This is a genomic window from Streptomyces sp. 2323.1 (assembly GCF_900221035.1).
Lineage (GTDB): Bacteria > Actinomycetota > Actinomycetes > Streptomycetales > Streptomycetaceae > Streptomyces > Streptomyces sioyaensis.
Genome location: NZ_LT907981.1, coordinates 3,662,136 through 4,118,497, shown reverse-complemented (window position 1 = coordinate 4,118,497; position 456,362 = coordinate 3,662,136). Strand labels below are relative to the sequence as shown.

Genomic DNA, 456,362 nt, shown 5'->3' with positions numbered 1-456,362 from the left:
CCCGGCCCCGCCCCGGAACAGCAGGGCGAACACTGCGCGGACGCCCACGGTCCGGTGCACCGGCCGGGCCCGCACGAGCACTGAGCGAGCGTGGAAGGACCGCTGAAGGAGCGCTGAGGGCCCGGTCGTACGGGCCGCGTGCCCCGGGCGGTGCCCCGCTGCCGCCCCTCACTCGGGTGAACCCGGCCCGGGGAGGGGGCCGCCTGCCGCCGGTGGCGGCGGCCGCGATGCTCCGATGACGGCATGAGAACCGCCGTTGTCTGCGCGCTGCTGTGCGCCGCCACGCTCCTCGGACCGTCCGCCGCCGCCTCGGCCCCGCAGGCACCGCCGCCCGCCGTCTCGGTGTCGGTCGCGGTGACCGAAGGCGTCAACGACACCGAGGCCGGCAAACGGCTCGACTACCGCATCACGGTGCACAACCTGGGGCCCACCGACGTCCACCGGGCCCGCATCGAACAGGAGATGCCGGCCACCACGACCTCCGCCACCGCACCCGGCGCCACCGTCGAAGGACGGGGCACCGGCGAGCAGAAGGTGATCTGGCGCTCCGATCTGCCCGCGCACGACATCCAGGTGTTCACCGCCACCGCCGTGCTCGGCGACCGCACCGACCTCACCACCACCGCGGCCCCCGGCAGCATGCGGGCCGCCGCGACGGTCTGTGTCTACGTCGGCGGATCCTTCGCGCCCACGGCCTGTTCGGGCGATCTCGACGACCTGCCGGAGACGCATCCGGAGAGCGGGGGCGGCGACGGCTGGGTGTGGTGGGCGGTGGGCGCCGTGGCCGTCGCGCTGCTCGCGCCGGGTGTGGTGCGGGCGGTACGGCGGCGGGCCGCGGCCCGGCACTGAGCGCGGGCCGCACACCCGGTCACCCGTTGGCACCGGCCCCGCTCGCGGACGGCCGGGGTTCGCACTTGCCTGGGACCAGGCCGCGGGGCGCGCCGGGTGGCGCTCCCCCGGGCACCGCCGAGCCAGGGGACGCAGACCGGATTGCCGCCAGGAAGGACCGCACCGATGTCAGCGAGCGCACCCGTACGCCCGGGCGGGCGGGTGCCGGCGGGGGAACCGCCATCGCGCGGGCCACGGACGCCCTGGCGGGGCCTGGCCGGCGGGGTGCTGCTGCTGGTGGGGGTGGTGCTGCTGCCGCTGGGGCTGGCCGCCGTCCGGGCGCGCGCCGAACTGACCGAGACCGATGGCTATGTGGCGACGGTGGCGCCGCTGGCCGGGAACGCCGCCGTCCAGGAGGCGGTCGTCGGCGATGTGACCGACGGCGTGATGGCACATGTCCGGCTCGACGGGCTGCTGAAGGCCGTACCCCGCGCCGAACGCCCGGCGGTGCGCCGCCACTTCACCCGCGGCATCCGCGAGTACGTGACCCGGCAGGTACGGCAGGTCGTCACCGGCCGCGGCTTCCCGGCGATGTGGAACGGGGTGCACCGCACCGCCCACCGGACCCTGGACGGCAGTCTGACCGCACCCGGCCGCTCCGCGGTCACGCTCGATCTCACGCCCGTCGTGGAGCGGGTCAGACATCAGCTGTCCCACAACGGCGTGGGGCTCGACCTCGTGCGCCGGGTGCCGCGGGCCGGGGTGCAGATCGTGCTGCTGAAGGCCCCGGACGTGCCGCGGGTCCGGGCGGCCTACGACCTGGTGCACACCGGGGCGCGGCTGCTGCCGCCGGCCGCGGCGCTGTGTCTGGCCGCCGGGCTGGTGCTCGTACGGCGCCGCCGGCGGGCGCTGATCGGGGCCGGGGCGGGCTGTGCGGCGGCCGCCGCGCTGCTGGCCGTGGCGCTGGCGCTGCTCCGCCGCCGCACCCTGGACGCGCTGCCCGCCATGGTCTCCCGGCCCGCCGCGGGCGCCTACGCCGATGCGCTCACCGATCCGCTGCTCACCGGGGTCTGGCTGCTCATCGGCGCGGGCGCCCTGACCGCCGCACTGGCCGCGGGCGGGCCGCCGGCGGCCCGGGCACTGCGCGCCCGGCGGCTCGCCGCCCGTGCCGCCTAGGGCCGGTCCGGTGGATCAGGCCCTACGTGTATTGACCCAGGCTCAGATCGCCAGCACCGTCTTGCCCTGCGCCCGGCCCGTGCGACTGGCCGCCAGGGCTTCCGGCGCCTCCTCCAGGGGGACCTCGCGGCCCACCAGGACCGTCAGCCGGCCCGCGTCGACCTGGCCGGCGAGGATCTCCAGCAGCTGCGGGGAGGGGCGGTTGACGAAGTTGAAGCCGCGGAGGTTGTGGTCGGTCAGCTCGTCCGCGTCGGCCGAGCCGATCAGCGAGACGGCGATGCCCCCGTCGCGTACGGTCCGGGTCAGCTTGCCGAACTCCTCGGGGCCGCCGGTCATGTCGATCAGCACGTCGACGCCGTCCGGATGGGCCGCCAGCACCTGGTCGGCGACCGACCCCGCGGTGTGGTCGACGGTCTCCGCGGCGCCCAGCGTGCGCATCAGCTCCGCCTTGGCCGGGCGCGCGGTGGCGATCACCTCGGCGCCGCGGCCGGCCGCGATCTGGGTGGCGAAGGTGCCGACGCCGCCGGTCGCGCCGACGATCAGCACCCGTCTGCCCTCGCCGATCCGGGTCTCCTCGACCAGGTTGTAGGCGGTCATGCCGGCCGTCGGCAGCGCCGCGGAGGTGGCATAGGTGACGCTGCGGGCGGCGTGGGCGATGCGGTCCTCGTCGGCGAGGGCGAGTTCGCAGTACGAACCGCCGCCCTGCTGCGGCCGCTGGAACTGGCCGAACACCGCGTCGCCGATGGTGAACCGCCGCACCCCGGCGCCGATCGCGAGCACCTCGCCCGCCCCGTCCGTCCCCATGACCAGCGGGAAGGAGACCGGCACGGCATCCCCGAACATCCCGTCGGCGATCTTCCAGTCGATGGGGTTGAGTCCGGCGGCGGCCAGCCGCACCAGGACCTCACCGGGCCCTGGGTCGGGCTGTGGCAGATCCATGAGCTGCGGCTGTTCACCGAATGCGCTGACTGCTACGGCTCTCATGTGGCGTTCCCTTCCACCCTTCCGACCGGTGGCCGAAGTGGATCGTAAGCACGCCGGTGGGGCCGGACGCGGCAGGAGGGGAGGCGGTGCGGCGGAAGCAACTCTTACGGCCCCCCGGGCAGGGGCCGCCTGGCCCCGGGGCCGACGACCGGCGGCGCCGAGGGCCACCCCGCCCGGTCCGGGCGGCCGGTCCGGGGGCACGCCCGCTGCCTGCGCCGAGGCCCGACGGGCCGCCGGGCGGACCCAGCCTGGTGAATTCCCCGGCCCGCGGGGTCGCGGCGACGGAGGTTCCGGCAGCCGGACCCGCCGGCTCGGGTACACATGACGCCATGCGCGTTCTGGTGGTGGAGGACGAGGAGTTCCTCGCGGACATGATCGTCTCGGGGCTGCGCCGTGCGGAGCTCACGGTCGACATCGCCCACAGCAGCCGCGCCGCGCTGGACAGGCTCCGGCGCGACGCCTACGACGTGCTCGTCCTGGACCGCGAGCTGCCCGGTCTGCACGGCGACGAGGTCTTCCGGTACGTGGTGGAACAGGGGCTGGCGACCCGGGTGTTGCAGCTCACCGCGGCCGGTCCCTCGCCCGGCCCCGACGGGCTCCAGGGCCCCGGCGCCGACGACCGGCTGACCAAGCCCTTCACGTACGAGGCCCTGCGAGACCGGGTGCTGGCGCTGGGCCGGCGCGCCCGCTCCGACCGGCCGCCGGTGATCGAGCGGGCCGGAGTCCGCGTCGACACCGGGCGCCGGCTGGCCCTCCGCGACGGCCGGCCGCTGGCGCTGTCCCGCAACGAATTCGGCGTGCTGGAGGTGCTGCTGCGCGCCCAGGGCACGGTGGTCAGCGGCGACGAGCTGATCGAGGAGGTGTGGGAGGAGCACCCCAGCTACCGCACCAACGCCGTACGGGTCACGCTCGGCACCCTGCGCGCCAAGCTCGGCGACCCGCCGGTGATCGAGGCCGTACCGGGCGCCGGATACCGGATGGGCGACGGAGCGGAGCCGGGCGGCGGAGGGGCGGCGGCGGATGCCCGCAGATGAGCCGGTGCCCCGCCCCCGCTGACGGCCCGGCGCCCTCCCCACCCGATTGCGCGCATGACGAGTCGGGACCCGGCCCCCGGGATTCAATGGCGCAATGATCCGGTTCGACTCCGTCACCAAGCGCTACCCCGACGGGACCACGGCCGTTGACGGCCTCTCCTTCGAGGTCGCCGAGGGTGAACTGGTGACGCTGGTCGGGCCGTCCGGCTGCGGCAAGACGACGACCATGATGATGGTCAACCGGCTGATCGACCCCACCCACGGCCGGATCAGCGTCGACGGTGCCGACATCGCCGGCGTCGACCCGGTCCAGCTGCGCCGCCGGATGGGCTACGTCATCCAGCAGACCGGTCTCTTCCCGCATCGCACCGTCCTCGACAACACCGCCACGGTGCCCGTTCTGACCGGCTGGAAGAAGGCCAAGGCACGCGAGCGGGCCGCCGAACTCCTGGAGCTGGTCGGCCTGGACCCCGGCGTCTACGGCTCGCGCTACCCCGAGCAGCTCTCCGGCGGCCAGCGCCAGCGGGTCGGGGTGGCCCGTGCGCTCGCCGCCGACCCGCCGGTGCTGCTGATGGACGAGCCGTTCGGCGCGGTCGACCCGGTCGTCCGCGACCGGCTGCAGAAGGAGTTCCTGCGGCTCCAGGCGACCATGCACAAGACCGTGCTGCTGGTCACCCATGACATCGAGGAGGCCATCCGGCTCGGCGACCGGATCGCGGTCTACGGCGCGGGCCGGATCGAGCAGTACGACACCCCCGCCAGCGTCCTCGGCGCCCCCGCCACCCCCTACGTCGCCGAATTCGTCGGCACCGACCGTGCGTTGAAGCAGCTCTCGGTCACCGCCATCGACCGCGCCGACCTCGAACGTCCGCCGTTCGCCCGGCTCGGCGAACCTGCCACGGAGGCCATGACCCGGTTGCGGACGGAGGGCGCCCGCTGGGCGGTGGTGCTCGACGAGGAGGGTGAACTGCACGGCTGGGTGGGCACGGAGGAGCTGGTGGGCGCGGCCGGCACGGTCGCCGGTCACGCCCGCCGGATGGAGGCCTGGGTGCCGGTGACCGGCACCCTCAAGGACGCGTTCAGCGAGATGCTCCAGCACGACGCCGGCTGGATCGCGGTCCTGGACGGCCACCGCTTCCTGGGCGTCCTCACCCCGACCACGCTCCATGAGGCGCTGCGCCGCACCATCGGCAGGGGCGAGCGAGGGGTCCCGCGGGAGCGGGACGAGGTGGATTCGGTGCCTACGCAATGAGCGCGGCGCGAGCCATGGGGAGGGGCTGGGGAAGGACCGGGCGTTTCACGTGAAACGTGCCGCGCCATACCCGCCCTGCCGTGCTGTGCCGTGCCGTGTCACCGCCCCCGACGACCGCCCCCATCAGCCCTTCGGCAACAACCCCTTGGACTCAAGGTAGTTGCGGGCCACATCCGCCGGCAGCCGCCGCCAGCTGTCCACCTGCTCGTTGAGGTGCGCCAGATCGGCGGTGGTGAGGACCTTGCTGAGGCGGTTGAGCGCGGCGGCTGCACGGGCGCTGCCCGCGCGGGACCGGTTGACGACCGGGAGAACGTAGTCGGCGTTCTGCAGCTTCTTGTCGTCGGTGAGCAGCACCAGACCGAACTGGTCGAGGGTGGCATCGGTGCTGGTGGTCAGCACCATCTGGTCCTGCCCGTTCTGGACTGCCTGCTTGGCGGGCGTGGTGCCGACGCCCTTCGGGTCGATGGCGGCGATGTTGATCCCGTACGTCTTCTTCAGCCCCGGCGCACAGAACGGCCGCTGGACGCACTCGTCGCCCGCCGCAAGACGCACCGGCAGTTTGGACCGTCCCAGGTCGCTCAGGGTCTTGAGGTGGTGCTTGCGGGCGTAGGCGGCGCTCACCGCGAAGGCGTTCTGGTCGACGGCCCGGCCGGGCGAGAGCGCCGTCAGACCACGGGCGCCGGCGAGCCGGCGCAGCGCGGCCATGGTGACGCCGAGGTCGGGCGAGGCGACCGGGGCCGCCTTGGAGCCCTTGTTCTTGGCGTTGAGCCAGTCCGCGAAGGTCGCGGCGTACTCGGGGACGACATCGATCTGCCCGGCCTCCAGGGCGGGTTCGTACAGCTCACGGTTGCCGACGGTCACGAGATGGGTGCGGTAGCCGGCGTGGTTGAGCAGGGCCGCGTACATCTGCGCGAGCAGCTCGCTCTCGGTGAAGCCGGCCGAGCCGATGGCCAGGTCATGGCTGTCGCCGGGGGAGGCGGTGATCGCGGACCGGGTCTCCAGGGAGGGCCCGCTGGTGCAGGCCGCGAGACCGAAGGCGGTGAGGACCGCGAGGGCCGTCGCGGCGGCCCTCACCGGGCCCGCCCCCGCACCCACCCCGGCGCGCACCGCTGCACCAGCTCGAAGGCCGCCTCCATCAGCAGGGCGAACACCGCCACCAGCACCGCGCCGGCGACCACCTGCGGGGTGCTGGCCAGGTTGAACCCCGCGGTGATGATCCGGCCCAGCCCACCGCCGCCGACCAGCGCGGCGAGCGTCGCCGTGGCCACCAGCTGGACCGCGGCGATCCGGATGCCGGTCAGGACGAGGGGAAAGGCGAGCGGCACCTCGACCCGCCGGACCAGCTGCAGGCCGGTCATCCCCATGCCGCGCGCGGCCCGCACCACGTTCTGGTCCACCTCTCGCATCCCGACGTACGCATTGGTGAGCAGCGGCGGAATGGCGAACAGCACCAGCGCGATGATCGTCGGCCATTGACCGTACCGTCCGAGCGGGGTGAGCAGCAGCAGGACCAGGACGGCGAAGGTCGGCACCGCTCGGCCGACGTTGGCCAGGTTGACGGCCAGCGCGCCGCCGCGCCCGAGGTGACCGAGGGTCAGCGCCACCGGCAGCGCGATCAGGGCGCTGATGACCAGGCAGGCGAAGGTGAGCACCAGGTGCTGTTCGAGGCGGTGCCAGACGCCGTTCTCGCCGGACCAGTGGGCGGCGGTGGTCAGCCAGGCCCAGACCGCAGCGAGGGTGTTCATGTCCGCCGCCCGACGGCCGCGGCCGGCCGGGCGCCTCCCGCGGTGGCCCGGGTCCGCACCCGCCCCCGCCGGCTCGCCCGGCGCCACGGCGTGAGCAGCCGTTCCGCACCGAGCAGCAGCAGATCCAGGACGACCGCGATGAGCACACAGAGCACGGACGCGGTGAGCACCTGCGCCTTGAAGAAGGAATTCATGCCGGCGTAGATGAGGTTGCCCAGCCCGCCGTACCCGACGATCGCGCCGACCGTGGTGAGCGCGACCGCGGAGACCGTGGCGATCCGCAGCCCGGCCATCGCGGCCGGCACGGCCAGCGGCAGCTCCACGGTCAGCAGTTGGCGCATCGGCCCGTAGCCCATCCCGCGGGCGGCTTCCCTGGCCTCGGCGGGGACGCCGTCCAGCCCCGCCAGGATGTTCCGGACCAGCAGCGTCAGGGAGTACAGGGCGAGTCCGACCACGACGAGGGTGGCGGACAGCCCGTAGACCGGCAGCAGCAGCGAGAACATCGCCAGCGACGGGATCGTGTAGAGGACCGTGGTGATGCCGAGCACCGGCCCGGCCGTCCAGCGCCGGCGCCGGGCCAGCAGCGCCAGCGGGACCGCGAGCACCAGCCCGAGCGCCACCGAGACCACCGTCAGCTGGAGATGCTGGGCGACCGCGTCGAGCAGGATCTGCCGACGGGTACTCAGATAGTCGCCGCAGATCCAGTCGTTTCGGGCCAGGCAGTCGTCCGGAGGCGGTGCGGTCACGGTACGAGTCCACCCCGGCGGGCGCGGAGTGTCGCGGCGGACGCGTCCGATCGGGGTGGCCGCGGACGACCGCCGCCGCCCGGCGCGCAGCCCGTCCCCCTTGCCTCCTCACCTCGCGTACACACCCCACGTATACATCGAGTGTGTACTGCCTATGTATAGTCGCCTGCGAGTCCCTTCGACCGCCGTGAGCGCGGGTCGGCGCGGCGCGGCCCTGCCCGTACGCGTCGGCTTCGCCCTGCCCGGAACGCAGGTCACGGGCTCGTCGGCCGCCGTCCGCACCCGAGGAGAGACCCGCATGCCGAAGCAGAATTCCGCGGCCCGCCGCACGTCCATAGCCGGGCTGCTGACGGCCACGTCCCTGGTCCTGGCCCTCAGCAGCTGCGCCTCCTACGACGTCACCGCCCCGGCCGACGCCCGCGCCGAGGCGCCGGCGGCCGATGTGAAAGCGAAGGACGCCCGGCTCGCCGCGGCCAGGGACGACGCGAAGCACCAAAACGGCGCGAAGAGCGGCCGGAAGACCACGAGCACGCGCGGCGACGAGGTCGACTGCCGCAAGGCCAAGTGCGTCGCCCTCACCTTCGACGCCGGCCCCAGCGAGAACACCAACCACCTGCTGGACATCCTCAAGCGGGAGAAGGTCCATGCCACGTTCTTCATGCTCGGCAAGAACCACATCGAAAAGCGCCCCGCCGAGGTGAAGCGGATCGACGCCGAGGGCCATGAGCTGGCCAACCACACCTGGTCGCACCAGATCCTCACCGACATCAAGCCCGAAACGGCCTGGCGCGAGATCTCCCGCGTCCAGGACGCGGTCCGCAAGCTCACCGGCAAGTCGCCCCGGCTGATGCGCCCGCCGCAGGGCAGGACCGACGAGGACGTCTCCAAGATCAGCAAGGAACTCGGTGTGGCCCAGGTCCTGTGGAGCGTGACCGCCAAGGACTACGAGACCAACGACTCGGCCCTGATCACCAAGCGGGTGCTGGAACAGACCGAGCGCGACGGCATCATCCTGCTGCACGACATCTACCGCGGGACCGTGCCGGCTGTCCCCGGCATCCTCAAGGAGCTGAAGAAGCGCGGCTACACGGTGGTCACGGTCTCCCAGCTGCTCTCCCCGGCGAAGCCGCAGCCGGGGATGGTCTACCGGCCGTAGTGCACGGCAGGGGGCAGGCGTCGCGAGGCCCGCCCCGCCGCGTATGACCGGCGCGGATAAGCCCTCGCCGGTCACTTCGTCCCGGCCCCGGCCGCGCCGGTCCGCCCCACCGGCCTTCTGTCGCGCAGCCGGTGGGCCACCGGAGCCCGCCCGGCCACCGGTGACCACCCCGCCCCGTGACCCTGTTGCGCACGCGCCATGAGGTCGCTCCCTGGTGTGCGACACGGGCAGTGCGCCCCGGTGGGAAGCGCGGGTACCCGCGGCAGGGGCGGTCATGCGGCGGCCACCACACACAGCAGGGGCGCCGGAATGACTCCGGCGCCCCTGCTCAGGTCCCTGCGCTGCGCAGGTGCTCAGCACACCCGCGGCCTGTGGCTCACCCCCGCGGGCGCTCCGCCTCCACCCGCCGGCGTCCCTTGTCGTCGGTCGGGGCCGGTGACTTGGACGGCCCGGTCTGCGGACCCGCGGCACCGCCCTTGCCCGCCGCCGGCTTGCGCGGCGGGGAGACGGCCTGGGTGTCCTGCGGGAACGTCAGCTGCTGGCTCTGCCACTCCAGGGCCGGTACGACCTCGCGCCGCCAGGTCGTGAACTGGTGGCTGCCCTGCGGCAGGATGATCGAGTCGACCGTCATCGGCGACTTGGCCGCACGGAGGAAGTTCATCGTGGCGCCGTAATCCGCCTCGCCCTTGCGGCTGCTGGCCACCAGCGCGGAGATCTGCGGGGCGGGCAGGTGCTTCATCCGCCACAGCAGATCGTGCTCGCGCTCGCGCTTGGCACCCTCCGGCCCCGGGCCGAAGAGGCTGCCGGTGGTCAGGTCGTCCTTGATCGCGTAGTCACCCGAGAGCGAGACCGCCGAGGTGTAGACCTTCGGGTTGCGCATCGCCAGCTGGAGCGAGCAGGTACCGCCGGACGAGTACCCGAACGCGCCCCAGGCGCTGGGGTCGTGGCCCACCCGGTAGGTCGCCTTCATGGCGTCCGGCAGGTCCTTGGTGAAGAAGGTCTCGGCCTGCGGCCCGCCCGGCACATCCACACACTCGGTGTCCCGCGGCGGCGCGATGGTCGGCCGGACCATCACGATCACCGTCGGCTGCATCCGGCCCTGCGAAATCAGCTTGCCCGCGTTCTGCGGCACCTGGAGGTGCTGGGCGAGGTTCATGATGCCGCCGGGGTAGCCACTGATGACGACCATGACGGGGAACCGCTGACGGCGGTACTGCTGCTGGAAGTACTGCGGCGGCAGATAGACGAAGCCGGGGTTGATGGCCCGCGTGCGGCGGCCGATGATCCGTACGGACTCGACCTTGCCCACCTGGTTCGCGGGGCCCTTGGGCAGTCCGGACACGCGGTCGAGGCCCTGCGGACCTGCGGGCTGGATCAGCCCGCCCTTCATGTTGCCGACCGAGGCGTACTGACCGCCGCCCTGGCTCACGGACACCGGGGCCTTGTCATTGTTGCCCAGCAGCTCGTCCCAGTTGCCGTAGAACTCGAAGTTCGTGTTCACGGCGAGGGCGAGCGCGCACACGATCGACAGCTGGGTGACCGCGATGGCTCCGAGTCTGCCCAGGACGGGGCCCACCCCGCGCCGCGACAACCGGGGCCAGAGCCACACCGTGGCGGCCACACTCGCCACCGCCAGCACGATCACCGTGTACTCGAGCGACTGACTGGTCAGCCCCATGCGCCCACATCTCCCGTCACCCGCGAAAGGGTTCTTGCCTTCTTCCGGCCGCCTTAGGCACAACGTGCGGCTCAGGACAATGGTCACCGGAGAAGATGGGCACACCTGCGCATCGGATACCTGAACGACCCAGTTCTTACCTCGCTCTTGCCACATCGTTTCCGCGGCGTGATGTGGGACGAGGAACGACGGCGCCCGCGACGGCGGAGCGGGTGAGCCGCGCGCAGGGTGCGAGGACAACGAAGAGCCCAGGTCAGCGGGTGGTTCGGGGCCGTGGCACGGACGCGGAGGCCCGGGCGCCCACGGACCGGGCGACCGTTCCCGCCCCCACAAATCCCGCCACTTCACACTTGGCCGAATCAACTCCCCTTCCCCCTACGGCCCTTGGCGACACCTGCCCGTCCATCGTGGCACCAAGGCGCAGTTGGTCCGCATGACACCCCATATGCGAACACCTCAGGATCCGGGGTACTTCGAGCGACGCCCGTGCACCGTGATGAACGGCGGAGGAACAATTCGGGGCAGGCCAAGACGGCCCCTCAGGACCGCCGAAAGGCTCGTCCGGCCGGCCGGGCAACCTCGTACGCAGGGCGAACGCGGCGACGGCGCACTGGCCGAAACCAGTCGCCCCCGCAACACCCCCGGATGGCCCACCACACAAGGCGCGGGGTCCCACGACGGGGCCGGTCCCGGCCGCTACCCTTACGTATCCGTCCTGGTCAGGGACATGTCCGTGCTTCACGGACAAACGCCGCACCCACCACACGCAAGAGAGGTTCGCCGATGGGCATTCGGAGTCTGCTGCGCAACGCTTTCGGTCGCTCCAAGGCGACCCGCGAAGAAACCGGCGCGGCCCCGAGCGGCGCCGCCAAACCGGAGTCCGCGACCATCCCCGAGGCCCGCGAGGAGTCCACCCCGGCTCCTGCCACCCCGGCCCCGGAGGCCGAGGTCCCGGCCGCCCGGACGGCCCCCACGGAGTCCCCGGCCACCGACCCGGCTCCGGCGACACCGACGCTGCCGGCCCAGGGCACCCGGCCCGATGTGGCGGAGCGCGCGGCGGAGACGTCCGCGGCACGGGAGGAGTCCGCCGTACGGGACGCGGCCGAGGCGCAGGACCGGGCCGAGGTGCGGGACGAGCCTGCGGCGGAGCCCGTCGCGACGGCCGAGCCGGCTGCCGCAGAGCCGGTCGAAGCCGCCGACGCTTCCTCCGACTCCTCCTCGGACACCGTCGCCGATCTCGTGAGCCAGGCCTTCGACAACCCGGCGCCGGCGGCGGCCGCCGAGCCGACCGCCGACAGCGCCGACACCGACGACACCGCCGCACCGACGGCGGAGGCGGAGGCTGCGGAGGAAGAAGAGGCGGAGGCGGAGCCGGAGCCCGTGGCAGCGGCTGCCGAGCCGGAGCCCGTCGCAGCGGCCGCCGAGCCCGAGCCCACGACCGCGCCCGAGACGAAGGGCGTCACCGAGACTGAGCCCGAGCCCGCGGCAACGGCCGTCGCAGAGCCGGAGCCCGAGCCCGAGGCAAAGGCTGAAACCGCCCCCGCCCCCGCCCCCGCCCCCGAGGCCGAGGCGAAGCCCGACCCCGAGGCCAAGCCCACCCCCGTAGCCGCCACGGCGACCGACCCGAAGGCCGCCGGCACGACGGCCCCCACCACACCCCCCGCTCTCGACAGCCTCGTCAAGTCCGCGGCCGCCGTCCTGGACAAGCACGGCCTCGCCACCCAGCGCGCCGTCGTCTACCTGGTCCTCGACCGCTCCGGCTCGATGCGCAACTACTACAAGGACGGCACCGTCCAGAACCTCGCCGAGCAGGCCCTCGGCCTCTCCGCCCGGCTCGACGACGCCGCCACCGTCCCCGTCATCTTCTTCTCCACCGACATCGACGGCACCGCCGACCTCGACCTCACGCACTACGAGGGGCGCATCGCGGAGCTGCACGCCGGCCTCGGGCACATGGGCCGTACGAACTACCACTGGGCCATCAACGCCGTGGTCGAGCACTACAAGAAGTCCGGTTCCACCGCGCCGGCGTTCGTCATCTTCCAGACGGACGGCGCCCCGACCTCCAAGCCGGCCGCCGAGAAGGCGCTCTGCGAGGCGGCCGGGCTCCCCATCTTCTGGCAGTTCCTCGGCTTCGGTGACCCGGACGCCAAGGGCTTCGACTTCCTCCGCAAGCTCGACGACCTGACCGTCCCGGAGCGGCGGGCCGTCGACAACGCCGGCTTCTTCCACGCCGGCCGCGACCCCCGCAGCCTCTCCCACGACGAGCTCTACCAGCAGCTCATGGTCGAGTTCCCCGAGTGGCTCGCCGAGGCCCGCAGCGCCGGCATCCTCAAGGACAGCTGACCTCCGCGCTCCGCTCACGACGCCTCACCGGCCGCGGCCGGGCCCCATCGGCCCGGCCGCGGCCGCTGTCATGAGCCCGCCGCCCTCGCCCTCCCCGGCTCCGCGGCCGCACGAGAGGCGAGCCCCCGCCCCGCTACCTACGCTGAATGGGTGACAAGCCCCGGGTGATCCGGTTGCTCCGGTGTGGGCGGCGAGGTGGTCGGGGTGGCCCTACAGCCGAGCGAGGCCGGTCGTGATGAGTGACGCGAGCCAAGAGGGAGCCGCCGCCGCTGCTCCCGGGCCCAGTACTCCCAGCTGGGCGGTGCCGACATCGCCCGATCCGCGGCGCTGGTGGGGGCTGGTGGTGATCGCGATTGCGCAGCTCATGGTGGTGCTGGACGCGACGATCGTGAACATCGCGCTGCCGTCGGCCCAGCGGGACCTGGGGATATCGGACGCGAACCGGCAGTGGGTGATCACGGCGTACACGCTCGCGTTCGGCGGGCTGCTGCTGCTCGGCGGGCGGATCGCCGATCTGGTGGGGCGGAAGCGGACGTTCATGATCGGCCTGGTCGGGTTCGCGGTCGCGTCCGGGCTGGGCGGTGCGGCCACCGGCGCCGGGCTGCTGTTCGGGGCGCGGGCGCTGCAGGGCGCCTTCGCGGCGCTGCTGGCGCCGTCCGCACTGTCGCTGCTGACCACGACGTTCACCATCGGGAAGGAACGCAGCAAGGCCTTCGGTATCTACGGGGCCATCGCGGGCGGCGGCGCGGCCATCGGGCTGATGGCCGGCGGGCTGCTGACCGAGTACCTGACCTGGCGCTGGTGCCTGTATGTGAACGTGCCGGTCGCGGTGATCGCCTTTGCCGGCGCTGCCGTGTTCCTGCGCGACAAGCCCGAGCGGGACCGCGTCCACCTGGACGTTCCTGGTGTGCTGCTGGGCTGCGGCGGCCTGGTCGCGATCGTCTACGCATGCAGCGAGGCGCAGCCGCGGGGCTGGGGTGACGGGCTGGTCGTCGGGCTGCTGGCCGGCGGCGTGCTGCTGCTGAGCGTCTTCGCCTGGTGGCAGACCCGGGCCCGCCATCCCCTGTTGCCCTTGCACATCGTGCAAAACCGGAATCGCGGGGGCGCCTTCCTGACCATGGGGCTGGCGGTCATCGCGCTGTTCGGGATGTTCCTGTTCATGACGTACTACCTGCAGACCGTGCTCGGGTACTCCCCGGTGAAGACCGGGCTGGCCTTCCTGCCGATGGTGGCGGCGATCGTCGTCGGTTCGACGCAGATCTCGGCGCGGCTGCTGCATCGCATCCCGCCGCGGTTCCTGATGGTCCCGGGCGCGCTGCTGGCCGCCGTGGGGCTCTTCACGCTGAGGTTCCTGACGGCCGCGCCCGCCTATGTCTCGCATGTGCTGCCGGCCATGCTTCTCGTCGGTCTCGGCATGGGCCTGACCTTCATGCCGGTGATGGCGACGGCCACCTCCGGGGTGGCGCCGCACGACTCCGGTGTCACCTCCGCGACGGTCAACACCGCGCAGCAGGTGGGCGGTTCGATCGGGACGGCGCTGCTGAACACCATCGCGACCTCGACGAGTGCGACCTTCATCGCGAGCCGGCTGGCGGCCGCGGCCCGGCAGACCACCGGCCCGGGGCTCACCCCGGCGGTGCGCGACGGGATCGTGAAGAGCGGAGTGGTGCACGGGTTCACCGTGGCCATCGGAGTGGGTTCGGCCATCATGCTGCTGGCCGCCCTCGTCGCCGGGCTGATGGTCAACGGCCGGGCCCCGAAGCAGGGCCCGATGCCGGCGGCGGACAGCGCGGAGTCGGCGGACGCGGCGGTGTGAGGGCGGGGCGGCAGCGGAGGGCGGGAGCCCGTCGGACGGCGTGACTGCCCGCTGAGCGCCGGCCGCGGCGCGGCGCCGGCGAAGGCTCATCGGCCCCGCAAAAGCCCGCGCGGGCACCCCCACCCCGTCCAGTACGATATTGACGTTCCGTAAAGCAAATCCTCACTCACCGTAGCGACTTGGGAGCAGCCGGCAATGGCTCGACACCTCATCACCAGCGCCCTTCCGTATATCAACGGGATCAAGCACCTGGGCAACATGGTGGGGTCCATGCTCCCGGCCGATGTGTACTCCCGCTATATGCGGCAGCGCGGGCACGACGTGCTCTACATCTGCGCGACGGACGAGCACGGCACCCCCGCCGAGCTGGCGGCGAAGGACGCGGGCCAGTCGGTCGACGCCTTCTGTGCCGAGCAGCACGACAAGCAGAAGGCGATCTACGAGGGCTTCGGGCTCGACTTCGACTACTTCGGCCGGAGCTCCTCCCGGGAGAACGTCGAGCTGACGCAGCACTTCGCGCGCAAGCTCCACGAGAACGGCTTCATCGAGGAGCGGGCGATCCGCCAGGTCTTCTCGGTCACCGACGACCGCTTCCTGCCGGACCGCTACATCGTCGGCACCTGCCCGCACTGCGGCTACGACAAGGCGCGCGGCGACCAGTGCGAGAACTGCACCCGGGTACTCGACCCGACCGATCTGATCGACGCCCGCTCCGCGATCAGCGGCAGCGGCGAGCTGGAGGTGCGGGAGACCAAGCACCTCTTCCTGCTCCAGTCGAAGCTGCAGCACGAGGTCGAGGGCTGGCTGGACGGCAACGGCAGCAAGGAGTGGCCGACGCTGGCCTCGTCCATCGCGCACAAGTGGCTGACCGAGGGCCTTCAGGACCGGGCGATCACCCGTGACCTGGACTGGGGCGTTCCGGTGCCGGCCGATGTGTGGCCGGAGCTGGCGGCCGAGGGCAAGGTCTTCTACGTGTGGTTCGACGCGCCGATCGAGTACATCGGGGCGACGAAGGAGTGGGCGGACGCCGTCTCCGACGACAGCCGCGACTGGAAGTCGTGGTGGTACGAGGCCGACGACGTCCGGTACACGGAGTTCATGGCCAAGGACAATGTGCCGTTCCACTCCGTGATGTTCCCGGCGACGCAGCTGGGCACCCGCGAGCCGTGGAAGAAGGTCGACTTCCTCAAGGCCTTCAACTGGCTGAACTACTACGGCGGGAAGTTCTCCACCTCCCAGCGGCGCGGCATCTTCACCGACGCGGCCCTGGAGCTGCTGCCGGCCGACTACTGGCGCTACTTCCTGATCGCCAACGCCCCGGAGTCCGACGACACCTCCTTCACCTGGGAGCTGTTCTCGTCGTCGGTCAACAAGGACCTGGCGGACACCCTCGGCAACTTCGTCAACCGTGTGCTGTCGTTCTCGCGGAAGCGGTTCGGCGACGAGGTGCCCGCGGGCGCCGAGGCCGGGGCCGCCGAGCAGAAGCTGGGCGCGGAGATCGCCGGGCTGCTGGCGGAGTACGAGGGCCACATGGACGCCCTCCAGTTCCGCAAGGCCTCGGCCTCGCTGCGCGCCCTGTGGAGCGCGGGCAACTCCTACCTGGAGGAGAAGGCCCCGTGGCTGGAGATCAAGACGGACAAGGACGCGGCGGCGCTGACGCTGCGGACGGCGATGAACCTGATCCATCTGTACGCGGTGGTCTCCGAGCCGTTCATTCCGGCCTCGGCCAAGGCGATGCGGGGCGCGTTCGCCCTGGAGAACGACACCGCGGTGTGGGTCTCCCCGCAGGAGGCCCAGGCACTGGCCGCGGTGCCGGCCGGGACGCCCTTCACCGTTCCGCCGGTGCTCTTCGCGAAGATCACCGAGGAGGACCTGGAGTCCTACCGCGCGCGCTTCGGCGGCGCGGAGCAGTAAGCCTCCCCGCACCCGAGCACCTGCGCCCGTCCGGCCCCTGTGGCCGGGCGGGCGCCTGCATGTACGGCCCCGGACGGCCCGCGGGCCCGCCCCGGCTCACGGCCGGGTCGGCGGGGACACATACGCGCTCAGCGGCTCCAGGCCCGGCACCCGCCGCAGCGGCACCGGCCGCCAGCCACGGGCGTAGGCGGGCGGCTTGTCACCGGTGCGCACCAGGACGGCGGCCGGGCGGTGCGCCCCCAGCCGGGCCAGTGCGCCGGGGGTGATGCCGGCGTCATGGCCGTACGGCTGACGGGACGCGCAGCCCACCTGATACGCCACCCGTACCGCCTCCTCGCCGCTGACCACACACGGCGGCCGGACCCCGGACGCGCGCAGCATCCCGGCGATCCGGCCGATACCGGTCTGCGCCCGCGCGGTGCTCTGCACCATCTTGTGCACGATCACCAGCTGTACCGCCTCATGGCCGAGCAGCACGAGGACGAGGGCGGCCACCGCCCAGGCGTGGCCGCGGCGCGGCAACCGGGTCAGCCAGTACAGGAACCAGGCGGCCGGCATCAGCAGCAGGGCGTAGGAAGGCAGCAGAAAGCGGGGCGCGGCGTAGTCCACCGTCAGGAGGTAGGGGGCGGCGAGGCAGAGGCCGGCCAGCGCCGCCATGACGAGCGGGGCCGGTCCGTACCGGTGCACGGGGCCGGCGGAGTCGCGCAGCCGCACCCCGGCCCACGCCGGACGGCAGCGGTAGAGCGCCTCGGCCGAACCGGAGCCGTCGGCCGGAACGGTGGGTCCCCGGAGTCCGGCCGGCGGGACGGGGGCCAGCCCGAGCGGGTGCCGGTCGTCGCGGCGGGCGGGCGGCCACACCGGCCCGTATCCGAGCAGCGCGCCGCCGGAATCGCGGGCGCGCAGCGCCACCCAGACGGCTCCGATGACCGCCAGCGGCAGCACGAACCACCACACCGCCGCCACCGGGTGGTCCCACGCCAGATGGCAGGGGCGGCAGAGCGTCTTGCCCTGGAGCGCCCGGGCATGGTCGTCGAAGGACAGATGCCAGCCGAGGCCGCCCTGGATCCGCGCGGCCTGCCGCAGCCGGGCGAGCAGCCCGCCGTAGGTCAGATATGCCTCCGCGACCCACTCGGCGCACCCCAGGGCCAGACCGCCCACCAGCCCCAGCAGCACGGCGGGGCGCCGCCATGTCGGTACGCACAGCGCCGCGGCGAACAGCGGCACGACCAGCCACACGGCGTCGGTGGGGCGCATCAGCGCGGCCAGCGCCACCGCGGCGGCCATCCCCACCGCCGCGCCCCGCCCGGCACGGGGCGCCAGTTGACGGGACGGCTTCCGTACGGCCCGCAGGAAGCAGCCGGTGGCGGCGAGCGCAGCATAGGCGACCCACAGGTTGGGCATCGCCTGCGGCCCGTAGAAGAGCGTGACCCACAGACCGGCGAAGAGCGCACCGCCCAGGGCCGGTACGGGGGCGGGCAGCAGGCGCCGCCAGACACACAGGCTGAGCAGCAGCCCGGCGCCGGAGAGCACCGCCAGATAGCAGTGCAGCACGGGCGCCGAGGTCGTCAGGGCGGCGGCCGGGGCGAGCAGGAAGGAGACCCCCCGGGCCCGCGGGGCGCTGAAGAACGCGGCCGGCCGGTGGGGGTCGACCTGGCTGACGTAGACCGCCTCGTCCCATCCCAGGCCGGGGGTGGCGAGGGCCGAGTAGAGCAGGCAGGCGGTGAAGACGACGGCGACGGCGGCGAGCCACCACAGGTCACGGGCCGGGCCGGAGCGCACCGCACGGGCCCTCGGCTCCAGGCCGGACATCGCGGAGAGGAGGCTGGCTTGCTGCATGGGCACCAGACTGCGGGCGGCGCCGGGGCCCGGCCACACGGGTGGAGCGGTCGGGGCACCTGGGGGGAGCGGTCGGGGCACCCGGACGGCGCCGGGTCGGGGCACCTGGCCCGACCCGCAGGAACGCCCGTACCGTCCGTTGTCGCACCGTCCGTTGCCGCCCGCCCGGACGCACAACGGGGCCTGGAACGGGCGAGGGGCGGCGTTTCACGTGAAACGCCGCCCCTGAGCCTGCCGGGGTCTCTGCCCCGGGTCGTGCCTACTTCACCTGCGGCTTGCGGATCGAGAGGTGCAGCTCCTTGAGGCGCGCCTCCTCGACCTCGCTCGGAGCGCCCATGAGCAGGTCCTGGGCGTTGCCGTTGAGCGGGAAGGCGATGGTCTCGCGGATGTTGGGCTCGTCGGCCAGCAGCATCACGATGCGGTCGACGCCGGGGGCGATGCCACCGTGCGGCGGGGCGCCGAACTTGAAGGCGCGGAGCATGCCGCCGAACTCGGCCTCGACGGTCTCCTTGTCGTAACCGGCGATCGAGAAGGCCTTGTACATGACCTCGGGCTCGTGGTTACGGATCGCGCCGGAGGACAGCTCGGTGCCGTTGCAGACGATGTCGTACTGCCAGGCCAGGATGTCCAGCGGGTCCTTGGTCTCCAGCGCCTCCAGGCCGCCCTGCGGCATGGAGAAGGGGTTGTGCGAGAACTCGATCTTGCCGGTGTCCTCGTCCTTCTCGAACATCGGGAAGTCGACGATCCAGCAGAAGCGGAACTCGCCCTCGACGAAGTGGCCGGCGCGCTTGGCGGCCTCGACCCGGACCGCGCCCATGATCTTGGAGACCTCGTCGAACTCACCGGCGCCGAAGAAGACGGCGTGGCCGGGCCGCAGATCCAGGGCGGAGACCAGCGCCTTGATGTCGTCCTCGGTGAGGAACTTGGCGATCGGACCGGTCAGCGCGTTTTCGTCGCCGACCCGGACCCAGGCCAGGCCCTTGGCGCCCTGCTGGACGGCGAAGTCGCCCAGCTGGTCGAAGAACTTGCGCGGCTGGTCGCCGGTGTCCGGCACGGCCAGGGCGCGGACGTGCTTGCCGGCGAAGGCCTTGAAGCCGGAGCCCTCGAAGACGTCGGAGACATCCACCAGCTCCAGCTCGGCGCGCAGGTCCGGCTTGTCGGAGCCGTACTTGAGCATCGCCTCGCGGAACGGGATGCGCGGGAAGGGCGAGGTGACCGTGCGGCCGTTGCCGAACTCGGTGAACAGCTCGGTCATCAGCTGCTCGACGGGCTGGAAGACGTCTTCCTGCTCGACGAAGCTCATCTCGACATCGAGCTGGTAGAACTCGCCCGGCGAGCGGTCCGCACGGGCGTCCTCGTCGCGGAAGCAGGGCGCGATCTGGAAGTAGCGGTCGAAGCCGGCGATCATCAGCAGCTGCTTGAACTGCTGGGGGGCCTGCGGCAGCGCATAGAACTTGCCGGCGTGCAGGCGGGAGGGGACCAGGAAGTCGCGGGCGCCCTCGGGGGACGTCGCGGACAGGATCGGGGTCGCCATCTCGTTGAAGCCGAGGGCCACCATCTTGTGACGGATGGCGGAGATGACGGCGGTGCGCAGCATGATGTTGCGGTGCATCCGCTCGCGGCGCAGGTCGAGGAAGCGGTACTCCAGGCGGCGCTCTTCGTTGACGCCGTCGTCCGCGTTGATCGTGAAGGGGATCTGCTCGGCGGCCCCGAGGACCTCGACCTCGGAGACCTCGATCTCGATCTCGCCCGTCGGCAGCTCGGGGTTGATGTTGTCGGCGCCGCGCGCGCTGACCTTGCCGTCGATCCGGACGACGGTCTCCTTGGTCAGGGAGCCGAGGGCCTCGTTGGCCGGGGTGCCGGGGCGGGCGACGAGCTGGACCAGACCGTAGTGGTCGCGCAGATCGATGAAGAGGATGCCGCCCAGGTCACGTCGATTGTGCAGCCAGCCGCTGAGGCGGACGTCGGTGTCGACGTCCGCGGCTCGGAGCTCGCCGCAGTTGTGGGACCGGTACCGATGCATCGCTCATCCAAGTCGTCGCGAGGTCGAGGTGAGGAGTTGGGAGAGGGAGAGGAAAAGGAGTACGGGCGCGGATGCCCGGTCGCTCTCCCCGTGGATCACCCGAAAGGCCACCCCAGGATTGACATAACCGCTCCAGGTTACCGTCCCGGTCCGCGCGGCTTGGTTGACATATACGCATCAGCGCCACGCGGCCCGGGAGCGGGCGCCCCGACTGGGACGATGGTCACGTCCAGCTCACTGGTCGGGCCGCGCCAAACGCCCATAAAGTGAGGCAATGCGCACCGAGGATCTCCTGGCCGCCATCGCGACCGGCCTGTGGCGCTGGGACAACGCATCGGGACGGGTGACCCTCGACGCCGAAGCTGCCCGGCTGCTGGGGCTGCCCCCCGCCCCTGTGGAGTTGTCCGAGGCCGCGGCACGTTCGCGTTTCCATCCCGTCGACTTCGCCGAGATCAACGGGGTCGTGCAGCTCGCGGTCGCCGAGGAGACGCTGGCCGAGGCCCGGCTGCGCATCGTCGACGAGCGCGGGCGGGTGCAGCGCATCGTCCGCTCCCGCTCCCGTCCCCGGGTCGTCGACGGCGGCTTCGAGCTGGTCGGCACCCTCCAGGAGGTGCCGGAGCCGCAGCCCGGGACCTCGGCCGCGCACACGCCGATCACCGGCGACTGGCGGCGTTCCCGCGAGGCGTTCCTGCTGGACGCGGGCCGGGCGCTGGCCGAGGCCCGGTCCACCGCCGAGGTGCTGCGGGTCGCGGCGGGGCTGTCCATGCCCGGGTTCATGCCGGACGGGCTGGCGGTCTTCGGCATCGAGGGCGACCGGCTGTCGGTCATCGGCCACCACGGCCCCCACGGCGACGAGGAACGGCCGTCCGCCGGCACGGCGCTGGCCGACGACCATCCGGCCGCCGAGGTCGTCCGCACCGGCCGGGCCCTCTATCTGCCCACCCCCGAGGAGTACAGCCGCCGTTACCCCACCGCCTGGCCGGTGGCCGCGCCCTTCCGGCGTACGTCCTGGGCGTTCGTGCCCCTGGTGAACGCGGGCCGGACGATCGGCGCCTGGATGGCGGCGTTCACCCAGCCGGTGGCCTTCACGCCCGATGAGCGCTCGGTGCTGACCACCGTCGCCCGGATGCTGGCCCAGGCGCTGGCCCGGGCCGGGATGCAGGAGGAGCAGCAGGAGCTGGCGCTGGGACTGCAGCGCAGCATGATGCCGACGGTGCAGCCGGACATCCCCGGGATGACGGTCGCGGCGCGCTATGTCCCCACCGGCGGCGGGCTGGAGGTCGGCGGCGACTGGTACGACATGATCCCGCTGCCATCCGGCCGTCTCGCGCTGGTCATCGGGGACGTCCAGGGGCATGACGTACGGGCCGCGGGCCTGATGGGACAGCTGCGGATCGCGCTGCGGGCCTACGCCTCCGAGGGGCACCACCCCGATGCGGTGCTCTCCCGTGCCTCCCGGTTCCTGGCCGGGATCAACACGACCGAGCTCGGTGGCCACGGCGAGGACCAGCGCTTTGCGACCTGCCTCTACATCGAGGTGGATCCGGCGACGGGGCTGCTGGACATCGCCCGGGCCGGGCACCCCGACCCGGCGATCCTGCTGGATGACGGCACGGTGCTGGTCCGGCCCACCGCGGGCGGGCTGCCGCTGGGCATCGTCCCGGACGCCGACTACCCCACCACCCGGCTCGTCCTGGAGCCCGGCGAGACGATGATGGTGTGCACCGACGGGCTGATCGAGACCGGCGGCCATGATCTGGACACCGGCTGGGCGCGGCTGCGCGACACCATAGAGGCGCATGAGCCCGGTGAGATCGACGAGAGCCTGGAGCGGCTCGCCGACGCCCTGGTCCAGGCCGTGCACGGACCGCCCTCCCACCACACCACCGGACCGCTGGTGGACCGCCGGGAGGACGACATCGCCGTCCTCCTGCTGCGCCGCGACGGCGCCGGCTGCGGGATCGGCACCGGCGCACTGCCGGCCCGGCCCGTCCGACGCACCGTGCTCACCGTCGCGCAGGCCGAGCCGGAGCGCATAGCCGAGGCACGCCGCCAGGTCCGTGCGGTGCTGCACGACTGGGCCGATCCGGACCAGGTGGACTCGGCGGTGCTGATGGTCTCCGAGGTGGTCACCAATGTGCTGCTGCACACCGACGGGGACGCCCTGCTGGTCGCCGAGATCAGCGGTGAGCGCGGTGCCCGGCGCGTCCGCGTCGATGTCGCCGACAGCAGCGACGAATTGCCGCACCGCCGTAGCCCCGGCGAGCTGGCGTCGTCGGGCCGCGGTCTGGTGCTGCTGGAACTGCTCGCCGGGGCCTGGGGCGTGGATCCGCGTGGGGACGGCAAGTCGACGTGGTTCGAGCTCTACGAGGACGCCGGCGAGGCGGCCGGACCGCTGTCGCCGGAGTCCGAGCCCGCGGCGTAGTGCACCCGTAGCTCGTGGAGCACGCCGGAGACGGCGGCGACCAGGGGTACGGACAGCAGCATGCCGAGGATCCCGGCGACGCCGGCGCCCGCGGTGATCGCCAGCAGCACGGTCGCCGGGTGCATCTGGACGGTACGGCTCTGGATCATCGGCTGCAGCACATGCCCCTCCAGGATCTGTACGGCCAGCACGACGCCCAGCGCCCACAGCGCGATCACGAAGCCGCGGTCGGCCAGCGCCACCAGGACCGCCACGGCGCCCGAGATGAAGGCACCGAGGTAGGGGATATAGGCGCCGACGAAGACCAGTGCGCCCAGGCCGACGGCGCCCGGCACCCTGAGGATCAGCAGTCCGACGGTGATGCAGAGGGCATCGATCAGCGCGATGAAGGTGGTGCCGCGCATGAAGCCCTCGATGCCCTGGAAGCCCCGGCGGGCCATCCGCTCCAGCTGCGGCCCGGAGCTGCCCGGCGCCCAGTCGTTCAGCGCGCGTACGGCCTTGTCGGAGTCGCGCAGGAAGAAGAAGGTCAGCAGCAGGGCCAGGACCGACGCGGCGAGGAACTGGCCGACGACGCTGACGCCCGCCAGCAGCCCGGAGGCCGCACTGCCGCCGAACTTGGTGATCAGCTGCTTGGACCGGGAGGCGAGGTCGTCGAGCGACGTACCTGCCGCGCCGAAGTGCTCCGAGAGGCTCTTCGCCGCGCTCCTGAGCGAGGCGATGATCTGGTCCCCGGTGTCGACCAGCGCGCTGACCACGATGTATCCGGCGCCGCCGACCACCACGACGAGCACGGCACAGGTCAGCCCGGCCGCCAGGGAACGGTTGAGCCGCATCGCCACCAGCCGCCGGTAGAGCGGCCCGAGCAGCCCACTGCCCAGCAGCGCCAGCAGGAGGGGGGTGACCGCCGTGCTCAGTTCGACGCACAGCCACACTCCCAGGGCCACCACGGTCGCGATCAGCAGCGTCACCACGCACCAGGCCGCGGCGCGGCGCGCCTCGACAGGAAGCAACGGCTCCGAGGGGCACGGCCGTTCACGCTCGGCGCCGGGCCGGTTTTCGTCCGAGTCGTTTCGCACCCGGACAGTCCACCACGAAGGCCCAGGTACGGGCCCCGAAACGGGCCGGGGCGGCGTTTCACGTGAAACGCCGCCCCGTCACGCCGTGCGGCCGGCGCGCCGTCAGTGCTCGCCGGCGGGGATGGTGCCGAGCCGGCCGGCCTGGAAGTCCTCGAAGGCCTGGGCAAGTTCGGCGTGGGTGTTCATCACGAACGGGCCGTAATGCATCATCGGCTCGCGGATCGGCAGCCCGCCCAGCAGCACCACCTCGAAGTTCGGGCTGCGCGACTCCTGGGACTCGTCCGCCCGGATCGTGATCGAGTCTCCGGCACCGAACACGACCGCCTGCCCCATACGGAACGGGCGCCCCTCCGCACCGGCCGAGCCGCGCCCGGCCAGGGCATAAGCAAGGGCGTTGAAGTCCTTGCGCCAGGGCAGGGTCAGCTCGGCCCCCGGGTTCACCGTCACATGCATCATCGTGATCGGCGTGTGCGTGATGCCCGGGCCCTGGTGACCATCGAGATCACCGGCGATCAGCCGCAGCAGCGCGCCGCCGTCGGCCGAGGTCAGCAGCTTGACGTTGCCGCCACCGATGTCCTGGTAGCGAGGGGCCATCATCTTGTCGCTCTTCGGCAGGTTCACCCACAGCTGGAGGCCGTGGAAGAGACCGCCGGACAGGACGAGCGACTCCGGCGGCGCCTCGATGTGCAGCAGCCCCGAACCGGCCGTCATCCACTGGGTGTCGCCGTCATTGATGACGCCGCCGCCCCCGTGCGAGTCACGGTGCACGAAGGTGCCGTCGATCAGATACGTCACGGTCTCGAAGCCGCGGTGCGGGTGCCAGGGCGTGCCCTTGGGCTCCCCGGGCGCGTACTCCACCTCGCCCATCTGATCCATCATGATGAACGGGTCGAGGTGCTTGTAGTCGATGCCGGCGAACGCCCGGCGCACCGGAAAGCCCTCGCCCTCGAATCCACTCGGAGCGGTGGCAACGGCCAGCGCGGGACGGGCGTGCGCCGCAACGGGCGCCGCCACACGCGGCAGGGTCAGCGGGTTCTCTACGGTCACTGCGGGCATCAGTGCCTCCTCGGTCACGCCCAACTTAGTTGAATAGTGAACAACTGGCAAGGGGCGCGGTATTCCCGCCTGCATATGTGCAGGTCAAAGGGGGTACGAGAAGGTCCCGGCGCGCGGGCCGGGGACGGGCCGAGACGGACCGGCACACGACCCGGCACACGACCCGGCACACGACCGAGGGGCCGGCCCCCTCTCGGGACCGACCCCTCACCCACCAAAGACGGCCGGGACCTTTCCGCCCCGGCCGCCGTACAGCCGCTATCCGTACATCCGCCGCATCGCGAAGTCGACCATCTGCTCCACGGCCTTCGCATCGAAGACCATCCGGTGGTCGCCCTCCATGTCGAGGACGAAGCCGTAGCCGGTCGGCAGCAGGTCGAGGACCTCGGCGCCGGTGATCACGAAGTACTTGGACTCCTTGCCCGCGTACCGCCGCAGCTCCTTGAGCGAGGTGAACATCGGGATCACCGGCTGCTGGGTGTTGTGCAGCGCCAGGAAGCCGGGGTTGTCACCGCGCGGGCAGTAGATCTTCGACGTGGAGAAGATGCCCTGGAAGTCCTCGGCCGACGTCGAGCCGGTGGTGAAGGCGCGCACCGCATCGGCCAGGGAGGGCGGGGACGGCTCGGGGTAGAGCGGCTGCTCGCCGTAACCCCCGGGGGCCGGTTGCTGCGGCGGGGGCGGCGCACCGTACTGCTGCTGCCCGGCACCCGCGTTCTGGTCGTAGCCGTACATGCGGCACAGCGTACTGAGTCGGCGGCGCACCGGGGGACGCTCGTCACAGATGCGCCGAAGGGGTTGATTCTTATTACCCGCGGGTAGCATCATTTAGCTACTAGCTGGTATTGCGTCTGAGGTCCCTCCCTTGGGGCCCTCTCCCGAACCCTTTACGGAGCCGTACCCATGGGCCACTACAAGTCGAATCTCCGCGACATCGAGTTCAACCTCTTCGAGGTCCTCGGCCGCGACAGCGTGTACGGCACCGGACCGTTCGCGGAGATGGATGTCGACACCGCCAAGAGCGTGCTGTCCGAGATCGCCCGGCTGTCCGAGAACGAGCTGGCCGAGTCCTTCGCCGACACCGACCGCAACCCCCCGGTCTTCGACCCGGACACCAACACCGCGCCGGTGCCGGACACCTTCAAGAAGAGCTACCAGGCCTTCATGGACGCCGAGTGGTGGCGTCTGGGCATCCCGGAGGAGCTCGGCGGCACCACCGCGCCCCGCTCCCTCCTCTGGGGCTTCGCCGAGACGATCCTGGGCGCCAACCCGGCCGTGTGGATGTACGCGTCCGGCCCCGCCTTCGCCGGCGTGCTCTTCGACGAGGGCACCGAGGAGCAGCACCGCATAGCCCAGCTGATGGTGGACAAGCAGTGGGGCTCCACCATGGTGCTCACCGAGCCGGACGCCGGTTCGGACGTCGGCGCCGGCCGCACCAAGGCCGTGCAGCAGGCGGACGGCTCCTGGCACATCGAGGGCGTCAAGCGCTTCATCACCTCCGGTGAGCACGACATGTCCGAGAACATCGTGCACTTCGTCCTCGCCCGTCCCGAGGGCGCCGGTCCGGGCACCAAGGGCCTGTCGCTGTTCATCGTGCCGAAGTACGACTTCGACTGGGAGACCGGCGAGCTGGGTGAGCGCAACGGCGCCTACGCCACCAACGTCGAGCACAAGATGGGCCTGAAGGCCTCCAACACCTGCGAGATGACCTTCGGCGCCAACCACCCGGCCAAGGGCTGGCTGCTCGGCGAGAAGCACGACGGCATCCGCCAGATGTTCAAGATCATCGAGTTCGCGCGGATGATGGTCGGCACGAAGGCCATCGCCACCCTTTCCACCGGCTACCTCAACGCGCTGGAGTACGCCAAGGAGCGGGTGCAGGGCCCGGACCTGGCCGCCTTCACCGACAAGACCGCGCCGCGCGTCACCATCACCCACCACCCCGACGTGCGCCGCTCGCTGATGACGCAGAAGGCGTACACCGAGGGCATGCGCGCCCTGGTGCTCTACACCGCCTCGGTCCAGGACGAGATCCTCATCAAGGAGGCCGCGGGCGAGGACGCGAGCGCCGCGACCCGCCTCAACGACCTGCTCCTGCCGATCGTCAAGGGCTACGGCTCGGAGCGGTCCTACGAGCAGCTTGCCCAGTCCCTGCAGATCTTCGGCGGCTCCGGCTACCTGCAGGAGTACCCGATCGAGCAGTACATCCGGGACGCCAAGATCGACACCCTCTACGAGGGCACCACCGCGATCCAGGGCCAGGACTTCTTCTTCCGGAAGATCGTCCGCGACCAGGGCCAGGCGCTCACCGCCCTGTCCGAGGAGATCAAGCAGTTCCTCGCCGACAACACCGGCGGCGAGGAGCTGGCCGAGGCCCGCGGCGAGCTGGCCAAGGCCGCTGCCGACCTGGAGGCGATCGTCGGCACCATGCTGACCGACCTCGCGGCGACCGAGAAGGACGTCAAGTCCATCTACAAGGTCGGGCTGAACACCACCCGCGTGCTCATGGCCTCCGGCGATGTCGTCATCGGCTACCTGCTGCTCAAGGGTGCGGCCGTGGCCGCCGAGAAGCTGGCCGGCGCCTCGGCGAAGGCTGTGTCTCCCAAGGATGTGCCCTTCTACACCGGCAAGGTCGCCGCGGCGAAGTTCTTCGCGCACAACATCCTGCCGGGCGTCGGCGTCCAGCGCGGTCTGGCCGAGAGCGTCGACCAGTCGCTGATGGAGCTCGACGAGGCCGCGTTCTAGGAACGCCATCCGCAGCCCGCTGCGGCCTTCTTACGGGATTCTCAGACTGACCGTCCAGACTGGCGTGGCCCGCCTCTCTTCCCCCGGAGAGGCGGGCTTCGTCCTGTCCGGCCTCCTGGCCGGCCGCAGCCCGCCGCCGTACCGCCGGTAAGCCGCTCGTCTACCCGGCGAGCGGGAGGTAAACGCGGAATTCTTCATTCCAGTGCAGATCCGGCTCCGAACCGCAGAAATCGTGGCCGGAAGGGAACGGAGTCACAAGGCATGCGCACGAGGAATGCGGGGTCCGGCTCCTTATGCTGAATCCATGACCAACTCCGCCCGCTTCGATCGCGGCCATACCGACGACCTGATGTCCTTCCTCGCCACCAGTCCGTCGCCCTACCACGCGGTGGCGAATGCGGCGGAGCGGCTGGAGAAGGCGGGTTTCCACCAGGTCGCCGAGGTCGACGAATGGGACGGTACGAGCGGCGGGAAGTATGTGCTGCGCGGCGGAGCGATCATCGCCTGGTACGTGCCCGAGGGTGTGAGCCCGTCGACTCCGTACCGAATTGTCGGGGCTCACACCGACTCTCCCAATCTGCGGGTCAAACCGATTCCGGACACCGGTGCGCGCGGCTGGCGGCAGATCGCCGTCGAGATCTACGGCGGCACGCTGCTCAATACCTGGCTCGACCGCGATCTGGGGCTCAGCGGGCGGGTGACGCTGGCGGACGGCAGCCACCGGCTCGTCCATGTCGACCGGGCGCTGCTGCGGGTGCCGCAGCTGGCCGTGCACCTCGACCGCTCGGTGAATGCCGACGGCCTCAAGCTCGACAAGCAGCGCCACATGACGCCGATCTGGGGCCTGGGTGAGGTGGCCGAGGGCGATCTGATCACCTTCGTCGCCGAGGAGACCGGCATCCCGGCCGGCGACATCAAGGGCTGGGACCTGATGGTGCACAGCATCGAGGCACCCTCCTACCTGGGACGCGACCAGGAGCTGCTGGCCGGTCCGCGGATGGACAACCTGCTGTCCGTGCACGCCGGTACGGCCGCGCTCGCCGCCGTGGCGACCGGTGGGCGCGAGCTGCCCGGCATTCCGGTGCTGGCCGCCTTCGACCACGAGGAGAACGGCAGCCAGTCCGACACCGGCGCGGACGGCCCGCTGCTCGGCACGGTGCTGGAGCGCTCGGTCTTCGCCCGCGGCGGTTCCTACGAGGACCGGGCCCGGGCCTTCGCCGGCACCCTGTGCCTGTCGTCCGACACCGGGCACGCCGTGCACCCCAACTACAGCGAGCGGCATGAGCCAGGGCACCACCCGATGCCCAACGGCGGACCGATCCTCAAGGTCAACGTCAATCAGCGCTATGCGACGGACGGCAGCGGACGGGCCGTCTTCGCGGCGGCCTGCGAGCGGGCCGGTGTGCCGTGGCAGAGCTTCGTGTCCAACAACTCGATGCCGTGCGGGACCACCATCGGGCCGATCACCGCGGCCCGGCACGGCATCGCGACGGTCGACATCGGTGTGGCGATCCTGTCCATGCACTCGGCGCGTGAGCTGTGCGGTGCCGAGGACCCGTACCTGCTGGCGAACGCCCTGACGGCCTTCCTGGAGGGCTGAGTTGGACTTCTCGCTGCTCGGCCCGATCGCCGTGACGACCGGCTCCGCGGAGCTGTCGCTCGGGCCCGCCAAACGGCGCAGTGTGCTCGCGCTGCTGTTGCTGCAACCCAACACCACTGTTCCCCTGGAGCAGTTGATCGACTCCCTGTGGGAGGACGAGCCGCCGGAGCATGCCCGCACGGTCGTCCAGGGCCATGTCTCGCGGCTGCGCGCCACGCTCGCCGAGGGCGGTGCGGAGGCGTACGGCATCGAGCTGGCCACGCACGGCTCCGCCTATCTGCTGCGGCTGCCGGAGGAGCTGATCGACGCCCACCGGTTCGGTGAGCTGGTGACCCTGGCGCGGCCCGAGGCGGCGCCGGCCGATGCCGTACCGCTGCTGCGCGAGGCGCTGGGACTGTGGCGGGGCCCCGCACTGACCGGCACGGTCACCAGCCCGCCCTTCGCGGCCGCCGCGCATGCGCTGGAGGAGCGCCGGCTGACGGCCGTGGAGGCGCTCGGGCGGGCGTACGGCGCGCTCGGCGAGCACGAGCAGGCGGCCGCGATCCTGTACTCCGCGGCCGTCAACCACCCCTTGCGGGAAGGCCTGATCGCCGGGCTGATGCGGGCGCTGTTCCGTACGGGACGGCAGTCCGATGCGCTGGAGTGGTTCCACCGCACCCGTCGGCTGCTCAACGAGGAGCTGGGCGTCGACCCCGGCGAGCGGCTGCGCGGCGCATACGAGGAGATCCTGCGGGCGGAGGCGGCCGGGCAGGGGCGGAAGGCCGCGGCCAAGCCCTCGGGCGCTTCCGGCGGGGAGCCCGCCGGAGGGCCGCGTGGCGGCCCGGCGCCTCCCGCCACGGGCGAGCCGCAGCTGCCTGCCCAGGGGGGCACCGGTGCGGCGCCGCACAGCGGAGCTGCCCCACCGGCAAAGACCGGTCCGAGGGCGGGCACGACGGGCGGATCCGGCCCCGCGCGGGCCGGTGCGCCCCGGCTGCTGCCCCGACCGCCGGCCCGCTTCCTGGGCCGGGAGCACCAACTCACCTCCCTGACCAGCGCCTTGACGGACCGTACGACCGGCGAGAGCCCGCTCGCGGTGGTGGCGGGGCCGGCCGGTGTCGGCAAGACGGCCTGCGCCGTGCAGTGGGCGCATCTGCACGCCGGGGCCTTCCCCGACGGCCAGCTCTTCGCCGATCTGCGCGGCTTCGGCGAGGGCGACGAGGCGCCGCCGGCCGAGATCCTGCGCGACTTCCTGCTGGCGCTGGGCACCCCGCCGGAGCGGGTGCCCGGCTCCGCGCAGGCCGCCTCGGCGCTGTTCCGCTCGCTGGTCGCAGAGCGCCGGCTGCTGGTCGTCCTCGACAATGCGCGCAGTTCGGCGCAGGTCCGGCCGCTGCTGCCCGGCGGTCCGCACTGCGCCACGGTCGTCACCAGCCGGAGCCGTCTCGACGGTCTGGTCGCCACCGACTGCGCCCGGCCGGTCGGCCTCCAGGCGCTCGGCCATGAGGAGGGCGCGGCGCTGCTCGGCGCGATGCTCGGCCCGGAGCGGGTCGCCGAGGACCCGGCCGCCGCACGGGAGTTGGTCGATCTGTGCGACGGGCTGCCGCTGGCGCTGCGGGCCGCGGCCGCCCAGCTGACCGCCCGGCCGCGCTGGCGGCTGGCCCGGCTGGCCGCGGCGCTGCACGACGAACGGCGGCGGCTGGCGCTGCTGTCGGCGGAGGACACAGGGGTCGCGGCGGCGCTGCGGATGTCCGTCGCACGGCTGTCGGCGGATGACGCCCGGCTGCTCAGCGCACTCGCAACGACCTCGGACGGGCACCTCAACGCCTCGGCCGCGGCGGCGCTCGCCGGGTACGACCAGGAGCGCACCCAGGACGCTCTGGATCGCCTCGCGGAGATGCACCTGGTGGACGAAGAGGCCACCGACGTCTACACCATCAGCACGCTGACGCAGTTGTTCGCACGGGACGAGCACGGCGAGAGCGGGGAAGCGGGCAGGAGCAGTACGGGTGACGGGGGGAGCGACGGGCGCTGATGAGCCGTTCCCGCGTCCGCCCCGCGCGGGAACGTTAGGCGCACGTTAGTGGCACGGCAGTGGCGGGCGGCAGTCTGGTGATCAGGCCGCAGGGGAGACCTCAGGCCGGACCGCAGGGCGTACCGCAGACGCGGTGCGGGCCACCTGAACCCGGGGGAGACCGACATGCCGCGCAGCCACATACGCTCCGAGCCCGTCCTCGAGACCGGCGCCCGGGCCGGTACCGGCGGCCCTGCCACGGGACGGACCGTCCGCCGCCGTACGCTGCGGATCGCCGCGGCCGGGCTGACCGCCGTCGCCGCGCTCACCCTCACCGCCTGCGGCGGCCAGGACAACCCGCTCCAGACCAGCGCCGCCAAGCCGTTCCACCCGCAGTCCCAGCAGGCCGGCGCCCCGGTGTCCGGAGACGGTGGTGCTGCCGCGCCGGGCGGCCTGCAGACCGACGGCGGACGGGCGGAGCAGACGTTCGCGGGGCACGGGGGCACCGGCAGCGGCGCGGAGGCCGGGACGGACGGCATCACGGTCGGCACCCGCAGTGCGGGCGGGAACGGCGACGCCACCGTCCGGCACACCGCCTGCGGCGCCGCGAAGGTCCGCATCGTCGCCAAGCTGCTGACCCGTCCGGTCAACCATCTGCTGCTGGCAGCCACCAACACCTCCGGCGCCCCCTGCGACCTGCACTTCGCCCCCGACCTCCGCTTCGACGACGCACAGTCGCCGCTGCCCGAGCTGTCGGCCAGCAAGCCGCCGGCCGTGGTCACGCTCGCCCCCGGCGAGACCGGCTACGCGGGCGTGCTGACCTCGTCCGCCGCCGGCTCCGGCCGCCACGGCCGCACCACGACCTCCCTCTCCGTCGGCCTCCCCGGACGCGACGGCAAGGGCAGCATCGGCGGCTCGGCGGCCGTGGCGCTCCCCGGCGGCGCGGCGTACGTCGACGACAGCGCGTGGGTGACGTACTGGCAGTCGGACGTGCGCGAGGCAACGGCCTGGTGAGCCGCCGTTGACCACCATTGATGAGCCGCCGTCGAGGAACCACCCTCCGGTGAGCCGTCCCTGAACCAGGGCGCCCGCATCCCCCAGCGGGCGCCCTTCCTGTGCCTGCCCTTCCGTCATGTCTCGACCGGGGCCGACACCATCCCGGATTCGTTACGCCGTCGCAGGACACCCATGCCCAAGAGCCCGGGACACCTCAGCAGTTGAAGAACCTCCGGGCCCGGAATCCCAGGCGGCGTCCCGGCGTTTCACGTGAAACGCCACCGCCGATCCGGTCCGGGTCGTGGCACGAGGGGCACTTCCGCCGCAGGGGAGCGGAAGTGCCCCTCTCTTCTCGGCCGCGGTCACGCCGGTAGCGCCAGGCCCTGCGCTCTTCCCTTCCCGCCGGAACATCCCGCGGAGCCGTCCCGCCCTGTCCCACCCTTGGCGACGTCTTAGCAGGTCACCGGGGTGGGATCCCAGGAGGACGTCACTTGCCCGGAGACCGTTGGGGCAGGCCGGGGCGGCCGGGCACGGTGGTGTGGCGCCGACGGACCACGGGGGACCCAACGGGGGGACCGTCCGCCGGCCGTGACGGAAAGGACTCACCGTGATGTCACGCAAGCGCATCGCCCTCGCAGCCGCCGGCCTGGCCCTGGCGGGCAGCCTTGCCGCCGTACCGGCCGCGACCGCCGCACCGGCCTCCCCGTCGGCACCGTCCGTCGGGAACGTGGGAACCACAGCCAACCACTGCTCCGGCTGGAAGGAGATCCACATCACCGGCGGCGCCGCCAAGTACATGGAGTGCACGAGGAAGGTCAACGGCAAGTCCTACGCCTCCGGCGCCTTTTACCTGTGGGACACCAAGCGCGACGGCAAAGCCGTCCAGGCGTACGCGGAGACCGACTACAACCACTGGTACGGCGACGACGTGACCTGGGAGCACTTCTACGGCTGGGGCAATGACACCCACGGCAGCCCGAAGATCATCACTGGCTGGCACCGAGGCAACGACTTCGGCCTGAGGATCTATCTCAGGTAACGGCCGCGGCCCTGGCGACCAGCGGTACCGCTCACCATGGTTCCGCTGGTCGCCAAGGCCGGGCGTCTCGCTGTCCAGTGGCGAAGCCCGTTGTGCCGCACGCACTCCGCCCGGTCCGCGCGCCCCGCTGATCTTCACCCCCTCTTCGAGGCCTTTTCACACCCTCGGCGTCCCATCTGCCCTGCTATGGCGGCAGATCGCCCGGGCGGCCGGCGAACCGGCCCTGGCGCATCCCCCGGCAGTGGATATCGTGGCCGTGCCATGACAGACGCGCCTCGCTGACACCGCAGCAAACCACGGGGGAACCACCCATGACCGCACGCCGCTCCCGCCACCGCTCCGCCGCGTATGCCGCACTGGCGCTCGGACTGGCCGGATCGCTCGCGCTGACCGGCTGCAACAGCCACTCGTCGAAGAAGTCGAAGTCGAAGAAGTCGTATTCCTCGTCCTCGTCGTCTTCCAAGAACAAGAAGCGCAGGATCATCGGTAGCGGTGCGGCCGCGGCGGGAGCGGGGACGGCGGCATCGCGGCGGGTGCCCGACTGCTTCCCGAGCACGTACAAGGTCACGTTCTCCCAGCAGAGCGGCCCCGACAGCCACGTCACGGTGAAGTTCAAGAACACCACCAGCCGCGACTGCAAGCTGTACAACGCCCCGCTGCTGCGCTTCAACAACGCCAAGAGCCCGCTGCCGCTGCTGCAGGGCACGCCCGGTCACCTCGACGGCACCCGCCTCACCGTGCCCGCCCACGGCTACGCCTACGCGGTCATCCCCACCAACACCGCGGCCACCAAGGGCACCGAGCAGAAGTCGGTGGCCATCGACTTCATGGGCATCTCGGCGAGCTCCGTCACCCACGGCCCGGTCACCGTCAGCTTCGCGGAGAAGCGACTGCACCTCTCCGTCGGCAAGACCAAGGTCACCAACTGGACGTCGAGCATCCACGGGGCTCAACTGGCAGCCGGCGTCGGGAAGTAGCCCGGCACCACAGCGACCGGCAGAGCGCCCGGGCCCGTCCACCGGGCCCGGGCGGCCTTGCCTCTACTCCGCGTCCAGCCCCGCGAGGACCAGCCCCAGCCGGGCCGCCCCGCCCTCGCCGATCTCGACCGGAACGCCCCAGTCCTGCTGGTGCACATGGCAGGCGGGGTACTCGATGTCCGGGGCGTCGTCGCAGGACGCGGCCATCGCCGAGACATGCAGCACCCCCTCGGTCACGCCGTCCGCGAGCACCAGGTCACGGGCGAGGTCGGTGCCCGCCCCCGCGCCCTCGGCGAGCAGCTCCGGCGGGGTCGCGCTGACCAACAGCCGCGTGGACGGGCCGTAGCGGGTGTCGAGCTTCTGGCCCGCGGGAGCCTGGAAGACCACTTCCAACCGCAGTGCGCCCGGGGCGACCAGGGTGGCCGCGCGCTGGGTGTGGTGCGCCACCGCCTCGACGCGGACCGCCTCCTCGGGCAGCCGCAGCCGGGTCAGCCGGTGCCGGGCCGACTCCACGACCACGATGTCGTCGTCGACGAGCACCGCGGCGGACGGCTCGCGCAGATCCGTCGCCAGCGTCGTCACCTCACCGCTCGCGGGGTCGAAGCGGCGCAGCGCGTGGTTGTAGGTGTCCGCGATGGCCACCGAGCCGTCGGGCAGCGCGGTCACGCCCAGCGGGTGCTGGAGCAGCGCCTGGCCGGCGGCGCCGTCGCGGTGCCCGAAGTCGAAGAGGCCGGTGCCGACGGCGGTACGGACGACATAGCCGTCGCCCGTCCCGGCGGGCTCCACCCAGCGGACCGCGCTGGTCTCGGAGTCGGCCAGCCACAGCCGCTCGCCGGCCGCCGCGAGCCCGGACGGCTGGGCGAACCAGGCCTCGGCGGCCGGGCCGTCCACCAGACCCTCGTTGGTGGTGCCGGCCGCCACCTCGACCGTGCCGGTGGCCGGGTCGTAGGTCCACAGCTGGTGCACACCGGCCATCGCGATCCACAGCCGGTCCTGCCACCAGGCGAGGTCCCACGGCGAGGAGAGCGCCACCTCACGCGCCGGGCCCGAGGTCGGCGAGCCCTGCCACCACTGCGTGCCGGTGCCTGCCACCGTCTCCAGCGCACCGCTCTCGGGGTCGAAGACCCGGATGGCGTGGTTGACCGTGTCCGCCACGGCCACCGTGCCGTCGGGCAGCAGCGCCAGTCCCTGCGGCTCGTTGAAGGAGTCGGGGGTCAGCCCGCGCTCCCCGGAGCCGATCCGGCGCAGCACCTGCTCGCCGTCCGCCGCCAGCTCCACCAGCTGATGGCGCGTGGTGTCCGAGACCAGGAAGCTGCCGTGCGGCAGCCGGACCGCCTTGCCGGGGAAGCGCAGATCGGTGGCGACCGGCTCCGGCGGTACGTAGGGGCCATCGCCGCGGCGCAGCGTGCCCTTCGCCGTGTGCTCGGCCTCCAGCTCCTCGACCAGCTTCTCGATCGCGTGCGCATGGCCCTCGCCGGCGTGCTGGGCGACGACATAGCCCTCGGGGTCGATCACCACGAGTGTCGGCCAGGCCCTGACCGCGTACTGCTTCCACGTGGCGAGCTCGGGGTCATCGAGGACCGGGTGCTCCACGCCATAGCGCTCCACGGCGTCCACGACCGCCTGGTGCTCGGCCTCGTGCACGAACTTCGGGGAGTGCACACCGACGATCACGACCGTGTCGCGGTGGCGCTCCTCCAGCGCACGCAGCTCGTCCAGGACATGCAGACAGTTCACACAGCAAAAGGTCCAGAAATCCAGGACGACAATGCGTCCGCGCAGGTCGGAGAGGGTCAGATCCTTGTTGCCGGTGTTCAGCCAGCCGCCCTTGCCGATCAGCTCGGGGGCGCGGACGCGTGCACGGGAAGCCATGTGGACATTCAACGTCACTCCGGTGCGTGCACATTCCGCAGGTCCCGGGGGGAACACGTCACCCATGCTGCAATCTCCCGGGGAGCCGGCCCCGCACTCGCGTAAGTACCTGGTCCGTGACCGCATTTTCGGCATCGGTGACGACTACTGGATCGAGGACGAGCACGGGCGGCACGCCTTCCTCGTGGACGGGAAGGCGCTGCGGCTGCGGGAAACCTTCGAGCTGAAGGACCCGGAGCGGCGGGTGCTGATCACCATCCGCAAGAAGATGCTCAGCCTGCGCGACACGATGACCATCGAGCGGGACGACAAGGCGCTGGCCACGATCAGGCGCAAGCGGCTCTCGCTGCTGCGCAACCACTATCGCGTCGAGCTGGTGGACGGCACCGAACTGGATGTCAGCGGAAAGATCCTCGACCGGGAGTTCGCGGTCGAGTACGAGGGGGAGCTGCTCGCCGAGATCTCACGGCGCTGGCTGACCGTGCGCGACACCTATGCGGTCAACGTCGTGCGGGAGGATGCGGATCCGGCGCTGCTCATCGCCGTCGCGGTCTGCGTGATCCGGCTGGCGGAGCGGGAGCACGGCGAGGACTGAGAAGCGGGCGTTCCGCCCCCGCGCCGCACCCCTCTGCGGCCGGGAGACATCGGCCTACGATGGTCACCCGAAAGCACTGCCGGGGTGCCCGTGCGCAGCGTAACTTAACTGCACAGACAGCAGCCCGCGTACGAACCGTCCGAGGGGTCCCGTGACCGTCCATCCCAGCCTTCAGTCCTCCATCGATGCCTGGACTCACTCCATAGAAGCGATAACCGAGCTGGTGACTCCGCTCGTCGAGGGCGAGTGGAGCAGGGCGACGGGCCTGCCAGGATGGTCCGTGCGCGATGTCGTCTCCCATGTCATCGGCCTGGAATGCGAAATGCTGGGCGACCCGCGGCCGATCCACACACTGCCGCGCGACCTCTACCACGTACGCAGCGAGTCGGCGCGGCGTATGGAGGTGCAGGTCGACGTCCGCCGGCACCACACCGCGCCGGAGATGCTCAGCGAGCTCGAATACACCGTCATCCGCCGCTCCCGGCAGCTGCGCAACGAGTCCCGTCAGCCGGACGCCGTGGTGCACAGCCCGCTCGGTGAGGACCGTTCGCTGGAATTCGTGCTACAGCAGCGGGCGTTCGATGTCTGGGTGCATGAGCAGGACCTGCGCCGGGCCCTCGGCAAGCCCGGCAACCTCGACTCCCCCGGCGCGCATGTGACGCGCGATCTGCTGGTGAAGACACTGCCCGGCATCGTCGCCAAGAGGGCCCAGGCACCGGCCGATGCGGCGGTGGTCTTCGACGTCAGCGGACCGCTGGAGTTCCTGCGCACGGTGCGTATCGACGCCGAGGGCAACGCCACGATCGACGGCAGCGTCTCCCTCGGCCCGACGGTGACGTTCGCCCTGGACTGGGACACCTTCCACCAGCTGGCGTGTGGCCGGGTCCGTGCGGCGGCCATCGCCGAGCAGGTCAAGATCGACGGCGACCGTGAGCTGGCCGAGGCGATCCTGGACAACTTCGCCGTCACGCCGTAGCGACGACGGGCCGGGTACAAGACCGGCCGACATCCTCACCCCCGCCCGGTCGGCGAACGGGGAGTGGGTCCCGGAGTGAGCCGTTTCACGTGAAACTGCGATGTCCGTTTCACGTGAAACGGGCCCGCCCGACGGCCAGTTGGCCGCCCGGCGTCACGCCGGAACGTGCACCGCCTCCACCCGGCTGACCACCAGCCGTTCGCGCTCGCGTCGTACCGCCCGCCGGCGCAGCCGCAGCATCTGCGAGACACCGAGCGCCTCCACGACGAAGATCGAGGCAAAGGCGATCCGGTAGTTGTCGCCGGTGGCGTCCAGCAGGACCCCGATGGCGAACAGGGTCGTCATCGAGGCGGTGAAGCCGCCCATATTGACGATGCCGGAGGCGGTGCCCAGACGCTCGGGCGGATTGGCGGGGCGCGCGAAGTCAAAGCCGATCATCGAGGCGGGACCGCAGGCACCCAGCACCGCGCACAGCACGATCAGCAGCCCCATCGGCGCATGAGCGCCCGGCCAGCACAGGACGATCGCCCACATCAGCGCCGTGGCGAGGACCGTGCCCAGAGCCAATGGCGTACGGGCCGCGTGGTGGCGGGCGATGACCTGTCCGTAGATCAGGCCCACCGCCATGTTGGACACCACCACCAGGGTGAGCAGTTCGCCGGCGGTGCCACGGGACAGCCCCTGTGCCTCGACGAGGAACGGCAGGCCCCAGAGCAGCAGGAACACCATCGCGGGGAACTGGGTGGTGAAGTGCACCCACATGCCCAGCCGGGTGCCGGGCTCACGCCAGGACTCCACGATCTGCCGGCGGACGAACCCCGGGCCGGTGTGCTGCGCGGAAGGGGGCGGCGGGGCGAAGCCCTCGGGGTGGTCCTTGAGGAAGAGCAGCAGCACGATCAGCACGACGATGCCGCCGGCGGCGCTGGCGACGAAGGTCGGGGTCCAGCCGAAGCTGTGCAGAAACCGGGCGAGCACGAGGGTCGAGACCAGGTTGCCCGCCATACCGACCAGCGCGGCGATCTGCGCGATCATCGGGCCGCGGCGGGCCGGGAACCACCGGGAGCCCAGCCGCAGCACGCTGATGAACGTCATTGCGTCCCCGCAGCCGAGCAGCGCACGGGAGCCGAGCGCCATGCCGTACGACGAGGAGAGCGCAAAGCCGAACTGGCCGACGGTGTAGAGCACCACGCCGAGGGTCAGCACCTTCTTGGGCCCGAGCCGGTCGACCAGCAGGCCGACGGGGATCTGCATGCCCGCATACACCAGCAGCTGCAGGAGGGAGAAGGTCGACAGCGCCGAGGCGTTGATGTGGAAGCGCTCGGCGGCGTCCAGGCCGGCCACCCCGAGGCTGGTGCGGTAGGTGATGGCGACGAAGTAGACCGCGACACCGATGCCCCAGACGGCCATCGCCTTGGGGCCGCCGGGCGGGTCGGTGGGCAGCAGCCGGGGGCAGCCGCCGCCTATGCCGGAGCTGCCGCCGCCGTCCGTACGTCCCGGGCCGGCGCTCACCGCGTCTCGCCCTGCGCGAGGTGACGGACCCAGCTGACATGGCGCTGCACGACGTCGGTCGCGGCGTCCGCGTCCCCGGCCCGCAGGGCTTCGAGGATCTCCGCATGCTCGGCGATGTTCTTGGCGATCCGGTCCGGGTGGGCATGCATCACCGCGACCCCCATCCGCAGCTGGCGGTCGCGCAGTTGGTCGTAGAGACGGTCCAGGATCTGATTGCCGGCGCTGCGCACGATGGCGGCGTGGAAGGCGCGGTCGGTGACGGAGACGGCGGCCAGGTCGCCGGACGCCGCCTGCTCCCGCATCGTCTCCAGCAGCTCGGTCAGCTCACCGAGCAGCGCCTCGGTCGCGGGCACCGCCTTGGCCGCGGCGTGCTTCTCGACCAGCAGCCGGGTCTCTACGACATCGGCGATCTCCTGGGCGGAGACCGGCAGCACCAGCGCGCCCTTCTTCGGGTAGAGCTTGATCAGCCCCTCGACCTCCAGCCGCAGCAGCGCCTCCCGCACCGGCGTCCGTGACACCCCCACGGCCTCGGCCAGCTCGCCCTCGGTGAGCAGCATCCCGCCCTCGTAGCGGCGGTCCAGGACGGCGTCCTTGATATGCGCATAGACCCGCTCGGCGGCGGGCGGCTGTCTGGTGGCGGACTCCCGGGCAGGGGCGGTGGGTGTGGATGCGGAGGACATGCGCACAGGATAGATACAACAGGTATACGTGCGATACCTCGGTCCGCGATACGGACACGATCGGCCCTAAATGCCCTGGTACGAGCGTTATTTGCGCCGAGGTGGCCGGCAAACCGGCGGCTGCCCGCCGGGAGGGGCCTCCCGCTCCCCCCGGCGGGCCCGGGGCCGGCCTGGCGGCGGCCCGGAGCCGACTGAGGACCGACCTCAGGCGGATGTCGGGTCCACCTAAAGACTGACAAGAGTCCGTACCTGCCGCGTACGGAGCGGCGCGCATTCCATGGGTGAATAGAGGAGGAGCCGGGGAGGCTCCGACAGCCAAGGGGAGTGGACCATGCAGCCCAGGACGAACGCCGGCCGCCGCACGCGGAACACCGTCGTCGTGGCATTGATCGTGGCCGGCCTGTGGGCCGGCATCGCCCTGACCCGCGGTGCCGCGCGCGCCGACGACTCCGGCCAGGACGGCCCGGTGGGACACTTCAGCCGCGCGGTGCAGCTCATCCGCGGCTGACCACCATCCCGTACCGCTCGCTACACCGCCCGCGGCTCACCTCGATAGGTACCGAACGACCAGCGGTTGCCCTCGGGATCGCGGGCGCCGAAGCCCCGTGAGCCGTAGTCGGTGACGGTCAGCTCATCGGTGATCTCCGCGCCGGCCGCTGTGGCGCGGGCGTACAGCTCGTCGGGCCGGTCGGTGACGACATAGGCCCCGAAGGTTCCCGGCTGCAGCGGCCAGCGATCCTCCTTCCCGTCCCGGACGGAGCCGAGCATGATGCCGCCGCCTTCCGGCCAGGAGAGCTGGGCGTGCTCGACATGCCCGCCCTCCCCGGGGATGACCACGGTCTCCTCGAAACCGAACGCATCGACCAGGAACCGGATCAGCGCACGCGCATCGCGGGCCCGCAGCGTCGGCCATACCTGGGGTGCGGGTGTGGTGTCGGACATGATCGCCGGACCTCCTGGATCGGGTGGGCGACCCCCGGTGGGCCGCTGACCTCAGCCTTCCTCGAACGCTTCCCCCGGGGCTTGGACGTTTCGGAACTCCTCGGCGAGCCATTGACTGGGCGGACAGCCGGCCAGCGTCCGGAACTCCCGGGCCAGATGGGCCTGGTCGAAGTAGCCGCAGCGGATGGCCAGATCGGCCAGCAGCGGTGGGGTGCCCCGGCCGGCGGCGGCACCGAGCAGCCGGCGGGCCCGGTCGAACCGGAGGACCCGGCCAGCGGTCTTGGGCGTGAGACCGGTCTCCTGCCGGAAGCGCGCGGTCAGATGACGGGTGCTCCAGCCGACCTCGGCGGCGAGCGTCGCCACCGGTGCGGCACCCCCTGACCACGCCAGCAGACGCCAGGCACGGACGACCTCGGGAGCCGGCCCGGAACGGCCCGCCTCCGGGGTCAGCCGGCCCAGCAGATACGCGTCCAGCAGCGCGAACCGCTCCGGCCAGCTGCGAGCCGCCCGCAGCCGCTCACCCACCTCCACGCCCTGCCGTCCGAGGACCGCTTCCGCGGGAAGGTCGATGTCCGCCAGCTCGCCGGCCGGCAGTCCCAGCAGCGCGCGGGCGCCCAGCGGGTGCAGGCCGAGCTGGATGCCGGACTGACGGCCCTCGTGGGTGATCAGCGCAGGGCGGGTGTGCAGACCGCCCAGGAGGGCGCCGTAGGTGCCCGGTGCCTGCGCCGGATCGGGGTGGCCGGCCAGCGTGAGCGGCTCATCGAGGGTGAAGATCAGGGTCAGCCGGGGCGAGGGGAGCCCACGGTGCCGGCCCGGCGGCAGTCCGGCCTGCCGGTACCCGGCGTACCCGCTGACGTACGGCCGGAGCGGGGGCGCGGGGACCGCGAGCGGACGTTCGTCCACGGGGCCGGGGCGGGTGCAGGGCGTTTCACGTGAAACGCCGCCCCGCACCGCCCGGCTCCGCACCCCGGGTCATCCCCAGGTGATCAGCCGCTTGGGCCGTTCCAGCACCGCCGCGACATCCGCGAGCAGCTTGGAGCCCAGCTCACCGTCGATGAGGCGGTGGTCGAAGGACAGCGCGAGGGTGGTGACCTGACGCGCCTTCACCTTGCCCTTGTGGACCCACGGCTGGAGCTTGACCGCGCCGAAGGCGAGGATCGCCGACTCCCCCGGGTTGAGGATCGGCGTACCGGTGTCGACGCCGAAGACGCCGACGTTGGTGATGGTGACCGTGCCGCCGGACATCGCCGCCGGAGAGGTCTTGCCCTCACGCGCGGTGGCGATCAGCTCGCCCAGGTCCGCGGCGAGTTGGGGGAGCGTCTTGGACCCGGCGTCCTTGATGTTCGGGACGATCAGCCCGCGCGGGGTGGCCGCCGCGATCCCGAGGTTGACGTAGTCCTTGTAGACGATCTCCTGGTTCGCCTCGTCCCAGGCCGCATTGACCTCCGGATGGCGCCGGAGGGCGACCAGGAAGGCCTTGGCGACGAGCAGCAGCGGGTTGACCCGCAGCCCCGCCATGTCCGGGTCCTGCTTGAGCTCCTGGACGAGCTTCATCGTGCGGGTCACATCGACGGTGATGAACTCCGTGACGTGCGGCGCGGTGAAGGCGCTGGCGACCATCGCCTGCGCGGTGGCCTTGCGTACGCCCTTGACCGGTACCCGCCGCTCGCGTGCGGCGGTGTCGACGGTGCCGGTGTCTGCCGGGGCCGCGGCCACCGGCGCCGGGGCACCGGCCGGGGCCGCCGCCGCTGCCGGGGCGGCCGCCGCATGCACATCCTCGCGGGTGATGATGCCGTCCGGCCCGGTCGGGGCGATCGTCGCCAGGTCGATGCCGAGGTCCTTGGCGAGCTTGCGCACCGGCGGCTTGGCCAGCGGACGGCCGGCGGGCGCGGCAGCCACGGGGGCGGCAGGCGCGGCGGGCACGGGCACCGGGGTGATCATCGGCGTGGGCGTGGCCCGCCCGTTCAGCTCCGCCTGGAGCGCGGCGCTCGCGGACTCCGGCTGGGCCGGCACCGCGGGCTGCGGCTTGCGGGCCCGGCGCTTGGTCGAGGACGGCGCGGCACCGTAGCCGACCAGCACCGCCTGCCGGCCCTGCGGCTCGGCCTCCTCCTCGGCGGACGGGGCGGCTTCCTGCGGCGCGCTTGGCGCCGGCGCCGCGGCGGGCCCGGCTCCGGGGTCGGTGTCCACCGAGATGATGACCGTGCCGACATCGACGGTGACGCCCTCGCCGAAGTTCAGCTCGTGCACCACCCCGTCGTAGGGAATGGGCAGTTCGACGGCGGCCTTGGCGGTCTCGACCTCACAGACGACCTGGCCGTCGGTGACGGTGTCGCCCGGCTGGACGTACCACTTGAGGATCTCTGCCTCGGTGAGCCCCTCGCCCACGTCGGGCATCTTGAACTCGCGGAAGCGCTGAGCGCGGGCAGGACTTGCAGTCATGGTCACGAACTCTCCTCAAACCCTCAGTACGCCAACGCACGGTCAACGGCGTCGAGCACCCGGTCCAGCCCCGGAAGGTACTCGTCCTCCAGACGGGAGGGCGGGTACGGGGAGTGGAAACCGCCGACCCGCAGGACCGGAGCCTCCAGGTGGTAGAAACACCGCTCGGTGATCCGGGCGGCGATCTCGGCACCTGCGCCGAAGAAGACCGGGGCCTCGTGGACGACGACCAGCCGGCCGGTCTTCTGCACCGACGACTGCACGGTGTCGAAGTCGATCGGGGAGAGCGAGCGCAGGTCGACGACCTCGACCGACTTGCCCTCCTCGGCCGCGACCTTGGCGACGTCCAGGCAGACCTTCACCATCGGGCCGTAGGCGGCCAGCGTGAGGTCGGAACCGTTCTGGGCGACCCGGGCCTTGTGCAGCGGGTCCGGGATCGACTCGGTGTCCAGCCGCGACTTGTCGTGGTAGCGGCGCTTGGGCTCGAAGTAGATGACCGGGTCGTCGCCCGCGATGGCCTGCTGGAGCATCCAGTAGGCATCGGAGGAGTTCGAGGGGGTGACGATCTTGAGGCCCGCGACATGCGCGAACAGCGCCTCGGGGGACTCGGAGTGGTGCTCGACCGCGCCGATGCCGCCCGCGTACGGGATGCGGATGACGACCGGCACCTTGACCTTGCCCAGCGCGCGGGCGTGCATCTTCGCGAGCTGGGTGACGATCTGGTCGTAGGCGGGGAAGACGAAGCCGTCGAACTGGATCTCGACGACCGGGCGATAGCCACGCAGTGCCATGCCGATCGCGGTGCCGACGATGCCGGACTCGGCGAGCGGGGTGTCGATCACCCGGTCCTCGCCGAAGTCCTTCTGCAGGCCGTCGGTGACGCGGAAGACGCCGCCGAGCTTGCCGACGTCCTCGCCCATGACGAGGACCTTGGGGTCGGCCTCCATGGAGGCGCGGAGCGATTCGTTGATCGCCTTGGCGATGGTGATCTTCTCGAAGACGGCCATGGTCAGTTCCCCTCCGCGGCATCGGCATCGACGAACGACGCCTGGTAGGCGGCGAACTGTGCGCGCTCCTCATCGACGAGCGCGTGCCCATCGGCATAGACGTTCTCGAAAATCGCCATGTCGTCCGGGTCGGGCATGGCACGGACGGCGTCGCGGACCCGCTTGCCCAGGGCCTCGCGCTCCTCGTCGATCGAGGCGAGGTACGCCTCGTCGACGATGCCCTCGGCCTCCAGGTACGTCCGCAGCCGCAGGATCGGGTCCTTGGCCTCCCAGGCCGCCCGCTCCTCGTCCGCCCGGTACTTCGTCGGGTCGTCGGAGGTGGTGTGCGCACCCATGCGGTAGGTGAACGCCTCGATGAGCATCGGGCCCTGGCCGGTGCGCGCACGCTCCAGCGCCGCCCGGGTCACCGCCAGACAGGCCAGGACGTCATTGCCGTCGACCCGGACGCCGGGGAATCCGAAGCCGCGGGCGCGCTGGTAGAGCGGCACCCGGGTCTGCTTCTCGGTGGGCTCGGAAATCGCCCACTGGTTGTTCTGGCAGAAGAACACGACCGGGGCGTTGTAGACCGCGGAGAAGGTGAAGGATTCCGCGACATCTCCCTGGCTGGAGGCACCGTCACCGAAATACGCAATGACCGCGGAATCCGCGCCGTCCTTCTGCACCCCCATCGCATAGCCGGTCGCATGCAGCGTCTGCGAACCGATGACGATGGTGTAGAGGTGGAAGTTGTTGGTGCTGGGATCCCAGCCGCCGTGATTGACACCGCGGAACATGCCCAGCAGATTCGTCGGGTCGACGCCGCGGCACCATGCCACGCCGTGCTCCCGGTAGGTCGGGAAGACATAGTCGTCGTCGCGCAGCGCGCGCCCGGAGCCGATCTGAGCGGCCTCCTGGCCCAGCAGCGAGGCCCACAGGCCCAGTTCGCCCTGGCGCTGGAGAGTGGTCGCCTCGGCGTCGAACTTTCGCGTCAGCACCATGTCGCGGTAGAGCCCGCGCAGCTCGTCGGGGGACAGGTCGATCGAGTAATCGGGGTGCTCGACCCGCTTCCCTTCGGGGGTCAGCAGTTGTACGAGCTGATCCTGCTCCGCCTGCTCGGGCCGGCCGGAGTTCCGGGCCTTGGCCGGGGACGCCTTCTTGGCCGACGTCGCCTTTGCGGCGGTGGTGCGCTTGCTGCTGCCGCGGGTGTTTTTCCGCTGCGCAGTGCCTTCCACGGTCACGTGCTGCTCCTCCGTCTGTCCGGCCCCCGGGGTCCGCCGGTGGCCGTATTGCGGCTCACCCGGTATCCGATACGGCGCACGGGGTGTGTGCGATCGCGGCCGGATCCGGGTGGAACAAAGCTCCCGGACAGTGGCCTGCTCATTGCACGTTACCCATTGTCAAAGCCGAAGTGGAAACGGCGCTGACCTGCGATTTTGCTTGGATTTCCAAGTAAATCACTAAGGCTTGGAACAACTCCTGGTCACAGCGTTGCAGGCCGCCGGGACAACGGCACGTTATATCGGTGACCTGGAGCACGGGAAGAGTTGATGTGTGAGACTGGGAAGGTGCGCGAAGACGGAAAAATCACGGTATTCCTGCTCGATGACCACGAAGTTGTCCGGCGTGGCGTCCACGAAATGCTCTCGGTCGAGGACGACATCGAGGTGGTCGGCGAGGCCGGTACCGCCGCAGATGCCCTGGTCAGGATCCCTGCGACCCGCCCGGACGTGGCGGTGCTCGATGTCCGGCTGCCCGACGGGAGCGGTGTCGAGGTCTGCCGCGAGATCCGTTCGCAGGATGAGGACATCAAATGCCTGATGCTCACCTCCTTCGCGGACGATGAAGCCCTTTTTGATGCGATCATGGCCGGTGCGGCCGGATATGTCCTCAAGGCCATTCGGGGCAACGAACTCCTCTCCGCGGTGCGCGACGTGGCGGCCGGCAAGTCCCTGCTCGACCCGGTGGCCACCGCCCGGGTACTGGAGCGGCTGCGCGACGGCACCGCCACCAAGGGTGACGACCGGCTGGCGAACCTCACCGACCAGGAACGCCGGATTCTCGATCTGATCGGCGAAGGCCTGACCAACCGCGCCATCGGCGAAAGGCTGCACCTCGCCGAGAAAACGATCAAGAATTATGTCTCCAGCCTGCTGTCCAAGCTCGGCATGGAACGGCGTTCCCAGGCAGCCGCCTATGTCGCGCGGATGCAGGCCGAACGGCACTGAGCAGCCAAGGCGGAGACGCCCCGCCCGGCTCATGGTGATTCAGGACCATCGGCCCCGCGGCCCGGGGCTGCTGGCCCCTACGTGCCGGCCGGATCCGCCCGGCAAGGTGGTGCCATGCCCACCGACAACTACCGTGCCATCGAGCTGCTGAGCCGCACGCCGTACGGGCGCGTCTCTGCCAGTCGGCGGGCACTGCCCTTCACCACCGTCGCCCGGCACCTCGTCCTCGACGGACGGCTGGTGCTGCGGCTGCACCAGGGCTACGACTACCACCAGGCCCTGGACGGCAGCGTGGTCGCCTACGAGGCCGACAACGTCAACAGCGGCGAGGACGACACCTGGTCGGTGCAGTTCACCGGCACCGCCCGGGTCGTCGAGCCCACCCCCGTCGAGCGGGAACTCTTCGGGCCCTCCCCCCGACTGGCCGACGGCGCCCCCTACGCCCCCGTCTTCCTGCGCATCGAGCCGGAGTTCGTGACCATGCACCACCTCACCGATGTGCCGGTCTTCCGAGGTGCGCACTCTGTGTGAGGCTCTCCGCCGCGCACACTGCGACGCACGCAGTTGATCTAACATCTGGCGGGTGCTGCGCTCATCTGTAGTCCGGACGGCGGCGACGCCCGACAAAGACACCCTCGGAGCCCTGCTCCGCCACTACACCGACGCCGGCGCGCCGCTGTCCTGTGAGCCCGTCGCCGAGGGCCTGCTCAACCACGGCTACTTCCTCGCCACCACCCGCGGCCGCTACTTCCTCAAGCACCACCTCGACGGCGACCGCGCCGCCCTCACCCGCCAGCACCGCGCCACCCGCCGGCTCGCCGCGCTCGGCCTGCCGGTCGTCCCGCCCCTCGCCGACGCGGACGGCCGCACCGTCACCGTCCTCGACGGCCGCTGCTACGCCCTGCACCCCTGGGTCGAGGGCCGGCACCTCGGCGGCGCGGCGCTGACCCGCGGCCAGTCCTGGCGGCTGGGCGCGCTGCTCGGGCTGGTCCACACCGCCCTGGAGCAGGCCATGGCCGACGAACCGCATCCGCCCCGGCTGCCCTGCGCGGACGCCGGCGCCGACCCGGAGCGGACCTTCGAGACGATCGAGGAGCTGTTGGCCCTGGCCCGCGGCGCCCGTCCGCGCACCAGCTTCGACGAACTCGCCGAACACCGTCTGCTGGAGCGCCGGGCCCTGCTGGCCGAACTGGCACACCACCGCCCGGCGCCCGGCGCGGAGCCCCCGGCGGGCTGGGTGCACGGCGACTTCCACCCGCTGAACGTGCTCTACCGCGGCGCGGAGCCGACCGCGATCGTCGACTGGGACCGGCTGGGCGTGCAGCCGCGCGCCGAGGAGGCGGTACGCGCCGCCGCGATCTTCTTCGTACGCCCCTGCGGGACGCTGGACCTGGCCAAGGTGGCGGCGTACGCGGGCGCCTACCGCAGCGCCTGCGGGGCCGGCGCCGAGGAGCTCGCCGCGGCCGTCCACCGGGTGTGGTGGGAGCGGCTGAACGACTTCTGGATGCTCACCTGGCGCTACCAGCTCGGCGACCGCCGCACCGATGCCCAGTTCCCGGCGGCGGCCGCACTGGCCGTGTGGTGGACCCGCGAGTACCGGGCCGTACGGAACGCGTTCACCCGCTGAACCGCGGCGGGGCGCCCGTCAGCCGGCCGGGCCGAGCGTCGCGCCGCCGTCCGTGCCGCTGCCGGTGGTGGCCCCGCTGTCCGTGCCGGTGGTCGTTCCGCCGTCGGCGGTACCCCCGTCGGCGGTGCCGCCGTCCGCGGTTCCGCCATCGGCGGTCCCGCCGTCCGCCGTCCCACCGGTGGAGTCGGTGGGCGGCTCGGAGGTCGGGGGCTCCGACGTCGGCGGCTCGGAGGTGGGCGGCTCGGACGTCTCCGGCGTGCTGGGCTCCTGGGTCGGCGGCTCGCTGTACGTGCCACCGTCACCACCCGTGGTGCCGGGCTCGGTCTGCGGGGTGCTCGGCTCCTCCGTCGGCGGCTCGCTCGTCTTGTCGTCCTTGGACGGCGACGGGGACTGCGTCGTCGGGGTGTCCTTCTTCTTGTCCTGGCCGCTGGTGTTCTGCAGCGCGAAGGCCACCCCCACCGCGATCGCGATCACCGCGAGCGCCGCGATCAGCCAGATCTTGCCGCGGCCGCCCCTGGCCGGCCGGGGGCCGCCGTCGAAGCCGCCGTCGTCGTCGCGCATACCGGACGTGAGGATCGGCTGCGCCGTGGTCTGGCCGGCGTCGGGGTGCGGCAGCGCCGTGGTGGCCGCGGTGCCCATGGACGGGCCGAGACCGCCCTCGTGCATGCCGACCGGGCCGGTGTTCCAGGTGCCCGTGTGACCGCCCTGCTCGTGCAGCATCTGCAGCGAGTACTGGACCAGGCCGCGCATCTCCTCGGCGGACTGGAACCGGTCGTCGGGGTCCTTGGCCAGCGACCGCATGACCAGGCCGTCCAGCTCCGGCGGCACCGCGTCGGCGACCTCGGACGGCGCCACCGGCATGTCCTGCACATGCTGGTAGACCACCGACAGCGGGGTCTCGCCGGTGAACGGCGGCCGCAGCGTGAGGAGCTCGTAGAGCAGACAGCCGGTGGCGTAGAGGTCGGAGCGGGTGTCGACGGTCTTGCCGAGCGCCTGCTCCGGGGAGAGGTACTGGGGCGTCCCCATGACCATGCCGGTCTGGGTCATCGTGGACTGGGCGCCGTGCAGGGCACGGGCGATGCCGAAGTCCATGACCTTGACGGCGCCGCTGTTGGTGATGATCACGTTCGCGGGCTTGATGTCACGGTGCACGATGCCGTGCTGGTGGCTGTAGGCCAGCGCCTCCAGCACCCCGGAGACGATGATCAGCGCCTGGTCGGCCGGCGGGGCGTCGGCGTTGAGCAGCAGATCGCGGATGGTGTGGCCCTCGACCAGCTCCATCACGATGTACGGCACGGTGTTGCCGCCGACCAGGTCCTCACCCGAGTCGTAGACCGCGACCACCGCGTGGTGGTTCAGCCCGGCCACGGACTGTGCCTCCCGCGTGAAGCGGGCCTTGGAGACCGGGTCCTCGGCGAGGTCTGCGCGCAGCAGCTTCACGGCGACGGTGCGGCCCAGCCGTACGTCCTCGGCCGCGAACACCTCCGCCATACCGCCGCGGCCGAGCCGTCGCGTGAGCCGGTAGCGGCCATCGCCGACCAGCCCGCCGTTGCCCCACATCTCCGGTGCGTCGGGGATATTGGAGCCGGTGGCGTCAGGATCGGACGGGCCCTGGGGGCTCTGCGTCGGTGCCATCGGTCCTCGCCGTCGAATCGATCCGCATGAGAGCGGTAAGGTCATCGGTCTTCGCTAGAGCACGCTACAGGTTCCGCGGCACCCACCGGTCCGTCGTGGACCGGCCAGCAAACCTGCCGGAAGCCAATGGGGGCAAGTTCACCAGGGACGATCCGGTGCCGAAATTGTCTGTGGGCTGTGACGCGATCTTGCGTATCTGGTCACGGAACGGGCACACAGCTTGACGTGTCCAGGGCCTACGGCAGACTTGGCTGCGGAATTCCAGATTTTGATCACTATCCGTACGGGATAGTGCGCGCGTAGGGGGAAGCGGAACGATGAGCCAGGACGGCGCTCAGGGCCAATACGAGGGCCGTTCGGTCGGCGGGGGACGCTACCAGCTTCGTGATCTTCTCGGTGCGGGCGGCATGGCCTCTGTGCACCTCGCCTACGACAGCGTGCTCGACCGCGAGGTCGCGATCAAGACCCTGCACACCGAGCTCGGCCGCGAGCAGGCCTTCCGTGAGCGCTTCCGCCGTGAGGCCCAGTCCGTGGCGAAGCTCACCCACACCAACATCGTTTCGGTCTTCGACTCCGGTGAGGACGAGCTCGACGGCGGCATGGTGCCGTACATCGTCATGGAGTACGTCGCAGGTCAGCCGCTGCGCTCCGACCTGGACACCGACGTTGCGCAACATGGCGCGATGCCGACGGAAAAAGCCCTGAAGATCACGGCTGATGTGCTGGCCGCGCTCGAGGTCAGCCACGAGATGGGCCTGGTCCACCGGGACATCAAGCCCGGCAACGTGATGCTGAACAAGCGCGGTGTCGTCAAGGTCATGGACTTCGGCATCGCCCGGGCCATGCAGTCCGGCGTGACGTCGATGACGCAGACCGGCATGGTCGTCGGCACCCCGCAGTACCTCTCGCCCGAGCAGGCGCTGGGCCGCGGTGTGGACGCCCGCTCGGACCTCTACTCCGTCGGCATCATGCTCTTCGAGCTGCTGACCGGCCAGCTGCCGTTCGACGCGGACTCCCCGCTCGCCATCGCCTACGCGCACGTCCAGGAAGAGCCCCCGGTCCCGTCGAGCATCAACAGCTCGCTGCCGGCGGCCGTGGACGCGCTGGTGGCCCGGGCGCTGAAGAAGAACCCCAATGAGCGGTTCCCCACCGCAGAGGCGATGCGGGACGAATGCCTGCGGATCGTCGGGTCCGGGCAGTCCGGCGCGACGCCGCTGATCATCAGCGGCGGCCCGGCGGCGCGCACCAGCGGCTCGTCGGTCTCCTCCGCGGTGTTCCCCACCGCTTCCGGCGCCCCGCACACGCCGGCCCCGCCGAGCGTGCAGCAGCCGTATCAGCCGACCCAGGCGGCCGGGTTCGGGCCGTCCACGCCCCCGCCGCCGAACAACGCCTATCCGACGCCCACGCCTGCCCCCGCCCCGGCACCGTTCAACGCGGGCGGGTTCCCGCCCCCGCAGGCGTACACCCCGCCGCCCCCGCCCCCGCCCGTGACGGCCTCGATGCCGTCGGCCGGCGGTCCCGGCGGCCGGAAGGGCAACTCCGCGGTGATCGTCGTCTCGGCGATCATCGGTGTGGTCGTGGTCACCGCGATCGCGATCGGTATCGGTCTGAGCGCCGGCTCCAGCGACGACCACGGCGGGGACGTGACCCCGACCCCGACGTACTCGTCGTACTCCTCGCCCACCGAGAGCGTCCGGCCCGAGGACAAGACGGCGACGATCCTGACGTCCGAGTGCACCAGCCCGACCAAGAGCTACAGCGACAAGGGCAAGATCCTCGTCCCGTCGTTCCGCTTCAAGAACCTGGACTCGGTGAAGAAGTGCATCGCGGCGGCCGGCTGGAAGTACAAGATCGTCGACGAGGAGGACAGCTCGATCTGGGGCAAGAACACCGTCACGGATCAGACCCCTGCCGCCATCAGCTGGTGGTACCCGAGCAAGGACGACACCATCGAGCTGACCATCTCGACCGGCCGCAGCGACTGACGGCAACCGGCCCTCGGGCCTCCGGAGCCTGACGAAGGGGCCGGCACGCGCCATGCGTGCCGGCCCCTTCTGTCTGTGTATGTGGTGTGCCGGCGACCCGGCCGACGATTCTGGGAAATTCCCTAGAGATACGGACCCGAGCGGGCGCTGCCCTGACCGGGGTGACCCTCCTCGCCGTCCATCGCCGAGACGCCGGGCGGCAGCGCACGGCGCATCGACTCCAGCTGGGCACGAGCCGCCATCTGCTGGGCGAACAGCGCGGTCTGGATGCCGTGGAAGAGGCCCTCCAGCCAGCCCACCAGCTGGGCCTGGGCGATCCGCAGCTCCGCATCCGTCGGCACCGACTCATTGGTGAAGGGCAGCGACAGCCGCTCCAGCTCCTCGACCAGCTCGGGCGCCAGCCCGTCCTCCAGCTCCTTGACCGAGCTGGAGTGGATCTCCTTGAGACGGACCCGGCTCGCCTCGTCGAGAGGCGCGGCCTTCACCTCTTCCAGCAGCTGCTTGATCATGCTGCCGATGCGCATGACCTTCGCAGGCTGTTCGACCATGTCCGTCACCGGCGTCTCGCGGGACTCTTCGCCGTTGTCCCCGCCACCGGAGCCGGCGCTGCCGAGCGCCATGCCGTCCGGGCCGACAACCAGGACGTGCGGGTTCTCCTGCGACCGTTCGTTCATCGGCATATCCATGCCGCCATTCTCTCGCACCAGGGGTTATGAACGGTGGTGCCCCCTGAAGAACGTGATCCACCCTTCCGAGGGGCTCCGGCTGCCGCGGTTTCACGTGAAACACGGGATTCCCGGCTGTTTCACGTGAAACCGTCGGACTTCAGCTGCGGCGCAGCCGAAGGGCGAAGAAGGCCAGCCCCAGACCGGTGAGCGCAAGGCCGGCGCCCATCGGCAGGACCCGCTCCACCGGGGCTGCCGGCGTTTCCATGGCGTAGGGGCGCTCGGTCGCTTCGCCATCCGCGCCGTCCGGTACGGAACCGTCCTTCTTCGGGGCGGCGGTCGGAAGCGGCGGCAGTACGTCATAGGAGCGCACGGCCCGCCGATCTGCGACGTTGTGGCGGTGCGAGGCAGATGATCCTGCCGGGACGGCTCCCGCAGGGGATGCGGACCCCGCGGGCTTGGAGGGCTTCCGCGCCGAGTGCCGGCCGGGCAGGGAGTGCCCACGGTCGGCGCCGGGCGGGCCTCCCGGGCCGGGCGGCCCATGATGCCCCCGCCGGGGGAAGTCCCTGCCCCTGCCCTCGGGGCCCGGGAGGCCGAACGGCGGGATCTGCCCGATGAAACCGGGGCCGAACCTGTGATGGTGGTGATGGCGCCACTCTCCGTGCCCACGATGTCCACCGAAGTGATGATGCGGAGGCCGGTGCGGGAAGCCCGGAGGGGCGTACGGCAGGCCCGGGAAGCGGTCCGGCAGCCCCGGGATCCGCGCGGAGGCCCCGGAGTGCCCGGGGTGCGCCCGGCCCGTTCCCCGCCCGTCAGCCGGCGAGGAGCCGGGCGTCAGGTCGTCGGCGCCGTAATCGTCCAGCCCGAAGTCGCCGGTTCCGTAGTCGTCCCGGCCGTCGTCGTCGCGTTGATCGTCCGGGCGGACGAGATTCGACGGGCGGTCGACCGGAGTGGCCCGTCGGTCCGCAGCCACCGCGGAGGTGGCGCCCAGAGGAACGGGCAGGACGACGGAAGCCACCAACAGACCGGTGGCAATGCGCGAACGGAATCCTGGAGCGACCACGGTGCCCCTCCCGTGCCGAGCCGTCGAGTGACCCGTCCAGCGTCACATGTGATGAGATTCACGGCATCTCAGACATATCAGGCGGGTTACTCGTCGGGCATGCGGGAGGGGCGGACGCAGGCCGGGCGGTTGCCGGAGGGGCGAGCGCGGGTGCCGGCCGGCTCAGACGGTCAGCACGACCTTGCCGACATGCGCACTCGCCTCCACGATGCGGTGCGCCTCGGCGGCCTCCGCCATCGGGAGCGTGCGGTCCACGATCGGCCGGACCTGACCGTTGGCGATCAGCGGCCAGACGTGCTCCCGTACGGCGGCGACGATGGCAGCCTTCTCGTTCAGCGGGCGGGCACGCAGCCCGGCGCCGGTGATCGCGGCGCGCTTGGCCATCAGAGCGGCGAGATTCAGCTCCGCCTTCACCCCGCCCTGCAGCCCGATGATCGCCAGCCGTCCGCTGACCGCCAGCGCCTTGACGTTCCGCTGCAGATATTTCGCGCCGATGATGTCGAGGATGACGTCCGCGCCCGCGCCGTCGGTGGCCTTGCGGATCTCCTGGACGAAGTCCTGCTCGCGGTAGTCGATGAGGATGTCGGCGCCCAACTCGGCGCAGCGCGCCAGCTTTTCGGGGCCGCCCGCGGTGACCGCGACCCGTGCACCGACCGCCTTGGCCAGCTGGATCGCCATCGTGCCGATGCCGCTGGCGCCGCCGTGGACCAGCAGGGTCTCGCCGGGCCGCAGGTGGGCAATCATGAAGACGTTCGACCAGACCGTGCAGGTCACCTCGGGCAGCGCGGCGGCCGTGACCAGATCCAGGCCGGCCGGCACCGGCAGCACCTGCCCGGCCGGAACGGCGACCTGCTCGGCGTATCCGCCGCCCGCGAGCAGCGCGCACACCTCGTCGCCGACGGCCCAGCCGTGCACACCGGGGCCGAGCGCGGTGATCCGCCCCGAGCACTCCAGGCCCGGGTACGAGGAGGAGCCGGGCGGCGGGTCGTAGAAGCCCTGACGCTGGAGCAGGTCCGCACGGTTCACGGCGCTGGCCGCGACCTCGATCAGGACCTCGCCCTCAGCGGGCTGTGGATCGGGCACGTCCGCCCGGACAAGTGCTTCGGGGCCACCGGGCTCCGGGATAGTGATCGCTCGCATGGGCGCGAGGCTACTCGTCGTCCGCGTACGGGGCGACGGTGCGGGGCCCGCGGATCACCACCGGGCCGGGCTTCCCACCTGCACAGAGCCCTGTCCGGTCCACGTCCGGCGCACCGGGCACCGCCGGCCGCGCAGCGCCCTCGTCCGGCGCCGGTCCGGTGACCGCAGCGTGCGCGCGCTCCTCCGCATCACGGAGCATGGGAGCCATGTCCCCCTCACAGACCGCCGCAGACCGGGCCGTTCAGGAAGAGGCGGCCGGATGAGCGACGAGCAGCAACCGCGCCGCAGAACCGGCAGATTCTCGCTCCTTCGCTCTCTCTGGTCGCTGTCGAGCGCCGAAGCCAAGGACGACACGGAGGCCGGCCGCACCATCGTCCTGCCCGCGCAGGGGATGACACCGCCGCTCCAGCAGGTGCTGCGCCGGCTGCTCATGGCGCTGGCGGTGCTGGCCGTCACCACCCTGATCGTCTGGTTCGAGCGCGACGGGTACCGCGACAACGCCCACGACGAGGTCACCTTCCTCGGCGCGGCCTACTACGCGACGGTCACCCTCTCGACCACCGGCTACGGCGACATCACTCCGGTCAGCGACGCCGCACGCCTGACCAACATCCTGGTCATCACGCCGCTCCGGGTACTGTTCCTGATCATTTTGGTCGGCACCACACTCGAAGTCCTCACCGCGCGCACCCGGCACCAGGTACGCATCCACCGCTGGAGGTCCCGCATGCGAGATCACGTCGTCGTCATCGGATACGGGACCAAGGGCCGCCGCACCATCGAGACCCTGCTCGGACAGGGCGTCCCCCGAGAGCAGATCGTCGTGGTCGATCCGCAGAAGACCGCCGTGGACGCCGCCAGCAGTGACGGTTTCGTGGCGGTGCACGGCGACGCGACCCGCTCCGACACCCTGACCAGGGCCGAGTTGCAGCGCGCCGCGCGCGTGGTCGTGGCGACCCAGCGGGACGACACCGCCGCACTCGTCACCCTGACGGCACGCCAGCTCACCCGGCACGCCTCGATCGTGGTGGCGGTCCGGGAGGACGAGAACGTACCGCTGCTGAAGCAGAGCGGCGCCGACCTGGTCATCACCAGTTCCAGCTCGGCCGGCCGGCTGCTGGGGATGTCCATGGCCAGCCCGCACGTGGGCACCATCCTGGAGGACCTGCTGACGTACGGGAGCGGGCTCGACCTCGACGAACGGCCGGTGACCCGCAGCGAGGCGGGCCGCTCCCCCCGCGAGCTCGACGACCTGGTCGTGGCGGTCGTACGGGGGCACCGGGTGCTGAATTACACCGACCCGCAGGCCGCAACGCTGGAGCTCACCGACCGCGTGATCACCATCCGGCAGGCGGTGCCGAGCGACTGACCCACCGGACCGGACGACGCGGGCGCATCCGCGCGGCCTGCGGTGGCCGCCTACAGCTCCCCCGAGGCGCTCCAGTCCGTCGGCGTATCCGGTGCCCAGCCCGCCGACCAGCTCGCCGGCCAGGGAAGTTCCAGGAGTTCGAGCTCGTTGCCGCGCTTCGCGCCGCCGGGCGGAACGACCGCCAGCGCATCGGCGGCGGCGATCCCGCGCAGCATGGCAGGGCCGTGGAAGTGCAGCGGCGCCGCCATCAGGCCGTACCGCTCGTCGTCGCGGTAGGCCACTGGAACGAGCCGGGTGTCGTGCGGATGCCCGTGGACGGGAGCGGCCAGTGGCACGCGGTACGGCGGGGCGGGGCGGCGGCCGGCGAGCGCGCACAGGAGCGGCTCGGCGAGCGTGCACAGCCCGGACACCGCCGCGAGGGGGTTGCCCGGCAGGCCGACGAGGTGCCGGCCCGGGGCCAGGCGGGCGAGCAGCATGGGATGCCCGGGGCGCACCTCCACACCGTCCACCAGCACCTCGGCGCCCAGCCCGCGCAGGGTGGGGTGCACATGGTCGACGGGGCCCGACGCGGTACCGCCGGTGGTGATCACCACGTCGGCGGTGGAATCCGCGAGAGCGGCGTACAAGGTGTCGGCGTCATCGGCCAGATGGCGCGCCGCGGGCGTCTCGACGCCCAGCGCATGCAGCCAGGGGACGAGCATCGGGCCGAGCGCATCACGGATCCGGCCCTCCCGGGGCAGTCCGTGGTCCAGCAACTCATCGCCCAGGACGAAGACTTCGGCGCGCGGGCGGGGGCGGGCGGTCAGCTCGTCGTAGCCGGCCGCCGCGGCCAGGCCGAGGACGGCGGGGGTGACCAGGGCGCCGGCCGGCAGCAGTTGGTCGCCGCGACGGCACTCCTGGCCGCGCGGACGGATGTCCTGACCGGGCGGCACCGGCTGCGGTGCGTAAAGCCGCCGCCCGCCGCCGCTCGGCGCACGGACCTCGCCGTGTTCGCTGCGCAGGACGGCGGTGGCACCGGACGGGATGCGAGCGCCGGTGGCGATCGCGATCGCGTGGCCGTCGAGGAGCCCGTCGGTGGGCGCGTGACCGGCGAGGATGCCGGGCGGGGAGCCGGCCTCGGGGGTGCCGGCGGGTTGGTCGAGGTGCCAGGGGCCGGGGCCGGCGACCGCCCAGCCGTCCATCGCCGAGGTGTCGAAGGACGGCAGGTCGGTCAGGGCGGTGAGCGGTGCGGCGAGCGTACGGCCGAGCGCGGCGCCGAGCGCCGAGGTCAGGGGCGCAGGCGGCTCGGTCACGGCGCGGCGGGCGATGTCCCTGGCGAGGTGCCAGGGGACGGCGGCCGGGGTGGGGCGGGGGCCGGGGGCCGGGGTCGGCGGAGGATCGTCGGCGCCGGCCGGGCCGGTGGGGCCGGAGCGGTTTCCGGGGGCGCCGGGGCCGTCGGAGGCGAAGGGGTCGCCGGGCGCGAACGGGTCGTCGGGCGTGTAGGGGTCGCCGGGTGTGTAGGGGGCGTCACCACCTTCGCCGGCCGCGGCCCCGCGGGCGACGTAGGGCGCCCGGACGGTCGCGGCCTCGGCGGCGGGGCGTACGCGCGGCTGCACCGGGCCGTTGACCAGCGCGAGCGCATCGTCGAAGGGGTCGCCGCTGCGGGCGCGCCCCTCGTCCGGGGTGGCGCCCGCCGGCTCGCCCCTCGTGCCGCCCGGCTGTCCGTCGTTCATTCCGCGGGCTTCGCTTCGTCACCAATGGCACCGCCGGAACGGGCCGCGCCCCCGGACTCCTCGGCCTCCGCCGCCCAGCGGTTCGCCAGAGCGGCGGCCCGGTCCATCAGCTCCTGCACGTCCCGGCCCTGTTGACCCGCCGCATAGCCGATCAGAAAGGTCGTCAGCGGGGCAGCCGGGCGGGCGACGCCGTGCGCCGCGTCCCGCGCGAGGTCGAGAAGCGCTGCCGTGTCGACATCGAGCTCGATGCCCAGTTCGGCCTTGACTGCGGTGATCCATTCGTCCAGCACGGTGCCATGCTCCCTGATACGGGCGCGTGCTGCGTTGATGTCTTCCCAGGTGTCGCAGTCGAAGGAGGCCGTGGACCGGGCGTCCGGGACCCGTTCGAGCACCAACTCGGCGCACAGCGCACGCAGCGGCAGACCGGCCAGGCTGCCGTGCCCGGCCCGCAACCGCGCCAGCTCCTGGCGCAGCGGCCCGGACCGATAGGCCGCCACCAGCGGCTGGTCCCGCCCCGAGGCGTCGCGGAGCATCGCCCCGTCGCGCGGCACGGCACCCCCGCCCGGTCCGGGGCCTGCCGTCGCCGCCGCCAGGAGGTGGTGCACGGTCGCTGCGGTCAGGAACGGGAGGTCGGCGGAGAGGACCAGCACCACCGGGGCGGTGGTGTGCCGCAAGCCGGCTTCCAGCGCGGCGAGCGGACCGCCGCCGGGCGGGTCCTCCAGGGCATGGACGACGGGCCGGGCGGTCGGGCGGCCGGGGCCGACGACGACGGTGCGCGCCGCATCGGGGCAGGCGGCGAGCACCCGGTCCAGGAGGGGCCGGCCGCCGACGGACAGCGCGGGCTTGTCCGCCCCGCCGAGCCGCCGGGCCGCACCTCCGGCCAGCACGATGGCGTCGTAGTCGGTGTGGTCGTTCACCCCTTGAGTATCGCCAGGGGTACGGGGATCACACCGCTGCCGGAGCTGCGGCGGGTGTCGGCTGTGCCACAGCGGCGGCTGGCGGCGGGCTCGCCGTTGTCGGACGGCTCGTGGTGGCGGGCCGGCTCGCGGGTGTCGGCAGTCCCGCCGTTGCCACCGGTCCCGCCCTCGCCGGCCGGCTCGCCGTCGCCGGCCGCGCGCCGGTCACAGCGTCCGTAGCAGCAGTGCGGGCTGTTCCACGCAGTCGGCCACGAACCGCAGGAAACCGCCTGCCGTGCCGCCGTCGCACACCCGGTGATCGAAGGTGAGCGAGAGCTGCACGACCTGCCGGACGGCCAACTCGCCTTCGTGCACCCAGGGTTTGGCGGCTATCCGGCCGACGCCGAGCATCGCCGCCTCCGGGTGGTTGATGATCGGCGTGGAGCCGTCGACGCCGAAGACGCCGTAGTTGTTGAGGGTGAAGGTGCCGTGGGTCAGCTCGGCCAGGGAGAGCCCGCCGGCCCGGGCGGTTTCGGTGAGCCGGGCGATCTCCGCGGACAAATCCTCGACCGTACGGGCATGCGCGTCCCGTACGACCGGCACCACCAGGCCGCGCTCGGTCTGCGCCGCGAAGCCCAGATGGACGGCGGGCAGCCGCACGATCTCCTGGGCCTTGGTGTCGACGGTGGCGTTGAGCTGGGGGAAGCGCGCGAGGGCGGCCGTACAGATCCGGGCAAGCAGGGCGAGCAGCGACACCTTGGGGGCGCCCGGCACATTCATCGCCCTGCGGGCGGCGAGGAGTTCGGTGGCATCGGCGTCCACCCAGCAGGTCGCCTCTGGGATCTCCCGGCGGCTGCGGCTGAACTTCTCAGCGGCGGCACCGACCATCCCCTTCAGCGGGATCCGCTCCTCGTCCGGCAGGGCACCGGCCCCGGCTGCCGCCCCGGCGGGCCTCGCGGCCGCGGGGGTGGGCACGGCAGGCGGCACAGCCCCAGGGAGAGGCACGACCCGCGGCAGCTCCCGCTCCCGGATGGCGCACTCCACATCCGTACGCAGAATCAGCCCATCGCGTCCGGAGCCCGTCACCTCACTCAGATCCAGACCGTTTTCCCGCGCCATCCGGCGCACCAGCGGGGAGATGACGGCCACCGTACGGCTGCCGGCCTCCTCCGCCCCGGCTCCGGCGGCCCCGTTCGCCCCGGTGGTACCGGCCGGTCCCACGGCGGCCGCCTCGGCGTGCACCCCGCCCGAGACACCCGGCGCATGATCGGCCGCTGCGGCCCCGGCCGGACCGTTCGCCGCCCCTTCGGGCGGCCGCTGCGCTCCACCCAGGGGGCTCGCTCCCCCAGGACGGATCCGGCGCCGCCGCGCCGCTGCCGCACCGGTGCCGTACCCGACGAGCACATTCCCGGACCCGGAGTCCTCCTCCGTGGACGCAGCGGGCGGCGCGGCCGCCTCGGGCGCACCGCCCTGGGCACCCGCCCCGGAGCCCGGCTCCGTACCAGGGACGGCTCCCGCCAGATCGTCCGGCACGGCCCCCACCGCGACCGTCACCAGCGGTTCGCCCACCGGGACTTCCGCCCCCTCCTCGCCGAAGCGGGCGGTCACCACGCCTCCGTAGGGGCAGGGCACCTCCACCATCGCCTTGGCGGTCTCGACCTCCACCACCGGCTGGTCGATGGCCACCACCTCGCCGACCTCGACCAGCCAGTGGACGATCGTCGCCTCGGTGAGGCCCTCCCCCAGGTCGGGCAGGGTGAATTCGCGGACCACGGCCATCACTCACCACCTCCGGCGGTCCAGTCCGACTCCCACTGGAGGCGGGCGACGGTGTCCAGGATCCGGTCCACGCCCGGCAGATGGTGCCGCTCCAGCATGGGGGGCGGATAGGGGATGTCGAACCCGGCGACGCGCAGCACCGGTGCCTCCAGGTGGTGGAAACAGCGCTCGGTGATCCGCGCGGCGATCTCCCCTCCGGGACCGCCGAACCCGTTGGACTCATGGACGACCACGGCCCGCCCGGTGCGCCGCACCGAGGCGCAGACGGTGTCGTCGTCGAACGGCATCAGCGAGCGCAGATCGACCACTTCCAGGTCCCAGCCCTCGGCCCGGGCGGCCTCGGCGGCCTCCATGCAGACCGGGAGCGACGGGCCGTATGTGATCAGGGTGGCGCTGCTGCCGCGGCGCCGGACCGCGGCGCGCCCCAGGGGGGCGACCTCGGTGGGTGCATCGGGCGACCAGTCGGCCTTCGACCAATACAGCCGCTTGGGCTCCAGGAAGACGACCGGGTCGTCGGAGGCGATGGCGGCCCGCAGCAGCCCGTAGGCGTCCTCAACCGTCGCCGGGGTGACGACCTGGAGGCCCGGAGTGGCGAGGTAGTACGCCTCGGAGGAGTCGCTGTGGTGCTCGACCCCGCCGATCCCGCCGCCGTAGGGGACACGGATGGTCAGCGGCATCGTCAGGGCCCCGCGGGTGCGGTTGCGCATCCGGGCGACATGGCTGATCAGCTGCTCGAACGCCGGGTAGGCGAACGCGTCGAACTGCATCTCGACGACCGGCCGCAGCCCGTACATCGCCATGCCGACGGCGGTGCCCAGGATGCCGGCCTCGGCGAGCGCGGTGTCCGTGCAGCGGTCCTCGCCGAATTCCTTGGCGAGGCCGTCGGTGACCCGGAAGACGCCGCCCAGGGTGCCGACGTCCTCGCCCATGACATGGACGGACGGATCGTCGGCCATCGCGTCGCGCATGGCGCGGGTCAGCGCCTGCGCCATGGTGGCGGGTTTGCGCGTGGTCGCCGGAACGGTGGTCGTCATGGCCTGGCCTCCTCGGCACCGCCGCCGGCACCCGCCGCGTCCTCGGTGTGTCCGGCGCCTTCGGCGTCCAGCTCGGCGCGCAACTGGGCGGCCTGGGCACGCAGTTGGCTGGTCTGCTCGGCGAATACGTGGGTGAACAGGTCCATCGGGTCCAGCTCCGGGTCGGCGTTCATCCGCTCCCGGAGGTCGGCCGCCAGCTGCTCGGCGCTCTCCCGGGTGTCGCCGACGAATGCGTCGGTCAGCAGCTCGCGGGCGGTGAGCTCACGCTCCAGGAGGGCTATCGGGTCGTGTGCCCGCCAGGTCTCGACCTCGGCATCGCTGCGGTAGCGGGTGGCGTCGTCGGCGTTGGTGTGTGCCTCTATGCGGTAGGTGACGGCCTCGACCAGGGTGGGGCCGCCGCCCCGGCGGGCCCGCTGCACGGCCTCGGTGAGCACCTCGTGCATCGCGGGTGCGTCATTGCCGTCGACCAGGCGGCCCGGCATGCCGTAGCCGACCGCCTTGTGGGCGAGGGACGGCGCCGCGGTCTGCTTGGCGAGCGGCACGGAGATCGCGAAGCCGTTGTTCTGGACGAGGAAGACCACCGGCGCCTGCCAGAGGGCCGCGAAATTCAGCGCCTCGTGGAAGTCGCCCTCGCTCGTGCCGCCGTCGCCGACCATCGCCAGCGCCACCACCTCGTCGCCCTTGAGCCGGGCGGCGTGCGCCAGGCCCACGGCATGCGGGAGCTGGGTGGCGAGCGGGGTGCACAGCGGGGCGATGCGGTGTTCGTGCGGGTCGTAGCCGCTGTGCCAGTCGCCGCGCAGCAGGGTCAGCGCCTGGACGGGGTCGAGGCCGCGGACCACTGCGGCGAGGGTGTCGCGGTAGCTCGGGAAGAGCCAGTCCCGCTCTTCGAGGGCCAGCGCCGCGGCGACCTCACAGGCCTCCTGTCCCGTGGAGGACGGATAGACCGCCAGGCGTCCCTGCCGGGTCAGGGCCGTGGCCTGCGCGTTGTACCGGCGGCCGCGCACCAGCTGGGCGTACAGCCGGGTCAGCAGTCCGGAGTCGAGCCGGGCGGCGGCGTCCGTCCCCAGGAGGCGGTACGGCTCCGCGTCGGGCAGGAGAGGGGCGGGGTCGGTGCGCGGCCGCCAGGAGGGCGGCGGGCCGGCCAGGCTGCTCGTGTTCCTGCTGCTGCCGGGCTGCTCAAGGACCGTCATGTCGAGCACCTCCTCGAATCGAAGGGGTGGCGCGATGCGCCTCATGGGGGTGGTGGGCGCACGGCGGGTGGGCAGGATGCATTCGGTCAGGACGGGTTCGCCCTGCCCTACCGATTGTTCGGTCGCTGATGCATTTTGGCTACGGGTGGGTTCAGCCTGTGGACAAACGGTTCTCCACAGCTTGAGATGAAGGCAGGGCGTCCACAAAGGGGAGGCGGGAGCACATGCCGGACGAACAGATGGCAAATTCCGGTGCGCAGACACCGTCCGGCGGGCAGCCGCCGGACGGTGCCGCGCCTGTCCCGCCCGCGCGCCCGCTGGACACCATCGACCGCTCGATCCTGCGCATGCTGCAGACCGACGGCCGCGCCTCGATACGCTCCGTGGCCGATCGGGTGCACGTCTCGCGTGCCAACGCCTACGCACGGATCAACCGGCTGCTGGACGACGGGGTGATCCGTGGCTTCAGCGCCCTGATCGACCAGGAACGCGCAGGTCAGGGCGCCTCCGCGTACATCACGCTGAAGATCGTGCAGAACTCCTGGCGCACCGTGCGCAAGCAGCTCACAGCGCTGCCCGGAGCCACCCACATCGCGCTGGTCAGCGGCGATTTCGATGTCCTGCTGCTGGTCCACACCAAGGACAACCGCGAACTGCGGGAGCTTGTTCTCACCCGGATCCAGTCGATCCCGGAAGTGCTCAGCACCCGCACGCTGCTGGTCTTCGAGGAGACCGACCTCGGGCCCGAGGAAGACTGACCCCGCCGGGGACCTGCCCGGCGGGACCAGGGGACGCCCGGCGGGCGCCTCAGGGCTTGCGCAGCCCCGCGAAAGCCGTACGCACCACGGCGTCGGCGACCTCGTCACGGCTTGCCGCGCCGCCGCGCCCCGGCCGGTACCACTCCACAATCGAGTTGATCATGCCGAAGAGCAGCCTGGTGGCCAGCCGGATGTCCACGTCGTCCCGCAGGTCGCCGTCGGCGGCGGCCCGCTTGAGCAGATCGGACACCTCGTGGTCGAACTCCCGGCGGCGCTCCATGGCCCACCGCTCGGTGTCCGTATTTCCCCGCACCCGCAACAGCAGCGTCACATAGGGGAGTTCGTCCATCAGCACCTCGGCCACCCGCCGGGTGACGTGCTCCAGCCGCTCGATCGCCCGCCCCTGGAGCGCGCCCGGCTCCTCCAGCACACCGAAGAGCCCGTCCAGGGCGCGGCTTATGGCGCGGCGCAGCAGCTCTTCCTTGCTGCGCACATGGTGGTAGATCGAGGACTTCGAGATGCCGGCCGCCTTGGAGAGGTGCTCCATGGAGGTGCCGTCGTAGCCGCGCTCGATGAACACCTCGACGGCGACCGCGAGCAGCGAATCGGGCGTATAGGTGTCGCGCTTGGCCATGGTCATGATTAGAGCACCTACTCCTCGAGGTCCGCACGGCGCCTCAGCGCCCAGGACGGTACATAGCGTCCGCCGGTGTTGTGGTGATACATCGCGTCCAGCAGATCCCACACCCACCGGGCGCCGAGCCGCTCGGCCCACTCCAGAGGGCCGCCGGGATAGTTCACGCCCAGCCGCATGGCCGTGTCGATGTCCTCGGGGGTCGCCACCCCACGGGCCGCCGCGTCCACGGCGAAGTCGATGATCATCGCGATCGTCCGGGCGGCGATCATGCCGGGCACGTCATCGATCACGCTGACCTGTTTGCCGAGCGCCTGGAAGAGCCCCACGGCCTCCGCGAGGTCCGCCTCGGAGGCCTCTGCCGAAGCGGCCAGGGCGATCCGGGTCGCGGCCCGGTAGTCGAGCGACAGATCGAAGCGGATGTACCTGCCGTCGGCCCGGTTCGTCGCCGGACGGCCGTTGGTGAGCGCCAGACAGGCTCCGCCGGGCAGCCGGATCACGCCCTCCGGCCCGTACGGCGTGCGATCCCGGGTGAGCTTGATGCCCGCTTCCTCGATCAGTTCCGGCAGCACCGCAGCCGGGCCGGGCAGCGTCGCATGCAGGGCGACGGACTCCGGTGCCGGGCAGGGGCCGGCGGTCTGCGGTGCGGGCCGGCGGGCGCCCTCTGAGTAGTCGAACCAGCCGCGCCCCGACTTGCGGCCGTGCAGTCCGGACTCCACCAGTCGGCGCTGCGCCAGGGAGGGCATGAACTTCGGGTCCTGGAAGAAGGCGTTCCACACGGAGTGGGTGACCGCCTCGTTCACGTCCTGCCCGATGAGGTCGGTCAGCTCGAAGGGCCCCATCTTGAAGCCGGTGCCGTCGCGCAGCACTGCATCGATGGTGGCGGGGTCGGCGGTCCGCTCCTCGTAGGCACGCAGGGCCTCGGCGTAGAAGGGGCGGGCGATGCGGTTGACGAGGAACCCCGGCGTATCGGCGCAGCGCACCGGCTTCTTTCCCCAGGCGCCGGCGGTGTCGTACGCGGTGGCGGCGGCCGTCTCGTCGGTGGCGAAGCCGCTGACCACCTCGACCAGGGGCAGCAGCGGCGCGGGGTTGAAGAAGTGCAGGCCCACGCAGCGGCCGGGGTGGCGCAGCCGTCCCGCGACGGCCGTCACGGACAGCGAGGAGGTGTTGGTGGCCAGCAGGCAGTCCGCCGCCACGATGTCCTCCAGGGCGGTGAACAGCTCCTGTTTGGCGGGGAGTTGCTCCAGGATCGCCTCGATGACCAGCGACGCGTCGGCCAGCTCCGCGAGCTCCGCAGCGGGGGAGAGCCGGCCGGCGGCGGCGTCCCGGCCGCCCGCAGAGATCCGGCCTTTTTCGACGAGCCGGTCCAGCCGCCGCACGATCGCCCCGGCGGCCTGCGCGGCGCGCCCGGGGGCGGTGTCATAGAGCCGTACGCGATGGCCGGCGACCAGCGCCACCTGCGCAATGCCCTGTCCCATGGTCCCGGTACCCACCACTGCCACGGTGTTGCTGGTCCCGATTGCCGTCATGCCAGCTGATCCTCCCCGACCGACTTTTCCACAGGCGGGCCGGGCCCTCTTGCCCCGACCGATCGTTCGGTTACTCTAACTCCGTTGCCCTGTGCGCACCCAGCCCCTGTCCACTCTCCGCCCGGCTCGACGAGGAGTTGGTCTTCGATGGCCGCCGAAATGACCGCAGCGCAGTTGATCGAGAAGCACCGCCCGACCCTCGACCGGACGCTGGAAGCGATCAGCACCCGCGCGTACTGGTCCCCGCACCCCGAGCACCCGAAGGCGTACGGCGAGACCGCCGCACCTGACGGACTGGCCGCCTTCGAGGCGCTGCGCGGCAAGCGGTTCGAGCTCGACCAGCCCGGCACCGACGACTGGACGGGCGGGGAGGTCTCCCCGTACGGACCGGAGCTGGGCATCACCTATCCGCATCCGGATGCGGAGGTCCTGCTGCCGGCCATGCGCGCCGCGCTTCCCGTCTGGCGGGACGCCGGCCCCGAGGCGCGGGCGGCGGTGTGCCTGGAGATCCTGGCCCGGATCAGCGCGCGCACCCATGAGTTCGCCCAGGCCGTGATGCACACCAGCGGCCAGGCCTTCATGATGGCGTTCCAGGCGGGCGGGCCGCATGCCCAGGACCGCGGCCTGGAGGCGGTGGCGTATGCGTACGCCGAGCAGGTCCGCACCCCGCAGCAGGCGCCGTGGTCCAAGCCGCAGGGCAAGCGCGATCCGCTGGAGCTGAGCAAGAGCTTCACGCCCGTGCCGCGCGGCGTCGCCCTGGTCATCGGCTGCAACACCTTCCCGACGTGGAACGGCTATCCGGGCCTGTTCGCCTCCCTGGCGACCGGCAACCCGGTGCTGGTCAAGCCGCATCCGCGGGCCGTGCTGCCGCTGGCGCTGACCGTCAAGGTGGCCCGCGAGGTGCTCGAAGACGCCGGCTTCCCCGCCGATCTGGTGTGCCTGGCCGTGGACAAGCCGGGGGAGGGCCTGGCCAAGACCCTGGCCGTCCGCCCCGAGGTCCGCATCATCGACTACACCGGTTCGACCGCCTTCGGCGAGTGGCTGGAGACGCATGCCCGGCAGGCGCAGGTCTTTACCGAGAAGGCCGGCGTCAACACCGTCGTCATCGACTCCACCGACGACTACAAGGGCATGCTCGGCAACCTCGCCTTCTCGCTGTCGCTCTACAGCGGCCAGATGTGCACCACCCCGCAGAATCTGCTGATCCCGCGCGAGGGCATCACCACGGACGCCGGGCCGAAGTCGTACGACGAGGTCGTCAGCGATCTCGCGGCCGCGGTGAGCGGACTGCTGGGCGATGATGCGCGGGCCAACGCCCTGCTGGGCGCCCTCGTCAATCCGCAGGTCAAGGAGCGGATCGATGCGGCGGCCGGGATCGGGGAGGTGGCGCTGGCCTCCCGCAAGGTGGCCAACCCCGAATTCCCCGGGGCCACGGTCCGCACCCCGGTGATCGTCAAGCTGGACGGCGCCAAGCCGGACGACGAGGCGGCCTATCTGTCGGAGTGCTTCGGCCCGGTGTCCTTCGCGGTGGCCGTCGATTCCGCGGCCGACGCGGTGGATCTGCTGCGGCGCACGGTCCGCGACAAGGGCGCCATGACGGTCGGCGCGTACACCACCTCCGCCGAGGTCGAGCAGCTGGTGGAGGAGGCCTGTCTGGAGGAGTGCGCCCAGCTGTCGCTGAATCTGACCGGCGGCGTCTATGTGAACCAGACCGCGGCGTTCTCGGACTTCCATGGCTCGGGCGGCAACCCGGCGGCCAATGCGGTGCTGTGCGACGGCGCCTTCGTGGCGAACCGCTTCCGGACGGTGGAGGTGCGGCGGCAGGCATGACGGCTGCCGGGGCAGGACGGGGGCCCGGGGCGTTCTTCCGGGCCTCTCACCTCCCGGTCAGCGAGCCGGTGGCCCCTCGATCCGCGCATGGCGGCCGATCCAGGCATGCATCGCGATGGCGGCCGCGGCCCCCGCGTTGATCGAGCGGGTCGAGCCGAACTGCGCGATCGAGCAGACCAGCGAGGCGTGCCGGCGCGCCTCCTCGGTCAGTCCCGGCCCCTCCTGCCCGAACAGCAGCACACAACGCCGCGGCAACTCGGTCGTCTCCAGCGGCACGGAGCCGGGGAGATTGTCGATCCCGATGATCGGCAGCTCCTCGGCCGCCGCCCAGGCGGTGAGATCCGCGGTGTCCGGGTGGTGGCGGACATGCTGGTAGCGGTCGGTCACCATCGCGCCGCGGCGGTTCCAGCGGCGCTGCCCGACGATATGGATCTCCTTGGCCAGGAAGGCGTTCGCGGTCCGTACCACCGAGCCGATGTTGAAGTCGTGGCCCCAGTTCTCGACGGCCACATGGAAGTCATGGCGGCGGGTGTCGAGATCCGCGACGATCGCCTCCCGCCTCCAGTAGCGGTACTCATCGACGACGTTGCGGCGGTCGCCGTGCGCGAGCAGCTCGGGGTCGAGCCGGTCGTCCTGCGGCCAGGGCTCCGGGTGCGGTCCGACGCCGATCTGGGTCCCGTACCCCTCGTCGTACTGGAGGGGCTCGGCGGGGGCGGTTTTCTCGCTGCTCACCCCACGAGCGTATGGCCACCGCCGCCGTGCTCCGTACGGGCCGACGGCTCACCGCCCCCGGCCCCGGGGTCCGGCCCGAGCTTCCGGCCGCGCGGGAACAGCCGTTCCCGCAGGCCGGAGACGCGCGCGGAGAGCCAGGTGAGGAAATTCGTCGGCAGGAAGACCGCGTCCGCAGTGATCATCGCGAGCGAGAAGAACGGCAGGCCGAGCAGGACCGCGATCGACAGGTGCTCGCAGATCATCACGACCAGCAGCACATTCTTCAGCCGGCGGTTGAAGACCGTGAACGGGAACGCGACCTGCACCATCACCGTGCCGTAGGTGATCAGCATGATCATCACGCCGTTGCTGCCGAGCAGCTCGGACAGCCCCGGCCAGGGGGAGAAGTAGTCCAGGTGCATCGGGTAGTAGACCGCGGTGCCGTCCTGCCAGCGGTTTCCCTGGATCTTGTACCAGCCGGCGGTGGCGTAGATCAGGCACACCTCGACCATGATCACCAGCAGCGCGCTGTTGTGGGCGAGCTTGGCGAGGGTGTCCAGGACGATCCGCGGCTCGCCCGGTGCGTACCGCCGCACCGCCCACCACAGGCCGTGGGTCAGCCACAGCCCCCACAGCACCAGGCTCCAGCCGATGTGCGGGAACGGGCCGTTGCCGAACCAGGTGAGGCCGTAGCCGCCGTTCAGCTGGGCGACGGCCAGAGCGAGGCCGAGCACGGCCCACAGGACGACTCCGGGCAGGTCACGGGAGGCAGCGGGGACGCCGGCGGCTTCGTCCGTGCCGGAGGCCGACGTACCGGCCGCGGCCCTCTTGGCGCGGCGGGCATCCAGCGACCAGACCTGCCCGCACCGGGTCAGCACGAGATACATCGACATCAGGTGGATGACGTTGTCGCCGCCGTCCCCTATGAAGATGCTGCGGTTCTGCAGCGAGAGCACGCCCACCATGAAGAGCACCGACATGGTGCGGGTGCGCCAGCCGAGCATCAGCAGCGCGGCCGACACGACGGCCAGGAGGTAGACACACTCGAACCAGCCGCGGCTGTCGGACCAGGGCAGCACGGAGAAGGCGTGGTTGCCGACCAGGAGCCGGCGCGCCATGTCCAGGTTCCAGGGGCTGTCGGGCCCGTAGAGCACCGCGCGGTGCGGCCATTCGCGCAGCAGGAACAGCAGCCAGGTCGCCGAGAAGCCGATCCGGATCACGGCGGTCTGGTACGGGGCCAGCGCCCGTGCGGTGACCCGCCCGAAGCCGCGGCCTATGGCGCGCTCGATGCGGGTCTCCTCGTAGGGGGAGGTTTCCTGGAACGTCTGTGGTGCCTGTGCTTGCTGAGGCACGTCGGTCGGCTCCGTGGGGTGCGGGGGCTGCCGGTCGTCCGGCGTCTGCTGAGGCTGCTGGGGCGTCGGTGACGTCACTGGTGCTTCGCCCCCTCGGGCAGGTCGTCTGCGGTGACCTGCCACCAGGGCAGCACGCGGTACACGGGCTTGTCGCTGATCTTCTCGGAGCTCCACGACGGCGGGGTGACCGCGGTCGTCTGCGAGCGGACCTGGATCTGCTCGACGCGGCCGCCGCCCCTGGTCCACTCGCCCTCCATCCGCAGCAGCACGAGCCGCCGGATGTAGCGCTCGGACAGCTCACCGCGCGGGCCGACCGGGCGGTTCTGCGCGTTGTGGCTGCTGCTGAAGAGTTCCCAGGCGCGGCGCAGCTGGTTCTGCTGGGTGTGGCTGGGCAGCGGGTTGTGGAGGATGGCGCGGCCGTCGCGGGCGGTCAGATCGGTCCAGCCGGTGGTCCGCACGGCGCCGTCCTCGGTGCGCAGCTGCCCGCGGACCTGGACCGCGATGTTCTGCTGGAGGGGGTTGGGCGCGAACAGCTTCCAGTTCTGTTCGTACTCGGGATACACATAGTCGCTGATCAGCGCGCCCTGCTGCCGGCTGAGCGTGTTCGACGGCGCGACGTGCAAAAACATCATGGCGAGATGAATCGCGACGACGACAGCGAGGGCACACGCCGCCACCCCGATGACGATCCGCGAGGGCAGCGAGAGCGCAGCCAATGGCCGCGATTCGTCCCCGTATGACTGCATTCCCGCCCCGTTCCCAGAATCCATGCGGTCAACTCCGCTCCGGAACGGTACCTACGCGGCCGGGCCGGGCACACCCTCACCCGCGTTATCCACAGGCTTGACACCCGCGGGCCGCCCACTCACCATTGAACCGAACGATCGGTCGGTCGGGAGCAGCGAGGGGGCACCACATGACGACGATCGCGCCGGAAGAGACGGCCCGCGAGGCCGTATTCGACGCCACCGTGGCCGCGGACGAGCGCATCGAGCCGCGGGACTGGATGCCGGACGCCTACCGCTCGACTCTCGTGCGGCAGATAGCGCAGCACGCCCACTCCGAGATCATCGGCATGCAGCCGGAGGCCAACTGGATCACCCGCGCGCCGTCCCTGCGCCGCAAGGCGATCCTGATGGCGAAGGTGCAGGACGAGGCCGGCCACGGCCTGTATCTCTACAGCGCCGCAGAGACCCTGGGCACCAGCCGCGACGAGCTGCTCGACAAGCTGCACTCCGGCCGCCAGAAGTACTCCTCGATCTTCAACTACCCGACCCTGACCTGGGCCGACGTCGGAGCCATCGGCTGGCTCGTGGACGGCGCGGCGATCACCAACCAGGTCCCCCTGTGCCGCTGCTCGTACGGCCCCTACGCCCGCGCGATGGTCCGCGTCTGCAAGGAGGAGTCCTTCCACCAGCGCCAGGGCTACGAACTCCTGCTGACCCTCAGCCGCGGCACCGACGCCCAGCACGCCATGGCGCAGGACGCGGTGAACCGCTGGTGGTGGCCGTCGCTGATGATGTTCGGCCCGCCCGACGACGAGTCGTCGCACTCCGCGCAGTCCATGGCCTGGAAGATCAAACGGCACTCCAACGACGAGCTGCGCCAGCGCTTCGTGGACATCTGCGTCCCCCAGGCAGAGGCCCTCGGGCTCACCCTCCCCGACCCGGATCTGACGTGGAACGACGAGCGCGGCCACTGGGAATTCGGCCCGATCGACTGGGCCGAGTTCCGCGAGGTCCTCAAGGGCAACGGCCCCTGCAACGAACAACGGATCAGCCGTCGGCGGCAGGCGCACGAGGACGGCGCCTGGGTGCGCGAGGCAGCCGCCGCACACGCGGCCAAGCACGGGAAGGCCAGCCGATGACCACACCACGCCCCGCCGAGACCCCCGCAGCCGCCGCGGACACCGCCCCCCGGCCCGGCGACTGGCCCCTGTGGGAAGTCTTCGTACGCAGCCGCCGCGGCCTCTCGCACACCCACGCCGGAAGCCTGCATGCGCCGGACGCCGAGATGGCGCTGCGCAACGCCCGGGACCTCTACACCCGCCGCTCGGAAGGGGTGTCCCTCTGGGTGGTGCCCTCCGCGCAGATCACCGCCTCGTCGCCCGACGAGAAGGACGCCTTCTTCGAGCCGGCCGGCGACAAGCCCTACCGTCACCCGACCTTCTACGAGATCCCGGACGGGGTGCATCACCTTTGATGAACATCACCGCCACCCTGGCCCTGCCCCTCGGGGACGACGCCCTGATCCTCTCCCACCGCCTGGGCGAGTGGGCCGGCCACGCCCCGGTCCTGGAGGAGGAGGTCGCGCTGGCCAATATCGCGCTGGATCTGCTCGGCCAGGCCCGCATACTGCTCTCCCTGGTCGGCGACGAGGACGAGCTGGCCTACCTGCGCGAGGAGCGGCAGTTCCGCAACCTCCAGCTCGTCGAGCAGCCCAACGGCGACTTCGCCCACACCATCGCCCGCCAGCTCTACTTCTCCACCTACCAGGAGCTGCTCTTCGACCATCTCGCCTCCACGGAAAGCGAGTTGGCACCACTGGCCGGAAAGGCCGTCAAGGAGGTCGCCTACCACCGCGACCACGCCCACCAGTGGACACTGCGCCTGGGCGACGGCACCGACGAGAGCCGTACCCGGATGCAACGCGCGGTGGACGCCCTCTGGCGCTTCACCGGCGAACTGTTCGAGCCGGTGGAGGGCCTGGAGACGGTGCCCTGGCCGACCCTGCACGACAGCTGGACCGCACGCATCACCAGCACCCTGGAGCAAGCGACCCTCACGGTCCCCGAAGGCCCCCGGCACGGCGCCTGGACGGCCGGTGCGGGCCGCCAAGGCCTGCACACCGAACCGTTCGGACGGATGCTCGCCGAGATGCAGCACCTCCACCGCAGCCACCCGGGGGCGACATGGTGACCACCACAGCCCTCGAAGGGGAACTGCTGGCGCTGGCCGGCTCCGTTCCCGACCCCGAGCTGCCCGTGCTCAGCCTCGCCGAACTGGGCGTACTGCGCGGTGTGCAGCTGACGGCGCCGGGCCGGGTCGAGGTGCTGCTCACCCCCACCTACACCGGCTGCCCCGCCATCGAGGCGATGTCGGCCGACATAGAGCGGGTGCTGCACGACCACGGCATCCCCGAGGTCGAGGTCCGCACGGTCCTCAGCCCCCCGTGGACCACGGACGCGATCACCGCCGAGGGCCGCCGCAAGCTCGCCGAATTCGGCATCGCACCCCCACGCCCCACGGGACCGGCCGACGGACCGGTCGCCGTCGACCTCACCCTCCGCTGCCCGCACTGCGGATCGACCGACACCACCCTGCTGAGCCGGTTCTCCTCCACTGCGTGCAAGGCACTGCGCCGCTGTGAGTCCTGCCGCGAACCCTTCGACCACTTCAAGGAGTTGTGATGTTCCACCCGCTCCAGGTCCGGGAGATCGAGCGGCTCACGGACGACGCGGTGGCCGTCACCTTCGCGGTCCCGCCCGAGTTGCGCACCGTCTTCCGGCACACCCCCGGGCAGCACATCGCACTGCGCAGACTGGTCGACGGCCAGGAGATCCGCCGCACGTACTCCATCTGCACCCCGGCCACCGACGAGCCGGTGCTGCGCGTGGGCATCCGCCTCGTCGAGGAGGGCGCCTTCTCGACATACGCGCTCAAGGAACTGGCGGTCGGCGACACCGTGGAGGTCATGGCTCCGGCCGGCCGGTTCACCCTCGACCCGCGCCCCGGCCACTTCGTCGGCATCGTCGGCGGCAGCGGCATCACTCCCGTGCTGTCGATCGCCGCCACCCTGCTCGCCCAGCAGCCGGACGCCCACTTCTGCCTCATCCGCAGCGACCGCACGGCGGCGTCGACGATGTTCCTGGAGGAGGTGGCCGACCTCAAAGACCGCTATCCCCAGCGCTTCCAGCTCATCCACACCCTCTCCCGCGAGGAACAACAAGCCGGCCTGCCCTCCGGCCGCCTGGACGAGCCCCGGCTGCGCTCCCTCCTGCCCGCCCTGCTGACGATCGACTCCGTCGACGGCTGGTACCTCTGCGGCCCCTATGGCCTGGTCCAGGGAGCCGAACACGCCCTTCGGGGCCTGGGGGTGCCCCGCACCCGCATCCACGAAGAAATCTTTCACGTCGACAACGGCGCCGCGACACCCCCCGCCGTCGCCACCCCCGCACACAGCACCGTGACCGCCACCCTCGACGGCCGCTCCGGCACCTGGCCGGTCCACGACAGCGAATCGCTGCTCGAAGCGGTCCTGCGCAACCGCGCCGACGCCCCCTACGCCTGCAAGGGCGGCGTCTGCGGCACCTGCCGCGCCTTCCTGGTCACGGGCGAGGTCCGTATGGACCGCAACTTCGCCCTGGAATCCGACGAGGTCGACGCGGGGTACGTCCTGGCCTGCCAGTCCCACCCGGTCACGGAGAAGGTCGAGCTGGACTTCGACCGCTAGACGTTCCGGCCGGGGTGGTTGTGGACGGATGAGGCAGGTCTCGGCTAACGGATCTCGAAATGGGGGAGGCCTTCCAGCTCAGCGGGGATTGCGACATCTGCACCAGCGATCAGAAGGGCCCGCGCGCCTCACCGTGATGCCCCCTGACCAAGGCCGGCCCTCTGCATCTTGCCCGTTGCGTCGTTGAGGACGGCTGGTCAATGCGGCAGGCTGCCGAACGTTTCCAGCGCGCCCCTGACGGCTCAGCGCTGGACTGCCCGTTGCCGCCTCTTCGACGAGGCCGGCATAACGGGCCGCTCAAACCACCCGCATCACAGCCACCCGGACCCACACCGAGCGGCGGATCAATCAGTGTCCGCCTCGCGCGCTGCTGGGGCCCGGCCCGAAGCTCAACTCCCATGCCCTGCCACCGCATTCACCATTCCCAATTCCTGCAACCTGTTCTACCTTGACGCTCCGTCAGTTCGAGGCGCCGCGTGGGAGGACAAACCAGTGGACTTCACCTTCACCGAGGAGCAGCAGGCCGCCGCCGAAGCCGCAAAGGCCGTCTTCTCCGGGGTCGCCCCGGACAGCGTGCTCAGCCCCGCGCTCGCCCCCGGTGCGGTCGCCGACGACTTCGACCGAGCGCTGTGGCGCAAGCTCGCCGACGCCGACCTGTTGAGCCTGCCGATCGCGCCCGAGCACGGCGGCGCAGGCCTGGACGCCATCGCGCTCTGCCTCGTCCTCCGCGAATCGGCCAAGGTTCTGGCGCGCGTCCCGCTGCTGGAGTGCAGCGCCGCCGCACTCACCATCCAGCAATACGGCGCCGATGGGCTACGGGAGGAGGTCCTCCCCCGGATCGCCACCGGGGACCTCGTCGTGACCGCTGCCGCCGGCGGCCGCACCGGGCACGAACCGGCCGAACTCGCCGTGCAAGCCCGCCCGGAGGGCGCCGACTGGATCCTCGACGGCATCCAAACCGCCGTCCCCTGGGCCCAGATGGCGGACCGGACCCTGCTTCCCGCCCACACCCCCGAAGGCCATGCGGTCCTTGCCCTCGTCCCCCGCACCCACCCCGGCGTCACGCTCGACGACCAGATATCCACCAGCGGTGAGCGCCACGCCAAGGTCCGCCTGGACTCCGTACGCATCAGCGCCCAGGAAACGATCAGCGATGCCACCGCTTGGGCGTCGCTGCGCAATGTCCTGACCACCGGCACCTGTGCACTCGCCCTGGGGCTCGGCGAGCGCGTTCTTGCCATGACCAGCGACTACACCAGCAAGCGCGAACAGTTCGGCTTCCCGGTGGCCACCTTCCAGGCCGTCGCCGTCCAGGCCGCCGACCGCTTCATCGACCTGCGCGCCATGGAGGCCACCCTCTGGCAGGCGGCCTGGCGCATCACCACAGACACGGCCGGCCCGCTACCGCCCGCCGGGGACGTTGCGGTCGCCAAGATCTGGGCCTCCGAGGGCGTCCGCCGCGTCGTTCAGACCGCCCAGCATCTGCACGGCGGCTTCGGCGCCGACACCGACTATCCGCTGCACCGCTACCACGCCTGGGCCAAACAGCTCGAGCTCTCCCTCGGCCCCGCCGCCGCCCACGAGGAGGCCCTCGGCGACCTGCTCGCAGCCCACCCACCGGGCTGAGGAGAGACACCGCACACGCACCGGGGCATCGGGCACCTCGGTGCTGGGTTTCACGTGAAACCAGCGCCGGTGCAGGGACACCGGCGCTGGGATGCAGGGGCCTGGACGGCGGCCGTTCCTCATTCCGGCTCCGGCTACAGCGGGCCGCCAGATACCAGCCGCCGACCGATGGCCGAGGTCATCAGCAGCCGGCCGGCTCCCGGCTCCCGGCTCCCGGCTCCCGGCTCCCGGCTCCCGGCTCCCGGCTAGACGATCGTCCCCGAGCCGCCCTTGCCGTCCGAGACGGGACGGCCGGCGGCTTCCCAGGCCTGCATGCCGCCCGCGACGTTCACCGCGTCGACGCCCTGCTGGATCAGATACTGGGCGACCTGCGCCGAACGCCCGCCGACCCGGCACAGCACATGCACCTTGCCGTCCGCAGGAGCCGCCTCGGTCAGCTCGCCGTATCGGGCAACGAATTCGCTCATCGGGATGTGCAGCGCACCCTCGGCGTGCCCCGCCTCCCACTCGTCGTCCTCGCGCACATCTAGAAGGAAGTCCTCCGACGTGAGCGCGTCGACCTCGACCGTGGGCACAGAACCAAATTGCATGCTCCCGACGCTACCCGACCAGCTGCGCGAGGTAGGTCTCGCGTTCTGAAACATCGGCGAGCAGCTTCTCGGCGATCTCCTCCAGCAGCGCGTCCGGGTCCTCCGGCGCCATCTTGATCATCGCGCCGATCGCGCTCTCACCCAGCTCGGCGGCCGCGGCAGCCAGCATTTCCTTGCGCTCGGCCAGCCACTCCAGCCGGGCGTAGAGCTCCTCGCTCTCGCTGAGCCGCTCCTCGGCCGGCGCAGGACCGGCCTCCCACTCCCGCGCCAGCTCACGCAGCACCGCCTCGTCGCCCCGCGCGTACGCGGCATTGACCCGCACGATGAACGCATCCCGCCGCGCCCGCTCCGCGTCGTCCCGCGCCAGGTCGGGGTGGGCCTTGCGCACCAGGTCGCGGTAGACCTTGCGGGCCTCCTCGCTGGGCCGCACCTTCTGCGGCGGCTGCACCGACTGTTCGGTGAGCATCGCCTGCGCCTCCGGAAACAGCCCGTCCGACCCCATCCAGCCGTGGAACAGCTCTTCCACCTCCGGCATCGGCAGCACCGAGGCCCGGGCCTCCTGTGCCTTGCGGATGTCCTCAGGGGCGCCTGTACGCGCTGCCACCGCCTCGGCAATCTGTGCGTCCAGCTCATCCAGCCGCGCGTACATGGGGCCGAGCCGCTGGTGGTGCAGGCGGGAGAAGTTCTCGACCTCCACCCGGAAGGTCTCCACCGCGATCTCAAACTCGATCAGCGCCTGCTCAGCAGCCAGCACCGCCTTCGCCAGCCTCTTGGTCGCCTCGTCCTGCGCCGCCTGCTGATCCTGCGCGCCGCCCTGCTCAGCCCTTGGCTCGTCCTGACTCTCGCCTGGGCCTGGCGCCACTCCTGCCCCGGCCGAGCCGGCGGGCGCCTCGGCCGCTGCTCCGGTTTGACCGGCGGGCGGACCAGCCGGCTCACCGGGGTCCATACTCTCCCCCTCGGGGCCCGCGAGCTGATCTTCCGGGCCACTGCCGTAACCGAGGGGGGCGCCCTGACCGCCGCCGCGGGCGTCCGATGCCTGCGGGTCGGCCTGGGCGTCCGGGGTGCCCGAAACGTCGGGTCGGTGCTGGCCGTCCTGCGCGTTCTCCGCGTGCGAGTTCGTCACCCGGCCAGCGTACGGCCCATGCCGGGCCGGGCCCTCAACAGTCGTCCGATCCTTTCCTGACCGGGGCCCCTCCCCCCTCCCCCCTCCCCACCCCTCCCGCCCCTCATTCGACCGACCGATGAGCTGAGCAGCTGAGCAGCCGGTCAACCAACCAGCCAGCCGAGCTCAGCCACCAACCGTCCGGCATCCGGCATCCGGCAAGCGACTCTCTGCACCCGGGCCGAGCACCCAGCGCCAGCAGCCGACCTCAGCCAGGCCCCCAGCTCGCACTGCCCCGCCCCCAAATCGATGCAGCTCACCGGTCCGCTGGTGGCAACGGACCGAACCCCCGCTCACGACAAGCCGCAGCCCCGCAAGCCCAGACGCATCAGACGGTCGCCCCCACCGCTCGTACAGCCCCGAAAGCCGACTCTCGAAGCCAGCCGCACCCCGCGGTCCGGCCCAGCCCACCGGCCCCCGGCCCTCGGCTTCCGGCTCCTGGTTCCTGGTTCCTGGTTCCAGCCCAGCCCAGCCCAGCCCCCAGCCACCCCAACCCGCCCGAGCGCCCGAGCCCAAGCGCCCAAGCACCCAACCCCTCCGTTCTCACACCCCCATCTCCGCCGCGATCCGCCCGCTCTTCACCGCCGTGGCCAGCGCCGCGTGGTCGGCTTCCGTGCGGTCGGCGTAGGCCACCGCGAATTTCGACATGGCCTCGTCGAGTTCCTCGTTCTTGCCGCAGTAGCCGGCCACCAGGCGCGGGTCGGCGCTGTGCGCGTGGGCTCGGGCCAGGAGTGCGCCGGTCATCCGGGCGTAGTCGTCCAGCTGGTCGTCGGACAGCTGCGCCGGGTCCACGCTGCCCTTACGGTTTCTGAACTGGCGGACCTGGAAAGGCAGTCCGTCCCGTCGGGCGGTGCCCGATATCTCGCCGCCCGAGCCGGGCGACGCTGTGTCCGGCACCGTCGTCCAGCCCAGCAGGATGTCGCTGACCACCTGCATTCGGCGCTGCCCGAGCACCACCCGGCGCCCCTCATGTATCACCGGCGGCATCGGGAAGCCGGCCTTCTCCACATAGGGCGCCAGCACCGAACCACGTGCCTCCTTCACCTGCAGGACCAGCGGCTCGCCCCGGTGGTCCAGCAGCAGCACCACATACGACCGCAAGCCCACGCTGCCCGTGCCGACCACGCGGAAGGCCACGTCATGCACCGCGTACCGGGCGAGCAAGGGCAACCGATCCTCGGGAAGCGTGTCCAGATAGCCGGACAGAGACGAGGCCACGGCTGCCGCTTCCTCATCCGGCACCCGCCGGAGCACCGGCTGCGCATCCACGAAACGACAACCGCCGTCCGCCGTCTGCTCCGTCGCCTTCGCCGCGAACCGCGCGCTGGTGTTCTTGCGCGCCTTCTCCGCGACCCGTTCCAGCGTCCCCAGCAGATCCCGGGCATCGGTGTGCGAGACCAACTCCTCGTCGGCGATCGCGTTCCACGCCTCGGTCACCGGCAGCTTCGCCAACAGCCGCATCGTGCGACGGTACGCGCCCGCCGCGTCCTGCGCGGCCCTGCGGCAGTCATCCTCGCTCGCGCCCGTCTCCCGGCCCGCCAGCACCATCGAGGTGGCGAGCCGTTTCACATCCCACTCCCACGGGCCGTACAGGGTCTCGTCGAAGTCGTTGAGATCGATAACCAGGCCGCCCCGGGCATCGCCGTAGAGACCGAAGTTGGCGGCGTGCGCATCTCCGCAGATCTGCGCGCCGATGCCGGTGACGGGATCGGCCGTCAGGTCATACGCCATCAGCCCTGCCGAGCCGCGGAGAAAGGCGAAGGGGCTCGCGACCATCCGGCCGACCCGTATCGGCGTCAGCTCCGGCAGCCGGCCGGCATTGGACGCCTCGACCGCTGCCACCGCATCCGGTCGCCCGGCGGCGGTCGACAGTGCGGCCTGCTCGGCACGGGGAAGGCGCTCCCGCAGCGCCTTCCCGACTGCCTTGGGCGACGGTCCCTGAGCATCGACCCTCGCAAACCCCGGTACGTACGGCACACGCGACACGGTGGCCACCTCCCCCTTCACAAACTGTGTTCTTGTGTCCCTGTTTTCCGCATCACCATCACCGGGCCCGACCAGCGACGGGCGGTCAGGTGCGCCGACGGCAATGACGTTACCGAGATCCCCGCACAGCCATCAGAGCCCGTGGATAACTCTTCGGAACACCACAACCCGGCCCTGTCGTCCCGTCGGAACCATCGGACCCAGTCCTGACGCTTCGCCAGAGCCACCGGGGCGATGCCCCTGTCACCTCGTCAGAAACGCCGATCCCGGCCCCTGGCGCCCCATTCAGCACCACCGGCCCCAGCCCCACCACACCTCAGGGGATCGCTCCACAAGCCGCTGAAGGCACACGACCACAAGGCCCACCCTCCCTACACCCCCACAACCTCCTCCATCTCCTCCTCCACCCCCCTCTCCGCAGCCGCAACAGAAGCCCGCCGGTCACCCGACCTCGCCCCAACCGCCCCACCGCTCCGCTCCGCCGACGGTGCCGGCTCCGGCGCCGGCACCGTCGCCCGCACCGCAGCCGCCGCCACCGCCGCGGCATTGGCCACCGCCTCCGCCTCTGCCGTACGCCGCCGCCTCTCGGCCAGCGCCGCCGCACCGACCGACACCAGGCCGGCGACCAGCCACCACACCAGTGTCCAGACGTGTCCGGGCAGGCCGTAGCCGCCGAAGTAGACATGGCTGCGGGTGCCTTCCACGAAGGCCGCACCGTTCCAGAAGGAGTGCAGCGCGGCGAAGAACCCGTTCTGCATTTCGGGGCGGAAGATTCCGCCGGAGGAAGTGAAGTTGAGCATCACGAAGAGGGCCATCACACCGAGCGTGGTCCAGCGCCTGAGGAAGGTGTGCAGACCGGTGCCGATCAGCAGAATCCCGGCGGAGTAGAGCCAGGCCATGCCCGCCAGGCCCACCAGGCCCACCAGGCCATGGTCGACGAGGTGGAAGACCGGCCCGGCGAACGCCGTGCCGATCAGGCCGACCACGAAGGACGTACCGAGCGCCAGCGCCGCCCGCAGCCGGATCGGCAGCACGGCTCCGGCGCCGCCGATCACCGCGACCGAGGCGTAGGAACCGATGCTGATCGCGACCAGCAGGAAGAAGATGCCCTGGCCCGTCGGGTCGTCCTCGGTCGTCGGCGCCACGTCCGTGACCTTCAGCGGGGCGCCCTGCTGTGCCGCGATCGGGGTGAAGACCTTCTGTACGACGGTTGCGCTGGTGTCGGACCCGGCGGTCGCCACCACCAGCTCGGGCGCCGGTCGCGCCGGGCCCGCCTCCCCGCCGACGCGGGGCCGCCACGTCGATGCGCCCGCCGAATCCGCCCCACCCGGTGTCCGCCCCCCGCTCGAAGCGCCCTGCGCACCCGAGCCCGCTGCGGTACCCGCCCCACCGGAAGCGCCCTTCTCACCATGGGCGTTGCTCACATACGCGCCGAAGATCTCCTGATGCTTGAGCAGGTCAACCGCCGCCGACCGGTCCCCGACGGTCCGTACCTCCAGGGCACCGTCCGCCTTGTCGTTGATCGACTGAGCGAGCAGCTGTGCGCTGCGGCCCGATCCGACGACCGCGACGGGCAGGTGGTGCGGCGCCGGGTTGGCGAAGGCGCCCAGATACGCCAGCCCCATCCCGATACACATCAGCAGCGGGGTGATCAGGTGCGTCAGGACGTGCCGCAGCCCGGCGGAGTGTGAGGAGCGCGCGGAACGGTGGCCGCGCTGGTGGTCGCTTCGGTGGTCGGGACGTCGGTCCGTACTCATAGGGGCAGGCCTTCTCAGCTCGTCGGCTCAGCTGTCGCTACTGACTGGAACCCAGTGGTAGTTGGTAAATACAACTCTCAATCACGTTGTACTATACAACTAGCCCTACGAAAGGCAATCCGTGGCCCACCGCGACGACTCCGTCGAGACCATCCAGCAGGAGATGACCGCGTTCGCCCGCCGGGCCCGCGCGAGCGCTGCCCGGATGCATCCCGAGCTGTCACTGGTCTCCTACACCCTGCTGGCACACCTCGATGACCAGCAGGGATGCCGCGCCACGGACCTCGCCGCGCACTACCTCCTGGACAAGTCCACCGTCAGCCGGCAGATCGCCGCGCTGGAGAACCTCGGCTTCGTCGAGCGCCGCATCGACCCGGACGACCACCGCGTCCAGGTACTGCACCCCACCGAGAAGGGCGCCCAGGTGCTCGCCAACGTCACCGCCAGCCGCCGCCAGGCATTCCGCGAGCGGCTGGCGGACTGGAACGAGGCCGACCTCGACCGCTTCGCGACGTACCTACAGCGCTACAACGCCGCCCAGGAACGCCACGGATAACGACAGGGATCACGACAGAGGGCGCACGACAAACGTCACACCAGGACGAAGCCCTCGACGGGACGAAGCACCCGCGGACCGAGCATCACCTCAGCCACATCCCACCCCGGCCCGCGCACGAGGCCCGCGCCCACACACAAGCCCCCGCCCCCACTTCCCCCTACTTCCGGAACCGCTCCGGACACTGCCCGCCATCGCTGAGATACGTCTCCGCCCACCGCGCCAGTTCCTTGAGTGAGGGCTCCATCGCCAGCCCGGCCTCGGTCAGCCGGTACGAGACCCGCAGCGGCGGCCCCGCATCCACCTCGCGCACGACCAGGCCGGTCGCCGAGAGCTCCATCAGACGGTCGGAGAGCATCCGCTCGCTGATCCCGGGGATGGCCCGCCGCAGGTCGGCGAAGTGCACCGGGCCCGGCATGAGAGTGGCGACGATCAGCCCCGTCCAGCGCTTCCCGAACAGCTCGAAGACGCGCGTCATGCCGCCGTCGACCTGCCTGCACATCGCCTCGCCGTGGTCCGCCATACACCCAGAGTACCGCCCTCCGGTTGGCTACTGTAGAAAAGTAAGCCCCTGTGCTATTAATAGTGACGTACGGAATTCAACCAGTGGTCGCGCACCGCCCGGCCGCGAACCGAAGGACCGATCCCCATGGCCACGCTTCTGCTCATCGACTCCTCCGTCTTCCCCGAGGGCGGCTCCGCCTCCCGCTCGGTCACCGCGGCCTTCCGCAAGGCCTGGGAGGAGCAGCACCCCGACGGCACGGTCATCCACCGCGATCTGGCCGCCGACCCGCTGCCGCACCTCGACGCGGTCGGCGCCTCCGCCGGCTTCTCCGACCCGGCCACCCACTCCCCCGAGCAGCGGGCCGCCTTCGCGCTGCGCGTCGAGCTCGCCGAGGAGCTGGAGCAGGCCGACGCGATCGTCATCGGCGCACCGATGTACAACTTCACGATCCCCTCCACGCTCAAGGCGTGGCTCGACCAGGTGATCCTCATGGGCCGCACCTCGGGCGAGCAGCCGTCCGCCAAGGGCACCCCGGTCACCGTCGTCGCCAGCCGCGGCGGCTCCTACGCGCCGGGCACGCCCCGTGAGCCCTTCGAGTACGTCCAGAACTACCTGGAGGCCGTGCTGAACGGCGGGCTGGGCCTCGATGTCGACTTCATCGTCCCCGAGCTGACCATGGCCCCCAACAACCCGGCGATGGCCGAGCTCGTCCCGCTGTACGAGACCTCCCGCGACAAGGCACACGAGGACGCGAAGGCCAAGGCCAAGGCCCTCGCCGAGCGCCTCGCCGCCTGAGACGGCCGAGCCCGCGGGGCCGGGCGGAGACGGGCTGGGCTGCCGGAAACGGCCTCCCGGAACCACCGCGAAGCCACACCGGTCCCGCCCCGACCGCATGCCCGCAGGCACCCAACTCCCGTACCTGGAGGACCGGTTCGTCCCTTCCTTCCCCACCGATGCCAACCAGCCACAGCGACCAGATCACGCCCAAGATCAAATCTGTGACGTAGGCCTCACAACGCCCCGGGCCGCCGGCCCGGCCGCATACCCCGGGGGGCATCCCACACACGTGACAGACAGGCGCGTGACACAGACAACAACGTGACGAAGACAACGAAAGACCCCCGGTCGCCGGATTTCTCCGGAGACCGGGGGTCTCATCTGTGCGCGAGGGGGGAGTTGAACCCCCACGCCCTTTCGGGCACTGGAACCTGAATCCAGCGCGTCTGCCTATTCCGCCACCCGCGCATGGGTGCTGCCGGTTGATCCTCTCACGCGATCCGGGGTGTTCCGTCCGGGTCTTGTGCGAGCGCCTGCCGACATCCAGAAGATTAGCACGCTGACGGGGGTGCCTTCACACGCCTTTCCCCCGGTCCCTGCCCCGCGGGGACCTCCGGGCGGGACCCCGCCGTGCCTCGGGCATTGGCCGAGCGGCACCCCGAGGGGTCACACTCGCGGTAGCCGTAACCGGAGCGAGCGCACCGGCCTGCCTCCTGGCCGGCCGGAAGGGCAGGCTCCGTGCCACGACCGACTCCGGCCCCCGCCCGGCCGGATCGGTGGGCGGTTGCGGGACACTGTCTTCGGGGCACATCTACGATCGCAGTGCACGAGCAGTGGACAAGGAGCAGACAAGCACCGGGCAACCCTGTGAGGGGCGACACTCGTCCTCAAGGCGGGAAAGGGGAACCAGCCGATTTCCCTACGCGTGGATACGATCAGTAAGCAGTATCAGGACGATTCGATCAGGACGACCCCGACGAAGACTGAGGAAGGAGGTGCCCCGTGGGAGTACTGAAGCGTTTCGAGCAGCGTCTCGAAGGTCTCGTCAACGGCACCTTCGCCAAGGTGTTCAAGTCCGAGGTACAGCCCGTTGAGATCGCCGGCGCCCTGCAGCGCGAGTGCGACAACAACGCCACCATCTGGAACCGCGACCGCACGGTCGTCCCCAACGACTTCATCGTCGAGCTGAGCACCCCTGACTACGAGCGGCTGAGCCCCTACAGCGGGCAGCTCGGCGACGAGCTCTCGAGCATGGTCCGCGACTACGCGAAGCAGCAGCGCTACACCTTCATGGGCTCGATCAAGGTCCATCTGGAGAAGGCCGACGATCTCGACACCGGCCTGTACCGCGTCCGCAGCCGCACGCTCGCCTCCAGCTCGTCCCAGGAGCCTGCGGGCCCGGCGGCCGCCCAGCGCGCAGGCGCGGTGCCCCGCGGCGGCCAGCCCGGCGGCGGGCACGTCAGCGCGCCCCCCATGCCCTCGTCCCCGCCTCCCGGCGGCGCACAGCCCGCACCCCGTACGGCACCCACCGGTGCCGGACCGCAGCCCCACGCGCAAACGCGGCGCTGGATCGAGATCAACGGCACCCGCCACCAGATCTCGCGCCCGACGCTCGTGCTGGGCCGCAGCACCGACGCCGACGTACGGATCGACGACCCGGGTGTCTCCCGGCGTCACTGTGAGATCCGGGTCGGAACGCCCCCCATGATCCAGGATCTGGGCTCCACGAACGGCATCGTGGTGGACGGGCAGCACACCACTCGCGCTAATCTCCGCGACGGCTCGCGGATTGTCGTGGGCAGTACCACCATCGTTTACCGGCAAGCCGAAGGGTGAAGCGGGGGCAATGTCAGAGCTGACCCTCACGGTCATGCGGTTGGGTTTCCTCGCCGTACTGTGGCTGTTCGTCATCGTGGCCGTTCAGGTCATCCGCAGCGATCTGTTCGGCACGCGCGTCACACAGCGCGGTGCCGCGCGGCGCGGCGGGCAGGAAGCACGTGCGCAGCGCCAGGCGGCCGCGCCGCCGCAGCAACAGCAGCGCCGCCAGGAAGGCGGCCGCGGCAACAACCGCCAGCGCCGCGGAGCCCCCACCAAGCTGGTGGTCTCCGAGGGCTCGCTGACCGGAACCACCGTCGCCCTCCAAGGCCAGACCATCTCCCTGGGCCGTGCGCACGACTCCACCATCGTGCTGGACGACGACTACGCGTCCAGCAGGCATGCCAGGATCTACCCGGACCGTGACGGCCAGTGGATCGTCGAGGACCTCGGTTCCACCAACGGCACGTACCTGGACCGGACCCGACTGACGACCCCGACACCGATTCCGCTGGGAGCCCCGATCCGCATCGGCAAGACCGTCATCGAGCTGCGGAAGTAGTACGACAATGAGCGAGCGGAGCGAGCGAGCCGCGGCGGTCCACTCGACGGACCCCGGTGTGCTCCCGAGCGGAGGGTGGGCAGTGTGGCTCGACGAGACCGGCTGTACCCCGAGCCGACGGGTGAGGTGCGCATGAGTCTGTCACTGCGCTTCGCCGCCGGATCGCACAAGGGCATGATCCGCGAGGGCAACGAAGACTCCGGCTATGCCGGGCCACGGCTGCTCGCCATCGCCGACGGCATGGGCGGCCAGGCCGCCGGTGAGGTCGCCTCCTCCGAGGTGATCTCCACCCTCGTCCAGCTCGACGACGACGTCCCCGGCTCCGACCTCCTCACCTCCCTGGGCACGGCCGTACAGCGCGCCAATGACCAGCTCCGGATGATGGTCGAGGAGGATCCCCAGCTGGAGGGCATGGGCACGACCCTGACCGCCCTGCTGTGGACCGGACAGCGGCTCGGCCTGGTGCACGTCGGCGACTCGCGCGCCTATCTGCTGCGCGACGGCGTACTGACCCAGATCACCCAGGACCACACCTGGGTGCAGCGGCTGGTCGACGAGGGCCGGATCACCGAAGAGGAAGCCACCACCCACCCGCAGCGGTCACTGCTGATGCGGGCGCTGGGCAGCGGCGATCACGTCGAGCCCGATCTGTCGATCCGCGAGGTGCGGGCCGGCGACCGGTACCTGATCTGCTCGGACGGACTGTCCGGGGTCGTCAGCCACCAGACGCTGGAAGAGACGCTCGCCAGCTACCACGGACCGCACGAGACGGTGCAGGAGCTGATCCAGCTCGCCCTGCGCGGCGGCGGACCCGACAACATCACCTGCATCGTCGCCGACGTCCTGGACGTGGACGGCAACGACACCATGGCCGGGCAGCTCAACGACACCCCGGTCGTCGTCGGTGCCGTCGCGGAGAACCAGCACCAGCTCAGCGACCCGAGCACGATGCAGACGCCCGCCGCCCGGGCCGCCGAGCTCGGCCGGCCGGGTGGGCAGCCGGCGCCCGGTGGCGCCTTCGGGCCGCCCGGCAGCGGGGATCCGGAGGTCGGCGGGCCGCCGCAGGGCTCGTTCGGCGCGTTCATGGACGAGGACTTCGTCAAGCCCCGTCCGCGCGGACGGTGGATCAAGCGGTCCCTGTTGATCGCGCTGGCGCTGGCGGTCGTCGGCGGCGGGCTCTACACGGGCTACCGCTGGACCCAGACCCAGTACTTCGTCGGCAGCAAGGACGACCACGTCGCGCTCTACCGGGGCATCAGCCAGGACCTCGCGTGGATAAAGCTCAACGGCGTGGACGAGGACCACCCCGAGATCGAACTCAAGTACCTGCCGCTGTACCAGCGCAACCAGGTCAAGGAGACGATCGCGGTCGACGACCGCTCCCAGGGCGGCGAAAAGGTCTCCGAGCTGAGCCGGCAGGCCAACGCCTGCCGCAGCAAGGAACAGCGGGAGGCCGCCGAGCGCGAGGCCGCGCGGCACCCCAGCAAGGGCAAGACGAGCACGCCGTCCAAGCCCGGCACGCCGTCCAAGTCCGCCTCCCCGAGCACCCGGCCCGGATCCACTGACAGAACGGACAGGAACAGCGGCACCAGCACGGCAGGCACGCTCGCCGCGCCCGTGTCCCCGTCTCCCACAGCCACTCCCAGCCAGGCCCCCTCCGAGGAACAGCTGAAGCTGGAAAAGAATTGCAGCACCCAGCAGTGAGGGCGTAGGGGGCCGTAGATCTCATGAGCAGCAGTACCACCAACACCACCACTATCGGCACGATCGGGGCCCCGAGCCGCCGCAACACCGAGCTGGCGATGCTCGTCTTCGCCGTGCTGATCCCGGTGTTCGCGTACATCAACGTCGGCCTGGCCAAGGAGGGTACGGTGCCGGCCGGTGTGCTGGGCTACAGCCTGGGCCTCGGCCTGCTGGCGGGCGTCGCCCATCTCGTCGTCCGCAAGTGGGCGCCGTACGCCGACCCGCTGATGCTGCCCATCGCCACCCTGCTCAACGGCCTGGGACTGATCTTCATCTGGCGGCTCGACCAGGAGCACTCGCTGGGCAAGGCGATGGCGCCCAACCAGCTGATGTGGTCGACGTTCGGTGTCGCGCTCTTCCTGGGCATCCTGATCTTCCTCAAGGACCACCGTGTCCTGCAGCGCTACACCTACATCTCGATGGTGGTCGCGCTGGTGCTGCTGGTGGCGCCGGTGTTCTTCCCCGGGGTCAACGGCGCGAAGATCTGGATCACGATTCCGGGTCTCGGCTCGCTGCAGCCAGGTGAGTTCGCGAAGATCATCATCGCGATCTTCTTCGCCGGTTATCTGATGGTGAAGCGGGACGCGCTGGCGCTGGCCAGCCGCCGCTTCATGGGGCTCTACCTCCCGCGCGGCCGCGACCTCGGCCCGATCCTCGTCATCTGGGCGCTGAGCCTGATGATCCTGGTCTTCGAGACCGACCTGGGTACCTCGCTGCTCTTCTTCGGCCTGTTCGTCGTGATGCTGTACGTCGCGACCGAGCGCACCAGCTGGATCGTGTTCGGGCTCCTGCTCAGCGCGGGCGGCGCGGTCGCGGTGGCGACCTTCGAGTCGCACGTCCAGGTCCGTGTGCACAACTGGCTCAACCCGCTGGAGCTGTCGAACGGCGGTGTCACCGAGACCGCCCAGGCGATGTACTCCTTCGGGTCCGGCGGCATCCTCGGCTCCGGTCTGGGGCAGGGCTACTCGCGCCTGATCCAGGGCATCGCGCCCAAGAGCGACTACATTCTCGCCACCGTCGGCGAGGAGGTCGGTCTCGCCGGTCTGATGGCCATCCTGCTGCTCTACGGCCTGCTGATCGAGCGCGGTATCCGTACGGCGCTGGCCGCCCGTGACCCGTTCGGCAAGCTGCTGTCGATCGGCCTGTCCGGCGCCTTCGCCCTGCAGGTCTTCGTCGTCGCCGGTGGTGTGACCGGCCTGATCCCGCTGACGGGTATGACGATGCCGTTCCTCGCCCAGGGTGGCTCGTCCGTGATCGCCAACTGGGCGCTCGTCGCGATCCTGCTGCGGATCAGCGACACCGCGCGCCGCCCGGCGCCGGCCCCCGCCCCGTCCACCGACGCCGAGATGACCCAGGTGGTCCGCCCGTGAACAAGCCCCTGCGCCGGGTCGCGATCTTCTGCGGCCTGCTCGTCCTCGCCCTGCTGGTCCGCGTCAACTGGGTGCAGTTCGTCCAGGGTGACCAGCTCAAGAACGACCCGCACAACCGCCGGGTCGCCATCGAGCGCTACAGCACGCCGCGCGGCAACATCATCGTCGGCGGCAAGGCGGTCACCGGCTCCACGACCACCGACAGCGGCGACTTCAAGTACAAGCGCACGTACAAGAACGGCAAGATGTGGGCGCCGGTCACCGGCTACGCCTCGCAGGCCTTCGACGCCAACCAGCTGGAGAAGCTGAACGACGGCATCCTCACCGGCACCGACGACCGGCTCTTCTTCAGCCGCACGGTCGACATGTTCACCGGCGGCAAGCAGAAGGGCGGCGACGTGGTGACCACGCTCAACGCCAAGGCCCAGAAGGCCGCCTTCGACGGGCTCGGCAACCAGAAGGGCGCGGTCGCCGCGATCAACCCGGAGACCGGCGCGATTCTGGCGCTGGCCAGCACCCCGTCGTACGACCCGTCCTCCTTCGCCGGGATGAGCAACAAGGACGCCGAGGCGTACAACGCGCTGCAGAAGAAGAACGACCCCGACGAGCCGATGCTCAACCGGGCGCTGCGCCAGACCTACCCGCCCGGCTCCACCTTCAAGGTCGTCACGGCCTCGGCGGCCCTGGAGAACGGTCTCTACAACGACGTCGACTCCAAGACCAACTCGCCGCTGCCCTACACGCTCCCCGACACCTCGGGCATCGAGCTGAAGAACGAGGGCAACATCCCCTGCAAGGACGCCACCCTGCGGGAGGCGCTGCGCTGGTCCTGCAACACCGTGTTCGGCAAGATCAGCGCGGACCTCGGCAACAAGAAGATGAAGGCCGAGGCGGAGAAGTTCGGCTTCAACGACCCGGGGATCAACACCCCGGTCCGCGCCTCGGAATCGATCTTCCCCAAGGACAACCGGCCGCAGAACGCGATGGCGGGCATCGGCCAGGCCTCCAACCGCGCCACGCCGCTGCAGATGGCCATGGTCGCCTCGGCGGTCGCCAACGGCGGCAAGCTGATGAAGCCGTACATGGTCGACCAGCTGGTCGCGCAGAACCTCAATGTCGTCCAGCAGCACACGCCGCAGGAGATGAACCGGCCGCTCAGCCCGGAGAACGCCCAGAAGGTCCAGAGCATCATGGAGACCGTCGTCCAGAAGGGCACGGGAACCAACGCTCAGATCCCCGGCGTCACCGTCGGCGGAAAGACCGGTACCGCGCAGCACGGCGAGAACAACAAGGACAATCCGTACGCCTGGTTCATTTCCTACGCGAAGACCGACAAGGGCACCCCTGTCGCGGTCGCGGTCGTCATTGAGGGATCCGACACCCTCCGCGACGACATCGCCGGCGGCAAACTCGCTGCTCCGGTCGCAAAGCGCGTGATGGAGGCAGTACTCGAAGGCCAGAAGTGATGCGGATCATGCCAATACCGGTCTCGTATCAGGTTGCGGCTCCGGCCGGGTCCGGTAGGGCGTGCCGGGTACGGTATGCCCGGACAGCACACCGCCGGACCACACACCGGTGCGGTCGGGACTGACGGAGAGGGCTGGAGAAGCTTATGGAAGAGCCGCGTCGCCTCGGCGGCCGGTACGAGCTGGGCTCGGTGCTCGGCCGAGGTGGCATGGCCGAGGTGTACCTCGCGCATGACACCCGCCTGGGCCGCACCGTAGCTGTGAAGACGCTGCGGGTGGATCTCGCCCGTGACCCGTCCTTCCAGGCCCGGTTCCGCCGTGAGGCCCAGTCGGCCGCCTCGCTGAACCATCCGTCGATCGTCGCGGTCTACGACACCGGCGAGGACTACGTCGACGGCGTCTCGATCCCGTACATCGTGATGGAGTACGTCGACGGCTCCACCCTGCGTGAGCTGCTGCACTCCGGAAGAAAGCTGCTGCCCGAGCGTTCGCTGGAGATGACCACCGGTGTCCTCCAGGCGCTGGAGTACTCCCACCGGGCCGGCATCGTCCACCGCGACATCAAGCCCGCCAACGTCATGCTGACGCGCACCGGCCAGGTCAAGGTCATGGACTTCGGCATCGCCCGGGCCATGGGCGACGCCGGGATGACGATGACGCAGACCGCGGCCGTCATCGGCACGGCACAGTACCTCTCGCCCGAGCAGGCCAAGGGCGAGCAGGTCGACGCCCGCTCCGACCTGTACTCCACCGGCTGTCTGCTCTACGAGCTGCTGACCGTCCGGCCGCCGTTCGTCGGCGACTCGCCGGTCGCGGTGGCCTATCAGCATGTCCGTGAAGAGCCGCAGAAGCCGAGCAACTTCGACCCCGAGATCACGCCCGAGATGGACGCCATCGTCCTGAAGGCGCTGGTCAAGGACCCGGACTACCGCTATCAGTCGGCGGACGAGATGCGCGCCGACATCGAGGCGGCGCTGGAGGGCCAGCCGGTCGCGGCGACCTCCGCGATGGGTGCGGCCGGCTTCAACCAGGACCAGCCGACCACGATGCTGCGTCCGCAGGATCCGGCCGGCCAGACCTCCATGCTTCCGCCGATGAACCCGGACGACGGGGGCTACGGCTACGACGACCGCGGCGACCGGCGGCGCGGTGGCGGCCAGAAGAAGAGCAACACCTCGACGATCCTGCTGGTGCTGGCGGCCGTCCTCGTCCTGATCGGTGCGATCTTCATCGCCCAGGCGATGTTCACCAAGAGCAACAAGGGCGGGACGACACCGGTCCCCAACCTCGTCGGCAAGACCCTCAAGGAAGCCAAGGCGTTCGGGCAGAACGGCAGCTTCAAGGTCTCCGAGGGGGGCCGCAAGGCCTGCGACAACGTCAAGAAGGGCCAGGTCACCGAGCAGCGCCCGGCGGCCGGCGGAGAGATCCAGAAGAACGACACGGTCACCGTCACGCTGTGCACGGGCCAGGAGCAGATCTCGGTGCCCAGTGTGACGGGCCTGACCGAGGCCGAGGCACGCTCGGATCTCCAGGACAAGGGCTTCACCAAGATCGTGAGCAAGCCCGTGGTCTCCGACCGCGACCCCGGTACCGTCGCGGATCAGGACCCGAAGGCGAACTCCAAGAAGACCAAGAACACCAAGATCACGCTGTCCATCGCCCAGGCGAGCCCGAAGGTGGGGGTCCCGGACGTCACGGGGCAGGACGCCGCCGCGGCGGAGCAGCAGCTGAAGGCCCAGGGCTTCGAGGTCACCAAGACCGAGCAGGAAGTCACCGACCCCAACCAGGTCGGCAAGGTGCTCAGCCAGAGCCCGGAGGGCAACACCAAGGCCAAGGCCAACTCCACGGTGAACCTCACGGTCGGCAAGGCGGGCGCCCAGACGCCGGTGCCGAGCGTGGTCGGCCAGACCGTGAAGGACGCCAAGAAGGCGCTCCAGCAGGCCGGCTTCAAGAACATCCAGTTCGCCGGCGGCAGTTCGCCGGACGACAACGCCCGCGTGGTCACTCAGGACCCGGCGGCACAGACGCCGTCCGACCCCGCGAACACCACCGTCACGCTGACCACCATCGGCGGTGGCGGGGGCGGCAACGGTAACGGCGGCAATGACGGCGGCGGCGGCATCTTCGGCGGACCGTTCGGAGGCTAGCGGGCCGTACAACGAGCAGCACGAAGCCCCGGCACCTGGGAAGGGTGCCGGGGCTTTCCGTTGTCCGCACGCCGGGCCGGGGCCCGGTCCCTCGCCGGCCGGCTAGCCGAGCTCCTTCGGGGGGGTGCGGTCCGCGTTGACCTTCTCGGTGCGGACCAGCTCGCCCCAGACGATGTAGCGATAGTTCGAGGTGTAGACCGGGGTGCAGGTCGTGAGGGTGATGTAGCGGCCCGCCTTGTGCTTGCCGGCTTCCTTCGGGACCTCGTTGAGGACGTCCACGTTGAACTTCGAGGTCTCGGGCAGCGTCGCGAAGACCTTGTAGACGTACCAGGTGTCCTTGGTCTCGAAGACGATCGGGTCGCCGTCCTTGAGCTTGTCGATGTTGTGGAACTTCGCGCCGTGGCCGTCGCGGTGCGCGGCGAGGGTGAAGTTGCCCTTCTTGTCCTTCGGCAGCCCCGACTTGACCGGCTTGGTGTAATAGCCGGCCACGCCCTCGTTGAGGACCTCGGAGTCGGTGCCCTTCTTGACCAGCACCTCGCCGTTGTCCATCGCCGGTACGTGCAGAAAGCCGATGCCGTCCTTGGTGTCGAGCTCCCCCGGCCCCTTGGGGCCGCTGCTCGCCCAGTGCTTGCGCACCTGGTCGCCCTGCTGGTGCGCGGCGCGGTCGGCGAGGACGTTGGTCCACCACAGCGAATAGGCAACGAACAGGCCCAGGATCAGCCCGGCCGTGATCAGCAGCTCACCGATGACGCTGACGATGGACGCGACGGCTCTGCGCGCCCGTCGCGGCGGGAGTGGCGGCGCGGACCGGTCGCATTCCTGGTCGTTTCCGGTGGCAGTCACCGCGTAGCACCCCTCTTTTGTTCACTCAGCCGGTGAGCGCATCCGGTTTGCCCTTGCTCCGCGGCCGCTCGTCGACCATCTTGCCCCAGACGATCATCCGAAAGGTACTGGTGAACTCCGGGGTGCAGGTCGTCAGGGTGATGTAGCGGCCGGGGCCGGTGAACCCCGAGCCGGGCGGTACGGGGCCGATCACACTGGTGTTGCTCGGCGAGGTCTGCGGGAGGATGCTCTCCATCTCGTACGTGTAGTACGAGCTCTGCGTCTCGACGACGATTTTGTCGCCCTTGGTCAACTTGTTGATGTAGCGGAACGGCTCGCCGTGGGTGTTGCGGTGGGCGGCCACCGCGAAGTTGCCCTTCTTGTCCCAGGGCATCGCCGTCTTGATCCCGCTGTTCTTGTCGTAGTGACCGACCATGCCGTGGTCCAGCACGTTGTGCTTGTCGATGCCCTCGGCTATCGGCGCCTTCACATCGAGCTTGGGGATGTACATGATCCCGAAGCGCTCGCCGTCCGCGAGGTTCTTCTTCTCGCCGCCGCCCTTGTCCCACTCGTGCTGAAGGTTGTTGGCGGCGCCCCCCGCCTCCTCCTCGGCCCGGACATTCGTCCACCACAGCTGATAGGTGACGAAGAGCAGCATCAGCACGCCGAGGGAGATGAACACTTCGCCCAGCGCGCGGCTGGCGATCAGGCTGGGGCTGTCCTTGGCAGCTCGGGCGGCCCGCCGGGCCTCGACCCGGGACGTGGGGGCAGCGGGGGCGGAGTCTGCCGTCGCAGCGGCTGCTGTGGTGCCGGCCGTCCCGCCGTGGCGCCCCCGCCGACCGCCGCGCTTGGCGGCTTCCTGGGCGGCCTTGCGCCGGGCCGCCCTGCCGCCGGTGGGCGCCGGCTCTGCCGCGGTTTCACGTGAAACCGTCGCCTCGGTTTCACGTGAAACGGGGTCGCCGGCGGGCTTCTCGGCCTGCCGCAGGGCCATGGTCTCGTCGTCGTTCCGCCCGGGCGCGGGGGCGGATGCAGCGGCGGGAGCCGGGGCAGGGGACACCGGGGCCGCCGGCGCGGCGTAGGGCCGGGCTATTGGCCCGGGTGAGACACGGCGGGGGGCGGCGCCGTACCCCGGGCCCGGGGCGGCCGTTTGAGGCCCGTGCGGCTGCCGGTCCGGCCGGGAGGTGTCCGGCTCCAGATGCGGGCGAAACCACGGAGAGCCTTGCCGTACGCCCTCCTCCGCCGGTTTGCCCCGCCGACGCCCGCGGCCCGGCTGGCCGTACGGAGGAGGCGCGGGCGCCGGGCTCGCGGGGGCCGGGCTCGCATGGCCCGGCAGCGGATCGTTCAGGGGATCGTTGAGCTGCCCCACCGCCTCCTCGAAGGCGTCGGGCTGCCCAGGGGGCTCCTGCGGCCCGTACGGGCCCTGTGCCGCATACGACCGGTCCGGCTCGTAGGGCTCGTGGGAACTGCCTTCACGCTCGGGGCGCAAGGCGGTCACGCGCCGGCCTTGCCGACCACCGGGGCCAGCCCCGTCGAGCGCGCCACCGCCCCCTCATCGCCGCATTCGACGAGCCAGTTGGCCAGCATCCGGTGCCCCCACTCCGTCAGGACCGACTCGGGGTGGAACTGCACGCCCTCGACCGGTAGTTCGCGGTGCCGCAGGCCCATGATGATCCGTCCGCCGGGGACGTCCGTGGCCTCCGTCCAGGAGGTGACGAGCAGGTCGTCGGGGACGGTGTCCGGCTCGACGGCCAGGGAGTGGTAGCGGGTGGCGGTGAACGGCGTGGGCAGCCCGGAGAAGACGCCGGCGCCCTCGTGGACGACGAGCGAGGTCTTGCCGTGCAGCAGCTCGGGGGCGCGGTCCACCACACCGCCGTAGGCGACCGCCATGGACTGCATGCCCAGGCAGACGCCGAAGACCGGGACGCCGGTCTCCGCGCAGTGCCGGACCATGTCGACGCAGACACCGGCCTGCTCGGGAGTGCCGGGGCCGGGCGACAGCAGCACCCCGTCGAAGCCGTCCTGGGCGTGCCGCGGGGCGACCTCGTCGTTGCGCAGCACCTCACACTCGGCACCGAGTTGGTAGAGGTACTGGACGAGGTTGAAGACGAAGCTGTCGTAGTTGTCGACGACGAGAATCCGTGCGGTCATCGGACGGCTGCCATCCCTTGGTCGACAGTGACGTCATTGAAGGGGAGCAGCGGCTCCGCCCACGGAAAGACGTACTGGAAGAGTACGAAGACGACCGCCAGCGCGAGCACCAGGGAAATCAGCGCCTTCACCCACGTGTTGCCCGGCAGATGCCGCCAGATCCAGCCGTACATGCTGTCGCTGTCCCCTTGCCGATGCCGATGACGATGTCGTTTGCGACACCAGAGTAAGGGGCGAGGGCGGGCGCTGGTGGGTCAGCCGGTCAAAGCCGATGGCCTTCCCTGTGCCGCGGGTTGGGTGGCATCCAGGTGTGCCCAGGCGATCAGCCGGTGGCTGTGGCCCCATTCCGGCTCGCAGGTCGTCAGCGTGAGATACCGCCCGGGGCCGCGGAAACCGGACTTCCGCGGCACGGGGTCGATCACGCCGATATCGCCGGGCAGCGTCGTGTAGGGCCGGTGGTCGATGCGATAGGTGAACCAGGTCGTGCCGTCGGTGAGCACCACGGCGTCGCCGGGACGCAGCCGTGGGAAGTCCTTGAACGGGTCGCCGTAGGTGCGGCGGTGCCCGGCGACGGAGAAGTTGCCGAGCGCGCCGAGGTCCGCGGTGCGCTCGTAATGACCCAGGCCACGCTTGAGGACGCCGGCCGCGGTGCCTTCCAGTACGGGCTTGGCCCAGTCGGCACCGAAGCGCGGGATGTACATCACGGCGAAGGAGGCGCCCGGTGGGTAGCCGTGGGGCCGCGTGGCCGGAGTGGGGCTGTCGTCGGGGGCCGGGGTGCGGCCGGGAGCGGGGACCGGGCCCGTGGACCACCGGTCCTGGAGCCTGCCGATCTCGCCGGCCATGGCGCTGTCGGCCCGTACGCCGGTCCAGAAGAGGAGATAGGCCACGAAGAGCACGATGAGCGCGCCCACGGTGACACAGATTTCGCTGAGCGTCCGCACGATCCACCGCGCCGCCGTCCCGCCCCGCAGCGTCATCCGGCCCCGCCCCTCCCCGCTGCCCCGGGGGGCGCGGCTACGGCTTCACAGGCTGTGCGTAGTGGAGATCCACTGTGCCGGAGTAGCCGGGCAGAGTCACCGCCTCGTGCTGGTCGACTTTCCAGCCCAGGCCGTAGGCGTTCACGTACTGGAGGTAGTTCTGGATGGCGGGGGAGGCGGTCAGCGCGTTGATGAGCGCCTCCCGGTTGCCCACAGCGGTGATCTTGTACGGCGGGGAGTAGACCCGGCCCTGGAGGATCAGGGTGTTGCCGACGCAGCGCACCGCGCTGGTGGAGATCAGCCGCTGGTCCATGACCTTGATGCCCTTGGCGCCGCCCTGCCACAGGGCATTCACCACGGCCTGCAGGTCCTGCTGGTGGATGACCAGGTCGTTGGGCTGCGGCTCGGGGATGCCGGGGATCTTGGCGGTGGCGTTCGGCGGGGCGTCGGTGAGCGTGACCGTCACGCCCTGGCCCTTGACCGGCTTGGTGCCGGCGTTCTTCTCCAGCGCCTTGAGCTTGGCCTCCTCGGCCTTGGAATTGCCGTTGTCGCGCTGGGCGAGGGAGTCGACCTCGCCGCGCAGCGTGGCGTTGATCTCGTCCTGGGAGCCGTTCTTGTGGCTGCGTTCCTGGATGAGGTCGGATAGCCGCAGCATCGAGTCGTCCGAGCGCAGATTCGTGCCCCGCGCGGTGTCGAAGCTCAGCCAGAACAGCAGCCCGGCGAGCGCGAAGACGACGAGAGTGAGAAGGCGCACAGGCCGCAGGCGGGAGCGGGCGGGGCGATCGGGGGAGTCAGCGGAATTGCTCAACGTACCCTTACTCCTTACGGCGCCGCGGAAGCACTACGCTAACGGACGCCCGGGAAAGGAATCCGCTCCCCACCGCATCCGCGCCCCGGCGCACACCTCGTACCTCCCCGCGGATGGGGGCACCACCCGCTCGAGCACGGACGAGAGCGGGGGAGCAGCGCATCGACAGGAGAGTTCCTCGTGCCGAAGTCACGGATCCGCAAGAAGGACGACTTCACGCCGCCTCCGGCGAAGACCACCAACCTGAAGATGAACTCAGGCCGTGGCTGGGTGGCGCCGTTGATGCTGGCGATGTTCCTGATCGGGCTGGTGTGGATCGTGACGTTCTATGTGTCCGAGGGCAGTCTGCCGATCGGGGCCATGGGCAACTGGAACATCGTCTGCGGCTTCGGCTTCATCGCGGTGGGCTTCGGCGTATCCACCCAGTGGAAGTAGCGCAAGCCCTGCCCAAGGCCATCCACACGGTTATCCACAGCCGGGGAAAACTTCAGAAGATCTGTGGATAACCCTCGGGAGGTTGACGCCGGTGTGATCGGCGACTCCCCCCTTCGGACCACGTCTCCCCCTGCCCCGACTGGGGAAACGCAGGTCAGCGCGGTGCGGAACGAGAGTTCCGCACCGCATGCACAAGATCGGCCACGCACTGTGGACAACGTGCGGTACGGACTCCTCAGCCCACGAGCTGAAGGGTCCGTACCCACACCACGGCGCCGATCGCGAGCAGCGTCACCGCGCAGGTCGCGACATGCACCAGGGTCCGTCGGTCGCGCGGCGCATGCACCATCCCGAAGGCCACCGCGGCGCCCACGACCAGGCCACCCACATGCGCCTGCCAGGCGATGTTCGGCCACAGGAACGTGAAGACGAGGTTGAGGCCGAGCAGGATCAGCACCGGCTTCATGTCGTACCGCAGCCGGCGCAGCAGGACGGCGGTGGCACCGAGCAGCCCGAAGATCGCGCCGGAGGCACCCAGCGAGGGCTGGTTCTGCGCGGCGAGGAAGTACGAGAGGGCACTGCCGCCCAGGCCGGCGAGCAGATAGAGCGCGATGAACCGCGCCCGGCCGAGCGCCGCCTCCAGGGGCGGTCCCAGCCACCACAGCGAGAGCATGTTGAACGCGATGTGCGCGACCTGCTGATGCAGGAACATCGCGGTCAGCAGGCGGTACCACTCACCCTCGGCGACGCCGACGAGGTGGTACCCGCCCGGTTCGGCGGCGAGGCCGACCAGATCGAGTTGGTTGACCAGCGGGCTCAGCGCACCGCCGGTCGCCATCACGGCGACGAAGACGGCGACGTTGAGGCCCAGCAGGATCTTGGTGACCAGCCGGGGGTCGGCCGCGATCGTGCCGCCCGCGATCGTGCGCGGCACCGTCGACTGCGCCGCACGGCCGGTGCCGCTGCGTACGCAGTCCGGGCACTGGAAGCCGACCGAGGCGCTGATCATGCACTCCGGGCATATCGGCTTGTCACAGCGGGTGCAGCGGATGCCGGTCGGGCGGTCCGGATGGCGGAAACAGCCCGGCAGGCCGTTGTCGCCCTGCGCGTCCCGCGGCTCCTGTGGGCTGCCTGGCACCTGGTCCATCGATCCCCTCGTCCTCTTCTCCGTCCGGGCGCCCGTCACTCGCCCTCCCGCCCGGCTCCGGACGAGCGTCGCGCCCCGCCTGATGTACGACCGGGCGGGGCGCAATGGTTCCCCGGCTCCCGCCGGGGCACAAGACGCGGCTCAGCGGGTCTCGATGACCACCGACTCGATGACGACGTCCTGGACCGGACGGTCCGTGCGCGGGTTCGTCTGGGTGCCGGCGATCGCGTCGACGACCTTCTTGCTCGCGTCGTTGCTGACCTCACCGAAGATGGTGTGCTTGCCGGTCAGCCAGGCGGTCGCGCCGACGGTGACGAAGAACTGCGAGCCGTTGGTGCCGGGGCCGGCGTTGGCCATGGCCAGCAGGTACGGCTTGTTGAAGGCCAGGTCGGGGTGGATCTCGTCCCCGAACTCGTAGCCGGGGCCACCGGTGCCGTTGCCCAGCGGGTCGCCGCCCTGGATCATGAAGCCACTGATCACCCGGTGGAAGACGGTGCCGTCGTACAGGCGGTCCGTGGACTTCTTGCCCGTCGCCGGGTGGGTCCACTCCCGCTCGCCGTTGGCGAGCTCGACGAAGTTCTTGACCGTCTTGGGTGCATGGTTCGGCAGAAGCCGAATCTCGATGTCGCCCTGGTTCGTCTTCAGGGTGGCGTAGAGCTGCTCAGCCACGATCTACCTTCCATAAGTCTGCACTGACGGTTCACGATCCTCGCATGGACCGGCCCGCCCGTCGCCCGACCCTCACCCCTGTCGAGCCGCGCGCCACTCTTTCCCGCCGCCCGGCCGCCGTCCGCCCGGCACCCTTCGATGCGCTGCGCGCCGCTGTACGCCGTCGCCCGGCCGCCGCTCGCATCCGCGGCGTGCGCTGCATGTTCCCCGGTCGTCCGACCGCCACCTCTTGACGGTCTTCGTACGGATTTCTTGCGCCTGAAGCGGCAAACCGTGGCATTGTCGTCAACAAGGCTCCGGAAGGTCCGCAATGACCCGGATGCCCGCTCTCACATGCCGTATGACGTCTGAGCGGGCATGATCTTCAAACGGGTGGACAGGCGATACAGCAGACACGGGGGACCAGCCCCCCTAGCCCCGGACATGCCACCGAGGAGGAGGATCCCGTGACCCGCAAGGACAGCGTGCGCGCCGCGACCGGTACGGCCAGGGACAGCGTGCGGCACGCCGCGGAGGTGGTGGCTCCGTATGCCGGTTCGGCCAAGGACGCCGCCGTGCACTTCGCTCACGAGGCTCGTACCCGAGCGGCTCCCAAGGTGGCCGAGGCCGCCCACCAGGCGCGCGTGCAGTACGACGCCCATCTGCAGCCCCGGTTCGAGCACGCCCGGGGCACCCTGCCGCCCAAGGTGGACGCCGCGGCGACCCGGGCGGCCCGCCGGACCCGCAAGGCCGCCCGCCAGGCGGCCGACTACACGGCACCGCGGCTGGAGAACGCCGTGACCAGCGCGCGCGCCGCGGCCGAGCCGGTCCGCGAGGAGGCCCTCGCGCGCGGCACCGCCGCGCTCGCCGCGCTCCGCGGCCAAGTGACGGCCAAGGAGATCGCCAAGCTCCAGAAGAAGCACAGCCGGCGGGCCAAGTGCGGCAAGGCCGCCAAGCGCCTCACCGTGCTGGGCATCCTGGCCGGCGGTGCGATCGCCGCCTGGAAGTGGTGGGACAAGCAGGCCAACCCGGACTGGCTGGTCGAGCCGCCGGCGCCGACGGAGGTCAGCGACCGCCGCCGGCTGAGCGCGGTCGACGGCAGCGAGGGCGCCTCGCTCGACCCCGAGGTCCAGGCCAAGCAGGCCGAGGCAGAGGCCGAGGAACGCGGCCGCGGCAACACGCCCTGACCCGACCGCCACCGGCTCACCGGGCCGTGTCCGCCCTCCCGTTACGGGGGTGGTGGACACGGCCCGCTCGCGTACGGCCTCAGGGTCAACCAGGCAGGTCAGGATGCCGTCGGCCCCGTACGAACGTCCGCTCAGCGGAGCGCGGCCCGCAGCCGGGCGAAGGCCGTGCGCAGGACCGCCGGGTGGCTTGCCGCGTTGAGGCGGAAGCAGCGGTCGAACGCCGTCCCGCCGAAGCTCTCCCCGACGAGGACGTGTATGCCGCTCGTGTCGAGCGCCGCGGCGAGCCGGCGCGCGTCCTGCTCCCCGTCGGCCTCGGCCCACACCAGGTACGTGGCCTCGGGGGCGGTCGCGGAGACCCGCACGGGCAGGCTCGCCAGTTCGTCGAGGACGAGCCGGACGCGCTCGGCGAGTTCCTCGCGCAGGGTGCGCAGCCACGCGACGCCCTCCGGCCCGTAGCAGGCGACGGTGGCGATGGCGCCGAGACTGCCCGGGCGGCCCAGAAGGCTCTGCGGCAGGTCGGCGAGGGCGGCCGCGGAGCGTTCGGAGCCGTAGACGGTGGCGCTCTTCAGCCCGGGGACGTTGAACGCCTTCGACGCGGAGGTGAGGCCGAAGGCGCGTACCCCGTGAATGGCGCCGTCCGCGAACGCCGAGGGCATCGCGCGGCCGGGCATCCCCAGCGGAATGTGCACCTCATTGGCGAGCAACAACAGGTCGTGCTCCCGGCACACGGCGATGGCCTGCGACATCTCCGGAAGGGTCCAGGCCCGGCCGACCGGGTTGTGCGGCTGGCAGACGATCCAGCCCCGGGCGCCGTCCCGGGCCGCGGTGGCCAGTGCCGCCCAGTCGTGCTGCCACTGCGCCCCGGTGCGGAGCAGGGGCACCGCCACCGGTTCGAGGCCCGCCTCGCGGACCACCGTGAACAGATCGCCGTACACCGGGGTCTCGACGATGACGGGGCTTCCCGGGGCCAGACCGGACCGCATCAGGGTGCGCAGCCCCGTCAGCACGTCTGTAGTACAGCGCAGTCCGGCGACGCCGGCGCCATGGTGGTCGGACAGATAGCGCCCGCACGCCGCCTCCTGCGCCTCGGGCAGGCCGTATCCGGTCTCGCCGAGGCCGAGGGCCTCGACCAGGGCGGAGCGCAGGAACTCCGGTGGGTACAGGTCCATCTCGGCGACGCCGAGGCAGATGCGGTCAGGGGTGTCCGGCCCGATCTGCCACTTCAGGGTGCGGCGGGCGCGCAGCACATCGAGGTCGGTGATGAAGCGCGGCCGCTCCGGCAGATCGACCGGGGAGGCCGTACGAGCAGAGCGGACCACGGGCTCCTGCGCCCTCGCCGCCCGGAGGTCATGCGGCATTCCGGTCCAGTTCGATGTAGAGCCGGGTGCCGCCCTTGCCCTTGGTGCGGCGACGCACGGTCACCGTGCCCTGGATCTCCTTGGGGTGGCGGACGTGCGTACCGCCGCAGGGGATCTCCAGGTCTCCCGAGCGCCACACGAAGACGTCCTGCGTGCCGGGCAGCGGGTCGACGGTCGCCTCCGGGGAGTCGGCCAGCAGCTCCACGATGCGCTCCTGGATGCCGGGGACGGCGTCCGTCGGGATCGCGCAGCTGAAGTCGAAGCGGGCGGAGCTGTCGCTGATGTGGCAGCCGCGCGTCGACCGGGTCAGGCCCTGGGACTCCAGGTATTCGCCGGTCGCGTGGAAGAGGAAGTGCGCCAGGGTGTGCATCTGCATGTTGTGCAGCCGCCGCTCCCAGTCGATCTCCATCGTGACCTGCTCGCCCATGGTGAGCGCACAGGGCTCCGCGAACTCGTGGTAGAACACCGCCTCGATGGTGGCGACTTCACCGTTGGGCAGCTGGAACGGGCGGCCACCGGCCTTCTGTACGTCGATGACGCGCTGCCCGTTGACCGTTCCCTGATCGGCGACCTGGCCGCCGGACTCGGCGTAGAAGACGGACTGGTCGAAGATCGCGTAGCGGTCACTGACCTGCAGGACCGTCGCGGTGCCCGTGGTGGCGTAAGGGTCGTGGTGGTAAAGCTGCTTGGTGGGCGGGCAAGAGCTCCACAGGGCGGCGTCGATCACTGCTGGTCTCCCCAGTTCAGAAGCGTGGTGCCATAGAGTTCGCCGCGGTCGGCGAAGAAGGTGAGGATCTCCCCCTCGGCGTTCGGCCCCAGCGCGGCGGCGAGCCGGCGGGCTCCCATGTAGCAGACGCCGGAGGAGCCGCCCACGCTGATCCCGCGGGCCGCCAACTCCTGGACGCCGGCGCAGGCTTGGGCGTCGGACACCTCGAACACGCCGGTCACGCGGTCCCGGGCGGAGTCGATGACGGCCGGTATGCGGTTCTGATTGCCGGTGCCCCGCAGGATGCTGGGGGCGGGGTCGCCGCCGAAGGTGATGGAGCCGTGCCGGTCGGCGACGTAGGAGCGGATGCCCTTGGCCTCCAGCATGGCGGACAGCGCGGAGAAGTGGCCGCCGCTGCCGACGCAGAAGATCCCGGCAGCGATGCGCGCGAAGTCCAGGGTGCGCTCCAGGTGGGGGACCACCCAGCGGGTGTAGACCTCGGGGTTGAGCGGGCTGTCGTTCTGGTTGGTCCAGTAGTAGTCGGGGTGTTCCGTCCGCAGCCGCTGCAGGAGGTCGTCCCGGGCCTGCTGGAAGCCGAGTACGGGGTGCGGCTCGGGCACGAGGTGCAGCACGCCGCCCGCCAGCTCGATCTTGCGCCGGGTCACGGCCGGGATGCCGGGGTCGGACACCAGGTGGATCTCGTGGCCGAGTAAACGGCCCGCGGCGGCCAGGCCCAGGCCCAGCGACCCGGAGGTGGACTCGATCACCGGCTGGCCCTCGGCGAGCAGGCCGCGCTCCCTGGCCAGGAGCAGCAGGCCGAGGCCGAGGATCGACTTGAAGCTGGTCTCGGTGGCGGGGCTGCCGTGGACGGCGCGCAGGACGAGCCTGCTGTCGTCGAGGCGGCCGGCGGTGAGGGTGGTCAGTTGGCTGAGCCCGTCGAGGACGGCGTAGGGATCGACGCGGTCCGGGGGCGCGGCGGTGACGGTCATGAGCGGCCCTCCAGAAGGTTCTTGGCCCAGAAGATCGAGATGAGGAGGATGGCGATGCCCGCCAGCTGGATCAGGCTGAGTTCCTGGCCGAACAGCACGAAGCCGTACACGGCCGCGGCGACGGGCTGGAGCAGCACGTAGACGGCGGCGAGCTGCAGCCGCAGGAACTTCACCGCGTGCGCCATGAGGGTCTGCCCGAGCACCTGGGAGGTCACGGCGAGCGCGATCAGCACCAGCCAGCCCTTGGCCGTCGTCGGCCACAGGCGCTCGCCGAGGACCGCGGCGACGACGAAGCAGGCCACGGCGCACGCCAGGCTCAGGGTGGCCATGATGCGGGTCGCCTCGTAGCGCTCGCGCAGGCCCTTGGCCACGACGAGGAACAGCGCGTAGAACACGGCGGTCAGCAGGGCGAGGACATCACCGCGCAGGTGCTCCGGGTCGAGGCCGGTGCCCAGGATGACGAGGATGTACAGGCCGCCGAGCGCCAGCAGCGCGGGGAAGAGCAGCTTCCACGGAATGTGGTCCCGGAAGAGGAAGAACATCAGCGGGGCGATGATGAACGGCACCAGATTGGCCAGGAGGTTGGCCTCGGCCAGCGAGGTGTAGAGGAACGAGATGTTCCACAGGCACAGGTCGGCCGCGAGGAACAGCCCGCCGAGCACGATCAGGAAGCGGTCGCGCGGCGTCACCCTGGCCTGCTTGGCCGGGGCGGCGCTCGTCCCCGCATCCGGGCCGTCCTTGGCCGTCCGGGCCGCGCGCCGGGACAGCGCGACGGACATCCCGAGCAGCAGCGGGACGGCGAAGAGCGAACGGTAGGCGCCGGTCGCGACCGGGCCGATCTCGCTGATCCGTACGAACACCCCGCCCAGGGCCAGGCAGCACACGGCGAGCAGCACCATGCCCTGGTAGTGGGCCTGGGACCGGGTACGGGGCGGGCTCGCGGCCTGCGCGGCCGGCTCGGGAGCGGCTCCCGGCTCCGGAGCCGTGCTGGTGGTGCTGGTCGTCAACGCTGGGCCTCTTTCAGGGTGAACGTCTCGGTGCTGTATCCGCAGGACTCCAGCTCCGAGCGGCATTCCCGGACCCGCAGGTCATGGTCCGGCTGATGGCGGGAGAAGATGAGCCCCGCGAGGGTTCCGCTGTGCGCGATGCAGACGCCCAGGGCGCCCAGGTCGCACTGGATCCGCCGCAGGTCCTCCAGGGACTTCTTGGGCAGCCGGTCATTGTGCAACTCGGCGCTGCGGGAGGCGACTTCGGCCGCGGCCGCGTAGTCGTCGGCCCGCAGGGCGGTGTCGAGCTGCGCGAAGAGCTCCGCGTAGACGCGCGCCTTGCCCAGGTCCTCGGGGCTCTCCTGGTGGAACTCCTCGGTGCGCACCCAGCCGCCCTCGTCGACGCCGACGAGGGTCCAGCGCAGGTCAGTGCGGTAGGCGGTCAGGAGCCGGTGGGAGCGCTGGGCGCAGGCCGCGACTCCGGGGTGCAGGAGGTAGTCGCCGTACTCCAGCTGCCGGGCCACGGAGAGCGCCAGCGCATGCACGACCGGCTCCGGGGTCTCCGGGTGGCGGCTGCGGATGCAGAGCTGCGCGGTGGCCAGGATGTCCGCGGTGGAGCTGGCATAGCCCTTCGCCACCGGGATGTTGGAATCGATCTCGATAGTGCAGTCGGTTGCGCCGTATCCCAACTCGGCGCTCAGCAATTCAAAAGCGGAAAGGGCTTTGACCCGATCGCTCGGAGTGATACCGAGCCGCTCCTTAGCCGTGCCGTCATGCGGGCACAGCCGAGCTTGGCTTTTCAACTCCTCAACTGGGGCAGTGAAAAGAAAATGCTCGAACCCATGCGCACCAAAGGTATACCCCTGGAGAATTTCTCCGAAAGTGCCATGGACCGTTGTGACGATCTCGGCAGGCATGCGGGCAGTTCTATACGGCCATGATCCGAACCGCAATCCAAGACGCCCTTTAGGTATCCATAAAAGATATTTGGGAGGCCGGAAAACGGTGTCCACTCTGCCCCATTCAGACCCTTTGCGGCGGACAAGTCGCCGAACCCTTGCCCGACTTGTCCCACTTAATGCGGGCGCCTACCCCATCCGGATTTCTCTGCTCCATTTCTCCGCACCCATCTCTTTACCTGGACTTGAATAATCCGGTTCTGCCCGGCGTCGAGCGGAAGGCTTCCCGGGTCGCCGCCACTCTTTCCCCGGCGACTGAGGGGTTGATCGGAAACACGGCAATTCCGTATGCTCGCCGCGTGATCGAGCCCCGCCACCTTCGTGTACTGCATGCCGTGATGAAGGCCGGTTCATTCACCGCCGCAGCACGTGAGCTGAGATGCACACAACCGGCAGTCAGCCAGCAGATAAAAGCCCTTGAGAAATCCGTGGGCACACCGCTTCTGGCCCGTTCAGGGCGGGACGCACATCTCACGGAAGCCGGCGAGATACTCGCCCGGCACGCCACCTCCATTCTCGCCAGACTGACCGCGGCCGAGGAGGAGATAGCCGCCATCGCGGGCCTGCACGCGGGCTGCGTACGGCTCGTCTCCTTCCTCAGCGGCACCTCCACGGTGATCCCGCCCGCCCTGGCCGCCCTGCGTGCCGAGCGGCCGGAGGTGGAGGTCACGCTCAGCGAGGCCACGCCGCCGCGCGCCATCGCCATGCTGCGCAACGGCGACTGCGACATCGCGCTGGCCTTCCGGTACCCGGAGCTTCCCGGCGCGGCTCCGCGGGCCCCCGGCGCGCATCCGGAGGACCCCGGCACGGAGGGAGAGGAAGACGCCGACTGGGACGGTCTGGCCGCGCACCCCCTGCTGACCGACCGCCTCGTCGGCCTGCTCCCCGAGGGCCATCACCTCGCCGGCGCGGGAAAACTGGAGCTCGCCGATCTGGCCGGCGACACCTGGATCCTCGGCTGCGCAAGCTGCCGCCGCCATGTGGTGAAGGTCTGCGAGAGCACCGGGTTCACCCCCCGGATGGACCTGACCACCGATGACTACCCCACAGTGATCGGCCTGGTCGGCGCGGGCATGGGGGTCTCCGTACTGCCGGAGCTGGCGCTGAGCTCGCTGCCGTCCGGGACGGTCCGCCTGGTGCCGATCGTGCCCACCATCCAGCGGGAGGTGGTCGCCCTGACCCTGCCCGCCTACGAATCCGTGCCCGCGGTACGGCTCATGCTCCAGCACCTGAAGAGCGCCGCCCGTCTTGCCGGACAGGCCCTCGACGGAACGTCCTTGCCGCCCCGGTGAAACGAACGCCCCTGTACGGCGAGGAAGGCGTGGTGCACGCCACAGGGAGAGCCGGCCGGCACCACCGGCCGTCAGCGGTCGGGCCGGGGAAGACAACTCGGCACGCCCCGCGGTCGCGATCCCCGGCGCGGCGTGTGCACACGTACGCCCCCATACACACCAAAATGCCCTCCGAAACCGCGTTTCCGCAGTTCAGAGGGCATTTATACGTGGAGCCTAGGGGAGTCGAACCCCTGACATCTGCCATGCAAAGACAGCGCTCTACCAACTGAGCTAAGGCCCCTTCGCGCACCAGGGTACCCGGTGTCCGGGCCCTTTCCCGACCGGGTATCGCCGCGCACCGTCGCTCTCCGTAGGATGCTTCGCGAGATTCGCGGCAGCGAAGCGACCGGGGAGAACAGGGGAGACGGTATGGACGCAGCACAGCAGGAAGCCACCGCGCGGGCCCGGGAGCTGCAGCGCAGTTGGTACGGGGAACCTCTGGGTGCGCTGTTCCGCCGTCTCATCGACGATCTCGGTCTCAACCAGGCCCGGCTTGCCTCGGTGCTCGGTCTGTCCGCCCCGATGCTGTCCCAGCTGATGAGCGGGCAGCGCGCAAAGATAGGCAACCCGGCCGTGGTCCAGCGGGTACAAGCGCTGCAGGATCTGGCCGGCCAGGTCGCGGACGGCAGCGTCAGCGCCGCCGAGGCGACCGACCGCATGGAGGAGATCAAGAAGACGGCGGGGGGCTCGGTGCTGAACAACACCGCGCAGCAGACGTCTTCGACCGGAGCGACCACGGTGCGGCGCGTGGTGCGCGAGATCCAGTCGCTCCTGCGGTCCGTCTCCGACGCCGGGGACATCATCGATGCGGCGAACACCCTCGCCCCCGCTCACCCCGAACTGGCAGAGTTTCTCCGGGTTTACGGTGCCGGCCGTACCGCGGACGCGGTCGCTCACTACGAAGCGCACCAGAGTTAGCCACAGGGGACCTTGCGAGTTCAGAAAGCGGACGGGGCGCCATGGGTGAGATCTTCGCCGGCCGGTACGAACTGATCGACCCGATCGGTCGGGGCGGGGTGGGCGCGGTCTGGCGCGCCTGGGACGCCCGGCGCCGCCGCTACGTTGCCGCCAAGGTGCTGCAACAGAGCGATGCGCACACCCTGCTGCGCTTCGTCCGCGAGCAGGCACTGCGGATCGATCATCCGCATGTGCTCGCCCCGGCGAGCTGGGCCGCGGACGACGACAAGGTGCTGTTCACCATGGATCTGGTGAACGGCGGCTCGCTGGCGCATCTGATCGGGGATTACGGCCCGCTGCCGCCGCGGTTCGTGTGCGTCCTGCTGGACCAGCTGCTGGCCGGGCTGACCGCGGTGCATGCGGAGGGTGTGGTGCACCGTGACATCAAGCCGGCGAACATCCTGCTGGAGGCCACCGGTACCGGCCGTCCGCATCTGCGGCTGTCGGACTTCGGCATCGCGATGCGCAAGGGGGAGCCGCGGCTCACCGAGGCCAACTACGTGGTGGGCACACCCGGTTACTTCGCGCCGGAGCAAATGCTGGGCGCCGAACCGGACTTCCCCGCCGACCTGTTCGCGGTCGGCCTGGTCGCGCTCTATCTGATCACCGGCGTCAAGCCGGACGCCGAGGCGCTGACCGACGTCTTCGCCGAGCGCGGCATCCCGAACGCGCCCGAGGGCGTGCCGGAGCCGCTGTGGCAGGTGCTGGCGTCCCTGGTGCACCCCGACCCGGAGGCCCGCTTCAGGACGGCCACAGGGGCGCGCAAGGCCATCCTCGCGGCCGTCGAGCTGCTGCCGGACATCACCATCGAGGACGAGATCGTCGAGGTCTTCGACCACATAGGCCCGCTGCCGGCCGGCTTCGGGCCGGACGGGCCGCTGAGATCCGCCGGGGGCGCCCAGGGGCCCGCGACCGCCGGCGCCACCACAGGCACCGCGTCCACCGGACACGTCTCCATGTCCGACACCGGCAGCTTCCAGCTGGCACCGCCGGAGCCGAGCACCTCGCCCACGCCCACTCCTGCGCCCGCCCCCACGCCGGTGCCGCCGTCGCCGCCGGGCACGGCGCACACGGGCCACGGAGCGACGCCGACGGGCCATGGAGCGACGTCCACGGGTCATGGCAGCATGCCGCCGGGCCAGGTGGGCCCAGCCACGGGACATGGGGGTCCCTCCACGGGACACGTGGGTACGCCGACGGGCCACGGCGGTACGTCCACCGGCCATGGCGCCCCGGCCGCCCCGGCGGGCCCCGTCGGGCCGGGCACCTCGTCCGGCGTGCCCCTGCCGCCGCCGGCCCCCGCGTACGAGCCGACGGCCGCCGTCCACCCGGAGCACTCCGCGACCCGCCCCTACACGGCGGGTCCGCAGCCGGTCCCCGGCCGGCCCCCGGCCGGGTCAGCCGTCGCCGCGCCGGCCGCGGCGCCCCCCACCCCGTACCGGAGGCCGGGGCCACCCGCGAAGGTCGCGGTCCCGGTGCTGATCGTGGCCCTGCTGTGCATCGCGGTCGGCGTCTGGGCGCTGCTGACCGCCTGACACACCGCCACGGGCCGGTGCGGGACGGCCCGCCGCCCGCTACCAGCCCCGTGGCGGCCCGAACTGCGCGCCCCGCTGCCCCTGTTGCGTGGTCCGGGTCGACTGCCCCGGCAGCGCGGGCGGTGCCGGCGGCTCGCCGGAGGCCCCCGCCACGCCGACCGCACGCGGCGCCTGCCGCCGGGCCACCAGCGTCCACGTTCCGAGCCCCGCCAGCAGCACCACCCCGGTGCCGATCCCGGCGTAGGCCACCGTCATCAGCGTGCCGCTCGTCGCCGCCTCCTGTGCGGTCTGTCCCTTGCGCGCCGTCTCCTGGTCCTCGGGCGTGACGGAGAAGGTGCCGGCCGGCTTGGTGTAGCCGGGCCCGGCCTTGGGGTGGAGCCGGACGTCCACCCGGAGCGTGAGGTCCGTGCCCTTGGGGAAGTACTGCGCGGCATCGGGGTGCAGGGAGACCGCGAGGTAGTACCAGCCCGCGAACCGCATCGCGCTGACCGCATCGACCGGGTTGAAGCGGTTGCCGTAGTCGACCGGCGCGGTGAACTGCTTGGCGGCGGCGGGCTTGCCGCCGTACGGCACGAAGGTGGCGGTGCCGACCGCGCCGCGGGCCGGGTTGTAGATGCCCAGCCCCAGGGCGTTGCCGACGAATCCGGTGGTTTTGCCGGTGGCGTTCGGCAGCTCCGCGCTGAGGTTGAGGCGCTGGCCCCAGTCCACCGGGACGCGGTAGAAGCGGGTCTCGCCGGGCCTGATCCGGTCCGTCCAGACTCCGGTGGCCACCGAGCCGGCATCGTTGAAGCCGGTGCCTCCCCTGGCGGCGCGCTTGGTGGGGTCGGTGCGCGGTGCGGGCGTCGCGGTGCTCCAGGTGCCCTGGCCGGGCCGGGCGGGCGTGCTGCCCTTGAGCGGGGGCTCTTCGAGGTAGTCCAGCTCGATCGGCCAGGTGTCGGGCCCGGAGGTCGCCGCGCCCTCCCTCTTGAGCACCAGGTAGTACGGGCCGGCCTTCTGGCAGTCCGGGCGGTCGGCGCCGATGCGGCGGGTGGCGTAGTCGGCGATCGGATAGGCCATGCCACCGCCGCGGAAGAACGGGCTGGCTCCCGTGTCACAGGTATTGCCGCTGCTGTCCTGGACGTTGATGGTGAGCTTGTCACCGTAGTCCTCGACCTTGGTGCCGGGCCGGGGCGCCACGACGGCCGAGAAGTACGCGTTCGTCCGGTCGTCCAGGGTGACGGCGTAGTACTTCTGCTCGCCGCGCTTGATGGCGTCGGTGTGCAGTCCGGGCTTCAGCTGCGGTGCGTCGTCGGTGCTGGGGGTGCCCCCGATCTGCGTGGCGCCGTCCGCGGTGCGGTAGCCGGGGACCGCGTCGGCCGAGGCCACGCCCACCGTCCCCGGCAGCACCGCCACCGCGGCGAGCGTCGCCAGCACGGCGATGCCCCTGTGCGTCGTGCGCGCCGTCACCACGAGCCACCCCTCCTCGGATCCGGGTCCCCGTCGGCAGCGGCCGGCCGACGGCGGGGCCGTACGTAGGACAGCGCCAGGCCGGCCAGCAGCAGTACGCCCACCCCGCCGACGGCGACCGCCACCACACGGCCTGTGGACCATCCTCCCCCGCTGTCCTGCGCGACGTCCGCCGAGGGCCCGGATTCCCTCCGGGAGGCCTCGGACACCGACGCCCCGGTCTGCGGACCGTCCTTCTCCTTGCCCAGCACGGCGACCCGCAGCACCACGCCGATCTGCGGATTCTCCGCGATCTGGGAGGCGCGGGCGCCCAGCGTCACCGCGAGGTAGAAGTCGCCGTTCTGGTGCACGGGACGGACGTTGGGGTGTGCCTCGTAGCGGTTGGTCCAGGCGACCGGGACCGTCCCCATGCTGAGCGACGCCGACCGGCCGTTGTAGGGCACGTGGGGACTGAATTCACCGGTGCCGTTGCCGACCGGTGTGCGGAACGGTGTGTAGACCTGGGTGGCGCCGTAGGACGGAGCGGCGCGGTAGCCCTTGGTCCTCGGCTCGTTGGCGAACTCCACGTCATAGCGCAGCTGCTGGCCCCAGCCGACCGGCACCTTGTACCAAAGGGTCTGCGCCGGCAGGATCTTGTCCCGCCAGACGCCCTGGTGCAGCGTGCGGGCGTCATTGAAGCCGGTGCCGCCGGTGACGTCCTCAGGGGCGGTGGCGGGCAGCGTGGCGTCCTTGCCGCCCGCGCCGTACTCCGGTGCGGACTGTGCGGGCGTGACGCCCTTCTTCAGCGGATGTTCCACGTGAAACGTCAGCTCCAGCGGCCACCGTGCGGCGTCCGAGCCCCGGGCGGCCTTGCGCTCGACGACCAGCCAGTACCGCCCGGCCTTGTCACAGCTGCCCGTGCCTCTCTGCGTGGGTATCCGGCTGACGCCCGACGTCAGCGGTGCCGCGCCCTCCCGCTGTGCGAACAGCGCGGTGGTGGAGTCGCAGACGCCGTCGCTGCCGTACGCGACCCGGGTGTGCAGCGCATCGAGCAGGCCGACGGCCGCGCCGGACGGAGGCACCACGGTCGCCGAGAAGTCGGCCGCCGAGGCGGCATCCAGGTCGGTGGCGTAGTAACGCTCCTCGTTGGGCCCGAGGGAATCCAGATACTGGCCAGGTGCGAGGACCGGTGCCCCGCCCCGGGTCGCCGTGCCGCGGACCTGCTTCCCCTTGAACCGGTAGCCGTCCGCGGAGAGTTGGCCGGCCCGCTGGAGCTGACGGGCGAGCGCCTTGGCATCCGGGGCGTCGTAGTACCGACCGTTGCCCGCCTTGGCGATGCACTCCAGCTGTGTACGGGCCCTGCCCGCCACCTGGAAGCCGACGGTGTCGATGTGCAGATCGACACCGGATGCGGCGAGTTGGGCGGCGACCTTGCAGGGCTGCGGCGTCCGGCAGGTGTCCTCGCCGTCGGATATCAGCAGGATCGTGCGCGTGCCGAGCGAACCGGCGGCAGGACGGGGAAGGTCCGCGGCCGCCTTGCGCAGGGAGAGCCCGATGGGGGTGTCGCCCTGGGGCCGGACGCCCGCCACGGCCTTCTTGAGGCCCGCCCGATCAAGCGCGGCGACCGGCTGGGCGAGCCGGGTGTCGTCGCACCCCTTGGGCTTGTCGGCACCGTAGACCCGCAGGCCGGTCGGGTAGCCGTCGGGCATCGCGTCGACGACCGTGCCGACGGCCTTACGGGCGGCGTCGATCCGGGTGCCGCCGGAACCGTCCTTGCCGGCCATCGAGCCGGAGGCGTCGAGCACCATCACCATCCCGGTGCCCTCGGCGGCCGGTCCCCTGGCCGGTGTGGCCGCGCCGGCCTGCAGCGGCCCGGCGGTCAGGGCCAGCAGCAGCCCCCCGAGCAACGCCGGCACCCCCCTGCGTGATCGTCGCGCCATGCCCTGCTCCCCCTTGCGTCCTGCTGGTCTCTCCACCGACAGAATCTTTGCTTATGCAAGCTAATGGTGTGCTTTAGCAAACCCAAGGGGTCACCGTCACGGTCCCGCAACGACCATCAGCCGCCCCGGCGCCACCGCCGGCCCCGCCACCGGAGACCGCGCCGCCCGCCCCGGATGCACGAAACCCCGACCACCCAGGGGCAGTCGGGGTCCGTACGAATGTGCTGTGCGTGTGGGGTCTCAGACACCCGAACCTGCGGGCACGGAGTCGGTCGCCTCCGTCCACAGATCCTGCTCGGCGCGATCCGCCTGGATCTGGCGGTACACGAGGAGCCCGCCGATGGCGGCCAGTGCGACCAGGAGAAGCTTCTTCACCGCGCGACCTCGTCTTTCGTTGACGTAGGGGACCTATGTCGGCCGATGATACACACCGGTTGATACCGATCGGTTACCTAGCCCACAGTCGGCAACACCTCGCCCGCGGCGCCCGCCGCGAGCCAACTTCCGCCCGCGTACAACGAATCGGCCCGGCCGGAGAATTCTCCGGCCGGGCCGACTGTGCAGTGCGGCTACCAGGACTTGAACCTGGGGCCTCTTCCTTATCAGGGAAGCGCTCTAACCGTCTGAGCTATAGCCGCGCGTTCGCTGCACCGAAAGATTAGCGCACTTCAGAGGCGTTCCCAAAATCGGATCCGGGAGCCTTCCGCACACCCGTCCGCGCGGGCTCAGTCGTCCTCGGCGAGGGTGAGCTCGACACCGCCGACGAAGCCCGCCGACAGGTTGTAGATGAAGGCACCGAGCGTGGCCAGCGCGGTCGCCAGCACCACATCGATCACCGCGATGATCGAGGTGAACAGCAGCACCCGCGGCAGCGACAGGAAAGACTGCAGATCGAAGCCGGAACCGTCGCCGGAGCCGGTCGCGTCACTGATCGTCCCGCCGACCGTGGTGAAGACGCCCATGGCGTTCATGACCATCCACAGCACCGCGACGGCCACGACCGTGCAGATGCCCAGCGCGATGGAGAGCAGGAAGCTGACCTTCATCACCGACCACGGATCGGCGCGGGCCACCCGCAGCCGGGCCTTGCGGGTCCGCGGGGCCGTACGGGCGCCGGTGCGCGGCAGGCGGACCGCGGGCCCGCCCTGCTGGCCGCCGCCGGTGGCATACGCCTGAGGAGGCTCGTACGGCTGTGCGGAGCCGCTCTCCGGCCGCCCTTGGGGCTGCGGTTGCGGCTGACGGGTATCGGTCACGGGTCCCCCCTGGTGAGAGCCCTCGTCTCGGGGGCCGGTGTCAGAAACGGCGGAGCCACGGGCGCTGTCATCCGTCACGGTCGCGGGTCCGGACGAGGAGTCCTTTCCGGCTCCCGATCCACCCGCTGCAGCGCCCGTGGCTCCACTCACGACCTACTCCTCGTACTACTCCGCCGCGGGCTGCTCGCCCTCGGCCACTGTGGGCTCGGTTCCCTCGGCCGCGTCGGTCTCCTCGGGCGCCTCGACCCCGTCGACCTCTTCGGCCTCACGGCCGGCCTCTGCGTTCCGTGCGATGCCGACGACGGCATCCCGCTTGCCCAGGTTGATCAGTTGGACGCCCATGGTGTCACGGCCGGTCTCCCGCACTCCGTTGACCCGCGTACGGATCACGCCACCGCCGAGCGTGATCGCGAGGATCTCATCGGTGCCCTCGACGACCAGCGCGCCGACCAGGGAACCCCGGTCCTCCACGATCTTGGCGGCCTTGATGCCCAGACCGCCACGGCCCTGGACACGGTACTCGTCGACCGGAGTGCGCTTGGCGTAGCCGCCGTCCGTCGCGGTGAAGACGTACGTACCGGCGCGGACCACGTTCATCGAGAGCAGTTCATCGCCCTCGCGGAAGCTCATGCCCTTCACACCGGAGGTGGCCCGGCCCATCGGGCGCAGCGCGTCGTCGGTCGCGGTGAACCGGATCGACTGTGCCTTCTTGCTGATCAGCAGCAGATCGTCGGTGTCCGAGACCAGCTCGGCGCCGATCAGCTCGTCGTCCGTGCCGTCCTCCTGCTCGCGCAGGTTGATCGCGATCACACCGCCGGAGCGGGGCGAGTCGTAGTCCTTGAGCGGCGTCTTCTTCACCAGGCCGGCCTTGGTGGCGAGCACCAGATACGGCGCGGCCTCGTAGTCGCGGATCGCCAGGATCTGCGCGATCTGCTCGTCCGGCTGGAAGGCGAGGAGATTGGCCACATGCTGACCCCGGGCATCGCGCCCCGCGTCGGGGAGCTCGTACGCCTTGGCGCGGTAGACCCGGCCCTTGTTCGTGAAGAACAGCAGCCAGTGGTGGGTCGTGGAGACGAAGAAGTGGTCGACGATGTCGTCTTCCTTGAGCTTCGTGCCCCGCACGCCCTTGCCGCCGCGCTTCTGCGAGCGGTAGTCGTCGGTCTTGGTGCGCTTCACATAGCCGCCACGGGTGATCGTGACGACGATGTCCTCCTCGGCGATCAGGTCCTCGATGGACATGTCGCCCTCGAAGGGCACCAGCTTGGAGCGCCGGTCGTCGCCGAACTTCTCGACGATCGCGGCAAGTTCCTCGCTGATGATCTGGCGCTGGCGCTCCGGGGAGGCCAGGATCGCGTTGTACTCGCTGATCTTGCGCTGCAGCTCGTCGTGCTCGGCGGTGATCTTCTGGCGCTCCAGGGCGGCCAGCCGGCGCAGTTGCATCTCCAGGATCGCGTTCGCCTGGATCTCGTCGATCTCCAGCAGGCCCATCAGGCCCTCACGCGCCACCTCGACGGTCTCACTGCGCCGGATCAGCGCGATGACCTCGTCGATGGCGTCCAGCGCCTTGAGCAGACCGCGCAGGATGTGCGCCCGCTCCTCGGCCTTGCGCAGCCGGAACTTCGTCCGGCGGACGATGACCTCGACCTGGTGCGTGACCCAGTTGCGGATGAACGCGTCCAGCGAGAGCGTGCGGGGCACCCCGTCGACCAGCGCGAGCATGTTGGCACCGAAGTTGGTCTGCAGATCGGTGTGCTTGTAGAGGTTGTTGAGGACGACCTTGGCGACCGCGTCCCGCTTGAGGACGATGACCAGGCGCTGGCCGGTACGCGAGGAGGTCTCGTCGCGGACGTCCGCGATGCCGCCGACCTTGCCGTCCTTGACCAGGTCGGCGATCTTCTGTGCGAGGTTGTCCGGGTTGACCTGGTAGGGCAGCTCGGTGACCACCAGGCACTGGCGGTTCTGGATCTCCTCGACCTCGACCACCGCGCGCATCGTGATCGAACCGCGGCCGGTGCGGTAGGCCTCCTCGATGCCCTTGCGGCCGACCACCAGGGCGCCGGTGGGGAAGTCCGGGCCCTTGATCCGCTCGATCAGCGCCTCCAGCAGCTCCTCATGGGAGGCCTCCGGGTGCTCCAGCGCCCACTGGGCACCGGCGGCGACCTCACGGAGGTTGTGCGGCGGGATGTTGGTGGCCATACCGACCGCGATACCGGCCGAGCCGTTGATCAGCAGGTTGGGGAACCGGGCCGGCAGGACCGTCGGCTCCTGGTTACGGCCGTCGTAGTTGTCCTGGAAGTCGACGGTCTCCTCGTCGATGTCCCGGAGCATCTCCATCGACAGCGGCGCCATCTTGCACTCGGTGTACCGCATGGCCGCGGCCGGGTCGTTGCCCGGAGAACCGAAGTTGCCGTTGGAGTCGACCAGCGGCATCCGCATCGACCAGGACTGCGCCAGGCGGACCAGGGCGTCGTAGATCGAGGAGTCGCCGTGCGGGTGGTACGTACCCATGACGTCGCCGACGACGCGGGCGCACTTGTAGAAGCCCTTCTCGGGGCGGTAGCCGCCGTCGTACATCGCGTACAGCACCCGGCGGTGCACCGGCTTGAGGCCGTCGCGTACGTCGGGCAGCGCACGCGAGACGATGACGGACATCGCGTAGTCGAGGTAGGAGCGCTGCATCTCCGTTTCGAGCCCGACGGGCTCGACGCGCATGCCCACGCCTTCGATGGCGGCGGGCGTGCCCTCGGCGGTCACGCCGTCCGGGGTCACGGGGGTGTTCTCGTCGGCCATGGTGGTTCAAAGTCCTTTCGAGCTGCGGCTGTTGTACGGGCCGACAGGGCTCAGATGTCGAGGAAGCGGACGTCCTTGGCGTTGCGCTGGATGAACGAGCGGCGTGCCTCGACGTCCTCACCCATCAGCACCGAGAACAGGTCGTCCGCGCGGGCCGCGTCGTCCAGCGAGACCTGACCCAGGACACGGTGGTCGGTGTCCATGGTCGTGATGCGCAGCTCCTCGGCGTTCATCTCACCGAGACCCTTGAAGCGCTGGACCGAGTCGTCCTTGATGCGCTTGCCGCTCCGCTTGCCGAGTTCGATCAGCGCGTCCCGCTCCGGGTCGGAGTAGGCGTACTCGAAGTCGTCCCGGCCCCACTTGATCTTGTAGAGCGGCGGACGGGAGAGGTAGACGTGCCCGGCCTCGACCAGCGGCCGCATGAAGCGGAAGAGGAAGGTCAGCAGCAGGGTGTTGATGTGCTGACCGTCGACGTCGGCGTCCGCCATCAGGATGATCTTGTGATAGCGGAGCTTCTCGATGTCGAAGTCCTCGTGGACTCCGGTGCCGAAGGCCGAGATCAGCGCCTGGACCTCGTTGTTCTGCAGGATCTTGTCGACCCGGGCCTTCTCGACATTGAGGATCTTGCCGCGGATCGGCAGGATCGCCTGGTACTCCGGGTTACGGCCGGACTTGGCCGAGCCGCCGGCGGAGTCACCCTCGACGATGAAGATCTCGCACTTGGTCGGGTCGTTGGACTGGCAGTCGCTCAGCTTGCCCGGCAGCGACGCGGTCTCCAGCAGGCCCTTACGGCGGGTCAGATCGCGCGCCTTACGGGCCGCGACCCGGGCCGTCGCCGCCTGGATGCCCTTGCGGACGATGTCCGCGGCCTCGTTGGGGTTGCGGTCCAGCCAGTCCGTGAGGTGCTCGTGGACGACCTTCTGCACAAAGGTCTTGGCTTCGGTGTTGCCCAGCTTCGTCTTGGTCTGGCCCTCGAACTGCGGCTCGCCGAGCTTGACCGAGATGATCGCCGTCAGACCCTCGCGGATGTCCTCGCCCGTGAGGTTGTCGTCCTTCTCGCGCAGCAGCTTCTTGTCACGTGCGTAACGGTTGATCAGACCCGTCAGCGCCGCACGGAAGCCCTCCTCGTGCGTACCGCCCTCATGCGTGTGGATGGTGTTCGCGAAGCTGTAGACACCCTCGCTGTACTGGGTGTTCCACTGCATCGCCAGCTCGACCGAGAGCAGCCGCTCCTTGTCCTCGGCCTCCACGTCGATGACCGTGGGGTGCACCAGCTCTCCCTTGCGGGAGTTCAGGTACTTCACGAAGTCGACGATGCCGCCCTCGTAGTGGTAGCGGACCGCGAGGGGCTTGCCCTCCTCGTCCACATGGTCCGGGCGCTCGTCCGTCAGCGCGATCGTCAGACCCTTGTTGAGGAACGCCATCTCCTGGAAGCGCCGGGACAGCGTCTCGAAGCTGTACTCGGTGGTCTCGAAGATGTCACCGTCGGCCCAGAACGTCACCGACGTGCCGGAGTCCTCGGTGGCCTCGTGCTTGGCCAGCGGCGCGGTCGGCACACCGAGCTTGTACTCCTGCGTCCAGCGGTGGCCGTCCGTGCGGACCTCGACCGCCACCCGCTGCGACAGCGCGTTCACGACGGACACACCCACGCCGTGCAGACCACCGGAGACCGCGTAGCCGCCGCCGCCGAACTTGCCGCCCGCGTGCAGCACCGTCATCACGACCTCGACGGCCGGCTTGTTCTCCGACGGCACGATGCCGACGGGGATACCGCGGCCGTTGTCGACCACGCGGACGCCGCCGTCCGGCAGGATCGTCACGTCGATGGTGTCCGCATGGCCGGCCATCGCCTCGTCGACGGAGTTGTCGACGACCTCTTGCACGAGGTGGTGCAGACCGCGCTCGCCCGTCGAGCCGATGTACATGCCGGGGCGCTTGCGGACCGCGTCCAGGCCTTCGAGGACGGTGATCGCACTGGCGTCGTACGACTTCTCCACCGAGGAGTCGCCCAGGGCGCCGGCCGGAACCCCCTCTTCTGTAGAAGCCGTGTTGTTCTCGTTGAGGTCGCCGGAGTCGGCCACGAAGCGCCCTTTCTGGCACAGCACGAGCCCTTCCGCGCCTGTGGGGATCACCCCTGGGAAGACAGGCGGGAGCGGCTGCGTCGTTCGACATGTTCCGCGAGTGGGCGGGATTGGCACCAGTCTACCGGTAGCGCCGACACTCATGGGGGTTTGCAGGCACCTGAGTCGTCATGTGCCGCCCTGAACTGGCGTCCGCCGACTCCCCATATCCGAGAAGGGGCCTCAGGACGCTCACACGGGCACTCAGCGCTTCCGGCTGTCAACCGGCGGCTACCGTGAGCGCAGTCTCACCCGCCTCACCCGTATGCAGGGGTTCCGCCGCACGTCACCCACGGGGCCGGGGGCTCAGCCGTAGGTGTCGCCGGGGCCCTTGCTTCCCGGTGCCCGCAGCGCTCCGTAGCGCCGGGCGGGACCGCCGGGGCCCAGCACCTTGATCACCTTTACGGTGCCGTGGCCCAGGTCCTCGTTGAGGCGTGCCACCAGCGTCGGGGCCAGCAGCCGCAGCTGCGTCGCCCACGCCGTCGAATCGCACTGCACGGTCAGCACCCGGGCGTCCTCGTCGTACTTCTGCGGTTCGCAGTGCTGCGCCACCTCGGGCCCGACCAGCTGCGGCCAGCGCCCCATCACCCCGCCGACCGCCGCCGGGGTCTCCCAGCCGCGCTCCGTGATCAGCCGGTTGATCGCCGCACCGAGCGGCAGCGGATCGCGGCCGTCCGCCCGCGCGCCCGACCGCAGCCCACCGCGCCTGGCCTGCTTCTTCTGCTGCGCGGCCGCGCCCCGCGCCCGCGCCTGCTCCTTGGCGGCCACCAGCGCCTGACGGGCCAGATCCACACCGGAGAGCTCCGGGGCCTTGGGCCGCTCGGGCTGCTCCTCGCTCACGGGGTCACCTTCTCCACGGCGCCGTCGGACACCGCGTAGCGCGCCCCGGCCAGCACCCCCGGCACATCGTCCTCCACCGCCGCCGTCACCAGCACCTGCTCGCCCGGCGCCACCAGCTCCGCCAGCCGCTCGCGGCGCCGCGCGTCCAGCTCGGCGAAGACATCGTCGAGGACGAGCACCGGTTCATTGCCCTCGGCCCGCAGCAGGTCGTACGACGCCAGCCGCAGCGCCAGCGCATACGACCAGGACTCGCCGTGGCTGGCATAGCCCTTCGCCGGGAGCTGGCCCAGCTTGAGCACCAGGTCGTCGCGGTGCGGGCCGACCAGCGTCACCCCGCGCTCGATCTCCTGCTTACGGGCCTCGCCGAGCGCGGCCAGCAGCACGCCGTACAGCTCCTCGCGGGTCCCGGCGGCGGCCATCGCCTCGCCCGCGGAACCGCGGTACTCCAGCGCCAGCGGTCCGCCGCCCGGCGCCAGCTGTTCGTAGGCCTTGTCCGCGAGCGGCTGCAGCGCGGCGATCAGATCGAGCCGCTGCGCCAGCAGCTCGGCACCGGCCCGCGCCAGATGCTGGTCCCAGACGTCCAGCGTCGACAGATCCATCTGCCGGCCACCGTGCCGGCGGGCCAGCGCGGCTGTCTTCAGCAGGGTGTTGCGCTGCTTGAGCACGCGGTCGTAGTCGGCCCGCACCCCGCCCATCCGCGGCGAACGCGCGGTGATCAGCTCGTCCAGGAAGCGCCGCCGCTCCCCCGGATCGCCCTTGACCAGCGCCAGGTCCTCCGGCGCGAACAGCACCGTGCGCACGATCCCCAGCACGTCCCGCGGCTTGACCTGCGAGGACCTGTTGATCCTGGCGCGGTTCGCCTTGCCCGGATTGAGCTCCAGCTCGATCAGCTGCTGCCGGTCGCCCTGAACGACCGCGGCCCGGACGACCGCTCGCTCGGCGCCCATCCGCACCAACGGCGCGTCCGAGGAGACCCGGTGGCTGCCGAGCGTGGCGAGATAGCCGACCGCTTCGACCAGATTGGTCTTGCCCTGTCCGTTGGGTCCCACGAAAGCCGTGACGCCCGGTTCGAGCGGAACCTCGACCCGGGCGTACGAGCGGAAGTCGGCGAGGGACAGATGCGTGACATGCATGACTGAGCGCCGACCTCCCCCGGCTGTTCCTGCGGTTTCGTACTGCTTCTAACTGCTGCGTGCTACTTCTTGCTCTCGACCGCGTGGCCGCCGAACTGGTTGCGCAGCGCGGCGATCATCTTCATCTGCGGGGAGTCGTCCTGACGGGACGCGAAGCGGGCGAAGAGCGAGGCCGTGATCGCGGGCAGCGGCACGGCATTGTCGATCGCGGCCTCGACCGTCCAGCGGCCCTCGCCGGAGTCGGCGGCGAAGCCGCGCAGCTTCTCGAGGTGCTCGTCGTCGTCGAGGGCGTTGACGGCCAGGTCGAGCAGCCAGGAACGGATGACCGTGCCCTCCTGCCAGGAGCGGAAGATCTCGCGGACGTCCGTGACGGAGTCGACCTTCTCCAGCAGCTCCCAGCCCTCGGCGAAGGCCTGCATCATCGCGTACTCGATGCCGTTGTGGACCATCTTGGCGAAGTGGCCGGCGCCGACCTTGCCCGCATGCACCGCACCGAATTCGCCCTCGGGCTTGAGGGCGTCGAAGATCGGCTGCACCGTGGCGACATCGTCCTTCTCGCCGCCGTACATCAGCGCATAGCCGTTCTCCAGGCCCCAGACGCCGCCGGAGACACCGCAGTCGACGAAGCCGATGCCCTTGGCCTTCAGCTCCTCGGCGTGCTTCTCGTCGTCGGTCCAGCGGGAGTTGCCGCCGTCGACGACGATGTCGCCCGGCGACAGCAGCTCGGCCAGCTCGTCGATCGTGGACTGGGTGGCGGCACCGGCCGGCACCATCACCCAGACCACCCGCGGACCCTTGAGCTTGTCCACAAGCCCCTGCAGGCTGTTGACATCCGCCAGGTCCGGGTTGCGGTCGTATCCGATGACGGTGTGGCCGGCGCGGCGAATGCGCTCGCGCATATTGCCGCCCATCTTGCCGAGACCGACGAGACCGAGCTCCATCAGAGACCCTCTTTGCACGTAGTCGTTGCTGTCGTACCCGAGTCCGAGCCTACGCCCGCAGGTCCGTGCACACCTGTGGGCTCAGCCGCTCATCAGGGGCCCTTCAGCCGGTCGCCACACGGGGCGGGGCCAGGGCACCGGCGACCCACGGCGGCTGAGCGCCGCGGGTCGCACGCACGGCCGTCAGCCCGACAGCCGCACCGGCATGATCAGGTACTTGTACGCGTCGTCCGCCTCGGCGTCCTTGGCCGGCCGGCCGCTCAGCAGCGCGGGCTTGGTCGAGGTCGTGAAGGACAGCTGCGCCACCGGGGAGTCGATGGCCGACAGGCCTTCCAGGAGGAAGCCGGGGTTGAAGGCGATCGAGATGTCGTCGCCGTCCAGATCCGCGTCCACCCTCTCCACAGCCTGTGCATCATCACTGGAGCCGGCCTCCAGGATCAGCACACCCTGCTCGAAGCTCAGCCGGACCGGGGTGTTCCGCTCGGCCACCAGCGCCACACGCTTGACGGCCTCGACGAACGGGGCGGTCTCGATCACGGCGACGGAATTGAACTCGGTCGGGAAGAGCGTGCGGTACTTCGGCAGGTCGCCCTCCAGCAGACGCGTCGTCGTCCGCCGTCCGGCGCCCTCGAAACCGATCAGGCCCTCGCCCTGCCCGGAGCCGGACAGCGCGAGCGTGACCGTGTCGCCACTGCTCAGGGACTTGGCGGTGTCCAGCAGGGTCTTGGCCGGGACCAGCGCGACCGCGGAGGCGTCCGGGCTCTCCGGCTTCCACAGGAACTCACGCACGGCGAAGCGGTAGCGGTCGGTGGAGGCCAGGGTGACGGTGTCGCCCTCGATCTCGATCCGTACGCCGGTGAGCACCGGGAGGGTGTCGTCACGGCCGGCGGCGATGGCGACCTGGGCGGCGGCCGCAGCGAAGACCTCACCGGGGACGGTGCCGGTGGCGGTGGGCATGGCGGGCAGCGCCGGGTACTCCTCCACAGGAAGGGTGTGGAGGGTGAACCGCGAGGAGCCGCAGACGACGGTCACTCGTACACCGTCGGTGGAAATCTCCACCGGGCGGTTGGGGAGGGCGCGGCAGATGTCGGCGAGCAGCCGGCCGGAGACGAGGACCGTGCCCTCCTCTTCCACCTCTGCGTCCACCGAGACCCGTGCGGAGACCTCGTAGTCGAAGCCGGAGAGGCTCAGCGCGCCGTCCTCCGCCTTCAGCAGCAGGCCCGCGAGGACGGGCACCGGCGGACGGGCCGGGAGGCTCTTGGCCGCCCAGGCCACTGCCTCCGCGAGTACATCGCGCTCCACCCGGATCTTCACCGGAACCGCCTCCTGCTGTTGCTGGCTCTCGCCCTGCTGGCCTTCGTCGTCGGCTGAGTTGCCGGAGACCAGTCTGACGCACGCCACCGACAGTCGGTGCGGCTCGGGGTCAAGTCGGATCGACCGATGCCGGACGCCCGGCGGCCAACTTGTGCACAGGCCCCGTTTCCGAACGAGTTCCCCGGTAGATATCCGTGGTCGTAGTAGTAGGGGCTGTGGAAACCGTGGACAACTGCTTTTGCGCAGGTCAACACGGATTTTTTGTCCACTGCTCCTGTGGGCGGCGGCCGTGGATAAGCCGGCGATGCTGTGGACCGCCAGAAGTTCTGCACACCCGATGCACAGGAGACGGCTACTTCTCCCCAGTGCCATCCCCAGCTTTACCCCGGTTCCCCACAGCCCAACCAGCCAACTTGGTGTGACGGCTTTCACTCGGCCCGGTGAGAGCGGGTGTTGCGTTGCCGAACAGTGGACAGGGGTGTGGAGAAGCTGGGGACAACAGTGGCTTGCCTGTGGGCGGCCGGTGGACAAGACCGTACCTCCCCTGTGGACGAATTCTCTGTCCACATCCTGTGGAGGGCGGTTGGCCACAAATCCACACGCGGCTGACCTCCCCCGATGCTCCGTCAGCTCATCGTCCTGTGGATCCCACAGGGATAACTTTCCCCTCCCCAGGATGTGGAAGGAAATTTGTTGCCCAATCTGTGGAGAGAGGCCGTGACCGGGCCGGGATTCGAACACGGCCGGCGCGCTCCACAGGTTTGGGACGGCGGCGGGGCAGATCGATCCGCGGCGGAAGCACCCCTGAGGCGGCTCGGGACGGGCTCCGAACCGGCTCGCAACGGGCTCGGGAGAGCGGGTACGACGAAGGGCGCTCCGGGAGCGGGTCCCGGAGCGCCCTGGGCGTCCTGTGGTGGCCGGGGCGGGCCCTGGCGCCGGCCTCAGCCGTTCTTGATGCGGTTGGTCAGCTCGGTGACCTGGTTGTAGATCGAGCGCCGCTCGGCCATCAGCGCGCGGATCTTGCGGTCGGCGTGCATGACGGTCGTATGGTCCCGGCCGCCGAACTGCGCGCCGATCTTCGGCAGCGAGAGATCGGTCAGCTCGCGGCACAGATACATGGCGATCTGGCGGGCGGTCACCAGCACCCGGCTGCGCGAGGAGCCGCACAGATCGTCGATGGTCAGCCCGAAGTAGTCGGCCGTCGAGGCCATGATCGCGGTCGCGGTGATCTCCGGCGCGGCGTCCTCGCCCCCGGGGATCAGATCCTTCAGCACGATCTCGGTCAGCCCCAGGTCCACCGGCTGCCGGTTGAGCGAGGCGAACGCGGTGACGCGGATCAGCGCGCCCTCCAGCTCACGGATGTTGCGCGAGATCCGTGACGCGATGAACTCCAGCACCTCCGGCGGCGCGTTCAGCTGCTCCTGGACCGCCTTCTTGCGGAGGATCGCGATCCGGGTCTCCAGCTCGGGCGGCTGGACGTCGGTGATCAGACCCCACTCGAAGCGGTTGCGCAGCCGGTCCTCCAGGGTGACCAGCTGCTTGGGCGGCCGGTCACTGGAGAGCACGATCTGCTTGTTCGCGTTGTGCAGCGTATTGAAGGTGTGGAAGAACTCCTCCTGCGTCGACTCCTTGCTCGCCAGGAACTGGATGTCGTCGACCAGCAGGATGTCCATGTCGCGGTAGCGCTTGCGGAACGCGTCCGCCTTGCCGTCGCGGATGGAGTTGATGAACTCGTTGGTGAACTCCTCCGAGCTCACGTACCGCACCCGGGTGCCCGGATACAGACTCCGTGCGTAGTGCCCGATCGCATGCAGCAGGTGGGTCTTGCCCAGCCCCGACTCCCCGTAGATGAACAGGGGGTTGTACGCCTTGGCCGGCGCCTCGGCGACGGCGACCGCGGCGGCGTGCGCAAAGCGGTTCGAGGCACCGATGACGAAGGTGTCGAAGAGGTACTTCGGGTTCAGCCGCGCGGTCGGCTCACCGGGGCCGGTCGCCGGCGCGGGCTGCGCAGCGAGCGGGCTGGGCGCACCGCTGGGCGCCGGAAGCACGGCGCCGGGGCCGGAGCCGGGAATGCCCGAGCGGCCGCTGTGCCCGCCGGGCTGGTGCTCGGAAAGATCGCGGCGCGGCTGGTCGTAGCGGGAGCGTGGATCGTCGGAGTGCTGTGACGGCCCGCCGCGGTCGGGCGTCTGCCCGCGATAGTCGTTCTGCCGCTGCTGGTGCTGCGCCACATGGGACGACGGGGAGGCGTACGGATCGCGGTCGGGGTAGCCGCCCAGGTGCTGCTGCCAGCCGTAGTCGTCGCGCGGGCCGGGGCCGCCGCCCATGGGGGAGTGCTGCGGCCAGCCGCCGGGCTCGTGCCGGGGCTGCTGGTAGTCCGGATAGGCGGGCCGGACGCCCGGCAGGTCGTCGCCCTGGTGCCCGTAACCCTGCCGGCTGTCGTGCCGGGGCTCGTAGCTGTCGTACTGCTCATGCTGCGGCGACTGACGCGACTGCTGGTGCGACTGCTGGGAGTGCGGGGCCTGCTGCTGAGGCGGCTGGTGCTGCTGGGGGGCGGCGGGCGCGGACGGTGCCGCGGGCTCCTCGGAGGAGTCGTCCACGGTGATCGCGATCCGGATCGGGCGGCCGCACTCATGGCTGAGGGCCTCCCCGATCAGTGGCGCCAGCCGGCCCTCGAGCACGCCCTTGGCGAATTCATTGGGCACGGCGAGCAGTGCGGTGTCGGCGACCAGCGCCAGCGGCTGGGTGCGCTTGAGCCAGTCCTGGTCCTTGGGCTTGAGGCCGTCGGCCTCCGCACGAAGGAGATGATCGAGTACCCGCGGCCACACTGCGGCAAGATCGGCAGGGACATCAGCCACAGGGCACGCTCTCTCACAGTCCCACGAATGTGTGATTCTCAGGACGGGCGGGAAGGAATCGGAGTTCAGCCACGGTAGTCAGGGCGGGCCTGGGTATTCAAGTTGTTGTCCACAGGCTGTGCATAGTGTGTCCCGGTGCGGGGCCGGCAGGAGCTGCCGAGGAGCCGGTTTGACCGGATGGCGTAGCCGCGCGTACCGTGACCAGGTCGAGTTGTCGATGGCTGCTGCCGCCTGCCTCCGATGGGCAAAGATCACGCTCGAGTGATCGTGTAGCGGTGCACTTAGGCGTTGCGAGCTACTCGTGGGCGCACGGTGACAGCCAGTCGACGCCCCACATCTGTCTCTCCTTGAGACAACAAGCATTCCTGGAGCCCCCGAGTGAGCAAGCGCACCTTCCAGCCGAACAACCGCCGCCGCGCGAAGACCCACGGCTTCCGTCTGCGCATGCGGACCCGTGCCGGCCGCGCGATTCTCGCGTCCCGCCGTGGCAAGGGTCGCGCCCGTCTGTCTGCCTGAGCAGCCTGAACCTAGGTCCATGACGTGCTGCCTACCGAGCATCGGCTGAGGCGGCGCGAGGACTTTGCGACCGCGGTACGCCGGGGACGCAGGGCCGGGCGCCCGCTCCTTGTCGTTCATCTTCGCAGCGGTGCAACGGACCCGCACGGGTCGGGGGAAAGTGTTCCCCCGGCACGTGCGGGTTTCGTCGTGAGCAAGGCAGTTGGCATCGCTGTCGTCCGGAACAAGGTCAAGCGCAGGCTCCGCCATCTCGTGCGCGACCGGCTGGACCGGCTGCCCGCCGGTAGCCTGGTTGTCGTACGGGCCCTGCCCGGCGCGGGTGATGCTGATCACGATCAGCTGGCCCGCGACCTGGACGCCGCCCTGGAGCGGCTGCTGGGAGGGGTGCCGAGAGGCTGCAATCCCCCGGGGGCTGCGACCGGCGGCAGCTGCGCCGCGGGCCCCCGGAACCCCGGACGGGACCCGGGAGGGAGCGCACAGTGAAGTACCCGCTGCTGCTTTTGATCAAGATTTATCAGTGGACCATCAGCCCCCTGCTGGGACCGGTCTGCAAGTACTACCCGTCGTGCTCGCACTATGGCTACACGGCCATCGACCGGCACGGCGCGGTGAAAGGGACTGCGCTGACAGCCTGGCGCATCCTGCGGTGCAATCCGTGGTCGCTCGGGGGCGTCGACCACGTCCCTCCCCGGAAGCGTCCGGTTTGGCATCAGCGGCTGAGGAGCCGCCTGGGCGGGCCCACCGTCCCTGAGCCTGTCGCCCAGCCCGAGACTCAGCCCAACGCCCAAGGAGCCTGATTCGTGGACACGATCCTCGGTCCCCTCTATATCGCTGTTTCCTGGATCATCGTCCAGTTCCACTCGTTCTACAGCCTCATCTTTGACAAGGACAGTGGCGCGGCGTGGGGTCTGTCCATCGTCTCGCTGGTGGTGCTGATCCGTATCTGCCTGATCCCGCTCTTCGTGAAGCAGATCAAGTCGACGCGGAACATGCAGGCGCTCCAGCCGAAGATGAAGGCGATCCAGGAGCGCTACAAGAGCGACAAGCAGCGCCAGTCCGAAGAGATGATGAAGCTCTACAAGGAGACGGGCACCAACCCGCTCTCGAGCTGTCTCCCGATTCTGGCGCAGTCGCCGTTCTTCATCTCGCTGTACCAGGTTCTGAGCCACATCGCGCAGAACAAGACGGTCGGCGTCATCGACCAGTCGCTGCTGGAGAGCGCGCAGAAGGCGCACATCTTCGGTGCCCCGCTCGCGGCGAAGTTCATGGACAGCGCGGCCAAGATCGAGAGCCTCGGCGCTTCGGTCACCAACGTCCGCGTGGTCACGATCATCATGATCGTCCTGATGTCTGCGTCGCAGTTCTACACGCAGCGCCAGCTGATGACCAAGAACGTCGACCTCACGGTGAAGACGCCGTTCATGCAGCAGCAGAAGATGCTGATGTACGTCTTCCCCATCATGTTCGCCGTCTTCGGTATCAACTTCCCCGTCGGTGTTCTCGTCTACTGGCTGACCACCAACGTGTGGACCATGGGCCAGCAGATGTTCGTCATCCGTCGTAACCCGACCCCGGGCAGCAAGGCCTTCGCCGAGCGTCAGGAGCGGCTTCGTGCCGCCGGCAAGCTCGTCGAGGACCCGGCCGAGGTCGCGGCGAAGCAGGCCGCCGAGGAGGCGCGCCAGCACCGTCAGCAGCCCAAGCGCCAGACGAAGGCCAAGCGGCAGACCGGCGGCGCCCCGGCCGGCGGTGCGCAGAACCGTACGCGTGCCGGATCTGCGGCGCGTGACGCGGATGCCGCCACGGCGGGCTCCGGTCAGGGTGCCGGGAAGAAGCAGTCGCTGGAGAAGAAGGACGCGCAGGGCGGCAAGGAGAAGGGCGGCGCCTCCGGGTCCCGCACCACCAAGTCCGGACAGCGCAAGGGCCAGCAGCCCAAGCACCCGTCGAAGAAGTAAGAAGGAGTCCCTTTCGTGACGGACACGACCCCTGCCGCCGAGGGCACCGACACCCTGACTCGCCTGGAACAGGAAGGCGAGATCGCGGCCGACTATCTCGAGGGCCTGCTGGACATCGCCGACCTCGACGGCGACATCGACATGGATGTCGAGGCCGACCGTGCCGCAGTGTCGATCATCAGCGACTCGAGCAGCCGTGACCTGCAGAAGCTCGTGGGCCGCGACGGTGAGGTGCTGGAGGCGCTGCAGGAGCTGACCCGGCTGGCCGTGCACCGCGAGACCGGTGACCGCAGCCGTCTGATGCTGGACATCGCCGGCTTCCGGGCGCGTAAGCGTGAGGAGCTTGCGGAGATCGGTGCCAAGGCGGCCGAGGAGTGCAAGGGCACCGGTGAGCCGGTGAAGCTCGACCCGATGACGCCCTTCGAGCGCAAGGTCGTCCATGACGCGGTGGCCGCCGCCGGGCTCCGGAGCGAGTCCGAGGGCGAGGAGCCGCAGCGCCGAGTGGTCGTCCTCCCGGCCTGACCGCTCAGCGCTCCCGTTTTTCTTTGGCCCCGTCTGCTCGCAGGCGGGGCCAAAAGTTGTCAGCGTTCTGTGTTATCCCGGGTGGTTGACCCGGGTTCCCGGCAGGAAAAGCAGTCCAAAGGAAGGGCGGTTCCCGTGACGGAGGCAGCAGCGGAGCTCCCTCCTCCGCCGAAAGCGGCGGAGGAGGTATTCGGCGAGCGTTTTGCGGAGGCCGTGCGGTACGGCGAACTGCTCGCCGACGCCGGCGTGACGCGAGGGCTCATCGGCCCGCGCGAGGTGCCGCGCCTGTGGGAGCGGCATCTGTTGAACTGCGCGGTGCTCTCCGAGGTGGTGCCCGAGGGCGTCACGGTCTGTGATGTGGGCTCGGGGGCGGGGCTGCCCGGTATTCCGCTCGCCCTGGTGCGCCCGGATCTGAAGATCACGCTCCTGGAGCCGCTGCTGCGACGTACGAACTTCCTTCAGGAGGTCGTCGAGCTGCTGGGGCTGGACCATGTCACGGTCGTGCGCGGCCGGGCCGAAGAGGTCATGGGCAAGCTTCCGCAGGTGCATGTGGTGACGGCGCGCGCGGTGGCTCCGCTCGACCGGCTGGCCGGCTGGGGCGTTCCGCTGCTGCGTCCTTACGGAGAGATGCTGGCGCTCAAGGGCGATGCCGCGGAGGAGGAGCTCAAGGGTGCCCGGGCGGCGCTGAGCAAGCTCGGCGTGGTGGAGACCTCGGTGGTGCATGTCGGCGAGGGCATCGTGGATCCGCCCTCGACCGTCGTGCGGGTCGAGGTGGGCGAGAGCCCGGGCGGAGTGCGCTTCGCGGCCAAGCGGGCGAAGGCGGCCCGGGCGAACCGGGTATCGAGGGGTCGCCGACGCTGATGTCGGAGTGATACAGATCAGCACTGAGTGAGGCGCGGAGTCTGCCGGTCCGTGAATGAGGATCGGCAAATTCCGTAAATGCCATCAAAACGACACAAGACGGAGTGTCGCGGCTCATTCAGACGTGACGCTGGCATCGTGTTTCACGTGAAACGTCGTTCTCTGCTGCAAGGGATCATCGGCCGTGGTCGTGCGGCCGCCGCGCCGCGCGACCGCAGGCCCACAAGGGTCACGGAAGTATCCACAGAAGTGGGTTCGTCCACAGGAGAACGGACCTCACTGGTTCACGACACCGAAAGCATGGCAGGCTCTGAACATTGCGAGCCCTCTGTCGAGGAGAGTGAATCCTTGCGGTCCGACGCCAACATCGCGGGACCGATGACCGATCCGGTCCCCGGTCCCCGTAGCGAGTCGTTCGGGGACGACGTTTCACGTGAAACGCCGCCCCCGATGGACGACACCCCGATCGGTCGTGCAGCTCAGCTGGCGGTGGAGGCACTTGGCCGCGCGGGTGAGGGGCTGCCCCGGCCTGAACAGACTCGGGTCATGGTGGTTGCCAACCAGAAGGGCGGGGTCGGGAAGACCACGACCACGGTGAACTTGGCGGCCTCCTTGGCTCTGCACGGTGCACGCGTGCTGGTGATCGACCTTGACCCCCAGGGCAACGCCTCGACGGCGCTGGGGATCGACCATCACTCCGAAGTGCCGTCCATCTATGACGTGCTGGTGGAGAGCAAGCCGCTCTCCGATGTGGTGCAGCCGGTCGTGGATGTGGAGGGCCTGTTCTGTGCGCCCGCCACGATCGATCTGGCCGGTGCGGAGATCGAGCTGGTCTCGCTGGTGGCACGCGAGAGCCGGCTGGACCGGGCCATCAAGGCGTATGAACAGCCGCTGGACTACATCTTCATCGACTGCCCGCCCTCCCTCGGCCTGCTGACGGTCAACGCTCTGGTTGCCGGCGCCGAGGTACTGATCCCGATTCAGTGCGAGTACTACGCCCTTGAGGGGCTGGGCCAGCTGCTGCGGAATGTCGACCTGGTGCGGGGACATCTGAACCCCGCGCTCCATGTCTCGACGATCCTGCTCACCATGTACGACGGGCGCACCCGGCTGGCCTCTCAGGTAGCCGATGAAGTGCGCAGCCACTTCGGCCACGAGGTGCTCCGTACGAGCATCCCCCGGTCGGTGCGCATCTCCGAGGCTCCCAGCTACGGGCAGACGGTGCTCACCTATGACCCGGGCTCCAGCGGCTCGCTTTCCTACCTCGAAGCGGCCCGGGAGATCGCATTGCGTGGGGTCCCGCAGACCGGGGGCCAGGGCCTCAGCGTGAACTATGAAGCACAGCACAGCATCTCGGAGGGGACGCAGTGAGCGAACGACGTAGAGGCCTGGGCCGTGGGCTCGGTGCGCTGATCCCCGCGGCACCGCAGAGCACGGACCATGCCGGAACCGCCGGGCAGGGTGCGACGTCACCGTCCGCCGTACCGGTCCTGACCACGGAGCGAGGAGTAGCGGCCGCCAAGGTGACCTCGCTGCCGGCGCACGGTGTTTCACGTGAAACGGAAGCACCGGCCGGGAGGGAGACATCGGAGACGGGCGTCTCGGAGGTATCCGGCGCGCACTTTGCCGAGGTGCCGCTGGATGCGATCAAGCCGAACCCTCGCCAGCCGCGCGAGGTCTTCGACGAGGACGCCCTTGCCGAGCTGGTGACCTCCATCAAGGAGGTGGGTCTGCTCCAGCCGGTGGTGGTCCGACAGACGGGACCGGGGCGGTACGAGCTCATCATGGGCGAGCGTCGCTGGCGGGCGTGCCGTGAGGCCGGCCTGGAGAAGATCCCCGCGATCGTGCGGGCCACCGACGACGAGAAGCTGCTGCTCGACGCCCTGCTGGAGAACCTCCACCGGGCACAGCTCAATCCGTTGGAAGAGGCGGCTGCGTACGACCAGTTGCTCAAGGACTTCAAGTGCACCCATGACGAGCTGGCCGACCGGATCGGGCGTTCGCGTCCGCAGGTCTCCAACACGCTGCGGCTCCTGAAGCTCTCGCCGTCCGTACAGAAGCGTCTTGCCGCCGGTGTGCTGTCCGCGGGTCACGCCCGCGCGCTGCTGTCCGTGGAGGACTCGGAAGAGCAGGACCACCTTGCTCGCCGCATTGTTGCGGAGGGGCTCTCGGTCCGTTCGGTCGAAGAGATCGTGACACTGATGGGGACGGCCCCCCAGAGTGCGAGCAAGGCCAAGGGGCCCCGTGCGGGTACCCGGGTGTCCCCCGCGCTCACAGGTCTTGCCTCCCGGCTGTCCGACCGCTTCGAGACCCGGGTGAAGGTCGATCTGGGGCAGAAGAAGGGGAAGATCGTCGTCGAGTTCGCCTCGATGGATGATCTGGAGCGCATCCTTGGCACCCTCGCCCCTGGTGAGGGACGCGTTCTGGGCCAGACACTGGCCGAGGAGAGCCACGAAGAAGAGTGAGCTGACCCCTCGGCCCTGGGCGGGCCGTGTTCCGGAGTCCATACCGGAACACGGCCCGCCCTTTGCTCTCTTGCGGTACCCGTGCCCGTAAAGGGTGGTTACGATGCGTTCGGGTATGGCACGCATCCATGTGGAGACACCTCATACCGAGGAGAGGGCCATGCGATCGGTGAGCCGCACCGGACTGTTGGCCGCGGGGTTCAGCCTCGCAGCCGTTGGAGGATTCTTTGGAGGTCTGCTCAGAGAGCAGGCGGCACTGACGGTGCTGCGCGGTGCGGCAGGCGAGGGAAGTGAGGACCTGAGTTCATGGGCCGTCGGTTCGTACCGCTCACGCTGGACAACCTTCCGGATCTCCCCAAGCGCTGCCGCTCCTGTGTCTTCTGGGAGCTCGACCCCGTCAGCGGCGAGGCCGCGGTAAAGGCGGGTCGCCCCGAGCTGGAGAAGGAAGCCTGGATCTCGGCGGTACTGCTGGAGTGGGGGTCCTGCGGGCGGGTGGTCTATGTCGACGAGGTGCCCGTGGGCTTCGTGATGTACGCCCCACCGGCGTATGTGCCGCGCTCCACGGCTTTCCCCACCAGCCCGGTGTCGCCGGACGCGGTGCAACTGCTGACGGCCTGGCTGATTCCCGGCTACCAAGGCCAGGGGCTGGGACGGGTGATGGTGCAGACGGTCGCCAAGGACCTCATCCAGCGTGGTTTCAAAGCCATCGAGGCCTTTGGCGACGCCCGCTGGAGCGAGCCGGCATGTGTGCTGCCAGCTGATCATCTCCTTGCGGTGGGCTTCAAGACCGTTCGCCCTCACCCCCGCTTTCCCCGGCTTCGTCTTGAGCTGCGCAGCACCATCTCGTGGAAGGAAGACGTCGAGCTGGCGCTCGACCGATTGCTGGGTGCCGTGCAGAAGGAGCCCGCGCTGCGGCCGCTGTGAGGCGCTGTTTCCCGTGAAACAGAGAACGGGCCCACCCCGCGAGGGGGAGGGCCCGTTTCCCGTGAAACGTGACGGCGTGCCTCAGGCGAGGTAGTCCTCGAGGTCGCGCACGATCGCGGCCTTCGGCTTGGCGCCGACGATGGTCTTCACGACCTCGCCGCCCTGGTAGACGTTCATCGTCGGGATCGACATGACGCCGTACTTGGCGGTGGTCGCCGGGTTCTCGTCGGTGTTCAGCTTGGCGATGACGATCTCGTCATGCTCGGCGGCAATGGCCTCCAGGGACGGGGCGACCTGGCGGCACGGGCCGCACCAGGTGGCCCAGAAGTCCACGAGAACGGGCTTGTCGCTCTTGAGGACGACCTCTTCGAAGTTGTCGTCCGTGACGGTCACCGTGGCGCCGGCCATGGCAATCTCCTTACTGGGTGGGTGGTGGGAAAGCTGGGTGCGAGGGTCAGACGGAGGCGGTCTTGTCCGGCTCGGCCGTCGCCTCGCCGTCCGACAGCGCAGCTAGGAACCGCTCGGCGTCGAGGGCGGCGGAGCAGCCGGTGCCGGCCGCGGTGATCGCCTGGCGGTAGGTGTGGTCGACGACATCGCCGGCGGCGAAGACGCCGGTCAGGTTGGTACGCGTGCTGGGCGCATCGACCTTGAGGTAGCCGTCGTCGTCGAGCTTCAGCTGGCCCTTGAACAGCTCGGTCCGCGGGTCATGGCCGATTGCGATGAACAGTCCGGTGACGGGCAGCTCGGCGGTCTCGTCGGTCTTGAGGTTGCGCAGCGTCAGGCCCGACAGCTTGCTCTCGCCGTGGATCTCGGCGACCTCGCTGTCCCATACGAACTTGATCTTCGGGTCGGCGAAGGCACGCTCCTGCATCGCCTTGCTGGCGCGCAGGGTGTCACGGCGGTGGACGACCGTGACCGACTTGGCGAAGCGCGAGAGGAACGTGGCCTCCTCCATCGCGGTGTCGCCTCCGCCGATCACGGCGATGTCCTGGTCCTTGAAGAAGAAGCCGTCGCAGGTGGCGCACCAGGAGACGCCGCGGCCGGACAGCTCGTCCTCACGGGGCAGACCGAGCTTGCGGTGCTGGGAGCCGGTGCTGACGATCACGGTCTTCGCGCGGTGCACCGTTCCGGCAGAGTCGGTGACGGTCTTGATCTCGTCGGAGAGGTCGACCGCGGTGACGTCGTCCGGCACCAGCTCGGCGCCGAAGCGCTCGGCCTGGGCGCGCATGTTGTCCATCAGGTCCGGCCCCATGATGCCGTCGCGGAAGCCGGGGAAGTTCTCCACGTCGGTGGTGTTCATCAGCGCGCCTCCGGCGGTGACAGCACCTTCGAAGACGAGCGGCTTCAGGGACGCGCGGGCGGTGTAGAGCGCTGCGGTGTAGCCCGCGGGCCCGGAGCCGATGATGATCACGTTGCGGACGTCGCTCACGGGTGTCTTCCTTGTCTCTGCCGACTGCTTGCTGGGGCTCTCGGAATGTCTCACCCCACCCAACGGATCCTACGGGGCGAGCATTCCCGGAGTGTCACAGCGCACGTCTCGTCACTCAGTCTCGCTGGTACGAGTGCTTCAGCAGGACCGCCCCGGGAGCGGGTGGTGTGGCGGAGACACACGAGGACGCGATGACATAGGCAGAGACACGCTTCGGATCGGTCGGGTCCGGCAGCACCACGAGGTAAGCGTCCTTGCCCTGGTAGCGGGTGTGGCTGGACGCGAGCGGAGCTTCTGTACGCCCGATGCCCTGGCGTACACACGACGGAACGGTGTCGGCGCTGCCGCGCAGCGGGCTGTCGGGGGAGCTTCGGGTGCCGAGGTCCGGGGTTTTGTGCGAGCCCTTGGACGCCAGCAGATCGTCGACATGTGAGCCAAGGTTGGCGGCGGTCAGATCTCCTGCCGCCGTGGTGCTCTTCTCGGTGGTGGCATGGGGGTGGGGGGTGCTTGCCTGGGTGCCGTCGAGAGCGGCGTTCTGGAGGAGGAAGCCACCGAAGCTCAGGACCGCCGCGGCCGCTGCGGTCCCGAGCAGGATCCGGGGCCAGCGCCGAGCACGGGACGAGCGGCTCCCCGGCGATGGCCGACCCGGACCCGAGGAGCCCCGAGGGCGCCCGGCGGGCCGGGTGGGCGGCGTGGCACGGCTGGGCGGCTCGTCCTTGGTTTCACGTGAAACGGAGACCGGAGCGGTGACTGTTTCACGTGAAACAGTGACCCCGCCAGCGGGAGCGGTGGCATCCAGCAGCGCCTCGGCCGCGAGGGCGGCATCGATGCGACCGGTGACATCGGCCGGCATCCGCACCGGGCCGGGGAGCGTGCCGAGCAGCGTCCGGATCTCCTCCAGGGAGGCGTAGACGTCCGCACACAGCGCGCAGGTGGCGAGGTGGTGGCGCAGATCCGCGGTGCGGGCGGGGGACAGCAGCCCGTCCGTGAGGTCGGAGATCTCGGCGACCTCCGGGTGCTCGCCTGTGGGGTGCTCCCCCGTGCCGGTAGTCGATGTCACGCTCGCCCACCTCCGCCCTTCACGGCACCTGTGCCCTTGGGTCCTGCCGTCGGTGGGACGGATGTCCCCTGCGCCCGGTTCCTTCCCCCGCTCGCGGGTTTGCTACCCCCGTCGTCGGCGCGCAGATGGGTGACCAAGGGAAGGAGCCGAGCACGGCCTCGTGCACAGCGGCTTTTCACCGTGCCGGTGGGGATCTCGAGGATCGCCGCGGCTTCCGCGACGGGGTAGCCCTGCATATCGACGAGGACCAGAGCGGCCCGCTGTTCCTCGGGAAGGGTGCGCAGGGCACCGAGCAACTCGCGGTGCAGGTCCTCACGCTCGGCCGGCGCCGCGGCGGATTCCTCAGGTTCGAGAAGCTGCTCCAGCCGCTCGGTCTCGGCGACGGGCGAGGTGCGCCGCGAGGCGGCCTTGCGGGCCCGGTCCAGACACGCATTGACCGTAATGCGGTGCAGCCAGGTGGTGACGGCGGACTGGCCGCGGAAGGTATGGGCCGCGCGATAGGCGGACACCAGGGCGTCCTGCACGGCGTCGGCGGCTTCTTCGCGGTCGCCGAGGGTGCGCAGCGCCACCGCCCAGAGCCGGTCGCGATGGCGCCGGACGATCTCACTGAAGGCATCGGGATCGCCGGCGACGTGGCGGCTGAGGAGGTCTTGATCGCTGCAGTCGTCCAGCGAGCTCATGAAAAGACCCCCTCCCTTTGGGACTGACGTGATCTCACCAAGATCGTTCCTCGGTCGCAAGGCCCGCCGCACAGCTTATGGCACTACTTCGGCCCTGTCTGGGGCCACAAAGCAACCTGGCGCCGAACCGCATGGGTTCGGCGCCAGGTCTCTGCGCAGTCAGTGCCTCGCGCGCCGGCTCACCGGTCGCTCAGCCGGTGACCTTCACATCGGAAATTCCGCCTCGGAACCAGCCTGATTCCCCGTCGCTGGGCAGCTCGGTGATGTGGATCAGGACGTACTGGGTCTTCACCGGCTTGTCCAGCTTCACCGTCAGCTTGTCGCCGGCCTTCGACGACGTCGCGATCCGCTGGGAGAAGTCACTGAGAGAGGCCGGATTCGATGCGGAGGGGGCGGCGGCCAGAATCTCTGCGGTCTGCCCCGGGCGGTACATGCTGACCTGCACGCCGGAAACGTCCTTGGCGCTACCGAGGTCTATGACGACGCCGCTTCCGTCCTTGCGGTTCGGCAGGTTTCCGAAGTTCGGCCACCCCTTGAACCGCTTGGTGACCCACGCGGTCGACGGGTCGCCGTCCGCCGCGGCGGAGGCCTTGTCCGCGGAGAACGCCTCCGAGAGCGGGGAGAACTCCGTGGCTCCGGCGATCGGCAGGGTTTTCGCGGGCTTCTTCTTGGCGCCCTGCTGCGGCTGGGAGTTCTGCGGCTCGTCCTGGTCGTGTTCCCGCTTCAGCAGCGTGTCCGCCAGCTGCCAGCTGCCCAGCCCCAGCGCCGCGATGAGCAGGGCGGAGACGGACCACTTCAGGGCCCGGCCGGTGCGGCTCTGCAGCGGGGGCGGAGGCGTGGCGACCGGCTGCGTCTGCCGCGCGGACGGGCCGCTGTGGACCGACGTCTGCCGGTGACTGCCCTGCTGATACCCCGTGCGCTGGTACGGCGGCGGCGTGGTGAACGCCGTCTCCGGGGGCCGGATGCGCGGCATGGCCGCGACGGCCTTGGCCAGCTCCTCGGGGGTGGTGCAGGGCTGTTCCTGGCGGGAGGCCGTGGCGCCATCGTTGATCAGAGCGCGCATGGCGAGCTCGGACAGCCCGCGGTGCACGCCGGCACGGACCTGGTCGGGCGCGATGAGCCCGACGCCCTTCGGCAGGCCGGTGAGGCCGTGGGCGTCGTTCTCGTACGGCCAGCGCTGGGTCAGCGCGGCATAGAGCAGCGCGCCGATCGCCTCTGTGTCCGTGCGCTGCGGGTGCTCGCAGGTGATGCCGCGCAGTGCCGCCATGACGGCCAGGCCGCGGATGCGGTACTGCCCGGACTCCGTCCGCAGCACCGAGCCGGGGGTGATCCGCAGATGGGACAGCCCCTCGCGGTGCGCGGCGGCCATGGCCTGGGAGACCTGGCTGACGAGCTGGTAGGCGTCGTGCGGCTCCAGCGGGCCGTTGGCGAGCACCGTGGTGAGCTCGGTGGCGTCCGGCAGCCACTCGTGGACGACGTAGACGAGGTCGTTCTCCTCGACGGCGTCCAGAACCTGAACGAACCGGGGGTCGCCGAGCAGCGCCGAGGATCGGGCGGCGGACAGCACCGGCCGGGCCCGTGGGTGCTCGGCCGGCAGGATGTGTACGCCGACGGCGCGGCGCAGCTTTTCGTCGACCGCGCGCCAGCTGCTGAATCCGTCCAGACGGGTGACGCACTCCTCGAGGCGATAACGTCTGGCAAGCTTGTGGCCGCTGTGCAGTTCCGGTGGCTGGGCTTCGATCGCCTCGGCACACTCCTCGTCGGTGCCTGCGGCGTCGTTTTCCCTGCCGGATACCTTCTCGGCCTTAGCACCGTCGTCCGTGGCCTTACCCGCCTTGGCGGTCAGCGGTTCTTCACCGCTCGTGTCAGCCACGTCGACGGCAGCCGTGCTCCGTTCCGCCACCGTCGTTCCTGCCTCCCCATCCGTTGCAGGCTCAATGAGCCAAGACAATTGTGCCCACAGTCCGCCACTATGCACGACACACGGTGGCAGTCGATGGTTGTGCTCTTTCAGCGCCCCAGCTTCGACCGGACCATGCCGACCAGGGCGTTCAGTTCCTCGATGCGCATTTTGCGTGCGGCTACGTAGAACACGGCCAGAAGTGCGGCGGCGCCGACGACCAGAGCGGCCAGCGACCCGAGGACACCGCTGCCGAGCGTCTGCATGATGCCGTAGACCGCGGCACCCGAGATGATCGTGGCCGGGATGCTCGCGCCGGCCAGCCGGGCGTAGGTCCGGACGACGTGCGCGGTGTCGAGGTCGCCGTCCATCCGCTTGCTCAGACGCTGCCAGGCCACGCCGACGCCGATGATGTACGCCAGGCCGTAGGAGGCAGCCATGCCGACCACGGCCCAGCGGGCGGGCAGGATCAGGAAGCACAGGGCGGAGGCCGCGGCGTTCACGGCGGCGACGATCACCGTGTTGTAGAAGGGGGTGCGGGTGTCCTCGTACGCGTAGAAGGCGCGCAGGACGACGTACTGCACCGAGAACGGGATCAGGCCCACGCCGAAGGCCATCAGCATGTAGCCCATCGGGACCCCGGCGCCGGACGAGCCGTAGACCAGCGTGCACAGCGGGATGCCGAGGGACAGGAAGCCGAACGAGATCGGGACGATGGCGACGGCGGAGGTGCGCAGGCCCTGCGACATGTCGTCGCGGACGGCCCCGGCGTCACCGTCGTGCGCGGACCGTGCCAGCCGCGGCAGCAGCGCCGCCATCACGGAGACGGTGATGATCGCCTGTGGCATGTTCCAGATCAGCTGGGCGCTGGCGTACGAGATGAAGCCGGTGCCCGGGTGCCCCTGGTCGTTGGCGGTGTTGCCGGCCCAGGTGGAGAGCTGGGTGACGACGAGGACGCCCGCCTGGTTGGCGAGCACGAACAGCACGGTCCACTTGGCGAGCTTGGCGGCCTTGCCCAGGCCGTGGCCCCGCCAGTCGAAGCGCAGCCGGAGCTTGAAGTCGGCGTCGCGCAGGTACGGGATCATGGCCAGCGCCTGGACGACGAGCCCGAGGAGGGTGCCGATGCCCAGCAGCCGGATGCCCTCGTCGGGGATGGTGGTGACGCCGATGTGCGAGGTCTTCGCGGTGCCGTAGACCCAGATGAACAGGCCGAAGGTGGCGATCATGACGATGTTGTTGAGGACCGGGGTCCACATCATCGCGCCGAAGCGGCCACGGGCGTTGAGGATCTGGCCCATCACCACATGCAGGCCCATGAAGAAGATCGTGGGCACGCAGTAGCGGGTGAACGCGACCGCGACCTCGTTGGCCGCCGGGTCGCGGGAGATGTCGAGGGAGACCAGTTTCACCAGGAGTGGCGCGGCCACGACCGCCAGGACCGTCAGCACGCCGAGGACCACGATGACCAGGGTCAGCAGCCGGTTGGCATAGGCCTCGCCGCCGTCGTCGTCCTCCTTCATCGCGCGCACCAGCTGCGGCACGAAGACGGAGTTCAGACCGCCGCCGATGGTCAGGATGAAGATCATCGTCGGAAGCTGGTAGGCGACCTGCCAGGAGTCACCCAGCACCGCACCACCGAGCGCCGCGACGATCAGCGCCGAGCGGACGAAGCCGGTCAGACGGGAGACCATCGTGCCGGCGGCCATCACCGCGCTGGACTTGAGCAGGCCGGAGGCCCGGCCACCGGACGGCTTGCCGGCCGCCGCCACGGGGGCGGGCTCCGGCTCCGGCGTGGGCTGCTGCGGTACGGCCTCCGGGCCGGGTGCCGCGGGCGGGTGCTGGGGCTCGTAGTGCTGCTGGTCCCGGTAGAGATGCGCGAAGGCATCCGGCTCCGGACGTTCCTGGGAAGCCTGGGTGATCAGGTCGTCGACGCCCACGAACTGGGTGGTCGCCGCGGCGTCGCCGTACGGGAGGTTGCGGCTGGGCCCCTGGGGCTCGGGCGGCGGAGGTGAGGCCCACAGCTGCGGATCGGGGGCGTGCCGGCCGGCAGCAGGCTGCTGGTAGAGCGGCTGTGTGGGCTGCCCTGGCGGCGGGTGCGCGGCGCGGTCGTAGAGCGCCTCGGTCACCGGATCCTGTGCCGTGGGGTCCTGGGCACGGTGCGGATCGTTGCGGTAGGCGTCCTGGACGTAGGGGTCCTGGTCTGCGGGCAAGGGGGGCGTCGGAGGGACCGGCCCGTTGGGGTCGCCACTGGCGCCCCGGCCCCGGTCACCGTCGTACGGCGAATTCATCGCTGCCCCACCTCATCCGTAGCCGGCCATCCGGCCCCGCCATCTATCAACGGTCTACTTTCTCACCTGAGCCGGACGGGTCGGAGCTTTCCGAACCGGTGTCCGGCGTGGGGTCACTCGGCTGCTCGGGCTCGTCGCCGTCCGTGCCGCCGTTGTCGCCGTCCGTGCCCGTATCGCCGTCGGTCCCGTCTCCGTCGGTTCCGTCCCCGTCGGATCCCTCTCCGTCGGTTCCGTCCTCGGCAGGCCGGCCGGCTGCCCGCTTGCGCTGGAGGTAGATCCGCACGCCGGCGAGGACGAGCAGCAGCACGCCGCCCGCGATGACGAGCATCACCGTCGCGGTGATCTCCGTGACGTTCACCTGGAACGTCATGGGGTCACCGTAGGGCTTTCCGTCCGATGTGTAGAGCTGGGCGGTCACCCACGCCCGGCCGTTCGCATTCGCTGTGGTGTCGAACTTGAACGACTGGCTGTGCCCGCCGTCCACGGTGATCGTCTGCGGCTTCCCTGCGTCCAGACGGTTCGGCTGGGAAGAGGTCAGCTTCAGCGTCATGTCCTTGACGCCCTGGACCAGGTTGTTCTGGACCGTCACCGGAATCGTGGCGCTGCGCCCGGAGAGCGTCGCCTCCGACTTCTGGATCAGGTGCACCTTCTTGGTCAGGCCGTCGAGGTAGCTGCGGACGGAGTGACGGAACGCCTTGGCGCCGGTGGGATCACCCCGCCACTGCGTCGACATCTCCCGCATTATGGCGTTGCCGAACGGGGTCACCACGCGCTCCGGCTGGGCCAGGATCACCTGGTAGTCGTCCAGCGCGGACTGGGTGCCCTGGATCTGCCGGAAGGCCTCGGTGGGGAGTTCCTGTCGGCGCAGCGACGACGGATAGGAGCTGCCGCTCGGGACGTGACGGGTGGCCGCGCGGTCGGGCTTGGCCTTGGCCGCGCCGCCGAGGTTCAGCGGCTGGGTCCAGCGGTCGGACTGCTTGAGATCCCGTAGCGCGGTGGCCATCGCCTGGGCCTGGCTGACCGACGGCATGCGCTGCGGTGCGACGACGATGCTGCGCTGTCGGCCCGGGTCCTCAAGGTTGATCATCTCGGTCTGGGCGAGGAACTCCTGGACCGCGTGGGCGGAGTTTCCCGCCTTCGACATGTCGCCTTCGAAGGCCCGCGAGAGCTGCGCATCCGCGACGACGGCGGTATTGCCGCCGCCGATGGGGCGGGCGGCCGTCGGGGTGTAGGACAGCCCGCCGGCCTCGCGGAGGCTGTCGCTGCGGGTGATCACGTTGTGCGCACCAGCCGAGGTCGCGACATCGACGATGGAGGAGTCGATCGCGCCGTCGACGGGCCAGGCGAAGTCCGTGCGCGGTTTGAGGCCGAGGATCGTGTCCACGGTCTTGTCGGCGAGGTCGGTGGCCGGGCCGAGGTGGCTGAGCGCGCTGGGCACGCCCTTGCCGTGGTGGGCCAGCGAGGCCAGGTCGGGGTCGGCGAAGGGCAGCGCGACCACCTCGTGCGTCTTGACCGCTTCCTCGAGTTCGTGCAGCCACTGCTTGGCGACCGCCTGGTTCTTGCCCATGGGGCCGTCCGGGCCGTTCACCCGGTACGACTTGGTCATCGCGTCGACCGTGGCGAGCAGGTCGGGATCGATGACGAAGGTCACCGGGAGGTTCTTGCCGAGCGCGACCATCTGCTGCAGCCGGCCACCGGGCGCGAGTTCGGCAGCGAGGTCGTCGTCACGGAAAACCGGTGTCTGCTGGGCGTCGGCGTCGGTCTCCGCGGTGAGGTGCGTGGAGGAGACCAGCGGCCACATGTACGTGAGCTGCGTCTTCTTCTCGGCGTCGGACTCCTGCCAGGGGAGGAACGTCCGGTCGAAACCGAGGACCTGCCCCGACGGTGCGGCCGCGGAGCGCCCTGACAGAGAGATACCGAGCTGGTACACCCCGTCCTTGCCGAGGTCGAGATCCTTGACCGGCACGCTGAGGCTGAAGGGCTGGCTGACGCCGGGCTCCAGCTTGCCGATCTTCTCGGTGCGCCCGTCGACTGCTTCGCCGTCCGCGCCCGGCAGATAGCCGGTGCGACGGGACAGGCTCTCGATGGAGCTGCGGCCGCCGATGGGGCCGCCGCGGTGCATGGCGACCTTGGCGTCCGTGATCGTGCTGCGGCCGTCGTTGATCAGCGTGCCGGAGACGGTGACCGTATCGCCCTTGGACGGAGCGGCCGGGGACATCGAGTCGATCGTCACATCGACCGTCCGAGAGCCGGTGGGAGCCGCCTGGGCGGAGGGAGCGTGCGGGACCTGGAGCAGCCCCACGAGAAGGAGCACTCCAGTGAGCAGTGTCACGGTCCTTCGCAGCCATCGACCACGCGGCCGTTCAGTCGCCTGGAACCCTGCCGCCTCGGCCACGCGCTCGCCCGTCCCTCGTCGTCGTCTGTGGTCGTTCGGAATGTGCGTCCACGAATGGTAACGAGGCCCGCCGCGCCGGAGTGCCAGGGACTGCTCCACATGATGGCGGCGCAGCGGGCAGTGCGCCCAGCCTGTCCCCTTTATTACGTGACGCCTGGGGCTGCGCGGCCACGTACCCTGTTTTGTTGTGCCGAACGCCAACAATGACCTCCCCGCCCCGCTCTCCGAGCGGACCCCGCAGTCGACGAACGCGCTGAACCATGTGCAGCGTCGTGCCGTGAGCGAGCTGCTGCGGGTGTCCCCCGTTGCGGATGACCTGGCCCGTCGATTCCAGGAGGCCGGGTTCACACTTGCCCTGGTCGGCGGGTCGGTCCGGGATGCGCTGCTGGGCCGGCTCGGCAATGACCTGGACTTCACCACCGATGCCCGCCCCGAAGACGTCCTCAACATCGTCCGTCCCTGGGCCGATGCGGTCTGGGAGGTCGGTATCGCCTTCGGGACGGTCGGTTGCAAGAAGGACTCGTTCGACATTGAGGTCACGACCTACCGTTCCGAGGCATACGACCGCACCTCTCGCAAGCCGGAAGTGTCGTACGGGGACACCATCGAGCAGGATCTGGTGCGCCGGGATTTCACGGTGAACGCCATGGCGGTGCTGCTGCCGCAGAAGGAGTTCGTCGACCCGCACGACGGTCTGGAGGACCTGGCGGCGCGCGTGCTGCGGACGCCGGGGACGCCGCAGGAGTCGTTCTCCGATGACCCGCTGCGGATGCTGCGGGCAGCCCGCTTCGCCGCGCAGCTGGACTTCGAGGTCGCGCCCGAGGTCATCGCCGCGATGAAGGCGATGTCGGACCGTATCGAGATCGTCTCCGCGGAGCGCGTGCGGGACGAGCTGAACAAGCTGATCCTGGCTCCGCACCCGCGCGAGGGACTGCGACTGCTCGTCGATTCGGGCCTGGCCGACCAGGTCCTGCCCGAGCTGCCCGCACTGCGGCTGGAGAGTGACGAGCATCACCGTCACAAGGACGTCTACGAGCATTCGCTGACGGTCCTGGAGCAGGCGATCGACCTCGAGGAGGACGGCCCCGATCTTGTGCTGCGGCTGGCTGCCCTGCTGCATGACATCGGCAAGCCCAGGACGCGACGCTTCGAGCAGGACGGCCGGGTCTCCTTCCACCACCACGAGGTGGTGGGCGCGAAGATGACCAAGAAGCGGATGACCGCTCTGAAGTACTCCAACGACATGATCAAGGACGTCTCGCGGCTGGTGGAGTTGCATCTGCGCTTCCACGGCTATGGGACGGGCGAGTGGACGGACTCCGCGGTCCGCCGGTATGTGCGGGACGCCGGCCCGCAGCTGGAGCGGCTGCACAAGCTCACCCGCTCGGACTGCACCACCCGCAACAAGCGCAAGGCCGGTGCCCTGTCGCGCGCCTATGACGGGCTTGAGGAGCGCATCGCGCTGCTGCAGGAACAGGAAGAGCTGGACGCGATCCGCCCGGATCTGGACGGCAACGACATCATGGAGATCCTGGGGCTTCGCCCGGGTCCCGAGGTCGGCAAGGCCTACAAGCAGATGCTGGAGCTTCGGCTGGAGCACGGTCCCATGGATCGTGAGGCGGCCATCGCCGCGCTGAAGGAGTGGTGGGCCACTCAGAGCTGATGTTTCACGTGAAACGTGCGGTCGATCAGCCGTCACGTTTCACGTGAAACGAGGAGCGGTGTTTCACGTGAAACACCGCTCCTCGCCTATCCGATGCCGTCAGGTCGGCTACTTCGCGGCGGTCAGGCAGAGCACCATGGCGGTGTCGGCGCGCCTGCGACGGTGCGTTTCCTTGACGTAGGCCGGCTGACCCGCGGGGCACACCGACGTGTCCGAGGTGCCGTTGTGCACGGCGGTCACCTTGTACTGGGCCTTCGAGGTTCCGCAATCCACCACTTCGAGGCCGTCATCGAGCGAGCTGCTGGACTTGTGCACGCAGTCGCCGACCTCGGCGGATTCTGCGTCGTCCATGCTGCTGATCCAGCCGACGGCGATGACGATCAGCCCGAGGACGAGCCCGATGCCCTTCAAGATGGCCTTGGGGGACCGGCTCTTGGCGGGCCGCGGCGGCGGCACGGGAGGCCCGCCCTGCATGTACGGCTGCTGCGGAGCCATGGGGTAACCCGGCTGCGGTTGCTGCCCGTACGGAGCCTGCGGCTGCGGGGGGTGGGGGTAGCCGCCCTGGGGCTGGCCATAAGGAGCCTGCGGCGCTTGCGGTGCCTGCGGATAGGGGTTCTGCCCGTAGGGCGGCTGTCCGTACGGCTGCTGTCCGTACGGCGCCTGGCCGTACGGATTCGCGCCCTGAGGCGGCGTGGTCATGGGATTCCCCCGGTTTTGATGTGTACAGGCTTGTGTAGGACGCCCGTAAGGTATCCGGTCCGGGGGCCCTGCCGCAGAAGCCGGGGTACTCATCGCACGGCGGACGGCCTCTCTCCGCGGCCGAAGCGGACCACTGCCGCGGCCACCAGCGCGTACAGCACGGTCACCACGCCCAGCAGCGCGATGGACCGTCCGTCCGGAGGCAGCATGAGGGCCGCGACTGCGGCAGCGCCGACGTAGGCGACGTTGAAAAGGACGTCGTAAATGGCGAAGATCCGGCCGCGGAAGGCGTCGTCGACAGAGGACTGGACGATGGTGTCCGTGGAGATCTTGGTCCCTTGTGTGCTGAGGCCGAGCACGAACGCGGCCGCCAGCATCGGGCCCGGCGTGAAGAACAACCCGAGAGACGGCACCAGCACCGCGTCCATCGCGGCACAGCAGACGATCCAGCCGAACGCGGTAAGCCGTGTGACGGCCCAGGGCGTGACGACAGCGGCGGTGAAGAAACCTCCACCGGACACCACGACCGCGATCCCGAGCAGTGCCAGGCCCTCGGATTCGGTGTCGGACCAGGAGTACCGGCACAGCATCAGCACCATGACCGTCAGGGCTCCGTAGCAGAACCGGATCAAGGTCATCGCGAGCAGCGCGCGCGCCGCGGTGCGCCGTTCGGCGAGATGGCGCAGACCCTCCACAAGTCCCCGCGCCGTGCTCAACAGGGCTTCCCGCAGATGCGGTTGGAGGCGTGCGGGGTCGGGGCCGAGCAGCTGCGGTGTCATGCGCAGCGAGGTGAGGGCCGAACAGAAGTAGAGCGCCGCGGCGAGCAGCACGACGAACGCGTCCACATCCGAGCCGGCCAGCCGGATGGCGAAAGCGAGCCCGCCGCCGGCCGTCGCGGCGAGCGTTCCGGCAGTGGGGGCAAGGGAGTTGGCCATGACCAGCTGTTGTCCCCCGTCGACCACTCTGGGGAGCGCGGCCGAGAGCCCGGCCAGGACGAAGCGGTTCACGGCGGTCACGGACAGGGCCGAGACGTAGAAGAGCCCGTCAGGGACCTCCGACACGATCAGCGCCGCGGTCACCATGGCCAGCAGGGTCCGCAGCAGATTGCCGTACAGCAGGACCTGACGGCGCCGCCAGCGGTCGAGCAGCACCCCGGTGAACGGCCCGAGGAGTGAGTACGGCAGCAGCAGGATCGCCATGGCGGAGGCGATGGCTGCGGGCGAGGTCTGCTTCTCGGGTGAGAAGACGACGAACGTCGCGAGTGCGACCTGGAACACCCCGTCGGCCGCCTGGGACAGAAGCCGTACGGCAAGGAGCGAACGGAAGTCGCGTAGCCGGAGGAGTACGGACAGGGCGCGCACCGCATGCATGAGGCACAGCCTCACACAGCCCGCAGGCCTCCGGGTGGAATACCCGGAGGCCTGCGGAGGGAGAGTGTGTCGGGCGCCTCAGCGCTCGACCTCGCCGCTGATGAACTTCTCGACGTTCTCCCGCGCCTCGTCGTCGAAGTACTGCACCGGCGGCGACTTCATGAAGTACGAGGAAGCGGAGAGGATCGGGCCACCGATGCCCCGGTCCTTGGCGATCTTCGCGGCGCGCAGGGCGTCGATGATGACTCCGGCGGAGTTCGGGGAGTCCCAGACCTCGAGCTTGTACTCCAGGTTCAGCGGGACGTCACCGAAGGCACGGCCCTCGAGCCGGACGTAGGCCCACTTGCGGTCGTCCAGCCAGGCGACATAGTCCGAGGGGCCGATGTGGACGTTGTCCTCGCCCAGTTCACGGTCGCGGATCTGGGAGGTGACGGCCTGCGTCTTGGAGATCTTCTTGGACTCCAGGCGCTCGCGCTCGAGCATGTTCTTGAAGTCCATGTTGCCGCCGACGTTCAGCTGCATCGTGCGGTCCAGGATGACGCCCCGGTCCTCGAAGAGCTTGGCCATCACACGGTGCGTGATCGTGGCGCCGACCTGCGACTTGATGTCGTCACCGACGATCGGGACGCCGGCCTCGGTGAACTTGTCCGCCCACTCCTTGGTGCCGGCGATGAAGACCGGGAGGGCGTTGACGAAGCCGACCTTGGCGTCGATGGCGCACTGGGCGTAGTACTTCGCCGCGTCCTCGGAGCCGACGGGGAGGTAGCAGACCAGGACGTCGACCTGCTTGTCCTTGAGGACCTGGACGACGTCGACCGGGGCCTCGGTGGACTCCTCGATGGTCTGGCGGTAGTACTTGCCCAGGCCGTCGAGGGTGTGACCGCGCTGGACCGTCACGCCGGCGTTCGGCACATCGCAGATCTTGATGGTGTTGTTCTCGCTGGCGCCGATGGCATCCGCGAGGTCGAGCCCGACCTTCTTGGCGTCGACGTCGAAGGCGGCCACGAACTCGATGTCACGCACGTGGTAGTCGCCGAACTGCACGTGCATGAGGCCGGGCACGCGGCTCTTCGGGTCGGCGTCCTTGTAGTACTCGACGCCCTGTACCAGCGAGGCGGCGCAGTTGCCCACGCCGACGATGGCTACGCGAACCGAACCCATTCCGGTTGCTCCCTGTGATCTCGATGAGGCTCCGCACGACGGAACCTCATGTGGTGGTGTCATCGGACGGATCCGGCCGGGAACCACCCCGGTGCCGGGGCAGGCCGCCCGTATCTCCTGACTGGTGCTTGCTGTCCTGCGCTGCGGGATCCGGTGCGCGCTGATCGCGCCCGGCACGCTCACTTTCGATGAGCTCGTTCAGCCAACGGACTTCGCGCTCCACGGACTCCATGCCGTGCCGCTGCAATTCGAGGGTGTAGTCGTCCAGCCGCTCGCGGGACCTGGCCAGGGAGGTGCGCATCCGCTCGAGGCGCTCCTCCAGCCGGCTGCGGCGGCCTTCCAGCACACGCATCCGCACGTCCCGCGACGTCTGGCCGAAGAATGCGAAGCGGACGCCGAAGTGCTCGTCCTCCCACGCATCCGGTCCGGAGTGGGCGAGCAGTTCTTCGAAGTGCTCTTTGCCCGCTGCGGTCAATCGGTAGACGATCTTGGCCCGGCGCCCTGTCAGCGCCGCGGCCGGTACGGCCTCCGGGGCGCCGTCCGTCTCCTCGATGAGCCAGCCGTTGGCGACCAGCGCCTTGAGACAGGGGTAGAGGGTGCCATAGCTGAACGCACGGAAGACCCCGAGCGAGGTGTTGAGCCGTTTCCGCAGCTCATAGCCGTGCATCGGGGATTCGCGGAGCAGGCCGAGGACGGCGAACTCAAGGATGCCGGAACGTCTGCTCATCCTCCGCCTCCCTGGTCTGTGCGTTCTTTATGTCGTGCTGATGTATCGACTCGATACATCCAGACGATAGAACGGTCACCTGGGTGGAACAAGAGGGGGGATGGTGAACGGCGTCACATCACTGATTCGTGCTACTCAACCTGACTGATTTGGAGTGAATTTCAACACTGGGCAGGTTTTGGACGTGCGTAGTCTGTGCGGCATGCAGACTGCCGGGAACCGCGGGCCGATATCTGACGTCCTCGTCCTCGGTGTATTGCGGTTCGCGCCCCAGGTGCGAGCCGTGCATCGGGGGGACCTGAAGACAACTGCCGCCTTCAGGCGACGAGATAGCGCGCCTGCCCGAGGAGTATTCGTTCCATGAGCGAGCACCGTCGCAAACCGCCACAGCCGCAGAGTGGCGGACGTGCCGCGGCCCGACGCGCCGCACAGCCACCAGGGCGTCGTGGCGCCCCTTCGCGTGGCTCCGCCGCCGGTCCTGCTTCCCCCTCCGATCCGTACGGCGACGAGCCGCGGCAGGGTGGCCGTGCCGAGGCCCGCAGAGCCGCTCAGCGCAGCGGCCGCCGCAGGGCGCCCGAGTCTGCTGGGATGGGCTCCGGTGACGGAGCCGGTGGCCGCGGTGGCGGAGGCCGGCGCGGGGGCGGCGGCGGCCCCGAGGGAGGCCGCGGTCGCGGTCGCGGCAGCGGAAAGCCTGCCAAGAAGCGTCTGATCGATTACCCGCGCGCCCACCGCAGCGGCTGGCGGCGCTTTGTGCCGTCCTGGAAGCAGGTCGCCAGCCTGTGCGTCGGTTTCATAGGGCTGATCGTCGGCGTTTCCGGAGTCGCGCTGGCCGTGGTGCACGTTCCCGACGAAAGCCTGGCCGCCAAGTCGCAGAACAATGTCTATCTCTGGGCCAATGGCAAGGTCATGGCTCGCGACGGTGAGACAAACCGGCAAAACGTCACGATCAATGAAATTCCGCGTTCGATGCAGAATGCGGCAATCTCCGCGGAGAATGCCTCGTTCCGCACGGACTCGGGCGTGGACCCGATGGGTATTGCGCGCGCCGTGTTCAACATGGCCAAGGGCGGCGAGACCCAGGGCGGATCGACGATCACCCAGCAGTACGTGAAGAACGCGATGCTGAGCCAGCAGCAGACCCTCGACCGCAAGTTCAAGGAACTGTTCATCGCGATCAAGGTCGGCTGGTCGAAGAACAAGGACCAGATCCTTCAGGGGTACCTCAACACCAGCTACTACGGACGCGGGGCCTACGGCATCCAGGCCGCGGCTCAGGCGTACTACGGCGTGGACGCCGCCAAGCTGAAGCCGGACCAGAGCGCCTTCCTGGCCACTGTGCTCAAGGGCGCGGATCTGTATGACCCGGCGGGCGGTACCAGCCCGGGAGCCACCCGGGCGGCGAACACCAAGCGTGCCGAGGCGCGCTGGTCCTGGATCCTCGACCGCGAGGTCGACAACCACCTCATGTCGAAGGCGCAGCGGGAGTCGTACCGGGGGAAGTTCCCCAAGCCGAAGCTGCCGAAGCCGGTCGCCAGCAAGAGCGGTCAGATCGGCTACATGATGGACACCGCGAAGAAGTATGTGCTGAAGCACTCCGGGCTCAGTGAGGCGCAGTTCGACAAGGGCGGCTACACGATCCGGACGACCTTCGACGAGAAGCGCACCAATCAGCTCGAGACCGCGGTCAAGAAGGTCGACAAGCGGTACATCGACCCCAAGAAGCGCGCGAAGGACAAATACGTCCAGTTCGGTGGTGCCTCGGTGGTGCCGGGAGACGGCAAGATCGTCGCCCTGTACGGCGGTGAGGGCTACGACAAGGGCCACTTCAGCAACAACGCCGATACCTTCGGTGTGCCGGTCGGCTCGACCTGGAAGCCGTTCGTGCTCGCCGCGGCGATGAAGTACGGAACGGCCAAGAGCGAGGGCCAGCCGGTCTCGCCGGACAGCCGGTACAACGGCAATGACCACCTCAAGGTGAAGGACGCTGAAGGTAACTACGTTCGGAAGCGGGACGACTCGGTCTTCTACCAGGAGAACGAGAGCAACCACCCGTGGGGCTACATCCCCTTGACCAAGGCGATGGAGCAGTCCGTCAACACTCCGTTCGTGCAGCTCGGCATGGATGTCGGGATGAGCAAGGTCCGGGACATGGCACAGGCTGCGGGCATTGCGCCGGCCAGCTTCGACAAGAACCTGAACCCGTCCTTCGCACTGGGCACCTCCACGCCGAGCGCGATCCGGATGGCCGATGCCTACGCCACGTTTGCCGATTCCGGGACGAAGGTCGAGCCGTATTCGGTGACCAAGGTGACGTTCGAGGGCGAGGACCTGAAGGGCTTCGACAAGCCCAAGTCCGAGACCGGGATGGACTCCAACATCGCCAACAACGTGACCAAGGTGCTGCAGAACGTCATCCAGAACGGCACCGCGAAGGAAGCCAAGCGGCTGAACATGCCGGCAGCAGGCAAGACCGGTACCACCGACGAGAACAAGTCGGCCTGGTTCGTCGGCTACACCAAGCAGCTGTCGACATCCATCACGATGTTCCGTGAGGACGCACAGAACCCCCGTCAGCTGTCCATGAACGGTGTCGGTGGCTTCGACTCGATCCACGGTGGTGCGCTGCCCACCGAGGTGTGGACCGAGTACATGCTGCAGGCGATGAAGGGCGTCACGCCGGAGGACTTCCCGCCGGCCACGCCCATTGGGGACCGGGTGGACGAGGACGGCATGCCGACTCCGAAGCCGACCCCGACGCCGTCGGACACGCCGTCGAACACTCCGTCGGAGACTCCCAGCGAGTCCGCTCCCCCGACGAACTCGCCCAGCCCGAGCCCGTCGACCTCCTGCTCCTCCTGGGACCTCAACTGCAAGAACAGCGGTGGGACCGGTAACGGCGGAGGCAACGGAGGTGGAACAGGCGGACCTGGTGGACCGGGCGGTGGCACCGGAGGCACCAGTCCAACGCCTGCCCCGACGGACGCCACCGGTGGTGGCGGCTGGTTCGGCGGTCCGACCGGTTGATGAGCACCGACCGTTTCACGTGAAACGCTGAATGTTTCACGTGAAACGTGGAGCCACGAAGCCCCCGCCCGGCTTGTCCGGGCGGGGGCTTCGCCGTTTTCCGTCCACGGCCGTACGGCAGGATGGGGCCATGACGAGCGTGCGACGGGACGAGTCGGTGCGGCCGACGAAGCGGGATGAGGTGGCAGCGGCCGGCAGCGAGCTGATCGGAGGGCCGATCGGCTGGCACGCGCTGCTCGGAACGAGTTGGCTGAGCCCGGTACGGGTCATCGCGCTCGTCGCCATCGGCATGTTCGCGCTCGGCATGGTGCAGAAGCTGCCGTGCTACAACGGCGGCTGGTTCTTCGGTGCCACAAGCCAGTACACCCACGCCTGCTACTCCGACATCCCCCACCTCTATGCGGGGCGGGGCTTTGCCGAGGGGCTGATCCCGTACTTCGACCGGCTGCCCGGCGATATGGAGTATCTCGAGTATCCGGTGCTCACCGGTGTCTTCATGGAGGTTGCCTCCTGGATGACGCCGCACGCAGGCGGCATCCAGCAGCGCGAACAGATCTACTGGCTGGTCAACGCCGGCATGCTGATGATCTGCGCAGTCGTGATCGCCGTGTGCGTGACCCGCACCCACCGGCGGCGCCCCTGGGACGGCCTCCTGGTCGCCCTGGCGCCCGCCGCCGCCCTCACCGCCACCATCAACTGGGATCTCCTCGCGATCGCCCTGACCGCCGCCGGGATGCTGATGTGGTCACGCAGCCGGCCGCTGGCGGCCGGTGTCCTCATCGGGCTGGCCACCGCGGCCAAGCTGTATCCCGTGCTGCTGCTGGGCCCGCTGCTGGTGCTGTGCTGGCGCGCGGGAGCCTGGCGCGCCTACCGGAAGGCGGTGGCCGGTGCCCTGGTGTCCTGGCTGGTGGTGAATCTCCCGGTGATGATCACGCATGACGCCGCGGGCTTCCATATCCGGGAGGGCTGGGCGAAGTTCTACACGTTCAGCCAGGAACGGCCCATCGACTTCGGTTCGGTCTGGCTGCTGATCTCGCAGCGCACCGGGAATCCCCTGGAGAACGCCAATACCTACGCCACCCTGCTGATGATCCTCGGCTGCGGCGCCATCGGCCTGCTGGCCCTCTATGCGCCGCGCCGGCCGCGCTTCGCTCAGCTGGCGTTCCTCGTCGTGGCGCTGTTCATCCTCACCAACAAGGTCTACTCCCCGCAGTACGTCCTGTGGCTGACCCCACTCGCCGCGCTGGCCCGGCCGCGCTGGCGGGACTTCCTGATCTGGCAGGCCTGCGAGGTCATGTACTTCCTGGGGATCTGGATGTACCTCGCCTACACGGGAAACGGCGACAAGCACCAGGGGCTCCCCACGGAGGGATACCAACTGGCCATCGCCCTGCACCTCTTGGGCACCCTCTACCTGTGTGCCGTGGTGGTACGGGACATCTGGCTGCCGGAGCGCGACGTGATCCGCAGGGACGGGGACGACGACCCCTCGGGCGGAGTCCTGGACCACAGCCCTGATGTGTTCGTGCTCGGAAGGACCCACCACCAGCCGCGGCATGCGATGCAGTTCGAGGCGGCACCACGGGTGCGCTGGGGCGCCGTACGGGAATGAGCGGGCACCGGCGTGGTGCACCGAGGGCCCGGTGCCGCAGGGAATGTCTGCGGCACCGGGCCCTCGGTCTGTCCGGGCGGGGCCTGGGCCGGCTCAGCGGTCCACGAGGCGGTCGTACTGCGTGGTGGTGTGCCGCAGATGGGCGACCAGCTCCTCGCCGACCTGCGGCTGCGGGGCGTCGCCCGGCACGAACAGGATCGACACCTGCATGTGCGGGGGCTCCGCGAACCAGCGCTGCTTCCCGGCCCACACATAGGGCGCGAGATTGCGGTTGACGGTGGCCAGGCCGGCCCGCGCCACGCCCTTGGCACGCGGCATCACCCCGTGCAGCGCCTTGGGCGATTCCAGGCCGACGCCGTGCGAGGTGCCGCCGGCCACCACGACCAGGTAACCGTCGGAGGCCGCCTTCTGCTGGCGGTAGCCGAAGCGCTCGCCCTTGGCGATCCGGGTGACGTCGAGCACCGAACCGCGGTACTCGGTGGCCTCGTGGTCGCCCAGCCACAGCCGGGTACCGATCCGCGCGCGGAACCGCGTCTGCGGGAACTGCTGCTGGAGACGGGCGAGTTCATCGGCCTTGAGGTGGCTGACGAACATGGTGTGCAGCGGGAGGCGGGCGGCACGGAGCCGGTCCATCCAGCCGATGACCTCCTCGACCGCATCCGACCCGTCGGTGCGGTCCAGCGGCAGGTGGAGCGCGAAGCCCTCGAGCCGGATGTCCTCGATGGCCGTGGCCAGCTTCGGCAGATCCTCCGGCTTGACGCCATGGCGCTTCATGCTGCTCATGACCTCGATGACCACGCGGGCACCGACCAGGCCACCGACGCCCTCGACGGAGGAGACCGAGCGGATCGCCCGGTCGGGCAGCGGCACCGGCTCCTCGCCGTGGCGGAACGGCGTCAGGACGAGCAGGTCGCCACTGAAGAAGTCCTTGATACGGGCCGCCTCGTAGGTGGTCCCGACCGCGAGGATGTCGGCACCGAGGCGGGTTGCCTCGTCGGCGAGGCGCTCATGGCCGAAGCCGTAGCCGTTGCCCTTGCAGACCGGGACGAGCCCGGGGAACTGCTGGAGAACGCTCTGCTGATGCGCCCGCCAGCGCGCGGTGTCGACGTAGAGGGTGAGCGCCATGGCCGGGCCCGGAACCTTTCTCGTGGCTGCGGTGTGTCAGGAGTACGAACGGTGCGGTGAAGCGGATCAGCGGCGTGCCATGTACATATCGAACGCCTTGTGCAGAAGCTTGTTGAGCGGGAAGTCCCACTCGCCGAGGTACTCCGCTGCCTGCCCGCCTGTGCCGACCTTGAACTGGATCAGGCCGAAGAGGTGGTCGTTTTCGTCCAGCGAATCACTGATGCCGCGGAGGTCGTAGACCGAGGCGCCGAGCGCATAGGCGTCCTGCAGCATCCGCCACTGCATCGCGTTCGAGGGGCGGACCTCACGGCCGATGTTGTCCGAGGCGCCGTAGGAGTACCAGACGTGCCCGCCGACGACGAGCATCGTCGCTGCAGAAAGGTTCACGCCGTCGTGGCGCGCGAAGTAGAGCCGCATGCGATTGGGGTCCTCGGAATTGAGGGCCGTCCACATGCGCTGGAAGTAGCTGAGCGGCCGCGGCCGGAACTGGTCACGTACCGCGGTGATCTCGTAGAGGCGCTGCCATTCGGCCAGGTCCTCGTATCCGCCCTGGACGACCTCGACGCCGGCCTTCTCGGCCTTCTTGATGTTGCGGCGCCACAGCTGGTTGAAGCCCTTGTGGACCTCCTCCAGCGAGCGGTCGGCCAGCGGCACCTGGAAGACGTAGCGGGGCTGTACGTCGGCGAAACCGGCGCCGCCGTCCTCACCCTGCTGCCAGCCCATGCGGCGCAGCTTGTCGGCCACCTCGAAGGCGCGCGGCTCGATGTGCGTCGCCTCGACGTCCCGCAGGCGCTTCACATCCGGGTTCTGGATGCCGGCCTTGATCGCCTGGGCGTCCCAGCGGCGGATGATCACCGGCGGGCCCATCTTCACGGTGAAGGCACCCTGCTGCTTGAGATGCTTCAGCATCGGCTGCAGCCAGTCCTCCAGGTTCGGCGAGTGCCAGTTGATGACCGGCCCCTCGGGGAGGTACGCCAGGTAGAGCTTGACCTTGGGGACCTGGCGGTAGAGCACCAGACCCGCGCCGACCATCTCGCCGCTCGCGTCGAACCAGCCCAGGCTCTCCGACCGCCATTCGGCCTTGACGTCCGCCCAGGCCGGAACCTGCATGTGGCTTGCCGCGGGCAGGCTCTGGATATACGCCAGATGCTGCTCTCGGCTGATGGTCCTCAGGGTCAGGCTCATGCGGGGCGCTCCTCGGCAGGTGTGTCCCCATGGTCGGGGCTCCGGCTCTCGCGCCGAAGCCTACTGTGACCGTGGAGCGCCCCGTCTGGGCCGTACGGGCGCGGGTCCCATATGCCGCATCGTCGCGGGGCCCGTCGGGCGGGCCCTAGCCGATGACGCCGCCGAAAAGGCCGCCGTGTGCCACGCCCAGATAGAAGCCGACGGCCGAGGCTCCGAGGCCGATGATCAACAGGAAGCGTTCGCCTGTCGTGGAGGAGATGAACTGGCCCCAGAGGCCGGTACCGATGCCGATCAGACCGACCCAGGAGCTGATGAGGTGCAGGCTGGGAGCGAGCGTGGTGAAGACGGCGATCGCGCCGAGCACGATGGTCGCGAGGGCGAGGGTGTTCTCGACGGGATGGTCCTTGCCGTCGCTGTTGAGCAGCGAGAGCAGATTGCGCTGGGTCCTTGCCTGTGCCATGCGGCACCTCCCATGACAGGGCGGCGCACTGTAACGCCGCTCACACCCGTTGTGTTCCAGATTGAGGGGTGTACCGGCCGGATTTCAACCGGAAGGCCAGAGGCAGGTACTCTGTACGGTCTGCGCCTATGTCTGTCCGGATGACCGGCCGGGCACGGCGCGGAAACGCATTTGACCCTCCTGCCACGGAACGACCGTGGCCGCTGAGTCCAAAGGAGGTGGGTTCCACATGCGTCACTACGAGGTGATGGTCATCCTCGACCCCGATCTCGAGGAGCGCGCTGTCTCCCCGCTGATCGAGAACTTCCTCTCCGTCGTCCGCGAGGGCAACGGAAAGGTCGAGAAGGTCGACACCTGGGGCCGTCGTCGTCTCTCGTACGAGATCAAGAAGAAGCCCGAGGGCATCTACTCGGTCATCGACCTGCAGGCCGAGCCTGCGGTCGTCAAGGAGCTCGACCGTCAGATGAACCTGAACGAGTCGGTCCTCCGGACCAAGGTTCTCCGTCCCGAGACCCACTGAGCGCGACAGCGCCAGCGGTAACCGGGTCCGAGTAGCAGCAACACCAGCAGCCAGCAGCACACCCGCCGAGAGGTTCCCCTAATGGCAGGCGAGACCGTCATCACGGTTGTCGGCAATCTTGTCGACGACCCCGAGCTGCGCTTCACCCCGTCCGGTGCGGCGGTCGCGAAGTTCCGCGTCGCGTCCACTCCCCGCACCTTCGACCGTCAGACCAATGAGTGGAAGGACGGCGAGAGCCTGTTCCTGACCTGCTCGGTGTGGCGTCAGGCGGCGGAGAACGTCGCCGAGTCCCTTACGCGGGGTACCCGCGTGGTCGTCCAGGGCCGCCTCAAGCAGCGGTCGTACGAGGACCGCGAGGGCGTGAAGCGCACGGTCTACGAGCTCGACGTCGAGGAAGTGGGCGCGAGCCTGAAGAACGCCACGGCCAAGATCACCAAGACCAGCGGTCGCGGTGGCCAGGGCGGCGGCTTCGGCGGCGGTCAGCAGGGCGGTGGCCAGGGTGGCGGCGGTTGGGGCGGCGGCCCCGGCGGCGGCCAGCAGGGCGGCGGCGGTGCTCCCGCCGACGACCCGTGGGCGACCAATGGCCCGGCCGGCGGCGGTCAGCAGGGTGGCGGCGGCGGTGGCTGGGGCGGTAGCTCCGGCGGTGGCTACTCGGACGAGCCGCCCTTCTAGGTCCATGAGCCGGTCCGGCTCCGCGCTGTTTCACGTGAAACAGCGCCGCGGGACGGCCTGGGGCCTGAGGGCGTCAGCACAAACTTCTTGAACTCATTGGAGAGAGACAATGGCGAAGCCGCCTGCTCGCAAGCCTAAGAAGAAGGTTTGCGTGTTCTGCAAGGAGAAGATCTCCTACGTCGACTACAAGGACACGAACCTGCTGCGGAAGTTCATTTCCGACCGCGGCAAGATCCGTGCCCGCCGGGTCACCGGCAACTGCACTCAGCACCAGCGTGACGTCGCCACGGCCGTGAAGAACAGCCGTGAGATGGCGCTGCTGCCCTACACGTCCACCGCGCGATAAGGGAAGGGTGACCGAATCATGAAGATCATCCTCACCCACGAGGTCTCCGGCCTCGGCACCGCCGGCGACGTCGTTGACGTCAAGGACGGGTACGCCCGCAACTACCTGGTTCCGCGTGGTTTCGCGATCCGCTGGACCAAGGGTGGCGAGAAGGACGTCGAGCAGATCCGTCGCGGTCGCAAGATCCGCGAGATCGCCACGATCGAGCAGGCCAACGAGGTCAAGGGCCAGCTCGAGGGCGTCAACGTGAAGCTGGCCGTGCGTGCCGGCGACGCGGGTCGCCTGTTCGGCTCCGTCACCCCGGCCGACGTCGCCTCGGCGATCAAGGCTGCCGGTGGTCCGGACGTCGACAAGCGTCGTGTCGAGCTCGGTTCGCCGATCAAGACCCTGGGCGCGCACCAGATCTCCGTGCGTCTGCACGCCGAGGTCGTCGCGAAGCTCGGCGTCGAGGTCGTCGCCGCGTAATCGCAGTACCGCGCCGAAGGGCCGCATCCCGTCACTGGGGTGCGGCCCTTCGCCGTGTCCGGGGCCGCTCCCCGGCTCGGCCTCTCGGGCGGCCGGCCGCGACGGCCCGTTCTCAGTCCTCGTCCTGCGCGTGCTTGTAGAGCTTGGCGATGTCGTCGTCGAAGTACGCGGCGTAGGAGACATCGTCTTCGTCACCGCCGCCTTCGTGGCCGCCCAGGACACCGATGACCGTGCCGGTGTGGCTCTTGGGGTCGTAGTCGGCCAGCCAGGGGCTGCCGCTCGTACCGCCCTCGAAGTCGGTGCACTGGATACGCAATTGGGTGTCGCTGAACTTCGTGGTGCGGTTCTGGCAGGAGATCGGCGTGTTGCGGCTGGTGGGGTAGCCGGTGATCTTGACGTCGTTGTCGAAACCACGGTCTATGCCGAGGGTGTTGCCGCCCAGGACGTCCTGGATCTGCTTGCCGCTCTTCTTGTCGAGCACGAGGAAGGCGACGTCGAGATCCTCGTCCTGCGACTTTGCCCAGCGCTTGTCGACGATCACCTTCTTGACCTTCCACAGGCCCGTGGGTTCGTCACCGTCGCGGTAGTCGGGGGCGAAGACCAGGTCGTCGACCGTGCTGCCGGCGTCCATGTCGTAGGCACAGTGCGCCGCGGTGATGAGCATGTTCCGGCCCGGGCTCTGCACCACGCTCGCGGTGCAGAAGTGGTCGCCGGAGTCGTCCTTCTCGAAGACTGCGCCGACCCGCGCGTTCTGCTCGGTTCTGCGCGGGGTGTACGCATTGCCGTCATCGGCCGGGGCCGTCGCCTTGGGATCCTGGTCCTGCGGGTCCTGGCTGGACTCGCCGGACTTGCCGAATCCGCTGCGGCCGAGACTACTGCCGCTGCTGATGTCGGTTTGCTCCGTGGCGTAGCCCACCACGGCAGCAGCCAGCATGACGACAGACGTCAAGGGCAGCACGGACTTCCTGGCAAGCGAGCGCACAGGGTCATTATTGACATGCGCTGCGTGTGACGGGAGGTGGTTCAGCGGGAGGCCCCGGTCACAATCCACCGACCGGAGCGGGTGCGCAGCCACAGCGTCAGCAGTCGCACGGCCATCATCAGCGCCATTGCCCCCCACAGCGCGACCAGTCCGCCGCCGAGGGCCGGCACGGCGAGCGCGGCCGGCGCGAACAGCGCCAGTGTCACCACCATGGCCCAGGCGAGATACGGGCCGTCCCCCGCGCCCATCAGCACCCCGTCGAGGATGAAGACGATGCCGGAGACCGGCTGGGTCACGGCCACGACCAGGAGCGTGGCCAGCAGCGGCCCTTCCACGGCGGGGTCGGAGGTGAACAGCGGGATGAACAGCGGGCGGGCGAGCGCTACCAGCACGCCGAGGACCAGGCCCGCGGCGATGCCCCACTGGACCATCCGGCGGCAGGCGGCCTTGGCGCCGTCGCGGTCCCCCGCGCCGAGGTAGCGGCCTATGATGGCCTGCCCGGCGATGGCGATCGCGTCCAGCGCGAAGGCCAGCAGGGACCACAGCGTGAGCACGATCTGGTGGGCGGCGACCTCGGCGTCGCCGAGCCGGGCCGCGACGGCGGTGGCGATCATCAGCACGGCGCGCAGCGAGAGCGTACGCACCAGCAGCGGGACCCCGGCCTGGGCCGAGGCGCGGATCCCCGCGGCATCGGGGCGCAGCGAGGCGCCGTGTCGTCGCGCGCCGCGGACGACCACGGTGAGGTAGACCGCGGCCATGCCGCACTGGGCGATGACCGTGCCCCAGGCGGAGCCGGCGATACCGAGGTCGGCGCCGTAGACCAGGCCGATGTTGAGCGCGGCGTTCACCGAGAAGCCGCCGATGGCGACGTAGAGCGGGGTCCTGGTGTCCTGGAGGCCGCGGAGCACTCCGGTGGCGGCCAGCACGACGAGCATCGCGGGGATGCCCAGCGCGCTGATGCGCAGGTAGGTCGTGGCGTACGGGGCGGCGGTGCCGGAGGCGCCGAAGGCTTCGACGAGCCACGGGGCGGTGGGCAGCACGGTTGCGATGACGGCGGCGCCGAGCAGCAGCGCGAGCCAGATGCCGTCCATGCCCTGGCGGATGGCGGCGGGGAGGTCGCCGGCGCCGACCCTGCGGGCGACCGCCGCGGTGGTGGCGTAGGCGAGGAAGACGAAGACGGAGACGGCGGTGGTCAGCAGGGCGGCGGCGATACCGAGGCCGGCGAGCTGGGGAGTGCCGAGGTGGCCGATGACGGCGCTGTCGGCCATGACGAAGAGCGGTTCCGCGACCAGTGAGCCGAAGGCAGGCAGGGCAAGGGCGATGATCTCGCGGTCATGGCGGCGGTCGGAGCGCCGCGGTATCGCGGGAGCCTGTGTCATCCGCCCAATCTAATCTTCCACAGGTAAGAGATGCAAACCCTTTGCAGTCCTTACTTTCCGCTGTGTGCAGGTGTCATCCGTGTGCCGTTTGTCGCGATCTTGAACACCTGGGGAAAGTTTTTCTCCCCCACAGCCTATGGATGAGAAAGGCGCAGGTCAGAAGGGTGAGGGTGAGGTGATTGTGTGCTTGTCCACAGAAGTTTCCCCCGTGCCGTGCACAGGATCCGGGGACTTCTCCACAGCTGTAGGCCAGTCATCCACATGGCCTGTGGATAACCAGATTGGCGGACGGTGCCTACGGGCCTACCGTGGTCCGGCACCCGCCGCCTGTTCCGGCTTGAGACCACGTCCGAACTCGACGCGCCGTAACCGGAGTCGGGCGTCTCGATTGTCAGAGCTGTGCCGTAAGAAAGAACCGCACAGCAAGGTCCGCGCCGCGGACGGGAGGAGGTGCCGGGGTGAGCATTCCCGAGCCCATGGAAGACCCTTGGGCGGACTCCGGTCCCAGCGACCTGCTGCCGGCCGCCCGCTCCCGGCGGGGCGAGGGCAAGGGCCGCGGCCGCGGCGACCGGCAGGAGCGTGACGACGACGGCGGCGGCTCCTGGTCCGGCGGCTTCGAGCGGGTGCCTCCGCAGGATCTGGACGCCGAGCAGTCCGTGCTCGGCGGCATGCTGCTGTCGAAGGACGCCATCGCGGATGTCGTCGAGGTCCTCAAGGGCGAGGACTTCTACCGTCCCGCCCATGAGCTGGTCTACCAGGCGATCCTCGATCTGTACGCCAAGGGCGAGCCGGCCGACCCGATCACCATCGCCGCGGAGCTGACCAAGCGCGGCGAGATCGCGCGGGTTGGCGGCGCTTCGTATCTGCACACCCTCGTCCAGTCCGTACCGACCGCCGCGAACGCCGAGTACTACGCCGAGATCGTCCATGAGCGTGCGGTGCTGCGCCGGCTGGTCGAGGCCGGCACCCGCATCACGCAGATGGGATACGCCGCGGACGGCGATGTCGACGAGATCGTCAACAGCGCCCAGGCGGAGATCTACGCCGTCACCGAGCAGCGGACCAGCGAGGACTACCTTCCGCTCGGCGACATCATGGAGGGCGCGCTCGACGAGATCGAGGCGATCGGTTCACGCCAGGGCCAGATGACGGGCGTGCCGACGGGCTTCACCGATCTGGACTCCCTCACCAACGGCCTGCACCCCGGCCAGATGATCGTGATCGCGGCCCGTCCCGCCATGGGTAAGTCGACCCTGGCGCTGGACTTCGCGCGGGCCTGCTCGATCAAGAGCAATCTGCCGAGCGTGATTTTCTCGCTGGAAATGGGGCGCAACGAGATCGCGATGCGTCTGCTGTCCGCCGAGGCGCGGGTCGCGCTGCACCACATGCGCTCCGGCAGCATGACCGACGAGGACTGGACGAGGCTGGCGCGCCGGATGCCGGATGTCTCCGCCGCGCCGTTGTACATCGACGATTCGCCGAACCTCTCGATGATGGAGATCCGTGCGAAGTGCCGTCGGCTCAAGCAGCGCAACGAGCTGAAGCTCGTGGTCATCGACTATCTGCAGCTGATGCAGTCCGGTGGCTCGAAGCGCGCCGAGAGCCGCCAGCAGGAGGTCTCGGACATGTCCCGAAACCTCAAGCTGCTGGCGAAGGAGCTGGAGCTCCCGGTCATCGCGCTCTCCCAGCTGAACCGCGGTCCCGAGCAGCGCACGGACAAGAAGCCGATGGTCTCCGACCTGCGTGAATCCGGTTCGATCGAGCAGGACGCCGACATGGTCATCCTGCTGCACCGCGAAGACGCCTACGAGAAGGAATCCCCGCGCGCCGGCGAGGCCGACCTGATCGTGGCCAAGCACCGTAATGGCCCCACCGCCACGATCACGGTGGCGTTCCAGGGCCACTACTCGCGGTTCGTCGACATGGCGCAGACCTGAGCTGTCCGGACCGGCGGCATCGCGGGCCTCATGCCGTCATTCGTGGCGCAGAGCCTTCGCGGTGCCGAACGCGCCCGGCACCGGCTGCAAACCACGGACTGGCCCTCGATCTCGTCGCCCGTCACGCGGGCTTGGGTACCGGCACCTCCCTGCGCCAGCATCTGCACAGCGCGGTAGGCGTGATACCGCAGGCGTACCGGCGCACGTGCCGGAACACCGCCGTGCTGACGGCCTGAGGGTTACCGCACGGGCGTCGCCGTCCATGGGCCTTGACCTTCAGGTGGGTGGAAGCTCCACCATCGCGTGCATGGACGACACCGAAGACCTGCTGACCATCGGTGCCTTCGCGCGGTGCGTGGGGCTCGCGCCGAGTGCCCTGCGTTTTTACGACGACTGCGGGGTGCTGCGGCCGGCGCGGGTGGATGCCGTGACGGGGTACCGCCGCTACGGGGCAGGGCAGGCCGCGCGGGCGGTGCAACTGCGACAACTGCGGGCGGCTGGGCTCCCGCTGGTGGACGTCGCGGTCGTGCTGGACGGCCCGGCGGATGCGGCACGTGACGTACTGCGGGCTCACCTGGAGCGGACGCGGCGGACGGCGGATGAGGCGCGGGCGGTTGTCGAGGGGTTTCTGCGGGAGGCGACCGGAGACACACAGCCCCGGGCGAGCCGGGCGCGGGTGGGCGGCGCCGAATTCGCCAGTGCGGTACGCCAGGTGGCGCCCGCGGCTGCGACCGGGCGGACCCGGGAGGACTTCCCAGTACTGGGCTGTGTGCTGCTCGAACTCCTTCACGGGGAGGTGCGGTTCGTGGCGACGGACCGCTACCGGCTGGCGCTGCGGGTCCTGCGCCCGATGGCCTTCGAGGGCGTCCCGCGGCGGGTACTGATCAGCGCGGAGATGGCGTGGAGCCTGGCGGAATGGGCCGTACGCCAGGAGACAGTCGAGGTGGAGTGCACGGGGGGAACGGCGGGCGTCCGGCTGCGGAGCGGGGTGGACTCCCGCGGGATTCCGGAAGACACCGGGGACCGGCCGAGCGGTGAAGGGGGCGCCGAGGGGTTCCCGGACTACCGGCTGATGCTGGAGGACCGGGAGACCGGATGCCACCGCGTGATCGTTGACCGGGCGGGCCTGCGGGACGCGGTGACCGGGCGAGCCGGGGCGGTGTCGTTGTCGGTCGGCGCGGTGCGCGGGGACGGGGCTGAGGCGGGCGGCCCGGTGGATCCGGGGACCGTACGGGACACGGGCAGGCCCGCGGATCGGCAGGTGCTGGAGGTGGCGGGCGGGGACCGGGGCCCCGTTCGGCTGCGGGCGGTGCACATGGGGCCGGGGGTGGGGATCGCCTTCGATCCGGCCGTCCTGGTCCCTGCGCTGGAGGCTGGCGTGGGACCGGACGTCCTGCTGGAGATCGCCTCGGCGGACCGGCCCGTCGTGGTCCGCTCCGCCGACCAGGGAAGTTTCACCACCCTGGTGATGCCGGTGCGCGAGCGCGCCGCCGCGGAGCGCCCCGCTGACGGTCGTAGCGACGGCTGCGGTGCCGGGCGGGGAGGACAGATCGCTGATGACTGACGGGGGGAGTGGGCCGGTGGATCCGGAATCGCAGGTGGTGCGGCTGTGCGTGGCGGGGATGCAGGCCGAAACGGAGGGGCGGAACACCAGGGCGCACGAGCTCTTCCAACACGCCTGGGACCTCGCCGCCGACGACTACGAGGCATGCATCGCCGCGCACTATCTCGCCCGGCACCAGAACTCGCCCGAAGCGACGCTCCGTTGGAATCAGGAGTGCCTGGACCGCGCCGACCTGGTGGGGGACGAGCGGGTGGCCGGGTTCTATGCGTCGCTGTACGTCAACATGGCGCAGGCCTGCCGGCTGCTCGGCCGGCCGGCGGCGGCACATGCGTACTTCGTGCGGGCCGCCGGGCGGGTCGCCGAGGCTCCCAGGGGGCAGTACGGCGACTGGAACCGGCTCGCGATCGTGGAGGGCCTGCGGGACACGGCCTCCGCGGTGCCCGGACCGGCCCCCGGTGGGGACTCCTCGCGGCTGCTCCTGGACGAGGCGGTCGACGGACGGCTGCGGGAGTTGCTGTCGCGGTGGTGTGAGCGGTGCGACCTCCTGGCGCTGGCGCTGGTGCTCCCGGCCTGTCTCGGCCATCTCGGCACGGACGAGGACCGGGCACGCCTGCGTACCGCGCTGCACATGGTGCATGCGGCGCGCCGGCTGCCGGAGGACGAGCAGGCGGAGCTGGGCGCGGTGATCGGGTCGGCAGCGCTGCGGTGATACGGCGAGGATGGGCCCGGCCGAGTCGGATCCGCTGTGGAGGAGCGCCATGACCATCGCACAGTCCAGGCAGTCCCCTGAGCCCGGGACGAACGGGCCGGGGGCGGTTGCTGCGCCTGACGAGTTCGCGGAGCTGTTGCCGCAGACACGTCGGGCGTTGCTGCGCCGGCTCGCGGTGGGGCAGTCGGAGGGCCGGGCGCCCTCGATGATGGGTGCGGTCGTCCGCGACGGGCGGGCGGTGTGGACGGGGGCCCGCGGTGCGGTGGACGGGGAGGCACCACACGGCGCGGTGCAGTACCGGATCGGTTCTCTCACCAAGACCTTCGTCGCCGTGCTGGTGCTGAGGCTGCGGGACGAGGGGCTGCTGCGGCTGGAGGACCCGCTCGGCAGGCATCTGGACGGGACGCCGGTGCCGAACGCGACGATTGCGCAGCTGCTCGCGCACGGTTCGGGGCTGACGGCCGAGGCGCGGGGACCGTGGTGGGAGCGGACCGACGGTGGGCTGCGGCCCACACCGGCCGACCTCTTCGGCGAGCGGCCGCAGCGACTGCCGGCCGGCCGCCGGCACCATTACTCCAACCCTGGCTATGCGCTGCTCGGGATGCTGGTCGAACGGCTGCGGGGCGACACCCCCTGGTACGAGGTACTGCGCAGCGAGGTACTGGAACCGCTCGGCATGAGCCGTACGACGCTGCGTCCGCAGCCGCCGTCTGCCGGCGGCTGGGCGGTACATCCGTGGGCCGATGCGCTGCTGCCGGAGCCTGCCGAGGACACCGGACTGATGGGCCCGGCAGGGCAGTTGTGGTCGACGCTTGCGGACCTGTGCCGATGGGCGGCGTTCCTGCTGCGGGGCGACGGCCGGGTGCTGTGCGCGGCGAGTCTGGCCGCGATGCGGATGCCGGCCGTGCCACCGGAGGGGAGCGCCTGGGATGCGGCGTACGGACTGGGCGTTCAGCTCGTACGGCGGGACGGGCGGCTGCTGGCCGGGCACCTCGGCTCGATGCCCGGCTATTTGGCGGCGCTGTGGACCGACGTCGACGAGGACGTTGCCGGAGTCGTGCTCACCAACTGCACCTCGGGCCCGGTGGTCTCCGCCATCGCCGCCGACCTCACTGCCATCGTGACCGAGCACGAGCCGCGGATTCCCGAGCCCTGGCGCCCGCTGCCCGGGCCGCTGGACCGGGAGCTGCTGGCGCTGACCGGGCCCTGGTACTGGGGCGCGAACCCACACGTCCTGCGGCTGCGGGACGAGCGCGAGCTGGAGCTCGCGCCACTGTCCGGGGTGGGGAGATCCTCGCGATTCCGGCCGGAGGCGGACGGCACATGGACGGGGCTGGACGGCTACTACGCGGGCGAGACGCTGCGGGTGGTGCGGGACGAGGACGGTTCGGTCAGTCATCTGGATCTCGGCACCTTCGTGTTCACCCGCGGGCCGTACGAGCCGTCAGAGCCGGTGCCCGGTGGGGTGGATCCGGAGGGCTGGCGGGTGTGAGGCCCGTACCCGAGGGTGCAGGGGCCGGCCGTACAGTCGAACCAGATGTCAGGAGCCGCGCCGCGTCGGCTCGCCACCGCTGGAAGGCCCTGTGACTGCCGTGTCTGACCCGACCGCGAACCCCTCCGCCCCGGTCCTGCTCGATCTGCCGCCGCTCACCGCGGCCCACTTCGCGCGGATCGAGGACAAGGTCGCCGCTCTGCTGCACACCCGCTGCGATGTCGTGGCGATGCAGGGCGAGGCGCTGCTGCCGCTGGAGGCCTGTATCCGCTCGGCCGTCCGCCCCGGCAGCACCGCGCTCAACATCATCACCGGGCCGTACGGCGAGACCTTCGGCGGCTGGCTGCGCTCCTGCGGCGCCGACGTCGACACCCTCACTGCGCCGTTCACGGGTGCGGCCGACCCGCAGCAGGTGGCTGATGCTCTGCGGCAGCACCCCGAGATCGACTTTGTGAGCCTGGTGCACGCCGAGGCGGCCACCGGCAACACCAACCCCGTCGCCGAGATCGGCGCGGTGGTGCGGGAGCACGGCGCGCTGCTGATGCTGGACGCGGTCGCCTCGGTGGGCGCCGAGCCGCTGCTCACCGACGAGTGGGGCGTGGATCTCTGCGTGATCGGTGGGCAGAAGGCGTTGGCCGGGCCCGCCGGGGTCTCGGCGGTATCGGTCAGCGCCCGGGCGTGGGAGCGGATCGCCGCCAACGAGCAGGCCCCGCGGCGCTCGTACCTCTCGCTGCTGGATTGGAAGGAGCGCTGGATCGACGGCGGACGCACCGCACTGCCGCACGCTCCGGCCCAGTTGGAGATGCTGGCGCTGGAGCAGGCCGCGGACCGTGTCGAAGCCGAGGGCCTGGCCGCGGTCATCACGCGGCACCGAGCGGCGTCCGCGGCGACCAGGGCCGGTATCCAGGCCCTGGGAGGGCTCGCTCCGTACGTCGTACACGACGAGGACGCGGCGCCGGCCGCCACGACGCTCCGTGCGCCCGAGGGAGTGGATGCCCGGGAGGTGGTGGCAGCAGCGCTCGCGGCGGATGCCACGGTGCCGGTGCAGGCCGCGGCGGGTGCACTGGCCAAGGAGATGATCCGGGTGAACCACTATGGCCGCGCCGCCGACCGGGCCGTGGTCACGGCCTCGCTGATGGCGCTGGCAGATGGGCTGCGCGCGCTGGACGTGCCGGTGGATGCCGAGGCGGCGGCCCTGGCCGCGGGCGCGGCGTGGGACACAGTGGTCGCCGGCTGAGGCTGGTCGCCGCCCGGATGGCGGGCGAGTTGTCGACGTGGGGTCGTGTTTCACGTGAAACACGACCCCACATCCATGTCTGGGTGCGGTGTCGTTTCACGTGAAACGGCGGTACGACCCGGTGAGGCTGGCGGCGCATGTCCCCGCTCCGAGATGTCTGATCGATGAGCCAGTTTTCCTCCCAAGTTACGTGTGTAGCACGGGAGTTGGCGTGATGGGAGAGGTGAGGTGGCGTACGTCCGTGGAGCCGGCCATATCGAGGGAAGCGCGGCCGCGTCCCGTCCGGAGTAGTCCGGTGGCGCGCCCGGGGCACCGGAGGCAGGCTGGACGCTGAAGACGCCGTGTGCGCTGTCGATCTCGGACTTTGACGCGGCGGTCCGCTGGCCGTCGGCGCACGACCGCGCCGCCAGGCTGGTCCGCCCGGCCGATCCCCCAACGCGGCGGCCAGGTCATTAACGATCTTGCTGGAACCCTCCTCTAGAATCGGAATGAGCGACCCGTTTGTATGGGTGGATCTCTCGACCCGGAGGTCGACGGTTCTCAGGAGGCCGAGCGATGTCGGACGGCGGCGTCCCGCCCTCGCGTGCGGATGCGCGGCGCAACCGGGCACTGGTGCTCCAGGCGGCCCGATTCGCCTTCGAGGAACAGGGGTTGGGGGTTCCGCTCGGGGAGATCGCACGCCGTGCGGGGGTCGGCGCGGGCACCGTCTACCGGCATTTTTCTTCCAAGGAAGCCCTGTTCAGGGCGACCATCGTGGACCGGATCGAACTCTTCACCGACACCGCACGGGACTTGGCCGATGTCGCCGACCCCGGACCGGTCTTCTTTCGCTTTCTGGCGTCGGTCGTACGGCTCGCCTCACGGAACAAGGCGTTGTGCGACGCGCTGGAGGCGGCCGGCACGGGCCGCTTCGAACCGTCGCCCGGGGTCGGAAAGGACTTCGATGATGCGCTGGAAGTCTTGCTCGGCAGGGCCCAAGAGGCTGGCGCCGTACGGCAGGACATCGGGATAGCGGACATCCGGGCGCTGCTGGTGGGCTGTCTTTCGATGGAGCGGGCCCGGGCGGGTGCCGACACGGATGACGGGGTGCGGGGCCGGATGACGGAGCTGATGTGCGAGGCGCTGCGGCCGGAGCGAGCCGTTACGAAACTGGCGGCAGATCCTACGAAACGTAACGGATCGCGGTGTGAGGTGTGCGGAGCGGCGCTTGCGACGGTGCGCGCGGGTCGGCCGGCGCGCTACTGCGGTGGTGCCTGCCGGCAGAAGGCCCACCGGGCGCGGGAGCGTACCCGACAGCGGTGATCAGGCCCGGCCGGGAGCCGGCCGGCGCCGTGCCGGCTCAGAGCGTGAGCTTGAAGCCCAGGTGGGAGGCCTCGAACCCGAGGCGCTCATAGAAGCGGTGCGCATCGATCCGGGTCGCGTCCGAGGTGAGCTGCACCATCTGGCAGCCGAGCATGCGGGATTCCGCGACCGCCCACTCGATCAGCTCGGTACCGAGGCCGCTGCCGCGCTCGTCGCGGTGGATCCGCACGCCCTCGATGATCGAGCGGGTGGCGCCGCGCCGGGACAGGCCGGGAATGACCGTGAGCTGGAGCGTGCCGATCGTCCGCCCCTCGCGGACCGCCACCACCAGGTGCTGCTGCGGGTCGGCGGCCAGCGTTTCGAAAGCGGCACGGTACGGAGCCAGGTCGTCCGGCGCCTCGCGGGCGGCGCCCAGCGGGTCGTCGGCGAGCATCGCGACGATGGCGGGGAGGTCGGCTTCGGTAGCGCGGCGTATCTCGATATCGCTCATGGGCGCGACCCTATGCCGAGGCGCCTCAGGGGCGGCGGGTAGTCGGCGCCACCGGCCGATCTGCCGCCGGGCCCCGGCCCGTGGGCCTTACTCGGACGGAGCGAGCGTTTCGACGGCGGTGACGAGCGGTGCCAGCTCCGGGCGCTGTGCGGCGTCCTGGAGGGCCTCGCGCAGGGCCCCGTCATGGGTGGGCCGGGCCTCCACGAGGAGTGCGAGGCCGTCGGGCGTGACATTGGTATAGATGCCGCGCCGGTCGTCGGGGCACAGGAAGCGCGAGAGCAGGCCACGCTCCTCGAGCCGGGTCACCAGGCGGGTGGTGGCGCTCTGGCTCAGGACGACGGACTCCGCGACCTGGTGCATCCGCAAATGGCCGCCCGGCCCGTCGTGCTGCTCACTGAGCACGTTGAGGACCGAGAACTCTCGGACGCTGAGGTCGTGTTGGGCCTGCAGCGCGCGCTCGATATGTGTCTCTATACGGCCGTGCAGCGCGGAGAGCGCGCACCAGCTCTGTGCCAGGGCGGGAGTGGCCGCCGGCGGGCAGGCGGGCGCGGCGGCTGCCATCTCCTGCGTCTCCTGCTTCTCGCGCGTCTGCTGCGGCATCGAAGACCTCCTCATGGGTCGTACGAGCCAGGATAGGGCACCCGCAATATCCCGCGCTTGCAATTAATCGGCGTCTGCAATTATTGTGGACGCTCGTAAAGGACGGACGCAACCATTCGAAGGGATCCGTCATGCCTCTCGCACTCCTGGCTTTGGCCATCGGTGCCTTTGGGATCGGGACGACCGAGTTCGCGGTCATGGGCCTGCTGCCCGACATGGCGGTCGGCTTCGGTATCTCCATCCCGCTCGCCGGATACGCGACCACGCTCTACGCCCTCGGCGTGGTCGTCGGGGCGCCGCTGATGACGGCTCTCGGCACGCGCTTCACCCGCAAGCAGATGCTGATGCTGCTGATGGGCCTGTTCATCGCGGGCAATCTGCTCACCGCCGTCGCGCCCACCTTCGGGATCCTGCTCGCCGGGCGGATCGTCGCCGCCTTCACGCACGGTGCGTTCTTCGGCATCGGTGCGCTCGTGGCGGCCGACCTCGTCGCGCCCCAGAAGCGCGCCACCGCCATCTCGCTGATGTTCAGCGGCCTGACCGTCGCCAACGTCGTGGGTGTACCGGTCGGCACGCTGCTCAGCCAGCACTTCGACTGGCGCACCACGTTCTACGCCATCACCACGATCGGCGTGATCGGGCTGCTGGGCATCGTCAAGCTGATCCCGGCGCAGCGGGCGAAGGCGGCCTCCCCCATAGGTAGCGAGCTCGCCGTGTTCCGCAACCCTCAGGTCGGCCTGGCGATGCTGATGACGATCCTGGGCTTCGGCGGTGTCTTCGCGGCCGTCACCTACCTCGCCTCGATGATGACCGAGGTCACCGGCTTTGCACCGTCCTCCGTGATCTGGCTGACGGCCGTCTTCGGCCTCGGCATGGTCGGCGGAAACCTGGTCTCCGGTCGCTTCACCGACCGCGCCATGATGCCGATGCTGTTTGTGTCGATGACCGGTCTGGCGCTCTCGCTGGCCGCGTTCACCTTCACCGCGCACAGCAAGATCGCCGCAATCGTCACCATCGCGCTGATCGGCACCTTCGGCTTCGCCACCGTGCCCCCGCTGCAGAAGCGGGTGATGGACCAGGCGGCATCGGCCCCCACCCTCGCCTCGGCCGGCAATATCGCGGCCTTCAACTTCGGCAATGCTTTGGCCGCCTGGCTCGGCGGGCTCGTCATCTCAGCCGGCCTCGGCTACACCGCGCCCAACTGGGTCGGTGCGCTGATGACCGCTGCGGCGCTCGGGGTGGCGATATTCGCCACCGCCCTGGAGCGGCGCCAGAAGGGCCGCGGTCAGGCGGTGGTGGCCGTCGGCGGACGGGCCACGGTCGCGCACGATCCCGTGTCCGCGACGGACAACTGACTTTGCCGTCCGTACTGCACCCGCCGGTCAACAGCCTGACCGGCCGTGCCTGATCGGCACTGACGAGCACCAACTGCACCACCACTACATCCCATACATCCCACAAGGAACTCCCCTCATGAGCACCTCCACCCCCGCGTCCGCTGCCACTCCCACCGTCCGTCCCCTCACCACCCGCGAAGCCGATGGCCTCCTCGAAGCCGCCGCCCGAGCCGCCGAGGGCCTCGGGGTGCGCGGCAGCGTCACCGTCCTGGACGCGGGCGGTCATCTGCTCGGCTTCCGGCGCGACGACGCAGCCGTGCTGATCTCCGGGGAGACCAGCACCCGCAAGGCGTACACCGCACTGCAGTTGGACACGCCGACCGCTGACCTCGTCGACCTCGTACGGCCCGAAGGGCTCTTCCACACGCTGCCGACGGCGCTGGACCGGCCGCTGCTCTTCCTCGCCGGCGGTGTGCCGCTCCACCGTGACGGCCGGCTGATCGGCGCGCTCGGCTTCGGCGGCGGCTCCCCTGAGCAGGACCACCGCATCGCCGTCGAGGCGATAGCGGAGAGCGGCCTCGCCTGAGGACAGCCACCTCATCTGCTGGTGGACACCCGCTGTTAGCGGACGCCCACGCGCTCGGTACCGCTCTTTCGCGCCTGGCGGGCGCGGGCCCCGGCCGACTGTGCTGCGCGCAGTCGGTTGCCGCGCTTGGTCGGACCCCAGGGCTTGAGGACGGAGATCGCGGTGAGGAAGAAGTAGGTGGCCGTGGCGACCGCCGGCGCGATGACGAGCTGGATGCCGGCTGCCGGGGTCCCCGCCGCGGCAGCGGCGGCGAGGTGGTTGATGCCGGGCCGGAGTGCGAAGACCGACAGCAGCAGGGTGAGGAGCGTCAGCCAGAACTTGATGACGACCCAGCGGTGCCTGGCCAGCCCCCACGGCGTGCCCAGCGACAGCACCAGCCCGCTGACCAGCGACATCAACGCGATGGGGAGGACCAGCCAGTCACCGAACACCTTCATCGCCCGGTAGGCGACCGTCGCCATATCGGGCGAGCCGGTGCTGTAGCCGGTGAGACCGAGCGCGAGCAGCCCCAGGGTGAGGCCGAGCCAGCTGACGGACACAGCGACATGAAGAACGAGAACGGCCCGGCGGGCCGGGCGGCTGAGCTGCTGCATACCGTCCACGGTGGTCTTCCGCTCCCCGCGGTACATCTGCCGGCGGGAGTATCCACGTCTACGCGGGCTTGAGTACGTCCGGCGTACGGTGCCGGCGGCCACCTGTTCCTGGACCGTACGCGCCGGTCGTAGCAGCCGGTCGTAGCCATCCCCGGTTCCCTCCGCGCCTTCCGCCGGGCAGCGCCCTTAGGCTCCGGGGCATGAGCAAGCTGCATCTGTTCGACATGGACGGGACCCTGCTCTACGGGTCCGCGGCCGCCGTCGAGATCTCCCGCCGGCTCGGGCTGGAGCGGGAGATCGCCGAGCTGGAGCGGGGATTTGCCGCGGGTGAGCTGACGCCCGTGCAGTTCGCACAGCGGGCATGTGAACTGTGGGCCGCCGAGCTCACCGAACTTCAGCTGGCCGCGGCCTTCGAGGGCGCACCCTGGCTGACCGGAATCCAGGAGGTCTGGGCGGACATCCGGGCGCGCGGCGAACGGTGCGCGGTGATCTCCCTGTCGCCGGCCTTCTTCGTCGAACGGCTGCTGGCCTGGGGCGCCGACACGACGCACGGCTCACGCTGGCCCGCGGTGCCCATCCGACAGGCGGTGGACCCGGCCGGCATCCTCTCGTCGGCGGCGAAGGTGCAGATCGCGGATGAACTCTGTGTGCAGTACGGGTTGACCCGGGCCGACTGTGTCGCATACGGCGACTCCATGTCGGACACCGAACTGTTCGCGGCAGTTCCGCAGTCCGTTGCCGTGAATGCGGATCACCATGTCAGTGACCTGGCCTCATATGCGTACGTGGGACGTGATCTGCGTGAGGCATACGAACTGGTCCGTACGAACTGATCCGTACCGGCCGGTAATTCTGACTTCGCCGACGGCATGACCCGATGTATCCGCTGAAAATGCGCTCTGTGGGAAGGATCACCGATATCGCAGGGCCGCGCGGTGTGCTTCAAGATCAGGTCTTGTGGTTTCAACCGCTGCCGGTATGGTCGACTCCGGCTTGGCGGAGTCAAGGCTTCCGCGAGTGCACGAAGGCCGGGCAAAGCTCGTCAGCCTAGCGGCGAAGTAGCCCTCGATACCCAGACTTCCGGCAATTTGTCCGGTGGGTGAGCAGGGGTGGCATGCTGCTGACGCGGCATCTGCTCCGCATTGTCGCGAGGACGTGAGATTTGTCCGCTTTGGAGGATGTTGCCGGAATCGCTTGAGTCGATTAACAATTCCGGGGCAGGGCGGGGGAATTCCGGGCAGTTCCGATCATGGAAGTGCGAAGACAACCGAAAGACGTTCGAGGCGAGGCAGACCATGGACGCTCCGACCACCACGTCGGCCGATAACGGCTCTTCCGGCGGGAACAGTGGCGATTGGGGTTGGTTCACTCCGTCGGCGAAGAAGTCCTCCGGAGAACCGCAGGAGCGGGAAAACAGCCAGGACCGGCAACAGGGCCAGGACGGCCGGGCCGAAACCGACGAGCGGAGTGCACCCCACGACCGCGGCGAGTACAGAGATCGCCATGAGTGGCAGGAAAGAGCGGAGCCGAACGACCGGGAGCACATACCCAGTCGTCCGGTCAATCCGATCCGGCCGGTAGGCACCGCGGCCGAGCGCGAGCGCGACACGGAGCCGCCGCAGGCCGCGCAGCCGCGGCCCGCCGAGGCGGCCCGGCAGCACGCCACCCCCTCCTCCACCGAGCGCCCCGCAGCAACTGCCCATCCGGGACAGCCCGCCGCGGCCCCTGGGTACGCCGCCTCCGCCTACCCGGCGCCGCGCCACGAGGCCGAGCCCACGCCCACCGCGGCGCCCGATCCGTTCCAGGGCAGCTGGCCGGTCTGGGAGCGGGTGTCCGCCCCGGAACCGGAGCCCGAGCCCGTACACGAATCGGCCCGCGCCACGCAGGCGCAGGCGCCCGCGAAAAGCGCCCCCACCGGAGCCGCGCCCGTCCAGCAACCGGCTGTCCGGACCCCGGCCTCCCAGGAACCGCCTGTCCGGACCCCGGCCACCCAGGCACCCCGCGTCCAGGAACCGACTGGCCGCACACCTGCCGCCCAAGCACCGCCCGCCCAGGCACCGGCCAGCCAGAACGAAGCCCCCGCTGCTGCTGCCTTCGCCCCCAAGGCGCGTCCCGCCGCTCCCGCCGCTCCCGCCCCCGAGACCTCCCTCGACGCACTGCGGGCCTCGGCCTCCCCGGCCACACCCGCCTCTCCCGACGCGGTACTCATCCGTCGCACCATGGCGGAGATCGAGCCGGTGGCCGACAAGGTCACCTCGTACTTCTATGCGCTGCTCTTCGTCCAGTACCCCGATCTGCGGGCGCTGTTCCCCGCCTCGATGGACACCCAGCGCGACCGGCTCTTCAAGGCGTTGCTCACCGCCGCCCAGCATGTCGACAACGGCGAGGTGCTCACTGCCTATCTTTCGAACCTCGGCCGCGGTCACCGCAAATACGGCACCCTGCCCGACCACTACCCGGCGGTCGGCGAATGCCTGCTCGCCTCGCTCGGGCGCTATGCGACGTCCAGCTGGGGGCCGGAGACCGAGGCCGCGTGGGTGCGCGCCTACACCGCGATCTCACAGATCATGATCGATGCGGCGGCCGCGAACGAGGCCGTGGCCCCCGCGTGGTGGCAGGCCGAGGTCGTCTCGCACGAGCTGCGCACCCCCGACATCGCGGTGGTGACGGTCCGCCCGGACCAGCCCTACCCGTTCCTCGCGGGCCAGTACACCAGCGTGGAAACCCCCTGGTGGCCGCGGGTCTGGCGGCACTACTCCTTTGCCTCCGCGCCGCGCTCCGACGGCCTGCTCTCGTTCCACGTGAAGGCGGTGCCGGCCGGCTGGGTCTCCAACGCCATGGTCCACCGCGCCCGTCCCGGCGACGTCATCCGGCTCGGTGCACCCGGCGGCTCGATGACCGTCGACCACACCACGCGCAGCGGTCTGCTGTGCGTCGGCGGCGGCACCGGCATCGCGCCCCTGAAGGCCTTGGTCGAGGATGTCGCGGAACACGGCATCCGCCGCCCCGTGGAGGTGTTCTACGGCGCCCGCAGCGACCATGACCTCTACGACCTCGACACCATGCTGAATCTGGAACAGGCCCATCCCTGGCTCTCCGTGAGACCGGTCGTCGCCACCGGACCCCCGGCCCGTGGCGGGACGAGCAGCGAAACCGGACAACTTCCGGATGCAGTACGGCAATACGGGCCGTACCGGGAATACGACGCATATCTTTCCGGGCCGCCGGGGTTGATCCGCAGTGGTGTGGACGCTTTGGTGGGGGTCGGCGTCCCGGCCGACCGCATACGGCACGACTCCGTGGAAGAGCTGGTCGCAGCAGGAGACTGAAGCCTTGGCAGCGCAGCGCGAATCTGGTCCAACAGGGGAGAGGTGGGGCATGGCGCAGCAGGAACGCCCCGGGAGCGACGGCGAGCATTTGGTGCAGCAGAGGCTGGGTACCACCGAGCGCGCAGACCGTTTCTACGGGGACCAGGTCCTGGACCATCTCAACGTCCGCATGCAGGAGTTCGTGGCCCGCCAGGAGATGTTCTTCCTGGCCACGGCCGACCGGCACGGCGAATGCGACTCGACGTTCCGGGCCGGGCCGCCCGGTTTCGTCCAGGTGCTCGACGCCCGGACGCTGGCGTACCCGGAATACCGTGGCAACGGTGTCATGGCGTCCATCGGCAACATGTCGGAGAACCCGCGCCTGGGCATCTTGATGATCGACTTCACTCGTGACCGCATCGGGCTGCACATCAACGGACGCGCTCGGGTCGTCATGGACGAGCAGATGCGGGCGCACCACGACGGTCTCCCGGTCGACCCGATCCCCGGGCGGCGCGCCCAGCTGTGGGTCACGGTCGAGGTCGAAGAGGCGTACATCCACTGTGCCAAGCACATCCCGCATCTGCAGAAGGTCCCGGCGCAGCAGCGCGGGGCGCGGGCCTGGGGCACCGACGACGTCAAGCGCAAGGGCGGGGACTTCTTCGGCGCGGCGGCCGAGGCGGGTGAGCGGCCGCCCTTCCAGCGTGCGGCGCACTGTAACGAACACCTCCGTGGCGGACTGCACGAGGACATCGAGGACGCGGCCTACCAGGACGCGGCTCCGGTGCCCGCCGCCTCGTCCCGTGCCGCACAGGCCGGTCCGGCCTCCGGCGCCGGGCCCCGGGTGGCCGGCCGGGAGGATGTCGTCGAGGAGCTGAATGCGGAGTTCCTCGACCGGGTCGAGCGGGTGCTCGCCCGGGCCCGGCCCCGCGAGCCCGTGGAGGACGACCCCGCCTTCCGCGGATGGTTCGACCGACGCGACGCCTGAGCCGGCGCCGTGGTTCGTCAGCCCAGGTCGGGGGCGTGCATCGCCCGTACGCCCTCGATGTTGCCGTCCAGGTAGTGCCGTAGCGACAGCGGTACGACCTCGACGGAGGCGATGCCGACGCGGGTGAAGGGCACCCGCACGATCTCGTAGTCCCCGCAGGGCTCGTCGACCTCGGGGCCGTGCCGGCGGGAGAGGTCCATGGAATCGAGCCGGCAGACGAAGAAGTGCTGCACCTTCACGCCGTCCACCCCGCCGTCGCTGAAGTGCTCGACGGTGTCGACGAAGACCGGCACCACGTCCTTGATCTTCGCGCCCAGCTCTTCGTCCAGCTCGCGGTGGAGGGCGTCGATGACCGTGGCGTCCTCGGGCTCGACACCGCCGCCCGGAGTGATCCAGTACGGTGCCCGGCCCGGCTTGGTGCGCTTGATGAGAACGAGGTCCGCGCCGTCGAGCAGAATCGCGCGGGCGGTGCGTTTGACGACTGGCCGTACGTTCATAGGGGACATGTGCCGCAGTCGAGGCCTGGTGAAACCCGGTGCTCGCTCACCAGGCGATCGCGGCCCGCAGCAGCCATTCATGCGCCCGCGCGATATGCGGCAGCCCGAGCGTCCCGTTCCGTACGGCCAGGAAGTAGGTCCGTAGCGGAGGCACCGGCGGGTCGAGCAGGGCGACGACCTCGCCGCTGTCCAGCGCGTCGGCGCACAGATAGCGGGGCAGTACGGCGATCCCCGCACCGGCCGTCACGCAGGACAGCACCGCCCGGAGGTCGGCAGCGATCACGGCGGCTGAGGCAGCGGGCTTGGCGTCGAAGACCGCGGACCAGTAGCGGGAGATCAGCGGCAGGCTTTCGTGGACCTCGACGAGCGGTACGGGATCCAGCACCCGCACGCCCCCGGCGTGCAGTACCGCAGGGCCTCCCAGCTGGTCCGCCCATGGCGGTGCGGCGATCAGTACATGCTCCTCGTCGCACAGCGGGGTGGCGGTGAGCAGTCCGCCGCGGGGCCGGGCCGTGGTGACCGTCAGATCGTGATGGCCGGAGGACAGGCCGGTCAGCAGTTCCTCCGCGGAGCCGAAGGCGGTGCGTATGGACAGGCCCTGGGCGATCAGCGGGGTCAGCGCGGGCAGCGCGCGCTCGGCGAGGAACTCCGGGGGGCCGGCGAGATGCAGGGTGCGGGTGACGGAGTCCCGGTCCAGGCCGGCCTCGGTGATCTCGGTGAGCGCGTCCAGATGCGGCGCCACTTTGTGCGCGAGTTCATCGCCGATGGTGGTGGGGGTGACGCCGCGGGCGTAACGGAGGAAGAGCGGACGGCCCAACTGGCGTTCCAGCGCCCGGATCTGGCTGGTCACCGCAGGCTGGGAGAGGCCGAGTAAGGCCGCGGCGCGAGTGAAGGAGCCGGCTCGGTGCACGGTGACGAAGGTGCGCAGCAGAGCCAGATCCATCGCGTACCTCCTGCGCCCCTCGGAAGCCTGGTCGCGGGCCAACTATAAATTTGTCGATAGGGCTGTGTCGCTAGCGTGATTGGACACTGACGCACAGTCAACTAGCCTTGTTCGAGCGGTGGTTTCACGTGGAACAATTGGTTTCACGTGAAACGCGTGGGCTCGAGCCACGTGGAACCGCAGGCCGGCAGGGTGACGAGGGGGGATACCCTGCCGGCCTTCTCCTGTCCTTCAGCCGTGCCGGGCGTAAGGCTCACTCGTTTCGTTCGAGCCGTTCCGCCACGTGCAGTTCATGCTGTTTGTGCAGTTCATCCCGGTCGGTTGGATCAGTTCTGCGTGGCTGCGTCCAGTGCCCGCGTGACATCCGCGACCAGATCCTCCGGCTCCTCGATGCCGACGGAGAAGCGGATGAAGCCTTCCGGCACCGCGTCGCCGCCCCAACGGGCCCGACGCTCGGCGCTGGACCGCACGCCTCCGAAGCTCGTCGCGTCGTCCACCAAGGTCAGCGCCGCCAGGAACCGCTCCGCGCAGGCCTTGTCGGGCAGCGTGAAGGACACCACGGAGCCGAAGCGGCCCGGGCGCATCTGCCGGGCGGCGAGCGCGTGGGACGGGTCGGACGGCAGCCCGGGGTGGCGCAGGCCGGTGACCTCGGGTCGGTCGGCCAGCGCGGCGGCCAGCGCCAGAGCGCCCGCCGACTGCTGGCGGACGCGCAGCGCGAGCGTGGCGAGCGAGCGATGTGCGAGCCAGCTCTCCATGGGGCCGGGGATCGCGCCCACGGTCTTGCGCCACAGCCGTACGGCATCGGCCAGCGCGGCATCACGGGTACTGGCGTACCCCAGCAGGACATCGCCATGGCCGGTCAGCGCCTTGGTGCCGCTGGCCACCGAGAAGTCCGCGCCGAGTTCGAGCGGCCGCTGGCCGAGCGGGGTGGCGAGGGTGTTGTCGACGGCGACCAGCGCGCCGCGACGGTGGGCTTCGTCGGACAGCCGCTGGATATCGCAGACATCGAGGCCGGGGTTGGAGGGTGACTCGATCCACAGCAGCCGGGCGCCGTCCAGGGCATCGAGCTGTGCATCATGCGCGGTCGGCGCCGTACGGACCTCGATGCCGTAGCTCTCCAGACGGGTCTGGACGGCCGGCAGCAACTGGTAGCCGTCGCTGGGGAGCACCACGGCGTCGCCGGTGCGCAGTTGTGAGAAGAGGACAGCGGTGATGGCTGCCATGCCGGAGGCGAAGGTGACGGTATGGGCGGTTTCGTCCGGCGATTCGAGCTCGCCGATGGCCTGTTCCAGACGGGTCCAGGTCGGGTTGGCGTCGCGGCCGTACGTATACGGGCCGACGGCATCGCCAGGGAGGTGGTAGTGGGCCGCGAACACCGGCCCGGGGAGCGTCGGCTCGTATGCCTCGGGCTCCGGAAGCCCGGCCCGTACGACGCGGGTGCCGTCGCCCGTCATGCGCGTTCCTTGGGGCGCGACCGGTGTGGGTCCCGCGCCTCGCGCGGGGCGTCGGCCCCGGGTGCGCGGGCCGGGATCACGGCGCGGGCCGTGAGCGCGGTACGGACCGCTGCCAGCAGGCCCTCGCTCGCGGTCTCGATCATCTCCAGGCACTCCTCGAAGCCGGCGAAGCCGCCGTAATACGGATCGGGTACGTCCAGGTCACCCGTGCGGTCGGAGTCGGAGATGAGGCCGGGGGGCTCCCCCGGGCCGGCGTCCGCCGCGCCCGTGGCGTACGAACGCAGCAGGCGGACCTTGGCGGCGTCCTGCTCGGTGGGGGCCAGGCTGCGCAGCGTGCGCAGATGGCCGGAGTCGAGTGCGATGACCAGGTCGAGTCGGTCGAACCAGGAGGCGCGGAACTGCCGGGCGGTGTGGGCGTGTGCGTAGCCGCCCGCGCGCAGTACGGCGACCGTGCGCGGGTCGGCTCCGTCGCCCTCGTGCCAGCCGCCGGTGCCGGCGCTGTCGACCTCGACCAGGCCGTCGAGTCCGTCCTCCGCGAGGTGGGCGCGGAAGACGGACTCCGCCATCGGCGACCGGCAGATGTTGCCGGTACACACGAAGCAGATACGGAACGGGGCGTTCAAAGGTCAGTCCTCGTCGGGAAGGATCACGTGCATCGCCCAGGCCACGATGGAGATGATCACGCCGCCGAGCAGTGCCGTCCAGAAGCCGCCCACATGGAAGGCGAGGTCTGCCTTGCCGGCGAGCCAGGAGGTGAGCAACAGCATCAGGGCATTCACGACCAGCGTGATCAAGCCGAGGGTGAGGATGAAGAGGGGGAAGGAGAGCAGCTTCACCACGGGCTTGACGATGAAATTGACCAGCCCGAAGATCAGGGCGACCAGGATCAGGGTGAGTATTTTGCGGCCGGTGTTCTCACCGGTGAGCGTGATGTCCTTGAGCAGCCAGATGGCCACGGCAAGCGCCGCGGCGTTGGCGATCGTCTTGACCAGAAAATGCTTCATGGTGAGATCGTCGCAGACGATTCTGAACTATCGAGGGGTGCGAACGGCATGAAGGCTTTCCGACTGGATGAGCTGGAAGCGGAGCGGGCCGCGAACGACGGTGCATATCTGCAGTTCATCCGGGAACGCAACATGTCGGTCGGGCTGTATGCGCTGGACGCGGGCAGTATCGATCCGCAGCAGCCGCACTCCCAGGACGAGGTGTATCTCGTGGTCAGCGGCCGCGCGGCGATCACCGTCGGGACGGAGACGGAGTCGGTGGCGCGCGGCAGCGTGGTCTACGTACCGGCCGGGGTGCCCCACAAGTTCCACCACATCAGCGAGGACCTCCGGGTGATGGTGGTCTTCTCTCCTCCTGAGAGCTAAGGGACGGGCCCCGGGACCCGTAGGGGAAGGGTCAGGGGAGGGTGGGGGCTGCGCGGCCCCCACGGCAGCGGTCCGCGTCCTAGCATCGTGGTGGAAGGGAACGGAAGCGGGCGGCGGCCGACACGCAGCACGCGGAACGAACCCTCGGCGCGACATACGGCGCAGCAGACAGACCACGCAACGGACAGATAGCGCGGTGCACACAGCGACAGCGCGACAGACAGAAAGCAGGGCAGAGCAGTGGCTGGTAAGGGGATATTCACAGGGCTTCCGTGGTGGGTCACCTGGGTCGTGGTGCCCGTCATCCTGATCGTTGTCTTCGGCGGACTGATTGCCACCGCGCTCGGCTTCCTGATCGGCCTGCTGTTCAAGGTCCTCATCGCGGCAGCCCTGATCGCCGGGGCCATCTACCTGGTCCGCAGGTTCGCCGGCTCGTCCTCGTCCTCGTCGAAGAGCGACTGGTAGGCCGCAGAATGGGACGGGCCGACCTGACCCCCTTCGTCCGGCCCCGCCCGTCCCCCCACGGCCCGCGCGTCGCACCATGCCTCACACGGCTGACGGCTGACTCCTTAGGCCCGCGCGGGCCGTCCCATTGCCCCCCGCACAGCTCACCAACACCCACCGGCCGCCACCGACTCACCAACACCGACCGGCCACCAACGACTCACCAACACCCATCACGTCCGATCGGCACCGCCCCAAATCGCCCAAGAGTGGCGCAATCGATTCGATGTCGAAACAATCCCGCCCACTCAAGTCCACACCTGCACCAGGTGAGGTAACTCCCTGAATTCCCCCTTACCGCCCGGATCGGCCGAGTTAGAGTGCGGCGCGCAGGCGTCTTCCGGATGGTGGCATTCCGGAAATTCGCGTGAGGCGAGACCGGCCCGGGCGTCATCGCGGGGACCCCGGGAGGCGCGCGCGGTCGCGGGAGTGGGTCCCGCGACCGGGGCCCCCGTGCCCCACTGCGAGCGGATCTGGGGGTTGGCGTTGTCAGTCGTGAATGGCGAATCCGCTTCTCATCCCACCTTGATCGGATCGGTGCAGCGGGCGCTCCGGCTACTGGAGGCGGTGGGCGCGCATCCCGGCGGTGCGCCCGCCAAGCAGCTCGCCAGGGAAACCGGGCTGCCGCTGCCGACGACCTACCACTTGCTGCGGACCCTGACGCACGAGGGCTATCTGCACCGCGAGCAGGGCGTGTTCGTCCTCGGCGCGGCGGCCGAGGCCATCGGCCGGGCCGGGGCCGGGCGCCGGCAACGGGCGCAGATCTCCGAAGCCCTGGCGGTGGCCGGGCGGGAGTTGAGTGCCGCCGTCTACTTCGCTGTCTACCGCGAGGGTGAAGTCGAGGTGGTGGCGGTCACCGACGATCCGGAGCGGCCGCCCGTGGAGGAGTGGGTCGATTTCCGCACCACAGCTCACGCTCACGCGATGGGGCAATGCCTGCTCGCGCAGCTTGACGAGGCAACAAGGAAGGAGCATCTTGCGCGCTATCCCGTCCAGTCGATAACGCCCTTTTCTGTGCGAACTGAGGACGATTTGCTGCACCGCTTGGATACAGTGCGTCGCGGTCAGGTCGCTTATGAGCGTCAGGAATATGCCGTTGGCACGGTGTGCGCAGCCATCCCCATTCAGGTCGGGGCGGCCGCTGCTGCGCTGGCGATTTCCCTGCCCGCGGACGAACTGCATCGATTGCGGTCCGTTACAGACCGACTACGAAAAATGGCGGAGGCGACACTAACGACACTCGCCTTCTCTATCAGTATCTGAAAACTCACTCCTTGTGATCTGCTGGCACGTGGCAGACGATGGCGCCAATAGGGCTACGGGGGATGTTTCCCGGCCATCTCCGATCAAGTGCGGGGCAGTGGTTGATGACCGACACAGTTCAGGCAGAAGTGATCATGAGCTTCGTCGTCTCGGATGAGCTTGCGTTCCGGATTCCGGTGGAGCTGGACTTCGCCAGCGCCGATCCCTTTGCCGTCCGCCTCACCTTCGATCTGCCCGGCGATGCACCCGTGACCTGGGCGTTCGGCCGGGAGTTGCTGCTGGACGGACTGAGCCGACCGTCCGGCGAGGGCGATGTGCGTATCGAGCCGGCCTCCCCCGAGCACCTCAGCGACGTGTTCATCAGCCTTCAAGTCGGCTCCGAGCGTGCGCTGTTCCGGGTGAGCGCGGCACCGCTGGTGGCCTTCCTGGACCGTACGGACCGGCTCGTACCGCTCGGCAAGGAAGAGGTCTGCGACACCCTGGAGGCCGTACTGGACCGGATCCTCACCGAGGCCCCGGCCGGCTGACCCGCCCCCGCGCCTGCCCCCAACTCCGTCCCGGCGCCCACATCGACTCCGCCCCGGCATCCACCCTCGACTCCGCCCCCGCACCGACCGTCCAAGCCGGGCCACAGCGGGTACGCAGGTCATCCTGCGTACCTGTCCGCCCCTGCCCGCCTGTGCCGCGCACCTGTCCCGCCTGCAGTCACCCTCACCGCTTGCGGCGCCTGCCGTGTCCCCCGCGCCGCCTCGTCGGGCCGGCCTTGGCGTCCATCGACCCCCCGGCGGCAATCGGCTCCCCGGTATGCGCACGGACTCCCGAGCCTTCTCCGTCTCCCGGCCTGTCGGCGACCCCGGCCACGCCCCGCTCCTTGCGGTCCGCGGAGACGACCAGTGCCGCCAGCAGCGTCGTCAGCGGTACCGCGGCGACCAGCCCGATGCTGCCCACCAGTGTGCGGACGATCTCCTCCGCGACCACTTCGCTCGTGGCGACCGTGCCGACGCTGCTCTGTGCGATCGAGAACAGCAAAAGCAACGGCAGGGCCGCGCCGGCGTAGGCCAGCACGAGGGTGTTGACGACGGACGCGATGTGATCCCGGCCGATCCGCATCGCGGCGCCGTACAGCTTGCGCCAGCCGGCCGACGGGTCCGCCTCCTTGAGTTCCCAGACCGCGGCGGTCTGTGTCACGGTCACATCGTCGAGCACGCCGAGCGACCCGATGATGATCCCCGCAAGCAGCAGACCGCGGATCTCGATGTCCGGGAAGAGGCCGTGCACCAGCCCGGTGGTGTCGTCCGTATTGCCGGTCAGCAGTGCCCAGTTGATGAACACCGACCCGAGCAGCCCGATCAACAGCAGTGACGCCAGGGTGCCGAGTACGGCTACTGACGTGCGAGCCGTCAGCCCATGACACAGATACAGCGCGATCAGCATGATCGCGCTGCCCCCGATCACCGCCACCACCAGCGGGTTGGAGCCCTGCAGGATCGCCGGGAGGATGAACAGCGTCAGGACCACGAAGCTGGCCGCCAGCGCCACCAGCGCGAGGACGCCGCGCAGCCGGCCGACGAGTACCACAGCGAGGGCGAAGATCGCCGCCAGCACCCACATCGGGAGCGACCGGTCGACATCGCTGACCGAGTACTGCAGATCCTTCGGTGCCTTGGGGGAGTACGCCACCACCACGTCCTGGCCGGTGGTGTAGTGGCGCAGGGCGTCCGGCGTCACCACCGTCTTGAAGGTGCGCCCGGCGTTCTCCCCCGTGGTGACCTCGATCGTCGCCTGCTGGCAGGGCTTGCCCTTGGCCGCCGCTCCCCCGGTCGGTGGCTGCCCGCCCGGCGACGGCGGCTGGGGCTGCTGCTCGGCATGGACGTCCGCGCAGTTCACCTCCGCCACTTTGGTCACTCTCGCCCGCTCGGTCGGCTGGTCGAAGCCGACACCGGATGGTTTGTGGGGTGGTGCACCGCCCGGCCAGAGCACGAGCAGACCGACGGCCACCGCGGCCGCGAAGGGGATCAGCACCGCCGCGATGACCTTGCGCAGATGCCGGGAGACGGGCGCGGCAGGGCCGTGGCCATGGCCATGGGAGTGCGGGGCGGAGTGGTGGTGGGACTCGTGAGGAGGCACCGCCCGATCATCGCAAGAAGTCCGGGCCCCCTGTTCACCGCGGCGGAACGGCCGCTACCGTGGTGCCACCTTTGCAATCGCGGGAGCTCGGAGCACCGGGCTGAGAGGGCGCTGACCTTCGTCCCAGCGGCGTTTCACGTGAAACGCCCATGGACGGGAGCCGCTGCGTCGACCGCCGAACCTGTTACCGGGTAATGCCGGCGTAGGGAGTTGGGTCATATGACTCTGCAGGATGCACGCACGCCCGAAAACGGTGCCAACGACCGCAATGAGCCGCAGATCGGCTGGCACAAGGGCTATGTGTCCGGATCGCGCCCGGACCTTCGGGTCCCGGTCCGGCGGGTGCACCTCACCAACGGCAAGGACGTGACGCTCTACGACACGTCAGGGCCATACACCGACCCCAATATCGAAACCGATGTCCGCCGCGGCCTGGCGCCGCTGCGCGAGAACTGGATCATCGGCCGCGGCGACACCGAGGAGTACGCGGGCCGCCCCATGCGGCCGGAGGACGACGGCCTCAAGCACACCTCGCCGCGCGGCGGCCTCAAGAACCTCGACGCGGTCTTCCCGGGCCGCCCCCGCCAGCCGCGCCGTGGCCGCGACGGCGCCCCGGTCACCCAGCTCGCCTATGCGCGGCGCGGGGAGATCACCGCGGAGATGGAGTACGTCGCCGTCCGCGAGAAGGTCACCCCCGAGTTCGTGCGCGACGAGATCGCGGCCGGGCGCGCGGTGCTGCCGTCGAACATCAACCACCCGGAGATCGAGCCGATGATCATCGGCAAGAACTTCCTGGTGAAGGTGAACGCCAACATCGGTAATTCGGCGGTCACTTCCTCCATCGAGGAGGAGGTGGAGAAGATGACCTGGGCGACCCGCTGGGGCGCCGACACGGTCATGGACCTCTCCACCGGCCGCAACATCCACACCACCCGCGAGTGGGTGCTGCGCAACTCCCCCGTCCCCATCGGCACCGTCCCCCTCTACCAAGCGCTGGAGAAGGTCGACGGCAAGGCCGAGGAGCTGACCTGGGAGATCTACAAGGACACCGTCATCGAGCAGGCCGAACAGGGCGTCGACTACATGACGGTGCACGCCGGCGTGCTGCTCCGTTACGTCCCGCTCACGGCCCGCCGTAAGACCGGCATCGTCTCCCGCGGCGGCTCGATCATGGCGGCGTGGTGCCTGGCGCACCACAAGGAGTCGTTCCTCTACACGCACTTCGAGGAGCTCTGCGAGATCCTCGCCTCCTACGACGTCACCTACTCGCTCGGTGACGGGCTGCGCCCCGGCTCCATCGCGGACGCCAACGACGAGGCGCAGTTCGCGGAGCTGCATACGCTCGGCGAGCTGAACACCGTCGCCAAGCGGCACGGCGTGCAGACGATGATCGAGGGCCCCGGGCATGTCCCGATGCACAAGATCAAGGAGAACATCGATCTCCAGCAGGAGATCTGCGAAGAGGCGCCGTTCTACACGCTCGGCCCGCTGACCACCGACATCGCGCCCGCCTACGACCACATCACCTCCGGTATCGGCGCGGCGATGATCGCCTGGTGGGGCACCGCGATGCTCTGTTACGTCACGCCCAAGGAGCACCTGGGCCTGCCGGACCGCGACGACGTCAAGACCGGCGTGATCACGTACAAGATCGCGGCCCATGCGGCGGACCTGGCCAAGGGCCACCCGGGCGCCCAGGAATGGGATGACGCCCTCTCCGACGCCCGCTTCGAGTTCCGCTGGGAGGACCAGTTCAACCTGGCCCTCGACCCGGACACGGCCCGCGCGTTCCACGACGCGACGCTGCCTGCCGAGCCGGCGAAGACGGCGCACTTCTGCTCGATGTGCGGGCCGAAGTTCTGCTCGATGAAGATCAGCCGGAGCATCACCGAGCAGTTCGGCGGGGAAGCGGACGCGACGCCCGAGGAGATCGAGGCGGGGATGCTGGAGAAGTCCAAGGAGTTCGCCGCCGCAGGGAACCGGGTGTACCTGCCGCTGGCCGACTGACCCGGCGTCGCAGGCCGCGCTGTCCGGGCGGGAACCTCCTGATTCCCGCCCGGACAGCGCTTCCGGCGTTCCTGCCGGGGGCGGTTCGGGCGCCGACGGCCCCGGGTGTCGGGACGGACGCCGCACCGAAGCCCGTATCGGCAGGGCCTGTTCGGTACGGCCTGTCCGGTGCGGGCAATCCCGCATGGCCCCTCCTGGCAGGGCCTGTTCCGGCTTGCGGCCTGTTCCGGCGCGAGGCAATTCCGGCCCGGCGCGGCCCCTCCCGGCGCGGCCTACTCCGGCTGGTGATCCGGCCCGCCGTATTCCGGGCTGGTGAAGTCCGGGCTGGAGTAGCGCGGACGGGAGCCGGAGGAGCCGCTGTCGGGGCTGGTGAACTCGGGGCGGGTGTAGCCGAGAGTCGGGATGCGGCTCTCGGGTGAGGTGGTCCGACGGGGGACGTAGCGGGTGGGGTCGTCGTCCGGCGTGGCCGCGGGGTCGGCGAGGGCCTCACGGAGAAACGGCAGCAGCCCGCGCTCCAGGAGGGCGCTGCGCCAGGCCTCGCGGGCCAGTTGCAGCGCCTCGCCCACGTCATCGGCTCCGGCGGTCTGGGCGGACGAGCCGTTGCGCAGCGCGGTGACGAGCAGGCCGCCCATCGCGACGAGGGTGCCCGCGGCGGTCAGCGCCGCGAAGATCCAGCCGACGCTGATCAGCGGCCGGGCCAGGGACTTGTCGGGGCTGATGGCGCTCAGCACATATCCGATGAGGAGGAAGAGGACGGCGGCGATGCCGGCGAGGACCGGGGCGAGCACGGCGATCATGGCGGTCAGCCCGGCGCCGGTGGTTTCGGCCTCGTCCAGCGCGGCGGCGGTGGCCGGTCCGGCACCCCCGTCAGCGGCCCCGGTCGGCTCCTCGCCGGCCGTACCGGCCGCCGACGATGCACGCGTCGGCGCGCGCGTCTCGGCGCGGAGCTCCACATAGCGCTGATATTCGGCCGTGGCGCAGGCGGCGATGGCGGTGGTGGCGCTGAGCGCCATCGCGCGCAACTGCTCGGTGCTGAGCTGTTTTCCCGCGGCGCCGGTGAGGTCGCCCGGGCGGTATTCGGCGGTACGCAGCGCCTCATCGAGGATGCGCGCAAATTCCGCGCGGTCCTCGTTCAGCAGGTGCGGAGCGCTGTTCATATGGATCCCCCGATGCTCCGTAGGGCCGTACGGCCGGCGTGGGCCGGGTAGTGGGCGGAAACGGAGGAGAGCCTGCTACGGATAGACCGATGGTAGAGCGACTCCGGCGCGGCGTGACAGAGAGTTTGCGGAATTTGAGTAATGCCGCGACCGGTTTCCGCCCGTGTCGTCACCCGGTTTCCCTCCTGGCCTCCGGCCTCCCGGTGGGTGTCCGGCTGAACCGATAACGCTCAGCCGGCCAAAGGAAGTTGAACTACCAGCAGCTTCCCGGCCATCGTGATACCGCCGTCCATGGCGATGGCCAGACCGTCGGCGTAGACATGCGGACCGTCGACCGCGACACTCTCGCTCTCGCCGTCCTCCGCGCCGACCTCGCCCAGCAGATACGGGATCGGGCTGTGGCCGTGGACGACGCGGTCGCCACCGTAGGCGTCGAGGAGTTCCCGCACGGCCTGCGAGCCGGACTCGTCGCGGAAGGCGAAGCGCTTGGTGAACTTGCGGAACAGATCCCAGACTTCGTCGGCCTCGCTGCGGGTGAGCACGTCGTGCACGGTGTCGTTGACGGCCTCGATGGAGTCGCCGTAATCGAGGTAGGCGGTGGTGTCGGAGTGCACGAGCAGATGCCCGTCCTCCTCCATCACGGCGTCCAGCCGGGCCATCCACTGGAGGTGGTGGTCCTCCAGGCGGTCCATGTCGGTCTTCTGGCCGCCGTTGAGGAGCCAGGCCGCCTGGAAGGAGGCGGTGCCGGCACCGGACTGTACGGGGGTGTCGCCGAATCGCTTGGCGCCCAGCAGCAGCAGTTCGTGGTTGCCCATCAGGGCCTTGCAGTAGCCGCCGGCGGCCGCGGCCTCGGCGGAGAGCTGCATGACGAGGTCGATGACGCCGATGCCGTCCGGGCCGCGGTCGGTGAAGTCGCCGAGGAACCAGAGCCGGGCATTGCCGGCCGCCCAGCTGCCGTCGGCGTCGATCAGGCCCTCGGCGGCCAGCGCCTCGCGCAGCTCGTCGTAGTAGCCGTGCACATCGCCGACGACGTACAACGGGCCCATGCCGTCGGGCGCGTCGGGGTCCGGGGCCGGTTCGGGTACCGGGACGACGGCCGGGCGGTCGATCAGGGTCTCGGTCCGGCCGGGCTCGATGATGGGCAGGTCACGCGCGGTCGGCGTGTACTCCTCGGGCAGGTCGGCCGGCGGGGCGGCGGGCGGCACCACGGGGGGCGCGGCAGGCGGCGCGGCCGGGGAGCCGGCGGGCAGATGGAGCGGCGGGCCGGCCGGCGGCACGGGGGACCCGGCGGACATGCCGGAGGGCACTCCGGGCGGCGGTACAGACGCCGGAGTTTCTCCCGCCATGGTCCACACCATGGGTCCCTGACTGGCCCCCTGAGTCATCGACCCCTCCACCGTCGCGCCGCCGTGCACCTCTCGGACCTTTGCCTGGTCGACGGCGGTCCGCGGTGTCGTGCGCCCATCATAGGAATGCCGGTAGCGGGTTGTGACGCACCCGGGGGTGGTCAATCCGCCGGAGCCCGGCGTTCGCGGCGGATTTCTCCCGGGATCGCCCTGTTTTTTCCGTGCGCAAGGGAGCGTTAGGTCCTCCGTATGTGCGATCAAGATCAGTCGCCGGTGGGTGCCCGTGGTGGACTGACGGTCGTTCTGGGAGAGCGTCGCTGGGACGAGGCCCGGATGATCAGGTCGGTCGGTATGACCTGTTCGATGGGCCGGCCGGTGTCGAGCCCCTCGATGGCGTCGATGAGGATCTGGACGACGGCGGTGCCGATACGGCGCGGCTTGAGGGACAGTGTGGTGACGGGCGGCTCGGTGGCCGCATAGAGAGTGGACTCGCTGCAGCACACCAGCAGCAGGTCCTCCGGCACCCGCAGCCCGTAGCGCCGGGCGGCGGCGAGCAGATCCGTGCCGTTGGGGTCGAAGAGCCCGTAGACCGCGTCCGGGCGGTCCGGGCGGGCCAGCAGCCGGTCGGCGGCGACCGCCCCCGCGCACGGGTCGTGTGCCGGGTAGGACTCGTACACCGGATCCTGGCCGACCCGCTCGCACCAGTGCAGATAGGCGGTGGTCGACAGCCGTGTGTAGGTGTCGGTGGTGTTGCCGGTGAGCAGCCCGATGCGGCGGGCGCCGGCGTCGGCGAGATGGTCGAGAAGACCGAGGACGGCCGCCTCGTGATCGTTGTCGACCCAGCCGGTGACCGGCAGGGCGCCGCCGGGCCGGCCGTCGGAGACGACGGGGATGCCGTGCCGGACGAGCTCGGTGACGACGGGGTCGCCGTCGGCGGGGTCGATGACGACGGTGCCGTCCAGGGCGACGTTGGACCACACGTCGTGGCGGGAGGTCGCGGGGAGGATGACCAGCGCATAGCCGCGGGCCAGGGCCGCGGAGGTGGCGGCTCTGGCCATCTCGGCGAAGTACGCGAATTCGGTGAAGGTGAAAGGTTCATCCCCGTACGTGGTCACGGTCAGGCCGAGGAGGCCCGACTTGCCGGTACGGAGGGTGCGGGCGGCTGCGGACGGGCGGTAGCCCAGCCGGTCGGCCACCTCGCGGACATGGCTACGGGTGGCATCCGGAAGCCGGCCCTTGCCGTTGAGCGCGTCGGAGACAGTCGTGATCGACACACCGGCTGCGGCGGCCACGTCCCGGATGCCCGCCCGCCCCAGCCGGCGACCGGTTGACCGGCTCACCTGGTGCTTCCCTGCTGCTGTCATGGCGAGCCGATAGTAGGGCTCATGAGAGCCCTTCACGGGGCTCGGGTGACGGCTTCGGAAAGACACGTTTCTGCATGGCGGATTGCCGCCAAGTAGGCTTAGTTCGCAGGTAGTTGGTAAGGGAGGCAGTGATTCCGGGGGAGATACGGCGGCTTTACCTGTCGGTCGGTTGAGGTCTCGGAGTGGCCTCAAGTCACCTTGACGGGGGACGCGCGCCACGGCGCGAGCCACCGGCGCGCACCGGATCGGGCAGCGCCCTTCGACGGCATTGCGCGGGGCTGTCCGGGTGAGGGGGCCAGGGGCGGCGCGGGCGGTCCGGCGGCGGCGGGCTGCCGCCGAACGGGTCAATCCTCATAAGGTGTGCAGTATTGGAGACGAGCGCAACGGTCGAGGAGGACCTGCGGTGAGCGAGAAGACCCCGAAGCTGCGTACTGCGCTGGACGGCATCCCCACCTACAAGCCGGGCCGGCGGGCGGCGGCCGGCGGCCCCGTCACCTACAAGCTGTCCTCCAACGAGAACCCCTATCCGCCGCTGCCGGGTGTCCTGGAGAGCGCGGTGACCGCCGCCGGCTCCTTCAACCGTTACCCGGACATGGCCTGCACGGGCCTGATGGCGGAGCTGTCCGAGCGGTTCTCGGTGCCGTTGGAGCATCTGGCGACCGGCACCGGTTCGGTGGGCGTGGCCCAGCAGCTGATCCAGTCGACGGCCGGGCCCGGCGATGAAGTGATCTACGCCTGGCGGTCGTTCGAGGCGTACCCGATCGTCACCCAGGTCTCCGGCGCCACGTCTGTGCAGGTCCCGCTGGACTCCGATGAGGTGCACGACCTGGAGGCCATGCTCGCGGCGATCACCGACCGGACCCGGCTGATCTTCGTCTGCAACCCCAACAACCCCACTGGCACCGTCGTACGCCGTGCGGAGCTGGAGTCCTTCCTGGACCGGGTGCCGGGCGACGTGCTGGTGGTGCTGGACGAGGCCTACTGCGAATTCGTGCGCGATGCCGAGGTGCCGAACGGCCTCGACCTCTACCGGGACCGCCCCAATGTGTGTGTGCTGCGCACCTTCTCCAAGGCGTACGGCCTGGCGGGGCTGCGGGTCGGCTTCGCGGTGGCGCACGAGCCGGTGGCCGCCGCGCTGCGCAAGACGGCGGTGCCCTTCGGTGTGAGCCAGCTCGCGCAGGAGGCGGCGGTGGCGTCGCTGCGCAGCGAGGCGGCGCTGCTGGAGCGGGTCGATGCGCTGGTGGCCGAACGGGCGCGGGTGGTGGAGGGGCTGCTCGGGCAGGGCTGGACGGTCCCCGAGACGCAGGCCAATTTCGTCTGGCTGCGGCTGGGCGACCGGACGACCGACTTTGCGGCGGCCTGTGAGCGGGCCGGCGTGGTGGTGCGGCCGTTCCCCGGCGAGGGTGTGCGGGTGACGATCGGCGAGAGCCCGGCGATGGACCTGTTCCTCCAGGCCGCGGAGGAGTTCCGCAAGGCGCTGTGAGCCGTCGTACGACCTCCTCCGAGGCCGCGGGTCCCTGGACCCGCGGCCTCGGAATTTTTCTGCCCGGCGCACCATGGATTCGGGCGTGACCGCTGTCACGCACCCCCCATAGGTAAGGCGGAAGGCCGGTAGGAGATAATGCTTGTGAATGTGAACGCGTTCACAAGCGCGCCTTTTATGTGCCGCTTTATCTGGTGCAAAAGGGGCACCTGCGCTGTGCAACGGCGACGTAAGGAGGAAGCGGCGTGGAACTGGCGCTGGCGCCGGAGACTCTGGCGCGATGGCAATTCGGCATCACGACCGTCTACCACTTCCTGTTCGTCCCCCTGACGATCTCCCTCGCCGCTCTGGTGGCCGGACTGGAGACCGCATGGGTACGCACGGGCAAGCAGCAGTACCTCAAGGCCACGAAGTTCTGGGGCAAGCTGTTCCTGATCAACATCGCGATGGGTGTGGTCACCGGCATCGTCCAGGAATTCCAGTTCGGGATGAACTGGTCCGACTACTCGCGGTTCGTCGGGGACGTCTTCGGTGCCCCGCTGGCCTTCGAGGCGCTGATCGCCTTCTTCTTCGAGTCCACATTCATCGGTCTGTGGATCTTCGGCTGGGACAAGCTGCCGAAGAAGATCCACTGCTTCTGCATGTGGATGGTCTCGATCGGCACGATCCTGTCGGCGTACTTCATCCTGGCGGCGAACTCCTGGATGCAGCACCCGGTCGGCTACAAGTACAACGCCGTCACCGGACGCGCCGAGCTGACCGACTTCTGGAAGGTGCTGACCCAGGACACCACTCTGGTCGTGGCCTTCCACACGCTGACCGCGGCCTTCCTGACCGGCGCCGCGTTCATGGTCGGCATCTCCGCCTTCCATCTGATGCGCAAGAAGCACATCAAGGTCATGCGCACCTCGCTGCGGCTCGGCCTGGTCACCCTGGTCATCGCCGGCGTCCTCACCGCGATCAGCGGTGATTCGCTCGGCAAGGTCATGTTCCAGCAGCAGCCGATGAAGATGGCCGCCGCCGAGGCGCTGTGGGACAAGGAGGAGCCGGCGCCGTTCTCGGTCTTCGCCTACGGCGATGTCGAGAAGGGCCACAACGACGTCGCCATCGAGATCCCCGGTCTGCTCTCCTTCCTCGCGCACAGCGACTTCACTTCGCCGGTCCCCGGCATCAACGACGTCAACAAGTCCGAGCAGCAGAAGTTCGGGCCCGGTGACTACCGGCCCAACATCCCGGTCGCCTACTGGGGCTTCCGCTGGATGATCGGCTTCGGGATGTCGTCGTTCGCCATCGGGCTCGCCGGCCTCTGGCTCACCCGTAAGAAGTTCTGGCTCGCGCCGGGGCTGCGGACGGGGGACGAGGAACCACCACGTCTCGCGCTCACCAAGAACAAGGAGCTCGGTGCCCGGCTGAGCAGGGCGTACTGGTCGCTCGCCTTCGTCACCCTCGGCTTCCCGCTGATCGCGAACTCGTGGGGCTGGATATTCACCGAGATGGGCCGCCAGCCGTGGGTCGTCTACGGCGTGCTGCGCACCTCGGACGCGGTGTCCCCCGGCGTCTCGCAGGGCGAAGTGCTCACCTCGATGATCGTCTTCACCACGCTGTACGCGATCCTCGCCGTGGTCGAGGTCAAGCTGCTGGTGAAGTACGTCAAGGCAGGCCCGCAGGAGCTCACCGACTCCGACCTCAATCCGCCCACCAGGATCGGCGGCGACAGCACGGACGCCGACCGGCCGATGGCCTTCTCGTACTAGGAGGCGACCGTGCAACTCCACGACGTCTGGTTCGTCCTCATCGCCTTCCTCTGGGTCGGGTACTTCTTCCTCGAAGGGTTCGACTTCGGGATCGGCGTCCTCACCAAGCTCCTCGCCCGCGACCGGCGCGAGCGGCGCGTACTGATCAACACCATCGGGCCGGTCTGGGACGGCAACGAGGTCTGGCTGCTCAGCGCGGCCGGCGGGACCTTCGCGGCCTTCCCCGACTGGTACGCCACCCTGTTCTCCGGGTTCTATCTGCCGGTGCTGCTGATCCTCGTCTGTCTGATCCTGCGCGGTGTCGCCTTCGAGTACCGCGTCAAGCGGCCCGAGGAGCGCTGGCAGCGCAACTGGGAGCACGCGATCTTCTGGACCTCGCTGCTGCCCGCGGTGCTGTGGGGCGTCATCTTCGGCAACATCGTGCACGGCGTGAAGATCAATGCCCACAAGGAGTACGTCGGCAGTCTGCTCGACCTCTTCCAGCCCTACGCGCTCCTCGGCGGTCTGGTCACGCTGACGCTGTTCACCTTCCACGGTGCGGTGTTCGCTTCGCTCAAGACCGTCGGCGACATCCGGGAGCGGGCGCGCCGGACGGCGACCGTCGTCGGGCTGACCGCCGCGGTGCTGGTGACCGGTTTCCTGGGCTGGACGCAGGCCGACAAGGGCGACAGCACCAGCCTGGTCGTCCTGGCGGTCGCGGTGCTCGCGCTGGTCGCGGCGCTGGGAGCCAACCGGCTGGGGCGCGAGGGCTGGGCCTTCGTGTTCTCCGGCGTCACGATCGTGGCCGCGGTCTCGATGCTGTTCCTGACGCTCTTCCCGAACGTCATGCCGTCCACGCTGAACGAGAGCTGGAGCCTCACGGTCAGCAATGCCTCGTCCAGCCCGTACACCCTGAAGATCATGACCTGGGGCGCCGGGTTCGCCGCGCCCCTCGTGATGCTCTACCAGGGGTGGACGTACTGGGTCTTCCGCAAGCGCATCGGCACCCAGCACCTCGCCGATGCCCACTAGCCGAGCAGCCGCCCCTCGGGGCGGCCTCGGCAGGAGGGAATGTTTCACGTGAAACCCGTCGACCCGCGCCTGCTTCGTTACGCCCGCGCCACCCGTGGCTTCCTCATCGCGGTGGTGGTGCTCGGGCTTGCCGGAGCGGGCCTGGTCGTCGGCCAGGCGATGCTGATCGCCGAGATCGTGGTCGGCGCCTTCCAGCACGGTCTCGGTCCCGGCGGCCTGACCACACCGCTGGTCCTGCTCGCCGCGGTCTCGGTCGGACGCGGACTGGTCTCCTGGCTCACCGAGTTGGCCGCCCACCGCGCCGGTGCGGCGGTCAAGTCCGAGCTGCGGATGCGGCTGGTCGAGCGGGCCGCGCGGCTGGGCCCCACCCTCCCCCAGCTACCGCGGGGAGGTGCCCCCGGCCCGGCCACCGCGTCCGAGGGAGCGTCGCGCGGTGCCGACTGGCGCACCGGTGAACTCACCACCCTCGCCACCCGCGGTATCGACGCCCTGGACGACTACTTCGCGCGCTATCTGCCGCAGCTGGGGCTGGCGGTCGTGGTCCCGGTGGCGGTGCTCGCGCGGATCGTCACCGGCGACTGGATCTCGGCACTCACCATCGTGCTCACCCTGCCGCTGATCCCGCTGTTCATGGTCCTGATCGGCTGGGCCACCCAGTCGCGGATGGACCGCCAGTGGCGGCTGCTCGCCCGGCTGTCGGGTCACTTCCTGGACGTCGTGGAGGGGCTGCCCACCCTCAAGGTCTTCGGCCGGGCCAAGGCCCAGGCCGCCTCCATCCGGGCCATCACCGGTGCTTACCGCCGGGCGACGCTGCGCACGCTGCGGATCGCCTTTCTCTCCTCCTTCGCCCTCGAACTCCTCGCCACCATCTCCGTCGCGCTGGTCGCGGTCGGCATCGGCATGCGCCTGGTGAAGGGCGAACTCGACCTCTACACCGGCCTGATGGTGCTGGTCCTGGCCCCCGAGGCGTATCTGCCGCTGCGGCAGGTCGGCGCGCAGTACCACGCCGCGGCCGAGGGGCTGGCGGCCGCGGAAGAGATCTTCGCGGTCCTGGAGACGCCGCTGCCGGTGCCCGGCACCGCACCCGCGCCCGGGGGCACCGCGCTGGCCGTCGAGAACCTGGTCGTCCGGCACCCCGGGCGGAGCGCCGCCTCGCTCCCCGCGACCTCGTTCGAGGTCCGGCCCGGCGAGACCGTCGCGCTGGTCGGGCCCTCCGGCGCCGGTAAGTCCACGCTGCTGAGCGTGCTGCTCGGCTTCACCGAACCGGCCGCGGGCCGGGCCCTCGTCGACGGACGGGACATCACGTCCCTGGACCCCGAGAGCTGGCGGCAGCGGATCGCCTGGGTGCCGCAGCAGCCGCATCTGTTCGCCGGCAGCATCGCCGAGAACGTACGGCTGGCGCGGCCGGACGCGGATGACGCCGCGGTGCGCACCGCCCTGGCCGACGCGGATGCGCTGGACTTCGTCGACGCGCTCCCGGACGGGATGGCGACCCGGCTCGGCGAGTCCGGTGCCGGGCTCTCCGCCGGACAGCGTCAGCGTCTCGCGCTCGCCCGCGCCTTCCTCGCCGACCGCCCGATCCTGCTGCTGGACGAGCCCACCGCGAATCTGGACGGCGCGACCGAGGAGGCGATCGTGGCCGCGGTCCGCCGGCTCGCGGCCGGCCGTACGGTCCTGCTCGTCGTCCACCGGCCGGCGCTGCTGGCGGTGGCGGACCGGGTGGTGCGGCTGCCGGACCCGGCGGCACCGGCAGCGGGCGCGGAGCCGGCCGGCGCCGGGGAGGCGGGGCCGCGCACCGGCGCCGGAACGGAAGCGGCGGTGCGCCCGGAAGCGGCGGTGATCCCCGCTCCCCGGGACCCGGACGCCACCGAGGCCGCGGTGGAGGAGACGGCGGGCACCACCCCCGGCCCCGCCCGCGGTGCGGCGCTCGCCCGGCTGCGTGGGACGGCCCGCGCCCGCCGGGCACGGCTGGGGCTGGCGCTGCTGCTGGGGAGCCTCGCGCTGGGCAGTGCGGTGGGCCTGATGGCGACCTCCGGCTGGCTGATCTCGCGCGCGGCACAGCAGCCGCCGGTGCTGTATCTGCTGGTGGCGGTGACCGCGACCCGGGCGTTCGGCATCGGGCGGGCGGTCTTCCGGTACGCCGAGCGGCTGGTCGCCCATGACGCGGTGTTCCGGATGCTCGCCGACGTACGCGTCGCCGTCTTCCAGCGGCTGGAGCGGCTGGCGCCGGCCGGGCTCTCGGGCCGCCGCCGCGGTGATCTGCTGTCGCGGCTGGTGGCCGACGTCGATGCGGTGCAGGACTACTTCCTGCGCTGGCTGCTGCCGGTAGGGGCGGCGGTGCTGGTCGGCGCGGGCACGGTCGGCTTCACCGGATGGCTGCTGCCCGAGGCGGGGGCGATCCTCGCCGCCGGGCTGCTGCTCGCGGGGGTGGGCGTACCGGTGCTCTCGGGTGCCCTGGCCCGGCGGGCGGAGCGTCAGCTGGCGCCGGCGCGGGGGCGGCTCGCCACCCGGGTCGTCGAGGTGCTCACCGGCACCGCCGAGCTGACGGTGGCCGGCGCGCTCACGGCCCGTACGGAAGCGGTGCGGCGCGCGGACCGGGACCTGACCGCGCTCGCCTCCCGCTCGGCCGCCGTGGCCGGGACCGGCGCCGGGCTGTCGGCGCTGCTGTGCGGGCTGACCACCGCCGCGGCGGCGGTCGCCGGCGTCCAGGCGGTGCACGCGGGCCGGCTGGACGGGGTGCTGCTGGCGGTCGTCGTGCTCACCCCGCTCGCCGCGTTCGAGGCGGTCACGGGGCTGCCGCTCGCGGTGCAGTACCGCCGGCGCACCCGGCACGCCGCCGAGCGGGTCTTCGATGTGCTGGACGCCCCGGCGCCGGTGCGCGAGCCGGCCTCCCCGGCCGCCGCTCCCGCGACGCCCTTTCCGCTGGTGGTACGGGATCTGACCGCGCGCCATCCGGGCCAGGACCGGCCGGCGCTGGACGGGGTCGGCTTCACCTTGCGGGCCGGGCAGCGGCTCGCCGTCGTCGGCGCGTCCGGCTCCGGCAAGACCACGCTGGCGCAGGTGCTGCTGCGCTTCCTGGACCAGGAGTCGGGGACGTACACACTGGCCGGCACCGGGGCCCGGGAGGCCGATGGCGATGCGGTCCGGCGGCTGGTGGGGCTGTGTGCGCAGGACGCGCACCTCTTCGACAGCTCGTTGCGGGAGAACCTCCGGCTCGCCCGCCGGGACCGCGAGACCCCGGACGGCGCCGACCAGGACCTGTGGGACGCGCTCGGCCGGGCGCGGCTCGCGGACTGGGTGCGGGGGCTGCCCGACGGTCTGGACACCATGGTCGGTGAGCACGGTGCCCGGCTGTCCGGCGGCCAGCGGCAGCGGCTGGCCCTGGCGCGTGCGCTGCTCGCGGACTTCCCGGTGCTCGTCCTGGACGAGCCCGCCGAGCACCTTGATCTGGCCACTGCCGACGCGCTGACCGCCGATCTGCTGGCGGCGACCGAGGGCCGTACGACGGTGTTGATCACCCATCGGCTCACCGGTCTCGACGCGGTCGACGAGGTGCTGGTGCTGGACGGCGGGCGGATCGTGCAGCGCGGGAGCCCGGCCGAGCTGGCCGCGGCCGAGGGCCCGTTCCGGCGGATGCGGGAGCGCGAACGGGCCGTGGAGGCGGCGTACGGGGCGGCACAGCCGGTGGCATAGGACACGGTCCGCGGAGTTCATCCCATACGTGGACTTTCCTCGGAAAACAGCCGTTATTAGGCTCATGGCATGGCAGCCACGGCAGAACCACCACTCCCGGACCCGGGGGACCTCGGGGTCGGTGGCACGGGTGCGGCCCCCGACCCCATGGACGCCGCCACCGAGGCCACGCGCAGCCTGCAGGGACTGTCACCCGAGCTGACCGCGCGGGTGCCGCAGCTGCTGGAGGCGATGCGGACGGTCGGGGCGGGGCTCGATCTGCATGTCACCCTCGAGCGGATCGTGGCGACCGCCGCCGAGCTCGCCGACGCCCGCTATGCCGCAATCGGGATCATCGACGAGACCCGCACGGGGCTCTCGGACTTCGTCACGTACGGCGTGACCACGCAGCAGCACGAGCAGATCGGCAAACTGCCCGACGGCCACAAGGGTCTGCTCGGCGCGCTCATCCACGATCCCCGGCCGCTGCGCCTGGGCAACCTCACCGAGGACGCCCGCTCGGCCGGGTTCCCGCCCGGGCACCCGTCGATGCGCACGTTCCTCGGGGTGCCGATCCGGGTGCAGGGCGAGGTCTTCGGCAACCTCTATCTGACCGAGAAGCGCGGCGGCGCGGAGTTCAGCGAGGAGGACCTGCACATGGTGCGGGTGCTGGCGACCGAGGCCGGTATCGCGATCGGCAATGCCCGGCTGCATGCGGCAACCCGGCAGCGGGAACGGTGGATCGACGGTTCCGTGGCCGTGACCACCGAACTCCTCGCCGGCAGCGATGTCGACGATGCCCTTGCGGTGGTCGCCGAGCAGGCCCGGAAGCTGGCGGACTCGGCGGCCGGCATCGTGCTGCTGCCCGATGACGAAGGCGGGCTGGAGATCGTCGCGGTATCGGCGGACGACCCCGCAGGGATCATGGGGACGCAGATCCCGAACGACAGCCCGGTGGTCGAGCAACTCCTCACCGGGGAACCGGTGTTCGTGGAGGACTCGGCCAGCGACCCGCGCATGGTCACGGACATCGCGCAGCGCTTCGGCCCCAGCATGATGCTGCCGCTCAAGAGCGGCGGACGGGTGCTCGGCACCCTCGCGACCCCGCGGAGCCGCGGCGCCCGCCCGTTCACCGCCGCCGAGCGGACGCTGGCCACCCAGTTCGCGGCGCAGGCCGCGCTGGCGCTGGTGCTGGCCGACGCCCAGCGCGACCGCGAGCGGCTGGCCGTCTACGAGGACCGCGACCGGATCGCCCGTGACCTGCACGACCTCGTCATCCAACGGCTGTTTGCGACCGGCATGATCCTGGAGAGCGCCCAGCGCAGAACGATCGTGCCGGACGTGGCGCTGGGCGTCGGCAAGGCGGTCGACGAGCTGGACGTCACGATCCAGGAGATCCGTACCGCGATCTTCGCCCTGCAGCAGGGCCCGGCCGAGGCACCGTCGGGGCTGCGGACCCGGGTCCTGCGCGAGATCGGCACCGCCGCCGTACCGCTCGGCTTCCAGCCCTCGGCCAGCTTCGTCGGGCCGGTCGACTCCCGGGTCGGCGAGCTGACCGGCAAGAACCTGATCGCCGCGCTGCGCGAGGCGCTGTCGAACGCCTTCCGGCACGCCGAGGCTTCCCGGATCGAGGTCGTCGTCGACGCCACGATCAGGCTGCCGGACGGCACCGACGGCGTCCGGCTGACCGTCGCCGACGACGGCATCGGCATCCCGGACAGCGGCCGCCGCAGCGGCCTGAAGAACCTCGCCAAGCGTGCGGAGTCGCTGGGCGGGTGCAGCACCTACGGGCCGGGGGTGGGCAAGGACGGCACGGGGACGACGGTGCGGTGGGAGGCGCCGCTGTGAGGCGGCGCGGGGTGCGCTCAGCGCTGCCGGTGGCTGGCCTGGAGGATCCGCTCGATGACGACCGCGACGCCGTCGTCGTTGTTGGACGCGGTGCGGTGCATCGTGGCGGCCAGCACATCCGGGTGGGCGTTGGCCATCGCGTACGCGGTGCCGGCCCAGGTCAGCATCTCTATGTCGTTCGGCATGTCCCCGAAGGCGACGACCTCCTCCGGCGCGATGCCGCGCTCCGCACAGCAGTGGGCGAGGGTGCCCGCCTTGCTGACGCCGGACCCGCTGATCTCCAGGAGGGCGGTCGGGCTGGACCGGGTGAAGGAGGCGAGCCCGCCCGCGACCGTACGGGCCAGCGCGAGAAAGGCGTCGGGGTCCAGCTCGGGGTGGTGCGCGAGCAGCTTGATCACCGGCTGGTCCGGGAAGGCGGGGGCTTCGGGGGCACCGGCCGGGTCGTCCGGCAGGGACGTATCCGGGCCCAGCGGGGTGACGAAGTCCTCGGCGAGCAGCTTCTCCGCCGGTGCGACGACCGCGGCCGGGTCCAGGAGGAGGGGCGGGTACTGCGGCTCGTAGTGGATGCCGCCGGTGCGTTCGACCGCGAACGAGGTACCGGGCGCGGCGCCGCGCAGTGCCTCCACGACGGCCAGCGCGACGGTCCGCTCCAGGGGGCTGACCTCGACGATCCGGCCGCCGCGGTGCAGATCGACGACGGCCGCGCCGTTCGCGCAGATCGCCAGGCCGTGTCCGTGCACATGGTCGCTGACCACGCCCATCCAGCGGGCCGGGCGGCCGGTGACGAAGAACACCTCGATGCCGGCCCGCTCCGCGGCGGCGAGCGCGGCGATCGTCCGGTCGGAGACCGTCTTGTCGTCGTGCAGCAGCGTGCCGTCGAGGTCGGTGGCGATCAGCCGGGGCGCAACGGCCGTATCGAGGCCCCGGGATGGCGTGGCGGAGGCATCAGTCACGGGGCCATCTTCCCGTACTGCCGTGCACAGGAGTGCGGTGGGTTGCGCGCATGAGCCCCGGTGTCGGCCGCCGTGGGGCGCCGTAGAGGACCGCACCGCCGCCGCAGCGGATGGTCCGCCGCCTCCGGACGGCCGTACGCTCGGGGGCATGCGACTGAGCACCGTGATACTCCCTGTCCGCCGTTGGTCCGAAGGCGGGCGGGAGGTGTGGCAGCGCGCCGAGGAACTGGGTTTCCACGCCGCGTACACCTATGACCACCTCTCGTGGCGGAGCTTCCGCGACCAGGCCTGGTTCGGCGCCCTGCCGACGCTGACCGCGGCCGCGGCCGCCACCTCCCGGCTGCGCCTGGGCACCCTCGTCACCTCGCCGAACTTCCGGCACCCGGTCACCCTCGCCAAGGAACTGATCTCCCTGGACGACATCAGCGGCGGCCGGATCACCCTGGGCATCGGCGCCGGCGGCAACGGCTTCGACGCCACCGCACTGGGCCAGGACCCCTGGGAGCCGCGGGAACGGGCCGACCGTTTCGCCGAGTTCGTCGGGCTGCTGGACCGGATGCTGACCCAGGACGTCGTCTCCTACCGGGGCGAGCACTACTCCGCGCACGAGGTGCGCAACATCCCCGGCTGTGTGCAGCGGCCGCGGCTGCCGTTCGCGGTGGCGGCCACCGGGCCGCGCGGGCTGAAGCTGGCGGCCCGGTACGGCCAGGCCTGGGTGACGACGGGCGATCCCAAGGTCTCCAACGGGGGCGGTACGCCCGACGAGTCGCGCGAGGCGATCCGCGGGCAGCTCGAACGGCTCGGGAAGGCCTGCGCCGACCAGGGCCGGGACCTCGCCGAGCTGCGGAAGATCATGCTGACCGGCTTCACCCCGGACCGCCCGCTGGACTCCGTGGACGCCTTCGTCGACTTCGCCGGACGCCATGCCGAGCTGGGCATCGACGAGCTGGTCCTGCACTGGCCGATCGCCGATTCGGTCTTCGAGGCCGATCCCGCGGTCTTCGAGCGGATCGCCACGGAGGGGCTGGCGCAGCTGGGGCCGGCCCGGTAGACGGGGAGCTGGGGCGGCCGGCAGACGGGGCCTCTATTGGAGCCGGCCCGCCCCTCGGCGTACGGGGACGGGCCGCTCCGACGCGCCCGGTGGTCTCCTGGCCCGGGCTTTACTCCGCATATAGCTGCGAAGAGGGAGAATCGGGGCAGCGGCGCAGTGCGGTACGCGGCGCGCGGTGCGAAGACGGCGCGCGAGCGGGTCGGCCCACTGCGCGAAATGCGGCGTGTGGAGGAGCCATGGCACAGACCCGATTCGCCCCGGACCGCGGGCTGACCTCACGCATGGTCACGACGATGTTCTTCATCGGACTGCTGTACGTGGTGGTCGTCGGCGTGCTGGTGGTGCTGCTCAAGGGCGCCTGGGTGGTGGTGTTGCTGATCGCCGGTGCCCTGTTCGTCGCGCAGTTCTGGTACAGCGACCGGATCGCGGCGTTCAGTATGGGGGCCCGTGAGGTCACGCCGGAGCAGGCGCCCGAACTGCATGGCGCCGTCGACCGGCTGTGTGCGCTGGCCGATATGCCCAAGCCCCGGGTCGCGATCGCCGAGTCGGATGTGCCGAACGCGTTCGCCACCGGCCGCAACCAGAAGAATTCGATGGTCTGCGCCACGACCGGGCTGCTCCGGCGGCTGGAGCCGGAGGAGCTGGAGGGCGTGCTGGCCCATGAGCTCTCGCATGTCGCGCACCGCGATGTCGCGGTGATGACCATCGCCTCGTTCCTCGGCGTGCTGGCCGGGATCATCACCCGCGCCGCCCTGTGGAGCGGGGTCGGCCGCAACAACCGTGACCAGAACGCGGCCATCGCGGTGCTCATCGTCACCGCCGTCAGCGTGGCCGTCTACGCGATCAGCTTCCTGCTGACCCGGCTGCTGTCCCGTTACCGCGAGCTGTCCGCCGACCGGGCCGCCGCACTGCTGACCGGCCGCCCGTCGGCGCTGGCCGCCGCGCTGACCAAGGTCACCGGCCAGATCGCGCGGATCCCGACCGAAGACCTGCGCAAGGCGCAGCCGTTCAACGCCTTCTACTTCGCCCCGGCGTTCAACAAGGAGAGCTTCAGCCGGCTGCTGTCCTCGCACCCGACGCTGGAACAGCGGCTGGACCAGCTGGGCCGGATCGCGACGGAGCTGGGACGGCCGTGACGCACGATGCCGCCCGTAACGAGTAAGGAGTACCTCGCGCATGGGATTTCTGGACGCCCTCCTCGGCCGCAGCAAGCCGGTACGACCCGACCTCGACCAGCTCTTCGCGCTGCCGTCCGCGGCGGTGACGCTCCAGGCCGCGGCCGGATTTGAGCCCACCGGCCTGGGGTCGGTGTGTTTCGCGAGCGTCGAGGGCGGGGCGTTCTCGCGCATCCAGGAGGACGCACGGTCCCTGCTGGACGGCTCGGTGGAGTTCTCCCAGGACGCGTACGGCTACTCGTGGCTGCTCGCGCGGCATCCGGCGGAGGACGTGGCGGGCCTGGTCAATGACCTGCACGCGGTCAACACCTCGCTGGAGGAGGCGGGTTTCGGCCCGCAGCTGCTGTGTTCGCTGATCGGCTTCCGCGATGAACGGCAGCGGCCGCTGGCGCTGGTCTACCTCTACAAGCGCGGCACGTTCTACCCCTTCGCCCCCAAGCCGGGCGCCGGCGAGAAGCGCGACAACCCGCTCGAACTGCAGGTGCGGGCGATGCTCGGGAACGATCTGACGATCGAGCAGGACCTGTCGCGGTGGTTTCCGGTGTGGGGGGCGCCGGGGCTCTGAGCTGGGGCGGGGTGGCGGGATCACGGGGGTGCGGGCTTACGGGGGCGGGCTTATGGGTGTGTGGGCTTCGGCCCCGGGTGGCGGTGGGAGCCTCCCGGCTCCACCGGGGGCTCAGTCCGGGAAGCGGAGGTACGCGGCCGGTACCCGGTCGGTGAGCCACACGCCGTTGGCGCTGACCTGGAAAACATGGCCCGCCCGGTGCATCGCGGCCGCATCGACGGTCAGCACCACGGGCCTGCCGCGCCGCGCGCCCACTCGGGTCGCGGTCTCCCGGTCGGGCGAGAGATGGACGGCGTGCCGCGACATCGGCCGCAGTCCCTCGGCCCGGATGGCGGCCAGCCGGCGGCCCACCGTGCCGTGGAAGAGCCGGTCGGGCGGTACGGCCGGCGCCAGATCGAGCTCGATCCGCACGGAGTGGCCCTGGTTCGCACGGATCCGGTCGCCCTCGATGGCGTAGCGCTGCTTGTCGTTGCCGGCGACCACCTGCTCCAACTCCGCCCGGGAGAACCGGAATCCATGCTGTGCGGCCGCCGTCATGAGCGCGTCCACGGGCACCCAGCCCTGGGCGTCGAGGGTGATGCCGATCCGTTCCGGTGCATGGCGCAGATGCTTCGCCAGGTACTTCGAGAGGCGCACGGAGCGCTGGCTGTCCATGCCTCCAGGGTGCCGCGCGGCGTGTCCGGCGGCATCTGAATTGCGAGTCGGACGGGATGGGGGCGGGTGGACCACCGGGGCGGCGGCCAGGTGGCCCGGCGGCACGGCGGCCGTCGGGTCCGGCGGACGGCCGTTGTGCGTCAGTCCCTTCGGGCCGGGCTTCGTCGGGTGGCCGGCTTTCCTCGCGGGGTCGGCCTTACTCCTGCGGTCGGCTCTCCGCCTGCGGACCGGCTTCCTCGTGCTGCCGCCGCGCAAGTTCGCTCGCTTTTCTCGCCTTTGCGCTGTTCACTTCTTCGGCCGCCCATCGCGCCCACTCCTCCTGGGTCGCCGACATCCGCAGGCCGTACTCCAGCGCGATCCGTCCGTAGACCGAAATCATTTCCTCGTCCCACTGGGCGGTCTCTTCGAGGTGCTCCAGCTCGGCGCGGGTGCGCGCGGCGCGCTCGGCCTGATGCAGGAGGTACGTCTGCGCCTCCAGCGGCGTGACGATGCCGAGGAAGAAGGTGCGCAGCAGGCCGTCATGGCGCTGCTGTCCCGTGGGCTCGACCTCGATGAGCCAGTGGCGCAGCTCCGCCAGGCCGTCATCGGTGATCGCGTACTCCTTGCGGCCGCGGGGGCCGTGGGCGGCGACCTCGACGAGACCGGCGGTCGTGAGCTTGGTGAGCTCGCCGTACACCTGACTCTGTGTGGCCGGCCAGACATTCGAGAGCGACACGTTGAACAGCTTCATCAGGTCGTAGCCGCTCGCCGGGGATTCGGCCAGCAGGCCCAGCACGGCATGTTTCAGGCTCATGGTCCTGACTTTACCTTCCACTGTTGACATGTCAAAGGTGGAGCTTCTATGTTCGACATGTCGAGATTGGAATGTGCCGCGAGGCGGCGGCTCGTCGGTGCGTCGAGTGCCGACGGGTGCGGTGACGAGGGGGAACCATGAACTATCTGCGGAGCTTCATTCCTTGGCTGGTCTTCGCGGGGGTGTCCTCGGCCGGCTGGCAGTGGGGTGCGCTCGCCGGTCTGGTGAGTGCCGTCGTGCTGCTCCTCACCGACCGTGCGGCGGGCCTCGCGCTCGACTACCGACTCCTGGAGTACGGCACGCTCGTGTTCTTCGCAGCCCTCGGAATGCTGGCCTTCCTCCAGCCCGACAGCGGCCTCAAGAGCTACGGCAGCGCCCTCTCGATGGGCTGGCTGGCGCTGATCGCCTGGGTGTCGATAGCCGTGCGGCGGCCCTTCACGCTGGGGATCGCGCGCCGGATGGCTCCGCCGGAGGTCTGGGAGACTCCGCTGTTCCGCCGTATCAATGTCGTGCTCACCGCCGCCTGGGCGCTGTCCTTCACTCTCACCGCGATCGCCCAGACCGTCGTCTCCGCCCTTGGGTGGAGCGTGGCCCTCTCGATCCTCATCCAGATCGCCGGATTCATCCTTCCCGCCCGCTTCACCGCCGCCTATCCGGAACGGGCCCGGGCCCGCTTCATGCAGGAGTCCGGCACGCGGGCCGACATCCAGGGAGGCCTGGCCTCATGACCACCACATCCCCGACCACCGCATCCGCATCCGACGCTCCCGCACCGCACATGGCCGGCAACTTCGCCCCGGTGACGGATGAGCTGACCGCCTACGACCTCCCGGTCACGGGCACGATCCCGCCCGAGCTCACCGGCTGGTTCCTGCGCAACGGCCCCAACCCGCGGGACGCCGCCAGCCCGCACTGGTTCTTCGGCGACGGCATGGTCCACGGCCTGCGTCTGGAGGGCGGCCGGGCGGTCTCCTACCGCAACCGCTGGGTGCGCACCTCCACCTTCACCGAGGGCGCGCCGGCGGTGGACGCACAGGGCCGCCGGAATCTGGCGGCGGGCGTGGCCAACACCCATGTCGTCCGCCATGCCGGACGCACCCTCGCCCTGGTCGAGCGTCCTTCCCCTACGAGATCGACTGCCGCCCCGGCCATGAGCTGGAGACCAACGGCGCCTATGACTTCGGGGGCCGGCTCACCACCGCCATGACCGCCCACCCCAAGACCTGCCCGGTGACGGGTGAGCTGCACTTCTTCGGATACGGCGGCCCCACCCCGCCCTATCTCACCTACCACCGTGCCGATGCCTCAGGGGAGTTGGTGCTCAGCCGCCCCATCGATGTTCCGGGGCCGACGATGATGCACGACTTCCATCTCACCGCGAGCCATGTCGTCTTCATGGACCTCCCGGTGGTCTTCGACCGCAGCCACCCTGGCATGCCGTACCGCTGGGACCCGGAGTACGGTGCCCGGCTCGGTGTGCTGCGCCGCGACGATCCCCATGGCGAGGTTCGTTGGCTGCCCATCGACCCCTGCTATGTCTTCCATGCCCTGAACGCTCACGACGAGGGCGACCAGCGCATCGTTCTCCATGTGGCCCGCTACGCCGAATTCGGCGGCGCGAGCCCGGCCCATCTCTGGCGCTGGACGATCGATCTCGCCACCGGCACCGTCGCCGAGGAACAACTCGACGACCGCTTCTGTGAGTTCCCCAGGGTGGATGACCGCCAAGCCGGGCAACCGGCCCACTTCGGTCACGCCACCACCGCAGAGCTGCCGGGCAGCGGCCCGATACCCGGCGCCCTGCTCCGCTACGACCTGCGGACGGGTGCGGTCGTCCGGCACGACTTCGGTCCGGGGCGCACTCCGGGCGAGGCGGTCTTCGCCCCGGCCGATGACCGCCCGGGAGGGCCCGGCTGGCTGATCACCTATGTCTACGACGCGTCCACCGACTCCAGCGATCTCGTCGTACTCGACACGGAGGACATATCCGCCGACCCGGTCGCCACGGTCCATCTCCCCCAGCGAGTGCCCTACGGATTCCATGGCAACTGGCTTCCGGATCCTGCCAGTTGACGCCACTGAAGGCTGCGGTGGGGCCGCGCCTGCCTGAACTTTGACAACTCAAAAGGGATACGACGGGCTGGGCGGGATGCGGGCGGTACGGGAGCGCGGCCGGGGCTCTTGCTGCGGGCGGGGTTCAGGGCCGCCGGTCCGGGTGGCCCTGGTCGTCCTCCTCGGCGGACAGGCCGTCCGCCCGGCGGCCGCCGGCCGTACTGGCCGCCGCGCCCGCCGGTGCATGCCTGCTTCCACCCGCCGATGCGGGCCCGGTTTCGCCCGACGGTGCGGGCCTGCTTCCGCATGCCGGTTCGGACCCGCTTCCACCCGCCGCCAGGGCGTCCATCGTGCGGGCCTGGACCTCCCGATGTGCGGCGGCGGCGATGAAGGCGGCTGCGTTCTCCGGGCCCACCAGAGCCCGTACGGCCCGTACGGCGTCGGCGGGGAGCAGCACCTCCTCGCAAACTGCCGCCGGACCGGTCTCGGGACGGGGGTCCGAGACCGGCTCGACGGCTGCCACCACTTCGGACGGCCTTCGCGTCTCCGCGGGCCGGGCGTCGCTGAGGTGATGGCGCAGGTACCGGGTGGCCAGGGTGCGCATGGCGCGGGCGAGTTCGGCGTCGATGGTCTGCTGGGCGAGGGGGCGCAGCCGGCGTACCAGGGCGGCGGCCTCCGCTGCCTCGGCCCCGGTGGGCGGATGGTCCAGGAACGGCTGGAAGACGTGCTCGGTGGTGAAGTCCAGGAAGCGGGCGGCGATGTGCTCGACCTGGCCGCGCACCTCCCGCAGATGACCGGAGATCGCCCGGAGCGGGACGCCGGCCGAGTGCAGTTCGGCGGCGACGGCGAGTTCCTGCGGGCTGGGGACCAGGAACTCGTCGTCCCGGCCGGGGACCCGTTCCAGGACGCCCAGTGCGACCGCCTCGGCGATCGCCGTCTCGTCGGAGGTGCCCCCGAAGGCGGCGTCCAGTTCGGCGCGGGAGAGGTGGGAGGGCTCCTCGTCGGTCCACGGCCCGTCGATCTCGGCGACCAGGCCCAGAACCCCGCCGAGGTCGAGGCCCGCGTCCCAGGCCTGGAGGAGTTCCTTGATGCTGGCCAGGGTGTAGCCGCGGTCGAGCAGACCGGCTATCTGGCGCAGCCGGGTCAGATGGGCCTCGCCGTAGACATTGGCCCGGCCCCGGCGTTCCGGGCGGGGGAGCAGCCCGCGGTCCTGATAGGCACGGATGGTGCGGACCGTGGCGCCGCTGAGGTGAGCCAGGTCCTCGATGCGATATTCGGCCGGCGGCGGCTGCTCGGTCACTACGGTTGCTCCTCACCCATGGCCGCGCGTTACGAGAGGGCCGCTCGGCCCACCGCACCCGCCGCGGCCCGCGCGGCCGGGGAGGACGCCAGATAGGCGACGGCCGTGCGCAGCGACCCTTCCTGCGAGGGATGGTACGACCGCCGCAGATACCGCGGTATCGCCGCTCCCAGCTCACGCCAGGTGGGCAGCAGCCCTTTGCGGACGGCCTGGTTGTGGGCGCGCAGGGAGTAGCGGGAGCGGGCGGCGAGCTGCGGGTCGTGCCGCAGGAGGTAGGCCGCGCCCCAGCCCCAGAGGTAGAGCAGCACGGGGGCGGTCACGGCCATGCCCAGGGCACGGCGGAGATAACGACCGGGGTCCTCACCGCCGGTGTGCTGGTACATGTCGAAGGCGACCGCGCGGTGCTCGACCTCCTCGGCACCGTGCCAGCGCAGCAGGTCGAGCATGACCGGGTCGGGTCCGGCGCGGTCGAGGCCCTCGGCGTCCAGCACCCAGTCGCCGAGCACCGCGGTGAACTGCTCGATGGCGGCAATCAGGGAGAGCCGGAAGCGCAGCCACTCCTGGCCGGTGACCGGGATGCCGAAGGGCGGCTGCTCGCCCAGGAGGCGGGCGAAGAGGAAGTCGATGCGCCGGGTGTAAGGAGTGGTGTCCAGGCCCTGGTGGGCCAGGTGGTCGAGCACGGTGGAGTGCTGGACGCTGTGGGTGGCCTCCTGGCCCATGAAGCCCTTGACGTCCGTGCGGAGTTGCGCGTCGCGGACCAGCGGCAGGGCTTCCTTGAAGACCTTGACGAACCATCGTTCGCCGGCGGGCAGCAGCAGATGCAGCACATTGATGACGTGGGTGGCGGTGGGCTCGTCCGGTATCCACAGCAGGGGTGTGGCGTGCCAGTCGAACGAGACCCGGCGAGGCGCGATCGGGTGGGGCTCCTGGAGGTGCGACGGGAGGTGCGGGGTGCTCATGCGCGGCTCCTGAGGTGCGCGGTTCTCCGGTTCTGGGCGGGGTGCCGGGGCGCCAGGGCCCCGGCACGGGCGGAAGCTGCTCCGGCCGGCCCGGGAGGCGTGCCGTGTGCGGCGGATCCCCGACGGGTGCCAGGCCGGCGGATACCCGACTGGCGCCCGGCCGGCGGATCCCCGACGGGTGCCCGGCGCTCCAGCCGGGTCCCGTATGGCGCTACAGCCGGGGCTCGTAGCGGGCAAAGGCGCGCAGTACGCGCGGGGCGAAGCGGGACAGCAGACGGGCGCCGCGTGCTTCGGGGGTGACCGGCACCACCGCCTGGTTGTGGACCACCGCACGCAGGATGGCGTCGGCGACCTTCTCCGGCGGGTAGTTGCGCATCCGGTACCTCCGTGCGGCGGAGTCCTGGCGGCGCTTCTCCTCCTCGGCCGGGACTCCGGTGAAGCGGGCGGTGTTCGTGATGGCATTGTTGACCAGCCCGGGGCAGATGGCTGTGACGCCGATTCCCTGCTCTGCCAGTTCGGCGCGCAGACACTCGCTGAGCATCAGGACGGCCGCCTTGGAGGTGCTGTAGGCGGGCAGCAGCTTCGACGGCAGGAAGGCGGCGGCCGAGGCGGTGTTGACGATGTGGCCGCCCTGCCCGCGGTCCGCCATCCGCCTGCCGAAGATCCGGCAGCCGTGGATGACCCCCCAGAGGTTGACGTCCAGGACCTTCTTCCAGTCCTCGGTGGTGGTCTGCAGGAAGGAACCGGCCAGCCCGATGCCGGCGTTGTTCACCAGCACATCGACGGTGCCGTACTCCGCGTCGACCCGGTCGGCCAGCTTCTCCATCGCCGTCTCGTCCGCGACATCGACCACCTCCGCCCAGGCCTCGGGTGCGCCGATCAGCCGGGACATGTCCGCGGTCCGTGCCGCGCCCTCGGCGTCCCGGTCGACGGCGATGATCCGCGCGCCGGCCTCCGCGAAGGCGAACGCGGTCGCCCGGCCGATGCCGCTGGCCGCGCCGGTCACCAGCACCAGCTGCCCGCCGAACCGGTCGGCGTGCGGGCCGGACGTCACGACCCGCTTCGCCGGATCACCCTCTTCCTTGGCGGTGACGAACCCACCGATCCAGGAGACGAGCTGGTCGGGGCGCGTGCGCGGGACCCAGTGCTTGGCCGGGAGGGTGCGGCGCACCAGCTGGGGCGCCCACTCCTCCAGGTCGTCATAGAGCCGCTCGGAGAGGAAGGCGTCGCCGGTTGGGGTGATCAGCTGGACCGGGCAGTGCGCATAGGCGTCGCTGCGCGGGCGGCGGAGCCGGGGGAGCACATTGTCGCGGTAGAGCCAGGCGCCGTGAGCCGCATCCCTCGGCAGCGAGGCGGTGGGGTAGTCCCCGCCCGGCACCTTCTCCATCCGCTCCAGGATCCGCGGCCAGTGCTTGCCGAGCGGGCCCCTCCACGCCAGCTCGGGCAGCACGGGGGTGTGCAGCATGCCGACGTACCAGGACTTGGCGCTCTGATGGAGCAGTTGGGCGGCGCGCCGGGGGGTGGGGCGCGTCATCCGCTTCTTGATCCAGTGGCCGAAGTGGTCCAGGGAGGGGCCCGACAGGGAGGTGAAGGAGGCGATCCGGCCCTCCGTACGCCGCACGGTGGCGAACTCCCAGCCCTGTACGGAGCCCCAGTCGTGGCCGACGAGATGGACCGGGCGGCCGGGGCTGACGGCGTCGGCGACGGCCAGGAAGTCGTCCGTCAGCTTTTCCAGGGTGAAGCCGCCCCGCAGCGGCCGTGGGGCGGTGGACCGGCCGCAGCCCCGGACGTCGTAGAGCACCACATGGAAGCGGTCGGCCAGGCCGCGGGCGACCTCGGACCACACCTCCTTGCTGTCGGGATAGCCGTGCACCAGCAGCACCGTGGGTTGTTCCGCATCCCCCAGCTCCGCGACACACAGCTCGATCCCGCCGGTCCGCACCCAACGCTCCCGCGCCCCCACGATCCCGGCCCCGGCCCCGGTCCCGTCGCCCGCATCATCCCCGGCCCCGGCCCCGGCCCCGGCCCTGCCCCCGGCTCCGGTCCCGTCGCCCGCACCGGCCAAGCCCCCGGCCCCGTCCCCCTGGCTCAACCCCTGCCCCCAGGCCGCCGCCCGTCGCCCGCCCCACTTTCCCCGCCCATTCCCCTGTTCCTGCCCATGCCCCTGCTCCCGCCCAGGTCCATCCCCCTGCTCCCCTCCACGTTCCCTGTTCACGCCGCCTTCTCCTCCCGCCCGCGCCGCACATGCGGCAGATCGTCGTCCAGCCAAAAGGCGCTCTCCTGCGGGTCCCGCGAGTCCGTGACGACCAGGATTTCCTCGAACTTCGCGCCCGTACCCCGGAATCCGAGGTGGGGTTCGACCGCCCACAGCCCCGGCGCCGGCGGGTGGTCGGAGAAGGTGTACGGGCTCCACAGCGGGGACCAGCCGGCACGGTGGCCGCGCAGCGCATCGGAGGCGAGGCCCTTGAGGGCGTGGATGCCGAACCCGAAGAGGGTGGGCGACCAGCGGCGCTGCCCGACCCGGTCGATCTTGTGCGCGATCACGCCGAAGGGGTAGGCACGGTGGCGGTTGGCATAGCCCTGCCGCACCATCAGCCGGTCGACGTCCTCGTAGATCTCCCGCAGCGACCGCCGCTCGCGCACCTCGCGCAGGATCAGCTCCCGATGTGCTCCGAGATCGGCGAGCAGCCGGTCGTGCACGGGGTTGAGGCCCAGACAGCCCGAGTAGCCGATATCGGCGGTGAATCCCCGGTGGACCGGTGCCATGTCGAGGATGAAGGGCATCCCGGGATCCAGCGCACGATTGGTGGGGAAGAACTGCAGCGGCACGCGGAAGTTGACGAAGGCGGTGCGGTCGCCGAACCACGCGAACGGCAGATGGAACCAGTCCCGTACGCCGCGCTCGCGCAGCCACTCGCGCTGCATCCGCGCCGCCGTCCGCTCGGTGACCCCGGGCCTGAGCTGTGCGGCCACCGCCTCCGCGCAGGCATAGGCGAGCCGCTGGACCTCTCTGAACCCCCTTAGCCCGGCGCTGAGTTCTCCGGCTCCTGGTGAGGTCGCTGTGGTGCCTGAGGCCATCGCCAACCGTCCCGTCCCTGAGCAGTGCATCGCGGTACGTGCTCGTAACTTGACACCGATGAATGTGACAATGACCGGCGGCTGCGTCAAGAGGGGGCGGGCGCACGGTCCCCGCGCCCCTGAGGCCGGGGCAGCTCACAGAAGGAGACCCCTACGGGCACGTACTACCGCAGGGGGAGGAACATCCCATCGTCTGGGTTGACGACCAATGTGGCGGACGCCACTACCGTCGATGCCGTGACTGTGATCGTGACCGAAAGCCTGAGCAAGCGGTTCCCGCGGGTGACCGCCTTGGACCGGCTCTCCGTTGACATCGCCCCCGGCGTAACGGGCCTGGTGGGTGCCAACGGTGCCGGCAAGTCCACCCTGATCAAGATCCTTCTGGGACTTGCACCGGCCACCGAAGGGAGTGCGCATGTCCTCGGCCTGGACGTGACCAAGGACGGCAGCACCATCCGTGAGCGGGTCGGCTACATGCCCGAGCACGACTGCCTGCCGCCGGACGTCTCGGCCACCGAATTCGTCGTGCACATGGCCCGGATGTCCGGCCTGCCGCCGACCGCCGCCCGCGAGCGCACCGCGGACACCCTGCGCCACGTCGGTCTCTACGAGGAGCGATACCGCCCCATCGGAGGCTATTCGACGGGCATGAAGCAGCGGGTGAAGCTGGCTCAGGCACTGGTCCACGACCCCCAGCTGGTGTTCCTCGACGAGCCCACCAACGGGCTTGATCCCGCCGGGCGGGACGAGATGCTCGGTCTGATCCAGCGCGTCCACCGCGACTTCGGGATCTCCGTCCTGGTGACCTCCCACCTCCTCGGCGAGCTGGAGCGCACCTGTGACCACGTCGTCGTCATCGACGGCGGCAAACTGCTGCGCTCCTCCTCCACCGATGAGTTCACGCAGGTCACGGCCTCGCTGGCGATCGAGGTCACGGACACCGACGCCCACCCGGACGGCACCGGAGCACTGCGCGCGGCCCTGGAAGGCGCCGGCGTCACGGTGACCACCGCAGCCGGCGGCGCCGAGAGCCTCGCGTCCTCCGGCCACCTCCTGTACGTCGAGGCGGCCGGCGAGGAGACCTACGACCTGGTGCGGGACACCGTCGCCGGGCTCGGGCTCGGCCTGGTCCGGATGGAACAGCGCCGCCACCAGATCGCCGAGGTCTTCCGTGACGCGGACGCGGCGCAGGCCACCCCCGCCCCCGCCGGCGCCCCGCGCGCCCTGTATGCCACCCAGGACGGAGGCGCCCACGATGTCGCCTGAGCCCATGACGTCCGAGTCCGCGACGTCCGTATCCGGCGCGCCGGGCAGCGCCTATATCCACAACATCGGCTACCGCCACTACGACGGCCCCCGCCTGGGCCGCGCTTATGCCCGCCGTTCGCTCTTCTCGCAGAGCCTGCGCGGCGCCTACGGTCTGGGCCGTTCGGCCAAGAGCAAGGTGCTGCCGATGCTGCTCTTCGCCGTGATGTGCCTGCCCGCCGCGATCATGGTCGCGGTGGCGGTGTTCACCAAGGCCGCAAAACTCCCGGTCGGCTACACCGGCTACGCCGTCTACCTCCAGGCCGTCATCGGTCTCTACCTGGCGTCCCAGGCCCCGCAGTCGGTCTCCCGCGATCTGCGCTTCCGGTCCATACCGCTGTACTTCTCCCGCCCCATCGAGCGGGGCGACTACGTGGCGTCGAAGTTCGCGGCCCTGTCGGCCGCCCTGTTCGCCCTCACCACCGCCCCCCTGCTGGTCCTCTATGTCGGAGCGCTGCTGGCGAAGATGGACTTCGTCGACCAGACCAAGGGGCTGGCCCAGGGACTGGTCTCCGTGGTGCTGCTCTCCCTGCTGTTCGCCGGGATAGGCCTGGTCGTCTCCGCGGCCACCCCGCGCCGCGGTTTCGGTGTCGCCGCCGTGATCGCCGTCCTCACCATTCCGTACGGCGCGGTGAGCGCCCTCCAGGGGATCGCCTACGTCCAGGGCAATGAGTCCGCCGTCGGCTGGCTGGGGCTGTTCTCCCCGATCACCCTGATCGACGGGGTGCAGTCGGTGTTCCTCGGCGGCACCAGCTCCTTCCCCGACAACGTGACCCCCTCGACCGGCATCGGGCTGGTCTATCTCCTCGTCACGCTCTCGGTCATCGCCGGCTGCTATGCCCTGCTGCTGCGCCGCTACCGGAAGGCCGGCCTGTGACGCCCGCCCGCCGCCGGCTGCTGCCGGGCGGCGCCCCCAGCCCCCTCACGACCCTCCGAAGGAATGGGCCGCGCCCATGACGCATCTCTCCATCGACCATGTCTCGCGCTGGTTCGGCAACGTCGTCGCCGTCAACGACATCACGATGACCATCGGCCCCGGCGTGACCGGCCTGCTCGGCCCCAACGGCGCCGGCAAGTCCACCCTGATCAACATGATGGGCGGCTTCCTCGCCCCCTCCAACGGATCCGTCACCCTCGACGGCACGACGATCTGGCGCAACGCCGGCATCTACCGCCACATCGGCATCGTCCCGGAGCGCGAGGCGATGTACGACTTCCTCACGGGACGCGAATTCGTCCTCGCCAACGCCGAGTTGCACGGCCTGGGCCGGGCGGAGGCGGCCAGGGCGCTGGCCACCGTCGAGATGGAGTACGCCCAGGACCGCAAGATCTCGACCTACAGCAAGGGCATGCGGCAGCGGGTGAAGATGGCCTCCGCGCTGGTGCACGACCCGTCCGTGCTGCTGCTCGACGAGCCGTTCAACGGCATGGACCCGCGCCAGCGGATGCAGCTGATGGAGTTGCTGCGGCAGATGGGCGACCAGGGCCGTACGGTCCTGTTCTCCTCGCACATCCTCGAAGAGGTCGAGCAACTCGCCTCGCACATCGAGGTGGTGGTGGCCGGACGGCACGCCGCGTCCGGCGACTTCCGCAAGATCCGCCGGCTGATGACGGACCGCCCGCACCGCTACCTCGTCCGGTCCGACAACGACCGGGCGCTGGCCGGTGCCCTGATCGCCGACCCCTCGACGGCCGGGATCGAGGTGGATCTCGCCGAAGGCGCCCTGCGTGTCCAGGCGGTCGACTTCGGGCGCTTCACCGAACTCCTGCCGCGGGTCGCCCGTGACCACGGCATCCGCCTGCTGACGGTCTCCCCCTCCGACGAGTCGCTGGAATCCGTCTTCTCCTACCTCGTAGCGGCCTGAGGCCGGAAAGGAGCCCTGACGCATGTCCACGACCACCCCGGCGGCCCCGCCCGCGCCCCCGCGTGCGCCCAAGGCCGCACTGTTCCACCCGACCGTCGCCCGCCTCACCTACCGCGCCCTGCTCGGCCGGCGGCGGGCCCTGATCCTCTTCGCCCTGCCCACCCTGCTGGTGGTGCTCGCCATCGCCGTCCGTGCGCTGGCCAACGCGGACGACTCCACCGCCGGCGGCATCCTGGGCGGCTTCGCGCTGGGCACGATGGTGCCGCTGATCGGCGTCATCGCCGGTACGGGCGCGATAGGCCCGGAGATCGACGACGGCTCGGTGGTCTACCTCCTGGCGAAGCCGGTGCCCCGGTCGACGATCATCTTCACCAAACTCTTCGTCGCGATCGGTGTCACGGTCGCCTTCTCCGCCCTGCCCGTCCTGTTCGCCGGCTTCCTCCTCAACGGCAACAGCCAGCAGATGGCCGTGGGGTACGCGGTGGCGGCGGCGATCGCCTCGGTCGCCTACAGCGCCCTCTTCCTCCTCTTCGGCACGATCACCCGGCACGCCGTGGTCTTCGGCCTGGTCTACGCCCTGGTCTGGGAAGCCCTCATGGGCACGCTCATCCCGGGCGCGAAGACCCTCAGCGTCCAGCAGTGGGCGCTGGCCATCGGCCAGCGGGTGGCCGCGGACGGCGCGATCACCTCGGACGTCCAACTGCCCGTCGCCATCTGCCTGCTGGTCGGCCTCACGGCCGTCGCCACCTGGTACGCCGGCCGCCGGCTGAAGGCGCTCACCCTGGCGGGCGAGGAGTAACGCCCTCCGGACGGCCGGGCCCCCGGGGCGGCAGGGCGGAAAACCGTCCATGCCGCCCCGCGAGCCTGCCGACGCATCGCGGACCCGGCCACGCTCCACCGGACAGGCCCTACGACTCCCGGCCCACAGACGTGAGCGACATGTCCGAGTACCGGTCGCCCGCTACCCGGCCGGCGATCGGCTCCAGCAGCGCCAGCTCTTCGGCGGTCAATGTGAACCGGCCGAGCGGCGAGTACGCCACGAAGGCGACCCCGAGCGCCGCGGCCGCGCCCACCGCGCTGCGCTCGACGTCCCGGCTGAAGAGCGACCACTCCGACTGCACGGCGGCGATGGGGTGCACGGCGTACGCCTCGCGCAGCTCGGCCCCGGTGACCTCGCTCAGGCCGAGGTGTTTGATCTTGCCCTCCCGCACCAGTTCGCCCATGGTGCCGACGGACTCGGCGAGCGGGACGGCGGGGTCGCGGCGGTGCATGTAGTAGAGGTCGATGACCTCGACGTTCAGCCGGCGCAGGCTCGCCTCGACGGCCCTTTTGATGTAGTCGGGAGCGTTGCGGATGGCCCGGTGGCCGGGGTCGTCGGCGGTACTCGAAACCGAACTTGGTGGCCAGGGTGATCTCGTCGCGGTGCGCGGCGACGAACGGCGCGAGGAACTCCTCGTTGGCTCCGGCGCCGTACATGTCGGCGGTGTCGATCAGGGTGACGCCCGCCTCGACGGTGGCCGCCAGGGTGTCGCGGGCCGTCGCGCCGTCCGTCTCCCCGTAGGCGGCGCTGATGCCCATGGCGCCGAAGCCCTGGACACCGACGAGCGGGCCGCCGGTGCCCAGTTCGACCGTGCGGATCTGTCCGTTCGAGTGCACTTGAAGCAAGTGCGTTCACGCGGCGCCTCCCGGGCGGGCCGGCCGCGTCAGAACTCAGCTGCCCCGCCCTGAGCCACCACCCAAGATCACTGTGACGACCGCCCCTGGGCCGCGCCACCACCCCTCGCCGCGCTCCGCTGCCGGTCGTTGAACTCCTGCACGTTCCTCAGATGCTCCTGGTAGTCGGCCGTGAAGCGGGTGTCGCCCGGGGTGACGGTGACGAAGTAGAGCCAGTCACCGGCGGGCGGCGCCCCGGCCGCCTTCAGCGCGTCCGCCCCGGGACTGTCGATCGGCGTCGGCGGCAGGCCCTGGTTCCGGTAGGTGTTGTACGGGCTGTGGAGCCGGGTGTCGGCATGGCTGGTGTGGAGCGTGCTGCGGTGCAGCGCGTAATTGAGCGTCGAATCCATCTGCAGCGGCATGTGGTGGGCGAGCCGGTTGGTGATGACCCGGGCGACCTTGCCCATATCGGCCGGGCGGTCCGCCTCGGCCTGCACGATGCTGGCGATGACCACCGTCCGGTAGGAGGAGATGCCGTCGTCGGCGAGGTGCCGTCCGGCGGTGGTGGCCATGTAGGACAGCAGCGACGCCGGGGTGGTGTCCGAGCTGACCGGATAGGTCGCCGGGTAGAGATAGCCCTCCGGATTGCCCTGGGCGTCGTCCGGCAGCTTGAGGTGCGCGCGCTTGGCGGCCTTCGCCGTGGAGCCCGCGGGCAGCTTCAGCGCCTTGTCCGCGGCGGCATAGATCTGGCCGGCCCGCTGCCCCTCCGGGACGGTCAGGCTCCGCTCGGCCTGCCGCTCGCGCAGCCACCACGCCAGGAGCAGCACCCCGAGGACGAGCAGGACGGACACCCCGGCCACAAGAAGGAGCCGGCCACGACGGGAAGCCCGCGGCCGGCGAACGGTGTGCTGAACGTCGCTCATGGGGGGCACGGTAGGTCACCTTCCTGACCGCGAAGTGGCGACCCCGTAACGCGACGTCGGAGGGCCCCGGCCTCGTCGTCCCCCGCGCCCCGCTACCTCCCTGTATGCGCCACTCCCCGCTCTACGCGACTCCCCACTCCCCTCCCCGTATGCGTTACTTCCCGCTCTCCTCCCCGATCCGCCGGTCCCGGCCCGCGCCCGTGCCCAGCAGTGCCAGGCCGGCGCAGACGGCGAGCAGCAGCACCAGGGGGACGGTCCAGCCGCCGGTGGCCTGGTGGACGGCACCGAGGACCAGGGGGCCGGCGGCTGCGAGGAGGTAGCCGCCGGTCTGGGCCATGCCGGAGAGCCGGGCGGCGGTGTGGGCGTCGCCGGAGCGCAGCACCATCATCGTCAGGGCCAGTCCCAGCGCACCGCCCTGCCCGACGCCGAGCAGCGCCGCCCACAACCAGGCGCCGGCCACCGGTGCCAGCAGCAGACCGGCGACGCCGCAGGCCATCAGCGCGGACACCGCCACCCCCAGCAGACGCTGCCGCCGCATCCGCCCCGCGAGCATCGGCACCACGAACGAACCCGCCATCTGCAACAGCGTGCTGAAGGCGAAGACCAGGCCCGCCTCGCCCTTGCCCATGCCGTGGTCGGTGAAGATCGTCGGCATCCAGGCGATGCTCACGTACGCGATCAGCGACTGCGAGCCCATGAAGAGCGTGACCTGCCAGGCCAGCGGCGAACGGCTCAACTTCGGCCCGGCCGCGCCGTGCTGCACCGGGGTGGCCGCGGCGGCGCCGTGCCGGCTGCCCCGCCGGGCGATCAGGACCTGCGGGATCCAGACGACCACGGCGACGGCGGCCAGCAGCGACCAGGAGACCAGCGAACCCTGCCAGCCGCCGAGCGCATGCTCCAGCGGGACCGCGGTGGCGGCCGAGGTGGTCGCTCCCAGGATCATCGCGGTCGAGTACAGCGCCGTCATGCCCGCGGCCCGCTCCGGGAAGTCCCGCTTGATCAGCCCCGGCATCAGCACGTTCAGCAGGGCTATGGCGGAGCCCACCACCGCACACCCGGCGAACAGCGCGACCACCGGCGGGGCGATCCGCAGCACGATGCCGCCGCACAGCGCCACCAGCGCCCCGCACAGCACCGCCTCCGTGCCCCAGCGCCGCGCCAGCTTCGGCGCGACGAGCGAGCCGAGGCCCATGAAGATCAGCGGGATGGTCGTCACCAGGCTGCCGGCGGTCGCGTTCAGCCGGAAGTGCCGGCCGATCTCACCGAGCAGCGGGGAGACACCGGCCAGCGCCGCCCGCATGTTGAGCGCGGCGAGCACGATCCCGGCCAGGAGCAGGGCGGGGTGGGCCCGCAGCCGGCGGCGGGCCAGGGCGACCGGCGGTGTCGTGACCAGATCCTCCTCGGCGTCGATCACCGCGGTTCCCCGCTCGGGTGTGCTCGGCATGCTCTGTTCCTCTCCTCCGCTTGTGTGGCTTCTCCGCCCCCTGGCACAGACATCCGAAGCGCCGCGGCAGCAGAGCGCGGCGAAAAGCGACGAAGCCTTGTGCACAGCCCGAAGGCCTGATGTGCAGCCCGGATACCTGAGGCGCTGTGCCGCCAAATTCCTGCTGTGCCACCCGAATTCCTGCTGTATCGCCCGAATGCGCAGCCCTCAGCGGGCGGACAGCAGGGCTTCCACCGCCCGCATCGGCTTCTCCAGCAGGGCGCGGGTGGCCCGCTCGGCGGCCTCCGGATCGCCCGCCGCGATCGCGTCCATGACCGCGCGGTGATCACCGTGCACGACCTTCGGCATCGCCCGGTCGTCCAGCGCGCTGACCAGCGCCTCCCGCACCGAGCTGCTGAACCAGCCGTAGGTGGCCGTCAGCGCGGTGTTGTGCGCGGCCTCGACGACGGCCTTGTGGAAGGCGATGTCGTGATCGGCGTAGAGCTCCAGGCTGTCGGCGTGCGGCCGGCCCTCCGCGTCGGCGAGGCCGGCCTGGGCGTCCAGCGCCGCCCGCATCCGTGCGAGATCGGCGGGCTCATGGCGCAGCGCGGCCAGCCGGGCGGCCTCCGCCTCCAGCGCGATCCGCAGCTCCAAGACGTCGCGGATGCCGGCACGTTGGACGCCGCGCATGATGTCGCCGGGGTCGGCCGTGGACACGACGAAGGTGCCCTCGCCCTGCCGTGAGCGCAGCATCCCGGCGTGTACGAGCACCCGCACCGCCTCGCGGACGGTGTTCCGGCCGACCTGGAGCTGTTCGGCGAGCGCATGCTCGGTGGGGATACGGGACCCCACCGGCCACTCCCCGGCGGCGAGTTGGGCCCGCAGGGCGTCGACGACGGTGTCCACGAGTGAGCGCCGTCCCGCTGCCTGCAGTGCCATGGCCGTTCCGTCCGTGTCGATGCTCTCCGGCGCCACCTCCGGGCGGCGCGACCAGTTGCCCTGTCATCCTACAACTGACGTTTTCATCGTACACGGAAGCGGTACGGGCAAGGAAAACCCCTGGTGGAGGCAGGGGCGAGGGGCCTCTACGTGGTCCCCTCGCCCCCACCCCCCCTCACAGCCCGATATCCCGCTCCTGGATGTCCGCCAGGGATTCGCGGCGTACAAGCAGGCGGGCATGTCCTGCGGTGACGGCGACGACCGGAGGCCGCCCGACGAGGTTGTAGCCGGAGGCCATCGAGAGCTGGTACGCGCCGGCGACGGGGACGGCCAGCAGATCGCCGGGCCGGACATCGGCGGGCAGCGGCACATCCGCGGCGAGCACATCCCCCGCCTCGCAGTGCCGTCCGACGACGGTGACCGGTTCCGTAGCGGCCGCCGCATCGCGCCCCACCAGCCGCGGCGCATAGCGCACCCCGTACAGCGCGGGCCGCGGGTTGTCGCTCATCCCGCCGTCCACGGCCACGAAGGTGTGGCCGCCGGTCCGTTTGACCGACAGCACCCGGTAGAGGACGACACCGGCCGGACCCGCGATGGCGCGGCCGGGTTCGACGGCGAGCCGGGGCACCGGCAGACCGGCCGCCGCGCAGCCGCCGGCCAGCTCCGCGCGGATCCTGGCGCCGAGGGAGGCGAGATCGAGCGCCGGTTCACCAGGGCGGTAGGCGACGCCGTGGCCGCCGCCGAGGTTCAGCTCGGGCAGGGTGCTGCCGTGCTGCTCGCGGATCCGGGCCAGCAGGCCGATCAGCCGTCGTACGGCCGACAGATACGGCTTGACGGTGGTGATCTGCGAGCCCAAGTGGCAGTGCAGTCCGACCAGTTCGAGGCGTGGCTGGCTGAGCACCCGGGCGATGGCGTGCTGGGCGGAGCCGTCGGCGATCGACAGTCCGAACTTCTGGTCGTCGGTCCCGGTCCGGATCTTGGCGTGCCCGCCGGCGGCGATCCCCGGCACGACCCGGATCAGTACCTTCTGCCGGCCGCCCGCCGGGACCGCGGCGGCCAGCCGGGCGATCTCCGAGGTGTTGTCGAGGGCGATCCGGCCGACGCCGAGCCGCAGTGCGGCGCGCAGATCGGCCGGGCTCTTGGCGTTGCCGTGCAGCACCATCCGCTCGGGCGGAAAGCCGGTGGTGACGGCCAGTTCCAGTTCGCCGGCGGAGCAGACGTCCAGGCCCAGGCCCTCTTCCTGCACCCAGTGCACCATGGCGCGGCACAGGAACGCCTTGGCCGCGTAGTAGACCTCGGTGTCGGGGAAGGCCCGCAGGTAGGCGCGGCAGCGCCGGCGTATCTCGTCCTCGTCCAGGACGTAGGTGGGGGTGCCGAACCGGTCGGCAACCTCGGTGAGCGGGACGCCGCCCACGGCGAGGTCGTCATGGCCGAGCGGCGTCGTGGACCCGGGCCAGACGGACAACGGCCCTTCGACGGACGGCCCTTCGACCGACGGCCCGTTGTCGGACGGCGGCCCGCTGGCGGACGGCGGCCGGGAAGTGGTGTGCGGCGGGGCGGCGTGCGGCGGGACGGTCACGCCGGTGGCCGCCGGCGCACCGACGGTCTCCCGAGCGATCGGGGGCAAGGTGTGGTGACTCATGGCAGTTGCCTCCCTCAGACGGCCCGTAGGTGGTGCCCGCGGGACACGTCGGGGACGAACCTCGGATCGACGGTCAGCACCGTCGCGCCGACGGGTTCGGCCAGCGCCCGCAGCGCGGCCTCGGAGAGCCTGACCCACGGCTGGCCGCCGCCGAGGACGGCGGCGAGCCGCTGGGGTGAGGTGAAGCCGACGGCGGTACGGCCGCCGAGCGGAGTGCGGAACAGGCGGGCCGTGCAGCCCGCGGGGCCCGACCGGACAGGGACGCACAGCAGCCCGGCCGGGACGGGTTCGACAGGCTCGGGATCTTCCGCGTACAGGGGGTGGGACACGGCGTTGCTCCTCGTACAGAACAGCGGCCCCGGACCGGGGGAAGCGCGCATGCCGGGGCTCGGCTCTGACGCTATGCCCGGGATCCGGGGTATCCGGCCGGTCACTGACGCGTCATTGACGGGTTACAGGCCCTACTTGACGCGATGCTGCCGCCCGGTGGCCGGTTGTGGGACGGCGGTGACGCAGGGGAACCGCCGGCAGGCGCGGCCCGGCGGCCTGGCGAGGATGCCTCGCCCTGCTGGACCACCCCCCTTGACCTTGACACTGTGGAAAGCACTCCACTGGAAGGCGTCATGTTCACCATCGGAGATTTCGCCAGGTACGGCCGTGTGTCGGCCCGCATGCTGCGTCATTACGACGCGCTCGGGCTGCTGCGCCCGGCCCGTACCGACCCCGACAGCGGCTACCGCTACTACGAAGCGGCCCAGCTCGCCCGGCTCAACCGCATCATCGCGCTCAAGGACCTCGGCTTCAGCCTCCAGCAGGTGGGGGCGATCCTGGCCGAGGAGGTGAGCGTGCCGGAACTGCGCGGCATGCTGCGGCTGCGGCGCGCGGAGCTGGAAGCGGCGCTGACGGCGGCGGGTGCACGACTGGCCCAGGTCGAGGCGAGGCTCCGGACGATCGAGAGTGAGGGACGCATGTCTGCCGACGATGTGGTGGTCAAGCGCACCGGAACGGTCCTGCTCGCGGAGCTGACCGGAATCGCGGCCAGTTACGGGCCCGAGGACATCGGGCCGGTCATCCAGCCGCTCTACACCGAGCTGTGCCGACGCCTGGAGACGGCCGGGGTGACCTCGGCGGGACCTGGGCTGGCGTACTACGAGGACGCACCGGCGACCGCAGCGGGAAGCGAGCCGCCCACGGAAGCCGACGAGCGGAGCGCCGGGCCAGACAGCGGCACCACGGCGGCCCCCGGCAATGAAGCCATCGTCGTCCACGCCGGGATGGTGATCACCCAGGAAGCCCTCGACAAGGCCGGTCTCCCGGCCGACGGCAGCGCCGTGACGGCCGGCGCCGACGGTCCCGGCTTCGCGATCGTCACCCTCCCCGGCCTCGACTGCGCCGCCACGGTGGTCCACCGCGGCCCGATGAGCCGCATCCTGCCGACCGCCCAGAACCTCGCCCACTGGATCGACGCCAACGGCTACCGCTCCGCCGGCTACGCCCGCGAGCTCTACCTGGAGTGCCCACCCGACCAGGAAAAATGGGTCACCGAACTCCAGGAGCCGGTGGTTCGGGTCTGAGCACGGACGGGCGTCCTTTTCCCGGCCCCCCTCGTCCTGGGGTCCGCGCGCCCGTTGCTTCCGGCCTCTCGCCCCCGGCGGTGCAATCCGCCACGCGCTAGCCTCGAATGGTGAAAATCGACGGGAAGCCTGACCGAACGGTCCGCGGGGGAGCCATCGGCCATCTCCGCGGCGTCCGCACCGGTTTCGGTGCCCCCGAGCGCGGGCCGGCGCGGGCGCTCCGGCTCGACATCCGTACGCCGCCCGCCGAACTCGTCGCCACCGGCGAGGCCCTGGCGGCACACCCCGCGGTGGCCTTCGCCCGTGCCGTCACCGTGCCGTCCACCCCCACCCCCCGAGCCCGCCGCTGATGGCCCCCCTCATGGAGCCACCCCGCCCCGGTCTCCGGAAGCTTCCCCGCAATCCCGTGTTCTGGGTGAGGGAGTGGGTCCGCAGCAGTCCCGGTACGCATATCTGGCTGTTGGTCATCGGCGTCACCAGCCTGGTCATCGCCTCTGCCTCCGAGGGGCTGGGGCAGTTCCTCGTCCATCGCACCAGCAGCAACATCCACGAGCTGAACGAGCATCCGCTGCCGTCGTTGCTGATCAGCGGGTTCTGGATCGAGCGCCCCGAGTCCTTCCTGCTGTACGTGGTGATGTTCGAGCTGCTGCACGCCAACGTGGAGCGCTGGACGGGGACCGCGCGGTGGCTGCTGACCGTCGGCGGTGCGCATATCGCCGCCACCCTCGCCAGCCAGGAACTCGTGCTGCTGGCCATCGAGGGGCACCGGCTGCCGCGGTCGATGACCCATGTGGTGGACATCGGCGTCTCGTACGGGCTGGCGGCGGCCGCCGGGGTGCTGACGTACCGGCTGCGGGCGCCCTGGCGCTACGTGTACTTCGGCGGGGTGCTGGTCTTCTTCGGTATTCCGCTGGTGACCGGTGCGACCTTCACCGACTTCGGCCATGCCATCGCGCTGACCATGGGCTTTGCGGCCTGGCCGCTGACTCCGGCGGCGGCCGCCGAGACGTCGCCGCCGGACCCGGCACAGGGGCCGGAGTCCGCCGAACCGGACGGACGGCCTCCCGCGGAGTCCGATCCGCCGGGCGGTCAGGACAGGCCGGGTGGCCAGGACAGGCCGGGCGGTCAGGACAGGCCCGGCAGGCAGGAGAAGCCGGGCGGTCAGGAGAGGTAGAGCCGCTCCAGCACCACCGCGACGCCGTCCTCCTCGTTGGAGGCGGTGAGTTCGTGCGCGACGGCCTTCAGCTCGTCGTGGGCATTGGCCATCGCCACGCCGTGTGCGGACCAGGCGAACATCGGGATGTCGTTGGGCATATCGCCGAAGGCCAGGGTCTCCTTGGCGGTGACTCCCAGCCGGCGGGCGGCCAGCGACAGGCCGGTGGCCTTCGACAGGCCCAGCGGCAGCAGTTCGACGATGCCCTCGCCGGCCACCGTCACCCCCACCAGATCCCCGGCGACCTGACGCGCGGCCAGTGCCAGCGCATCGTCGTCCAGGGTCGGGTGCTGGATGTAGACCTTGTTGAGCGGGGCCGTCCACAGCTCGCCGGGGTCGTCCAGCAGGACGTTCGGCAGCGGGCCCTCCTGGACGCGGTAGCCGGGGCCGACCAGCACCTCGCCCTCCAGGCCGTCCCGGCTCGCCGCCAGATACAGCGGACCGGTCTCCGCCTCGATCTTGGACAGCGCCAGACCGGCCAGCTGGCGGTCCAGCGTCACCGACGTCAGCAGCCGGTGCTCACCGGCGTGGTAGACCTGCCCGCCCTGGCCGCACACCGCAAGGCCCTTGTACTCCAGGGCGTCGAGGATGTGCCGGGTCCAGGGCACGGCCCGGCCGGTGACGACGATGTGCGCCGCGCCCGCCGCGGTGGCCGCGGCGAGCGCCTGGCGGGTGCGCTCGGAGACGGTCTCGTCGTGGCGCAGCAGCGTCCCGTCGAGATCCGTCGCGATGAGCTTGTAGGGCGGCGGAGCAACTGCGCTCACTTGGCGACGGGCTCCAGGATCTCGCGGCCGCCCAGGTAGGGACGGAGCACCTCGGGGACGCGCACCGAGCCGTCCGCCTGCTGGTGGTTCTCGAAGATCGCCACGATGGTGCGCGGTACGGCGCAGAGCGTGCCGTTCAGGGTCGCCAGCGGCGAGACCTTCTGCTTGCCGTCGACGTTCTCGCGCATCCGGACCGAGAGCCGGCGGGCCTGGAACTCGTCGCAGTTCGACGCCGAGGTCAGCTCGCGGTACTTGCCCTGGGTGGGGATCCACGCCTCGCAGTCGAACTTGCGGGAGGCGGAGGCGCCGAGGTCACCGGTGGCGACGTCGATCACCTGGAAGGGCAGCTCCAGACCGGTCAGCCACTGCTTCTCCCAGTCCAGCAGCCGCTGGTGCTCGGCCTGCGCGTCCTCCGGCGTGACGTAGGAGAACATCTCGACCTTGTCGAACTGGTGGACCCGGAAGATGCCGCGGGTGTCCTTGCCGTAGGTGCCGGCCTCGCGGCGGAAGCACGGCGAGAAACCGGCGTAGCGCAGCGGCAGCTTGGCCGCGTCGACGATCTCGTCCATGTGGTACGCGGCGAGCGGGACCTCGGAGGTGCCGACCAGGTAGTAGTCGTCCTTCTCCAGGTGGTAGACGTTCTCCGCGGCCTGGCCGAGGAAGCCGGTGCCCTCCATGGCGCGCGGGCGCACCAGGGCGGGGGTCAGCATCGGCGTGAAGCCGGCCGCGGTGGCCTGCGCAATGGCGGCGTTGACGAGGGCGAGCTCCAGCAGCGCGCCGACGCCCGTGAGGTAGTAGAAGCGGGAGCCGGAGACCTTGGCGCCGCGCTCGACGTCGATGGCGCCGAGCAGCTCGCCGATCTCCAGGTGGTCCTTGGGCTCGAAGCCCTCGGCGGCGAAGTCGCGGATCGTGCCGTGCGTCTCCAGGACCGTGAAGTCCTCCTCGCCGCCGACCGGTACGTCGGGGTGGACGAGGTTGCCGAGCTTCAGCAGCAGCTGCTGGGTCTCTTCCTTGGCCTCGTCCTGGGCGGCGTCGGCGGCCTTGACGGCGGCGGACAGCTCACCGGCCTTCTTCAGCAGCGCGGCCTTCTCGTCGCCGGAGGCCTTGGGGATGAGCTTGCCGAGCGACTTCTGCTCGGCGCGCAGCTCGTCGAAGCGGACGCTGGACGACCTGCGCCGCTCGTCGGCGGAGAGAAGCGCGTCGACGAGCTCGACGTCCTCTCCACGGGCGCGCTGGGATGCGCGCACACGGTCGGGGTCCTCACGGAGCAGGCGAAGGTCAATCACACCCCCAGGCTACCGGGGCCACACCGCGTCACTCGACGCGATATTCCACGGCGCGGCACTTTGTCCGTTTTGGGGTGTTTATTCCGCTTAGGGGTGGGGGGAGGAAAGCGACGGAAAAGGCGTGCGCATTCCGGGGTGCGGAGGTGGCCGGTGCGGTTTTCGCGGCGTCCGGGGTGAGGGGTTCGGCGGCCTGGGTGCCTGTGATCCACTGCGTGGGGAGCGGTAGTTGAGCGGGGCCTCGGGTGGGTGCCGGGTGGGGGCCCGGAGCGCTGTTATCCCCCGGGATTCCCTCGGTTGTCCACAGGTGCTGGGGGTTTCTGGATTGTTATCCACAGCCTGTGTGTGAGATCTGTGGAAGTCGGAGCAGTTCATTCCGCTCCCGAAATGCTCAGCTATGGATTCCCAGTACAAACCCCGTTCACGCACTCTTTCGTGTGGGATTGCCTCGCCCTAAAGGATTGATCACCTGAATTGTGCTGACGCTGTCCGACGTGGGGTGCTGTGGAGTGAAGTGCGGTCAGTAGGGCGATTTGTCGACTGTGTCCGGTTCGCATGTCGACTTACCCACAGGTCGAGAACCGGGCCTGTGGATAACTTTGTGGATAACCCACAGCGCCGCCAAAGCCGCAGGTCGTGCCCTTCCGCAGGGTCCGGTGGCCGGGCCCGTAAAGAGGCGCAGCGACCGCTCAGCCCCGCCCGTCCAGACAGCGCGCCAGCCAGTCCGACGCCTCGGTGAACGCCGCGTCCGTCATCTCCCGGCGTACGGTCGGCGGCACTTCGTCCGCCCGCGGGTACGAGCCGAGGAACCGCACCTCGCGGCAGACCCGCTTGAGCCCCATCAGGACCTCGCTGACCCGGCGGTCGGTGAGATGCCCCTCGCAGTCCACCGAGAAGCAGTAGCGGCCGATGCCCTCGCCGGTCGGCCGGGACTCGATCCGCATCATGTTCACGCCGCGGCCCGCGTACTCCTGGAGCAGTTCCAGCAGCGCACCGGGGTGGTCCTCGGCCAGCCACAGCACCACCGAGGTCTTGTCCGCGCCGGTGGGCGAGGCGGGCCGGGCCGGGCGGCCCACCAGCACGAAGCGGGTGGCCGCGTTCTGCGCGTCATGGATGTCGGTGACCAGCGGCTCCAGGCCGTAGGTGCCGGCCGCGAACTCGCCCGCGAACGCGCCGTCGTAGCGGCCCTCCTGCACCAGCCGGGCGCCGTCGGCGTTCGAGGCCGCCGACTCCCATACGGCCTCCGGGAGTTGGGCCGCCAGCCACTTGCGCACCTGCGGCTGGGCGACCGGGTGCCCGGTCACCGTCTTCACCTCGCTGAGCGACGTACCGGGGCGCACCAGCAGCGCGAAGGCGATCGGCAGCAGCACCTCGCGGTAGATCATCAGCGGCTCGCCGGAGGCGAGTTCGTCGACGGTGGTGGTCACCCCGCCCTCGACGGAGTTCTCGATCGGCACCAGCGCCGCGGCGGCCTCACCGGCGCGCACCGCGTCCAGGGCGGCCGGCACCGACACCATCGGCACCAGCTCGCGGGTGGCCGCCTCGGGCAGGCTGCGCAGCGCGGCCTCCGTGAAGGTGCCCTCGGGGCCGAGATAGGTATAGCGACTGGCCGACATGGATCAGGACTCCCTCGCGAAACTGCGGGGGCACCCCGCCGATCTACTCCTGCCCTGCCACGATAACCGGCCCGTGCGGCGGCCGGACCGGACTTCCGCGGTGGGCGGTTTCCGGGACGGGCCGGGTGCGGGTTCGGGGCCGGGCGCCGGCCGGCCCCGGGTCGGGGCCGCGTCCCGGGCGGGCCGGTTCCTCAGCCCTCCAGCAGGGGCCGGCCCACGTAGCCGCCCGGCTCCGCGGCCGGCGGCACCGCGAACAGTCCGCTCGCCTCGTGCCGCAGGAAAGGCGACAGCGCGTCCCCGCGGTCCAGCTTCCGCTGGATCTGGGTGAAGGCCCGCAGCGGATCGGCCTGCCAGCAGACGAAGAGCAGCCCGGCGTCCGGGGCGCCGTCCTCCCGGAAGCCGTCATGGAAGGAGAACGGGCGGCGCAGCAGCGCGGCACCCTGGTTGGAGGCCGGCGCCGCGATCCGCGCATGCGCATTGGCGGGGATCACCGGCAGCCCGTCGGAGCCGGTCGCGTCCAGCCGCATCGGGGTGGTCTCGGAACCGCCGGTCAGCGGGGCCCCGTTGTCCTTGCGGCGCCCGATGACCTTCTCCTGGTCGTGCCGGGAGCGCTTCTCCCAGTCGTCCAGCAGCATCCGGATCCGCCGGACGACGGCGTACGACCCGCCGCGCATCCAGGCCTGGTCGGCCTCGCGCCCCACGAAGATCCGCTCGTCGAAGTCCTTGTCCGACGGCTTGGGGTTGTTGGTGCCGTCGATCTGCCCCATCAGATTGCGGGCGGTCCGCGGCTGCGCGGTGGCGCCCGGGGTGCGGTTGAAGCCGTTCATCTGCCAGCGCAGCCGGGCACTGCCGGCCGCGTCCTTCTGCAGCGCACGCAGCGCATGGAAGGCGACCAGGGCGTCATCGGCGCCGATCTGGATCCACAGGTCGCCGTTGCTGCGCTTGGGGTCCAGCGCATCGGCGGAGAAGTCCGGCAGCGGGTCGAGCTGTACGGGGCGCCGCTTCGTCAGCCCCGTACGGTCGAAGAAGCTGTGCCCGAGGCCGAAGGTGACGGTCAGCGAGGACGGGCCCGCGTCGAGCGCGACCCCCGTGTCGGCATCCGGGGTGCGCCCGGCCATCAGCTCCTCGGCCGTCCGCGACCAGCGGCGCAGCAGGGCGGCCGCGGTCTTGCGGTCCGCGTCCGGGGCCAGGTCGAAGGCGACGAGATGGCCGGTGGCCTGGAGCGGGGTGGTGATACCCGCCTGGTGCCTGGCGCGTGCCTCCCGGAACGCCACCTCGGTCGAGCCGATGCTGGTCAGCGCGGTGGGGGTGGCATCCTGCGCGGCGGTGACCGCGAGCGCACCACCGGCCCCGCCGACGACCAGCCCGGCCGCACCCGCCGCGCCGACGGTGCCGAGCAGCCGGCGGCGGGAGAGCTCCGGGGCGGGGGACGCGCCGGTCTCGGGGGCCGGGGTGGCGGCCGGCGCGGGGACGCGTCCGCCGCCCTGCCCGCCGGTCCGGGTGCCGGGGTTCCGCTTGCCGGTGGCCTTCTGCGTGGCCTTCTTACCGGAGGTCTGCTTGCTCATCTGCCGATCTTCACGTTCTTGATCTCGGTCACCTGGTCGATGTCGGAGGTCCGGACGACCAGCGACACTTGCCACTGCCCGGGGACCGGCAGCCGGACCCCGCTCACCCGCCAGCGGCCCTTGCCTGCCTTCCGGGGAACGGCCGGCAGCGGCCCGAGCTTCTTGGCCTTCTGGGTGAAGGAAATCTTCACCTCGGGGACGTCCATGGCCTTGCCCGACGGGTCGGCGAGCCGCAGTTGCAGCGTATTGGCGGCGGTGCTGCTCCCGGGGGCGAGGGCGAGGCGGGCGGTGCCCTTGCCGTGCGGGCCGCCGGTGTCGAACGGGATGGTCAGCGCCTGCGGCCGGGCGGTCGTGGCGGACTGCCCGCCCGAGGCGGCCTTGACCGCCTCTTCGGTACGGGCCGGTTCGGTGGCGGTCAGCACGGTGGTCACCACGAGCACGACCGCCGCGACCGCCGCCTCGGCCAGCACGGACCGGCGCAGCCCCAGCCGCTCGGGGTCGGCATCGCGCTCCCGCTTGGTGCGGGCGCTGTCCAACGCGGCTTGCTGGCGGGCCAGTTGGGCGGCGCGGGTGGGGTTGGGGGTGTCGGTGGCGGCGGGGGTCTCGTCGGCCGCGGCCGTGGACTCGGTTCCGGATACGGTTCCGGGCCCGGTCCCGCCCTCTGCCCCCGGGCCGGTGGTGCGGACCGGGGCGGTGGTGGCGGTGACAGTGGCAGCGGCCGAGACACCGACGGTGGCCTTCTTCGCGCCCGTTTCCGCATCTGCGTCGGCCGCGGTCTCCTCCTCGACCTCCTCGGCCGCCTCAGCCTTCTCGCTCGCCCCGGCCTCCTCCGTAACAGAGGCCTCCTCCGTAACCTCAGCCGCCAGACCCTCCGCCGCCGGCACCTCCGCCAGCCGCCCCGTCCACCGCCGTGACACCCAGGCGATCCCGACGAGCACCACGACCAGCCCCGCCTTGAGCAGCAGCAGCCACCCGTACGTGGTGTCGGTCAGCGCGCGCCAGGTGCCGACCTGCCGCCAGGACTGGTAGACGCCGGTGGCGACCAGCACCAGCACCGAGCCGAACGCGATCCGCGAGAAGCGGCGTACGGCGGCCCGCTCGACCGGCGGGCCCCAGTACAGGGACGCCACCAGCGCCGCCAGCCCGCCGAGCCAGGTGGCGACCGCGAGCAGATGCAGCACATCGACCGGCATCGCGACGGCGGTCTGCAGACCGGTCGAGGCGTGCTCGGCCATCGCCCAGGTCGCGGCGAGCCCGATGGCGATGATCAGGCCACCGACGCCGAGTCCGAAGGCGAGGTCCTTGCGCTGCCTGGCCAACGCCGTGGCATCCCGCGGCTCCACGCCCGGCTCCGCCGGTTCCAGCGTCCGCGCGTACGCCCCGAAGAGCACCGCCACGAGCAGCGCCGCGGCGGCGAGCAGCAGCAGCCGGGAGACCAGCGCGGCACCCGGCTTGGTGATCAGGACCTGCTGGAGGCCGCCGAAGTCGAGGACATCGGCGAGATCGCCGGACCCGGTATAGGGGGTGCGCAGCAGCAGCATCGCGACGGTGGTGCCGGTCAGCAGTGCCCAGCCCTGGACGACCAGCCGCTGCACGGACCGGACCAGGGCCGCGGCCGGCCGGCAGGCCACCACGAAGGCGGCACCGCCGACCAGCAGGACGAAGCCGGTGTACGCCAGCGCCCGGGCGATGCCGTAGAGCGCGCCCACCAGGCCCCCGCCGGCCTTCTGCGCGGGAACGGCGGCGGTGGTCTTGGAGGGCGCGCCGACCGAGAAGGTGAAGGCGCCGGAGACGGGGTGGCTGTCGGCGGAGACCGCCTGCCAGGCGACGGTGTACGTACCGTCGCCGAGCCCCGCCGGCAGCCCCGCGCCGTATTTGACGACGTTGCCGCTGCTCAGCTTGAGCAGCTTGCCGCGGTCCACCCGCTTGCCCTTCGGGTCCAGGACCCGGATGGAGTCGTCGCCCATGGCGACGCCCTCGGAGAAGGTGAGCGCCACCTGCTCGGGGGCTCGGTCCACCACCGCACCCTGCGCGGGGGTGCTGCCGGTCAGCGCGGCATGCGCCGAGGCCGGGGCGGCACCGCCGAGCCCGCCGAGCAGCGCGCCCGCCAGCGCCACCGCGACGACCAGCAGGCGCAGCACGGCGGACCGTCCCGGCCGAAGCCCGGTGGTGACCATAGTGATCGCTCCCCTACTCCGTTGTCCGTTTACTCCGTTGTCTGTGGTGAACCGGCCGGCTACTTCTTCGGTGCGTAGGTGACGGCCTTGACCGGGACCTCCACCGTGATCGGTTTCGCGGTGGCGAAGTGCAGCTGGAGGGTGACCTTGTCGCCCTCGGCCGGCTTCTTCTTCAGGCCCATGAACATCAGGTGGTTGCCGCCGCGGCCGAGCACCAGCTCGCCGTTGGCCGGTACGGGCAGGGAGTTGACCTGCTCCATCTTGGTGCCGACCGTTTTGTGCAGCGAGATGTCCTTGGCCAGGTCGCTGGTGACCGAGGTGAGCTTGTCCGCGGTGCCGCCGCTGTTCTTGACGGTGAAGTAGGCACCGGCCATGTCCTGGGTGACCGGCTGCGGCATGTACGGGTCGGCGACCTTGAGCTTCGGCGCACTGTCGCCGCAGCCCGCCAGCACGAGACCGGTGGTGAGGGTCAGGGCGGCGGCCAGGGTGGTGCGGCGGTTCACGGGTTCTGTCCCTTGATGATCTTCGGCAGTGCCTTGGTGTAGTTGTCGGAGGTCGCCTCCTGCATGCCCATCCAGTGGATCTTGTCGTCCTTGGGGGAGCTCAACAGCACCTGCGCGCCATGGGTGGAGACGACATCGCCGTTCTTCTTCTTGACCGGCTTCTCGATGCCGATGTTCACGCTGCGCGCGCCGGCCTGGATGGTGTCGAACTTTCCGGTCAGCCCGGTGAAGTCCTTGTTGATGCCGCCGAGCCACTTCTTCAGGGCGGCCGGGGTGTCGCGCTCGGGGTCGGAGGTGACGAAGACGACCCGCAGGTCCTTCTGTTCGGCCTTCGGCAGCTGCTTCACCGCGACCGCGATGTTGGCCATCGTCAGCGGGCAGACGTCCGGGCAGTTGGTGTAGCCGAAGTAGATCAGCGTGGGGTGGCCCTTGGTCTGCTCCAGCAGGTCGTACTTCTTGCCGCTGGTGTCCGTCAGGACGAGATCTGGCTTCGCCATCGGGCTGTCGAGCGTGACGAGCGGCTTGGCGGCGGTGCCGCCGGAGACCGAGGCGGCGGGCTTGTTCTGGTCGTCGCCGTTGCAGGCGGTGAGGCTGAGGGCTGCGGCCGCCGTGAGGGCGGACGCCAGCAGGGTCCTTCTACGCATTGCAGATAAATCCTGTGTGGTGAATCCCGGGTGTCCGGGAGGGGGTGCCGGGCCGGCGCGGTCGGGCGCCGGCCCGTCCGGTGATCAGACGCTGCGGCGCCGGCCGGCGAACACGCCGAAGCCGACTCCGGTGATGCCGACGACGATGCCGATGGCGCCGAGGACGCGTGCCGTGGTGTCGCTCCCGGACGCATCCGTGGCGTCCGTGTTCCCGCCGCCCTTGGCCTCGCTCTTGCCGTCCGCGGCGGCGGCGCCGTGGCCGTCCGCCTCGGCCGCGGTGAGCTTGAGGACCGGCGCCGGGTTCTCCGGCTCCGGTGCGCCCTCCTTGGTGGGCTCGATCCAGCGCACGACCTGCTTGTCGTCATACGTCTGCAGGGCCTTGAAGACGACCTCGTCGGCGTCCTTGGGCAGTTGCCCGACGGAGAGCGGGAACTGCTGGAACTGGCCCGGCCCGACGCCCTTGTCCTCGGCCGTCCACGTGATCTTCGAGGGCGCTTCGGTGATCTTCTCGCCCTCCATCTCGATCGGCTTGGGGAGCTTGGCCTTGGTGATCGACACCTTCCAGCCCGGCACCGGCTGCGGCATGACGGACGCCAGCGGGTGGTCGGTCGGGAGCGTGACTTCGAGCTTCACCGTCGAGGCGTCGTCGCGCTCGTTGGGCACCTTGAAGTTGACGGTGGCGAAGCTGCCCTTCGCGGCCGCCCCCTCCGGCTGCACGCTGACGTGCGCAAAGGCCGGTCCGGCGAACAGCAGCACGCCGCCGGCCGCGAGGGTGCCCACCAGCGGCAGCCGGCGCGCACAGCGCCGCGTCCGCGACGACTCCGGCTGCTGCTGCGAGGACTTCGCCATCGTTGAATTGCTCGACATCGGAAAACACTCCACAGGAAGGAGAAAGGTGCTGATAACGGTGCAGGTGGCGCGCGTGCGGCGACGGCGCGCGACCCCGTACCCGTCCTGTGGGAGCGTGGTTCGCGTGACGTCAGGCCGCGAGGGCGAGGGTGGGTGGCCCACGCCTGATCACACTGTGGTGGAGCGCGGGGTCCTGCGGGCCGGGTTTGTCATCCCCGTACGAAACGGGGGCACGCAGCGCCTCGTCGTGCGCCGCCGCCAGGCCCGCGAGCAGGGCACGGGCCAGCCGGAGCGCCCTGCGCACCGCGCCCGCCAGGGTCTGCACCGCGCTCTCGTACGCCGCTGGCGCCGACAGCCGGACCAGCCGCCACAGCGCCGCCTCGCCCCGCCGCAGCAGCCAGCCCACGGCGAGCGCGGCCAGCAGATGCCCCAGCAGCATGGGCAGCGAGGGCAGTAGCGCGTCGGGCATCGCCGGGCCGGAGGCCGTGCCGCCGGCCATCGGGTGCCCCGCCGGAGCGGTCAGCCCGGCTGCCGAGGCCGCATCGAAGCCGCCCGAGCCGAGCACCCGGCGCGCCTGTGCGCCGTCCATCCGGCCGCCGCCGAACCCGCACATGACATGGCGGGCAAGGGCGATCGCCGCCTGGTCGGAGAGCCCGCCGGAGCCGTGGCCGCCGCCGCGGACCATCGCGGGCTGCGGGCCCTGGCCCCAGGAGAAGAGGGTGTGCAGGCCGAGCTGCCCCACGGCAAGTCCCGTGGCGATCCCCGGCAGTGAGCGCTCCCGTCCGGCCAGCGGGACCGCGATCGCGAAGATCACGGCAGCGGCGACGCCCAGCGTCCACAGCGGGACGGCGGCGCACGAGGCGGCGACGTGCCCGGCCGCGGACAGCGCGACACAGGCCGCGGCGAAGACCGCGGCCCGGAGCAGCCGGAGATCGGCGGCTGCGCGCGCTGTGGAGGCGGGCGGGGGAGTCATGGCGGCGCCATCATCCCACTGCACTTATGGGCGGCCTACGGCAGGGCGGCGCCAAGGGGCGCCTCCCGGGGCGTCCGAGGAGGCCGGCGGGGCGCGCAAGGGCGCATGGGCGGCGCTGCACCTACACCGATGCGCTCACTCTTCGCATCCGCCGAATGAGCGGTATCACGTCCCGGACATGCTTACGGACCTTGAGGCACGGCAATAGGTAACGATATGTCGAGCCGCGGCCAGGAGGCTGGAGCGATGAGCATCTGGTGGTCACTCCATTTGCGGCGCGAGGCCGCGAGCGTCCCGCTCGCCCGTCGTCTGCTGCTGGGCACGATGGAGACGGCGGGCGTGGACCCGGACATCTGCTACGACTTGGCGGTGGCCCTGTCCGAGGCCTGTGCCAACGCCGTCGAGCACGGCGGGGACGCCGCCTCCGAGGACTACCGCGTCACGGCGTTCATCGACGGCGACACCTGCCGTATCGAGATCACCGACTCGGGCCCCGGCTTCCGCCACCGCCCCGCGCCCTCCGCCCCACCCCATACCGCCGAGGACCGCGCCCTCCCGCCGGCCCCCGTGCCCACCCCCGCGCAGGCTCCCGCGTTTGCCGAGGACGGCCGGGGGCTCTTTCTGATCGAGGCCCTCACCGACCACGTCCACTACCGCAACCGCACGGGCCGGCCGGGCGCGGTCGTCAGCTTCGACAAGATCCTCAAGTGGCGCGAGGGGGCGGCACTTCCGATGGCGTCGTGAGCGGGCCGCGCGGTCTTCGCGCCGCGGCTCGTGGATATGAGTGAGCTGTGCGTGGAATGTGCCTGGGATGTGCGGCGGGGGAATTGTGCCGGTTGGTCATCGCTTTCTGAGAAAACCTCAGGGCGTATTCATGGAAACCTCAGCGATTTTGACCTTCCCTTGGCTTTTGGGTCGGTAATTTTTTCTTCGTCAGGTGGTCGCGGATCAGGGATTTGCGACACACATACGGAGCCAGGAGACCTCATGTCTTTCAAGAAGATTGCCCCGCTGCCCAAGCCCAAGAAGAAGCAGCTGCCGAAGCCCCCGAAGGGTCACGGCCACGGTCACTGCCACGGCCACAAGCCCCGGCGCAAGCCGCTCTCGGTGCACGGCGAGCGCTGAACAAGCAGGTAGCAGGGCCTGCCGCACCTGAGTGACCGGGGGTGGCGTGAGGGCCGACGGCCGTGGAGGTCGTCGGCCCTCTCCTTTTGCGCGTGTACCGGATATCCCCGCAAAGGCCTGCACGTAAACGCTGTGAGGGCCCTGTGCGGAGTATTGGCAGGGCATTTGAATTCGGCAAAAAGAATGCCGGTCGAGAGCTGTTGGGTGGCCGCGTGCAAATTAATGGGGCGGACTGTCCGTCCTGGTCGTCGGAGCCGCCGAATTCTCCTGGTCTGCTCGCCGTCCGGGCTTCGGAAGGAAAGTGAGAAGTGACGTGAGTCTGCGTGAGAACGACTTCGTGACGATGCCGCTGCGGCGGGTCCCCGCCGAGCTCGCGGCCGTGCCCGGCACCGTACGCGGGCGCCCTCCGCGCGAGGGGCCCGGCCAGGAGACGCTCCCCAGCGCTTCCGCACCCGGCACACCCCCCTCCACCACGCCCGCTTCCACCTCACCCACCTCCACCACCCCCGCCTTCCCCGCCCGTATCGCCTTCCGCCGCTTCTGGCCGCTGAGCAAGGGGCTGCGCGGCCGGCTGGTGCTGGTCTGTCTCTGCGTCGTCGTCGCCGCGCTCGCGGAGACCGCGGCGATCCTGCTCTTCAGCGACCTCACCGACAACGCGCTCCAGCGCGGCTCGCTCGACGCGTTCTGGGCGCCGGCCGCGAAGTGGCTCGGCGTCGCCGTGCTCGGCGCGGCCGTCGGCTACGCCGGCAACTCCCTTGCGGTGTGGGTCTCGGAGCGCTTCGTCATGCGCCTGCGGGCGCGGGTCTTCGACCACGTACAGCGGATGCCGCCGGACTTCTTCCAGCGGCACCGGCAGGGCGATCTGCTCTCCCGGCTCACCGGCGACGTCGAAGCCATCGAGCAGCTGGTCGTCTCCGGAGTGGTCGGTGCGGTCTCCTCGGCGTTCAGCGCGGTGTTCTACGCCGTCGCCGCGTTCTGGCTGCGCTGGGACCTGGCGCTGGCCACCTTCGTCCTCGCCCCGCTGTTCTGGCTGGCGGCCAGGCGCTTCGCCGGCAGCATCAGGTCCGTCGCGCGCGACGAGCGGGTGGCCGACGGAGCGATCACCTCCGTCGTGGAGGAGTCGCTCGGCAACGTCGTGCTCACCCAGGCGTACGGCCGGGAGAGCGCGGAGCGGGCCCGGCTGGACCGGGAGGCCCGCGCGTGGTTCACCGCCTCGGTCCGCGGCGCCCGGCTGAGCGAGCTGTACGAGCGGCTGGTCGAAGTCATCGAGACCGTCTGCGTGCTGAGCGTGATCGGACTGGGCGCCTGGGAGATCTCGGCGGCCCGGATGACACTCGGTCAACTACTGGCGTTCGCCGCCTTCCTCGGCTACCTCTATCCGCCCATCCGGGACCTGGGCCAGCTGGGCCTGACGGTCACCACGGCGACGGCGGGCGCGGAGCGGCTCGTCGAGGTGCTGGACGCGCGCCCGTCGGTGACCGATCCGGCGAGCACGCCGACGGCCGCGGCCGCACGGTTCGGCCCGGCGCCCGGGGTCCGTGCCGTCCCGCCGTCCCCCGGCACCCTCCGGTTCCACGACGTCAGCTTCCGCTACCCCGGAGCGCAGGACAGCGCGAAGCCGGCCCTGGCCCGGATGTCGTTCACCGCCCGCCCAGGAGAGCTGCTGATCATCACCGGGCCCAGCGGCGCCGGCAAGTCCACCGTCGCCAAGCTGCTGCTGCGCTTCTACGACCCGGACTCCGGAACCGTGGCGCTGGACGGCGTACCGCTGCACCAACTCCCGCTGGGCCGGCTGCGCGAGCAGCTGGCGCTGCTGCCGCAGGAGACCCTCATCCTGCACGACACCATCCGCGAGAACATCGCCTGCGGACGCCCCGGCGCGAGCGACGCGGAGATCGTCGCGGCGGCGCGGGCCGCCGACGCGGACGGCTTCATCCGCGCGCTGCCCGACGGCTACGACACCGGGATCGACCCGCACTCGGCCCGACTGTCCGGTGGTCAGCTCCAGCGGCTGGCCATCGCGCGGGCCATGCTGCGCGATGCGCCGGTCCTCGTCCTGGACGAACCGACCACCGGGCTGGACGCGCTCGCCGCGCGCCGCATCGTCACCCCGCTGCGCAGGCTGATGCGCGGCCGCACCACCATCATGATCACGCACGACCTCAACCTCGCGCCCGACGCCGACCGGATCCTCGTCCTGGACAGCGGCCGGATCGTGGAGACCGGACGGCACGCGGAACTGCTGACCCGCGCCGGCGGAGCGTACTCCCGGCTGCACCGCTCGCAGAACAACGCGGTGCTTGACACCGGAGAGCTGCGCCTGCCGCTGTCCGACGACGAACGCCCGCTGTTCCGGGACGAGGCGCGGCTGTCCGGGGAGGGCGACGGCCGGTGGTGAGCAGCGGGCTCCAGGAGCCGCCGGCCCCGCTGGTCCTCGCCGTCGACGACGATTCCGCCGCAACGCGCCCCCTGTCGGGACCGCCTGAGGGACGGCCACCTGGCCTGCCCGTCAGCGAGTGAAGCCGGCTGCGGATCGCCGAGGGCGTCCGGAGCGCCGGTGCGGGCGGTCAGCCCGTGTGCGGTGCCGCCGTGCCCCGTCCCGTCCGCAGCGCCAGCCGCCGCACCCGGCGCCAGTTCATCGGCGGCAGACCGCGCGGCACCCCGGGGCGGTGCCGGGGCAACCGCACGCGCAGCGCCCGGGGTTCGATCCGGCAGTGGACGGGGGTGGGCAGGGTGACGGCCTCGCCGTCGACGCCGGCCTGGATGACGGGGGCGTCCGCGTCGACGACGACGTCCCGGGCGGACAGCGAGGTCAGGCCGGGACCGCTGCGGCCGCGCAGCATCCAGGCCGCCTGCGCCGCGTTGTCGACCTTGACGCCCAGCATCCCCAGGACGCCGGAGTCCAGCCGCTCCCGCAGGCCCAGGCCCGCCGGATCGTCCATGCGGTAGGGGTTGTTGCTCACCAGGACGGCCTGCGGCCCGACGACGGCGGTGCCGCCCGCGCGGACCGCCAGGTGCGGACCGCTGTGGTGGGTCAGCAGATCCGGCAGCATCTCCAGGGTCGTACGGGCCTTGTCCGCGCGGTACGCCGGGCTCTGCACGACCGCCGCATAGGCGCCGAAGGAAGCGTTGTTGACGAAGATGCGGTCACCGGCGAAGCCCAGATCGACGCGCCGCTCTACGCCGTCGGTCAGCGCCTCCAGACACGTCGAGGGATCCTCGCGGTCGAGGCCGAGGTCCATGGCGAAGTGGTTGCGGGTCCCGGCGGAGATCACCATGAACGGCACACCACGCTCCGCCGCCACGCCCGCGACCAGGGCCTGAGTGCCGTCACCGCCCGCGACTCCGAGCAGATCGGCACCGTCGTCGACGGCCTGCCGGGCCAGTTCGGTCACGTCCTGGGGATGCGCGGGATCCAGCACACAGACTTCGGCGCCGAGCGCCTCGGCCTTGTCGACCAGGCCGAACGTCCCGACCTTCCCGCCGCCCGACCGCGGGTTCATGATCAGGTAGGGGTGGGTGGGAGGTGTGGCGACGGGTTCCGGCCGGCCCGCCGGGCCGGTCTGCGCCGCCAGCGCGGCCCGGCCGGTGGAGACGGCCACCGCCCACAGGATGACCGACACGAGCACCACCCACAGCAGCCCGGCGATCACGTAGAGCACGAGGACGGCGAGCGGCGCGGCCACCGTGAGCACGAAGCCGAGCACCCGTGCCGGGCCCTTGCGCGAGAGCAGCCACCACAGGCCGACCGCCGCGACGGCCAGTCCTGCCGCCCCCAGGCCCACCAGGGCGAGGCTCTGCAGTCCGGCGAAGCCCAGCAGCACCAGTACCGCCGCCGCTGCCGCCGTCAGCGCCAGGCGCGCCGTCCAGCGTCCGTCCATGCGACCCACCTCCCGTCCGGCCCCGCACGGGCGCGCGGGGCACCGCGGTGCGGTCACTTCCAGCGTCCACCGGCGCGGCCCGGACCACATCCGGGGCGCGGGGCGGTGGCGGTGGGTGAGGGGCACGCCGCCGTGCGGACGGCCGGATGCGGGGGCGCGGAGCCGGCGGTGGGCACCGGTTGAGGCGGACGACCAGGGCGGCTTCGTGACGTGCCGGCGGCGAGGTGTCAAACCGGGCGAACGTGGGCAGTCGGATAACTGACTGAAAATCACCCTTGTGAGAGGTGGGCAGCGCGGTCTCGCGGTGGGAGGACCTCCCCCGCGGCGTCCCCTGTCCCGGCGAGACCAGCGCGCACCTGATTAATGCGAAGTTGCTCGCATTAATCTTTCTCGGACAATACTTGGCGTGATCCCGCACTGCAATACGGAGCCGTCGTGACGACAGCGCACCATGCCCCGGGCGAGACCCGGCCCGGCGGGCGCACCGCCCGTACCCGCGAGGCCGTATTGACCGCCGTCTTAGAGGAGTTGGGCGAGAACGGGTTCGGCGGACTGACCATGGAGAAGGTCGCGCAGCGGTCGGGAATTCATCTGGCCACGGTCTACCGCCGCTGGCGCTGCATCGAGGGTCTGATCTGCGAGTTGCTGACCGAGATCGGCTCCGATGTGCCGCTGCCGGACTCCGGGACCCTCTCCGGGGATCTGCGGGCGCTGGCCCGCTCGATAGCCGCCTTGTACGGGGAGGGGCGGGTGCGCCGCCTGATCGAGGCGGTGGTCTCCGCGGCGGCCCGTGACCCGCAGGTGGCCTCGGTGCTGCGGACCTTCTTCGACGAGCGGCTGGCGCTGGCCGGCCGGATGGTGCAACGGGCCGTCGACCGCGGCGAACTGCCCGCGGACACGGACCCGGTACAGGTCATGTCGGCGCTCGGCGCGCCCTTCTACTACCGGATCCTGATCGCCCGCCGCCCCGTCGACCCGGACCTCGCCGACTCCGCCGCCACCGCCGTCCGGGCGGCCGCCCACGCCGGCGCGTACACGAAGAAGGCCGACGGCTCCAGTGACGGCACGTCCCCCGGCGGCTGAGGCCACCGGGGGACGTACGAGGCGTGCGGCGCGGGTTACTTGCCGAGCAGGCCGGCCATCCAGGCCTCGACCTCGTCCGAGCGCCGCGGCAGCCCGGCCGACAGATTGCGGTTGCCGTCGTCCGTCACGAGGATGTCGTCCTCGATCCGGACGCCGATGCCGCGGTACTCCTCAGGCACCGTCAGATCGTCCGCCTGGAAGTACAGACCGGGCTCGACGGTCAGCACCATGCCCGGCGCCAGCGTGCCGTTGACGTACGCCTCGGTGCGGGCCGCGGCGCAGTCGTGGACGTCCAGGCCGAGCATGTGGCCCGTGCCGTGCAGGGTCCAGCGGCGCTGCAGCCCCAGCTCCAGCACCCGCTCGACCGGGCCCTCCAGCAGGCCCCACTCGACCAGCTTCTCGGCGAGGACCTGCTGCGCCGCGTCGTGGAAGTCGCGGAAGGCCGCCCCCGGCTTGACCGCGGCGATGCCCGCCTCCTGGGCCTCGTACACCGCGTCGTAGATGGTCCGCTGGAGGTCGGTGTAGCGGCCGTTGATCGGCAGGGTGCGGGTGACGTCCGCGGTGTAGAGGGTGGTGGTCTCCACGCCGGCGTCCAGGAGGAGCAGATCGCCGGAGCGGACCGCCCCGTTGTTGCGGACCCAGTGCAGCGTGGTGGCGTGCGGGCCGGCGGCGCAGATCGAGCCGTAGCCGACGTCATTGCCCTCGACGCGGGCGCGCAGGAAGAACGTGCCCTCGATGTAGCGCTCGCTGGTCGCCTCGGCCTTGTCCAGGACCTTCACGACGTCCTCGAAGCCGCGCACCGTGGAGTCCACGGCCTTCTGCAGCTCGCCGATCTCGAACTCGTCCTTGATCACGCGCGCTTCGGAGAGGTACACCCGCAGCTCTTCGTCACGCTCGGCGGTGACCTTGTCGGTCAGCGCGCCCTCGATGCCGGCGTCATGGCCGCGCACCACCCGGACCGGCCCGCCGGCCTCCTTGAGCGCCTCGGCCAGCTCGCGCACGTCCTTGCAGGGGACGCCGAGCAGCGCCTCGGCCTCGGTCAGGCTGTGGCGCCGGCCGACCCACAGCTCGCCCATGCCGTTCAGCCAGAACTCGCCGTTCTCCCGGTCGGAGCGGGGCAGCCGGTAGATCGTGGCCTCGTGGGTCTCCCCCCGGGGCTCCAGGACCAGGACGCTGTCGTCGGTCTGGTCGCCGGTGAGGTAGACGTACTCCGTCGAGGCACGGAAGTCGTACTCGGTGTCGTTGGAGCGGGTCTTCAGATTGCCCGCCGGGATCACCAGGCGCTCGCCGGGGAAGCGCGCGGACAGCGCGGCGCGCCGCCGGGCGGCGTTCGGTGCCTGCTCGATCGGCTGCAGATCGCGCAGCTCGGTGTCGGCCCAGCCGCTCTTCATGTTGTCCGCGAGCTCATCGGAGACGGCCGGGTAGAGGCCGTTCTTCCGCTGCTTGATCGGCTGCTCGTGCTCGTCCGGGGTCTCCGGCGTGAGCTCGTCGGTCACGGTGCCTCCTCTAAAGACTGAACCGCCTTCCATCGTATGTGCGGATCGAAAGCGGTCCAGGGGCAGAAAGGTGTGACCTCTCCGGCAGTCCGGTCATACGGGGCATCCGCGCCGGGCTACTCCTCGAAGTACACCGCGAGCAGCACCACGTCCTCCTCCGACGACGGATCGTCCAGCCCCTGCGGCAGCATCGTGCGCACGATGTGGTCGACGACCGCCTCGGGATCGTGGCGGATCGCTCCGGGGACGCCCGCGGCGGCCGCGTGCAGCCGGGTGAAGGCGCGGTCCATGGACTCCCCGGTGCGTTCGAGCAGCCCGTCGCTGTAGAGCAGTACGGTCTCGCCGCCGGCCGGCTCGATCTCCACGCTGGGCGCCTCCCAGCAGGCCAGCATGCCCAGCGGCGCGGACAGTGAGGTCTCCACGAACTCGGTCCGCGTCTCGCCCAGGACGAGCGGCGGACAGTGGCCGGCCCCGGCCAGCACCAGCTTGCGGGGCAGCCGCGCACTCCCCCAGCTCCCGTCCGCGAAGTCCTCCTCCATCTCCTCCATCTCCTCCAGGTCCTCCGGGTACGGGGGAGGGCCGGTGAGACCGTCCGGCACCGGGGGCGCGGACGGCCCGCCGGGCGGCGGCTCGGTGTACGCGAACAGCGCGGTGGCGCTGCGGGCCGGCTCGGTCAGCCGGAGCAGCAGTTCGAGATCGGAGAGGACGGCGACCGGATCCTCGCCCTCCATGACGGCGTAGGCGCGCAGGGACGCCCGAAGCCGCCCCATGGCGGCCACCGCGCTCGGCCCGGAGCCGGTCACCGAGCCGACCGCCAGGCCCAGTGCGCCGTCGGGCAGGGGCAGCGCGTCGTACCAGTCGCCGCCGCCGCGCGGGCCGGTGCTGTGCCGCACCGCCAGGCGTACGCCGGGGATCCGCGGCAGCCGGTGCGGCAGCAGCTCCTCGCGGAGGGTCTCGGTGTCCTGCCGGCTGCGGTGGAGTTCCAGGAGGCGGGCGAGGTGTTCGGCGGCGTGCGCGCGGTAGAGGCCGACGAGGTGGCGCTGCCGTTCGGTGGGCTCGGCCGGTTCGTCGTAGAGCCAGACCGCGGCGCCGGTGCGGCCGATGGGCTCGGCGGTGAGCGGGACCGCATAGCTGGCGGCGTACCCGAGACGGGCGGCGACCTCCCGCAGGCGGGGGTCGAGGCCCTTCTCCCCGGGGATGTCGGGTTCGGAGATCTCGGTGCAGGCCGCGCCCGCCGCGCTCGTGCGGGGGTCGGGGGCGCGGCCCGCGCCGGGTGCCGGGGCGTCGTCGCCGCAGGCGCCCGGCTCCGGAAGGCCGTCCAGTATCCGCGCGTACGACAGGGCGCGGCGCGGGACGGTCTCGATGTGGCCGATCTCGGCGTGGCCGAGGCCGAGACCGACGGTGGTCTCCGGGCCGAGGCCGTCGGCCGGTGCGAGGACGACCAGGCCGCGGCGGGCACCGACCAGGGCGGCGCCGGCCCGCAGCAGCTCGCGGAGGGCCTCGTCCAGCGTGCGGGTGTGCGCGAGCCGTTCGGTCAGGTCATGCAGGGTGCTGAGGTCGGAGATCCAGCCGGCCAGCCGGTCTTGGACGGCGGCGAGTTGAGCGACGCCGGGGACGTCGGGGTCCGTCCCGGTGACGGTGGCTGACGAGGTGTCGGAACCGGGGGCCGGAGGGGTGCTCGGCGAGCCCTCGGACAGGGCGCCGGAGGCGGGGTCCGCGGGGACGTTCGCCGCGTGGGGGGCGACAGTGTGCGCGGGGGCGGGAAGAGCTGGTTCGATTCCAGCCACTTTCGGTACGTGCGGGGCGCTCATGGCCGACGGCTATCGTCGCGCCGGGGGTGACCCCAGGTCAGGCCGCTTTTTGCCAGGGAGTGCGGCATTTTGTTGAGTGATGTTGTGCGGTGCAGTGGGCCGCTCAATTTCCTCAATAGCATCGCAAACCCCCATGTCATGCTGCTCCGCTATCAATGCTCCAGATGTACACGCATCAACGATGTGATGTCCAGCACTGTCCCTATGGGGTTTGTGGTGTCAGCGAGGTCTGTAGATTGGCCTGAAAAGAGCCCCCTGAGCGTCAATTTGAGGTCGACTGACGGCGATCAGCAGCGCGTCATCACCACAGTGGCGGGTACGTAATCGGAAAGGTGCGGGGCCAGTTGGGGCCGCACCGGAACCCTCCGGCGGGCACCGGCGTCTCATACGCCGACGACCGCTATGCACTCCCAAGCGGCGGGGACTGCACGAACCAAGCGCAAGCGCCATGTGCGCGCCACCCCCCGCCACGTTCCACGCTCGGCGTACGGCGTGATGCGCTGCCTTGTACACGCGGTGACCAGTAATCCACGTGGCGTGATCGATGCGCGATCGACCCCGGGCGGCACGGCCGGGCCGCAGGAAACGTCACACAACGGCATGAAGCGGCACGGCGGAAACGATGGCGAACCGGAAGCAGTGCCATGTAGTGCGATGGACATAGCCCTCGGCGTTAACGGAAAGGAACGAGCGCTCATGCGCGAGATCCTCGGAAGGCGACGCAAGCTCCTGTTCCGGCGCGGCGGAAGGTCGGCGCTGCTCGGTGCGGCGCTCCAGTGCGCCACCGAGTGGCAGTGGCCCGTACTTCCCGGAGTGGGCCTCAGGTCCGGCGGCCGGCAGGCGGCCGGCGCCCGGCTCGGCCTCGGCGAGCGGCCCGCCCCTCGGTGCAACTGCCCCGACCCCGACTGTGTGGTGCCCGGTGCGCACCCCTTCGACCCCGGCCTGCTGGCCGCCACCACCGATGCCCGGATGCTGCGGTGGTGGTGGACCAACCGCCCCGATGCCCCGCTGGTGCTGGCCACGGGCGGCCGCGCGCCCTGTGCGGTGAGCCTGCCCGCCGTCGCCGGCGCCCGCGCCCTGGCGGCCCTGGACCACTTCGGCGTACGCCTCGGCCCCGTGGTGGCCACGCCCACCCGCTGGTCGCTGCTGGTATCGCCGTACGACCTCGCGGAGTTGGGCGAGCTGCTGCACTCCCAGGACTGGGTGCCCAGCTCACTGCGGTTCCACGGGGAGGGCGGCTATGTGGTGCTCCCGCCCTCACCGGTCGGCGCCGGCAAGGTCCGCTGGGAGCGGCCGCCGGTCTCCCCCAAACTCTCCACTTCGTTCGAGCAGGGGGGACCCCCACCCTCGGCCGCGCCCTGGCTGCCGAAGGTGGCCACGATCGTGGACGCCCTGGTCATGGCGAGCACCAGCACCCCCGACGGCGGCAGCCGGCTCGCGTACTGACGCCGCACTGCGGCCCGGCACCCGTGGTGTGCGGGCGGTGTCGCCCACCGCCCGCGGTCGCATCACCCGTACGGGTGTGACCGCCCCCGATCCCGCCCGGAATCGGGCTTCGGGTGTCCTGGGGCACCCCCGCCGGCCGATAGGTTCGCAGCACCGTCAAGCCGTCGTCGGCGGCATCTCAATTCGCAGGTGGGGGCCATGCAGCGTGCGCAAAAACTCCGGTTGACCGGGCTCGCCGGGGCGGCGCTGCTCGCCCTCGTCGTGCCGCTGGGTGTCGCGATGGCCGGCCCGGCCGGCCGCCCGGCTCCGGGGGCGCAGTCCGGGAAAGCGGGCACGTCCGAAAATAGCCCTTCGGTCGAAACGGGAATCCTGGCCGATAGCGGTGTCAATCAGGGCAAGAGCCCTGCCCGTGGCGTCGGTTCCACAAGCTCCGGCAGCGCCCACACGGGCCTCGGTCTGCGCCGCTTCCCTGGCCGCACCGCCCGCTGTGGCCCCGAACTCACCGTTCCCCGGGGCATCGAGGCCCAGACCTGTGTGCTCGGCCAGGCGGGCCGGACCCGGGCGCGTACGTACTACCGCAACCGCACGGGTCACCCCCTGCGCGCCGCCCTCACGCTGCTGCGGCCGGACGGCGGGTCCGTACAGGTGCACTGCGCGGTGCCGGCGGCCGATGTGCCGGGCGTGTGCGAGACCCCGGCCGGCCCGACCCTGCACACGGGAGGGCTGCCGTACGACGCGGTGGCGGAGGTCTCCGACGCGGCGGGGGAGCGGCTGCTGCTGCGTTCCGGCAGCAACTCGCCCATGGAAGACAGTGGTTCGGACCACTGACGGGACGGGCGTCGAGGGGGCGGGCCGCCCATGGGGCCCGCGCCCGGTCCGGCGAAGCGGATCATTCGCCTCCGGACATGGAAGCGCCCGGTCGCTGGCGACGGGGGATGCACCAGCGACCGGGCTTTTAGAACCGTAACAAGAGATCGGCGGTTCGCAAATTCGATCGTGGAATTCCGGACGCCTATTTACCGGCAGGTACAGGCAGTTGTGACGGGTCTCACGCACCGGTTTCCCGGAGGCGTCCGGTCCGTTTTACGGGGGCCGGCCCGGTCAGCTCAGAGTGACCTGACGGTTGGTGAGACCGCCCCGCGCCCGGCGCTCCTCGGGGGTCAGCGGAGCGTCCGTGGCCAGGGCCTTCGCCAGCCGCTCGGCGAACGCCGCGGCGGGCTCGGCGACGTCGTCGGCGCTCATCGACGAGGGCAGGTCCCAGACCGGAACGACCAGGCCGTGGGCGCGGAACGAGCCCACCAGACGGGTGTCTTCGCCGAGCGAGGTGGCGCCCGCGACATGCAGCCGGGCGAGCGCGTCCAGCAGCTGCTCCTCGGGGTGCCCGGTGACCCAGCGCAGGTGGTTCTTGTCCGGGGCCTCGCACCAGTACGCGCCCTCCAGCCCGGGGATCCGCGCGGTCGGGATGGCCGCCGCGTTGGCCCGCTCCAGTGAGGCGGCGACCTCGCCGGTGGCGTTCTCGGGGTTCTCCACCCAGAACTCGAATCCGGTGTGGACGGTCGGCTCAAAAGCCGCCTCCGGGTCGAGCAGATCCTGCAGCCGCGGGCCGTCGGGCGCGGGCCGTCCGGCGGCGACCGGAGTGCCGGGCTCCGCGACCAGCGCGCGCTGGAGGGTGTCCGCGAGGTCGCGGCTGAGGTCGCCGGAGGCGGTGTCGTTCTGCAGGCCGAGCATGATCGCACCGTTGTCCCGGCGCAGCGCGGGCCAGGCCATCGGCAGGACGGTCGCCAGCGTCACCGACGGGACCCCTTCCGGCAGTCCGCCCTTGAGCGTCAACTCGGCGGTGGCGGCGGGCACCAGCTCGCGCAGCGCCACCCAGTCGCACTCACCGGGCAGGCCCTCGAAGGGGCGCTGCACGAGCGTGGTGGCGGCATGCGCCGCGGCCCGCCCGTGACAGGCCTTGTACCGGCGGCCGGAGCCGCAGGGACAGGGCTCACGAGCGCCGACGACCGGCACCTCACCGTCCTTCATCTGCGGTGCTGCGGCCTGGGACTGGGGACGGCGCTTCTTGGCCATGGCGACGGTGTCTCCTGGTCGATCCTGGGCGTACGGACGCGTTTCGGCGCGAGCCTAGAGGATTGCGTACCCGGTCGCGTCCGGCTGCGCCTGCGGCCGTGTCCCGGCCGGTGCGGCGCCGTCCGGCCGGGCCGCTACACCAGGCCGTCGAAGTCCGGGAAGCCCGGACCCAGCGGATGCCCGGTGCGCACCGGCGCACCCGCGGCGAGCGAGGGCGGCAGATCGGGTGTCAGGTCCACGCGCGTAGCGAACGCGTCATGGAGCGAGAGGGCCGCCCAGACCGTGACCTCGCCGACGGCGGTGTCGCGAACGCCCCAGTCCTTGGCGAGCGAGCGAATGATCGCCAGCCCGCGGCCGCCGCGCGCCGTCACCGACGGAGTGGCCGGAAGCGGCCGGGTCGGACCGCCGCCGTCCGTGACCGCGACGGTCAGTTTGCCCTGTACGTCGATGCGCCAGGAGGCCCGGACGGATGCCGACGGGGTGTCACCCTGCCCGGCCGTTACGGAATCCGGTGCGCTGTTTTCGTATATCGGACGCGCATGGCGACACGAATTGCTCAACAGCTCCGAAAGAATAAGGACCGCGTCATCGACGACCGTGTCCTGAACTCCACTTGCCAGCAGCTCTTCACGCATGCGCCGCCTGGCCATGCCCACACCCACTGGTCCATGGGGTACGGCCATGATCGACGACGTCGGCACCTCTTGTGCCACCACCAACGCCACCCCCGAGACCTCCTTTGCCCCACGCCACGGGATGAATGCCCCAATGGACTGGACCGGAAACCGGCCAAGCGACACTCGGTGACGCACTGGACATAATCGAATACGGGTCGAATGCGCCGGTGCACACCCTGTGAGGGGTTTTAGTTCAGGCCGAGTTGGATTCGTACCTGCTTGGGGCGATTTGTAATGACTGCGTCCACTCCCAATTCCTGGCACAGCTCGACATCGGCGACGTCATTGACGGTCCACACGTGGACCTGGTGGCCCGCGCGGTGCGCCTTGGCGACGTAGTCGGGGTGCGAGCGGAGGATCCGGATGCCGGGGCCCGCGATGCCGACACCGGGCGGGAGCCGGCCGTCGCGGTGCCGGGGGGTGAGGAACTGCATCAGGTAGACCCCGGGGACGGTGGGCGCCGCGGCCCGGACGCGGTGCAGGGAACGCGCCGAGAAGCTCATGACCCGGACCTGAGGTGTCCAGTCGGCGCGCAGGGCCGGTTTCGTGTGCCCGAACCGGCCGAGCAGTTCGACCAGCCGCTCTTCCACCTGTCCGGCCCAGCGCGTCGGATGCTTGGTCTCGATGGCCAGCTCGACCCGGCGGTCCGCGTCGGCGACCAGCTCCAGGAGCCGCTCCAGCGTCAGGACGGCGGTCCGCTCGGGGTCCTCGTGCTGCCGGTCCGGCGCCTCGTTCGCGAACCCCTCGGTCTTCCAGGAGCCGAAGTCGAGCATCGCGAGGTCGGCGAGCTCCAGGGCGGAGACCGAGCCGCGCCCGTTGGAGGTGCGGTTCACCCGCCGGTCGTGTACGCAGACCAGATGGCCGTCGGCGGTCAGCCGGACATCGCACTCCAGGGCGTCCGCCCCGTCCTCGATCGCCTTGCGGTAGGCGGCCAGGGTGTGCTCCGGCGCGTCCTCCGAGGCACCGCGATGGGCTACGACGGACATGGCGGGACGATCCGGACGGGCGTCCTGGGCGGGGCGTACATAGGTCACCGCGTTATCGTGCCACCCACTGCTGCCGGGCCTGCCGGTGCATTCCCCACGCCGCGGAACAGGGGATGCGCCGGTTTTGTCCGGGATAAAGGATGAGGGGACAGTCACAGTCTCGGCTTACGGTGCTCTGACGCGCGGTGGGTAAGGCTGGTACGGAGACTCGCCCGTGTCGTCCGGCTCGAATGGCCCGGACCGGACGTACGGACCGGGTCTCGCGGACGGACGGGAGCTGCCCGACGGACCGGTGGGCCACGGCCCGCGGCCCCGGACCGGCGGACCGGGACTCGCCCGCAGCGCCCGGATCCCGGATCCTGAATCCTGGAGTGCCGGGTTCCTTATGTGCCGGCATCGAGGAGCTGTACGACCCGGAGGGCCCGCAAGGCCCGCCGGCACGGAACAACCGCACCACCCGGCGGACCACCCGGCCCGCCGGCAGGACAAGACCGCACCACCCGGACGCACCCCCAGGGTCCGGCCGAACTGCAAGCCCCGGAAGAAACGGCGCGCCCCAGGCATCAGACAGCTGAGGCATGAGGCAGACAGGGCAGCTGCCCGCGGGGCCGTGGACGCCGACAGTCGTGAAGCTGAGGAGAGAGCTGTGAGCACCGAGAACGAGGGAGCCGCCGTCCCGTCGGAGGCCAAGCCGCCGGCCGGGCCGCAGCCGGACGGTGCCTCCGCCTCCGGCGCCCGGACTCCCGGCGCCCCGCCGCCGGCCGCTCCCCCCATGGCGCCCCCGCCGCCCGACTTCGCGCCGGCCGCCGCCTCGTCCCAGGGCGGTGCCGGCTCCGGCGACCCGGGCCGGATGCCGCCCTACGACGCCGGACACCCTCAGCAGCCCGGCTTCGGCCGCCCCGGCGACGAACCCACCACCGAACAGACCGCCCAGTTCCCCCCGTACGGCACCGCCGCACACGGTGCCCCCGGAGCGGGCGCCGGCGGCGGCTGGGGCGGTCCCCCGTATGGCGGCGGTGGCGGCGGTGACCCCTGGGGCTTCACCGGGAACCCCGCTCCCAAGCGGCGCAACAGCGGTCTGATCGCGGCCGTCCTGGCGGCCGCGCTGGTCTTCGGCGGCGTCGGCGGCGGTGTCGGCTTCTGGCTCGCGGGCCGCAGCGACGACGCCTCGACGACGGTCTCCGCGCCCGGGGACGCCGGGGCGCTGAACCGCAAGCCCACCTCCGTCTCCGGGATAGCGCAGAAGGCGCTGCCGAGCGTCGTGACGATCGAAGCCCAGGGCGCCGGCGGCGAGGGCGGCACGGGCACCGGCTTCATCTACGACAAGCAGGGCCACATCCTCACCAACAACCACGTCGTCGCCGGTGCCGCCGGCGGCGGCAAGCTCACCGCGACCTTCTCCAACGGCAAGAAGTACGACGCCGAGGTCGTCGGCCACGCCCAGGGCTACGACGTCGCCGTGATCAAGCTCAAGAACGCCTCCGGCGCCCCGCTCAACCCGCTTCCGCTCGGCAAGTCCTCCCAGGTGCAGGTCGGCGACGCCACGATCGCCATCGGCGCCCCCTTCGGCCTCTCCGGCACCGTCACCACCGGCATCATCAGCGCCAAGGACCGCCCGGTGGCCTCCAGCGACGGCGGCGGCGCCAGCGCCTCGTACATGAGCGCGCTGCAGACGGACGCCTCGATAAACCCCGGTAACTCCGGCGGCCCGCTGATGGACGCCGGCGGCAACGTCATCGGCATCAACTCCGCCATCCAGTCGGCAGGCAACGGCGGCGGACTGGGCGGCGAGTCCCAGCAGTCCGGCAGCATCGGCCTGGGCTTCGCGATCCCGATCGACCAGGCGAAGCGGGTGGCGCAGGACCTGATCAAGACGGGCAAGCCGGTCTATCCGCAGATCGGCGTCCAGGTCGCTATGCGGGACACCGGCAACGGCGCGACCATCGCCCAGACCGGCAACAACGGCTCCGACCCCGTCAGCCCCAACGGCCCGGCCGCCAAGGCAGGCCTCAAGCCCGGCGACACGATCACCAAGCTCGACGACACGGTGATCGACAGCGGCCCCACCCTCATCAGCGAGATCTGGCAGCACAAGCCCGGCGACGAGGTCACCCTCACCTACAAGCGAGGCGGCAAGGAGCACACCACCCGAGTCACCCTGGGCCAGCGCACGGGCGACAAGTGACGCGCTAGTCTGATCCCGCGACACCGCACGCCCAAGCGCACCGGTGCCGCGGGGAGGCTTGCCCGAGCGGCCTAAGGGAACAGTCTTGAAAACTGTCGTGGCGGCAACGTCACCGTGGGTTCAAATCCCACAGCCTCCGCAGATGAGGTAAGGGAACCGGCTCTTGACCAGCAACATTGGTCGGGGGCCGGTTCTCTGCGTACGGCCCGACGATGCCCCGTGTTCCCCGTGGTTCCCCATCAGATCGGGCACGGATGGGGCACGAGCATCTATGCCACGACAGTGGTGCACTTGGATTCACCCAGCCGCTTGCAGGGGCCCGCGTGCCGTACCGGTCCGGAGGTGCAGTGAACCGCTCGGGTCCCCCGCCGTCCGTCGCTGTTGATGTCAGGCGCGCGCCTTGTCAGCCCCGCCGACGCTCACGGTGAGCCACACGCAGACCAGGCCACCAGTGTGCTTCGGGTGTATGCGGGGGCCTACACGGAGCTGTGGGTGACCACGACAATGCAACGATGGATGCGGTGATCGTGGGCGCTGCTGCTGGGCTATTGGGAGCCGCAGTCGGCGCTGGAGGTGCAATCGGAGCGGCTGCTCTTGCCGGACGCCACCAGGCCAAGTCGCAAAAGGATCATTGGAGACGCCAGTTTCGATGGGATACATACGTAGCGTTTGCAGTGGCCTGGAGTAACTTCCATCACGCACTGATCGACGCTTCAGAGTTGTTCAGGATGGGAGCCACCCCTACAGCGGAAGTTTTGGACGCAGCCCTTACGCTCGCCAATCAGCAGCGAGAAAAGGCAGCAGATGCAGTCGCCGTACTTCAACTTGATGGCGTCGGAGGAGTGTTCATGTCGGCATGGCAGGCTTATGAACACCTGGTATCTCTGAGTCATCTGCTGCAAACTGCGTCCGAACCGCATCGCAGGCAGGAAGCTGTGTGGGGAGAAATCTCGCGGCACACAGGGGCAGCAAGACATGAGTACGAACGCTTCATCGAAGCTGTCAATGAGTCTCGAACATAGACGCAAAGAGGGTTGCCCGGTACTCCGACTCACCCCCGTGGGGAAGCCTCCCGGTCATCGGCGCCCGCCTGGATACGAATCGGCGACACCGCTTTAGCGGAGCGCCCATGACGGGCTCGGCCACATCGCGGCAGCAGAGAGCCCCCCATCAGCCACGGATCAGGGTTCGGTCCGCTCACGCGCCCGCATCCGTGACGGCAGCGGTACGGTGGCCCGCCCATGCTGGCCTGCATGCCCGGAGCGCTCGGCGCTGCCACCCCCACCCCTCCCGTAGCCAGCCCTTATCGACGGAACCAAGACCTAGGCACGGTCGGCAGCGCGCCCGTCATGTAAACCGCTCACCGCTTCCGCCTCACCCCAGCACCCACTTTTTCGCACTTCCTCGCCGCCCTCGGGGCTCTGTGCCTGGACCTGCCTTTGAGCATGGTGCCTGTGTGGCTGCTCAGCTCGTCCTGATGGTGGGTGGCTGCGGCCGAGCTGCCGGGTGGCGTCGGTGGTGGTGTTGGCCCGGTGGGGTGTCTGCTCGGTCCGGCGCTGCATTTGGGCGGGACAAAGCGTCTAGCGGATCACCCCGTGGCAACTGTGGTGGCGCGGGGCCGGGGGCGGGGGCGGAGCGGGCCGAAGGCAGGAGCGTCGCCCCCAGTCCCCGAGCCCGCGCCGGCCCGCGTGGCGGGCCGGTGGGGTGTGATTCGTAGCGGCGGCTGTCAAGCCGTTGGCCTGCGCGCCGGATGCCGAAGGCAAGAGCACCCACAAGGCCAGAGCTACAAGCCGCAGGCCTCCCGCGGGGACCGAGTCGCGAGACGCTGACCAACGAGGTGGATGGCGGGTGCTGGCCTCGACCGGCACTCCACGGACTCAACGGGCTGATACCGCGCGATCGGCACCCGGAGACTCGGAAAGGGAACGGCACCACCCGGGTGGGCCCCCCGGAGTGCTCTTCCTCCCCCACCTCCCGCCCCTCTTCCCCGGCCGAAGGGCGGGGCTTGATGAGGTAGAGAAACCTGTAACAGCTCCCCTTCCTCACCGCATAGCGTCTGCGATGGCCTCCATGTGCTCAGTGATTGCCTCGGCGCCAGCTTCTGCGAACGCATCCCGCTTGTGGGGCTTGTTGGCGTAGCCGATTGCAGTGCCACCAGCCAGGTGGGCCGCCTGGATGTCAGTGATGGAGTCGCCAATGAGCACGCACTCGGACGGACCGACCTCCAGTAGCTCCGCGGCTCGCAGCAACGAGTGCGGGTGCGGCTTCATGAGGTCTGGTCGATTTGCCGCGCGTCCCACGACTTCGCGTACATGGCTGCTCAGTGAATGCCGTTCGAGAAACGAGCGGACGCATTCCGCAGAGTTGTTGCTCACCACTGCAATCCGGCGCCCTGAGGCTTGCGCGGCGTCAAGCGCTGCTACGGCACCGGCGGTTGGGGATCCTGCTACTGCTACGGCTTCGACTTCAGCAGCGGTGAGAGCTCGCTCGATCTGCAAGCCGAGTTCAGGGTTGGACTCATAGGTGAGCCGCAGGACTTCCATTGGGTCATCCGTCTCGACGAGCTTCGCCCTGAGCGACGGATCATGTGCGGTGGCTTGCCGCGTCAACTCCGCCGACACCTGCGGCGCCGGCAAACCGCCAAAGACGTCACACAGCGGACCGTCGAAGTCGAACAACACTGCGGACGCTCGGGCCAGCGCTCTACGGAGGTTGTCACTATCCATCGAGGTCGAAGTCCCTTGCGATGGTCTCCCACACGCTGTCGAACCACATGCGGGCTTGCTGCACTTGCTGCGTGCCGCTGGACGACTCACTGTCGTTCACCGAGTGGTGAAAGAGCACGGTGTCCTTGCCCACCAGGTCAAAGATCTCGATCGCGTCACCCTGTGCCACGACCTTGTTCGGCTTGATCGGGTAGTAGCCGAAGAACGCATCTTCGTTGTTGATCACATAGAGCTTGAAGAACTGGGTGCCGCTGTGAACGCGCACGTCCACGCGCGTCTCCGGCACCAGGCCAAGGTGTTCCAGTTCGGCGATTGAGTCACGGATGCTGCGTGTGTAGCCAAGCATGATGTCGTGCATGCGGCTGCGGAGCCGCTCGTCGTCACCGCAGTCGTCGCGGCGTACCGGCGCCGCCTGAGGCACTGACATGTCCGGCACGAGAATGCGCACGGTGATGCTCGACGGGGTGAGCCTGCCGACCCTGATCTTGTCCATCGGCTCCTGGAGCGCACCGTGAAGCGTCTCGCTGGAGAAGCCGGCGAAGTCGATCGTGACGGCCGTACTGGCGAATGCCTGCTCAACGTAAGGGCGAAGGCCAGCTGGACGCTCTGTCCTGTTGCGGACAAAGACGCCACTGCCCTTGCGAGACACAACTAGGCCTTCGTCTTCGAGATCCCGCAGTGCTCGCTGGATCGTCGCCCGCGCAAAGCCGTACATCTCCGTCAGCGTCTTGTGCGACGGGAGCTTTTCCCCAGGCGCGAGCCTCCTCGTGCGGATGGCTGCTCCGAGGCTGCTTGCTACCTGCTCATACGGCGGCCGGTCGTCGTCCGGGTCTAGGGAGTCGGGAGCGAAGGTCATGGGCCCGATGGTACGCGGCAGGACCGGCATTGGGACAGCCAGGACAGTCAGGTGTTGACATGACTAGCCACGTTGCCTATGTTGGTCATGTAGCCAACTCGGCTAGCCAAGTCAGTCACCTCGCTGAGGGGAACGTTTCATGCCTTCGTTCAAGATCGACACTTCGACCGCTGTGGTGTTCGTCGCGACCGCGCCGACGCCGAAGCTGAAGAACAAGCGGACCGGCGAGATCGCCATCGACAGCGAGACCGGCGCCAACATGCTGGTTGTGGGCCTGCTGGTATCGGATGAGGGAGAGGGAAACCTCTACCAGGTGGCCGTGCCGGAGACGGGCGTCCCCGAGGGTCTGACCCCCGGCATGCCGGTCTCGGTGGTAGGGCTCAAGGCGCGGGACTGGGAGAACGAGTTCAACGGCGAGAAGCGGCACGGCATCGCCTTCCGCGCTGCGGCGCTTGCTGCGGGTGCCTGATCATGACCGACCTGACCACCGTGCTGGAGGCAACTGGCGCCTTAGCGGGTGTGGGTGGCCTCGGCTACGCGAAGGTTCGTGCGCCTCGTGTGTATTGGTCGCTGGTGGGTCTGCCGATCACGTGGGGCCGGTTCACGGTGACGTACCGGTCGACGATGGATGTGTGTGGGCTGACGGTGCAGCCGTCTCGTCTGCGGGCGTTCATGGCGCGCAATGTCGCCCGGCGCGAGGTGCAGCCGGTTCCGCCGAAGGTCCGCCGGGTGCGGGGCACTTCGACCGGACTGCGTGTGTCGCTGCGGCTTCCGGCCGGTCTGGAGCCTGCGGATGTGGCGGCGGCCTCCCAGCGGCTGCGGCACGCCTGGGGTGTCCACTCGGTCAACGTGATCGAGGCCAAGCCGGGTGTTGTGGAGCTGCGGATGACCGGCTACGACGTGCTCAAGCGGGTACGGATGCCGCGCCGGGTCAAGGCTGCGGACATGGTCGTGCCGGTGGCGTTGCGCGATGACGGGACCGTGTTCGTGCGGGACTACCGGCAGGTGCCGCACAGTCTGACGCTGGGGGCGAACTTCTCGGGTAAGTCGATGTTCCAACGCAACCTGGTCGCCGGGCTGGCGAAGATGCCGGTGGGGCTGGTGGGGATCGACTGCAAGCGCGGGGTGGAACAGAGCGCGTATGCGCCCCGCCTGTCTGCCTTGGCCACGACGCCGGAGACTGCCTCACAGGTGCTGGCCGTGCTGGTCGAGGAGATGGAAGCCCGCTTCGATCAGCTCAGTGAGCATCACGTCTCGGACCTGTGGGATCTGCCCGCTCGGGTGCGGCCGGTGCCGCTGGTGGTCCTCGTCGATGAGGTGGCGGAGCTGTTCCTCGTCTCGGCCAAGAAGGATGAGGAACGTCGGGACCGGATGGTTATGCAGATGGTGCGGCTTGCGCAGATGGCTCGTGCGGTCGGCATCTATCTGGAGGTGTGCGGGCAGCGCTTCGGCTCCGAGCTCGGCAGGGGCGCCACGATGCTTCGTGCCCAGCTCAGCGGTCGTGTGGTGCACCGCGTCAATGACAAGCAGACCGCTGAAATGGGTCTGGGTGACATCGCTCCCGATGCCGTGTTCGCGGCAACGATGATCCCGGCGGACCGGCCCGGCGTCGCGGTCGCGGGTGACTCCTCCGGCGGTTGGTCGCGCATCCGTACCCCCGCCATGTCACCGGCCGAAGCGGCTCAGGTCTGTCGCGACTACGCGCACCTGACGCCGGACCTCCCGGCTCTGGTGCCCTTCCGGCCGGCCGTGGTCGCCGAGCCGACGACTGACGATGCGGTGCCGCTGTTCAAGCCGCAGCCCGTCACCGAGTAACTGTCTTTTCTCGCACATCGGTTGGCGTGACCGTCTCGCGCCAGGTCCCTACCCCGTCCATGCCTCAAACAGAAGGAGAAAGCTCATGTTCGGACGCAAGAGCCAGGAAGAGCGCGCCTACAACGAGAAGAGCAAGGCGTTTGGTGGATGCCCGCCGTGTGACGACTGCAACGGCTCGGGCGAAGACAGCAAGTCCTCCGCCGGCTGCGACCCGTGCGACTCGACCGGCATCGACATCGGCCCGCGTGGCCGTGCCCGCTTCCAGTCGCGCGAGCGGTGATCTCGGTGGCTGCCCGTAAGGCCATCAAGAAGCCCGCTGCTCAGGCTTCGGCGGGGCTGCCGTGCCCGGACTGCAAGGCGGGACAGAACTCCGAGACGTTCCAGGTCGGTGCCCGCAAGAAGCGCGACAGCCCGGACAAGCAGGAAGCGCTGTGCCTGACCTGCTGGGGCACCGGCGAAGTCCCCACCACCTGATCCGCCGCGAGCCGGGCGGAGATCCCACGGGCCCGCCCGGCCCGGCCAGAATCCGGAAGGAGGAACCGCGATGCGCTCCAAGTTCCGCCTGGACGCTGTGCTTGTTCAGGCTGTGATCGCTGGTGCCCTGTCCTTCGCTCACCTCCACGACATCGCCGAAGCGGCCGGACAGCACGGCTGGAAAGCCTGGGCCTACCCCGTCAGCGTGGATCTGCTGTTCGTCGCTGCCTGGCGCCGCCTGCGCATCCTTCGGGCTGACGAGCGGGCTGCCCGCGCTGCCTGGACCTGGTTCGTGATTGCGCTGGCCGCATCTTTGGGCGCGAACATCGCCACGGCCGGACTTCTCGACCTGGGCGCCGTGCCGGCCTGGCTGCGGATCCTCGTCGCGGGATGGCCTGCTCTGGCCTTCCTCGGCGGCACCCTTCTCGCCCACACCCCCACCACCGAACCGGCAGAAACCGACCGGGCCCAGACGTCAGCTGACGTCGAAGAGACCGGCGTGAACCGCATGCCGGAGACCGTCCCGGCACAGATCTCGCCTGCGGCCCCGACCGCACCCGAGCCGCTACCTGCGGCCCCGGATCAGCCGGCCGTACCTCCGGCCGAGCCTGCTCCCGCCGCACCGGCGCCTGAGCCTGCGCCTGCCGCTCGGCCGGCTCCCTCGGTCCCGCCTGCGTTGCTGGATCACGCCCGGAAGATCGCCGACACCCACCGCGCGACGACCGGCTCACCGATCGACCGCGACACCTTGCGCGCCCGCCTGGGCGTCCCGCCGATGCTCGCCGACGCCATCACCGCCCAACTCACCTAAGGAGAACCCACCATGCACGCCTTAACGCTCCGCGGCCTGAACCTCGCCCTCGAACTCGCCCACCAGGGCCTCCTCGTCGACGCCGTACAGATCGGGATGCTCACGATTGATCAGGCCAGCCCCGAGGAACTTCCCGCCATCCGCGACTGGCTGGACGCGCACACCGGCGACTCGGCCCGCCGGGAGGGGTGACGTCGATGCCTCGTCCAAACCGCTTCTACGACGTGCTCCGCATCGGCCCCGTCCAGGTCGGCTCCCACCACGACGGCCACGGCCGCACCAAACACACCGCCGCCTGCACCGCCCCCGGCTGTGGCTTCTCCGCCGACTACCGCGACCGCTCCGCCGCCGAACTCGCCGCCCGCACCCACCACTGCTCCGCCTAGGAGGAATCGCCATGGACGTCCCGCTCTGGCTCGCCTTGACCGTCGTCGCAATTCTCGGCGTCAAGCTCGCCCGTCCCCCGTGGTGGCTCGTGGCCGTGTTCCTGCTCGGTGGCTACCTCCTCGCTGACAGTTTCGTCGGTCCCGCCATCAGCGCGGCCATTAAGTAGCCCACCACCGAGGGGAGGCAACCCGTGCGCCACCCGGACGCCCAGCTCCGCGCCAACCACCGTCCGGCACACCTGATCCCGCCCGGCGTCGATCCGCGCAACGTCGTCATCGTCCAGGCTCCGCCCCGCTCCTACGCGGGCCCGATCATGCTCACAATCGCGATCACCTTCGGCGCTTCGGTCGTCCTCATCGTGTTCGCCATTGCCTTCCAGATCGCCGCCGCAGCAGCCGCAGCAGCCGTCCCGACCATCGGCGGCGCCAGCATCACGATCAAGCTCGCCCGCAAGCAGCACAAAAGCTGAACGGCCCCCGGGGCGGCCTCGGTCGCCAAACTTCCGCCGCCCCGGGCGCCAGCAACCCCTTCCAGACCTCTCGACCCGAAAGGGACTGCTCATCATGCCCGAGAACGTCACACGCACACCCGCCCGCACTCGCGTATGCCGCGACTGCGACGGCTTCCCCGCCGTCGCCATCACCACTGGCCAGACCAACCCCGACGGCACCCGCCGCACCATCACCGCCACCTGCCGGACCTGCCACGGCACCGGCAATGCCCCGGCCGCCGCCCTCCTCGCCCCGCAGATCGCGAGGTGACCGGCATGTTCCCCAAGACCGCTCGTCCCGCCGCCGACTTCCCCGGCCTGCGCGTCAAGTCAGGCAGCCAGTACACGACCGCTGAAGGCGACTACGTCTGCGGCTGTGGTGCGGAAGACCATGCCAACGGCGACGCCGACGTCAAGGCCCTGGTGGAGAACTACACCGCCCACAAGAACGCCTGCACCGGACGGGGTGGCCGATGACCGACTCCGCCACCCTGGCGGGCCTGGACCCGACCACCCTGGGGGACCTCCTCCGGGTGGCCGGGTCCCCCGGCTTCGACCGCTGGCAAGACCAGATCCGTCGCACCGGCGCGTGCGCCGATCCGATCCACCTCACCGGCGCCACGAAGACGATCGACCGCGCGACCGGCACGGTCCTGCATGCCTACTCGACCGATGTTGAGCCCGGTGGGCGGCTCCGGGTGGCCTGTGGCAACCGCCGTGCGTCGCGCTGCCCGTCTTGCGCCTGGACCTACGCGGGCGACACCTACCACCTCATCCGCGCCGGGCTCACCGGCGATGAAGCCAAGGGCACCCCGGAGACCGTCCGCGACCACCCCCGCGTCTTCGCCACGCTCACCGCACCGTCCTTCGGCCCGGTGCACAACCGACCTGACAACGGCCGCCGTCCCTGCCGCTGTGGCGTCCACCACCAGGCCGACGCCCCCGAACTCGGGACCGCGCTGGATCCGGAGCGCTACGACTACGCGGGCGCAGTGCTGTGGAACAACCACGCCGGCCACCTGTGGCGGTACGTCACCATCTACCTGCCCCGCGAGCTGGCCCGCCGTGCCGGCATCACGCAGAAGGCGCTCAAGGAACAGCTTCGCGTCTCCTACGGCAAGGTCGCCGAGTACCAAAAGCGCGGCGCGATCCACTTCCACGCGGTCATCCGCTTCGACGGACCCGACGGCCCGGACACCGCACCTCCAGCCTGGGCCACCCACGCCCTGCTCACCGACGCTCTGCAGGCCGCCGCCGCACGGGCTGAGATCGTCCTCGGCTCTGTCGGGAATCAGCCGGAACGGGCCCTGCGCTGGGGCACTCAGCTCGATGTCCGCCCCATCGGGGCCTTCGGAGCCGGTGAGGACCTCACGGAACAGGCGGTGGCCTCTTACGTGGCGAAGTACGCGACCAAGGCCGCCGAGACCACGGGCACCGTGGATCGCCGCATCGGCGAAATGCACGAGCTGGACAAGGTTCCCGACCTGCCCGACCACACCCGGCGCCTGATCCGCGCCTGCCGCGACCTGGACGAGCTCTACCCGGACCGGAAGCTGTGGCAGTGGGCCCACATGCTCGGCTTCCGCGGCCACTTCTCCACCAAGTCCCGCCGCTACTCCACCACCCTCGGCGCCCTCCGCCAGGTCCGCGCCGACTACCGCGCCGCCCAGCAACGCGCCGCCCTCGGCCTCCCCGCCCCCGACGACCACCCCGAAGCCACCACCCGCGTCATCGCCCACTGGGCCTACGCCGGCCACGGCCACACCCCCGGCGAGTCCTGGCTCGCCGCCAACATCGCGAAGGAGATCCAAGCCAACCGTGAGATCTCCCGTGAAGTACGCGCCGAACTCGACACCGAAGGGGAGTGGTGACCGTGGCTGATCGCCTGCTGACCGTGCAGGAGGTTGCTGAATGGCTCGGTACGACGGTCCGGTTCCCCAGGCGGCTCATCGAGGAACGGCGCATCACCTTCGTCAAGGTCGGTCGCCATGTGCGTGTGCCCGAAAGCGCCGTTGCCGTGTTCATCGAGGACAACACGGTGCAGCCCGTCGCTCCGCTCCGTCCTCTGCGGGCGGTGGCCTGATGCCAGGTAAGCGCAAGAGCCGTCGCCAGTTCGGCAGGGTGCGCAAGCTGCCTTCGGGGCGCTACCAGGTGCGCTACCCCGGACCGGACGGCATTCTGCGACCGGCGGACCGGACGTTCCTGACGACCACGGATGCGGATCTGTGGCTGGCCAGGAAGCGGATCGAGATCGAAGAGGGGCGCTGGCTCGATCCTGCTGAGGGCAAGGCGATGGTTCAGGACTGGGCGGCTCGCTGGCTGGCTTCCGTGGGCCCGCAGCTCAAGCACAAGACGTGGGCTACGTACCGCTCGATCATTCAGTCGCAGATCAACCCGGTACTGGGAGACCGGGAGCTCTCCAGCGTGCGCCCCATCACGGTGGCGGAGTGGGTCTCCAAAATGCAGACGGACGGCATGGGAGCGTCCTGGATCCGGCAGTGCTACCGAGTGCTTGCACAGATCATGGATTCGGCAGTGGACAACGGAATGATCGCGATGACGCCATGCCGTGGGGTGCGCCTGCCGCGTATGCCTCAGACCGAGCCGCACATCCTCACGCCGCAGGAAGCATCGGAGATCGTTGCCAACGCCAAGGCGCCGCACGATCTGCTGATCGCCCTGCTGGCCTTCGCTGGCCTGCGCATCGGTGAGGCCTTCGCCCTTCGGCGAGCAGACATCGACGTCGGCGCCCGCCTCCTGGTCGTGGACGAGAACCTGGCGGAAGCCAACGGGGCCCTGGTGTTCGACACCCCGAAGTCACATCAGAAGCGCGTCCTCTCGCTCGCCCCGTCGCTGGTTGATCGGCTGTCGGCGTATCTCGACCGCTTGCCCGGTGGAGAGGACACGCTTCTGTTCACCAACCGCGCCGGCAATCCGCTCCGGTACAACCAGTGGCGCAAGGCGTACTTCAATCCGGCGGTGGCGGCGGCTGGGCTGAAGGACGTCACCCCGCACGATCTGCGGGCCTCGCACGCCACTTGGGTAGCGGATCGGTACGGAGTGATGACGGCGGCTCATCGGCTCGGGCACAGCAATGCCAGCGTGACCACGCGCCACTACGCCCGTCCTGCTGCCGGTCGGGATGCTCAGGTGGCCGAGGCGTCCGAGTCCTGGATCGGAGGGCACGACATCGATCTAGGGGCACGCGGCGGGCACGGTGACAGTCCTCAGACTGGGGAAGAGCCTCCGGCGAGCCGCTGACCTGCACGAACGGCTCACCCTGCATGATCCGGGAAGACATCTTGAAAACTGTCGTGGCGGCAACGTCACCGTGGGTTCAAATCCCACAGCCTCCGCAGATGGAGCACTGAGAGTGGCCCCTGACCAGGGAAATCCTGGTCGGGGGCCGTTTTCGTTTCCGATCGCCGGGCATCCGTGGATGACCGCGACGGTTTTACCGGGCTGTTTCCGTCCAGGTGACCGGCAGTTCGTGGACGCCGTAGATGTTCATGTCGGTCCTGAGTTTTACGTCGCCGGCGGGGATGGCGAGCTTGAGGGTTGGGAAGCGTCGCAGCAGTCCGTCGAAGCTGGCGCGCATTTCGATGCGGGCCAGTTGCTGGCCGAGGCATTGGTGGATGCCGTGGCCGAAGGACAGGTGGCCGCGGGCCTTGCGGTGGATGTCCAGGGTGTCGGGGTTCTCGAAGCGCTGAGGGTCGTGGTTGGCGGCCAGCATCGAGACGACGACGGTCGATCCCTCGCGGATGGTCTCGCCGCCGAGTTCGATGTCCTCCGTGGCGTAGCGGAAGAGGATGTCGACAACGGAGAGGTAGCGCATGAGTTCCTCGACGGCATCGGGGAGCAGATCCGGGTTGGCGCGCAGTTCGGCCAGCTGCTCGGGGTGCTCCAGGAGCGCGAAAGTGCCCAGTGCCAGCATGTTGGCGGTGGTCTCGTGGCCCGCGAGCAGCAGCAGGAAGGCGGCGCCGGTCAGCTCCTCGATGGTGAGGTCGTCATGGCGGGCCAGGTCGGACAGGATGTCTTCGCTGGGGGCGGCGCGTTTGCGCGTGACCAGTTCGGCGAGGTACGTGGTCAGTGCCTCGTACGCGGCCATCTTCTCCTCTAGCGACTGGTCCTTGACCATGAACTTGGCGGAGTTGACCTGGAAGGTCTCCCGGTCCGCGTAGGGGACACCGAGCAGTTCGCAGATCACCAGCGAGGGCACCGGCAGCGCGAACTCCTTGACCAGGTCGACGGGCGGGGCGAGGCGCGCCAGTTCGTCCAGTTGCTGCTCGGTGATGGCGATGATGCGCTCTTCGAGCATTTTCATGCGCTTGACGGTGAAGGCGCCGGTGAGCCTGCGCCGCAGCCGGGTGTGGTCCGGCGGGTCCATGGCGATGAACATGCCCGGTATCTGCGGGGACGGTTCTGTGGCGGCGGGCATGCCGGGGGTCTCGTACGGCACGTGGAGAATGCCGATGTCCTGGCGGGAGCTGAACCGGGTGTCGGCCATGAGCTGGCGGACCGCGTCGTAGCCGGTGACGATCCAGCCCTCGTGACCGTCGGGGAAGACCAGGGGACTGACCGGGCGAGCCTCGCGCAGCCGGGTGATGTCGCGGGGCGGGTTGAAGGGGCCCGCATCGCGATCCATCGGGAGGCCGTTCGGGAAGGGAGCCGTTTGACTCATCGGATGTCCTTTCGTGGCGGGTGGTGTGGCCGGACGGTGTCGGACGGCGGCTGCGGGCTTGCGTGGTGTGGGCATGACAGAAGCCGCAATGGGGCCCTCCCGCTCGAAGGGTGAAGTAGCGGGGAGTTGGTGTGAGTTGGGGATGTGCGGGGCTGCTCAGGGCTTGGCGCGGAGGACGTCGATGTTGCCGTGTCGGGTGCGGGCGCGGACCTCGACGGTGTCCTCGGCCTTCTCCGGGGACTCGGACGCGGTGAGCGTGTTGCGTACCTGCCCGAAGCCCGAGCTGACGTCGAGCCAGGCGGCCGTGCCCTCGCGGATACCGACCTCGATGGCGCCGTAGGAGGTCTCCAACTGGACGGTGCCGCGGGCCACTTCGGCCACGCGCAGGGTGCCGTTCGCCGTGGTCGCGGTGACCGACCCCTCGGCGCGCACGACGTCGATATCGCCGTTGGCGCCGCTCACCCGCAGCTCCCCGGTCGCGGCGCCGATGGTCGTGCTGCCGTGCGAGTTCTTCAGGACCGCGGGACCGTCGATGTGGCCGACGCGCAGGCTGCCGGAGCTGGTGGTGATCTCGGCCTTGCCTTCGACGCGGTCCACGGTGATAGAGCCGTGGGAGGCGGTCAGCTGGAGCGGCCCGGTCGTGTCGAGGCGGACGTCGCCGGACGAGGTCTTCACGCGGACCTCGCCGAGCCGGCCCTCGCCGAGCACCTGGGCCCAGGCGCCGGTCATGTCGATGCGTGAGCCCGTGGGCAGTTCGACCGTGACATCGACGGTGCCGGGGCGGCGAAGCGAATTGCGCAGCTTGGGGGTCCTGACGGTCAGGGTGCCGCTTGCGTACGTGACCTCGGTCTGCTCGGCCGACCGCACGTCCCGGTCCTGCTTCGGATCGCGGGGCCGCACCTCGACGACCGTGTCGAGGCGGTCGCCCGCGGTGAACTGGATGGAACCGGCCTCCACGTGCGCCGTGGCCGAGATCGGTTCGGGAGTGTCGAAAGAAGGCATGGCTGTCCCGTCCTCTTGGGTCTCATGGTCGTCCCCGCTGGTGGGGACGTGGTGTGGGTGAAGTGGAGCGGGCGCGGGCGCGGCTAGCGCACCCAGCCCTTGAAGTTCTGTCCGATGGTGTGGGCCTTCTCCGTCGTACGCGGCCGCGTGCCGCCGTCGACCGCGGCCGACACGGCGCGCACCAGCCATGCGTTGACCGACAGGCCCTCGCGGTTCGCGGCCTCCTCGGCGCGCGCCTTGAGGTGGGCCGGCAGTCGCAGATTGACGCGGGCGGTGCCACCGTCGTCGTCTATGGGGGGCGGCGCCGCGAGCGGTTCGGCGGGTGCGGCCGCTGCTTCCAGGTGACCGCTGGTACCGGGCGGCAGCGTCACCACGAAGTCGGGGTCCAGCCCGCGCAGCCGTACGTCGACCGAGCCGGGGGCGAGCTCGCGGGTGATCTCGTCCATCGCGGCGGAGAGCACATTGAGCATGGTCAGACGGGTCGCCGACTCCAGAGGAGTGGTGAGCCGCTCAGCCAGCTCGCGGGCATCTTCCCCGCCGGCTTCGGCGGCCACCGCGAGTTCGCGACGCAGGGTGTCGACATACGGAGTGAGGTCCATGACGGCATAGTGGCACCACTGTGGTGCCATGCGCAAGTCCGGGTGGTGTCTTGTGTGGGGCGGGATTGGGAGTGCGCCGCGCTGAACTGGGGAAATGTGAAGGGGTGGCGTGGGTCATTGTGGCGCCATGCGTGGTTATTTGCCTGTTGGGGGGCGAGGAGTGGTGCGGGGTGGCGCTGGATGGCGTCGGGTGGCACCGGATGGCGCCAAGACGTGCCATCCGACGACATGCGATGCCGTGTGATGTCGCGAGAGGGCGGGCTGACGCAGCCTCGCTGTATGCCGCTGCGGGCCGCGGACTGTGGAGGGAGGCGCTGGGTGCTCCTGGGGCCGTCCGTCTTCTCCGGGCTGATGACCAGTGCCGGCTCTCTGTCGCTCCGGCCAGCGCCACGCCTGGGTGGGGAGTCGTCGAGGATGGCCGCGAAAGATTCGACGAGGGACAGGAGGTGCTCGTAGGTCTTGTGGCCGTACGTCCACCCGATCACGCGGTTCCCCTCGATGCGCCAGCCCAACTGGGCGTCGTGCATGCGCCGTTCCATGGCGTACGTGCTGATGAGAGCCGCGAGTTGGGATTGGAAGCGCAGTAGCGGACCAGATGGGTGCCGCCGTGATGCGGTTCACCGTGCCGGATTTTGGCGCTTCTTCTTATCGTGGTCCTTCCGTGGCCGGGTGAGGTGCGAATTTGTCGAGGTGGTGGAGGGGGATTTCTTTATGGGGCAAGTGGGGGTTTCTAGGAATTCGAAGGGCGCGGTGTAAAGGCGCTTGGTCTGCGGGAAGGAAGGGATTTTCGTGTTGGGCAGTGGCTGATTTGTTGGCGGGGAGGTTTGTGTGGGTGGCGAGGTAGGGTGGGTGGGGGAATTGGAATGTGAATGTGAATTGCGGATGTTGTTGGGTGCCTGTCTGGGCGTCGTGCGGGAAGTGGGGTGTGGTCGACGTGGGTGTGCGTAGGGCGGGGGCCGGGGTCCGATGGGGCGCTGTGGTCGTGCGGCGGGCCGAGGGGAGGGATGCGCGGCGACTCACGCGGATGGTGCGCGGTTCGCGGGCGTATGAGGGGCGGTATGCCGCGATGGTCGAGGGGTATCGGGTGGGGCCGGATTACATCGAGGCGCATCGGGTCTTTGTGGCTGTGGCCATGGGTATGGATGTTGATGTGGAGGAGGGGGTTGGTGGGGAAGCCCATCGTGGTGAGCGGGTGTTGGGGTTTTATGCGTTGGTGGTGGAGCCGGCTGAGTTGGATTTGATGTTTGTGGCGGATCAGGCGCAGGGGTACGGGATAGGGCGTCGCCTGGTCGAGCACATGCAGGGTGAGGCGCGGCGCCTGGGGATCGAGCGGGTGCGGGTGGTTTCGCATCCGCCCGCCGAGGGTTTTTATCGCAGCGTGGGTGCCCGGCCCGTCGGAATGGTGCCGGCGAATCCGCCGGCGGTGATGTGGGACCGTCCGGAGCTCGCTTTCCTGGTCGGGAGTCAGGGGGAGAAGTAGCAGGGGCGAGGGGCAGTGGGGGCGTAAATCGCTGGCAGGGTACGAGGGTTGCGGTGAGTGTGGAGGTATGAGGCGTTCGTTTGAGGAATTGGTGGCCGAGGCTGAGGCCGTATCGGTTGAGGGGTGGGACTTTTCGTGGCTGGACGGGCGGGCCACGGAGGAGCGGCCCTCGTGGGGGTATCAGCGGGCGATGGGCGAGCGGCTGGCGCGGGCGTCGGCCGCCTTGGACGTCCAGACCGGCGGCGGTGAGGTGCTTGCCGGGGCGGCGAAGCTGCCGCCGGTGATGGTGGCGACGGAGTCCTGGCCGCCGAATGTCGCCAAGGCCACCGCGCTGCTGCATCCGCGCGGGGCGGTCGTGGTGGCCGATGCGGACGAGCCGCCGCTGCCGTTCGGCGATGCGGCGTTCGACCTGGTGACCAGCCGTCATCCGGTGACGGTGTGGTGGGCGGAGATCGCCCGCGTGCTGCGGCCGGGGGGCACGTACTTCTCCCAACAGGTCGGTCCGGCCAGCGTGTTCGAGCTGGTCGAGTACTTTCTGGGGCCGCAGCCGGAGCACGTACGGCGGGCCCGTCATCCCGAGGACGCGTGCCAGGAGGCGGAGGCGGCGGGTCTTGAGGTGGTCGATCTGCGGGCGGAGTCGCTGCGGACCGAGTTCTTCGACATCGGGGCGGTCGTCTACTTCCTGCGGAAGGTGGTGTGGATGGTCCCCGGGTTCACGGTGGAGCGCTATCGGGAGCGGTTGCGGGAGTTGGACGAGTTGATGCGTCGCGAGGGGGCGTTCGTGGCGCGGACGACCCGGTTCCTGATCGAGGCGCGTAAGGCGTAGGTGGGGTGGGTGGAGGCCTGAGGTCCGTGCCTGGGGGCTGTGGTGTTCGGGGTCGCTAGTGGCTGTCGGGTGTGGCGGGGGGTGTGGCGCGGGCCGCTGAGGCGATCGTCGCGCGGGCCTCGTGTGCGGACAGGCCGGTGTCGCGGGCGGCCTGGGTCAGGCGGGCGGCGAGTTCCTGGCCGAGGCCGGCTTCGTGGGCGCGGCAGGCGGCCCAGAAGAGCCGGGCGTTGCGCTGGCCGTCCGGGGCGGTGCGTACGAAGCGTATGAGCGCCGCGGCGTGCTGGGGTGCAACGTCGGGCGGGGGCTCGCGGTGGGCGGACGGTGACGGGGCGAGGAGGAGGTCGAGCAGGGCGCCCGGCAGGGGGGCGGGGTGGCGGGGTGTGCGCGGTGCGTGGGCATATCGCCCGTGGGTGGTGACGGAGCCGGGGCCCACGAGATAGCCGGCTGTGCCGCGGACGTCGATGCCCGGGGCGAGCCGTCCGGCCGAATTCGGTACGGGGGGCGACGGCGGGCCGGTGAACCAGAGGTGGCGGCCGCCGCTGGGGGTGAGGACCGTGACGGTCGGCGGGATCGGGAAGTCGTGCTGTTCGGCGAGGAACCGCAGGGCGGTCAGGCCGTCGGCGCCGTTCTTGGTGTCGAGGTCGATGCCGATGAGGTGGTGCGGGGGCCGTCCGCAGGCGATGCCGTAGCCGGTGGCCCAGGGGGCGGTGGCGAACATCCGGCGGATGGTGAGCGGGTCGGTGCTCGCGTCATGGACGCCGTGCCCGAGCCGGCCGCACTGGCCGCGGCAGGGCGGGCTCTCGGGACGGCCGCGGTGCGGGGACCGTATGGCGGGGAGCTTGTTGCGGGTCAGCGGGATGACGGGGTAGCCGCGGCCGGCGGCGAGGAGTGCCTCGGCGAGCGCGGCGGCGTGCGGTTCCGGCGGCTCGGTGGGGCCGGCGGCCGGTGCCCCGGCGGGCTCGGTAAGCGTGCTGTTCGGTGCCTCAGCTCCGGGTGCCTCCGGGGGCTCGGTGAGGGCGGTGTCCGGCGTCTCTGCGGACTCGGTGCGGGCGGTGCTTCTATGGCGTCGGTGCGTGGCCATGAATCCATTTTCGTACGAACGTTCGATGAAAGGAAGGGGGGTGTGGACAGAGCGGCCCGTGCGCCGGGTGCGTCGGCCGGGTGGCGCGGGCTTGGTGCGGGACGGGGTAGGGCGGCGGCTTTGTCGAGGGACGTGTGGTGGGGGTGTGGCGGGGCCCTGCCGTTGTCGAGGGGGTGTGCGCGGGTGAGAGCGCCGGGCGGCGGGGGGTTTATTCGGGGGCGCTCATGCTTGCGGGGGAATCGGGGCCTCGCGATGGGTTCGCCGCGGATCCGTGGGCAAGCCTGAGTGCGCGACGTCGAGGAAAGCATCGCGGTGGTCGGCCAACTGCCCGGTGAAGCAATCAAGTTCCAGTGATTCGAGGTCGGTTCGCGTGAGACGTGATGCGTGAGACCGGACCGCCGGACCACCGGATCGGCAATCCGTCCCGCGCAGCAGATCCGTACAAGCAAAGCCGTACCAGCAGAGCCGTAAGTCAGCCGTACATCAGACCCCCGCGCAGCAGATCCGCGTCCGAGCCGGCGCGGCAGATCCAGAAGTCGTGTTCCGTAGGAGGAAGAGAAACATGGCAAGCATCCGTACCGCCCGCGTTCTCGCCGCGGCCGCCGCACTTCCCTTCGCGGCCGTGCTCTGCACCGGCGTGGCGCAGGCCGACAACGGCGGCTTTGCGACCAGCGGGTCGAGTTCTGCGGCGACGAGCCAGGAGGGGAGCGGTGTCGGCGGCGCCAACCTCGGCAACTCGACCACCGGCCAGCAGGTCGCCAACGGAGCCGGCGCCTCCAATCAGAACAACACCGCGAGCGTGAACGGCTCCGGCCCCACGCAAATCGACCAGACCAACACCACCGTCAACTTCACCAAGCTCTGGTGAGTCGGCGGCCCGCCGCAAGGGGAGTGCGGTGCGGCTGACCGACGGGTGAGGCGTCAGGGTCGGCACGGAGTGAATGGGGCTGCTCCGGAGTTCGCTGCGCCGGCCTTGACAGTGAGCGGGTTTCTGACGGACAGTCAGAAACCCGCTCGCTTCGTTCGTGTGCCCGACTCCCTGCGCACCGGGCGTACGGCCACCAGAAGGGGAGGCCGCCGACGTGCACCTCGCCCCCACCGCGCGCCAGGAGCAGCTGCGCAGCCAACTACGAAGCTACTTCCGTGAGGTGCTGCCGAACGGGCCGGTCGAGGACGCCGCGGAGCAGCGTGCGGTGCTGCGCCGGATCGGCGCCGACGGCATGCTGGGGCTGGGCTGGCCGACCGCGTACGGCGGGCAGGGCCGCGGGCCCGACGAGCAGTTCGTCTTCTTCGACGAGGCGTACCGCGCGGGCGCTCCGGTCTCGATGGTCACCCTCAACACCGTCGGCCCGACCCTGATGAAGTACGGCACCCCGCAGCAGAAGGACTTCTTCCTGCCCCGGATCCTCAGTGGCGAGCTGGTCTTCGCGATCGGCTATACGGAGCCCGAGGCCGGCACCGACCTTGCCGCACTCCGCACCCGCGCGGTGAAACGGCCGGGTGGCGAGGGCGCCGCCGACGACGCCCACTGGCTGATCAACGGCGTCAAGAGCTTCACCAGCAACGCCCACCGGGCCGACTGGATCTGGCTCGCCTGCCGCACCGACCCCGACGCGCCCAAGCACCGAGGAATCTCCCTGATCCTGGTGCCCACCGACGCACCCGGCTTCTCCTGGACGCCGATCGAGACGGTCGGCGGTCTGCGGACCACCGCCACGTATTACGACGGCATCCGCGTCCCGGCCGGGAACCTCGTCGGCGAGGAGAACGGCGGCTGGCAGCTGATCACCCACCAGCTCAACCATGAACGCGTCGCCCTGGCCGCCCTCGGGATGCAGGCCGAGGACTCCTTCGACGCGGCGCTGGCGTACGCCCGTACGCCGGAGCCGGAGAGCGGCGAACGGCCCGCGGACCGGCCCTGGGTACGGTCTCGGCTCGCCGAGGCGCACGCCCGGCTGGCCGCGACCCGGCTGCTGAACTGGCGGCTGGTCGGCGACGTGGGAACCGGGACGCTCAGCCCGGGAGATGCCGGCGGGGTGAAGTTCGCCGGGACGGAGAGCGCCGTCGAGGTCTACCGGATGTGCCAGGAGGTGGCGGGGGACGCCGCCCTGGTGCGGGCCGGTTCACCGGGCGCCTTCCGGGACGGCGAACTGGAGCGGATGAACCGTGCCGCGCAGATCAACACCTTCGGGGGCGGAGTGAGCGAGATCCAGCGGGAGATCGTCGCGACGATGCGGCTGGGGATGCGGAGGGGGCGGCGATGAGCGAGGTGGCGCAGGAGGAGCCGGCGGAGTCGGTGCAGGGGGAGCGGACGCACCGGGAGCCGGCGCGTGAGGTGCGTACTGCCCGGGCCGTGGACGTGCTCCCCCACGAACGGCTCAAGGCGTACGAGGGGCGGCCGGCCGCGACCGCGGGGGTCGGCAAGGACCTGGTCAACGCGCCGATGATCAGGCACTGGTGCGAGGCGGTGGGCGACACCAGCCCGGCCTATCGGGGGCCGGATGCCATCGCCCCGCCGACGATGCTCCAGGCCTGGACGATGGGTGGGCTCTCCGGCCATACGGACCGCTCGGGCGCGTTCGACGAACTCTTCGCGCTGCTGGACGGCGCCGGGTACACCTCCGTCGTGGCCACCGACTGCGAGCAGGAGTACCTGCGGCCGCTGCGGCCGGGCGACCGCATCACCTTCGACGCGGTGATCGAAGCCGTATCGGAGCGCAAGACGACAAAGCTGGGGACGGGGCACTTCGTCACGACGCGGATGGACGTACGGGCGGACGGGGAGCTGGCGGGGACGCACCGCTTCCGGATCCTCAAGTACGCCCCGGCGGCCGGGAAGGCCCCGGACGCCCGGGAGGCCCCGCCTGAGCGGAAGCCGGAGCCGCCCGCCGCAGCCGCTCAGCCCGCCCCGCGGCGCCCCCGCCCCGTCATCAACCGCGACAACGCCGGCTTCTGGGAAGGCGTCGCCCGGCACCGGCTGCTGATCCAGCGGTGCACGGGCTGCCGGACGCTGCGGTTCCCCTGGCTGCCGGGGTGCTCCCGGTGCGGGTCACCGGAGTGGGACACCGTCGAGGCGAGCGGAGCGGGAACGGTCTTCTCCTACGTCGTGCTGCACCACCCGCCCTTCCCCGCCTTCGACCCGCCCTATGCGGTCGGCCTGATCGAACTCGCGGAGGGGGTGCGGATGGTCAGCAACATCGTCGGCGTCCCGTACGACCAGGTGCGCATCGGCATGCCCGTCCGGCTCACCTTCCAGCGGGTGGACGAGGAGTACGAGCTGCCGGTCTTCCGTGCGACGCCGGGCGGTGAGGGGTGACATGGACTTCACCCCCACACCGGAGCAGATGGCGGCCCGCGAACTGGCCGCGGAGATCTTCGGCGATCTGTCCACACCAGAGCGCCTCGCCGACTGCGGCGGCGGTACGGACGCCGAGCTCTGGAAGGCGCTGTGCACGGCCGGGCTGCCGGGCGCGGTGGCCGAGACCGGGCTGATCGGACTCGTCCTGATGCTGGAGGAGCAGGGGCGTACGACGGCGCAGGTGCCGTTCGCCGCGAGCTGTGTCTACGGCCTGCTGGCGGTCGGCGCGCACGGCGATGCGGACCAACGGGCGCGGCTGCTCCCGGCGTTCCGGGACGGCGCCGCGATCGCCACCGGGGCCTTTCCGGCCCGGCCGGGCGGGGTGCGGGCGGCGCCGTCGGCGGACGGGACGGGGCGGCTGACCGGCAGCGTCCCCGTCGTGCCGTGGCTGCGCGCGGCCACCCATGTGCTGGTGCCGGACGGGACGACGCGGACGCTGTGGCTGCTGCGTACGGATGCCCCCGGGGTGCGACGGGACCCGGTCGAGACCACCGCCCCCTGGTCGGCGGGCCGGCTCACCCTGGACGACGCCCCTGCCGAACGCCTGGGGCCGGCCGCGGCCGAATGCGTGGGCTCGGACGAGGCCGCCCCGCACTCGCCCGCCTCCCGCCGCCCGTACGCCGATGTCCTGGCCACCGCCCGTACCGCCTTCGCAGGCATCCAGGCCGGGGTCTGTGCCGGATCCCTGGCCCGTGCGGTGTCCCACACCACCACGCGTGAGCAGTTCGGCCGTCCCCTCTCCACCCACCAGGGCGTCCTGCTGCGCGCCGCCGACGCCTATATGGACACCGAGGCGATCCGGCTGACCGCCTACGAGGCTGCCTGGCGCCGGGACGCGGGCCTGGACGCCGGGGAGCAGGCGCTGACCGCCGCCTGGTGGGCCGCCGAGGCGGGCACCCGTGTGGTGCACACCGGCCAGCATCTGCACGGCGGTATCGGCGCCGACCTGGAACACCCCGTCCACCGGCACTTCCTGTGGGGCCGGCAACTGGCCGGCTATCTGGGCTGGGGGGCCGAAGTGCTGGAAGAGCTCGGGCAGTTGCTCACGTCGCGGGAAGCACGGGATCTGCAGAATCGGCAGGAGGCCACCCCATGAAAGCCGGTGACGAGATCAAACCCGGTGACGAGATTCCGACGCTCCCCATCCCGATCACCCGCACCCTGATCGTCGCCGGAGCACTCGCCTCCCGTGACTACCAGGACGTGCACCACGACACCGAGGCGGCCCGGGAGAAGGGCGCCCCGGACATCTTCATGAACATCCTCACCACCAACGGGCTGGTCGGCCGCTACCTCACCGACCACTTCGGGCCGCGCTGCGTCCTGCGCAAGGTAGCCATCCGCCTGGGCGCCCCCAACTACCCAGGAGACACCATGGTGTTGCGCGGCACCGTCACCGAGGTGTCGGACGGTACGGCCGTGGTGCGGATCGTCGGTGCGAACGGCCTCGGCCACCACGTAACCGGCACGGCGACAGTGAGCCTCCCGGAGAACGCGGCGGCAGCGAGCCTCCCGGAGAACGCGGCAACGGCGAGCCACCCGGAGGACGCGACGACGATGAGCCACCCCAAGGGCACACAATGAGCATCCACCGCCCCGACTCCCTCGGCGGCCGCGCCGCGATCGCCGGAATCGGTGCGACCGAGTTCTCCAAGGACTCCGGCCGCAGCGAACTGAAGCTCGCCGTCGAGGCCGTACGGGCCGCCCTCGACGATGCCGGGCTGACCCCCGCGGACGTCGACGGCATGGTCACCTTCACCATGGACACCAACCCCGAGATCACCGTCGCGCAGGCGGCCGGCATCGGCGAACTGTCCTTCTTCTCCCGGGTCCACTACGGGGGCGGCGCGGCCTGCGCCACCGTCCAGCAGGCGGCCCTCGCGGTCGCCACCGGCCTCGCCGAAGTCGTCGTCTGCTACCGCGCGTTCAACGAGCGCTCCGTCCGCCGCTTCGGCTCCGGCGTACAGCGGCGGGAGCCCTCCGCCGAGGGGGCGGCACTCGGCTGGAACCTCCCCTTCGGCCTGCTCACCCCCGCCTCCTGGGTCGCCATGGCCGCCCAGCGCTACCTCCACACCTACGGGCTGACGCCGGACGCCTTCGGCCATGTCGCGGTCACCGACCGCCGCCATGCGGCCACCAACCCGGCCGCGTACTTCCATCGCCGGCCCATCACCCTCGCCGACCACGCCGCCTCCCGCTGGATCGTGGAGCCGCTGCGGCTGCTGGACTGCTGCCAGGAGACGGACGGCGCCCAGGCGCTCGTGGTGACCTCGCCCGAGCGGGCCCGCACGCTGCCTCACCCGCCGGCGCTGATCACGGCCGCCGCACAGGGCGCGGGCCGCGCCCAGGAGCAGATGACCAGCTTCTACCGCGACGCGCTGACCGGCCTCCCCGAGATGCAGGTGGTCGCCCGCCAGCTCTGGCGGACCTCCGGACTGACCCCCGCCGACATCGACGTCGCGATCCTCTACGACCACTTCACCCCCTTCGTGCTGATGCAGCTGGAGGAGTTCGGCTTCTGCGCCCCCGGCGAGGCCGCCGATTTCGTCGCCGCGGACGCCCTCCCCCTCAACACCCACGGCGGCCAGCTCGGCGAGGCCTATCTGCACGGCATGAACGGCATCGCCGAGGCCGTCCGCCAGCTCCGCGGCACCTCCGTCAACCAGGCCGGCACCCCCGCGCATGTGCTGGTCACAGCGGGCACGGGGGTGCCGACCTCAGGGCTCGTCCTGGGCGCGGACGGCTAGCGCCTGCCTGGCAGCGTCCGTAGGTCACCGCCGCCCGCCAGGCCTGCGACACCGCCCGGGAGGAGGAGGCGGCCTGGACGCAGGGCTGAGGCAGGTGAGGTGCATGAGGAGGTTGTGGCAAGCGCCGTCCCCTTGGGGGAGTCGCCCCTGCCGGTCCCCCCAAAGGAGGTCCGGAGGGGCCCACCCGTACAACTTGAGGCGGATGGTGCTTCGGCACCTGGGGGCGATCCGCCGGGCCCACCCTCGCTTCTAGCGTGGTCCACATGACCACGCCAGTGTGCACAAGCGCTTCGACCGCCGCTGTGTTCCCGACGTTCTCGTCCTATGTACGGACCCGGGGGCCGGTCCTGCTGCGCGCTGCGCGGTCGCTGTCCGGCAACCCGAACGACGCCGAGGACCTCCTCCAGACCGCGCTCACCAAGACCTTCATGGCCTGGGAGCGCATCGAGGACCACCGCGCCCTGGACGGCTACGTCCGCCGCGCGCTGATCAACACCCGTACCTCCCAGTGGCGCAAGCGCAAGGTGGAGGAGTTTGCCGTCGACGAGCTGCCGGAGCCGGACCCGCTGCCGGCGCCCGACCCGGCCGAGCTCCAGGGCCTGCGCGACGCGATGTGGCGCGCGGTGCTGCGGCTGCCGCCCCGCCAGCGGGCCATGGTCGTCCTCAGGTATTACGAGGACTTGAGCGAGGCCCAGACCGCCGAGGTCATGGAGGTCTCGGTCGGCACGGTCAAGAGCGCCGTCTCCCGCGCCCTGGCCAAGCTCCGGGAGGACCCGGAGCTGGGGATGATCGCCTGACGGAGGCGCGGTGGTAGGAAGTGGGGATGGACACCGAAGCCCTTGATCCCATCGACCGTCTGATCGCTGAGCGAGCCTGCGAGCGTCTGATCATCGAGTTCGTCCGCAAGCTCGACCTGGGCGACCCGGGCGAGGTGTCCGAGCTGTTCACGGCTGACGGAGTCTGGGAGTGGGCTGAGGGCGACCGCAGGATCCAGGGCCGTGACGCACTTCGGGCCTACTTCGGTTCTCGGCCTGCGGACCGGCTCTCGCGCCGCATATGCACGAACATCCTGGTGACTGTCACATCCGAGTCGACGGCGACCGCGACCACCTACTTCACGACGTACCGCGTCGACGGCCATATCGACGGCATGCTGCTCCCACGGCTCCCGGCACAAGTGGGGCATTACGAGGACACGTTCCGCAAGGTCGACGGCCGGTGGCTCCTCGGAACCCGTTCCACGTTTCTGGCTTTCGGCGGACCGACGGAGCACCTTGGGGCAGCTGATAAGCCGTAAGGACGGCGATGTGGTGCTCGGCACCGGCGAGTTGCCTGTCACCGGTGACGCGGACGGCCGGTCGGTCTGTGGGCCAGACCGGCCGGAAGAGTGCCGACGGGTAAGGCTCCCGTGCCGTTGAGGGAGGGTTTGAAGCCTCCACTCATCGGCACGGGAGTCTCGTTGGTTCCCGTTGTGCCGCACTGGGACCGCCGCATGCGTGAGCCGCATGGGACACCATGCTCGTCTTCGACGGTCGAACCGCGGGTCAGCTCGCCCTACGACCCGATCGCTACCGCGTCGGGCCCGCTTATCGGCTCCGGCTCAGCAGGCGCGGACGAGTGACTGTTCCGAGTGGACCTACGGGTGCGTGAGAGCAGGTTCTTCAGCCGTGGGGGATTCGAATCGATACCCCTTGATGCCGCGCAGATCACCGCTCCTACCATAATGAACCCAAAGGAGACAATGCCAAGCTGCAAGATGATCAGAATGTGGAGGCATGCGCTGATGAGCGCAGCAGCCGTCTGCCGGGACCCCCGCCGCAACAGAAGGAGCGCGATCAGGCTTTCTGTGAAAATCGTCCCCCATGCAGACAGGAGAGCGATAAGAGTGATGCCCGTAGCCCAGCGAAACAGATCGGCGAACAGGCCAGCTGCTCCGAAGTTCTCCATGCGCGCGACGTAATACGTTGCGCTGCCTTCTGCCCACGGACCGACAGACAATTTCGCCAGGGCGCTATTGAGATATATGTATGCAACTTGAAGTCGCACACCCCACCAACCGGCCCACGCGAGACCGTGCCAGATCGACCCCTTTTGCTCTGCACTGCTGGGCTTTTGCCAGTGCCACGTCCGCCTGTCATTGGCGCACGCCAGGATGAGGAAGAAGGTGACAACTTGCGCAACAGCATCGCCGCCGTCAGGTAGCGATATGGACTGACCGATGGAGAGCGATGCCCAGAAATGCAGCAGGGTTGTGTACCGAGGCAGAATGCCGCTCGCGGCAATCAGAAGCATGCCCAGAACCAGGAAATTGAGGAGCTGCCGATCTGCAGAGCCCGCCAGGCAGTACAGTGACGCCGCCTGCACCGGGGGCGAACAGCCAATCTCAATCTCGGCCCCACCCACGGGAACGAAGAGGTGAGATGCCGGCGTGAATATCAAGATCGACGCCTGAGCAAGTGCGATCATTGACCTCCCTGCCCCGAGAGTCCGGGACTCGGCAGGAAAGCGCCGGACGGATCGCTCCATCAACACGGCTATTTGCTTCGCGAACACTTTGCCTCCACAAAAGCAGCTTTCTTGTCGAGGCGCCATCCTTCATACCTATCGCGAAACTTCCACGGAACAGGTCTCGACTCCACAAGCACCAGTCGCCCGCAAAGAGTGGGGACCGGAGACGAGTTCGTGACAGAGGTAGGCGTCGAGGACCCGGCGACCACCACTGGGCAATCCCCCTCTATCGCCTCGCAGTTCTCCCACTTCTGCACCTGGTTGGCCATGCTGGCAACCTCTGGGCCCTGCGCGCGCTGGCGTCGCGTTAGGCCGTAGAGATTGTCCGAGCGCGAATTTGGAAGCCGCCCCGCATAGGCAACACCATCGTCAGACACAACGTAAGGAACGAACTCAGAGTCACTCGGAGGTTTCGTAAAGAATGCCCAGCTCTGGGGTAAAAACCTCGCTGACAGCGACCGAAGCTCACCTCCGTCACGCGTGGAAAGTACGTTGCTTGGCAGTGAAAAGAAGATTGATCCAGCCAGCAAAGCTCCGACTAAGAGGATGCCGCCGGCAGCAGAGACCAGGCCTGACACTGAGCGAATCGACTCAAGGCCTCTCCCCTCGGTGGTCCGCTCGTCAGCGTTCTGCTCGGTGATCGCCGGGCCTCGACTCACGTCAGCGCAGAGGTCAGGGCATCGACAAACGCGTCGCGCTCGATATCCGAGCCGGCCGGGCTGCCATCCTCCAGATACCACGTAACGACCACGAGGGTCGCGAGGGCATTGGTGGCAACTCCAGCGGTCGTGTACGCGACGGCGTTGGCTGCGCCAACGGCATTCACGTAGATGGCCACGTACGCACCCATCCAGAACCAGCCGCTTGCCTGCGCCTGTGCCTTGCCGCCGCTCGCAGGCTTAGCGTTCTTCTTGACGTACTCGTTGAAGGTCACCGAGAAGTCGCGGAGAGCGGCGTCAACGCGCACAGGGTCACCGGAATGGAACGGAATCGCCATGTCTTCGTGGAACCTGGGGTGAGTCGCCAGGTACCCCGCGATGATGCGACTCAGCGCTTCTTCGTTGGTGTGTGGCTTATCGGGATTGAATCCGAGCATCTGCTTCAGCTCTGGATGCGCATCTGCGATCGGCCCCTGGGCGGCGAGCAGCAGCTGCAGAAGCTCCGCGTCGCTGTACTTGGCGGTATCCTTCACACCCTCCTTGAGCTGCGCTTTGCCGGGTGCAGAAGGCCTGCCGCCGTCGTCAGCAAAGGCACTCTGGGTAGTGACTCCGCCCGCCACAAGGATAGAGCTGGCCGCTACTGCGGCGACTATGTTTCTAGGTCTTAACTTCACACTGTCCTCGCTTGGTGATGTTGTTCAGCATGAGCTGAACTATCTGTGTGAACGGCCGGCTGCGCGTGCAGCCGAATTCGCCTTGACCGCTGCTGCTGTGAGGAGCGTGAGAACCGCCACGATTCCAGCCAATGGGACGGCGATGGCAGCTGGGTTATCGGCATCGCTCAGCGTCAGCGCCAGGCTGATTGCCAAGGTAGCCGCGCCCACGGTGTAGGCGGTCAGGTAAGTCACCGTCAGCATCGGAGATGCAGACGCATGCCCTGCCTCCCATGCACTGTCCGAAGACATCGTTGCCTTGGTTCGGATGCCAATCACAGAGTTGCGCCGGATATTTCCACTCGCCACTTGGTTCTTCACGTAGTGAATCACCGCGCCCAGCGCGATCAGCCCTGTGCCGAATACCCATCCCGCGACCGGATCCATTACTCGTCCTCCAAGAACGCAGACATCATCTTCTCCCATTTGGAGACGCTATACGCGTCCATTCGCCAGCAGGGATCAAGTCACCCATCAACGCGTTAGATCACCCCCCGTTCATTTGCGTATTCCCCGCTAATTTGCAGGGAATTGCAACATCTCAACCATAGTGCGGTCGCCTCGGGTTCCCGAAGATCTTTTCAGGACATTCCCCTGCTTGCCGGCCGCTATCTGCGGGTCTCGATCAGGTCAGCAGCCTGCTGAGGAGAGAACAGGCCGGCGGTGGCCTGGATGACCTCACTCATGTGCTCGCTGTGACCGAGGTGGCGGGCCAGTGCCCGGCAGTTCTTCAGGTGGGCATGCCGTGCAGAACCTCATCTGATGCAGGAAGTCACCTGAGATTAACGCGGATGCGCAGTACGCCTCGTAGAGCTGATCCATGACCATTCCCCCGTGTTCATCTTGGCGAGGATCTCCGTGCCGTCCGGCAGCATTGCAAGGAATGTACGGTGACCGTCGTGGCACATGGTTCACATGGCGTTAGCACTGGCGCAAGTGCCTTACCAGCCCATGGCTGGAATGCCGCCTCCTCCGTGATCGAAATGGACTGGTTCACTCCTCACGCAATCGAATATCGGAGCAGGAAATTCTGGGTGGCACGTGGGTGGCGAGCGGCAATGTCGCCATGCAGGGCAAGATGAGCGACGACCTGAACGCCCCAACCTCCATTCGGACATTGGCGCTGAAAGGTGCACTCTGTCTTCTCGTGCGTGAAGTGAGACTGGCCGAAAGTGCATGCCTGCCGGCGAAGTACGGCAACTGGAGAGGCGTCTACAACCGGCTGCGGACGTGCGCCGTCGACGGTACCTGGGAGCGGGTGTTGACCGAGCTGGTAGTCGACGAGCTGCCGGCGCCCGACCCGGCCGGCGTGCCGTCGCGGGCCCATGCGCCCGCCGTCCAGGGCGCTATGACGACGGAGCCCGCCGCGTGGCGGCATAGCGCGCGGGCGGGATGCCCACATGGCGCGTGAAGTGCCGGTTCAGATGCGCTTGATCGTGAAAGCCGACGAGGGTCGCGACCTCCGCCGCCCGCCGGCCGTCGAGCAGCAGCCCACGGGCCCGTTCGATACGTCTGCCGGTCAGGTAGGTGTGCGGCGGCAGTCCGTAGGTCTGCTTGAAGCAGCGGATCAAGTGGGTGGGATGGGCGTGCAGAACGGCGGCGGCCTCCTTCAGGGACATGCCGTCCGGCATCCGTGAGTCCAGCAGGTCCCGCAGATCGGCAGCCAGCCGGTTCGCCTCCCGTCCGGGCGTACGGGGCGGCCGGAGCGCGGCCAGGTGGAAGTGCAGTCGTTCCCGGATGAAGGACAGCCGGGACTCGGCCTCGAACGCGTCGCCCGGGTGGCCGAGGGTCGTATGCAGTTGATCGATGCGATGGCGCAGCAGCTCATCGCCGAAGACCGGGCCGTCCACCGCGCGGCCGGACAGCCCCTCGGGGAGCACGGACGAGTCGAGGTAGAGCACCTGCTTGCGGAAGCCGGCCGCGGTCACCGTCCTGCCGTCATGGGCGACACCGGGCGGCAGCAGAACGACCGTGCCGGACCCGGTCGCGCCGTGCCGGTGGCGGTCACAGGCGAAGTCGACCGCCCCGTCGCTGAGGATCATCAGGGCCCACGTGTCATGGGTGTGGGACGGATACGCGTGCTCGGTGAAGTGCGCGTGGAAGACCTCGGTGATCCCCGGAACGGCGGGCCGCCAGGCGTTGATCGTCGTACGCGGCCCCGTGGTCATGCCAGGAACGTACAAGACAGTCGCCAGCCCGGCACGGCAGTCTCACGGCATGACGTCTTCCCCGGTGCCGGTCAATCTCGCCGACAAGCTCTCGCAGTTCAGCGACCTGTGGTCACAGAAGAAGGTGGCCGACCTCAATGACTACGAGGTCAAACTCGCCAAGTTGAAGGGCGAGTTCGTCTGGCACTCCCACGAGGACACGGACGAACTCTTCCTGGTCATCAGCGGCCGGCTCACCCTCCAGCTCAGGGACGGCGATGTGGTGCTCGGCCCCGGCGAGCTGTTCGTCGTCCCCCGGGGCGTCGAGCACTGCCCGGTGGCCGACGAGGAGACCGCCATCCTGCTCCTCGAACCGGCCGGCACGCTCAACACCGGTGACGCGGGCGGGCCGAGGAGCAAGGCGCCCGAGGCCCTTTGACCGCGTCAGCCGGCGTCTGTGGCGTACGTGAGGAAGTCGGCCCAGGTGGTGGGGTGGACGCGCAGCTGCGGGCCGTGGGGGGTCTTGGAGTCGCGGATGTGGATGGTGTCCGGGGTGGTGGCGACTTCGATGCATTCGTTGCCGTTGCCCTGGTCGCTGTAGCTGCTCTTCTGCCAGGCGACTTCTACGCAGTCGTTGTTGTCGCTGCCGCTGTAGCTGCTCTTGATCCACATCGGCGTGGTATCGGAAGGCTTCCGCGTCATGTCTCTCCCCGCAGCTTCTCGATGAAGGCCAGCGACTCTCGTGGGGTGAGAGCCTGGGACCGGATGATCCCATACCGCAGTTCAAGGACCCGAAGTTGCTTCGGATCGGAAATCGGACCGGCAAAGGACCGATCCTCGGCACGGCCCACAACGGAACCATCACCGAACTTCAGGACCTCGATCTCGCCGCTCATTCCGGCGTGGTCCTCGCGATCCGTCGGCATCACCTGGATCTCGACGTTACGCAACTGTCCGATCTCCAACAGATGTTCGAGCTGTCGGCGTAAGACCATTGTGCCTCCCAGGGGGCGGCGAAGTGTCACCTCTTCCTGGACAAACATGAGCGCTGGAGCAGGAGCTCGATCGAAGATTGCCTGTCGGGTCATGCGAGCGCCCACGAGTCGCTCCACCTCGTCCTGCGAGTACGCGGGCCGTCGCATCTCGAACAGCGCCGTCGTGTACTCCTTCGTCTGCAATAACCCATGCAGGTTGTGGTTGCTGTATCCGCCGAGTTCGACCGCCTCCGCCTCCAGCTTGGCCAGGTCCCGGGCCTTCTTCGGGTACCTGGCCTGCTCAAGGTCCTCCTTCATTGCGGCGATCTTGCCGGCCGCGCCCAGCACCTCATCCGCCTTGTCGAGGAATTCAGGGCGGGGGATACGCACACCCCGCTCGATCTTGTAGACCAAGTTCTCCCCGTACCCCATGAGCGCTGCGAACTCCGCAGGCCGCATGCCCGCGGCCTTCCGCCAGAGTTTCAATTGGCGGCCGACCGCTTCGACGACCGCTTGTGTCTCGTCTTCCGGGCCTTCCCAGCCCGCCTCGTCCGCTCCGTCAACGTTCATCCGCTCCCACCTCCTGGACAGCGGGGACACTCCCGGACACCGCCAGGACAGTCACCGTGCGTACCGGCCGAATCACTTTTCAGCGTAAACACACGCGACCACGCTGAGTGACGTGAATCAGGAAATCGCCGCGTACAAGCTCCAGTTCAAGGTCCAGCTGTCCGCCACCCGCCGGGGTGCCCGCCTCGCGCGGCTGCTCGCCACGGAGGAACTACGGTCATGGGGGCTGCCGTTCGACGCTCCGGCTCAGGTCATTGCCGAGCTGGCCACGAACGCCGCTACGCACGGGTGCGTACCGGGCCGGGACTTCCGCCTCGTCGTCCTGTCTGACGCGGACACGCTCCGTATCGAGGTGACGGATGCGCGGGGTGACCGGCTCCCGGCTCTGCAAGCCTCGGACGTACGGGAATCGGGCCACGGCCTGGTCCTCGTGGACGCGCTCGCCGACCGCTGGGGGGTCTGCCGGGGGCCGTTCCCCCGCAAGACGGTCTGGGCGGAATTCGACCTTCCGATGTGGGGTCGATGAAGCGGCCACCCAAACCCGCAGGCTACCCGCGCTCGCCGCGCACGCGAGGAAGCCGAGCAGGCCTGCCGACAGAGAGAGGCGCGAGCGGTCATGACCATGGACCCGGACGACGCGCGACGGGACGCCGTCCTGTACCAGACCATGCGGGAGTTCGTTCAGTCGATGGACGACACCCTTCCAGGCAAGTTTGAGATCACGAAGGAGGGGATTGTTCACGACATGAGGGCGCCTGTCGGGCCTCACGAACTGACCACGCTGCGCATTCGGAAGCGCCTCGAAAAGGCGATGCCGGAAGAGCTGGTGGCTCACATGGGAACCCCCGACGTGGAGGGCCCTTCCGAGGGCATCATGCGGCACCCTGACGTGATGGTGATCGCCGAGGCGGACATGGAAGTCGAGGGATCCTTCGATCCGCGTACGCTCATCGCCGCGATCGAAGTCGTTTCCCGCTCCAACCCGGACAACGACTGGGTGAGCAAGATGCGCGACTATCCCCTCCTGGGCATTCCCGTATACGTGATCTTCGACCCGCGTACGGGCACCGGCGCGGTGCTCTCCGACATCCACCCGACCCCGAGCGGCCCTCGCTACGCCACCCGAAAGGAATTCGTGTACGGCGAGGATGTGACGATCGGCGAGTGGGCGATCACGACACAGGACCTGCCGCTTTACGCGTAGTCGTGCATGCCGTGTCCCGGTCGCGGCAGTTTCTCTCTCGACTGCTTTCGACGGGACAGCGACTGGGTTGCACGAGAACGGCCATGTGAGGTGGGGCGGTCCACCCGTGGGGTCTATGTCCCCCGGCTCACCATCAGTCTCCCCACCGCCTGTTCCAGGTCCGCGATGCGGTCGGCGAGGCGGGACTTGTCGGGGCCCTCGGCGTCGCGCAGGAGGAGTTCCACTTCGGCGAGCTGGCCGGCGACCTCTGCGAGGCGGGAGGCGTCGCCGGCGGCCGGCTGCGGGGGCTCGGCGGGTTCCGGGGCTCCGGGGGTCGGTGGGAGGTCGGGGTGCGGGGCCGTCGTCCCGGATGCCGGTGGCTCCGGGGATTCCTCCGCTGCCGGTGTCGAGGCCGCAACCGTGGGGGCGGCCGCGCCCGTAGAGGCCGCTGCCGGGCCCGGCGCGCCCTCGCCGCCGGGGGCCTCCTCCGAGGTCAGCAGGCGCTTCAACTGCTCCGCCTGTGCGGCGAGTTGGCGGTTCTTGCGAAAGAGGTCGAGGAAGACGTTCACCTTCGTGCGTAGCAACCAGGGGTCGAACGGCTTGATCAGGAAATCGGCGGCGCCGACCGTGTAGCCGCGGTAGGCGTAGTTGGGGTCGACGGAGGCGCCGGTGAGGAGGATGACCGGGACGTCTTTCGTCTGGTCCAGGCCCTTGATGTTGGCGGCGGTCTCGAAGCCGTTCATGCCCGGCATCAGCACATCGATGAGGACGACCGCGAATTCCTCGCGGAGCATGGCCTTGAGGGCCTCCTCGCCGGAGCGTGCGCGCACCACCTTCGGGGTGAGCGAGCCCAGTACGGCTTCCAGCGCGACGAGGTTCTCCTCCATGTCGTCGACGATGAGGATGCTGGGTGAGGTGTCCGGTGCGGTCGTCATGACTGCTCCCCCGTCGTTCCCTGGTCGTCCTGGTCCGTGTCCCGGCCTGTGCCTTGGTCCGTGCCCTCGTCGGCGGTCGTCTCGTCGGCGTCAGCGCTCTCTCCGATCTCGGACGCCTCGCCGCTACCGGAGATCTCACCCGCATCGGCGGCCCCGCCCCCCTCCAGGCGCTCAGGCGCATCCAGGCACCCGTCCTCCGGATCCAGCAGGCGGCAGATCACCGACAGCAGCCGGTCCACGTCCACCGGCTTGGGGATGTAGTCATTGGCTCCGCTCTCGATGGCCTTTTCGCGGTCGCCGGGCATGGCCTTGGCGGTGAGCGCGATGACCGGGAGGTCCGCGAATCGAGGTGCCTGCCGGATCGCCTTGATCATCTCGTAACCGTCCATTTCGGGCATCATGATGTCCATCAGCACCAGCGAGACCTCCGGTGTCCGGTTGAGGACTTCCAGGCCCTCGCGGCCGTTCTCGGCGTACTTCACGGTGATGCCGACCCGGCCCAATACGTGCGTGAGCGCGAAGACATTGCGGATGTCGTCGTCGACGACGAGGATGCGGCGGTCGGCCAGTACCTCGCCGGGGCGGCCGCTGAGCCAGTCCTTGAGGCGGGTGGTCTCGGGCCAGGTGACGGCGTCGCCGTCGGCGGAGGAGGGGGCCGCCACCGGTGCCGTCGGCTCATGGGTTTCCTGGCTGCGGAAGAGGTCCCCGCGCGGCGCGCTCTCCAGGGCCTCGGGCGCGGACGTGCGCTGTTCGCCCACGGTGGGTCGGGGAGCCGTGGCCTGGCCGGACGGTGCGGGGCCCTCCGCGGTGAGGGGCCCGGCGGTGGAGCCCGTGGCGGCGGAGGGGCCGGTGTAGCGCGCGGGCACGAACAGGGTGAAGGTCGAACCGACGCCCGGCTCGCTCTCGGCGATGATCCGGCCGCCCAGCAGTGCGGCCATGTCACGGCTGATGGAGAGGCCGAGACCGGTGCCGCCGTATTTGCGGTTGGTGGTGCCGTCGGACTGCTGGAACGCCTCGAAGATGCCGTCGAGTTTCTCCTGTGAGATGCCGATGCCGGTGTCCTTGACGGAGAGCGCGATGACGTCGTCGGCGGTGCGCAGGGATTCCTCTTCGAAGTCCGTGCCCGATACCCGCTGCACGATGAGTTCCACACCGCCGGAGGAGGTGAACTTCACGGCGTTGGACAGCAGGTTGCGGAGGATCTGCTGGAGGCGCTGTTCGTCGGAGAAGAGTTCCTTGGGGACGTTCTCGCCGACCTTGACGTCGAAGGTGAGGCCGCGGTCGAGGGTGAGCGGCTTGAAGGTGGCCCGGACGTAGTCGAGGAGTTTGATCAGCGGCAGGTTCTTGGGGTGGACGTCCATCCGGCCGGCCTCGATCTTCGACAGATCGAGGATGTCGTTGATGAGCTGGAGCAGGTCGGCGCCCGCGCGGTGGATGGTGACGGCGAACTCCACTTCCTGTGCGGAGAGCCGGCCCTCGGGGTTGTCGGCGAGGAGCCGGGAGAGCACCAGCAGGGAGTTCAGCGGGGTGCGCAGCTCGTGCGACATGTTCGCCAGGAATTCCGACTTGTACTGCGAGGAGGTGGCCAGCAGTGCCGCCTTCTCCTCCAACTCGGCGTTCGTCAGCTGGAGTTCGTCCGAGCGCTGGCGGAGCTCGGCGGTCAGGCGCTGGGATTCCGAGAGCAGGGACTCCGTACGGGCGTTGGCGATGATGGTGTTGATCGAGACGCCGATGGTGTTCACGAACTGGTCGATGAAGGCGAGGTGGACCTCGCTGAACCGGCTGAACGAGGCCAGCTCGATGACGCCGAGCACCTGGTCCTCGAAGAGGATCGGGAGGATGACGATGCTGGCGGGGGCCGAGGCCCCGAGTCCGGAGCTGATGGTGATGTAGTCGGGCGGGACGGCCTCGACGACGATGCGCTTCTTCTCCATGGCGGACTGGGTGATCAGGCCCCAGCCGGGGGTGCCCAGCCGCAGCCGAGGCAGGGAACGGCGGCCCTCAGGCTGGCCGGTGCCGTACCCGGCGATCAGCTCCAGTCCCTCGCCGGGCTCGGCGCCCGCCTCGGCCAGGAAGAACGCGCCGAACTGCGCGTTCACCAGCGGGGTCAGCTCGCGCAGGATCAGATCGGCGACCTCGACCAGGTCGCGGTGGCCCTGCATCAGACTGGCGATACGGGCCAGGTTGGACTCCAGCCAGTCCTTGGCGCGGGTGGTCTCACGGAGGTTGGCGACCATCAGGTTGATGTTGTTCTTCAGGGCGGCGACCTCGCCCTGGGCGTCCACGGTGATCGAGCCGGACATGTCGCCCTGGGTGACGGCGCTGGCCACCTCGGCGATCGCGCGGACCTGCGTGGTCAGGTTCAGCGCCAGCTCGTTGACGCTGGTGGTCAGCCGCTTCCAGGTGCCGTAGACGCCCTCGACCCGGGCCTGGCCGCCCAGTTGGCCCTCACTGCCGACCTCGCGGGCCACCCGGGTCACCTCGGACGAGAACGACGACAGGGTGTCGACCATCGTGTTGATCGTCGTCTTGAGTTCGAGGATCTCGCCGCGGGCATCGACGTCGATCTTCTTCGACAGGTCGCCCTTGGCGACGGCGGTGGCGACCTGGGCGATGTTGCGGACCTGGGACGTCAGGTTGTCGGCCATGGAGTTGACGTTGTCGGTGAGGTTCTTCCAGACGCCGGAGACGCCGTGCACCTGGGCGCGGCCGCCGAGCCGGCCCTCGGTACCGACCTCGCGGGCCACCCGGGTCACCTCGTCCGCGAACGCCCGCAGCTGCTGGACCATCGTGTTGACGGTGTCCTTCAGCTCCAGGATCTCGCCGCGGGCATCGACATCGATCTTCTTCGACAGGTCGCCGTTGGCCACCGAAGTGGTCACCTGGGCGATGTTGCGGACCTGGGAGGTCAGGTTGAGCGCCATGAAGTTGACGTTGTCGGTGAGGTCCTTCCAGACCCCGGAGACGCCCCTGACCTGCGCCTGACCGCCGAGGTTTCCCTCGGTGCCGACCTCGCGGGCCACGCGGGTGACCTCGTCGGCGAAGGCGGAGAGCTGGTCGACCATCGTGTTGATCGTCGTCTTCAGTTCGAGGATCTCGCCCTTGGCCTCGACGGTGATCGTCTTGCCGAGGTCGCCCTCCGCGACGGCGGTGGCGACCTGGGCGATGTTGCGGACCTGCGAAGTCAGGTTGTCGGCCATGAAGTTGACGCTCTCGGTGAGGTCGCGCCAGACCCCGGATACGCCCCTGACCTGCGCGCGGCCGCCCAGCCGGCCCTCGGTGCCGACCTCGCGGGCCACCCGGGTGACCTCGTCGGCGAAGGCGGAGAGCTGGTCGACCATCGTGTTGATCGTCGACTTCAGTTCGAGGATCTCGCCCCGGGCATCCACGGTGATCTTCTGGCTCAGGTCGCCGTTGGCCACCGCGGTCGTCACCTGGGCGATGTTGCGGACCTGCCAGGTCAGGTTGGACGCCATGAAGTTGACGTTGTCGGTGAGGTCCTTCCAGACCCCGGAGACGCCCCTGACCTGCGCGCGGCCACCGAGCTGACCCTCGGTGCCGACCTCGCGGGCCACCCGGGTCACCTCGTCCGCGAACGCCCGCAGCTGGTCCACCATCTTGTTGACGGTCAGCTTCAGCTCCAGCAGCTCGCCGGTGGCCTCCACCGTCACCTGCTGGGTCAGGTCGCCGGTGGCCACCGCCGTCGTGACCACGGCGATGTCGCGCACCTGCGCCGTCAGCCGCGACGCCATGGTGTTGACCGCCTCGGTCACATGGAGCCAGTCGCCGGAGAGCCCCTGGACCTTGGCCCGGCCGCCCAGCCGGCCCTCGGTGCCGACCTCGCGGGCGACCCGGGTGACCTCGCCGGTGAACAGCGACAGCTGGTCGACCATGCGGTTCACCCCGCTGCCCAGCCGGCGCAGATCGCCGCGGAGCTGGCGGTTGCCGTCGTGCAGATCGACGCGCTGGGTCAGATCGCCGTCGGCCACCGCATCCAGCACCCGGGTGGCCTTGGCGAGCGGGACCACCAGCGCCTCCAGCACGGTGTTGGCCGCCTCGATGTTCGTCGTCCAGGTCCCCTGGCCGGGGCTCGCGGAGATCCGCTCGTCCAGCCGGCCCTGCCGGATGACCTCGCCCCGTACGCGCTGGAGCTCGGTCGCCAGATGCTCGTTGCGGGCGATGATCTGGTTGAGGACGCCGGCCATGTCGGCCAGCACGGCGTCCGAGGAGCCGCCGTCCGGCGTGGTCTGCACACGTGTGGTGAAGTCCCCGTCACGCAGTGCGTTCAGCGCCGCGAGCAGCGGCCGCAGCTCGCTGGTGCGCACCCATTGCCCGTCGGACGGGGGCCGGTCAGGGGGCGGTGCGGGCCCGGGCGCCTCCGCGGGCCGTGCGCTCTCGGCGGCCTCGGTGGACTGTCGGGAGGCAGGGGGATCCGGGGGTTGCGGAGCAGACTCGCGCCGGGTCGGGTCGAGCGCCATGACACACCATCCCCCCAAAGATCGATATGGAGAAGGTCCGGTCGGGCAGAGTGATCCATTTGGGCAGGTATGACATAGTATAAAGCGCCCGTAGATGTATTTTCCCGGCACATCCAGGGGGTGCAGTGACCGCGCTGTCCTCCCCGCCCATGACGGAATCCGTCTCCCGGAAAGGCTTGCCCGCGAACCAGCTTGCCGCGGCCGGTGCGCGCAAGTTCGTGCGGGCGCTGCTCTCCGAACGGGCGGCCGCACCACCCGCCACGGCCGGGCCCGGAGCGGCGGCGATCAGCCAGGAGCTGATCCATGACGCCGTCCTGCTCACCAGTGAACTGGTCACCAACGCCGTGATGTACGCCGGCACCGATATCGATGTGACCTGCCGCCTGGAGTACGGCAAACCCGGCGAGGAGGCCGAGGGCAAGCGACGGGGCCGGGCCAAGGTGGGCGTCGTCATGGAGGTCTCCGACCGCCACCCCTCCCGGGGGGTACGCGGCGGGGTGGACTCCCGCAGTGGAGAGCCGGGGTACGGGCTCCAGCTGGTGGCCGCGCTGGCGGAGTCCTGGGGCGTGACCTACCACAAGGCGGTGAAGACCGTCTGGTTCCGTCTGGAGGCCACCGAGGGCGAGCCCGGCACCGCCGGGAGCCCGTCCCCGCAGCTCGACAGCCGCAGCGCCGAGCCTCCCGCACCGCTGGCTCCTCCCGTGCGCGAGCGCGCCCGCCGGCCCGGATTCGCCGCCGAATGGGCCGACCGCGGTGGCCCGTCCTTCCTCGCCGAGACCAGCGAGCTGCTGGCCGGGCAGCTCGACCAGGACATGGTCACCGCGCTCGCCGCCCAGCTGCTGGTGCCCCGGCTCGCCGACTGGTGTGCGATCTGGCTGACCACCGAGAGCGGCCGGATGCAGCTGTCCCGGGTCTGGCACGTCGACGAGCGGCGGATCAACCCGCTCCGCGACGACCTGGAGCGGGACCCGCCGACCGAGATCGTCCGCACCGCCGGCATCCCCTGGCCCTGGCCGGAGAGCGCCGGCGCGTCCTCCACGGGCGGGTCGGCGCTGGCCTTTCCCCTCGTCGCCCGGGACACCGACCAGGGCGTGCTGCTGCTCGGCCGGGCCGGGCACCTCCAGATGACCGACACCGTGGTGCGGATGGTCGAGGACGTGGCACGCCGGGTCGCCCAGGCCGTGCTCACCGCCCGCCAGTACACCCGGCAGACCACGATCAGCCTGGCGCTCCAGCGCCGGCAGCTGCCCGCGTCGCTCGCCAGCATCGTCGGCGTCGACACGGCGATCGTCTACGAGCCGCACGGGGAGGGCCAGACCGTCGGCGGTGACTTCTACGACGTCTTCCCGATGGGCGACCGCCGCTGGTGCTTCCTACTCGGCGACGTCCAGGGCAAGGACCCGGAGGCGATGTCCGTCACCGGCCTGGCCCGCCACCTCGTGCGGCTGCTGGCCCGTGAGGGACACGGCGTCGAGTCGGTGCTCGGCCGGCTGAACCTGGCCATGGCGGAGGAGAGCGCCGAGGCGGTGGAGCAGGGCGGCGAGCAGGCCGCCTCGCGCTTTCTGAGCCTGCTGTACGGCGAGCTGGAGGTCGACCCGGGTGTGCCGGGGGCCCGCTGCACGGTCGCCACGGCCGGCCACCCGCCCCCGCTGCACATGTTCCTCGACGGCACCGTCGAGCCGGCCTCCGAGCCGCAGATGCTGCTGGGCATCGACGAGGGCACCGAATTCCAGGCCAGCTCCTTCACCCTCGCACCGGGCGAGACGCTGCTGTGCGTCACCGACGGGGTCACCGAACGCCGCAGCGGCAACTGGCAGTTGGACGACAACGACGGTCTGATGGAAGTGCTGCGGGACGGTATGGGGCTGGGCGCCAAGGCCCTCGCCGAGCACGTACGGCGCGCCGCGCACGACTTCGGCACCGGCCCGGTCGAGGACGATCTGTCGGTGCTGGTCCTTCAGGCGGTGACCCCGGAGGCAGACCGGCGCTCGTGAGGCAGACCGGCGCTCGTGAGGCCGGCCGGTGCGGGCGCGCGGCCGACCGGACCGCGCGGCGGCCGGGGCCGCGGTCGCACCGCCTGCCGTCGGCCTTACCGCCTCCCGTCGGCCTTACCGCCTCCCGTCGGCCTTACCGCCTCCCGTCGGCCTTACCGCCTCCCGTCGGCCTTACCGCCTCCCGTCGGCCTTGAGGAGCACCGGCTTCCCGCCACCGGCGATCACCCCGCCGCCCATCCCGCCGACGGGGTCGAACTGCCCGGCGAACAACGGGCGGCCGACCGAGGGGCCGTCGCCGCCCTGGCGCAGGGCCGGTGCGGCCTGCGGGGCCGCCTGAGCGGTGCCGCAGGCGAGCACACCGATACCGCCCAGGGCGGCAAGGACGAGGCAACGGCCGAGGTGGGGGCGCATAGGACGCTCCTGTCAGAGGTGAGAAACGAGTGACCGGGATTCCGGTGATCGTCAGCGTGCTGCGCGGCACGGAGACGGCACAAGCAACGTGCCGACAGGGCCATCCCTGTGGGTGAACCGGGCGGCCCGGCGTCCCGGCCGGTTGACCCGGACCGGCGCGTGGCCCGTGCCCCCGCACGGGAGGGCGGGCCGGGGAGGGGCTCGTCCGTCGCCGCATCCGGTCATGAGCGGGCAAGAACACACCCCGGAGGGCGTGACATACCAAGCGGTATGCGCCGACAATCGCAGCACCACTAACCGCCCGTAACAAAGCGGAGGCACCCGGTGCTGAGCACGATGCAGGACGTACCGCTCACCGTCTCGCGAATCCTGGCCCACGGGGCGACGGTTCACGGTGAGTCGCAGGTCATCACCTGGACCGAGGGGGACCCGCACCGGCGCACCTTCGCCGAGATCGGCCGCCGGGCCGCGCAGCTGGCCCATGCGCTGCGCGAGGAGCTGTCCGTGGCCGACGAGGAACGGGTCGGCACCCTCATGTGGAACAACGCGGAGCACATGGAGGCCTACCTCGCGATCCCCTCCATGGGGGCGGTGCTGCACACGCTCAACCTGCGGCTGCCCGCCGAGCAGTTGGTATGGATCGTCAACCATGCCGAGGACCGCGTCGTCCTCGTCAACGGCAGCCTGCTGCCGCTGCTCGCCGCGCTGCTCCCGAAGCTGTCGAACGTGGCGCACGTCGTGGTCGCCGGCCCCGGTGACCGCTCCGTATTGGACGGAGCCACGGCGCAGGTGCACGACTACGAGGAGCTGCTCGCCGGACGGCCGGAGAGCTACGCCTGGCCGGAGATCGACGAGCGGGAGGCCGCGGCGCTCTGCTACACCTCCGGAACCACCGGCGACCCCAAGGGCGTGCTCTACAGCCACCGTTCGCTCTATCTGCACTCCCTGCAGGTCAACACCGCCGAGGCGTTCGCCCTCACCGCGCGCGACATCACCCTCCCGGTCGTGCCGATGTTCCACGTCAACGCCTGGGGCCTGCCGCACGCCGCGTTCATGGCCGGCGCGTCCCTGCTGATGCCCGACCGCTTCCTGCAGCCCACGCCGCTGGCCGAGATGATCGAGACCGTACGGCCCACCATCGGCGCCGCCGTGCCCACCATCTGGCAGGGCCTGCTCGCCGAACTCGACGCCACCCAGCGGGATGTGGCCTGCCTGCGGACGGTCGTCATCGGCGGCTCGGCCTGCCCGCCCGCCCTGATGCGCGGCTTCGAGGAGCGCCACGGCATCCGGGTCGTGCACGCCTGGGGGATGACCGAGACCTCGCCGCTGGGCTGCGTCTCCCACCCGCCGGCCGGGGTCAGCGGCGACGAGGAGTGGGCCTACCGCGCCACCCAGGGCCGCTTCCCCGCCTCCGTGGAGGCCCGGCTGATCGGTCCGGACGGCGAGTGGCTCCCCGCGGACGGCCGGGCCGCCGGCGAACTGGAGGTCCGCGGGCCCTGGATCGCCGGTGCCTACTACGGCGGCGCCAAGGGCGAACCGCTGCGCCCGGAGGACAAGTTCAGCCCCGACGGCTGGCTGCGCACCGGCGACGTCGGCACGATCACCCCGAACGGCTATCTGACGCTGACCGACCGGGCCAAGGACGTCATCAAGTCCGGCGGCGAATGGATCTCCTCGGTCGAGCTGGAGAACCACCTGATGGCACACCCGCATGTCGTGGAGGCCGCGGTGGTGGCCGTACCGGACGACAAGTGGGGCGAGCGGCCGCTGGCGACGGTGGTGTTCAACGAGGGCGTGACCATCGGCTACGAGGAGCTGAAGGCGTTCCTCGGCGAGCGGGTCGCGCGCTGGCAGCTGCCGGAGCGCTGGGCGGTGATCCCGGCGGTGCCCAAGACGAGCGTGGGCAAGTTCGACAAGAAGGTGCTGCGCAAGCAGTACGCGGACGGGCAGCTGGAGGTCACCCTGCTGGCGTGAGCCGCCGGCCGTGAGCGGTGCTCCGGGGCCGGGCGTCCGCGGCGTGGGCGTCCGGCCCGCCGGCCGTCGTCAGTTCGTGCCGATCTTGGCGAGCAGGTCGACGATCCGGGCCTGGACCTCGGCGCTCGTGGAGCGCTCCGCCAGGAAGAGCACCGTCTCACCGACGGCCAGCCGGGGCAGCTGCGCCGGATCCATGTCGGCGGAGGTGTACACGACCAGCGGGGTGTGGTCGAGCAGCCCGTTGGCGCGCAGCCAGTCGACGATGCCGGTCCGCCGGCGGCGCACCTGCATCAGATCCATCACGACCAGGTTCGGCCGCATCTGCTGGGCGAGGGTGACCGCATCGGCGTCCGCGGAGGCCCGTGCGACCTGCATCCCGCGCCGCTCCAGCGAGGCGGTCAGGGCGGCCGCGATGTCGTCGTTCTGCTCGATCAGCAGCACCCGCGGCGGATGCACCTCACTGTCGCGCGGGGCCAGCGCCTTGAGGAGCACGGCCGGGTCGGCACCGTACGCGGCCTCCCGGGTGGCCTGCCCCAGCCCGGCCGTCACCAGGACGGGGACCTTGGCCGCGCCCGCCGCCTGACGCAGCGACTGCAGCGCGGTGCGGGTGATCGGCCCGGTCAGCGGGTCGACGAAGAGCGCCGCCGGATACGCGGCGATCTGGGCGTCCACCTCTTCACGGGAGTTGACGATCACCGGGCGGTAGCCGCGGTCGCTGAGCGCCTGCTGGGTGGCGCCGTCCGGCGCCGGCCAGACCAGCAGCCGGCGCGGATTGTCCAGCGGCTCCGGCGGCAGCTCGTCGTCCTTCGGCATCGGCTGACGGTCCATCACCTCTATGGCGCCGTTCGGACCGTCCAGCGGCTCGGGGCCCTCGCTGCCCTCGTCGGGCGCGGAGATCGCGAAGGCCCGGCCCTCGCTCGCGTCCAGCAGATGCGGCTGCGGCGGGGCGGCGGCCGGGTGCTGCGCCTGCTGCTGCGGCGGTGTCCCGGGGTGCGGATGCTGCTCGGCCGCCGCGGGCCCGGCGGCCGTCGCCCGCGCACCCTCCTGCGGCGGCGCGGCGAGCTTACGGCGGCGGCCCGAACCGGCGGACGTACCGCCGGGCGGGGTGCTGCCGGGGGGCAGCGGCGGCCGCTGCTGGTCGGCGATCTGCTGCGCGAACGGCACGCCCTGCCCGAGCGTCCGCACGCTGAACGCCCGCCCCTGCGAACCGTCGTCCTCGGTGGCGGGCGGCAGCGGCTGACGGTGCGGCGCTGCCGCGGGCCCGCCCTGCGCAGGCGCCGACGGGCCCGCGGCCTCCTCGGCAGGACTGGGGCGACCGCGCCGACGGCCGGTGGGGGCGGGGGCCTCGGCGGGCTGCTGGGGGGCGGCGGGCCGGGGCGCACCGGCCTCCGGCGCCGGGGCGATACCGGCCGCCGTGCCGGTGGCCGTACCCGTCGCCTCGGCCGGTTCGGCGGGCTGCGCCACGAGCCCCTCCGGGCCCGCCACGAAGGTGCCGGAGGACTCGGCGTCGGCCATCGCGGCCGCCGCGCGCTCCTCGGCCGCGGCCCGCCTGGCCCGCCGCCGTCCGCTCGGCTCGCTCTCCCACTCGCCCTGCGGCGGCGTGGAGTCGCCGGCCGCGGCAAGCTCGTACCCCGGCTGCGCACCGGGCACCGCCGCCTCCGGCCCGCCGGCCACCGGACGGCGCGCCCGACGGCGCCCCGAGCCGCTGCCGCCGGCCTGACCGGCCTGCTGACCGGCTTGCTGACCGGCCATCTGCTCGGCGGCCGCGGGCAGCTCCGGCAGCGACGACTGCGGGGTCCGGTCCGCCGCGGCGGGCGGCAGCGCAAAAGCGGTACGGGCACCGGACGCCTGCTGCGCCCCGGAGGCGGCGGCCGCGCCGGCGCGGTCCCCGTCCCCCTGCGCGGTGCGCTCGGGCGCCTCGGCCAGCGCCCGGCGCGCCCGCCGCCCGGCCGGCTGTACGGGGCCGAGCCCCTGGGGGCCCGCGGCCTGCGCGGGAACGTGGGCCTGACCGGGAGCCGTGGCCTGACCCGGCGCCGGGGTCTGCCCCGGAATCTGCGGGCGCGCCGGCACCGCGGCCGCCGGATCCTGGCCGGGCGCCTCGGCCGACGACGCCGCCGCCGCGGGACCATGCTCGCCGGCCGTCCCGTGGCCCGGCCGCTGCGGCGCCGCCCCGTTCGCACCGGCGGGGAGCGCGGGCAGGCCGCCGCCCTCCGTCGCCCCCTGCCGCGCCCGGCGCCGTCCGGTCGGCGGCACGCCCTCGGCCCCCGCCATGCCCGGCGGCAGCCCCGCACCGTTCGTCCCGTCACCGTGCTGCGGATGCGCTCCCGGGCCACCGTCGGTGGCACCGGAGCCCGTCTCGCTTCCCTGCTCCGCGCCCGAGTGCCGCGCCCGCCGGCGACCGGTCGGCTGCGCCCCGCCCGCCGGGGCCGGCACCGCGCCGTGTCCCGCACCACCACCGCCGAGCGGCCGGCCGGATCCACCGGTTCCGCCGTCACCACCGGCGGGGCCCTCGCCGCCTTCGTCGTCCGGACGTTCACCGGCGGCGGGGTCCGCCGCATCGCCCTGGGTGCCCCGCGCACGCGCGGCCGGCACCGGCATCACCGTCGTCTCGTTGCCGGTCAGCTCGGCCGGCCGGTCCGCCCCGGCCGTCGCGCCGTCCAGCGCCGCGCCGTCCGCCGCCACCGGCAGCTCCAGCACGTACGAGCTGCCGCCCGCACCGGACCCACCGCCGGGCGCCCCCGGCATCTCGTGCGTCTGCATCAGCCCGCCGTGCTGCCGCACGATGCCGCGGACGATCGGCTCATGAACCGGATCGCCGCCGCCGAACGGCCCGCGCACCTCGATCCGTACGACATCACCGCGCTTGGCCGCCGCCACCACGATCGTCGAATCGCCCGGGATCGGCCCCGACCGCCCGCCCAGGGCGGCCTCACCGGCCGGCATCCGGCCCGTCGAATCGACCCCCGCGACATCCGCGATCAGATGCGACAGCGCCTGGGCGATCCGCTCCGCGTCGACCGTCGCCTCTATCGGCGGCGCATGCACCGCGAACTGCGCCCGGCCCGGCCCGATCAGCTCGACCGCGCCCTCCACGCCCGCCGCGACCACGGCGTCCAGCGAAACCTTCGTGCGGTTGAGCTTCTCCTTGCCGGAGTCCAGCCGCTGATAGCTCAGGACGTTGTCCACCAGCGTCGTCATCCGAGCGTGGCCGGCCGCGAGGTGGTGCAGGATCTGGTTCGCCTCGGGCCACAGCTGCCCGGCCGGGTCGGAGGCGAGCGTGCCCAGCTCGCCCTTCAGCTCCTCCAGCGGCCCGCGCAGCGCCTGGTCGAGCACCGCCAGCAGCTGGGTGTGGCGGGCCGCCAGCGCATCGAAGGCGCGGCGGTCGGTGAAGGTCATCACCGCGCCGACGAGCTGATCCCCGTCCCGCACCGGCGCCGTCGTCAGATCGACGGACACCGCACGCCCGTCCTTCGCCCACAGCGCCTGCCCGCGCACCCGGTGCTTGCGCCCCGACTTGAGCGTGTCGGCCAGCGGGGTGTCCTCCCACGGCAGCGCCGAGCCGTCCGCCCGGGAATGGTGGATCAGCGGATGCAGCTCCTTGCCGCCCAGCTCACTCGCCCGGTAGCCGAGGATCTGCGCCGCGGACGGATTGACGAGCACGACCTTGCCCTCGGCGTCGACCCCGATCACACCCTCGGCCGCGGCCCGCAGGATCATCTCGGTCTGCCGCTGCTGGCGGGCCAGCTCGGTCTCGGTGTCCAGCGTCCCGGTCAGATCACGGACCACGAGCATCAGCAGCTCGTTGCCCGTATAGCCGTTGCGGTGATCGGCGTACGCGGCCTCGAAGGCCGACTCGTACGGCGTCCGGCCGTCCTCCAGATTCGCGCTGGTCACCTCGACCAGCAGCTCGGTCCCGTCCGTCCGCCGCGCGACCATCCGCGTCGGCTTCGTACGGGTGCGCTCCTCCTCCTCGTCCCGGCGCCGCATGGAACCCGGGATCCGCTTGGAGTCGAAGGACGGCAGCAGATCGAGCAGCCCGCGCCCCACGAGGGCGGTGCCCGGCGCCTCGAAGGTCTCCAGCGCGATGGTGTTGGCGTTGACGACCGTGCCGTTGCAGTTCACGAGCAACAGGGCGTCGGGGAGGGCGTCGAGTATGGCTGCGAGGCGAGCAGCGCCTCGGGATGGCCTGCTGCTCACGACGACGCTTCCTCCCTGTTACCGCACCTTGCCGATCCACCGTGGCGGATCGCTGGGATGGAGTCTACGGGCACTTGCCCGGGACGCGGAGGCGGATGACGAGGAGGTAATGCCGCGGCCTTGTGCGACTCACCGCACGCCCGACATGTGCCCCTCGTCCTGACCTGCCGCGCTACTACGGCATGAACCGGGTCATGAACGGGTCGAGGGGAGCAGGGGTTCGAAGCGCCCCCAGCGGTCGATCTCACACCCATTGGTGCGCCGGAAATCCGCGTTGACGGGACGCCCCGCCCAGGTCCCGGTGACATGGGCGGTGGCCGGGCCGCCGTACATCATCGTGCAGTTCGCACCCTGCGGCACGGCGGCGAACGGGTCCCTGCCCCACCTCGTCATCCCGTCGAGCTTCGCGCAGGCGTCCTTGACATGGAGGTGGTTGCCGCCGCCGGGGTGGCAATACAGCTCGAAGGTGCCGTCGGTCCGCGCCGAGCCGGAGTGCTGGACGGTGACGGTGAGGTGGTCGCCGACCGCGAGCGCGGGCGCCGCCGGCCCGTGGCCGGCCGGGAGGTAGTGACCGTCGGGCGTGCGGGGGCCGGCGGCATGGTGGCCGGCGCCGACGAGGCCGTCACCGGACCAGTGATGCGGCAGCGGGATCGGGGCGGCGGATGCGACGGGCGCCGCCAGGGCCAGCACGGCGGCGGAGGCGAGCGACACCATGGCCGCCGTGGCGGACCGGCGGGCGCCGGCCGTGGCGCTGGCGCCGACGGCTGCGGCTGCGGCAGCGGAGAAGAGGGATGACGTCCGGTGGTGCGGCATCACAGGCTCCAGAGGCGAGTGCGGGGCGGCACGGGGTGCGTACACGCCGGGGGCGCACGACAACGGCGTCGCGACGGCCCCACACTCCTAACGCGCCGCCGCCCCCGACGTTGCGCTGCAGGAACGTCTTTGCCGGGCGGCCCGCGCGCCTAGTACCGTAGGGGGCGATTGGTGACAGCCCTTGGAGCTGTGCCATCATCTGGACACGCCACAGCGTTCATGTGCGCGCGTGGAGTGTGTGGAGGCGTCGCCTAGTCCGGTCTATGGCGCCGCACTGCTAATGCGGTTTGGGGCTTACCCCCCATCGAGGGTTCAAATCCCTCCGCCTCCGCTCTTCTTCGCTCAGGCCCTGGTCTCCTCGACTGGGGCCTGAGCGCTTTCCGGGCCGGAATGATCACGACCTGGATCGCTGCTCGGGTCCGCTGGAGCTTTGGGCCTGGTGTTCCGCCTGGCTTCCGGCCCCGACGGCCGGTGTCCTGGGTTCCGTCCATGCGCGGCGGGCCGGGGCAGCAGCGGCCTGGCCTGGGAGGGCACCCCCTCCCCATCGCTCCGGAGATCCCGCACCACGTGGTCCGGATGTGGCGCGCGTCACCACCGCCATCGAACTCGACGCCCTCGGGACCCTCGCCACCTTCGGCGCTCTTGACGGCCGACGTCCGGCACCGCTTCCGAAGAGGGCTACACCCGCCCGAACTTCGCCCGGATCATCGAGAACGCCCCCTGGCCCAAGTAACCCCGAGAACACCCCCGAGAGAGGCGTTTCTGCAGGTCAGCCGCGCTACGGGCAATGGATTTCGCCTCACGGCGCAGGTCATGTAATGTTGTTCCCGCAACGCCGACCGGCAAGAAAAACCGCCGGAAAGCCAAGCGCTCGTAGCTTAACGGATAGAGCATCTGACTACGGATCAGAAGGTTGCAGGTTCGAATCCTGCCGAGCGCACAGCAGGTCAAAGCCCCCGCCGGGTAATCCGGACGGGGGCTTTTTCGTGCCGTACAGCAGCGAAGTACAGCAACCGCGTCAGCCGGCGCGACCCATCGCTTCCGAGAGCTTGCCGAGGGCGGCGCGCACCTCTTCCTCACTCGCTTCGGCGTAGACCTCCATCGTCATCGCGATCTGCGAGTGCCGGAGGATCCGCTGCGCGATCTTCGGGTGAACCTTCAGGGTGACCAGCGGGTGGGCGGCGCGGGCGCGGTCGGGTTTCGGCGCGGTGCCGGTCGGGGTCTGCTCAGTCGGCGGCGTGGCTGGGCCTCCCTGCGGCGCGACGGCGAGGGTGCTGCTCGTCGAGGTGTCGCTCATGGTGCACCCCTGGTGTGGTGGGCACCTGCTCCTGGCGGCGGACATGCGAAAGGGGCCCGCTCCCGGCGGGCCCCTTGGGGTCCTTGGTGTCCTGTGCTACCTCATCAGCAGCCCGGGAACGTCGCCGACGGGGTTTCGAAGGTCCCTTGCCCCTGGACCTTGAGCAGGCCAACGGCGCTCTTGCAGGGCCAGCTCATCTTCCAGGTGTTGGTGGCCCGGTCGCCGTCGCTGATGGTCTCCAGCCCGGCGTACGACGACGACCCGTTCATGCGATACCCGAGTTGCGCCTTGATGTTCGCGCCACCCTTTTTGGTGTAGATGACATCGATGGACTGGGGCCGGCTGTTCATGACGATGCAGAGTTGCCCCTTGCTCAAGCTGGTGCACTTGACATGGTCCGACCCGGACATCACCTTCTGCGACGCGTGGGTGGGCGCCGCCTCGGCTCCGGCCGCATGGGCCGGAACAGTGAGAAGAGAGAAACCAACGGCCGCACACGCGGCGGCTGCCAGTGAGACACGACGAATCATGGAGATCCCCCCGTTCAGTAGTTGTCTGACGGTACAAAGGATCAATCGCTAGAGCGACGCAATTTCAGACAATCTTCCGCCTTGTTCGAGTCGAAGGCATGAGAGTTGTCGCCTGGGTCCGCGAGCCCCTGACGTGGCCGTGAAGCCGGAAGCGATGGCGTCGGGACCCGACAAGGCCGACGGAGATCGCAACGATCGGACACGGAATCCGGCCGACGTGCCGCCCCAGCCCGCGACGACGACCGGTGGCATCCTCCACTGCACCTCACCGTGGAACATCGAGGACGAGAGCCTGACCGTCATCTCCTACATCCACCGCACCGGACTGTGATGCAGCTGCCGGCGAGCACCCGGACGGCGCGCACGCGGAGGCTGCCCCTTCGGTGGCCCGTACAGCAGGGAAATGCAGCAACTACAGCAACCGACCTCGTCCAGGGCGGCGGAGGGTGGCCGCGGGGGGGCGTCGTGGACGTAGGGCACGGTCGTGGCGGGCAGAAGTGCACGTCGGCCCAAGGGGAGGCAGTTGTGGGATGCGGGGTAGGGCCGGGGAAAACGATTAGGTGTTGGTGCGGGAGTCGCGTAGGGTTTGGTTTGCCGACGCGGGGTGGAGCAGCTCGGTAGCTCGCTGGGCTCATAACCCAGAGGTCGCAGGTTCAAATCCTGTCCCCGCTACTGATGCCGCAGACCCGGTGGAATTCGCTTCCACCGGGTCTGCGGCTTTTTTGTATGTGGTTCGGGGGTCAGAGGTGGACCGGTGGGGGTGGGGCTGTGTAGTGGGCGGCCGGGCCGGTGGGGAGGGGGGACGGCTGGGGCAGGTCGGGGTGTAGGAGGAGGTTGTCGTCGTAGTCGCCGCCGTTTTGGTGGCGGAAGGGGAGCGGGTCGGTGGTGGGGAGGGTGCGCAGGCGCTCGCGTAGGCGGGTGGCGGCGGTGGCGTAGGCGGTCGGGGTGGCGCGGTCCGCGCTGGGGATCAGAAGGGGCGGGACGACGGAGATCCCCGTGTACCAGAGGGTGCCGTGCTGGAGGGGGAAGAGGAGGTCGTTGAGGTCTCCGTTGACGCCGCGGGGGCCGAGGGTGGCGGCGCGGGCGCCGGCGGTGGTGACGACCAGGGCGCGCTTGCCGGTGAGTTTGCCGGCGCCGTAGCGCAGGGGGCGGCCGGTGGCGGGGTCGGTGAGGCCGAAGGCGAAGCCCTTGACGAAGACACGGTCGAACCAGCCCTTGAGGATGGCGGGCATTCCGTACCACCAGAGGGGGAACTGGACGATCAAGGTGTCGGCCCAGGTGAGTTTTTCCTGTTCGGCGCGGATGTCGGGGGCCAAGTGGCCGTCTGTGTAGGCGCGTTGGGAGGCCTCGCCGACGAGGAGGCGGTCGGTCGGGTCGTGGTCGTAGTCGGCGGCGTCGACCACCGGGTTCCACTTCATGGCGTACAGGTCGGAGGCGCGGTGCTGGTGGCCGTGGGCGTCGAGGGTGCGCAGGCCTTCGGTCATGAGGGCGCCGCTCAGTGAGCGCTGGTCGGGGTGGGCGAACAGCCAGAGGACCTTCATGTCGTCCACTCTCCGCGCATGGAAGGGGGACGAACGAGTGGCCCGATGGTCAATGTGTGCAAGGATCGGGCCATGGGTGTGAAGGGGAGCAGCGGCCGGGTCGTCCCGGAGGGCGGGCGGCGGCACCGGGTGGTGGTGCTGGTGCGGGACGGGATGCTGCCCATGGAGGTCGGCATCGTGCACCGGATCTTCGGGGAGGCGCGGTCGGCGGACGGGGAGCGGCTGTATGAGCTGGTGACCTGTGCGCTGCGGCCGGGTGAGGTGCTGACGGACACGGACTTCACGGTGCAGGTCGCGCATGGGCCGGAGGCGCTGGCGACGGCCGACACCGTGGTCGTACCGGCATCCGGGGCGGACTACGACCGCAGCGAGGGGTGTGGTGCCGGGCGGCTGAGTACGGAATTGGCCCAGGCGCTGGGGCGGATCCGGCCCGGCACCCGGATCGCGTCGATCTGTACGGGGGCGTTCGTGCTGGCCGCGGCCGGTTTGCTGGACGGTCGGCGGGCGACCACGCACTGGCGGTCGGTGGACGATTTCCGTCGGCTGTTTCCCTCGGTCGAGCTGGATGCGGACGTGCTGTACACGGACTGCGGCGAGGTGCTGACGGCGGCCGGCGTCGCCTCCGGGATCGATCTGTGTCTGCACATGGTCCGGTGTGATCACGGGGCGGCGGTGGCCAACGAGGTGGCGCGGCGGACGGTCGTGCCGCCGCACCGGGAGGGCGGCCAGGCGCAGTACATCCAGCGGCCGGTGCCGGAGCCGCAGGTGTCCTCCACGGGCGCGGCGCGAGCCTGGGCGCTGGACCATCTGGACCGGCCGCTGAGTCTGCGGGAACTGGCGGCGCGGGAGTCGATGAGCGTACGGACCTTCACACGGCGCTTCCGGGAGGAGGCCGGGGTCTCGCCGCTCCAGTGGCTGACGCAGCAACGGATCGAGCGCGCCCGGCAGTTGCTGGAGGAGACGGAGCTGACGGTGGACCGGATCGCGGCGGAGGCGGGCTTCGGGACGGCGGCCTCGCTCCGGCAGCATCTGCAGTCGGCGGTGGGGGTCTCGCCGCGGGCCTATCGGAGCACGTTTCGGGGGTCGCCGGGGAACGGGGGCGGGCCGAACGGCGGCGGGGGCTGAGGGCGGCCGCGTTGTCAGTGGGTGGTCGTACGCTGGCGGTGTGTGGCGATGTACGGGACCGCGCTGGTCAGGCGGCGGGCCGGAGCCGGAGGGGCGGTTCGGTCAGCGGCTCGGTTGGTACTGCGCCGAGCGCGGTGCGGAGCGGACGAGCTTGCTCCGCGCGGGCAAGACGCTGGCCTTCGCCGCGCAGGGGGAGCGGCGCTGTCTGGGGGTGCGGCGGGCCGGCCGATGGATCGTGTGCCCGTACGACGCGGTGCTCGACGGGGCGAGCGCCAAGGACCAGTGCGCGCGCTGCGCCCAGCTGGACCGGTCGCGTTCGGTGGCGGCGGACACCATGGCCGACGATCCGCGTCCGTACGGCGTCTATCTCGCGTACTTCGGGCCCGGCCTGCTGAAGGTGGGGATCACGGCTGCCGAGCGAGGGGCGGCCCGGCTGGTGGAGCAGGGCGCGGTGGCGTACGCATGGCTGGGGCGCGGGCCGCTGATGGCGGCGCGGCGGGCGGAGGCGGTGCTGGGGAGCGCGCTGGCGGTGCCCGACAGGTTCACGAAGTCGGCGAAGCGGGCGGCGCGCGGGGCGCTGCCCCCGGTGGCGGACCGGGTGGCCGAGCTTGCCCGACTGCACGCCAGGGCACAGGAGCCGGCGCTCTGGCCGGAGACGCTGGAGCAGGTGGAGTTCGCGTGTACGGACCATACGGAGCTGTTCGGGCTCGACCGGATTCCGGGTGAGGTGGCGGAGCTGGGTGGGATGACGGCGGGGGCGGAAGTGGTGGGGGAGGTGCTGGCCGGGGTGGGGGCGGATGTGTATCTGCGGTTGGCGGGGGAGTGGGGGCGGGGGCAGGGAGACGGGCCGGGGGTTGGTGGGGTGGTTGCGGTGATGGATGCGCGGGTGTTGTCGGGGTGGGTGTTGGGGGCGGCTGGGGGGCGGGTGACGACGGTTCCGGTGCGGGCCGCGGTAGCTGGGGTGGGGGAGCGGGAGGGGGTTGGGCAGGAGGGGTTGTTCTGAGGCGGGGGGTGGTGCGCCGGGTGGGGGCCGAGGTGGGGAGTGTTGGCCGGGGGGAAAGTGACTGATGGGGATTGTTCCGAGGGCCGGTGGGGGCGTTAGATGCTGGGTACAGGTAGCTGGTGCATGGTGCAGGTAGCCCGTGCCGGGCGGGGTCCGTAGGGGCGCAACCGTAAGGGGAGGGGCCCGGCGTGGCGGACGGTGATGAGCGGGTCGGCGCGTTCTGGCGGGAGTTGGGGCTTCCGGGGCTGATCGATGTGCATACGCACTTCATGCCCGAGCGGGTGATGGCGAAGGTCTGGGCGTACTTCGACGCGGCCGGGCCGCTGGTGGGCAAGGCATGGCCGATCGCCTACCGGTTCGAGGAGGACGAGCGGCTGGCGGTGCTGCGCGGCTTCGGGGTACGGGCATTCACCTCGATGATCTATCCGCACAAGCCGGGAATGGCGCAGTGGCTCAACGGCTGGGCGGCCGGCTTCGCGGCCCGTACGCCCGGCTGTCTGCGGACCGCGACGTTCTTTCCGGAGGACGGTGCCGGCCGGTACGTGTGCGACGAACTCGGGGACGGGGCCCGGGTCTTCAAGGCGCATGTGCAGGTGGGCGGGTACGACCCGGCCGATGCGCAGCTCGAACCGGTGTGGGGTGCGCTCGCGGAGGCAGGTGTGCCGGTGGTCATCCACTGCGGCTCGGGACCGGCGCCCGGCAAGCACACCGGGCCCGACCCGATCGCGCGGGTGCTGGCCCGCCATCCCCGGCTGCGGTTGATCATCGCCCACATGGGGATGCCGGAGTACGCCGACTTCCTGGACCTCGCACAGCGCTATCCCGGTGTGCACCTCGATACGACGATGGCCTTCACCGACTTCTCCGAGCGGGCCGCGCCGTTCCCACGGGAGGAGCTCGCTCGGCTGAAGGACCTCGGCGAACGGGTGCTGTTCGGCAGCGACTTCCCCAACATCCCCTACGGGTACGCGCATGCGCTGGAGGCACTCACCCGGCTGGAGCTGGGCGAGGAGTGGCTGCGGGGGGTCTGTTACGGGAACGCGGCGCGGTTGTTCGGCGTGTGAGGGAGCGGGGCGGGTCGGGTCGGCGAACGGTGGGGTGGGTGCCTGCCGGGGCTGTCGGGCGTTCCGGGGCGGGGGTCAGGGCGTGAGCGGGGAAGCGGCGGCCGTGGCCAGGTGAGTCATGGCCACGCCCAGATCGGCGAGGGTCTCCTCGTCCGCCACGCGTTCGGTGGCCGGGTCGATCTTCGGGCCGATGGCAGGGATTTCACGGCACGCCGCCGTCACGACCCCGCCGGTCATCATGCGCAGGGTCTCGCGGAGCTGGGCGTTGGCGTGGTCGCCGCCGGTGGGGAACGGTGACGCGGTGATCACCGCGACGGGCTTGTTGACGCATTCGCCGCTGCTGACCAGCCAGTCGAGCGCGTTCTTGAGGACGCCGGGGACGCCGTGTGCGTACTCGGGGCTGACGAGGAGCAGGGCATCGGCGGCGGCGACCGCGGTGCGCAGGGCGGCGACGGGGGCGGGGGGTGTGGCGTCCTCGCCGTCCAGGTCGGGATTGAAGTGCGGGAGCGCGCCGATGTCCGCGAGGGCGGTCGGGCCGTCCCAGAGGGCGAGGGCGGAGCGCAGCACCGCGCCGTTGGAGGAGCGTGCCCGCAGACTGCCGGAGAGGGCGAGGAGTCTCATGGTGTGACGGTACGCGGCACCTGGGAGGAGAGTGGGCCGGGGATGGGCGGACGGGACGGGCGATGGGGCGGCCACGGCACCGGCGACGGGACGGGCGATGGGGCGGCCACGGCACCGGCGACGAGGGCGGCGACGGGACGGGCTGCGTGGGGTGTTGCGGTCGGTGTCCTTGGCGGTGTCGGTGTGCGTCCGCGGGCGGCCACCGGTAGGCGTCTGTGGAGGTGTCGGCGTGGGGGCCTAGGTGGTGTCGGCGGGCGCCGGGTGGGGGTGCGTACGGAGCGAATGTGCTGGTCAGGGCGATTGTCAGTGGCTGGTGCGATGCTTTGCATGTGGTGATCGACCTGGACCGCGCGGGGGGCGGCCCAGGTCGGTCGGGGACGCGCACGGCCGGGGTGGGACGGCCCGACCGAACCCGCGAGCCAGCCCCAACGGGCAGGCTCTGGCAGGCCGTTGGTGGCTCAGCCGGGGGGCGCTGGCGGTCTGCCGCTGGGGGGCTGCCCCCGGTGGGTTGCCGCTGGCGAGCTGCCCCTGGTGGGTTGCCGTTCTTGGGCCGGCGCGGGGGTTGGAGCGGGGTGGGGTGGGGTGGGGTGGGGGCGGGGCCCCCGGGGGAGGGGGAAGCGAAGCAAGGGGGATTCTCAGGAAATTCACAGAAAGGCGCAAGGAAGCTTTCACGGCGGTGTCCCAAGCTCGCTGACATGACCGTGACTTCGTCGTCCTCAGCGTCGTTTCGTACGCCGGCTTCGGCCTCGTCCTCCAGGGGGGCGCCCGCGAAGCAGCCGGAGCTGTTGCGGGCCGACGGCAGTCCCGTACGGGTCCTGGTCGTGGACGACGAGTCCTCGCTCGCAGATCTGCTGTCCCTCGCGCTGCGCTACGAGGGATGGGACATCCGGGCGGAGGGAGACGGCGCGAGCGCGCTGCGCTGCGCCCGTAGTTGGCGGCCGGATGCGGTGCTGCTCGATGTGATGCTGCCGGACATGAACGGGCTGACGGTGCTCGGACGGCTGCGGCGTGAACTGCCGGATGTTCCGGTGCTGTTCCTGACCGCCAAGGACGCGGTCGAGGACCGGATCGCCGGGCTGACCGCGGGCGGCGACGACTATGTCACCAAGCCGTTCAGCCTGGAGGAGGTCGTGGCCCGGCTGCGGGGGCTGCTGCGCCGGGCCGGGGCGGCGGCCGCGCGGAGCGAGTCGCGGCTGACGGTGGGCGATCTGGTGCTCGACGAGGACAGCCATGAGGTGTGGCGGGACGGCCAGGAGATCCATCTGACGGCCACCGAGTTCGAGCTGCTGCGCTATCTGATGCGCAATCCGCGGCGGGTGCTGAGCAAGACGCAGATCCTCGACCGGGTCTGGAGCTATGACTTCGGGGGCCAGGCCAACGTCGTGGAGCTCTACATCTCGTATCTGCGGCGGAAGATCGATGCGGGGCGGGCGCCGATGATTCACACCCGCCGGGGCGCGGGCTATCTGATCAAGCCCGGTGGGTAGACGACTGACCGGGCGGGCGGCCGGCCGGACGGGGAGCGGGAAGCCTGGCCCGCAGGGCGCTTTTACGACATCCGGGCGGCGGGAGCCGAGCGAACCGGACGAGACGCCGGGGCTGCACCAGCCGACCGAGTCCCTTCCCCTCGCGCCGACCCCACCCGCCCCCACCCCCCGGCGCCGCTGGTCCCTCCGTACCCGGCTCGTCGTGTCGGCCGTGGTCATGATCGCCGTCGTCGGGGCGGTCATCGGGACGGTGACGACCATTGCCCTGCACGCCTATCTGCAGGGGCAGTTGGACCGGCAGGTCAAGGACTCCGTGCACCGGGTGGAGGCCCCGCGGCCGCACGATCCGATGCGGCTTCATGACAATGACCTGGACTTTGTGGCGCTCGGGGGGCAGCCCCTGGGGACGGTGGGGGCGCGGATCGGACCCGACGGGACGGTCCAGGACGGGGCCAAGCTGAGCAACGCGACCAGGCGGCTGCCCGAGGACCGGCTGGCGTCGCTGGACGGGAACCAGCTCGCCGCGCTGAACGCGGTCCCGCGGGACGGCAGGCCGCACACCGCTGAGGTGCCCGGGCTGGGGGACTACCGGGTGCAGTCCGCCAAGCACGGCTCGCTGGTGCTCGGCCTGCCGCTGCGCTATGTCCAGGACACGGTCGGCCGGCTCGTCCTCATCGAGGGGTGTGTGACGCTGGCCGGGCTGATCGCGGCCGGGATCGCCGGATCCGCGATGGTCGGTATCGCGCTGCGGCCGCTGCGCAGGGTCGCCGCGACCGCCACCCGCGTCTCCGAACTCCCGCTCCACCGGGGCGAGGTGGCGCTGCATGTGCGGGTGCCGGCGTCCGAGTCGGACGGGCGGACGGAAGTGGGGCAGGTCGGCGCGGCGCTGAACCGGATGCTGGGGCATGTCGGTGCGGCGCTCTCGGCCCGTCAGGAGAGCGAGATGCGGGTCCGGCGGTTCGTCGCCGACGCCAGCCATGAGCTGCGCACGCCGCTCGCGTCGATCCGCGGCTATGCCGAGCTGACCCGGCGCGGACGGGAGCAGCCGGGGCCGGAGACCCGGCACGCACTGGGGCGGATCGAGTCGGAGGCGGAGCGGATGACGGGGCTGGTGGAGGACCTGCTGCTGCTGGCCCGGCTCGACTCCGGGCGGCCGCTTTCGTATGCGGGCACCGATCTGTCGCCGCTGGTGGTCGATGCGGTGAGCGATGCGCGGGTGGCGGGACCCGGTCACCGGTGGCGGCTGGAGCTGCCCGACGAGCCGGCGCTGGTGTACGGCGACGGGGGGCGGCTGCACCAGGTCCTGGTGAATCTGCTGGCCAACGCCCGTACCCATACGCCGGAGGGGACCACGGTGACCGCCCGGGTGCGCGTGGCCGGCCGCGGCGGCGCGGTGCGGCTGGACGTGCAGGACGACGGACCCGGCATTCCGGCCGGGCTGCTCCCGCATGTCTTCGAGCGCTTTGCGCGGGGCGATGCCTCGCGCTCGCGGACCGCCGGGAGCACGGGGCTCGGCCTCGCCATCGTGCAGGCGGTGGTCGCCGCGCACGGGGGCACGGTCGGGGTGGAGAGCGTGCCGGGACGGACCGTCTTCACGGTGAGGCTGCCGGCGGCCACGTCGGACGCTGCGCCGGCCGCCGCCGGGTCGCCGGACGCACACGGGCCCGCGTACGGCCCCACACCTGCCCCCGACCGGACCCCGGCGCCCGCACCCGCCCCCGTAAAGGCACCCGCCCACGCACCCCCGCACACGCCCCCGTCACCCCCACCCACACCCCCCGCCCCCCACTCATAGCCCAGCCACAGCCTCAGCACACCGCCGTGACAGCGGGGTTGGCGAGTGTCGTGGGCATGACGACGACACAGCCGCCCGGCCAACCGCTGGGCTCCCTGCCGCCCCGCGAGCATCTGCGGCTCGGCCAGATCAGGACCGTGCTGGATGTGGTGGTCCCCGTTTACAACGAGGACCGCGACCTCGAACGCTGTGTGCTGCGCCTGCACGAGCACCTCGTCCGCACCTTCCCGTACACCTTCCGGATCACCATCGCCGACAACGCGAGCACGGACCGTACGCCGGAGGTTGCCGCCCGGCTCGACGAGGCGATCGACGAGGTCACGGCGGTGCGGCTGGAGGAGAAGGGGCGCGGGCGGGCGCTGCGCACCGTGTGGTCGCTGTCCGAGGCGCCGGTGCTGGCGTACATGGACGTCGATCTGTCCACCGACCTCAACGCGCTGCTGCCGCTGGTGGCGCCGCTGATCTCCGGGCACTCGGATCTGGCGATCGGCACCCGGCTCAACCGCGGCGCCCGCGTCGTGCGCGGGCCGAAGCGGGAGTTCCTCTCGCGCGCCTACAACCTGATTCTGCGCGGCTCGCTCGCCGCACGGTTCTCCGATGCGCAGTGCGGGTTCAAGGCCGTCCGGGGTGACGTCGCCGCGCGGCTGCTGCCGATGGTCGAGGACACCGGTTGGTTCTTCGACACCGAGTTGCTGGTCCTTGCGGAGCGGGCCGGGCTGCGGATCCACGAGGTGCCGGTGGACTGGGTCGACGACCCCGACAGCACCGTGCACCTCGTGCGGACGGCCACCGACGACCTCAAGGGCGTGTGGCGGGTGGGGCGGGCGCTGGCGACCGGTGCGCTGCCGCTGGACCGGCTGGCCCGGCCGTTCGGGGACGATCCGCGCGACCGTGAGCTGTCCGGGGTGCCGGGCGGGCTGGCCCGTCAGCTCGTCGGCTTCTGTGTCGTCGGCGCGCTGAGCACCCTGTGCTATCTCGGCCTGTACTCCCTCTTCCGGCTCGGCGTGGGGCCGCAACCGGCCAATGCGGCGGCCCTGTTGGTCTCGGCGCTCGGCAATACGGCCGCCAACCGGCGGCTGACCTTCGGCGTACGGGGCCGGGACCGGGTGGTCCGTCACCAGGCCCAGGGGCTGGTGGTCTTCGCCATCGGGCTCGCCCTGACCAGCGGTTCCCTCGCCGCTCTCGACGCCGCCAGCGCCACCCCGGCGCACGGCACCGAACTCGCGGTGCTGGTGGCCGCCAACCTCGCGGCGACCGTGCTGCGGTTCCTGCTCTTCCGCGCCTGGGTCTTTCCGGAGCGTGAGCGAGCGGATGAGACCGCCGCGGTGCCGCCGCCCGCCCCGCACGACCGCAACGACTTCTTCAGGAGCGCCCGATGACCCCGCACCCGCCCGGCACGCCGGCCCGGCCGCCGTATCCGACCCCCGTGACGTCACCGGAGGGAGCGCGGCCGGCGTCGTCGGCCTCCCGGGGGCCGTCCGCCGCGCCGCCGGTGGCCGACCCTCGCTGGGCGCGACCGGCGCTGCTGGCGTTGTTGCTGGTCACAGCGGTGCTCTACCTCTGGAGCCTGTCCTCCTCCGGCTATGCCAACCAGTTCTACTCGGCCGCCGTGCAGGCCGGCAGCGAGAGCTGGAAGGCCTTCTTCTTCGGCTCCTCCGACGCGGCGAACGCCATCACCGTCGACAAGCCGCCGGCCGCGCTGTGGCCGATGGCGCTGTCGGTACGGATCTTCGGGCTCGGCTCGTGGGCGATCCTGGTGCCCGAGGCGCTGATGGGCGTGGCCACGGTCGGGGTGCTGTACGCGGCCGTGCGGCGGCGGTTCGGGGCGGGCGCCGGGCTGCTCGCGGGCGGGGCGCTGGCGGTGACGCCGGTCGCGGCGCTGATGTTCCGGTTCAACAACCCCGATGCGCTGCTGTGCCTGCTGATGGTCTGCGCCATCGCCGCCGTACTGCGCGCCCTTGCGGACGGCCGTACGAAGTGGCTGGTGCTGGCCGGGGTCTGCTTCGGGCTCGGGTTTCTCACCAAGACGCTCCAGGCGTGGCTGATCCTGCCGGCGCTGGCCGCGGTGTACGCCTGCTGTGCACCGGTCGCGCTGCGCCGGCGGTTCGGTCAACTACTGCTCGCCGGGCTGGCGATGGTGGTGTCCGCCGGCTGGTGGGTGGCGGTCGTCGAGCTGTGGCCGGCGTCCTCGCGCCCGTACATCGGCGGTTCGCAGCACAACAGCTTCCTGGAGCTGACCTTCGGCTACAACGGCCTCGGGCGGATCAGCGGCAACGAGACCGGCAGTGTCGGCGGTGGCGGTCGTCCCGGTGGCGGCGGGGGTGGATGGGGGCAGACCGGGATCACCCGGCTGTTCTCGGCCGACATGGGCGGGCAGATCTCGTGGCTGCTGCCCGCGGCGCTGATCCTGCTGGTGGCGGCGGTGTGCGTGCTGTGGCGAGCCCGCCGCGCGGTGGACGCCGAACAGGCAGCTCAGCGCGCGGAGTTCCTGGTCTGGGGCGGCGCGCTGCTGATGACCTTCACGATCTTCAGCTTCATGTCCGGGATCTTCCACCAGTACTACAACATCGCGCTGGCCCCGTACATCGCGGCGCTGGTCGGGATGGGCTCGGCGCTGTTGTGGCGGCGCGGTGGGCGGCTCGCTCCGCTGGTGCTGGCCGGGACGGTCTCGGTGACCGCCGGCTGGTCGTTCGTGCTGCTGAACCGGTCGCCGGAGTGGCTGCCGTGGCTGCGCTGGACGGTGCTGGCGCTCGGTCTGCTCGCGGCGGCCGGTCTGCTGGCGACGGCCCGGGCGGGGGCGGCCAAGGCGGCGGCAGCGGACGGCGGGGAGGCCGCAGGACGGGACGGAGTGCCGCGGGGTGTCGCGGGCCGGCGGATCGCGGTGCTCGCGGCCGGGCTCGGGGTGGTGACGGCGCTGGCCGGTCCGGTGGCGTACACCCTCGATACGGTCAACACCCCCAAGGGCGGGTCGATCATCACGGCCGGGCCTGCGGTACGGGGTGCCATGGGCGGGCCCGGCGGAGGCTTCCCCGGCGGCCGGCGGGCCGGTATGTGGCGTGGCAACCATGGGGGTGCGCCGGGTGGTGCACCGGGCGCGGGCCAGGGTGGTCCGGGTCTGCCGCCGGGCGCCGGCGGTCCGGTCCGGGGTGGCAAGCAGGGGAGTCGGCAGGGCTTCCCGGGCGGCTTCGGCCAGCGCCGCGGGATGGGCGGTCTGCTCAACGGCAGCAAGGTGAGCGACCGGGCCAAGGCGCTGGTGGAGAAGGACGCGGGGCACTACACCTGGGCCGCCGCGGCCATCGGCTCCCAGAACGCCGCGAGCTATCAACTCGCCACCCAGAAGCCGGTGATGGCGATCGGCGGGTTCAACGGGAGCGACCCCTCGCCGACCCTCGCCCAGTTCACGCGGGAGGTTACGGACGGAAAGATCCACTACTTCATCGCGGGCGGACGGGGCGGAAGGGCTGGCCCCGGCGGCGGGAAGGGCGGCCCCGGCGGTGGGCAGGGCGGCCAAGGCGGCGGACGGGCCGGCCAAGGCGGCGCCAGCGGCGACTCCTCGAAGATCACCTCCTGGGTGGAGAAGACCTTCAAGAAGGTCACCGTCGACGGCGCCACCTTCTACGACCTGACGCGGAAGGCCTGACCGGTAAGGCACAACCCGGAAGGGGCGACCCGCGCGGACGAGCCGACGGGCCGACGAGCCGACGGGCCGGTGGCCGATCCGCCCCCGCCTCCCCTCCCCCGGCACGCACGGAAAATGAAATGTACGGCGTATAACTCTCCCTGTACGGTGTAAAGCATCTGCTCGCACCATACGCCGTACAGGGAGCCCGTATGTCCGCCGTGGCCTCCGAAGCCACCACGCTTCAGCCGACGGGCCGGCCCACCGCCCGTTGGCTGATCCTCGCCGTCATCTGCCTCGCGCAGTTGACCGTGATCCTCGACAACACCGTCCTCAACGTCGCCATCCCCTCGCTCACCGGTGAGCTGGGCGCGACCACCGCTGACGTCCAGTGGATGATCAACGCCTACTCGCTGGTGCAGTCCGGTCTGCTGCTCACCGCAGGCAATTCCGCCGACCGCTACGGCCGCAAGAAGATGCTCGCCGCCGGTCTGGTGCTGTTCGGCCTCGCCTCGCTCGGTGCGACCCTCGCCCAGTCGCCCGGCCAGCTCATCGCCGCCCGCGCCGGCATGGGCGTCGGCGGTGCGCTGCTGGTCACCACCACCCTCGCCGTCGTCATGCAGATCTTCGACGACGCGGAGCGGCCCAAGGCCATCGGCATCTGGAGCTCGGTCAACTCCCTCGCCTTCGTCGCCGGGCCGCTGATCGGCGGCTCGCTGCTGGACCACTTCTGGTGGGGTGCGCTGTTCCTGGTCAATCTGCCGGTCGCCGTTATGGCGCTGGCGGCCGTCGTCGCCCTCGTCCCGGAGTCCGGCAGCCGCGGCGGTGAGCGACCGGATCTGCCGGGCGCCCTGCTGTCCATGATCGGCATGGGCGGGGTGGTCTTCGCGATCATCTCCGGGCCGCAGGCCGGCTGGCTGTCCGGCCGGGTGCTGGTCTCCGCCGCCGTCGGGGCCGTCGGCCTCGCGGCCTTCGTGCTGTGGGAGCTGTATGTCCCGTACCCCATGCTGGACATGCACTTCTTCCGCAACCGCCGGTTCATCGGCGCGGTCTCCGGGGGCATCCTCGTCGCCTTCGGGATGGGCGGCTCGCTGTTCCTGCTCACCCAGCACCTCCAACTGGTCCTCGGTTACGGTCCGTTGGACGCGGGGCTGCGGATGGCGCCGCTCGCCGTCACCGTCATACTGATCAACTTCACCGGGCTGGGCGCCCGTCTGATGCCCAAGGTCGGCACTCCGGGAATGATCATTTCGGGGATGTCGCTGCTCGCGGCCGGTCTCGCCGCCATAGCGCTGCTCGGCGGGCACAGCTACCCGGGCCTGCTGACCGGCCTGATCGTGATGGGCATCGGTATCGCGCTCGCCATGCCGACGATGGCCAACGCCATCATGTCCGCGATCCCGCCGGCCAAGGCCGGGGTGGGCGCCGGCGTCAACGGCACCCTGATGGAGTTCGGCACGGGCCTGGGCGTCGCCGTGCTCGGCGCGGTCCTCAACTCCCGCTTCGTGGCGCTGCTTCCGCTGGTCGCGGCGGGCGCCGGTTCGCTGCCCGCGGCGCTCGCCAGGACCCGTACGGGTGCCGAACGGGCCGCCGTCCAGGACGCCTTCGCCGCCGGCATCGGCGTCAGCCAGCTGGCCGGTGCGGCCGCGGTCTTCCTCGGCGGACTGCTCGCCGCCCTCCTCCTGAGCCGGGCCGAGCGCGCGGGCCGGGAGCAGGAGACGGCGGCCGCGCCGTCCGGCCCGGAACCGGCCTCCGCCGCGGCGGAATAGCATCGGTGGTGAAGTGATCGTGAACGGCACATCATCGTGAACAGCACAGCATCGTGAAGGGCACGTCGGGGCCGTCCGTACCGCACCCGTACGGGACGGACCCGACGATGCTCAGGGACAGGGAGGCGCCATGGCAGCGACGGACGGCCACGCCGGGAAGCGGCCGAACAGCGTCTGGCTGACCGAACGCCCCCCGCTCAAACGGAAGGCGGACCAGCCGGCCGGACTCGGCCTCGACAAGATCGTCGCGGCGACGGTCCGGCTGCTGGACGCCGAGGGCCTGGCCAAGTTCTCGATGCGCCGGCTCGCCGCCGAGCTCGGCGTCACCGCGATGTCCGTCTACTGGTACGTCGACACCAAGGACGACCTGCTGGAACTCGCCCTGGACAGCGTCATGGGCGAGATGCGGCTGCCGGACGAGGCCGAGCCCGGCCGGGACTGGCGGGACCATCTGCGCTCCCTGGCCGGCGAATACCGCGCCCTGCTGACCGGCCACCCCTGGGTGGCCCGGCTGGTGGGCACGTACATCAACATCGGCCCGCACTCCACCGCCTTCTCCGACGCCAGCATGCGGGTGATGAAGGAGAGCGGGCTGTCGCTGGAGCAGATCACCGGCGGGCTGTCCGCCGTGTTCCAGTTCGTCTACGGCTTCGCCACCATCGAGGGCCTGTTCAACGCCCGTTGCGCGGAGGCGGGGATGTCCGTCGACGAGTACTTCCAGCAGGTGATGACCGCGGTCCAGGGCCGCCCGGAGTTCGCGGAGACGCTGGAGAACTCCACCAAGGTCATGGCGGCCCGCGGCGGCAGCACCGTATGGGAGATGCGCGACCGCGACTTCGCCTTCGCGCTCGATCTGCAGATCGCGGGCATCGAGGCGATGCGCGACCGGCCGGGCGACTGACCGGCGAGCGCCCGGGGGAGAGCGGAGGCTCTCACCCCATCGGCAGGCTCTCGCCCTGCACCGCCTGGATGTCCAGCTCGACCTTGAGCGTCGTCCCGATCGCCGCGATACCGGCCGCCACGACCTGGTTGTAGTTCATCTTGAAGTCCTCGCGGCGCAGTTCGGCGGTGGCGCGGAAGGCGGCGCGCACCCCGCCCCAGGGGTCGGGGCCGGTGCCGAGGTAGCTCAGTTCGAGGTCCACGGGCCGTACGACACCGTGCAGCGACAGCTCACCGTGCACCGTCCAGCGGTCCGGGCCGGCCGGTGTCAGACCCGAGCTGCGGTAGGTGAGTTCCGGGAACTCCTCGACGTTCAGGAAGTCCTCGGAGCGCAGATGGCCGTCGCGCATCCCGTTGCCGGTGTCGATGGAGGCGGCCTTGATGTCCGCCTCGACCCGCGACGCCGCCAGGTCCTCGGCGATCTCGATCCGGCCGCCGAACTCGGTGAACCGGCCGTGCACGCTGGAGATCCCCAGGTGCTGGGCGACCGCGGCCACCGTCGAGTGCATCGGGTCGATGGTCCATGCGCCGGGCGGCGGCAGCTCGGCCCCGCCCTGCCGCGCCAGGACGACGCTGCCCACGTCCATCCGGCCGCTCGCCGTCACGATCGCCGTGGCGGCGGCCGGCGCATAGCCGACGGCCGTCACGATGACCGTGTACGGGCCGGGGGCCAGCGGCTGTGCGCTGCGGACGGCGCCTTCCTCGTCCGCCGCTTCGCGCAGCACCTGCGCGCCCGTCATGTCGGTGACGGTCAGTACGGCGTGCTGGACGGCCCAGCCGTCCCGCGTGCGGATCTGGGCCCGCAGCCCCGCGCCCGTCGAAGTCATTGCCTCTCCCGTTTTTGTTGCCTGGTGGGGTTGCCCCGTGCTGAGGGGGCTCCGGACGGCGGCGTGCAGGCCGTCCCCTGCCTGTACGTCACGCCGCCGCCGGAGCCCTGGGCCCGGGCCGGTGCGCGCCTCCGCTCAACGCGCGCCCCGGCCCGGGGTCTTGCCTCCCCGGAGATGCCCCGGGGCCCGGTGGGTCAGTCCCCGGGGTGGGCGAGTGCGACGTCGTATCCGTCGACCCCGCGGGCATCGACCGCAAGGCCGGTGGCGACCGGCGGGTAGCCGCTCGCGATGACCGTGTAGTCGCCGGCGTCCAGGTCGGTGAAGGCGTAGGCGCCGTCCTCCCCGGTCGTCGAGGTGGCCACGACGTTGCCCGCCGCGTCCACCAGGGTCACCCGCGCATCGGACAGCGGCCGGCCGGCGCCGCCCGCGCGGACGGTGCCCGAGACCCGCGCGCCGGACAGCAGCTCGACCTCGATCCGGGTCGTGCCCTGGCCGCCGACCTCGACCGGCAGCGCCGCCGGACGGTGGTGCGCGGCGTTCACGGCGACGGTGAAGGTCCCCGGTGCCAGCTCGTCGAAGCCGAAGTGGCCCTCGGCGCCGGTCTGTCCGGTGGCCAGCACCTCGCCGCGGACGTCGGTGACGACGACCATCGCGCCCTCGACCGGCTCCCCGGTGGCCGCGCTGCGGACCTGGCCGCCGAGGCCGCTGACGCCGCTGAGCAGGATGTCGTAGCTGTGCGGCGCCTCGCCGACGACGACCGTGGAGGCCTGCGGCTGGTGGCCGTCGGCCGCGGCGATCAGCACGTACGAGCCGGCGCCGGGGGCGTTCAGCACGTACGAGCCGTTGGCTTGGGCGACCGCGCGGCCCAGCTGCCGCCCGCCGAGCGAGATCAGCGTCACCGCGGACCGCGGCACGGGGGTGCCGTCCGCGGTGCGGACGAACCCGTGCACCGCGGAGCCGGTGGGGGTGGCGTCACCGCCGCCGGCGGAGGCGTACGCGGCCAGTGGCCGGGTGGCCGTCGCGGCGGCCGGCTGGGCCCAGGAGGGGATGTGCGCATCGTCGTCGGGGGCCACCGAGGGGGCGCCCACCAGGGCGGGCTCCCGCTCCTCGGCCGACGCCGGAGCGGCGGCCTGGGCCGGGATGCCGGTGAGTGCCGGGGCGGCCGGCGCAGTGTCCGCGGCCTCCTCGCCCTCGGAGCTCTGGTGCAGTCCGCCCCGCGTCTTCAACGCGACCTCCTTGATGAACAGGGTGAAGAGGAAGGCGAGCAGCGCACAGGGCGCCGCGTACAGGAACACGTCGCCGACACCGTGGCCGTAGGCGCTCTCCATGACGGTGCGCAGCGGCGCCGGGAGGGCGTCCAGGTCCGGGATGCCGCCGCCGCTGTTGCCGGCGGCGTGCGAGGCGGCCTTGGCGGCCTTGGGGCCGAGCTCGGCCAGGCCGTCCTTGACGTAGTGGGTGACGCGGTTGGCGAGCACCGCACCGAGCGCGGAGACGCCCACCGCACCGCCGAGCGAGCGGAAGAAGGTCACGACGGACGAGGCGGAGCCGAGGTCCTCGGGGGCGACCTGGTTCTGCGTGGCGAGCACCAGGTTCTGCATCATCATGCCGATGCCGAGCCCCATCAGCGCCATGAAGATCGCGATGTGCCAGTACTCGGTGTCGTAGCGCAGGGTGCCCAGCAGGCCGAGGCCCGCGGTCAGCAGCGCGCCACCGGCGACCAGCCAGGCCTTCCAGCGGCCGGTCTTGGTGATGATCTGGCCCGAGACGGTCGACGAGAGGAACAGGCCGCCGATCATCGGGATCGTCATGATGCCGGACATCGTCGGCGACTTGCCGCGCGCCAGCTGGAAGTACTGGCTGAAGAAGACGGTGCCGGTGAACATCGCGACACCGACGAACAGCGAGGCCACCGAGGCCAGGGTGATCGTCTTGTTGCGGAACAGCCGCAGCGGGATGATCGGCTCCTTGGCCTTGGTCTCGACGAGGACGAACACCGCGCCGAGCACCACCGCCCCGCCGACCATCGCGGCGGTCTGCCACGACATCCAGTCGTACTTGTCGCCGGCCAGCGTCACCCACACCAGCAGCAGCGAGACCGCCGCGCTGATGAAGAAGGCGCCCGCCCAGTCGACCTTGACGCCCTCGCGCCGGACGACCGGAAGCTTCAGGGTCTTCTGCAGCACGATCAGCGCGATGATCGCGAACGGCACACCGACGTAGAAGCACCAGCGCCAGCCGAGCCAGCTGGTGTCGGTGATGACCCCGCCGAGCAGCGGGCCGCCGACGGTGGCGACGGCGAAGGTGGCGCCGAGGTAGCCGCTGTAACGGCCGCGCTCCCGCGGGGAGATCATCGCGGCCATCACGATCTGGGCCAGGGCGGACAGCCCGCCCACGCCTATGCCCTGCACGACACGGCAGGCGATCAGCATCCCGGTGTTCTGCGACAGCCCGGCGACGACCGACCCCGCGACGTAGATGACCAGCGCGAACTGCACCAGCAGCTTCTTGCTGAACAGGTCGGAGAGCTTGCCCCACAGCGGGGTGGTCGCGGTCATCGCCAGCAGCGAGGCGGTGACGACCCAGGTGTAGGCGCTCTGCCCGCCGTCGAGGTCATGAATGATCTCGGGCAGCGCGTTGGAGACGATCGTCGACGACAGAATGGCGACGAACATGCCGAGCAGCAGCCCGGACAGCGCCTCCATGATCTGACGGTGCGTCATGGGGGCCCCGTCGGAGGCGTGGTGTCCGCCCCCGTGCCTGGCGTGGCCGCCCCGCACACCGGCTGGTGTGGTCGTAGCCATGTGGTTCCTTTTCATCCTGCGGGTGTACGGGTGGAATCGTGGTGCGCCCGGGGGCGGCAGTCGCCGAAGCTCGTACGGAGCCTGGCGAGCAGGTCGTTGAGGTGTCCGACGTCGGCGTCGGACCAGTCGTGCAGATACCGGGCGAGCGCCGCCGTGCAGCACCCGGCGATGTCCTCCAGGAGCTCCCGGCCGCTCGGCGTCAGCCGCAGCAGCCGGGACCGCTTGTCCGCCGGATCGGGCTCCCGCTCGATCCAGCCGCGCTCGGCGACATGGGCGACGTGCCGGCTGGTCACCGACGTGTCGATGGCGAGCAGCTCGGCGAGCTGGCTCATCCGCATCTCGCCGTGCCGTTCGAGCGCGGTGAGCACGGCCGCCGAGGCGGGCGGGCAGTCCGGCGGCAGGACCCGGCCCATCTCGCGCTTGACGGCGCCGATGGCGCTGAGCTGCCTGGCCAGCTCCTCGAACTGACGGTGAGCGGCCACCGGCTCCCCCATCCATTCCTCGCTCGGACCTTTGTTGCTTGAGGCAACCATAAGCATGTTGGTTGCTGAAGGCAAATGAATTGGTTCGAGATTGGAGTAAAGGAAACGGAAACTCTCCGGCGGTCGGCGGTCAACGGCTGTGACGCGACCCGCAAAGGCGCAGGTCACGGGCGGGGCGAGGCGACTGGCCGATTCCGGTCGGTAGCGGGACACCCCCAGACGAGCTGCCCGTACACCCGCCCACGCCCCGTACGCGGTCCGTCCCCGCTCCGTAGGCGCTCGCTGCGCGCCCCAGGGGTGCCCCTCCGCCCCCGGTTCGCTAGGGTCCTTGCCCATGGCGACCAACCCGCAGAACCAGGCCGGCGGCAACTACGACCCGGCCGGCAGCACGCAGATGTTCCGCGCCTTCGTGGACGAGGGCGGCACCCCGCAGGCCGGCAGCCGCCGTGCGCCGGCCCCGCAGCAGTCGTCCGGCCCCCGCGTGGGCGTCATCGTCGGCGTGATCGTCGCGATCCTGGTCGTCGCCGGCGCAGCCTGGCTGGCGCTGGCGTAACGGCCCGCACGTCCCTGTACGGGGGCCCGGTGCTCCGGGCTCCCGACCGCGGTCCGCGGCTCAGTTCAGAGCCGCGATCCGCTCCGCCGACCGGTGCGCCGCCTCCAGTACGCCGGTCAGCTCGCCGTGGACCAGCCGCCCCGCGCGCTTGACCGCGCGCCCGGCCACCAGGACCGTGTCGACGTTCCCGGGGTGCGCAGCGGTCACCACCGCCCCGATCGGATCGTGGCCCACCGGGGCGAGATTGACCGCATCGGCGCGCAGCAGCACGAGGTCGGCGCTCTTGCCGATCCCCAGCGACCCCACCTCGTCGCCCAGGCCGAGCGCCGCGGCCCCCTCGGCGGTGGCCATGCGCAGCACATCGGCCGCCCGGACCGTGGACGTCTCCCCGTCGCCCGCGCCGTCGAAGTGACTGCTCGTCAGCGCGGCGCGCATCTGCGAGAACATATCGCCCGGCGCGGAGGTGACCGCGTCCGCGCCCAGCCCCGTGGTGATGCCCGCCCGGCGCAGCCGCGGTGCCATCGGCGCACCGAACCGCATCGAGGCCTCGATCGCCGGGGTGATCGCCACCGCACCGCCGGACTCGGCGATCAGCCGCAGCTCGGAGTCGGCCAGCGAATTGCCGTGCACGTAGAGGGTGCCGGGGGCGAGCAGCCCCTGCTCCCGGAGCGCGGCGACCGGTTCCTGGGCCACCGGCCCGGCCGACACATGGACGACGACGGGCAGCCCCAGCTCACGGGCGAGCAGCCAGTCCTCGCGCACCGTCTCCGGCGTGCCGAAGGACGGGCCGACGGGGGCCAGGGCCATCGTGACCAGCGCCTCGCGCGACGGGAAGTGCTCGGCGCGCACCCGCCGCACCCAGTCGGCCTGCCGGGCGCTCTCGTCGAAGACCGGGTAGCCGTAGCCGAACACGGCACGGATACCCGCTTCCCGCAGCGCCTCGACGGCGGCCGCGCCGTGCTCCGGTGAGTACTGGACGTGCGAGAAGTCCTGCACGGTGGTGATCCCCGCGTCCAGGCACTCCAGCGCGCCGAGGAGGTTGCCGGTGTAGACGTCGGCGGGGGTGAAGCGGCCGGCGAGGTCGCCGAGGATCCGGCTGAGGTAGCCGTCGAGGCTCTCATCGACCGCGGCCGAGCGCAGCACCGCCTGCCACAGATGCCGGTGGGTGTCGACGAAGCCGGGCAGCACGATCAGCGCACGGGCGTCGATCACCTCAAGCCCGGGCTCGGTGTCGTCGAGCGGCAGCCCCGCGCCCACGGCGGCGATCCGGCCCTCCTCGACGAGGACATCGGTGTGCGGGTGGACGGTGGGGTGGGGGTCGGTGTCGATGACCAGACCGCCGCGCAGCAGCAGGCGCGGGGTGCGGCGGCTCTTGCTTCCCATGGCAGATCACGACCTCTACACGCTCGGAAGAAAGCTTTGTAGAAAGCTATCATGGTGCTGAACTATCCTGCCGGACGTGACCGCAGCGCCCGGACCAGGACCCGACCCCGTCGATGCGCTGATGGACGCCTGGCGCACCGAGCTGCCGGACGTGCTGCGCCCCACGACGGAGCTGTCGAAACGGATAACGCAGCTGGCCGGCGCGCTGGACGAGGCCACCCGCGGGCTACTGCCCGAACTCGGCCTCACGGTCGCCGAGTTCGACATCCTGGTCGCACTGCGCCGGGCCGGTGAGCCGTACCGGATGCAGCCGAACGAACTGGCCCGCTCCCTGCTGCTGTCCTCCGGCGGCCTCAGCAACGTGGTCAACCATCTCACCGGCCGCGGTCTCGTACGCCGCGAGCCCTCCCCGGACGACGGCCGCGCCACCATGATCCGGCTGACCCCGGACGGGGTGCGCACCGCCGAGCGCGCCGTCCGCGCCCACGCCGACGCCCACGAGGCCGTCTTCGCCGAGGCGTCCCCCGCGGCCGTGCAGGCGGCCGCCCGGACGCTGCGCGAGGTGGGCATACGGCGCCGCCCCGCGCCACGACCGCTCCGTACCGGACGCAATCGCAGCCGCTCGTGAGGGGCGCCGCCCGCCGACATGCCGCCGCGCCGGCTGCGGGGGCAGCCGGCGCGGCGGGACGGAGCGGTGGGGGACCGGTCAGGGCACGTGGATCGGGTTGATGTAGGTGCCTGGGTGCGTGGCGCCGGACTGGTCCAGAATGGCGCCGCCGTACGGCCACTTCAGCTGGAAGTGCTGCTTCTGGTTCGGCGGGGTGATCAGCACCGTGCCGGGCTCGATCTTCTGGTCCCCGTCGCTGATCGACGGCAGCAGGCGGATGGTGAAGGACGCGGTGCCGCCCGGCCTGAGCGTGACGGGGGCCGGCTTCTGGGCGGAGCGCGGCAGGTCGAGGGACTTGCCGTCGGTCCCCTTGATCTGGACGCCGGGGAAGCCGCTGAGGGTGCAGCTGCTGCTACCGGTGTTTTTCAGCCACACGGCGGCGGTCTGCTGCCCGTCGCCGTGCATGTCCGGGACGCCGCCGCCCGAGGAGCCCCAGCCGGCCTGCAGGCCTGCGGTGGTGCAGCGGGCGGTGGCACCGTGCCGGGCGGACGCGGGGCCGGCCTGCGCGCCACTGCCGGTGTGCTGGGGGGCCCGGCCGCCACCCTGCGCCGAGGCGCCCTGACCGGCACCCGCACCGGAGGACCCCTGGGCCGCGGACGAGCCGCCGCTGGACGAGCCGCCGTTGGACGCACCGCTGTCGGAGGAAGCACCGCCGGACGCGGCGGCCGACGCGGCGGCGGACGGCGTCCCCGAAGCGTCGGACTTGCCGCCCTGGCACGCGGTGAGCGTCAGCGCGGCGGCGGCGATCACGGTGGCGGCGACGGTCTTGCGTCCGCGGCGAAGCGTGGTGTGGTGCGACATCGGTGTCCCCCTGGTGGTGTCGGTGCGTCCCGTCGTCCGGTGCGCTGACCACCACACTGACCGGCCTCGCTGTTGGACCGCTAACACCCCGCTAACGACCCGCTGTTGGGGGGAGCGGGCGGCCCGCCCGGGGTCGCCGTCCGGGCGGGCCGCCGCAGGTCGGCAGGCGGGCCCCTGCGGGCCCGCCCGCACCCCGCGGACCCGCCCTATGCCGCGTCGGCCGCCGCCTGGAGCGCGGCGATGTCGATCTTCTTCATGCCGAGCATGGCCTTCATGGCGCGGGTCGCCCGCTCCTGGTCCGGGTCGTTGAGCATCTCCGCCATCCCGCCCGGCGCCACCTGCCAGGACAGCCCGTACTTGTCCTTCAGCCAGCCACAGGGGCCCTCCTCGCCGCCCTCGGAGAGCTTGGACCAGTAGTAGTCGATCTCGTCCTGGTCGGCGCAGGTGATCATCAGCGAGATCGCCTCGGTGAAGGTGAACTCCGGGCCGCCGTTGAGCGCCACGTACTCCTGGCCGTCGAGCTCGAACTCGACCGTCAGCACGGTGCCCGCCGGGCGCGGACCGGCCTCGTTGAAATAGGTGACGTTCTTGATCCGCGAGTTCGGGAACACCGAGCAGTAGAACTCGGCGGCCTCCTTGCCCTTGGTGTCGAACCACAGGTTGGGCGTGATCTTGGGCATGGTCTTCTCCCTGGGACGGTTCGCTGCCGGTGGCTGCGTCTGTGCCTCTTTAGACCGTCGCACCCCTCGGAACTCATCGCTATCCAGGAAAGGATTTCGGGGGCCTCAGGGGCCTCAGGGGCCTTCGAAGGCGGGCGTCGCGGGGCACGGCATGCACCCCGGCCCCTACGGCGGTCCCCGGCGCGGCACGGCCGGCCGGCCGGACTCCTACCTCCAGCTGAAGCCCACGTCCCTGGTCTCGAGGTGCATCCCCGCCGGCACCCGCCAGCCGTCCACGCACACCCGCCAGCTGCCGGACTTCTTCCGGTCCGGGGCGAGCGGCAGCGGCAGCTTGTGGGTGGAGGTGACCGTGGCCCAGTCGATGCCCAGGGCGCCGATGATGTGGGTGCCGAAGGTGACGGTCCCGGCGGTGACGGGCCGGTCGCCGGTGTTGAGGAAGTCGAGGCTGACCTTCTCGCACCAGCGGACGTCGGTGTCGGCGAGCCGCGGCGTGCCGATCAGGAGGCCGGCGGGGGCGCCCGGGCCGGGCGGAAGGGTCGGCGAGGGCGGCTCGGGAGCGGGCGAACCGTGCGGCGGGGGAGTGGAACCGCCCGAGGGAGCCGGGGGGTTGGGCGAGGACGGTGCGGGGGTCGGCGTAGTGCCGCCGCCTTGGCCGGCGGGCGCTCCCGGGGATGGTGTGGCGCGGGCGCCGGGACCGTCGGGGGAGGCGGAGCCGCGGGCCGCATCGCTCGTACCGGAGCCGGGGCGGGAAGAGGCCCTCGCCGCGGGCCGTCCGGAACTCGGAGTGCCGTCACTACCGTCCGTGCTGTCGTCGTGTCCGCCGCCGTCCAGCGGCGTCAGCTCGACACCGTCCTGGGGCGGTACGGCACCGGTCGGCGTACGGCCGTCGGCGGGGCCTGCCGCGCCCACCGCGGCATAGCCCTGCTCGGCCGCGTTCCCGCAGCCGGTGAGCAGAACACCCAGACACAGCACGGCCGCAGAGGCACGGGCAGCAGTCGTCCGTCGCATCGGGCCAGTGTTGCTGACGGGGTGTCAGGTGTACAGAGGGCGGACGACGGACGGCTCTCGTACGGGCGGGCGTGCGCGCCGTATGCGCCACGCCCCGCAGCCTCCGGTCCTCTGCAACTGTCCGCCGAGCGGCACGGAGCGCCGTACGGCCCCTCGGCGGACCGTTCCTCAGTCGGAGATCAGGCCCTCGCGCAGCTGCGCCAGGGTGCGGGTCAGCAGCCGGGAGACGTGCATCTGGGAGATGCCGACCTCCTCGCCGATCTGGGACTGCGTCATATTGGCGAAGAAGCGCAGCATGATGATCTGGCGCTCGCGGGCCGGGAGTTTGGCCAGCAGGGGCTTGAGCGACTCGCGGTACTCCACGCCCTCCAGCGCGCTGTCCTCGTAGCCGAGGCGGTCCGCGAGGGAGCCCTCGCCGCCGTCGTCCTCGGGGGAGGGGGAGTCGAGCGAGGAGGCGGTGTAGGCGTTGCCGACGGCCAGGCCGTCGACCACGTCCTCCTCCGACACCCCCAGGCACAGGGCGAGTTCGGGGACGGTCGGGGAGCGGTCCAGCTTCTGGGACAGCTCGTCGCTGGCCTTGGTGAGGGCGAGGCGGAGCTCCTGGAGCCGGCGCGGGACCCGTACCGACCACGAGGTGTCGCGGAAGAACCGCTTGATCTCACCGACCACCGTCGGCATCGCGAACGTCGGGAATTCCACGCCGCGTTCGCAGTCGAAACGATCGATCGCCTTGATCAGGCCGATCGTGCCGACCTGGACGATGTCCTCCATCGGCTCGTTGCGGCTGCGGAAGCGGGCGGCCGCGTACCGCACGAGCGGGAGGTTGAGCTCGATGAGCGTGTCACGGACGTAGGTGCGCTCCGCGCAGTCCTTGTCGAGCGAGGCGAGCCGCAGGAACAGGGAGCGGGAGAGCGTGCGGGTGTTGATGGCGTCGTCGTCATGCACGTGCGGTGCCGGCGCGGGAATCGCGGAAAGCACCTTTGAGCTGCCCAGTTCTACGGACATGCCACCCCCTTGAGGTCGCGGACGGGTCGCTGCGGCGTCCCCGGGCCGGGGCGGACCGGGGAGTGATACCTCCACCTGAATACCGGAGGCAGCGCTACGGCAAACGCGGTTCCTGCAGAATGTCACATGTCGGCAACACGCTGTAGCGCCATGTCGACATATCTGCGCAGCTGAGCGGGGACGGGTCGCCCGTCCCGGTTAGGCGTCGATCCTGTTTGCGGATCGCAGCCGGGCGAAGCTCCGCGACAGTAGCCGTGAGACATGCATCTGCGACACCCCCAGCTCCGCACTGATCTGGGACTGCGTCAGATTGCTGTAGTAACGCAGCAGAAGGATCCGCTGTTCGCGCTCGGGCAGCTGCACGAGGAGGTGCCGTACGAGGTCGCGGTGCTCGACGCCGGCCAGCTCCGGGTCCTCGTAGCCGAGGCGGTCGAGCAGTCCGGGCAGGCCGTCGCCCTCCTGGGCGGCCTCCAGTGAGGTGGCGTGATACGAGCGGCCGGCCTCCAGGCAGGCCAGGACCTCGTCCTCGCCGATCTTGAGGCGCTCGGCGATCTCGGCGGTGGTGGGGGAGCGGCCGTGCAGCACCGTCAGATCCTCGGTCGCGCCGTTGACCTGCACCCACAGCTCGTGGAGGCGGCGCGGCACATGGACCGTGCGGACATTGTCTCGAAAGTAGCGTTTGATCTCGCCGACGACGGTGGGCATCGCGAAGGTGGGGAACTGGACGCCCCGGTCCGGATCGAAGCGGTCGATCGCGTTGATCAGGCCGATGGTGCCGACCTGGATGACGTCTTCCATCGGCTCGTTGCGGCTGCGGAAGCGGGCCGCGGCATAGCGGACCAGCGGCAGATTGGCCTCGATCAGCGCGGCACGGACCCGGGTGTGCTCCGGGGTGCCGGGTTCGAGGTCCGTCAGCTCGGCGAACAGCACCTGGGTCAGTGCCCGCGTGTCCGCGCTTCGGCTCTCGCGGGATGGAGCCTTGGGCGCAGTACGGGCCGTCACGGTCACGCCACCCTTCACAGTGCATGTATCCGGCAAAAGCGGTCATAGCATCACAAGACATGTGCACTGTGTGCAAGCACCCCATAACGCCGTGTTGAACAGAGAGTTGGGGTGGGTGCGGGGCGTTCGGGGGGCCGGTGGGTGGCGGTAGGGGCCCGTGGGTACGGCGAAGCCCCCCGCCCGTGAGGGGCGAGGGGCTCGGCGGTGCCGGAGGCGGGGGCGCCGCGGCTCAGAATTCGTAGTCGGCGATCACCCAGGTGGCGAATTCACGCCACTGCGCGGCGGCCGCCTGATGGGCCGGATGCTCAAGGTAGCGCTTGAGGGCGTCCGTGTCGGCCACGGCCGAGTTGATCGCGAAGTCGTAGGCGATCGGGCGGTCGGTGATGTTCCAGCCGCACTCCCAGGACGTCAGCTCCGGAATCTCGCCCTCCAGTGCCGCGAACGCCCGCGCACCGGCCTGTACGCGCTCCTCGTCGCGGGAGACGCCGTCATTGAGCTTGAACAGGACCAGGTGGCGGATCACAGAGGCCTCCGAGGGCGGGCGAGGCGCAGCCGGACCGGGTCGGCCGGCTGGGCCGGGGCGGGCGCCGGCCGATCGCGGGTCGACCCCTCGGGCGGCTCCGGCGCCGCCGGTCGGATCGGCCGTCCCCTAGAGCGTCTCCGCCCTAGCTGATCAGCTGGGTCATGAACTCGCCCACGCCCTGAGCGGCGGACGAGATGCCCTCGAAGCCTATCTGGACCAGGTCGGCGGCCCGCTTGGGGGAGGTGATGATCGTGTACAGCACGAAGACGATGACGATGTACAACGCGATCTTCTTGGCCTGCGCCATCAGCCCGACTCCCCTACGCAGTCCCTTACGGCAGTGCCTGCAGTTCCCGTCTGCAGTCGGGCGAGTGTAACCACACGTGTTCGATCGCGGGAGCCGGGCCGGCGGGGCGGGCACCGGTCCGCCCCGCCGCCCCGGCATCTGTCACTGATCCTGATTTTATGGACCAAAGACCCACCAAAGGGGGCCCTTTGCCTGCCTGTTGAGGCGGTACGCGGCGGCACCATGGGGAGCGTGGCCCGCTGGATCTGGCAGGAATCCGGGGGGCCGGGAGGGACCTCACTGCGGGGTCCACGCCGACCGTCCCCGGACGGCGGCGCGGACTTGGGGGTTCGTCCGCATCGGGGGGAGCGGTCGTCTGTCGACGCCGCTTCCCCCGCCCTATCCCGGCCCCGCCTCGGAGCCGCCCCCGGAGACCACCGGGGGCTCTGGACACCCCCGAGGCGGGGCTCCGTCGTGTGCGCCCGGCGGCCGGCGGCGGTGTGCCGTCCTCGTACGCGGCCGGTGTGACCTGCTCGTCTCCCGTGGCCGCAACCAAGCGGAAGCGCCCCCGCGTCCTTCACCCCGTACGACTCGGATGTCCCCGGGCGCTCCGCCTCGCCGGGTCCGGACGGGCCGGCATGCATCATGTACGCGACACAACGGAGCGCGGCAGCGCGCCGCGCCGCGGCGTGGGGCCGCGTGGGACCAGAAAGGAACACGGGCTCCAACGATGAAGATCGACTGGGACCGGCGTACCTGCGCGCGGCGCGGGCACATCACCTACCTCCCGCACGAGGAGCACCTCCGGGAGAGGCTGCACGCCGCCACCGCCCTCGGCGAGGCCTGGCGCTGTCTGCGCTGCGGCGACTTCGTCCTAGGTGACCCGCACGGCTCCGGTCCGGCCGCCGACGCCCCGCTGGTCCCGCGCGGCAAGGTCCTGCGTGATCTGTTCATCCTGCGGTTCCTGGCGGTCGAGCGGGCGGTGCGCGGGGTGTTCATCGTGCTGGCCGCGGTCGGCGTATGGCAGTTCAGCAACCAGAAGGACGCGGTCCGCCGGTTCTTCGACGAGTACATCGCCGTGCTCCGCCCGGTGGCCCGGCACTTCCACTACGACCTGGACCACTCGCCGGTCGTCGGCACCATCCAGAAGACCTTCGGCTACCAGCACTCCACCCTGCTGCTGGTGGCCGCGCTGCTGCTGGCCTACGCCCTGGTGGAGATCATCGAGGGCGTCGGCCTGTGGCGCGCCAAGCGGTGGGCGGAGTATCTGACGGTGGTCGCGACGGCCGCCTTCCTGCCGCTGGAGATCTATGAGCTGACCGAGAAGGTCAGCTGGCTCAAGATCGCCACGCTGGTGATCAACATCCTCGCCGTGCTCTACATCGCGGTCACCAAGCGGCTGTTCGGGCTGCGCGGCGGCCGCGCGGCCTTCGAAGCGGAGCGGCACAGCGCCTCCCTGCTGGAGGTCGAGACCTCGGCCGGAGTGCCTGCCGCCGCCCATAATGGCTGAACGCTCGACCCTAGGGGGAACCACACCATGTCCATGAACTCCGCACCGTCCCGGCCCGATTCGTCCCGCGCGAACGCCCGGCCCGGCCTCTCGCGCACGCTGCGGCGGCGGCCGGCCGTCGTCCTGGCGCTGCTGGCCGGCCTGCTGGCCGCGGCCATCGCCCCGGCAGCGGCGGCGGGCCGCGCCGCACCGGACACCGCACGGGTGGTGGCCACCGCGAGCGCCCCGGGTCACGGCGCCTCGGTACGGGCCGCGGCCGCGCCCGCGCACTCCGCCGCCTCCCACGGGCACGCCACTCAGCTCACGTCGGCCTTCAAGGTCAAGAAGTCGGTCTTCAAGGCCAAGAAGTCGAAGTGGAAGTCGAAGGCCAAGAAGAAGGGCGGCTTCTTCAAGAAGCTCGGCATCTTCCTGGTCGTGCTCTTCATCCTCTTCCTCGTCGTCGTGATCCTGGTGATCTGGCTGATCGTGCGCTTCTTCCGCCGCGCGGGCCGCAACCGGCGTAACGACTAAGGGCGCTCCGGCCCCGGCCGCCGCGACGCGCTCAGCCGTCGGGCGGCCCGGGGCGGCCGGCTCCCGGACACGACAAAGGCCCCGATCCGTTGTGAATCGGGGCCTTTGCCCTTGAGCGGTAGCGGTGGGATTTGAACCCACGGAGGAGTTGCCCCCTCACGCGCTTTCGAGGCGCGCTCCTTCGGCCGCTCGGACACGCTACCGAGAGAGAGCTTAGCCCACGGGTGGCCGTGCGCCGAAATCGGATTCCGGGGAGGGGCCGCCGAGGGATCGCGGCGCCGGTCAGCGCTCTCGGAAGAAGGCGGTGAGCAGCTCCGCGCACTCGGCTTCGAGGACCCCGGTGATGACCTCGGGGCGATGGTTGAGACGGCGGTCACGGACCACGTCCCACAGGGAGCCGGCCGCGCCCGCCTTGGCGTCGCGGGCGCCGTAGACGACCCGGTCGACCCGGGAGAGCACCAGCGCGCCCGCGCACATCGTGCACGGTTCGAGGGTGACGACCAGCGTGCAATCGGTCAGCCGCCACTCCCCGACACTGCTCGCCGCCGCGCGCAGCGCGAGGATCTCCGCGTGGGCCGTCGGGTCGCCGGTGGCCTCGCGTGCGTTGTGGCCGGTGCCGAGGACCGTGCCGTCGGCGGACAGCACGACGGCGCCCACCGGGACATCACCGGTCCCGGGGGCGCGGGCGGCCTCGTCCAGCGCCTGCCGCATCGGTGCGATCCACGGATCGCGCAGCGGGTCGGGCGCGGGGGAGGGAAGAGAGGCGGAAGGGGGGACGGTCATGTCCCCAGTGTCGGGGACGTGACCGGGGGCCGGACCCACCCTTGGGGGCGGGGGCCCGGCCGGGCCGCTCAGCGCACGGCTTCGAGGACCTCCGTGCAGCCCAGCGAGTCGGCGATGGTGCCCAGCGCATCGGTGTCGAGGGCCAGCAGCTCCTTTTCGCTGACGCCCAGGTCGGCCAGCAGGGCGGCGTCGCCGAGCGGACCGCGCGGCGGGCCGTCCGAGCCGTTCACCGCCTCCAGGGTGTCGTCGTCCACGTTGTCGTCGGGGTCGGGGTCGGGTTCGCCGTCCTCCGTGCCGTCCAGGTCGAGGCTGTCGAGGTCGTCGGCCGCATCGTCCTCCTCGCGGCCGAGCAGCTCGTCGGTCAGCATTGCGCCGTACGAGCTTTTGGCGGCGGCGGCGGCGTTGGAGAGAAAGACCCGTGGGTCGTCCTCACCGTCCACCCGGATGACGCCGAACCAGGCGTCCTCCTGCTCGATGAAGGCCACCACCGTGTCGTCGTCGACCGCTGCCTCTCGGGCCAGATCGGCCAGATCGGTCAGCGTCTCCACATCGTCGAGCTCCGTATCGCTCGCTTCCCACCCGTCTTCGGTGCGCGCGAGCAGTGCGGCGAAGTACACCGTGACTCTCCCACTGGTCATAGGCGTGCCGGGCCGGGCGGGGCGGCGCTGCACGCCGTTGGTCCCGCCCCTTTCGGAATCGTGGCAGAAACAACGCCGCCGCGCGGGGTCTTCGGTGCTGCGTCGTGCGGAGGTTGTGAGAGATGTCGCTCACGTGCCGCAGCGCAGACGGGGGCGCGGGGGTGTTCCGCTACCAGCGGAATGTACGCATCCGCATGGCCTGGCGCATGCGTTCGGCCCGGGCGCGGCGTGGCTGGACGCGGTTGCGCAGCTCCTTGGCCTCGTGCAGTTCCCGCAGAAATTGGGCACGGCGCCGTCGGCGTGCCGCTTCCGTCCCGTCGTCCGCGGCCAGGTCCTGGCCGCCGGGGACGGCGTCGTTCGAGTCGTCGGTCCGATTGCGGTCGAGCACGCGCACACCACCTCGGGCGGAATCCTCGCCCTCCGGCAGAACAGCCAATCGGGCGTACGTGCCCCCTTTCCCTCCTTTCGGTGGTTTGATGCCCGCCGCGTGCGCCGGTTGCGCCGGTCGGCCGGGCACTGCAGGGCGGGCGCCGGGGCCTTCCGGCTCGGTTACTGTCGAGGGCATGCGGATCCACGTCGTCGACCACCCGCTGGTGGCGCACAAACTCACCACACTGCGCGACAAGCGCACCGACTCCCCCACGTTCCGGCGGCTCGCCGACGAGCTGGTCACCCTGCTCGCCTACGAGGCCACCCGTGATGTGCGCACCGAGCGGGTCGACATCGAGACCCCGGTGACGGCGACCACCGGTGTGCGGCTGTCGCACCCGCGCCCCCTGGTCGTACCGATCCTGCGGGCCGGTCTGGGCATGCTGGACGGCATGGTCCGGCTGCTGCCCACCGCCGAGGTCGGCTTCATGGGCATGGTCCGCAACGAGGAGACGTACGAGGCGCAGACCTACGCCACGCGGATGCCCGACGATCTCTCGGGCCGTCAGGTGTACGTCGTCGACCCGATGCTCGCCACGGGCGGCACGCTGGTCGCGGCGATACGCGAGCTGATCAAGCGCGGCGCGGACGATGTCACCGCGATCTGCCTGCTGGCCGCGCCGGAGGGCGTGGAGGTCATGGAGAAGGAGTTGGCCGGCACGCCGGTGACGGTGGTCACCGCGGCGGTCGACGAGCGGCTCAACGAGGCCCGCTACATCGTGCCGGGCCTCGGCGACGCGGGTGACCGCATGTACGGCACGGCCGGCTGAGCGGACCGCGCCCCCCTTCTCACCCGATCACTGTCCGTGCCCTGCACCACGCATGGTGCAGGGTCCGTCCGCATGCGGTCAGCACTTGGCGTCGTCCTTGGTGGCCGCCGGCGACGGACGGCTCAGCAGAGCCAGGGACTTCGCGGCGTCCTTCTGGGCGGTCAGTGCCTTGAAGGTGTCGCCGATGATCAGGTCGAGGTCGGCGCCCTTGCGGGCGTCGGTCTTCCGCTGTGCGCCGGCGAGCTGGGTGGACAGCACCTTCATCGGTCCGTCGGACGCCGCCGCGGGGCCGAGCAGTATCCCGGCGCCCTTGACCTTCTTGTCGTAGGCGGCGGGGGCGTTGCCCACCTTGCCGATCTTGAAGCCGCGCTTTTCGAGCTCGTCGGCGGTGCGCTTGGCGAGCCCGGAGCGCGGGGTGGCGTTGAAGACATTGACGGTGAGGGTGCCGGGGGCGGGCAGCTTGCGGGCCGCGTTCCTGGCCTGAGCCCCTTCCGCCTTGGCGCTGTCGGGGCAGTGCCGCTCGCCCTGGGCGGCATGGGCGGTGTTGGACCGGCCGCCGAACACGTCGATGAGCTGCAGGGTGCCCCAGGTGGCCAGGCCGAGGGCGCAGGCCGAGGCGACGATGGTGAGGGCGATCCGGCGACGGTGGCGGGGGCGGCGCATCCGCGGATACCTGTCGCCCGTGATGCGGTACTTCCCGCCCATGCCCGGGGGCGTCAGCATGCTCATGGGCGCAGCGTAGTGCGGGCGGCGGTCCGTGCCTACTAGATGATCAACGCGTGGCGCGAGACCCAACCCAAAAGGGTCAATACGGACAGGGTGAGTTGGGTGCCGCCGGGCGGTAAGAGGGGGTTTCGGCCTGTTGGGCGGGGCGGCCGCGGCGCGTCAGTCGAGTTCGAGCACGCGGGCGTGCAGCACCTGGCGCTGCTGCAGGGCCGCGCGTACCGCGCGGTGCAGCCCGTCCTCCAGATAGAGGTCGCCCTCCCACTTCACGACGTGCGCGAAGAGGTCGCCGTAGAACGTCGAGTCCTCGGCGAGCAGCGTTTCGAGATCGAGCTGCTGCTTGGTCGTCACCAACTGGTCGAGGCGTACCGGGCGCGGGGCGACGTCCGCCCACTGGCGGGTGCTCTCCCGGCCGTGGTCCGGGTACGGCCGACCGTTTCCGATGCGCTTGAAGATCACACGGAAAGCCTACCGGGCGAGCGGCACCGGGCGCAGCCAAGCCGCAGCAGTGTAAAAGGATCATTGGTGGCAAATTTGGATCATTGGGGAGCCGTGGTCCGGAGGATATGGCCGGAAGTGACCCGAACGGCCTACGGCGTCACGCGGTGCGGCGGCTTCCGGGCCCGCGCCGGCCCGTACGTCACCACTTACGGGCGGCCGCCAGGCTCGGCTGCCAGTACGTGACCGTGGCGGTGTGCGGGTCGACGCGGACCGGGGCGCCGTCCAGGCCGACCTGGATGGGGGTCGCGCGGGCGGCGAGGGCGACGCCGAACTGGGAGATGCGGTGGTGGCGGTGGCCGGTGCCGCCCCGTCCGCCGGCGCCGGTGACGACCGTGGCGTAGGCGGTGGCGTCGGGCTTCAGGAAGACCGGGGTGAGCGGCCGGCTGGCACCGATCGGCCGGAGGGGGGCCTGCCGGCCGTCGCCGAACCGCAGCAGGGGGTAGCGCATGGTGGCGAAGTCGCAGGTCCGGTTGGAGATGTTGGTGACGGTCAGCAGCATCCGGCCGTCCCGTCGCGGCAGCGGGCCGGCGTGGAATCTGAGCATGTCCGGGGCGCAGGCGGCCTGACTGCCGGGCGCGGGGCGAGGATTCCGGCCGTCTCCCGAAGGGGGCGGCGAGACGGCGGTGACGGGGCCGTCGGCCCGGCCGTCGTAGCCGCGGCAGGCCGTGGCCAGGGCCAGCGCGGCGGCGACGAGGAGACCCGCGACGACGGCCCGGCTGAGGGTGGCGGTGAAGGGCATAGGGAGCTCCCCCGGGACGGTGGCGTGAACACGACCTTCGGCGCGGGTGCTGGCGATCCGCTAACGCGTGGCTAACGCAGGCCGGCCCCGGCGGGCCGCGGACTGTCGCGGTCCGACAACGGGGCGGGGGCCGGATCGATGGAAGGGGCATCAATCTCTCAATGTACGGCCTGAGTTGAGGGGGATGCCGGTGGTGCCGAGGTACTGCTTCTCGACGGGCTGGGGGTGGCCGACGGGGGCGGCGCGGTGGTGCCGGTGTGGCCCTCGCCCGGCTGCTGGGTCGGCGGGGCCGAGGAGGTGCGCGAACGGGGCGGGCCTGCGGTGCCCGGGGGTGGCGCAGTGGAGCGGCCGGTGCCGTGGGGCGGTACCGCCGACGAGCCGCTCGGGGAGGGCCCGGGAGCGGAGTCGGTGTACGTGGGGGACGGGGCGGGGCCGACGGGGCTCGGCGGCCTTGCGGGCAGCGGCCGGTCCGGCGGGCCGCCGGGGGCGGTCATCAGGTAGCCCACCGCGACGGCGGCGGCCGCGGCGGCCGCGGCCAGTGGCAGCCCGAACCGGCGCAGCCAGGGCCGCCGCAGGCCGGACAGCCGGCCGCGGCGCAGGTGCGGGCCGGGGGGTGCGGCCGGTTGCAGGTCCCGGACGCCGATGCTCTCGGCGCGGGCCGCGAGGGCCCGGCGCAGCCGCTCCTCCACGGGGCGGTGCGGACCCGTGTCGTCGGGGCCCGTACCGCCGGGGCCGCCGCCCGTACGGCCGGGGAGCCTGCCGCCGTCGCCGCCCGCGCCGCCGTTCTCGCCGGGCGGGCCGCCGGTGCGGCCGGTACCCGTGCCGGGGCCGTTCATGACCGCGCCTCCAAGATCTTCTCCAGCGAGTCCAGGGCGCGGCTGGCGAGGGACTTCACCGAGCCGCGGCTGATGCCCAGCGTCGTCGCGATCTGCGCCTCGGTCAGATCGCCCCAGTAGCGCAGGACGAGCACCTCCCGGCGGCGGGCGGTCAGCCCGCTCAGCGCGGCGAACACCTCCCGGTGCTCCTCGTCCAGCACGATGCGCTCCTCGGCGGACGGTGCGTCCGCCTCGTACGGCGGGGTGTAGCCGCGCGCGGTGCGGCGCCGACGCAGCACCGAGCGGGCGGCGTTGACGACCGCGGTGCGCAGATAGGCGAGGGCGTTGTCGACCTCGCCGAGCTGTTCGCCGTGCCGCTTGTAGAGCGCGGCGAACGCGTCCTGGACGACGTCCTCCGCGGTGGCCCGGTCGTCCACGAGCAGCACGGCCAGCCGGACCATGTTCAGCCGGTGCGCGTGGTACAGCTCGCTGATCGTCGGCGGTGGGTCGGGCGGCGCGCCGGCCCCGCCGTCCGGCAGCCGGGCGCTGCCGCCGGGCAGTTGGCCGTCCGCCGGATACCCGGCCGGGCGGCCGGGGCGCGGGGTTTCGCGGTGGGCGGCCGCGGGGCGGGCGGTGCGCAGCAGCCACCGCCACAGGGCAGGCCGGAGCCCCGGCACGGCGAACCGTACCGGGGCGTGCGGACCGGCGGAGTACTCCATCGCTTCCTCGGGACGCAGCGGTCGGGCGCGGGGTTCAGCCGCGCCGGCGACGGACCGCATAGACGGTGCCGCCGCCCGCGGCGATCAGGGCGGCGGCACTGCCGCCGAGCGCCATGGCGGCCGTGGACGAGGCCCCGGTGTGCGCGAGTTCCCGGTCGCTGCCGCGTCCCTTGGCGGGGGCGGAGGCGGCGGGTGTGCCGGGGTGGGCCGTGGTGGCGCTCGGGCGGGGGGAGGCGCTCGGCGGGGCGGTGGGGGAGCTGCTGGGCGGGGCGGTGGGAGTGCCGCTGGGCGGGGCGGTGGGGGCCTCGCTGGTGGACGGCCCGGGCGTCGCACTGCTCTCGGTCGGCCGCGGGGCGGGCGGCGAGGAGGCCTGGCCGGTGGGCGAGTGCTGCGGCTTCGGTGCGCGGTCGTCGGCGTGCGCGGTTCCGGCCGCCGACAGCGTGGCCAGCGCGAGCGCCGCGAGCAGCCCGGCGCCGGCCGCACCGCGTGACAGGGGGCGGACGGCGTACGGCCGGGAACCGGCGGTGGTGCGGGAGGTACGGGTGGGCTTCACGGTCGGCTGCTCCACGTTCGTCGGCGGGTGGCGCCCGATGGCGCCCTCACCCGTCACGACGTGCGGCCGGGGCGGGGGTTGCCGGAGGTGCGGAAAAACTTCCGTGCGGCCGCCGGGCCCGCCCGCCGCTGTGTCAGCCCACGCTCTGCAGCAGCTTCTCCACGGCCTTGACCCGCTCGCCCAGCTCCGCCAGTTGAGCGCTCATCTCCCCCTGCTGCTCGGTGACCCGTTCCGCGAGCTTGCGGTACTCGGCCAGCGCCGCGGCGTCCGCACGATGCCGCTGCAGCTTGAAGTACGAGGCCACGATCGTGGTGACCGAGGCAAAGATGATCACCAGGATGGCGATCGGGATGATGGTGCTGCCGTTCATGTGCGGGTCCCCCTGGTGGTGTTCGGCTTCTTCTTGGCCGGTGGCTCGGCTGCGCCGACCCCGTCCCCCTCCCCGTCCCCGGCGGCCTCCGGCGGCGCCGCGGTCCGGTCCTCCTGGAGGGCGGCGAGGACGGTGGCCACGTTCAGCTTCAGCTCGAACGGCGTGAGTTCGAAGTACTTCAGCGCCTTGCCGTCCTCGGACAGCTCCAGCCGGCCGGCCACCAGACCGGCCTTCTCCAGGCGGTCCAGGTGCATGTAGAGCAGCGGCCGGGACATCTCCAGCCGGCGGGCCAGTTCGCTGACGTAGAGCCGGCCGTCGGCCAGCTCGCCGATCACCCGCAGGCGCTGCGCATGGCCCACGGCGGACAGCAGGGCCAGCAGCTCCTCGCTGTTCATGGCCCACCCTCTCGCTGTTCCGGACGCTGTCGGCGGAGGTTTTCGCATGGCGCGACGGACCGTCACACACGCCCGCCGCCCTCCGGCGCCCACCATCTTACGGTTGACGGTTCACAGCGACACCTGTAATTCTCCACTGACATGCGTACCGGTGGGGAACGCGACGCAATGCCGAAGGAGTGGGGCACGTGGACGTGACGGTGCGACGGGGGCGGCCGGTGGAGCATCCGCCGCGGGAGAGAAGACGGCCGTCAACGGTGCGGGTGGCGGCCTGGAGCGCGCGGCACCCGTGGCGCGCGCTGGCCGGCTGGCTCGGGTGCGTGGTGCTGTGCCTGGGGGTGGGCCTCGCGATGGGCACCCACAACGCCACCGCCGAGGACTACCGCGTCGGTGAGGCGGGCCGCGCCGAAACCCTGGCGGCCGAGGCCCATCTGGGCCATGAGCCGGTGGAACACGTCCTGATCTCCGCCCGGTCCGGCCCGCTGGACCCGGCCGCCGCACAGGCGGCCGCGGCCGAGGTCACCGCCGGGATGCGGAAGCTGCCCGAGGTGGCGCGGGTGGCGGCACCGGTCCGTTCGGCCGACGGCGGATCCCTGCGGGTTTCGGTGACCATGAAGGGGGCGGAGGCGGACGCCAAGGACCATGTCGCCCCGCTCGCCGCCCGGACGGCGGCGGTCCAGCGCAGCCATCCGCAGTTGCGGGTGGCCGAGACCGGCAGCCCGTCGGTGACCGTCGGCGTCAACGCCCAGCGCGGCCAGGACCTGGCGCTCTCCGAGGCGATCGCGCTGCCCGTCACGCTGCTGACGCTGCTGGTGGTCTTCGGATCCGCGCTGATGGCGCTGGTGCCGCTGCTGCTCGCGCTGACCTCGATCGCGGCCGCCATGGGCCTGTCGATGGTGGTCTCCCACCTCCAGCCGGACGCGGGGGTGGGCAACAACGTGATCCTGCTGATCGGCATGGCCGTCGGCGTCGACTACACGCTCTTCTACCTCAAGCGCGAACGCGAGGAACGGGCCCGCGCGGGCGGCCGGCTCGGCCCCGAGGCCCTGGTGGAGTTGGCCGCCGCCACCGCCGGCCGGGCGATCGTCGTCTCCGGTCTCGCGGTCGTCGTCTCCACGGCCACCCTCTACCTGGCCACCGACGTGGTCTTCTCCTCGCTCGCGACCAGCACCGTCATCGTCGTACTGGCCGCGGTCCTCAGCTCGTTGACCGCCCTGCCCGCCCTGCTGGTCACGATCGCCCGGCGCGCCGGACGCCGGGCGGCCCGCTGCGCGGAACGGGGCAGGGTCCGGCCCGTGCGGCAGGACCGTACGGCCGGGGCCGGCCGTCTCTGGCACACCCTGCTGCGCCCGGCGAGCGCGCACCCGGCCGTCACCCTGTGCCTGTCCGTCCTGCTCATGCTGGGGCTCGCGGCACCCGCGCTGGGGATGCAGCTGCGCGTCCTCAACAAGGACAGTCACTCCCGCGAGATCCCCGCCCTGCAGACCTACGACCGGCTCACCACGGCCTTTCCCGCGCTGCGCGTCCAGCATCAGATCGTGGTCCGTGCCGACGCCGAGCACGCCCCCGAAGTAGCGTCCGCGCTACGGGAGTTGACCAGGCGCACGCAGTCCGACCGGCTCTACGCCAAGGACGGCACACCGCCCCTGCACACCTCCCGGGACCGCCGCACCACGACCCTGGAGCTGTCGACGCCGTACAAGGTCAGCTCGCCGGACGCCGCCGACTCGCTCGCCCGCCTCCGTCACGACTATCTGCCGGGCACCGTCGGCACGGTGCCCGGGGCGGAGTTCGCGGTCAGCGGGGACGTGGCGCACGACACCGATTACCTCGCCCACCAGGACGAGAAGCTGCCCCTGGTCGTCGGGGCGCTGCTGCTGCTGACCTTCCTCATGACGACCCTGGTCTTCCGCTCCGTGGTCATCGGACTGCTCGGCGTCGCGCTGAACCTGCTCTCCGCGGCGGCCGCCTTCGGCCTGGTCGTGGTCTTCTTCCAACACGGCCTGGCCAGCACGGTGTTCGGCTTCGATACGTCCGCGACCAGCGCCATCGGCTCGCGCGTACCGCTGTTCCTGTTCGTGATCCTCTTCGGGCTGTCGATGGACTACCAGGTCTTCGTCGTCAGCCGGATACGGGAGGCGGCCCTGCTGGGCAGGCCGCCCCGGGAGGCGGTGCTGGACGGGGTCGGCGCCTCCGCCAAGGTCGTCACCAGCGCGGCCGTGGTCATGGTGACGGTCTTCGCGGCCTTCATGTTCTTGCATCTCGCCGAGATGAAGCAGATCGGCTTCAGCCTCGCGGTGGCCGTGCTGCTGGACGCCTTCGTCATCCGCGTGGTGATCCTGCCGTCGGCGCTGATCCTGCTGGGGCGGGCGAGCTGGTGGCCGTCCCGGACGATGCGGCGGGCGCAGCAGGCAGCTTCCGCCGGGTGACCTGCGGGCGCCCCCGCCGGAACGGGCTGCCCGGAGAAAACCCCGCCCGGGGCGGCGCGCAGGCCGCCCCGGGCGGGGTCGTACGTGGGGCGAAACGGGGCTCAGATCGTGGACGCGTCGATCACGAAGCGGTAGCGGACATCGCTCGCCAGCACCCGCTCGTACGCCTCGTTGATCCGGTCCGCGCCGATCACCTCGATGTCGGCGGTCAGCCCGTGCTCACCGCAGAAGTCGAGCATCTCCTGGGTCTCCGGGATGCCGCCGATCATCGATCCGGCGAGCGACTTGCGCTGCGGGATCAGCGCGAACGGCGCGACCGGCAGCGGGCTCTCCGGGGCGCCGACCTGGACCAGGGTGCCGTCGGTGCGCAGCAGCCCGAGGTAGGCGTTCAGGTCCAGGTTGGCCGAGACGGTGTTGACGATCAGGTCGAAGGTGCCCGCCAGCTGCTCGAAGGTGGCCGGGTCGGACGTCGCGTAGTAGTGGTCGGCGCCCAGCCGCAGCCCGTCGTCCTTCTTGCGCAGCGACTGGCTCAGCACGGTGACCTCCGCGCCCATCGCATGCGCGATCTTCACGCCCATGTGGCCGAGGCCGCCCAGACCGACGACCGCGACCTTCTTGCCGGGGCCGGCCTGCCAGTGGGCGAGCGGGGAGTAGAGGGTGATCCCGGCGCACAGCAGCGGGGCGGCGGCGTCCAGCGGAATGCTCTCGGGTATGCGCAGTGTGTAGTTCTCGTCGACCACCAGGTGGGTGGAGTAGCCGCCGTAGGTGGGCTCGCCGTCCCGGCCGGTCGCGTTGTACGTGCCGACGTTGCCGAGCTCGCCGGTGCAGTACTGCTGCAGCCCGGCGCGGCAGTTCTCGCACTCGCGGCAGGAGTCGACGAAGCAGCCGACGCCGACCCGGTCGCCCTTCTTGTAGTGGGTGACCCCGGAGCCGACCTCGGCGACCACACCGGCGATCTCATGGCCGGGGACGATCGGGAAGTTCCCGCCGTCGCCCCACTCGGCGCGCACGGTGTGGATGTCGGAGTGGCAGATTCCGGCGTACTTGATGTCGATCAGGATGTCGTGGGCACCCAGCTCGCGGCGCGGAATCGTGATCCGCTCCAGTGGTGCCTTCGGGGCGGGTGCGGCGTACGCGGAGACAGAGGTGTGGGTCATGCCATCGAGCTTGCGTCGGCCCGACGGCCGTAACCAGTGCCCCCTTCAACCTATGCATGGCGTGCCTATTACTGCCAGAACCACCCAGCGGCCCGGCTGGTCGCCCAGCGGCCGTCGGGCGGCCCCGGCCGGCGGGCGATCATCCACCACGCCGAACCGGGGCCGCGGCCGGCCGGAGCGCTCCGGCTGCCGGCATCGGCTCAGGAGAAGACCACCGAGCGGAGCTTCAGCAGCTCCGAGGCGCGGCCGCCGTTGGCCCGGAGCGTGTAGTAATCACCGGTGCAGTCCGGGCCGGTGAAGACGGTGGCGACGGACGAGGTGTAGTTCTTCGGGGAGTGCGCGGGCTGGGCAGTCGGTTCGTTCACCTCGGGGAGGTTCAGGCACGCCCGGCCCGGCGGATCGGACAGCAGGCTCACGTGCGGGGTGCCACCCTCGTCGTTGTACACGTAGGTGAAGGGGCCGGTGGACGCGCCGGCGGGGGAGGCCGGCAGGGCCAGCGCCAGGGCGAGCGCGCTGACGGCGGTGGCGGCGGTGTGAAGAAGACGCATGCGAGGGTCCTTTCATTCCGTTTCCATGCGGAATGTGTGGTGCCCAGCCATACGACCCGTGATGTCCGTTGTCACACGAAGGAGTTCCGGCGAGACGGGCGCGCGGTTGTTGTTCGGGTCGGCCTGACCGCTAGGGGTGTTGAGGTGCGCCGTTGCGTTCCCGCAGGACGCCGGCGATCCGCTCGCACCAGTCGCGGGTCTCCCGTTCGAAGCCCAGGCCGCGCAGGCAGGTCAGATACGGGCCGATCCGGGCGCCGTGGGCCAGGAACTCCGCCTCGTCCAGGCCGCCGCGCAGCCGGGCCAGCAGCTGCTCGAAGATCTCGACCTTGGCGGCGGCCATCCGGGCCCGCTCCGTCAGCTGCGCGATCACCGGCGCGGCGTCGATCCGGTCCACGGCCTGCACCTTGACCAGCAGATCGTCGCGGATGAAGGACGGCCTGGACGCGGCTGCCGCAAACCGCTCCAGCTCGGCCAGGCCCTCGTCGGTGACGTGGAACAGCCGCTTGTTGGGCCGGGTTTCCTGGACCACCTGGCGTCCGGCGACCAGCCCCTCCCCCTCCAGCCTGGTCAGCTCCGCGTAGAGCTGCTGCGGCAGTGCGTGCCAGAAGTTGGCGACGCCGACGTCGAACGCCTTGGCCAGCTGATAGCCGCTGTACTCGCCGTCCAGCAGCGCCGCCAGCACCGCGTGCTTGAGAGCCATCGCCCCGGCCACCCTTCCCATACTCAAGAATATGACTAATCATAGTCGCGACTAAGGGAGCGCGGGGCCGAGGCGCCGGGCCCGGATCCGGGGCCGGACGGTTCGCTGCCCGGCCGAGGCGAGGAGGAAGAATCATGGGGACGACCGCGGACCGCTTCAAGGCGGCGGTGGAGGCACGGGAACTGGACGTGCTGGACGAGCTGTTCACCGAGGACGTCCGCCTCTACAGCCCGGTGAAGTTCACCCCCTTCGAGGGGCGGCCGATGGTGCTCGGGCTGTTCGGCGTGCTGCTGCGGACCTTCGAGGACTTCCGTTACGTCGGCGAGCTGACGGGCAGCGCCCAGACGGCGGCGGGGGCGGACGGCGGTTCCGTCGACTCGGCGGTCCTGATCTTCCGGGCCACCGTGCGCGGCAAGCAGATCCACGGCATCGATCTGCTGCAGTTCGACGAGGCGGGCCGGATCAAGGAGTTCACGGTGATGGTGCGGCCGCAGTCCGCGGTGCAGGCGCTGGGGGAGGCGGTGCTGGACGGGCTGGTCGAAGACGGGCTGGTGCCGCAGGCGTAGGGCGCGGGGGTAAGGCGCGGGCGGGCCACCGCGGGCCGGTGCGCGGGGTGCCGGCCGGACCGGGGTGCACCCGCGCCCACTCGGCATGGACGCCGGGTGTACCTCTGCCGTGGCCGTGTGCCGGGCGCCTCGCCCGCGTCGGGTCCGGGCGCCCGGCGGAGAGCGTCAGACCCGCTCCGGCTGGTCCACCGAGATCGCCGCGGCCGGGCAGATCGCCGCCGCCTCCTGGACCGCTTCCCGCAGTTCGGCGGGCGGTTCGGCGGTCAGCAGGACGACGATGCCGTCCTCCTCGCGCTGGTCGAAGACGTCGGGCGCGGACAGCACACAGCTTCCGGCGCCGCAGCACTTGTCCTGGTCGATGTGCACACGCATGGTTCTCTCCAGATCGGGCCGCCCGGCTTCCTGTGGCCGGGGCGTACGGGCAATAACGGGCGGACGGGGAGGGCGAGTTCCTGCTGACCGGGCGCCGGGGTCACCACGCCACGGGCAGCGCATGCACCCCGTAGATCCCCATGTCGTGCCGGAACGGGACGTCCTCGAAGGGGATGTCGAGCCGGAGGCCCGGCAGCCGGCGCAGCAGGGTCTCCAGAGCGATCTGCAGCTCCACGCGGGCGAGGGGCTGGCCCAGGCACTGGTGGACGCCGAAGCCGAACGCCACATGGCGGCGGGCATCGCGGCCGACATCGAGCCCGCCGGACGCGGGGAAGATGTCCTCGTCGCGGTTGGCGGAGTTGAGGGTGCACACCACGCCCTCGCCGGCCCGGATGGTGACGCCGCCGATGCGGACGTCCTCGGTGGCGACCCGGGGCAGGCCGTTGTGCACGATGGTCAGATAGCGCAGCAGCTCCTCCACGGCGCCCTTGATCAGCGAGGGGTCGTGGCGCAGCCGGGCCAGCTGGTCGGGGTTGCGCAGCAGGGCGAGGGTGGACAGCGCGGTCATGTTGGCGGTGGTCTCATGGCCGGCGATCAGCAACAGCCGTCCCATGGTGGCGATTTCGTCGGAGCTGAGTTCGCCGCGGGCGACCAGCCGGCTGATGATGGCGTCGTCCGGGCGGCGCCGCTTGGACTCGGCGAGCCGGACCAGATACTCCAGCAGCTCGTCCTGTGCGGTCCGTACCTCCTCGCGCGTCGACCGGAGGCTGAGCAGAATCCCGCTGCGCCCCTGGAAGAACTCATGCTCCTCGTACGGGACACCGAGCAGCAGGCAGATCACCAACGACGGCAGCGGCAGCGCGAATTCCGCGACCAGGTCCGCCGACGTGCGCCCCTCGGTCATCCGGTCGAGCAGGTCATCGGTGAGGTGCTGCACCTCCGGGCGCATCGCCTCCATCTTCTTCACCATGAAGTCGGCGGTGAGCATCCGGCGCATCCGCGCATGCTGGGGGTCGTCCATGCGGAGAAAGGTGGGGTTCGTGCCGATGATCTCGCGCCCGCCGGCGGAGAGGAACGGGAACCCGGGACGGGTCGCATCGGCGCTGAACCGCGGGTCGCCGAGCACCTCCCGGACGTCCTGATGCCGGGTCACCAGCCAGCAGGAGGACCCGTCCCACAGGGTCGCGCGGGTGACCGGCTCCTCCCGGCGGGCCCGTTCGACGCCGGGTGCCGGATCGAAGGGGCAGCCGGCGGTCCGCGCGGCCGGGAGGTCGAGTGGGGGGAGGCTCGCGCCCGGCTCGGTGCCGGGGTCCGCCTCGATGCGTTCTGCGGTCGTCATGCGGCTGGTCCTTCCACGAACGGCCACGGCATGCCGTGGCGAAGGGTGCGGGTGGCGCCACTCCTCGACGGTTCACGTACGAACCGGGTACCGGCCGGATAGGCGGTCGGGCCGGCGGCCGGGCCAGTGGGGTCGTGTCCGCCGGGGTCATGACCGTCGGGGTGCATGACCGGGGAGGCATGGCCAGGGGCCGTAGCCGTGGCGGTAGCCGGGACGCGGGACCGGGACACGGAGACCGGACACGGGGACCGGAACGTGCCGTGCCCGACCGATAACTAGTTACCTAAGGTAAGCAACTAAGTGCACGCTAACTCACCCCGGGCGGGGGAGGGAAGGGGTGATCGCGAGCCTCATGAGGTTGGCTCAAATCGAGCGGGGGTCCGGACCGGACAGGGTCGGCGCAGCAGGGTTTCCGGCACCCCACGGACGGCTAAAGTGCCTGCATGCCGGACCCCGGAAGCGACCAGGACCCCACCGCCGCACTGCAAAGAGTGCTGGCCACGCTGTCCTATCTGCTCACCCGCTCCCGGGCGCACGAACGCCAGGCCGCCCAGGCAGGGGTCACGGCGGCGCGTTCCGATCTCTGGCTGCTGATGGCCCTGGAGGACAGCGGAGGCGTCAGCAGGGTCGGCGACCTGGCCGCGCTGCTGATGGTCGAACCCCCTCATGTCACCCGCCAGATCAGCCAGTTGGAATCCCAGGACCTGGTGGCCCGGACCCCGGACTCCGTCGACCGTCGGGCCCGGAAAGTGGCGATCACCCCGCACGGCAAGGCCATCCTCAACCGTCTGCAGAAGACCAGCCAGGCCGGCCTGCACGAGGCGCTCGCCGGCTTCGACGACGCGGACATCGCCACCACCGTCGCCGTGCTCAACCATCTGGTGGCCTACGCCCGGGAGAAGCACGGGCGGGCGTGAGCGGGGTGGGGCCGGGCCCCACCCCGTCCGGTGTTACTCGATCTCGACGCGGCCGTTGGTGCCGTTGCCCGCTCCGGGGGTGCCGTTGCGGTCGGTGGTCCGTTCCGACGACTCGGGGGCGCCGAGGTTGCGGCGGACCGAGTCCAGGATGGTCAGACCCTGGCCCACCAGGCCCGCGGCGATCTCGCCGAGGCCGTCGGTGCCGTTGAGGACATTGACGTTGGCGTTGGCCAGGCCCGCGGAGGCCTCCTTGACGATCTGCGGGAGCTGGTCGATGAGCATCCGGTCCAGGGCCACGCGGTCGTGCGAGGCGGCGGCCTCGGCCTGGATCTTCATCCGCTCGGCCTCGGCCATCGCCAGCAGCCGGATGCGCTCGGCCTCCGCCTCGGCGGGCTTGACGACCTCGGCCACCAGCTCCTGCTGGCGCAGTTGGGCCGCGCGCTCGGCCAGCTCGGTCTGGGCGGCGAGGACTTCCTGCTGGGCGTGTGCCTGCGCCAGCGGACCGGCCTGGGCGGCCCGGGCCTTGGCGCGGTCCACCTCCGCGGAGTACTCGGCCTGGACCACGGCTGTCTGCCGGGAGTACTCCGCCTGATTACGGGCGGCCTCCTGCTCCGCCTCGGCCGAGGCCTGGGTGGCCTGGGCCTGGGCGATCTGTGCCTGCCGCTGGATGGCCGCCTTGTGCGGGGCGGACATCGCCTCGATGTAGCCGGTGTCGCCGTCGTCGATCGACTGGATCTGCAGCGAGTCGACGATCAGGCCGATCTTCGCCATCTCCGTCTTGGAGGTCTCCAGGACCTCGGTGGCCAGCTTCTGCCGTTCGGTGACGATCTCCTCGACCGTCATCGAGCCGATGATGGACCGCAGATGACCGGCGAAGATCCGGCCGGTCAGGACCGACATCTGGTCCTGGTCGGACAGGAACCGCTGGCCGGCGTTGACCACGCTCTCGGTGTCGTTGCCGACCTTGAACGCGATCACGGCGCGCACCGTCAGCGCGATGCCCTGCTTGGTCACACAGGTCTCCGAGACCTCCGCCTCGCACATCGCCAGCGTCAGAAAGCGGACCTTGCGGAAGACCGGCAGCACGAATTTGCCGTGCCCGGTGACCACTCGGAACGGCGCGCCCCCCTGTCCACGCCTGCCTCCCGAGATCAGCATTGCTTGATCGGGGGCAGGAACGCGGTAACCGAACATCCTTCGTCTCCTCAACCGGCGTCGCCGGCATCGCCGGGCAACGCGTCCAACGGATCCGCCCACTCCATGACGTCGACCTGGCGATTGCCACGGGACTCGATCACGAGCACGGTCGCCCCTACCGGAAGGGGCTCGGCGGACCAGGCGAGAAAGGCCTCCGTACCGCCCCTGATCCGCACCAGGACCTCACCGGGACCGGCAGCTCCACGAGTGCCGATCAGCAGCACTCCCGTACAGCCGATCACGGCATCGTCCTGTGCCATCGGCGGCGGCCCTCCCCCGTTACGTTCCTGGAAAAACGACCATAGCGCTCCGGCGCGCGATGGCCTATGGCGGGATCACGGCGCGTTGGGATCCCGGCCCGCGGCCGTCAATATCCCGTTAGGAGGGGGACGAATGCCTGGCGGGGAGTGGGTTCCGTGTGTTTCGGGTGCACGCGATGGGGCCGGGCGGTGGCTTTCGGTGCACCGCGGGGTGAGGACGGCGAAGTGCCTGGGTGGCTAAGGGCGTGTCAACTACGCTGCGGCCGTGGCAACTACGCGGCGGTCGCGGCGCCTACGAGGTGGCTGTACCCCGAGCGTGAGCGACCACCACTGCTCGCAGATTGAAATGCACAATCCCGGCAAGCAGCACTCGCCGGGATTATTCAATGGCCCGCTTTAGGGAATCACCTAAGGGTCGCGCCGTAGGCTTCAAAAGGAGCTGGAAGGCGTTCAGCAAGCTTCCGTCCCTCGGTCCTCGGCCGGGATCGGTGCCCGGGCGCCGGACCTCCGCCGTGCCGGACGTGCCAGACCACCTGTCGGATGTACGCCCCGGCACGAAAAGCGGCATCGCACGATACGAGTGAATCAGCAAATGTGCGAATGAGCGAGTGAGTGAATTCGCAGGCGGAGCTGACCAGTAGACGGAGGGTTTGTGCGCAATCGAGAGATATCACTGACGCCCGGAGCCGAGCCGCAGGAGGCGCTGGGCGTCGCCCGCGCGGCGCTGGAGCGGCACGGCTACCAGTGGGTGCCGCAGACCGACAGCAGCGCAGAGGCGCACGAATGCGAAGAGATCCGCAGTCGGCTCTTCACCGGCAAACTCCGCATGAGCCTGGCCGTTCAGGACCAGCGGCTCGTCATGGAAGCCGTGTCCAACGGCCTCGGGCTTGCCGCTGCCACCGGAGCCCCGGCCGCCACCGTACGGATCCGCAACAAGCTGAACCATTGCGCGGACCTGGTGGGCAGCGCGCTCACCCAGGCCGGGCTGGCACGCTGACCACGGCGTAGGCACCTCAGACGTCTCAGGCCCCCGGGGTGGCGAACGGGCCGCCGGTGCCGAAGGCCAGCTCGGCGAAGCGTGCGCCGAGGCGGCGGTGGGTGGCGGCGTCCGGGTGGAGCTGATCGGGCAGCGGCAGCTCGGCGAAGTCCGCCTCGCCGTAGAGGGCGCGGCCGTCGAGGTAGTGCAGATGGGGGTCGTCGGCCGCCCGCTGCTCCACGAGGCGGGCGAGCTCCGTACGGATGACACCCAGCGTCAGCTTCCCGGCGGCCCGCTCCGCGGGGTCGCCCATGGCCGTGAACTGCAGCGTCCCCTCGCTGAGCCGGCTGAAGTCCGGGATGCACGGGCCGGGGGTGTCCTCGTGGAGGGGGCAGTGGAGGGGCGAGACGACCAGCAGCGGCGTGTCGGGGTGTCCGTCGCGGATGGTGTCGAGGAAGCCGTGCACGGCCGGGGTGAAGGCACGCAGCCGCATCAGATCGGCATTGACCAGGTTGATGCCGATCTTGACGCTGATCAGGTCCGCGGGAGTGTCCCGCATGGCGCGGGCGGTGAACGGATCGAGCAGGGCACTGCCGCCCAGACCGAGGTTGATCAGTTCCACGCCGCCGAGGGAAGCAGCGAGCGCCGGCCAGGTCGTGGTGGGGCTCGCCGCATTGGAGCCGTGGCTGACCGAACTCCCGTGGTGCAGCCACACCTTGCGGCCTCCGTGCGGCACGGCCTCGACGGGGGCGTCGGTACGCAACGCGACCAGCTCGGTGGCCTCGTTGTACGGCAGCCAGATCTCGACGTCCTTCACCCGGTCGGGCAGCCCGGTGAACCGTACGGTGCCGACCGGGCCGGGCCGGGTCTCCGTGGAGGCGGTCGTCAGGTCCACCATCAGGACGTTGCCGCCGGTCACACTGGCCTGCCCGGCCAGGCGCCCGTCGACGAGCAGGTCGTACAGCCCGTCGGGACGGGGCGGGGCGCCCTGGTAGGCCACCTTGGTGCGGAGCGTGTCCAGCTCGACGGCGGTGGCCCGGGTACGGAACACCAGCCGTACGCCGGAGGGCTGGGCCTCCGCCATGGCCAGCTGCCCGTCGGCGCACTGCGCACGGGCCCCGGCGGGCAGCCGGTGCGGCAGCAGGCCGTGCTCGGTGCGCTCCAGCTCTAGCGCGCCGCGCAGCAGGTCCGCGGTGAGGGGAGTGGTGATCCAGTCCGCCGCCCGGGGCGTGACGGAGGAGCCGGGTTCGGTGGCGGTGGCGTGCTCGCGAGTCATGACCTCAGCCTGTCAACCGAGTGCCTGCTCCACACATCCTTTTCCGGCTTGCCGCCGGGCGACGGCGCGGCGACCGGCCACGTCCGCCCCCACCGGCCTTCCCTCATCCCCCAACGGGAGGGGACGGGCCGGAGGGGCCTGGTGTGTGGGGCTTTGCTTCCGTGGGCTTGATAAAGAGCAAAGGCGGAGCGCAGCGGAGCGTAAAGCGAAGCAGTCCACACACCAGGCCCCGGAGGCCCGTCACCGCACCCGACAACAACCCAGCCCGCCGCAGGCGCAACGGCGAACAACACCCACGGCGGGAAAGCCGACAACGTGGGGCGCGCCGCAAAGCGCAGCAACCCCCACGGCGGGCCAGCCGACAACGTGGGGCGCGCGGCCGGCCGGCCTAGGCCCGCCCCGCCCCACCCGCCGGGAGGAACGGCAGCAGGCCCGAGATCGCGGCGGACAGCGCGACATTGAGGCCCACCGCGGCCGCCAGCGCATGCCCGTACGCCGCGGTGTCGTGGTGACCGGCGCCGCCGAGCGCGCCGTAGTAGAGGATCCCGACGACGGCCACGCCCACCGCGCCGCCGATCTGCTGTCCGGTGGAGAGCACCCCGGAAGCCATGCCCACCTCCGCGGGGCCGACGGTGCCGAGCACCGCGTTCAGCAGCGGGGTGACCAGCAGGCCGTTGCCCACGCCCACCAGGACCAGGGCCGGCGTCAGCTCCCAGGCCGTCAGTCCGGCACCGGAGTGGACGGCGAGCGCGACGGTGCCGAGGAAGCCCACGAGGCCGGTCAGTGCGCCGAGTTGCAGCACCCGCCGCCCGTAGCGGGCCAGCCTGCCGGCGAGGAGACTTGCGGCGAAGAAGGCCACGGCGAGCGGTGTGTAGACCAGGCCGGCCCCGAGCGCGTCCATCCCCAGCCCGTCCTGCAACGTCAGCGACAGGATCAGGAAGAAGGAGTTGATGCCCGCGTAGGTGAGCAGGACCAGGGCCATCCCGACCGCGAACGAACGCTCCCGCAGCAGCCCCAGCCGCACCAGCGGGGCGCCGCCCGCCGCGTCCACCCGCCGCTCCACCAGCCCGAACGCGGCGAACGCGGGCACGCATGCGGCCAGGCTGAGCCAGGTCCACGGCGGCCAGCCGGACGAGCGGCCCTCGACCAGCGGCACCACGAGCAGAAACAGTGCCACGGTCAGCACCACGGCCCCGGACAGATCGAGCCGGCGGGCCTGCGGCGCCCGCGACTCGGGCACGAACAGCCAGGCGAGCAGCAGCGTCACCACACCGATGGGCACATTGACCCAGAACACCGGCCGCCAAGTGGAACCGAAGAGATCGGCGGCGATCAGTACACCGCCCACCAACTGTCCGGCCATCGTGGCCATTCCGATGACGGCACCGAGCGCACCGAACGCCGTCGGGCGCTTCTCCGCCGGGATCAGCACCTGGATCACCGCGAAGACCTGCGGGAACATCGCCGCCGCGCTGAGGCCCTGGACCAGCCGTGCCGCGATCAGGCTGCCGGCGCCGGGCGCGAGCGCACAGCCCACGGAGGACAGCGTGAACAGCGCCATCCCCAGCAGGAACAGCCGCTTGCGGCCGAAGCGGTCGCCGAGCCGGGCGCCGGTGATCAGGGCGAGGGCGTAGGTGAGTTGATAGCCCGCCAGGATGAGCTGGATATCGGCCGCGGAGGCGTGCAGGTCGGCCTGGATGGCGGGCGCGGCGACCAGCACGATGAAGGTGTCGAGCACCGCCATGAAGGCCCCGACCAGCACGATGGCCAGTGCGCGCCAGGGGGCTGCCGTCGTGGGGCGTACGGCGTGCGGTCCGTCGGCCGGCCGTGGCGTCGCGGTCCGCGGTCCGCCGTCGGCCGCGAGTGGTGTCTGCTCCATACGGCCAGCGTCGGACGACGCCGCCCCGGCGAACAGAGACCGATTATGCTGGTTTTCCCACCACCCCCCTCTACGTGCTGCGCCCCCACGTCCGCGCGGCGGCCCCGACGCGGCCGACGCCCCGCGAGCCGCGGCGAACGGGAGTACCGATGGACGACCAGCAACGCCGCCGCAGCCTCGGGGAGTTCCTGCGCTCGCGCCGGGAGCGGCTCACGCCCCGGGAGGCGGGCATCCTCGCGGGGCCCCGGCGGCGCACCCCGGGGCTGCGGCGCGAAGAGGTCGCCCAGCTCTCCGGTGTCAGCGTGACCTGGTACACCTGGCTGGAGCAGGCGCGCGACATCACCGTCAGCCGGCAGGTCCTGATGAGCCTGGCGCGTGCGCTGATGCTCAGCTCGGTCGAGCGCCGGTATCTGTTCGCGCTGGCCGGGCTGCCACTGCCGGAGCGTCCGGCGGACGGCGGCCCCGGCCCCGCCCTGCAGAAGCTGGTGGAGGCGCTCGAACCACACCCCGCCTATCTCCTCGACGCCAACTGGGACCTGGTCGGCTGGAACCGTGCCGAGGCCGGACTGATCGGCGATCCGGGACAGCTGGAGCCGGCCGAACGCAATCTGCTGTGGCTGGTGTTCATGGATCCGGCGATGCGCTCGCTGCTGGCCGACTGGCACGGACAGGCCCAGGACCTGGTCGCCCAGTTCCGGGCGGACGCCCGGCCGCGCTCGGGCGATCCGCGCTTCGAGCAGCTCACGAGCGGGCTACGGGAGGCGAGCGAGGAATTCCGTACCTGGTGGGCGGCGCACGACATCGCCGACTTCGGCAGCAGCCGCCGGCGCTTTGCGCATCCTCGGGTCGGGGCGCTGACCTTCGACTATGTGAAGCTGGCGGCCCTGGACGCGCCCGGCATCAAGCTGTTCGCCTGTATGCCGGCGGATGCCGGGACGGCGGCCAAGCTGCCCGCGCTCCAGCGGTGCGCGACGGGTGCGCGGGGCGAGGTGGACGTCACCGCCGCGGATTGACCGCGACGGCCTTGAAGAAGGTGTAGTGGAAGGTCCCGCCGTCGTCCGCCAGTCGCAGCTCGGCTCACTGACCGTCCGGCCCTGACCCACCCGGACCGGCCACACACCCGCCCCATTCACGGACACGGAGGCGAGGCCCCCCACCTCCCACTACGAGCACCCCCTACGCCCCGTCGTCCCCGCTATCCCCGCCGCCGCCCCCATCGAAATGAATCAACGGCTTGATGATGCCCCCCTCCTTCGCCGCCATCATCTGAAAAGCCCGTTCAATCTCACCGAAGCTGAATTCGTGCGTGGTCATCGGCGTGGGATCGACCTTCCCTGTCTCCATCAACCGGAAGATCCGCCGAAGCCACCCGCGGCCTCCGCGGTTGAACCCGCCGTAGACCTGCTTGTCGGCCATGCCGTATCCGAACGGCTCCAGGGGGATCTTCAGCGGCTCGCGCACCTCCCCGTGGTACCCGACGTTGGAAATCCGCCCTCCCGGCTTCGTGACCCGGAAGGCCGCCTCCCAGGTCTCGGGGCTGCCGAGCGCCTCGATGGCCGCGTCGACCCCCTGGCCGTCCGTCAGCTCCAGGATCCGCTCGACCGGGTCGCACCGTGTGTGGTCGACGATCAGATCGGCCCCGAAGCGGCGGGCGAGTTCCTGACGGGCGGGAATCGACTCGACGGCGATGATGAGGCCGGCCCCGAGCAGCCGGCAGCCGATCGTCGCCGACAGCCCCACCGCGCCCTGCGCGAAGATCGCGACGGTCTCGCCCAGTTCGAGTTCCGCGTGTTCGGCGGCGACGAACCCGGTGGAGAGCATGTCGGTCGCATACAGCGCCTGATGGTCGGACAGCCCTTCCGGAATCGGTGCGAGATTGGCCTCGGCATTGTTGACGAGAAAATACTGCGCCAGGGTCCCGTCGCGCTGATTGGTGAATTTGGCGCCGCCCAGCATCAGCCCGTGGCATTGCGAGGAGAACCCGCGCTGGCAGGAATCGCACTGGAAGCAGGGCGTGATCCCGGCAGCCGCGACGCGCTGGCCTTCGACCAGTCCCTCGACCGCCGAGCCGAGCGCATGGACGACACCGACCGCCTCATGCCCCAGCGTCACATCCGGAGCAACCGGAATGACGCCCCGCATGACGTGCACATCGGTCGTGCACACCAAGGCCGCGGTGGTGCGCACGACCACGTCATTGGGACCGGGCTCGGGGACCGGCTTCTCGATGACGCCGACCTCGCCGACCTTCCGGAGCACGAAAGCCCTCACGTCAGCCCACCTGCCGTCCGACGCGGCAGTAGGAGGAGATCGAATTCGTCAGCGTGGCTCATGCCATCGCCTTTCCCGCAGGTGAGCCCGGGCGACGGCCGTTACATCATCTTCCGCCCGTTCGGCCGACAGCCCCCGCACGACGGCTCAAGTCATCGTGGCCACGGTGATCCACGAGTTTGCGTCTTCCCTCGTTCCCGGCATCGTCCAGACGGAAAGTTTCGACTGTGGGCGCATCCGCGCATGCCGGGGATGGTGTTCCCCGCCTCGGCCGGGTGAGCGCCCTCCGAGGCACTCAGCGGAACGGAATCGCCCGCCCCTTCTCCTCCTCCTGCCGTGGGCCGAAGATCCGCCGTTCCGCCTCCGTGATCGCGACATCGTGGATGCCGGCTTCCCGGCGGCGCATCAGCCCCTCCTCGTCGAACTCCCACAACTCATTGCCGTAGCTGCGCCACCACTGCCCGGCCGCGTCATGGCACTCGTACTGGAAGCGCACCGCGATCCGGTTGCCGTCGTAGGACCACAGTTCCTTGCGCAGCGCGTAGTCCAGCTCGCGGGCCCACTTCTGGCGCAGGAAGCCGACGATCTCCTCGCGGCCGGCGAGGAAGGTGTCCCGGTTCCGCCAGACCGAGTCCTCGGTGTACGCGAGGGCGACCCGCTCGGGATCGCGGGTGTTCCAGGCGTCCTCGGCGGCCTGCACCTTCTGCCGCGCGCTCGCCTCGTCGAACGGCGGGAACGGTGGGCGTGACGGCATGGCGGGCCTCCCTGCTCTCAAACCTCCGGAGAACGAGCGTTCTCGCTCGTTCGGCTAGCATAGAGAACGACCGTTCTCCTGGGAAGTGCCGGAAGGGCCATGGAACACGACGAAGCCCGTACGCGGATACTCGACGCCGCGGAGAAGCTGTTCTACGACCGCGGAATCCAGTCCGTCGGCATGGACGAACTCCGCTCCACCGCCGGGGTGTCCCTCAAGCGCCTCTACCAGTGCTTCCCGGCCAAGCACGACCTCGTCGAGGCCTCTCTGCGCCGCCGCGACACCCGGTGGCGCACCGCCCTCACCGCGTACGTCACCGAACACGCCGACACCCCCGAGGCCCGGCCGCTCGCGGTCTTCGACTGGCTGCACGACTGGTTCACCGCCCCGGACTTCCGCGGCTGCGCCTTCATCAATTCTTTCGGCGAACTGGGGGCGACCTCGGACGGGGTCGCCCGCGTCGCCCGCGAACACAAACACGCCCTGCTCTCGTACCTCACGGACCTCGCCCGGGATGCGAGGGCCCCCGAACCGGCCGCCATGGGCGGGCAGTTGGCCGTCCTCGTGGACGGCGCGATCACCACAGCCGCACTCACCGGCGACCCGTCCGCCGCCCGCCAGGCCCGTACTGCCGCTGCGGCCCTCCTGGCGGCTGCCCGGACGGCAACAGCACCGGGATGACACCACCGCAAGCCGTGGCCGGAAACCAGGAGATGGCTGCCCCGCGGGGAACGCCGGAGGGAGGCGCTGAGTTCACGGGGAGTCCCCGGACAGTGCGGAAGCGGGGAACTCGGCCAGGACGTCGGCCATGGTCTCGGCGAGCCCGACGATCTTCCCGTACGGCTTACTGCCTTTGAGCCAGCCGATCATTTGGTTCCCGTGCAGCCGCCAGCCCATGTGGGCGCCCGCGGTGATCCGAACCACCGGCTCAGTGATGACCAGCTTGGCGAAGGCGGGGTCGACGGAGCACTTGATCATGCGAGGTCTGCGGCCCTGGGGCAGGTGGACGGGGACTCCTGCGCGGGGCGGGAGGGGTTCGCTCCGGAGCCGGTAGACCACCGTGCCGACGGAGACCGACGTATCGGGGAGGCTGGTCGGCAGTGTGAGGACGGCTACCGAATACATGTTGAGGATGGTGCCGTAGCGGCCGCCTTTGCGTACCCCGGACAGGTGGAAAAGTGTCGCCGGGTAGCCTCGCACCTTCCCTTCCAACACATTCTGGGCGTGATTTCTGAGCGTGCCGAAGGGGTGGCCGGGAACGCCGAACGTGTCCACCCAGTCAGCTGATTCACGTTTTCGGTAGTGATGCCATTCGGGGGCCTGGCGATATCTGCGGACACTCCTACTGACCCGCCACATGATTGCGGTCTCCTCAGCTGTCGTACGCGCCGTCCGGATCGGTCAGTGCGGAACGTGGCTGGTCGAACGGGCTCGTAGGGTGTTCGGCGGTCCGGTCGGTCTCGTTGGCGTTGGCATCTCCGTAGACGACGCCATTGGCGGCCGCCTGCCGCCCGGGGCCGAAGGTAGGGCCGGTGTCGGGGTCGCGGTGCCGTCCGCCTCCCCCGTGCTCGTAGCGGGCCTCGCCACCGTGTACCGCCGCTCCGCCAGCTGCGCCGCCGCCGGCACTGGTGATCAGGTCCGGGATGAGGTTGTCGGTTGTCTTGCTGCCTTGGTGGATATCGAGGCCGTCGGCAGCCATCTGCCCACCCGCGCTGGTGGCCGCACCTGTGGCCGTCTTCCCCCAGAATCCGTCGCCTTCAAAGGCCTTGCCGAGTGCGCCGGACATCTTCCCACCGATCGCCCGGCCTCCCGCTCCGAGCGCTGTGCCGACGCCCCCGGCCACTGCGGCGTCCTGGAAGTCCTGACCCCAGGTGACCTCCTGGCCGGTGAACACCTGGCCCAGCACGTTCCCCGTGAAGTTGCCGGTGACGTTCGTGCCGAATTCCACGCCGATCTTCAGGAGCTTGCTGCTCTCCATGAGGGTGCGGAGGCTCTCCAACGCCGACTCGACGGTTTTGAGGAGTTTGGCAAGCCGCGCGACGACAGTGCCGGCCTCGGCGACTTCGGCCGCCGCGGCTCCCGCGGCCACCGCGTCGGAGAAGCCTGCGGTGATGACGGTCAGGCCCAGGCCAACTGCTGCAGTGACCGCCAGTTCTTCAAGGACGTGTTGTACCTGCTCGTTGGCGTCCTCTATGTGATCAGCGGCCTGTTCCAGTTCCTTGGCCACTCGCTCGAAGTTGGGCACTGCGTGGTCGAGCTGCTGTTTGGTGTGCGTCCAGTGTTCTCTGAACCCGGTAGCGGCCCGGCCGCTCCAGTCCGCCTCTGCCAGGTCTGCGACTTGCTGGTCGAGATCTCGTCCCGATACCTGGAGATCACGGGCCATTTCCCGCCATGCCGCTGCGCACGTGCGCAGCACCTCCGGATTGCCGCCGGGTTTGAGGATGTTGAAGCTTTTCTCGATCTCCTGCTGCTGCTCGGCCATGGTCACTCCCCCTTGAACGCGGCCGCTTGCTGCACGTCTGTGTGCTCGTAGTTCGCTGCAGTACGGTCCAGACCCGCCGCGTACCCCGCAAGTTGTTGGTGCAGCTGCTGGAGATTTTTTACCGTGGCCCGCGTCATCTCCACGTACTTGGCCAATGCCTCGGTTGACTCACTGAGAACACCGAACGCTTCGTCAACGTTCTCTGCCTTCTTGGCGAACTGGTTGACCTGGCCTTCAAGCCGGCTTTCTACGTGCTTGAAGTCGTGAGATAAGTTGCGGAGTTTATCCGGATGGGCAGTGAATTTCTCGTGCGCCATATTCCGCTCCCCGTTGCTGCATGATCGGCCATCGAAAACACGCTATCGGCTGGTGCGGCTGAACTGCAGTGCTGTCGCGTCAAGAAGCCAACAAGAGATTCAAAACCTGCGAATGCAATGGGCAAGCGAAAGGTAAAGACCGGCTTGGCGGTGGAGCACCTTCGGAGTGACTGTCTCCGCTACGGAGAGCCGACCATCTCCGCGGCGGAAAGCTACCGGCCGTCCTCGCGCCGGAAGACGGCCGTCCACAGGAACGGCTCGCCGAAGTGGGGGGAGTCCGGGGGCTCGTCGTGCATGCGGCGGAGTTCGAGTTCCGTCAGGTGGGAGAAGATTTCGCGCAAGGAGTCCGGGGTGTAGGCGAGGCCGCCCTGGAGGCCGGAGTGGCGGTAGAAGTCGCGGTCGTCGAGTTCGGAGCCCATTGCGCCGGCGGCGAAGCAGGTGAGGGCGAGGTGGCCACCAGGGGCCAAGGACCGGTCGAGCAGGGCGAGGTAGCTCAGGCGGCGGTGCGGCGGCAGATGGTGGAAGCAGCCGGAGTCGTAGATCAGGTCGTACGGGCCGGCGAGTGCGGTGTCGGCGAGGGTGAAGGCGTCGCCGCAGAGGAAGCGGACCTCGGCCTTCGTTTCTGCGGCGCGGTCCTGGGCCCAGGCGATGGCTGCCGGGGAGAGGTCGACCGCGTCCACCTCGAAGCCCGCCGCGGCGAGGTGGAGCGCATTGCGGCCGGGGCCGCAGCCCAGGTCGAGGGCGCGTCCCGGGGTGAGCAGTCCGCGGTCCAGGCAGGAGACCAGGTTCTCGTCGGGCTTCGCCACGAAGAACGGCACCGGCTTCGCGCGGTCCGCGTAGAAGCCGTCCCACCAGGAGGCTCCGTCGGCGGTCCAGCGGTCGGCCTCCGGGGTGAACAGGCCGTCCAGGAGGGTGAGTACGTCCTCGATGGTGCGGATGTTCCGGTCCATGTGGTCCCCCTTGATCCGGTCCCTGTGGTCCCGGTTTGCCGGTCCATGCGGTCCGCCTTTGCCGGTGCGGTGAGCGTAGTCGGGAACGCCGCATCAGCCCAGGTCAGGTGGGGTGGAGGGGAGGTCGTTGCGGGGTGTGAGAGGGGCGCGCGTGAGGGTGGGGAGGGGGACCGACCATGGGCCGGGTGGGGCGCCGTTCGGGTGCTGTCCAGGGGCGTCACGGGGGTGTTTACGAGCGCGCCGGGGACGGTTTTTCAGCGAGCCGAGCGAACCGAGCCGAACCGAACCGAGCCGAGCCGCCGGGCGCGCCCCTGTCGTGCGAGGCAGCCCGGCGGCTCGGAAGCAAAGACAGATGACAGGGGGGCCTAGCCCAGCACCCGTCCCAGGGAGTTGAGTGCCCCGTCCAGTTCTTCCGCGGTGATGGTCAGCGGCGGGGCCAGCCGGATCGTTGAGCCGTGGGTGTCCTTGACCAGGATGCCTTCCTTCAGGAGGCGTTCGCTGATTTCGCGGCCGGTGCCGAGGGCGGGGTCGATGTCCACGCCCGCCCACAGGCCGCGGGAGCGGAAGCCGGTCACGCCCTTGCCGGTCAGCGCGGCCAGGCCGGTGCGCAGCCGCTCGCCGAGGTCGGCGGCGCGGCGCTGGAATTCGCCGGTGGCGAGCAGCTCGATCACGGCCGAACCGACCGCGGCCGCCAGGGGGTTGCCGCCGAAGGTCGAGCCGTGCTGGCCGGGGCCGAGCACGCCGAGCACCTCGCGGCGGGCGACGACCGCGGAGACCGGGACGATGCCGCCGCCGAGGGCCTTGCCCAGGAGGAGCACGTCGGGGACGACGGACTCGTGCTCGACGGCCAGGGTCTTTCCGGTGCGGCCCAGGCCGGACTGGATCTCGTCGGCGATGAACAGGCACCCGGTCCGGCGGGTCAGTTCGCGGACGCCGGTGAGGTAGCCGTCGTCGGGGATCAGGACACCGGCCTCGCCCTGGATCGGCTCGATCAGCACGGCGGCCGTGGTCTCGTCCACGGCCGCTTCGAGCGCGGCCAGGTCGTTGTAGGGGACGGTGCGGAAGCCGGGGGCGAAGGGACCGAAGCCGGCGCGGGCCTCGTCGTCGTCGGAGAAGCCGACGATGGTGGTCGTCCGGCCGTGGAAGTTGCCGCCGGCCACCACGATCGTCGCCCGGTCCGCCGGGACGCCCTTGACGTCGTACGCCCACTTGCGGGCGACCTTGATGCCGCTCTCCACCGCCTCGGCGCCGGTGTTCATCGGCAGCACCATGTCCAGGCCGGTCAGCTCGGCGAGGCCCTCGGCGAAGCCGGCGAGCCGGTCGTTGTGGAACGCGCGGGAGGTGAGGGTGAGTTGATCCAGCTGGCGGTGGGCGGCCTCGATCAGCGCCGGGTGCCGGTGGCCGAAGTTGAGCGCCGAGTAGCCGGCCAGCATGTCGAGGTAGCGGTTCCCCTCGACGTCCTCGACCCAGACGCCCTCGGCGCGCGCGACCACCACGGGCAGCGGGTGGTAGTTGTGCGCGAGAACCGGGCCCTCGGCCTGGATCAGCTCCGCGGACGAACGGGGAGCGAGCACCGGGGCAATGCGAGTGGGAGCGGTCATCAGCGGATCTCCTGGGTGCAGCACTTGATGCCACCGCCGGCCTTGTGGAACTCGGACAGGTCGACGGGGACGGGGACGTAGCCCTCGGTGGTGAGCCGGCCGATGAGGCCGGTCGCCTGGGGGGCGATGAACACATGGCGGCCGTCGGAGACGGAGTTGAGCCCGAAGGCCATGGCGTCGGCCCGGGTGGCGAGCACCGCACGGGGAAAGAGCCGGGCGAGCACCTCGCGGCAGCCGGGTGAGAAGGCCTCCGGGTAGTACGCGATGTTCTCCTCGTCGAGCACGAAGAGCGCGGTGTCGAGGTGGTAGAAGTACGGGTCCACCAGCTGGAGGCTGATGGTCGGCACCCCGAAGTATTCCTGCACCTCCTGGTGGGCGGCGCGCGTCGTGCGGAATCCGGTGCCGGCCAGCACATACGGGCCCGCCGGGACCAGATCGCCCTCGCCCTCGCACACCGACTCGGGCCGGTAGACGTCGAAGCCGGCGGCCTTGAACCACGTCTCGTACGCGGTGGACTCCGGCCGCCGCTGCGGGGCGTGGAAGAGCGAGCCGAAGACCCGCCCCGCCAGGACCAGCGCCGAATTCGCCGCGAACACCATGTCCGGCAGGCCGGGCACCGGCGGCACGGTCTCCACCGTGTGCCCGTGCGCGCGATAGGCGCACATCAGGGCCTCCCACTGGCGGGCGGCGAGCGCGGTGTCGACCGGTGCGTCCGTCCGCATCCAGGGGTTGATGGCGTAGTGCACATCGAAGTGCCGGGGTTCGCACACCAGAAAGCGCCGCGGGCGCGGCACACGACTCGTCAGCACAGACATCCCTCCTGCCATGACAGACCGTTAAGGGTTGTCACCTCGTGTTTTCCACGGTACGGAGCGAGGGATTCCGGCAACAAGCAACAAATGCTGCGTATCCGCGCAGCAATGCTGCGTTTCAGCCGTTATTTCTGCACGTTTTCTGCGTCACTCGGCTCGAAGGATCCGCGGGCGCCGGCCTCCGGGCTCTCCGGCAGCAGGTGGGACAGCACCATGTAGCTGATCGTCTTGCGGATGAACGGTTCGGCCCGGATGCGTTCGAGTACCTCCTCGAAGTGCTCGACATCGGTCGCCCGCACATGCAGCAGCGCATCGGCGCCCCCGGTGACGGTCATCGCCGCGGCGATCTCCGGATGGTTGCGTACGACCTCCGCGAGCCGGCGGGGCGGTGCGGCGCTGTCGCAGTACACCTCGACGTACGCCTCGGTCAGCCAGCCCAGCGCGGACGGCCGGACGGTGGCGCTGAACCCCGTGATCACCTTGCTCTCCCGCAGCCGGTCCACCCGCCGTTTCACCGCGGTGGCCGACAGCCCGATCGCCCCGCCGATCTCCGCGAAGCTCGCCCGGCCGTTGTCGATCAGCGCCGCAATGATCTTGCGGTCGAGCTCGTCGAAGGGCGCGGCCTTGCTGGTCACTGGACCTCCCATTGCATCCCGGTCCCGCTCCGTCCTGCCTGGTCCCGGGCGGCCGCGGTCGCCTCACGGTAGCGACACCGGACGCGCGGGGCGGCTCGGCCCGCCCCGCCGTGTGCCAGTAGGTCAGCCGCCCGCGCGCGGGCCCGGGTTGCCGGGCGCGTGGGCCCACGGCACTGCCCGATCCCCGCATGGGATCCTGGTACGTCATGGATCTGCCGGACGGACGGTGGACGGACGTGCGGCGATGACGAGGGTGCCCCATGAGACTCTGCTTCCTGGTGGAGGAGCAGTACCGCCACGACGGCATGCCGCTGGATGTGATCCGCCAACTCGGCGCCTGGGGCCACCAGGTGGACGTGCTGTGGCCCGGCCGCTCGCTGATATCCCTGTCCGACGCGATACAGGCGGGCAGCCATGACGCGTGGGTACTCAAGACCGTCTCCGGCGGCCCGGGACTGACCCTGCTGGAGGCCGCGGCGTCCGCCGGGCTGACGACGGTGAACGATGTCCGGGCGATCCGCGGGGTGCGCGACAAGGCGCTGGCCGCGGTGATCGCCCGCGGTACGGGGCTGCCCGTCCCGGTGACGTACGCGGCGGCCCGGCCGGAGGAGCTCGCGGAGATACCCGAGGCGGAGTTCCCGCTCGTGGTCAAGCCCGCGGACGGCAGTTCCGGGCGCGCGGTCCGGCTGGTGGCGACGCCGGACCGGCTGCTGGAGCCCATGGCGCCGGGTGACTGCGCCGGCGGGCTGCTCATCGCCCAGCCCTACGTCCCCAACTCCGGTACGGATCTGAAGGTCTACAGCGTCGCCGGTGAGCTGTACGCGACCGAGCGGTGCTCGCCCCTGCACCCCGCGCACGACGTACGCGAACGTCAGGTGCCGCTCACCGCCGAGGTCGCCCGGATCGCCGCCCGGATCGGCGAGGTCTTCGGCCTCGACCTCTACGGCGTCGACATCCTGCTCGGGCCCGACGGCCCGGTGGTCGTCGACATCAACGACTTTCCCAGCTTCCGTCAGGTGCCGGACGCGGTCGCCCGGGTGTCCGCCGCCGTACTGGAGCTCGCCCGGCGCGGGACGAGCGGGCGGGACGCGGCTCCGGCGGCCGGGCGGGTGGCTTTGCCGGCGGCCGGACGGGTGACGGGGCAGCCGAATGCGGGGGCCGCCACGACGCGCTCCGTGACCCCTCTCCCGCGCCCCGCCCGGCCCACCGCGCCCCTCGGCGGCGGCCGATGAGGATCTGTCTGCTCACCGCCGACCCCGGCCATCCGCTGCTGGCCGCCGTCACCGCGCTGCTGGCCCCGGAGCACGAGGTCGTTTCGCTGGACCCGGGCAGTGCCACCGCGGGCCCCGCCCTCTTCCCGCTCGCGGACGTCTATCTGCTCAAGGCGCGGACCCCGCGGGCGCTGGCGCTCGCCGCCTTCCTGGAGGAGCACGGCGCCCCGGTGCTCAACTCCGCAGCGGCGACCGCGCGCTGCCAGGACCGCGTCGCGATGGCCGACGTGGCGCGCGCGGCCGGGCTGCCGTTCGCCGCCACCACGGCGCTGACCACGGTCGGCCGGCTGGCGGCCGCCGGCGATCCGGCCACTCCGCTGGTGCTCAAGAGCCGGTTCAGCCGGCGCCACGACCTGGTGGCCCGCGCCGACAGCGCCGCCCGGCTGCGGGAGCTGGCCGCGGACTGGGCAGCGGAGCCGGTGGTGGTCCAGGAGTTCACCGCGAACAGCGGCTGGGACCACAAGCTGTGGGTGGTCGACGGCCGGCTCTTCGCCGGGCTGCGCCGCTCGGAGCTGGCCCCGGGCGGCCGCGGACCGACCCGCTCGCTGCCGGCCGGCGAACTGCCCGCGAGCTGGCGGGACGCCGCGCTGCGGGCCGGCGAGGTCTTCGGCCTGGAGGTCTACGGCGTGGACGTCCTCGACGCCGGCGGCGGCGCGCCGCTGCTCGTGGACGTCAATGCCTTCCCCGGGATCCGCGGCCAGGCCGGCGCCCCGGAGGCGCTCGCGGAACTCGCCCTGCAGACGGCGGCGAACGGCCGTCCGACCACCACAGGCGAAACAAAGCTGCCAGAAGTCAGCCAGAAATAAGCCCAGTTCAACGCACTCCGAACCGAAGCGGCGTGGAGGCGGAAGCTCCTCCTCCATAAGGCCTAAGCCGCCGACCACCGGGGTAGCGCTGCCCCCGTTCAAGGGGGGCGTGGATCGGCGCGCCGTCCTTCCGTACGCAGGGGAAGAGGCCAGCAACGGTGTCGCAGCAGCCATTCGAATTGCCCACCTTCTACACGCCCTATCCGGCGCGGCTGAACCCGCATCTGGAGGCGGCCCGTACGCACTCCAGGACATGGGCGCGCAGCATGGGAATGCTGGAGGGCTCCGGCATCTGGGAGGAGCCGGACCTCGACGCCCACGACTACGCCCTGCTGTGTTCCTACACCCACCCGGACTGTGACGCCGACGCGCTCTCGCTGGTGACCGACTGGTACGTGTGGGTCTTCTTCTTCGACGACCACTTCCTGGAGAAGTTCAAGCGGACGCTGGACCGCGAGGGCGGCAAGGCGTACCTCGACCGGCTGCCGGCCTTCATGCCGATGGACCTGACCGCGCCCGTTCCCGAGCCGGTCAACCCCGTCGAGGCGGGCCTGGCCGACCTGTGGGCGCGCACCGTGCCGCACATGTCCATGGACTGGCGGCGGCGGTTCGCCGAGAGCACCGAGCATCTGCTCAACGAGTCGCTCTGGGAACTGTCCAATATCGACATCCACCGGGTGCCCAACCCCGTCGAGTACATCGAGATGCGCCGCAAGGTCGGTGGGGCGCCCTGGTCGGCGGGCCTGGTGGAGTACGCGACCGGCGCCGAGGTCCCCGCCGCCGTCGCCGGGTCCCGGCCGCTGCGGGTGCTGCGCGACACCTTCTCCGACGGCGTCCATCTGCGCAACGACCTCTTCTCCTACCAGCGGGAGACGGAGGAGGAGGGCGAGCTGAGCAACGGCGTCCTGGTGCTGGAGACCTTCCTGCAGTGCACCACCCAGGAGGCCGCGGACTCCGTCAACGACCTGATCACCTCGCGGTTGCAGCAGTTCGAGAACACCGTCGTCGGGGAACTCCCCGCGCTCTTCGCCGAGAAGGGTCTGGACCCCAAGTCCTGCGCGGACGTGCTGGCGTACGCCAAGGGGCTCCAGGACTGGCAGTCCGGCGGCCATGAATGGCACATGCGCTCCAGCCGCTACATGAACGGCGGCGGGTCCGCGGCCCGCACCTCGCCCGCCTGGTCGCCGTACCCCCTCGGCGGACTCGGCACCTCGGCCGCGGATCTGCGGCGCGCCCTGGCCACGGCCGGTGCGCACCGTCTGCGCAGCACCACGCATGTGCCGCACCGGAAGGTCGGTCCGTCCCGCATCCCCGATATCCACATGCCGTTCACCACCACCCTCAGCCCGCATCTGGAGGGCGCCCGCCGCCGGGTCGTCGAGTGGGCGCACCGGATGGGCATCCTGCGGCCGCAGCCCGGCGTGCCGCTGTCCGACGTCTGGGACGAGCCCGCGATGATCCGGCACGATCTGGCGCTGTGCGCGGCCGGCATCCACCCCGACGCCACCGCCGACCAACTGGACCTCAGCGCCGCATGGCTGGCCTGGGGCACCTATGCGGACGACTACTACCCGCAGGTCTTCGGGCGGCCGCGCGACCTGCCGGCCGCCAAGGTGTGCACCGAGCGGCTGTCGTCGTTCATGCCCCTCGACCTCTCGGCCCCCGCCCCGGAGCCGGTCAACGCCCTCGAACGCGGGCTGGCGGACCTGTGGTCCCGTACGGCGGGGCCGATGACCCCCGAGGCGCGCCGGGCGTTCCGCCAGTCCGTCGACACGATGACGGCCAGCTGGCTCTGGGAGATCGACAACCAGATCCAGAACCGGATCCCCGACCCGGTCGACTACGTCGAGATGCGCCGGGCGACCTTCGGCTCCGACCTCACCATGAGCCTGAGCCGCATCGGCCACGGCCGGCAGGTCCCGCCGGAGGTCTACCGCACCGGCGCCCTGCGCTCACTGGAGAACTCCGCCGCCGACTTCGCCTGCCTGATGAACGACGTCTTCTCGTACCAGAAGGAGATCGAGTACGAGGGCGAGGTCCACAACGGCATCCTGGTCGTCCAGACCTTCTTCGACTGCGACTACCCGACCGCGCTGCACATCATCAATGACCTCATGACCTCCCGCATGAACGAGTTCCGGCACGTCGCGGCCCATCAACTCCCCGTCGTCTACGACGACTTCGACCTCTCCCCGGAGGCCCGCAAGGCGCTCGACGGATACGTCCAGGAGCTGGAGAACTGGATGGCCGGCATCCTCATCTGGCACCGGGGCTGCCGGCGCTACATCGAGCCCGAGCTGCGTTATCCGACGGGGGCGCCGGGCTGGCTGGGCGCACCGAGCGGCTTGGGGACGTCGGCGGCGCGGCTCTTCCGGTCGGCGGTGGGGGTGGGCGTGGGGTAGAGCGCCGGGCGGGGTGGGCCGCGGGGCCGGAGGCAGTTCCGGCTCGCGCGCGGCCCCTTCACGCCTCTCCTGCCCCTCCCTCTCCTCCCACCCTGCGCAACCAGTCGTGCAGGAGGCGGAAGTCCGCGTCGGTGAGGCCGCACCGGGGATCGACGCGGAGGAGCAGGGCCCGGGGGCCGTGGTGTGCCGCCACCCAGGCCCGGTCCCGGTCGTTGATCTCGTCGTCGACCCAGGCGAAGGCGCGGCCGGCCGCCCGGTCGACGAGCGCGCGGGTCTTCCAGTGCAGCCCGGCGCGCACATCCCGGTCCTCCTCGGCGGACGATTCCGGCCAGCTCAGCACGGGCAGTTCCGGCAGCCCGAGCAGCGGCGCGAGGTACTCGTTCGCCTCGTGCATCCAGGTGGTCGCCCAGACCAGCTCGCACGGCAGCGCCGCCAGCCTGGGCCCGTGCGCGGGGTTGATCCGGCCCAGCAGCGGGTTCGCACCGGCGCCCGGGGGCAGGTGGCCCGCCGCCGGGTACGCCGGATGCCCGCCCGCGCGGTCCTCCGCAGCTCCCCCGAACGGGAGGAGCGGGCCGTCGACGTCGAGGAAGAGCAGCGGGCGCGCCGCGGAACCGGTCACCGCCGCAAGATAGCCGCTCCGCGCGGTACCCGTACGGCGCACTCACCGGCCCCGGGAGCCACGCCGGTCAGCCGCCGGACGCCTCCCTCCATGTCCCGCTGCACGGTGAATATCCCGTATGAGGTGAATATCCTGAGGGGGCGTCGGGAACCCCACTTGGCGACATCCCGTAAGGGCCGGACCCGGGCCGTTCGGACCGCCGCCCGTGGCTGACGAGGAGTTCCGACTGTGCGACGCATGACTGCTTTCCTTGGCGCCCTGGCCCTCACCGGGGCGTTCGTGGCCTTCAGCCCCCATGGCGCCCAGGCCGTCACCGGCGTCATCACGTACCACACCCGCCCGGAGAACCGGCCGCACGAGATCCTCGATCCCGGCGACGACCATTGCTACGGAGTGGGGGACGGCTACGGCACGGTGGACAACGACACCCCCACCGACCTCGTGCTGTACAACGGCCGCGATTGCACCGGCTCCGTGGTCACCGTCGTGCCCCACCGCGACTGGCGCAACGCACGGTTCGGCAGCCTCCGGCTCAGCTCGGACGGCCCGCGGGAAGCGGATCCCGCCGATGCCCCCGACCCCTCCGACAGCCCCGAGCCCTCCGGCGACCCGGACCCGTCGCACAGCGCCGACCCGTCCGACAACGGCGACCCGTCGGACAATGGCGACCCGTCCGACAGTGCCGAGCCGTCCGACAACCAGGAGAGCCCGCAGAACCCGGACGACCCGGATGGCACACATGCGGCGGACGGGGCGCAGGGGCAGGCGCAGGTCCACGGACATAAGCAGGTCCACGGACACAAGCCGGTCCACGGGCACGGACAGCGGCAGGTCCACGGGCAGAGGCAGGGGCGGTCGGCTGGGTGAGGCGGGCCTTTCGCCCTGCGGTCAGCCGGGTGGCATCAGGCTGGACAGCGTCGCCTCGACCAGGCCGTGGGCGTACGACGCGTCCAGCGGGCCCGGCCGGAAGACGAGCCGGTACATCATCGGGGCCACGATGTGGTCCATCACCACCTCGGCGTCCGGGGCCTGTTCGCCGCGGTCGGCGGCGCGGGCGAGGATGATGTCCACCTGCTCGGCGGCGTAGGCCGAACACTGACCCGCATGGCTGCCGTCCGGATCACCGGCGAGCGCATCGCGGATGTACGCACGGCCCGGGGGCGAGGACATCTCCTCCAGGAACTGCTCTGCCCAGGCCTCCAGGTCGGTGCGCAGCGCTCCGTGATCGGCGGGCTCCGTCTCCGGGCGGAGGCGCTCGACGGCCACGTCGGACAGCAGTTCCTGGAGGTCTCCCCACCGGCGGTAGATCGTCGACGGGGTGACGCCGGCGCGGGCGGCGACCAGGGGCACGGTCAGCGCGTCGCGGCCCTGTTCGGCCTCAAGGGCACGCACGGCGGCGTGCACCGATTCCTGGACGCGGGCGCTGCGTCCCCCGGGGCGGGTCATCGGCCTGGGGCTCATGGCTCCACCTTACGGCTTAAGGCGAAGGAGTTGCATCAAGAGGGAGTGGGGAGGGGCTCTCGGAAGCCCGCCGCCGGGGTGGCGCTTCAGGTACGCCGGGCGGCCGGGCGGGCGCATCAGGCGGCCACCGGAACCGGTCCGCCGACGCTGCCGGACGCGGTTTCGTAGGCGCGGCCCACCCGCAGCACGGTGGCCTCGTCGAAGGGCCGGCCCATCAGCTGGAGGCCGGCCGGCAGCCCCGTGCCGTCCGGGCCGACGGGCAGGGACAGGGCGGGGATGCCGGTGATGTTGGCCGGTGCGCAGAGCCTGACGTAGGCGTCGGAGACGGCCTCCACCGTGCCGTCCGGCCACTGCACCTTCTGCTGTCCGGCCTTGACGGCGGCCATCGGCACGCTGGGTGCGGCGACCACATCGACCTGCTGGAACAGCTCGGTCCAGGCCTCGCGCATCAGGGCGCGGGAGCGCTGGGCGCGCAGATAGTCGCCCGCCGGGACGAGTGCGCCGGCCTCCAGCAGGACCCGGACGTCCTCGCCGTAGAGCTCCGGCACCGAGCGCAGCGTCTGTTCGTGGGCGGCGGTCGCCTCGGGCACCATGAGCCCCCACTGGGTCGCCTGGAGGTAGCGGGCCAGCGGGATGTCGATGTCCATGAGCTCGGCGCCGCATGCGTGCAGTTGGTCGATGGCGGCCCGTACCGAGGCCTCCACGCCGGGGTCCACCCGCTCGAAGTAGTGCTGACGGGGGATGCCGATGCGCAGCCCCGTCAGATCGGCGCTCTCCGGGGGCGGGAGGTCCGCCCGGGGCGCGGCCGGAGTGACGCTGCGGCCGGTGAGGGCTGGGGTGTCCGCCGCGCCCGGGGCGCCGGGCGGGCCCTGATTGCCGACCAGGGCGGTGAGCACCAGGGCGGCGTCCTCGACGGTGCGGGTCAGGGGGCCGACGTGGTCCAGCGACCACGACAGCGAGGTCACGCCCTGCAGCGGGAGCAGGCCATAGGTGGGCTTGAGGCCCACCACGCCGTTCAGCGCCGCGGGGACCCGGATGGAGCCGCCGGTGTCCGTACCGAGGGCGAAGGTGGCGGCTCCCGCGGCCACCGCGACGGCCGAGCCGCCGCTCGATCCGCCGGCGATACGGTCGTGGTCGCGCGCATTGCGGGTCTGCGGCGTCGTCAGGCCGTAGCCGAATTCATGGGTGTGGGTCTTGCCCAGCAGGACGGCGCCGGCGGCCGACAGTCGGGCGGCCACGGCGCTGTCCGTGGCCGGCGGGTGCGGCGCCCCGACCCGCGAACTGGCCGTCGTGGGAAGCCCGGCGGCATCGATGAGGTCCTTCAGTCCGAACGGGATGCCGTGCAGGGGGCCGCGATGGCGGCCCGCCGCGATCTCCCGCTCCGCCCGTACGGCCGACCGGCGCGCGGAGTCCGCGGCGAGGGTGACGTACGCCCCCAGACGGTCCTCCACCGCACCGATCCGGCCGAGCACCGACTCGGTCAGCTCCACGGGGGAGAGCTCTCCCGCCCGGATGGCGGTGGCCGCGCCGGCCAGCGTCAACTCATACGGCTGCACCGACGGGCCCTCCTGCCTGGTAGACGGGGGCCGGGGGTGTCTGCCGGAAGTCCAGCTCACGCAGGACGCCGAGGACGGACTGGATGTGGTTCGCCGTGTCGGTCACGGGGGCGAGGCGGTCGTCCGCCAGGGGGAGTCCGGCGCGGAGCGCCCAGCGGGCGCTTTCCTGCGGGGTGAGTTCTGCGGTGGTCATGCACGGCCTTTCGTGATCTGGCACTGCGGTGTCCGGCGCTGTGTGGTCCGGCGCTGTGTGGTCCTGCACTTCGTGGTCCTGCACTTCGTGGTCCTGCGCATCCCTTCGTGGTCTGCGCATCTCTTCCCGGTCCGTGCATGCCGACAACGGAGCGATGGGGCATGGTGGGGAGCGCGAGGGGGGTGAGGGGGCGAGGGGGTTGGGGAGCGGCAGCCGCGTCGGTTGCCGCGCCGACAACCTCCCCACATCGACAACAGCAAAAGCTATTTGTTTGCGTTAGCTCAGCATAGCGGGCTAGTGTGACTTAACGCAAAGGGTTTGCTTTTGCCTGTGAGAGGATGATCCATGCCCGCCTTCAGTGACACCACCCCCGCCTGGACGGTGGGCGACCTCACCGTCCGCCGCATCGACGAGGTGGCCTTCCCCGCGCAGACCGGACGCTGGCTGCTGCCCGACGCCACCCCGGAGGTGGTGGCCCAAGCCCCATGGCTCCGGCCGGACTTCGCCGACGACGCCGGAGCCCTCCGCCTGGCCGGTCACAGTTTCGCCGTGGAGGTGCAGGGCCTGCGCATCGTCATCGACACCGGAATCGGCAACGGCAAACCCCGGGCCAACCCCGCCTGGCACGACCTCGACACCGACTACCTCCAGCGGCTGACCGCGGCCGGGTTTGCCCCGGAGGAGGTGGACCTGGTCGTGCTCACCCATCTGCACACCGACCACGTCGGCTGGAACACCCGTGCCGACAAAGGGAGTTGGGTTCCCACCTTCCCCCGCGCCCGCTATCTGACCTCCCGCGCGGAGTGGGACCACTGGGCCGGGGCCGAGATGGACGAGGCCCGTCGCCAGATGTTCCGGGACTCGGTCCACCCGGTCCGCGACGCCGGACTGCTCGACCTCGTCGAGGTCCCGGCCGAGGGCACCGACATCGCCCTCGGCGTGCGTCTGCTGCCCACCCCCGGACACACGCCCGGCCAGGTCGCCGTGGAGCTGCGCAGCGCCGGACAGACGGCCCTGATCACCGGGGACTGCATTCACCACCCGGTCCAGTTGCTGCGCCCCGGCATCGGCAGCTGCGTCGACGTCGATCCCGTACAGGCCGAGCACACCCGCCGCGCCCTGCTCACCTCGCTCGCCGGTACCGACACCCTGCTCCTGGGCAGCCACTTCCCGCCGCCCACGGCAGGACGGGTGATCCCGGAGGGCGACGGCTACCGGCTGTTGTCCGTGGCTCCGGAGTAGCTGCGACCAGCGGCTCCCAGCCCCCAGCCGCCATTTCGCGCCCGACTCCGCCCCTACGGCTCGCAGCCCCAGCCCGCCTCGCCGGCCCCAAGCCCGCACCCCCAACTGGCAGGCGGCAGGCGGCAGGCGGGAGCCCGACCAGCCAACCACCGGCCGCTGCGTGCCCGACCAGTGCACGCGCCCTCGGCCCTCACCGCGACAGGAACTGCTGGCACTGGTACGGCCCGGCACGACCGTCCGCGCCGATGATGGTCACCTGCACCTTGTCCGGACGGGTGTCGTGCAACAGCACCTCGGCCCGGGCGATGGTGCAGACCAGTTGGCCGGTGCTCTGGTCCTGAGGGCCGAAATAGCGGTCCGGGGCGTTGACGGTGACCTTGCCGTGGCGGGAGGTGGCGCTGTACGCCCCGTCCCGGCTGATCAGATTGGCCAGCCCGGCGGCGCGCTCCTCGGAGGTCGGGCCTGCCAACAACAGCTTGAAGGCGTCGTTGAGGTCGTCGATCTTGGCACCGGGCCGGGACACCCCGCGGGGGCCGCTGTCGGAGGCGAAGTAGACCCGCATGCCCTGGGAGATCCCGGAGGGAGCCTTGCCGCCGTCCGTGACGCCGGTGGGGCGGATGCCGCACCCCGTGGCGGCAACGGCGAGCAGACAGCAGACGGCGGCGGGGCGGGGGCGCATCATGAGGCGGAGTCCGTACGGAGGGGGAGGCGGAGGGTGAAGACCGCGCCGACGCCGGGCGCCGGGGGCGCGATCTCGATGGTGCCGCCGTGCAGACGGGCGTTCTCCAGGGCGATGGCCATCCCCAGGCCGCTGCCCTCGGAGCGGGTGCGGGCGCTGTCGGCCTTGTAGAAGCGGTCGAAGACATGGCGGGCGGTCTCGGGGGCCAGCCCCGGGCCGTGGTCGGCGACGGCGAGGGTCAGCCAGTCATCGGCCGCCCGCACGGTGAGGGTCACGGGCGGTGCGCCGTGCCGCAGGGCGTTGCCGACGAGGTTGGCGACGATGACGTCCAGACGGCGGCGGTCGAGCCGCGCCCGTATGCCCGGGGGGAGATCGGCCTCTACCCGGTCGCTCCAGCCGCGGGCAGCCAGCGTGGCGCGCACCGCCTCGGCCAGGTCCAGTTCGTGCACGGTGAGCGCCACGGCCCGGGCGTCGAAGCGGGATATCTCGATGAGGTCGTCGACGAGCCGGGCGAGCTTGGCGGTCTCGGCGCTGACCGTACGGGCGGCGTGTGCGGTGTCCGGGGTGAGTTCGTCGGCGTCCTCCTCCAGGACGCTGGAGACCATGGTCATGGCGGCCAACGGGGTGCGCAGCTCATGGGAGACATCGGCGACGAAGCGCCGGGCCCGGGCCTCCTGTTCGCGCAGCTCGCCGACGCTGTGTTCCAGCGCGCCGGCCGTCTCGTTGAAGGTGTGCGCCAGCTCGGCGAGTTCGTCGCGCCCCTTCTCCTCGACCCGGATGCTCAGCTCGCCGGTGGCCAGCCGGCGGGTGGCGCGCGCCAGTCTGCGGACCGGCCGCAGCGCCGTACGGGCCGCGAACAGGGCGAGTACGGCGGCCAGCAGCACCACGGGCACCAGGCCGCCCTGCACGCTGCGCACCAGCTCGGCGGTGTCGCGTTCCTCCTCCGCCAGGGAGACGACCGCGTAGATCTCGACCCCGGACGGCCCGGCCGAACTGCCGTGCGGGGTCGGTGCGTCGAGGCCGACCGGGGCGCCGAGGACCAGCCAGGGCCGTCCGCCCTGCTCCACCCGCTGGACCGAGACCCGGGAGTGGGTGCGTACGGCCGCGCGGAGTTCGGGGGTGATGCGGGTGCGGTCGGCGGAGGGGTCGGTGACGGCGGTGAGTTCGCGGTACCGGGCGACGACCAGGGAGCCGCGCAGCCCGGACGAGACGTCCTGGGCGAAGCGGGCCATCGCCCGGCGGTCGGTGGGGACGTCGAGCTCCGGCGCGAGCCGCTCGATGCGGTTGCGGAAGTCGTCGACGGCGGCGCTCTGGGCCCGCTTGAGGACGGCCTCGCGCGATTCCCGGTAGGCCAGGCCGGTGGCGGTGACCGCGCTGATCAGGGCGACCACGACGACGGTGACGATGAGCCGGCCGCGCAGACCGCCGATGTGCGGCAGCCGCACCCGGGCCGCCGCCGCGCGGCGCGCACCCGTCGTCGCGGCGAGCTTGGGTGCGGTCCTCGCAGTGGTGGTCATCGCCCGCTCACAGCGGTCCGAAGCGATAGCCGAAGCCGCGCACAGTCTGGATGTAGCGCGGTCTGGCGGGGACGTCCTCCAGCTTGGCGCGCAGCCGGCCCACCGCCGCGTCCACCAGCCGGGAGTCGCCCAGGAAGTCGTGTTCCCAGACGAGTTCGAGGAGTTGTTCGCGGCTGAAGACCCGGCCGGGGGCGGCGGACAGCTCCAGCAGCAGCCGCAGCTCGGTGGGCGGGAGGGGCACGGGGGCGTCGTGCTTGGTGACGGTCAGACCGGCCCGGTCGATGACCAGCCCGGCGAAGTCGTCGCTGTCGGTGCGGGTGGCCGGCCCGGCCCGGCGGAGCGCCGCCCGGATCCGGGCCTCCAGCACCCGGCCGGTGATCGGCTTGATCACGTAATCGTCGGCGCCCGCCTCCAGCCCGCTGACCACGTCCAGATCGTCCCCGCGCGAGGTGAGCATGATGATCGGCAGCTGGCTCCGGGCACGGATGCGCCGGCAGACCTCGAAGCCGTCGATGCCCGGCAGCATCAGATCGACCACCGCGATCTCGATGCCGCCGCCGCGCGGCCGGGACAGCAGCGTCAGCCCTTCCTCGCCGGTGGCGACGGCGTCGACCGCATGGCCGTGCCGGCGCAGCACCAGCTCCATTCCGTCGCGCACGGACGTGTCGTCCTCGACCAGCAGTACATGAGGCATGCGGCCGATTATGTGCGACGTCCGTGCAGCTCAGGAGTTATCCACAGGGCGGGGGTGCGGTCCGGAGGCATTGTTACGTTCCCATCATGCGGCCATGGAAAGACCACCAACTAGCGGCCGGAAATTGGCCGCATGACCCCGCAGACTTTCCCCCGTTCCCGGACCGCGCGCCTCGCGCTGCTGGTGGCCGTGCCCACCCTCGCCCTGACCACCGCCTGCGGTGGCACCCAGTCGTCGGACGCCGGTGTGGCCTCCGTCAGCCACGCGCCCTCGACCGACCGGAACAAGGACGGCTCCGGCTCCGCGAGCTCCGCGGCCCAGGGCAAGAGCGCGTTCTACGACGCGCAGATGAAGTACGTCCAGTGCATGCGCAAGAACGTCGACAAGGACTTCCCCGACCCCAAGCTGAGCGGCTATCTCGACTGGACGAAGATCGACGAACTCCAGGAGAAGCCGGGCAACGAAGAGATCGCCAAGGGCGGTAAGGGCGGTGTCTGCACCGACGACATGCGCAAGGCGATGCAGGAGGAGCCGCGCCGCGACGTCCAGAAGGAATACGAGTCGATGCTCGCGCACGCCAAGTGCATGCGCGCCCACGGCCTTTCGAAGTTCGCCAACCCGCAGCTCCAGGACGGCAATGTCATCCCGGGCGGCGACGCGAACCCCGTCTCGCCCGAGGTGTCCGAGGACTCGCCCGCGTACAAGCAGGCCCGCCAGGCGTGCAAGGGCAAGCTCCTCGACGGACTGGACGGCATGCAGTGAGCCGCACCGCACAGCGCCGCCGGGGGCTGATCGCCCTGCTCGCGGCGGTCACCGCGACCGCGGCGACCGGCGGCGTCATCCTCCTCACCAACAACGGCAAGGACGCCGCGGCCGACGGCGGGCGCGCCAGGGGGCCGGCCCACACGACCGAGATCACCCGCACCGATCTGGTGGTGAGCAAGACCGTCGACGGAGATCTCGACTACGCACAGCGCCGTGCAGTGAAGTCCCCCGTGGAGGGCACGGTCACCAAGGCCGCCCGGCCGGGGCGCACCGTGTCGCTCGGCCAGCCGCTGTACGAGCGGGACGCCCGGCCGGTGGTCCTCCTCTACGGCGCGACCCCGATGTTCCGCGCGATGAAGGCAGGCGACCGCGGCCCGGACGTCCTCCAACTGGAACGCAACCTCCGTGACCTGGGCTTCGGCTCCCGGCTGTATGTGGACGCCCGCTATGACACCGCGACCGAGGCCGCCGTCAAGGCGTGGCAGAAGTCCCTCGGCCGCACGGATGCGAACGGCAAGGTCGGCAAGGGGGACATCGTCTTCCAGCGCGGCCCGGTACGCGTGGTGGCCGCCGACGCCGCCCTCGCCGACGCGGTCGGTCCGTCCGACAAGGTGCTGACGGTCGCCTCCACCAAGCCCGTCGTCCGGGCCTCGCTCGACGCCGCCGACCGGGCGCTGGCCGCCAACGGCACCAAGGTGGAGATCGCTATGCCCAGCGGAGGCACCCGGCGCGGCAAGGTCACCGGCGTGGCCACCCCCGAGAGCACGGACTCCGCCGAGGGCGCGGCCCCCAGCGGTTCCGGTGCGCCGTCCGGAGAGGACGTCGAGGTCGAGATCACGCTCGACGGCAGCGCCAAGCCCCAGCAGAAGGACCAACAGGGCACCCTGAGCGTGAAGTTCGTCAGCGAGAGCCGCAAGGACGTGCTGACGGTTCCGGTCGAGGCGGTCGTCGCGCTGCGCGAGGGCGGCTACGGCCTGGAGGTCGTCCAGGGCGCCACGTCGCACATGGTGCAGGTCGAAACCGGTCTGTCGGCCGACGGCCGGATCGAGGTCAGCGGGGCCGGACTGGCCGAGGGCATGAAGGTCGGAGCGGCCGAGCAATGACCTCAGCAGTGATCGAACTGCGGGCGGCCACGAAGTCGTATCCGGGCGGCGTCCACGCCCTGCGCGGCGTGGACCTGCGGGTGGCGCGGGGCGAACTGCTCGCCATCGTCGGCCCGTCCGGCTCCGGAAAATCCACGCTGCTCAACCTCCTCGGCACCCTCGACCGGGCCACCTCGGGCGAGGTCCGGGTGGCCGGGCACGACGTGAGCCGGCTGTCCGACGCCCAGCTCTCCGCCCTGCGCGCCCGGCACATCGGCTTCGTCTTCCAGCACTTCCATCTCGCCCCCGGCCGCACCGCCCAGGACAACGTCGCCGACGGCCTGCTCTACGGCGGGACGGGGCTGCGCGAGCGCCGCGCGCGGGCCCGTACGGCCCTGGAAGAGGTGGGGCTCGGCCACCGCACCGGCCACCTCGCCCATCAGCTCTCCGGCGGCGAGAAGCAGCGGGTGGCCATCGCCCGTGCGCTGGTCGGCGAGCCCGATCTGCTGCTCGCCGACGAGCCGACCGGCGCACTGGACTCCGCCTCCGGCGCCCGGGTCATGCATCTCCTCCGCGAGCTGCATGCGGCCGGCCGGACCGTCTGCGTCATCACCCACGACCACGACATCGCCGACTCGCTGCCGCGCCGGATCCGTTTCCGGGACGGCGAGATCGTCGACGACTCCGGTGCCGCCACGGCCGCACCCGGCTCCCCTGCGGAGCACACCGAGGAGGTGACTTCATGAGCGGCACCGCGCTGCGGCCGGCCCGGCTCTCCCCGGCCGATGTGCTGCGGGTCGGCGCCGAGGGCCTGCGCAGCCGCCGCACCCGGGTCGTGCTGTCCGCCCTCGGCATCGCGATCGGCATCGCCACGATGGTCGCGGTCGTCGGACTGTCCACCTCCAGCCGTGCCGACCTGCTCGCCCGGCTGGACCGGCTGGGCACCAATCTGCTCACCGCCGAGGCGGGCAAGGACGCCCTCGGCAAGGATGTGAAGCTCCCCAAGAGCGCGGTGGCGATGGTCGAGCGGATCGGCCCGGTCGAGCACGCCACCGCCACCGGCGCGGTCAACGCCCGGGTGCGGCGCAGCGATGTCGTACCGGAGGAGCTGGCGTCGGGGGTCACCGTCCAGGCCGCCCGCCCCGATCTGCTCGCGGCCCTCAACGCCCGTACGAGCCAGGGGAGCTGGCTGAACCGCGCCAGTGAACGGCTGCCCACCGTCGTGCTCGGCTCGGTGGCCGCCGACCGCCTCGGGGTGACGGCGCCCGGCGCCAAGATCCTGCTCAACGACCGGTGGTACGTCGTCACCGGCATCCTCGCCCCCGTCGAGCTGGTGCCGACCCTGGACCGCGTCGCGATGGTCGGATACCCGTCCGCCGAGCGGTACTTGGGCTTCGACGGCCATCCGACCATGCTCTTCGAGCGCTCCACGGACGCCTCGGTGGAGGCGGTCCAGGGGGTCCTGGCCCGTACGGTCAATCCGGGCGACGAGGGTGGGGTGAAGGTCTCGCGGCCCTCCGACGCGCTGGCGGCCAAGGCCGCCACCGACAAGGGGCTGACCACGCTGATGCTGGGGCTGGGCGCGGTGGCGCTGCTCGTCGGCGGGGTGGGCGTGGCCAACACCATGGTGATCTCGGTGCTGGAGCGCCGCCAGGAGATCGGACTGCGCCGCGCCCTCGGCGCGACCCGAGCCTCGATCCGGCTCCAGTTCCTCACCGAGTCCCTGTTGTTGTCGGCGCTCGGCGGGCTGGTCGGCGCGGCCCTCGGCGCCGCCGCCACGGTCGCCTTCGCCCATGCCCAGGGGTGGACCGCGGTCGTACCGCCCTGGTCCCTGGCGGGCGGACTCGGTGCCACCTTGCTGATCGGCGTCGTCGCCGGCCTGTATCCGGCCGTCCGCGCCTCCCGGCTGCATCCGACGGTGGCGCTCAGCGCGACTTGACCACCGCCGACGCACTCCGCGGCGCTGCTCACGACCCCCGTCAGCGGCGCCGCGGAGGGCTTCGCCGGGGCGCCGGGGCCGCGCGAGCGACCGGCCCGGCGCCCTTGACGGTACGCAGCACGGGCGCGGTCTCCAGGGTGTGGATCGCGTCCAGGGCGCCGAGGCGGTGGGTCAGGTAGTGGTGCAGGGCCGCCGGGTCGGGGCACAGGGCGTGCGCGACCACATTGGTGCGGCCCGTGGTGGCGGCGACGAAGGCCAGCGTGTCGTGTTGGGCCAGCGTCGTGGCGACCTCCTCCAGGTGCGCGGGCGTGACGGTCATCCACAACAGCGCCTGGGTGGTGGCGCCGAACAGCGCATCATCGAATTCGACGTCGAAGAAGAGCGCACCGCCGGCCCGCAGCGCGGCCAGCCGGCGGGCGACGGTGGCCGGCGACCAGCCGGTGGCCGCGGCCAACTCGGCCTGGCCGGCCCGCCCGTCGGCCTGCAGCGCGGCCAGCAGCGCACCGTCGGCCTCGGCCGGCGGCGGCCCGCCGGCAGTCCGCGGAGTGCTCATCGCCCCCTCGTGGGACGCGAGTTGGCGCCGCTGCCGGTCGTCGAGGACGGTGGTGCGTCCGCGCCAGGCGGTGGGCCCGCCGAGGTAGGTGTGCAGCAGACAGTGCGCGGAGACCGCGGTGATGCCCGCCGTACGGGGAATGTCGTGCAGCAGCAGTCCGTGCCCGTCCGCGCCGCCGGCCGGGGTGTCCACGATCGCGATGATCTCGGTGCCGCCGGAGGCGAGTTTCACCCACGAGGTGTCCGCGCGCCGGGCCAGTGCACCGGCGAGGTCCTGGGCGCTGTGCGGGGCGGCGGTGAGCCGGACCAGCCACTGCGCCCGGCCCGCGCGGTGCGGATCGGCGAGCCCGACGACCCGCAGCCCGGCCTCGGCACGCAGCCGCCGGTAGCGGCGGGCCACGGTCTGCGTCGAGACACCGAGCACGGCGGCGATCCGGCTGAACGGCGCCCGGCCGTCGAGGTGCAGCGCATGGATCAGACCGCGGTCGACGTCATCGAGCACGAACCCCTCCTTCGCAGCGCCCTGACACGGACAGATTCTTCACCATCGCCCTTCTCATGGAGAACATCGGCGATCACGGCTCCGCAGGTGGAACACCGACGGTAGGGGCCCGCACGCTCGCGGTGAACACCCCACTCCTCGCCCATGCGCACACCGGTGCCCGTCGCCGGGAGAGCGCTGAAGGGAACCGCCATGCCGAAGAACCTGCCGTCGCCGCCCCCGTCCCCACCGCCCGCGCCCGCGTCCCCACCGCCTGTGGCCCCGCCCGCGCCGTATCCCCGCAGGTGGGCCGCGCTGGCGACGCTGCTGACCGCCGAGGCGATGAACCTCCTCGACTCCACGGTCACCACCGTCATCGCGCCCGTCATCCATACCGACCTCGGCGGGCCCGCCCGTGACCTCCCGTGGTTCGGCGCCGCCTACACCCTGCCGTTCGCCGTCCTGCTGATCACCGGCGGGCGGCTCGGCGACATCGCCGGGCGCAGGCGGGTCTTCCGGCTCGGGGTCGCCGGGTTCGCGCTCGCCTCACTGCTCTGCGCCCTGGCCCCGTCGGCCGGGCTGCTGATCGCCGCACGAGCCGCCCAGGGTGCCGCGGCCGCCCTCGTCATCCCCCAGACCATCGGCCTGATCCGCAGCATGTTCCACGGCGCGGAACTGCCCAGGGCGCTGGGCAGCATCGGCCCGGTCATGGGGCTGGCGGCCGTCTGCGGCCCCGTCCTCGGCGGGGCGTTGGCGCACGCCGATGTGCTCGGCTCCTCCTGGCGGGCGGCGTTCCTCATCAACCTCCCCCTGGCTCTCGGCGTCCTGGTGACGGCCCGGTTCCTGCCCGAGGACCGGTCCGCCCGGCGGCCGCGCCTCGACCTCACCGGCACCGCCCTGGCGGTCTGCGGCACCGGGCTGATCGTCCAGCCGCTCATCGAGAGCGGTGCGGCCACGGGATCGCCCGGGACGTGGGGCACCCTCGCCGCGGGCCTGCTGGTCCTGGCCGGATTCGGGCTCCACCAGCGCCGCCGCTCCCGGCGCGGCCGCAGTGTGCTCGTCGAGACCGGACTCTTCCGCGACCGCGGCTTTCCCGCCGCGCTGGCCGCTTCGGTGCTGTTCTTCGCGGTGGTCAACGGCCTGCTGACGGTGGTCGTGCTGCAACTCCAACTCGGGCCGCACACCGATGTTCTGGCCGCCGGTCTCTCGCTGCTGCCGTGGTCGGCCGCCATGGCGGTCTCCTCCTGGATCGCGGGCAGCCGGCTGGTGCCCCGATACGGCTCGCGGGTGATGTTCGCCGGGCTGGCCGCCCTGCTCCTCGGCGCCCTGGCCGCCCTCGCTGCTTACGGCACCGTCCCCGCGGCCTCGTATCCGTGGCCTCTCCTGGTGGCGCTGGCGGCCTGCGGCCTGGGGCAGGGCCTGTTCGCGGTCCCGTTCTTCACCACCGCCCTGCACCGGGTCCGGCCGCACGAGACCGGCTCGGCGGCCGGCCTGCTCAACGCCGCCCAGCAACTGGGCGGCACCCTCGGCATCGCCCTGCTCGGCGCCGTCTTCCTGCACACCGCGGCCGCCGCCCCGCCGGCCCCGGCCGTCGCCGTACTGGACGGCGCCCGGCACGCCTTCTGGGCCGCCGTCGCCCTCCTCACCGCCACCGGCCTCGCCGCGGCCGTCCTGCATGCCGCGGCCCGTACGCCGCGGGTGCTGGAGCGTACGCCGCGGCCTGCGGCCGGAGCGGGCGGCACGGCATCCGGAGAGTAACCGCCCAGCACCCTTTGTGATGTTTGAGAAGAATATTGGCGTATGTCTGAATTTTCACGCAAATCAGCTTGTTGGAGACAGGTGAGCGTCGTAGCTTGGGAGTTGTCGTCACCGGTAACGGTTCGACAACAAGGAACAAAGTCCTAGGAGGCGAGAATGAGCTTCCGGAATGTCTTCCCTAGAAGGCGTCACCGCGACCACGACCACGACCACGATCATGACCACCACAACCGCCGGCGTCGCCGGAGGCGTGGACGCAGGTATCTGCGCAGGCGTCGTGGCTACGACTACTGACTCAAAAACCTGAGTCCGAGGCTGGCTCGCGTACCGCGCGGGTCCGCCTCGTTGGTTTGCCGGGCCCCTCCCGGTCCCGGCAAATCGCCCGAGCACCGACGATGTGAGTAGCGCCCATGCACCTCCGCAGCTCGCGCCGGCGCGCGGAGCGCCGTGCAGCGTCGCCTCAACAAGGCGCGGAAGCACCGCCCGTTGGACGGGGTTCGTCCTTGTCGAGGGAGCCCGTCGCCGCCTCCCCACTCTCTGCGGCAGGCCCACGGCGCACAGCCCAGCCGCCTCTGGACACCGGTAGGGACCGGGTCCTTCGGGCGGGCCTGGTGGCCGATGCCCCGATCCGTACGAGGCGGGTGGGGTTCAAGGAATCGGTGCGGCGCTTCTGGCCGCTGACCCGCGGCGACCGGCGCTGGATCGTCCTCGTCTGTCTCTGTGCCATCGTCGCCGCGCTCGCGGAGACGGTGGCCATCCTGGTCTTCGCCGAACTCACCGACAACGCTCTGCAGAAGGGCTCGGTCAGCGCCTTCTGGGCACCGGCCGCCCTGTGGCTGGGTGTGGCCGTCGCCGGCGGGGTGGTGGGGTATCTGGGCAACTCGCTCGCCGCCTGGACGGCCGAGCGCTTCGTGATGCGGCTGCGGGCCCGGGTCTTCGCCCATCTCCAAGAGCTGCCGCCGCACTTCTTCCAGCGCAATCGCCGCGGTGACCTGGTCGAGCGGCTGACCGGCGACGTGGACGCCATCGAGCAGCTGGTGGTCAGCGGTCTGGTCCAGGCGGCCACGGCCACCTTCGGCGTCATCTTCTACGCCGGCGCCGCGTTCTGGCTGCGCTGGGACATGGCCCTGGTCACCTTCGCCCTGGCCCCGCTCTTCTGGATCGCCACGCGCCGTTTCACCGGCCGGGTCAAGGAGGTGTCCCGCCGGGAGCGCGCGGCGGACGGCGCCATCACCTCGGTGGTCGAGGAAGGTCTGGTCAATGTCGTCCTGACGCAGGCCTACAACCGGCAGCACGACGAGCAGGAGCGGTTGCGCCGCGAGGCCCGCAGCTGGCTGCGGGCGTCGGTGACCAGCGCCCGCCTCAACGAGCTGTACGAGCAGATCGTCGAGGTCCTCGAAACGCTCTGCGTCCTGGCGATCATCGGCCTGGGGGCGTGGGAGATCTCCGCGGGGCGGATGACGCTCGGGCAGCTGCTGGCCTTCGCCGCCTTCGTCGGCTATCTCTACCCGCCGATCCGCGACCTCGGCCAGCTCGGGCTGACGGTCACCGAAGCGACCGCCGGATCCGAGCGGCTGCTGGAGATCCTCGACGCCCGGCCCGCCGTCACCGACCCGGACCCCGCCGTCACCGTCGCCGCGCCGAGCCGCGCGATCGGCGCGGTCGAAGCGTGCCGGGTGCACTTCCACTATCCCGGCACTACGGAGGAGGTCCTGAAGGACTTCTCGTTCAGCGCGGTACCCGGGGAACTGGTCGTCATCACCGGCCCCAGCGGAGCGGGCAAGTCGACGCTCGCCGCCCTGCTGCTGCGGTTCTACGACCCGGACGCCGGCAGCATCCGGCTCGACGGCATCCCCGTGAACCGGCTGCCGCTGGACCGGCTCCGCCGCAACATCACGCTGCTGCCCCAGGAGACCCTCGTCCTGCACGACACCGTGGAGGAGAACATCGCCTGCGGGCGCGACAACGTGACCCACGGTGATGTCGTCCGCGCCGCCCGGGCGGCCGACGCCGAGGTGTTCATCGCCGCCCTCCCCGACGGCTACGACACCGTCATCGCGCCCGGCACCTCCCGGCTCTCCGGCGGTCAACTACAGCGCGTCGCGATCGCCCGGGCCATGCTGCGCGACGCCCCGGTGCTCATCCTCGACGAGCCCACCACCGGCCTGGACACGTTGGCCACCCAACGCATCCTCGGGCCACTACGGCGCCTCGCCGCGGGCCGCACCACCATCGTGATCACGCACGATCTGGACCTCGCCGCGGACGCCGACCGCATCCTGGTCCTGGACCGGGGACGCCTGATGGAGTCCGGCACCCACGCCCAACTCCTCGCCCACCGCGGCTTGTACGCCACGCTGTTCCACACCCACCCGCCGTCCCACAACGGCGCAGTCCACACCTCACCCCCCGTGCGCCCGGTCGCCGACGGCGACCGCCGGCCGCGGTGACGTCCGCGGGCCCCCAGCAGACAGCCGCCGCCACAGACGACGCGTACGCCGCCACGTGCAGGGCACCCGCCCCCCTCACCTGCAGTACACGGAGTGACACACAGCGCGTCGGTCCCGTCAGGCCCGCCTCCCGGCCCCAAGATGGTGGCGTGAACCAGGAGCGCGCGTGACGAGGCCGGCCGCGGCCGGGAATGCCGGCGCCGCTGGAACCCGCCACCTCCGCCGGGCGGTCGGGTTCTGGGGGCTGATGTTCATCTCCCTGGGCTCGATCATCGGCTCCGGCTGGCTGCTGGGCGCCCTCACCACCGCCGTCATCGCCGGCCCGGCCTCCCTGATCTCCTGGGTGCTCGCCTCGGCGATGCTCGCCGTGCTCGCGCTGGCCCACGCGGAGCTGGGCGCCACCTACCCGATCGCTGGTGGCACCGCCCGCTTCCCCTTCTTCGCCTTCGGCCCCCTGGTGGGCTTCACGGCGGGCTGGATGTCCTGGCTGCGGTCGGTCCTGATCGCGCCGATCGAGGTCGAGGCCACCCTCTCGTACCTGGACCGCATCGGCTGGGTCCGCGACCGGGTGCACCTGCTGCACCCCAACGGCACCCTCACCGCCGCGGGCCTGGTCATCGGGACCTTCTTCATGCTGCTCTTCACGCTCATCAACGTCCTCGGCGTACGGCTGCTGGCCGGGATCAACTCGGTCACCGCCGTGGTGAAAACGGCGGTGCCGCTGCTGACCGTCGTGGTGCTGATGACGCTGGCCTTCCACGGATCGAACTTCACCGCGGGCGGCGGCTTCGCACCGCACGGGGCGCACGGCGTTTTCGCGGCGCTGCCTGCCGGAGTGGTGTTCGCGCTGCTGGGCTTCGAGCAGGCCATCCAGCTGGCCGGTGAGGCGCGCGATCCCCAGCGTGACGTCTCCCGGGCGGTGATCGTGGCCATGGCGATCGGCACCGCGCTCTATCTCCTGCTGCAGGTCGCCTTCATCGCCGCCCTGGACCCCACAGCCCTCACCCACAGCTGGGACAACCCGGTGGGCAAGGGCAACTTCGGCCCCTACGCCACCCTCGCCACCGCCGTCGGGGCCGGCTGGCTGGCGACCATCCTCTACGTCGACGCCGTGATCTCCCCGGCCGGCACCGGCCTGGTCTACATGGCCGGTGCCGCCCGTCTCTCGTACGCCATGGGACGCGAGCGGGTGCTGCCCAGACCCCTCAGCCAGGTCGGCCGCAGCCGCGTGCCCGTCGTCTCGATCCTCCTCGCGTTCGTGGTCGGCGAGCTCGCCTTCCTGCCGTTCCCCAGCTGGCAGGCCCTGGTCGGCCTGGTCACCTCGGCAGCGGCGATCATGTACGCGTTCGCGCCGGTGTCCCTGCACGCCCTGCGCGTACGCGACGCCGGCCGCAACCGCCCCTACCGGCTGCCCCGCGGGACGGCCATGGCCCCCGCAGGATTCGTCTTCGCCAACTTGATCTTCTACTGGTCCGGTTACGAGGCGGACTGGAAACTCGGCACCGCCGCCCTGCTCGGCTTCGTCGTCTTCGCGCTCACCCGCCGCGGCATCCCGGCGGCCGAACGCAGCGTCCTGCGCGGCAGATCGGCCGCCTGGGTCTGGCCCTGGCTGGGCGGCATGGTCCTCATCGGCCGCTTCGGCCGCTACGGCGGCACCCGCGCCCTCCCCGCCTGGTGGGACCTGGTCATCGTGATCGTCTTCAGCCTCGTCATCCACTACACCGCCGTGCACCTCGCCATGCCCCCCGAGGCGGTGGACGAAGCCGTCGAACACGAGGAGGAGGGCGAGTCGGTACCGCCACCGGCCGCCGCCTCCGGCCGCTGAGGACGACTGCGGGGGTGGCGCGGCCGCGCGCAAGGACTCGGCTGTCTCCTGGTCCGTACGGACGGGGCCGACCGTCGTCTCATTCGTGACGATCCCGGGGAGAGTCGACGGCCGTCCGGAACCCCTTCGTGAATAAGGGCTCATTCGTTCGATCAATACTGGGCGGCTCAGGGAAGTAACCAGCCAGATGACTCCTGCTCACTTGCCTTTTCGTGCCCCGGCGGCAGCATGGGCGGGCCAGTTGAAAAGGCGCGATGCGCCGTAGCGTGAAGCAGGCGGGGGTATCGGATGAAGCACGCGTGGCCGCATTCCACTTTCCTTGGACGGCTGCGTAGCAGCACCTTGGAAGAACTCATGGGGCTGGGAACTCCGATGGTGTATCCCGCCCATCGCCAGCTGCTGCAGCAGGGGGACGAGAGTCGCCATGTCCTCTTGCTCACCCGTGGCGTGGCCAAGGTCGTCGCCAGTTCGGAGAGCGGTTACGAGATGCTGCTCGCCATCCGCGTGGGCGGTGATCTGATCGGCGAGATGGCGGCCTTCGAGGACCAGCCCCGTTCCGGCACCGTGATTGCGTGCAGCGAGATGTCTGCACGCATCATCCAGCTGACCGCGCTGGAGAGCTTCCTCGGCCGCCATCCGGACGCGATGCGCGCCATGCTGGCCATGCTGTGCGCGCGGCTGAGGTGGGCGAACCGGCGCCGTATGGATTTCCGCGCATACGACTCGCTGACCCGGCTTGCCCGCGTACTCGCCGAATTGAGCCAGGCGTATGGGAACGAAGTGCTGGACGGCAGCGCAAGGCGGCAAATTCTCGACGTAACCCTCAATCAGGCGGAACTTGCCTCACTCGCCGGGCTGGCCCTGCCGACGACGGAGAAGGCCCTTGCCTCGCTTTCCAAGCTCGGCCTGGTGGAGCGCAGCTATCGAAAGATAACCGTCTGTGACGTATCGAAGCTGCTTGTGTTCGCCAAAGTCTTTCAGGAAAACCCATATTGATACGGGATCAGTTCTCGGGTGCGCTCCTAGCCTCTCTGACGGCACTTCGCGGGAAGTGCCGTCAGAGAGAGGAATGGCTGGGTGGCCGAGTGGTCCGGGTTCTACCCCTGCACATGTATCGCCGTGGACGCGCAGGCGTACGGAGGCAACAACGATCGTAGGCAGTCCGAAATCCAGCACGATCTGCCGCGGATTCTTTCCCGCGCGGCCCGAGGAACCGGACTGGATCGTTCGCAGTGGCACATCCAGCCCAAGGGGGATGAAGAACTGGCCGTCCACCCCATGGACGGCACGGAACCGCGCCTCGTCGACGACTTCGTACGTCATCTCGTCGCCGAACTCCGTGAGTACAACGGCCTGCGGGTCCCCACCGCACGGATGAGGCTGCGGGCCGCCATCCACCACGGCCCGGTGGAGCTTGCCGACAACGGGTTCGCCGGATCGACGGTGGTGACCACCGCACGGCTGCTCAGCTCCCGCCACCTCTACGACGCCCTCCGGACGAACGAGGGCGCCGACCTCGCGCTGCTGCTCTCCGACGACGTCTACCGGTCCACGGTGGCGGGCGGCCACACCACCCTGTCCGCCGCGGACTTCCGCCGCGTCACCGTGCGGGAGAAGGAGTGCGAGGCCGTCGGGTGGCTCCAGGTCCCCGGGCACGAGGCGCCCCACCCGGCCGCCCACGGGCCGGCCGCGGAGCGGCCGCAGCCGCCCACGGACGGTGCGCCCGGCGACGGCTCCGCGGCGCGCCACGACTACCGGGGCGAGCAGATCAGCGTCAACCACTTCACCGCGCCCGTGGACCTGCGCGGAGGCGTCGTCGGCTTCGGGAGCGCGGGTGGCTGACGACGCCGGCGCCCCCGACCTCAGCGAACCTCCCGTACCCGGCCCGGAGGACGAGCTCCGCCAGGAGCAGCCGGAGGACGACGCTCCGGCGGACCGGACGGACGCCGGCGGTGCCTCCGGTGCCGACTGCGACGAGCGGAAGGAGCGGGAGGAGGACGGCAAGGGCTACGACGACCTCCGGCAGGTCCTGGGCCAGCGGGTCTACAACAACTTCTACGGGGTGGTGGACGCTTCCGGGGCGGCGTTCGGCTTCGGTGCGGCGGCCGCCCCCGGTCTGGCCCCGGGCTTCGTGGAGCCCGACGAGGTGGACCGGGCGCTGCGGTGCTACCTGTCGCCTCGGCCGTGCTTCGACGACGCGCTCGGCACGCTCCGTGCGGAGCACCTCGTGGTCCTGGCGGGTCCGGACAGCAGCGGACGCGGCGCAGGTGCGTTCGCCCTGCTTCAGCGAGTGCGGGGGGTGCACACCGGGCTGCGGAGCCTGTCCCCCGCCAATTCGCTGGCCGAACTTGCCGCATCGAGCGCCCTCAAGGCCGGTCAGGCGTACGTGATCCTCGACTACGTCGGCGAGATGAACGTCGATGCCGTGCAGGCCTTCGAGATCCGGCGGCTGAGCGAGGAGCTGCGCCGCAAGGGCTCGTACCTGGTGATCACCGCCCCTGAGGCCGCCCGGCGGCGGCTGGCCCTGAAGGACCACTGCGTGCCGTGGGCGGCACCGGACCCGCTGGAGCTGTTCCACCACTGCCGGCACCTGACCTCGCAGGCGGGCCTCCCCCCGGAGGTCGCGGAGGAACTGCAGGAGCGGGTGGCCGAACTGCGTCGGCCGGCGGACGTCGTCGCCGCGGTCACCGGACTCGCCGACGGCCCCGACGCCGCGCTGAAGATGCTGCGGGACAGCGAGCGGGAGCGGGTCCGCAACTGGTTCCGCACCGAACCGTCCGCCGGTGACCTGCTGCCGCTGGCGGCCCTCGCCTTCCTGGAGGGCATACCGGAGCGCAACTTCGAAAAGGCGTCCGTCCTGCTCGGCATGCACGTACGGGACTGGGAGCAGACCGGGGAGACGCCTGCCGCCGAGCCGGAGGCCACCGGGACGACGGCGCTGCGCGGCGTGACCTTCGAGCAAACCCGCGCGCGCTGGAAGGAGCGGGCCACCGGGCTCGTGCGGACGGAGCGGCGGGCCGGCCCGGGACAGGACCCCAGCCGCAGCGAGCGGCGCATCGTCTTCACCTCGCCCCGCGTCCGGGCGCTGGTCATCGGCGAACTGCACGACCTGTATGGGTATGAACTCTGGTACCCCGTACGGCAGTGGCTGAGCGAGCTGTCGCGGCTGGCGGACCTGGACGTTCGCACCGAGGTGGCGCGCGGGGTCGCGCTCTACGCACGGCATGCGCTCGCCGAGGTGGACGAGAACCTCCTCCGGGTATGGGCCGACGGCTTGGCCGCCCAGCGCGTGACCACCGCGCTCACCCTGCAGTTCATGTGCGACGACCAGCACCTGGCGCCGCAGGCGCTCAACCTGGCGCTGAGCTGGGCGGAGCGGAAAGGCCCGGCCCGTGCCGTGACGACGGCGATGGCCCTGACCGGCACCCTCGGCTCGCTCTACCGGCTCGAAGCCCTGAACTGGCTCTGGTTCCTGACACAGCGGGGCGAGCGGATGGCGTTCGCCGCCCGCCGCTCGCTGGTCCTGCTGCTGCAGACCGCCGAACAGGACCCCGAGCGGGCCCTGTTCACCCTCCGCTATGTGCGCACCCGGATCGCCGACACCGCTCAGCGCTCCAAAGCCCGCTCCCTGGCCCTGCGCACGACCGTCCAACTGCTGGAAGCGGAACGGCTGGAGGGCTCCGGTGTCCTTGCGGCGGCGCTGCTGCGCGACGTCCCGGGAAGCGCGCGCCAGCTGGGCCTGCTGTGGGTCAGCGTGCTGCTCAGCGTCTGCCGTCGCGGGGCCGTCCGTGCCCTGTGCCGCACCCTGGCGGACCTGCGCGACGACCCGTCGGCAGCCGCTGCCGTACGGGCCCTCGGCGAGGCGATGCGCAGCGCCATGACCCCCCGGCAATGGCAAGCGCTGGGAAACGACCTGCCCCACGCCTTGAGGCACCCGGAGTACGCGATCCCCGGCACCCGCCGGCTGGCGCAGGTGCTCCTGGGGTCGCTGAGGGGCTAGGGGGTGTGCCCGAAGACGGGCCTGGCCGACGGCCGACGAGCCGACCGCACGCCCTGGCCAACGGCCGATGAGCCAGCCCCTCCCCCCTCCCTACCTGTCCCTGTCCCTTCCCTCCAAGGAGGCTGAAGCAAGTGAACTACCCGGTAGTCGCCGAGCATGTGCTGGGCACCGTCCAGGGCAACTGGTGGTCGCGGCGCCGTCGCCGCGATGATGTCCCCCCGCTGCCGCCCGGCGCGGTCTACGTCTTCAGGGTCGGCGGCAACTACCGCCAGTTCCCCGAGGGCATGGTGTTCGACCCCTCCCACGCCGATGTGCTCGACGCGTCCTCGGTCAGCCTGGTGGACACCAGGGCACGCATGGTCGAGGTCGACCGCACCGTCCCCTCCGTGAGCGAGGCCGACCACTTCACGCTCCGTGCCTCCTTCGCCTGCCAGGTCACCGACCCCACGGTCGTCGCCCGCCAGGGCATCATCGATGTGACCGTGCCGCTGCGGGCCTATCTGGCGGGCGACAGCGAGCTGCCGAGGGTGAGCGCCGGCCACCGCGTGGAAGAGGTCAACGCGGTGCGCCGCGAGGTGAGTCACCGTATGACCGCATACAGCGCGATCGTGGCGCCGCGGGTCGCCGGGATGAGCGTCGAGTTCGTCAGTGCCGAGGTCCACGCCTCGGACGACCTGCGGACCTGGGAGCAGAAAATGCGCGACGAACGCCGCTCGCAGGAACTCCGCCGCGGCCAGCGTGACTTCGAGACCCAGGACACCCAGCGGATCGCCGAACTGCTCTCGCAGGGGTCCGACTACGCGGACGCCTTCGGGATCGCCAGGAACCGCATCGACGTGGCCCAGGCCGCGGCACGGATCCACCGGACCACGGACGAGGACGCGTCCCGGCGCCACCGGGCCGCCGACGAGGACCGGGCGCACGCCCGCGCCCGCGAGACCGCGGAAGCGCAGATGCGGCGCGACATGGTGCTCACCCTGCTGCGGCAGATGGGGGCGGCCGAGGACTACGTCGACTACCACCAGGTGCTCGAACAGGTACTGAGGGACGGCGGCGGCCCGGGCGTCCCGGCGGTGGGCCCGGGTCCGCAGAGCCCCGGATCCGAGGCGCCCCGGCGGCTGAACAGTGGCGCCGGCCGCCCGCAGGACGGCTTCGTGCAGGACGAGGACGATCTCGTTGACTGACTCCCCGACCCCCTACCGGGACGCTTTCGCGCGACTCGACCCCGCACGGCGGCTGCGCGCCCTGACCGGCGTCGACGAGGACCTCCTCGCCAAGGTCGGGTACGAACGGAGCAGGTACACCGCGCTCGGCGGCGTGGTGCTCGGCACCTCCGTCATCGCGGCGTTCTCCATGTGGAACTTCGCGACCGAGGCACTGGGCAGGGTGTCGCTGCTGGCCGTGATCCCGACCGTGATCTGGATGCTCTTCATCCTCAACCTGGACCGCTGGCTGGTCACCCCGCAGCCGAACGCCCGGCGTCGTGCCGGGCCGCTGCTGCTGCGCCTGCTGATCGCGTTGGTGCTCGGGGCCGTGGTCGCCGAGCCGCTGGTGCTGCGCATCTTCGCCACGGCCGTCGAGGAGCGCATCGCCGGCGAGCGGAACACCGACCTCGACCAGCTGCGCGGCAACCTGCTGCGCTGCAACCCCGTGCCGTCCGCGACCGAGGCCTCGTCGCCCGCGGGGTGCGGCCGGTACGTGCTGTCCTTCGGGGCCACCCCCGGCGGACAGTCCGACGAACTCTCCGCCCTGCGCGCGGAGTCCGGCGCCCTCCAGAAGCGGGTGGACCAGGACAACGACGCGCTGGACACCCTCGACGGCGAGGTGCGCAACGAGTGCCGGCGGCTGATCCGGATCGCCTCCACGGGGCTGTACTCGCGGACGTCCGAGTGCCTGCGGATGCGGGAGAAGGCGAAGGACTACCGGAGCACCCACCGCACCGGGGAGAACGAGCGGCGGCTGGCCGCGATGCACGGCCGCATCGCGGCGATGGAGGGCAAGGTGACGGCCTCGCGCGGCACCTTCCTGCAGGCCCGTGCCGCGGGCATCGAGCGGCGCCTCGCCAAGGAGCGGGCGAAGCAGAAGGAGATCGGCGTACTGGAGCGGATGGGGGCGCTGGACGGCCTCGCGGGCAAGAACACGGTGCTGTTCGCCGGCATATGGCTGGTCCGGGCGCTCTTCGTGCTCCTGGACGCGCTTCCGGTGCTGGTGAAGTTCCTGAGCGGGGAGAGCGCCTACGACCGGATGCTCACCAGCGAGAGCAACAGCGCCGTCAAGATCCACGGTGAGCAGGTGCGGCTCACCGAGCGCCGCGCCATGGCAGACATCGAAATCGCCCAGGAAGCCATCGAGCAGGAGGTCCGGCGCAGCCGCGCCGAGTCCGAGGCGGCCCACCGCGAGCTCGTGGCGACGGTGAACATCCGGCTCCGTAAGGCGGTGAACGGACTGGAGCAGGAACTCCGGAACACCTCGGGAGTCTGACCGCGACCGAGTACGGAGAAGGAGTACGGCCGCCCTGGCCTCGCCCGGGGCGGCCTCCTCGGTGTCCCACGGAGGGAGCAGGCATGACCACCCACAGGGGAGACGCGACGGCCGGCCACGGCGGAGCACTCATCCGCACCTTGATCACCGAGACCCGGGAGGAACTACAGAAGGCGGACAGCAAGGCGGGCATGATGCTGACCGCGCTGGGGGTCGCGCTGACCGCACTCCTCGGCGCGATCAGCGCCGGCGGCATCACCCCACAGCTCTACGCCCCGGTGCCGCAGGCGCTCTTCTGGACCGGCTGCGCGGCGTGGGTGCCGGCTCTCGTGCTGCTCGGACTGGCCGTGGCACCACGCCCCGGTACGCCCCAGCGGCGGCGTGCGCACTACTTCGGGGACGCGACCGTCACGGCCTCCGTCCGGCGGCTGGCTGCCGTCGTCCAACGGACCGATCCGGAGGACCGGGACCTGAACCAGTTCGTGACGCTGTCCCGCACGGTGTGGGTCAAGTACCGCTGCATACGCCACGGCATGGCCTGGGGAGCCGTATTCGTCGTGCTCACGTCGCTGGGACTGCTGACGGGGTCGTCGCTCTGAGCGCGCCGGCGAGGATCACCGCTGCGGCAGCCGGCGCTGCGCCCACAGCTTCACGTCCTTCCACTCGTGCGAGAGCTCCCCGAAGACGTCCCGCCCGTCGTCCGCCGCTTCCGCCACGAGGGCGGCGAGGTCCGGCGTCCGGCTCAGGAACAGTGGATCGCGGGCCCGTACGGCGACCCGCACGGCGAGGAAGGAGACCGGCGGCTCCGGGACGAGGCGGCCGCGGTGGTCGGTGACCTGATCGCCCACCGGGAACTTCCCGAACATCACCCCGACGGGGCCGTAGAGGTTCTTCAGGGCCCAGTGCGGCCACGCCAGCACCTCCCGGCCGGCGCCGATGACCGCGATGTTCTCGCAGACCAGCGCACCGCGGGGCCCGTTCAGCTGGGTCCGGACCCACTCCGCGGCCCGCACCCCCGCGTGGAACACCTCCGCCTCGACCTCCGGCGCTTCCCCGGCCGCCTCGTACACCGTCCACCCCGTCAGCCCGTGCTCCACGGAAGGGGCGAGATACGGGCAGTGGACGGACATCGCCTGCACGTACTCCGCGAAGTCCACCGTCGTGGGGCGGGTGGTGCGGCTCTCGACGAGGCGGAGGGCGCCGGCCGCGGGGCGGGGCGCTCCGTCCGTGTGCACGGTGGTCATCGGGCGGCCACCTCCTGCCGGGGGAGAGGGAGAGGGTGCACGAGATCAGCCCTTCGATCGATCGTTGCGGACGGAACGGGTACGTCCGGGCGGCCGCCGACGGCATCGGCGGCTGCCGGCGCTCAGCGGTCCCCGGCGCCGGCTCCGGTGCGGGGCGGGACGGTCAGCAGCGGCTTGTAATAGCCCTCGGGGTGCGGCTCGCCGATCAGCCGGCCCTCGGCCTCGACCCAGGCGTGGGCGGCGAAGGGGTGCGTCCGTACGCCGGTGCACCACGTCGGCCACACCCCGCGGGCCCGGCACAGCAGGGCGGTGGCGAGCGACCGCTGCAGACAGTTCTGCCCCGCACAGCGCAGGCTCACCGCGACCACCTGGTCGCGCGCCCGCTGCGCCTGTCCGGCATCTGCCGGCGCCGCACCACGGCGGGCGAATTCGAGCACGGCGCGCAGCCGCGCGGGCTTGAGGCGGGCGAGCGGCCGGGCGGCGCCGACGGCCAGCAGCGGCAGCAGGCGGCGCAGCAGCGGGAGCCGGGCCCGCTGGTCCAGTGCCATGGACTGGCTCATGAGGCCACCGTCAGCTCGGCGGTGCGCAGTTGCTCGATCACGGCGCCGACATCCTGCCGGGCCCGCTGCGGGTCGATGCCGTGCGCGGCGGCGAGGCCGTCGGCGATGCTCTCGGGGGTGTCCCCGTCCAGCAGGCGGTGCAGTACGCGGCTGCCGGTGACGTTGAGCTGCCAATAGCGGCCGGTGCGCTGATGCAGCAGCACCGTGCCGTCGTCGGTGTCCGTCATGGAGACGTCGGGATGGAGCCGCATACGGATCAGACCTCCGAGGGGACGGTGCCGTTGCCGGCACGGGGAAGGGTGCCGGGGCCGGACGTGGTGCGCAGCCAGGTCTCGCAGCCGAGCAGGCTCTCCAGCGCCTGGGCGGTGGTGTTGTCCGGCTGCGGCCCGCCCAGCCGCAGCCGGAGCGCGCCGGTGTCGATCAGGCCGCGGGCGGCCAGCTCGGAATCGGCGAAGAGGTCCAGGATGGCGGGCAGGTTGCGGCGCAGCCCCCTTCTGATGTCCTCGCCGAACTCGCCCTTGGTGGTCCGCGCCCGGATCCCGTCCGGCACGATGCCGTGCATCGCATCGGCCAGCAGGGGCTTGTACCGCCACGGTCCGGCGTGCTCGTGCGCCGGTACCCGGAGCACCGCGTCGATCACGGTGTCGTCCAGATACGGCATGTCCAGCTCCACACCGGACTCGGCGTACAGCCGCGCCAGCAACCGGTAACTGGCCGTGTTGGAGCGGATCATGAGCACCATCGTGTGGGTGGCGAGGTCCTCGGCGAGCGGCTGCGCCTGGTCGGCGGTCCGGCGCAGTGCCTCCCGCGCCAGCTCGACGCCCTCGGGGGTCATCCAGGGCGCCGCACGTACGGGCCCCAGACCCCAGCCCAGCGCCGGGCGCCGCAGCGGCGGCCGGGGCTCGGTCAGCAGCCCGGCCTGCTCCCGCCACCACGCGGGGAGACTTCCCGGCTGCGCGAGCTCGCCGAGCGTCGCCCTCAGCGGCCAGCGCTTCAGCGCGCAGTGCGCCCGTACGTGCTTGAGCGCCGTCACCGGATGACGGCGCATCAACTGATGCAGATAGGACGGCATCGGGGAGAACAACTCGTCGCCGCCGTGCCCGGCCAGATGCCGGCGCGAGCCGCGGTCCGCGAGCAGCCGGGCGCCCCGGCGGATCCGGGCCGTCGCGCGCGTCAGCGACAGGGGCTCCTCGGCGGACACCGCGATGGCGGGGTCGGCGAAGATGTCGGGGAGTTCGTGCTGCGGCACGACGAGGTGCTCGGCACGGTCGAGCAGCCGCGCCGCCTGCCCCGCGTAGACCGCGTCGTCATTGCCCGCGTCGGCCTCGCCCCAGCGGAAAGTCAGCAGCTCCGGGGTGTGCCGGGCCGCCAGAAAACACAGCGACGTCGAATCCAGCCCGCCGGACAGATCCGCACTCAACCGGCCTTCGCCAGGCGCTCGTCGGTCCACCACGGCGGTCAGGGTGTCCCGTACGGCCGCCGTCCCCTCCCTCAACGAACGGTCCGGCTCAGGCGGGCGCCACCACACCGCTTCCCGGTCCCGGTCGTCCTCCCACAGCAGACAGTTCTCCGGCGCGAGCGTGCCGATGCCCGACCACGCGCTGCGCGCGTTGGCCGGAAAGGGCACCTGCAAACCGCATGCGACGTGCAGCGCCAGCGTTTCCTCGTCCACCCCGGCACCGGTCATCGCCGCGAGCACATCGGACCGGTCCGCGGCGACCCGCACCCCGTTCACCCGGGTGTGGAAGACGCGACGCAGCCCGGAGGCGCTGCCCTGGAACCGGACGTGCCCGTCCACCGATGCCACGACGTGGCAGGACCCCAGCAGCGCGGGAACGGCCCGGTCCACGTCGGACAGCCGGGAGATACGGGCGGCAATCCGTGCCAGCCCGTCGTCGGTGACCGGACACGTGCCGCTCACGGCCAGACGTACCGGACCCGCCGAGGCCACCCTCACCTGACCGTGGGACCACTCGCCGACCAGCCACGGCCGTCCGGAGGCGTGCGCGATCACTCGGGCATGCGCGAACGGTACGAGCGCCCGGATCTCCGCGCCGTCCGCGGTGTCCGGCAGGACCACAAACCCAGTACTCAACTTCGCCATCCCCCCGCCGGTCCCCTGGCCGAAGCGCGCACCGGCGGGAGGCACCGAGTGCCTCGACGCGGCGGCAGGCCAGAGCCCTCATGAATGGAGAAGGAGACCGGGCTCCGCACAGGCAGGCCCGGTTCCCCCGTCGGTCAGTTACTACTGGCGGGACGATTTACCAGTAGTAGTTGAAGAACCAGTCGGGCGACGTGCCGTGCCAGTTGCCCAACGTGTCTTCGGTGAACTCGCCGACCTCGACGAGCATCGGCGGAATGTATTCCGTGGGTGTCTGCTCGGACTGCTCGGTCATTGCAACCTCCGATTTTTGCCATCAGCAATACGGACTTGCTGACAACGGAACCTAGCACCGGCCCGATCACCGCCTCTGTGGCATGAATCACACTCACCGCCCAGTGGAATACAGCGAGTTCGCAAGAAAACCTGCTCCCTGTATCCGCCACCCACAAAACGGAAGATGGAAAAAAGATCCCTACCCGGGGCCGAGCTACCCCACGTGAGTGAACGATGTGTCGGCGCGTGCGTGCCGACCCGGACGTCACAGGCAGGGCAACCGGCCGGGCGCCCGTCGCAGCAAGGACGGCCGGTCGCCCAACTGCCCGACGGCGTCAGCACAGTTCACGCCCAGAACGCAAGTGGCGGGACACACGCCTCAGGCCACAAGCCACAGACGCCAGCCCCTTAACTCCCCAGCCCCTGACCCTCAGGCCATTCTCTCCCGCCCAGGTGGCGTCAGTCCCGTGCGCGCCCTCCTGGAAAATCCCCGACCGGCCTCCAGGCCGAAAGGAAGGGCAACCATCGAACGGGAACCCCCGGAAAGCCCGTTCGATGGTTTACCGGCAGCCCACTCCAGGAATTCCGGGAATCAGGGACGTCGGAATGGGAGACGGGAACGGTCAGAAGCGCACCGTTCGATCCCGGGTAACTGTCGGGACGGCGAGCACGGCATCGAATGCCTCGGGGATCGGGGCGCACAGGCTGGAACTCTGGCTCCGGATCCGGTTGAGCAGCGGCACCCCATGGGCGTCGCGCGGCGACCGGCGCAGGTCGGTCAGTGTGATCCCGTCACCGAGACCCGCGTCGATGAGCGCGGCCTCGACGCTGCCGAACTCAGCCGGCTCCAGCTGAGCGTCGGCCAGGGTGAAGCCGACTCTGGCGCTTTCATCGGGATACATCTCCGGCACATGATCCGTGGTGTGGGTGACGGCCACCGAGCAGTAGTCCTCGCCGAGCATCCGCTGGAGGTGGTGGCCCATGGGCAGCGCGGTGAGGGCGCCGCCGAACGACGCAGGCGTCTTCTGGATGTGGGCATTGTGCGACACGAGCGCCATGCGGGTTCCTGGTGCGGCGCGATCCAGGTGCCAGCGCACCGATTCGGCCATGTATATCTCGCGCACCGACAGGTCGGCACCCGATCCTCGGCCGGAGAGCAGGGCGGCCATCGCATGGAACATGTAGTCGGTGTGGCACGCCGCTTCCACCCGGCGCCGGGCGATGTCGAAGCGGCGTTGGCTGCTTCGGCGGACGTAGAGCGGTTCGGCGCCCCGTAGCCGCAACAGCAGCCGCGCCAGCGCGGCGGTCAGCGCGTTCTGCTCGGCGGGGTCAAGGCGCGCCCACGCAGGCGCCGCCGCGGCGCCGGACCCGGATCCGTCGAGGAAGCGATCGCTGATCTCCAGGACCGTATCCAGGAGGGGCAAGGCGTCAGGGTCGACCTCGTGCAGATAGTCGGCCACCGGATCCAGCGCGGGCCGTAGTTGCCCGCCGGCTTCGGGAACGTCGATGCCGGCAAAGCGGAAGGGATGGCCGCTGGTGCGGTTGTGATGGCGCAGCCAGTGCATGAGGTCTGCGGCACCCCAATCGGCCGCGGCCGCACTCACCTTCGCCAGCCCGGCGTCGTCCCCCTCGCCCTGCAGCCACGGTTCGAGCCGGAAGGCTTCGCTGAAGCCGAATTCGAGGGCGAGGACGGTGAATCCGCAACGCTCGGCGAGGAATCGCAGCACCCGCTGGCGCGGGCGGGAGAACTCCTCGACGAAGTGGGCGTTCTCGCCCACGGCGACGACGCGGGCGCTGCCGACGATCTCCCGGAGCGGCTCAAGATCGTCCATGGGCTGGTGCGGATCAAGGGTGTTCAGTGTGGCGGCGTGCCCGCGAAACCAGTCGGCGAGCACGCCGCGGGAAGAAGGCTGATCAGGCATGGGAAGGCTCACTTCGTGCGTAAAGAGGTTCAGGAACGTTGCTCGTCCGCACAACGGACGAGCAACAACGCGACGCTGCATACGCGCAATCGACGCCGGGCCCCTCGGCCACCGGCGTGCTACGCCTGTCGATGAACCTCGTCAGAGGAATTTGCTGCCTACTGCCATGACCGCAGCGTAGAGCCGCCGCCCCTTCCCACGCAGGCGATTAAATCCAGCCACAACTGCTTCGATTGCCCTGGTGGGCCCGTCACTTGTGGGTCGCCGCCGGCGGGTGTGGCGTGGACCGCTCGATCAGGCCGTTGATCGGTGTATCGCTCTCTTTGGTCATCGGCATGGAGTAGTCCCCCACGGCCCAGTAAGCACCCGAACTGCCGCTCGGTTCCATGTCGTAGAAGGCGTAACGCGGAGACTCGTGGTCGCCGTCGGGTGCCAGTGCTCCCGGCATCTTGGTCCAACCGGTGCCGTCGTAATGCCAGAAGACCGGAGCGGCCGTGACCGGCTCGGTCCGGTCGGTGCCGGTGACCCACAGGCCGCCGTGGCCGTCGGATTCGATCTCCGTGAGCCAGAGGTCGGCGAGCGATCCGGTGACGTCTTTCCAGGCGCTGCCGTTCCAGTGCACGACGCTCGGAACGGGCGGGCCACCGTGGGAGCCTTGGGCCCACCCGGCCACGTAGACGCTCCCCCGGGATGCCACGGTGATCTTGGCGGTGTCCGTACCGGTCCGCACCGGGGGTGTCTCCATCAGTGTCCAGGTGGTCCCGTCCCAGTGGTAGATCACCGGGTGGCCGCCGTCCACCGGGTACTGCATGCCCGTCGCATAGGCATCATCCGCGGCCAGCGCGTCAATGTCCCGGATGTCGACGAGGTGCGGCAGCGCGAAGGTCTTCCAGGTGCCCTTGGCATACGTGTACAGGGACTTGCCGCCCTTGAAGAGCCGCCCGGGGACGGCCTTGATCGAGACCTCGGGCCAGGAGTCGTCGAAGGGGCCAGTGGTGGGCACCCGGGTCCAGCGCTTGCCGTCGTAGTGCACGAGCGCCTGCCCCCTGCCCGCCAGGCCGTAAGCCCAGACGTCGTCGGCGGACACCGCGCTGACCGACGACCACTCCTGAACCCGGGGAAGCCCGGGGGCAGCGTCCTCGCGCCACTTCTTCCCGTCCCAGCGCATGATGACGCCGTGCTGCGCCTTCCGGCCGACCGCCCAGGCCAGGTCGTCATGTACGGCGGAGACCGACAACAGGGACCCGGGGCTGTCTCCGGGGAACGAGACCTCCCAGCGGGGGGCTGCGCCGGCCGCCCCGGCCCCGTCCGCAGGAACCAGGGCAGCGGCAAGAGTCAGTGCGGCAGCGGCCGCGGTGCGTAACAGGCGACGGGCAAGCATCGGTGAGCGATCCTCCGCGGGAAGAGTTCTGCGCAAGTGGCCTTCGTACAGGCCGGAGCGCAGCTGGACGACGAGCCAGACCGGCTACGGCGTCGGAAGGTTGTAGTGAACGCGCCAGGCCTGCGCTCCCGACCCTGGGGGGCGTGGCCCGGCTCGGTGCCATGCGCATCACGGGTCCGATGCCGATGCTCCGGAAAGTCGTGCGGAAGATCGGAGACGCTCTCTGGGCGCCACCCCGGAGGCCGACTGAGACGAGAACGCGGACGAGAACCGGGGCGGAGAACCGCGAAGGGCCCCACCGCAAGCGGTGGGGCCCTTCGACGTTGTGCCCGGTGAGGCACTGGCGGAGGATACGAGATTCGAACTCGTGAGGGGTTGCCCCCAACACGCTTTCCAAGCGTGCGCCCTAGGCCACTAGGCGAATCCTCCGCCGCAAACAATACAAGACGTTGGGGAGTGCTCGCGAACATGATCCGGAGGAGGGGGTCCGGGAGAGGGTGGAGTGGGTCGGGGGAGGGGGTACGGGTCGTTTCTCGGGCGGGGAATCAGCTAGTGTGGTGCGCAGCCCCTCACGTGGCGCTATCTGACTGAACTCCCCCAGGGCCGGAAGGCAGCAAGGGTAGGTCGGCTCTGGCGGGTGCGTGGGGGGCGCTTGCGTTTGTGGGGCCGGTCGGTTGTCAGTGGGGCCCGATATCGTCGTATGCGTGTCGTCCCTTGCGCTGTACCGCCGCTACCGGCCCGAGACCTTCGCCGAGGTCATCGGGCAAGAGCACGTGACCGATCCGCTGCAGCAGGCATTGCGGAACAATCGGGTCAATCACGCCTATCTGTTCAGTGGGCCGCGTGGTTGCGGCAAGACGACGAGTGCGCGGATCCTGGCGCGCTGCCTCAACTGTGAGCAAGGTCCCACTCCCACCCCCTGCGGGACGTGCCAGTCGTGTGTGGACCTGGCCAGGAACGGCCGGGGCTCGATCGATGTGATCGAGATCGACGCGGCGTCGCACGGTGGCGTCGACGACGCCCGTGAGCTGCGCGAGAAGGCGTTCTTCGGGCCGGCCAGCAGCCGGTACAAGATCTACATCATCGACGAGGCGCACATGGTGACCTCGGCGGGCTTCAACGCCCTGCTCAAGGTCGTCGAGGAGCCGCCGGAGCATCTGAAGTTCATCTTCGCGACCACCGAGCCCGAGAAGGTCATCGGGACGATCCGGTCGCGTACGCATCACTACCCGTTCCGGCTGGTGCCGCCGGGGACGCTGCGGGAGTACCTGGCAGAGGTGTGCGGCCGGGAGGACATCCCGGTCGAGGACGGGGTGCTGCCGCTGGTGGTGCGGGCCGGCGCCGGGTCGGTGCGGGACTCGATGTCCGTGATGGACCAGCTGCTCGCCGGCGCCGGTGCGGACGGTGTGACATATGCCATGGCGACGGCGCTGCTGGGCTACACCGACGGATCGCTGCTGGATTCGATCGTGGAGGCCTTCGCCGCGGGGGACGGCGCGGCGGCCTTCGAGGTCGTGGACCGGGTCATCGAGGGCGGCAACGACCCCCGGCGCTTCGTGGCGGATCTGCTGGAGCGGCTGCGGGATCTGGTGATTCTGGCGGCCGTGCCGGACGCGGGGGAGAAGGGGCTGATCGATGCCCCCGCCGATGTGGTGGAGCGGATGACGGCGCAGGCGTCCGTCTTCGGGGCGGCGGAGCTGAGCCGGGCCGCCGACCTGGTCAATACGGGCCTGACGGAGATGCGCGGGGCGACCTCGCCGCGGCTGCAGCTGGAGCTGATCTGCGCGCGGGTGCTGCTGCCGGCGGCGTACGACGACGAGCGGTCGGTGCAGGCGCGGCTGGACCGCCTGGAGCGCGGCGCGGGTGCTGCGCTGCTGGGCGGGGCCGGCGGCACGGGCGGCGGTGCGGGCTCCGGGGGAGAGCTCGGGCCCGGGGCCGCGCCGGTGGTGGCATCCGGTGGCGGGCCGGCAGCGGGCTATGTCCCGGGGCCGGAGGCTCATCCGGCGATGCCGGCCGGAGGCCCGTCCGGTCCGGCCGCGGCGCGAGCCGCGGTGCGGGGCGCGACGAGCGCCGGCCAGGGCGGCGGTGCCCCCGCCCCGGCCGCTCCGGGGGCGCAGACGGCAGGAACGGGGGCGTCTGGCGGCCCGGGGGCCGGGCCTGGCGGGGAGCAGCACGGCGGAGGCGCGGGGGCGCCGCAGGGCGCCCCGGCGGAGGCGCAGCAGCCCCCTGGGCAGGACGGCGGCAGCGCGGGTGCCGGTGCGGCGGCCCGGCCCGGGGCCTGGCCGGGCAGCACGAGCAGGGCCAACGGCGCCGACAGCGGAAGCGGAGCGGCCGGCGGGGGCGCCGGACGGCAGCCCGGCGGCTGGCCCACGGCCGTGGCACCGGGGCAGGGCGGCGCGCCCGCCCCCTCCGCGCCCGCCCCGTCCGCGCCCCCCGCCCCGTCCGGACCCCCGGCCGGCCCGCCCGCGCCCGCATCGCCGCAGCCCCCGCAGGCCGCCGGTACGGCCCCGGGAGCGGCGCAGGGTGCCGCTCAGGTACGGCAGATGTGGCCGGACATCCTGGAAGCGGTGAAGGACCGCCGGCGCTTCACCTGGATCCTGCTGAGCCAGAACGCCCAGGTCTCCGGCTTCGACGGCACGACGCTGCAGATCGGCTTCCCCAATGCCGGCGCCCGCGACAGCTTCGCCAACGGCGGAAGCGAGGACGTCCTCAAGGACGTGCTGGCCGAGCGGTTCCAGGTGCAGTGGCGGGTCGAGGCGATCGTCGACCCGTCGGGCGGCGCCAGTCCGCCGGCCGGCGGTGCCCCCCGTAGTGGCGGTGGCGGCTTCGGCGGCGGAGCCCCCGCCGCACCCCAGCAGGGCGCCCCGCAGCCGCCGCCCCAGCAGAGCGGCCCGGCCGCGCCCCCGTCGTCCGGGGGCCGGTACGGAGCGGGCGGCGAAGGGTCCGGCGGTGGCGGCAGCCAGGGCGCGCGGATGGCCCGGGAGGCCGTGTCGCCGGCGGCGTCCGCGGGCGGCGCCCAGGGCGGGCCCGTGGCGGAGCCCTCGTACACGCCGCCGGAGCCCCCGCCGACGTCGATCGAGTACGACATGCCGGCCGAGGACGACGCCGATCTCGTCGACTCCGCGCTCAGCGGTCACGACCTGATCGTCCGCGAGCTCGGCGCGACGGTGCTGGAAGAGTTCAACAACGAGTAGACGGCGCCCACAAGCGCCCCGGGCGGGCCGCAAAGCAGGTCAGCGGATGTCCACCGGGCGTACACCCGTGCTCCTCCCTACGGCGTAGGGCGCGGGGCCCGTGAAACACGTAGGCTCGGGCTACCGCACCAATCGTTGTCGTATGGCAGGAGTCACGTCGTGATCCCCGGTGGTCAGCCCAATATGCAGCAGCTGCTTCAGCAGGCCCAGAAGATGCAGCAGGATCTCGCGGCCGCCCAGCAGGAGCTCGCGGAGACACCCGTCGAGGGTTCCGCGGGCGGCGGCCTGGTCAAGGCCACGGTGACCGGCTCCGGTGAACTCACGGGCCTGGTCATCGACCCCAAGGCGGTCGACACCGACTCCGCGGAGGAGACGGCCGAGACGATCGCCGACCTCGTCCTGGCGGCGGTCCGGGACGCCAACGCCAGCGCCCAGCAGCTGCAGCAGCAGAAGCTCGGTCCGCTCGCCCAGGGTCTGGGCGGTGGCGGAATCCCGGGTCTCCCCTTCTGAGGAGTAGCCAACTAGCGTACGCAGCACGGCAGAAGAGAAAGAAGACGTTCCGTGTATGAAGGCGTGGTCCAGGACCTGATCGACGAGCTGGGCAGGCTGCCCGGCGTCGGTCCCAAGAGCGCGCAGCGGATCGCCTTCCACATTCTTCAGGCCGAGCCGACCGATGTCCGCCGGCTCGCGAACGCGCTGATGGAGGTCAAGGCGAAGGTCCGGTTCTGCAGCGTCTGCGGCAACGTGGCGCAGGAGGAGCAGTGCCGGGTCTGCCTGGATCCGAGGCGCGATCCGGCGGTCATCTGCGTCGTGGAGGAGCCCAAGGACGTCGTGGCGATCGAGCGGACGCGCGAGTTCCGCGGTCGCTACCACGTCCTCGGTGGGGCGATCAGCCCGATCGAGGGCGTGGGCCCCGACGACCTGCGGATCAGGGAACTGCTGGCCAGGCTCGCGGACGGCACCGTCACCGAGCTGATTTTGGCCACCGACCCGAATCTGGAGGGCGAGGCCACGGCCACCTATCTGGCCCGCATGATCAAACCCATGGGCCTGAGAGTGACGCGACTGGCGAGCGGACTGCCGGTCGGGGGCGATCTGGAGTACGCAGATGAGGTCACGCTCGGGCGGGCCTTCGAAGGGAGGAGACTTCTCGATGTCTGATGCCACGCTGCACAACGCGACACAGGACCCGGACGACTTCGCCGTATCGATCTCCGACTCGATCGAGAGTTTCATCGTCGCGGTGACCGAGGTCGCCAAGGGCGACGAGCCGGACAGTGCGGTGCCCTTCCTGCTGCTGGAGATCTCCCAGCTGCTGCTCACCGGCGGCCGTCTGGGCGCCCACGAGGACTTCGTCCCCGACGAGCGGTACGAGACGGACACCGGCCCGGAACCGGACGTCGACGAGCTGCGCGAGCGCTTTGCGACCCTGCTCGACCCGGTGGACGTCTATTCCGAGGTCTTCGACCCGTATGTGCCGCGCAGCGAGCCGGTCGCCAGCCGGATCTCCGACGACCTGGCCGACATCATCACCGATCTGCGCCACGGCCTGGCGCACTACCGGGCGGGCCGGGTCAGCGAGGCCCTGTGGTGGTGGCAGTTCTCCTACCTCTCCAACTGGGGCCCGACCGCCTCGGCCGCACTGCGCGCGCTGCAGTCGCTGGTCGCCCACGTACGCCTCGACCAGCCGCTGGTCGAGCTGGACGGCCTGGACACCGACAGCGACGTCACCGGCGACGAGGAGCAGCTCGCCGAGGAGGCCGGGAAGGTCATGGCGGCGGAGATCGCGGCGCCGCTGGGGCTGCGGGGAAGCTGAGCCCGGGGGCGGCCGCCGCGGCCGGGCACGACCCGGCCGTCGCCCGCCGCCGGGGCGCACGAGGCGCCTGACGCCAGCTGCCCCGTGATGCCTCGCGCCGTGGCCGGAGCCTGTGAGCTGGGTTACGTTTTCGTGTGTACCGGCCTGGAGCGGGCATGTGCTCGCCGAGCAGGCGCAACGGTGCGCCGTGTGGATACCGCCCGCGGGACGCGGAACTCACGAGTTCAGGTGGCCATGGTGATCAAGGCGATCACGGTGGTCAAACAGTGAGTCGCGTGTCTCACGATGCGATATCAGCAGGGCGGATTCCGCTTGCTCGTTAGACTGAGCCGACCGCAGTACCCCCATTTCCGGGGGTCCGGGAGGAAACTCCCGATGAGACAGTTGCGAGGAGCGCACGTGGGCCTTGTCGTGCAGAAGTACGGCGGCTCATCCGTTGCGGATGCCGAGGGCATCAAGCGCGTTGCCAAGCGAGTCGTCGAGGCCAAGAAGAACGGCAACCAGGTTGTCGTAGTGGTTTCGGCGATGGGCGACACGACGGACGAGCTGATCGATCTCGCGCAGGAAGTGTCCCCGATTCCGTCGGGGCGCGAGTTCGACATGCTGCTGACCGCCGGAGAGCGGATCTCCATGGCCCTGCTGGCGATGGCGATCAAAAACCTCGGTCACGAGGCGCAGTCCTTCACCGGTAGCCAGGCCGGTGTCATCACCGACTCCGTGCACAACAAGGCACGGATCATCGATGTCACGCCGGGCCGGATCAAGACCTCCGTCGACGAGGGCAATATCGCCATCGTCGCCGGCTTCCAGGGCGTGTCCCAGGACAAGAAGGACATCACGACGCTGGGGCGCGGCGGGTCGGACACGACCGCCGTCGCGCTGGCGGCCGCCCTGGACGCCGACGTCTGTGAGATCTACACCGATGTGGACGGTGTCTTCACCTCCGACCCGCGGGTCGTGAAGAAGGCCCGGAAGATCGACTGGATCTCCTTCGAGGACATGCTGGAGCTGGCCAGCTCCGGCTCCAAGGTGCTGCTGCACCGCTGCGTCGAGTACGCACGCCGTTACAACATCCCGATCCACGTCCGCTCGTCCTTCTCGGGGCTGCAGGGCACGTGGGTCAGCAACGAACCGCAAGGGGACCAGCCGATGGAGCAGGCAATCATCTCGGGCGTCGCACATGACACCTCCGAGGCGAAGGTCACGGTCGTCGGAGTCCCGGACAAGCCGGGCGAGGCCGCGCGCATCTTCCGTGCGATCGCGGACTCCGAGGTCAACATCGACATGGTCGTGCAGAACGTGTCCGCCGCGTCGACCGGTCTGACCGACATCTCCTTCACGCTGCCCAAGACGGAGGGCCGCAAGGCCGTCGCGGCCCTGGAGAAGACCCGTGCGGCGGTCGGCTTCGACTCGCTGCGCTACGACGACCAGATCGCCAAGATCTCGCTCGTCGGCGCGGGGATGAAGACCAACCCGGGCGTCACGGCGACCTTCTTCGAGGCGCTGTCGAACGCGGGCGTGAACATCGAGCTCATCTCGACCTCCGAGATCCGCATCTCGGTGGTCACCCGCGCCGATGACGTGAACGAGGCCGTGCGCGCCGTCCACACCGCTTTCGGTCTCGACACCGACAGTGATGAAGCCGTGGTCTATGGCGGCACCGGGCGATGATTCCGGCCGAGGCGGGCCGTCCGTCCCACGCTGACACGGCGGGGGCGGACGCCCGCCCGGCCGCCCGGCCGCAGCTCGCCGTCGTCGGTGCCACGGGCGCCGTCGGCGGCGTTCTGCTGGGCATCCTCTCCGAGCGGGCCGACATCTGGGGCGAGATCCGGCTGATCGCCTCGCCCCGCTCGGCCGGCCGCAAGCTGACCGTCCGAGGTGCGGAGGTCGAGGTCGTCGCGCTGAGCGAGGAGGCCTTCGACGGTATCGACGTCGCGATGTTCGACGTCCCCGACGAGGTCTCCGCGCGCTGGGCGCCGGTCGCCGCGGCCAAGGGCGCGGTGGTCGTGGACAACTCCGGCGCGTTCCGGATGGACCCGGACGTGCCGCTGGTCGTCCCCGAGGTCAATGCACATACGGCGCGGGTGCGCCCGCGCGGCATCATCGCCAACCCGAACTGCACGACGCTCTCGATGATCGTCGCGCTCGGGGCGCTGCATGCCGAGTACGGGCTGAGCGAGCTGATCGTCTCCTCCTACCAGGCCGTTTCCGGAGCGGGGAAGGCCGGCATCGACACCTTGCGGGGGCAGCTGTCCGCGGTGTCCGGTACGGAACTGGGGACCACGCCCGGCGATGTGCGGCGGGCCGCCGGGGGCACGCTGGGGCCGTTCCCGGCGCCGATCGCGCTCAATGTGGTGCCCTGGGCCGGCTCGCTCCAGGAGGACGGCTGGTCCTCCGAGGAACTCAAGATCCGCAACGAGTCCCGCAAGATCCTCGGGCTGCCGGACCTGCCGGTCACCGCGACCTGCGTACGGGTGCCGGTGATCACGACCCACTCGCTGTCCGTGCACGCCCGCTTCGAGAACGAGGTCACGGTCGCCGGCGCACACGAGATCCTGGCCGCGGCGCCCGGAGTGGTCCTGTGCGACGAGCCGGCCGAGGACGAGTACCCCACCCCGTCCGATGTCGTCGGTACGGATCCGACCTGGGTCGGGCGGGTGCGCCGTTCGCTGGACGATCCGCGGGCGCTGGAGCTGTTCGTGTGCGGCGACAATCTGCGCAAGGGAGCGGCGCTGAACACCGCGCAGGTCGCGGAGCTGGTGGCGGCGGAGCTGCGGGGGCGGGAGTCCCGGAGGTAGAGGGGTGCGGGCTCGCGGAGCCTAGGGGCCTGTGGCGTACGCGACTTGGCGGGATCGGGCGCCGTGCGCCGACCGCCTGGGAGATACTTTGTGGGGCGTGTGAAGATCCTGTGAGCGAATCGCCAGTCCTCACCTCTTGATCTGGGCTGACGATCTGTTCGACCATTCGCTCCCCGCCACACTGCAACCGGCAGTTGGGCGGGGAGCGTCTTTGTGGCCGCCTTCAGGGGTGGTCCGGGGGATCCACGGGCTGCAGAGTGAGTCCCCGGATGGCGGGGCATTCGCGTCGGGGTAATTAGGGCATTCGGGAAGAGCTGGTACGCATGAGGGCATTTGATGCATCGTCAAAAGCGGTGCCTTGCGCGTACAACCCTTGTGGGGGGAAGCGTGTCCAACAGGCGTGGCAGAGGTACTCGGTTTCACCATCGCCCCAGCGGGCGCAGCGGCCGGCGCAGCAGTGTGCCCGCCGCGTTCCCGTGCGGCCGGGAGCATGCCGGTGATCGCTCCCTGGCCCACCACCCGTCCCGCCCAGATTCCTCCGCAACGCGGGGACTCTGACGACGCGATGGCAGCGGGCACCACGGTCGACCACCTCACCGAGACCTATCGCGCGCACTACCGCTCCCTGCTCGGGCTCGCCGCGCTGCTCCTCGACGACACCGCCTCCTGCGAGGACGTCGTCCAGGAGGCCTTCATCCGCGTGCACTCCGCACGCGGACGGGTGCGGGAGCCCGAGAAGACCCTCGCCTATCTCCGGCAGACCGTCGTCAACCTCTCGCGCTCCGCGCTGCGTCGCCGCATCCTCGGGCTCAAGCTGCTCTCCAAGCCGATGCCCGACATGGCGAGTGCCGAGGAGGGCGCGTACGACCTGCTGGAGCGGGACCAGCTGATCCAGGCGATGCGCGGTCTGCAGCGCCGGCAGCGTGAGGTGCTGGTGCTGCGCTATTTCGCCGATATGACCGAGGCGCAAGTGGCAGAGACGCTGGGCATATCGCTCGGCTCCGTCAAGGCCTACGGTTCGCGGGGCATCGCGGCGCTCCGCGTCGCGATGGAGGCTCCGGCATGAAGGGCACGACGTCTGGCCGGCACGACCCGTTCGCCTCGCGCGGCGCGCACGAGGCGCCCACCCCGCTCACCCTGAAAAATCCCGGCACTTCGCCGACCGATTCGATGCACCATCGCGCTCCCCATCCCGACCTGCCCGCCCCGGCCGAGGCCCGGCCTCCTGGCGCTCCGTACGGCTCCCGTGACGAGGCCCGGGGCTCTGGCGCACCCGGTGCGGAGGGGTGGCACGGCCCGGGGCGCGTGACCGGTGCGCGTGGCAGGCCCGGCGAGACGGTGCGCGGACTGTGCGCGGCGCGTACGGCACAGGGCCCCGGGGGCGGCGGGCCCGAGGACGGCCGGCGTGGCGCCCCGTGCGGGCCAGGCGCGAATTCCGGCCAAAACTCCGGCAACAGCGATGACATCGGTGTCGCGGCCGGCGCACAGGGCACGGCTGACACCGCTGCCGGGGCCGGCACACAGGACACCGCAGACACCGGCGCCGGGACCGACCACTCCGCGTACGACGAAGAGCGCAGGCGCCCGTACGACGGCGACGACGGTCACGCCTACGACGGCCACGGCAGCCGTGGCTACGACGGCGACCACACGCATGCCTACGACAGCGCGGCGTACGGCGGCGGCGCCTTCGGCGGCGGGACCGGCGGCGGCTCCGGCGAGGGCCCCGGCCGCGGCCACCCCACCGGCGGCTTCGGCGGCGAGGACGACCTGCGGCGGTTGCTGCAGTCCCGGGTCGGCAACCTCGAACCCGCGCCGGATGCACTGGAACAGCTGCGCCGTGCCGTGCCCGCCCGCCGGCAGCGCCGTCGCCATGCCGTGGTGGGCGCGGCGGCCGCGCTGCTGCTCGGCGGTACGTCCATCCCCGCCATGGTCCATGTGGCCAACCTCGCCGACAGCTCCGAGGAGCGGCCCGCCAATACGGCGAGCAGCCAGCAGACCCAGGGCAGCACCGAGGGCACCCACGGCGAGGGCACCGAGCAGGCCGGACCCCCGCCGTCCGGCAGGATCGGCGGGAAGCCGGGTTCGGGCCTGCCCAGCGGCAAGGGCCGGGCCACGGGCAAGAACGGCGCGGGCCACGGCGCGGGCGCCGGCACCCCCGCGCCGGACGAGACCATGGACGTCACCTCACCGGTCTGCGGGCGCGAACAGCTCGGCAAGGGCACCAGCACGGTCGGCGCGGCGGACTCCGCGGGCCGCGTCTACGGCGCGTTCCGGGTCGTCAACACCTCCAGCGCCGCCTGCTCGGTGGAGGGCGGCGGCACCGTCGGCGTGGTCGCCCAGGGCGCCACGAACCCCGACCGCATCCATGTCGTCGACCACACCTCCGGCGACGAAGCCACCGGCCTGCCCGACCCGGCCACCACCCCTGACCAGCTGGTTCTCAAGCCGGGGGAGTCGTACGAGGTCAAGTTCGCCTGGATCCCGCAGTCCGGCGGCGGCACCAGCGGCTGCGTCAACCCCGGCCCCTCGCCGACCCCCGAACCCACCAAGGACCCCGGCCAGTCCCCGGACGCCGGGGCCACGGCAGCGGGCGACGGAGGCGGCCAGGCGGGCGGCGACACGGGCACCGGCGACAGCGGAGCCGCGGCCGGCGGCATCGTCCTCAGCCACACCCCGGAGGCCGGCGAGCCCACCGCGGCCGACGCCAAGGTCGCGGACGCGTGCGCGGGGACGGTGTATCGGACGGAGGCGTTGGCGGTTCGGCGGTAGGCGGCCGGTTCGTCGGTGGGGGCGGGGGCGGTTCCGAGGGTGGTGCGGTTCGGGCTGTCTGTGGTGTGAGGCGGGTGCCGGGGGCCAGGCCTCGGTGCCGGGGCCCGGTGTGGAGGGGGCGGTGCTGCCCGGCCGGGTGGGCCCCGTACCGTTATGGGCGTGTACCGGTTCCTGCTGACCCCGCGGTGGTGGGGGATCAACGTCTTCGCCGTACTGGCGATTCCGCTCTGCATCTTCATGGGGAGCTGGCAGCTGAGCCGTTTCGAGGACCGCGTCCAGTCCCACCAGCAGCAAGAGGACCGCTCCGCCCGCGCCAAGGCCGCGGCGGCCCGTCCGCTGGAGCGCCTGCTCCCCGTCGACACGGTGACCTCCGGCCGCCAGGCCAGCGCCCGCGGGCGCTACGACACCGCCCACCAACTGCTCGTACCGGCCCGCACCCTGAAGGACAAGCACGGCGAGCGGCAGGGTTTCTACGTCCTTGATCTGCTGCGTACGGACGGCGGCAAGGCGCTCCCGGTCGTACGCGGGTGGCTGCCCGGCGACGCCGGCGCGAAGGCCGATACGGCGAAGGTCCCCGCGCCGCCCAAGGGCGAGGTGACGGTCACCGGGGCGCTGCAGGCCTCCGAGAACCAGGGCACCGACGGTGTGCAGGCCGGCGGCGGGCTGCCGCGGGGACAGCTCGGCATGATCAGTGCGGCGTCACTGGTCAACATCGTGCCGTACGAGGTCTACGACGCCTGGATCACGCAGACCGACCCCCAGGCGCCGCTGCACGCCGTTCCGCCGGCCGCCGCCGAGGGCAGCGGGCTGGACCTCAAGGCATTCCAGAACCTCGGCTACACCGGCGAGTGGTTCGTCTTCGCGGGCTTCGTCGTCTTCATGTGGTTCCGCCTCTTCCGCCGCGACGCCGAAGCCGCGAAGGACGCGGCGCTGGGCATCGTGCCGGAGGGGGAGGACGGGGATGACGATGGGGGTGGCGGCGCGGGTGACGGCGTGGGAGTGGCCGTGGTCGCGTCCGTGTCTGGGTCCGTGCCCGGGGACGTTGACCGGGGGGACGGCCCGGCTGACGGCCGGGGTGCAGGCCCGAGCGCGGGCCGGGGCGAGGAGCAGGGCGAGGCGGCGCGGGCCGGGCAGGCCTGAGGCCGGGCGCCCGCCGCTGCTGCAACGATGTTGCACCTGGTCAGAGGGCGTATCACGGTAGTAGCTGCAATCGGGTCGCCGTGCCACGGTAGGCCGTATGGCAGGCAATCACACCCACCCGCACGGCCATGAGCACGCGCGTCGTGACCCCCGCCACCGTGATCACGTGCGCGGTGAACGCCCTGATCATGTGGACGGTGACTGCCGTGATGCCGTGCACGGTGAACGCCCTGATCACGTGCATGGTCACCGCAGTGGTGACGTGCACGGTGACCGTCACCTTGGTCACGAGCCGGCGCATGAGCCGCCGCATCCCTCTCACCCCTCACATGGTTCCCGCCGCTGGTCGCGGATGCGCCACCGGCTCGCGCACCTGGTCACCCCGCACAGCCATGCGTCCATGGACAAGGTCGACGCCGCCATGGAGACCTCCCGCGAGGGCCTGCGCACGCTGTGGCTCTCGCTGGGCATCCTGGGCCTGACCAGCGTGATCCAGCTGGTGGTCGTCATGCTGTCGGGCTCGGTGGCGCTGCTCGGCGACACGATCCACAACGCTGCCGACGCGCTGACCGCCGCGCCGCTGGGGATCGCCTTCGTGCTCGGGAGACGGGCTGCGAACCGCCGCTACACCTATGGCTACGGCCGGGCCGAGGACGTCGCGGGTATCGCCATCGTACTGACGATCGCCGCCTCCTCTGCCCTGGCCGGCTACGAAGCCGTGGACCGGCTGCTGAACCCCCGCGAGCTCACCCATCTGTGGGCCGTGGCGGCGGCCGCCGTGGCCGGGTTCCTCGGCAACGAGTGGGTGGCCCGCTACCGCATCCGCACCGGCCGCAGGATCGGCTCGGCCGCGCTCGTCGCCGACGGTCTGCACGCCCGTACCGACGGCTTCACCTCGCTTGCCGTCCTTCTCGGCGCGGGCGGCGCGGCCCTCGGGTGGCGGGCGGCCGACCCCGTCATCGGCCTGCTGATCACCGCTGCCATCCTCATGGTGCTGCGCGACTCGGCCCGGGAGGTCTACCGGCGGCTGATGGACTCCGTCGACCCCGAGATGATCGATGCCGCCGAGAGCGCACTCCGTGCCGTGGACGGTGTCCGCGGCGTCGGACAGGTCCGGATGCGCTGGATCGGCCATACCCTGCGCGCCGAGGCCGACATCGTCGTCGACTCCCGTCTGACCGTGGTGCAGGCTCATGCACTCGCCGTCGCCGCCGAACACGCCCTCATCCACGCCGTACCCCGGCTCACCGCCGCGACCGTCCACACCGACCACACCAGCGACGGCACGGACCCTCATGCGGTGTTGGCCCATCATGGGGTGCGGTGAGCGCGCTCCGGCTCCTTTCCTCTCCCCCCCGGGGGCCCTCCCCCTCCCACCCTCCTCCGCCACCTCTCCATGGCCCGACTCGCGGCCGCGCCTCGTCCCACGGCCCGCGTGCGGCCAGCGCCTCGTCCCCGCGGGATGACGGTCCGCGTCCGACAACCGCCCGGCTCTGTCTCGGAGAGCCGCCCCCGCCCCGCGCTCAGGGGAGGCCATCCGCAGCTCCCACCTGGCGGCCGCCCCTCCGCTGCAGTCAGGGCGCGAGGTCGGTGACTACCCCGGCCACCTCTCAACAGTCGGTGGCTGTGGCCCGCCTTGCTCCGGCAGGGCCGCGCGTCTGGACCCAGCAGTGCCGACGACCGAACCGTGCCGAAGAGCCACCTCAGCCACCGCACACGCAACGGCGCCCCCAGGCCGTCCGTCCTCCCCCGTCTTCCTGGCCCTCTAGCTCTTCGCGTCTACATGGCGCTGGGCGAAGTCGAGTTCCAAGCGGACCTGCTTGATGCGCTCCTCGACGACGAGGGAGCCATGGCCGGCGTCGTAGCGGTAGACCTCGTGGGGGTGGCCGCGGCCCTCCAGACGCTTCACGTAGTTCTCCACCTGCTGGATCGGGCACCGTGGGTCGTTGACGCCCGCCGAGATGTACACCGGGGCCCGCACCGCGTCCACGTAGGTCAGCGGGGACGACGCCTCGAAGCGCTCCGGCACCTCCTCAGGGGTGCCGCCCAGCAGAGTCCGGTCCATGGCCTTGAGGGCTTCCATCTCGTCGTTGTACGCCGTGATGTAGTCCGCGACCGGGACCGCCGCCAGGCCCACTGCCCAGGCCTCCGGCTGGGTGCCGAGCCCCAGCAGCGTCAGATAGCCGCCCCATGAGCCGCCCGCCAGCACCAGTCGCTCCGGGTCCGCCAGACCGGAGGAGACCGCCCATTCGCGTACCGCTGCGATGTCCTCCAGCTCGATCAGCCCGACGCGATGCTTGAGCGCATCCGTCCAGGCGCGGCCGTAGCCGGTCGAACCGCGGTAGTTGACGCGTACGACCGCGAAGCCGTGGTCCACCCACGCCGCAGGCGACGAAGCGAAGGCGTCACTGTCGTGCCAGGTCGGACCGCCGTGTATGTCGAACACCGTCGGGAAGGGACCCTCGCCTGCCGGCTGCTGCACCAGGGCATGGATACGGCCCCCCGGGCCCTCCACCCAGACGTCGCGCACCGGTACCGACCCGGGGGCCTTCATACCGGGCGGGTCCAGCACGACCTTGCCGCTCGTCGAGCGCACCTCCGGGGGCTGCGCCGCCGACGACCACAGGAACTCCACCGTTCCGTCCGGCCGGGCCGTCGCGCCCGACACCGTGCCGGCCGGGGACTCGACCCGGGTCAGCGGGCGGCCGGCCGCGGATCCCGTGGCGGTGTCGCCCGGCTTGCCGAGCTCGTAGCGCCACAGTTCGCTGCGGGCCTGGTATTCGTGCTCCACCAGCAGGGCCGACCCGTCGGGGTACCAGTCGGCGCCCACATCTCCGGGCAGATCGATCTCCAGAGCCGTTTCCACACCGGTCAGCGGGTCCCAGATCATCGGCTCCCAGCGACCCCTGCGCTGATGCCCCACCAGCAGCCTGGCGTCCCCGTCGACCGGGGCGAAGCCCATCACCGACAGGCCCAGCTCCTCGGTCCCGCCGTTGGTGTCGTCCAACTCGGCGACCGTGGAGCCGTCGGGCCGGACGACGCGGATCGCGGAGTGCATCGCATCGCCGTGCTCGGTGTGTTCCAGGGCGATCAGGGAGCCGTCGTGCGAGAGATCGCCGACGCCCGCCGACTCGCGGTGCCGGTAGATCTCCACCGGAGGCTCTCCGGGCCGTACGACATGGACCGTGGAGCCCTCCTCGTCCGTGGAGCACCCGACGACCGCGGTCCCGTCCCGGCCGATCGCCAGCCCTCCCGAGTACGCGGCGGCGATCCCCGGGGTGGCCGGCTCATCCGGGCCGCCCTCGAAGGGCTGCCGCATCCAGACGCCGAACTCGTCCCCGTCGGTGTCCGAGAACCACCAGATCCACCGGCCGTCCGGCGACAGCGTCCCGTCCGTCGTGCCGTTCGGCCGGTCGGTGGCCTGGCGCTGCTGACCGGTCGACCGGTCCCAGGCGTACAGCTCGAAGGTGCCGGTGGCGTTCGAGACGAACAGGGAACGCTCCGGGGCGTCCTCGGCCCAGTCGGGCAGCCCGATCCGCGGCGCACGGAAGCGCTTCTCCCAGTCCGGCATCGCGTCCACCGCGCCGCCGGAGTCCGCAGTGCCTGCCGAGTCCGCCGCCGGCCTCTCCGCTCCCGCTATGGGGCCTGCCGAGCCTGTCGTCTCGGCCCCATGGCGGGTATCGGTCGTCGAAGGCTTCGGGTCGGTGGCGTGAGCTGGGCCTGCGGTCGTCTCGTCAGTCATGGGCCCATTCTGCGCCTGGCGCCGGAATTCCGTTGGCGAGGGTCACCAGGCTGTGGATAACTTCGCCGAATGCGACAACATACGAGCGCTGACGACTGGCGGGAGGCCAATCGTGCGAGGTGGGACGAGCGCGTCGCCCTCCACACCGCGAGCGACTTTTACGATCAGTGCCGATTCCGGCGGGTCCGGGATGTGCTGCGTGACTTCGAGATCGCGGAGGTCGGCGATGTCACCGGCCGGTCCCTTCTCCACCTCCAGTGCCACTTCGGCCAGGACACGCTCTCCTGGGCCCATCGCGGCGCGGCCCGCGTGGTCGGCCTGGACTTCTCCGAACCGGCCGTCGAAGCCGCCCGCGAGCTGGCCGCCGAGCTCGGCTACGACTCGGACCGCGCGGCGTTCGTCGCCGCCGACGTCTATGACGCCGCCGAAGCCGTCCCCGATGCCGCGTACGACATCGTCTACACCGGCATCGGCGCCCTGAACTGGCTCCCGGACCTGGAGCGTTGAGCCGACACCGCGGCGTCCCTGGTCGCCCCCGGCGGCTTCCTCTACCTCGCTGAATTCCACCCGCTGTGCGACGCCCTGGACGACGAGACCGGATCGCGCATCGTCCACGACTACTTCAGCCGCGACGCATGGGTGGGCGAAGCCCCCGGTAGTTACACGGATTTCGGTGCGCCGACGGTCAACAACCGCAGCGTCGAATGGCAGCATCCGCTCGGCGATGTCGTCTCCGCCCTGGCCGGCGCCGGCCTGCGCATCGACTTTCTGCACGAGCACGACATGACGATGTTCCAGCGCTTCACCGCACTGCGCCGCGACCGCGACGGCTACCACCGCTTCGGCCCCGACCGCCCCCGGATCCCCCTCATGTACTCGCTGAAGGCAAGCCGTATGGGCTGAGGGGACGCTGTGGGACCGAGTGCTCCATCCATCTGCTGCCGCAGGGCGATGCTCCCGCCGCCATCGTCTTCGACGGTGAAGGAGAGGGCTTCGAGCAGGTCGTCTGGCGGGCCTCCGCAGCCGACACAGCTGACGCCAAGTAGCCGGGGCAGTCGGTCGGCAGGCGGCCGGTGGTGGGGGGCAGCGGCCGCCGACCGGTAGGGCAACGCGGGGGCAGGCAACCCCTGGTGCCCAGGTGACGCCGTGTGGGGCGAAACCTCCTCGCCACCGGAAGCGGCGCAGGGGAAACTGGCCTCGTGACCACAGAAGCCGGCATCCGGGTGATCGTCGCCGACGACCAGGCGGCAGTGCGCGAAGGGCTCGTCCTCTTACTGGGGACCATGCCGGGCATCACGGTCGTGGGCGAAGCGGCCGACGGCGAGGAAGCCGTGGCCCTGGTTGCCCAACACCGCCCGGACATCGTCCTGATGGACCTGGCCATGCCCCACTGCACGGGCGCGGAAGCGACTCGGCGGGTGCGCCAGGAGTACCCGGATACCCAGGTGGTCGTCCTGACCACGTACGCCTCCGACGACCTCGCCCTGGAGGCGCTGCAGGCCGGTGCACTGGGATATCTCACCAAGTCCGCGACCAAGGACGCCATCGCCCGCGCGCTCACCGCTGCCGCCGCCGGCCAGGCGGTGCTGGACCCCGGTGTGCAGCGCACCCTCATCCGTGCGGCGTCCCACAACCGGCCCGCCCCGGCGCCGGACGACGGCCTCACCGCGCGGGAGGTCGACGTCCTCAAGCTGATTGCCGCCGGGCATGACAACCGTGCGATTTCCCGGCATCTGTTCATCAGCGAAACCACGGTCAAGACCCATATCAACCGCATCTTCGCCAAGACGAAAAGCAAGGACCGTGCACAGGCGATTCACTATGCGAGGGAATACCGCTATACGGAATGACGCCGCGGCAGCGGCGTTATGGAGAGTGCGCGAAGGTCCCGTGACTCCGACCGGGGACGGGCCCACCCCAGCTCCACCTGACTCCTACCGGGGTCCACCCCAGCTCCACCCAGGATCCACCCGAGGACCCGACCGGCGGCCACAACTGCCGCGCTAGCGTCGACGAAAGGCCTTCGAAAGGCCTTCGGAATGACTACGGGAGGGGAAAACATGATGACTCTGGCGCTGAACAGCGGCGGTCTCATGAATGTGGTGCTGTGGCGATTCGCCCTGATCGCGGTCGGTGTTCTGTTACTCGTGCTCATCGGTTTCGCTGCGCTGGTGATGCTCAAACGCCAGGGATCGATCGACAAAAGAACCTTTAGCCGGGCGAGCGAACAGGTGGGCCCGATCGCCCGCACCCTGATCGAAAACCGGCCCGGCGGACAGCGCGACGGACATCGCGGCCGCCGGGCCGGCCTGCTGCACGCAGCGCTCGTGGCACTCCATGACCGAGCCCGGCGGAGGTGACCCGCAGCCATGAGGACGTTCCTCGCCGCCAAGACGGACCACGACGAGCTGTTGCACCATCTGCTGATGGACAGGCTGTGGAAGATGGGCATCATCGTCGGCGCGGTGGTCATCGCGCTGATCGTGATGGCTATCGTCGCTCGCAAGGTAGGCCGCCGCTGACCGCCGCCGTGGGGGCCGGCCGTAGTGGCGAGGGCCGGTCGGGAGAGAGGGTGCACGCCACAGGCGACCAGGGCGGTGCCCCGGCCTCGTTCATGTCGGCGAATCCGGTCATGCAGATCGTCGGCTTCGGACTGCTGATCGGCACGCTGGCCACGGCCCGGGAGAATTCCCCGGTCATGTGGGCGGTCTACGGGGCCAGTTCCGTCTGCTGGTTCGCCTCCCACTTCCTCATCGACCGCCGCCCGCTGTGGGCCGGGATCGCCCTGGTGAGCAGCGCCGCGATGCCCGCGGCGGCCGCAGGGTGGGCCGATGACTCCACCGCCGTGATCATGGTGGGTGTGATGCTCGGCTGGTTCGCCGCCTGGAGCCGGCCGCGGGCGGCCGCGCTGTGGCTGGTGCTCAGCAGCTGCCTCGCGCTGACCCTGATCAGCTCGGCGACCGGCGGCGCGGGGCTCGGCGATCTGGCCGGTTACGCCCTGGTGATGCTGCTGCTCACCCTGCTCGGCCTGAACCAGCGGCAGTCCCGGCTGCGCGCCGACCAGGCCGAGCAACTACTGCGCCAGACCACGCTGATGCAGCAGGAACAGGCGCAGGTCGCCGTGCTGGAGGAGCGGGCCCGGATCGCGCGGGAGATCCACGACGTCCTGGCGCATTCCCTCGGCGCGCTCACCGTCCAACTCAAGGCCGCCGACGCACTGTTGGACAACGGCGACATCGAGGGCGTCCGCGCCCGGATCCGGCGCTCCAACCGGCTGACCGACGAAGGGCTGGCCGAGGCGGCTGCCGCCGTCGCGGCGCTACGTGACGAGGTGCTGCCGCTCCCGGACATGCTGGCCCAGCTGATCGGGAACTTCCGCCGCGACCACCGCACCGAGATTCGGCTGACCACTACGGGCACCACCCGCCCGCTGCCGTCCGGCCCCGTCGTCGCCCTCGTCCGGGCCACCCGCGAGGCACTGACGAACGCGGCCAAGCACGCCCCAGGTGGCGCCGTGGACGTCGTACTGAACTACGACGACTCCGACGACTCCGAGTCCGACCACTCCGACTCCGACCACTCCGCCCACGCCAACAACTACGGCAACCGGAAGGTACGGCTGGAGGTCCGCAACGACATCCCCCGGGCCGCGGCCTTCGTCGACGACGGCCCGCCGGTCTCCGGATACGGCCTCACCGGTATGCGGGAACGCCTGGCCCTGGCCGGCGGAACCCTCCAGGCAGGCCCCGACGCCACCCACCGCTCCTGGCGACTGGTCGTCGAACTGCCCGGCTGACCGGCGTCAAAAACAGAGCGGGGCCGAATGTCACCGGCAGTGCCCCTGCCAAACACCCCCTCTCAGCCGGCAGTGCCCCTGCCAAACACCCCCTCTCAGCACGCGGACGGGGTCCCCCAGCGCTACCGCAAAAACAGCCCCCAAACACCGTCCAGCGACCAACTCTGCCAACTCACCCCGAGCAGCCCGGTCACCGAGATCAGCCCCATCATCAGGTTCTGCCCCTGCTCCGCCCAGTCGTGGATCATCAGTACGAGGTAGATCAGGTTGAGCACAGCCCCCGCCACCAGGGCTATCGGCGTCAGGAAGCCCACGATCAGGCCGAGGCCGAGGGCGAGCTCCGCGTAGGCCACGAGGTACGCCATCAGCCGAGGGTGTGGCTTCACGAAGCGCTCGAAGCTCGTGCGGACCGTGGGCCACCGGTGGGCGGCCGCGATGCCGGCCGCCCAGGTGATGCCGCCGCCGGCGAACCAGGATTTCTTGTCCTTGTGGCGCCAGCTCTCCAGCCACCACAGTCCGAGACCGATGCGGAGGACGGCGAACCACTCGGCACCGCTGAGCCAGATCGTATGCATGCTGTCGCCTCGACTCGTCGACTGACGCTTGAACTGACGAAGCGTCAGTTCACCGGACGTGGCGCGATCCCGCAAGAGGTGCAGTTGTCCAGCTCGCCTTGTCGCCGCAAGGGTGAGCCCATAACCTCGCAACTGATGGAGCGTCAGAAACTGGGTCCGGCGTGTGACTCACCGGCGGGCAGTTGGGGGTACAGCGTGATCAGCAGCGAGAGCGGCACGGCGGAGCTTCCCAAGGTCATCAGCGTGGATGATCACGTGATCGAGCCCGCGCACCTCTTCGAGACCTGGCTCCCGAAGAAACACCGCGACAAGGGGCCGAAGCCCTTCACCGCGGGCATCGGCGAGCTGGCGTACGTCGGCGGGAAGTACCGGTTCACCACGGACCCGGACGGTCAGATCACCGACTGGTGGGAGTACGAGGGGCTGATCTTCCCGTACAAGCGGATCATTGCCGCGGTGGGCTTCTCCCGCGACGAGATGACGCTGGACGGGATCACGCGGGAGCAGATGCGCCGCGGGTGCTGGGACCCCAAGGCCCGGCTGGCGGACATGGACCTCAACCACGTGGAGGCCTCGCTCTGCTTCCCGACGTTTCCGCGCTTCTGCGGGCAGACCTTCGCGGAGGCCGAGGACAAGGAGGTCGGACTCGCCTGCGTTCGCGCGTACAACGACTGGATGGTGGAGGAGTGGTGCGGAGACAGCGGGGGCCGGCTGATTCCGCTGTGCCTCATCCCGCTGTGGGACATCGACCTGGCGGTCGCCGAGATCCGGCGCAATGCCGCGCGCGGGGTACGGGCGGTGACCTTCAGCGAGATTCCGACGTACCTGGGGCTGCCGTCGATCCACTCCGGGTACTGGGATCCGTTCTTCGCCGCGTGCGAGGAGACCGGGACCGTGGTGAACATGCACATCGGGTCGTCCTCGCAGATGCCTGCGGCCTCGCCGGATGCGCCGCCCGCGGTGCAGGCCTCCCTGAGCTTCAACAACGCGATGGCGTCGATGATGGACTTCCTGTTCAGCGGCGTACTCGTGCAGTTCCCGCGGCTGAAACTCGCGTACAGCGAGGGCCAGATGGGCTGGATCCCGTACGCCCTGGAGCGCGCCGACGACGTCTGGGAGCAGCACCGGGCGTGGGGCGGGGTGCAGGACCTGATCCCCGAGCCGCCGTCGTCGTACTACTACCGGCAGATCTTCTGCTGCTTCTTCCGTGACAAGCACGGCGTCGAGGCCATCGAGACCGTGGGGGTCGACAACGCGACGTTCGAGACCGACTACCCCCACGTCGATTCGACCTGGCCGCATACGAAAGAGGTGGCGGCCGAGCACGTGGCGGGCCTGCCGGAGGACGTGACGTACAAGATCCTTCGCGGGAATGCGATCCGCATGCTGGAGCTGCCCTTCGACCAGGGGTGATTCAGCGGGCAGAGCGCAGTGGACCTGTCCGGCACCGTGCTCCGGTGTGGCCGGTGCCGGACAGGTCCGCGTGCCGGACGGGTCCCGAGGCCGCTACCTCCAGCCCGCCGCCTCGGCTGCCGCGACGGCGGCGGCTTCGGCCGCGTCCGCCTCGGCGTTGAACGCGGCGTTTCTGCCCCATCCGTCCCGTCCGGCGGCCTTTCCCGCCGCCTGGGAGGCGAGGAGGGCCGCCCGGTATGCGGCATCGGACAGCTCGCCGCCCATGTGGGACTGCGCTATCTGGGCCGCCAGAACGGCGGCGGCAGCAGCATTCCTGGCCTGCCGGCCGTCTGCCGCCGGATCGGGAGCACTCCCGGCCAACGCGGCGATGGCGTCGGCGGACAACCGGAGGGCGTTGGCCGCCTTGGCGGCAGCCTCTTTCGGTACGGCCACCACTACGGTTGGATCCGCTTCGACGCCGGCGTAGTGGCAGGCCGCCGTGGTGCGGGCAGCGGCACTTCGCGCCCGGGCGGCGTGCGTTCTCCTGAGCGCCTCCGCGGTGCTCGCCTTCCCCGGGGTGTCCCGGATTACGGCGACGTCGGCCTCTGCGGGGCCCTGCTGCTCAACTCCCTTGGCCTCGCTCAATGCCGTCTCCTCTCTGTCAGAGCGACGGGGCTGCGTAATGAAGGGGTCCGCGTCATGAGGTGTCTGCGGACTGGCTCGGCACCGGGCCCTGCCAGGGCCGAGCATCGGGTGCCGCGCAGGGTGGCACGTCGGGCGTCAACACACCAGAGAGGCGTCCGCACCATGGCCGATACGGTGGGCCACGAAGAGGCCACGCTGGAGGCGGCTGGGTGTGAGCGACAGGAGACGCGATCAGATGGGCAACTCCATACCGGAGGCGTGGGTCACTCTCGCCCGCGGGTACGTGCGGGACGCCCCGGTCCCCTTCGGCAAAGAGGCGGCTGCGCGGTACCTGAACCGGCAGCTCAGAGATCACCCTCGGCGAAGGGTCGTGCCTACCCGATTCGACACCGCGATGGCCGTCGATACGCAGGACCTCATCCAGCGGTTCGTCTACCTGTTCGGCGTCTGGGAGCCGCACATGACGCGCTGGCTGCAGCGCCGGCTCCGCCCGGGGGACACGTATATCGACGTCGGTGCCAACGTCGGCTACTACAGCTTGCTCGCCTCCCGGCTTGTGGGGGAGGCGGGCAGAGTCGTCGCGATCGAGGCGTCGCCGACGCTCCACCGCAGGATCGTGCAGCACGCCGAGCTCAACCACTGCGACAACATCCGGGTCGTCAACGCCGCCGTTTCTGACGTGCGGAAGACGGTCTCCTTCATCCTTGCCAGCTCACACAACATGGGCGCGGCAGGCATCGTCCCCTACGACGGACGGGCGGAGCTCAGGCTCGATGTCGAGGCGCAGCCGCTCCCCGACGTGCTCGATCAGGAAGAGCTCGCCGCGGCCCGAGTGATCAAGATCGATGTGGAGGGCGCGGAAGGGGGTGTGATCCGTGGCCTGGCCCCGGTGCTCGACAGGCTCAGGCCGGACGCGGAGCTCACCGTGGAAGTCACCCCGGAGCGGATGGAGCGGCTGGGCGACTCGGCCGAGGAACTGCTGGAGACGATGCGCGCGCACGGCTTCCACGTCTACCGACTCGCCAACAGCTACGCGCCGGAAAGCTACCCGGCGGCACTTCATCGCTCTACCGCGGTGCCGGTGCGCTGGCGTGGCCCGGTCAGCGAGGAGAGCGATCTCATCTTCTCGCGGGTGGATGCCGAACTGCTGCCGTGACGGGTGGCCCTGCGGATCGCTCTCGCCCGGCCGGCCGCCCGGCCCCTCCGGTACCGGCCAACCGATAACGATCACCCGGCACCCGGATAACGCCACGCGAAGCGCGCGAGCTCCCGCGCCCTGGCCTCGACGACCGCCATGCGGGCATCGCGTTCGGCGCTGTCGGTGTGGGAGGCCTGACCGGTCGCCTGACCGGGCCACTTGCGGTAGAGGAGTCCTACCTCCGGGGTGAACCAACCGCGGCTCGTGGCGTTCAGCGCGAGCAGCAGACCCGTGTCCTCCGACGCGGGCAGGGCCATCCAGCCGCCGAGGGCGAGGACCAGGTCGCGGCGCATGAAGAGCGTCGCCGGGTGGACCTGGGCGCGGAAACCGTTCGCCTTCCAGAAGTCGAGGACGGCGCCACGCTCGATCGGGCCCGGCTCGGGATCGCCCGGAAAGCCGGCAGTCGAGCCGTCCGGCAGCAGATCCACCGCGCGGGAGGTCGCCCAGCCGATGCTGCGGTCGCCTTCGAGGGCGGCCAGGTCGCGCGCCAGCGCGCCGGGCGGCAACTGGTCGTCGGCGTCCAGGACCTTGAGGTATTCACCCTCCGCGTGCGCCAGGGCGATGGTGCGGGCGACGCCGGGGCCGCCGGGCCGTCCCTGCCGGAAGATCACCCGCTCGTCATCCGGGACGTGCGGCGCGACCTCGTTACTCCGTCCGTCCTCCTGGATGACCCACTGCCACTCCCACCCGTCGGGCAGTTCCTGCCGGCAGAGCGACCGGTACGCCTCCGGCAGGTAGTGCGCTGACGGTGCATGAACGGCAGTGACGATGATGATGCGCCGGCGCACGGCACTCACCACCTTTCCAGGTGAGTGGTGAACAGCATTTCCGTGCGATCGCCAGGCAGGATGACCTTGGAGACGCCCACGACCCGGTCGTTGATGTCGATCGAGGTCTTCCGGAGTACGAGCACCGACGTCCCGGGCGGCAGCTCCAGCTCCGCCGCCTCTTCGGGCGTCGGCGGGCGGGCGGTGACGCGTTCCTCGATGCGGTCCAGCTCGATTCCGACGGTGTAGAGCTGGCTCTGCGAGCCGCCCGGCCAGGGCTCCTTGGTCTCGTCCAGCAGGTCGGGGTTCTCCGCGATCAAGTCGTGGACGAGATAGGACGTCACCAGGCTGAAGGGAGCGCTCTCGGCGGCGTACCGGGTGCGGTAGCTGCGTTCGAGGAGGCGGGTGCCTTCCGGCAGGGCGAAGGCCTCCGCGAGGTGCTTGTCCGCCTCGATCTCGCGGTACGACGCGTGAAAGACGAGGTCGTTGACCTGGAGGCCGGTGTCTTGCTCGGTGGCTCCGGTCTGGGCCCGTTCCGCCAGCGGCTCGCGCGCGCGGCCCTTCTCCCACTGGTGGCGGAGGTTCGTGCGCACGGCCGTGGTGCGCGGGCGCCGGACGAAATTGCCGCGCCCGTGCTGCTTCTCGATGAGGCCTTCGTCCCGCAGGACGCGAAGGGCGTCCCGGACGGTCGGCACGCTGCGCTTGAACTCCTCGGCGAGCTTCGCCTCCGAGGGCAAGCGATCTCCCGGCCTCAGCCGGCCTGCGCGGATGGACTGCCGGAGGATGTCCGCGATCCGCTCGTATGCCACTGCCATCGGCACTCACCGTTCCGTCGCTCGGCGCGCTGGCCAGCCGCCCGGCCAGACGGCCCCAGCTTATGACTCATAAAGAGGTGTTGACGTGTGGGGAGGTGCTCCGGCGTGGCCCATGACGTCCAGCTCGTCGGGAAGGCGGCGCGGTCTTCACGACCGCGGACGTCACGACCGCGGTCTTCAGAACATGGAAGCGCCCGACCGCTGGCGACGGGGGATGCACCAGCGATCGGGCTGTGGCCAAGCCTAACAAGGCTGCTTGCACCGCGGGAGTCAACTGCCCAGCTGCAATGACGGGTTGTGACTGGGATCACGCAACGTGGTCCACCGTGGTGAGGATACGGAGAAGCAGCGGACCAAGGGCGCTGCCGAGCCGACCGGGCGCGCCCCGCCTGAGGCCGGGGTGACAGGCGGGGCGTTGCGCCTCGGGCTCCGTTACTCGCCGCACGAAGGCGCGTACGAGAGCCGGGGCAAATACTCCTGCCATTTCTTCGGCGTCAGCACGCCCCGAGTGGTGGAGCAAATGCGGCGAATTGCCTCGCCGGAATCCAGGTTCCACAGCCGGACGGTATCGGCGCCGCTCGACACCCCGAGCAGGTGGCTCTGGGGACCGAACGCCAAGAAATTGCCCGTCTTGGCGTTGGGGCTCATCGATTGACCGATGGGAGTGGCCGCGGCGGGTTGGGTGACGTTCCAGAGCCGGACCATGTCGTCGTTGCCGCCGCTCGCCAGGGTGCGGCCGTCCTGGCTGAACGTCAGCGACACGATCGCTTCGGTGTGCCCGGTGAGCGGTGCGCCGAGCGGCCTCGCGTGACGCGGATCGGTCACGTTCCAGAGCCGGACCGTGTTGTCGTCGCTGCCGCTGGCCAAGGTATGGCCGTCCGGACGGTAGGCGAGCATGTTGATGGGTCCCAGGTGCCCCTTGAGCGGCGCGCCGAGTGGGGCGGCATGACGCGGGTCGGTCACGCTCCAGAGCCGGACGGTGGCGTCCGAACTGCCGCTGGCGAGCGTGCGGCCGTCCGGGCTGAAGACGAGGGAGTTGACGTAGCCGGTGTGGCCGGTGAGCGGCGGGCCGAGCGGACGGAGGTGGGAGGGCTCGCTGACGTCCCACAGCTGAATGGTGCGGTCGTCGTAGGCGGTGGCCAGCGTGCGCCCGTCCGGGCTGAAGACCAGCGCGTCCGCGTACCGGGTCCGCAGCGCGACGGGCGGCCCGTAGGGGACCGGCCGCTTCGGGTCGTTGACGTTCCACAGCTGCACGGCGCGGCTGCCCGTCCGCACCGCGAGGGTGCGGCCGTCGGGGGAGAACGCCATCGTCCGCACGTCTCCCTCCCCGGCCGTGAAGGGTTTGCCCAGCAAGGCGGGCCGTTGGGGATCGCGCACACTCCACAGCCGGACCCGTTCGTCGCGCGCGGCCGTGGCCAGCACCCGCCCGTCCGGGCGGAACGCTCCCATGCGGCCGATCATGTCCGACGCCGGTATCGACCACAGGCGGACCTTGCTGTCGCCGCTCCCGGTGGCGAGGGTGCGGCCGTTGGGGCTGAAGCCCACGGCGTACATCTCGCCATTGCTGCCGGCGAGCGGCTCGCCGACCTGCGAGGGGTAGGCGGGATTGCTGACGTTCCACACGCTCGCCGTGCTGTCCGCGCTGCCCGCGGCGAGCATGGTTCCGTCGGGGCTGAAGGCCACCGACCATACGGGGCCGGTGTGGCCGGTGAGCGGCGCACCGAGCGGTCTCGCGCGGCGTGGGGCGGCCACGTTCCAGAGCCGGATGGTGTCGTCCGAGCTGCCACTGGCGAGCGTGCGGCCATCGGGGCTGAAGGCCACCGAGTGCACCGTGCTCTTGTGGCCCTTCAGCTCCCTGCCGAACGGCGTCGGATGACGCGGATCGGCCATGTCCCACAGCCTGATCGTGTTGTCGTCGCCGCCGGCCGCCAGGGTCCGTCCGTCGGGGCTGAACGCCAGGCAGCGCACGGCGGCGGTGTGGCCGGTCAGGTCGCCCAGTGGCCTCGGCCGGTGCGGGTCGCCCACGTTCCAGAGGCCCACGCTGTGATCTTCGTTGGCAGACGCCAGGGTGCGTCCGTCCGGGCTGAAGGCGACCAGATAGATCGAGCCGTGGTGGCCGGTCAAGGGCGCACCGATCGGCTGCGGGTGGCCGGGGTCCCGCAGGTCCCACAGCCGGATCGTGCCGTCGTCCGAAGCGCTGGCGAGGGTGTGTCCGTCCGGACTGAAGACCGCGCTGCTCACCCAGCTCGTGTGGCCGGTGAGGGGCTTGCCCAGAGGTTGGGGGCGCGTCGGGTCCGCCACGTCCCACAGCCGGACGGTGCGGTCGTAGCTCGCGGTGGCCAGGAGCCGTCCGTTCGGGCTGAACGAGGTGAGGTAGACGGCGCCGGTGTGGCCGAGCAGCGGCGTGGCCAGCGGCGCGTTCACCGTCGAGATCAACCGGTTGTTGGTGCCCTCGTCGTCCGGCCGCAAACCGTGTGCCACCAGGTCGAGCTGGGCGGACAACGACGGATCCGTGAGCTGGACGCGATCGGCTTCGGCGAGCACCTGCCCGAACACCGCGTCGTCCCGCTGCTGCCATGCGACCACCGCCGAACCGGCGGCCAGTATCGCCAGGACGGCCAGCGCCGACACCGCGGCTCGGCTGATCCAGACCGTGCGCTTGCGCAGCCGGACCGAAGCCGCCAGGAACGCCACCGCGCTTCGGGTCAGGAAGGTGTCACCGGCAGACTGCGCCCAGGTGCGGGCCTGTTCCAGCCGCGAACCCCGGTAGAGCAGCGACGGGTCACGGTCCGAGTCCTCCCACGCCCGGCCGTCCTCCTCCAGCCGCTGGCGCAGCAGATTGCCGTTCCGGTCCTCGTCGATCCAGTCGCGCAGGCGTGGCCAGGCGTGCAGCAGCGCCTCATGGGTGATCTCCACGGCCTCCGCGTCGAGCGTCACCAACCGGGCGTGCACCAGCGCTTCGAGCGATTCCTCCGTCTTGTGGGGGTCGGTCGACTCCTCCGCCAGCTGGCGCCGCGTCCCCCGCCTACGGGTGGCCTGGGTGTCCTCGCCCAGCCGGACCAGCCTGAGCAGAAGCAGCCGCGCGGCCGTGCGCGCTGTCGGGTCGAGGCCGGACCAGGCCCGCTCGGCGGTCGCCGCCACCGCTCCCTGGATCCCGCCCGCCGCGCGGTAGCCGGCCAGCGTCAGCCGTCCGGCCTTCCGCCGCTGCCAGGTGGCGAGCAGGGCGTGGGAGAGGAGCGGCAGCACCCCCGCGTCGTGCGTCCCGCCGGGGCCGTCGGCACTCACTTCCCGGACGATCAGCTCCGCCAGCCCCGGTTCGAGTTCCAGACCCACTGCCTTGGCCGGGCCGGTCACCGCGTCCCGCAGCTCCGTGGTCGTCAGCGGCCCGAGCACCATGTGCCGGTGTTGCAGCGCGTCGGCCAGTTCGGGATACCCGAGGCACTGCTCGTAGAAGTCGGCGCGGATGCCGAGGAGGACGAGCACGGGGGCCGGGGCACCCGAGGATGGGTGTCCCCCCTGTTCGAGCGAAGTCGAGAACTTGGGGGAGGGCGTGCACGCGGCATGGAGGAGCTGGAGGAGAGTGCGCCGGTCCGCCTCGTCGGAGCAGAGCGTGAACGCCTCCTCGAATTGATCGACGATGACGACGGGACGAGCCGCGGAGGACGTCCCGCGCCCCGCCCATGTCGCGACGGCCTCCCGCACCCCGCGCGCGAAGTGCGCAGTACCGGGCTCCTTCGCGGCTGATTCCTCCGCGGCAGAGAGGACGGGTGCAAGCTCAGGGATCCGACGGGTCAGCTCCGCGAGCGGATCGCCGCCCGGCACGAGCTGCAGCACTTCCCGGCCGTTCCCGTCACCCAATGCGCCGTTCCGGACCGCGGGCACCAAGCCGGCGTTCAGCAGGGAGGACTTCCCCGCACCGGAGGCGCCCACGAGCATGACCAGGCCGCCCGTCGTCTCCGCTGCGCGGAGCTGAGCGACGAGGGCATCCGTGCTCCGCTCCCGTCCGAAAAACCACCGGGCGTCCTGCTGACGATACGAAGCCAGCCCCCGGTAGGGGCACACACCGGGTACGGTCGGAGCTTCGACCGGGGGGCGTTCCTCCTCGTCCGCGGATGCCGCGGCGCGGTCGCCGACCGCGCGCTCCCACAGGCGCTGCCACTGGGCCAGGTCGTACAGGCCCGTGGACACCGGCACGGGCCGCTGGCGCCGTGCTTCGGGGACGAGGATGTGCAGCACCGCGGCGAGGCCGTCGAACTGGGCCGGCACGTTCTTGGCCCGTCGCCAGTCGCTGATCCGCTGTACGGACACCCGCACGGGCCGCCCTCGTTCGTCGACCCGCTGAAGCCGGACGACCGCTTCGGCCACCTTCTTGAGGGGAGGGTTGCCGGCCTCCTTGTACAGCAGCGCGAGCCGTTCCGCGAAGGCTGTGCGTGCCCCTGAGTCGGAACTCAAGGTCTCCACTCCTTACTTCCCCCGCGCCTGGACATCCGGACCGGAAAACTCACCTTATCTGGCTGACCTGCGGTAACGCCGTCGGTCCGATGCCGGAACCTCCTCGGCGGGAGCCGCAGCTGGCAGGATCATGACGCAGCAGCGCAGCAACCGGGTATCGGCCCTACAGGCCACCAGCTCAGCGCGCGGAGAGAACCCTTGACGCATGTTCTCGTCATATTCCGCCGGAGTCACCATCCGGTAGTGAGGTCTCGGCGCATGAGTTGAAGAGATCCGTGGCGCCGGTCCCCTCCGGACCGCCATCGCGTCGCCTACGGGTCCACCATTCTTCGATCCGCGCCAGTACGGGGGGCGCGGATCGGCACCGTCCGAGCCGTTCGGCACCGGTCTCTACGAGGGGAGAGACCGGCGTCGAACGGCACGGCGGCGGAGGGCGCGCAGGCCCGTACGCGGCGGTCCGCCGTGGCGAGCGCTCGCATGCCGCGCCCCTCGACCCCGCCCAGGTAACCCGCACCGGGGGCGCCGGCCGCCCCGCAACTTACCTGTCACTTCCGGAGCGACAGGAATGTGAATTGGCGGTGAAGAGGGTTTTGAAAACCCCGGGCGGGAAATGTGGCCGACCATGAGTTACCGCAACGACGGCATACCGCAAAATGCCCCATACGACCCCAGTAGAAACCCGCCCTACCACGGCGGTCCACACGCACCGCGTGGCGGCGATACGGCCCCAATGCCCGCCGCAAGGGCGTACACCCCACGCAATGACAATTCCCCCTCTCCCGCTCATCCTGCACCCGGTGCCCCATACGGCGGCTTTTCGAATGCTCCGTCCTACACGCCCAGGAATCCGGCGGGTAACCGGAGGGGCGTCGGGGCCGATCGGTTGGCCTTGATCATTCACAGCCTCGCGGATATCGCCGCCGTATTCCTGGGGCTGTGGATCCTGCTGTACCTGCTCGATGCGAATCAGGCGAGCGTCTTCGTCGACTTCGTGCACGGCATGGCCGACTGGCTCGCCGGCTGGTCGCAGGACATCTTCACCATGGATACCGAAGCGCTGCGCGTCTTCTTCAACTACGCCTTGCCTGCGGTGATCTACCTCGCGGTCGGCCACGGCGCCGCAGCCTGGCTGCGGCGTCTCTGATCATGCTTCCGCCCAGCTCAGGGGCGCACTGATCACGAGTGCCCCCTGGGTGCGGGGCGCTCCCGCGCCGGCCCCTCTCCAGTACGGCCGCAAACGGCGCGCTAATCGATAATGCGAGGGAAATGTAGCGGAATCGCATATATTCGCCGCCGTCCCGGAGCGCGAGCATGTGGTGTGCGGTGCGCACAACGCGCCAAGCGTCCATGATCGATGGGCTTCGCGCGGGGATTGATTCTCCCTGCGCAATAGACCGGCTATGAGCATGCGCCACCCCTGACACATTCCATCCGATGCCGCTGCCTCCATTTCGCGTTCAGAAGTAGTGGAGAATGCGCACTGCCGGGCATGCATCAGAGGCCCAATGGTCGGAACGCCGATTTCCTCTACGGATATCAGCGCGAGTGCGCCTCACCTCACGAATGTCCGCCCACCAGCGCAAGGACCTGCCCACCGGCGGCAGCGCGAAGGCCGGGGCGGCGGCAGCAGCGGAACCAGGGCCTTCGTCCGTCACTACCGAAAAGCTGCGTGTCGTCCTCAAGTACGGCCCAGCTGCCGTGATCTGGCTGCACAGCGGATGAACCTGCCGGTCTCCCACAGCGATCGGCGCGACCAGCAGAAGCAGCGCTCATCAGGGCGCGCAGCGAAAAGCTGGGCACGCCAGTCAAATTGACGCACGAGTGCATGGGAGAGATGGAGGGCCTGACGACGGACTGGCGTGAGCCCCCGACGCTCGCCTGGTACCTGTGTCCCAGGTCACGCGTTCCGGTGCTCGATCGACTGCAGCAGGAGCGCCTGAGAGCGCGTTAGCCCGAAGCGCCTGGAAGACCTCGCCCAAGATCTTCTCCCGGACTTCTCCCCAACGATCACCGCAGACACAGGAAGGGCCTGATCCTCAATGAGGATCAGGCCCTTGACCTTTTGTTCCTTCAGTCGGGGTGGCGGGATTTGAACCCACGACCTCTTCGTCCCGAACGAAGCGCGCTGCCAAGCTGCGCTACACCCCGAAGCAACGAGCTCTACTTTAGCGGACCGATCCCCGTAGGTGAAATCCGGTTCCTGCGGAGCCGGGGAGCGGGCCTGACCTGGTCGATCCCGATGACGATCAAGGGGAGAAGGCAGCCGGCCAGGCCGATGGTGAGCGCGAGGGCGGCGTCGGGAGAAGGGGCGCCGGCAGCGGCGGGGAAGGCGAAGGTGAAGGCGAGGTAGAGCAGGGGGTAGGCCGGCCACTGCCAGGCGCAGGACGGGCGGAAGCCGCGGGGGGCCGTCAGCAGGAGCCAGTCGGCGAGGGCGGCCAAGGGCGTGAGGGCGTAGAGGAGCTGGTGCGAAAGGGCTTGGGTGACGGTGGGGGCGGTGGCGTGCGGCAGGGCGAAGGCGGTGGAGTCGGCGGCGGGGAAGGCGTAGTGGAGGAGGGCGGGGAGGAAGAGGAAGGGGAGCAGCGCGCCGGTGAGGCGCGGGCTCGGGGCGCGGCGGCCGGTCCAGGCGCGGTGGGCGGAGCAGGCGAAGACCAGCGCGGCGACGAGGTTGGCCTGCACGGTGAAGCGGGTCAGCAGAGCGCCCGGGGCGGTGGCGCCGCCGGCCGCGAGGAGCAGGCCGGTCAGGGCGGCCGCGGTGATCAGGGCGCGGAAGGCGGCCGCCAAGGGGCGGCGGATCGTGGGGGCGACGGCTGCCGCCGGGGTACGGGCGGCGGCGCCGGCCGGGCCGGTGGCGTGGCGCGTGGACTGCGAGGTCCGGGTGGGGTCGGACATTCCTCCACGTTACGGCGATGATCAGTGAGCGGGGGAGTCCCCATCCGGCAAAACTCCGGTCCGGGGGAGCTCGTGGCCGGTTCCGGCACCTTGGCGAGGAGCCGGCGGAACGAGCAGGGACATGGATCCCGGCCCCCGGACCGCCTCAGCTCTCGACCGCCTGAGCCCCCGGACCGCGTCAGCCCGTCGACTTCCTCAGTCCCCCGACCGTGTCAGGCCCTTGACCGTGTCAGCGCCCGACGGCCCAAGCGCCCCCCCTCTCGGCCCCAACGGCGCCCCCGCCGTATCGATCGCCGAAACTCCCCAGGCCAGACCCTCAGCCCCGCTCCGTCAACGTCAACAGGGTCGCCTCCGGAGGGCAGGCGAAGCGGATCGGTGTGTAGCGGTTGGTGCCGCAGCCGGCGGAGACGTGGAGGAAGGAGGTGTGACCGCCGGCGGTGTGGGTGGACAGGCCCTTCACCCGGTCGGTGTCGATGTCGCAGTTGGTGACGAGGGCGCCGTAGAAGGGGATGCAGAGCTGGCCGCCGTGGGTGTGGCCGGCCAGGATCAGCGGGTAGCCGTCCGCGGTGAAGGCGTCCAGGGAGCGCAGATAGGGGGCGTGGACGACGGCCAGGGAGAGGTCGGCGCCGGATTCCGGGCCGCCGGACACCTCGGCGTAGCGGTCCCGCTTGATGTGCGGGTCGTCCAGGCCGGTCAGGGCGATCTCGATGCCCTCCAGCTTGAGGCGGCCGCGGGAATTGGACAGGCCGACCCAGCCGGCCGCGTCGAACGCGTCGCGCAGGTCCTCCCACGGGTTGTGGACCGCATTCACCACGGGCGCGTTGCCGTTGAGGCCGTGCCGGCCCTGAACCCGTTCGAGCAGATAGCGGGCGGGGTTGCGCAGCTTGGGGCCGTAGTAGTCGTTGGAGCCGAAGACGTAGGCACCGGGGAACTCCATCAGCGGGCCCAGCGCGTCCAGCGTCTCGGGGACGCCTTCCGTGTCGGAGAGGTTGTCGCCGGTGTTGATGACGAAGTCGGGGCGCAGCCCGGCGAGCGACTGCAGCCAGCGCTGCTTCTTGCGCTGTCCGCTGACCATGTGGATGTCGGAGACCTGCAGGACGCGCAACGGCCGCATGCCACGGGGCAGTACGGGCACGGTGACGCGCCGGAGGCGGAAGGAGCGGACTTCGAAGCCGGCGGCATAGGCAAGGCCGGCCGCGCCGACTGCGGTCAGGGTCAGGGGTACTCCGTATCGCGCGCGCATGCTTCCATCGTCGCAGAGTGACGGGGGTGGGTGCAGCGCACCGGCAGGCGGGGGGTCCGCCGGGTGGGGGTAGGCGGTTGCCCGGGCGGAAATGGCGCGGCGGTTGTCGGTGGGTGGGGGCATACTCGACGGCATGACCACGCTCAAGTCCAAGCTGCAGGACGACCTCACCGTTGCGATCAAGGCACGCGACGAGCTGCGTTCCTCCACCCTCCGTCTCACGCTGACCGCGATCCAGAAGGAGGAGGTCGCGGGCACCGCCGCGCGCGAGCTGTCCGACGGCGAGGTCGAGAAGATCATCGCGCGGGAGGCGAAGAAGCGCCGGGAGGCCGCGGACGCCTTTTCCCAGGGCGGCCGGGCCGAGCAGGCCGAGCGGGAGCGCGCCGAGGGCGAGGTGCTCGCGGACTATCTGCCCAAGCAGCTGACCGATGACGAGCTGGAGCAGCTGGTCGCGGCCGCCGTGGCGGAGGCCAAGGCCGGCGGTGCCGAGGGGCCGCGGGCGATGGGCGCCGTCATGAAGATCGTCAACCCGCAGGTGGCGGGCCGTGCCGAGGGCGGCCGGGTCGCCGCGGTGGTGAAGAAGCTGCTGGCCGGCTGAGCGGCCGCGGCAGTTCTGCCGGAAGCCGAGGGGCGCCTCCGTCGTGGAGGCGCCCTCGGTCGTTGTCGTACGGGCCAACCGGCTGTCTGTCAGCCGCCGTTACCGCCGCCCAGAATGTCCGGGAAGCCGGGAATGCTCCAGCCGCCACCCGGCTTCTTGCCGTGGCCGCCCCGGCCGGGCTTGTGCTTGGCGGGCCCCTTGTCGCCCTCGTCGCCCGGGCTCTTGTCCTTGGCGGGGTCGTCGATCGGGACGGTGGGCAGGGCGGGCGCGGGCCGGCCGTCCAGGGCGCCGGTCATCGCGTCCCGCCAGATGGGACCGGGGGTGTCGGCGCCGTAGACCTTGTCGTGAGGGACGCCGCCGATGGTGATGTCGTACATCTTGCGCTTGTGCTGCGGGTCGCCGACCCAGACCGCACCGGCCGCGTTCGGGGTGTAGCCGACGAACCAGGCGGCGTAGCGGCTGTCGCTGGTGCCGGTCTTGCCGGCGCTGTCCCGTCCCCGGAGGCCGGCTTCCCTGCCCGTGCCGTCCTCGACCACGCCCTTGAGCAGGGTGTTGATCGTGTCCGCGGTCTTCTTGGACATCGCGCTGCGGCAGCTGGTCTGCGGGACCTTCAGCGACCGGCCCCGCGCGTCGGTGATCGACTCGATGGCGACGGGGGAGCAGTACTCACCGCCGTTGGCAAAGGCGGCGTACCCGGCGGCCATGGTCAGCGGCGACATCTCCTGCACGCCGAGCGTCATCGACGGCACCTGCTGCAGCGGCTTGCCGTCCGCCCGCTCGATGCCCATCTTCTGAGCCATGTTCACCGCGGGGCAGATGCCGATATCGCTGATCAGCTGCACGAAGTAGGTGTTGACCGACTTCGCGGTCGCCTCCTTCATCGCGTACGGGCCGACCTCTTCCTTGTTCTCGTTCTGGGTGCTGTCGGTGCCCTGCCACTCGCCGTCGCAGGTCTGGACCGGGCTCGGATACGGCATCCGGTACGGCGAGGGGTACTCCTGCTCTGGGCTGGTCCCCTGCTCCAGCGCGGCCGCCGCGATCACCGGTTTGAAGGTCGAGCCGGGCTGGTAGCCGGCGCCGCCGCCCATGCGGTGATCGACCGAGAGGTTGATCACGGTCTGGTTCTCGCCGAAGCCGTACGGGCGTGACTGGCCCATGCCGAGGATCCTGCCGCTGCCCGGTTCCACGATGGTGGCTGCGCCGGCCACCGGGTCGTCGTCGTAGACGTGATCGCCGAGCGACGCCTGGATCGACTTCTGGGTCTGGGGATCGAGGGTGGTGCGGATGGTCATGCCGCCCTCGTTCCAGCGCTGCGCACGGATCTTCCGGGTCTTCCCGAAGGACCGGTCGCCGAGGAAGACCTTGCGGATGTAGTCGCAGAAGAAGCCGGCGCCGTCGGTGGCGGTGATGCAGCCGTTCTTGGGGCGGCTGACCGCCAGCTTGATCGGTTTCTTGGCGGCCGCGTCGGCCTGCGCCTGGGTGACGTCCTTGAGGTCGGCCATCCGCTGCAGGACGGTGTTGCGCCGCCGGGTGGCCTCCTGCGGGTCGTTGACCGGGTCATAGCGGCTGGGCGACTGGACGAGGCCGGCCAGCAGCGCCGACTCCTGCAGATTCAGGTCCTTGGCGTGCTTGCTGAAGTAGCGCTGGGCGGCCGCTTCGATGCCGTAGGCCTGCTGCCCGAAGAACGTGATGTTGAGGTAGTTCTGCAGGATCTTCTGCTTGCCGAGCTCTTTCTCGACCTGGATCGCGTACTTGAGCTCTTTGATCTTGCGGCCGATGGTCTGCTGGGTGGCCTGCGCGACCTTGTCCGGGTCGTCACCCGCCTCCTCGACGAAGACGTTCTTCACATACTGCTGGGTCAGCGTCGAGGCGCCCTGGGAGACACCGCCCGACTGGGCATTCTTGTTGACCGCCCGCAGGATGCCCTTCAGGTCGACGGCACCGTGCTCGTAGAAGCGCGCGTCCTCGATCGCCACGATCGCCTTCTGGATGTACGGCGACATGTCCTTGAGGCCGACGACCGTGCGGTCACGCGAGTAGACCTTGGCGATTTCGCCGCCCTTGGCGTCCAGAATCCTGGTCCGCTGGCTGAGCGGTGGCGTCTTGAGGTTCGTCGGGATGTCGTCGAAGCCCTCGACCGACCCCTTGGCGGTGAGGCCGAGGGCCCCGGCCGCCGGGAGCGCGAGACCGGCGAGTACCGCTCCGGCCAGGACGCTGACACCGAGGAACTTGGCGGCCTGCTGCGTCTTGGACAGACCTCCGCCATCGCGCTTCTTAGGCATGAGGGCACCCTACGTTCTCAATCCGCCGGACAGGGGTGCACCTGTTCGTTTAGCCTGTTCTCGGCTGCCCAGCTGAACGGTTACGCACGAGTTCGTCAACCCCCACTCCCCGCGGCCCGCACCCCCACGTGCCCGTGTATGACGACAAAAATCCCGTGTCAGGGCGGTGAAGTGTCCCGCCTTGTGCGCAAAATGCGGTATGCCCTGCGGTCACTCCGTTGGGTGATCTGCCGCATACGCATAGTCCGTTCGGGCCATTCAAGATTGGGCCCGAAGGGGGTGTTGCGCCCTGTCTGCCTTCCGTAACGTCCTCAACTGGCAACGGTGAATATGCCGATTGCCGCCGTGGGGGAGCCTCGATTCGGGAGAGGACGGCGCCAGCATGAGCTGGGTAACCGACTGGAGTGCACAGGCAGCCTGCCGCACTACCGATCCGGATGAACTGTTCGTTCAAGGGGCGGCCCAGAACCGCGCCAAGGCGGTGTGCACCGGATGCCCGGTGCGCACGGAGTGCCTGGCCGACGCCCTGGACAACCGGGTGGAGTTCGGCGTGTGGGGCGGGATGACCGAACGCGAGCGGAGGGCGCTGCTGCGTCGCCGCCCGACCGTGACGTCATGGCGCCGGCTGCTGGAGACAGCGCGTACGGAATACGAGCGCAGCACGGGCATCCTGTCCGTGGACTGTGAGGACGAGATGTTCGACGAGTTCGCCGCGGTCGGGTAGCCGCGGGTCCGGCCGGCAGAACATGGCCGAGAACGTTCGGCTGATGGCTCGGTCCGGTCGTTCCGGCATGGCGTGCCGGTCAGTGCCCTTGGTGCTCCCCGGAGTTGGGGAGTCGAGGGCCCGGCGCGCGGTTCCGTGCGCCCCTTGGATGTGCAGGCGAGGGGCGCCGTGTGGCGGGTGGGTGGCGCGGATGGTTGGCACAGATGATTGGCTGGGCCGGCGTACGTACGGCTCAGTCGCCGGTGTCCGTGTCGTCGGTATCCGTGAGGTTCAGCGCCAGCCGGTCGCCGATGGCGCGCAGTCCCGCGAGGTCATGAACATCGCCGGGCAGCGCGGCGACCTGCGTCACCGGAACCTCGGGATGCAGCGCGGTGAAGCGGTCCCGCGTGCGCCGTTCGCGCGCGAGGACCTGCATACGTTCCGCGTGCAGTTGCAGCAGCCCGGCGGCCAGTTGCGCTGCCGAGGCCGAGGTGGGTGTCACATGCTCCGCCGCGGCGGGGGAGGGGCCGCCGGCGGTACGTGATCCAGCCTTCCCGCCGCCGAGATCCACAATGCCGCCGGTTTCAAGATTATTTTCTGCGCGGGCGGCGGACGGCGGGTCGGTGTCGTCCCCGGCGTCCGTGCCGGCGTCCGCATCGGTGTCCTCGGCCCGCTGGTCCGTCAGGGCCTCCGCGGCGGCCAGTGCGCGCTCGGCGCTGAGTTGGGACGCGCCGCTGCCGTGCACGCGGTTCAGTACCAGGCCGGCCAGCGGCATCTGCTCGGCGGCCAGCCGCTCGACGAAGTACGCCGCCTCGCGCAGCGCGTCCCGCTCCGGCGCGGCCACCACGAGGAACGCCGTGCCGGGCGCCTGCAGCAGCCGGTAGGTGGCGTCCGCGCGGGTGCGGAAGCCGCCGAACATGGTGTCCATCGCGGCCACGAACGTCTGCACATCCCGCAGGAGTTGCCCGCCCATGAGCTTGCTGAGGGTGCCGGTCATCATCGACATGCCGACGTTGAGGAACTTCATGCCGGCCCGGCCGCCGACCTTCGCCGGCGCCATCAGCACCCGGATGAACTTGCCGTCCAGGAAGGACCCGAGGCGCTTGGGCGCGTCCAGGAAGTCCAGTGCGGAGCGGCTCGGCGGGGTGTCGACGATGATCAGATCCCACTCGTCGTTCGCGCGGAGCTGGCCGAGCTTCTCCATGGCCATGTACTCCTGCGTGCCCGCGAAACCGGCCGACAGGGACTGGTAGAAGGGGTTCTCCAGGATCGCGCGGGCCCGGTCGGCATCCGCATGGCCCTCGACGATCTCGTCGAAGGTGCGCTTCATGTCCAGCATCATCGCGTGGAGTTCGCCGCCCGCGGACTCGTCGACGCCCTTGACCTGGCGCGGGACGTTGTCCAGCTCGGAGATGCCCATGGACTGGGCCAGCCGCCGGGCCGGGTCGATGGTCAGCACGACGACCCTGCGCCCGCGTTCGGCGGCGCGAACGCCCAGGGCCGCGGCGGTCGTGGTCTTGCCGACACCGCCCGAGCCGCAGCACACCACGATGCGGGTGTGCGGGTCGTCGATCAGAGCGTCGACCTCGAGCCGCGGGGCCGAGGCGTCCAGCGTCGTGTTGTCCGCGGTCATATGGGCCCCTGTTTCCGCAGGTCTCTCGCCAGGTGGTAGAGCCCGGCGAGGTCCACTCCCTCGGGGAGCAGCTCCAACTCGTAGGTGGGCAGGCCGATTGCGGTCAGTTCGGCATGCTCGGCGCGCTCCAGCTCGACCCGCTCGGCGTGTTCGCGCGCCTGCTCCAGCAGGGGGTCGATCAGCCGGTCCGCCAGGCCGCCGCGGCGGGCGCCGCCCAGACCGGCCTGGGAGAGCGCCTTGGCGACGCCCGCACGGGCCCCGCGGGCGGCGATGTCGAGGTCGCCGTTGTCCAGCAGCGCCGGGCGGGTCATGTTGATGACGATGCCGCCCACGGGGATGCCGGCGGCGCGCAACTCCTCGACTCCGTCCGCGGTTTCCTGGACCGGCATCTCCTCCAGGAGCGTCACCAGATGCACCGCGGTCTCCGGTGACTTCAGGACGCGCATCACGGCCTGCGCCTGGTTGTGGATCGGGCCGATCTTCGCCAGGCCGGCGACCTCGTCGTTGACGTTCAGGAAGCGGGTGATGCGGCCGGTCGGCGGGGCGTCCATCACGACCGCGTCGTAGACGAACTTGCCGTTCTTGTCCTTGCGGCGGACCGCTTCGCACGCCTTGCCGGTCAGCAGGACGTCCCGCAGGCCCGGCGCGATGGTCGTGGCGAAGTCGATCGCGCCGAGCTTCTTCAGAGCCCGGCCCGCGCTGCCGAGTTTGTAGAACATCTGGAGGTAGTCCAGGAGGGCGCGTTCGGCGTCGATGGCGAGGGCGTGGACCTCGCCGCCCGCGCGTCTCCCGCCGCCCCGGGGGGCCTCGCCCCCGGACTCGTTCCCGGGGGAGACCCGGAGCGCGGCACCGTCCGACGCCGGAGCCACCGCGATCTTGCGTTCCTCGTAGGGAAGCGCTTCGGTTTCGAACAGCTGGGCAATGCCCTGCCGGCCCTCGACCTCGACCAGGAGGGTACGGCGTCCCTCGGTGGCCAGGGCGAGGGCGAGGGCGGCGGCGACCGTGGTCTTGCCGGTGCCGCCCTTGCCGCTGACGACATGGAGCCTGCTCACGCCAAGGAGCCTAACCAGTCCGCGTCCCGGCTACGCCCGGGATGGCGCCTGGGACACCCCGGAGATCTGCCCGCGGTGCGTCAGGGACGGGTCAGGGATGTGCCGTAGGGGCCGGGTGACCGGGCACTTCGACGCCGCGCGGGACGGGTGGTGGCGGGCTGCGGCGGACGGCGTCCACCGCCGCCGTGGACAGGCATTACGCTCGCCCCATGACCAAGTGGGAATACGCGACCGTGCCGCTGCTCGTGCACGCGACGAAGCAGATTCTGGACACCTGGGGCGAGGACGGCTGGGAGCTGGTCCAGGTCGTGCCGGGCCCGAACAACCCCGAACAGCTGGTGGCCTACCTGAAGCGGGAGAAGCAGGCGTGAGTGCGGTAGAAGACAAGATCGCGGAGCTCGGTCTCGCGCTGCCGCAGGTCGTGCCGCCGCTGGCCGCCTACCAGCCCGCGGTGCGCTCCGGCGCCTATGTGCACACCTCCGGCCAGCTGCCGATGGTGGACGGCGCGCTGCCGGCCACCGGCAAGGTCGGTGCCGAGGTCAGTGCGGAGCAGGCCAAGGAGCTCGCCGCGACCTGTGCGCTCAACGCGCTGGCCGCCGTGAAGTCCGTCGTCGGCGACCTCGACAAGATCCAGCGGGTCGTGAAGGTCGTCGGCTTCGTGGCCTCCGCGCCGGACTTCACCGGTCAGCCGGGCGTGCTCAACGGCGCCAGCGAACTGCTGGGCGAGATCCTCGGCGACAAGGGCGTGCACGCCCGGTCCGCGGTGGGCGTTGCGGTGCTGCCGCTCGACTCGCCGGTCGAGGTCGAGATCCAGGTGGAGATCGCCGAATAGACCCGTCATGGGGGCGGTGACGTCCGCCCCATGTGCCGTTGCCCCGGTGGGCCCCTCGTCAGCAGGGGCCCACCGGCGCGAAAGTGGCCCTCGAACATCCGCGCGCGAGCGCATAGCATCCGGCCATGGCGTCCACGACCAATGGCCAGTGGTACCCGCCGGAGTGGCCGGACCGCATCCGGGCCCTCGCGAACGGCGAGCTGACCCCTGCCGAGCCCCGGCGGGCCGCGACCGTCCTGCTGTTGCGGGACTCCGCCGCCGGCGGCCCCGCCGTCCACATGCTGCGCAGACGCACCTCCATGGCCTTCGCCGGAGGTGCGTACGCCTATCCGGGCGGGTCGGTCGATCCGCGCGACGAACGCCCGGTGACCTGGGCCGGTCCCTCGCGCGCCCAGTGGGCGGTCCGTATGGGCGTCGATCCGGCCACCGCACAGACCATCGTCTGCGCGGCGGTCCGTGAGACGTTCGAGGAGGCGGGCGTGCTGCTCGCCGGCGCCTCGGCCGACACGGTCGTCGCCGACACCACGGGCGAGGACTGGGAGGCGGACCGCGCCGCCCTGGTCGCCCACGAGCTGTCCTTCGCCGACTTCCTGGCCCGCCGCGGCCTGGTCCTGCGCTCCGACCTGCTGGGCGCCTGGGCCCGCTGGATCACCCCGGAGTTCGAACCGCGGCGCTACGACACCTGGTTCTTCGTCGCGGCGCTCCCCGAGGGCCAGCGGACGCGCAACGCCTCCACGGAGGCCGACCGTACGGTGTGGATCCGTCCCAAGGAGGCAGCCGACGGATACGACCGCGGCGAGCTGCTGATGATGCCGCCGACCATCGCGACGCTGCGCGGGCTCCAGCCGTACGCCTCCGTCGCGGACGCGCTGGCCGCCGCGGAGGCCCAGGACCTGACGCCGGTACTGGCCCGGGCCCGCCTCGTGGGCGGCGAGATCGAGCTGAGCTGGCCGGGACACGACGAATTCACCAAGCACATCGCGCAGACGGACACCGGCACCGGTGCTCAGGGGGACGCCGACGGCCCCTCGGACCGCCCCGGCACCTCGGGAGGGACCCCCGCATGACCGAACCGACCGCTCTTCCCGGCCGGCCGCGCGGCGGGGTGCTCTCCGGGCCGGCCACCGCGCGCGCCCACTGCGTGCTGGCCCCGAACCCGTCGCCGATGACGCTGGACGGCACCAACACCTGGATCGTCGCCGAACCGGACTCCGACCTCGCCGTCGTCATCGACCCCGGGCCGCTCGACGAGGGCCACCTCCAGGCCGTCATCGACACCGCTGAGCAGGCCGGCAAGCGCATCGCGCTGACCCTGCTGACCCACGGTCACCCGGACCACGCCGACGGCGCCGCCCGCTTCGCCGAGCTGACCCGTTCGGCCGTACGGGCGCTCGACCCGGCGCTGCGCCTGGGGGAGGAGGGGCTCGACGCGGGCGATGTCATCACCACCGGAGGCCTGGAGCTGCGCGTGGTGTCCACACCGGGCCACACCGCGGACTCGCTCTCCTTCCACCTCCCGGCCGATCGTGCGGTCCTCACCGGCGACACGATCCTGGGCCGCGGCACCACGGTGGTCGCACACCCCGACGGGCGGCTGGGCGACTATCTGGACTCGCTGCGCCGGCTGCGCTCGCTCACCGTCGACGACGGGGTGGCGACGGTCCTGCCGGGCCACGGGCCGGTGCTGAACGATGCCCAGGGGGCCGTGGAGTTCTATCTGGCGCACCGCGCCCACCGGCTCGCCCAGGTGGAGACCGCTGTCGAGGCCGGCCACCGCACGCCCGAGGAGGTCGTCGCGAGCGTGTACGCCGACGTCGACCGCTCCCTGTGGCCGGCCGCCGAGCTGTCTGTCCGGGCGCAGCTGGACTACCTGGGCGAACACGGACTGATCGACTGCTGACGCCGCGGGCGGGCCTCCCCGACGGCGGAGAGGCTCCGTCAGCGGTCCTCCGGGCGGGGCGCCTTCGCCCCGTGGACGGCCAGATATTCGCCGGCGAGCCAGGGGGCGAGGCCGGTGAGCAGCTCGTCCAGCAGCTCCGGGTGGGCCGCGGGCTCCCGGGCGGCGGCGCGCATCTGCCCGGCGTGCGCCGGGTAGTAGCGGCCGAACACCTCCGCGGACTCGGCGAGGTCACTGGTCCAGCCGCCCCAGCACGGCATGACCAGGGTGAACCCGGTCCGTACGAGCCGGCGCGACACACCCCGGGTCAGCCGGGTGCGCTCGGCTTCCGTGGTGGCCGCCGCGGCCCGCTCGCGCAGACCGGGCAGGCTGCGGAAGAGATCGCCGTTGGTCTCCCGGGCGAGGAGCGAGGTGGGGCGGTAGCGGGGCAGCCGGGCGGCGAGGTCCGGGCCGCTGAGCGGCGTGCACAGGCAGGCGACGAACCATCCCAGGTCGTGGCGCTCCCGCTCGCTCAGCAGGCGGGCGTGCTGAACAGCAGGATCCCTGCACCGTTGAGCTGCGGAAAGGCGGCGTCGAGCCGGTCCTCGAGGGCGCGCGCGGCGGCGTGGTCGGCGTCGGTGGGCTCCGCCCGCAGGGCGAGCAGCGCATCGAGGTCGGAGACTCCGGGGGCGGCCGTGCCGCGCGGGATGCTGCCGAAGAGATAGCTGCTGTGCAGGCGCTCCGGGCCGAAGTGCGCGCCGAGCCGGGCATGGAGCTCCGCCACGACGGGCGCGAACCCCGCGGACACCCGGTCCAGGGACCCCTCCCGAACGAAGTAGCCGTCCTCGTCCAGTCCGGTGCCGTTGGTCATGGGCGGCACTATGGCGAAGAGTGTGGCGGCGCTGCGAGTGGTTAACGGGCGGCGGGGCGCGGCGAGGGATCTCGCGCCCGGCTCCGCGAGTGGATCTCGGGCAAGGCTCCGCGAGCGGACGGTGGCTCCGCGGCGCCGCGTCGGCCCAGGGGCGTCGCCGGCCATGACGAAGGGCCCCGCCGGAGCGGGGCCCTTCCCAGGCAGTCCGTGCGCCGGATCAGCGCGAGCGCTTGGCCAGCCGCTCGACGTCCAGCAGGATCACGGCGCGCGCCTCCAGGCGCAGCCAGCCGCGGCCCGCGAAGTCGGCGAGCGCCTTGTTGACCGTCTCACGGGAGGCGCCCACCAGCTGGGCCAGCTCCTCCTGCGTCAGGTCGTGCACCACATGGATGCCCTCCTCGGACTGCACACCGAAGCGGCGCGACAGGTCGAGCAGGGCGCGGGCCACCCGGCCCGGCACATCCGAGAAGACCAGGTCGGACATCTGGTCATTGGTCTTGCGCAGCCGGCGGGCGACCGCCCGCAGCAGCGCCGTGGCGACCTCGGGCCGGGCATTCAGCCAGGGCTGGAGGTCGCCGTGGCCCAGGCCGAGGAGCTTGACCTCGGTGAGGGCGGAGGCGGTGGCCGTGCGCGGGCCCGGGTCGAAGAGCGAGAGCTCTCCGATCAGCTCCCCGGGGCCGAGGACGGCGAGCATGTTTTCCCGGCCGTCGGGGGAGGTGCGGTGCAGCTTCACCTTGCCCTCGGTGACCACATACAGGCGGTCGCCGGGGTCCCCTTCGTGGAACAGGGCGTCGCCGCGGGCGAGCGTGACCTCTCCCATCGAGGCGCGCAGCTCGGCCGCCTGCTCGTCATCGAGCGCCGCGAAGAGCGGTGCGCGCCGCAGAACGTCGTCCACGAGTTCTCTCCTTGTCGACATGCTCCGGGGGACTGTGGTCCCCATCATGCCGGAATGCAAAACAGTGCGATCAATCACAAGTTTGCCGGACCGGTGCCCCGAGCCATAAGGCAGGGGGCCGATTGGAGTCACGATTCCCGGCGATCAAGCCGGATGTCAGTGGCTGGCCTTACTCTGGCCGAGTGTCCAATACCTAGGTGAGAGCAGAGGACTGGGGGGCCGGACGGGTGAGTGCAGGGCGTGATTCCGCTGTGGGCGAACAGCCGTCCGGTCGCGCCTTGAGTTCGGATAAACGTAACAAATCGACTCCTGGGGAGTCGGCCGTCCGGAAGCCGGCCGTCCGGCAGCCCGGCGCGTCGCGACCGGCGGCGCCGCACACCACCGCACCGACCGCCGCGGAAAAGAGCCCGGTAGGCAAGACCTCGGCAGGGAAGAAGGCCGCCGTGAACGAAACCCCCGAGAAGCCGGCGGCCGCCAAGAAGGCCGTCGCCAAGAAGGCCGTCACCAAGAAGGCCACGGCGAAGAAGGCCGTCGCGAAGAAGACCGCCGCGGCCGCCGGGCAGGCTCCCGCCCGGACGACCGCCACCAAGAAGACGGCGGCCAAGAAGACCGCGGCCAAGCAGGCCCCCGCCAAGCAGCCCCCCGCCCGCAAGCCCGAGTCCCGGGTCGCGATGGTGCGGCGGGCCCGCCGGATCAACCGTGAGCTGGCCGAGCTGTATCCGTACGCCCACCCCGAGCTGGACTTCACCAACCCCTTCGAGCTGCTGGTCGCCACGGTCCTGTCCGCGCAGACCACCGACCTGAGGGTCAACCAGACCACGCCGCGCCTGTTCGCGGTCTGCCCGACGCCCGAGGACATGGCCGCCATGGACCCCGAGCGGCTGGAGGAGCTGATCCGGCCGACCGGCTTCTTCCGGGCCAAGGCGAAGTCGCTGCTGGGCCTGTCCGCGGCGCTGCGCGACCGCTTCGGCGGCGAGGTGCCGGGCCGCCTGGAGGACCTCGTCACGCTCCCCGGGGTCGGCCGCAAGACCGCCAATGTGGTGCTGGGCAACGCCTTCGGCGTCCCCGGCATCACCGTCGACACGCACTTCGGCCGCCTCGCCCGCCGCTTCGGCTGGACGACCGCGGAGGACGCCGAGAAGGTCGAGGCGGACGTCGCCGGGATCTTCCCCAAGAGCGAGTGGACGATGCTCTCGCACCGCGTCGTCTTCCACGGCCGCCGCGTCTGCCACTCCCGCAAGCCCGCCTGCGGCGCCTGCGCCATCGCCCCGCTGTGCCCCGCGTACGGCGAGGGCGAGACGGACCCGGAGAAGGCGAAGAAGCTGCTCAAGTACGAGCTGGGGGGCCAGCCGGGGCAGCGGCTGAAGCCGCCGGCCGACTATCCGGGGCAGCCCGCGCCCCCCATGGCGCCCCCGGCGGCCGCCTCATGACGGCAGCCGTCCAGAGGTGACCGACGATCGACGCCAGGCCTGAGGGGGCGCGGATGAGAAGTGCACGGGAGCAGGGGTACGACGAGGAGGTGGGCATGCGCGGCGCGGCGCCCGGTCCCAAGATCCCGGTCTCCGCCGACGGCCTGCCCGAGTGGCTGGCCCCGGTGGCCCGCGCGGCCGCCACGATCCAGCCGCGCCAGCTCAGCCGCTTTCTGCCGCCGGAGAGCGGCGGCCGGCAGTCCGCGGTCCTGATCCTCTTCGGCCATGGCCCGCGCGGCCCCGAGCTGCTCCTGATGGAGCGCGCCGGCACCCTGCGCTCCCATGCCGGCCAGCCCTCCTTCCCCGGTGGTGCCCTCGACCCGGAGGACGGCGATGCCGACGGGCCCGGCCCGGTGCGGGCGGCGCTGCGCGAGGCCCAGGAGGAGACCGGCCTCGATCCGTCCGGTGTCCAGGTCTTCGGGGTGCTGCCGCGGCTCTACATCCCCGTCAGCGGCTTCGTGGTGACGCCCGTGTTGGGGTGGTGGCGCCGGCCGAGCCCGGTCGGCGCGGTCGACCAGGCGGAGACCGCCCGGGTGTTCACGGTTCCCGTGGCGGATCTCACGGACCCGGCCCATCGGGTGACGACGCGCCACCCCAGCGGCCACACCGGACCCGCATTCCTTGTCGAGAATGCTCTGGTCTGGGGCTTTACGGCCGGAGTGATCGACCGGATCCTGCATTACGCGGGCTGGGAGATTCCGTGGGACCGTGACAAGGCGGTCCCACTCGACTGGCGCTCATGAGACGGTGGCGGGCGTGAACGTCCTGGACATCCTGCTGTTGGTCGCGGCCGTGTGGTTCGCGATCGTCGGCTATCGGCAAGGTTTTGTCGTCGGCATCCTGTCCGTGATCGGCTTCCTCGGGGGCGGCCTGGTCGCGGTCTATCTGCTGCCCGTGATCTGGAACGAGATCACCGGTGATGCGACACCCGGCACCTTCGCGGCCATCGCGGCGGTCGCCATCGTCATCGTGTGCGCATCCGTGGGCCAGGCGCTCACCACCCATCTGGGCAACAAACTGCGCCGCCACATCACCTGGTCACCGGCCAGAGCGCTGGACGCGACCGGCGGCGCGCTGGTCAACGTCCTGGCGATGCTGCTGGTCGCCTGGCTGATCGGCTCGGCGCTGGCCGGTACGTCCCTGCCGACCCTCGGCAAGGAGGTCCGCAACTCCAAGGTGCTGCTGGGCGTGTCCCGAGTGATGCCCCAGCAGGCCAGCACGTGGTTCGCCGACTTCTCCTCGGTCCTCGCCCAGAACGGCTTCCCGCAGGTCTTCACGCCGTTCTCCAACGAGCCGATCAACAATGTGCCCGCACCCGACCCGAAGCTCGCCACCAGCCCGGTGGCGGCACAGGCCAGGCGCAGCATCGTCAAGGTCGTCGGTACGGCTCCCGGTTGCGGCAAGGTCCTCGAAGGCAGCGGCTTCGTCTTCGGCCGGCACCGCGTGATGACGAACGCCCATGTCGTCGGCGGGGTGCGCGAGCCGACCGTCCAGGTGGGCGGCGAGGGCCGCACGTACGACGCCAAGGTCGTGCTCTACGACTGGCAGCGCGATATCGCGGTCCTGGACGTGCCGTCGCTGAACGCCCCGGCGCTCCGGTTCGCCGGCCCGGACGCACGCAGCGGCAACAACGCCATCGTCGCCGGCTTCCCGGAGAACGGCGGCTATGACGTCCGCGCCGCCCGTATCCGCGGCCGTATCCAGGCGAACGGCCCGGACATCTACCACCGCGCCACGGTCCGCCGCGATGTCTACTCCCTCTACGCCACGGTCCGACAGGGCAACTCCGGCGGCCCGCTGCTCACTCCGAAGGGCGAGGTCTACGGCGTCGTCTTCGCGAAGTCGCTGGACGATTCGCACACCGGCTACGCCCTGACCTCCGACGAGATCCGTTCGGACATCGTCAAGGGGCGTACGGCCGAGCAGCAGGTCGACAGCCAGGGCTGCGCGATCTGAGTCCGAGGGAGCGGCACGCCGGGCGGCGGGGAGCAGGGCTTCCCGCGCACCGCCGGCGGGCCGGTGTGTGTCAGGTACGGGGATGGCGTAGTCGCGCGCTCATCCAGCGCGCTCTGCGGCGCAGGATCCGCGGGATGCCCATCGGGTGCGCCGGGTCGGGGGACGGTCCGGACCCGAGGTCCGGGGTTCCCCTGTCCTGAGTACCCACTGCAGCGGCACTGCTGCGGCGGTTGCGTGCCACGTCACGGTAGTCGTGCGTCCAGCCCATACCTTCGACTCTGCCCGTGGCCCAAGGTCGGTAACCGCCTCGGGGACCGCCAATTGGCCTATGCGCCGGGCAATTGGCTGTTCGTCATACGAGCGTTCGAGTCTGGGATGGGAGTGCCCCGTTCGGCGGTTCGGGCCGCCCGCTCAGCGGGGCGCGGACGTCCGCACGAACGGTCCGGGACGGCTGCCTCAACGGTGCGGCCCGGGGCGCGCGTTGCCCCGGGCCGCAGTCGCGCGCGGCTCGTCAGCGGTCCGGTTCCGGGTCCTTCAGCCAGTTGATCAGCTCCGTGGAGAACGCCGCCGGGTCCTCTTCGTGCGGGAAGTGGCCCAGGCCGTCGAACAGCCGCCAGCGGTACGGCGCCTCGACGTACTGACCGGAGCCGGCCGCGCTGCGGGTGCGCATCACCGGGTCGAGGGAGCCGTGCAGATGCAGCGTCGGCACGCGGACCGGCCGCTTCATCCGGCGGTTGAACTGGATCCCGTCGGGGCGGGCCAGGGACCGCACCATCCAGCGGTACGGCTCGATCGAGCAGTGCGCCGTCGAGGGGATGCTCATCGCCCGCCGGTAGACCGCGAGCGCGTCCTCGTCCGGCAGCCGGGGGCCGGACCAGTCGCGGATCATCCGGCCCACCAGCTCTGCGTCGTCCGCCGTCAGCCGGCGTTCCGGCAGCCAGGGCCGCTGGAAGTTCCAGATGTGTGAACTCCGGGCGCTCTGCCGGACGTCGGCGAGCATCGCCGAACGCCAGCGGCGCGGATGCGGCATCGACGCCACGGCCAGCCGGCGCACCAGCTTGGGCCGCATCACCGCCGCCGTCCAGGCGAGATAGCCGCCCAGGTCGTGCCCGACGAGTGCGGCGTCCGGCTCCCCCAGGGACCGTATGACGCCGGTGATGTCCAGGGCGAGGTTCGCCGGGTCGTAGCCGCGCGGGGTGCGGTCGCTGCCGCCGACGCCCCGCAGGTCCATCGCCACCGCGCGGAAACCCGCCTCGGCAAGAGCCGGGAGCTGGTGCCGCCAGGTCCACCAGAACTGTGGAAAGCCGTGCAGGAGCAGCACCAGCGGGCCGTCACCCATCTCCGCGATGTGGAAGCGGGCGCCGTTGGCCGCGACGTCACGGTGGGACACCGCTTTCCCACCGGGGACGTCGAGCCGTACGACCGAGGCCGTGCTGTCAGGGGCTGTCATACCGATGAGCGTGTCACAGACTCCAGCATCGGGTGTTCCACCGGCGCCACGCGCGGGTGCGGCTTGGCCTTCTGGAGCACCGCCGCGGTCTCCTTCGCGGAGCTGATGGACCGCTCCGGCTTCTTGATCTTCTTCATCTTCGCCATCGCGAGGAGGGCCAGCAGCCCGGCGAGGACCAGGAAGGCACCGCCGACGATCAGGAAGGACCAGGCGAGCCCGAGGCCGAGGTTGTGGATGCCGTACGCCGCCGCGAAGCTCAGTACCGGCAGCGCGAACAGCGCCAGCGCGCCCGCCACCGAGAACGCGGCACCGCCGATGCCCGCCCGCTTGGCGTCCTGCCGGAACTCCGCCTTGGCCAGCGCGATCTCGTCGTGCATCAGCGCGGACATCTCGGCCGTGGCCGTGGCCACCAGCTGTCCGAGGCTGCGTTCCGTGCCGTTGTCGGCTGCGCTCATCGCCGTCTCCCTCTTCTCGTCACCCGGAAAAGCCTCTCAGATCATGCCGGATCATCGTCTTCGGCGTGCGTGCCGGAGGCCAGTTCGGCAAGCCGCCGGTGTTCCGCGGCCTTGGCTTCGTGGATGGCTGCCATCCGCAGGTGGAATTCGGGCTTGTCGAGTTCGTAGATGTCCGGGATGCCGTCCTGGTCCTCGTCCCGCTCCTCGTCCTCGCACAGCGCCTTGTACTTGGCGTTGCGGACCTTGAGAAGGATGCCGGCGAAGACGGCCGCCAGCAGCGAGCCGATCAGTACGGATGCCTTGATCTCGTCGGTCAGGACCGGGTTTTCGGAGAAGGCGAGCTCGCCGATGAGCAGGGAGACGGTGAAGCCGATACCGGCCAGGGCGGCGACGGCGAAGACGTCCGGCCACTTGAGGTCGGGGTTGAGCTGGGCCTTGGTGAAGCGGGCGGTGCACCAGGTGCCGCCGAAGATGCCGAGCGTTTTGCCCACCACGAGGCCGAGCACGACCCCGAGCGTCTCCGGCCTGGTGAAGACGTCATGGACCGCGCCCCCGGACAGGGACACGCCCGCGGAGAAGAGTGCGAACAGCGGTACGGCGAAGCCCGCCGAGAGCGGGCGGACCAGGTGCTCGATGTGCTCGCCCGGGGAGGAGGTCTCGCCCTCGCGCCGGGTGCAGCGCAGCATCAGGCCCATGGCGACGCCGGCGATGGTGGCGTGCACCCCGCTGTTCTCCATCAGGCCCCAGATGACCACGGCGAGCGGGACATAGACGTACCAGCCCCGGACGCCCTTGCGCAGCAGCAGGTAGAAGAGCACCAGCCCGGCGACGGAGAGCCCGAGCGCCAGGAAATTGATCGTCGAGGTGAAGAAGACCGCGATGATCAGGATCGCGAAGAGATCGTCGACGACCGCGAGGGTGAGCAGAAAGGCGCGCAGCGCGGCGGGCAGGGAGGTGCCGATCACGGCCAGGACGGCGAGGGCGAAGGCGATATCGGTGGCGGTGGGGACCGCCCAGCCCTGTAGTGAGCCGCCGCCGAGGCTGTTGACCGCGAAGTAGACGACCGCCGGCATCACCATCCCGCAGATCGCGGCGATCACGGGGAGCGCGGCGGCCCGCGGGTCGCGCAGCTCGCCGGCGACCAGTTCGCGCTTGAGCTCGATGCCGGCCACGAAGAAGAAGACCGCGAGCAGCCCGTTGGCGGCCCAGTGCTGGACGGACAGATCCAGGCCCACTGCGGACGGGCCGAGGTGGAAGCCGCGGACCGCCTCGTAGCTTCCGCCGAGGGTGTTTGCCCAGATCAGGGCCGCTACGGCGGCGGCGAGGAGGAGGATGCCGCCGACGGTTTCGGCGCGCAGCGCGTCCGCGAGGTAGTTCCGCTCGGGCAGGGACATTCGTCCCAGGAATATGGAGCGGCGGTTGCTGGGCGCACTCACGGGGTGACCTCCGGCCTTCGGCAGCTGTGTACGGCTGTTGCAGTTGCCGACCAGACTTCCCGGCGCACCCAGAGTTTCTTTGCGTTTCCTTGACGCGGTTCCCACCTTACCGGGCGGGTGCGGGGCGCTGTCCGGTGGCCTTACTTTACGGGCAAAACGGTCGTCCGGCCGTCCGGCGGGCGGGCCGCCGCAGCCGGTCGCCTCCCCCGGCTGGCCCGGACGTCGGAGGCGTGCGGCCTGGCGGCGCGGCGGCCCGGATACGACGACGGGGGCGTCCGGCCGCACCGGCCGGACGCCCCCGTCATCCGCTCTGCTCAGTCCTCGCTTGCCGCGCTCGGCAGCTTCGCCTGGATCAGATCCATGACCGAGGAATCGGTCAGCGTGGTGACGTCACCGAGGTCACGGTTCTCCGCGACATCGCGCAGCAGCCGCCGCATGATCTTGCCGGAGCGGGTCTTGGGCAGCTCCGCGACCGGCAGGATCCGCTTGGGCTTGGCGATCGGGCCGAGCTGCTGGGAGACATGCGCGCGCAGCTCCTCGACCAGGCCCTCGTCCTCCGCCGCACCGCCGCGCAGGATGACGAAGGCGCAGATGGCCTGGGTGGTCTGCGGGTCGGCGGCGCCGACGACCGCGGCCTCGGCCACCTTCGGATGCGACACCAGCGCCGACTCCACCTCGGTGGTGGAGATGTTGTGGCCGGACACCAGCATCACGTCATCCACCCGGCCGAGCAGCCAGATGTCGCCGTCCGTGTCCTTCTTGGCACCGTCACCGGCGAAGTACTTGCCCTCGAAGCGGGACCAGTACGTGTCGAGATAGCGCTGGTCGTCGCCCCAGATCGTGCGGAGCATGGCCGGCCAGGGCTCGGTCAGCACGAGGTAGCCGCCGGCGCCGTCGGGGACCTCGCGGGCGTCGTCGTCCACGACAGTCGCGGCGATACCGGGCAGCGCCATCTGGGCCGAGCCGGGCTTGGTCGCCGTGACGCCCGGCAGCGGGCTGAGCATCATCGCGCCCGTCTCGGTCTGCCACCAGGTGTCGACGATCGGCGTCGCATCGGCCCCGATGTGCTTCCGGTACCACATCCACGCCTCGGGGTTGATCGGCTCGCCCACCGACCCGAGGACGCGCAGCGACGACAGATCGAACTTCGCCGGGATGTCGTCACCCCACTTCATGCAGGCGCGGATCGCGGTCGGCGCGGTGTAGAGGATCGTCACGCCGTACTTCTGCACGATCTCCCACCAGCGGCCCTGGTGCGGGGTGTCGGGCGTGCCCTCGTAGAGCACCTCGGTGGCGCCGTTGGAGAGCGGGCCGTAGGTGATGTACGAGTGGCCGGTCACCCAGCCGACGTCGGCGGTGCACCAGAAGACGTCGGTCTCCGGCTTGAGGTCGAACACCGCGTGGTGGGTGTACGAGACCTGGGTGAGGTAGCCGCCGGTGGTGTGCAGGATGCCCTTGGGCTTACCCGTCGTGCCGGAGGTGTACAGGATGAACAGCGGGTGCTCGGCGTCGAAGGCCTCCGGCGTGTGCTGGTCGCTCTGCCGCTCGACGATGTCGTGCCACCACACGTCCCGGCCCTCGTGCCAGGCGACGTCCTCCTGGCCCGTGCGGCGGACGACCAGAACGCTGCGGACGTTCTCCGTGCCGGGCTTGGTCAGTGCGTCGTCGACGGCGGGCTTGAGGGCGGACGGCTTGCCGCGGCGGAAGCCGCCGTCGGCGGTGATCACCACGCGGGCGTCGGCGTCGTTGATACGGGTGGCCAGCGCGTCCGCGGAGAAGCCGCCGAAGACGACGGAGTGCGGGGCGCCCAGGCGGGCGCAGGCCAGCATGGCGATGACCGCCTCCGGGATCATCGGTAGGTAGATGGCGACCCGGTCGCCGCTGCGCACACCCAGCTCGGTCAGCGCATGGGCGGCCTTGGAGACCTCGCGCTGGAGCTCGGCGTAGGTGATCGCGCGGGTGTCGCCCGGCTCGCCCTCGAAGTGGAGGGCGACCCGGTCGCCCAGGCCGTTCTCCACATGGCGGTCCACGCAGTTGTAGGCGACATTGAGCTTGCCGTCGGCGAACCACTTGGCGAAGGGTGCGTTGGACCAGTCGAGAGTCTGGGTGGGCGCGGTCTCCCAGGACAGTCTCTTGGCCTGTTCGGCCCAGAAGCCCAGCCGGTCTGCCGCGGCCTGCTCGTACGCGGCAGCCGTGACGTTGGCGTGCGCGGCCAGGTCGGCGGGCGGTGCGAACCGCCGCTCCTCCTTGAGCAGGTTGGCGAGGCTTTCGTTGCTCACAACTTCTCCCATTCCCAGGGCGTCCGATGTGTCCCCAGGTCATAGCTCATCAGCCCACGCCTGGCCTGACAAGGGCTGTGGAAAAGAATTGGTGTAGACCTCTGCGCCGACGGTCCGTTCCTGGGAGATCGAGGGGGAGTTGCGCAGGTCAGACCGTTAGGGGCACAGGCTCGCCGCGGACCGCGCCGAACCGCCCGGTGGCCTCGTCGAGCACGTAGGCCTGGGCCTCGCCGACGTGGAAATACATGCCGTGGAGGGTGAGCGAGCCCTCGGCCACCCGGCGTGCCACACAGGAGTGCGCCCGCAGGTGGTCGAGCTGCTGCATGACGTTGACGAGCGCCAGCCGCTCGTGATCATCATCCACCGGCCGCTCCCTCAGGGCGACTTCGCCCCTCCCCAGCCGTCCGATGCGCTGCATCCGCGCCAGGCTCGGCCGGCCGTGCCGCAGCCAGCGGGCGAGCGGTGTCGGCTCGGCCTCCTCCGGGGCGGCGCCACCCAGCAGCGCCGCCATGGCGCCGCACCCCGAATGCCCGCACACCGTGATCGAGCCGACCCGCAGCACCTCCACCGCGTACTCGACCGCCGCCGCGACGGAGTCGCAGGAGGCGTCCGAGCCGGGCGGCGGCATCAGATTGCCGACGTTGCGCACGGTGAACAGATCGCCCGGACCGCTGGACGTGATCATGCTCGTGACCAGCCGGGAGTCGGCGCAGGTCAGAAACAGCTGGGTGGGCCGCTGGCCCTCGCGCGCCAGCCGGGCCAGCTCCTCGCGGACGAGCGGAGCCGTATGGCGCTGGAAGGCGCTGACCCCGCCCAGGAGTTGGCTGCCGCTGTTCTCCGGGGCCGCTGCCTCGTCCGGGGTGGGCCGGGTGCAGTGATGGCTGCGCCAGGGCGTCCACGGCCGGCAGGAGTGCGCGCCGGCCGGCTTGGCGGGCGGCCGGCCCGGGCCGCCCCCGAGGGTCACCCGGCCGCCGTGCGCCCGATGGGCGGCGGCCCAGGACTGCAGCGCCTCGTAGGCGGCATGGTCCATGAACGAGCCGCACAGCTCGACGACGGCATCGGCGCGCGCCGGCACCTGGGCCAGCGCCCGGGTCAGCCGCGGCACCGCCAGAAACGTCAACTGCCCGCTGACACGTACCCGGTAGCCGTCGGGCTCCTCCGTCACCGCGACCCGGGTACGGGTCAGCCGGGACAGCGCCAGGAAGACCGCGACGGCGACGCCCGTCACTACACCCTGCAGTACGCCGAAGAGGGCGACCCCGCCCAACGTGGCCGCGTACACCGGGAATTCGCGGTGCCGCTGCACATGCCGGATGTGCGCGAAACTCACCATCTGTACGCCGACGACCATCACCAGCGCGGCGAGCGCGGCCAGCGGGATCGCCTCCAGCGCCGCGGCCAGCAGGCCCGCGCACAGCAGCACCCACACGCCGTGCAGCACGGTGGCGCGCCGGGTGACCGCGCCGGCCCGCACATTGGCCGAGCCGCGCATCGCCCCCCCGGAGATCGGTAGCCCGCCCAGCAGCCCGGAGACGACATTGGCCACGCCCTGGCCGGCCAGCTCGCGGTTGAGCCGTACGCGCCCCGCCGGCGCACCGGGCCGCTCGGCCGCCAGCCGGTCGACGGCCACCGCCGACAGCATCGATTCCATGCCGGCGACCAGGGTGACGGTCAGTACTGCGGCGGCGAGGGCCGGCACGGAGGCGTCCGGCAGCGCGGGCAGTTCGGGCACCCGCCAGGACGGCAGCTCGACGCGCGCCACCGACGTCCCCGCGCTCACCGCCGTCGCCGCGAGCACGGCGGCCAGCGGCGCCGGCAGCATCCGCGCCCACCGCCCGGTGCGGCCCGGCAGGCGTCCCCAGCCGATGAGTACGGCCACGGTGACGGCGCCGATCAGCAGCGCGATGGCGTGCGGATGTGCCAACTGGCCGGGCAACGCCGCGGCGTTGTCGAGCGCCGAGCCGTCGGGGCTGCCGCCGAGCACCACATGGAGCTGTCCTACGGCGATGGTGACCCCGATACCGGCCAGCAGGCCGTGCACGATCGCCGGGCTGACGGCCGAGGTCGCCCGGGCCACGCGCAGTGCCCCCAAGGCAAGTTGGACGAGACCGGCCAGCACCGTGATGGCGCAGGTGGCGCGCCAGCCGTAGCGCTGGACCAGGTCGGCGGTGACCGCCAGGAGGCCGGTCGCCGCGCCGCTCACCTGGAGCGGGGCGCCGCCGAGCAGACCGGCGACGATGCCGCCGACGGCGGCGGCGACCAGGCCGGCCTGGAGCGGGGCGCCGGTGGCCAGGGCGATGCCCAGGGACAGCGGGACGGCGAGCAGGAAGACCACGACCGAGGCGGAGAGATCCCGCCGCCAGGCCGCCCGGCCGGCCCGCTTCGGACGGGAGCCGGGCTCGGCCGCCGTACGGGGCTCGGGAGGGAGCTCGGGGTGGTGCGGGGTGTGCGGCGGCTGCGGCGGCGACTTCTCGATCTGCGACATTCCCGTCTCCTCCGGGGCGACGCGGTCGCGCGGGGCGCGATCGTGGGGCGGCGGTGTACTGCGGCGGGACGCGAGTCGGCCGGCGGCCGTCGCTGTGGCGTGACGGTCCGGTGACTCTCAAGCATCGGTAAATGAACCGTAATGACAGGTAAAGGCCAGGAGAAGACTTTGCGGGCAAACGCGGCAATCCTTCCCTCCATCAGGTGAATATGGTGACTAGCGACTTGCCGTTTTAGAGCCCTTCCTTTGCGCAGGGAAGCGTGCGCGCAGTTATTCCGATTCATCACTCGGAAGGTGCGTGCGGGCACCGGGAACGGGGTGGCCGATGACGGCCGCGCAAGGGTGACGGCGTCAAAACTGACGGCATCCATCGCGGCGGCCGTGGCGCCGGCAACGCTGGCCGGCTGCTCCGCGGCGATACAGAACGAACAAGGACATCTACCCCGTCAGGGCGTGCGGTGCGTCAGCTGCAGGCAGCTCACCTACTGGCTGCACGTACATGATCCGCAGGTGCTGGCGAAGCCGCGGGCGCTGCCGGTGGGCCGGGCGCCCGGGGGAGGCTGGGTGGCGTACGTCTCCAGCGGCTCCCCGGGGCCGTCCGTACCGGCCCCGTCCGTACCGGCCCCGTCCGTACCGGCCCCGTCCGTACCGGCCCCGTCCGTACCGGCCCCGTCCGTACCGGCCCCGTCCGTACCGGCCCCGTCCGTACCGGCCCCGTCCGTCCGACCGGCAACCGGCCGAGCCGCCCGCGCGCCCGCCCGCGCCGCCTGGTAGGTCAGGCGGGCTGTGGGGCAGCCGTCCCCTCGAAAAGCACGAAGGAGGGATCGACCTGGGCCGCCAGATCGACCCCGGTTTTCGCATTGCCCCAGCTCTCCGCGTTCTTCAGGTGGAAGTGCACCATCTGGCGCGTGTAGCGCTCCCAATCGCGGTGTCCGTAGGAGGCGTCGGCCGTGTCGTGCAGCGTCCGGAGGGCGCTGCGGTTGGCCTCTTCCAGGTGGGCGAAGTGGGCCGGGCGGCCCTTCTCCATGGCGCGTACCCAGTCGGAGTGGCCGACGGTCACCAGCAGATCGTCGCCCACCTCGTCGCGCAGGAACGCCAGGTCCTCGGGGCCCTGCACCTTGTTGCCGACGACCTTCAGGGGGACGCCGAAGTCCCGGGCGTACGCGCTGTACTGGCGGTAGACGGCGACGCCCTTACGGGTCGGCTCGGCGACCAGGAAGGTCATGTCGAAGCGGGTGAACATCCCGGAGGCGAAGGAGTCGGAACCGGCCGTCATGTCGACGACGACATACTCCTCGCGGCCGTCCACCAGGTGGTTCAGGCACAGCTCCACCGCGCCGACCTTGGAGTGGTAGCAGGCCACGCCCAGATCGGACTCGGTGAACGGCCCGGTCGCCATCAGCCGCACGGTGGTGTCGTCGAGCGCCACCTGCCTGGCACAGGCGTCGAAGACGGGATTGTCCTCGTCCACCCGCAGCAGTCGTGAGCCCTCGCCGGGCGGGGTGGTCTTGATCATGGATTCGGAGGACGGGATGCGGGGGTTGCTGCCGCGCAAGTAGTCCTTGATCAGCGGGAGATGAGCGCCCATCGCGGGCAGCGCGGCGGCCTCCGTTTCGTCGAGTCCGAGGGCGGCGCCCAGATGCTGGTTGATGTCGGCGTCCACCGCGATCACGGGGACCCGGGCCGCGGCGAGATGCCGGATGAACAGGGAGGACAGGGTGGTCTTGCCGCTGCCACCCTTGCCTACGAAAGCGATCTTCATGTTCACCAAGGGTAATCTTGGCCTGGCTCTGAGTGAGAGAGCCGCGTGAGGAAGACCACTCCTTCGAGGGGTACGGCCAGGTGGTGCGTAGGGTCGTAGTCATGGCTGGAATCTCCCGGGGGACTTCCCCCGCACCCCCCAATGCGAGCGACGATCCGCTCGTGACCCTGGCCTCGCTCCCGGGAGTCGCCGACTCCGTGGACTCCGTGCGCAAGGGCGTGGACCGGGTCTACGGGCACCGGATCATGCGACGCCGCAGCAACGAGGTCACCTCCGAGGCGGCGCTGCGCGGAGCGCGCGGTTCCGCGGCCCTTTCGGGGGCCGACTGGGCGCTCGAAGAGGTCCGCCGCCGCACCGACTTCGGCATCGAGGGCGAGCCGCGGACGGTCGGTGCGGCCCTGCGGCTGACGGCCGAATCCGGCCAGCTGCTCAGCGTGTGGCGGCAGTCGCCGCTGCGGGTGCTGGCGCGGCTGCATCTGGTGGCGGCCGGCGGCGAGTCGGCGGACGAGACGGTGGGGCGGCCCCGGTTGGCCGGCGAACCGGTAGACGAACCGCTCATCGAGCTGGCGCTGCCGGACGCCGACGAGGTCGCCGGGCGGCTCGACGGGCTGTCGCGGATGCTCCTCGCGGGCACCGAGGCGCCGGCCCTGGTGACCGCGGCGGTGGTGCACGGCGAGCTGCTCGCGCTGCGGCCGTTCGCCTCCTGCAATGGGCTGGTCGCGCGGGCCGCCGAGCGGATCGTGCTGGTCGGGAGCGGGCTGGACCCGAAGTCGATCTGCCCCGCCGAGGTCGGGCACGCCGAACTGGGCCGCGCGGCGTACGTCGCGGCCCTGGAGGGCTATGTCTCGGGCACCCCGGAGGGCGTCGCGGCGTGGATCGCGCACTGCGGACGTGCGGTGGAACTGGGCGTGAGGGAGAGCACTGCGGTCTGTGAGGCGCTACAGCGCGGCGCAGCATAAGACGCGGCGGAAAGCCCGGGGAGGCGCCC

General features: G+C 70.8%; 410 protein-coding genes, 10 tRNA genes, 1 other RNA gene and 6 pseudogenes (1 of these 427 only partly in view). 205 read left to right on the top strand and 222 right to left on the bottom strand.

Annotated elements, in window-relative coordinates; genetic code table 11:
- The 3 genes from CPH93_RS17510 to CPH93_RS17500 form a co-directional block, all read left to right on the top strand.
- Positions 1-84, top strand: the 3' end of a protein-coding gene (locus CPH93_RS17510; protein ID WP_093484077.1) for a cation diffusion facilitator family transporter. It extends 936 nt beyond the left edge of the window; 84 of the gene's 1,020 nt are visible here — the last part of the coding sequence; its start codon lies off the left edge, out of view; its stop codon occupies positions 82-84.
- A 159-nt stretch (positions 85-243) separates the two neighbouring features.
- Positions 244-849: a DUF11 domain-containing protein gene (locus tag CPH93_RS17505; RefSeq protein ID WP_096213396.1), complete on the top strand. Its 606-nt coding sequence runs from the start codon at positions 244-246 to the stop codon at positions 847-849.
- 165 nt (positions 850-1,014) lie between these two features.
- Positions 1,015-2,004 (top strand): hypothetical protein, encoded by a 990-nt coding sequence (locus tag CPH93_RS17500; protein WP_093484079.1) that lies wholly within the window; start codon positions 1,015-1,017, stop codon positions 2,002-2,004.
- Positions 2,005-2,046: 42 nt separating this feature from the next.
- Here CPH93_RS17500 and CPH93_RS17495 read toward each other — a convergent pair whose 3' ends face one another.
- A complete protein-coding gene (locus CPH93_RS17495; RefSeq protein ID WP_231976872.1) occupies positions 2,047-2,988 on the bottom strand; it encodes an NADP-dependent oxidoreductase in 942 nt (313 codons plus the stop codon).
- Positions 2,989-3,317: 329 nt separating this feature from the next.
- Here CPH93_RS17495 and CPH93_RS17490 point away from each other — a divergent pair, with 329 nt between their 5' ends.
- Together CPH93_RS17490 and CPH93_RS17485 are read left to right on the top strand one after the other, a co-directional pair.
- Positions 3,318-4,022 carry a response regulator transcription factor gene (locus CPH93_RS17490; protein ID WP_093484081.1) on the top strand — a complete coding sequence of 235 codons (705 nt, stop codon included), beginning with the start codon at positions 3,318-3,320 and terminating at the stop codon, positions 4,020-4,022.
- Positions 4,023-4,116: 94 nt separating this feature from the next.
- A complete protein-coding gene (locus tag CPH93_RS17485; RefSeq protein WP_093484082.1) occupies positions 4,117-5,274 on the top strand; it encodes a betaine/proline/choline family ABC transporter ATP-binding protein in 1,158 nt (385 codons plus the stop codon).
- Between the two features lie 123 nt (positions 5,275-5,397).
- Here CPH93_RS17485 and CPH93_RS17480 read toward each other — a convergent pair whose 3' ends face one another.
- The 3 genes from CPH93_RS17480 to CPH93_RS17470 are packed head-to-tail and all read right to left on the bottom strand — an operon-like array spanning position 5,398 to position 7,765.
- Positions 5,398-6,348 (bottom strand): ABC transporter substrate-binding protein, encoded by a 951-nt coding sequence (locus CPH93_RS17480; protein WP_231976871.1) that lies wholly within the window; start codon positions 6,346-6,348, stop codon positions 5,398-5,400.
- Positions 6,345-7,019, bottom strand: coding sequence for an ABC transporter permease (locus CPH93_RS17475; protein ID WP_093488883.1), 675 nt, complete (start codon positions 7,017-7,019; stop codon positions 6,345-6,347). The genes CPH93_RS17480 and CPH93_RS17475 overlap by 4 nt, the downstream gene beginning before the upstream one ends.
- Positions 7,016-7,765 (bottom strand): ABC transporter permease, encoded by a 750-nt coding sequence (locus CPH93_RS17470; protein ID WP_096213395.1) that lies wholly within the window; start codon positions 7,763-7,765, stop codon positions 7,016-7,018. Before CPH93_RS17470 ends, CPH93_RS17475 begins: the two co-directional genes overlap by 4 nt.
- 298 nt (positions 7,766-8,063) lie before the next feature.
- Between CPH93_RS17470 and CPH93_RS17465 the strand changes: the two genes are divergently transcribed.
- Positions 8,064-8,921 (top strand): polysaccharide deacetylase family protein, encoded by an 858-nt coding sequence (locus CPH93_RS17465; RefSeq protein ID WP_096213394.1) that lies wholly within the window; start codon positions 8,064-8,066, stop codon positions 8,919-8,921.
- 376 nt (positions 8,922-9,297) lie between these two features.
- Here CPH93_RS17465 and CPH93_RS17460 read toward each other — a convergent pair whose 3' ends face one another.
- A complete protein-coding gene (locus tag CPH93_RS17460) occupies positions 9,298-10,599 on the bottom strand; it encodes an alpha/beta hydrolase (protein ID WP_096213393.1) in 1,302 nt (433 codons plus the stop codon).
- 783 nt (positions 10,600-11,382) lie between these two features.
- Here CPH93_RS17460 and CPH93_RS17455 point away from each other — a divergent pair.
- The 3 genes from CPH93_RS17455 to metG all read left to right on the top strand — a co-directional run bounded on the left by CPH93_RS17455 (position 11,383) and on the right by metG (position 16,675).
- Positions 11,383-12,945 (top strand): vWA domain-containing protein, encoded by a 1,563-nt coding sequence (locus CPH93_RS17455; protein ID WP_096213392.1) that lies wholly within the window; start codon positions 11,383-11,385, stop codon positions 12,943-12,945.
- A 235-nt stretch (positions 12,946-13,180) separates the two neighbouring features.
- Positions 13,181-14,761, top strand: coding sequence for an MFS transporter (locus tag CPH93_RS17450; RefSeq protein WP_231977395.1), 1,581 nt, complete (start codon positions 13,181-13,183; stop codon positions 14,759-14,761).
- A gap of 195 nt (positions 14,762-14,956) precedes the next feature.
- Positions 14,957-16,675: a methionine--tRNA ligase gene (metG, locus tag CPH93_RS17445; RefSeq protein ID WP_093484089.1), complete on the top strand. Its 1,719-nt coding sequence runs from the start codon at positions 14,957-14,959 to the stop codon at positions 16,673-16,675.
- Positions 16,676-16,771: 96 nt separating this feature from the next.
- Here the strand turns inward: metG and CPH93_RS17440 are convergent, their stop codons facing one another.
- Both CPH93_RS17440 and aspS read right to left on the bottom strand, forming a co-directional pair.
- Entirely contained in the window at positions 16,772-18,511 is a 1,740-nt protein-coding gene (locus CPH93_RS17440; RefSeq protein ID WP_159395016.1) for a hypothetical protein, read from the bottom strand.
- A 259-nt stretch (positions 18,512-18,770) separates the two neighbouring features.
- A complete protein-coding gene (gene aspS, locus CPH93_RS17435; protein ID WP_096213389.1) occupies positions 18,771-20,534 on the bottom strand; it encodes an aspartate--tRNA ligase in 1,764 nt (587 codons plus the stop codon).
- Positions 20,535-20,808: 274 nt separating this feature from the next.
- Between aspS and CPH93_RS17430 the strand changes: the two genes are divergently transcribed.
- On the top strand, positions 20,809-22,959 hold the full coding sequence (locus tag CPH93_RS17430) for an ATP-binding SpoIIE family protein phosphatase (RefSeq protein WP_096213388.1): 2,151 nt from the start codon (positions 20,809-20,811) through the stop codon (positions 22,957-22,959).
- Here CPH93_RS17430 and CPH93_RS17425 read toward each other — a convergent pair.
- The 3 genes from CPH93_RS17425 to CPH93_RS17415 form a co-directional block, all read right to left on the bottom strand.
- Positions 22,899-24,035: an AI-2E family transporter gene (locus CPH93_RS17425; protein WP_096213387.1), complete on the bottom strand. Its 1,137-nt coding sequence runs from the start codon at positions 24,033-24,035 to the stop codon at positions 22,899-22,901. The genes CPH93_RS17430 and CPH93_RS17425 overlap by 61 nt on opposite strands.
- A gap of 102 nt (positions 24,036-24,137) precedes the next feature.
- Positions 24,138-25,091 carry a pirin family protein gene (locus tag CPH93_RS17420; protein ID WP_096213386.1) on the bottom strand — a complete coding sequence of 318 codons (954 nt, stop codon included), beginning with the start codon at positions 25,089-25,091 and terminating at the stop codon, positions 24,138-24,140.
- A gap of 258 nt (positions 25,092-25,349) precedes the next feature.
- Complete coding sequence (locus CPH93_RS17415) at positions 25,350-25,823, bottom strand: SseB family protein (RefSeq protein ID WP_006604511.1); 474 nt, start codon at positions 25,821-25,823, stop codon at positions 25,350-25,352.
- 168 nt (positions 25,824-25,991) lie between these two features.
- Between CPH93_RS17415 and CPH93_RS17410 the strand changes: the two genes are divergently transcribed.
- The 6 genes from CPH93_RS17410 to CPH93_RS17385 all read left to right on the top strand — a co-directional run bounded on the left by CPH93_RS17410 (position 25,992) and on the right by CPH93_RS17385 (position 34,432).
- Positions 25,992-27,833: an acyl-CoA dehydrogenase gene (locus tag CPH93_RS17410; protein ID WP_093484094.1), complete on the top strand. Its 1,842-nt coding sequence runs from the start codon at positions 25,992-25,994 to the stop codon at positions 27,831-27,833.
- 304 nt (positions 27,834-28,137) lie between these two features.
- Complete coding sequence (locus CPH93_RS17405; RefSeq protein ID WP_093484095.1) at positions 28,138-29,433, top strand: M18 family aminopeptidase; 1,296 nt, start codon at positions 28,138-28,140, stop codon at positions 29,431-29,433.
- Position 29,434: 1 nt separating this feature from the next.
- A complete protein-coding gene (locus tag CPH93_RS17400) occupies positions 29,435-31,441 on the top strand; it encodes an AfsR/SARP family transcriptional regulator (RefSeq protein WP_096213385.1) in 2,007 nt (668 codons plus the stop codon).
- 165 nt (positions 31,442-31,606) lie between these two features.
- The gene (locus tag CPH93_RS17395; protein WP_096213384.1) at positions 31,607-32,434 is read left to right on the top strand and encodes a DUF4232 domain-containing protein; all 828 of its coding nucleotides are present in this window, start codon (positions 31,607-31,609) and stop codon (positions 32,432-32,434) included.
- 592 nt (positions 32,435-33,026) lie between these two features.
- Complete coding sequence (locus CPH93_RS17390) at positions 33,027-33,455, top strand: hypothetical protein (RefSeq protein WP_096213383.1); 429 nt, start codon at positions 33,027-33,029, stop codon at positions 33,453-33,455.
- A gap of 311 nt (positions 33,456-33,766) precedes the next feature.
- Positions 33,767-34,432 carry a DUF4232 domain-containing protein gene (locus CPH93_RS17385; protein WP_096213382.1) on the top strand — a complete coding sequence of 222 codons (666 nt, stop codon included), beginning with the start codon at positions 33,767-33,769 and terminating at the stop codon, positions 34,430-34,432.
- 63 nt (positions 34,433-34,495) lie between these two features.
- Here the strand turns inward: CPH93_RS17385 and CPH93_RS17380 are convergent, their stop codons facing one another.
- On the bottom strand, positions 34,496-36,304 hold the full coding sequence (locus tag CPH93_RS17380; protein ID WP_096213381.1) for an NHL domain-containing thioredoxin family protein: 1,809 nt from the start codon (positions 36,302-36,304) through the stop codon (positions 34,496-34,498).
- Positions 36,305-36,368: 64 nt separating this feature from the next.
- Here CPH93_RS17380 and CPH93_RS17375 point away from each other — a divergent pair, with 64 nt between their 5' ends.
- Positions 36,369-36,899, top strand: coding sequence for an LURP-one-related/scramblase family protein (locus CPH93_RS17375; protein ID WP_096213380.1), 531 nt, complete (start codon positions 36,369-36,371; stop codon positions 36,897-36,899).
- Between the two features lie 151 nt (positions 36,900-37,050).
- Entirely contained in the window at positions 37,051-37,875 is an 825-nt protein-coding gene (locus CPH93_RS17370; RefSeq protein WP_093484102.1) for a maleylpyruvate isomerase family mycothiol-dependent enzyme, read from the top strand.
- Between the two features lie 153 nt (positions 37,876-38,028).
- Here the strand turns inward: CPH93_RS17370 and CPH93_RS17365 are convergent, their stop codons facing one another.
- Both CPH93_RS17365 and CPH93_RS17360 read right to left on the bottom strand, forming a co-directional pair.
- Positions 38,029-39,282 (bottom strand): MFS transporter, encoded by a 1,254-nt coding sequence (locus CPH93_RS17365; RefSeq protein WP_096215483.1) that lies wholly within the window; start codon positions 39,280-39,282, stop codon positions 38,029-38,031.
- 98 nt (positions 39,283-39,380) lie between these two features.
- A complete protein-coding gene (locus tag CPH93_RS17360; RefSeq protein WP_173909832.1) occupies positions 39,381-40,064 on the bottom strand; it encodes a GntR family transcriptional regulator in 684 nt (227 codons plus the stop codon).
- A 331-nt stretch (positions 40,065-40,395) separates the two neighbouring features.
- Between CPH93_RS17360 and CPH93_RS36200 the strand changes: the two genes are divergently transcribed.
- Positions 40,396-40,572, top strand: coding sequence for a hypothetical protein (locus CPH93_RS36200; RefSeq protein ID WP_167551454.1), 177 nt, complete (start codon positions 40,396-40,398; stop codon positions 40,570-40,572).
- A 20-nt stretch (positions 40,573-40,592) separates the two neighbouring features.
- Here the strand turns inward: CPH93_RS36200 and CPH93_RS17355 are convergent, their stop codons facing one another.
- The 5 genes from CPH93_RS17355 to pdhA (CPH93_RS17335) form a co-directional block, all read right to left on the bottom strand.
- The gene (locus CPH93_RS17355) at positions 40,593-41,006 is read right to left on the bottom strand and encodes a VOC family protein (RefSeq protein ID WP_096213378.1); all 414 of its coding nucleotides are present in this window, start codon (positions 41,004-41,006) and stop codon (positions 40,593-40,595) included.
- A 51-nt stretch (positions 41,007-41,057) separates the two neighbouring features.
- Positions 41,058-41,909 (bottom strand): AraC family transcriptional regulator, encoded by an 852-nt coding sequence (locus tag CPH93_RS17350; RefSeq protein WP_096213377.1) that lies wholly within the window; start codon positions 41,907-41,909, stop codon positions 41,058-41,060.
- A gap of 69 nt (positions 41,910-41,978) precedes the next feature.
- Positions 41,979-43,445, bottom strand: a complete 1,467-nt coding sequence (locus tag CPH93_RS17345; RefSeq protein WP_096215482.1) for a dihydrolipoamide acetyltransferase family protein — start codon at positions 43,443-43,445, stop codon at positions 41,979-41,981.
- Positions 43,446-43,468: 23 nt separating this feature from the next.
- A complete protein-coding gene (locus tag CPH93_RS17340; protein ID WP_093484107.1) occupies positions 43,469-44,452 on the bottom strand; it encodes an alpha-ketoacid dehydrogenase subunit beta in 984 nt (327 codons plus the stop codon).
- A gap of 2 nt (positions 44,453-44,454) precedes the next feature.
- Complete coding sequence (gene pdhA, locus CPH93_RS17335) at positions 44,455-45,669, bottom strand: pyruvate dehydrogenase (acetyl-transferring) E1 component subunit alpha (protein ID WP_093484108.1); 1,215 nt, start codon at positions 45,667-45,669, stop codon at positions 44,455-44,457.
- 327 nt (positions 45,670-45,996) lie between these two features.
- Between pdhA (CPH93_RS17335) and CPH93_RS17330 the strand changes: the two genes are divergently transcribed.
- The 3 genes from CPH93_RS17330 (at position 45,997) to CPH93_RS17320 (ending at position 48,283) form a co-directional block, all read left to right on the top strand.
- Positions 45,997-46,656 carry a response regulator gene (locus CPH93_RS17330; RefSeq protein ID WP_040898877.1) on the top strand — a complete coding sequence of 220 codons (660 nt, stop codon included), beginning with the start codon at positions 45,997-45,999 and terminating at the stop codon, positions 46,654-46,656.
- Positions 46,657-46,770: 114 nt separating this feature from the next.
- Positions 46,771-47,187 carry a pyridoxamine 5'-phosphate oxidase family protein gene (locus CPH93_RS17325; protein WP_093484109.1) on the top strand — a complete coding sequence of 139 codons (417 nt, stop codon included), beginning with the start codon at positions 46,771-46,773 and terminating at the stop codon, positions 47,185-47,187.
- Between the two features lie 52 nt (positions 47,188-47,239).
- Positions 47,240-48,283, top strand: coding sequence for a phosphotransferase (locus tag CPH93_RS17320; RefSeq protein WP_093484110.1), 1,044 nt, complete (start codon positions 47,240-47,242; stop codon positions 48,281-48,283).
- 18 nt (positions 48,284-48,301) lie between these two features.
- On the opposite strand, the gene CPH93_RS17315 is transcribed toward CPH93_RS17320, so the two are convergent.
- Positions 48,302-49,918, bottom strand: coding sequence for a protein kinase domain-containing protein (locus CPH93_RS17315; RefSeq protein ID WP_093484111.1), 1,617 nt, complete (start codon positions 49,916-49,918; stop codon positions 48,302-48,304).
- A 317-nt stretch (positions 49,919-50,235) separates the two neighbouring features.
- Here CPH93_RS17315 and CPH93_RS17310 point away from each other — a divergent pair, with 317 nt between their 5' ends.
- The gene (locus CPH93_RS17310; RefSeq protein WP_096213376.1) at positions 50,236-51,903 is read left to right on the top strand and encodes a protein kinase domain-containing protein; all 1,668 of its coding nucleotides are present in this window, start codon (positions 50,236-50,238) and stop codon (positions 51,901-51,903) included.
- 122 nt (positions 51,904-52,025) lie between these two features.
- Here the strand turns inward: CPH93_RS17310 and CPH93_RS17305 are convergent, their stop codons facing one another.
- The 4 genes from CPH93_RS17305 to CPH93_RS17290 form a co-directional block, all read right to left on the bottom strand.
- Positions 52,026-52,589 carry a bacterial proteasome activator family protein gene (locus tag CPH93_RS17305; RefSeq protein ID WP_093484113.1) on the bottom strand — a complete coding sequence of 188 codons (564 nt, stop codon included), beginning with the start codon at positions 52,587-52,589 and terminating at the stop codon, positions 52,026-52,028.
- 139 nt (positions 52,590-52,728) lie between these two features.
- A complete protein-coding gene (locus CPH93_RS35805) occupies positions 52,729-52,941 on the bottom strand; it encodes a hypothetical protein (RefSeq protein ID WP_144044206.1) in 213 nt (70 codons plus the stop codon).
- An 852-nt stretch (positions 52,942-53,793) separates the two neighbouring features.
- Positions 53,794-54,771 carry an NAD(P)H-quinone oxidoreductase gene (locus CPH93_RS17295; protein WP_096213374.1) on the bottom strand — a complete coding sequence of 326 codons (978 nt, stop codon included), beginning with the start codon at positions 54,769-54,771 and terminating at the stop codon, positions 53,794-53,796.
- Positions 54,772-54,781: 10 nt separating this feature from the next.
- The gene (locus CPH93_RS17290) at positions 54,782-54,979 is read right to left on the bottom strand and encodes a hypothetical protein (RefSeq protein ID WP_159395015.1); all 198 of its coding nucleotides are present in this window, start codon (positions 54,977-54,979) and stop codon (positions 54,782-54,784) included.
- A gap of 51 nt (positions 54,980-55,030) precedes the next feature.
- On the opposite strand from CPH93_RS17290, the gene CPH93_RS17285 reads away from it, so the two are divergent.
- The gene (locus CPH93_RS17285) at positions 55,031-56,140 is read left to right on the top strand and encodes a potassium channel family protein (protein WP_096213372.1); all 1,110 of its coding nucleotides are present in this window, start codon (positions 55,031-55,033) and stop codon (positions 56,138-56,140) included.
- A gap of 50 nt (positions 56,141-56,190) precedes the next feature.
- Here CPH93_RS17285 and CPH93_RS17280 read toward each other — a convergent pair whose 3' ends face one another.
- The 5 genes from CPH93_RS17280 to pdhA (CPH93_RS17260) form a co-directional block, all read right to left on the bottom strand.
- A complete protein-coding gene (locus tag CPH93_RS17280) occupies positions 56,191-57,852 on the bottom strand; it encodes a molybdopterin molybdotransferase MoeA (protein WP_096213371.1) in 1,662 nt (553 codons plus the stop codon).
- Positions 57,849-58,769: an NTP transferase domain-containing protein gene (locus CPH93_RS17275; protein ID WP_096213370.1), complete on the bottom strand. Its 921-nt coding sequence runs from the start codon at positions 58,767-58,769 to the stop codon at positions 57,849-57,851. The genes CPH93_RS17280 and CPH93_RS17275 overlap by 4 nt, the downstream gene beginning before the upstream one ends.
- 204 nt (positions 58,770-58,973) lie before the next feature.
- Positions 58,974-60,527: a dihydrolipoamide acetyltransferase family protein gene (locus CPH93_RS17270; protein ID WP_096213369.1), complete on the bottom strand. Its 1,554-nt coding sequence runs from the start codon at positions 60,525-60,527 to the stop codon at positions 58,974-58,976.
- The gene (locus CPH93_RS17265) at positions 60,527-61,561 is read right to left on the bottom strand and encodes an alpha-ketoacid dehydrogenase subunit beta (protein ID WP_096213368.1); all 1,035 of its coding nucleotides are present in this window, start codon (positions 61,559-61,561) and stop codon (positions 60,527-60,529) included. Before CPH93_RS17265 ends, CPH93_RS17270 begins: the two co-directional genes overlap by 1 nt.
- Entirely contained in the window at positions 61,558-62,751 is a 1,194-nt protein-coding gene (gene pdhA / locus CPH93_RS17260; RefSeq protein WP_096213367.1) for a pyruvate dehydrogenase (acetyl-transferring) E1 component subunit alpha, read from the bottom strand. Before pdhA (CPH93_RS17260) ends, CPH93_RS17265 begins: the two co-directional genes overlap by 4 nt.
- 224 nt (positions 62,752-62,975) lie before the next feature.
- Between pdhA (CPH93_RS17260) and CPH93_RS17255 the strand changes: the two genes are divergently transcribed.
- Positions 62,976-63,509: an Lrp/AsnC family transcriptional regulator gene (locus CPH93_RS17255; protein ID WP_093484121.1), complete on the top strand. Its 534-nt coding sequence runs from the start codon at positions 62,976-62,978 to the stop codon at positions 63,507-63,509.
- Between the two features lie 49 nt (positions 63,510-63,558).
- On the opposite strand, the gene CPH93_RS17250 is transcribed toward CPH93_RS17255, so the two are convergent.
- Positions 63,559-64,149 (bottom strand): TetR/AcrR family transcriptional regulator, encoded by a 591-nt coding sequence (locus CPH93_RS17250; protein ID WP_006604478.1) that lies wholly within the window; start codon positions 64,147-64,149, stop codon positions 63,559-63,561.
- An 11-nt stretch (positions 64,150-64,160) separates the two neighbouring features.
- Positions 64,161-65,672, bottom strand: a complete 1,512-nt coding sequence (locus CPH93_RS17245) for a 3-hydroxyacyl-CoA dehydrogenase (RefSeq protein WP_096213366.1) — start codon at positions 65,670-65,672, stop codon at positions 64,161-64,163.
- Positions 65,673-65,819: 147 nt separating this feature from the next.
- Between CPH93_RS17245 and paaN the strand changes: the two genes are divergently transcribed.
- The gene (paaN, locus tag CPH93_RS17240; protein WP_096213365.1) at positions 65,820-67,502 is read left to right on the top strand and encodes a phenylacetic acid degradation protein PaaN; all 1,683 of its coding nucleotides are present in this window, start codon (positions 65,820-65,822) and stop codon (positions 67,500-67,502) included.
- A gap of 57 nt (positions 67,503-67,559) precedes the next feature.
- Here the strand turns inward: paaN and CPH93_RS17235 are convergent, their stop codons facing one another.
- Genes CPH93_RS17235 through CPH93_RS17225 form a run of 3 tightly spaced genes read right to left on the bottom strand, consistent with a single transcriptional unit; the run spans position 67,560 to position 70,311 of the window.
- Complete coding sequence (locus CPH93_RS17235) at positions 67,560-68,234, bottom strand: TrmH family RNA methyltransferase (RefSeq protein ID WP_006604475.1); 675 nt, start codon at positions 68,232-68,234, stop codon at positions 67,560-67,562.
- The gene (locus CPH93_RS17230; protein ID WP_096213364.1) at positions 68,231-69,643 is read right to left on the bottom strand and encodes an HTTM domain-containing protein; all 1,413 of its coding nucleotides are present in this window, start codon (positions 69,641-69,643) and stop codon (positions 68,231-68,233) included. Before CPH93_RS17230 ends, CPH93_RS17235 begins: the two co-directional genes overlap by 4 nt.
- Positions 69,640-70,311, bottom strand: a complete 672-nt coding sequence (locus tag CPH93_RS17225) for a DUF5819 family protein (protein ID WP_093484125.1) — start codon at positions 70,309-70,311, stop codon at positions 69,640-69,642. Before CPH93_RS17225 ends, CPH93_RS17230 begins: the two co-directional genes overlap by 4 nt.
- Positions 70,312-70,481: 170 nt before the next feature.
- Here CPH93_RS17225 and paaA point away from each other — a divergent pair, with 170 nt between their 5' ends.
- From paaA to CPH93_RS17195, 6 genes are all read left to right on the top strand, one after another.
- Positions 70,482-71,432 (top strand): 1,2-phenylacetyl-CoA epoxidase subunit PaaA, encoded by a 951-nt coding sequence (gene paaA, locus CPH93_RS17220; protein WP_096213363.1) that lies wholly within the window; start codon positions 70,482-70,484, stop codon positions 71,430-71,432.
- Positions 71,429-71,767 carry a 1,2-phenylacetyl-CoA epoxidase subunit PaaB gene (gene paaB / locus CPH93_RS17215; protein ID WP_173909831.1) on the top strand — a complete coding sequence of 113 codons (339 nt, stop codon included), beginning with the start codon at positions 71,429-71,431 and terminating at the stop codon, positions 71,765-71,767. The genes paaA and paaB overlap by 4 nt, the downstream gene beginning before the upstream one ends.
- Positions 71,767-72,483, top strand: coding sequence for a 1,2-phenylacetyl-CoA epoxidase subunit PaaC (paaC, locus tag CPH93_RS17210; protein WP_096213362.1), 717 nt, complete (start codon positions 71,767-71,769; stop codon positions 72,481-72,483). Before paaB ends, paaC begins: the two co-directional genes overlap by 1 nt.
- Complete coding sequence (paaD, locus tag CPH93_RS17205; RefSeq protein ID WP_096213361.1) at positions 72,477-72,974, top strand: 1,2-phenylacetyl-CoA epoxidase subunit PaaD; 498 nt, start codon at positions 72,477-72,479, stop codon at positions 72,972-72,974. Before paaC ends, paaD begins: the two co-directional genes overlap by 7 nt.
- The gene (gene paaE, locus CPH93_RS17200) at positions 72,974-74,017 is read left to right on the top strand and encodes a 1,2-phenylacetyl-CoA epoxidase subunit PaaE (protein WP_096213360.1); all 1,044 of its coding nucleotides are present in this window, start codon (positions 72,974-72,976) and stop codon (positions 74,015-74,017) included. Before paaD ends, paaE begins: the two co-directional genes overlap by 1 nt.
- 492 nt (positions 74,018-74,509) lie before the next feature.
- Positions 74,510-75,643 carry an acyl-CoA dehydrogenase family protein gene (locus CPH93_RS17195; protein ID WP_096213359.1) on the top strand — a complete coding sequence of 378 codons (1,134 nt, stop codon included), beginning with the start codon at positions 74,510-74,512 and terminating at the stop codon, positions 75,641-75,643.
- A gap of 245 nt (positions 75,644-75,888) precedes the next feature.
- Here CPH93_RS17195 and CPH93_RS17190 read toward each other — a convergent pair whose 3' ends face one another.
- From CPH93_RS17190 to CPH93_RS36430, 4 genes are all read right to left on the bottom strand, one after another.
- On the bottom strand, positions 75,889-76,233 hold the full coding sequence (locus CPH93_RS17190) for a rhodanese-like domain-containing protein (protein WP_231977392.1): 345 nt from the start codon (positions 76,231-76,233) through the stop codon (positions 75,889-75,891).
- A 10-nt stretch (positions 76,234-76,243) separates the two neighbouring features.
- Complete coding sequence (locus tag CPH93_RS17185; protein WP_331716993.1) at positions 76,244-77,356, bottom strand: J domain-containing protein; 1,113 nt, start codon at positions 77,354-77,356, stop codon at positions 76,244-76,246.
- A gap of 582 nt (positions 77,357-77,938) precedes the next feature.
- Complete coding sequence (locus CPH93_RS17180) at positions 77,939-79,381, bottom strand: DUF2252 domain-containing protein (RefSeq protein WP_231977390.1); 1,443 nt, start codon at positions 79,379-79,381, stop codon at positions 77,939-77,941.
- Positions 79,382-79,752: 371 nt separating this feature from the next.
- Positions 79,753-81,138, bottom strand: a complete 1,386-nt coding sequence (locus tag CPH93_RS36430; protein ID WP_096213355.1) for a hypothetical protein — start codon at positions 81,136-81,138, stop codon at positions 79,753-79,755.
- 121 nt (positions 81,139-81,259) lie between these two features.
- Here CPH93_RS36430 and CPH93_RS17170 point away from each other — a divergent pair, with 121 nt between their 5' ends.
- Positions 81,260-81,694, top strand: coding sequence for a MarR family winged helix-turn-helix transcriptional regulator (locus CPH93_RS17170; RefSeq protein WP_096213354.1), 435 nt, complete (start codon positions 81,260-81,262; stop codon positions 81,692-81,694).
- 160 nt (positions 81,695-81,854) lie between these two features.
- On the opposite strand, the gene CPH93_RS17165 is transcribed toward CPH93_RS17170, so the two are convergent.
- Positions 81,855-82,217, bottom strand: coding sequence for a winged helix-turn-helix transcriptional regulator (locus CPH93_RS17165; RefSeq protein ID WP_006604460.1), 363 nt, complete (start codon positions 82,215-82,217; stop codon positions 81,855-81,857).
- Between the two features lie 126 nt (positions 82,218-82,343).
- Between CPH93_RS17165 and CPH93_RS17160 the strand changes: the two genes are divergently transcribed.
- On the top strand, positions 82,344-82,994 hold the full coding sequence (locus CPH93_RS17160; protein ID WP_093484136.1) for an FMN-dependent NADH-azoreductase: 651 nt from the start codon (positions 82,344-82,346) through the stop codon (positions 82,992-82,994).
- Between the two features lie 366 nt (positions 82,995-83,360).
- Here CPH93_RS17160 and CPH93_RS17155 read toward each other — a convergent pair.
- Positions 83,361-83,444 (bottom strand) — tRNA-Leu (locus CPH93_RS17155).
- A gap of 534 nt (positions 83,445-83,978) precedes the next feature.
- Between CPH93_RS17155 and CPH93_RS17150 the strand changes: the two genes are divergently transcribed.
- The 6 genes from CPH93_RS17150 to pknB all read left to right on the top strand — a co-directional run bounded on the left by CPH93_RS17150 (position 83,979) and on the right by pknB (position 92,079).
- Positions 83,979-84,812 carry an FhaA domain-containing protein gene (locus CPH93_RS17150; RefSeq protein ID WP_093484137.1) on the top strand — a complete coding sequence of 278 codons (834 nt, stop codon included), beginning with the start codon at positions 83,979-83,981 and terminating at the stop codon, positions 84,810-84,812.
- Positions 84,813-84,822: 10 nt separating this feature from the next.
- Positions 84,823-85,353, top strand: a complete 531-nt coding sequence (locus CPH93_RS17145) for an FHA domain-containing protein FhaB/FipA (protein ID WP_006604457.1) — start codon at positions 84,823-84,825, stop codon at positions 85,351-85,353.
- A gap of 132 nt (positions 85,354-85,485) precedes the next feature.
- Positions 85,486-87,057: a PP2C family protein-serine/threonine phosphatase gene (locus CPH93_RS17140; protein WP_096213353.1), complete on the top strand. Its 1,572-nt coding sequence runs from the start codon at positions 85,486-85,488 to the stop codon at positions 87,055-87,057.
- Between the two features lie 23 nt (positions 87,058-87,080).
- Positions 87,081-88,466, top strand: a complete 1,386-nt coding sequence (locus tag CPH93_RS17135) for an FtsW/RodA/SpoVE family cell cycle protein (protein ID WP_096213352.1) — start codon at positions 87,081-87,083, stop codon at positions 88,464-88,466.
- A complete protein-coding gene (locus CPH93_RS17130) occupies positions 88,463-89,932 on the top strand; it encodes a peptidoglycan D,D-transpeptidase FtsI family protein (protein WP_096213351.1) in 1,470 nt (489 codons plus the stop codon). Before CPH93_RS17135 ends, CPH93_RS17130 begins: the two co-directional genes overlap by 4 nt.
- A 146-nt stretch (positions 89,933-90,078) precedes the next feature.
- Entirely contained in the window at positions 90,079-92,079 is a 2,001-nt protein-coding gene (pknB, locus tag CPH93_RS17125) for a Stk1 family PASTA domain-containing Ser/Thr kinase (RefSeq protein WP_096213350.1), read from the top strand.
- Positions 92,080-92,181: 102 nt separating this feature from the next.
- Here the strand turns inward: pknB and CPH93_RS17120 are convergent, their stop codons facing one another.
- From CPH93_RS17120 to CPH93_RS17095, 6 genes are all read right to left on the bottom strand, one after another.
- A complete protein-coding gene (locus CPH93_RS17120; RefSeq protein ID WP_093484142.1) occupies positions 92,182-92,922 on the bottom strand; it encodes a class E sortase in 741 nt (246 codons plus the stop codon).
- A 25-nt stretch (positions 92,923-92,947) separates the two neighbouring features.
- Positions 92,948-94,396, bottom strand: a complete 1,449-nt coding sequence (locus CPH93_RS17115) for a class E sortase (protein WP_100315521.1) — start codon at positions 94,394-94,396, stop codon at positions 92,948-92,950.
- Positions 94,393-95,049 (bottom strand): aminodeoxychorismate/anthranilate synthase component II, encoded by a 657-nt coding sequence (locus tag CPH93_RS17110; protein WP_093484144.1) that lies wholly within the window; start codon positions 95,047-95,049, stop codon positions 94,393-94,395. Before CPH93_RS17110 ends, CPH93_RS17115 begins: the two co-directional genes overlap by 4 nt.
- Positions 95,046-95,222: a hypothetical protein gene (locus CPH93_RS36190; RefSeq protein ID WP_006604449.1), complete on the bottom strand. Its 177-nt coding sequence runs from the start codon at positions 95,220-95,222 to the stop codon at positions 95,046-95,048. Before CPH93_RS36190 ends, CPH93_RS17110 begins: the two co-directional genes overlap by 4 nt.
- A gap of 81 nt (positions 95,223-95,303) precedes the next feature.
- On the bottom strand, positions 95,304-96,026 hold the full coding sequence (locus CPH93_RS17100; protein WP_096213349.1) for a class E sortase: 723 nt from the start codon (positions 96,024-96,026) through the stop codon (positions 95,304-95,306).
- 37 nt (positions 96,027-96,063) lie between these two features.
- Positions 96,064-96,834: a DUF881 domain-containing protein gene (locus CPH93_RS17095; RefSeq protein ID WP_096213348.1), complete on the bottom strand. Its 771-nt coding sequence runs from the start codon at positions 96,832-96,834 to the stop codon at positions 96,064-96,066.
- Between the two features lie 180 nt (positions 96,835-97,014).
- On the opposite strand from CPH93_RS17095, the gene crgA reads away from it, so the two are divergent.
- Complete coding sequence (crgA, locus tag CPH93_RS17090; protein WP_006604446.1) at positions 97,015-97,269, top strand: cell division protein CrgA; 255 nt, start codon at positions 97,015-97,017, stop codon at positions 97,267-97,269.
- Positions 97,270-97,504: 235 nt separating this feature from the next.
- On the opposite strand, the gene CPH93_RS17085 is transcribed toward crgA, so the two are convergent.
- The gene (locus CPH93_RS17085; RefSeq protein WP_093484147.1) at positions 97,505-98,416 is read right to left on the bottom strand and encodes a rhomboid family intramembrane serine protease; all 912 of its coding nucleotides are present in this window, start codon (positions 98,414-98,416) and stop codon (positions 97,505-97,507) included.
- 141 nt (positions 98,417-98,557) lie between these two features.
- Positions 98,558-99,085 carry a peptidylprolyl isomerase gene (locus CPH93_RS17080; RefSeq protein ID WP_093484148.1) on the bottom strand — a complete coding sequence of 176 codons (528 nt, stop codon included), beginning with the start codon at positions 99,083-99,085 and terminating at the stop codon, positions 98,558-98,560.
- 446 nt (positions 99,086-99,531) lie between these two features.
- On the opposite strand from CPH93_RS17080, the gene CPH93_RS17075 reads away from it, so the two are divergent.
- On the top strand, positions 99,532-100,251 hold the full coding sequence (locus CPH93_RS17075; RefSeq protein ID WP_093484149.1) for a DUF5324 family protein: 720 nt from the start codon (positions 99,532-99,534) through the stop codon (positions 100,249-100,251).
- Positions 100,252-100,382: 131 nt separating this feature from the next.
- Here CPH93_RS17075 and CPH93_RS17070 read toward each other — a convergent pair whose 3' ends face one another.
- Genes CPH93_RS17070 through CPH93_RS17050 form a run of 5 tightly spaced genes read right to left on the bottom strand, consistent with a single transcriptional unit; the run spans position 100,383 to position 105,207 of the window.
- On the bottom strand, positions 100,383-101,570 hold the full coding sequence (locus CPH93_RS17070; RefSeq protein ID WP_231977388.1) for an aminotransferase class I/II-fold pyridoxal phosphate-dependent enzyme: 1,188 nt from the start codon (positions 101,568-101,570) through the stop codon (positions 100,383-100,385).
- A 28-nt stretch (positions 101,571-101,598) separates the two neighbouring features.
- Positions 101,599-102,336, bottom strand: a complete 738-nt coding sequence (locus CPH93_RS17065) for an alanine--tRNA ligase-related protein (protein WP_096213346.1) — start codon at positions 102,334-102,336, stop codon at positions 101,599-101,601.
- Positions 102,333-103,304, bottom strand: a complete 972-nt coding sequence (locus CPH93_RS17060) for a pyridoxal-phosphate dependent enzyme (protein ID WP_096213345.1) — start codon at positions 103,302-103,304, stop codon at positions 102,333-102,335. The genes CPH93_RS17065 and CPH93_RS17060 overlap by 4 nt, the downstream gene beginning before the upstream one ends.
- Entirely contained in the window at positions 103,301-104,311 is a 1,011-nt protein-coding gene (locus CPH93_RS17055) for a DMT family transporter (protein WP_093484153.1), read from the bottom strand. The genes CPH93_RS17060 and CPH93_RS17055 overlap by 4 nt, the downstream gene beginning before the upstream one ends.
- The gene (locus tag CPH93_RS17050) at positions 104,308-105,207 is read right to left on the bottom strand and encodes a GHMP family kinase ATP-binding protein (protein WP_443031452.1); all 900 of its coding nucleotides are present in this window, start codon (positions 105,205-105,207) and stop codon (positions 104,308-104,310) included. The genes CPH93_RS17055 and CPH93_RS17050 overlap by 4 nt, the downstream gene beginning before the upstream one ends.
- Positions 105,208-105,548: 341 nt before the next feature.
- Between CPH93_RS17050 and CPH93_RS17045 the strand changes: the two genes are divergently transcribed.
- Entirely contained in the window at positions 105,549-106,541 is a 993-nt protein-coding gene (locus tag CPH93_RS17045; protein WP_231977386.1) for a LysR family transcriptional regulator, read from the top strand.
- Between the two features lie 210 nt (positions 106,542-106,751).
- On the opposite strand, the gene CPH93_RS17040 is transcribed toward CPH93_RS17045, so the two are convergent.
- A tRNA-Ala gene (locus tag CPH93_RS17040) sits at positions 106,752-106,824 on the bottom strand.
- Between the two features lie 128 nt (positions 106,825-106,952).
- Between CPH93_RS17040 and CPH93_RS17035 the strand changes: the two genes are divergently transcribed.
- Entirely contained in the window at positions 106,953-107,501 is a 549-nt protein-coding gene (locus CPH93_RS17035; protein WP_006604436.1) for a helix-turn-helix domain-containing protein, read from the top strand.
- A 41-nt stretch (positions 107,502-107,542) separates the two neighbouring features.
- Positions 107,543-109,075 (top strand): serine/threonine-protein kinase, encoded by a 1,533-nt coding sequence (locus tag CPH93_RS17030; RefSeq protein WP_096213343.1) that lies wholly within the window; start codon positions 107,543-107,545, stop codon positions 109,073-109,075.
- A 39-nt stretch (positions 109,076-109,114) separates the two neighbouring features.
- Here the strand turns inward: CPH93_RS17030 and CPH93_RS17025 are convergent, their stop codons facing one another.
- From CPH93_RS17025 to dnaA, 12 genes are all read right to left on the bottom strand, one after another.
- Positions 109,115-110,524, bottom strand: coding sequence for a hypothetical protein (locus CPH93_RS17025; RefSeq protein WP_096213342.1), 1,410 nt, complete (start codon positions 110,522-110,524; stop codon positions 109,115-109,117).
- Complete coding sequence (locus CPH93_RS17020) at positions 110,518-112,440, bottom strand: vWA domain-containing protein (RefSeq protein WP_096213341.1); 1,923 nt, start codon at positions 112,438-112,440, stop codon at positions 110,518-110,520. The genes CPH93_RS17025 and CPH93_RS17020 overlap by 7 nt, the downstream gene beginning before the upstream one ends.
- A gap of 240 nt (positions 112,441-112,680) precedes the next feature.
- Positions 112,681-112,815 carry a DLW-39 family protein gene (locus CPH93_RS36815; protein WP_003958712.1) on the bottom strand — a complete coding sequence of 45 codons (135 nt, stop codon included), beginning with the start codon at positions 112,813-112,815 and terminating at the stop codon, positions 112,681-112,683.
- Between the two features lie 189 nt (positions 112,816-113,004).
- Positions 113,005-113,078, bottom strand: a tRNA-Ile gene (locus tag CPH93_RS17010).
- 87 nt (positions 113,079-113,165) lie between these two features.
- Positions 113,166-113,843 (bottom strand): DUF3566 domain-containing protein, encoded by a 678-nt coding sequence (locus tag CPH93_RS17005; protein WP_093484158.1) that lies wholly within the window; start codon positions 113,841-113,843, stop codon positions 113,166-113,168.
- A 15-nt stretch (positions 113,844-113,858) separates the two neighbouring features.
- Positions 113,859-116,483, bottom strand: coding sequence for a DNA gyrase subunit A (gene gyrA / locus CPH93_RS17000; protein ID WP_093484159.1), 2,625 nt, complete (start codon positions 116,481-116,483; stop codon positions 113,859-113,861).
- Positions 116,484-116,533: 50 nt separating this feature from the next.
- Complete coding sequence (gene gyrB, locus CPH93_RS16995; RefSeq protein WP_371126791.1) at positions 116,534-118,564, bottom strand: DNA topoisomerase (ATP-hydrolyzing) subunit B; 2,031 nt, start codon at positions 118,562-118,564, stop codon at positions 116,534-116,536.
- A 345-nt stretch (positions 118,565-118,909) separates the two neighbouring features.
- A complete protein-coding gene (locus CPH93_RS16990) occupies positions 118,910-119,443 on the bottom strand; it encodes a DUF721 domain-containing protein (protein WP_006604429.1) in 534 nt (177 codons plus the stop codon).
- Positions 119,440-120,576, bottom strand: a complete 1,137-nt coding sequence (gene recF, locus CPH93_RS16985; protein ID WP_096213340.1) for a DNA replication/repair protein RecF — start codon at positions 120,574-120,576, stop codon at positions 119,440-119,442. The genes CPH93_RS16990 and recF overlap by 4 nt, the downstream gene beginning before the upstream one ends.
- 62 nt (positions 120,577-120,638) lie before the next feature.
- Positions 120,639-121,517, bottom strand: coding sequence for a phosphogluconate dehydrogenase (NAD(+)-dependent, decarboxylating) (gene gnd / locus CPH93_RS16980; RefSeq protein WP_096213339.1), 879 nt, complete (start codon positions 121,515-121,517; stop codon positions 120,639-120,641).
- 183 nt (positions 121,518-121,700) lie between these two features.
- The gene (gene dnaN / locus CPH93_RS16975; RefSeq protein WP_093488890.1) at positions 121,701-122,831 is read right to left on the bottom strand and encodes a DNA polymerase III subunit beta; all 1,131 of its coding nucleotides are present in this window, start codon (positions 122,829-122,831) and stop codon (positions 121,701-121,703) included.
- 941 nt (positions 122,832-123,772) lie between these two features.
- On the bottom strand, positions 123,773-125,686 hold the full coding sequence (gene dnaA, locus CPH93_RS16965; RefSeq protein ID WP_093484163.1) for a chromosomal replication initiator protein DnaA: 1,914 nt from the start codon (positions 125,684-125,686) through the stop codon (positions 123,773-123,775).
- A 378-nt stretch (positions 125,687-126,064) separates the two neighbouring features.
- Between dnaA and rpmH the strand changes: the two genes are divergently transcribed.
- The 9 genes and pseudogenes from rpmH to CPH93_RS16920 all read left to right on the top strand — a co-directional run bounded on the left by rpmH (position 126,065) and on the right by CPH93_RS16920 (position 132,926).
- Positions 126,065-126,202, top strand: coding sequence for a 50S ribosomal protein L34 (gene rpmH, locus CPH93_RS16960; RefSeq protein WP_003949374.1), 138 nt, complete (start codon positions 126,065-126,067; stop codon positions 126,200-126,202).
- Positions 126,203-126,226: 24 nt separating this feature from the next.
- Positions 126,227-126,595 (top strand): annotated as a pseudogene (rnpA, locus tag CPH93_RS16955) (ribonuclease P protein component); the annotation flags it as partial.
- Between the two features lie 86 nt (positions 126,596-126,681).
- A complete protein-coding gene (gene yidD / locus CPH93_RS16950) occupies positions 126,682-126,999 on the top strand; it encodes a membrane protein insertion efficiency factor YidD (protein ID WP_006604423.1) in 318 nt (105 codons plus the stop codon).
- A gap of 3 nt (positions 127,000-127,002) precedes the next feature.
- A complete protein-coding gene (yidC, locus tag CPH93_RS16945) occupies positions 127,003-128,154 on the top strand; it encodes a membrane protein insertase YidC (RefSeq protein WP_093484165.1) in 1,152 nt (383 codons plus the stop codon).
- Positions 128,155-128,169: 15 nt separating this feature from the next.
- Positions 128,170-128,676 carry a Jag family protein gene (locus CPH93_RS16940; protein WP_006604421.1) on the top strand — a complete coding sequence of 169 codons (507 nt, stop codon included), beginning with the start codon at positions 128,170-128,172 and terminating at the stop codon, positions 128,674-128,676.
- Positions 128,677-128,811: 135 nt separating this feature from the next.
- Entirely contained in the window at positions 128,812-129,537 is a 726-nt protein-coding gene (gene rsmG, locus CPH93_RS16935) for a 16S rRNA (guanine(527)-N(7))-methyltransferase RsmG (protein ID WP_093484166.1), read from the top strand.
- 300 nt (positions 129,538-129,837) lie between these two features.
- Positions 129,838-130,908: an AAA family ATPase gene (locus CPH93_RS16930; protein WP_093484167.1), complete on the top strand. Its 1,071-nt coding sequence runs from the start codon at positions 129,838-129,840 to the stop codon at positions 130,906-130,908.
- Entirely contained in the window at positions 130,905-132,002 is a 1,098-nt protein-coding gene (locus CPH93_RS16925) for a ParB/RepB/Spo0J family partition protein (RefSeq protein WP_093484168.1), read from the top strand. The genes CPH93_RS16930 and CPH93_RS16925 overlap by 4 nt, the downstream gene beginning before the upstream one ends.
- Before the next feature lie 306 nt (positions 132,003-132,308).
- Positions 132,309-132,926 carry a GNAT family N-acetyltransferase gene (locus CPH93_RS16920; RefSeq protein ID WP_093484169.1) on the top strand — a complete coding sequence of 206 codons (618 nt, stop codon included), beginning with the start codon at positions 132,309-132,311 and terminating at the stop codon, positions 132,924-132,926.
- Positions 132,927-133,007: 81 nt separating this feature from the next.
- On the opposite strand, the gene trxA is transcribed toward CPH93_RS16920, so the two are convergent.
- The 7 genes from trxA to CPH93_RS16885 all read right to left on the bottom strand — a co-directional run bounded on the left by trxA (position 133,008) and on the right by CPH93_RS16885 (position 142,615).
- Positions 133,008-133,334: a thioredoxin gene (gene trxA / locus CPH93_RS16915; RefSeq protein WP_006604416.1), complete on the bottom strand. Its 327-nt coding sequence runs from the start codon at positions 133,332-133,334 to the stop codon at positions 133,008-133,010.
- A gap of 46 nt (positions 133,335-133,380) precedes the next feature.
- Positions 133,381-134,355 carry a thioredoxin-disulfide reductase gene (gene trxB / locus CPH93_RS16910; protein ID WP_006604415.1) on the bottom strand — a complete coding sequence of 325 codons (975 nt, stop codon included), beginning with the start codon at positions 134,353-134,355 and terminating at the stop codon, positions 133,381-133,383.
- Between the two features lie 115 nt (positions 134,356-134,470).
- A complete protein-coding gene (locus tag CPH93_RS16905; RefSeq protein ID WP_096213338.1) occupies positions 134,471-135,415 on the bottom strand; it encodes an anti-sigma factor family protein in 945 nt (314 codons plus the stop codon).
- Positions 135,412-136,095, bottom strand: coding sequence for an RNA polymerase sigma factor SigM (gene sigM / locus CPH93_RS16900; protein ID WP_093484171.1), 684 nt, complete (start codon positions 136,093-136,095; stop codon positions 135,412-135,414). Before sigM ends, CPH93_RS16905 begins: the two co-directional genes overlap by 4 nt.
- 190 nt (positions 136,096-136,285) lie before the next feature.
- The gene (locus CPH93_RS16895; protein ID WP_093484172.1) at positions 136,286-137,998 is read right to left on the bottom strand and encodes a protein kinase family protein; all 1,713 of its coding nucleotides are present in this window, start codon (positions 137,996-137,998) and stop codon (positions 136,286-136,288) included.
- A gap of 107 nt (positions 137,999-138,105) precedes the next feature.
- Positions 138,106-140,283, bottom strand: a complete 2,178-nt coding sequence (murJ, locus tag CPH93_RS16890; protein ID WP_096213337.1) for a murein biosynthesis integral membrane protein MurJ — start codon at positions 140,281-140,283, stop codon at positions 138,106-138,108.
- Positions 140,284-140,329: 46 nt separating this feature from the next.
- Positions 140,330-142,615 (bottom strand): DUF6049 family protein, encoded by a 2,286-nt coding sequence (locus CPH93_RS16885; protein WP_096213336.1) that lies wholly within the window; start codon positions 142,613-142,615, stop codon positions 140,330-140,332.
- A 250-nt stretch (positions 142,616-142,865) separates the two neighbouring features.
- On the opposite strand from CPH93_RS16885, the gene CPH93_RS16880 reads away from it, so the two are divergent.
- Complete coding sequence (locus tag CPH93_RS16880) at positions 142,866-144,341, top strand: CCA tRNA nucleotidyltransferase (RefSeq protein WP_093484175.1); 1,476 nt, start codon at positions 142,866-142,868, stop codon at positions 144,339-144,341.
- 108 nt (positions 144,342-144,449) lie between these two features.
- On the opposite strand, the gene CPH93_RS36185 is transcribed toward CPH93_RS16880, so the two are convergent.
- From CPH93_RS36185 to CPH93_RS16860, 4 genes are all read right to left on the bottom strand, one after another.
- Positions 144,450-145,040: an LppU/SCO3897 family protein gene (locus tag CPH93_RS36185; protein WP_173909684.1), complete on the bottom strand. Its 591-nt coding sequence runs from the start codon at positions 145,038-145,040 to the stop codon at positions 144,450-144,452.
- A gap of 89 nt (positions 145,041-145,129) precedes the next feature.
- A complete protein-coding gene (locus tag CPH93_RS16870; protein ID WP_093484176.1) occupies positions 145,130-146,410 on the bottom strand; it encodes an MFS transporter in 1,281 nt (426 codons plus the stop codon).
- A 78-nt stretch (positions 146,411-146,488) separates the two neighbouring features.
- Complete coding sequence (locus tag CPH93_RS16865; RefSeq protein ID WP_096213335.1) at positions 146,489-147,571, bottom strand: inositol-3-phosphate synthase; 1,083 nt, start codon at positions 147,569-147,571, stop codon at positions 146,489-146,491.
- A 46-nt stretch (positions 147,572-147,617) separates the two neighbouring features.
- Entirely contained in the window at positions 147,618-148,298 is a 681-nt protein-coding gene (locus tag CPH93_RS16860) for a PadR family transcriptional regulator (RefSeq protein WP_093484178.1), read from the bottom strand.
- Positions 148,299-148,658: 360 nt separating this feature from the next.
- Here CPH93_RS16860 and CPH93_RS16855 point away from each other — a divergent pair, with 360 nt between their 5' ends.
- Both CPH93_RS16855 and CPH93_RS16850 read left to right on the top strand, forming a co-directional pair.
- The gene (locus CPH93_RS16855) at positions 148,659-151,322 is read left to right on the top strand and encodes a transglycosylase domain-containing protein (protein WP_231977385.1); all 2,664 of its coding nucleotides are present in this window, start codon (positions 148,659-148,661) and stop codon (positions 151,320-151,322) included.
- A 130-nt stretch (positions 151,323-151,452) separates the two neighbouring features.
- Complete coding sequence (locus CPH93_RS16850) at positions 151,453-152,934, top strand: glycosyltransferase family 87 protein (protein WP_096213334.1); 1,482 nt, start codon at positions 151,453-151,455, stop codon at positions 152,932-152,934.
- Positions 152,935-153,027: 93 nt separating this feature from the next.
- Here CPH93_RS16850 and CPH93_RS16845 read toward each other — a convergent pair whose 3' ends face one another.
- From CPH93_RS16845 to CPH93_RS16835, 3 genes are all read right to left on the bottom strand, one after another.
- Entirely contained in the window at positions 153,028-154,059 is a 1,032-nt protein-coding gene (locus CPH93_RS16845; RefSeq protein ID WP_093484180.1) for an alanine racemase, read from the bottom strand.
- Positions 154,060-154,125: 66 nt separating this feature from the next.
- Positions 154,126-155,244, bottom strand: coding sequence for a lipid II:glycine glycyltransferase FemX (locus CPH93_RS16840; RefSeq protein ID WP_093484181.1), 1,119 nt, complete (start codon positions 155,242-155,244; stop codon positions 154,126-154,128).
- Positions 155,245-155,389: 145 nt separating this feature from the next.
- Positions 155,390-155,704 carry a hypothetical protein gene (locus tag CPH93_RS16835; protein ID WP_006604400.1) on the bottom strand — a complete coding sequence of 105 codons (315 nt, stop codon included), beginning with the start codon at positions 155,702-155,704 and terminating at the stop codon, positions 155,390-155,392.
- Positions 155,705-155,933: 229 nt separating this feature from the next.
- Here CPH93_RS16835 and rpsF point away from each other — a divergent pair, with 229 nt between their 5' ends.
- From rpsF to rplI, 4 genes are all read left to right on the top strand, one after another.
- Positions 155,934-156,224 (top strand): 30S ribosomal protein S6, encoded by a 291-nt coding sequence (gene rpsF / locus CPH93_RS16830; protein WP_006604399.1) that lies wholly within the window; start codon positions 155,934-155,936, stop codon positions 156,222-156,224.
- An 81-nt stretch (positions 156,225-156,305) separates the two neighbouring features.
- Positions 156,306-156,896, top strand: a complete 591-nt coding sequence (locus tag CPH93_RS16825; RefSeq protein WP_006604398.1) for a single-stranded DNA-binding protein — start codon at positions 156,306-156,308, stop codon at positions 156,894-156,896.
- 109 nt (positions 156,897-157,005) lie between these two features.
- Positions 157,006-157,242: a 30S ribosomal protein S18 gene (gene rpsR, locus CPH93_RS16820; RefSeq protein WP_003978893.1), complete on the top strand. Its 237-nt coding sequence runs from the start codon at positions 157,006-157,008 to the stop codon at positions 157,240-157,242.
- A gap of 18 nt (positions 157,243-157,260) precedes the next feature.
- A complete protein-coding gene (rplI, locus tag CPH93_RS16815; protein WP_093484183.1) occupies positions 157,261-157,707 on the top strand; it encodes a 50S ribosomal protein L9 in 447 nt (148 codons plus the stop codon).
- Positions 157,708-157,819: 112 nt separating this feature from the next.
- On the opposite strand, the gene CPH93_RS16810 is transcribed toward rplI, so the two are convergent.
- Positions 157,820-158,689: a trypsin-like serine peptidase gene (locus tag CPH93_RS16810; protein WP_093484184.1), complete on the bottom strand. Its 870-nt coding sequence runs from the start codon at positions 158,687-158,689 to the stop codon at positions 157,820-157,822.
- A gap of 41 nt (positions 158,690-158,730) precedes the next feature.
- On the bottom strand, positions 158,731-160,068 hold the full coding sequence (locus CPH93_RS16805; protein WP_096213333.1) for an MATE family efflux transporter: 1,338 nt from the start codon (positions 160,066-160,068) through the stop codon (positions 158,731-158,733).
- A gap of 458 nt (positions 160,069-160,526) precedes the next feature.
- On the opposite strand from CPH93_RS16805, the gene dnaB reads away from it, so the two are divergent.
- The 6 genes from dnaB to CPH93_RS16770 all read left to right on the top strand — a co-directional run bounded on the left by dnaB (position 160,527) and on the right by CPH93_RS16770 (position 168,309).
- Complete coding sequence (dnaB, locus tag CPH93_RS16800; RefSeq protein WP_096213332.1) at positions 160,527-162,005, top strand: replicative DNA helicase; 1,479 nt, start codon at positions 160,527-160,529, stop codon at positions 162,003-162,005.
- 307 nt (positions 162,006-162,312) lie between these two features.
- Complete coding sequence (locus tag CPH93_RS16790; protein ID WP_096215480.1) at positions 162,313-163,569, top strand: MerR family transcriptional regulator; 1,257 nt, start codon at positions 162,313-162,315, stop codon at positions 163,567-163,569.
- 16 nt (positions 163,570-163,585) lie between these two features.
- Positions 163,586-164,278 carry a hypothetical protein gene (locus CPH93_RS16785; RefSeq protein WP_173909830.1) on the top strand — a complete coding sequence of 231 codons (693 nt, stop codon included), beginning with the start codon at positions 163,586-163,588 and terminating at the stop codon, positions 164,276-164,278.
- Positions 164,279-164,327: 49 nt separating this feature from the next.
- Positions 164,328-165,770, top strand: a complete 1,443-nt coding sequence (locus CPH93_RS16780; protein WP_231977384.1) for a serine hydrolase domain-containing protein — start codon at positions 164,328-164,330, stop codon at positions 165,768-165,770.
- A gap of 100 nt (positions 165,771-165,870) precedes the next feature.
- The gene (locus CPH93_RS16775) at positions 165,871-167,007 is read left to right on the top strand and encodes a pyridoxal-phosphate-dependent aminotransferase family protein (protein WP_443031451.1); all 1,137 of its coding nucleotides are present in this window, start codon (positions 165,871-165,873) and stop codon (positions 167,005-167,007) included.
- Positions 167,008-167,562: 555 nt separating this feature from the next.
- Positions 167,563-168,309 carry a TetR/AcrR family transcriptional regulator gene (locus CPH93_RS16770; protein WP_096213329.1) on the top strand — a complete coding sequence of 249 codons (747 nt, stop codon included), beginning with the start codon at positions 167,563-167,565 and terminating at the stop codon, positions 168,307-168,309.
- A gap of 37 nt (positions 168,310-168,346) precedes the next feature.
- Here the strand turns inward: CPH93_RS16770 and CPH93_RS16765 are convergent, their stop codons facing one another.
- Complete coding sequence (locus CPH93_RS16765) at positions 168,347-168,799, bottom strand: GNAT family N-acetyltransferase (RefSeq protein ID WP_093484190.1); 453 nt, start codon at positions 168,797-168,799, stop codon at positions 168,347-168,349.
- Positions 168,800-168,886: 87 nt separating this feature from the next.
- The gene (locus CPH93_RS16760) at positions 168,887-169,399 is read right to left on the bottom strand and encodes a MarR family winged helix-turn-helix transcriptional regulator (RefSeq protein ID WP_093484191.1); all 513 of its coding nucleotides are present in this window, start codon (positions 169,397-169,399) and stop codon (positions 168,887-168,889) included.
- Between the two features lie 131 nt (positions 169,400-169,530).
- Here CPH93_RS16760 and CPH93_RS16755 point away from each other — a divergent pair, with 131 nt between their 5' ends.
- Together CPH93_RS16755 and CPH93_RS16750 are read left to right on the top strand one after the other, a co-directional pair.
- Positions 169,531-170,754, top strand: a complete 1,224-nt coding sequence (locus tag CPH93_RS16755) for an MFS transporter (RefSeq protein WP_096213328.1) — start codon at positions 169,531-169,533, stop codon at positions 170,752-170,754.
- Positions 170,755-170,872: 118 nt separating this feature from the next.
- Positions 170,873-171,322, top strand: coding sequence for a GlcG/HbpS family heme-binding protein (locus CPH93_RS16750; protein WP_093484193.1), 450 nt, complete (start codon positions 170,873-170,875; stop codon positions 171,320-171,322).
- A gap of 35 nt (positions 171,323-171,357) precedes the next feature.
- Here CPH93_RS16750 and CPH93_RS16745 read toward each other — a convergent pair whose 3' ends face one another.
- Positions 171,358-171,915, bottom strand: a complete 558-nt coding sequence (locus CPH93_RS16745) for a DUF2269 domain-containing protein (protein ID WP_096215478.1) — start codon at positions 171,913-171,915, stop codon at positions 171,358-171,360.
- Positions 171,916-172,115: 200 nt separating this feature from the next.
- On the opposite strand from CPH93_RS16745, the gene CPH93_RS16740 reads away from it, so the two are divergent.
- The 3 genes from CPH93_RS16740 to CPH93_RS16730 all read left to right on the top strand — a co-directional run bounded on the left by CPH93_RS16740 (position 172,116) and on the right by CPH93_RS16730 (position 176,211).
- Positions 172,116-172,748: an HAD family hydrolase gene (locus tag CPH93_RS16740; RefSeq protein ID WP_096213327.1), complete on the top strand. Its 633-nt coding sequence runs from the start codon at positions 172,116-172,118 to the stop codon at positions 172,746-172,748.
- Positions 172,749-173,210: 462 nt separating this feature from the next.
- Positions 173,211-175,244, top strand: coding sequence for a globin domain-containing protein (locus tag CPH93_RS16735; RefSeq protein WP_096213326.1), 2,034 nt, complete (start codon positions 173,211-173,213; stop codon positions 175,242-175,244).
- 49 nt (positions 175,245-175,293) lie between these two features.
- Positions 175,294-176,211: a pyridoxamine 5'-phosphate oxidase family protein gene (locus tag CPH93_RS16730; RefSeq protein ID WP_173909829.1), complete on the top strand. Its 918-nt coding sequence runs from the start codon at positions 175,294-175,296 to the stop codon at positions 176,209-176,211.
- A 17-nt stretch (positions 176,212-176,228) separates the two neighbouring features.
- Here CPH93_RS16730 and CPH93_RS16725 read toward each other — a convergent pair whose 3' ends face one another.
- The 5 genes from CPH93_RS16725 to CPH93_RS16705 all read right to left on the bottom strand — a co-directional run bounded on the left by CPH93_RS16725 (position 176,229) and on the right by CPH93_RS16705 (position 180,109).
- A complete protein-coding gene (locus CPH93_RS16725; RefSeq protein WP_006604379.1) occupies positions 176,229-176,708 on the bottom strand; it encodes an NUDIX domain-containing protein in 480 nt (159 codons plus the stop codon).
- A gap of 46 nt (positions 176,709-176,754) precedes the next feature.
- Positions 176,755-177,651 (bottom strand): LysR family transcriptional regulator, encoded by an 897-nt coding sequence (locus CPH93_RS16720; RefSeq protein ID WP_093484197.1) that lies wholly within the window; start codon positions 177,649-177,651, stop codon positions 176,755-176,757.
- Between the two features lie 326 nt (positions 177,652-177,977).
- A complete protein-coding gene (locus CPH93_RS16715) occupies positions 177,978-179,105 on the bottom strand; it encodes a cystathionine gamma-lyase (RefSeq protein ID WP_096213325.1) in 1,128 nt (375 codons plus the stop codon).
- The gene (locus CPH93_RS16710) at positions 179,102-179,728 is read right to left on the bottom strand and encodes a low molecular weight protein-tyrosine-phosphatase (protein ID WP_096213324.1); all 627 of its coding nucleotides are present in this window, start codon (positions 179,726-179,728) and stop codon (positions 179,102-179,104) included. Before CPH93_RS16710 ends, CPH93_RS16715 begins: the two co-directional genes overlap by 4 nt.
- Before the next feature lie 3 nt (positions 179,729-179,731).
- A complete protein-coding gene (locus CPH93_RS16705; RefSeq protein ID WP_006604375.1) occupies positions 179,732-180,109 on the bottom strand; it encodes a phage holin family protein in 378 nt (125 codons plus the stop codon).
- 48 nt (positions 180,110-180,157) lie between these two features.
- On the opposite strand from CPH93_RS16705, the gene CPH93_RS16700 reads away from it, so the two are divergent.
- The 4 genes from CPH93_RS16700 (at position 180,158) to CPH93_RS16685 (ending at position 182,769) form a co-directional block, all read left to right on the top strand.
- Positions 180,158-180,475: a cupin domain-containing protein gene (locus tag CPH93_RS16700; RefSeq protein WP_093484200.1), complete on the top strand. Its 318-nt coding sequence runs from the start codon at positions 180,158-180,160 to the stop codon at positions 180,473-180,475.
- Positions 180,476-180,715: 240 nt separating this feature from the next.
- Entirely contained in the window at positions 180,716-180,940 is a 225-nt protein-coding gene (locus CPH93_RS16695) for a DUF5326 family protein (protein ID WP_040898840.1), read from the top strand.
- Between the two features lie 564 nt (positions 180,941-181,504).
- The gene (locus CPH93_RS16690) at positions 181,505-182,242 is read left to right on the top strand and encodes an IclR family transcriptional regulator (protein ID WP_231977382.1); all 738 of its coding nucleotides are present in this window, start codon (positions 181,505-181,507) and stop codon (positions 182,240-182,242) included.
- Between the two features lie 104 nt (positions 182,243-182,346).
- Positions 182,347-182,769, top strand: coding sequence for an SsgA family sporulation/cell division regulator (locus CPH93_RS16685; RefSeq protein WP_040898836.1), 423 nt, complete (start codon positions 182,347-182,349; stop codon positions 182,767-182,769).
- 184 nt (positions 182,770-182,953) lie between these two features.
- Here the strand turns inward: CPH93_RS16685 and CPH93_RS16680 are convergent, their stop codons facing one another.
- A complete protein-coding gene (locus CPH93_RS16680; protein ID WP_173909828.1) occupies positions 182,954-184,369 on the bottom strand; it encodes a YibE/F family protein in 1,416 nt (471 codons plus the stop codon).
- Between the two features lie 219 nt (positions 184,370-184,588).
- On the opposite strand from CPH93_RS16680, the gene thiC reads away from it, so the two are divergent.
- Positions 184,589-186,376 (top strand): phosphomethylpyrimidine synthase ThiC, encoded by a 1,788-nt coding sequence (gene thiC, locus CPH93_RS16675; protein WP_093484201.1) that lies wholly within the window; start codon positions 184,589-184,591, stop codon positions 186,374-186,376.
- 272 nt (positions 186,377-186,648) lie between these two features.
- Here thiC and CPH93_RS16670 read toward each other — a convergent pair whose 3' ends face one another.
- The 3 genes from CPH93_RS16670 to CPH93_RS16660 all read right to left on the bottom strand — a co-directional run bounded on the left by CPH93_RS16670 (position 186,649) and on the right by CPH93_RS16660 (position 190,243).
- Complete coding sequence (locus CPH93_RS16670) at positions 186,649-187,533, bottom strand: hypothetical protein (protein ID WP_173909827.1); 885 nt, start codon at positions 187,531-187,533, stop codon at positions 186,649-186,651.
- 230 nt (positions 187,534-187,763) lie between these two features.
- The gene (locus CPH93_RS16665; protein WP_256331977.1) at positions 187,764-188,918 is read right to left on the bottom strand and encodes a metallophosphoesterase; all 1,155 of its coding nucleotides are present in this window, start codon (positions 188,916-188,918) and stop codon (positions 187,764-187,766) included.
- Positions 188,919-189,142: 224 nt separating this feature from the next.
- Entirely contained in the window at positions 189,143-190,243 is a 1,101-nt protein-coding gene (locus CPH93_RS16660) for a LacI family DNA-binding transcriptional regulator (RefSeq protein WP_093484204.1), read from the bottom strand.
- A 403-nt stretch (positions 190,244-190,646) separates the two neighbouring features.
- Between CPH93_RS16660 and hisC the strand changes: the two genes are divergently transcribed.
- The 5 genes from hisC to CPH93_RS16635 all read left to right on the top strand — a co-directional run bounded on the left by hisC (position 190,647) and on the right by CPH93_RS16635 (position 200,011).
- Positions 190,647-191,726 (top strand): histidinol-phosphate transaminase, encoded by a 1,080-nt coding sequence (gene hisC, locus CPH93_RS16655; RefSeq protein WP_096213322.1) that lies wholly within the window; start codon positions 190,647-190,649, stop codon positions 191,724-191,726.
- Between the two features lie 245 nt (positions 191,727-191,971).
- The gene (locus CPH93_RS16650) at positions 191,972-193,480 is read left to right on the top strand and encodes a cytochrome ubiquinol oxidase subunit I (protein WP_096213321.1); all 1,509 of its coding nucleotides are present in this window, start codon (positions 191,972-191,974) and stop codon (positions 193,478-193,480) included.
- Between the two features lie 9 nt (positions 193,481-193,489).
- Positions 193,490-194,491, top strand: coding sequence for a cytochrome d ubiquinol oxidase subunit II (cydB, locus tag CPH93_RS16645; protein WP_096213320.1), 1,002 nt, complete (start codon positions 193,490-193,492; stop codon positions 194,489-194,491).
- Between the two features lie 39 nt (positions 194,492-194,530).
- On the top strand, positions 194,531-198,184 hold the full coding sequence (gene cydD / locus CPH93_RS16640; RefSeq protein ID WP_096213319.1) for a thiol reductant ABC exporter subunit CydD: 3,654 nt from the start codon (positions 194,531-194,533) through the stop codon (positions 198,182-198,184).
- 147 nt (positions 198,185-198,331) lie between these two features.
- Positions 198,332-200,011, top strand: coding sequence for a sensor histidine kinase (locus CPH93_RS16635; RefSeq protein ID WP_093484209.1), 1,680 nt, complete (start codon positions 198,332-198,334; stop codon positions 200,009-200,011).
- Positions 200,012-200,028: 17 nt separating this feature from the next.
- Here the strand turns inward: CPH93_RS16635 and CPH93_RS16630 are convergent, their stop codons facing one another.
- Positions 200,029-200,964 (bottom strand): HAD hydrolase family protein, encoded by a 936-nt coding sequence (locus tag CPH93_RS16630; RefSeq protein WP_093484210.1) that lies wholly within the window; start codon positions 200,962-200,964, stop codon positions 200,029-200,031.
- A gap of 148 nt (positions 200,965-201,112) precedes the next feature.
- Between CPH93_RS16630 and CPH93_RS16625 the strand changes: the two genes are divergently transcribed.
- From CPH93_RS16625 to pspAB, 3 genes are all read left to right on the top strand, one after another.
- Positions 201,113-202,015, top strand: a complete 903-nt coding sequence (locus tag CPH93_RS16625) for an LLM class flavin-dependent oxidoreductase (RefSeq protein WP_093484211.1) — start codon at positions 201,113-201,115, stop codon at positions 202,013-202,015.
- Positions 202,016-202,251: 236 nt separating this feature from the next.
- The gene (htpX, locus tag CPH93_RS16620) at positions 202,252-203,151 is read left to right on the top strand and encodes a zinc metalloprotease HtpX (protein WP_093484212.1); all 900 of its coding nucleotides are present in this window, start codon (positions 202,252-202,254) and stop codon (positions 203,149-203,151) included.
- Positions 203,152-203,191: 40 nt separating this feature from the next.
- On the top strand, positions 203,192-203,755 hold the full coding sequence (gene pspAB, locus CPH93_RS16615; RefSeq protein WP_093484213.1) for a PspA-associated protein PspAB: 564 nt from the start codon (positions 203,192-203,194) through the stop codon (positions 203,753-203,755).
- A 111-nt stretch (positions 203,756-203,866) separates the two neighbouring features.
- Here pspAB and CPH93_RS16610 read toward each other — a convergent pair whose 3' ends face one another.
- A complete protein-coding gene (locus tag CPH93_RS16610) occupies positions 203,867-204,409 on the bottom strand; it encodes an RNA 2'-phosphotransferase (protein WP_096213318.1) in 543 nt (180 codons plus the stop codon).
- Positions 204,410-204,605: 196 nt separating this feature from the next.
- Complete coding sequence (locus CPH93_RS16605; protein WP_096213317.1) at positions 204,606-205,202, bottom strand: PadR family transcriptional regulator; 597 nt, start codon at positions 205,200-205,202, stop codon at positions 204,606-204,608.
- A gap of 137 nt (positions 205,203-205,339) precedes the next feature.
- Between CPH93_RS16605 and CPH93_RS16600 the strand changes: the two genes are divergently transcribed.
- Positions 205,340-205,930, top strand: coding sequence for a hypothetical protein (locus tag CPH93_RS16600; protein WP_093484216.1), 591 nt, complete (start codon positions 205,340-205,342; stop codon positions 205,928-205,930).
- Positions 205,927-207,275: pseudogene (locus CPH93_RS16595) on the top strand (carotenoid oxygenase family protein). Before CPH93_RS16600 ends, CPH93_RS16595 begins: the two are co-directional and overlap by 4 nt.
- A gap of 124 nt (positions 207,276-207,399) precedes the next feature.
- Here CPH93_RS16595 and CPH93_RS16590 read toward each other — a convergent pair.
- The 4 genes from CPH93_RS16590 to CPH93_RS16570 all read right to left on the bottom strand — a co-directional run bounded on the left by CPH93_RS16590 (position 207,400) and on the right by CPH93_RS16570 (position 212,591).
- A complete protein-coding gene (locus CPH93_RS16590; RefSeq protein WP_096213316.1) occupies positions 207,400-208,554 on the bottom strand; it encodes a MerR family transcriptional regulator in 1,155 nt (384 codons plus the stop codon).
- 29 nt (positions 208,555-208,583) lie between these two features.
- On the bottom strand, positions 208,584-209,513 hold the full coding sequence (locus CPH93_RS16585) for a metal-dependent hydrolase (RefSeq protein WP_096213315.1): 930 nt from the start codon (positions 209,511-209,513) through the stop codon (positions 208,584-208,586).
- Between the two features lie 211 nt (positions 209,514-209,724).
- Entirely contained in the window at positions 209,725-211,476 is a 1,752-nt protein-coding gene (locus CPH93_RS16580) for an SDR family oxidoreductase (protein ID WP_096215474.1), read from the bottom strand.
- A gap of 248 nt (positions 211,477-211,724) precedes the next feature.
- Positions 211,725-212,591 (bottom strand): M24 family metallopeptidase, encoded by an 867-nt coding sequence (locus tag CPH93_RS16570; RefSeq protein ID WP_096213314.1) that lies wholly within the window; start codon positions 212,589-212,591, stop codon positions 211,725-211,727.
- A 210-nt stretch (positions 212,592-212,801) separates the two neighbouring features.
- Between CPH93_RS16570 and CPH93_RS16565 the strand changes: the two genes are divergently transcribed.
- The 4 genes from CPH93_RS16565 (at position 212,802) to CPH93_RS16550 (ending at position 216,560) form a co-directional block, all read left to right on the top strand.
- Positions 212,802-213,857 (top strand): ABC transporter ATP-binding protein, encoded by a 1,056-nt coding sequence (locus CPH93_RS16565; protein WP_096213313.1) that lies wholly within the window; start codon positions 212,802-212,804, stop codon positions 213,855-213,857.
- Between the two features lie 4 nt (positions 213,858-213,861).
- Complete coding sequence (locus CPH93_RS16560) at positions 213,862-214,773, top strand: ABC transporter permease subunit (RefSeq protein WP_093484222.1); 912 nt, start codon at positions 213,862-213,864, stop codon at positions 214,771-214,773.
- Between the two features lie 76 nt (positions 214,774-214,849).
- Positions 214,850-215,761 carry an ABC transporter ATP-binding protein gene (locus CPH93_RS16555; protein ID WP_096213312.1) on the top strand — a complete coding sequence of 304 codons (912 nt, stop codon included), beginning with the start codon at positions 214,850-214,852 and terminating at the stop codon, positions 215,759-215,761.
- 79 nt (positions 215,762-215,840) lie between these two features.
- Positions 215,841-216,560, top strand: a complete 720-nt coding sequence (locus CPH93_RS16550; RefSeq protein WP_162501025.1) for an ABC transporter permease subunit — start codon at positions 215,841-215,843, stop codon at positions 216,558-216,560.
- A gap of 109 nt (positions 216,561-216,669) precedes the next feature.
- Here the strand turns inward: CPH93_RS16550 and CPH93_RS16545 are convergent.
- The 6 genes and pseudogenes from CPH93_RS16545 to CPH93_RS16520 form a co-directional block, all read right to left on the bottom strand.
- Positions 216,670-217,417: pseudogene (locus CPH93_RS16545) on the bottom strand (aldo/keto reductase).
- Positions 217,418-217,503: 86 nt separating this feature from the next.
- On the bottom strand, positions 217,504-218,337 hold the full coding sequence (gene mltG, locus CPH93_RS16540; RefSeq protein WP_096213311.1) for an endolytic transglycosylase MltG: 834 nt from the start codon (positions 218,335-218,337) through the stop codon (positions 217,504-217,506).
- Positions 218,338-218,491: 154 nt separating this feature from the next.
- Entirely contained in the window at positions 218,492-219,781 is a 1,290-nt protein-coding gene (locus tag CPH93_RS16535) for a CynX/NimT family MFS transporter (protein ID WP_096213310.1), read from the bottom strand.
- Between the two features lie 207 nt (positions 219,782-219,988).
- Positions 219,989-220,699: a FadR/GntR family transcriptional regulator gene (locus CPH93_RS16530; RefSeq protein ID WP_096215473.1), complete on the bottom strand. Its 711-nt coding sequence runs from the start codon at positions 220,697-220,699 to the stop codon at positions 219,989-219,991.
- A gap of 175 nt (positions 220,700-220,874) precedes the next feature.
- Positions 220,875-222,341, bottom strand: coding sequence for a diaminopimelate decarboxylase (gene lysA, locus CPH93_RS16525; RefSeq protein WP_173909825.1), 1,467 nt, complete (start codon positions 222,339-222,341; stop codon positions 220,875-220,877).
- A gap of 14 nt (positions 222,342-222,355) precedes the next feature.
- Complete coding sequence (locus tag CPH93_RS16520; protein ID WP_096213309.1) at positions 222,356-222,670, bottom strand: SAV_915 family protein; 315 nt, start codon at positions 222,668-222,670, stop codon at positions 222,356-222,358.
- A 294-nt stretch (positions 222,671-222,964) separates the two neighbouring features.
- Between CPH93_RS16520 and CPH93_RS16515 the strand changes: the two genes are divergently transcribed.
- The 3 genes from CPH93_RS16515 to CPH93_RS16505 all read left to right on the top strand — a co-directional run bounded on the left by CPH93_RS16515 (position 222,965) and on the right by CPH93_RS16505 (position 225,089).
- On the top strand, positions 222,965-223,915 hold the full coding sequence (locus tag CPH93_RS16515; RefSeq protein ID WP_096213308.1) for a MerR family transcriptional regulator: 951 nt from the start codon (positions 222,965-222,967) through the stop codon (positions 223,913-223,915).
- A gap of 107 nt (positions 223,916-224,022) precedes the next feature.
- A complete protein-coding gene (locus tag CPH93_RS16510) occupies positions 224,023-224,265 on the top strand; it encodes a hypothetical protein (protein WP_096213307.1) in 243 nt (80 codons plus the stop codon).
- A gap of 11 nt (positions 224,266-224,276) precedes the next feature.
- Entirely contained in the window at positions 224,277-225,089 is an 813-nt protein-coding gene (locus CPH93_RS16505; protein ID WP_096215471.1) for a rhomboid-like protein, read from the top strand.
- On the opposite strand, the gene CPH93_RS16500 is transcribed toward CPH93_RS16505, so the two are convergent.
- From CPH93_RS16500 to CPH93_RS16460, 9 genes are all read right to left on the bottom strand, one after another.
- Positions 225,077-225,892, bottom strand: coding sequence for an HAD family hydrolase (locus CPH93_RS16500; RefSeq protein ID WP_093484229.1), 816 nt, complete (start codon positions 225,890-225,892; stop codon positions 225,077-225,079). The genes CPH93_RS16505 and CPH93_RS16500 overlap by 13 nt on opposite strands.
- On the bottom strand, positions 225,889-227,178 hold the full coding sequence (gene serS, locus CPH93_RS16495; protein WP_093484230.1) for a serine--tRNA ligase: 1,290 nt from the start codon (positions 227,176-227,178) through the stop codon (positions 225,889-225,891). The genes CPH93_RS16500 and serS overlap by 4 nt, the downstream gene beginning before the upstream one ends.
- Before the next feature lie 686 nt (positions 227,179-227,864).
- Complete coding sequence (gene pheA, locus CPH93_RS16490) at positions 227,865-228,791, bottom strand: prephenate dehydratase (protein WP_006604331.1); 927 nt, start codon at positions 228,789-228,791, stop codon at positions 227,865-227,867.
- 191 nt (positions 228,792-228,982) lie between these two features.
- Entirely contained in the window at positions 228,983-230,356 is a 1,374-nt protein-coding gene (gene efeB, locus CPH93_RS16485) for an iron uptake transporter deferrochelatase/peroxidase subunit (RefSeq protein ID WP_231977380.1), read from the bottom strand.
- A complete protein-coding gene (locus CPH93_RS16480; protein WP_159395014.1) occupies positions 230,353-232,533 on the bottom strand; it encodes a copper resistance CopC/CopD family protein in 2,181 nt (726 codons plus the stop codon). The genes efeB and CPH93_RS16480 overlap by 4 nt, the downstream gene beginning before the upstream one ends.
- A gap of 59 nt (positions 232,534-232,592) precedes the next feature.
- Positions 232,593-233,036 carry a copper chaperone PCu(A)C gene (locus CPH93_RS16475; protein ID WP_096213305.1) on the bottom strand — a complete coding sequence of 148 codons (444 nt, stop codon included), beginning with the start codon at positions 233,034-233,036 and terminating at the stop codon, positions 232,593-232,595.
- Complete coding sequence (locus CPH93_RS16470; RefSeq protein ID WP_093484234.1) at positions 233,033-233,680, bottom strand: SCO family protein; 648 nt, start codon at positions 233,678-233,680, stop codon at positions 233,033-233,035. The genes CPH93_RS16475 and CPH93_RS16470 overlap by 4 nt, the downstream gene beginning before the upstream one ends.
- Positions 233,681-233,764: 84 nt before the next feature.
- On the bottom strand, positions 233,765-234,547 hold the full coding sequence (locus tag CPH93_RS16465) for a YcnI family copper-binding membrane protein (RefSeq protein ID WP_443031450.1): 783 nt from the start codon (positions 234,545-234,547) through the stop codon (positions 233,765-233,767).
- 112 nt (positions 234,548-234,659) lie between these two features.
- Positions 234,660-235,502, bottom strand: coding sequence for a hypothetical protein (locus tag CPH93_RS16460; protein WP_096213303.1), 843 nt, complete (start codon positions 235,500-235,502; stop codon positions 234,660-234,662).
- A 246-nt stretch (positions 235,503-235,748) separates the two neighbouring features.
- Here CPH93_RS16460 and CPH93_RS16455 point away from each other — a divergent pair, with 246 nt between their 5' ends.
- The 3 genes from CPH93_RS16455 to CPH93_RS16450 all read left to right on the top strand — a co-directional run bounded on the left by CPH93_RS16455 (position 235,749) and on the right by CPH93_RS16450 (position 239,025).
- Complete coding sequence (locus CPH93_RS16455; protein WP_096213302.1) at positions 235,749-236,246, top strand: ATP-binding protein; 498 nt, start codon at positions 235,749-235,751, stop codon at positions 236,244-236,246.
- A 243-nt stretch (positions 236,247-236,489) separates the two neighbouring features.
- Positions 236,490-236,627 (top strand): hypothetical protein, encoded by a 138-nt coding sequence (locus CPH93_RS35800; RefSeq protein WP_159395013.1) that lies wholly within the window; start codon positions 236,490-236,492, stop codon positions 236,625-236,627.
- Between the two features lie 343 nt (positions 236,628-236,970).
- Positions 236,971-239,025, top strand: coding sequence for an ABC transporter ATP-binding protein (locus CPH93_RS16450; RefSeq protein WP_096215470.1), 2,055 nt, complete (start codon positions 236,971-236,973; stop codon positions 239,023-239,025).
- Positions 239,026-239,194: 169 nt separating this feature from the next.
- On the opposite strand, the gene CPH93_RS16445 is transcribed toward CPH93_RS16450, so the two are convergent.
- Complete coding sequence (locus CPH93_RS16445) at positions 239,195-240,508, bottom strand: diacylglycerol/lipid kinase family protein (RefSeq protein WP_096213301.1); 1,314 nt, start codon at positions 240,506-240,508, stop codon at positions 239,195-239,197.
- 435 nt (positions 240,509-240,943) lie between these two features.
- On the opposite strand from CPH93_RS16445, the gene CPH93_RS16440 reads away from it, so the two are divergent.
- The gene (locus CPH93_RS16440; protein WP_093484239.1) at positions 240,944-241,591 is read left to right on the top strand and encodes a TetR/AcrR family transcriptional regulator; all 648 of its coding nucleotides are present in this window, start codon (positions 240,944-240,946) and stop codon (positions 241,589-241,591) included.
- Between the two features lie 35 nt (positions 241,592-241,626).
- On the opposite strand, the gene CPH93_RS16435 is transcribed toward CPH93_RS16440, so the two are convergent.
- Positions 241,627-243,087 carry an aminopeptidase P family protein gene (locus tag CPH93_RS16435; protein ID WP_096213300.1) on the bottom strand — a complete coding sequence of 487 codons (1,461 nt, stop codon included), beginning with the start codon at positions 243,085-243,087 and terminating at the stop codon, positions 241,627-241,629.
- 116 nt (positions 243,088-243,203) lie between these two features.
- Positions 243,204-244,898 carry a PP2C family protein-serine/threonine phosphatase gene (locus CPH93_RS16430; RefSeq protein ID WP_096213299.1) on the bottom strand — a complete coding sequence of 565 codons (1,695 nt, stop codon included), beginning with the start codon at positions 244,896-244,898 and terminating at the stop codon, positions 243,204-243,206.
- Between the two features lie 696 nt (positions 244,899-245,594).
- Between CPH93_RS16430 and CPH93_RS16425 the strand changes: the two genes are divergently transcribed.
- On the top strand, positions 245,595-246,344 hold the full coding sequence (locus CPH93_RS16425; protein WP_093484242.1) for a bifunctional DNA primase/polymerase: 750 nt from the start codon (positions 245,595-245,597) through the stop codon (positions 246,342-246,344).
- A 198-nt stretch (positions 246,345-246,542) separates the two neighbouring features.
- The gene (locus tag CPH93_RS16420; protein WP_173909824.1) at positions 246,543-247,172 is read left to right on the top strand and encodes a hypothetical protein; all 630 of its coding nucleotides are present in this window, start codon (positions 246,543-246,545) and stop codon (positions 247,170-247,172) included.
- A gap of 273 nt (positions 247,173-247,445) precedes the next feature.
- Here CPH93_RS16420 and CPH93_RS16415 read toward each other — a convergent pair whose 3' ends face one another.
- The 3 genes from CPH93_RS16415 to CPH93_RS16405 form a co-directional block, all read right to left on the bottom strand.
- Entirely contained in the window at positions 247,446-248,414 is a 969-nt protein-coding gene (locus tag CPH93_RS16415) for a DUF5926 family protein (RefSeq protein WP_093484243.1), read from the bottom strand.
- A 134-nt stretch (positions 248,415-248,548) separates the two neighbouring features.
- A complete protein-coding gene (locus CPH93_RS16410; RefSeq protein ID WP_371126787.1) occupies positions 248,549-249,226 on the bottom strand; it encodes an ATP-binding protein in 678 nt (225 codons plus the stop codon).
- A gap of 53 nt (positions 249,227-249,279) precedes the next feature.
- Complete coding sequence (locus CPH93_RS16405; RefSeq protein ID WP_173909823.1) at positions 249,280-250,077, bottom strand: glycerophosphodiester phosphodiesterase; 798 nt, start codon at positions 250,075-250,077, stop codon at positions 249,280-249,282.
- Between the two features lie 646 nt (positions 250,078-250,723).
- Here CPH93_RS16405 and CPH93_RS16400 point away from each other — a divergent pair.
- The 3 genes from CPH93_RS16400 to CPH93_RS35795 all read left to right on the top strand — a co-directional run bounded on the left by CPH93_RS16400 (position 250,724) and on the right by CPH93_RS35795 (position 253,284).
- Positions 250,724-252,262, top strand: a complete 1,539-nt coding sequence (locus CPH93_RS16400) for a S1C family serine protease (protein ID WP_096213297.1) — start codon at positions 250,724-250,726, stop codon at positions 252,260-252,262.
- Positions 252,263-252,314: 52 nt separating this feature from the next.
- A tRNA-Ser gene (locus CPH93_RS16395) sits at positions 252,315-252,401 on the top strand.
- A gap of 373 nt (positions 252,402-252,774) precedes the next feature.
- Complete coding sequence (locus tag CPH93_RS35795; protein WP_159395012.1) at positions 252,775-253,284, top strand: hypothetical protein; 510 nt, start codon at positions 252,775-252,777, stop codon at positions 253,282-253,284.
- A gap of 1,020 nt (positions 253,285-254,304) precedes the next feature.
- Here CPH93_RS35795 and CPH93_RS16390 read toward each other — a convergent pair.
- The gene (locus CPH93_RS16390; protein WP_231977440.1) at positions 254,305-254,943 is read right to left on the bottom strand and encodes an HAD family hydrolase; all 639 of its coding nucleotides are present in this window, start codon (positions 254,941-254,943) and stop codon (positions 254,305-254,307) included.
- A 37-nt stretch (positions 254,944-254,980) separates the two neighbouring features.
- Complete coding sequence (locus tag CPH93_RS16385) at positions 254,981-255,844, bottom strand: GntR family transcriptional regulator (protein ID WP_096215469.1); 864 nt, start codon at positions 255,842-255,844, stop codon at positions 254,981-254,983.
- A 139-nt stretch (positions 255,845-255,983) separates the two neighbouring features.
- On the opposite strand from CPH93_RS16385, the gene CPH93_RS16380 reads away from it, so the two are divergent.
- The 14 genes from CPH93_RS16380 (at position 255,984) to CPH93_RS16315 (ending at position 263,082) form a co-directional block, all read left to right on the top strand.
- The gene (locus CPH93_RS16380) at positions 255,984-256,313 is read left to right on the top strand and encodes an SCO3933 family regulatory protein (protein ID WP_096213295.1); all 330 of its coding nucleotides are present in this window, start codon (positions 255,984-255,986) and stop codon (positions 256,311-256,313) included.
- A 2-nt stretch (positions 256,314-256,315) separates the two neighbouring features.
- The gene (locus CPH93_RS16375) at positions 256,316-257,659 is read left to right on the top strand and encodes an FtsK/SpoIIIE domain-containing protein (protein ID WP_096213294.1); all 1,344 of its coding nucleotides are present in this window, start codon (positions 256,316-256,318) and stop codon (positions 257,657-257,659) included.
- 85 nt (positions 257,660-257,744) lie between these two features.
- Positions 257,745-257,939, top strand: coding sequence for a hypothetical protein (locus tag CPH93_RS16370; RefSeq protein ID WP_096213293.1), 195 nt, complete (start codon positions 257,745-257,747; stop codon positions 257,937-257,939).
- Positions 257,940-257,944: 5 nt separating this feature from the next.
- Positions 257,945-258,133: a hypothetical protein gene (locus CPH93_RS16365; RefSeq protein ID WP_159395011.1), complete on the top strand. Its 189-nt coding sequence runs from the start codon at positions 257,945-257,947 to the stop codon at positions 258,131-258,133.
- Positions 258,134-258,203: 70 nt separating this feature from the next.
- Positions 258,204-258,944, top strand: coding sequence for a DUF2637 domain-containing protein (locus tag CPH93_RS16360; RefSeq protein WP_096213292.1), 741 nt, complete (start codon positions 258,204-258,206; stop codon positions 258,942-258,944).
- Positions 258,945-258,956: 12 nt separating this feature from the next.
- A complete protein-coding gene (locus CPH93_RS16355) occupies positions 258,957-259,136 on the top strand; it encodes a hypothetical protein (protein WP_096213291.1) in 180 nt (59 codons plus the stop codon).
- A 5-nt stretch (positions 259,137-259,141) separates the two neighbouring features.
- Positions 259,142-259,330, top strand: coding sequence for a mobile element transfer protein (locus CPH93_RS16350; RefSeq protein WP_096213290.1), 189 nt, complete (start codon positions 259,142-259,144; stop codon positions 259,328-259,330).
- Positions 259,331-259,341: 11 nt separating this feature from the next.
- Positions 259,342-259,497, top strand: a complete 156-nt coding sequence (locus CPH93_RS36180) for a hypothetical protein (RefSeq protein WP_096213289.1) — start codon at positions 259,342-259,344, stop codon at positions 259,495-259,497.
- A 24-nt stretch (positions 259,498-259,521) separates the two neighbouring features.
- Positions 259,522-259,800: a hypothetical protein gene (locus CPH93_RS16340; RefSeq protein ID WP_096213288.1), complete on the top strand. Its 279-nt coding sequence runs from the start codon at positions 259,522-259,524 to the stop codon at positions 259,798-259,800.
- A 94-nt stretch (positions 259,801-259,894) separates the two neighbouring features.
- Entirely contained in the window at positions 259,895-260,092 is a 198-nt protein-coding gene (locus tag CPH93_RS16335; protein WP_096213287.1) for a hypothetical protein, read from the top strand.
- A gap of 5 nt (positions 260,093-260,097) precedes the next feature.
- Positions 260,098-260,298 carry a hypothetical protein gene (locus CPH93_RS16330; protein WP_096213286.1) on the top strand — a complete coding sequence of 67 codons (201 nt, stop codon included), beginning with the start codon at positions 260,098-260,100 and terminating at the stop codon, positions 260,296-260,298.
- Positions 260,295-261,692: a replication initiator protein RepSA gene (gene repSA / locus CPH93_RS16325; RefSeq protein WP_096213285.1), complete on the top strand. Its 1,398-nt coding sequence runs from the start codon at positions 260,295-260,297 to the stop codon at positions 261,690-261,692. Before CPH93_RS16330 ends, repSA begins: the two co-directional genes overlap by 4 nt.
- A gap of 2 nt (positions 261,693-261,694) precedes the next feature.
- The gene (locus CPH93_RS16320) at positions 261,695-261,904 is read left to right on the top strand and encodes an excisionase family DNA-binding protein (protein WP_096215467.1); all 210 of its coding nucleotides are present in this window, start codon (positions 261,695-261,697) and stop codon (positions 261,902-261,904) included.
- Positions 261,904-263,082 (top strand): tyrosine-type recombinase/integrase, encoded by a 1,179-nt coding sequence (locus tag CPH93_RS16315; RefSeq protein ID WP_096213284.1) that lies wholly within the window; start codon positions 261,904-261,906, stop codon positions 263,080-263,082. Before CPH93_RS16320 ends, CPH93_RS16315 begins: the two co-directional genes overlap by 1 nt.
- Positions 263,083-263,275: 193 nt before the next feature.
- Here CPH93_RS16315 and CPH93_RS16310 read toward each other — a convergent pair whose 3' ends face one another.
- The 3 genes from CPH93_RS16310 to CPH93_RS16300 all read right to left on the bottom strand — a co-directional run bounded on the left by CPH93_RS16310 (position 263,276) and on the right by CPH93_RS16300 (position 266,103).
- Positions 263,276-264,502 (bottom strand): cytochrome P450, encoded by a 1,227-nt coding sequence (locus tag CPH93_RS16310; RefSeq protein ID WP_096213283.1) that lies wholly within the window; start codon positions 264,500-264,502, stop codon positions 263,276-263,278.
- A gap of 156 nt (positions 264,503-264,658) precedes the next feature.
- Positions 264,659-265,504, bottom strand: coding sequence for a DUF4097 family beta strand repeat-containing protein (locus tag CPH93_RS16305; RefSeq protein WP_096213282.1), 846 nt, complete (start codon positions 265,502-265,504; stop codon positions 264,659-264,661).
- Between the two features lie 83 nt (positions 265,505-265,587).
- Entirely contained in the window at positions 265,588-266,103 is a 516-nt protein-coding gene (locus CPH93_RS16300) for a toxin-antitoxin system HicB family antitoxin (protein WP_096215466.1), read from the bottom strand.
- A gap of 925 nt (positions 266,104-267,028) precedes the next feature.
- Here CPH93_RS16300 and CPH93_RS16295 point away from each other — a divergent pair.
- A complete protein-coding gene (locus CPH93_RS16295) occupies positions 267,029-267,583 on the top strand; it encodes a GNAT family N-acetyltransferase (protein WP_096213281.1) in 555 nt (184 codons plus the stop codon).
- A gap of 67 nt (positions 267,584-267,650) precedes the next feature.
- Positions 267,651-268,409, top strand: a complete 759-nt coding sequence (locus CPH93_RS16290) for a class I SAM-dependent methyltransferase (RefSeq protein ID WP_096213280.1) — start codon at positions 267,651-267,653, stop codon at positions 268,407-268,409.
- Between the two features lie 55 nt (positions 268,410-268,464).
- Here CPH93_RS16290 and CPH93_RS16285 read toward each other — a convergent pair whose 3' ends face one another.
- Positions 268,465-269,490, bottom strand: coding sequence for a bifunctional DNA primase/polymerase (locus CPH93_RS16285; RefSeq protein ID WP_096213279.1), 1,026 nt, complete (start codon positions 269,488-269,490; stop codon positions 268,465-268,467).
- 562 nt (positions 269,491-270,052) lie between these two features.
- Between CPH93_RS16285 and CPH93_RS16280 the strand changes: the two genes are divergently transcribed.
- From CPH93_RS16280 to CPH93_RS16245, 8 genes are all read left to right on the top strand, one after another.
- On the top strand, positions 270,053-270,358 hold the full coding sequence (locus tag CPH93_RS16280) for a hypothetical protein (protein ID WP_096213278.1): 306 nt from the start codon (positions 270,053-270,055) through the stop codon (positions 270,356-270,358).
- Between the two features lie 214 nt (positions 270,359-270,572).
- Positions 270,573-271,754 carry an acyl-CoA dehydrogenase family protein gene (locus tag CPH93_RS16275; RefSeq protein ID WP_096213277.1) on the top strand — a complete coding sequence of 394 codons (1,182 nt, stop codon included), beginning with the start codon at positions 270,573-270,575 and terminating at the stop codon, positions 271,752-271,754.
- Positions 271,751-272,806: a bifunctional MaoC family dehydratase N-terminal/OB-fold nucleic acid binding domain-containing protein gene (locus tag CPH93_RS16270; RefSeq protein WP_231977377.1), complete on the top strand. Its 1,056-nt coding sequence runs from the start codon at positions 271,751-271,753 to the stop codon at positions 272,804-272,806. The genes CPH93_RS16275 and CPH93_RS16270 overlap by 4 nt, the downstream gene beginning before the upstream one ends.
- A gap of 1 nt (position 272,807) precedes the next feature.
- On the top strand, positions 272,808-273,944 hold the full coding sequence (locus CPH93_RS16265; protein ID WP_096213276.1) for an acyl-CoA dehydrogenase family protein: 1,137 nt from the start codon (positions 272,808-272,810) through the stop codon (positions 273,942-273,944).
- Positions 273,941-274,432, top strand: a complete 492-nt coding sequence (locus CPH93_RS16260) for a MaoC family dehydratase (protein ID WP_231977375.1) — start codon at positions 273,941-273,943, stop codon at positions 274,430-274,432. The genes CPH93_RS16265 and CPH93_RS16260 overlap by 4 nt, the downstream gene beginning before the upstream one ends.
- Entirely contained in the window at positions 274,429-275,595 is a 1,167-nt protein-coding gene (locus CPH93_RS16255) for a lipid-transfer protein (protein ID WP_096213275.1), read from the top strand. Before CPH93_RS16260 ends, CPH93_RS16255 begins: the two co-directional genes overlap by 4 nt.
- Before the next feature lie 263 nt (positions 275,596-275,858).
- Positions 275,859-276,392, top strand: coding sequence for a SigE family RNA polymerase sigma factor (locus CPH93_RS16250; protein WP_093484260.1), 534 nt, complete (start codon positions 275,859-275,861; stop codon positions 276,390-276,392).
- Between the two features lie 26 nt (positions 276,393-276,418).
- Complete coding sequence (locus tag CPH93_RS16245) at positions 276,419-276,892, top strand: nuclear transport factor 2 family protein (RefSeq protein ID WP_096213274.1); 474 nt, start codon at positions 276,419-276,421, stop codon at positions 276,890-276,892.
- 257 nt (positions 276,893-277,149) lie between these two features.
- Here CPH93_RS16245 and CPH93_RS16240 read toward each other — a convergent pair whose 3' ends face one another.
- The 5 genes from CPH93_RS16240 to CPH93_RS16215 all read right to left on the bottom strand — a co-directional run bounded on the left by CPH93_RS16240 (position 277,150) and on the right by CPH93_RS16215 (position 281,643).
- Positions 277,150-278,121: a sporulation-delaying protein SdpB family protein gene (locus CPH93_RS16240; RefSeq protein ID WP_269460163.1), complete on the bottom strand. Its 972-nt coding sequence runs from the start codon at positions 278,119-278,121 to the stop codon at positions 277,150-277,152.
- 8 nt (positions 278,122-278,129) lie between these two features.
- The gene (locus CPH93_RS37605) at positions 278,130-278,681 is read right to left on the bottom strand and encodes an SdpA family antimicrobial peptide system protein (RefSeq protein ID WP_443031470.1); all 552 of its coding nucleotides are present in this window, start codon (positions 278,679-278,681) and stop codon (positions 278,130-278,132) included.
- A 77-nt stretch (positions 278,682-278,758) separates the two neighbouring features.
- Positions 278,759-279,295 (bottom strand): hypothetical protein, encoded by a 537-nt coding sequence (locus CPH93_RS35790; protein WP_159395008.1) that lies wholly within the window; start codon positions 279,293-279,295, stop codon positions 278,759-278,761.
- A gap of 180 nt (positions 279,296-279,475) precedes the next feature.
- Entirely contained in the window at positions 279,476-279,901 is a 426-nt protein-coding gene (locus CPH93_RS16225; RefSeq protein WP_176969367.1) for an SdpI family protein, read from the bottom strand.
- A gap of 920 nt (positions 279,902-280,821) precedes the next feature.
- Complete coding sequence (locus tag CPH93_RS16215) at positions 280,822-281,643, bottom strand: helix-turn-helix domain-containing protein (protein ID WP_096213270.1); 822 nt, start codon at positions 281,641-281,643, stop codon at positions 280,822-280,824.
- Positions 281,644-281,692: 49 nt separating this feature from the next.
- Between CPH93_RS16215 and CPH93_RS16210 the strand changes: the two genes are divergently transcribed.
- A complete protein-coding gene (locus CPH93_RS16210) occupies positions 281,693-282,061 on the top strand; it encodes a cupin domain-containing protein (RefSeq protein WP_096213269.1) in 369 nt (122 codons plus the stop codon).
- 5 nt (positions 282,062-282,066) lie between these two features.
- Here the strand turns inward: CPH93_RS16210 and CPH93_RS16205 are convergent, their stop codons facing one another.
- Both CPH93_RS16205 and CPH93_RS16200 read right to left on the bottom strand, forming a co-directional pair.
- Complete coding sequence (locus CPH93_RS16205) at positions 282,067-282,324, bottom strand: DUF397 domain-containing protein (protein WP_096213268.1); 258 nt, start codon at positions 282,322-282,324, stop codon at positions 282,067-282,069.
- A complete protein-coding gene (locus CPH93_RS16200) occupies positions 282,321-283,166 on the bottom strand; it encodes a helix-turn-helix domain-containing protein (protein WP_096213267.1) in 846 nt (281 codons plus the stop codon). The genes CPH93_RS16205 and CPH93_RS16200 overlap by 4 nt, the downstream gene beginning before the upstream one ends.
- Positions 283,167-283,278: 112 nt before the next feature.
- On the opposite strand from CPH93_RS16200, the gene CPH93_RS16195 reads away from it, so the two are divergent.
- Together CPH93_RS16195 and CPH93_RS16190 are read left to right on the top strand one after the other, a co-directional pair.
- Positions 283,279-283,692, top strand: coding sequence for an ATP-binding protein (locus CPH93_RS16195; RefSeq protein WP_096213266.1), 414 nt, complete (start codon positions 283,279-283,281; stop codon positions 283,690-283,692).
- Between the two features lie 90 nt (positions 283,693-283,782).
- Positions 283,783-284,370, top strand: a complete 588-nt coding sequence (locus tag CPH93_RS16190) for a Uma2 family endonuclease (RefSeq protein WP_096213265.1) — start codon at positions 283,783-283,785, stop codon at positions 284,368-284,370.
- 113 nt (positions 284,371-284,483) lie between these two features.
- Here CPH93_RS16190 and CPH93_RS16185 read toward each other — a convergent pair whose 3' ends face one another.
- Both CPH93_RS16185 and CPH93_RS16180 read right to left on the bottom strand, forming a co-directional pair.
- On the bottom strand, positions 284,484-285,284 hold the full coding sequence (locus CPH93_RS16185; protein WP_096213264.1) for a response regulator: 801 nt from the start codon (positions 285,282-285,284) through the stop codon (positions 284,484-284,486).
- Entirely contained in the window at positions 285,281-289,762 is a 4,482-nt protein-coding gene (locus tag CPH93_RS16180) for a HAMP domain-containing protein (RefSeq protein WP_096213263.1), read from the bottom strand. The genes CPH93_RS16185 and CPH93_RS16180 overlap by 4 nt, the downstream gene beginning before the upstream one ends.
- Before the next feature lie 149 nt (positions 289,763-289,911).
- Here CPH93_RS16180 and CPH93_RS16175 point away from each other — a divergent pair, with 149 nt between their 5' ends.
- Positions 289,912-291,756 (top strand): SpoIIE family protein phosphatase, encoded by a 1,845-nt coding sequence (locus CPH93_RS16175; RefSeq protein WP_096215464.1) that lies wholly within the window; start codon positions 289,912-289,914, stop codon positions 291,754-291,756.
- A 171-nt stretch (positions 291,757-291,927) separates the two neighbouring features.
- Here the strand turns inward: CPH93_RS16175 and CPH93_RS16170 are convergent, their stop codons facing one another.
- Positions 291,928-292,167 carry a hypothetical protein gene (locus CPH93_RS16170; RefSeq protein WP_096213262.1) on the bottom strand — a complete coding sequence of 80 codons (240 nt, stop codon included), beginning with the start codon at positions 292,165-292,167 and terminating at the stop codon, positions 291,928-291,930.
- Positions 292,168-292,491: 324 nt separating this feature from the next.
- Between CPH93_RS16170 and CPH93_RS16165 the strand changes: the two genes are divergently transcribed.
- The gene (locus CPH93_RS16165; RefSeq protein ID WP_096213261.1) at positions 292,492-294,141 is read left to right on the top strand and encodes a long-chain fatty acid--CoA ligase; all 1,650 of its coding nucleotides are present in this window, start codon (positions 292,492-292,494) and stop codon (positions 294,139-294,141) included.
- A gap of 69 nt (positions 294,142-294,210) precedes the next feature.
- Here CPH93_RS16165 and CPH93_RS16160 read toward each other — a convergent pair whose 3' ends face one another.
- Together CPH93_RS16160 and CPH93_RS16155 are read right to left on the bottom strand one after the other, a co-directional pair.
- The gene (locus CPH93_RS16160) at positions 294,211-298,338 is read right to left on the bottom strand and encodes a response regulator (protein ID WP_096213260.1); all 4,128 of its coding nucleotides are present in this window, start codon (positions 298,336-298,338) and stop codon (positions 294,211-294,213) included.
- Between the two features lie 192 nt (positions 298,339-298,530).
- A complete protein-coding gene (locus tag CPH93_RS16155) occupies positions 298,531-299,151 on the bottom strand; it encodes an SSI family serine proteinase inhibitor (protein ID WP_093484273.1) in 621 nt (206 codons plus the stop codon).
- 240 nt (positions 299,152-299,391) lie between these two features.
- On the opposite strand from CPH93_RS16155, the gene CPH93_RS16150 reads away from it, so the two are divergent.
- A tRNA-Ser gene (locus tag CPH93_RS16150) sits at positions 299,392-299,482 on the top strand.
- A gap of 536 nt (positions 299,483-300,018) precedes the next feature.
- Positions 300,019-300,091 (top strand) — tRNA-Arg (locus CPH93_RS16145).
- A gap of 78 nt (positions 300,092-300,169) precedes the next feature.
- On the opposite strand, the pseudogene CPH93_RS16140 reads toward CPH93_RS16145, so the two are convergent.
- A pseudogene (locus CPH93_RS16140) lies at positions 300,170-300,322 on the bottom strand (site-specific integrase); the annotation flags it as partial.
- 230 nt (positions 300,323-300,552) lie between these two features.
- Positions 300,553-300,978, bottom strand: coding sequence for a hypothetical protein (locus CPH93_RS36805; protein ID WP_096213259.1), 426 nt, complete (start codon positions 300,976-300,978; stop codon positions 300,553-300,555).
- A gap of 598 nt (positions 300,979-301,576) precedes the next feature.
- Between CPH93_RS36805 and CPH93_RS16125 the strand changes: the two genes are divergently transcribed.
- A tRNA-Met gene (locus tag CPH93_RS16125) sits at positions 301,577-301,650 on the top strand.
- Between the two features lie 68 nt (positions 301,651-301,718).
- On the opposite strand, the gene CPH93_RS16120 is transcribed toward CPH93_RS16125, so the two are convergent.
- Positions 301,719-302,519: an NAD(P)H-dependent oxidoreductase gene (locus CPH93_RS16120; protein WP_096213257.1), complete on the bottom strand. Its 801-nt coding sequence runs from the start codon at positions 302,517-302,519 to the stop codon at positions 301,719-301,721.
- Between the two features lie 72 nt (positions 302,520-302,591).
- On the opposite strand from CPH93_RS16120, the gene CPH93_RS16115 reads away from it, so the two are divergent.
- The 3 genes from CPH93_RS16115 to CPH93_RS16105 all read left to right on the top strand — a co-directional run bounded on the left by CPH93_RS16115 (position 302,592) and on the right by CPH93_RS16105 (position 305,711).
- Positions 302,592-303,644, top strand: a complete 1,053-nt coding sequence (locus CPH93_RS16115) for a GlxA family transcriptional regulator (protein ID WP_231977373.1) — start codon at positions 302,592-302,594, stop codon at positions 303,642-303,644.
- Between the two features lie 40 nt (positions 303,645-303,684).
- A complete protein-coding gene (locus CPH93_RS16110; RefSeq protein ID WP_231977371.1) occupies positions 303,685-304,647 on the top strand; it encodes a DUF2797 domain-containing protein in 963 nt (320 codons plus the stop codon).
- Between the two features lie 188 nt (positions 304,648-304,835).
- Positions 304,836-305,711, top strand: a complete 876-nt coding sequence (locus tag CPH93_RS16105; protein WP_096213254.1) for an amidohydrolase family protein — start codon at positions 304,836-304,838, stop codon at positions 305,709-305,711.
- Positions 305,712-305,786: 75 nt separating this feature from the next.
- On the opposite strand, the gene CPH93_RS16100 is transcribed toward CPH93_RS16105, so the two are convergent.
- Positions 305,787-306,332 (bottom strand): NADPH-dependent FMN reductase, encoded by a 546-nt coding sequence (locus CPH93_RS16100; protein WP_096213253.1) that lies wholly within the window; start codon positions 306,330-306,332, stop codon positions 305,787-305,789.
- 785 nt (positions 306,333-307,117) lie between these two features.
- Here CPH93_RS16100 and CPH93_RS16095 point away from each other — a divergent pair.
- The 6 genes from CPH93_RS16095 to CPH93_RS16070 all read left to right on the top strand — a co-directional run bounded on the left by CPH93_RS16095 (position 307,118) and on the right by CPH93_RS16070 (position 315,903).
- Positions 307,118-307,819: a response regulator transcription factor gene (locus CPH93_RS16095; protein ID WP_006604280.1), complete on the top strand. Its 702-nt coding sequence runs from the start codon at positions 307,118-307,120 to the stop codon at positions 307,817-307,819.
- A 217-nt stretch (positions 307,820-308,036) separates the two neighbouring features.
- On the top strand, positions 308,037-309,614 hold the full coding sequence (locus CPH93_RS16090) for a sensor histidine kinase (protein ID WP_197708768.1): 1,578 nt from the start codon (positions 308,037-308,039) through the stop codon (positions 309,612-309,614).
- A 56-nt stretch (positions 309,615-309,670) separates the two neighbouring features.
- Positions 309,671-310,993, top strand: a complete 1,323-nt coding sequence (locus CPH93_RS16085) for a bifunctional glycosyltransferase family 2/GtrA family protein (protein WP_231977370.1) — start codon at positions 309,671-309,673, stop codon at positions 310,991-310,993.
- Positions 310,990-313,254, top strand: coding sequence for an ArnT family glycosyltransferase (locus tag CPH93_RS16080; RefSeq protein ID WP_096213252.1), 2,265 nt, complete (start codon positions 310,990-310,992; stop codon positions 313,252-313,254). Before CPH93_RS16085 ends, CPH93_RS16080 begins: the two co-directional genes overlap by 4 nt.
- A 191-nt stretch (positions 313,255-313,445) precedes the next feature.
- Positions 313,446-315,002 carry an MFS transporter gene (locus CPH93_RS16075; protein ID WP_096213251.1) on the top strand — a complete coding sequence of 519 codons (1,557 nt, stop codon included), beginning with the start codon at positions 313,446-313,448 and terminating at the stop codon, positions 315,000-315,002.
- Between the two features lie 130 nt (positions 315,003-315,132).
- Positions 315,133-315,903, top strand: a complete 771-nt coding sequence (locus CPH93_RS16070; protein WP_096213250.1) for a TetR/AcrR family transcriptional regulator — start codon at positions 315,133-315,135, stop codon at positions 315,901-315,903.
- A 31-nt stretch (positions 315,904-315,934) separates the two neighbouring features.
- On the opposite strand, the gene CPH93_RS16065 is transcribed toward CPH93_RS16070, so the two are convergent.
- The 3 genes from CPH93_RS16065 to CPH93_RS16055 form a co-directional block, all read right to left on the bottom strand.
- The gene (locus CPH93_RS16065) at positions 315,935-316,768 is read right to left on the bottom strand and encodes a YceI family protein (protein ID WP_093484283.1); all 834 of its coding nucleotides are present in this window, start codon (positions 316,766-316,768) and stop codon (positions 315,935-315,937) included.
- A gap of 194 nt (positions 316,769-316,962) precedes the next feature.
- Complete coding sequence (locus tag CPH93_RS16060; RefSeq protein ID WP_096213249.1) at positions 316,963-319,569, bottom strand: MFS transporter; 2,607 nt, start codon at positions 319,567-319,569, stop codon at positions 316,963-316,965.
- Positions 319,570-319,580: 11 nt separating this feature from the next.
- Entirely contained in the window at positions 319,581-320,051 is a 471-nt protein-coding gene (locus CPH93_RS16055) for a MarR family winged helix-turn-helix transcriptional regulator (RefSeq protein WP_096215462.1), read from the bottom strand.
- Between the two features lie 334 nt (positions 320,052-320,385).
- Here CPH93_RS16055 and CPH93_RS16050 point away from each other — a divergent pair, with 334 nt between their 5' ends.
- Entirely contained in the window at positions 320,386-320,604 is a 219-nt protein-coding gene (locus tag CPH93_RS16050) for a hypothetical protein (RefSeq protein ID WP_093484285.1), read from the top strand.
- A gap of 60 nt (positions 320,605-320,664) precedes the next feature.
- On the opposite strand, the gene CPH93_RS16045 is transcribed toward CPH93_RS16050, so the two are convergent.
- Positions 320,665-321,987: an amidohydrolase family protein gene (locus tag CPH93_RS16045; RefSeq protein WP_096213248.1), complete on the bottom strand. Its 1,323-nt coding sequence runs from the start codon at positions 321,985-321,987 to the stop codon at positions 320,665-320,667.
- Positions 321,988-322,063: 76 nt separating this feature from the next.
- Here CPH93_RS16045 and CPH93_RS16040 point away from each other — a divergent pair, with 76 nt between their 5' ends.
- Positions 322,064-322,615: a MarR family winged helix-turn-helix transcriptional regulator gene (locus CPH93_RS16040; RefSeq protein ID WP_231977368.1), complete on the top strand. Its 552-nt coding sequence runs from the start codon at positions 322,064-322,066 to the stop codon at positions 322,613-322,615.
- Between the two features lie 78 nt (positions 322,616-322,693).
- Here CPH93_RS16040 and CPH93_RS16035 read toward each other — a convergent pair whose 3' ends face one another.
- From CPH93_RS16035 to CPH93_RS36170, 7 genes are all read right to left on the bottom strand, one after another.
- Positions 322,694-323,455: a DUF4232 domain-containing protein gene (locus tag CPH93_RS16035; protein ID WP_096213246.1), complete on the bottom strand. Its 762-nt coding sequence runs from the start codon at positions 323,453-323,455 to the stop codon at positions 322,694-322,696.
- A 206-nt stretch (positions 323,456-323,661) separates the two neighbouring features.
- Entirely contained in the window at positions 323,662-324,135 is a 474-nt protein-coding gene (locus tag CPH93_RS16030; RefSeq protein ID WP_006604267.1) for a VOC family protein, read from the bottom strand.
- Positions 324,136-324,342: 207 nt separating this feature from the next.
- Complete coding sequence (locus CPH93_RS16025; RefSeq protein ID WP_231977366.1) at positions 324,343-325,143, bottom strand: hypothetical protein; 801 nt, start codon at positions 325,141-325,143, stop codon at positions 324,343-324,345.
- Positions 325,144-325,311: 168 nt separating this feature from the next.
- Positions 325,312-326,148 carry an RNA polymerase sigma factor SigF gene (locus CPH93_RS16020; protein ID WP_006604265.1) on the bottom strand — a complete coding sequence of 279 codons (837 nt, stop codon included), beginning with the start codon at positions 326,146-326,148 and terminating at the stop codon, positions 325,312-325,314.
- Between the two features lie 198 nt (positions 326,149-326,346).
- The gene (locus CPH93_RS16015) at positions 326,347-327,156 is read right to left on the bottom strand and encodes an RNA polymerase sigma factor SigF (RefSeq protein ID WP_026169670.1); all 810 of its coding nucleotides are present in this window, start codon (positions 327,154-327,156) and stop codon (positions 326,347-326,349) included.
- 223 nt (positions 327,157-327,379) lie between these two features.
- A complete protein-coding gene (locus CPH93_RS16010; RefSeq protein WP_093484290.1) occupies positions 327,380-327,673 on the bottom strand; it encodes a Dabb family protein in 294 nt (97 codons plus the stop codon).
- 142 nt (positions 327,674-327,815) lie between these two features.
- A complete protein-coding gene (locus CPH93_RS36170; protein WP_006604262.1) occupies positions 327,816-327,980 on the bottom strand; it encodes a hypothetical protein in 165 nt (54 codons plus the stop codon).
- A 709-nt stretch (positions 327,981-328,689) separates the two neighbouring features.
- On the opposite strand from CPH93_RS36170, the gene CPH93_RS16005 reads away from it, so the two are divergent.
- Positions 328,690-329,469: a DUF2127 domain-containing protein gene (locus tag CPH93_RS16005; RefSeq protein WP_093484291.1), complete on the top strand. Its 780-nt coding sequence runs from the start codon at positions 328,690-328,692 to the stop codon at positions 329,467-329,469.
- A 27-nt stretch (positions 329,470-329,496) separates the two neighbouring features.
- Positions 329,497-329,979, top strand: a complete 483-nt coding sequence (locus CPH93_RS16000) for a hypothetical protein (RefSeq protein WP_096213245.1) — start codon at positions 329,497-329,499, stop codon at positions 329,977-329,979.
- A gap of 116 nt (positions 329,980-330,095) precedes the next feature.
- On the opposite strand, the gene CPH93_RS15995 is transcribed toward CPH93_RS16000, so the two are convergent.
- The 4 genes from CPH93_RS15995 to CPH93_RS15980 form a co-directional block, all read right to left on the bottom strand.
- Positions 330,096-330,182: transfer RNA gene (locus tag CPH93_RS15995), tRNA-Ser, on the bottom strand.
- Between the two features lie 79 nt (positions 330,183-330,261).
- Entirely contained in the window at positions 330,262-330,762 is a 501-nt protein-coding gene (gene tadA, locus CPH93_RS15990; protein WP_093484297.1) for a tRNA adenosine(34) deaminase TadA, read from the bottom strand.
- Between the two features lie 68 nt (positions 330,763-330,830).
- Positions 330,831-331,379, bottom strand: a complete 549-nt coding sequence (locus tag CPH93_RS15985) for a tRNA adenosine deaminase-associated protein (protein ID WP_093484298.1) — start codon at positions 331,377-331,379, stop codon at positions 330,831-330,833.
- A 190-nt stretch (positions 331,380-331,569) separates the two neighbouring features.
- Entirely contained in the window at positions 331,570-331,794 is a 225-nt protein-coding gene (locus CPH93_RS15980; protein WP_093484299.1) for a hypothetical protein, read from the bottom strand.
- A 169-nt stretch (positions 331,795-331,963) separates the two neighbouring features.
- Here CPH93_RS15980 and upp point away from each other — a divergent pair, with 169 nt between their 5' ends.
- Positions 331,964-332,599, top strand: a complete 636-nt coding sequence (upp, locus tag CPH93_RS15975) for a uracil phosphoribosyltransferase (protein ID WP_093484300.1) — start codon at positions 331,964-331,966, stop codon at positions 332,597-332,599.
- Positions 332,600-332,677: 78 nt separating this feature from the next.
- Here the strand turns inward: upp and CPH93_RS15970 are convergent, their stop codons facing one another.
- The 8 genes from CPH93_RS15970 to CPH93_RS15935 form a co-directional block, all read right to left on the bottom strand.
- The gene (locus CPH93_RS15970) at positions 332,678-333,304 is read right to left on the bottom strand and encodes a LytR C-terminal domain-containing protein (RefSeq protein ID WP_173909987.1); all 627 of its coding nucleotides are present in this window, start codon (positions 333,302-333,304) and stop codon (positions 332,678-332,680) included.
- 180 nt (positions 333,305-333,484) lie between these two features.
- Positions 333,485-333,781: a type II toxin-antitoxin system VapB family antitoxin gene (locus tag CPH93_RS15965; protein ID WP_006604254.1), complete on the bottom strand. Its 297-nt coding sequence runs from the start codon at positions 333,779-333,781 to the stop codon at positions 333,485-333,487.
- 181 nt (positions 333,782-333,962) lie between these two features.
- Positions 333,963-334,562, bottom strand: a complete 600-nt coding sequence (locus CPH93_RS15960) for a DUF4232 domain-containing protein (RefSeq protein ID WP_093484302.1) — start codon at positions 334,560-334,562, stop codon at positions 333,963-333,965.
- Positions 334,563-334,720: 158 nt separating this feature from the next.
- Positions 334,721-335,398: a hypothetical protein gene (locus CPH93_RS15955; protein WP_096213244.1), complete on the bottom strand. Its 678-nt coding sequence runs from the start codon at positions 335,396-335,398 to the stop codon at positions 334,721-334,723.
- Positions 335,395-336,096 carry an RNA polymerase sigma factor gene (locus tag CPH93_RS15950; RefSeq protein WP_093484304.1) on the bottom strand — a complete coding sequence of 234 codons (702 nt, stop codon included), beginning with the start codon at positions 336,094-336,096 and terminating at the stop codon, positions 335,395-335,397. Before CPH93_RS15950 ends, CPH93_RS15955 begins: the two co-directional genes overlap by 4 nt.
- 34 nt (positions 336,097-336,130) lie before the next feature.
- On the bottom strand, positions 336,131-336,649 hold the full coding sequence (locus tag CPH93_RS15945) for an LPXTG cell wall anchor domain-containing protein (protein ID WP_159395007.1): 519 nt from the start codon (positions 336,647-336,649) through the stop codon (positions 336,131-336,133).
- A 133-nt stretch (positions 336,650-336,782) separates the two neighbouring features.
- Positions 336,783-337,019: a hypothetical protein gene (locus CPH93_RS15940; protein ID WP_006604249.1), complete on the bottom strand. Its 237-nt coding sequence runs from the start codon at positions 337,017-337,019 to the stop codon at positions 336,783-336,785.
- Positions 337,016-337,414, bottom strand: coding sequence for an ArsR/SmtB family transcription factor (locus CPH93_RS15935; RefSeq protein WP_096213242.1), 399 nt, complete (start codon positions 337,412-337,414; stop codon positions 337,016-337,018). The genes CPH93_RS15940 and CPH93_RS15935 overlap by 4 nt, the downstream gene beginning before the upstream one ends.
- Positions 337,415-337,671: 257 nt before the next feature.
- Here CPH93_RS15935 and CPH93_RS15930 point away from each other — a divergent pair, with 257 nt between their 5' ends.
- Entirely contained in the window at positions 337,672-339,843 is a 2,172-nt protein-coding gene (locus CPH93_RS15930) for an MMPL family transporter (RefSeq protein ID WP_096213241.1), read from the top strand.
- A 101-nt stretch (positions 339,844-339,944) separates the two neighbouring features.
- Here the strand turns inward: CPH93_RS15930 and CPH93_RS15925 are convergent, their stop codons facing one another.
- The 3 genes from CPH93_RS15925 to CPH93_RS15915 all read right to left on the bottom strand — a co-directional run bounded on the left by CPH93_RS15925 (position 339,945) and on the right by CPH93_RS15915 (position 342,248).
- Positions 339,945-341,000: an NAD(P)-dependent alcohol dehydrogenase gene (locus CPH93_RS15925; protein ID WP_096213240.1), complete on the bottom strand. Its 1,056-nt coding sequence runs from the start codon at positions 340,998-341,000 to the stop codon at positions 339,945-339,947.
- A gap of 200 nt (positions 341,001-341,200) precedes the next feature.
- The gene (locus tag CPH93_RS15920) at positions 341,201-341,548 is read right to left on the bottom strand and encodes a hypothetical protein (RefSeq protein ID WP_096213239.1); all 348 of its coding nucleotides are present in this window, start codon (positions 341,546-341,548) and stop codon (positions 341,201-341,203) included.
- 130 nt (positions 341,549-341,678) lie between these two features.
- Positions 341,679-342,248: a PadR family transcriptional regulator gene (locus CPH93_RS15915; protein ID WP_096213238.1), complete on the bottom strand. Its 570-nt coding sequence runs from the start codon at positions 342,246-342,248 to the stop codon at positions 341,679-341,681.
- Positions 342,249-342,382: 134 nt separating this feature from the next.
- Between CPH93_RS15915 and CPH93_RS15910 the strand changes: the two genes are divergently transcribed.
- Complete coding sequence (locus tag CPH93_RS15910; RefSeq protein ID WP_093484310.1) at positions 342,383-342,814, top strand: nuclear transport factor 2 family protein; 432 nt, start codon at positions 342,383-342,385, stop codon at positions 342,812-342,814.
- Between the two features lie 165 nt (positions 342,815-342,979).
- Here the strand turns inward: CPH93_RS15910 and CPH93_RS15905 are convergent, their stop codons facing one another.
- Both CPH93_RS15905 and CPH93_RS15900 read right to left on the bottom strand, forming a co-directional pair.
- A complete protein-coding gene (locus CPH93_RS15905; RefSeq protein ID WP_096213237.1) occupies positions 342,980-343,186 on the bottom strand; it encodes a ferredoxin in 207 nt (68 codons plus the stop codon).
- A 100-nt stretch (positions 343,187-343,286) separates the two neighbouring features.
- Positions 343,287-344,525 (bottom strand): cytochrome P450, encoded by a 1,239-nt coding sequence (locus CPH93_RS15900; protein ID WP_096213236.1) that lies wholly within the window; start codon positions 344,523-344,525, stop codon positions 343,287-343,289.
- 443 nt (positions 344,526-344,968) lie between these two features.
- On the opposite strand from CPH93_RS15900, the gene CPH93_RS15895 reads away from it, so the two are divergent.
- Positions 344,969-345,442 carry a MarR family winged helix-turn-helix transcriptional regulator gene (locus CPH93_RS15895; RefSeq protein WP_093484313.1) on the top strand — a complete coding sequence of 158 codons (474 nt, stop codon included), beginning with the start codon at positions 344,969-344,971 and terminating at the stop codon, positions 345,440-345,442.
- Between the two features lie 33 nt (positions 345,443-345,475).
- Here CPH93_RS15895 and CPH93_RS15890 read toward each other — a convergent pair whose 3' ends face one another.
- On the bottom strand, positions 345,476-346,636 hold the full coding sequence (locus CPH93_RS15890) for a flotillin family protein (protein ID WP_096213235.1): 1,161 nt from the start codon (positions 346,634-346,636) through the stop codon (positions 345,476-345,478).
- A gap of 11 nt (positions 346,637-346,647) precedes the next feature.
- Positions 346,648-346,899: a hypothetical protein gene (locus CPH93_RS15885; protein WP_006604238.1), complete on the bottom strand. Its 252-nt coding sequence runs from the start codon at positions 346,897-346,899 to the stop codon at positions 346,648-346,650.
- A 652-nt stretch (positions 346,900-347,551) separates the two neighbouring features.
- Here CPH93_RS15885 and CPH93_RS15880 point away from each other — a divergent pair.
- On the top strand, positions 347,552-347,896 hold the full coding sequence (locus tag CPH93_RS15880; protein WP_093484315.1) for a hypothetical protein: 345 nt from the start codon (positions 347,552-347,554) through the stop codon (positions 347,894-347,896).
- A 25-nt stretch (positions 347,897-347,921) separates the two neighbouring features.
- On the opposite strand, the gene CPH93_RS15875 is transcribed toward CPH93_RS15880, so the two are convergent.
- On the bottom strand, positions 347,922-349,151 hold the full coding sequence (locus tag CPH93_RS15875) for a GDSL-type esterase/lipase family protein (protein ID WP_173909821.1): 1,230 nt from the start codon (positions 349,149-349,151) through the stop codon (positions 347,922-347,924).
- A 388-nt stretch (positions 349,152-349,539) separates the two neighbouring features.
- Positions 349,540-351,030, bottom strand: a complete 1,491-nt coding sequence (locus CPH93_RS15870) for an MFS transporter (RefSeq protein ID WP_231977363.1) — start codon at positions 351,028-351,030, stop codon at positions 349,540-349,542.
- A gap of 149 nt (positions 351,031-351,179) precedes the next feature.
- Here CPH93_RS15870 and CPH93_RS15865 point away from each other — a divergent pair, with 149 nt between their 5' ends.
- Complete coding sequence (locus CPH93_RS15865; protein ID WP_096213234.1) at positions 351,180-352,043, top strand: helix-turn-helix transcriptional regulator; 864 nt, start codon at positions 351,180-351,182, stop codon at positions 352,041-352,043.
- Positions 352,044-352,206: 163 nt separating this feature from the next.
- Here the strand turns inward: CPH93_RS15865 and CPH93_RS15860 are convergent, their stop codons facing one another.
- Both CPH93_RS15860 and CPH93_RS15855 read right to left on the bottom strand, forming a co-directional pair.
- Entirely contained in the window at positions 352,207-353,301 is a 1,095-nt protein-coding gene (locus tag CPH93_RS15860; RefSeq protein WP_096213233.1) for a zinc-binding dehydrogenase, read from the bottom strand.
- A gap of 295 nt (positions 353,302-353,596) precedes the next feature.
- Positions 353,597-354,055, bottom strand: a complete 459-nt coding sequence (locus CPH93_RS15855; protein ID WP_096213232.1) for a nuclear transport factor 2 family protein — start codon at positions 354,053-354,055, stop codon at positions 353,597-353,599.
- Positions 354,056-354,154: 99 nt separating this feature from the next.
- On the opposite strand from CPH93_RS15855, the gene CPH93_RS15850 reads away from it, so the two are divergent.
- The gene (locus tag CPH93_RS15850; protein ID WP_096213231.1) at positions 354,155-354,736 is read left to right on the top strand and encodes a TetR/AcrR family transcriptional regulator; all 582 of its coding nucleotides are present in this window, start codon (positions 354,155-354,157) and stop codon (positions 354,734-354,736) included.
- 72 nt (positions 354,737-354,808) lie between these two features.
- Here CPH93_RS15850 and CPH93_RS15845 read toward each other — a convergent pair whose 3' ends face one another.
- The 7 genes from CPH93_RS15845 to CPH93_RS15815 form a co-directional block, all read right to left on the bottom strand.
- Positions 354,809-355,180 carry a hypothetical protein gene (locus CPH93_RS15845; protein ID WP_159395006.1) on the bottom strand — a complete coding sequence of 124 codons (372 nt, stop codon included), beginning with the start codon at positions 355,178-355,180 and terminating at the stop codon, positions 354,809-354,811.
- Between the two features lie 247 nt (positions 355,181-355,427).
- Positions 355,428-356,537, bottom strand: a complete 1,110-nt coding sequence (locus CPH93_RS15840) for a WXG100 family type VII secretion target (protein WP_096213229.1) — start codon at positions 356,535-356,537, stop codon at positions 355,428-355,430.
- 2 nt (positions 356,538-356,539) lie between these two features.
- Positions 356,540-356,854 (bottom strand): type VII secretion target, encoded by a 315-nt coding sequence (locus CPH93_RS15835; protein WP_093484322.1) that lies wholly within the window; start codon positions 356,852-356,854, stop codon positions 356,540-356,542.
- A 212-nt stretch (positions 356,855-357,066) separates the two neighbouring features.
- Entirely contained in the window at positions 357,067-357,804 is a 738-nt protein-coding gene (locus CPH93_RS15830; protein ID WP_096213228.1) for a class I SAM-dependent methyltransferase, read from the bottom strand.
- Positions 357,805-358,169: 365 nt separating this feature from the next.
- Entirely contained in the window at positions 358,170-359,405 is a 1,236-nt protein-coding gene (rocD, locus tag CPH93_RS15825) for an ornithine--oxo-acid transaminase (RefSeq protein ID WP_096213227.1), read from the bottom strand.
- The gene (ddaH, locus tag CPH93_RS15820; RefSeq protein ID WP_231977361.1) at positions 359,405-360,220 is read right to left on the bottom strand and encodes a dimethylargininase; all 816 of its coding nucleotides are present in this window, start codon (positions 360,218-360,220) and stop codon (positions 359,405-359,407) included. Before ddaH ends, rocD begins: the two co-directional genes overlap by 1 nt.
- Positions 360,221-360,342: 122 nt before the next feature.
- A complete protein-coding gene (locus CPH93_RS15815) occupies positions 360,343-360,852 on the bottom strand; it encodes an Lrp/AsnC family transcriptional regulator (protein ID WP_093484326.1) in 510 nt (169 codons plus the stop codon).
- 260 nt (positions 360,853-361,112) lie between these two features.
- On the opposite strand from CPH93_RS15815, the gene CPH93_RS15810 reads away from it, so the two are divergent.
- From CPH93_RS15810 to CPH93_RS15800, 3 genes are all read left to right on the top strand, one after another.
- The gene (locus CPH93_RS15810; protein WP_096213225.1) at positions 361,113-362,084 is read left to right on the top strand and encodes an ATP-grasp domain-containing protein; all 972 of its coding nucleotides are present in this window, start codon (positions 361,113-361,115) and stop codon (positions 362,082-362,084) included.
- On the top strand, positions 362,081-362,929 hold the full coding sequence (locus CPH93_RS15805; RefSeq protein ID WP_096213224.1) for an ATP-grasp domain-containing protein: 849 nt from the start codon (positions 362,081-362,083) through the stop codon (positions 362,927-362,929). Before CPH93_RS15810 ends, CPH93_RS15805 begins: the two co-directional genes overlap by 4 nt.
- A 158-nt stretch (positions 362,930-363,087) precedes the next feature.
- On the top strand, positions 363,088-365,331 hold the full coding sequence (locus tag CPH93_RS15800) for a family 2 encapsulin nanocompartment cargo protein terpene cyclase (RefSeq protein WP_096213223.1): 2,244 nt from the start codon (positions 363,088-363,090) through the stop codon (positions 365,329-365,331).
- Positions 365,332-365,389: 58 nt separating this feature from the next.
- On the opposite strand, the gene CPH93_RS15795 is transcribed toward CPH93_RS15800, so the two are convergent.
- Positions 365,390-365,950, bottom strand: coding sequence for an HAD domain-containing protein (locus tag CPH93_RS15795; RefSeq protein ID WP_093484330.1), 561 nt, complete (start codon positions 365,948-365,950; stop codon positions 365,390-365,392).
- Between the two features lie 237 nt (positions 365,951-366,187).
- Between CPH93_RS15795 and CPH93_RS15790 the strand changes: the two genes are divergently transcribed.
- Positions 366,188-366,817 (top strand): chitin-binding protein, encoded by a 630-nt coding sequence (locus tag CPH93_RS15790; protein ID WP_096213222.1) that lies wholly within the window; start codon positions 366,188-366,190, stop codon positions 366,815-366,817.
- A 21-nt stretch (positions 366,818-366,838) separates the two neighbouring features.
- On the opposite strand, the gene CPH93_RS15785 is transcribed toward CPH93_RS15790, so the two are convergent.
- The 3 genes from CPH93_RS15785 to CPH93_RS15775 form a co-directional block, all read right to left on the bottom strand.
- Positions 366,839-367,411, bottom strand: a complete 573-nt coding sequence (locus CPH93_RS15785; protein WP_093484332.1) for a TetR/AcrR family transcriptional regulator — start codon at positions 367,409-367,411, stop codon at positions 366,839-366,841.
- 116 nt (positions 367,412-367,527) lie between these two features.
- On the bottom strand, positions 367,528-368,967 hold the full coding sequence (locus CPH93_RS15780) for an amidase (RefSeq protein ID WP_096213221.1): 1,440 nt from the start codon (positions 368,965-368,967) through the stop codon (positions 367,528-367,530).
- Positions 368,954-369,160, bottom strand: a complete 207-nt coding sequence (locus CPH93_RS15775) for a hypothetical protein (RefSeq protein WP_093488934.1) — start codon at positions 369,158-369,160, stop codon at positions 368,954-368,956. Before CPH93_RS15775 ends, CPH93_RS15780 begins: the two co-directional genes overlap by 14 nt.
- Positions 369,161-369,505: 345 nt before the next feature.
- Here CPH93_RS15775 and CPH93_RS15770 point away from each other — a divergent pair, with 345 nt between their 5' ends.
- Positions 369,506-370,402 carry an MBL fold metallo-hydrolase gene (locus tag CPH93_RS15770; RefSeq protein WP_096213220.1) on the top strand — a complete coding sequence of 299 codons (897 nt, stop codon included), beginning with the start codon at positions 369,506-369,508 and terminating at the stop codon, positions 370,400-370,402.
- Positions 370,403-370,592: 190 nt separating this feature from the next.
- Here CPH93_RS15770 and CPH93_RS15765 read toward each other — a convergent pair whose 3' ends face one another.
- From CPH93_RS15765 to CPH93_RS15755, 3 genes are read right to left on the bottom strand one after another with little or no spacing between them, the layout of a single operon-like run.
- Positions 370,593-371,084, bottom strand: a complete 492-nt coding sequence (locus tag CPH93_RS15765) for a GerMN domain-containing protein (RefSeq protein ID WP_096213219.1) — start codon at positions 371,082-371,084, stop codon at positions 370,593-370,595.
- Positions 371,081-372,598 carry a sensor histidine kinase gene (locus CPH93_RS15760; RefSeq protein ID WP_096213218.1) on the bottom strand — a complete coding sequence of 506 codons (1,518 nt, stop codon included), beginning with the start codon at positions 372,596-372,598 and terminating at the stop codon, positions 371,081-371,083. Before CPH93_RS15760 ends, CPH93_RS15765 begins: the two co-directional genes overlap by 4 nt.
- Before the next feature lie 7 nt (positions 372,599-372,605).
- Positions 372,606-373,292 (bottom strand): response regulator transcription factor, encoded by a 687-nt coding sequence (locus CPH93_RS15755; RefSeq protein WP_093484337.1) that lies wholly within the window; start codon positions 373,290-373,292, stop codon positions 372,606-372,608.
- A gap of 132 nt (positions 373,293-373,424) precedes the next feature.
- Between CPH93_RS15755 and CPH93_RS15750 the strand changes: the two genes are divergently transcribed.
- The 4 genes from CPH93_RS15750 to CPH93_RS15735 are packed head-to-tail and all read left to right on the top strand — an operon-like array spanning position 373,425 to position 377,078.
- Positions 373,425-374,054: a hypothetical protein gene (locus CPH93_RS15750; RefSeq protein ID WP_096213217.1), complete on the top strand. Its 630-nt coding sequence runs from the start codon at positions 373,425-373,427 to the stop codon at positions 374,052-374,054.
- Positions 374,051-375,160 (top strand): peptidoglycan-binding protein, encoded by a 1,110-nt coding sequence (locus CPH93_RS15745; RefSeq protein WP_096213216.1) that lies wholly within the window; start codon positions 374,051-374,053, stop codon positions 375,158-375,160. Before CPH93_RS15750 ends, CPH93_RS15745 begins: the two co-directional genes overlap by 4 nt.
- Positions 375,157-375,885: an ABC transporter ATP-binding protein gene (locus tag CPH93_RS15740; RefSeq protein WP_096213215.1), complete on the top strand. Its 729-nt coding sequence runs from the start codon at positions 375,157-375,159 to the stop codon at positions 375,883-375,885. Before CPH93_RS15745 ends, CPH93_RS15740 begins: the two co-directional genes overlap by 4 nt.
- Complete coding sequence (locus tag CPH93_RS15735; RefSeq protein WP_096213214.1) at positions 375,882-377,078, top strand: ABC transporter permease; 1,197 nt, start codon at positions 375,882-375,884, stop codon at positions 377,076-377,078. Before CPH93_RS15740 ends, CPH93_RS15735 begins: the two co-directional genes overlap by 4 nt.
- A gap of 40 nt (positions 377,079-377,118) precedes the next feature.
- Here CPH93_RS15735 and CPH93_RS15730 read toward each other — a convergent pair whose 3' ends face one another.
- Positions 377,119-378,132 (bottom strand): Lrp/AsnC family transcriptional regulator, encoded by a 1,014-nt coding sequence (locus CPH93_RS15730; RefSeq protein WP_093484342.1) that lies wholly within the window; start codon positions 378,130-378,132, stop codon positions 377,119-377,121.
- A 192-nt stretch (positions 378,133-378,324) separates the two neighbouring features.
- On the opposite strand from CPH93_RS15730, the gene CPH93_RS15725 reads away from it, so the two are divergent.
- The 10 genes from CPH93_RS15725 to CPH93_RS15685 all read left to right on the top strand — a co-directional run bounded on the left by CPH93_RS15725 (position 378,325) and on the right by CPH93_RS15685 (position 391,224).
- Positions 378,325-379,869: an MFS transporter gene (locus CPH93_RS15725; RefSeq protein WP_096213213.1), complete on the top strand. Its 1,545-nt coding sequence runs from the start codon at positions 378,325-378,327 to the stop codon at positions 379,867-379,869.
- 156 nt (positions 379,870-380,025) lie between these two features.
- Positions 380,026-380,163, top strand: a complete 138-nt coding sequence (locus tag CPH93_RS35785) for a hypothetical protein (RefSeq protein ID WP_159395005.1) — start codon at positions 380,026-380,028, stop codon at positions 380,161-380,163.
- 317 nt (positions 380,164-380,480) lie between these two features.
- Positions 380,481-382,319: an ABC transporter ATP-binding protein gene (locus CPH93_RS15720; protein ID WP_231977359.1), complete on the top strand. Its 1,839-nt coding sequence runs from the start codon at positions 380,481-380,483 to the stop codon at positions 382,317-382,319.
- A gap of 166 nt (positions 382,320-382,485) precedes the next feature.
- On the top strand, positions 382,486-384,144 hold the full coding sequence (locus CPH93_RS15715) for an APC family permease (RefSeq protein ID WP_096213211.1): 1,659 nt from the start codon (positions 382,486-382,488) through the stop codon (positions 384,142-384,144).
- Between the two features lie 288 nt (positions 384,145-384,432).
- The gene (locus CPH93_RS15710; protein WP_231977357.1) at positions 384,433-385,140 is read left to right on the top strand and encodes a Crp/Fnr family transcriptional regulator; all 708 of its coding nucleotides are present in this window, start codon (positions 384,433-384,435) and stop codon (positions 385,138-385,140) included.
- Positions 385,141-385,221: 81 nt separating this feature from the next.
- On the top strand, positions 385,222-385,986 hold the full coding sequence (locus CPH93_RS15705; protein ID WP_096213210.1) for a hypothetical protein: 765 nt from the start codon (positions 385,222-385,224) through the stop codon (positions 385,984-385,986).
- Positions 385,979-388,144 carry a hypothetical protein gene (locus CPH93_RS15700; protein ID WP_096213209.1) on the top strand — a complete coding sequence of 722 codons (2,166 nt, stop codon included), beginning with the start codon at positions 385,979-385,981 and terminating at the stop codon, positions 388,142-388,144. The genes CPH93_RS15705 and CPH93_RS15700 overlap by 8 nt, the downstream gene beginning before the upstream one ends.
- A gap of 131 nt (positions 388,145-388,275) precedes the next feature.
- A complete protein-coding gene (locus CPH93_RS15695; RefSeq protein WP_096213208.1) occupies positions 388,276-389,328 on the top strand; it encodes a hypothetical protein in 1,053 nt (350 codons plus the stop codon).
- On the top strand, positions 389,321-390,625 hold the full coding sequence (locus CPH93_RS15690; RefSeq protein ID WP_096213207.1) for a DUF4407 domain-containing protein: 1,305 nt from the start codon (positions 389,321-389,323) through the stop codon (positions 390,623-390,625). The genes CPH93_RS15695 and CPH93_RS15690 overlap by 8 nt, the downstream gene beginning before the upstream one ends.
- Before the next feature lie 83 nt (positions 390,626-390,708).
- Positions 390,709-391,224, top strand: a complete 516-nt coding sequence (locus CPH93_RS15685) for a Pycsar system effector family protein (protein WP_096213206.1) — start codon at positions 390,709-390,711, stop codon at positions 391,222-391,224.
- Between the two features lie 15 nt (positions 391,225-391,239).
- Here the strand turns inward: CPH93_RS15685 and CPH93_RS15680 are convergent, their stop codons facing one another.
- The 8 genes from CPH93_RS15680 to CPH93_RS15650 all read right to left on the bottom strand — a co-directional run bounded on the left by CPH93_RS15680 (position 391,240) and on the right by CPH93_RS15650 (position 398,538).
- Positions 391,240-391,869, bottom strand: coding sequence for a hypothetical protein (locus tag CPH93_RS15680; protein ID WP_093484345.1), 630 nt, complete (start codon positions 391,867-391,869; stop codon positions 391,240-391,242).
- A 122-nt stretch (positions 391,870-391,991) separates the two neighbouring features.
- Entirely contained in the window at positions 391,992-392,429 is a 438-nt protein-coding gene (locus CPH93_RS15675) for a lasso peptide biosynthesis B2 protein (protein ID WP_173909820.1), read from the bottom strand.
- The gene (locus CPH93_RS15670) at positions 392,426-392,680 is read right to left on the bottom strand and encodes a lasso peptide biosynthesis PqqD family chaperone (protein WP_093484347.1); all 255 of its coding nucleotides are present in this window, start codon (positions 392,678-392,680) and stop codon (positions 392,426-392,428) included. The genes CPH93_RS15675 and CPH93_RS15670 overlap by 4 nt, the downstream gene beginning before the upstream one ends.
- A gap of 5 nt (positions 392,681-392,685) precedes the next feature.
- On the bottom strand, positions 392,686-394,509 hold the full coding sequence (locus tag CPH93_RS15665) for a lasso peptide isopeptide bond-forming cyclase (RefSeq protein ID WP_096213204.1): 1,824 nt from the start codon (positions 394,507-394,509) through the stop codon (positions 392,686-392,688).
- A 181-nt stretch (positions 394,510-394,690) separates the two neighbouring features.
- Positions 394,691-394,825, bottom strand: a complete 135-nt coding sequence (locus CPH93_RS35425) for a lasso RiPP family leader peptide-containing protein (protein WP_107452766.1) — start codon at positions 394,823-394,825, stop codon at positions 394,691-394,693.
- A 604-nt stretch (positions 394,826-395,429) separates the two neighbouring features.
- Complete coding sequence (locus tag CPH93_RS15660) at positions 395,430-396,728, bottom strand: erythromycin esterase family protein (protein WP_096213203.1); 1,299 nt, start codon at positions 396,726-396,728, stop codon at positions 395,430-395,432.
- A gap of 250 nt (positions 396,729-396,978) precedes the next feature.
- Positions 396,979-398,109 (bottom strand): hypothetical protein, encoded by a 1,131-nt coding sequence (locus tag CPH93_RS15655; RefSeq protein ID WP_096213202.1) that lies wholly within the window; start codon positions 398,107-398,109, stop codon positions 396,979-396,981.
- A 341-nt stretch (positions 398,110-398,450) separates the two neighbouring features.
- Positions 398,451-398,538 (bottom strand) — tRNA-Ser (locus tag CPH93_RS15650).
- 131 nt (positions 398,539-398,669) lie between these two features.
- On the opposite strand from CPH93_RS15650, the gene ffs reads away from it, so the two are divergent.
- The 10 genes from ffs to CPH93_RS15600 all read left to right on the top strand — a co-directional run bounded on the left by ffs (position 398,670) and on the right by CPH93_RS15600 (position 409,829).
- An RNA gene (gene ffs, locus CPH93_RS15645) (signal recognition particle sRNA small type) lies at positions 398,670-398,768 on the top strand.
- Positions 398,769-398,813: 45 nt separating this feature from the next.
- The gene (locus tag CPH93_RS15640) at positions 398,814-401,303 is read left to right on the top strand and encodes a DNA polymerase III subunit gamma and tau (protein ID WP_096213201.1); all 2,490 of its coding nucleotides are present in this window, start codon (positions 398,814-398,816) and stop codon (positions 401,301-401,303) included.
- Positions 401,304-401,462: 159 nt separating this feature from the next.
- Positions 401,463-401,813 (top strand): YbaB/EbfC family nucleoid-associated protein, encoded by a 351-nt coding sequence (locus CPH93_RS15635; protein WP_093484352.1) that lies wholly within the window; start codon positions 401,463-401,465, stop codon positions 401,811-401,813.
- A gap of 51 nt (positions 401,814-401,864) precedes the next feature.
- The gene (recR, locus tag CPH93_RS15630) at positions 401,865-402,464 is read left to right on the top strand and encodes a recombination mediator RecR (RefSeq protein WP_006604196.1); all 600 of its coding nucleotides are present in this window, start codon (positions 401,865-401,867) and stop codon (positions 402,462-402,464) included.
- Complete coding sequence (locus CPH93_RS15625; RefSeq protein ID WP_093484353.1) at positions 402,457-403,119, top strand: DUF5063 domain-containing protein; 663 nt, start codon at positions 402,457-402,459, stop codon at positions 403,117-403,119. The genes recR and CPH93_RS15625 overlap by 8 nt, the downstream gene beginning before the upstream one ends.
- A gap of 399 nt (positions 403,120-403,518) precedes the next feature.
- A complete protein-coding gene (locus tag CPH93_RS15620; protein WP_093484354.1) occupies positions 403,519-404,790 on the top strand; it encodes an aspartate kinase in 1,272 nt (423 codons plus the stop codon).
- Positions 404,787-405,917, top strand: coding sequence for an aspartate-semialdehyde dehydrogenase (locus CPH93_RS15615; protein WP_096213200.1), 1,131 nt, complete (start codon positions 404,787-404,789; stop codon positions 405,915-405,917). Before CPH93_RS15620 ends, CPH93_RS15615 begins: the two co-directional genes overlap by 4 nt.
- Before the next feature lie 400 nt (positions 405,918-406,317).
- Positions 406,318-406,983: a SigE family RNA polymerase sigma factor gene (locus CPH93_RS15610; RefSeq protein WP_371126785.1), complete on the top strand. Its 666-nt coding sequence runs from the start codon at positions 406,318-406,320 to the stop codon at positions 406,981-406,983.
- Positions 406,980-408,689: a hypothetical protein gene (locus CPH93_RS15605; RefSeq protein WP_231977353.1), complete on the top strand. Its 1,710-nt coding sequence runs from the start codon at positions 406,980-406,982 to the stop codon at positions 408,687-408,689. The genes CPH93_RS15610 and CPH93_RS15605 overlap by 4 nt, the downstream gene beginning before the upstream one ends.
- A gap of 159 nt (positions 408,690-408,848) precedes the next feature.
- On the top strand, positions 408,849-409,829 hold the full coding sequence (locus CPH93_RS15600; protein WP_096215458.1) for an SURF1 family protein: 981 nt from the start codon (positions 408,849-408,851) through the stop codon (positions 409,827-409,829).
- Positions 409,830-409,881: 52 nt separating this feature from the next.
- Here the strand turns inward: CPH93_RS15600 and CPH93_RS15595 are convergent, their stop codons facing one another.
- On the bottom strand, positions 409,882-410,130 hold the full coding sequence (locus CPH93_RS15595) for a hypothetical protein (RefSeq protein ID WP_159395004.1): 249 nt from the start codon (positions 410,128-410,130) through the stop codon (positions 409,882-409,884).
- Positions 410,131-410,181: 51 nt separating this feature from the next.
- On the opposite strand from CPH93_RS15595, the gene CPH93_RS15590 reads away from it, so the two are divergent.
- The gene (locus tag CPH93_RS15590) at positions 410,182-411,156 is read left to right on the top strand and encodes a cation diffusion facilitator family transporter (protein WP_096213197.1); all 975 of its coding nucleotides are present in this window, start codon (positions 410,182-410,184) and stop codon (positions 411,154-411,156) included.
- A gap of 438 nt (positions 411,157-411,594) precedes the next feature.
- On the opposite strand, the gene CPH93_RS15585 is transcribed toward CPH93_RS15590, so the two are convergent.
- Positions 411,595-413,400 carry a S9 family peptidase gene (locus CPH93_RS15585; protein ID WP_173909985.1) on the bottom strand — a complete coding sequence of 602 codons (1,806 nt, stop codon included), beginning with the start codon at positions 413,398-413,400 and terminating at the stop codon, positions 411,595-411,597.
- 240 nt (positions 413,401-413,640) lie between these two features.
- Here CPH93_RS15585 and CPH93_RS15580 point away from each other — a divergent pair.
- The 5 genes and pseudogenes from CPH93_RS15580 to CPH93_RS15565 all read left to right on the top strand — a co-directional run bounded on the left by CPH93_RS15580 (position 413,641) and on the right by CPH93_RS15565 (position 417,367).
- Positions 413,641-414,474, top strand: a pseudogene (locus tag CPH93_RS15580) (class I SAM-dependent methyltransferase).
- Between the two features lie 296 nt (positions 414,475-414,770).
- Complete coding sequence (locus CPH93_RS15575) at positions 414,771-415,421, top strand: response regulator (RefSeq protein WP_231977438.1); 651 nt, start codon at positions 414,771-414,773, stop codon at positions 415,419-415,421.
- 210 nt (positions 415,422-415,631) lie between these two features.
- Positions 415,632-415,931 (top strand): hypothetical protein, encoded by a 300-nt coding sequence (locus CPH93_RS15570; protein ID WP_096213196.1) that lies wholly within the window; start codon positions 415,632-415,634, stop codon positions 415,929-415,931.
- A gap of 9 nt (positions 415,932-415,940) precedes the next feature.
- Positions 415,941-416,093 carry a hypothetical protein gene (locus tag CPH93_RS35780; protein ID WP_159032236.1) on the top strand — a complete coding sequence of 51 codons (153 nt, stop codon included), beginning with the start codon at positions 415,941-415,943 and terminating at the stop codon, positions 416,091-416,093.
- 50 nt (positions 416,094-416,143) lie between these two features.
- Positions 416,144-417,367, top strand: coding sequence for a sensor histidine kinase (locus CPH93_RS15565; protein ID WP_096213195.1), 1,224 nt, complete (start codon positions 416,144-416,146; stop codon positions 417,365-417,367).
- Positions 417,368-417,489: 122 nt separating this feature from the next.
- Here the strand turns inward: CPH93_RS15565 and CPH93_RS15560 are convergent, their stop codons facing one another.
- Positions 417,490-417,942 carry a DoxX family protein gene (locus tag CPH93_RS15560; RefSeq protein WP_096213194.1) on the bottom strand — a complete coding sequence of 151 codons (453 nt, stop codon included), beginning with the start codon at positions 417,940-417,942 and terminating at the stop codon, positions 417,490-417,492.
- Between the two features lie 195 nt (positions 417,943-418,137).
- Between CPH93_RS15560 and CPH93_RS15555 the strand changes: the two genes are divergently transcribed.
- Positions 418,138-419,355, top strand: coding sequence for an amidohydrolase family protein (locus CPH93_RS15555; protein ID WP_096213193.1), 1,218 nt, complete (start codon positions 418,138-418,140; stop codon positions 419,353-419,355).
- A gap of 93 nt (positions 419,356-419,448) precedes the next feature.
- Here the strand turns inward: CPH93_RS15555 and CPH93_RS15550 are convergent, their stop codons facing one another.
- Entirely contained in the window at positions 419,449-419,979 is a 531-nt protein-coding gene (locus tag CPH93_RS15550) for a hypothetical protein (protein ID WP_096213192.1), read from the bottom strand.
- A gap of 235 nt (positions 419,980-420,214) precedes the next feature.
- Here CPH93_RS15550 and CPH93_RS15545 point away from each other — a divergent pair, with 235 nt between their 5' ends.
- A complete protein-coding gene (locus CPH93_RS15545) occupies positions 420,215-421,135 on the top strand; it encodes an FkbM family methyltransferase (protein WP_173909819.1) in 921 nt (306 codons plus the stop codon).
- A 71-nt stretch (positions 421,136-421,206) separates the two neighbouring features.
- Here the strand turns inward: CPH93_RS15545 and CPH93_RS15540 are convergent, their stop codons facing one another.
- The 3 genes from CPH93_RS15540 to CPH93_RS15530 form a co-directional block, all read right to left on the bottom strand.
- Positions 421,207-421,965: a glycosyltransferase family 2 protein gene (locus tag CPH93_RS15540; protein ID WP_096215455.1), complete on the bottom strand. Its 759-nt coding sequence runs from the start codon at positions 421,963-421,965 to the stop codon at positions 421,207-421,209.
- A gap of 5 nt (positions 421,966-421,970) precedes the next feature.
- Positions 421,971-422,759 (bottom strand): GntR family transcriptional regulator, encoded by a 789-nt coding sequence (locus CPH93_RS15535; protein ID WP_096213191.1) that lies wholly within the window; start codon positions 422,757-422,759, stop codon positions 421,971-421,973.
- Positions 422,760-423,191: 432 nt separating this feature from the next.
- On the bottom strand, positions 423,192-427,220 hold the full coding sequence (locus CPH93_RS15530; protein ID WP_096213190.1) for an nSTAND1 domain-containing NTPase: 4,029 nt from the start codon (positions 427,218-427,220) through the stop codon (positions 423,192-423,194).
- 880 nt (positions 427,221-428,100) lie between these two features.
- On the opposite strand from CPH93_RS15530, the gene CPH93_RS15525 reads away from it, so the two are divergent.
- Both CPH93_RS15525 and CPH93_RS35775 read left to right on the top strand, forming a co-directional pair.
- The gene (locus CPH93_RS15525) at positions 428,101-428,355 is read left to right on the top strand and encodes a hypothetical protein (protein ID WP_093488948.1); all 255 of its coding nucleotides are present in this window, start codon (positions 428,101-428,103) and stop codon (positions 428,353-428,355) included.
- Positions 428,356-428,774: 419 nt separating this feature from the next.
- Complete coding sequence (locus CPH93_RS35775) at positions 428,775-428,933, top strand: hypothetical protein (RefSeq protein ID WP_159395003.1); 159 nt, start codon at positions 428,775-428,777, stop codon at positions 428,931-428,933.
- A gap of 352 nt (positions 428,934-429,285) precedes the next feature.
- On the opposite strand, the gene CPH93_RS15520 is transcribed toward CPH93_RS35775, so the two are convergent.
- The 3 genes from CPH93_RS15520 to CPH93_RS15510 all read right to left on the bottom strand — a co-directional run bounded on the left by CPH93_RS15520 (position 429,286) and on the right by CPH93_RS15510 (position 431,343).
- Positions 429,286-429,359, bottom strand: a tRNA-Pro gene (locus CPH93_RS15520).
- Between the two features lie 12 nt (positions 429,360-429,371).
- Complete coding sequence (locus tag CPH93_RS15515; RefSeq protein ID WP_096213189.1) at positions 429,372-430,100, bottom strand: integral membrane regulator; 729 nt, start codon at positions 430,098-430,100, stop codon at positions 429,372-429,374.
- A 316-nt stretch (positions 430,101-430,416) separates the two neighbouring features.
- Positions 430,417-431,343, bottom strand: a complete 927-nt coding sequence (locus CPH93_RS15510; RefSeq protein WP_096213188.1) for a metallophosphoesterase — start codon at positions 431,341-431,343, stop codon at positions 430,417-430,419.
- A gap of 133 nt (positions 431,344-431,476) precedes the next feature.
- Between CPH93_RS15510 and CPH93_RS15505 the strand changes: the two genes are divergently transcribed.
- Positions 431,477-431,941 carry a GatB/YqeY domain-containing protein gene (locus CPH93_RS15505; RefSeq protein ID WP_006604175.1) on the top strand — a complete coding sequence of 155 codons (465 nt, stop codon included), beginning with the start codon at positions 431,477-431,479 and terminating at the stop codon, positions 431,939-431,941.
- An 89-nt stretch (positions 431,942-432,030) separates the two neighbouring features.
- Here the strand turns inward: CPH93_RS15505 and CPH93_RS15500 are convergent, their stop codons facing one another.
- Positions 432,031-434,223 carry a transglycosylase domain-containing protein gene (locus CPH93_RS15500; RefSeq protein WP_096213187.1) on the bottom strand — a complete coding sequence of 731 codons (2,193 nt, stop codon included), beginning with the start codon at positions 434,221-434,223 and terminating at the stop codon, positions 432,031-432,033.
- A gap of 382 nt (positions 434,224-434,605) precedes the next feature.
- Here CPH93_RS15500 and CPH93_RS15490 point away from each other — a divergent pair, with 382 nt between their 5' ends.
- Complete coding sequence (locus tag CPH93_RS15490; protein ID WP_006604173.1) at positions 434,606-434,947, top strand: WhiB family transcriptional regulator; 342 nt, start codon at positions 434,606-434,608, stop codon at positions 434,945-434,947.
- Between the two features lie 232 nt (positions 434,948-435,179).
- Here CPH93_RS15490 and CPH93_RS15485 read toward each other — a convergent pair whose 3' ends face one another.
- Complete coding sequence (locus tag CPH93_RS15485; protein ID WP_096213186.1) at positions 435,180-436,559, bottom strand: ArsA family ATPase; 1,380 nt, start codon at positions 436,557-436,559, stop codon at positions 435,180-435,182.
- On the bottom strand, positions 436,556-437,611 hold the full coding sequence (locus CPH93_RS15480; protein WP_093484371.1) for an ArsA-related P-loop ATPase: 1,056 nt from the start codon (positions 437,609-437,611) through the stop codon (positions 436,556-436,558). The genes CPH93_RS15485 and CPH93_RS15480 overlap by 4 nt, the downstream gene beginning before the upstream one ends.
- 209 nt (positions 437,612-437,820) lie before the next feature.
- Here CPH93_RS15480 and CPH93_RS15475 point away from each other — a divergent pair, with 209 nt between their 5' ends.
- From CPH93_RS15475 to CPH93_RS15460, 4 genes are all read left to right on the top strand, one after another.
- Entirely contained in the window at positions 437,821-437,982 is a 162-nt protein-coding gene (locus CPH93_RS15475; protein ID WP_003975360.1) for a DUF4177 domain-containing protein, read from the top strand.
- A complete protein-coding gene (locus CPH93_RS15470) occupies positions 437,979-438,443 on the top strand; it encodes a RidA family protein (protein WP_096213185.1) in 465 nt (154 codons plus the stop codon). The genes CPH93_RS15475 and CPH93_RS15470 overlap by 4 nt, the downstream gene beginning before the upstream one ends.
- Before the next feature lie 125 nt (positions 438,444-438,568).
- The gene (locus CPH93_RS15465) at positions 438,569-439,510 is read left to right on the top strand and encodes an NUDIX hydrolase (RefSeq protein ID WP_096213184.1); all 942 of its coding nucleotides are present in this window, start codon (positions 438,569-438,571) and stop codon (positions 439,508-439,510) included.
- Entirely contained in the window at positions 439,507-440,343 is an 837-nt protein-coding gene (locus CPH93_RS15460) for an MBL fold metallo-hydrolase (RefSeq protein ID WP_093484374.1), read from the top strand. The genes CPH93_RS15465 and CPH93_RS15460 overlap by 4 nt, the downstream gene beginning before the upstream one ends.
- Before the next feature lie 38 nt (positions 440,344-440,381).
- Here CPH93_RS15460 and CPH93_RS15455 read toward each other — a convergent pair.
- Positions 440,382-441,190 (bottom strand): annotated as a pseudogene (locus CPH93_RS15455) (nucleotidyltransferase).
- 217 nt (positions 441,191-441,407) lie between these two features.
- Positions 441,408-442,082 carry a Crp/Fnr family transcriptional regulator gene (locus CPH93_RS15450; RefSeq protein ID WP_006604164.1) on the bottom strand — a complete coding sequence of 225 codons (675 nt, stop codon included), beginning with the start codon at positions 442,080-442,082 and terminating at the stop codon, positions 441,408-441,410.
- A gap of 278 nt (positions 442,083-442,360) precedes the next feature.
- On the opposite strand from CPH93_RS15450, the gene nth reads away from it, so the two are divergent.
- Genes nth through CPH93_RS15435 form a run of 3 tightly spaced genes read left to right on the top strand, consistent with a single transcriptional unit; the run spans position 442,361 to position 445,507 of the window.
- Positions 442,361-443,512, top strand: a complete 1,152-nt coding sequence (gene nth, locus CPH93_RS15445; protein ID WP_096215454.1) for an endonuclease III — start codon at positions 442,361-442,363, stop codon at positions 443,510-443,512.
- 53 nt (positions 443,513-443,565) lie between these two features.
- A complete protein-coding gene (locus tag CPH93_RS15440) occupies positions 443,566-444,294 on the top strand; it encodes an NUDIX hydrolase (RefSeq protein WP_093484376.1) in 729 nt (242 codons plus the stop codon).
- A gap of 13 nt (positions 444,295-444,307) precedes the next feature.
- On the top strand, positions 444,308-445,507 hold the full coding sequence (locus CPH93_RS15435) for a MarP family serine protease (RefSeq protein WP_093484377.1): 1,200 nt from the start codon (positions 444,308-444,310) through the stop codon (positions 445,505-445,507).
- A gap of 70 nt (positions 445,508-445,577) precedes the next feature.
- Here the strand turns inward: CPH93_RS15435 and CPH93_RS36800 are convergent, their stop codons facing one another.
- The 6 genes from CPH93_RS36800 to CPH93_RS15405 form a co-directional block, all read right to left on the bottom strand.
- On the bottom strand, positions 445,578-445,775 hold the full coding sequence (locus CPH93_RS36800; RefSeq protein ID WP_078568661.1) for a hypothetical protein: 198 nt from the start codon (positions 445,773-445,775) through the stop codon (positions 445,578-445,580).
- A gap of 243 nt (positions 445,776-446,018) precedes the next feature.
- On the bottom strand, positions 446,019-446,957 hold the full coding sequence (locus tag CPH93_RS15425; protein ID WP_096213183.1) for an alpha/beta fold hydrolase: 939 nt from the start codon (positions 446,955-446,957) through the stop codon (positions 446,019-446,021).
- Positions 446,954-447,412: a phage holin family protein gene (locus CPH93_RS15420; RefSeq protein WP_093484379.1), complete on the bottom strand. Its 459-nt coding sequence runs from the start codon at positions 447,410-447,412 to the stop codon at positions 446,954-446,956. The genes CPH93_RS15425 and CPH93_RS15420 overlap by 4 nt, the downstream gene beginning before the upstream one ends.
- Before the next feature lie 41 nt (positions 447,413-447,453).
- Entirely contained in the window at positions 447,454-448,848 is a 1,395-nt protein-coding gene (gene nhaA, locus CPH93_RS15415) for a Na+/H+ antiporter NhaA (RefSeq protein ID WP_096213182.1), read from the bottom strand.
- A 314-nt stretch (positions 448,849-449,162) separates the two neighbouring features.
- On the bottom strand, positions 449,163-451,127 hold the full coding sequence (gene acs, locus CPH93_RS15410) for an acetate--CoA ligase (RefSeq protein ID WP_096213181.1): 1,965 nt from the start codon (positions 451,125-451,127) through the stop codon (positions 449,163-449,165).
- Positions 451,128-451,275: 148 nt separating this feature from the next.
- Entirely contained in the window at positions 451,276-453,612 is a 2,337-nt protein-coding gene (locus CPH93_RS15405) for a SulP family inorganic anion transporter (protein WP_107470881.1), read from the bottom strand.
- A gap of 510 nt (positions 453,613-454,122) precedes the next feature.
- Here CPH93_RS15405 and CPH93_RS35770 point away from each other — a divergent pair.
- Positions 454,123-454,386, top strand: a complete 264-nt coding sequence (locus CPH93_RS35770; protein ID WP_159395002.1) for a hypothetical protein — start codon at positions 454,123-454,125, stop codon at positions 454,384-454,386.
- A gap of 1 nt (position 454,387) precedes the next feature.
- On the opposite strand, the gene CPH93_RS15395 is transcribed toward CPH93_RS35770, so the two are convergent.
- The gene (locus CPH93_RS15395) at positions 454,388-455,374 is read right to left on the bottom strand and encodes an ATP-binding protein (RefSeq protein WP_093484383.1); all 987 of its coding nucleotides are present in this window, start codon (positions 455,372-455,374) and stop codon (positions 454,388-454,390) included.
- 101 nt (positions 455,375-455,475) lie between these two features.
- Here CPH93_RS15395 and CPH93_RS15390 point away from each other — a divergent pair, with 101 nt between their 5' ends.
- On the top strand, positions 455,476-456,333 hold the full coding sequence (locus CPH93_RS15390; protein ID WP_096213180.1) for an oxidoreductase: 858 nt from the start codon (positions 455,476-455,478) through the stop codon (positions 456,331-456,333).
- Positions 456,334-456,362 lie beyond the last annotated feature (29 nt).

Excerpts from the sequence above, each read along its gene's own strand:
- CPH93_RS17505 (WP_096213396.1), top strand. The coding sequence starts at position 244 with ATGAGAACCGCCGTTGTCTGCGCGCTGCTGTGCGCCGCCACGCTCCTC.
- CPH93_RS17500 (WP_093484079.1), top strand. The coding sequence starts at position 1,015 with ATGTCAGCGAGCGCACCCGTACGCCCGGGCGGGCGGGTGCCGGCGGGG.
- CPH93_RS17495 (WP_231976872.1), bottom strand. The coding sequence starts at position 2,988 with ATGAGAGCCGTAGCAGTCAGCGCATTCGGTGAACAGCCGCAGCTCATG.
- CPH93_RS17490 (WP_093484081.1), top strand. The coding sequence starts at position 3,318 with ATGCGCGTTCTGGTGGTGGAGGACGAGGAGTTCCTCGCGGACATGATC.
- CPH93_RS17485 (WP_093484082.1), top strand. The coding sequence starts at position 4,117 with ATGATCCGGTTCGACTCCGTCACCAAGCGCTACCCCGACGGGACCACG.
- CPH93_RS17475 (WP_093488883.1), bottom strand. The coding sequence starts at position 7,019 with ATGAACACCCTCGCTGCGGTCTGGGCCTGGCTGACCACCGCCGCCCAC.
- CPH93_RS17465 (WP_096213394.1), top strand. The coding sequence starts at position 8,064 with ATGCCGAAGCAGAATTCCGCGGCCCGCCGCACGTCCATAGCCGGGCTG.
- CPH93_RS17460 (WP_096213393.1), bottom strand. The coding sequence starts at position 10,599 with ATGGGGCTGACCAGTCAGTCGCTCGAGTACACGGTGATCGTGCTGGCG.
- CPH93_RS17455 (WP_096213392.1), top strand. The coding sequence starts at position 11,383 with ATGGGCATTCGGAGTCTGCTGCGCAACGCTTTCGGTCGCTCCAAGGCG.
- CPH93_RS17450 (WP_231977395.1), top strand. The coding sequence starts at position 13,181 with ATGAGTGACGCGAGCCAAGAGGGAGCCGCCGCCGCTGCTCCCGGGCCC.
- metG (WP_093484089.1), top strand. The coding sequence starts at position 14,957 with ATGGCTCGACACCTCATCACCAGCGCCCTTCCGTATATCAACGGGATC.
- CPH93_RS17440 (WP_159395016.1), bottom strand. The coding sequence starts at position 18,511 with ATGCAGCAAGCCAGCCTCCTCTCCGCGATGTCCGGCCTGGAGCCGAGG.
- aspS (WP_096213389.1), bottom strand. The coding sequence starts at position 20,534 with ATGCATCGGTACCGGTCCCACAACTGCGGCGAGCTCCGAGCCGCGGAC.
- CPH93_RS17430 (WP_096213388.1), top strand. The coding sequence starts at position 20,809 with ATGCGCACCGAGGATCTCCTGGCCGCCATCGCGACCGGCCTGTGGCGC.
- CPH93_RS17420 (WP_096213386.1), bottom strand. The coding sequence starts at position 25,091 with ATGCCCGCAGTGACCGTAGAGAACCCGCTGACCCTGCCGCGTGTGGCG.
- CPH93_RS17415 (WP_006604511.1), bottom strand. The coding sequence starts at position 25,823 with ATGTACGGCTACGACCAGAACGCGGGTGCCGGGCAGCAGCAGTACGGT.
- CPH93_RS17410 (WP_093484094.1), top strand. The coding sequence starts at position 25,992 with ATGGGCCACTACAAGTCGAATCTCCGCGACATCGAGTTCAACCTCTTC.
- CPH93_RS17405 (WP_093484095.1), top strand. The coding sequence starts at position 28,138 with ATGACCAACTCCGCCCGCTTCGATCGCGGCCATACCGACGACCTGATG.
- CPH93_RS17395 (WP_096213384.1), top strand. The coding sequence starts at position 31,607 with ATGCCGCGCAGCCACATACGCTCCGAGCCCGTCCTCGAGACCGGCGCC.
- CPH93_RS17390 (WP_096213383.1), top strand. The coding sequence starts at position 33,027 with ATGTCACGCAAGCGCATCGCCCTCGCAGCCGCCGGCCTGGCCCTGGCG.
- CPH93_RS17385 (WP_096213382.1), top strand. The coding sequence starts at position 33,767 with ATGACCGCACGCCGCTCCCGCCACCGCTCCGCCGCGTATGCCGCACTG.
- CPH93_RS17380 (WP_096213381.1), bottom strand. The coding sequence starts at position 36,304 with ATGGCTTCCCGTGCACGCGTCCGCGCCCCCGAGCTGATCGGCAAGGGC.
- CPH93_RS17375 (WP_096213380.1), top strand. The coding sequence starts at position 36,369 with ATGCTGCAATCTCCCGGGGAGCCGGCCCCGCACTCGCGTAAGTACCTG.
- CPH93_RS17365 (WP_096215483.1), bottom strand. The coding sequence starts at position 39,282 with ATGGCCGTCTGGGGCATCGGTGTCGCGGTCTACTTCGTCGCCATCACC.
- CPH93_RS17360 (WP_173909832.1), bottom strand. The coding sequence starts at position 40,064 with ATGTCCTCCGCATCCACACCCACCGCCCCTGCCCGGGAGTCCGCCACC.
- CPH93_RS36200 (WP_167551454.1), top strand. The coding sequence starts at position 40,396 with ATGCAGCCCAGGACGAACGCCGGCCGCCGCACGCGGAACACCGTCGTC.
- CPH93_RS17355 (WP_096213378.1), bottom strand. The coding sequence starts at position 41,006 with ATGTCCGACACCACACCCGCACCCCAGGTATGGCCGACGCTGCGGGCC.
- CPH93_RS17345 (WP_096215482.1), bottom strand. The coding sequence starts at position 43,445 with ATGACTGCAAGTCCTGCCCGCGCTCAGCGCTTCCGCGAGTTCAAGATG.
- CPH93_RS17340 (WP_093484107.1), bottom strand. The coding sequence starts at position 44,452 with ATGGCCGTCTTCGAGAAGATCACCATCGCCAAGGCGATCAACGAATCG.
- CPH93_RS17325 (WP_093484109.1), top strand. The coding sequence starts at position 46,771 with ATGCCCACCGACAACTACCGTGCCATCGAGCTGCTGAGCCGCACGCCG.
- CPH93_RS17315 (WP_093484111.1), bottom strand. The coding sequence starts at position 49,918 with ATGGCACCGACGCAGAGCCCCCAGGGCCCGTCCGATCCTGACGCCACC.
- CPH93_RS17310 (WP_096213376.1), top strand. The coding sequence starts at position 50,236 with ATGAGCCAGGACGGCGCTCAGGGCCAATACGAGGGCCGTTCGGTCGGC.
- CPH93_RS17305 (WP_093484113.1), bottom strand. The coding sequence starts at position 52,589 with ATGGATATGCCGATGAACGAACGGTCGCAGGAGAACCCGCACGTCCTG.
- CPH93_RS17295 (WP_096213374.1), bottom strand. The coding sequence starts at position 54,771 with ATGCGAGCGATCACTATCCCGGAGCCCGGTGGCCCCGAAGCACTTGTC.
- CPH93_RS17290 (WP_159395015.1), bottom strand. The coding sequence starts at position 54,979 with ATGGCTCCCATGCTCCGTGATGCGGAGGAGCGCGCGCACGCTGCGGTC.
- CPH93_RS17285 (WP_096213372.1), top strand. The coding sequence starts at position 55,031 with ATGAGCGACGAGCAGCAACCGCGCCGCAGAACCGGCAGATTCTCGCTC.
- CPH93_RS17280 (WP_096213371.1), bottom strand. The coding sequence starts at position 57,852 with ATGAACGACGGACAGCCGGGCGGCACGAGGGGCGAGCCGGCGGGCGCC.
- CPH93_RS17270 (WP_096213369.1), bottom strand. The coding sequence starts at position 60,527 with ATGGCCGTGGTCCGCGAATTCACCCTGCCCGACCTGGGGGAGGGCCTC.
- CPH93_RS17265 (WP_096213368.1), bottom strand. The coding sequence starts at position 61,561 with ATGACGACCACCGTTCCGGCGACCACGCGCAAACCCGCCACCATGGCG.
- pdhA (WP_096213367.1), bottom strand. The coding sequence starts at position 62,751 with ATGACGGTCCTTGAGCAGCCCGGCAGCAGCAGGAACACGAGCAGCCTG.
- CPH93_RS17255 (WP_093484121.1), top strand. The coding sequence starts at position 62,976 with ATGCCGGACGAACAGATGGCAAATTCCGGTGCGCAGACACCGTCCGGC.
- CPH93_RS17250 (WP_006604478.1), bottom strand. The coding sequence starts at position 64,149 with ATGACCATGGCCAAGCGCGACACCTATACGCCCGATTCGCTGCTCGCG.
- CPH93_RS17245 (WP_096213366.1), bottom strand. The coding sequence starts at position 65,672 with ATGACGGCAATCGGGACCAGCAACACCGTGGCAGTGGTGGGTACCGGG.
- paaN (WP_096213365.1), top strand. The coding sequence starts at position 65,820 with ATGGCCGCCGAAATGACCGCAGCGCAGTTGATCGAGAAGCACCGCCCG.
- CPH93_RS17225 (WP_093484125.1), bottom strand. The coding sequence starts at position 70,311 with ATGCAGTCATACGGGGACGAATCGCGGCCATTGGCTGCGCTCTCGCTG.
- paaA (WP_096213363.1), top strand. The coding sequence starts at position 70,482 with ATGACGACGATCGCGCCGGAAGAGACGGCCCGCGAGGCCGTATTCGAC.
- paaB (WP_173909831.1), top strand. The coding sequence starts at position 71,429 with ATGACCACACCACGCCCCGCCGAGACCCCCGCAGCCGCCGCGGACACC.
- paaC (WP_096213362.1), top strand. The coding sequence starts at position 71,767 with ATGAACATCACCGCCACCCTGGCCCTGCCCCTCGGGGACGACGCCCTG.
- paaD (WP_096213361.1), top strand. The coding sequence starts at position 72,477 with ATGGTGACCACCACAGCCCTCGAAGGGGAACTGCTGGCGCTGGCCGGC.
- paaE (WP_096213360.1), top strand. The coding sequence starts at position 72,974 with ATGTTCCACCCGCTCCAGGTCCGGGAGATCGAGCGGCTCACGGACGAC.
- CPH93_RS17190 (WP_231977392.1), bottom strand. The coding sequence starts at position 76,233 with ATGCAATTTGGTTCTGTGCCCACGGTCGAGGTCGACGCGCTCACGTCG.
- CPH93_RS36430 (WP_096213355.1), bottom strand. The coding sequence starts at position 81,138 with ATGAGTACGGACCGACGTCCCGACCACCGAAGCGACCACCAGCGCGGC.
- CPH93_RS17165 (WP_006604460.1), bottom strand. The coding sequence starts at position 82,217 with ATGGCGGACCACGGCGAGGCGATGTGCAGGCAGGTCGACGGCGGCATG.
- CPH93_RS17160 (WP_093484136.1), top strand. The coding sequence starts at position 82,344 with ATGGCCACGCTTCTGCTCATCGACTCCTCCGTCTTCCCCGAGGGCGGC.
- CPH93_RS17145 (WP_006604457.1), top strand. The coding sequence starts at position 84,823 with ATGTCAGAGCTGACCCTCACGGTCATGCGGTTGGGTTTCCTCGCCGTA.
- CPH93_RS17140 (WP_096213353.1), top strand. The coding sequence starts at position 85,486 with ATGAGTCTGTCACTGCGCTTCGCCGCCGGATCGCACAAGGGCATGATC.
- CPH93_RS17135 (WP_096213352.1), top strand. The coding sequence starts at position 87,081 with ATGAGCAGCAGTACCACCAACACCACCACTATCGGCACGATCGGGGCC.
- pknB (WP_096213350.1), top strand. The coding sequence starts at position 90,079 with ATGGAAGAGCCGCGTCGCCTCGGCGGCCGGTACGAGCTGGGCTCGGTG.
- CPH93_RS17110 (WP_093484144.1), bottom strand. The coding sequence starts at position 95,049 with ATGACCGCACGGATTCTCGTCGTCGACAACTACGACAGCTTCGTCTTC.
- CPH93_RS36190 (WP_006604449.1), bottom strand. The coding sequence starts at position 95,222 with ATGTACGGCTGGATCTGGCGGCATCTGCCGGGCAACACGTGGGTGAAG.
- CPH93_RS17100 (WP_096213349.1), bottom strand. The coding sequence starts at position 96,026 with ATGACGCTGCGGGGCGGGACGGCGGCGCGGTGGATCGTGCGGACGCTC.
- CPH93_RS17085 (WP_093484147.1), bottom strand. The coding sequence starts at position 98,416 with ATGGACCAGGTGCCAGGCAGCCCACAGGAGCCGCGGGACGCGCAGGGC.
- CPH93_RS17060 (WP_096213345.1), bottom strand. The coding sequence starts at position 103,304 with ATGACCGTCACCGCCGCGCCCCCGGACCGCGTCGATCCCTACGCCGTC.
- CPH93_RS17050 (WP_443031452.1), bottom strand. The coding sequence starts at position 105,207 with ATGCCTGCCGAGATCGTCACAACGGTCCATGGCACTTTCGGAGAAATT.
- CPH93_RS17035 (WP_006604436.1), top strand. The coding sequence starts at position 106,953 with ATGGACGCAGCACAGCAGGAAGCCACCGCGCGGGCCCGGGAGCTGCAG.
- CPH93_RS17030 (WP_096213343.1), top strand. The coding sequence starts at position 107,543 with ATGGGTGAGATCTTCGCCGGCCGGTACGAACTGATCGACCCGATCGGT.
- CPH93_RS17020 (WP_096213341.1), bottom strand. The coding sequence starts at position 112,440 with ATGGCGCGACGATCACGCAGGGGGGTGCCGGCGTTGCTCGGGGGGCTG.
- gyrA (WP_093484159.1), bottom strand. The coding sequence starts at position 116,483 with ATGGCCGACGAGAACACCCCCGTGACCCCGGACGGCGTGACCGCCGAG.
- recF (WP_096213340.1), bottom strand. The coding sequence starts at position 120,576 with ATGCATGTCACGCATCTGTCCCTCGCCGACTTCCGCTCGTACGCCCGG.
- gnd (WP_096213339.1), bottom strand. The coding sequence starts at position 121,517 with ATGGAGCTCGGTCTCGTCGGTCTCGGCAAGATGGGCGGCAATATGCGC.
- CPH93_RS16930 (WP_093484167.1), top strand. The coding sequence starts at position 129,838 with ATGGCAGGCTCTGAACATTGCGAGCCCTCTGTCGAGGAGAGTGAATCC.
- CPH93_RS16920 (WP_093484169.1), top strand. The coding sequence starts at position 132,309 with ATGGGCCGTCGGTTCGTACCGCTCACGCTGGACAACCTTCCGGATCTC.
- trxA (WP_006604416.1), bottom strand. The coding sequence starts at position 133,334 with ATGGCCGGCGCCACGGTGACCGTCACGGACGACAACTTCGAAGAGGTC.
- sigM (WP_093484171.1), bottom strand. The coding sequence starts at position 136,095 with ATGAGCTCGCTGGACGACTGCAGCGATCAAGACCTCCTCAGCCGCCAC.
- murJ (WP_096213337.1), bottom strand. The coding sequence starts at position 140,283 with ATGAATTCGCCGTACGACGGTGACCGGGGCCGGGGCGCCAGTGGCGAC.
- CPH93_RS36185 (WP_173909684.1), bottom strand. The coding sequence starts at position 145,040 with ATGACCACGCCGCCTCAGGGCGCGAATCCGTACGGCCAGGCGCCGTAC.
- CPH93_RS16870 (WP_093484176.1), bottom strand. The coding sequence starts at position 146,410 with ATGCATGCGGTGCGCGCCCTGTCCGTACTCCTCCGGCTACGCGACTTC.
- CPH93_RS16865 (WP_096213335.1), bottom strand. The coding sequence starts at position 147,571 with ATGGGTTCGGTTCGCGTAGCCATCGTCGGCGTGGGCAACTGCGCCGCC.
- CPH93_RS16860 (WP_093484178.1), bottom strand. The coding sequence starts at position 148,298 with ATGAGCAGACGTTCCGGCATCCTTGAGTTCGCCGTCCTCGGCCTGCTC.
- CPH93_RS16855 (WP_231977385.1), top strand. The coding sequence starts at position 148,659 with ATGAGCGAGCACCGTCGCAAACCGCCACAGCCGCAGAGTGGCGGACGT.
- CPH93_RS16850 (WP_096213334.1), top strand. The coding sequence starts at position 151,453 with ATGACGAGCGTGCGACGGGACGAGTCGGTGCGGCCGACGAAGCGGGAT.
- CPH93_RS16845 (WP_093484180.1), bottom strand. The coding sequence starts at position 154,059 with ATGGCGCTCACCCTCTACGTCGACACCGCGCGCTGGCGGGCGCATCAG.
- CPH93_RS16840 (WP_093484181.1), bottom strand. The coding sequence starts at position 155,244 with ATGAGCCTGACCCTGAGGACCATCAGCCGAGAGCAGCATCTGGCGTAT.
- CPH93_RS16835 (WP_006604400.1), bottom strand. The coding sequence starts at position 155,704 with ATGGCACAGGCAAGGACCCAGCGCAATCTGCTCTCGCTGCTCAACAGC.
- rpsF (WP_006604399.1), top strand. The coding sequence starts at position 155,934 with ATGCGTCACTACGAGGTGATGGTCATCCTCGACCCCGATCTCGAGGAG.
- CPH93_RS16825 (WP_006604398.1), top strand. The coding sequence starts at position 156,306 with ATGGCAGGCGAGACCGTCATCACGGTTGTCGGCAATCTTGTCGACGAC.
- rpsR (WP_003978893.1), top strand. The coding sequence starts at position 157,006 with ATGGCGAAGCCGCCTGCTCGCAAGCCTAAGAAGAAGGTTTGCGTGTTC.
- rplI (WP_093484183.1), top strand. The coding sequence starts at position 157,261 with ATGAAGATCATCCTCACCCACGAGGTCTCCGGCCTCGGCACCGCCGGC.
- CPH93_RS16805 (WP_096213333.1), bottom strand. The coding sequence starts at position 160,068 with ATGACACAGGCTCCCGCGATACCGCGGCGCTCCGACCGCCGCCATGAC.
- CPH93_RS16790 (WP_096215480.1), top strand. The coding sequence starts at position 162,313 with ATGGACGACACCGAAGACCTGCTGACCATCGGTGCCTTCGCGCGGTGC.
- CPH93_RS16780 (WP_231977384.1), top strand. The coding sequence starts at position 164,328 with ATGACCATCGCACAGTCCAGGCAGTCCCCTGAGCCCGGGACGAACGGG.
- CPH93_RS16770 (WP_096213329.1), top strand. The coding sequence starts at position 167,563 with ATGTCGGACGGCGGCGTCCCGCCCTCGCGTGCGGATGCGCGGCGCAAC.
- CPH93_RS16765 (WP_093484190.1), bottom strand. The coding sequence starts at position 168,799 with ATGAGCGATATCGAGATACGCCGCGCTACCGAAGCCGACCTCCCCGCC.
- CPH93_RS16760 (WP_093484191.1), bottom strand. The coding sequence starts at position 169,399 with ATGCCGCAGCAGACGCGCGAGAAGCAGGAGACGCAGGAGATGGCAGCC.
- CPH93_RS16755 (WP_096213328.1), top strand. The coding sequence starts at position 169,531 with ATGCCTCTCGCACTCCTGGCTTTGGCCATCGGTGCCTTTGGGATCGGG.
- CPH93_RS16750 (WP_093484193.1), top strand. The coding sequence starts at position 170,873 with ATGAGCACCTCCACCCCCGCGTCCGCTGCCACTCCCACCGTCCGTCCC.
- CPH93_RS16745 (WP_096215478.1), bottom strand. The coding sequence starts at position 171,915 with ATGCAGCAGCTCAGCCGCCCGGCCCGCCGGGCCGTTCTCGTTCTTCAT.
- CPH93_RS16740 (WP_096213327.1), top strand. The coding sequence starts at position 172,116 with ATGAGCAAGCTGCATCTGTTCGACATGGACGGGACCCTGCTCTACGGG.
- CPH93_RS16735 (WP_096213326.1), top strand. The coding sequence starts at position 173,211 with ATGGACGCTCCGACCACCACGTCGGCCGATAACGGCTCTTCCGGCGGG.
- CPH93_RS16730 (WP_173909829.1), top strand. The coding sequence starts at position 175,294 with ATGGCGCAGCAGGAACGCCCCGGGAGCGACGGCGAGCATTTGGTGCAG.
- CPH93_RS16725 (WP_006604379.1), bottom strand. The coding sequence starts at position 176,708 with ATGAACGTACGGCCAGTCGTCAAACGCACCGCCCGCGCGATTCTGCTC.
- CPH93_RS16720 (WP_093484197.1), bottom strand. The coding sequence starts at position 177,651 with ATGGATCTGGCTCTGCTGCGCACCTTCGTCACCGTGCACCGAGCCGGC.
- CPH93_RS16715 (WP_096213325.1), bottom strand. The coding sequence starts at position 179,105 with ATGACGGGCGACGGCACCCGCGTCGTACGGGCCGGGCTTCCGGAGCCC.
- CPH93_RS16705 (WP_006604375.1), bottom strand. The coding sequence starts at position 180,109 with ATGAAGCATTTTCTGGTCAAGACGATCGCCAACGCCGCGGCGCTTGCC.
- CPH93_RS16700 (WP_093484200.1), top strand. The coding sequence starts at position 180,158 with ATGAAGGCTTTCCGACTGGATGAGCTGGAAGCGGAGCGGGCCGCGAAC.
- CPH93_RS16685 (WP_040898836.1), top strand. The coding sequence starts at position 182,347 with ATGACCGACACAGTTCAGGCAGAAGTGATCATGAGCTTCGTCGTCTCG.
- thiC (WP_093484201.1), top strand. The coding sequence starts at position 184,589 with ATGACTCTGCAGGATGCACGCACGCCCGAAAACGGTGCCAACGACCGC.
- CPH93_RS16670 (WP_173909827.1), bottom strand. The coding sequence starts at position 187,533 with ATGAACAGCGCTCCGCACCTGCTGAACGAGGACCGCGCGGAATTTGCG.
- CPH93_RS16665 (WP_256331977.1), bottom strand. The coding sequence starts at position 188,918 with ATGACTCAGGGGGCCAGTCAGGGACCCATGGTGTGGACCATGGCGGGA.
- CPH93_RS16660 (WP_093484204.1), bottom strand. The coding sequence starts at position 190,243 with ATGACAGCAGCAGGGAAGCACCAGGTGAGCCGGTCAACCGGTCGCCGG.
- cydD (WP_096213319.1), top strand. The coding sequence starts at position 194,531 with ATGTTTCACGTGAAACCCGTCGACCCGCGCCTGCTTCGTTACGCCCGC.
- CPH93_RS16635 (WP_093484209.1), top strand. The coding sequence starts at position 198,332 with ATGGACGCCGCCACCGAGGCCACGCGCAGCCTGCAGGGACTGTCACCC.
- CPH93_RS16625 (WP_093484211.1), top strand. The coding sequence starts at position 201,113 with ATGCGACTGAGCACCGTGATACTCCCTGTCCGCCGTTGGTCCGAAGGC.
- htpX (WP_093484212.1), top strand. The coding sequence starts at position 202,252 with ATGGCACAGACCCGATTCGCCCCGGACCGCGGGCTGACCTCACGCATG.
- pspAB (WP_093484213.1), top strand. The coding sequence starts at position 203,192 with ATGGGATTTCTGGACGCCCTCCTCGGCCGCAGCAAGCCGGTACGACCC.
- CPH93_RS16610 (WP_096213318.1), bottom strand. The coding sequence starts at position 204,409 with ATGGACAGCCAGCGCTCCGTGCGCCTCTCGAAGTACCTGGCGAAGCAT.
- CPH93_RS16605 (WP_096213317.1), bottom strand. The coding sequence starts at position 205,202 with ATGAGCCTGAAACATGCCGTGCTGGGCCTGCTGGCCGAATCCCCGGCG.
- CPH93_RS16600 (WP_093484216.1), top strand. The coding sequence starts at position 205,340 with ATGAACTATCTGCGGAGCTTCATTCCTTGGCTGGTCTTCGCGGGGGTG.
- CPH93_RS16585 (WP_096213315.1), bottom strand. The coding sequence starts at position 209,513 with ATGAGCACCCCGCACCTCCCGTCGCACCTCCAGGAGCCCCACCCGATC.
- CPH93_RS16570 (WP_096213314.1), bottom strand. The coding sequence starts at position 212,591 with ATGGCCTCAGGCACCACAGCGACCTCACCAGGAGCCGGAGAACTCAGC.
- CPH93_RS16560 (WP_093484222.1), top strand. The coding sequence starts at position 213,862 with ATGACGTCCGAGTCCGCGACGTCCGTATCCGGCGCGCCGGGCAGCGCC.
- CPH93_RS16555 (WP_096213312.1), top strand. The coding sequence starts at position 214,850 with ATGACGCATCTCTCCATCGACCATGTCTCGCGCTGGTTCGGCAACGTC.
- mltG (WP_096213311.1), bottom strand. The coding sequence starts at position 218,337 with ATGAGCGACGTTCAGCACACCGTTCGCCGGCCGCGGGCTTCCCGTCGT.
- CPH93_RS16535 (WP_096213310.1), bottom strand. The coding sequence starts at position 219,781 with ATGCCGAGCACACCCGAGCGGGGAACCGCGGTGATCGACGCCGAGGAG.
- CPH93_RS16530 (WP_096215473.1), bottom strand. The coding sequence starts at position 220,699 with ATGGCACTGCAGGCAGCGGGACGGCGCTCACTCGTGGACACCGTCGTC.
- lysA (WP_173909825.1), bottom strand. The coding sequence starts at position 222,341 with ATGAGTCACCACACCTTGCCCCCGATCGCTCGGGAGACCGTCGGTGCG.
- CPH93_RS16515 (WP_096213308.1), top strand. The coding sequence starts at position 222,965 with ATGTTCACCATCGGAGATTTCGCCAGGTACGGCCGTGTGTCGGCCCGC.
- CPH93_RS16510 (WP_096213307.1), top strand. The coding sequence starts at position 224,023 with ATGGTGAAAATCGACGGGAAGCCTGACCGAACGGTCCGCGGGGGAGCC.
- CPH93_RS16505 (WP_096215471.1), top strand. The coding sequence starts at position 224,277 with ATGGAGCCACCCCGCCCCGGTCTCCGGAAGCTTCCCCGCAATCCCGTG.
- pheA (WP_006604331.1), bottom strand. The coding sequence starts at position 228,791 with ATGTCGGCCAGTCGCTATACCTATCTCGGCCCCGAGGGCACCTTCACG.
- efeB (WP_231977380.1), bottom strand. The coding sequence starts at position 230,356 with ATGAGCAAGCAGACCTCCGGTAAGAAGGCCACGCAGAAGGCCACCGGC.
- CPH93_RS16480 (WP_159395014.1), bottom strand. The coding sequence starts at position 232,533 with ATGGTCACCACCGGGCTTCGGCCGGGACGGTCCGCCGTGCTGCGCCTG.
- CPH93_RS16470 (WP_093484234.1), bottom strand. The coding sequence starts at position 233,680 with ATGCGTAGAAGGACCCTGCTGGCGTCCGCCCTCACGGCGGCCGCAGCC.
- CPH93_RS16465 (WP_443031450.1), bottom strand. The coding sequence starts at position 234,547 with ATGTCGAGCAATTCAACGATGGCGAAGTCCTCGCAGCAGCAGCCGGAG.
- CPH93_RS16460 (WP_096213303.1), bottom strand. The coding sequence starts at position 235,502 with ATGACTCCCCCGCCCGCCTCCACAGCGCGCGCAGCCGCCGATCTCCGG.
- CPH93_RS16455 (WP_096213302.1), top strand. The coding sequence starts at position 235,749 with ATGAGCATCTGGTGGTCACTCCATTTGCGGCGCGAGGCCGCGAGCGTC.
- CPH93_RS35800 (WP_159395013.1), top strand. The coding sequence starts at position 236,490 with ATGTCTTTCAAGAAGATTGCCCCGCTGCCCAAGCCCAAGAAGAAGCAG.
- CPH93_RS16450 (WP_096215470.1), top strand. The coding sequence starts at position 236,971 with ATGCCGCTGCGGCGGGTCCCCGCCGAGCTCGCGGCCGTGCCCGGCACC.
- CPH93_RS16445 (WP_096213301.1), bottom strand. The coding sequence starts at position 240,508 with ATGGACGGACGCTGGACGGCGCGCCTGGCGCTGACGGCGGCAGCGGCG.
- CPH93_RS16430 (WP_096213299.1), bottom strand. The coding sequence starts at position 244,898 with ATGAGCGCCCCGCACGTACCGAAAGTGGCTGGAATCGAACCAGCTCTT.
- CPH93_RS16425 (WP_093484242.1), top strand. The coding sequence starts at position 245,595 with ATGCGCGAGATCCTCGGAAGGCGACGCAAGCTCCTGTTCCGGCGCGGC.
- CPH93_RS16420 (WP_173909824.1), top strand. The coding sequence starts at position 246,543 with ATGCAGCGTGCGCAAAAACTCCGGTTGACCGGGCTCGCCGGGGCGGCG.
- CPH93_RS16415 (WP_093484243.1), bottom strand. The coding sequence starts at position 248,414 with ATGGCCAAGAAGCGCCGTCCCCAGTCCCAGGCCGCAGCACCGCAGATG.
- CPH93_RS16405 (WP_173909823.1), bottom strand. The coding sequence starts at position 250,077 with ATGTCCGTCGTAGCCCATCGCGGTGCCTCGGAGGACGCGCCGGAGCAC.
- CPH93_RS35795 (WP_159395012.1), top strand. The coding sequence starts at position 252,775 with ATGGATGCGGTGATCGTGGGCGCTGCTGCTGGGCTATTGGGAGCCGCA.
- CPH93_RS16385 (WP_096215469.1), bottom strand. The coding sequence starts at position 255,844 with ATGACCTTCGCTCCCGACTCCCTAGACCCGGACGACGACCGGCCGCCG.
- CPH93_RS16380 (WP_096213295.1), top strand. The coding sequence starts at position 255,984 with ATGCCTTCGTTCAAGATCGACACTTCGACCGCTGTGGTGTTCGTCGCG.
- CPH93_RS16375 (WP_096213294.1), top strand. The coding sequence starts at position 256,316 with ATGACCGACCTGACCACCGTGCTGGAGGCAACTGGCGCCTTAGCGGGT.
- CPH93_RS16370 (WP_096213293.1), top strand. The coding sequence starts at position 257,745 with ATGTTCGGACGCAAGAGCCAGGAAGAGCGCGCCTACAACGAGAAGAGC.
- CPH93_RS16360 (WP_096213292.1), top strand. The coding sequence starts at position 258,204 with ATGCGCTCCAAGTTCCGCCTGGACGCTGTGCTTGTTCAGGCTGTGATC.
- CPH93_RS16355 (WP_096213291.1), top strand. The coding sequence starts at position 258,957 with ATGCACGCCTTAACGCTCCGCGGCCTGAACCTCGCCCTCGAACTCGCC.
- CPH93_RS16350 (WP_096213290.1), top strand. The coding sequence starts at position 259,142 with ATGCCTCGTCCAAACCGCTTCTACGACGTGCTCCGCATCGGCCCCGTC.
- CPH93_RS36180 (WP_096213289.1), top strand. The coding sequence starts at position 259,342 with ATGGACGTCCCGCTCTGGCTCGCCTTGACCGTCGTCGCAATTCTCGGC.
- CPH93_RS16335 (WP_096213287.1), top strand. The coding sequence starts at position 259,895 with ATGCCCGAGAACGTCACACGCACACCCGCCCGCACTCGCGTATGCCGC.
- CPH93_RS16330 (WP_096213286.1), top strand. The coding sequence starts at position 260,098 with ATGTTCCCCAAGACCGCTCGTCCCGCCGCCGACTTCCCCGGCCTGCGC.
- repSA (WP_096213285.1), top strand. The coding sequence starts at position 260,295 with ATGACCGACTCCGCCACCCTGGCGGGCCTGGACCCGACCACCCTGGGG.
- CPH93_RS16315 (WP_096213284.1), top strand. The coding sequence starts at position 261,904 with ATGCCAGGTAAGCGCAAGAGCCGTCGCCAGTTCGGCAGGGTGCGCAAG.
- CPH93_RS16310 (WP_096213283.1), bottom strand. The coding sequence starts at position 264,502 with ATGAGTCAAACGGCTCCCTTCCCGAACGGCCTCCCGATGGATCGCGAT.
- CPH93_RS16305 (WP_096213282.1), bottom strand. The coding sequence starts at position 265,504 with ATGCCTTCTTTCGACACTCCCGAACCGATCTCGGCCACGGCGCACGTG.
- CPH93_RS16300 (WP_096215466.1), bottom strand. The coding sequence starts at position 266,103 with ATGGACCTCACTCCGTATGTCGACACCCTGCGTCGCGAACTCGCGGTG.
- CPH93_RS16290 (WP_096213280.1), top strand. The coding sequence starts at position 267,651 with ATGAGGCGTTCGTTTGAGGAATTGGTGGCCGAGGCTGAGGCCGTATCG.
- CPH93_RS16285 (WP_096213279.1), bottom strand. The coding sequence starts at position 269,490 with ATGGCCACGCACCGACGCCATAGAAGCACCGCCCGCACCGAGTCCGCA.
- CPH93_RS16280 (WP_096213278.1), top strand. The coding sequence starts at position 270,053 with ATGGCAAGCATCCGTACCGCCCGCGTTCTCGCCGCGGCCGCCGCACTT.
- CPH93_RS16270 (WP_231977377.1), top strand. The coding sequence starts at position 271,751 with ATGAGCGAGGTGGCGCAGGAGGAGCCGGCGGAGTCGGTGCAGGGGGAG.
- CPH93_RS16265 (WP_096213276.1), top strand. The coding sequence starts at position 272,808 with ATGGACTTCACCCCCACACCGGAGCAGATGGCGGCCCGCGAACTGGCC.
- CPH93_RS16260 (WP_231977375.1), top strand. The coding sequence starts at position 273,941 with ATGAAAGCCGGTGACGAGATCAAACCCGGTGACGAGATTCCGACGCTC.
- CPH93_RS16255 (WP_096213275.1), top strand. The coding sequence starts at position 274,429 with ATGAGCATCCACCGCCCCGACTCCCTCGGCGGCCGCGCCGCGATCGCC.
- CPH93_RS16250 (WP_093484260.1), top strand. The coding sequence starts at position 275,859 with ATGACCACGCCAGTGTGCACAAGCGCTTCGACCGCCGCTGTGTTCCCG.
- CPH93_RS16245 (WP_096213274.1), top strand. The coding sequence starts at position 276,419 with ATGGACACCGAAGCCCTTGATCCCATCGACCGTCTGATCGCTGAGCGA.
- CPH93_RS16240 (WP_269460163.1), bottom strand. The coding sequence starts at position 278,121 with ATGGAGCGATCCGTCCGGCGCTTTCCTGCCGAGTCCCGGACTCTCGGG.
- CPH93_RS16225 (WP_176969367.1), bottom strand. The coding sequence starts at position 279,901 with ATGGGAGAAGATGATGTCTGCGTTCTTGGAGGACGAGTAATGGATCCG.
- CPH93_RS16215 (WP_096213270.1), bottom strand. The coding sequence starts at position 281,643 with ATGACCACGGGGCCGCGTACGACGATCAACGCCTGGCGGCCCGCCGTT.
- CPH93_RS16210 (WP_096213269.1), top strand. The coding sequence starts at position 281,693 with ATGACGTCTTCCCCGGTGCCGGTCAATCTCGCCGACAAGCTCTCGCAG.
- CPH93_RS16205 (WP_096213268.1), bottom strand. The coding sequence starts at position 282,324 with ATGACGCGGAAGCCTTCCGATACCACGCCGATGTGGATCAAGAGCAGC.
- CPH93_RS16200 (WP_096213267.1), bottom strand. The coding sequence starts at position 283,166 with ATGAACGTTGACGGAGCGGACGAGGCGGGCTGGGAAGGCCCGGAAGAC.
- CPH93_RS16190 (WP_096213265.1), top strand. The coding sequence starts at position 283,783 with ATGACCATGGACCCGGACGACGCGCGACGGGACGCCGTCCTGTACCAG.
- CPH93_RS16185 (WP_096213264.1), bottom strand. The coding sequence starts at position 285,284 with ATGACGACCGCACCGGACACCTCACCCAGCATCCTCATCGTCGACGAC.
- CPH93_RS16180 (WP_096213263.1), bottom strand. The coding sequence starts at position 289,762 with ATGGCGCTCGACCCGACCCGGCGCGAGTCTGCTCCGCAACCCCCGGAT.
- CPH93_RS16175 (WP_096215464.1), top strand. The coding sequence starts at position 289,912 with ATGACGGAATCCGTCTCCCGGAAAGGCTTGCCCGCGAACCAGCTTGCC.
- CPH93_RS16170 (WP_096213262.1), bottom strand. The coding sequence starts at position 292,167 with ATGCGCCCCCACCTCGGCCGTTGCCTCGTCCTTGCCGCCCTGGGCGGT.
- CPH93_RS16155 (WP_093484273.1), bottom strand. The coding sequence starts at position 299,151 with ATGCCGCACCACCGGACGTCATCCCTCTTCTCCGCTGCCGCAGCCGCA.
- CPH93_RS36805 (WP_096213259.1), bottom strand. The coding sequence starts at position 300,978 with ATGATTCGTCGTGTCTCACTGGCAGCCGCCGCGTGTGCGGCCGTTGGT.
- CPH93_RS16120 (WP_096213257.1), bottom strand. The coding sequence starts at position 302,519 with ATGAAGGTCCTCTGGCTGTTCGCCCACCCCGACCAGCGCTCACTGAGC.
- CPH93_RS16115 (WP_231977373.1), top strand. The coding sequence starts at position 302,592 with ATGGGTGTGAAGGGGAGCAGCGGCCGGGTCGTCCCGGAGGGCGGGCGG.
- CPH93_RS16100 (WP_096213253.1), bottom strand. The coding sequence starts at position 306,332 with ATGAGACTCCTCGCCCTCTCCGGCAGTCTGCGGGCACGCTCCTCCAAC.
- CPH93_RS16090 (WP_197708768.1), top strand. The coding sequence starts at position 308,037 with ATGATCGCCGTCGTCGGGGCGGTCATCGGGACGGTGACGACCATTGCC.
- CPH93_RS16085 (WP_231977370.1), top strand. The coding sequence starts at position 309,671 with ATGACGACGACACAGCCGCCCGGCCAACCGCTGGGCTCCCTGCCGCCC.
- CPH93_RS16080 (WP_096213252.1), top strand. The coding sequence starts at position 310,990 with ATGACCCCGCACCCGCCCGGCACGCCGGCCCGGCCGCCGTATCCGACC.
- CPH93_RS16075 (WP_096213251.1), top strand. The coding sequence starts at position 313,446 with ATGTCCGCCGTGGCCTCCGAAGCCACCACGCTTCAGCCGACGGGCCGG.
- CPH93_RS16070 (WP_096213250.1), top strand. The coding sequence starts at position 315,133 with ATGGCAGCGACGGACGGCCACGCCGGGAAGCGGCCGAACAGCGTCTGG.
- CPH93_RS16065 (WP_093484283.1), bottom strand. The coding sequence starts at position 316,768 with ATGACTTCGACGGGCGCGGGGCTGCGGGCCCAGATCCGCACGCGGGAC.
- CPH93_RS16060 (WP_096213249.1), bottom strand. The coding sequence starts at position 319,569 with ATGGCTACGACCACACCAGCCGGTGTGCGGGGCGGCCACGCCAGGCAC.
- CPH93_RS16050 (WP_093484285.1), top strand. The coding sequence starts at position 320,386 with ATGGCGACCAACCCGCAGAACCAGGCCGGCGGCAACTACGACCCGGCC.
- CPH93_RS16045 (WP_096213248.1), bottom strand. The coding sequence starts at position 321,987 with ATGGGAAGCAAGAGCCGCCGCACCCCGCGCCTGCTGCTGCGCGGCGGT.
- CPH93_RS16035 (WP_096213246.1), bottom strand. The coding sequence starts at position 323,455 with ATGTCGCACCACACCACGCTTCGCCGCGGACGCAAGACCGTCGCCGCC.
- CPH93_RS16030 (WP_006604267.1), bottom strand. The coding sequence starts at position 324,135 with ATGCCCAAGATCACGCCCAACCTGTGGTTCGACACCAAGGGCAAGGAG.
- CPH93_RS16025 (WP_231977366.1), bottom strand. The coding sequence starts at position 325,143 with ATGCGACGGACGACTGCTGCCCGTGCCTCTGCGGCCGTGCTGTGTCTG.
- CPH93_RS16020 (WP_006604265.1), bottom strand. The coding sequence starts at position 326,148 with ATGTCCGTAGAACTGGGCAGCTCAAAGGTGCTTTCCGCGATTCCCGCG.
- CPH93_RS36170 (WP_006604262.1), bottom strand. The coding sequence starts at position 327,980 with ATGGCGCAGGCCAAGAAGATCGCGTTGTACATCGTCATCGTCTTCGTG.
- CPH93_RS16005 (WP_093484291.1), top strand. The coding sequence starts at position 328,690 with ATGAAGATCGACTGGGACCGGCGTACCTGCGCGCGGCGCGGGCACATC.
- CPH93_RS16000 (WP_096213245.1), top strand. The coding sequence starts at position 329,497 with ATGTCCATGAACTCCGCACCGTCCCGGCCCGATTCGTCCCGCGCGAAC.
- tadA (WP_093484297.1), bottom strand. The coding sequence starts at position 330,762 with ATGACCGTCCCCCCTTCCGCCTCTCTTCCCTCCCCCGCGCCCGACCCG.
- upp (WP_093484300.1), top strand. The coding sequence starts at position 331,964 with ATGCGGATCCACGTCGTCGACCACCCGCTGGTGGCGCACAAACTCACC.
- CPH93_RS15970 (WP_173909987.1), bottom strand. The coding sequence starts at position 333,304 with ATGGGCGGGAAGTACCGCATCACGGGCGACAGGTATCCGCGGATGCGC.
- CPH93_RS15960 (WP_093484302.1), bottom strand. The coding sequence starts at position 334,562 with ATGCCCTTCACCGCCACCCTCAGCCGGGCCGTCGTCGCGGGTCTCCTC.
- CPH93_RS15955 (WP_096213244.1), bottom strand. The coding sequence starts at position 335,398 with ATGAACGGCCCCGGCACGGGTACCGGCCGCACCGGCGGCCCGCCCGGC.
- CPH93_RS15950 (WP_093484304.1), bottom strand. The coding sequence starts at position 336,096 with ATGGAGTACTCCGCCGGTCCGCACGCCCCGGTACGGTTCGCCGTGCCG.
- CPH93_RS15940 (WP_006604249.1), bottom strand. The coding sequence starts at position 337,019 with ATGAACGGCAGCACCATCATCCCGATCGCCATCCTGGTGATCATCTTT.
- CPH93_RS15935 (WP_096213242.1), bottom strand. The coding sequence starts at position 337,414 with ATGAACAGCGAGGAGCTGCTGGCCCTGCTGTCCGCCGTGGGCCATGCG.
- CPH93_RS15925 (WP_096213240.1), bottom strand. The coding sequence starts at position 341,000 with ATGACCCACACCTCTGTCTCCGCGTACGCCGCACCCGCCCCGAAGGCA.
- CPH93_RS15920 (WP_096213239.1), bottom strand. The coding sequence starts at position 341,548 with ATGCGTCTTCTTCACACCGCCGCCACCGCCGTCAGCGCGCTCGCCCTG.
- CPH93_RS15915 (WP_096213238.1), bottom strand. The coding sequence starts at position 342,248 with ATGGCTCTCAAGCACGCGGTGCTGGCGGCGCTGCTGGACGGCGAGTAC.
- CPH93_RS15910 (WP_093484310.1), top strand. The coding sequence starts at position 342,383 with ATGGGGACGACCGCGGACCGCTTCAAGGCGGCGGTGGAGGCACGGGAA.
- CPH93_RS15905 (WP_096213237.1), bottom strand. The coding sequence starts at position 343,186 with ATGCGTGTGCACATCGACCAGGACAAGTGCTGCGGCGCCGGAAGCTGT.
- CPH93_RS15900 (WP_096213236.1), bottom strand. The coding sequence starts at position 344,525 with ATGACGACCGCAGAACGCATCGAGGCGGACCCCGGCACCGAGCCGGGC.
- CPH93_RS15895 (WP_093484313.1), top strand. The coding sequence starts at position 344,969 with ATGCCGGACCCCGGAAGCGACCAGGACCCCACCGCCGCACTGCAAAGA.
- CPH93_RS15890 (WP_096213235.1), bottom strand. The coding sequence starts at position 346,636 with ATGTTCGGTTACCGCGTTCCTGCCCCCGATCAAGCAATGCTGATCTCG.
- CPH93_RS15885 (WP_006604238.1), bottom strand. The coding sequence starts at position 346,899 with ATGGCACAGGACGATGCCGTGATCGGCTGTACGGGAGTGCTGCTGATC.
- CPH93_RS15875 (WP_173909821.1), bottom strand. The coding sequence starts at position 349,151 with ATGACTCGCGAGCACGCCACCGCCACCGAACCCGGCTCCTCCGTCACG.
- CPH93_RS15870 (WP_231977363.1), bottom strand. The coding sequence starts at position 351,030 with ATGGAGCAGACACCACTCGCGGCCGACGGCGGACCGCGGACCGCGACG.
- CPH93_RS15865 (WP_096213234.1), top strand. The coding sequence starts at position 351,180 with ATGGACGACCAGCAACGCCGCCGCAGCCTCGGGGAGTTCCTGCGCTCG.
- CPH93_RS15855 (WP_096213232.1), bottom strand. The coding sequence starts at position 354,055 with ATGCCGTCACGCCCACCGTTCCCGCCGTTCGACGAGGCGAGCGCGCGG.
- CPH93_RS15850 (WP_096213231.1), top strand. The coding sequence starts at position 354,155 with ATGGAACACGACGAAGCCCGTACGCGGATACTCGACGCCGCGGAGAAG.
- CPH93_RS15845 (WP_159395006.1), bottom strand. The coding sequence starts at position 355,180 with ATGTATTCGGTAGCCGTCCTCACACTGCCGACCAGCCTCCCCGATACG.
- CPH93_RS15840 (WP_096213229.1), bottom strand. The coding sequence starts at position 356,537 with ATGGCCGAGCAGCAGCAGGAGATCGAGAAAAGCTTCAACATCCTCAAA.
- CPH93_RS15835 (WP_093484322.1), bottom strand. The coding sequence starts at position 356,854 with ATGGCGCACGAGAAATTCACTGCCCATCCGGATAAACTCCGCAACTTA.
- CPH93_RS15830 (WP_096213228.1), bottom strand. The coding sequence starts at position 357,804 with ATGGACCGGAACATCCGCACCATCGAGGACGTACTCACCCTCCTGGAC.
- rocD (WP_096213227.1), bottom strand. The coding sequence starts at position 359,405 with ATGACCGCTCCCACTCGCATTGCCCCGGTGCTCGCTCCCCGTTCGTCC.
- ddaH (WP_231977361.1), bottom strand. The coding sequence starts at position 360,220 with ATGTCTGTGCTGACGAGTCGTGTGCCGCGCCCGCGGCGCTTTCTGGTG.
- CPH93_RS15810 (WP_096213225.1), top strand. The coding sequence starts at position 361,113 with ATGAGACTCTGCTTCCTGGTGGAGGAGCAGTACCGCCACGACGGCATG.
- CPH93_RS15805 (WP_096213224.1), top strand. The coding sequence starts at position 362,081 with ATGAGGATCTGTCTGCTCACCGCCGACCCCGGCCATCCGCTGCTGGCC.
- CPH93_RS15790 (WP_096213222.1), top strand. The coding sequence starts at position 366,188 with ATGACTGCTTTCCTTGGCGCCCTGGCCCTCACCGGGGCGTTCGTGGCC.
- CPH93_RS15785 (WP_093484332.1), bottom strand. The coding sequence starts at position 367,411 with ATGAGCCCCAGGCCGATGACCCGCCCCGGGGGACGCAGCGCCCGCGTC.
- CPH93_RS15775 (WP_093488934.1), bottom strand. The coding sequence starts at position 369,160 with ATGACCACCGCAGAACTCACCCCGCAGGAAAGCGCCCGCTGGGCGCTC.
- CPH93_RS15770 (WP_096213220.1), top strand. The coding sequence starts at position 369,506 with ATGCCCGCCTTCAGTGACACCACCCCCGCCTGGACGGTGGGCGACCTC.
- CPH93_RS15765 (WP_096213219.1), bottom strand. The coding sequence starts at position 371,084 with ATGATGCGCCCCCGCCCCGCCGCCGTCTGCTGTCTGCTCGCCGTTGCC.
- CPH93_RS15760 (WP_096213218.1), bottom strand. The coding sequence starts at position 372,598 with ATGACCACCACTGCGAGGACCGCACCCAAGCTCGCCGCGACGACGGGT.
- CPH93_RS15755 (WP_093484337.1), bottom strand. The coding sequence starts at position 373,292 with ATGCCTCATGTACTGCTGGTCGAGGACGACACGTCCGTGCGCGACGGA.
- CPH93_RS15750 (WP_096213217.1), top strand. The coding sequence starts at position 373,425 with ATGACCCCGCAGACTTTCCCCCGTTCCCGGACCGCGCGCCTCGCGCTG.
- CPH93_RS15740 (WP_096213215.1), top strand. The coding sequence starts at position 375,157 with ATGACCTCAGCAGTGATCGAACTGCGGGCGGCCACGAAGTCGTATCCG.
- CPH93_RS15735 (WP_096213214.1), top strand. The coding sequence starts at position 375,882 with ATGAGCGGCACCGCGCTGCGGCCGGCCCGGCTCTCCCCGGCCGATGTG.
- CPH93_RS15725 (WP_096213213.1), top strand. The coding sequence starts at position 378,325 with ATGCCGAAGAACCTGCCGTCGCCGCCCCCGTCCCCACCGCCCGCGCCC.
- CPH93_RS35785 (WP_159395005.1), top strand. The coding sequence starts at position 380,026 with ATGAGCTTCCGGAATGTCTTCCCTAGAAGGCGTCACCGCGACCACGAC.
- CPH93_RS15710 (WP_231977357.1), top strand. The coding sequence starts at position 384,433 with ATGAAGCACGCGTGGCCGCATTCCACTTTCCTTGGACGGCTGCGTAGC.
- CPH93_RS15685 (WP_096213206.1), top strand. The coding sequence starts at position 390,709 with ATGACCACCCACAGGGGAGACGCGACGGCCGGCCACGGCGGAGCACTC.
- CPH93_RS15680 (WP_093484345.1), bottom strand. The coding sequence starts at position 391,869 with ATGACCACCGTGCACACGGACGGAGCGCCCCGCCCCGCGGCCGGCGCC.
- CPH93_RS15675 (WP_173909820.1), bottom strand. The coding sequence starts at position 392,429 with ATGAGCCAGTCCATGGCACTGGACCAGCGGGCCCGGCTCCCGCTGCTG.
- CPH93_RS15670 (WP_093484347.1), bottom strand. The coding sequence starts at position 392,680 with ATGCGGCTCCATCCCGACGTCTCCATGACGGACACCGACGACGGCACG.
- CPH93_RS35425 (WP_107452766.1), bottom strand. The coding sequence starts at position 394,825 with ATGACCGAGCAGTCCGAGCAGACACCCACGGAATACATTCCGCCGATG.
- CPH93_RS15660 (WP_096213203.1), bottom strand. The coding sequence starts at position 396,728 with ATGCCTGATCAGCCTTCTTCCCGCGGCGTGCTCGCCGACTGGTTTCGC.
- CPH93_RS15655 (WP_096213202.1), bottom strand. The coding sequence starts at position 398,109 with ATGCTTGCCCGTCGCCTGTTACGCACCGCGGCCGCTGCCGCACTGACT.
- CPH93_RS15625 (WP_093484353.1), top strand. The coding sequence starts at position 402,457 with ATGTCTGATGCCACGCTGCACAACGCGACACAGGACCCGGACGACTTC.
- CPH93_RS15615 (WP_096213200.1), top strand. The coding sequence starts at position 404,787 with ATGATTCCGGCCGAGGCGGGCCGTCCGTCCCACGCTGACACGGCGGGG.
- CPH93_RS15605 (WP_231977353.1), top strand. The coding sequence starts at position 406,980 with ATGAAGGGCACGACGTCTGGCCGGCACGACCCGTTCGCCTCGCGCGGC.
- CPH93_RS15595 (WP_159395004.1), bottom strand. The coding sequence starts at position 410,130 with ATGCGCCGGCTCGTGACCAAGGTGACGGTCACCGTGCACGTCACCACT.
- CPH93_RS15590 (WP_096213197.1), top strand. The coding sequence starts at position 410,182 with ATGCGCCACCGGCTCGCGCACCTGGTCACCCCGCACAGCCATGCGTCC.
- CPH93_RS15585 (WP_173909985.1), bottom strand. The coding sequence starts at position 413,400 with ATGCCGGACTGGGAGAAGCGCTTCCGTGCGCCGCGGATCGGGCTGCCC.
- CPH93_RS15570 (WP_096213196.1), top strand. The coding sequence starts at position 415,632 with ATGATGACTCTGGCGCTGAACAGCGGCGGTCTCATGAATGTGGTGCTG.
- CPH93_RS35780 (WP_159032236.1), top strand. The coding sequence starts at position 415,941 with ATGAGGACGTTCCTCGCCGCCAAGACGGACCACGACGAGCTGTTGCAC.
- CPH93_RS15560 (WP_096213194.1), bottom strand. The coding sequence starts at position 417,942 with ATGCATACGATCTGGCTCAGCGGTGCCGAGTGGTTCGCCGTCCTCCGC.
- CPH93_RS15545 (WP_173909819.1), top strand. The coding sequence starts at position 420,215 with ATGGGCAACTCCATACCGGAGGCGTGGGTCACTCTCGCCCGCGGGTAC.
- CPH93_RS15535 (WP_096213191.1), bottom strand. The coding sequence starts at position 422,759 with ATGGCAGTGGCATACGAGCGGATCGCGGACATCCTCCGGCAGTCCATC.
- CPH93_RS35775 (WP_159395003.1), top strand. The coding sequence starts at position 428,775 with ATGTCCGCCCACCAGCGCAAGGACCTGCCCACCGGCGGCAGCGCGAAG.
- CPH93_RS15515 (WP_096213189.1), bottom strand. The coding sequence starts at position 430,100 with ATGTCCGACCCCACCCGGACCTCGCAGTCCACGCGCCACGCCACCGGC.
- CPH93_RS15510 (WP_096213188.1), bottom strand. The coding sequence starts at position 431,343 with ATGCGCGCGCGATACGGAGTACCCCTGACCCTGACCGCAGTCGGCGCG.
- CPH93_RS15505 (WP_006604175.1), top strand. The coding sequence starts at position 431,477 with ATGACCACGCTCAAGTCCAAGCTGCAGGACGACCTCACCGTTGCGATC.
- CPH93_RS15500 (WP_096213187.1), bottom strand. The coding sequence starts at position 434,223 with ATGCCTAAGAAGCGCGATGGCGGAGGTCTGTCCAAGACGCAGCAGGCC.
- CPH93_RS15490 (WP_006604173.1), top strand. The coding sequence starts at position 434,606 with ATGAGCTGGGTAACCGACTGGAGTGCACAGGCAGCCTGCCGCACTACC.
- CPH93_RS15485 (WP_096213186.1), bottom strand. The coding sequence starts at position 436,559 with ATGACCGCGGACAACACGACGCTGGACGCCTCGGCCCCGCGGCTCGAG.
- CPH93_RS15475 (WP_003975360.1), top strand. The coding sequence starts at position 437,821 with ATGACCAAGTGGGAATACGCGACCGTGCCGCTGCTCGTGCACGCGACG.
- CPH93_RS15465 (WP_096213184.1), top strand. The coding sequence starts at position 438,569 with ATGGCGTCCACGACCAATGGCCAGTGGTACCCGCCGGAGTGGCCGGAC.
- CPH93_RS15460 (WP_093484374.1), top strand. The coding sequence starts at position 439,507 with ATGACCGAACCGACCGCTCTTCCCGGCCGGCCGCGCGGCGGGGTGCTC.
- CPH93_RS15440 (WP_093484376.1), top strand. The coding sequence starts at position 443,566 with ATGAGAAGTGCACGGGAGCAGGGGTACGACGAGGAGGTGGGCATGCGC.
- CPH93_RS36800 (WP_078568661.1), bottom strand. The coding sequence starts at position 445,775 with ATGGGCTGGACGCACGACTACCGTGACGTGGCACGCAACCGCCGCAGC.
- CPH93_RS15425 (WP_096213183.1), bottom strand. The coding sequence starts at position 446,957 with ATGACAGCCCCTGACAGCACGGCCTCGGTCGTACGGCTCGACGTCCCC.
- CPH93_RS15420 (WP_093484379.1), bottom strand. The coding sequence starts at position 447,412 with ATGAGCGCAGCCGACAACGGCACGGAACGCAGCCTCGGACAGCTGGTG.
- CPH93_RS15405 (WP_107470881.1), bottom strand. The coding sequence starts at position 453,612 with ATGTCGCAGATCGAGAAGTCGCCGCCGCAGCCGCCGCACACCCCGCAC.
- CPH93_RS15395 (WP_093484383.1), bottom strand. The coding sequence starts at position 455,374 with ATGAAGATCGCTTTCGTAGGCAAGGGTGGCAGCGGCAAGACCACCCTG.
- CPH93_RS15390 (WP_096213180.1), top strand. The coding sequence starts at position 455,476 with ATGGCTGGAATCTCCCGGGGGACTTCCCCCGCACCCCCCAATGCGAGC.